This is a genomic window from Gordonia polyisoprenivorans (assembly GCF_017654315.1).
Lineage (GTDB): Bacteria > Actinomycetota > Actinomycetes > Mycobacteriales > Mycobacteriaceae > Gordonia > Gordonia polyisoprenivorans_A.
In genome coordinates this window covers 5,525,178-5,986,550 of record NZ_CP072203.1, presented here as the reverse complement: position 1 = coordinate 5,986,550, position 461,373 = coordinate 5,525,178, and the positions used below count along the sequence as shown (strand labels likewise).

Here is a 461,373-nt window from a genome sequence, read left to right as displayed (position 1 = left end):
TGTTGATTACCGAGACCCTGCGGCAACAGGCACGATCCAAGGTCGCGAACGACTTCGTCGATATCTGACCAAGTTCTTCAAAGTTTGGGATATGCAATTCCGAGTGCTCGAAGACCGGAGAATTGCAGGGGCGAACGCTCAGGTATGCGTTTGGGAAGTCGACATCACCCCTCGGGACGGATCCGCACCGACGATCACCGAAGGTGGGATGGACCTCATCCACGTCCGCGGCAACCAGCTCTCGCGCGACCACGCATACATGGATCGGCTGACCATGACTGCCGGCACGAGGAAGACCGCCTCCTGAGTTCGCTGCGTCCACGCAGAGTAAGAACAGGACGACGAGGCATCCGCCCTCCATGCGCGCCGGTCAGATGATCCCTCGCGCCTCGCGGAGTTGCCGAGCACTGAGACCATCCTCGCTGCGGAGGGTCTCAGTGCTTGGCCCTTGCCTACAGGCCCACTCGAACTTTCCTCGATTGACTGGGACCGCTCAAAGTATTTATTCTACAATACATTAGTGAGCCCACGCGGTTCGAAAGGAACTCAATGACCGAGTCTGATGACACCGACCACTTGATTCGACCGGACGACAAGAAATTCCTCCAGCACTACACCACCGCGTGGTCTTCCGGGGACGAGTCGCTCCTTCGCGAGGTGTTTGCGGACAATGGTGTGTACATCGACTCCGGTATGGGCCATACGTACACCGGCGTGGCCGACGTGGCGCGCTTCTTCAGACACATGCTGAGATTCTCGAGCGACACCTTGGTGGATTTCACTTCAATCGTTTCAGACGGAAACGCCTTTGTTGCCGAGTGGATTTGGTCCGGGACGGCTGACGGACCACTCTCCCTCGGCGAGAAGTTGCATCCGCCGACAGGCCGCCGCTACTCCGTCCCTGGAGTAGCGGTTTGCCGCTCAGATGCGGCGGGACGCGTGAGTTACCACAAAGACTATTACGACGTTCGCAATTTCATCCAACAGCTCGGAATCGACGACTGACGTGGCTCGTGGCTTCCACCTGACTCAGCCGGTCTCTCGTGCGGCCCGCATATCGCCTGACTGCCTGGCTACCATCGACGGAGACCGTCAACTCACCCATCGTGAGTTCAGAGACAATGTCCAGAGGCTCGCTGGCGGGTTGCTCGAACTCGGCGTCAGGTCCGGCGATCGAGTTAGCGCGCTCGCACTTAATTCCGACCGATTTTTGCTGCACTACCAGGCAGCGTGGTGGATTGGAGCCATCACCGCTCCCCTGAACATTCGCTGGTCGACCGACGAGATGATTTACTCACTCAACGACGTCGAGACTTCGGTGCTACTGGTTGATCGTTCATTCGCCGACCGCGTCGACACCATTCGTGCGGAGTGTCCGTCCATACGCGCAGTAATCAGCATGGACGGTTCAGACGTACACGACAGTACGACCATGCTCGACCTGATGAACGATGGGCCACCGGTTCCGGATGCCGGCTTCGGAGGACAGGATCCAGCGTGCATCCTGTTCTCCGGCGGAACGACCGGCTATCCCAAGGGTGCATTGCTCAGTCACGACAGCATTGTCTGCGGCGGTGTCGGAATGCGGACAATGGGATGCGGGACAAGTGAATTACTGCTTCATTGCGCTCCGCTATTCCATATGGGTGGTATCCAGATGGCGTCGGGTCACTGGTTCGGAAACGGTACTCACGTTCTGGTACCCGGATTTGTCCCGGCGGTCGTTGCCGAGGCAGTAGAACGACACGGTGTCACTGACATGCTCCTTGCACCTACGATGCTGGCAATGCTGTTGAACGACCCGCACAGCGCAGACCGCGACCTCTCATCTCTGAGGCAACTCGTTTACGGGACCGCGCCGATAAATCCATCACTCCTGAAACAAGCAATGGACGCAATGCCGCACGTCAAGTTCATGCAGGGCTATGGGATGACCGAGACCGCGATGACTCTGATGCTTCCGCCCGACGTCCATCGTCCAGACAGTCCACTCAACTCAAAGTTGGGTGCCACCGGTGTCGCGAGCCCGTTTACTGAGTTCAAGATCGTCGATGCGTCTGACACTGAGGTGCCAAGTGGTGAGGTCGGGGAACTAGCCGTGCGCACGCCCGGACTCATGCTCGGATACTGGAATCGCGACGACGAGACATCTGAAACTATTCGCAATGGATGGCTTTACACAGGCGACGCTGCGTATGCCGACGCAGACGGCTACGTCTACGTTGTCGATCGGATCAAGGACATGATTCTGACCGGCGGTGAGAATGTCTTCTCGATCGAGGTCGAGCGCGCCCTCGCCCGACACGAGGACGTCGACGCAGTCGCGGTTATCGGGTTACCCGACCCTACCTGGGGAGAAAGGGTGCATGCGGTCGTTGTTCCCCGGACCGGCACCCAACCTCGCGCCGAGGACCTCATTTCGTACGCGCGCGAGACGCTTGCGGGATACAAGGTGCCGCGCACGATAGAGTTCGTCGACACGCTTCCGCTGAGCGCCGCCAACAAGATCCTCAAGAAGGAGCTTCGGATGCGGCACGCACTGTCCTGATTCTATATCTACAAGGCGACGAGAGGCTGTTTCGTCACTTCAATCCCGAATTGTCGCAGCGGTCGCGGCCATCATCGCCAGCCGTCGAACATAGGCGGCGCCCTTCTCCCTGAATGCATCCCGACGATCAGGCGGCGTATCGAAGATCCGCGTGAAGATCGCACCGTTAACCATCTCGAGCACGATGATCCCTCCTGCGCGGTCGTCGATGTCGCCTCGGAGGAGAGCTCGGTCAACGATGGCCTCTGCCGCACGCACATTTCGCCGCATGTGCTCCCGAAGCACGGTGTCCGAGAGCTCGGCGAAGACGGACGAGTCGAGTTGCAGTCGTTGCCACGCACGTGCGCCCGTAGACATCCACCAGTCGAGGAGCGCAAGACCAAGTTCCATCAGGTCGCCCTCGAGACTTCCGGTATCGGTATCCACGTGAGGTAGGTCCAGGATGCCGAATGCATCCAGCAAGAGCTCTTCTTTGGTAGCCCATCGCAAGTAGATTGCCGGCTTCCCAACTCCGGAACGGCGCGCGACGCCTTCGAAGTTGAATGATGCCCAGCCCACCTCCGAGTACACATCAAGTGCGGCGTCGAGCAGTGCCCGTTCCTTGCTCTTGTCACGCTTGCGACCCGGAGGACGGCGAGGTACCTGCCGCGATGATGAGTTGTGTGTGGCCACTCTGACACGGTACTGCCTCTCAAAGCGACGAGCCGAACCTATTGCCTACGGGATTCGTACGTAATACGATCACTGTCACTACGCAGATCGTCTAATCTGTGTTCGATTATTGAACAGAATGTGGAACAGCATGAGTAAGAACGAATTCCAGTCGCGTGTGGTTGTTTCGGGTGTCGGCCCAGACGGCAAGTCGTGCGTCGTGAGCGATGCGAACACGACAGAGCGGGCCGCGACGCCGGTTGCCACCTTGAACGACGTCTTGTCCGTGGCCGCCGTGCCTGTCCCCGTGACCAGCGACGTGTTCGTCCAGACTGATGAATACCAGGTGATTCCGCCCAAGAACGGATTGAAAGTGCTCGTCGCCTGCTTCCCGCCCGACAAGGAATGGCAAAGTGACCCGGAACTGTACTCGGCTGCGCTAGCGGCGACAGGGGCATCCGAAACCAACAGTGACGTCGCGCACGGATTCCACACGACCGACACCGTCGACGTGATCACCGTGTTGTCCGGTGAGCTGTTCGCGGTTCTCGAGACCGAAGAAGTTCGCCTGCTGCCGGGGGACACGTTCGTTCAGCGAGGCACAGCACACGCGTGGAGCAATCGCTCGGACGGGCCGACCGTGGCGGTCTTGACCATGATCGACGGCGCCCGCTGAATTGGCCGGCGAGGAAGGCTCCGTCGAAGTGACCGCAACAGACTCCGAAATCGTCATCGATGCTCCCGCATCGGAAGCACACGGCTCACACGATGACACTTGGATCGACCGGTGGGATACGCTGCCCGCACCCTGGCCTGGAGCATTCGAGTGGGTGGAGCGATGCGTAGGGCGTCCTGTCATCCGTGTCCGCAGGCAGGGCAGATGGCGTCCGGCATGGTTCATCGAGATCCAGTCTGACGAGAGCGAAGCGAGTCGGACCCTGTATCTCCGGTGTCAGCGGGAAGAGCCGATGCCGTGGACGGAGACACTCTCCATCAAACGGGAGCATCGAATCATGGAGGTGCTTCAGCGTCACGGAGTCCCAGTACCGAAACTGTATGGATTGTGCCCTGCTCCCGAGGGAATCCTGATGGACGCGGTCCCGGGTAAGGACCGTTTCGACGATCACGATCCACAGCACCACCGCGACGACGTCTTACTCGAATACATCGATGCCCTCGTCAGGGCGCAGGACATTGATCCCGATGAGTTCGAGAAGCAAGGTTTTGGACGACCGTCCGATCCTACCCAGATCGGATTGATGGGGTTTGACCTGTCGGAATCGTGGTACCGAAAGGTGAAGCCCACACCGGATCCCGTTCATGAGTTCATCATCGGATGGATCCGGCGCAACATCCCACAGCGTTCGGAGGTGACCTGGGTTCATTTCGATGCTGGGCAGTTCCTGCACCAGAGCGGTCATATGACCGCGGTCATGGACGTCGAATTCGCCTGTCTTGGTGACCCTCTCGCAGACCTCGGTGCAATGCGAATGCGTGATACCGCGCAGCCGATTGGGAACCTGACCCTTGCGTTCAAACACTATGCCGAGAGCACGGGCCGCGATGTCGACTCACATGTCGTCAACTTCAATGCGGTTCGGTTTGCAGTTCTCACCTCGATGCTGTCGATTGGAGAGCGGTTCGATCCGAGTTCGCGATTCGACCTCGCGCAGTGGGAGGCGTGGTCCGTAATGGCTCAACTGATTTGCCTGACGATAATCGCGGAGGAAACCGGAGCCGAACTCCCCCAAGACTTCGACGACGTGCCAGGGGCTGGATCGCGACGCCGACCATGGTCGCGATCGATTGAGCGTGTGCTCGACGACATCCTGAGCGATCTCAGCGATGAGGACTTCGCCGCATTCCGCATTCGCATTGCCCGCGACATGGCTATCGCGATCGGCAGTGCCGACGAGCTCGCCGACGCGACTGAGCAGCTCGACCGCGCCGATGAGGAAGCCCTGCTGGGAGTCCGGCCCAACAATTGGCGCGAGGCTGACGAGGCCCTCGAGCAATATGTGCTGAAAGCGAGACCAGACGAGGACACCTCGATCGTGGCGTTTCTCTATCAACGATTGCGTCGCCAACAGATGATCCTTGATCCCGCCATGCGAGACGTTCGCAATTTCACCGTCCAGAAGGTCGATTGGTCCGAGGTCAACGCACGACCAGGAGCAGCACCTGAACGAGGTCAGCAATGAACACCGAAATTGACAGAGGAATACGACGAGGGGCGGACGGACTTCTCGAATACGCCGCACAGGAATCGTCGATCGTGGACATCTTACGGCGCGCGGTATCGCGAGCGCCCGAGCGAGAGGCAATCGTGGTCCCGGGCAGTGCGCGGCTGACGTATGCAGAACTCTTCGATCGTGCGCAAGCGTTGGCTCAGGGCCTGTCCGCCAACGGCATCCGCCCAGGAGACCGCGTCGGTATCGATCTTCCGAACGGTGTCGAATGGGTCGTCGCGTACTGGGGTGGTCATCTCGCGGGATGCGCGGTGGTGCCGCTGAATTCACGTCTTCCGGACCGGGACAAGGCCAGTCAGATCGCGCACGCGCAGTGCGCTGTGGTGATCAACGATCCCGCCAGACTTCCGATCGGGAGTTCGCAATCATCGCAGCCGTCAGCTCAGCCGGCCTCCATTGCCGAGATCGTCTACACCAGTGGTACTACAGGCACGCCGAAGGGCGTCGCAATGAGCCATCGCAGTCTGTGGACTGCTGCTGAGAACACACGCCACATGCTCATCGATGCGATGCCTGAGGTGGAAGGCCATCGCAGCCTTATTTCCGTCCCGCTCTTCCACGTCACCGGCTGCCATTCCCAGTTGCTCGCCACAACTCACATCGCGGGTACGTCAATCATCATGCCTGCTTTTGACGTGGGATCGCTCTTGACCATTATCGAGAGTGAACAAATCAACCAATTGATTTCGGTTCCGACAGTCTACTGGCGGGTCGCCCATCATCCGGCGGCCGCGAGTGCGAATACGGGGTCGGTGACCGCAGCCCTGTTCGGTGGTGCGCCCGTTCCACCGGAACTCGCGCCGCTACTCCGGTCCCTTTTCCCCCAGGCCTCACTCGTGAACGGGTTTGGATGCACCGAATCAACCGGAGTATTGACCGCCCTGCCGAATCGTTTTGCCCTCAGCCATGCGGGCGCCATCGGGTTACCGATGCCCGCGGTGGAGATAGAGATTCGCAACCAGGACCCGACCGGGGCCGGGGAACTGTTCGCCCGGGGGGCAAGCATGATGGCGGGCTACTGGAATGGGACGTCAGCGGACGCTCCAGAGGACCAATGGATCTCGACTGGCGATCTCGCACGCCGCGATCAAGATGGCGTGTTGTGGATCGTCGATCGACTCAAGGACTGCATAAGTAGAGGCGGTGAGAAGGTCTACTGCGTCGAGGTCGAGAACGTGCTCATCGGCGCCCCCGGAGTATTCGAAGTTGCCGTCATCGGAGTCCCAGATGATGAGCTGGGCGAACGAGTCGGTGTGATCGTCTCACCGGAACCAGGGGGTCAGGTTGACCCCGGCAAAGTCTCCGAATTCGCGCGGGAGTCGCTGCCCGTCTTCTGCCGGCCCGAATTCATCTACGTCTCACCGGATCCACTTCCGCGCAACCCAAGCGGCAAATACCTCAAGCCCGATCTCCGACGGGCAGTCGACTGGTCCAAGGCCCACCGCCCAACCCGATAGGCCGGCAAGTCTCAATCCCGCTCTTGTGGTGATGCTCGCCCGCGAGTACATTCCCTACTGTAATCGCCGTTACAGTAGGGAATGTTGATGCTAGCCGCTTTCCTCGACCCGACAGCAGGGGCTCTCGCACCGAAGTGGGAGTCGGTGCTGGAGCGCCGGCAACTCCGGGGATCGCCGTAGAGGTCCGCGCGGTCGGCATGGCTGGGGCCGACTTCCAGCATCCGCACGGCACGTACGTGGGCGCATCACGAGGAAGTGCTTGTCGGCGAACGCCTCTAAGTTTCCAGGGCATGATCTGTCAGACACCGGATCACCAGATGCTCCGAGGTCAGGCTCGATAGAGCGTGTTCCACACGATGTCTGTCAGTGCATCGACCTCACGCTTGACGGCCCGCGGTTTTGCCACCCGAACCTGTTGGTAGAGGCCGCGTTCGACCATCCAGACCAGCCAGCCGGCGGTGGGGCCGGGGTCGACGTCGTTGCGAACGAACCCTGCTTGCTGTCCGCGTCTGATGTGTTTGGCCAACTCGACATGACCGGCGGCGAACAATCCGTGGAACTCATCGCGGACCATGGGGTCCGATGTCGAGGCCTCGGCAAGCGCCGCAAGCAGCTTCGCGCGTTTCCGATAGGTGGCAACGAGTCCGGCCAGGGCGTCTCGGAGCTCGGCGTGGGTGAGCTTTGATTCGGCATCCATCCAGACCCGGGCCGCGGCGATGACGTCGGCGAGCACGCCCTCGCCGAGCGCGCGCAGCAGATGGCCGAGGTCATCGAAGTGCGAGTAGAACGTTGAGCGCGCGATGCCGGCCCGGGAGATGACCTGCTCGACGCTCAGGTCCCGGAAGGGAACCCCCTCGGCCAGCAATGCCTCTGCGGCCTCGGTCGCGCGCCGGACCGTAGCCGCACGCTGCCGCTCGCGGCCCGGCGTACGAGCGGCGTCTGTCGTCTGTGTGGCCATGGCCTCTCTCTGATCGCTTCGGCCTCAGTTCCGTGATGAACCCAGTCTACTTGCCGCTACTGGAAAGCTCGAACATCGTGTACGCTCATTTCCAAAGTCGAACATATTGTACGAATTATCCGCGCGCCGAGTGGAGGATCAATGACCGACCATCCGGGCGGTGATCAGGATCAATCAGGTTCAGGCCGAACATTCTCAACCATCGCGGTGACCGGTTCGGGTGCAGTTCGCGTCGTCGCCCTCAACCGTCCCGAACGACACAACGCGCAGAACCTGACGATGTGGCGTGAGATCACCGATGCGTTCGGCGACCTCAGCGCACAGCCCGAGGTCGTCGCGGTCATCGTCAAGGGTTGTGGCCACTCGTTCAGCTCGGGCATCGATCTGCACGAGTTCACGCGCCCGGGAGGATTCATCCGGACCCTGGCCGAACATCCGGTCGGCACGCCGGATCCGATGCTCGGTGCGATTCATGACGCGCAACGGGTGATCACCGCCATCCGCCGAGCGCCGTTTGTCACCATCGCTCAATTGTCGGGGGCGGTACTGGGAGCCGGCATGCAACTCGCCCTCGCCTGCGACATCCGTATCGTCGCCGCTGACGCCCGAATCGCGTTGCTGGAGTGCACCAAACAGATGCTGCCAGATCTCGGTGCCACGTGGAGCCTGCCTCGGCTGATCGGTCGCGAGCGTGCATTGGACCTTATCCTGACCGGCCGTGAACTCACCGGCGGTGAGGCGGTCGCGGCGGGAGTCGCGCTACGGTCACTGCCCGCCGCCGGACTCGACACCGCAGTGAATGAGTACGCCGTATCCATCGCGGGGATGTCTCGCGCGGCGGTGGCGTATGTCAAGGCATCGATTGATGCCCAGGACGAAGCCGACAGCCTGAGGATCGCCGCCATCGGCCAGGCTGCGTGCATTCGAAACCTGTCTCCGCACTGACCAGAAACCGAAACCAGGAGCTGCACAATGGCAATCGCCCTACCCGATTTCGCCGTGAATCGATCCGTGTACGCCGACGAGCATGAACAGTTCCGCCAGACGGTGTCCGCGTTCCTCACGCGCGTGGTCGCGCCGAATTTCGACCGGTGGGAAGATGCCAGGATCGTCGATCGGGAACTGTTCACCCAGGCGGGCAACGCGGGCATGCTGTTGTTTCCGACTCCCGAGCAGCTAGGCGGTGCCGGCATCGACGACTTCCGATTCAATGCCATCGTCAATGAAGAGTTCGCCCGATCGGGGTTCGCGTCGGCAGGACTCGGTTTGGCCTTGCAGAACGATGTGGTCGGGCCCTACCTGCTCGATCTGACCACCGACGAGCAAAAGTCGCGTTGGCTGCCTGGGCTCACCGATGGATCCCTCATCGGTGCCATCGCCATGACCGAGCCGGGCACCGGCAGCGACCTGTCGGGTATCCGCACCCGCGCGGTCCGCGACGGTGACTCTTACGTGATCAACGGCGCGAAGACCTTCATCTCGAACGGCCAGAACTGCGATCTCGTCGTCGTCGCCACCCGCACATCAGATGATGCCCACAAGGGACTGACCCTCATCGTGGTCGAGGCCGGCACGCCAGGTTTCGTGAAGGGTCGCAATCTCGACAAGCTCGGGTTGCACGGACAGGACACCAGTGAACTGAGCTTCGGCGACGTCCGCGTACCGGTGGCGAATCGCCTGGGGGAGGAAGGCGAGGGCTTCTACCAGTTGATGCGCAACCTGCCACAGGAACGGTTGTCGCTGGCGGTCACCGCGGCTGCGGCTGCCGAGGGAACACTCGCGCGCACGATCGAATATGTCAAGGAACGCAGAGCTTTCGGCACACCGATCGGTTCGTTCCAGAACAACCGTTTCCTCCTCGCCGAACTCGACACCGAAGTCAACATCGCCCGCGTCTTCGTCGACCACTGCGTAGAGCTGCATGTGCGCAAAGTTCTCTCGCCGGTCCAGGCGGCCAAGGCGAAATGGTGGGCGACGGAACTGCAGATGCGCGTCGCGGACCGCTGCCTGCAACTGCATGGCGGCTACGGCTACATGAAGGAGTATCCGGTCAGTCGAGCGTTTGTCGACGCCCGCATCCAGTCCATCTACGGCGGGACCACCGAGATCATGAAGGAGATCATCGGTCGCTCACTGGGATTGTGACCGATGATCTCTCGCGGGCGATCGTGACGTGCGAATCAGAGCGCGGCGCGCTCGGTGGCTCGGCTCTGGCCGGACTTGAGGCGTTCGAGCCCGGTGGCAATACGTTTGGTGAACAGCTCGCGCTGCACCAGATCGTGGGTGACGCGCAGTTCGTACGCGGTGGCGCCGATGTGGTCCATGTTCTGGGCGCGCAAGGCGACCTCTTTGAGTACCGAGGTCAGTTCGGCGCCGTTCTCGGCGATCTGTTTGGCCAGCCGTAGGGCGTTCTCGCGTAGCGTGCCGACCTCGACGACCTCGTCGACGAGTCCACATCGTTGCGCCTCTTCGGCTGAGATCGGGTCACCGGTGAAGAGCATCCGGCGGGCTCGTTGGGTGTTGGTTTTGCTGAGGATGCCATGGTAAAAGCCGTTCATCGCATACTTCACCTGTGTGGAGCCGAATGACGCGTTCTTCGACGCGATCGTGATGTCGCACATGTTCGCCACATCCATCCCGTATCCCGGCGCGACGCCGGCAACCCCCGCCACGGTGGGCTTGCGGTAGTCGTAGATCGCGACCATCAGGTGCAGTGCGAGGTCGGTGAATCTCGTCCGGTCGGCGCCCTCGGTGCCCTGTAGGACATCCAACGCCCAGCCGGCGCAGAAGTAGTCCTCGTTCCCGATGATGAGGACCGCTGCCACGTCGTCGTCGTAGGCCCACTCGTCGAGTGCCGCGATGACCTCATGGTGCAACTCCCATCCGAGTGCGTTGCGCTTCTCCGGATGGTTCAGCTGCATGATTCCCACCCCGTCCTCGACGGAAGTCAGGAGATATTCGTATTTCGACATCAGTGAAGTCCTTTGTTGGTCAGGTGAATTGGTCACTCCGGCGGCTGTTCCCATCGGCTTGCCCGGCCGTGTGAAAACCATACACATCGTTCGGGCGACCTTCCATTAAATCCGGACATGTTGTATTGTTTGTCAGGTAAGCCACATCACTGCCCTGGGAGAACATCGATGAGAGTCGACACCGCACGCGCTGCGCAGTACACCGAGCTCGGACTGTGGACCGACGGGCGGATCGGCGAGCTCATCGGTCGGCAAGCGCAACGGTTTCCGGACCGTGAGTTGTTCTGTTTCAACGACCGTCGGGTGACCTACGGGCAGTTCTCGTCCTGGGTGAACGGGGTTGCCGCGACGATGATCGCGCACGGAGTGCAGCGTCGTGACCGCGTGTTCGTCCAACTCCCCAATTGCCTGGAAGCTTTGGTTCTGCAGGTGGCCGCGTTCCGCATCGGAGCGATCAACGTGCCGGTCGTGCCGATCTATCGTGAGCACGAGACCGAGCAGATCCTCGCCGATAGCAGGCCGTCGGTGGTCGCGGTCGCCCACACGCTCGGCAGCCGCCTTCCTCACGCGGAGATAGATGCCGCTCTCGGACGGCTCGGCCATGCGCCGCGGATCAAGTTCCTCGTCGGTGGTGAGCAGTCGGGCTGGACCGCGGTGACGCAGACCGGGATCGACGCCAATGGTTCGCTGCCGGAACCTCTTGCGGCGGACGAGCCGGCTCTCATCCTCTACACGTCGGGCACCACATCGGCGCCGAAGGGCGCGCTGCTCAGTTCCCGCGCGTTGATCGCACATCTGCGCAACTACGCCGATGTGATGAATCTGGACGAGACCACGGTGCTGGCGGCCGCTACGCCTCTCTCGCATCTGGGTGGCTTCGTCGCGGGCCTGGTGATGCCGGCCCATCTGGGGGCGCGCGCGGTGATCCTGCCGGGTTGGAATGCTGACGAGGCGGTCGGCGTCATCGAACGGGAACGGGTCACGGTCATGATGGGCGCGACCATATTCCTGCAAGAGTTGATCGATCGGTACGCGGCGGGCGCGGGTGCGACCCATCGACTCCGCAGTTATCAGTGTGCGGGTTCGACCATCCCGCCGAACCTGATCCGTGACGCCGCAGCTGTAGGGATCAGCGCTACCCGTAATTACGGGATGACCGAAACCGCCGGAATATGCACCGCTGCAAGCGAATCAGATCCACTTGAACAGCGCGCCGAATGGGACGGTCGAATGTTGCCAGGCATGGAGATCGAGGCGGTCGACGAACTGCGTCAGCCCTTGCCCGAAGGTCGGATCGGACAACTGCGGATCCGAGGACCTCAACTCTTCGACGGCTACACGGATCCAGTGGTGACTGCGGCGCAGAGCGACGACGCCGGGTTCTTCTATCCCGGGGATGTCGGGGAGGTGAAAGACGGTTGGGTCAGGATGACTGGCCGAATGAAGGATATCATCAATCGGGGAGGGGAGAAGTTCTCGACCCAGGACATCGAGGCGGCGTTGTTGTCGCACCCCGACATCGGCCGCGTGGCGGTGACAGCCGTCCCCGATAAACGCTTCGGCGAGGGTGTCGGGGCATGGGTCGCGTTGCGCGACGGAGTGGAATGGGAGGGGGCGCAAACCTATCTCCGCCACCTCGACGAGTTGAAGATGGCCCGGGCAAAGTTCCCCGTCGAATGGCATGTGGTTGCCGACATTCCCACGACGATGTCGGGAAAGATCCAGAAGTTCCGTCTGGTGGATCTGCCCGACCTCGCCACCGAGCTCAACGCCCACCTCGACAACGGCAGCGACAACACTGCCGCGGCGTCCGCGAGATGACCGTCGACGACACGCGATTCGTCGACGATTTCGCGCGCTGCGCCGCAGACGGAGCTCCCTCGCTGATCGGCCCGACTGGACCACCCGACGAACTGTTTGGTGTTCGCCTGATCGGCCACAGCAACGGTATGGCCGTAGCGGACTGCACCAAGCCACTTGGCGATCCCAACCCGGGGTGGCTGATGCCGATGATCGACCTACTGCTCGCCCGGGCGACACTGGACCCGACACGGTCGCACAGCTGTATCACGCTGCGGATCGACCTCAACGTGAACCCCGCAGCGCTTGCTGCAGCCGACACGGTTCGCGGGATCGGCCGCAGTGGGTTCAGTGCAGGTGCTGTAGCCTCGAGTAACTGCAAAATTCGCTGCAAAGCAGCAGAATTCGGCGCAGCGGAATTGGTCGCCACCGGGAGTGGCATGTTCATGTTTGATGTAGCAGAGCTGCCCCACCCCTCCGAGGCCGCGCTCGCACGACGGCATTCATCGACTCTGGTCGAGCTGCTCGGTCTGGACATTGAGGTGACGCCTGGGACGACCGTGATGCCGACTGGCGTCACCACTGCGAACCCGTCGGGTGTGGTGCATGGCGGGGCCCAGGTTGCCGCGCTCTGCGCAGCGGTGGCGGAAGCTGCTCGTGCCCACGCGGCTACGGATATGTCGATCGTTCACGTGTCAGCCGAGTTTATGCGTCCGCTCTCGGCGTTCGCCGAACCGCTCAACATTTGCATCCGACATCGACGGCGAGGTCGCACGATCGCGACCTATGACGCCGAACTCGTCACTCCAGACAGGGAGGTCGGAACCAGGGCCCATCTGACGCTGGCACGAGACACCGTGCTCGCGCCGTAGTCGACCCTGTCATACCGCGAAACACACCTTGGTTCCCGAGGGGTGGGCGTTCGAGGAAGGAGAGTCATGCGATCAGGGACGCAAGGGATATGTGTTCGCGATCCGGAGATGCGAGAGCAGGTCCATGGCAATCGTCACACTCGACAACGGCGTGCCCTCGAACGAACAGACCGCAGGTGCACACATCCCTTACCGCCGTGCTCGAGTCGTCAACCAGGAGACATCAGAACCAGTCAATGTCGTCGATGATCTTCGCCGCTCCCCCGCGGCGAATTCCAGAAGAACAAACTCAGAGCGCAGTACGCCGCTTCACACACCCGATCTGAAATACCCACCTCGAAGGAGACACGTTATGGCAAACACGTACGGCGAGATCACCACCAGCATCGATCAAGGAGTCGGAACCATCGCGTTCAGCCGGTACGAACGGCGCAATGCGCTCAGCCTCGAGCTCTTCGCCGACCTGAGCGACTGTCTCGACGACTGGGCCGGCAACGACGATGTCGCCTGCGTCGTCATCACCGGTGGCGAAGAGATATTCTGCGCCGGCCTCGATCTCAAACTGCAGTCCATGTTCACCAACCAAGAACGACGCGACGCATACTCCAACGCCTGCTTGCGCGCATACGGCACCCTGCTCGACTACTCGAAACCCACCATTGCCGCCGTTGGCGGCCCGGCACTCGGCGGGGGATGCGACATCGCGGTGTTCTGCGACATCCGCATCGGCGCGGACAACGTCATTATGGGATTCCCACAGATCAAAATGGGTCTCACGCCCTACTTCTCGCCCCTCTGGAAGATCGTCGGCCTGAGCCAGGCCAAACTGCTGACGTTCTCCGGCGACAAGATCGACGCCGCCGAAGCGCTCCGGATCGGCATACTCGACCGACTCGTGCCCGCCGGTAATGTCGTCGACGAAGCCACCCGGCTGGCCCGATCCATTGCCGAGACGGGAACCGCATCGGCGATCAACAACAAGGAAATGGCACGTCGCTCGCCGGCGATGGACCCGATCAGTGCATTGACCTACGAGACGCTGGCCTACCGCGAAGTGATCTGGCACGCCGACGTCGTCGACCGCATCGGTGCTGCATACAAACGAATCACCAAGTGAAGCAACCCCATCGACCAACGGCGGGACATGCCATGACCGACTTCCTCGACGACTTCTCCACCCGGTGGCTTGCCGCGTGGAACTCCCATTCGACCGATCGGATACTTGACCTGCTTCACCCCGACATCATCTGGGACGATCGGACCTTCTGGCCTGACATCATCAACGGAATCAGCGGAATGCCAGCCTATGTCGACAAGATCTGGGAGGCCATGCCCGATGTCGCCTTCGAGGAGATAGAGCGCTTCGGTTCCGCCGACCGCAAGCGAGGCATCGTGTTGTTCCGTCAGTTCGGACACGGACCTGCCAAGCTGAATCCGGATGCGACATTTGATTCGCACGGCTGCGACATCTTCCTGGAGTTCAAGGACGGCAAGTTGGCGAGTTACAAGTCAGCGTACGACATCTCCGACATGCTTCGTCAGCTCGGCGCACTACCTGAGCGTGGCCAACTCTTGGGCGGCGCCTACTTGATGTCGTTGCTCCGCAGGGCATGACCGGAATCGGTGGATCGCCTTCGTTGCAAGGTTCGGCCATTGTCGTCACCGGCTCGACCCGTGGCCTGGGCCGGGCGTTCGCCGAGGCGCTGGCGACCGCCGGCGCCCATGTGGTGGTCAACGGCACGACGGCCAAGTCCACAGCGGCATTCGTCGCTGAGATGAGTGAGCGCGGCTTGGCCGTGAACGGGCTGGCCGGCTCTGTTGCCGACGACTCATTCTGTCAAGGCTTGATCAGTCATTGCGTCGACACCTTCGGCGGCATCGACATGCTGATCAACAACGCCGGAATCACCCGTGACCGTTCATTCACCAAGATGAGTGTCGACGAGTTCGATGCGGTGATCGACGTGCATCTGCGCGGTACGTGGTCGTGCAGCTCGGCCGCAGCGCGCGTCATGCGATCCACCGGGGGCGGTCGCATCCTCAACATCACCTCCGGCGCCGGACTGTTCGGCATGTTCGGCCAAGCCAATTACGCTGCGGCCAAAGCCGGCGTCGTGGGCCTGACCCGCGTCATGGACATCGAGCTCGCACGATTCGGAATTGCTGTCAACGCTCTGGCACCTGTCGCGGCCACCGACATGACGGGCGTCTTCGACGGCCAGTCGGGAGTCGAGCACGCTTTGGTGTTCCCGCCGCCCGACACTGTTGCTCCTATCGCGGTGTATCTCGCGAGTCCAGAATCCGAGGCAATCCACGGACAGTGTCTCTCATTCGACGGCACCGAATTGTCTGTCTGGTCGCACCCACGTGCATTGAGCTCCTGGACGTGCGAATCCGGTTGGGCACCAGCCGATTTTACTCAGAGCCTGAGCGGCGAAGGTATACTCGACTTCCCGCACCCTGACCGATGGGGCTCGGGAGCAGCAAAGAAGTAGATTGCGAATGACAGGCGGCAGTTCGTTGCCATCGACCCACGCAGAGGTCGGTTAGAGGTTCGCATCGCGCGTGACGAATGTCGCAGTTGCTCGTGCGTACAAGCGGCCGTCGGGACCGGACAGGTCGCTCGAAGCCACGCTGAGTCGTCTGCCCTGCCGAAGAACTGTCGTTCTCCAGCGGTACTTCTGATTGCTCTGGGTGATGCGTGGCGACCGCATGATATCGATCGTCAAATCGAGCAAGCTGCTTTCACGCCCCCGTTCCTGATCTGTACTCATCTCGATGACTCGGTGGGTGACAGCGTCAGCGCAGCATAGGAGAACGCCTCCCTGTACAGAGCCGAGACCGTTACTCATCCATCCCAGTGGGTTCCACGGAGCGGTGAAGACCGCTGGTGTAGATGACTCTCGTCGGGGAACCCCGAGTGACAGGTGTCCCAACGTCACTTCGCTGTCCGACTTCGGTGGGGTGGCCTGCAGCGGGGGAATGGAGTCTCGTGACTTGTCACGCGGCCGCAGGACACCTATGGAGCGGCATGTCGCGGTCGCTATCAATCCGGCTTGTGAGGTTATCGACCCGGTCGATAACACTGTGTCGGTGTGGTCCTCGAAATGACACGCACGCCCAGTGGCGATCGCGGACTTCGTAGGTTCGGCCCATGCTGCCATGGATACGGACAACTGTGAGACGACGAAGTCAAGTTTTCGGTCGAGCGCCAAGAGGTACGCGCCTGACCCCAGGGCAGCGTCGGTCAGGACACCAAGGGCCGAGAGTGTAGGACCACGTCGCTGATCGATTTGCCAGGATTCGATGTCCTGGCGGTAGGTCGCCTGCCCTGCTTCGCATCCCAGGAAGCGGACCCCCATAGTTTTCGACGCCGGATCTTCGCCCAGTTCGATTGTCGGTCGAACCGGGGCGAAGATCTCTTCTTTCCCCGGCACCTGACTATTGATCCGGACGGTCATCGCGCGATGTCGCGGCCGATGATCTCCTTCATGACCTCGGTGGTGCCGCCATAGATCGTCTGGATTCGGGTGTCGATGTAAGCCTTCCCGACTGCATACTCACGCATGAATCCGTAGCCGCCGTGCAATTGCAAGCACCTATCTATTACTCGCTTTTGGAGCTCACTGATATACCACTTGCCCTTGGCGGCATCAACGGCGCTCAGCTTACCCTCGTTGTATGCGAGAACACTTCGATCGACATAGGCTTGCGCGACATCGACTTCGGTGTCCATCTCCGCGAGTTCGAATCGTGTGTTCTGGAAATCGATCAGACGTTGGCTGAACATTGATCGGTCGCGGCAGTAGTCGATCGTCATGTTCAAGATGGCCCGTGTGGTCGCGATGGCCTTGGCTGACACGCCGAGGCGCTCACGCGGTAGGTGGCTCATGAGGTAGTGCAACCCATGACCCTCCTTACCCAGCAGGTTGGCGTTGGGAACCGTTGCGTTCTCGAAGAAAAGCTCCGCGGTGTCCTGCGAGGGGAGTCCGATCTTGTCGAGCTTGCGACCGCGTTCAAAGCCTGGTGTGTCGCGCTCGACGACGAAGAGACTGAAACCGCGTGATCCAGCAGCAGGATCGGTTCGTGCGGCGACGACTAGGACATCCGCCATGATTCCGCTGGAGATGAAGGTTTTCTGGCCGTTAAGAATCCAGTTGTCGCCCTCCTTCGACGCGCTTGTGCGTATTCCGCGTAGATCGCTACCTGCTCCAGGCTCGGTCATTGCCAGAGCTCCGATCAGCTCCCCGGCTGCAAACCCCGGGAGCCACCGGGCCTTCTGCTCGTCCGAGGTCAAATCGAGGAGGTAGTGCAGCACCAAGTCGTCCTGAAGGCTGACCGTCAAGCCAAACGACAAGGCGTTGATTCGCGCAATTTCCTCGCATACGACCATGCGGTATCGATAGTCGTTCTCGCCCGACCCGCCGTACTGCTCCGGTATCTGAAGCCCATAGAGCCCGGTCTTGGCGGCGCGTGCAAAGACAGACCGGTCGATCCACTTCTCGTCGTCCCATTGATCCTTGAACGGCTCCACTTCGCGAGCAAGGAATTCTCGTACCGATTCGCGATAGAGCTCGTGATCCGGGCCGTAAAAGTTGCGTTCCATCGGTCAGAGCCTCTCGATGATGGTGACGTTCGCCTGGCCACCGCCCTCGCACATCGTCTGCAGCCCGAACTTGCCGCCAGTGCGCTCGAGTTCATGGAGCAGACTCGTCATCAGTCGGGCGCCGGTTGCGCCAATGGGATGACCGAGGGCGATTGCTCCACCGTTGATGTTGACTTTCGCCGGATCAGCACCTGTCTCTGCCAACCACGAGAGCACCACTGGAGCGAACGCCTCATTGATCTCGACGGCGTCGATGTCATCGATCGACATTCCCGCGCGCTTGAGCGCATGCTGGGTCGCCGGAATCGGAGCTGCCAGCATCATGACCGGATCTGCGCCTCGCACTGAGATGTGGTGTACCCGAGCCCGAGGGGTGAAGCCGTAGCGCTTGACCGCAGCTTCGGAGGCAATCAACATCGCTGCGGCTCCGTCGGAGATCTGGCTGGCGACGGCAGCGGTCAGTCTGCCCCCGTCGGTGAGCGTCTTGAGGCCCGCCATCTTCTCCAACGTGGTATCGGCTCGAGGTCCCTCATCCACGGACACACCGTCGAACTCCGTGATCTCCCGTTCGAATCGACCCTCGGCGATAGCTCGCAAAGCGCGCTGATGACTTTCGTAAGCAAACCGCTCGTTGTCCTCGCGAGACAGGTTCCATTGCTCGGCAATCATCTCGGCGCCGCGGAACTGAGAGATCTCCTGGTCGCCGTAACGGGCTGACCACCCGTTGCAGTTGCTCCATGGGTCGGTGGAACCGAATGGCTCGCCGGCAGCGAACGCGGACAGGATCGGAAACTGGCTCATCTTCTGCACACCGCCCGCGACGATGAGATCCGACGTGCCACTCATGACGCCCTGAGCGGCGAAGTGCACAGCCTGCTGCGCAGACCCGCACTGACGATCGATCGTCACTCCAGGGACGCTTTCAGGAAGGCCGGCTGCCAACGCCGCAGTGCGTGCGATGTCGCCGGCTTGTGCGCCGATGTTGTCAAGACAGCCGAGGATGACGTCGTCGACATCAGCGGGATCGAACTCGTGACGCCCGACAACTGTCTTGATGACGTGCGCTGCCATGTCGGCGGGGTGCGAGTTCTGGAAGCCCCCACCGCGCTTTCCGACGGCGGTTCTGACGGCATCCACGATGTAGGCCTGTGGCATTGGATTCCCTCTCTGGGTGATTGACCTGGCGTGTTCTAATTTAACAGAGAATAAAATGAACAGCGAGACGGGCTGGTGAGGAGTGCCGGTCGCTGTGAAGGCCGTGTTGGTTCGGGTGGTTGTCGGGTCGGGATCGCGTCAGTCCAGGCTGTCGAGCGTTGTGAGGTCGTCAACCATGGATGCGATTCGGCCGATCGCTGAGATCGTGTACTCGCGAGGCTGTAATTCAGGCTCGAGCGAACTGCCGCCCAGAGTGAACAGGCCGAAGGCAAGGGCATGCAGTGGTTGCTGCCGGTATGCGAGCCATGCCTGGTCGAAGTCGGGGATGCTCTTGGCTCCGTACTCGGTAAGGCGATCTAGATAGGAACGAAGCAGGTCTTCTTGCCACTGTTCACGATCACTGCGGTCGACGCATCCGGCGATCGCGTAGGAATAGTCGAGGGCCCAATGGCCTTTGGCGACGCATTGCCAATCGTGGAGCCCCATTTGGCCGGATTCGTCTCGAAGCCAGTTCCCGAGATGAAGATCTTGATGCAACAGAGTTTTCGGACTTTCTCGATGAAGCTGAAGTGAGCGCATGAACTTGGGGAATACCTCTGACCTGCGACGGTAGAGAGCATCAGGAATGACGTCACGTGCTGTCTCCATGCCCTTGAGGACGCGTCGCTCGAAGGGAAATTTGGAGTTCGGGTTCTCTTGCCATGGCAGCGAATCTCTGATCCTTGCGAGGTCTTGGCCGAGTCGCTCACTTTCCCAGAGATTTCCGTGGTAGCGGGCAAGCTGATCCACGATGTCGAGGGCGTCGTGATAGGTGACCGGGTTGGCCATGGGATCGGGGAATGTCCAGTTCTTTACTGAGAGGTCCTCGAGAAGAACCATCGAACGGTGTGCCCTGCCGTCGTATCCCGCGAAGTACGATATCGGACTGCGAAGAGTCAACGTTGGACGAGCGGATGTATAGAAGACAGCCTCGCCCTCGGTGATGCCGGTGAGTCCAAGGAGCAAGCGAGAGCCTATCGTCGCGGTCGATTTCGAGAACAATGTCGACGGTAGGCCGGCTGCGCGGCCGGCGTCGTTGTACTCGACCGCGAGTGTGCGTCGCGAGCTGGTCCCGTCGTCGCCGCCCAAAACCTCCACCCTGGCCACATGGGCATTCGGGATGTGCTTGCAGAGCGCGTGCGTCAGCCACTGCTCGGTGATGGCTGAGGCTGCGTGGGGGACCTCGTGCGGCTCGGTGGCCGGTCGCACCAATCCAATCTTCTCCCTCGCGACCGCGGCGGTCAGACTTGTCGCGGCGCCTATGGCTTTGAGCGTGCTCAGTGCTCCCATGTAACTCTCTCGATCTGTAACTCTCTCGATCGGTTATGGTGACGAGTCATGCGGGCGCGAGTGAGTGTATCCACTTGGCGCTGAGGAGTCGCAAACGTTGACTCTCACGAAAGATTAATCTATCTTATATTAATCAGAAGGTCCACAACCTCCGCGAAATCTCCGGTTGTGACTGCTGATATTCCGGACACCGACTCGGGTGCAGGGCCGCCCGCAGTGGTGAACCGACGACCTTTTCTTGTGCCGATCGATGGGGAGCACGATGATCACGACCAAGTTCACTGACGTCTTCGGCGTCGAGGCGCCGATCGTTCAGGGCGGGATGCAGTGGGTTGGGCGCGCTGAGTTGGCATCCGCGGTCTCTCAGGCCGGAGGGCTGGGAATCCTCACTGCTCTGACCCAGCCGACACCAGAAGCCCTCGCAGCGGAGATCTCACGCACCCGGGATCTGACCGACAAGCCGTTTGGCGTCAATTTGACAATATTGCCCTCGATCAACCCGCCACCGTACGAGGAATACCGTGACGTGATCATCGAAAGCGGCGTCGGCATAGTAGAGACAGCGGGCGCCAATCCGGCTGCGTATGTGCCCGTGTTCCACGATGCGGGAATCAAGGTCCTGCACAAGTGCACCTCCGTTCGCCACGCGGTCAAAGCTCAACAACTCGGAGTTGACGGGATTAGTATCGACGGTTTCGAATGTGCCGGACATCCCGGCGAAGACGACATCCCTGGACTGATCCTCATTCCGGCAGCGGCCCGCCACATCGACATCCCAATGATTGCGTCCGGTGGTTTCGCCGACGCGCGGGGGTTGGTGGCGGCGCTCGCGCTCGGTGCCGACGGTGTGAACATGGGCACGCGATTCTTGTGCACCGCTGAAGCGCCAGTGCACGAGCGCGTCAAACGTCAGATCGTTCGCAGTACGGAACTGGATACGGAGCTCATCTTCCGGCCATTGAGGAACACGGCGCGTGTCGCGTCGAATTCGGTGAGCCGGAAGGTGGTCGAGATGCTCGACATCCGTGCTGAGTTCACCGACGTCCAAGAACTGGTTGCCGGGTCGCGAGGCCGGACCGTGTTCGAGACCGGCGATCTCGACGCCGGCATCTGGCATGTGAGCACTGCCCAAGGGCTGATAGACGACATCCCGACGTGTGCAGACCTGATTGATCGGATCGTTGCCGGCGCGCGCGACCTGATGGACAGCCGGCTCGCCCGCATGATCGTGTGACATGGCGCAGTAGCGGATATAAGTGTGCAAGCAGCGATCGAATAGACTCCTCGGCATGGCAAGACGCAAGACCGGTACTCGTGACGGGGCGACAGGAGATGACGCTGCGGCGTCGAAGTCCGAACGCACGCGTGCGCGGATCCTCGACGCGGCGGCGGAAGTTCTGAGTCGCAAGGGCTACGCCGGTATGCGATTGACGGACGTGGCGACAGTAGCCGAGCTCCAGGCACCCGCCATCTACTATTACTTCGATTCCAGGGAAGACCTGATCGAGGAGGTCATGTGGGTCGGCATCGCTGACATGCGTGAGCATGTCACCGGTGTTCTGGACGAGTTGCCGGACGGAACGGACCCATTGGAGCGGATCCTGGCGGCGGTTGACGCTCATCTGCGTCATGAACTGCAGATCTCGGCGTACACCACTGCCTCCATCAGGAACTCCGGTCAGGTGCCTGAGCACATCCGCACTCGCCAGATCGCCGAGGAGGCGAGATACGGCAAGATCTGGCGACAGCTGATCAAGAGAGCATTCGATGAGGGTCGGATCCGACAGGACCTTGATCTGTACATAGTGCAGATGCTCGTTTTGGGATCATTGAACTGGGCAGCGGAGTGGTGGAGCCCTCGCAGGGGTAGCGTTGACAAGGTCGTCACCAACGCGCAGGAGTTCGTTCGTAGTGCACTCATCGGTGCAACGGCAGTCGAAGCTGCCGAGCCACTCGAATCGGCGTAGTCGCCGCGGGCCGCGACTTCAGAAGTGCCTAGACGCTCCCCGGAGCCGTGTTGATCAGCGCATTCAGGCTCCACCGCAACGCCTCCGAATCGCCGGCCTGCCCCGAGAGCTCGTGCCCGATCACCAAGTAAAGGGCAGTGGTTGCTCGCAGGTGAGCTTCCCGCTCGGTCAGTGACATGGAGCGAAATGTCTCCGTCACGATATGCTTGCGCTCCAGGTCGACGCTTCGCTGCAGGATCTCGACGTCGCGGTCGGTCGTGCTCCACACGCGGATAGCCGCCTCTGCCTTGTGCGGCAAACTGGCTGCGGTCTCGAGCAACAGCGACAGACGCTTGCGCGGGTCCGATTCGGCGGCGACGGTATCGATGAGGCGGGTGGTGCGGTCCCGGTGCCAGTTGTCGAGGAACTGCCGAGTGAAATCGCTCCAACTCTTGAAGCAGTGGTAGAAACCGCCGGTGGTGACGCCCATTCGCTCGCACAAGTCTGCCAACTTCAATTTGCCGTAGCCGCCCTCTGCCAGGAGCCCGTACGCGGCGTCGAAGTAGTCCTGCGCGGTGCGGCCGGCACGTGCTCGCATCGGTAACCCCCTAACGTATGTCCACTTACTGTACGTCTGGTGATTGGATGCGGGCACTCCACCGCCACCGTCATGGAGCGTTCACGAGGGTCGCCGAGGCGGTATCTGCTGGCGATGGTTGGATCCCCCCAGTTCATGGCAGGTACCTCGACTCCGGCCGTCCGGATTTGTTAATTGATCTTCAAAAAACTCGACAATCTCATCTGGGTCGCGGTAGGCTGCGAGCTGCATCACATAAGTCGACTTATGTGGAAGGTCGGATATGCAAGCCGCGAATGTGCGCTGGTGAGGCGAACCGAAGAGTAGAAGGAGGCCCCTGATGGGATTCAAGGATGCAGCCGAGGTTCGGAAGTACCTGGGAGGAGTGTTTGAGACTGCCTTCGCAGACCCCGAGGTCGGACCGAAGCTTCGGGCCACAGGCATCGTCCTCAAGACCGTGTACTCCGATCCGGAAGCGACGCTGGTCATCGACACGACCAGCGGCTCGGTCCGAGAAGCGCAGCCCGATGATGAGGCGTCGGCCGAAATGTCGATGACGGCAGACACGGGTAACGCCTACTGGCAGGGCAAGGTCAACCTTCCGCTGGCGATGGCCAAGAGTCGAATCAAAGTGACCGGAAATGTCGCGAGCCTGCTGAAGCTCGCACCCTTGGGGAAGAAACTGTATCCGGCGTACATCGAGACGCTCACGGCCGACGGCCGCGACGATCTCCTGGTCTGATCGAGGAAACCGCGAAATGTATCCAGGAACTCACGCTCTGACAGATCCGGACAAACCGGCAGTGATCATGGCGAGCTCTGGTAGGACGCTGTCCTACCACCAGCTCGACGGGCATTCTGCAGACCTGGCGGCCGCCTTGTACGGCCTCGGACTCCGCCGCGGGGACGTGATCGCGATGTTGAGCGACAACGCGATCGAGTGTTTCGAGATCTATTGGGCCGCTATGCGTAGTGGGCTGTATGTCACCGCCATCAACCGACACCTCTCGCCGGAAGAGGTTGCTTACATTGTCACCGATAGTGACGCGGACGCGCTCTTTGTCTCGGCGGGAGTGCAGCGACTGGGCGAGGATGTTGGCCCTCTGATCCCGCACGTGAAGCATAGGTTCGCGTTTGGTGGCGAGGTGGTCGGTTACCAGTCGTATGAGCATTTTCTTGCGGGGGCAGGACCGAGACTGACTGAACAGCCCCGCGGGTCCGACATGCTCTACTCCTCGGGAACCACCGGCCGCCCCAAGGGTATTCGGCCTCCGCTTTTGCCGATCGAGGTTGACCAGCCCGGCGACCCGATCGCGGGAATCATGGCAAACGCCTTCGGGTTCGGACCCAGCGACGTGTATCTGTCGCCGGCCCCGATCTACCACACGGCGCCGTTGAAGTGGTGCGGAGCTGTCCAAGCGCTCGGCGGGACAGTAGTGATGATGGAGAAGTTCGACGCCGAGTCGGCTCTGCGCGCAATCGAGCGTCACTCGGTAACGACAACGCAGATGGTGCCGACGATGTTCGTACGCATGCTGCAACTCGACACCGACACGCGGCAGAGGTACGACACGTCGTCTCTCAGGCTCGCCGTCCACGCAGCAGCGCCCTGTCCTCCGGAAGTCAAACAGGCGATGATCGACTGGTGGGGTCCTATTCTCGTCGAGTACTACGGGGCCACAGAACAACACGGTATCTACTTCATCTCCAGTGCTGAGTGGGTAGAGAAGCGAGGATCGGTAGGAAAGCGCGGACTCGGCGTCGCCCATATCTGCGACGACGACGGGCTGGAACTCGAGCCCGGGAAGGTCGGCCTCATCTACTTCGAGAGAGAAACGCTGCCCTTCGAGTACCACAAGGATCCCGAGAAGACATGCGATGCGCAGCACCCACAGCACGAAAACTGGACAACAGTAGGCGATCTCGGCTACCTCGATGAAGACGGCTATCTCTTCCTCACAGATCGCAAAGCATTCACGATCATTTCTGGCGGGGTGAACATTTACCCGCAGGAGGTCGAGAACGTCCTGACACTGCATCCGAAAATATTCGACGTTGCCGTCATCGGTGTGCCGGATCCGGAAATGGGGCAGCAGGTCAGGGCCGTCGTTCAACTCAAGAATGCGTCAGAGGCGTCGGCCGGTCTTGCGCAAGAGTTGATCGAGTACGTCCGCGAGCGAATTGCTCACTATAAAGCCCCGCGGACCGTCGACTTCGTCGACGAACTACCGCGGACCCCCACGGGCAAGCTCGTGAAACGACGGCTTGCCGACAAATACACTGGTGCAGGAGTGTGACGAGATGACCACGGCGATCAGCCCTGGAACCCGGCCCTACGATCCGCTGTCCGTGTCGACACTGGATTTCTGGGCGATGACCGCAGAACAGCGCGAAGACACGTTTCGAGTCCTGCGCGAAGAGCGCCCAGTAAGTTGGCATCCTCCCCTCGAGGGATCGCTCATGCCGCCGGAGAATGACGGAGTGTGGGTACTCACCACACATGAGCTGGTCAAATACGCGAGCCAGAACCCACAGCTATTCTGTTCTGGGCAAGGATTTCAGTTCGAGGAAGTGCCTGACGACATCTTGACGGCCGCTGGTTCATTCCTCGGAATGGATGACCCGCGTCACGCCAAGCTCAGGCGCTTGGTCAGTGCCGCATTCACTCCGAAGCAGGTGGCCAAGATTCATGACCAGATCCGCAACCAGGCGCGTGCGATCGTCGATGACCTGATCACGGTTCCTGAAGGGGACTTCGTCTCTCAGGTATCCAAGCGACTCCCGATGTGGACGATCTACGAGATGCTGGGTCTCGACGATCAGCAGGCTCGTGAGACCGCGGCTCACCACGCCGACGGAATGGTCTCCTGGGCTGACGACGACGTGGCTGCTGGACGTGAGCCGGGAGAGGTACTCAACGAGTCCCTTGTCGCGTTGCTACAGATGGGATTTGAGTTTGCAGAGATGCGGCGACTCCATCCCAAGAGCGACCTGATGACGAACCTGGTGCAAGCTGAAGTCGACGGCGAGAAGCTCACCGACGAGGAGATCGCCTCATTCTTCGTCCTGCTGTCCGTAGCAGGCAACGACACCACCCGTAACTCGATCTCACTGATCACGAAAGCATTTCAGGACTTTCCTGACCAGAAACGACTCCTTCTGCATGACTTCGATGGCCAGATCGGAACGGCCATTGAAGAATTCGTGCGGTTTGCATCGCCAGTGATGACCTTTAGACGAACCGCGACGCAGGACATCGAACTCGCCGGCGAGCTGATTAACGAGGGAGATTGGGTGGCTCTGATCTACTCGTCGGCTAATCGAGATGCTGCCGTGTTTGACAAGCCGGACAGTTTTGATATCACTCGATCGCCCAATCCGCACCTGGGCTTCGGTGGTGGCGGGCCTCATTTCTGTATGGGAAACTTCGTTGCGAAGATGCAGCTGCGAGAAATCTTCGACCAGTTGCTGCACCGCGCCCCGACGTTGCGAGTCGGCGAACCCAAGTATCTCACCGGCAACTTTGTCCGCGCCGTTAAGTCAATGCCCTACAGTTTCTGAATCGAGAATGATTCCAGCTCGTATGACTGAATTTCACGGCAAACGTGCGTGGTGACCGTAGCCGCGTCCGGCATTGGCAACGTCATTGCCGACAGTCGCGTCACGGTCGGTGTGAGGGTCAACGGGTCTTGATCGGAACACGTCGGCGGCTTCGGCGGCACGGCACATTCAAGCCGATCTTGCAGTCCCAGAGAGTGTGCAGTCGGCGCAGGGTAACGCGTCCGTCCTCCTACATCAACGCGGCTCTCGGATTAGCTGTGGCGGAATAGATTTCTGCAGTCAATACGTTGGCTATGTGATTCTCGCAGAGAGGTTCTGAGGAATTGAATCCGGCAGGAGAAATTGCCTGGGTGTCTTCGAAAGCTTGGGTCGCATCATTGCCGGCACGCTGCCACCACACTGTCGATGGCGTCGGGATTGCGCAGGCTCGATCGGCTCACCGCGTCGTCGACGGGAGTGCCGGCGAGGATGCGCTTGACCGGCACCTCGCACTTCTTGCCGTTGAGCGTGTGTGGCAGATCGTCGACGACGACGAACCGGTCGGGAACGTGGCGGGGCGAGAGCTGCGCCTTGATCTCGGCGCGAAGACGAGCCTCGATATCGGAGGCCGGCGGGCCCTCGAGTACCAGTAGACACAGCATCTCACCGGCGGTGTGCAGGGTGGCGGTGTCGACGACGAGGGAGTCGAGCACCTCGGCGAAACCCTCGACGACGGAGTAGATGTCGGCCGTGCCGATCCGAATGCCGCCCCGATTGAGGGTCGAATCGCTGCGGCCGTGGATGACGGCGGTGCCCCGGTCGGTGATCACCACCCAGTCACCGTGCCGCCAGACCCCGGGGAAATGATCGAAATATGTTGCGCGCAAACGCTTCTTGTCCGGTGAGTCATTCCACAGGGTGATCGGCATGGACGGCATCGGAGCGGTGACGACGAGTTCACCGACCTCGCCGATGACCGGGCGGCCGTCGACATCGAAGGAGCTGACCGCGGCCCCCAGTGCCGCGCAGGAGATTTCGCCGATCCACACCGGAACGGTCGGAGCGCCACCGAGAAAGGCCGAACACACATCGGTGCCGCCGGAGGAACTGACCACCGGTAGATCGGCGCCGACCGCGTCGGCCACCCATCGGAAGCCGTCGGGCGACAACGGCGACCCGGTCGCGGCGACCATCGTCAGCGAGCTCAGATCGTGGGAACGGCCCGGGTTGAGACCACGCTTGGCGCAGGAGTGCAGGTACGCCGCGGAGACCCCGAACACCGACACCCGATGACGGGCCGCCAGCGCCCACAGCGTATCGAGGTCGGGATATCCGGGATTGCCGTCGAACAGCACCACCTCGGCGCCGACGAGCAGGCCCGAGACCACGAGGTTCCACATCATCCACCCGGTCGTGGTGAACCAGAACAGCCGGTCGCCGCCGTCGAGTCCGAACTGAAGGTGCAGAGCCTTCTTGTGTTCCAGCACGATTCCGCCGTGGCTGTGCACGATGCCCTTGGGGATGCCGGTGGTTCCCGAGGAGTACAGGATCCAGAGCGGGTGACTGAAGGGCACCGGCTCGAAAATGGGCTCGGCGTCGCGATCGGCGGTGACGATGTTGTCCCACGCGACGACCGGGGTGGTATCGGATCGGACGAGGGTCGTCCCGGAGGTGTCGTCGTAGGCAATGTGAACCGCACCCACCAACGAATCGATGGACCCGATGATCTCCGCCACCACCGAGGTGACATCGAAACGCGTACCGCCGTAGGAGTATCCATCGACGGCGAAGAGCACCTTGGGTTCGATCTGCGTGAATCGGTCGATGACCGCCTTCGCGCCGAAATCCGGTGAGCAACAAGACCAGATGGCCCCCAGTCCTGCGGTCGCCAAGAACGCGACGACGGTCTCGACGATGTTGGGTGCCAGTGCGGCCACCACGTCGCCCTTGCCGACGCCGGCGTCGATCAGGTGACGCTGGACGAGCGCAACCCGGCGGGCGAGTTCGGCGCAGGACACCGAATGATCCGTGCCGTCCTCGCGAACCGCGGTGATCGCGATCGACGACGCCGCGTCGGTACGGGCGGCGGCCAACGCGTGCTCGGCGTAGTTGATTGTGGCGCCGGGAAACCACTCGACGTCGGGCATCGCCTCGCCCACGAGGATTTCCCGCGGCCGATCGTGGAAGACGATGCCGCTGTACTCGGCGAACGCGGCCCAGAACTCGGCCGGCTCGGTCACCGACCAGGTGTGCAACTCGGCGTAGGCGTTGAGCTCGAGACCGCGGTGCTCGCGCAGCCAGGTGGTGAAGGTGTCGATGGTGGTGGGGGCGCCCGACGGCTGCCACAGCATGTCGGGGACACCGGATTGCCCTGCGGGGGGCGCGGTCTCGGTCATCGTGGGTCCTTCTCAGGAATGTACCGGGGCATGGATGTGCCGGTGCGGCATCGACACGTTATGTGCGGCAATAGAAGCCGTGCTCATCGCAGACGATCTCGCCGGCTTCCATGAGTTGTTCGAGGTGTTGTTCGGCCGTGCGGCGTTCGACGGCGTCGACGTAGGGAGAGTGAACATGCGGCCGGTAGACCAGGCGGTGCTCGACGATGTCGGCGAGGGTGTGTGGCTCGCCGAGAAAATTCAGCAGCTTGTCGGTGCGCTCGGCGATGACCGAGGCGTAGATCCCCGCCCGCCGGACGAACTCCTCATGTCCGGTCACCGTGCCCTTCTGGTGGAAGGTGCCGTACCACCGGCTCTCGATCGCCGCGGCCGCGGCGATGGACTTCTGGAAATCGGTGAGGCTGCTGCCGATATCCCCGTAGTAGGGACCGAATCCGGTGAGATCGATGTCGCCGACGTAGAAGTATCCGTCCGGCTCGACGAGCAAGCCGCAGTGTCCGGCTGTGTGTCCGGGTAGATGAATCACGGTTGCCCGCACCGCACCGCCGAGGTCGAAGACATGACCGTCAAGCACGTCGGTGACTTCGGAGCGGTCACCGAGGGCGAAGGTCTCGGTCAGCTCCCGTTCGAACTCCGCGCGCACCTGCGGGTCGAGCCCATAGCCGTCGAGCATCGTCGCCGCCGATCGGACCGCCGGCGCGTCGAGGCGATGAGCGGCGACATCGGTATCGGGAAAATGGCGGAGGCCGGCGAGATGATCCTCGTGTGCATGGCTGGCGAAGACGACGTCAGCACCCACCGGATCGTCCTGCAAGGCGAGGGACGGGTCCACCAGTAGTGTGCCGTTGGCACCGTGGACCGTCATCGAGTTGCCGTAAGGGTAGGTTCCGCCGTTGGCGGCGACATGTACCGTCACCCGGCCGAACGCCCGCGTCTGCTCTTCCCCTCGTGCGGGATCAGCGCTGCGTGTCATCGACAGTCACCTCCTTGATCGTCTCGCACACCGTTCGCACGGTCACGAGAGCGTGACAGTGTGCTCGCGCTGGCTGCGCAGGACGTGTTTCTGAATTTTGCCCGACGCGGTCGTGGGGATCTCCGGAACGAAGTGCCATTCGGTCGGGATCTTGGCTCGCGCCACATCTTGGGACTCCATGAACTGACGCAACTCGGAATCGGTGTAGATCTGATCCCCTCGGAGCTCGACGAACGCACAAACGGTCTCGCCAAGACGCTCGTGCGGTACGCCGACGACCGCGGCCTTGGCGACCGCGGGGTGACGGTGGATGACGTTCTCGATGTCGGCCGCCGAGAACTTCTCGCCACCCCGATTGATGATGTCCTTGGTGCGTCCGGTCACCCGCATCCAGTTGTCGGAGGTGATCAGCCCGATGTCGCCGGTGTCGAACCAGCCTTCGTCGTCGAATTGCGTGCTGTTGGCCGCGTCGTCGGTGTACCCCGAGAGAATCTGCGTTCCCCGGACGGTGATCCGGCCCTCGGTCTCGGGGGGTAGTTCCATACCGGCGTCGTCGATGATGCGTGCCCGGGCATTTGCGGCGAGCAAGCCGTCCCACCGGGACCGGCGCTCGACCGTAGCGTCCTTGGGGGCCAGGGCGATCACCCCCGCGGCCTCGGTCATCCCGTAGGTGCGCGCCGCCCACATCCCCAACGCGTCGGCCCGTCCGATGAGGTCCGGGTCGGTGTTGGCGCCCCCGCTGACGAAATGCTGGAGCACATGCAGGCTGTCGCTGCTGTGCGCTTCGTAGTATTCGACCAGATCCTTGAGGAACACCGCCGCACCCAGCGACCAAGTCACTTTCTGACGGTCAATGACCGCGACGGCCTCCTCGACATTCCATTTGGGCAGCACGACGGCACGCGCGCCGCAGGTGAGTGGGACGATGCACGAGGCCAGCAGTCCCGCGATGTGGGCGACCGGCGCGAGCGCGAGGCCGACGTGCTCTTTGTCGACGCCGAGGCGGTCATAAAACTGCCGCCCGCCCAAGATCACCGCCGTCGAGCTCAATTTCACGCCCTTGGGTGCCGACGTCGAGCCCGAGGTGTAGAGGCGCAGACACTCCGCGCTGGGGTCCGAGGCGAACAGGGCGGAGTCCGCGCCGCCGGCTTTGGTGTCGGCGGCGGCATCGACCGTTGGCAGTACGCGCCACGAGTGGTCGTGGCGGTCGGACTCGTCGACGATGAACTTGATCGCCGGCGCGATGCCGGTTCCGTTCAGGCAGGCGTCGATCTCGGCGGGCAGGTCGCGATCGGCGAGTGTCGGGGCGGTGAAGACAGCGTTCGGTCGCAGGTCGGAGACGATCTCTCGGAGTTCGTGGCGCCGATAGATCGCGACCACGGGTGCCGCGATGGCGCCGATTCGCCACGCGGCCAGCGTTGCGGCCAGTACTTCTAGGCGGTTGACCATGAAGATCATGACCCGGTCGCCGGGGGTCACCCCTGCAGCGATCATCTCCGCGGCGATCACGTCGGTCCAGTGATGGGCCTGGGCGAAGGTGATGGCGGAGTCGCCGAGGCGTACGAATTCGCGGTCACCCCACTGCGTTGCGGCTGCTGCGGAGAGTTCGCCTGCGCGCGTCGGTGTCGAGGGCAATCCTGTCGAGGGCAATCCTGATGTCATCGGGGATCCTTGGGAGTGGGTGTCGTTGCCGACCGGGTGGGTGGTGGAGAGGTGAATTCGGGGAATCGGGAGACCGAGACGAACGCTTCGAGACTCAGGCCCATCTCGAGGTCGCGGTCGAGTGCACGCCGGATGTCGCGTTGGAGGAGGCGGCGGGTGTGCCGCATGACGAGTGGATCGACTCGGGTCAGTTGTGTCGCGAGGTCGGTGGCGCGGTCGGCGAGTGCGTCCTCGGGCACGACCTCACCGACAATGCCGAGTCCCAATGCCTGCTCTGCACCGATCTGCTGACCGGTGAGCAGGAAGTGCTTGGCGCGGACCGGACCCAACACCAGTGGCCATAACACCTGAACCCCGTCGCCGGGGACGAGATTGCCGGGGATGTGCGCGAGATCTTGGAAGTAGGTGTTCGGGGTGCACAGCACCACATCGCACATCAGCGCCAGCTCGGCGTGCCCGGTGACCGGCCCGTTGATCGCCGCCACCACCGGAATCGGGAGGTCGAGAAGTGCGGTGAGCATGGCGGTGGCCTCGCCGAGACCCCGATCCCAGTCCGAGGGCTTCACCCGGCCGCTCGTGTAGACCTCGCCGTACCCCTCGGGCGTGCGGACGAAGGCGTCGCCGGTCCCGGTGAGGATCACCACCCGGTTGGCGGTGTCGGTGGCGATCGCGGTGAGCAGCCGCGGGAACTCTCGGTGCGCTACTGCGGTCCACGTCAATGGGCCGTCCCGGTAGTGCAGTGCGACGGTGAGCACCCCGGCATCGTCGCGGCGCAGGCGCGCGGTCTTGAAGGAATCCGCGTATTCGTCGAAATCCATATGATCAGCCGCCGATCAGCTCGACCGTGCCCTCATGGGGAGTCGGTGGGACGAAGCGGGGTCCGTGGATCTGCGATAGTTCCCTCGCCCGCTCCTCGAAGGCGGCGGGGCCGCCGTCGTAGCTGTCGATGAAGCGCAGGACTCCGCCGGTCCACCGCGGGAACCCGATGCCCACCAGTGAGGCCACATTGCCCTCTGCGGCGCTACGCAGCACCCCCTCGGTCTGGCAGCGCCTCGCCTCGATGACCTCGGCGAACAGCAGGCGCTCCTGGAGGTCGGCCAGCGGTGTGCCCGGCGTGGAACCGAATGCCGACCCCAATCCGGGCCACAGGCCGACGCGTCTACCGGTGTCGTCGTAGTCGTAGAACCCGCCGCCCGCCGCCCGACCGTGTCGCGAGTGGGTGTCGATCATCGAGTCGATGACCGCCATCGACGGCGGTGGGGTCGGATCCTCGCCCGCCGCCCGCCGCGCCCGCAGCGTCTCGTCCCGGATGGTCCGGGTCAGGGTCAGTGAGATCTCGTCGACGAGCGCCAACGGGCCGACGGGGTAGCCCAACTGGGTGGCCGCCTGTTCGACCGACGCCGCCGGAATGCCTTCGCCGACCATCGCCACCGCCTCGTCGACAAATGCGGTGATGACCCTGCTGGTGAAGAAGCCGCGGCTGTCGTTGACCACCACCGGCAGCTTGCCGATCTGTCGCGCCAGGTCGATGGCGCGGGCCAGGGTGGCGTCGCTGGTCTGCTCGCCCACCACGATCTCGAGCAACTCCATCTTGTCGACCGGGGAGAAGAAGTGGGTGCCGATGAAGCGTGACGGATCGGGCACGCTTGCGGCGAGGTCGGTGATCGGGATGGTCGAGGTGTTGGACGCGATCACCGCGTCGGCCGCGAGATGGTCGGTCAGGCTCGCCAGCACCCGCTGCTTGACCGCCGGATCCTCGAAGACGGCCTCGATCAGGACGTCGGCTCCGGCTGCGTCGGCGGGGTCGGCGGTGGGCCGGATGGCATCGAGATAGGTCGTGCGATCTTCGGGTGCCAGCTTCCCGCTGTCGACGCGACGATCGAAGACCTTGCGGCTGTAGTCTTTTCCGCGCTCGGCCGTGGTGAGGTCTACGTCGTAGAGGACGACGTCGGTGTCTGCCTGCGCGCAGACGAGCGCGATGCCCGCGCCCATCATGCCGGCACCGGCGACGACGATGCGCGTGGCGCGTCGCTCCGGATAGCCGGTGGGGCGGTTCGCGCCGGCCAGGATCGATCTGCGGTCGAAGAATTCCGCAGCGATCAGATTCGATGACTCGGTGCCCGCTGCGAGTTCGGCGAAGTATCGGGATTCGATGGCCAGTGCGGTGTCGATGTCGACCCGGCTTCCCTCGACGCACGCGGCGATGATGTTGCGAGTCGCCGGGGACAACGGGCCGCGGGATTGTTTGCGCAGGACGGCGGGCAGGGCGGAGATCGCTCCGGCCAGTGCCGGCGAATCCGATCCGGGAATCCGGTAGCCGGGCCGATCCCACGGTTGTGCGGCGTCGGGATGTTGCTCGATCCACGCCGTGGCCGCAGCGAGGAGATCGGCGGAGTCGTCGACGATCTCGTCGATCAGGCCCGCCGACAGCGCGGTGCGCGCATCGACGGCGCGGCCGGGTAGCAGGACGGAATCGAGTGCGGCGAGCAGTCCGATCAGCCGGGCTGTGCGCACCGTGCCGCCTCCGCCGGGCAGCAGGCCGAAGGTGATCTCGGGAAGCCCGACCCGTACGGGTCGGTCGCCGACGGTGATCCGATGGTGGCAGCTCAGTGCCAGCTCGAAGCCGCCACCGAGGGCGGTGCCGTTGAGCGCCGCCACCACGGGACGGCCCAGCGTCTCCAGGAGTCTGGTGTCTCGGTGGAATCGGCGGAGATCGGCCGTCGACGCCTCGATGTCGTCGGGGCCCCGGGTGGCGAGTGCGTCCAGATCACCGCCGGCGCAGAAGGTCTTCTTCGCCGAGGTGAGAATCACGCCGGAGATCTCGGTGCGGATCTCGACGAGGTGGTCGACGAGCGCCGAGAACTGATCGAGGAAGTCGGCGCTCATGGCGTTCACCGACTTGCCGGGAGTATCCATCGTGACGGTCACGATCCGATTCTGGTCGAGAGCCCAGTGGAACGACGGATGCTGGTGGGAGGACATGGGATTCGGACCTTTCTGGGGAGGCATCAGACGCGCTCGATCAAGGTGGCCACGCCCATCCCGGCGCCGATGCACAGGGTGATCACCGCGCGCCGGCCACCGGTGCGTTCGAGTTCGTCGAGTGCCGTGCCAACCAACATCCCGCCGGTGGCCCCGAGCGGGTGACCCATAGCAATGGCGCCGCCGTTGACGTTGATCTTGTCCAGCGAGATGCCGAGTTCCTTGCCGTACATCAGCGGAATCGACGCGAACGCCTCATTCACCTCGAACAGATCGATGTCATCGACGGTGAGACCGGCTGTCGCCAAGAGCTTCCGGGTGGCCGGGATCGGTCCGGTCAGCATGATGGTCTGGTCGGCACCGGAGGTCGCGGTGGCCACTATTCGTGCGCGGGGGCGCAGGCCCAACGTGGTTCCGATGCGCTTGTTGCCGACGAGCACCACCGAGGCGCCGTCGACGATGCCCGAGGAGTTGCCGGCGTGGTGGACGTGGTCGATGCGCTCGATCCAGTGGTACTTCTGCAATGCCACCGCATCGAATCCCGTCTCGCCCATCGGGCCGAACGGGCTCGGCAGTGTGCCCAGTGAGTCCAGGGTCGTGGTCGGACGCATGTGTTCGTCCTGGTCGAGGATCATCGTGCCGTTGCGATCACGCACGGGCACAACCGAAGTTGAGAAGTATTCATTATCCCACGCGTGTGCGGCTCGTCGTTGGGACTCCACGGCATAGGCGTCGACCGTCTCCCGGTCGAATCCCTCGAGGGTGGCGATGAGGTCGGCGGCGACCCCCTGCGGGATGAAGGAGGTGTCGTGATTGGTCTCCGGGTCGTTGACCCAGGCGCCGCCGTCGGTGCCCAGTGGCACTCGGGACATCGACTCCACGCCACCGGCGACCACGAGCTGATCCCATCCCGACCGCACCTTTTGGGCGGCGATGTTCACCGATTCGAGGCCCGACCCGCAATAGCGATTGATCTGCAAGCCGCCGACGTGCGGTGGCCAATTCGCCATCATCGCAGCAGTTTTGGGAAGAACGGCGCCTTGATCACCGATCGGGGTCACGATACCCAGAACGATGTCGTCGACGGCCGCCGGGTCGAAGTGCGGATGCCGAACGGTAAGTTCGCGAAGAAGATTTGCGGCGAGTGTCACCGGTTTGACGCCGTAGAGCGCTCCGGTGGGTCTGCCCTTACCCCGTGGGGTTCGGAGTGCGTCGAATACGTAAGCATCTGAAGACATCTGCGTCCTTGGCTCTGAATGGGTCCTTGGCTCGAGAACGGCCTTGGCACCGAGACTATTCTAGTGAATATTCACTAGTCAACTGTTCGCTGAGCATCCGGGCAGATATCATCGACCGGGTAACCGAACGGTGAACGCGGATGAGAGGTGACATGTCGGCGCAGCAGAGTAGGGCCGAGGTGCGTTCGGCTCGGCTACCCGCGACGCAACGACGAATCCAGCTGGCCAATGTCGCGGCCCGCAACTTCCACGAACTCGGCTATCATCGGGTGTCGCTGGCCGCGCTGGCCACCGAGGTGGGGCTCACCGCCCCCGCGGTGTACCGGCATTTCCGCAACAAGCAGGCGCTTCTGGCCGCGGCGATCGCCAGCGGCCTCGACCTCGTCGAGGACGCTCTGCTGCGGACAGTGGGCGGCTCGCTGGAGGATCTGGTGGGTGCAGTCACCGACGCGGGATTGACGCGACCCGATCTGTGGGTGCTCCTTCAACGTGAGTCGCGGTTTCTCGAACCCGATCTGCGAGTGGAGATCTCGTCTCAGTTCGCCCGGATCATCGAGAGCTTCGTGCGGAGGCTTCGCAAGGAGCGCACCGACCTTTCCGATGCTGACGCGCATTTCCTCGTTGCCGCCGCCACCGCGGTGATGTCGAGCCCAGCTGAGCTCTCTTCCTCGCCCGGCCGGGCGGAGTACCGCCGGGAATTGGTGTCCTCGGCCTTGGCCTGCCTGCGATTCGATCTCGCGGCGCACCCCGAGGGCGTCGACGCGGTTGCCGTCGCTGCCGGCGCGGCCGACTCGCGGCGGGAGGAGATCGTCGCGGCGGCCACCGATCTGTTCTTCACCCGCGGATACGACGCGGTGAGCCTCGACGACATCGGCGGCGTCCTCGGAATGGCCGGTCCGAGCCTGCTGCACTATTTCCAGGGCAAGCAGCAGATCTTGCAGGCACCGTTCGACCGGGCAACCGAGGAGATGCACCGCTGGCACCGCGAGTTCGTCCAGGCGGATCCGCCGCTGACGCTGAGGGGCCAGGTGTCGGCATACGTGGCGTTCGCACTTGCCCATCGCACGCTGGTGGGGGTGTATGTGTCCGACGTGATTCATCTGCCCGACGATGCCCTGGACAGTACGCGTGTGGCGCTGCGCGAACTGATGTCGGACTGGGTGACAACCCTTTCTGCGGCCGAGGACTCACTCACCACCCCGGCCGCGCGTGCGAGAGTCGCCGCGGCGCTGGTGGTGATCAACGATCTGGTTCGCCTGGGCCACTATCACGAGCGTCCGGGCGTGGCGTCGGAGATCACCGGATTGGCGCTGGCGGTGCTGGAGCACGACGCCACCGGTCCACGGCGAGCATCCGGCGTGCGGTGAGTCGGGGCCGCACCGAGATGCGCCCCCGACCCATATCGCAACCGTCTCAGTGGGCCGGGGCGATCTGCTCCAAGGCTGGTGTCATCTCACGCTGGAATGCGGGCAGCACCTCGCCGAGGTAGTCCTTGCCGGTGATCTCCGAGGTGCACAGCAGCGCTCCGTAGGCGACGCCGTCCATGAAGCCTCCGTAGTTCTTGACCGAGTCGCCGACGAAGAACAAGCCTTCCACGCCCGGGCATTTCGGATCGAGCATCGAGTCCCAGGCCTGTTCGGGTGTCGGCGCCACCGAGACGACCATGTCGAAGGCGGGGTACAGCGCCCACTCGAGCGCTTCGTCGAAGCCGGGATGCGCGGTGGAGAAGAAGGTGCGAATGGCTTCCTTGGCCAGGTCGATCTTGCCCGAGGCCCGCAGCTCGGCGAGCTGCTCGGTGTCCACGCCCACCCAGCATTCGATGATCTCCTTGCCCGAGGGTGCCTTTCCCTCGACGAACAGCGAATGTGCCTCGTATCCGAGAACGATTCCGTCCGGGTAGGCCGGATCGTCGATCGGGATGTGGGTCATGAGCATTCCCGGGATGTCGATGACCGACCTCGACAACCCGAAGATCGGCACGAACGCGCCACTCGAGCGCAGGCCTTTGACGTGGTCGGCGAAGTCCGTTGGTACCGCGGCCGACGGCAGCAGCCGATCGAGGGTGAGTGGGATCGGGACGTTGGACACCACGATGTCGGCGCGGATCGTGCGAGGTTGCCCGCCGGGGAGTTCGACGCCGACCGCCCTGCCGCCCTCGACCAGGATCGACCCGACCGTCTGCCCGGTTCGGACCTCGCCACCGCCGGCGGTGATGATTCCGGCGAGGTTGCCCGCCATCTCCATGAAGCTGTCGCCGCCCATCTGTCCGAGCGTGCCGTCCGCGAAGTGTAGGCCGGCGGCCATGGGCATCCGGGTGATCAGCATGAACTCTCCCGCCGACAACTCGCGGGCGGAGTTCATCCCGACGGTGAAGGCGCCGAGGATGTTGAAGAATTCGATCACCGTCGGTTCCGACGAGCGTGCCTCGACGAACTCTTTCAAGGAGTCGCGGTAGTAGCTGCGCACCTCTTCGATCGGCATGGTCAGCATCTCCCGCAGGATGCGGCGCATGGCGGCGTATTCGTCGTCGTCGAACCAGGGAAAGCTCCCGCGCTGCAAGGTGTGTAGCTCGCCGCCGCTCCAGAATCCGCATGCCTTGAGCGGCACCACTTCCACCGGCACACCGAGTGCTTCGAGAATGTGACACATCCGCGAGTGGGCGCCGTTGACGATGTCGTGCATGCCGAGCTCGAAGGAGAATCCCGACAGCAGTCCCCGCTCGATCATCTCCTCCAGTGGCGGTTGCGCGTCAACCAGCCAGCCGGTGGAGGCCCGCAGCGGACCGAGGTAGTCCTCCGGTGTGCGGATCTCGTCGCCTCGATAGTGGTGGATGCGTCCGCCGATCCCGTTCTCGCGCTCGAGGACGAGCACTCGCTTGCCCTCCTTCTGGGCGAGCAGTGCCGCGACACTGAGGCCGCCCAGTCCCGCGCCGATAACGATGGCGTCAAATGTTTCCGAATCAGTCATGCTTCACGGTCCGATCTTGGGGTGTGCAGGGGGTGGAGGGCAGTGATCCCTCGAATGAGCGGTACTCCTTCGTACCATAAGTGAATACTCACTAGATCTTCAAGAACTGGCGCTCTTCAGATGGAAGGGTTGGTCAACAAGGCAGTTCGGATGCGATAGGACTTGTCTAGTGAATACTCACTAGGTTAACGTGAGGGCCACATGACGAGCTTCGAGGAGGTCTCGGTGACGGACGAACTGGCCGAGCCCGGTCTGGGTGATCGGGGTGTGGGTGATGTGTGCTACCGCCGCGACGGGCATGTGGCGACGCTGACGATCGATCGGCCACAACGGCGCAATGCCATGAGTTTCGAGACTCTCGCGGGCCTGCGCGACGGGGTTCTGCGCGCCAAGGCCGATCGCGAGGTGCGGGTGCTCGTGCTGACCGGCAGCGGCGACAAGGCATTCTGCTCGGGAGCCGATCTCGGAGGCCTGCGTGGACAGGACGTGGATCCCGAAGTGGCGCATGCCGGTCGGGGTCACCTGGCCGAGCTGTTCACCACCCTGTGGGGCGCTGGGATTCCCACCATCGCCAAAGTCCGTGGCTACGCGCTGGCCGGCGGGTTCGGCCTGGCGATGTCGTGCGACATCGTCATCGCCTCCGACGATGCCACCTTCGGCGCCCCGGAAGTGGCAATCGGCTTGTGGCCGTACATGATCACCGTGCCGTTGACCAGGTCGATGCCGCCGAAGATCGCCCTCGAACTGATGATGACCGGGCGGCGCGTCCCCGCAGACGAGGCCGCCCGGCTGGGCTTCGTCAACACCGTGGTACGCGCCGGCGACCTCGATCGCACCGTCGAGGAGATGGCGGCATTGCTCGCCAGCCGGTCTCCCTCGGCGATTCGCCTGGGGCGCAGCAGCTTCTATCAGACACTCGGCGCCCCGGCGGAATCGGCGTTGCCGCTGCTGCACGCCACGCTGAGCGTGGCCACCACGACCGACGATGCCGCCGAAGGGGTCGCCGCCTTCGCCGAGAAGCGGGAACCGGTCTGGGGACGGCGGCAGTCGTGAGTCCACGCCAGGTGGCCTACTGCGAGTGCTGGCCGCGAGACGGATTGCAGTCGTGGCCGGAGGTCATTTCCACATCCGACAAGATCGCCGTGCTCGAGGCAGTCGTCGACGCCGGCGTCGACGAGATCGATGCGACCTCGCTGGTGCCCGCCCGCTATGCCCCGCAGTTCGCCGACGCCCGGGAGATCCTGGAGTTCCTGCGTGACAAGGATGTTCGGACTCGCGTCCTCACTCCGAACGTACGCGGCGTCGAACGCGCCATCGCGCTGCGCGACGAACTGGGCGGTGGCATCACGGCCATCGGATTCCCCATCTCCGCGTCCGAGGCGCACAACATCGCCAACCTCAAGAAGGATCACCGCGAGCAGTTCGCACAGATCGAGCAGATGATCGACCTCGCCCGCCGGGCCGGGTTGCAGACGGTGACCGCGGTCGCCACCGCCTATGGTTGCCCGATTGTGGGCGAGGTCGGCGAGGACGCCGTGTTCTCCATCGCGCGCCGGCTGGTGTCCCTGGGCGTCGATCGACTGATGCTCAGCGATACCACCGGCGTCGCCGACCCGATCCGGGTCGGCGCGTATACCCGCAGGGCACGCGAGGAGTTCACCGATGTCGGGTTGATCGCCCATTTCCACGACACGCGTGGCACCGGGATCGCCAACACCTGGGCGGCGGTGGCGGCCGGGGCCCACTGCGTCGATGCCTGCCTGGGCGGCATCGGCGGTGAGCCGTCCACGGTGGACCAAAACCACGTCGGTGAGACCGGCAACATCGCCGGCGAGGACATCGTCGTGCTGCTCGAGCGGGCGGGGGTGGCCACCGGCGTGGACATCGACGCCTTCATCGCTGCCGGGCACGTCGCCGAGACCGTACAGGCTCGTCCTGGCCGAAGTCTGGTGCAGCGCACCGGATCAGGGATTGGTGTCCCCCGGCTCGCGTCGGCGTCGGACACCCACGCGTGATCTCACCCGACCATTCGGGCCTGACGACTATTCCTGCATGACAAGGAGACCCAACAGATGACCAACTCAGCACCACCGGTGGTGGGCGATCTCAGCGAGTTCGCCCTCGACATCCGATCCGCTGTCGACGCCGGGATGAGCAAGTTCGGGCTGGACTACTGGCGCGAGATCGACAAGCAGGCAGAGTTCCCCCACGAGTTCTTCGATTTCGCCGCCGCACAGGGCTGGCTCGGACTGGCCATGCCGTCCCAGTACGGCGGAGCGGGGATGGGCATCTCCGAAGCCGTGGTGATGATGGAGGCGATTGCGCGCGGTGGTGGCCTGAGTGCGGCCAGTGCGGTGCACATGAACGTCTTCGGCACCAACGTGGTGGTCAAGCATGGCTCGGAGGAGATGAAAGCCCGCGACCTGCCCGCCATCGTCGACGGCCGGATGAAGGTCGCCTTCGGTGTCAGCGAGCCGGACTCGGGTCTGGACACCACGAGCCTGCGCACGCGCGCCGTCCGCGACGGCGAGAACTGGCGAATCAACGGTCGCAAGGTGTGGATCAGTACCGCCCAGGTCGCCCAGAAGATCCTGCTGCTCACCAGGACTCGCGACGCCGAGCCGGACGAACCCAAGGATGCCGGACTCACCCTGTTCTTCACCGACCTCGACCGATCCCACATCGAGGTCAAGGAGATCGAGAAGCTCGGTCGTGCGGCAGTGGACTCCAACGAGTTGTTCATCGACGACCTTGTTGTTCCCGACACCGACCGAGTCGGACCGGAGGGGCGCGGCTTCCGGCTGCTGCTCGACGGACTCAATCCCGAGCGGCTGCTCGTCTCCGCCGAAGCCCTCGGTATCGGTCGTGCCGCATTGCACCTGGCGGTCGACTATGCCAAGGAACGCAAGGTTTTCGGGCGTCCGATCGGACAGAACCAGGGTGTCGCCTTTCCGCTCGCCGACAGCTTTGCGCGACTGGAGGCCACCTGGTTGATGGTGCTGCGAGGCGCGGCGCTCTACGACCAGGGGCGCGAGTGTGGAGCCGAGGCCAACGTGGCCAAACTGCTCGCCGGCGAAGCGGGATTCCAGGCCGCCGACCGCGCCATGCAGGTTCTCGGCGGCTACAGCTACGCCAAGGAGTACCACATCGAGCGGCTCTGGCGAGAGGTCAAGCTGACCAACATCGCCCCGGTCAGCCCCGAACTCATCAAGTGCTACATCGCCGAGAAGAAGCTCGGTCTACCCAAGTCGTACTGAGGAAACCCCTCCCCGCGGGTCGACGCACTGTGCCGGGGAATGGTTTTCGGCAAGATCAAGAGAGGTAATGATGGACTTCACCCTGTCCGACACCGACCAGGCATGGCGCGAAAACGCTCGTGAGTGGGTCGAGAAGTTCTGGCCCAAGGAGCGTGCGCGGGCGCTGGAGGCCAGTGACCAACTCTTTCCCCGAGAGCTGTGGAATGACCTGTCCGACGCCGGTTTCCACGGAATCGGGATACCCGAGGTGTACGGCGGGCAGGGCGGCACCATCATCACCCAGGCCATCGGGGCGCGGGAAATGGCGCGCAACCTCGGCGGACTTGTCGCCACCTGGCTGGCTCCCGCCATCGGCGGCACGATGACCCTGCTCGCCGCCGGGTCGGAGGAACAGAAGAACACCCTGCTGCCGCAGATGGCCAAGGGACAGATCATCTTTGCCATCGCGGTCACCGAGCCGGGCGGCGGTACCGACATCCTCGGCGCCCTGCGCACCACGGCGCGTCTCGACGGCGGCGAGTGGGTGATCAATGGCCAGAAGGTCTGGTCCACGGGCGCCGGTGACGCCGACTACCTGGTGGTGCTGGCCGGCAACGTCACCGACAACGGAATCGCGGGCACCAATCTGATCCTCGTCCCCCGCACCACGCCCGGCATCGAGCTGCGCCACATCCCCAAGCTCGGGGTCCGGTCGCTGGCCTCCTACGAGGTGTTCCTCGACGACGTGCGGGTGCCCGCAGAGAACATCATCGGCCCGCGCGGCAAGGGATGGAAGGGAATGGTGGCCGGCCTCAACGCCGACAAGACGCTGCTGTCGTCCTGCGCGACCGGCGTTCTCGACGGAATCCTGGAGGACAGCCTGCGATACCTGCACGAGCGCGAGGCGTTCGGCCGCAGCATCGAACACTTCCAGTCGCTGCAGCACAAGGTGGTCGACATCGCATCGTGGCGTCACATCAGTGAACTCGTCTCGATGCACGCGGCCTGGTTGATGGCCCAGGGCAAGCCCGCTGCCAAGGAAGCGACGATGGCCAAGATGATCGCCTCGGAGTACGCCGTGTCGGCCGCCGACATCGGGTTGCAACTCCTCGGCGGCATGGGCTACTCGGCCGAGACCGACATGCAACGCTATTGGCGTGACGCACGGCTGTGGCGGATCGCACCGATCACCAGCGAGATGTCGCGCAACTTCATCGCCGAGAGCCTCGGAATGCCGAGGTCGTTCTGATGCAGACGCAGGCGGCGGTCCTGTGGGAGCGCGGTGCCGGGTGGAGCGTGGAAGACATCGAGCTGGCCGCACCGCTGCAGGGTGAGGTGCTCGTCCGGATCGAGGCCACCGGGCTCTGCCACTCCGATGCGGGACTCGACAAGGGCACGCTGCCGTCGGCTCTGCCGATCATCGGCGGGCATGAGGGCGCGGGCGTGGTCGAGGCGGTCGGTCCCGGCGTCACCAGGGTGGCCGTCGGCGATCACGTCGTCTTCTCCTCGGTGCCCTCCTGTGGCTTCTGCCCCTCCTGCGCCTCCGGATTCCAGAACCAGTGCGATCGCCTCGGCGTGATGGGTTCGGGTATGCAGTTGTTCGATCAACGCTCCCGACATGTCGCCCGTGGGCAGGATCTGGCACTGATGTGCTTGTTGGGGACCTTCGCCCGACACAGCGTCATCTCCGAGGCTCAGTGCGTACGCATTGACGACGACATCCCGCTCGATCGCGCCAGTCTGGTCAGCTGTGCGGTGATCACCGGATGGGGAGCGGTGACCCATGCCTCGGGCATCGAACCCGGCGACGACGTGCTGGTCGTCGGTGTGGGCGGGGTCGGCGTGAACGCTATCCAGGCGGCCCGGTTCGCCGGCGCTCGAAGGATCTTCGCGATCGATCCGTTGGCGAGCAAACGTGAACTGGCACTGTCGTTCGGGGCGACGCATGTGGCGGAGAACTTCGACACCGGCTACCCGATGGTCAAGGCGACGACCAACGGCCGGTTGTGTCAGCGGGTGATCGTCACGATGGACGTCGCCCGCGGTGACGCGCTGCAGCCGATCCTGCGGATGACGGGGCGTCGGGGCCGGATCGTCCTGTGCAGTCTCGCCGCTGCCGGTCCACAGCCGTTGCAGCTCAACCTGTTCGACCTGACGATGCGCGAGAAGCAGATCGTCGGATCGCTGTCGGGTTCGGCCAACCCGAACATCGAGATCCCGAAGCTGCTCGGCCTCTACCGCGACGGGCACCTCGACCTCGACTCGCAGATCAGCGCGCGCTACCCGCTGTCGGCGATCAACGAGGGCTTTGCGGATCTGCGCAACGGGGCGAATCTGCGCGGTGTCATCGCCTGTCAAGAACAGACCTGAGAAGCCTCCCACCAGTCATGCGCCCGATCGGATACGAGAAGTCGGGTCGCCCACCGAAAATACGTCGTCCACCGAAAATGCAAGGAGCATCAACGAAATGAGCAACTCTGAGGTCGCACCCGAGGTGATCGTGGTGGGGTCGGGACTCGGCGGCCTGATCTCGGCCGCGCTGCTGACCAAACTCGAGGGCAAACGTGTCGTCGTGCTCGAGCGCAACGCCGACATCGGCGGAAAGATCATGTCCTACGGGTATGCACACAACCCCGACATCACCGAGGACGAGTTCAAGACGAGTCTGGCCGCCTGCGGTCACTCCAAGATCGTCTACAGCGATCCCGACTTCTCCAGCATCGTCGACAAGCACCAGCTGTTCCGAAAGTGGATCGTCGACACCGGGTGGCACCAGATGTCACTCGGTCCACGAAATCGATTCTCCCAGTTGGCCACCGCTCTGGGAAAGAAGATCCCCGTCTCGCCGACGGTGGGATTCCTCTACTACGAGAACGGCGGCTTCCGGCAACTCAGCGACATCGTCGCCGACTGGCCCAAGGAATCGCAGCAGGAGCGCCGACGTGTTGCGCAGTACACCTCGCGCATCTCCAAAGAGGACTCACACGCCTACGACCACATCGACTATCAGGCATTCCTGGAGTCGGTGACCTCCGACCAACGGGTCATCGACTACTACGGGCTGATGGGTTGCTACTCGGCCGGTTTGAACGATCCGGCCACCGTGTCGGCGGGGGAGATCATCCGGGTCAACAACATGAACAACATGGCGGGCACGCACTTTCAGAAGGGTGGTGGCGGCGGGGTGGTCACCGGTGGGTTCAAGAACGCCGCCGACGTCTTCGCCGAGGTGATCGTGGAGAACGGTGGCGAGATCCGCACGAACAGTCCGGTCCGCGAGATCCTCGTGGAGAACAACGTGGCCGTCGGCGTGCGGTATCGCGACCCCGACGGTCAGGAACGGGAACTGCGTGCGCCGGTGGTCATCAACAACGTGCCGATCCGCCACCTGGGGCGGGTGCTACCCGACAAGTACTGGCCGCTGGACTTTCGCCAGCGGATCAAGACCCAGTTCCCGCTGGCGGGTCTGCTGGGATTCATCGGCCTGTCCGAACCGATCGAGACCGGCGACGGGAGGGCCGGCGACTTCAGCATCCGTCGTCTGCCCGGAACCGAGGACCTCGGTGTCATCGGCGGTGCCTCCATCTTCTCCTTCGAGCAGACCAGCGAGGCCGACCCGAGTCGTGCGCCGGAGGGCAAATGCCTGCTGAACACCTGGATTTCGCTCTACCCCGAGAATCCCTTCGGTCCGTCGGAGATCAACAACGACGAACTGATCGAGACCCTCATCGAGCGCATCTACGACTTCTTCCGCGCCCAGTACCCGCAGTGGGACGAGGTCTACGAGTGGGGCTATTTCACGCGCGCCAAGGATATGTACGGCATGTCGATCTCACCCGGACAACTCGGTGACCGCCGACTGCCGGTGAAACACCCCACCGTGGCTGGGCTGTTCCACGTCGGCGACACCACCGAACAGTGGGGTATCGCCACCGACGGTGTGGGTCACGGGGCAACGCTCACCGTCGGCGCCGTGACCGGCAAGGACTACACCCAGCTGTTGGCGCCCTGGGGTCGCTGAGGTGAAAGCGTTCGTGGTGCGGTCGGGACCGGGAGGACTCACCAGCCGGTGGGAAGACCTCCCCGATCCGGTCGCACCGGCACACGGGGTGGTGGTCGCGGTGGCGGCCGCGGCACTCGCGTGGAGCGATGTCCTGCAGATGCGCGGCGAGTACGCCGGGCAGCTGCCCGATCCGCCCTTCGTCGCCGGACACGAGTTCGCGGGCACGGTGGTCGAGGCCGGGGCGGGCTCTGAGTTCCGCACCGGCGAAAGGGTATTCGGCTTCCTTCCCGCTCCGGCTGCATTCGCCGACTACGTCCCGGTCGCCGATCACCACCTGCGGCGCACCCCGGCGACACTGACCGATATTCAGGCTGCGACCGTCACCACCTCGTTCGTGACCGCCGATCTCGGCCTCTTCGAGGTGGGGAGGCTGGTACCGGGCGAGTCGCTGCTGGTCAATGCCGCCGCCGGCGGGGTCGGTCGGTGTGCGGTGGAACTCGCGGTCCTCTCGGGTGTCGAGGTCATCGCGGCGACCGCGGGCAGCGAGGCACGTCGGCACAGCGTGATCGAGGCCGGGGTGAGCGCGGTGTCGGACTATGCGGGTATTTCGGACATGGTCGCCGAACTCACCGCCGGGGCTGGTGTCGACGTGGCGCTGGAATCGGTTGGCGGTGAGGTGTTCGACGCGACCGCGCGTGCCCTGGCCCCGCTCGGTCGGCTGGTCACCATCGGCGCCTCGTCGGGCGAGGCGCCCCAACGGCTGAAGCTACCCCTGCTCTGGCAGCGCTCGATCTCGGTGTGCGGGGTGCACATCGGCCGTCTGGCTCTCCAGCGTCCGGAGATCGTCGAGCGGTCCTGGATTCGGCTGCACGCGTTGCTCGATGCCGGGCGACTGACCCCGCCGGTCGCGGTTGTCCTGCCGGCCGACGACATCGGTGCGGGTATCGACGCGCTGCGCTCCCGAACCGTCGACGGGCGCGTGGTCCTCACGTTCGGTACCGGCGGCGAGCGGCCATGACTGCCGCAGGTTCGGCTCTCGTACAAGTCTTTTCAGCTCTCACCATTGCCCGAGGAAGGTAACGCAACGATGGACAAGTTCTTCGAGGCGGACACGATCAAGTGCCCGTATCCACACTATGCGCAGATGCGCGCCGAGGACTCGGTACACAAACTCGACGACGACGACGTGTTCTTGGTGACCCGCCACGCCGACTGTCGTGACGTGCTCGCCCAGCCGTCGGTCTTCTCGTCCAAGGCGGGGCCGGGACTGCGGCAGAAGGAGCTGATGACCGCGCCGGTGGCCACCGAGGGGCAGGGGCACCGCATCGTCCGGACGCTGCTCACCAACGATCCGCCCTCGCATACCCGATTTCGTGCGCTGGTGGCCAAGGCCTTCGCTCCCCGGCGGGTCAAAGCCATCGAGCCGCAGATGCACGCACTCGTCGACGATCTCATCGACAACTTCGCCGCCGACGGCAACATCGAGTTCATCGAGGCCTTCGCGCGGCCTCTGCCGTTGACCGTGATCGCGGACTTCCTGGGCGTGTCCCATGACGATCTCGACCTCTTCCGGCGTTGGTCCGACGACGCCGCCGAGGTGCTCGGCGGGCAGTTGACCCCGGAGCGATCCGCCGAATGTCAGGCCTCGCTCAACGAGTTGCTCGACTATCTGCAAGTCCACGTGGAGGATCGCCGTGCGCACCCTCGCGACGACTTTCTCACCACGCTGGTGGAGGCGTCGATAGACGGTGAGCGCGGGCTGTCCACCGAGGAAATCCTCGCCATCGGGTACGTCACGCTGGTGGCGGGCAACGAGACCACGGTCAATCTGCTCGGGTCGCTGATGTCGCTGCTGGTGCAACATCCGGATCAGTTCGAGAAGCTGCGCGCGGACCGGAGTCTGATTCCCGGGGCCATCGAGGAAGCGCTGCGTATGGAGGCGCCCGTGCAGGGGAGCGTTCGCAGGGCGCTCGAGGACACCGAAGTCGGCGGCTGCCCGGTACCCAAGGGCTCGCGGCTGCTGGTGTTGGCCGGAGCCGCCAACCGCGACGCCGAAACATTCGCCGACGCAGAACGATTCGATATCGAGCGGGCCGATGCCAAGGAGCACCTGACCTTCGGTAAGGGGATCCACTTCTGCCTCGGCGCCAACCTGTCACGGGTGGAGGCGCGGATAGCGCTGGAGCACTTGATCGATCGGATCGACGAGATCACCGCAGTGCCCGGGTATGAACCACACTATGCCGAGAACGCGGTCATCCGATCGCTCGTCTCGCTGCCGATCCGCGTCAGCGCCCCACGTCCGCGGTGATCACGCCACCAGTGCCGAGGAGAACCGAATGACCGCTGTCGAACACGATGATGCACAACAGCGCTCGGACTCGACCGCGGGCGCAGACACCCTCGAAGTGCGGGTGGTGCGCCGGGAGCTAGTCGCCGACGACGTCGTCGGCCTGACGTTGTCGGCGGGCGGCGCATGGTTGCCCGAATGGGAACCGGGCGCCCACATCGACGTGGTCGTCGCCGACGGCACGACCCGCCAGTTCTCCCTGTGTTCCGATCCGGCTCGGCGCGACGTCTACGAGATCGCGGTGTTGCGCGACCCGAACGGCAGGGGTGGCAGTCGGTATCTGCACGAGGCGGTGCTGACGGGATCAGCTGTCCAGATCAAGAAGCCGCGCAACCACTTTCGATTCGACGAGGCCGGTCGATACCTCTTCGTCGCCGGTGGTATCGGTATCACCCCGATGCTGCCGATGATCGCTGCGGCGCAGCGACGCGGTGTGCCGTGGCGGTTGGTGTATCTCGGCCGCTCGAGATCGACGATGGCCTTCGCCGACCGGCTGGCCGACCTCGGGGATGCGGTGACACTCTGGCCGAAGGACGATCTCGGTACCGCCTCGATCCAGGAGCTGCTCGGTGTGCCCGGGCCGGACACCCTCGTCTATGCCTGCGGACCGCAACGCTTGCTCGCCGCCCTGGAGTCGGCTGCCGCGCAATGGGATGGAGCCGGCTTACGGCTAGAACGCTTCGAGGCCGGCGAACTCACCGCTCCGGTACGCGCCGACGACTTCGAGGTGTATCTCAGTGCGAGCGATATGACGGTCACCGTCGGTCCGGAGACGTCGATTCTGCAGGCACTCGCCGAGCACGGTGTCGACGTCGACTCGTCCTGCGGGGACGGCACGTGCGGTACGTGTGAGGTGTCGGTTCTCGACGGCGAGCCCGATCATCGGGACGTCGTGCTGACAGATGAGGAACGAGCATGCAACGACTGCATGATGGTGTGCGTTTCGCGCGCCGCGAGCGCTCGTCTCGTCCTCGACCTGTAGTGCTCCGCGCACACACCGCGCGGGCGCTCCACGCGACGCCGGCAGCGGTGCTCCTGGTGGCGGCGATCCTCACCGAGGTGTCGGCATCGATGTCGCTGCCGATCGCCGCGCACCATCCGGCGCTGTACGGCGTTGTCGCGGTGGGCTTTGCCGGTTCATTTGCGTTCCTGACGCTGGCCCTGCGGCGCGGGATGCTGCTGGGGGTTGCCTACGGCGTCTGGGGCGCATCCGGTGTCGCGGCCACCGCGATGGCCTCGGCGCTGATCTACGGTGAACGACTCACCGCACCGAAGCTGTGGGGGTTGGCACTGGTGGTCGTGGGTGTGCTGGCGATCGAACTCGGCGCGCGTCGCGGCGACGAAGCCCGGTGAGCCCGATGGCCTGGGCACTGCTGCTGGGCGCCATCGTGACCGAGGTGGCTGCCACCATGTCGCTCCCACGCCTGTCGTCGGGGTCGGGCAGGTGGCGATGGCTGATCGCCGTGGTCCTCGGCTACGGACTTGCCTTTGCCCTGTTCGCCGGCGCCCTGCGCTGCGGCTTCGAACTGGGGGTCGCCTATGCGCTCTGGACCGCCCTGGGTGTGGTCGCCACCACGCTGCTGAGCTGGCGATTCCTCCGTGAGCCGCTGACGCCGGTGATGTGGTTCGGGATCGTGTGCCTGGTGGCGGGTGTGAGCGTGATCGAGATGGGTTGAGGCCGAATCGACTTGATGCCCGGGCCCGGGTTCGCCGTGGATTTCGGACAGGGGGATGACATGAAATGTAATCTAGGTTATGTTTGAGACCTGGCTCACTTCTGCGAGGTGATTTCGGTGTGGCCCACTGGGCGCTGCGGTGTCGTCCTCTCGCAGTTCCATCACATGAGAGGTCCACGACATGCACGTAGCCGACATCCGAACCTACGATCCACTCAGCATTTCCGAGCTGTCCTTCTGGTCGACGACCGCCGAGGAGCGGGAGAAGGTCTTCGGTGTGCTCCGGGCGGAGCGTCCGCTGTCGTGGCATGCGCCGATGCAGGGCGGACTCCTCGTTCCCGAGGTCGACGGGGTGTGGGCGGCCACCTCGCACGAGTTGATCCGGGCGGTGAGTCTCGATCCGGCGACCTACAGCTCCGCGCAGGGCGTGACGATGGAGGACATGCCCGAAGATCTCGTGGAGGCAGCCAGTTCTTTTCTGGGAATGGATGATCCCAAGCACAAGCGCATCCGTCGTCTGGTGTCGTCGGCATTCACCCCCAAACGAGTGGCCTTGATCCACGACCAGATCCGGGCCCAGGCCAGCGCCATCGTCGATGGTCTCATCGAGGCCGGCGGTGGCAACTTCGTCGAGCTCGTCTCCAAGCGTCTGCCGATGTGGACGGTGTACGAGATGCTCGGTCTCGAGGAGTCGTTGCGGAAAGACGCGGCTGCGGCAGCCGAGGAGATGGTGGCGTGGAACGACGAAGACGTCGCCAACGGGCGGCAGCCGATGGAGTTACTCAACGGTGCCCTCGTCACGCTGCTGTCGATGGGTATGGAATTTGCTGCCCGCCGGCGCCTCGAACCGCGCGACGATCTGATGACCGCACTGGTGAACGCCGAGATCGACGGGACCGGGCTGACCGATGACGAGATTGCGGCCTTCTTCGTGCTGTTGTCAGTGGCCGGCAACGACACCACCCGTAACACCACGACGCTGTCGATCAAGGCGTTGTCGGACTACCCGGCCCAACGTGAACTGCTGCTCTCCGATTTCGATGCCCACATCGGCACCGCGGTCGAGGAGTTCATCCGCTTCGCCTCCCCGGTGATGACATTCCGGCGTACCGTCACGCGTGACACGGTGTTGGCCGGACACGAACTGCGCGAGGGTGACTGGGTTGTTCTCGTGTACTCGTCGGGCAATAGGGACGAATCGGTCTTCGTCAATCCACACGAACTCGATATCACTCGCGACCCGAACCCGCACCAGGGATTTGGCGGCGGTGGTGCCCACTACTGCCTCGGCAACTTCGTGGCCAAGATGCAGATTCGCGAGATCATCGACCAGCTGTTGCACCGGGCCCCCGGATTGACCGTCGGTGAGCCAGAGTTCCTCCAAGGGTGTCTGGTGCGTTCGGTCAAGTCAATGCCCTGCTCGATCAACTGAGTAGGTCAAATCCGCGGATGCGGTAGTCCATGGGCGACGCGCAGTAAACGCGGTTATCTTCTCCGCTCGTGTCCCGGGAGTCTCAAGGTTCTGGGGGGGGGTCTTCGGCTCCGCTCGCGAACTCAAGGCAGGTCGCGTGTCGTGCGGGCTCCGTGGTGCCTGTCGAGTCGTTGAACTGCACCGGAGGGCTTTACCGAGCTGGTTCGATCGCGCGGGCACCTACTGGGTCGCCGCCTGCGGCTTCTGTTCTGCCGCAAGGTGTTGACGCAGGAATTATTATAATGTAACTTAAATTATGTGTGTGACGCGCATAACTCCAACCGCATGCTGAGTCACACATCGCACGGCAGGCGTGTCCACGTTTCCACCGACGTGAGACGGAGCAGTCGCTGATCATGAGATCCGGCACTGGTGCCAGGTCCGACGATTCACAGAGCCTCGTACAGGCATCGGCGAGTCGTCGCACACGGCGCCATTGCCTGGTGGGTGGCCTACGACGCCAAGAGGAGAAGTGTGAGCATAGTAAGTCAAACTCTGCCTGAGTCGTCCGGACGGGCGGTTCTCGAACGTGTCGGACGCGCCGGCGCTCGCTCTGCCGAATACGTCAGAGTCGTTCCCAAGCAGTCGATGGCGACCTTCGGCCGAGCTGTCGAGCTTGCCGGGAATGTGGCTCGCTACTCGGTGACCTCGACATTAGCGTTGCGGGTTCCAGTGCTTGAGGTGCTGAACCAAGCGTGGTTTCTCCTCAGCGTCACGGCCTTCCCCGCCGTCCTGATCGCCCTGCCGTTCGGAACCGAGATCTCGGTTCAGGTCGGCGCGATCGTGAACCAGGTGGGTGCGCGTTCCTTGGCTGGTGCCGCAAGCGGCATTGCGGTGATCCAGCAGGGGGCACCGATCGCGGCGGGCCTGCTCCTCGGCGGCGCGGCCGCGTCGGCGATCGCGGCAGACCTGGGCGCACGCTCGATCCGTGAGGAGATCGACGCCATGCGGGTGATGGGCGTTGATCCGGTCCAGCGGCTCGTGCTGCCCCGGTTCTTGGCAATCTTGATCGTCTCTCCGATCCTGTGTCTGGTCATCGTCGCCTCTGCGGTTCTTGCCGGCTACACCCTGGCGGTCTTGGTCAACGGCGTTGTGCCGGGAAGCTTCTGGCAATCCTTCGGTGCGTTCGCGTCCACCACAGATCTGTACTTCGCCATCGGCAAGTCAGTCGTGTTCGGCATGCTCGTGGTGACGATCGCGAGTCTTCGCGGACTCGAGGCCAAGGGCGGTCCGCGCGGCGTCGCCGACGCGGTCAACGCATCGGTGGTCTTGAGCTTCGTGTCGATCTTCATCGTGAACCTGATGGCCACTCAGCTGCAATCGATGTTCTTTCCTAGCAAGGTGGGCTGACGACATGGCCGTAGCAAGTACCTACCGGACACTGCCGCAGCGCGCGCTGAGTTACCCGCTGCGCCAGATCATGAGCGTGAACGAAGGCACCGGCCGATGGGTGGTCTTCACGCTGCAGACGATCATGTATCTGCCCATCACTGTCAAGCACTACCGCAGCCAGATGATGAAGACGATGAACACCATGGCCTGGGGCCGCGGCTCGATCATCGTCGATGGCGGGGTCATCTCTCTTCTGATGGTTCTCGGTGTGGCAGTTGGTATCTCGGTTGCCATCGAGGCATACAACAGCCTCAACCTGATCGGCTTCGGCTCGTTGACCGGCGTCGTAGGCGCCTTCTTCAACATCCGCGAGATCGGCCCGATCATGACCGGCATCGGTTTCGCCGCCCAAATCGGCTGTCGAATGACGGCAGAGATCGGATCGATGCGCATTTCCGAGGAGATCGACGCCACCGAGGCGCTCGGCATCCGGTCCATTCCGTTCGTTGTCGGCACCCGACTCATCGGTGGAATGCTCTGCGTCATACCAGGTTATCTCTTGTCATTGGTGATCGGATTCCTCACCTGTAGCCTGTTTGTGACCATGGTCAAGGGTGCGCCCGCAGGGACATACCACCACTACTTCAGCCAATTCCTCGATCCCGTCGAGGTGGGGTACTCGCTGGTGAAGGCTGTCACCTTCTGTGCCGCCATCACGATCATCCATTGCTACTACGGTTTCTTCGCCAGCGGCGGCCCCGAAGGCGTCGGTCGTGCATCGGGCCGGGCGATCCGGGCGAGCCTGGTGATCACCATCGTCCTCAACCTCGCGATGACAGTTCTCTTATGGGGTCTGCATCCCGATCTGATCTTCAAGGGGTAAGTGATGTACTCGGGATTTCTCGTAGGCTCCGAGGCGGGTCAGACGAGGCTTTTACGGATCGCAGGTCTCGCGGCAACGGCGATAGTGGTGGTGATCGTGATCGTGATGGTGTTCGTCAAGCCGATGCTCTCCTCTGCCGATCCGAGCCGATTGGTCGTCATGGTCGACACACCCGGTGTGGGTGTCGGCGTTTCACCGGGATCGCCGGTGGTGCTCAACGGTGTTCGGATCGGAACGGTGACCAACACCAGCCTGGCAGCCGGCGGTGCGTCCATGACCTTGGACATGGACCAGCACAGCGTGGACGGGCTGCGGGCCGATTTCGGCTTCGATTTCCGGCCTGCGAACTACTTCGGGGTGAGCGCGGTCACCATCACCAATGCGGGCGATGGTGCTGCACCGCTGGTGCATTCGGGGGACCGGCTGCAACGTCCACTCGGACGCGACTACACGATGGGAACGATGATCGACTACGGGTCGGAGTTCGTGAACGGTTCATTACTCGCGTCGACGACCGAGGCCATCAAGCGGTCGCTTGCGTACTCGGCGGCTCTGGAACCTCTGATCAACACGGGCGTGACCGTCGCCGACGTCGTCTCGCGCACCCAGACCGCGGTGCCGTCGGAGTTGATCTCCGACTACAACGACATTGCCACCGCACTGCCGCCGTTCACCCTTGGTGCGATCGACGCCGTTCACACGATTTATAACAGCGACATGCGCTTCGCGGGTGACGAGATCATCCGACGGTGCGCTGAGTCGTACAAGGCCATTGCGGATACCTTCTTCACCCTGGTAGGACGGCTCCTCAAGTCGAATGAGGCCAACCTCACCCCGGCGGTGGACTTGATACGGCAGGCCGGTGAGGTGTTGCCGGCGATCGGTGCGGGCGTGCTGACACCCGCTACGCTGAGAACCCTACTGGAGCGGATGAACGGAGCCTTCGGCCCCGCGGACGGCGGCGGACGAACGCTACGAGTCAAGTTGGCGCTCAACAGTATTCCTATTCTCGACACTGCTGCGATGTCACCGCTCTTGGCCGGGACGGGGCGATGATGACGACAATTCGGAAGTACATACCCAGCCGTATGGTGGTACCGATCTTGCGGCTCGTCGGGGCAGGTCTCGTCGCGGTCCTGCTGTTCGTTCTCATCCAGAACGCCATCACCAACCCGACCAGTTCGCGCACCTCCGCCTACTCTGCGGATTTCAGCGACGCCTCGGGCTTGCGCCCCAACAGTGACGTGCGTATCCGCGGAGTTCGGGTGGGCAAGGTGTCGGAGGTGTCCCTCGAGCAGTCCGGGGATGCGACGATGGCCAGGGTCTCGTTCAGTCTCGATGACAACCATTATCTGACCTCGGCGAGCAAGCTCGCGATCAAGTACGCCAACCTCTCCGGGGTTCGATTCGTCGATATCACCGACGCGGATGGCTCCGGTGGGCGCACCAGTCACGTGGGCGTGGCGCAGACCGTTCCGTCTTTCGACATCACCACCCTGTTCAACGGGATGCAGCCCGCACTGGAGACGCTCGCACCCTCGGAGGTCAACGAGTTCACGCAGAATGCGCTGACCTTGCTGCAGGGCAACGGCGAGGGGCTCGAACCGCTGATGGCCAGCATCGACAAGTTGAGTCGCTATGCGAGCAACAGGGAGCAGATGATCTCGACGCTCGTGGACAACCTGGCAGGGGTCGCGCAGACTCTCGGCGGTCACGCACCCGACGTCGTCCAGTTTCTCCGCGACGTCGAGAGGCCGATCGACAAGGCGATGACGGTGCTCGACGAGTTCCGTAAGGGCGCCGCCTACGGGCCGGGGCTGATGGGATCGATCAATCAGATCTTGATCGGATTGGGCATTAGCGACGACCTCGACGTCGACAAGACCATAGCCCAGGCTTTTCCGAGTGTGCAGGGCCTCTGGACCGCTCTGGACATGCTCCCAACCGTGGCCGCCGGTTTGTCGGTGCAAGCCGACGCCGGGCAGGTGAGCTCGTCGAGGTGCAGCCGAGGTGTCGCGGAGCTGCCTGCCACGGTTCGCGTCCTACTCAACGGAAGCAGTGTGGTCGTATGCAACGGGTGAAGTCTGCTCGACGCTCGCCGATCGTGAGCGAGACGGGCAAGGGGGTCATCGCGTGTGCGGTGGTGGCGCTGTTGATCGCGATCACCGCGTACTTCTACCTGTCGCCGCCGAATGAGCGCACGGTGTCCTTCACGACGAAGGACGCCATCTCCCTGCGCGGAGGAGAGGACGTCCGGGTCGCCGGGGTGTCCGTCGGGACGGTGAAGAGCCTGACCTACGCCGACGACCACATCACGGTGGCGATGTCGGTGAAATCCTCGGTGCACATCGGGGACCTCACCCGAGTCGACGTGCGACTGCTCACCGCAGTGGGCGGATACTTCGTCACTCTGACCCCGTTGGGCCGTGATCAGTCCGGCAATGAGATCGAGATCCCTCGCGACCGGGTGCAGGTGCCGTACACGATTGCCGACACCATCCAGGCGCTTCCCAGGGTGACCGACAACGTCAGCGGTGTGCCGATCGATCGGATTCTCGCTCAGATGGGCGACGGTCTGGGTTCACACCCGGATGCGGTCCGCAGCATCGTCGCCGGCATGCAGTCGTTGGCAACGGTGATCGATCAGCAGAAGCAGCAGGTGACTTCGACGCTGGATCTGGTGCGTGAATACTCAGCCACCTTCGACCAGAGTCGAGCGTTCCTTTTCGCCCTCGTCAACAAGGTCAATGTCGTCCTCTCCCAGTACTACATCTATCGTGCGCAGTTCTCCGAGGCGTTCGTACAGATGGGCGGCGTGCTCAAAAAGCTGGGCAATTTCGCCCAGTTCTACGTCGATCATTCCGATCAGTTGTATGCGCTGGTGAACAAGGTACGCGAAGGCGCGAAGCAGCTCCGGGACGGAACGGATTCGTTGATCGCAGGCCTCGTGCCCCTGCAACAACGACTGAATCAGTTCACCGCGACGCTGGGGGCCGGCTCGGAGTCCAGTACCTCGCCGGCGCCTACCATCTGCTTGCCGATCAAGGGAAAGGACTGCTGATGCGGCCACGGATGGTCCACGTCGCCGTGATCACGGTGATTGTCGTGGCGATTGCCCTGGGAGTGACTGTATTGGTAAGAGCGGACTCCAAAGCTGCTGACAACAAAGGGTTCTGCGCCCTCCTGCCCGACACGATCGGACTGTACAAGGGCAACGAGGTGACCCGGATGGGGTTCAAGATCGGCACAATCACCGATATCGTCCCGCAACCCGGTTCGGCAAAGGTGGTCTTCTCGCTCGAGTCCGACAGGCACATTCCGGGCAACGTTGTAGCCGTCTCGCGATCGAAGTCCATTCTTGCAGATCGCTCGTTGGAACTGACCAATCCCACTGCGCCCCAAGGGCAGTTGCGGCCCGGTGACTGTGTGTCCACCGGTTACACCCCGAAGAGCATCTCTCAGGTCGCCGGTTCGGCCGCTGATCTACTCGACCAGCTGGCCCCCAACGGCGACACCCGTACGATCTCTCAGGCTCTGAACGCGTTGTCGCAGAGCGTGGACGGCATCGGCCCGGACGCGGCTGAGTTGGTTCGAACTGCTTCGGCGGCCTCGGCGAGTCCGGATCGGATAGTCAGCGACATCGGCACGATCATCACCACGATGGCACCGCTGACCACGGCGGCGATGAATCAGTTCGGCGACATAGCGTCGATTGCCAACAAACTTCCCGACGCCAACCAGACACTCGCAATGAAGCTCTGGCCGGGTGGCTCCAAGATGGTCGAAGGGCTTGTTCCACTGATCAAGCTGGTCGCCGAGTTGCAGACCCGCTACGGCGATCTGCTCTGGCCGACGGCAGACGTGATTGCCGAGGGTCTGCACATCGTGGCCGCGAACCTGCCACAGGTTCAGCGCGGGTTCCAGATGATGCCGCAGATCGCCAGCGCAGCTCGGGTTTTGTCGAGCCAGAGTGGACCGGTGGTTCGGGTCGGTGCGCCGTTTGTCACGGTCCCGGTCGCAGATCCCACCGCCGTGTGCGCGGTGATCAACCAGGCGTCGGCCGGCACGTGCCGGAAGCAGGGTTCCGGCGTGGCCGTTCGCGCCGATGCGCTGCTGGCAGTAGGAGGCCACTGATGAGAACCAGACGTCTTCGGAGCATGACCGCAAAGGCCGTCGTGACCACGATGGTCGTCCTCGGGGCTGCCGGATGCTCATTGAATCCCGGGGTCCTTGCGACCAACGTGCAATCGACTGGATCAGAAGAAGGACTGACGATTCAGTTTGACACGGTGTTGAACCTTACCGACGGTGCTGACGTGAATCTGAACGGCATCAAGGTCGGGCACGTGAAGTCGGTGTCCCTGGGACCCCGCACTGCTGACGCGGTGGTGGCCTTCGACAACCCGGTCGCCATTCCCAAGAGTGCTCGCGCGGCGATCCGACAGGCCACCGTCCTGGGTGACTCGTTCGTCGAGATCACCACCGCCTCAGCAGCTTCTAATTCAACACAGTCGGGCACCGCCGGTCAGGGAAACGCGACCGTGATCCCGGTGGAACAGACGACTTCGCCGCCGCCGCTGGAGAACACGCTCGCGGTGTTGGCCAACTTCGTCAACGGTGGCAGCATACAGAGTGCGCAGGATGTTCTGCGGATGGTCAACCGTGCCCTCCCGAGTGACGATCAAACGCAGCGGGTTGCGTCGATCGTCCACATCGACTCGCGGGATCTGGCCGCCCACACCTCGTCGGTGGACGAGACGCTGCGCGCGCTGACCTCGGTGAGCTCTGCGATCAACTCCCGGGCGTCGCAGATCAACGAAATTCTCTCACCGGTGGGCGTGCACTACTGGAACGAGCTGTTCGCCGCACTGGAGCAATTGGGCATCGTGATCCCCAGTGTCGGTAGTGTGTTCGCAGGAGGATACTGGTTGGTCCCGATGCTGACCACCGTCAAGGACACGGTGTGGACGGCGCGCGGAGACCTGGAGGCGGTCGGGCAGAACGAAGGCCTCATCCGGCAGTTCCTCACCGAGAATCTCCTACCCTTTGTCCGTCGGCCGGACATCACCATCGTCTCTGCATCGACACCGGACGGTCGGAACGTGGTCGATTCCGCAGAGAAGATCTTCCGAATGTTGGGAGCGATTCGATGAGAGTGCGTAACCTGATCTCTGTGGGCGCCATGATGATGATCATCGTCGCATCGGTCGCCTATCTGATCTCGGTCGGACTACCGGTCACCGACCGTATCGGTGTTCGCCAGGCGAGTATGCAACTGGCCAATAGCAATGGTCTCGTGGTTGGTTCGAGGGTGCTCTATCGTGGGGTGGCGATCGGAAAGGTGACGTCGGTGGCGGCGACGCTGAAGGGGGTGACCGTCGACTGGAACTATCAAGACGGATACACCATCCCGGCTGATTCGCAGTTCCGTGTCGACAGTCTCTCTGCACTGGGGGAGACTTACATCGGTATCAGCCCGCCCGAAGCAGGTGGGCCCGGACTTCCGGACAACGCCGTGCTCACCAGTCAGAATGTGTTGACACCAACGACTTTCGATCAGCTGTCGCGCAAGGTGGTCGAGGTGCTCCAGCAGATGCACTCGGACAAGATCAACACTGTGGTCCGGGCCACCAATGAGTCGCTGATCAGCGATCAAACAGTGCTTCAAAATCTCAATCGCGCGGGAAGTCTGTTGCAGACAACGATTCTCAGTACTCGGGTGCCCTTCACTGAGTTGCTCACCCAGTTCCAGTCGTTGCTGATTCGGGGTTCGGACCTGAGCGGGTCGATCGCAGCGGCAGGTGACCCCATTCGGGCGCACGGTGCGGCGCTGCAGAACTTCTTGAATTGGTGCGTCGTCTTTATCAAGAAGGACAATCTGCCCACCGCGCTCACCTCGGGTGCGGGTCCGTTCCTGGAGAATGCACAGCGCTTCCTGGACAAGGCGGCACCCGATCTCCGGGTCATCGCCACCGCAGCCACGCCGTTCGTCACACCTGCTCTCGCGCAGGCGAAGACCGTGGATCTGAGCCAGTTGTTTTCCACCGCGATGGCGGTGGCCGGTGACGGGACAGGGCTGAATGTCGCCCTGGGCGCACCGCCCCGCTGATTGAGGATTGAAGACGACATGTCACAAGGGAGTGAGGAAATCATGGATACTACGACTGAGTCTGCCGCTGGTGCAGAGGATATCGCCGACTGCGCCACCGCCGCAACAGAAGTCGGGCCGGAGGGCTGCACCGACGAGACCACGCAGATGTCGACTGAGTCTCCGGACGGCGCGAGCGTGCAGTCGACGCCGACCTTGCAGTCGACGCCGGCTGTCGAGGCCGGCGCGCAAAAAAGGCGCCGTCGGTTCGGAGCGCTGACCGATCGGCTGACGGCCAAGCTGGTCGTCTGGATACTCGCCGCTGCCGTCGTTGGCCTGGCCGTGGCACTGGGAATCGTCAGCACGTCGCTGTCCGACCGCAACGAGCAGATCGCTGCGCAGCAGGCGCAGACCGCCGACAATGCCAAGGCCGAGCAGGTCGCCCTGAGCTATGCCAAGACGGCGGCCACGATGGACTACAAGTCACTTGACGAGTGGCGGCGGAATCTGGTCGCGGGTACCTCGCCGGAGCTCACCTCGAAGCTCTCGGACGCGGCGACGTCTATGGAGCAGGTCATCGTACCGCTGCAGTGGACGTCGACGGCGGAACCGATTGCCGCACAAGTCACTTCGCAGAACGGGAGCGTCTATGTCGTGCGGGCATTCGTGGCGGTCTCGACCAAGAACGCCCAGGCGCCTGAAGGTGTGCAGTCGACCGCTACGTATACTGTGACGCTGGACAAGTCGAAGAACTGGCTGATTACCGACGTGGGTGGAGTTGTTCCCGCCGGTCCACGCTGACCTGTCGACGCCGACCGTCCGGCGCTGCCACTGGTTTGCGACGGTCGGCCACCCGACGGAGCAGAGTGAGGACGAGCGCACGGCAACGGCCCCTGAGTGCGGTGAGGATGTGTGAATGGCTTCGGTCAATCGCCAAGACTACTTCGATTGCGGGTTCCAGATTCTCGCTACGCAGGGCTACGGGGGTTTACGACTGACCAGTTTATGCAAACAGCTCAGGGTCACCACGGGCTCGTTCTACAACTGGTTCAGGAACTGGGACGATTTCGTCGATCAATTTCTGGAGTATTGGATCGCCGAGCGTACGGAGAACGTCGCCGTGACGGCTAGCGCGCTGCGCGACCCGGTGGAACGCCTGGTAGTCCTACAGCAGTTCGCGACTGAGACGCCGCATGCGGCCGAAGTCGCCATGCGGGCCTGGAGTTCCATTGATCAGCGGGTCCGGCGAGTCCAGGAGCATGTAGATCAGGCTCGTCTGGAACTGATCGAGAGCGCGCTGCGTGATCTCGGCGTCCCCTCGCCGCTGGCTGGGCGACTCGCCGCCTACGGTCTGAGTCTGGTGATCGGGCATCAGCACCTCCATCCCGATCAGATGACGTGGTCGCTCACCCACTTCATCACGTTGGCTCAGCTGCATGCCGAGTCGTGATGGCTCTCAGATCAGCAATAGTGCCTGTATACCACCACCGATGACGATCAAGCTGGGTTCAGAGAATGGTGAAAGGCTGGCGTGAGAAGTGGCCTTGGTCTTTGGCTTTATTTAACATAGAATAAAACTATGTATGAGAACTCTCGCGCCGGCTTCCTGGCGCGCCACGCAGTTCGCGGATGGTGTGCGTAGAAATGGATTGCGAAAACAGAACACGCATCGTGAACAGTTCATCGACAGCTAGCCGATCGGTCCCCGGGGAAGTAGGGATCTGGGTGCTTGTGCTCGCCGAGGTGTCGATATTCACTGTCGTCTTCGGTGCGTTTGTCGTCGAGTGGTCTCGCAACCCGTCCTTCGCGACCTCGGCCGCGCAGGCGCATGTGACACTTGGCATTCTCAATACCGTTGTCTTGCTGACGAGTTCGCTGACCGCCGCCGAGGTGGTGGCGCGCGTCGGCGACCGCCACGGCGCGCGCAATCCGATTCGCCCGTTGCTCGCGACCGCCGCGCTGGGTGTGGTGTTCATCCTCGTCAAGATCTACGAGTACACGAGCCTGGTCCGCGAAGGTCTGACGCCGCTCACCGACAGCTTCGGGATGTACTACTACGTCCTCACCGGTCTTCATCTGACGCACGTGCTACTCGGACTGGGGGCATTGGCGATAGCGCACCGCGCGCTCGTGCGTGCTGACGGTCACCGGGATAGGACGCTGATCACCACGCGGTCGGCGATGATCTATTGGCACATGGTGGATGTGTTGTGGCTGTTCCTGTTTCCGCTCGTCTATCTGGCTGCGAGGTGACCCCGATGACGTTGTTTGTCAGTGGTAGGCGATCGGTGACGGTGTGGGCTCTGCTCGTCCTCGCCACGTTGGCGACGTGGCTGATCAGCCGGGACGTGATGGCTGTGCACGTGATGGTGACCCTAATCATGGGGGTGGCGATGGTAAAGGCGTTCGTCGTGATGTGGGAATACATGGAGGTTCGATCCGCGCCGCGATCGTTGCAGGTGGCGGTGTGCACGTGGTTGGTGGTGACCTTCGTGGTCATCGTGGGCATGGAGTGGATATTGATATGACGCGCACTGGATTGACGGATACGGAATCGACGCCGTGCGAGGACGAGACTATGCGGCCCGACGAGGCCGCCGACGAGTCACGACGATCGTTGAACAACCATCTTCTGCTTACCTGGGCGGGCCCGCTGAGCATCATCATCACCCTGATCGGGTGGGCCGGGTTCGCGCGCTTCCTGCCGCCTCCGTCACCGGAACTCGATCCCGCACAGGTGGTTTCGCTGTGGAGCGATCACACCGACCTCATCGTGGTCGGGATGATCTTCTGCATGTGGGGCGGCACCTTCTACGCGATCTTCGCGGTGTCGGTGTTTTCGATGCTCAGGAGGATCGAGCCGGGTCGTCCGCTGCTGTCGTATGCGCAGTTGGTGATGGGCATGTTCACGATCGCGTTCTTATGCTGGAACTTCATGTGGCTCGGTGCGGTCGGCTATATTGCCCCGAGTTCGCCGCAGATGCTCAAAGGCCTCGCCGACATTGGCTTCCTGATGACCTTCGCACCCATTCCGCCGTTCTCCATGCAGTGTGCTTTCGTGGCGCTGGTCGTCCTGCGCGACTGGTCGGACAATCCGCTACTGCCGCGATGGGTCGGCTACCTGAATCTGTGGGTCGCGATCTTCTTCCTGCCGGCCCAGTGCGCATTGCTGGTCACCAGCGGCCCGCTGGCCTATGACGGACTGCTGACATTCTGGGTTCCGGTTGCGGTGTTCACCGCGTGGTTTTTCGTCATGTGCGCAACGATGCGCAAAGGATTCCGTGCCTCCTTTGCCGAACACGACTCTCTCGATGAAACACAACCGAATTCACCTAGCAGCCCAATTGAGGAGAAGGTGCGATGACTACCTCGCCGCAATCTCGGCCCTACGATCCGCTGAACATCTCGAGCCTCGAGTTCTGGTCGTCGTCCCCGCGCGAGCGCGATGTACTGCTCTCGGAACTTCGACGAGAACGCCCTGTCAGCTGGCAGCCGCCGGCGGAAGGCGGAATGGCTGCCCCGGAGAATGACGGCTATTGGGCCGTGACGTCGCATGAGTTCATCAAGTACGTCAGCCGAACACCGGAGCTCTTCTGTTCCGGGGAGGGCATCCAGATGGAGGAGATCCCGTCCGACATCTTGGAGGCGGTGTCTGGGTTCCTGGCGATGGACGGCCAACGTCACAAGTCGCTCCGCAAGCTGGTGAGCAACGCATTCACTCCCAAGCAGGTCAAGCGACTCGAAGCGGGTATTCGTGACCGCGCCGCGACCATCGTCGAGAGGTTGCTCGAGATCGGCGAGGGGGACTTCGTCCAGAATGTCTCCAAACTGATGCCGATGAACACCTTCTACGACGTGGCCGGCCTACCGGCGCAGTACCGGGAAGAGGCGGCCAAGAACGCCGACGAGATGGCGGCTTGGAACGACCCGGACATCGCCGAGGGACGCCAGCCCGGCGAGGTGCTGATGGATGGTGCGATCGGGAACCTGGCCATCGGCCTGGAGTTCGCCGAGATGACCCGGGCGCAACCCCGCGACGACGTATGGACCAACCTGGTCTCGGCCGAGGTCGACGGCCGCCACCTCACCGACGAGGAACTGGCGACGATGTTCGTCCTGCTCTCCTTCGCGGGCAACGACACGACCAGAACGTCAATCAGTCTGGGCACCAAGGCATTTCTGGATCATCCCGACCAGATCGCCTATCTGCTTGAGGACTTCGACGGGCGTATCAACCACGCTATCGAGGAGGTCTTGCGGTGGGTGACACCCATCATGACCTTCCGGCGTACCGCGACCGAGGACACGGTGCTCGGTGGTCAGCAGATCCGCAAGGGCGACTGGGTGGTGATGTTCTACGCGTCGGGAAATCGCGACGAGACGGTCTTCGAGGATCCGTGGAAGTTCGACGTCTCGCGCACGCCGAGGGGGCATGTGGCGTTCGGGGGTGGGGGCCCCCACTTCTGCATCGGGAGTTTTCTGGCGCAGGCAATGCTGCGGCACATGTTCGACCAGATACTGCATCGGATTCCCGATCTGTCCCTGGGGGAGCCGGAGCTGCTGGTGGGCAACTTCGCTGGCGCGGTCAAGAAGATGTCGGCGTCGACGGGATGCCCGGTCATGCATTGATCGACACCGGCGCGCATTGGGCCGAGATCCGTTGGGCGCAGGGCAATCAGGTGACCAATGTAGTGCGCACGCGGACCCGTAGCGTCAGACCCTCCAGCTGATTTCCTAAGCAATATTCGAAAATGCTCGACACAGCCGACAGGCTCGGCTAAGCTGCGAGCTAGGTCACACACATAAGAGACATTATGTTCTGCGGAGCAGTCAGCCCGCCCTTGTATGTGGCATCACCGACTCGTATGTGGCAACACGGCGAAGTACCGAATGAGAGGTAGCCGACATGGCTTTCAAGGATGCAGACGAAGTTCGCAAGTACCTGGGCGGGGTCTTCGAAACGGCTTTCGCCGATCCCGAGCTCGGCCCCAAGCTCCGCGACACCGGAATCCAGCTGAAGACCGTCTACACCGAACCCGACACCGCACTGGTGATCGACACCGTATCCGGCACCGTGCGCGTGGCCGCCGAAGGCGAGGAGACCTCCGCAGAGATGGTGATGTCGGCAGACACCGGAAACGCCTACTGGCAGGGCAAGGTCAACCTGCCGCTGGCCATGGCCAAGAGTCGCATCAAGGTCAACGGGAACGTGGCAAGCCTGCTGAAGCTGGCCCCGTTGGGCAAGAAGCTCTACCCGGCCTACATCGAGGCTCTCAAGGCCGACGGCCGCGACGACCTCCTGGTGTGACGCGCCGACGATAAGGAGACCGACAGATGTATCCAGGAACTCATGCGCTGACCACTCCGGACAAGCCCGCGATCATCGTTGCCGAAACGGGTGAGCTGCGCACCTACAGTCAGCTCGACGGGCATTCCGCCGATCTCGCCGCGGGCCTGCACGACCTCGGACTCCGGCGCGGTGACGTCATTGCGATGCTCAGCGACAACGCTATCGAGTGCTTCGAGATCTACTGGGCCGCAATGCGAAGTGGGCTGTACGTGGTGGCGATCAATCGGCATCTGTCGCCCGCCGAAGTCGCCTACATCGTCGACGACAGCGACGCCCGAGTGCTGTTCGCCTCCGCCGGTGTCGGTGAGCTCGCCGCCGCCGTCGCACCGCTCGTCGATGGCATCGAGCGTCGGTTCGCCTTCGGTGGCGATGTCGAGGGATACCAGTCCTACGACGAGTTCATGGCGGCTGCAGGTCCGCGGCTGACCGAGCAGCCGCGTGGATCGGACATGCTGTACTCGTCCGGAACAACCGGTCGTCCCAAGGGGATTCGCCCGCCGCTGCTTCCGATCTCGATCGACCAGCCGGGTGATCCGATCGTCGGGTTGATGTCGCAGGCGTTCGGTATCGGCGCCGACGACGTCTACCTGTCGCCGGCGCCCATCTACCATGCCGCACCGCTGAAGTGGTCGGGCGCCGTGCACTCGCTCGGCGGCACGGTGGTGATGATGCAGAAGTTCGATCCGCAGGCGTGTCTGACGGCGATCGAGAAGTACTCGATCACCGTCGCTCAGCTGGTCCCGACCATGTTCGTCCGGTTGCTGCAACTCGACGAGGCGACCCGGCTGCGCTACGACACATCGTCGTTGAGGCTGGCCGTGCACGCAGCCGCGCCCTGCCCGCCAGAGGTCAAGCACGCGATGATCGACTGGTGGGGACCGATCATTCTCGAGTACTACGGGGCCACCGAGGGGCACGGCATCTACTTCGTGTCCACCCAGGAGTGGCTGGACAAGCCGGGGACGGTCGGCAAGCGCGGACTCGGCGTCGCACACATCTGTGACGACGAGGGTCGTGAACTCGGTGTCGGCGAGGTCGGCACCGTCTACTTCGAGCGTGAATCGCGACCGTTCGAGTATCACAAGGATCCCGAGAAGACGCGGGCCGCAGAGCATCCGGAGCATCCGAACTGGACGAGCGTCGGCGACCTCGGCTACCTCGACGAGGACGGGTACTTGTTCCTGACCGACCGTAAGGCGTTCATGATCATTTCGGGTGGCGTCAACATCTACCCGCAGGAGATCGAGAACGTTCTCACCCTGCACCCGGTTATCTTCGATGTCGCCGTGATCGGAGTGCCGCACCCGGAGATGGGTGAGGAGGTCAAAGCGGTGGTGCAGCTCAAGGAGGGGACGCAGGCGTCTCCCGAGCTCGAACAGGAGTTGATCGACTACGTCCGGGAGCGAATCGCGCACTACAAGGCGCCGCGCTCCGTCGACTTCGTCGACGAGCTTCCGCGTACCGCTACCGGAAAGCTGGTCAAGCGTCTGCTGACCGACAAGTACGCCACAGCTTCTGCTGTGTGACACCACCGGAAACCTGAGAACACGAGATCGCTGACCCAGGTCTGCGAGACATCCCCACGACAACTTGTATCGAGGAGAATCAATGTCTGAATTCAATGGAAAGCGCGTCGTCGTCACAGGCGCCGCATCGGGTATCGGGCACGCGGTGGCGGCTGAGCTCGTCAAGGCCGGCGCCGAGGTGACCAGCCTCGACCGCAACGCTCCGACCGCGGCCGTCGCCCGCCACATTCCGGTGGACCTCAGCGACATCAGCAGTATCGAGGCAGCGCTGGAGCAGCTCGGTGATGGCTACGACGCGCTGCTCAACATCGCCGGAGTGCCGGGGACCGCACCCGCGGCGACAGTGTTCGCGGTGAACACCCTCGCCACGCGAGTGTTGGCGGAAGAATTCCTCACTCGGCTCAACCCGGGTGGTGCGGTGGTGGTTGTCTCCTCCACCGCGGGCTTCGGTTGGCCCAATCGGCTCGAGCAGATTCGCGACTTCCTGGCCACCGACACCTTCGCCGAGGGCGCGGCATGGTTCGAGGCCAATCCACAAGAGGGCAATGCCTACAACTTCTCCAAGGAGTGCACCACGGTCTTCGTGCACGCGATGGGCTTGGTGTTTGCGGACGCAGGGTTGCGCATCAATGCCGTGCTGCCGGGCCCGGTCGAAACGCCGATTCTGCAGGACTTCCGTGAGTCGATGGGCGAGGAGACCATCGACGGCGTCGCAGCTCTGCTCGGCCGTCACGCCACCGCAGAGGACATCGCCGGCGTGGTGACCTTCCTCGCAAGCGACGCCAGTTCGTGGATGAACGGTTCCTCGGTCACCGTCGACGGCGGAATCACCGGCGCGGTGCTCTCCGGCAGCGTGCCGGCACCGGAGATCTGATGGTCGCCCCCGACGTCGCCGTGGCAGTCGTGCAGACCGATCCCGACTCCGTACTGGCCGATCTCCGTGCGGTGTACCGCTCCGGACGCACTCGCGGTATCGAATGGCGGCGCAAGCAACTCGATGGGATCGAGCGACTGGTTGTCGAGCAGGAGGCGGCGATTGCCGAGGCGATCGGTGCCGACCTCGGACGCAACCCGCACGATGCCTGGTTCGGCGAGATCGTCGGCACCAAAGGCGAAGTGGCGGAGGCGAGGAAGAACCTGCGCCGGTGGATGAAGCCCCGGCGTGAACGGCTGCCGCTGCTGCAACTCCCGGGCTCGGCGAAGGTGCACTACGAGCCACTCGGGGCGGTGTTGATCATCGGTCCCTGGAACTATCCGGTCTTCCTGACGCTGTCGCCTCTGGTGGCTGCCGTCGCGGCAGGCAACACGGTGGTGATCAAGCCTTCGGAGCTTGCTCCGGCAACCTCGGCTCTGTTGGCTCGACTTGTACCGCGCTACCTCGATCCTGAGGCGATCGTGGTGGTCGAGGGCGACGGTGCGACCACTCAGCAATTGCTCGCCGCGGGCTTCGACCATGCGCTGTTCACCGGTGGGACCGAGATCGGCCGCAAAATCATGGCGGGTGCCGCGCAGACGCTGACGCCGGTCACCCTGGAACTCGGTGGCAAGAGTCCGGTGATCGTCGATGCCGATGCCGATATCGAGGTCACCGCGCGTCGTATCGCCTGGGTCAAGCTGATGAACTCGGGGCAGACATGCATCGCCCCCGACTACGTGCTCGTCGACAACCGGGTGAAGTCGAAGCTGATTACGGCTCTGACGCAGTGTCTCTCGGACTTCGTCGTAGGTGAGGTAGTCGGCCGTCCCATCGTCAACGAACGGCAGTTCGATCGCTTGTCGTCTTACCTTGATTCCACGTCCGGCCGGGTGGTCGTGGGTGGCGGGGTCAACCGCGCGGCATTGACCATCGAGCCGACCATCGTCGAGGATCCCGATGCGGCCGATCCGATCATGCAGGAAGAGATCTTCGGTCCGCTGCTTCCGGTCATCGGTGTCGGGAGCGTCAAGGAAGCCGCCGACTTCGTCACCGCCCGCCCGAAACCCCTTGCGGTGTACCTGTTCTCCTCGTCGCGACGTCAAGCCAAGTTCATCGTGGACGAGGTGCCCGCCGGCGGAGTCGTGATCAATCACGTGGCGATGCACTGCCTCGTACCGAACCTACCGTTTGGAGGGGTCGGGGCCAGCGGTATGGGTGCCTACCACGGACGTTGGGGATTTGAAACCTTCAGTCACCGGAAGTCGGTGCTCAGCAAGACATTCAAGCCTGATCTCCGGTTGGTCTACCCGCCGCACTCAGATCGAGCGAAGACGGTTCTACGCAAGATTTTCTGACTGTCGAGCAAACGATCATCGATCTGTCCATGAGTCCGATGAAGACGAGGAGCCCACTGTGGGTGTTGAGGTGAGTGTGGCGAATCTGACGAAGTCGTTTGGTTCGCAGAATATTTGGCGTGATGTGTCGTTGACCTTGCCCGAGGGTGAGGTGTCGGCGTTGTTGGGTCCGTCGGGTACCGGTAAGTCGGTGTTCTTGAAGACGTTGATCGGGTTGCTGCATCCGGAGCAGGGGTCGGTGATCATCGATGGCACCGACATCACCCAGTGTTCGGCGAAGGAACTCTATGAGATCCGCAAGTTGTTCGGTGTGTTGTTTCAGGACGGTGCGTTGTTCGGGTCGATGAGTTTGTATGACAACATCGCGTTCCCGCTTCGTGAGCACACGAAGAAGAAGGAGAACGAGGTCCGCGACATCGTGATGGAGAAGATCGACCTGGTCGGTCTGGCCGGTGCCGAGGACAAGCTGCCGGGTGAGATCTCTGGTGGTATGCGTAAGCGTGCCGGGTTGGCGCGGGCGTTGGTGTTGGATCCGCAGATCATCTTGTGTGATGAGCCGGATTCGGGTTTGGATCCGGTGCGTACCGCCTATATTTCGCAGCTGTTGATCGATATCAATGCGCAGATCGATGCGACGATTCTGATCGTGACGCACAACATCAACATCGCTCGGACGATTCCGGACAACATCGGGATGTTGTTCCGCAAGGAGTTGGTGATGTTCGGTCCGCGGGAGCAGTTGCTGACTTCGGAGCAGCCGGTGGTCAAGCAGTTCCTCTCCGGTGATCGGTTCGGTCCGATCGGTATGTCGGAGGAGAAGGACGAGGCGGTCCAGAAGCAGGAAGAGGCGATGCAGGCCGCGGGTATCGGTGGTGGCGGCACCAAGGACGACTTCTCGCAGATCATCCCGCAGGTGCAGCCCAATCCGGGGATGCCCGAACGCAAGGCTGTTGCCCGTCACCGCGAACGCGTCCTGGAACTGCTGCCGTCGCTGCCGGACAACGCCCAGCGCGCGATCCGTGAATCGATGGCGCAGGAGGACGAGATCCGCGCTCAGGCGCAGGCCCACGGCGCCGATGTCGCGGACACGGCACCGATCCCCATCGGCGGCCGATAGTCGGGGTGCGTCACGAGGGGTGCGTACCGGGCACGTGATGCTGGCCGGCCTCGGTGCAACCACCAGCGGCCACCGAGTGCCGGATCGGCTCACGGCGCCGATACACTGTTCCGTATCGGGTTTCGAGTCACCGGCAGGTTTGCAACAGCTCTGACGCAGCGCGTAGCCGGGTGGAGCATACGATCAGGCGGGCTCTCGGGATTGGTTGTCCATGCTGGGATCCCGTTAGCTGGTTAATGACTTGGACGACCCATGGCGCCGACTGAACCATCTCGGGCGTGCGCTTGGGAATGATTCCTTGCCAGCCGATGGGTCCGATGCCCTTGAACACGTGCGGGCGGAAAATCATTCGGATGGCAACAAGCTTTGTGCCCCATCCGATCACTGCTGCGATCACGGGCATCGAGGCGTAGACGATCCAGTTCTCTTGTACATCGTGGACGATCTCCGGCCATGTCTGCACGGCTACGACCCCCTCTGTGTCTCCCGGCGATGGCCTTGCGCCGGATATTCAGCAGGTGCTGTCGATCACAGAAGCGGTTGTGTCCCCGCTCTCCCCCGAGCACCCAGATCGACGTGATGAGAATCACATACCATAATCCATTCGAGATTAAAAAACAACCATCGTCAGTCTGCCTCGCAACACTTGGCGGCGAGCGTCGGCCAGCAACGGGTAGGAGCGAAACGACGGCGCGCACTGCTCCTGAGGTGCTGTTGGCTGCCGGAAACCTCTCGGCGATCTGGAGCGAGTACTGATCGGGCCAGAGAGTGAGTTGTCGGAAGAGTGGATCGTTTGGCGGGGTGGGCCGGCTTGGTGGTGATACCGCCAGGCCGGCCCGGCTTCACTTGGTGTCCAGGGAGCCACCAGGAGTATCCGCCCCCAAACGCGCTGCCGGCCCGGTGAAATAGTGTTCGCCGTCGAACGACGCCGGATGTCCGGCAGCGAGGTAGGTCCCGATGCCGGTCTGGGTGAGTTCGGCGAACAGCGGGTTGTCGGTGAGTGCTCCCGATCCGACCACCTCGTCGAAGCTGCGGTAGCGCTGCGCGAGCACCGACGACTCGTCGAGAGCGGTGGCCGCCTCATCGGTGGAGTGTTCGGCGAACCATTTGCCGAACAACGCATTCAGCACGCTGCGATGGATGTAGCGGTCGGCTTCGCGGGAGAAGTCCGCGTCGAGCGTCTGCTCGAGCGAGGCGATGACGGACTCGGTTCCGGTGATACGAGCGAGATCCCGGAAATGTCGCGGTGTCAGTGCGACGAGCATGAAGCGGTCGCCGTCGGCGGTGACGATGTCGGTACCATAGGTGCCGTACACGTCGTTGCCGGTCGCCGGGCGTGAGTGTGCGTTGACCTGCGGTTCGGTCAGATAGCCCAGGGTGCTGGCGATCGACAGTGCGGTGTCCTCCAACGGCAGGCGGATCGACGCTCCCTGGCCGGTCTGCTCGCGCCGGCGCACCGCGGAGGTGACGGCCAGCGCCGCATACAGGCCGCAGACCACATCCCAGGCGGGTAGCACGTGATTGACGGGGCCGTCGTGGTCGACGGGGCCGGTGATCTGAGGGAATCCCAGCCCAGCGTTGACGGTGTAGTCGACGGCGGGGGAGCCGTCGGAACCGCCGAGCAGTTCCAACACGATGACGTCGGGGCGGAACCCGGCAAGGGTGTTGTGGCTCATCCACTCCCGGCCACCGGAGTTGGTGACGAGAATGCCGCCGCCGGGACCGGACTCGGTGACGAGGCGTTGGACCATCCGCTGACCCTCGGGAGACCGCAGGTCGGCGGTGACAGACTTCTTGCCCTTGTTGAGACCCGTCCAATAGATCGAGGTGGTGCCGTCGTCGGTGAGTGGCCAACGATTCACGTCGGCGGCGCCGCCGATCGGATCGACCCGGATGACCTCTGCGCCCAGTTGTGAGAGGGTCAGCCCACATAGTGGGGAGGCGACGAAGCTCGACACCTCGACAATTCGAACCCCGGCCAGCGGGCGGGATTCTTCAGTCGGCATGTCAGACCGCCTCGACGGTCGCGGTGAGGCCCTGACCGCCGCCGATGCACATGGTGACCAGTCCGGTGCCGCCACCTCGGCGGTGGAGTTCGTGGAGCAGGGTGGTGGTCATCCGAGCACCGGTGGCGCCGATCGGGTGGCCCAGCGATATCCCGGAACCGTTGACGTTCAACCGATCCTGATCGTCCCACTTCCAACCGTCGAGCACACTGAGTACCTGTACGGCGAATGCCTCGTTGAGCTCGACGAGGTCGCACGTCTCGAGTAGTGCCGCGGCGGAGTCGAATCCGCCACGGGTGGCCAGCTTTTCGACCGCCGGCACCGGCCCGATGCCCATCCTCGACGGATCGCATCCCGCAGCAGCCCATCCGGTGAGGTAGCCGATCGGTTCGAGTCCGAGCTCATCGAGCTGGTCCTCGGCGACGATCAGGCAGGCGGCTGCGGCGTCGTTCTGCTGACTGGCGTTGCCGGCGGTCACGGTGCCGCCAGGCGTGACGGTGCGCAGCCGGGCCAACGATTCGGGAGTCGAGTCGGGCCGGATGCCCTCGTCGCGGGCGAAGACGATCGGGTCCTTTTTACGTTGCGGCACTGTGATTTCGACGATCTCGTCGTCGAAACACCCAGCTTCCCAGGCGGCGGCGGCACGCTGATGGCTGCGGGCGGCGTAGGCGTCCGCAGCCTCACGGGTGATGTGGTGATCGGCGGCGAGGTTCTCGGCGGTCTCGATCATCCCGGAGATTTCCCCGAAGCGCCACACCGGTTGGGAGCGTTCGCGTCCGCGGTCCAGGCGGTCATACATGGTGACATTGCCCGACCGGGCGCCCCAGCGATTCGTGGTCGAATAGTACTCGATCCGGCTCATCGACTCGACCCCGCCGGCCAGCACGGCGTCGGCGGCGCCGGTCTGCACCATCATCGCGGCGGTGACCAGAGCCTGCAGTCCACCGCCGCACCGGCGATCGAGTTGCATGCCGCCCACCGAGATGGGTAAGTCGGCGTGCAGTGCGATCCAACGTCCGACGCACGGGACCTCGGAATTGGCGTAGGACTGGGCGAAGACGACGTCATCGATGCGTTCGGGATCGATGCCCGAACGGGCGACGACGGCCTTGGCGACCGCGGCGCCGAGATCCTCGACGGGAACATCACGCAACGCGCCACCGAACGTGCCGACGGCGGTGCGCGAGGGTGCCACGATCGCCGCGCGGCGTAACCGGTTGCTGTTCATGTCACATGAACCGTCCGCCGGTGACCTCCATGACCGTGCCGGTCATGTAGGACGACAGGTGAGTTGCGAGAAAAAGTGCGACCGTGGCGACCTCGCTGACCTCGCCGGCCCGCTTCATTGGGATCTCGGCCATCTTCTGATCCCATGCCTTCTGCGGCATTGCCTCGGTCATCGCCGAGCGGATGAGGCCCGGCTGGATGGCGTTGACCCGTACTCCGTGGTGCGCAAGCTCTTTCGCCGCCGCCTTGGTCATGCCGACTATGCCGGCCTTGGCTGCCGAATAGTTGGTCTGTCCGACCATGCCGACCTTGCCGGACAGGGAGGACAGGTTGATGATGGTGCCGCTCGTGCGTTCGCGCATGATCGCTGCCGCCTTGCGAGTGCCGTTCCAGGTGCCCTTGAGGTGGACGTTGATCACCTGGTCGAATTGCTCTTCGGTCATGTTGCGCATGGTGGCGTCCCGGGTGATGCCCGCGTTGTTGACCATCACGTCGACGGGTCCGAAATGTTGTGCAGCAGCGGCGAGTAGCGCGTCCACGTCGTCGCCGCGGGTCACATCGCACGCCACGCCGACGGCGACACCGTCCCCGCCGAGTTCGGTGGCGGCCTTCTGCGCGGCATCGGCATTGATGTCACCGATGACGACGCGGGCGCCTTCGTCGACGAACAATTGCGCGATGGCGAAGCCGATACCCTGTGCGGCACCGGTGATCACGGCGGTCTGGTCCTTCAAGAGCGGTCCGGGCATGGGGATCCTGTCGTGTAAGTGTGCTGGGATGGTGTGGGGCGCGGTGGGCTACTTGCTTGCAGTACGAATGAGGTTGCCGCCGATGATGAGTCGCTGGATCTCGCTGGTGCCCTCATAGAGCCGGAGCAGGCGGACATCGCGATAGATCCGCTCCACCGGAACCCCGCGCATATAGCCGGTACCGCCGTGGACCTGCACCGCGAGATCGGCGACCTTGCCGACCATCTCGGTGCAGTAGAGCTTGGCCACCGATGGTGCGGTCCGTCGGTCCTCGCCGGTGACGTATTTGAGCGCGGCGTCACGTACGAGTGCGCGCCCGGCCATCACCCCGGTCTGCTGGTCGGCGAGCATGGCCTGCACCAATTGGAAAGAGCCGATGGGCTTCCCGCCCTGGGTGGCATTGGCCGCGTATTCGACCGACTCATCGAGGGCACGTTGTGCCTGCCCGACCGCGAGCGCAGCGATATGCACCCGACCTCGCGCCAGGGAGGTCATCGCGGCGCGATATCCGGTCTCCTCGTCACCGCCGACGAGCGCCGAGGTGGGCACACGCACACCGTCGAAGCTGACGTCGGAGGTCCACGCCCCCTCCTGACCCATCTTCTTGTCCTTGACCCCGACCTCGACTCCTGGTGTATCGGCGGGAACCAGGAATACCGCTATCCCCGTGTTCTTGCCTTCTGCGGGACGGGTTCTGGCGAATACGACGAACAGGTCGGCGATCGGTGCGTTGGTGATGAAGCGCTTCTGTCCGTCGATCACCCACTGGTCGCCGTCGAGCGTCGCCTTGGTGCGCAGGCCGGCGGGATTCGAGCCGGCGCCGGGCTCGGTGAGAGCGAAGGAGGCGACGACGTCGCCGGAGGCGATGCGCTCGAGCCAATCCCTCTTCTGCTCGTCGGTCCCGAAGTTCACCAACACCTGCCCGGCGATGCCGTTGTTGGTGCCGAACATCGACCGCAGAGCGAGCGTCGTGTAGCCGAACTCCATCGCCAGCTCGACGTCCTGGGTGAGATCGAGGCCGAGGCCACCCCATTCTTCGGGGATCGCGTACCCGAACAGGCCCATCTCGGCTGCTTGGGCGCGCAGGTCGTCGGGAATGGTGTTGGTCTCGGCGATCTCGTTCTCGCGCGGCACGACCTTGGTGCGGATGAAGTCGTGGACCACCGAGCGGATCTGCTCGAAGTCGTCCGCGCCGACGGCCGGGGTGTGCTGCTGTGCGGGTGAAGCCATGCGATCGAAATTATCAAATCTGTGGAGTTGTGCCAACTATCCGAACTATATGTCCTGGCTATGTCTTGCATAGCGGGTGAGTGATAGTTGAGTTTGATAATCTCTGCGCGTTGATGTGAGTCGAGGAGGCAGTGGTGGCACAGCCCGTGGGTGGTCGATCGGTCGAGGCGGCATCGTCGGTGCTCAAGCAGATTGCGGCCCAGGAGATCCGCCGCATGATCTTCGCCGGCGAGATGCGGCCGGGAACCAAGGTCGATCAGGATGCGGTCGCCGAATCTCTCGGGATGAGTAAACTGCCGGTGCGTGAGGCGCTGATCTCACTCAGCGGGGAGGGAATCATCGAGACGATTCCGCGGCGCGGCGCCTTTGTGGCCGACCTGTCCCGCGAGGACATTCGCGATCACTACTGGATGCTCGGCGTGATCTCCGGGCTGGCCGCCGAACGTGCGTCGGCGACTCTCTCCGACACCGACCTCGACGAGCTGCGTGTGTTGGCGACCGAGATGGAGGAGGCGACCGATCTCCTTGAGATCGAGCGCCTCAACTTTCGCTTTCATCGGCTGATCAACCTCGGCACGCGCTCACGGCGTCTGATCGCCGAGCTCAAACTCCTCAGTGGGGCAATCCCGTCCGGCTTCTTCGACTCCCACCCGGACTCGGTCGCGTCGTCCTTGCGGGATCATCGCGAGATCGTCGATGCACTCGCCGGCCGCTCGCCGGGTATGGCACGCACGCTGACCGAAGGCCACTTCCTCCGCGGGGGTCATCGTGCGGTGGCTCTCCTGGAGGAGCGCGGGTTCTGGAGATAAGTGAATCGTCCCGCGGGTGACCGAGATTTGGCGAACAGACTCGGCACGGTCGCTTCGTGATCATCGCTGTCGATCGCATCGACAGCGGGGTAGCGGGTTGCTGTACTCACCAACGTGGCCGTCGACAGCATATCGTTTGACCTCGGAATCGCAGGTGTTAATAATGTATATTAAAAACGGGCGCACTCGGCTCCCCGGATGTAAGGACGTTGATGTTCGTAGTGATCGGAGGTGGCGCGGCGGGCTGCGCTGCAGCGTTTGTGCTGAACCGGGCCGGACACCGCGTTACGTTGCTCGAGGCAAGTGGCGACCTCGGCGGTCGTACGCGCACCGTCGATCGCGATGGATTCGGAGTCGAAGTCGGCGCGATCTACATGCTGAACTCGTACGAACGCTGCGTGGAGTTGCTGTCAGAGGCCGGGTCGGAGGACCTTCTCATTCCGTGGTCGCCGCTGGCCGGATTGTGGGACGGTGCAAAACTTCATCCGCTCCGATATGATTCGATCCCGACATTCTTCCGTCTGCCGATTCTTTCGCTGGCCGACAAGGCGCGGCTGGCGGTCAAGGTGGCGCAGGCAGTAATGAGCCCCGCGCCTGCGCCTTTCGAGACGGACAGCCTCGCGAGCTTCGACGATGGCGAGAATATGGAGACGTGGTCGCGAAGAAATCTCGGGGACAACATCTTTGAGTGCTTTGTCCGTCCGATGATCGAACCGTCGTTCGGCAGCGACTGTAGGGATCTGTCGGTGCCCTACCTGCGGGGAATCATGAAGCGTGCGCACAAGTCGAAGTTCCGGCTGCCGAGGGAGGGTATGGGTAGCATCTGTGCGGCGCTGACCAAGGGCATCGACGTTCAGCTCGGGAGCGAAGCAATCGCGGTGGACAAGGTCGATGACGCCGTGACCGTGACCACTGCCAGCGGAGAGACTCTACGCGCTGAGGGAGTCGTTGTTGCGACTGATTCGCTTCGTGCCGCTGAGATTCTCGAGCCTATGATCACTCCCAACGCGGTCCGCGCACTTCGTGATGCGCCCTACGCGTCGATGGCTCACGTCAATCTGCGTTGGGCCGTCGATCCTTGGCCGGGCAATGACGTCGAGATGCTGTTGCCTATCGGCGTCGGAGACCGACCGATTCTCGGGACCATCGTGAAGACAGGCGCCACGTCGCCGTTGGTCCCCTCCGGCGCCCGCATGTTGGACGCATACCTTTCCAGTGCTGCCACCAAAGCGATGACCGACCAGGAGATGATCGATACCACTCTGCGGCACGTCGGTGAGATTCTGGGGCCGGCTGTTCCGGAGCCCGTTGCCGAGGTTTTCACAGACCATCGCGCGCTCGCGGTGTGCCCACCTGGCCACTACCGGGCTATGCAGCAGCTCAGGAACTCGATGCCCGGCCGCGTCCGCATCGCCGGAGATTATTTGGCGCATCTGGGTGTCGAGACCGCGGTCGTCAGTGGCGATCGCGCCGCCAAGGACCTATTGGCGTCGGACTGATCTGCGTCCGGCCAGGGGTGTGTGACTCTAACGCCCGGGCGCAGCATGGATCTCATCCGGTGTCCAAGATCGGGGAACGACGCCTTGACCGCGGTCAGAAGAGCCCGCCGTTCAGAGGCGACCAGCGGGAGCCCCCTCCTCAATAGAAGAGCCCGCCGTACTGGCGCCTGGACGCAACACGCCTCGAACAGCAGCTTAGGTGCTACCCGCCGACAGCTGCCATGTACCACTTCGCTGCGGCGGCGAACTGCGCGAATACTTCTGGAGTTGTTGTAGCCGTGATCGTTTCGGACTCGAAACGCCACTCCGGGAGCTCACCGGCCAATGCCCACGCGGCCTGGCGAGCGGCGCCGAGTGCCACGTATTCACCGTCGGCGGGCAGCACCACGGTGCCGTCGAACAAGGCCGGTGCGATCGCGCGTACCGCCGACGACTTGGTACCCCCACCGATGAACAGGAACCGCCGCACGTCGATGCCCTGATCCTCGATCCGGTTGCGGCAGTAGACAAGCGAACAGAGCAGGCCCTCAACGGCGGCACGTGCCACGTGGGCGGGGCTGAAGTTGGCGGGGGTGATTCCGGCCAGCGTTCCCGTCGCCGCAGGCAGATTGGGGGAGCGTTCACCACCGAAGTAGGGCACCATCGTCAGGCCGTCGGCGCCTGCGGGAGCCGACAGCGCGAGGTCGGCGAACCTCGCCAGATCGACGTCGAGCATCTGCGCAGTCGCCGCCAATACCGGTGCGCCATTGAGTGTGCACACCAGCGGAAGGTGCCGTCCGGTCGCATCGGCGAATCCGGCGACGATACCTGACGCATCGCACGGCGCGACCTCGCCGACAGCGCTGACGACACCCGAAGTTCCCAACGACACGATCGCGTCACCGGGACCCGCGTGCAAACCCAGTGCCGCGGAGGCGTTGTCGCCGACACCGGCTCCTAGCACGACACCGCCGGATGTCTTCCCGGCAGCCTCACCGGGTCCGACGATCCGCGGAATCCCCGGTAGTCGACCGCGAAATGCCAATTGCAGCAGATCTGTTCGATACTCCTCGTCAGCGGCGGAGAAGTACCCGGTGCCCGACGCATCGCTGCGGTCAGTCGTCAGTGCACCGATATCGGTGCCGCCGCCGGCGAGTTTCCATGTGAGCCAGTCGTGCGGTAGGCAGACGGCTGCGGTCTCGTCGGCATGGTCGGGCTCGTGGTCGGCAAGCCACCGCAGTTTTGCGGCCGTGATCGCTGCCACCGGCACGACGCCGACGGTCTCTGCCCACTTATGTGGGCCGCCGAGGTCGGCGATGAGATCGTCGGCGGCAGTGGCCGAGCGGGTGTCGTTCCACAGCAAAGCTTCACGCACCACGTGGCCGGCCGAATCGATGCACACCATCCCGTGTTGCTGTCCTGCGACCGACAGCGCGGCGACATCGTCGAGCCCGCCCGCTGCCCTGATGGCCGCGGTGAGCGCCAGCCACCAGTCCTCGGGGTCGACCTCCGTGCCGCCGGGATGTGGTGCGCTGCCCGACCGAATCACAGCGCCCGTGTCCGCGTCGCAGACGACCACCTTGCACGACTGTGTCGAGGAGTCGACGCCGGCGACGAGGGTCATGACAGCAGCTCCTGGAGGGTGGCGCGAGCACCCTTGCTGCGCAACGATTCCAACGCCCACAGGTACGGTTCGGTGAACGCCTCATGCTCGGCGAGATTGCCGAACAGTGACGTCTCGGACAGGAATGCCAGGGGCTCGGTGCGTGAGCACTGCGCCAGCGGGACGAGGCGATCGGCCAGCGGGTCGTCGACGGTGATCGCATTGCCGTGCTCGTCGACCCCCTCGGCGTAGCGCGTCCAGCTCGCCACCACCGCGGCCGACAGTCTCACGGAACCACGCTGCGCGAGACGGTCCCGGATCACCGGTACCAGCCATTTGGGGATGCGGTTGGAGGAGTCCTGGCACAGCCGGGCAATCGTGTCGGCGATGGCCGGATTGCCGAATCGCTCGAGCAGCGTCTCGATGTAGGCGTCGACGTCAACGTCGGGCAAGGGTGCGAGCGTCGGCTTGCCTTCCTCGGACATATAGCGGCGCAACAGCTCCCGTAGATCGGGATCGACCGCGGCGTCGTGAACGTAGCGGTACCCCAGCAGATGGGCGAAGTAGCACAGTGCCTGATGTCCGGCGTTGAGCAGCCGGAGTTTCATGAGTTCGTACGGCGTGACGTCGGCGACGACCTGGACGTCCACATCCTCGAGAGCCGGCCTGCCGCAGGAGAAATCGTCCTCGAGTACCCACTGGGTGAAGGGTTCGGCCACCACCGGCCAGGCGTCGGCGATCCCGGTGCGCTCAGCGACCTCACCGGCCAGCTCTGGGGGAGTGGCCGGGGTGATGCGGTCGACCATCGAATTCGGGAACCGCGTGTGCTCGTCGATCCACGCCGCCAGCTCCGGATCGCGCAGCCGAGCGTAGGCGAGGAACGTCGAGTGCGCCATATGGCCGTTGCCGGCGATGTTGTCACAAGACATCACGGTGAACGAGGGCACGCCCCGCTCGCGGCGTCGGGCCAGAGCTTCCACCACGAGTCCGAAGACGGTTGTCGGCGCGGCCTTTCCGGTGAGATCGGCAACGATGTCCGGGTTGTCGGCATCGAACTCGCCGGTGGCCGCCGAGAAGTTGTAACCGCCCTCGGTGACCGTCAGGGACACGATGCGCACGGCCGGATCGGAGAGCTTCTCGAGAACGGCCTCCGGATCGTCGGGAGCATAGAGGTACTCGACGATCGAGCCGATCACCGACGTCTCCACCGCACCGTCGGGATGCTTGAGGGTCAGGGTGTACAGACCGTCTTGTGGCACAAGCGCATCCCGCATCCGCGCGTCGGCGGGTCGCACTCCGACACCGCAGATTCCCCACGACGGATCGGACGCGAGCAACCGGTCGATGTAGAAAGCCTGGTGGGCGCGGTGGAAGCCGCCGACCCCGAAGTGGACGATGCCCGCGGTGACCGAGGCCCGGTCGTAGCGCGGCGTCGGCACGTCACCGAGAGAACCCAGCATGGTGGTGTTGAGCGGGAGGGCGTCGGCGAGAGTGCTCACGAACGGTCCTTTCGATTCGGTTCGGCGCTGACATCTGTGTGATATCGCGAGACCTGTGGATGGACAACGGCTTTGATCATTCCGGGCACGCGATCGGAGTTCAGCGCCTCGGCGATCTCGTCGAGCCCGTAGTGGGCGGTGACCATCGCGTCGAGGTCGACGGCGGCCGACATCACCAACGCGCGCGCGGTGGGCCAGGTGTTGGCGTAGCGGAAAACCCCGGTCAGTACGATCTCACGATTCTGGATCAGTGAGACCTGCAGGTCCATGGTGTCGGCGCCCATACCGACCAGCACGGCCCGTCCGCCGGGTCGCAGCGCCCGCAGGCCCGCGGTGACCGCGGCCGTGACACCGCTGGCATCGATGAAGGCATCCACCGGCGCCAACCCGGTGCCGGGGGCAATGGTCTCGGTCGCGCCGAAATCCTCTGCTCGCGTGCGACGTTCGGGATCGGGTTCACTGAGCACGATGCGGGTCACCCCGGACGCCCGGGCGACCTGTGCACACATCAGTCCGATCGGGCCCGCCCCGGCGATGAGCACGGCGTCACCGGGCCCCACGCCCGCCTTGCGCATCGAGGCGATGCCCACCGACAACGGCTCGAAGAGTGCGGCCGCCTCGTCGCTGATCTCGTCGGGAATCGGGTGGGCGAAAGCGGCGCCGATGGTCACGAATCCGGCGAGAGCGCCGTCGACCGGTGGGGTGGCGTAGAAGCGCATGTGTGGGCACAGGTTGTATGCACCCCGCATGGTCTCCGCCGATGCCGGATCGGGTCGCTGCGGTTCGATCGATACGCGCTCACCGATCCGTGCCGCATCCACACCTGCGCCGACGGCGACGATCGAGCCCGCGGCCTCGTGGCCGAGGATCAGCGGCTCGCGGACGACGAAGTCGCCGATGCGTCCGTGCCGCACGTAGTGGGTGTCCGACCCGCAGATTCCCACCGCGCTGACCTGCACCAACACATCGCCGGCAGTGGGGATGGGAACGGGGCGCTCCTCGACGGACAGACGGAGGTCGGGATGCAGAACGCCGGCGCGCATGGTCCCCGACAGCGCATCACGTTTCTCGATCATTGTTGCGTGGCTCACATCGAGGATGTTAGCGTACTGAGCACATGAACGGCTAGTGAGCAGATGCTCACCACGTCAACAGGAACCACCGCGATCGAACGGAGTCGACGAGTGCCTTCTCGCAAAGATGTGGCAGATGCCGCGAAGGACGTGCCCGACGGTCCGCCGAAACGACCGGCCACCGGGCGTGGAGCGGCGGGCCGGCCCGCCGCCGACACCGGTCAGGATCTGCGGCTGCTCGTGCGAGCGGCCACGATGTATCACCTCGAGGGACTGACGCAGGCCGACATCGCCGGCCGACTCGGGGTGTCACGTCCGACGGCCGGGCGGCTCATCGCGCGAGCACGTGCTCAGGGGCTCGTCCAGGTGTCGGTGACCGCTCCCGAGCATCTGTCGGCGTCGATTCACACCGACCTCGAACGCACGGTGGAGCAGATCTTCGGTCTCGACGAGGTGCTGATCATCGACGAGGTCGCCGACGGCACCGCCTCGGGCAACGCCGCCCTCGGCCGAGCGGGCGCGTCGGTCCTGTCGCGGCGCATCCAACCCGCCGACACCTTCGGATTCACCTGGGGCCCTGAGCAGGTCGCGACCGCCGACGCGATGACCGCCAACGCGGCGGCGCAACGCGTGGTGCAGATGGACGGCTCGATGACCTCCGTCGAGTACCACACCGGCGTCGACCACGCGCTGGCCCGCTTCTCCGAGCGTCTGCACGCGCAGCCGCTGCGCCTGGTCGCACCGTTGTTCGTCGACCCCGACACCGTCGCCGCCCTCAATCGTGATTCGGTTGTCTCCCAAGCTCTGTCGGCAGCACGTGGCGCGCAGGTGATGCTCTTCGGAGTGGGCTCGGTCTCGACGTCGACGACCCTGTTCGAGGGCGCATTCATCGATGCGATCGTCCTCGACGAACTGCTCGAGCTCGGCGCGGTCGGCGAGATCGGCGGGCGCTTCTACGACGCACAGGGCATCGCCGTCGAATCGAGTCTGGTGGAGCGGACCGTCTCGGTCCCCCTCGACGCGGTGAAGGCCTGCCCCACGGCGATCTTGATATCCGGTGGCACCCACCGGGCCGAATCCATTCTCGGCGCACTCCGCGGCGGCCACGCGACCATCCTGGTCACCGACGTACCGACCGCGGAATGGCTTGTCTCACAACAGGAAGGTCAGCAGTGAGATCCCTACGAGCGAGATTCCCGCGCGGGCATCTCTCCCCGTCACGCCGTCGCGGCAAGGCCGGTCTGGTGGCCTTGGCCGCCACGATCGGTCTGCTGGCCACCGGATGCGCCGGTGCCGGCTCACTCACCGGTGGCGGTGGCCGCGAAGTGACGGTCGCGATGGTCTCGAATTCGCAGATGCAGGACGCGATCAAGCTGTCCGGCCAGTTCGAGCAGGAGAACCCGGGTACCAAGGTCCGCTTCGTCACGCTCTCGGAAAACGAAGCGCGCGCGAAGATCACCGCGTCGGTGGCCACCGGCGGTGGTGAGTTCGACGTGGTGATGATCAGTAACTACGAGACACCCATGTGGGCGAAGAACGGGTGGCTGGTCAATCTCACCCCGTACATGGACGCCGACCCCTCCTACGACGCGAACGACTTCATTCCGACGCTGAAATCGGCGCTCTCGTATCAGGGTTCGATGTACTCGGCCCCGTTCTACGGCGAGTCGTCGTTCCTCATGTACAACAAGAAGCTCTTCTCGCAGGCCGGTGTGGCGCTGCCCGCGGACCCCACCTGGCCGCAGGTCGCCGACGCCGCACGCAAGCTCACTAACGACCGTACGGCGGGAATCTGCCTGCGCGGCAAGCCCGGTTGGGGTGAGGTGCTCGCCCCGCTGAACACCGTCATCAACGCCTACGGTGGTCGCTGGTACGACGAGAACTGGAATGCCCAGCTGACCAGTCCGCAGGTCGAGGCCGCCGTCCAGTTCTACGTCGACACGGTGCGCAAGTACGGGGAGGCCGGTGCGTCGTCGTCGGGCTTCCAGGAATGCGGAAACCTGATGTCGCAGGGCCAGGTGGCGATGTGGTACGACGCGACCTCGGCGGTGTCGGTGCTCGAGAGCCCGGACACCTCGACCATCGCCGGCGACGTCGGCTACCTGCCGTCTCCGCGCATGGCCAAGGGCGACAACGGTTGGCTCTATACCTGGTCGCTCGGGATCCCGTCGAGCAGCAAACACCGCGACGACGCCTGGAAGTTCATCGACTGGATGACCAACCGCAAGTACATCGAACATGTGGCGAACACCCTGGGTGCCACGCACGTCCCGCCCGGTAGTCGGCTCTCGACCTACCAGCTGCCGGCCTATCAGAAGATCTCCGGGCCCTTTGCCCAGCAGACCCTGCAGGCGATGCAGGCGGCGAACCAGAACAAGCCGACGCTGGAGCCGGTGCCCTACACCGGAATCCAGTTCTTGGCGATCCCCGAGTTCCAGGACCTCGGAACCCGCGTGAGCCAACAGATCTCGGCTGCGATCGCCGGGCAGATCAGCGTTCACGACGCACTCGAACAGGCCCAGCAGTACGCCGAGGTCGTCGGCAAGTCCTACCAGAGGGAGCAGTAGAGATGGCCACCGCAGTATCCACGCGAGGCGCGCAGGTGCCCCCCGATCAGGGGCGGCCGGTGACCTCGAAGAAAGACCAGATCAGTCGCGCCGAGGGCTGGCGTCGACGCGGACCCCTGTTGCCCGCCTTGATCTTCATGATCGTGGTCACCCAGGTGCCGTTCGTGTTCACGCTCTACTACTCGACCCAGTCGTGGAACCTGGTCCGCCCGGGCTCACGTCGCTTCGTCGGATTCGACAACTACGTCGAGGTGTTCGGTGACAGCCAATTCTGGACGGTCACCCTCAACACCATCCTGCTGATCGTGGGCACCGTCATCATCTCGGTGGTGCTCGGACTGATCTTCGCCCTGCTGCTCGACCGGAAATTCTTGGGGCGCGGCGTGGTTCGGACCCTGCTGATCACCCCGTTCCTGGTGACACCGGTCGCCGCGGCGCTGCTGTGGAAGACGAGCCTGCTCTCGCCGACCAACGGCCTGGTCAACTGGGCGTTGAGCCCGTTCGGGATTCACACCGACTGGCTCTCGGAATTCCCGCTCGCCAGTGTGATGGCCGAACTCGTTTGGCAGTGGACACCTTTCATGATGTTGCTGATCCTCGCCGGACTGCAGTCGATGCCCCGGGACATCCAGGAAGCCGCACGGGTGGACGGCGCCACCAGCTTCCGGCTCTTCCGCGAACTGACCCTGCCGCACCTGCGGCGGTTCATCGAACTCGGCACGGTGCTCGGCGCCATCTACCTGGTCAACACCTTCGACGCGGTCTACATGATGACCTCCGGCGGACCGGGTGTGGCCAGCTCCAATCTGTCCTACTACATCTATCAGCGTGCCTTCCTCGGATTCGACATCGGGCAGGCCGCTGCGATGGGCGTGGTCACGGTGATCGGCACGATCGTCGTCGCGTCCCTGGCCCTGCGCCTGATCTTCAAGTCATTCACCGGAACAGAGGAGCCGGCCTGATGAGTACCGACACCCGCCCCGCCCCGACCACCACTTCGACGTCGGCGCCCGAAGTACGCCGCAGCCGCAATCCGCGCCAGATGGCGCTGACCGCACTCACCTGGATCCTGGCCATCGGGTTCTTCTTCCCGGTGCTGTGGATGGTGCTGACCGCGTTCAAGAAGGAAAGCGACGCCGCCACCAACCCGCCGACGTTCTTCTTCGCCCCGACCCTGCAGCAGTTCCGCAACGTCTTCGACGCCGGAATCGGTACCCCACTGCTCAATTCCCTGTTCGCCACCATCGTCTCGACGATTCTGGTTCTGGTCCTCGGTGTGCCGGCGGCCTTCGCGTTGTCGCTGCGCCCGGTCCGCAAGACCAAGGACGCGCTGTTCTTCTTCATCTCCACCAAGATGCTGCCGATCGTGGCCGCGATCATCCCGCTGTATGTGATCGTCGGCAAGATCGGGATGCTCGACAACGTGTGGACGCTGGTGATCCTCTACACCGCAATGAATCTGCCGATCGCCGTGTGGATGATGCGGTCGTTCTTCCTCGAGGTGCCCGGCGAACTGCTCGAGGCCGCCAGCATCGACGGCGCCAGTCTGTGGACCTCGGTCCGTGAGGTGATCCTGCCGCTGATCTCCCCGGGTATCGCGGCCACCGCACTGATCTGCGTCATCTTCTCGTGGAACGAATTCTTCTTCGCCGTCAACATGACCGCCGTCAACGGGCAGACGATGCCGGTCTTCCTGACCGGCTTCATGTCCGGGCAGGGCCTCTACTGGGCGCAATTGTCGGCGGCGTCGGTCCTGGCCGCGCTGCCGGTGGTGATCTGCGGCTGGATCGCCCAGAACAAACTCGTCCGCGGCCTGTCCTTCGGCGCGATCAAGTAATCACGCCGGTCACCCACTCACCCAAGCGCTTTCGTATCAACAGGAGAACCCCATGGCAACCATCACCTACGACAAGGCCTGCTGCGTCTACCCGGGCGCCGAGTCACTGGCCGTCGACTCCCTCGACCTCGACATCGCCGACGGCGAGTTCGTGGTCCTCGTCGGACCGTCGGGCTCCGGCAAATCCACGGCACTGCGGATGCTCGCCGGACTCGAGGAGATCGATTCCGGGCAGATCCGCATCGGCGGGGACAACATGGTCGGCGTCGCGCCCAAGGACCGTGACATCGCCATGGTCTTCCAGAACTATGCGCTCTACCCCAACAAGACCGTCGGGGAGAACATGGGATTCGCGCTGAAGATGCGCGGCATCTCCGCCGACGAACGCAAGCGCAAGGTCGCCGAGGCCGCCAAACTCCTCGACCTCACCGACTATCTGGACCGCAAACCGGCGAAACTGTCCGGCGGACAACGTCAACGCGTCGCCATGGGCCGCGCGATCGTGCGCGAACCGCAGGTGTTCTGCATGGACGAGCCGCTGTCGAACCTCGACGCGAAACTGCGGGTCCAGACACGCACCCAGATCGCCGCGCTGCAACGCCGACTCGGTACCACCACCGTCTACGTCACCCACGACCAGGTCGAGGCGATGACCATGGGCGATCGTGTCGCCGTACTCAAACACGGTGTACTCCAGCAGTTCTCCACCCCGGCCGAACTCTACGACCACCCGGTCAACGCCTTCGTCGCCGGCTTCATCGGATCACCGGCGATGAACCTGTTCACCGCGCCGATCCGCGACGGCGCGATCTCGATCGCCGGAGCCGACATCGACATCGACGCCACATCGCAGGCGGCACTGCGCAAGTCCGGGCTGAGCTCGGTCGTCGTCGGCATCCGGCCCGAGCACCTAGCGCTCTCCGACGACGGCACCGGACTCAACGCCGACGTCGCACTTCTCGAAGAGCTCGGCAGCGAAACCTACGTCTACGCCTCGCTGGCCGACGAATCGGTCCACAACCTCGACGGTGATCCGATGGTCGTGGTGGCACGCTCTTCACAGCGGGCGCCGGCCAAGCGTGGAGAGGGAATCCGGTTGCGGCAGGCCGACAACGCGGTTCACCTGTTCCACCCCGAGACCGGCGACCGGCTGGTCTGACGGGTCGAGCGCGGGGTCAGTGCGAGGTGGCCGGTGCTGCCGAGCCCGGCGCTGCCGAGTCGGCGATCACCACGCCAGTCGGCGTCGGCTGGGGCCCGCGCTTGGGGATGCACAGGGTGATGGCCACTCCGACGAATGCGGCGACGGCGCCCACCAGGAAGCACCACTTGAACGTCGTGTGGGTGGGAATGTCGTTGCCCGCCATGCTGATCGTCGAGGTGGTCAGCAGCACCGCCATTACCGCCGAGGAGACGGTGGTGCCGATCGAGCGCATCAATCCGTTGAGGCCGACGGCCGCACCGGCCTCGGTCATCGGCACCGCGCCCATGATCAAGGTCGGCATCGCCGCATAGCCGATGCCGACGCCCGACGCGGCGATGATCGACGCGATCATCAGCTGCCACGGCGAGTTCATCAGGAACATCGCGAGCAGGTAGCCCACACCGAGCACCGTCGCGCCGATGGCCAAGGTGTACTTGGCGCCGATCTTGTTGATCAACGTGCCCGAGACCGGGGCGAAGACCAGCATCATCAGTCCGCCGGGCGCCATCCACAGGCCGGCCTCGAGCATGGTCTGGCCGAGTCCGACTCCGGTGCGCACGTCCATCTCGAGCAGCATTGGGATGACGATCGACTGCGCCATCATGCCGAAGCCGATGGCGACGGCGGCGATGTTGGTGAGCAGGACCGCCGGACGTGCGGTGGTCCGCAGGTCGACGAGCGGTTCGGGGGTTCGCAGCTGATAGAAACCCCACGCCCCGAGCACGACGAGACCGCCGATCAGCGTGCCGAGCGTGGTTCCCGACGTCCAACCCCAGTCGTTGCCCTTGGACACGGCGATGAGTGCGGCCGACAAACCGATGGCCAAGCCGATCGCGCCGACGAAGTCCAGACGGCCACCGACCGCGTCGGGGACGTGGGGGACGACCACGACGACCAGGGCGAGGACGGCCAACGACAGGATCGCCGACACCCAGAACAGGCCGTGCCAGTTCCAGCTCTGCGCGATCCACGCCGACAGCGGCAGACCGATCGCGCCACCCACACCGAGCGTCGCGCTCATCGCGGCGATCGCCATCGAGGTGATCTTGGGTGGCGTGACCTCACGCATGAGGCTGATGCCGACGGGGATGAAGCCCATGGCCAGGCCCTGGATCGCGCGGCCGGCGATCATCGGGATGACCGAACTGCTCAGGGCACACACGATGGAACCGGCGACGAGCAGCGCGGCGCTGCCCAGCAGGACTCGCTGCTTGCCGAACATGTCGCCGAGGCGGCCGGCGATGGGCATCGCGATCGCGGCGGCCAGCAATGTCGCGGTGATCACCCACGACGCGTTGGAATGGGAGGTGCCCAGCAGGGTGGGCAACTCGGGCTGGATCGGGATGACCAGCGTCTGCATCAAGGATGCGACGAGGCCACCGAAGCACAGCGCGATGACGGTGGCGATCGCGGCGCCATTGGACGACCCGTTGCGCGGAACGGACTCTACTGGTGCCGGGTTCTCTGCTGCCGGCGACGAATTGGTGTCTGTCATCGCACCTCCTAAGCTGTATGTAGCGTACATATGTAAGGTACATATGCAAGCCGCGCAGCTCGCGACGCTCCTCAATCGGACATACCGGGCGGCTGCGGCAGAATGTGGGGGAGCCGGATGTCGAAAGAGGTCGCAGTGGGCGGATTCCGCGAGGGTGAGCGTAACGGCACGTCACGTCCGGCGCCGGTGACCTTCGACGGGGCCGACCACGCACCGTGGCCATCGCCGCTCTACCGCGACATCGTCGAGGAACTCAGTCGCTTTCATCGACGCAAGAGCGAACACCCCGCCGAGTCGGTACTCGAGAGCTCGGCGTTCGCGATCCTGCTCGTCCTCGCCGACGGCCGTGCACGGACCCTGCGGGAACTCACCGACGAACTCGACCTCGAACAGTCCACGGTCAACCGGCAGGTCAACGCCGCGATCAAACTCGGCTACCTCGAACGCTTCGACGTCGAGGGCTCGATGAGCAGGCTCATCCGCCCGACCGAAAGCGGACGGGCCGCATTCACCCATGACGGCATGCTGCGGGTGAGTCGTCTCAAACAGGTCTTCGCCGACCTCGACCCCGGTACCCCCGAAGTCCTGTTACGCGAATTGCGCGCTTTCAACGAGGCCTACGACCGTACGCTGCGAGCAGAACAACGGGGGGCGCGTTCACGCAACCACGGCTGAGGGAGAACGTGTGGGGACATACGTGGTGAGCGGATCGGCGTCGGGAATGGGTGCGGCGGTTGTCGATTCGTTGCGTGCGGCCGGGCACGCGGTGATCGGGATCGATCGGGACGGCGCCGAGGTGACCGCGGACCTCTCGACGCCACATGGGCGTGCGTCGGCGATCGCCGCGGTCCTGGACCGGGCCGAGGGCGCACTCGCCGGAGCCGTTCTCGCGGCCGGTCTCGGCCCGGCGCGCGGGGCCGAACGCACCATCGTCGAGGTGAACCTTCTCGGGGTGACCGAACTGCTCACCGCTTTCCGCCCACTGCTTGCCGCCGGTGAGAAGTCGAAAGTGGTTGTCTTCGGCTCCAATTCGACAACAGCGACGCCGCTGGTACCAGGCCGCGCGGTCGCCCGACTCGAGGCCGGCGACACCGAGGGGGCCACGCGAATCCTGCGCAGGCGGGGTAAGGCGCTGTCGGGTCCTGCGGCGTACGCGGCGTCGAAGATCGCGGTCACCCGATGGTGTCGGGTCCACGGCACCCGCCCCGAATGGGCGGGGGAGGGGATCGCGGTCAACATCATCGCCCCCGGGCCGGTGATGACCCCGCTGCTGCAGTCGCAGCTGACCGGCGCATCGTCGAAGAACGTCCGTTCCTTCCCGATTCCGTTGCGCGAGTATGGAACACCGGAGCAGATCACGCAGTGGGTGATGCTGATGCTCTCACCTGCCGCGGATTTCATGGCCGGATCGGTGATCACCGTCGACGGTGGTACCGAGGCACTGCTGCGCGCACGGGACTGGCCGCGGGCCGTGCCATTGCGGGCTGTTCCACGAGTGCTGTGGCGGATGTATCGCGCCCCCAAGGACGGTCAGATCGCGCGGTACTGAGTCGCCAGGTACTCAAACGAGTGCGGGGATCATAATCCGGCCCGTTCGAGTGCCTCGTCGAACTCCTCGGCAGCGCGCTTCTCGCCCTTGCCGTCGGCGATCGCCTGCTCATACACCGCGAGCAGCTCCGCGCCGTGCTCTGCGTAGCGTCGGGCCCACGCCTCACCGTCGTATCGCCAATAGCCGATGATGTCGTAGCGGTCCGCGGGCCAATGATGTTCGCGGCGAAAGTGTTTGCGCACCGTCCGGGATTCGGCAGCCTCACCGGCGAACCAGCAGTATCCGGTGCCGGCGGGAACGTCGAGAGCGGCGATGGTCGTGCCCAAGCGGCTCGCCGAGACACCGTTGCCGCTGCCGATCAGCGGGATCACCTCGACGCCGTCGGCGGGTCGGCCCAGATAGGCGAGGTCGTCCTCGTCGATCACCTCAACCACCAGGGTCACCGGCCGCGGATCGGTGGCGAGCTCGTCGAGAATCCGGGCGGCGGCCGGGAGTCCGGCGAGATCGGTACCTAGCAGGAGCCAGTCGGCGCTCGGCGCAGGCCGGTACCAGCCACGCGCGTGCGACATCGCCACCGCATCACCGATGTCGGCTCGTTGGGCCCAGAGCGTCGCCGGGCCGCGCGAGTGGATGACGAAATCGACGTCGACGGTCGCGGTCCGGTGGTCGACGGAGCGGATGGTGTAATTACGGCCCTCCGGCGGCTCGTCGAGGTCGTGATATCCCCACACCTCGTCCCGCAATTCCATTGCGGGAGGACGTTTTCGGCCGGGTTCGGGAAAGTAGAGGCCGACGGCGTCGTCGGGCCCGCCGGGCAGTGGTAGACGGGCGAGATCTTCGACGTGCAGGTGCACCCGCCGGATGTGCGGGGTGAGGTCGTCGGTACCGGTGACTGTCGCGAACGAGAAACCCATGATGAAGTTAGGCTAGCCCAACTTCGACGACGGTCGCTGGTCAGTCCTGGTCGTGCGGCCAGTTGCCCTGCGTCAGGAGTTCCTCGAAGTTCTTGATGAGGTGCGGGTTCAGATCGGTCTCGACGGCCTTCTCGTAGTCGCCGCCCCACTTGGCGAACCATGCGGCGTCGCGTTCCATTAGGAAGACCGGCCAGCCGTGGGTGATCTCGAGATCGTCGAGGTAGAGGTCGGTCGATCCGTCCTCGCGCATGTACCAGTAGCGTTTGCCCGATTCCTCGAACGCCGCCACTTCTTGCGCCGTCACGTAGTACTCGCCGTCAGCCTGCTTCATATGGCCGATCGTACGGACCATGGCGCCGACCGTCGTCTGCCCGGAGGTGACCTCCGGTTGACGCTGCAGAGTTCTACAGGTCGAGCACCAGCTTCGGCGAGAGTGATCGGGAGACGCAGGTCATGACCGTGTCGCCGCGTTCGCGTTCGGCACGTGACAGCACGGAGTCGCGATGGTCGGGGGCGCCGCCGAGAACGTCGGCCTCACATGTCCCGCAGATCCCTTCCATGCACGACCCGATGACGTCGACACCAGCCTCCTCGACCGCGGCGAAGATCGTCGTGCCCTGTTCGACCGTGACAGTCACCCCCGAGACCGCGCACTCCACCTCGAAGGAGTCGAGTGCGCCCTCAGGTGCGTCGCCGGTCGCGGCCACGAACCGCTCGAGGTGCAGGCTCCCGTCCGGCCATGCTGCGCACTTCTCCTCGACGGCGTCCATCAGCGCGGCGGGTCCGCAGCAGTAGACCAGGGTGTCGGCCCGCGGCTCGCCGAGTATCGCGTCGAGATCGAACCGCCCGCTGTGTTCGTCACCGGCCCAGACCGTCACCCGATCGTCGGCCCCCAGTTCGTCGAGAAATGCCATTGAGTCCCGAGACCGACCGCAATACAACAGGTTCCATTCGGCCCCATCGGCCTGGGCTGCCGCGATCATGGTGCGTACCGGGGTGATACCGATGCCACCGGCGATGAACTCGTATCGCGGTGAGCCGACGAGCGCGAAGTGGTTGCGGGGACCCCTGACCTGCAGGTGCGAACCCTCGGTCAGTTCATCGTGAACGAATTGGGATCCGCCGCGGCCGTTGCGTTCACGCAGGACCGCGACAGTCCATGACGATCGGTCTGCGGGATCTCCGCACAGGGAGTAGTGCTTCGACATCCCCGGACGCAACAGGAGCTCGACGTGCGAGCCGGGAGTCCAGGCGGGTAGCCAACCACCGGTGGGATCGGTCAGGGTGAGCTCGACGACACCCTCGGCCGCGGTCCGCCGGCGGGCCACCCGCAGATCGAGCGTCTGCATTGCCGCACCACGGTTTCCACGAGATGGCCGTGCGGGTATGGGAGCTGAACTGCTTGCCGCCGAACTGCTTGCTGCAGCGTCGTTGTCGCCGGCCTCGCGTAGATGTGTGCGGTAGGGGCCCGGCTTCGGCCGCCTACCGCCGATCGGGGTGAGGCGCACCATCATCGAGCTGTAACCCCGCACGAAGTTCGACTGCACGCGCTCCGGCTCCGCGAGAACCTCGATGTCGTCGAATCGGGCCAGCAGTTCCTCCCACAGAATGCGCAACTGCAATTCCGCCAGCCGGCTCCCCATGCAGCGGTGCGTACCGATCCCGAAGGCCAGGTGGTGGCGGGCGTTGCGCCGGTCGATCACAAAGCTGTCCGGGTCGTCGAACGTGCGCTCGTCTCGGTTCGCCGAGGCGTACCACATCACCACCTTGTCGCCCTGACGGATGAACTGGCCGTTCAGCACGGTGTCGCGTGTGGCGATCCGACGCATGTAGGCCAGCGGGGTCTGCCATCGAAGGATCTCGTGGACCAGCTTCGGCACGAGCCCAGGGTTGGTGCGAAGGCGGTCGAACTGTTCCGGGAACTGGTTGAGCGCGAGCACACCGCCGGTCATCGAGTTGCGTGTGGTGTCGTTACCACCCACGACCAGCAACACGAGGTTGCCGAGGAACTCCATCGGGCGGTTGATCAGGTCGTTGGTGTCTTCGGAGAGCTGCATGAGTGTGATCAGGTCGTACCCGGGCTTCTCGCCGGCCGCCAGACGAGCCGCCTTGTCGTGCCACAGTGCGCTGAAGCTCCGAGCCATTTCGGCGGCGCCCCGATAGATCTCATCGGTGTTGTTGACCCCGCCGGTGGCCGACGCACTGGTGGCCACCAAGTCGGTCCACTGCACCAGCTTGCGTCGGTCCTCGTACGGGAAGTCCAGCAGCGTGGCCAGCATCCGTGAGGTCAGTTCCACACTGACCCGGTCGACCCAGTCGAACGGCTCACCCACCGGCAGCGCGTCGAGGACATCCTGGACCCGCGAACGGATCAGACCCTCCATCTCCTCCAGATTCTGCGGAGCGACAACTCCCTGAACCGCGGCGCGTTGCTGGTCGTGGCGCGGCGGGTCCATCGCGATGAACATCTCGATATCGAGTCCTTCGGGCGGCGCGCCGAGAATGATCTGGGGTTCGGCGGAGAAGGTCTGAAAGTCCTTGTCGACGGTGACGATGTCGTCGTAGCGGGTCACGGACCAGAATGGGCCGAAAGCGCTGTCGGCCCGAAAGTGCACGGGCGCTTCGTCTCGCAGCCTCCTGAAGTAGGGCTGCCACTGTCCTTGACGCCACAAGAACGGATTGCTGACGTCGATCTCGGTGAGATCCAGGTCCGCAACGTCGGGGACCTCCGACGCCTCGAAGCGTGGCTGGCCATCGTCCACCATCAGCCTTTTGGCGCGCTGGAACAGATGCAGGCCCTGGATTTGGCGTTCCATCGGTACCACGACCTGGGCTTTGTTGATGAGTCGATCGACAACGCGCATGACAACCATCGCTTTCGCTGGGTTTCGGTGTTGCCCGACAATAACAGTGCAATTGTCTTCACTGAAGACAAATCAGCATAATTTGTCTTGACGTCGATTTCAGAACGGGTGTGGACTTCTACAGGGGACCGATGAGACCGCCGCGCGGTATTCGTCCCGCCCGTGTGACCTCGACTCTCGCGGTCGGCACGCGGGCCGGCTCGGTAACCTCGTCGAGGTGACCACCCGACAGACCTACGCGGAGGCGAGTAGGGCGCTCCTGCGCACAACTCTGCTCGACGGTCTGCGGGATCTGCTGGTCGAAAAGGACTGGCCGTCGATCACGATGGCCGACGTCGCCCGGAAATCGGGCGTCGGACGCCAAACCGTGTACAACGAGTTCGGTTCCCGCCACGGTCTGGCGCAGGCGTATGCGATGCGCTTGGCCACGGAATTCGCCGACATCGTCGCGTCGACTGTCGCCGAGCGCCCGCACGATATCCACGACGCACTGCACGATGCGTTCGCCGCCTTCTTCGCCGTGGCCGCGGCCGACCCGCTCATCACCTCGCTGCAGCGGGGTGAGGCCAAGCCGGATCTGCTGCGGCTGATCACCACCGATGCCGCGCCGCTGATCACGACCGCGAGCGCGCGTCTCACCGTCATGCTCACCACCTCGTGGCTCGGGCTCGCCGACGACGACGCCGTGCGTATCGCGCGAGCGATCACGCGCATGGCGCTGAGCTACGTGGCGATGCCACCCGAGAGCGGCCGCGATGTCGCCGCCGACCTCGCTGCGGTCATGGCCCCCGCGGTCATCGCGGCCCGCGGCGGCGAAACGGCGACGGGTGCCACCCCGACGACAGAGGAGTGAATGTTCATGGCGCAGAACCTGATCGACGTCGACGCACTGACCGAGGAGATGCTCTCGGACCGTCCGCCGGTGATCCTCGACGTCCGCTGGGCGCTGGGGCGGACCGACGGGCGTGAGCGGTATCGGGAGGGCCACATCCCCGGAGCCGTCTACGTCGATCTCGATTCCGAACTGGCCGACCCGCCGTCGGCCGAACTCGGGCGCCACCCGCTGCCGTCGTCGGATCGCCTGCAGGACGCCGCGCGACGCTGGGGTGTGGACGACTCGTCGCCGGTGGTGGTCTATGACGACATCGGCAACCTGGCGGCGGCCCGCGCGTGGTGGTTGCTGACCTGGGCCGGGCACACCGACGTCAGGATGCTCGACGGTGGGCTCGACGCCTGGCGGTCGGCCGGGATGCGTGTCTCCGCCGGCGACACCGCCGCGCGTCCCGGCACCGTCACCCTGACCGGCGGCGAACTCCCGCACGTGTCGCTCGACGAGGTCGCGCGACTGTCCTCGGAGATCCGGGACGGCCGCGACGACGTGGTCATCCTCGATGCCCGCGCCGGCGAACGGTATCGCGGGGAGACCGAACCGATGGATCCCCGCGCCGGACATGTGCCCGGCGCCGTCAGTGTCCCGACGGCCGGGAATCTCGCCGACGACGGACGGTTCCTGTCACCCGAGCAACTGCGGGAACGGTTCACCGCAGCCGGAGTCACCGAGAATGCGCAGGTCATCGCTTACTGCGGATCGGGAATCAACGCCGCGCACGAGCTCGCGGCGCTGGCCATCGCCGGGTTCTCGGGCACCTTGTTCCCGGGGTCGTGGTCGCAATGGTCCGCCGATCCGGAGTTGCCTGCGGCGGTGGGCCCCACTCCGTAGTGTGATGTCGGGCACTCACATGTGCACATTGGGCCATATGTTCCGACAGAACGATCGATGGGCCAGGTCCGCGTCGAGCATGTGCGGGGCCGCACCCGGACCAATCCAGAGATCCACGCGACCCCGCGATCCACGAGCTCGAATTCACCCAAGGAGTGCAACGTTGCGCGATTTCCACTGCCGTAAATGCGGCCAGCAGCTGACTTTCGAGAACTCGCTGTGTCTGAACTGCGAGAGCAAGCTGGGCTTCCATCTGCCCTCCCGAACCATCCAGGTCCTCGACGACAAGGAGCAGGCGCAGGTCGACGACGCGCTGATCGGGCGCTGCGCCAACAGCGGCGTCGCCGCATGCAACTGGCTCGTCGAGATCGGGGAGGGATTGCCCGCGCTGTGCGAGTCGTGCCGGCTGACCCGCACCCGTCCCGACGACTCCGACACCGACGCCATGGCCGCATTCGCCGAGGCCGAGCTCGCCAAGCGGCGCGTCATCGTCGAACTCGACGAACTGCAGCTGCCGATCTTCGGCAAGGACGAGGACCCGGAGATCGGCCTGGCCTTCGACCTGCTCTCCAGCGCCACCCAACAGGTCATCACCGGCCACGCCAACGGTGTGGTCACCCTCGACCTCGCCGAGGGCGACGACGTCCACCGCGAACAGCTGCGGGTGTCGATGGACGAGCCCTACCGCACCCTCATCGGCCACTTCCGCCACGAGATCGGGCACTTCTATCAGATGGTGCTCGTCGGTGACGGCCCCAATCGCGGGCGCTACGAGGAACTGTTCGGTGATCCCGACGAGGACTATCAGGCCGCGCTCGATCGCCACTACGGCGACGGGCCGCCGGAGAACTGGAAGGATGACTACGTCTCGTCCTACGCGACCATGCATCCCGCCGAGGACTGGGCTGAGACCTTCGCCCACTACCTCCACATCCGCGACACTCTCGACACGGCGGCCGCGTTCGCCCTGGCCCCGGCCGGCGCCACTCTCGACGCCGACCTCCCCGGTCAGGTGGGCTTCGATCGCATCATCGAATGGTGGTTGCCGCTGACCTGGGCGCTCAACCAGATCAACCGCTCGATGGGCCATCAGGACCTCTATCCCTTCGTGCTGCCGCCGAAGGTCCTGGAGAAGATGGAGTTCATCCACGAACTGATCACCTCCGACGACTGAGTGGGGCTCGCCGGCCCCTGGTGGTCCTGCCCGGTGGTCCTTCTTCGGTGGTCGAGGAGTGGGTCGTTTTCCCCGGTGGGCAAGGAGCCGGTCCTTTTCTCTTCGGTGGTCGAGGAGCCTCGCGCGAGCGCAGCGAGCACGAAGCGTCTCGAGACGCCTGAACGCCGACGCTGAAACCCGAAACCAGCACCGGCGCAAGAGGTCTCGAGGCTCCGTCGCTGGCGCTCCTGCGCACCTCGACCAGCGGGAGGGTAGCGCTCGTCGCACGGGTTAGCGGGTGGGGTGGTGCGTAGGTGGGAGTGCGCACCTCGACCACCGGGAATGGGTGCGTCGCACGTCGGCTGGGCGTGCGCCTCGACCACCGGGATGGGAGCGTCGCGTGTCGGTCGGGGGTGCGCACCTCGACCACCGGGACGGGTGGGAGGTCGTCACCCGGTAGCCCCCCGGGTCGCCGAGCCGCGGGGATTGACTCACCGCGCGGAAAACTCTTGGGTGAGCCGCACGGGTCGGGTGCAATGGTGTGGTTGTGCACGGTATCCCCGATTCGGAAGTGGATTGATCAGGCGTGAAGTTTCATTGGTTTCTCCCCACCAACGGCGGCGACGGTCGGACGGTGGTCGGCGGCGGCCACGGGGTGGCGGCGCAGGCCTCGTCGCGACCGGCGTCGGTGCCCTACCTCGGACAGATCGCGCGCAGTGCCGAACAACTCGGCTTCGAGGCGGCGCTCACCCCGACCGGGGCCTGGTGCGAGGACGCATGGGTGTCGACGGCCATGCTCAGCAGCGTCTCCGAGCGGCTGAAGTTCCTGGTGGCCTTCCGGCCCGGTGTCACCGCTCCGTTCCTCTCCGCGCAGATGGCCGGAACCTTCCAGAATCTGTCCGGCGGACGCCTGCTGCTGAATGTGGTGACCGGTGGTGAGGATGCCGAGCAGGCCATGTTCGGTGACTTCAGCACCAAGGAGGAGCGCTACGCCCGCGCCGACGAGTTCCTCGAGATCGTCCGTCGCCTGTGGACCGGGGAGACGCTGACCTTCGAGGGCAAGTACCTCTCGGTGGAGAACGCGACCCTGCACCAGATCCCGGACCCGCTTCCCGAGATCTACTTCGGTGGCTCGTCGGCGGCCGGAATCGCCGTGGCCGCCAGGCACGCCGACGTCTACCTCACCTGGGGTGAACCGCCCGAGGCGGTGGCCGAGAAGATCGCGCGCGTTCGTCGGGCGGCCGCCGAGCAGGGGCGGGAACTGACCTACGGCATCCGGTTGCACACCATCGCTCGCGCGACCTCGGAAGAGGCGTGGGCCGAGGCGGATCGGTTGCTGGAGAACATCTCCGCCGAGGACATCGCCCGCATCCAGTCCGGCCTGAAGCGCTCGGCGTCGGAAGGTCAGCAGCGGATGCTCGCGCTCAACAAGGGTTCCAAGGACGGCCTGGAGATCTACCCGAATCTGTGGGCCGGTATCGGGCTGGTGCGCGGTGGGGCGGGGACCGCGATGGTCGGTTCCTACACCGAGATCGCCGACCTCATCGAGGCCTACCACGACGTGGGTATCGACGAGTTCGTGTTGTCCGGGTATCCGCACCTCGAAGAGGCGTACTGGTTCGGCGAGGGCGTGCTGCCGGAGCTGACCCGTCGTGGACTGTGGGAGCATCCGGCGCCGCCGCGCGCCGCCCGCGCCGCAGTGCCCTTCGGTGCGCCGGTCAAAGCGGTGTCGGCCTCGTGACGACGGCCGTCGTCGTCGGAAATCCCAAGCCGGCCAGTCGAACCCTGGATGCCGCGACGTATGTGGCCACCCAACTCACCGGTGGCGCACCCGATCTCGTCGTCGACCTCGCGACCCTCGGTACAGCGATTCTCGACTGGTCCGACCCGGGGGTCGGCGAGTTGGTGACGCAGGTCGGCGCCGCCGATCTCGTCGTGTTCGCCAGCCCGACCTACAAGGCCGCCTACACCGGCCTCCTCAAACTGTTCCTCGATCGGTTCGCAGGTGGCACAGGGCTTTCCGGTATCGCGATTCCCCTCATGCTCGGTGGTTCGCCCGCGCACTCGCTTGCACCCGAGCTCACCCTGCGGCCGGTGTTGACCGAGATCGGCGGGACCGTCCCCGGTCGCGGGCTCTATGTCGTCGATTCCCGCCATGACGATCCGGAGGCGTACGCCGACTGGTTGGCGGCGACCGCGCCGGTCGTATCCCGATTGCTGGAGGTGCACGCGTGAGCGGGTTCCGAACCAACCAGGACCTCGACGCCGCGCGACTTCGCAAGGCGTTCGGGATCTTTCCCACCGGCGTCGTCGCGGTGGCCGCGGAGGTCGACGGAGCGGTGATCGGCCTGGCCGCGAGCTCGTTCACGAGCGTCAGCCTCGATCCGCCACTGGTGTCGGTGTCGATCGCGAACACCTCGAAGACCTGGCCGGATCTGCGTCGCGCAGATCATCTCGGGGTCACCGTGCTCGCCGACCATCAGGACGTCCTCTGCCGCCAGCTCGCCGGTCCGGTGGCCCAGCGATTCGACGGGGTGCTTCTCAACGCGTCGGACGAGGGGGCCGTGACCCTCGATGACGGTCTCGCGCAATTCGATTGCACCGTTTACCGCGAGGTCGAGGCCGGTGACCACATCATCGTCCTGCTCGAGTTGCACAGCGTCGACCACCCCGAGACCGGCAGCCCGCTCATCTTCCACCGCAGCGGATTCGGTCGGCTCGCCACCACCGCGTGACGAAAGCCGCCGTAGGTCGGCCACTGCCGGTGCGGTGAGCCACATTGCGACGGCCAACGCCACACCCCACGCGAGAAACAGTGGGTCCCAGAGCAATGCGTGGCCTACGGCCGCCGCGCTGTCGAACGGCTCGGGCCGCGGTAGCGCTCCGAGGAGCAGCAGCCCCGCCGTGGTGGTGTTGATGGCGCCCCAGGCGATCAGCGCAGTGGCGCCCAGCCAGTAGCCGGGCCGAAGCAGGCCGGCGCCTGATCGTCGAGCCGTCAGTGCTGGTGCCACGGCCAGCATCGCCTTGGCCATCCCGATGAGAACCAATAACCAACGGCCGTCGGCGAATTGGTCCTCGGAGAATCTGTCCGCAGTCTGCCCGACAGTACTCAGTAGAGCATCGCCACCGAGACCCCAGTAGATGCTGACCCCGGCGTGAACGAGACCGAGGACGGCGGCGATACCCAGAGCGGTGGACGCGCGTGCTGTCATGTACTCATCCTCGGCCGATGCCCACCGTGACACATCCGGTCGAACCCCGGGATTGCACCCCGGAATCGTTGTCGGGGTCAACCCCGAGTGCGTGAGTCGGACCATGTCGGATTCCTGTGGCGCGATGCGTCGCCCACGGCGTGTTCGGTGACGCCAACCCCGGCGGCGGGTTACCGTCGAGCGATGACCGAGAGACCGTCGACCGAGAGACCAAGGACGCAGAGCCGGGGGATCTTCCGGAAGAAGTCGGTTGATACCGTCATCCACCAGAACGACGAGGGGCATCAGCTCGAGGGCGGGCGACTCAAGCAGGCGCTGCGGACCCGTGACCTGATCGGGTTCGGCGTCGGAATGGTCATCGGCACCGGCATCTTCACCCTCACCGGCGTGCAGGCCAAGGACAACGCCGGTCCCGCGATCATGATCTCGTTCGTCGTGGCCGGTGTGATCGCGTTGTTCGCCGCATTCTGTTACGCCGAGCTGGCTTCGGCGGTACCGACCGCGGGATCGTCCTACACCTACGCCTACACCACGCTCGGCGAGATCATCGCCTGGATCATCGGCTGGGACCTCATCCTGGAGTTCGCCCTCGGCGCGGCGGTGGTCTCGCGCGGCTGGTCCGGATATCTGCAGGATGTGTTCAATCTGCCGACGACCTTCTTCGGCGAGAGCTCGACGGTCAACCTCGGAGCGGTGGCGATCGCCCTGGTGCTCGGCGTGGTCGCCACCATCGGTATCAAGGAATCCGGTTGGCTCACCAACGCTTTGGTGTATCTCAAGGTGAGCATCTGCGTGTTCATCATCATCGCCGGGTTGTTCTTCATCAAGGCCGCCAACTACACCCCGTTCATTCCGCCTGCACAGCCGACCGGCGGCGACGGCGGGTTGAGACAACCGTTGTGGCAGTGGGCCACCGGCGTCGAGGCGACGGCGTTCGGTGTGGCCGGGGTGCTGTTCGCCTCGGCGGTCGTGTTCTTCTCCTACAGCGGGTTCGAGATCGTCGCGAATCTCGGGGAGGAGACCAAGAATCCGGCCCGCGCCATGACCCGCGGACTACTCGGCACCCTGCTCATCTGCACGGTGCTCTACGTGGGTGTGTGTTTCGTCGTGGTCGGCATGGTGCACTACACCGACCTCAGTGAGGGCGCGCCACTCTCGGATGCGTTCAATCAGGTGGGCTTGAGCTGGGCCGGCGTGCTCGTCGGTATCGCCGCGGTCGCCGGCCTGACGTCGGTGATCCTCGTCGACATCGTCGGTATGTCACGGATCGGATTCGCGCTCGCCCGCGACGGTCTGGTGCCGCATTCGGCGGGCAAGATCCATCCGAAATGGCAGACGCCGTACCGCATCACGATGCTGACCACCGCGGTCGTCGTGCTCCTCGGTGCCTTCGTCCCGCTCTCCGCACTTGCCGAGATGGTCTCCATCGGAACGCTTTTCGCATTCCTGGTCGTGTCCATCGCCGTCCCCGTCCTGCGTCGAACCCAACCGGAGATGAAGCGTCCGTTCCGGGTTCCGTGGTCGCCGGTACTGCCGATCATCTCGGCGATCTGCTGCGCGGGTCTGATGATGAACCTTGCGATCGAGACCTGGATAAGGTTCGTGGTCTGGCTGGTGATCGGCTTGGGCATCTACTTCTTCTACGGTCGCACGCACTCCAATCTGGCTCGTGCGAACCGGGATTCGACGATCACGGCCGAGGAGTCACCCGCGTCGTAGCGTCAGCATCGTCACCTCGGGTGGCGCACCGACCCGCACCGGTGGCCCCCAGGCGCCGGCGCCGCGCGTCGTGTACAGCGTCGTCTCGCCGACCCGGTCGAGGCCCTCGACCGACGGCTGCTGCAGCGGCACCAGATAGCGAATGGGCCAGATCTGACCGCCGTGAGTGTGACCCGAGAGTTGCAGATCCACACCGAGATCCGAGGCCTGCAGTGCCTGCCGGGGTTCGTGGGCGAGCAGCAGGCGAAAGCGTTGCGGGTCACTGCCGGCCAGCGCGCCCGCCAGGTCGGGCCGGTACGGTTCGGGCGCGCTGTAGTCGTGGATGCCGACCACGTCGATCGTCGCCCCGCCCCGGCTGACGGCGACGCGCTGGTTGCGCAGCGTGGTCACGCCCACCCGCTCCCACTCGTCGAGCCATCGTCCGCCGTCGTCGCTGTAGAACTCGTGATTGCCGCTGACCCCGAACACCCCGAGCGGTGCGCGTAGCGCGGTCATCGGCGCGAGATCGCCGGAGAGTTCGGCGACAGTGCCGTCGGTGAGGTCACCGGCGATCGCGATCAGGTCCGGCCGCTGCGCGTTGACCAGGTCGACGACGCGCCGGGTGAAGTCGGCGTCGCGGGCCGGTCCGACGTGCAGATCGGAGATGAGCGCCACCCGCGTGCCGTCGAAGGATTCGGGCAGGTCGGCGAGCCGGATCTCGGTGTGGGTGACTCGCGGGTCGGCCGCCTCGACCACCCCGTACGCGGTGAGTGCGACGGCCGTGACGGCCACGGCCCCGGTCGCCACCCGGACCGCCTGCAGGCGTCGGCGGCGTCGCTCACTGGCGAGCTCGTTCGGTGACCGCCGGAGGACCAGCCGCCAGATGAACGCGCCGATACCGATCACCGCCAACCCGAGTGCCAGGTACAGCACCGTGGCCAGCCAGGTCAGCCCGAGCCACGCCAGGGGACGAAACGTCGAGGGATTCAGTCCGCGCCCGGTGGCGATACCGACGACGGCCAGCGCCCAGAACACGACGAGCAGGGCGCCGGCGATCACCGACCAGGGGCGCGGCAGGGCTGTGGCCCGCACCAGGCGACGATGCAGCCAGAAGGTGATGAGCGCGAGGAATACGGCGAAGAAGACAATCATGGCAAGTTGCCGCGAACACTACCGCAGAACGGGTGGGCGGCGGCGAGCACACCTCTTCGAATCGATGACCCGCGACCACACGCTGACGCCGGTCGCGAGACGATTCGCTTCGCGACCGTCACCCGCGCATGGCCTCGCGGTGTCGCCTGGCCGCCATCCGATTACCGCACACCGAGGAGCAGTAGCGCTGACGGCCGTTGCGCGACACGTCGGCGTACACTCGGTCGCAGTTGTGAGCCGCGCAGATTCCGATGCGGTCGATACCGCGCGCGGCCAGATGGACCGCGGTGCCCACCGAGATCAGCGTCGCCAGCGACCGGCCGGCAGAGATGTTGTCATCGCGAAAGTGCAGGTGCCACCCCGACGCGGCGTGATCGGTGAGGCGAGGGGCCGACGCATGTGTGGCGAGAAGTGCGTTGAGACGCGTCGAGCGCGACACGGAGTCGGACGCAGCAGCAACGTCCCTCCATTCGGAGATGAATTCGGCGGTGAACGAATGGTCTCGTGATGTGGGCTGTCCGGTATCGAAGACGAACCCTGCGTCGACACAACGCATTACCAACGAATCGAGATCGGCCGGCCACTGATTGGCCAAACTCGCGCCGAGTTGCACCGCGCTTCGACCGTCATGGTTGAAATGCATAAAGCCATTACATCACAGTGGTGGGCATGGAAGCCTACGAATGCGTACACGGGTGGGTCCGCGTATCGCGCCACCTTGTTGCCGATGGTCACACGACATACGAGCGCTGTGTCCGGTGCGGACGGTGGCGGGTGGTCGGAAGTACCCAGCGGAGCCGGGTTTTCGATGCATGACCGACGAACGAGGCCACAGAGTCCATGATGGAATGATGAGCTTCGACATCGCGACCGCACAGACCGGCACCTACTCCGAGCTCGCCGAGGCCGCGGCGGGCCTCGTTGCCGGCGAGCACGACCGCATCGCCAACGCGGCCAACATCTCCGCGCTGGTGTATCACTCACTGCCCCAGCTGAACTGGGTCGGCTTCTACTTCTTCGACGGCACCGAGCTGGTCGTCGGGCCGTTCCAGGGCAAGCCCGCTTGCGTGCGTATCGGTCTCGACCGCGGGGTGTGCGGCGCAGCGGCACGAACCCTTACGACGCAGCGCGTCGCCGATGTCCATGCGGTTCCCGACCACATCGCCTGCGACGCGCAGAGTCGCTCGGAACTCGTCGTGCCCCTCGTCGGCGCCGACGACGAGCTGATCGGCGTCTTCGACCTCGACAGCCCGGTGCCGGAGCGCTTCACCGCCGACGATCAGCGCGGACTGGAGGCCATCGCGGCGGTCTTCGTCGACTCGCTGCGGTGATCGCCGCGCACCGGTGTCGCCATCACCGTCGACCACCAGCTCGACAGTGGGGACGGGTCGGGCCACACCACGTCGGTGTGGATGGGCGCATCGTGTTCACGGTCGGTCATGCTGTCCTCCTTGTCTTTTCGCCGTGAGACGATCGATGACGACTATTAGCACTCTTTTGCTTCGAGTGCTAGACGAGTGCGCTCGGCGGGGTTATATTGGGACTCGTACAGCGTGAGAGCTGCCTGTCGAAGGGTGGCAGGCAGCCTGGTCTTCAGGAGGTGAGTGCTGTGCTTCGTTTTGATCCGTTCAGTGATGTCGACGCGCTTGCTCGGGGATTGATGACCGGCTCGATGGCCGGTAGTCAGCGCGCCCCGCGGTTCATGCCGCTCGATCTGTACAAGGTCGGCGATCACTACATGCTGATCGCGGACATGCCCGGCGCCGATCCCGGATCGATCGACGTCAACGTGGACAACGGTGTGCTGACCCTCTCGGCGCAGCGCAGCGCCCCGTCGGACGACGGAGTGCAATGGCTGGCCAGTGAGCGGTTCTCGGGGAGCTATCGCCGCCAGATCACCCTGGGCGACGGCATCGACCCGGCCCGCATCTCGGCGACCTACGACAACGGTGTGCTGCATGTGAGCATCCCGCTCGCCGAGGAGGCCAAGCCGCGCAAGATCGCCGTCGAGACCAAGAGCGATCCGCACGCGATCGCGGCCGGAACCCCGGGCTGAGACACCGCGCGGACCGAGGCAGCCCATGGCCGGCCGGGAACCGATGACCACGCAGGAGGTTGTGATGAACATGCCCGCGCACGAACCGATTCCGAAGGCCGACGAGGCCGACTGGGTGGAACAGACCGTCGAGGTCACCGACGACTCCGGTGTCGAGGAGTATCCGTACACGCCCCACGATGACGGTCCCGACACCCAGGCGGAGCCGATCCCCGGTGAGCAGCGCACGCCCGGTTCGCGCTGACACCCGGATCCCGCATCCCCGATGGGGAATCGATGGCGGTGGCGTCACCGACAAACGGTGGCGTCACCGCCGTCACCGCATGAACGGGCGGGCGTAGGCTCGATGTGACGTCACCGACATACGACCCCGGGGGATCTCGTGACCACTGCCTACGACTTCACCGCCACCGACATCGACGGCAATCCCGTCGATCTGAGCACCTATCGTGGCCATCCGCTGCTCATCGTGAACACCGCCTCCAAATGCGGATTCACACCCCAGTATCAGGGTCTGGAGAAGCTACACCGCGAGTACGCCGACCAGGGGCTGGTGGTGCTCGGATTCCCGTGCGATCAGTTCGCGCACCAGGAGCCCGGTGACGAGGACGAGATCAAGAACTTCTGCTCGTTGACCTACGACGTGACCTTCCCGATGTTCGCCAAGGTCGACGTCAACGGCGACGACGCTCATCCGCTGTATCAGTGGCTGCGCCAACAGAAGTCGGGAATCCTGGGCAGCCGGGTCAAGTGGAACTTCACCAAGTTCCTCGTCGACAAGTCGGGTGCGGTGGTGGCGCGGTTCGCGCCGACGGTCAAGCCGGAAAAGCTCACCGACGATATCGACAAAGTGCTCTGACGCCGGCATATCGAGCACGATCGTCTCGGACAACAACTGCGGGGCACCGGTGTGAACCGGTGCCCCGCAGTTCTTTCCACGATGCGGTGTGCCGTATCAGTCGGCCAAGGTCGCCGCGTCGATGACGAAGCGGTAGCGCACGTCGCTGTCGACGACGCGATCGTAGGCCTCGTTGATCCCATCGGCGCTGATGGTCTCGATCTCGGCGCCGATACCGTGCTCGGCACAGAAGTCGAGCATTTCCTGGGTCGGGGCGATCCCGCCGACCATCGATCCGGCCAGCGAGCGCCGGTTGTTCAACAGCGGGAATGCCTTGAACTGCAGCGGATTCTCGGGCAATCCGAGTTCGACGAGGGTGCCGTTGACCGCGAGCAACGAGAGGTACTGGTTGAGGTCGAGGTTCACCGACACCGTGTTGAGGATCAGATCGAACTCGTTGCGCAGTGTGCGGAAGGTCGACTCGTCACTGGTCGCGTAGTAGTGATCCGCGCCGAACCGCTTGCCGTCCTCCTCTTTTCGCATCGACTGGCTGAGCACGGTCACCTCGGCACCGAGGGCGTGGGCGATCTTGACGCCCACGTGCCCGAGCCCGCCCATCCCGATGATGGCGACCTTCTTGCCCGGCCCGGCGCCCCAGTGCTTCAACGGCGAGTACAGCGTGATGCCCGCACACAGCAGTGGGGTGGCCACGTCCAGCTCCAGGCCGTCGGGAATCCGCAGCACGAAGTCCTCGGTCACCACGACCTGCTGGGAATAGCCGCCGTGAGTGAACTCACCCTCGTAGGTGGTGGAGTTGTAGGTTCCCACAGCACCTTTCACGCAGTACTGTTCGTCGCCGTCCTTGCAGGGGCCGCACTCGCCGCAGGACTGGACGAAACAGCCGACGCCGACGCGGTCGCCGACCTTGTGCCGGGTGACCTCGGAACCGACTGCGGACACGGTGCCGGTGATCTCGTGGCCGGGAACCACCGGATAGGTGGTGCCGCCCCATTCGTTGCGGGCGGTGTGGATGTCGGAGTGGCAGATGCCCGCGTAGGCGATGTCGATGAGAACGTCGCGCGGCGCGAGGTCCCGACGTTCGATGGTGGTTTTCGACAGCGGCTGGTCGGGTGCGGTGGCGATGTAGGCGTTGACGGTGGTCGTCACGGGTGTCCTTCCCGAGCGCACGCCGCAACCCGAGGGATATCGGGGGAGTGGCGCGGCTCTACTCGATTGCCTGCACCATCCATTGTGCTCACATATGGCCGCGCGCGCATACTCGCAGCGCACACCGTCGCGGATGCCGGTCCGGGGTGATTTGCGGAGATCGCGCCAGGTCTACGTCCGACGCCACCGCGGTCCGGGATCCACGTCGAGTCCGGCAACGTGCAGCGACCCCACAACGAGGGCCTTGACGGTCCATCGGAGGTCGGTCTCGATGTCGTCGTCGGGGAGGTCGGCGCGTGCGCTCGACGGTCGTTTCTCCCACCCGTAGGAGGCGTAGACGGTATCGGCCAGTGCGACAGCGGCAAACGCGATGCCGGAGAGCAGGGTCCGCGCGGTTGCCGGGTCCAGGTCGTACACCGCGGCGACGCGATGGTGGTGCGCGCCGATCTTGGCGACCATCGTCGCGGTGGTGTCGGTACGACGGGTGAGAAATGGGGTGATGCCGGGGTGGTGGTGCGCGAGCAGACGTATCGACAGCGCGAAGTCGAGGAGGTACTCGTGGATCGGGAGGGTTGGGTGCGGGTCGGGGATCGACCAGTCGAGAAAGATCTGCTCGGCGATGAGTGTGCGCAGTTCGCCGAGGCCGTCCACGTGTTTGTACAGCGCCGCCTGGGTCACCCCGAGCTGCTTGGCCAATCCGGCGAAAGTGACTGCGGGCAGCGTCATCTCGATTCCCGTGGCGATGATGCGGGCACGGTCGAGGGTCGGTGGGCGGCCCCGACGCCGAGGTGGGGCCGGGGCGTCGGGGCCGAGGCTTGCCTTCTCGTCCATAATTTGTATAGTACCCATAAACTAATTGATGGGAGCGCGTATGGCCACCGAGTTCGCCACCCCGTCCGCGGGTTCGGGTGACCCCGACGAGACATCACTGCGCGGCGACGAGCACCGCAGTGGGCTCGCCGACGTCACCGCACGGGTGGTGCGCATCACGCGCCCCAGCGCCGGACTGCTGCGTGTGGTGCTGGACATCGGTGAAGCGGCTCGGGATTCGACGTGGGCGCGGCCGAATGTGGCTGTCCGGATCGGCCTCGACGACGCCGAGGCCCGTTCCCGCGTCTACACCGTGCGTGACGCCGACCTCGACGCGGCACGGATCACACTCGACGTGGTACAGCACGGTGCCGACAGCCCGATGATGCGATGGAGCACGGTGCTTCGTGTCGGCGATGCCGTCGAGCTGACCGGACCGCGTCCACACTTCCTGCCGCCGGAGGGCGGTGCGCGGGTCGCGCTGTTCGCCGATGATTCGGCGCTCCCCGCGCTCTACGAGATCCTGCGGGTCTGGCCCGAGGGGCGATCGGCGATCGCGGTCGTGCAGAGTGACGACGACGTGGCGGTCGGTGAACTGGTGTCCGGTGCGCAGGTCCGTATCGAGCAGGTCTCCGCCGAACCCGGCTCGTTGGTGCGCTCGGCGACCCGGATCGCCGATCCCACCGATCTGGTCGTCTGGGCCGCCGGTGAACGCGACGAGATGCGGTCGCTGCGAGCGTATTTCCGCTCCACCCTCGGCCTGGCAAAGGATCGGACCGCGGTGTTCGGCTACTGGCGACGCGGTGTGAGCAACACCGAGATCGATCGGGTCCGCTTGCGGACCTATAACTCGTTGACGGCGCAGGGCAAGACGCTCGCCGATCTCGACGACCTGGCCCTCGAGGTCTGATCGACTGTCTCCAACGGTCGTCGAAAATACATGCGCGCCGGCGCATCTGGTACTTATCACCCGATAGGCGATCTTCTTCGCATATCGCCCGACGGGGTGGCCGCCGGACGGTTCGCGTCGTACTCTCCTCCTGTTAATGGTTGTCGTTGCCAGTAGGGCGTGAAGCCCGGGACGGATCGAGAGTGCGCATCAGCAGAATGGCGGTGTCGGCGGTGGCCGCCGCGGCGGTGGTGATCGGTATCGCCGGATGTTCGAGTTCGTCGAGCGGGTCCGACGACTCGACGATCCACGCCGTGGCGGCGGAGAACGAGTACGCCGACGTGCTCTCGCAGGTCGGCGGGCACTACGTGTCGGTCTCGGCGATCATGAGCGACCCCAACACCGATCCGCACACCTATGAGGCGAGCCCGGCAGTGGCCAAGGAACTCCGCGACGCGACGCTGGTGGTGCAGAACGGGCTGGGCTACGACGACTTCATGTCCAAGCTCGAGCAGGCGTCCCCGGTCAACGGGCGTAAAGTCGTTGTGGCCCAACAAGTGCTCGGACTGCCGGACTCCACGCCGAATCCGCACCTGTGGTACGACCCCAAGACGATGCCCGCGGTGGCCAATGCCATCGCCGAGGATCTCGGCACGCTGCAACCCGCCCACAAGGACGAGTTCGAGAAGAACGCGGCGGCGTTCACCGCCTCGCTGCAGCCCTGGCTGACCGCCCTGGCGAGCTTTGCCAAGACCCACCCCGCGACACCGGTTGCCGTCACCGAGCCGGTCGCCGACTACATGCTGCAGGCGGCAGGCACCGACATCAAGACCCCCTGGACGCTGCAGGCGGCGATCATGAACGACACCGACCCGTCGCCTCAGGACTCGACGCTGCAGGATTCGCTGCTGAACGGCAAGCAGGTCAAGGTCTTCCTCTACAACCAGCAGGTCACCGACGACACCACCAGCAAGTACCTGGCGCTGTCCAAGTCACACGGCATCCCGGTGGTCGGCGTGTACGAGACGATGCCCACCGGCTACACCTACCAACGCTGGATGACCGCCGAACTCGACGCCATGTCCAAGGCCGTCACCGACGGCACCTCGACCGAGAAACTCTGAGACGGTGGGAGGCCCCGCGGACTCGATTGTGCTTGCCGCGCGCAACATCCGGGTGAGTCTTGGCGGCCAGCCGGTGCTCGACGACGTCTCCGTCGAGGTGGCGCCGGGAGAGTTCGTGGGACTGATCGGCGCCAACGGTGCCGGCAAGACGACGCTGCTGCGCGTGCTGCTCGGAGTGCTTCGGCCACACTCCGGGCAGGTGCATCGGCCCCCGCGTGGCGGAATCGGGTACCTTCCGCAGAAGGTCGGCGTCGATGCCGACACCCCGCTGCGTGCCCGCGACATCGTGGCCCTCGGCATCGACGGCGGACGACTCGGTATACCGCTGCGGCGCAGAAGGTTACGACCCATCGTCGACGAGGCGCTCGAGGCGGTGGACGCGCAGGCTTTCGCCGACAAGCGCATCGGCGAGCTCTCCGGGGGGCAACAGCAACGCGTCCTGCTCGCGCACGCGCTGATCCGGAAACCGCAACTGCTGCTCCTCGACGAACCGTTGGCCGGCCTCGACCCCGGCAGCGCCTCGGACATCGTCGACCTCCTCGACACCCTGCGCTGCACCACGGGGGTGAGCATCGTCATGACCGCCCACGACATCAATGTGCTCCTGCCGGTGATGGATCGCGTCGTCTACCTCGCCGGCGGCAAGGCCGTCGACGGTCGCCCCGACGAGGTGATCACCACCGAGGTGCTCAGCGGGCTCTACGGACGGCCCATCCGCGTCATCCGCACCGACGGGCGAATCCTCGTGCTCGCCGACGACCGGATGTCCTCGCCCGAGCTCGTCGCACCCGACGAGCTCGGGGTCTAGGGGCCGCATGAATAGCGACGAGTGGCTCACCGGATTCTTCGTCACCGAATCGGTCCAGACCGCACTGCTGGTGGGTGGCTTCGCCGCCGCTGTCGCCGCCGTCGTGGGGGTGTTCACCGTCGTGCGCGGGCAGTCCTTCGCCGGTCACGCGCTCGCCGACCTCGGCGCCGTCGGCGGTTCGGCGTCGTTCCTCCTCGGTGTCAGCCAGCTGTGGGGATTCGTGGGGGCCGGCGTCCTCGCGGCACTCCTGATGGAGGTCATCGGGATTCGCCGTATCCAGGGTCGCGACGTGGCCACCGGGGTGACCCTCGGGTTCGGTCTGGGCCTGACCTCGCTGCTGCTGTACCTGGCGACCACCAACGGTTCCGGCGCGTCACACGACGCCACGGTGTCGGTGCTGTTCGGATCGCTGTTCGTCATCGATCGGGCACTGGTGCCGGTCGTCGTCGCCCTCGGCCTCGTCGCACTCGCCCTGGTGGCAGCCATGTACCGGTGGCTGCAACTCGACCTCGTCGACCATGACCTCGCCACCGCCGCCGGCGTGCGAGTTCGGTTGTCCGGCTGCGCCTTCCTGATCGCCTTGGCCCTGGCGGTGGAGTTGTCGTCGCTGACGATCGGCGTCATCCTGTCCACCGCGCTGCTCATCGGGCCACCGGCGACCGCGCTGCTGGTGACCCGGCGGTTCTCCACCGCGATCCTGCTCTCGGTCGCGCTCGGCGTGGCCGCCACCTGGCTGGGCTGCCTGCTCTCCTATGAGAGCCACTATTGGGCTGGTACGCACGGCAATTGGCCGGTCAGCTTCTGCATCGTGACGCTGGTGTTCCTCGCCTATCTCCTCGCGCGTGTGCTGTCGGCAGGCCGCCGACGCCACGTCCCCGTCGCAATACCGGTGCCGAGCTGATGTTCGAGCCGTTTCTGATCAACGCCTGGATTGCCGGCACCCTGGTCGGGATCATCGCAGGTGTGGTGGGGTTCTTCGTCGTCCTGCGCGGGGATTCGTTTCTGGCGCATGCCGTTCCGCACGGTGCCTTCGCCGGCGCCGCGGCCGCGGTCCTGGTGGGCGCCAACCCACTGCTCGGTCTGGGCGTCGCGGCCACCGCCGGTGCGATGACGATCTCCGCGCTGGGCGCGCGCGCCCGACGGGACGTGGCGACGGCGCTGGGCCTCGTGCTCATGTTGGGGCTCGGTGAGTTCTTCCTCAGCCGCGGCGACCAATACTCGTCGCAGGTGTATGCCCTGCTGTTCGGGCAGATCCTCGGAGTGTCGACGATCGCCATCGTCCCGATGGTGGTTCTCGGTGCGCTGTGTGTGCTGACGGTGGCCGTCGTGTACCGGCCCCTGCTGCTCGGCTCGGTGCTACCCGACATGGCGGCCGGTCACGGCGTCGACACCCGGTACACCTCGATGGCCTTCGCGCTGGTCCTGGCATGTGCGACCACGATGAGTGTGCCGATCGTCGGTGCTCTGCTGATGTTCGCCCTGCTCGTAGGTCCGGCGGCGACGGCCCGATGCTTCACCCGCAGCCCGGGTCGGTCGATCGCGGCCTCGGTGGTGCTGTCGGTCGGTGCGGTGTGGGCCGCCATCGCCCTGTCGGTGCAGACCGATTGGCCGATCGGGTTCTTCGTCACCGCGATCTGTGCCGCGATGTACATCGTCGGACGCCTCGCCTCCGTCGTCTCGGCACGACGCGTCGGACGGGCCGTGCGAAAACCGGATCGGCCTCTGCGGACATCGCGCAGGTACTCCACAGCCACCCCGTGACGGTCCTCACGCTGTGAATAAAGTCGTCTATACGTCCGCGCATCGGTGGTTCGCTATCGTCTAGCCCATCCATCAGGCCGACGGGGAGACGGTGAGTTCCACACTGCAGAGGATCACGCGCACGACGGTGGGTTTGTCGACGCTGAATTTCTCGGCGGTGGCAGCGCTGACCCTGGTCGATCCCACCCGGGGGCCAGCGGGAGACGCGGCGCGCGTGTGGCTCGTCTTCGGGATCGTCAGCAATGCCGTTCTTGCGGTGACCTGGTTCTTCAGCAACGTCATGACGCGAGGCGTGGGCGCACGAGCCTTCGGGATCTGGGCCGACGTCGCGACCGCGACGGTGCTGGTCACCTTCGCCGACCCAGGTGAGGCGCTGGTGGGGTGCGTCCTGTTCGCGGTGACCGGGGCGTTCTTCACGTTCTACCTGCCGCGATCGTGGATGCGTGTCCACGTCGTCCTCGTCCTGGGAGTCATCTTGCTGATGGCGGCGCTCTCGGTGCGCGACGGCATGAACTGGGCGACCGTCATCGCCCGCACCGACGTGGTGATCGCCGGTGTGCTCGGCCTACCGATGACCATCCAGATCGTGTGGGCCTCCCAACGGCGTCGTGCCCGACTGTCGGAGATCGACGCCCTGACCCGCATCGCCAACCGTCGTGGCCTCGACCGATACGTCGAATCCGTGTCCCCGATGCAGCACCACGGCGTCCTGGCCGCGATGGTCATCGATATCGACTACTTCAAGTCGGTCAACGACGAGCACGGTCACGATACCGGCGACCGGGTGCTGGTGGCCGTGGCGCAGGCCCTCGTCGAGGCCGTCGGCGATGCCGGGACCGTCGCCCGAAACGGCGGCGAGGAGTTCGCGGTGTTTCTCGCCCTGGACGCCGCATACGAACTGGATGCGACAACAGCGCTCATGCCGGTGTATGTCACGGTTCCCGGGATCGCGCCGGTCAGCCTCAGCATCGGGGTGGCGTCACTGTCGATTCGGGCATCGCAGGAGATGGACGCCTCGGCCGCCTGGCATCTGCTGGCCGCCGCGGACGAGGCCATGTATCGGGCGAAGGCGCGGAGTGGGGCGCGCGTCGAGAGTGTGGATCTGGTGGGCACCACCCCGCCCTGACTCAGGCCCTCGCGGCCGGTGTCAGCCGTCGCCGAGGACCCGCACGACGGTGCGTCCGGTGAGCTTGCCGCCCTTGATCTGCTCGAGCGCCGCGGGCAGCTCGTCGAGTCCGATCTCGCTGATGACGCGGTCGAGATGCGATGGGCGCAAATCGCTTTCGATGCGCGACCAGATCGACCGGCGCAGCTCCGCGCCGATGAGCACCGAGTCGATTCCGAGTAGTGCGACCCCGCGGAGGATGAACGGCATCACCGTGGTCGGCAGATCCGCACCGCCGGTGAGGCCGCTCGCGGCGACCGCACCACTGTGGTTCATGGCGCTCAGGACATACGCCAGGGTCTTGCCGCCGACGCAGTCGACCGCACCTGCCCACACCGACTTGCCGAGCGGCCGGATCTTCGTCTCGTCGTCCACGAGCCGTCCGATGACCTCGGTCGCCCCGAGTTCGCGCAACAGGGGTTCGGCGTCGGGTTTACCGCTCGATGCGGTGACGGTGAAGCCGGCCCCGGCGAGAAGATCGACGCTCACCGCGCCGACACCGCCGGAGGCGCCGGTGACGAGCACCGGTCCGTCGTCCGGGCGCACGCCGTGATCGAGCAGCGCGGCGACGCTCATCGCCGCGGTGAAGCCGGCGGTTCCGATGGCGGCGGCCTCGCGGGTGCTCAGTGATCGCAGCGCGACCACCTGTGCAGCGGGTACGCGCGCATAGTCGGCGTAGCCGCCGTTGGCCTCGGTGCCGATCGGTCCGCCGTGCGCGACGACCCGATCACCGGGGGCGAAATCGGGGTGATCGGAGGCCACGACCTCCCCGGCGACGTCGATCCCTGGAACGATCGGATACGTGCGGACCACCCCGCCGCGCGGCGTGACCGCGAGTGCGTCCTTGTAGTTGACGCCCGAGTAGTGCACGGCGATCGTCACCTCGCCGTCGGGAAGATCGTTCGCGGACAACGTGGTTCGGTCGAGGGAGATCTGTCCGTCGGCCTCGGTGGCCAGCAGGGCGGTGAAGTTCTCTGGCGTGCTCGTCATCGTGGTCCTCCGTTGGGCGTTGATGGTCGCTTCTCCAGTGATGGTAGGCACCGGTGCGCACGAGGGCAGGGCCGGTACTCGCGCACCGGCCCCGTCAATCGCTCCCGCTGCCGATTGTGTCCGGGTACGGTCCGTACATGAGGTCACTCACCCGCGTCCTGGTCGTCCTCGCCGCGTTGGCCACGCTCGGGGCCGTGATACCCGCAGCAGCGCACGCCACGCCGTCGTCGGGTGTCACGGCGGTGACCCTGGCCGAAGGTGACATACCCGCCGACCTGCTGCCGTTCGTGCCGCGCGGGGTACATGTGGCGGTCCGGGAGATCACCATCGCGCCCGGCGGAAGCACCGGCTGGCATTATCACGACGGGGAATTGATCGGGTTGGTGCGGGCCGGCACGCTGACCCATCCGGGCGCCGATTGCGCACCCGTCGTCTACCACACCGGGGACATCATCAAAGAGCCTGCAGGACAAGCAAATACTCACGTGGGCCGAAACCTCGGTACCGGGCCGGTGGTGCTCGACGTGCTCTACCTGATCCCCTTGGGCAAGCCGTTGTTCGAAGATGCGCCCGCACCGGCATGCGACGCACCTCGCTGACCACCTCCCGGATGGCGCCCACATCACCGAAAGTGACTGTCACACCATGAGTCCGCGCACAACCATCGTGATCACCGGTGCCAGCGACGGGATCGGGGCGGTCACCGCCCGAACCCTCGCGGCACCCGATGTCGACCTGATCCTCGTCGGCCGTTCCGCCGACAAACTCGACGCCGTCACCGCCGACACCGGTGCGGTGGGATTCACCGCCGACTATGCGCAACTCGACGACGTCCGCCGGCTCGCCGAGAAGATCCGCGAGCACACCGACCACATCGACGTGCTGCTCAACAACGCCGGCGGTACCTTCGATCCCCGGCACGCCACGCCCGACGGGCACGAACCCAACTTCCAGATCAACCATCTCGCACCGTTTCTGCTCACCCATCTGCTCCGAGACCGGCTGGCGGCGCCGGACGCCTGCCTGGTGGTCAACACCGCCAGCGTCGGCAACCTGGCCGGCCACGTCGACCTGTCCGATCTGGACTACCGACGCCGACGCCCCATCGGCCTGCGTTGTTACGGCACCGCGAAACTGATGAACATCCTGTTCACCCGTGGCATCGCGCAACGGTGGAGCGACGATGGGATCGTCTCCGCCGCAGTACATCCCGGTCCCGCGGCGACGAGTTTCGGTCGTGACTCGGCGTTCGTCGGACTCCTGTATCGCACACCGCTGCGCCACATCGGGACCATCACACCCGACAAGGGCGCGCAACCGCTGATCGAGTTGGCCCGCCGCGGCCCCGACCCGGACATCAACGGGGTGTACTTTCATCGACACAAAGCCAAGGGACCCGAGAACCGCCAAGCTCACGATCAAACATTGATCGACGGATTGTGGTCGGCGTCGGCACAATTGGTGGGGGTCGATCCAGGCTGAGCTCTACCACCATGAACCCGAACCACTCCGAGGAGAACAGATGTCCCGTCCACCGCTTCCCGAGCCCGCCCGCGAACTGTTGGCCAAGGCCAACCCCGCGGTCATGGCGACCGTCCGATCCGACGGCGCGCCCGTGTCGGCGGCCACGTGGTACCTCCTCGACGGCGACCACGTGCTGCTCAACATGGACGACGAACGTGTCCGGCTGCGGCATCTGCGCAACGACCCGCGGGTCACGCTGACGGTCCTCGCCGAGGACAGCTGGTACACGCACGTGACGTTGATCGGTGAGGTCGTCGACTTCCGCGCCGACGACGGGTTCGCCGACATCGACCGCATCTCCCGGCACTACGGCGGCCAGCCGTACCCCGACCACGAGCGGCCCCGGACCACCGCGGTGATGGCTGTGCACCGGTGGTACGGCTGGGGCGCCATGCAGGACAACGACCAGGCGTCACCGACCGCCGACTGACCGACGTGTGAGGTCGGCGCCGCCGACCGTGTCAGTTCGCGGGAGCCTTGACCGCCACGACCGGGCAGGGGGTGTCGAGCAGGATGCGTTGGGTGTAGCTGCCGAGCAGCATTTTCATGGCGGCTGAGCGGTGCCGGATGCCGATCACGACCATGTCGGCGTTGTGGTGCTCGGCGAGACGGACGACGGTGGACGCGGGATCGTCGATCCCACCGTGGATTTCGTGGGTGACGCCCGATGCCCGCAGTCGAGCGGCGAGGTCGTCGGTGCGTTGCGGGGCAACATAGTTGGGGCTGCCGGGTGCGTCGGCACCGCCGGCGGCGACGACGTGCACGGTGGCCGATGCGGTGTGGCCGAGGGCGTTCACGGTGGTCAGCGCCCAGGTGAGGGCGGCGTCGCCCTCCGGCCGGTCATTGACGAGCACAATGTAATTCACTTCTGTCATCTCCTAGATGGGGAAGGCTGCGACGAGGCCGCCGACGCCGAGCATGATCAGCCCGACCACGCACGCTCGCCAGATGGCCTTCTTGGAGTGGTCGGCGAGTTCGACCTTCGCGAGACCGACGAGCAGCAGGAACGCCGCGACCAGTGGGCTCGAGGTGTGTAGCGGCTGACCGATGATCGCGGCGCGGGCCATTTCCTCGCCGGTGATGCCGTAGTGCGAGGCGGTTTCGGTCAAGACCGGTAGGACACCGAAGAAGAAGGCGTCGTTGCTCATGAAGTAGGTCAGGGGCAAGCTCAGCACGCCGGCCACGATCGGTAGGTGGGGGCCGAAGCTTGCCGGGATGATGTCGACGAGCCATCTGGCCATGTCCTCGACCATCCCGGTGCCGTTGAGGACGCCGGTGAGCACCGAGGCGGCGAAGACCAATGACACCACCGACACCACGCTCGACGCGTGCGCTTTGAGTTGCTCGGATTGCTCGGCCACCCGCGGGAAGTTGACGACGAGGGCGATGGCGGTGCCGATCATGAGAATCACCGGCGGCTCGAGCAGGCCGATCACCAGCAGTGTCATCACCGCGATGGTCAGTGCGAGGTTGAACCAGATCAGCTTGGGGCGGGCGTTGGGTCGTTCGAGATGGTCACCGACGGTCGGGAGGTCCGCGAAGTCGCTGTGGTCGTCGTCGACGCCGTCACCGGACGACCCGGTGGCCGGCCGATCGGTTCCGGCTCCGTCGCCACCGTGTCCGGCGCCGACACCGATCATGACCTCGGAATGGGCGTGTTGTGTCTCGGGATCGGTGGAGTCGGGGTCGAGTTCGACGACGCCGAGCCGCTTACGTTCGCTGCGGCCGAGGAAGAACGCGAGCACGAGTACTGCGAGGAGTCCGGCGGCGATCGCCGGGATCATCGGGACGAAGATGTCGATCGGTGACACATCGAGCGCGGCTGCGGCACGGGCGGTCGACCCGCCCCAGGGCACGGTGTTGAGTACCCCGTTGGCGGTGGCCGCGACGACGGTCAGCACCACCGGGCTCATGCCGAGGCGTAGGTAGATCGGTAGCAACGCCGAGGTGACGATGATGAACGTCGTTGATCCGTCGCCGTCGAGGGAGACCACCGAGGTCAGCAGTGCGGTGCCGACCACGAGGCGTAAGGGGTCGTTGTGGGCGAATCGCAAGATCAGGCGGATGAGTGGATCGAACAGCCCGACGTCGATCATGATGCCGAAGAAGGTGATCGCGAAGAACAGCAGCGCTGCGGTGGGCGCGAGCTTGAGCAATGACGTCATGATCATGTCGCTCAGGCCCAGGCCGGCCCCTGCGAACAATCCGAACACGGTCGGTACCAGTATCAGTGCGACGACGGGTGTCAGGCGCTTGCTCAGGATCAGGTACATGAAGACCGTGATCATCGAGAAGCCGAGTATGACCAGCATCGGGACTCTCTCTCGCAGTGGTGTGCATCACTGTATACCATATCGTGTCCATAAGGGAATCCCATTTGGCGCGTTATAGTGTGCGCATGGCGGGTAACAAGGGTGACCAGATTTACGACCAGCTGCGGTCGGACATCCTCAAGGGTGCGTTGGCCCCGGGTTCATCGTTGAGTGCTCTCGGTGTGGCCGAACGGTTTTCGGCGTCTCGGACACCGGTCCGTCAGGCTTTTCTGCGGTTGGAGGCCGACGGGTTGGTCTCGTTGATCGATCGTCAGGGTGCGCGGGTGGCACCGATCTCGCTGCAAGGGGTACGGGACCTGTTCGAACTCCGGATGCTTCTCGAGGCGCACGCCGCTCGTGTGGTGGCCGAATCGGCAGCCGCCGATCCCGCGGTGCGTGAGCGGTTCGTCGAATTGCTCGCCGGTTTCGATGCGGTGGCCGACGACACGGACGCGGCGGATCGGCGCGATCGGTTCTACGAGCTGGCCGAGGCGTTCGATCAGGCGGTGATCGCGACGACCCGGAACCGTCACCTGGCGCGCTCGATCGCCGAATTACGGCCGCACAGCGCGCGTTTGAGGATGATAGCGCATTCACCGGCTACCCGTCTGGAGAGTTCCCTCGTCGAACATCGGGCGATGTGTCGGGCGATCATCGATGGTCAGGGTGATGCGGCCGCCGCTGCGGTGACCGAGCATCTGGTGGCCACCGAACGGACGATCCTCGAGGCCGTGATGTCGCCGGGGGCGTCGGCGGTGGCGGTGGATCTCGTCGGTCGTTGACCACGTCCGATCATCGGACGTTGCGGCTCACCGGGGCACGAACTCGATACATGTGGGACTGCCGGTCGAGATGACCTGGCCGTTCGGGGTGAGTGTCCCGGTGTCGGGGTGGGCGTCGAACGCCACGATGGTGTCCGATTTCTGGTTCGCGACGTAGAGGGTGGTGCGGTCGAGGCCGAAGCGCATGAATCGGGGTTGTTGCCCGCCGGTCGGGGTGAAGGTTGGCGGGAGCAGAGCACCGGCCCCGGTGACGGCGAACGTCGCCACCGAGTCGTGGCCGCGGTTGGACACATGGACACTTCGTGCGTCGCGTGACAGTGCGATTTCGGCGGCGGTACTGGTGCCGGTGTAATCCGCGGGAAGTGTCGACACCGATTGTCGGGCAACAGGTTGCGCGGTGTCGGCGGTGTACTGGTAGGCGGTCAGACGGGACGACAGTTCGTCGACGAGATACAGTGCCGGCAGACTCGGATGGTAGAGGAGGTGTCGGGGTCCGGCGCCGGGTGCGCTCGGGGTGGGTGGTCCGACGATCGTGAGTCTGCCGGTGGCGGAATCGAAGCCGAGGCGGTGGAGTCGATCGGTGCCCTTGTCGGGAACGATGATGTGACGCCCGGTCGGGTCGAACCGCACCTCGTGCGGCTGGGGACCTTGTTGGTCGGCGGTCAGTGGCCCGGGCGTGCCGGTGAGGGTGAGCACCTGCGTCCGCTCCAGACGCCCATCGTCGGTGCGGGCGAACACCGTCACGGAGCCGGACGCGTAGTTCGCGACCACGAGGTGCCGTTTGTCCGCAGACAATGCGAGGTGCACCGCGTTCAACCCGCCGGTCTCATACCGGCCGGTTTCGGTGAGCCGACCATCGTGTTGGTCGATGCGGAACGACGAGACGGGCGAACCGTCGCCGTGGGCCGCATACAGGGTGCGGCCGGCCTTGTCGGCCACCAGGAATGACGGGTTGTCCGCGGTAGGGGTGGTGGCAATAGAAGTCCACCGCCCGGACGCGGTGACCTCGAAGACGGCGATCCCGCGGCCGTGCCCCCCGCGCCTGCGGCTGGTGTAACACCCGACATAGGCGGTGCATGGGCCACGGGTCGTGTCGGTGGGCTCCTGTTCGGTGGATGATGCGACGAACGTGTCTGTGTAGCAGAGGGACTCGCTTCAGGCGATGTTCGTTCCGTGTTCCTCGTCGATGCGGGTGGTGACGCCGGTGGCCACGATGGTGCGGTCGGCGTCGACGGAGGCGTAGGTCCAGAAGATGTGGAGTTCTTCGGTGTCGCTGGCGTTGCGGAAGAAGTGTGGGATACCGGCGGGGATGAACGAGTTGTCGCCGACTCCGGCGGGTTGTTCGACACCGTCGATCGTGGCGATCGCCGATCCGGCGATGATCAGGACGCTTTCATCGCAGTTGTGGAAGTGTTCCGGGATTGCCGCCCCGGGTCCGAACATGGTTATCCCGTTGAGAAAGTCTTTCCCGCCGACTTGCTGCGAGACCAGCGGGATGGTGCGTGCGCCACCTCCGCGTTGGCGCGGGGTGATCTCGGCCGATCGGAGGATGGTGGCCTTGCGTCCGTCGCGCAGTGTTGAAGAGATCTCCGCGGCAACAAGATTGGTGATGGTGGTCATGGGTGTCCTTCAGGTGGTGGCGGCTTGTTCGGCGGTGGGCTATTCGGAGGTGGGTGCCTGCACGGCGGGTTCGGTCATCGCCCACCAGGTGCGGATGTTGACGAACTCGCGGATTCCCGGGGCGGCGAGTTCGCGGCCGTAGCCGCTGCGTTTGATGCCGCCGAAGGGCATTCGCGGGTCGGAGGCGACGATGGCGTTGATGAAGCAGGCGCCGGACTCGATGCGGCGGCCGACGTCGATCGCGGCGTCGACGTCGCGGCCCCAGACACTTGCGCCGAGGCCGAACGGGATGTCGTTGGCCACATCGATCGCCTCCTCGACGCCGTCGACGGTGATGATCGTCGCGACCGGTCCGAAGGTTTCCTCGTCGTAGACCGACATGCCCTTGGTGACATCGGTCAAGATCGTTGGGGCGTAGAAGAATCCGGGTCGGTCGAGCCGATGGGTACCGGCGAGTACGCGCGCGCCCGCATCGATCGCGGAACGGACCTGTCGGTCGACGCCGACGAGCAGGTCCTCGCGGGCCATCGGACCCACATCGGTGGCGGGGTCCTCGGGATCGCCCACGCTCAGGGCGGCGACGTTGTCGACGAGCAACCGGGCGAACTCGTCGGCGATCGAGGCGTCGACGATGAAGCGTTTGGGTGAGATGCAGCTTTGTCCGGCGTTGAGGAATCGTCCACGGGCGGCGAGGTGCGCGACCTTGTCCAGCTCGGCGTCGGCCAGGACGACGAACGGGTCGGACCCGCCGAGCTCGAGGACCGACTTCTTGATCTCGCGGCCGGCGAGAGAACCGACTGCACTGCCGGCACGTTCGGAGCCGGTGATGGTGACCGCCCCGATCCGCGGGTCGGCGATGAGGCGTTCGGTGGTGGCCGGCACGTCGGGTTCGGCCACCAACAATGTGGTGAACAGTCCTGGCTCCAGACCCGCGGACTCGAGCACCTCCTGACATGCTAGCGCGGCGCCGGTGGTGTTCGGCGAGTGCTTGAGGAGTGCGGCGTTACCGGCCATCAGCGCGGGAGCGGCGAACCGGAACACCTGCCACAGCGGGAAATTCCACGGCATGATCGCCAGCACGATGCCCACGGGTTCGTAGGACACCCAGCTGCGATCCGCCGAGGTCTCGTACGGCTCGTCGGCAAGGAACTCGGGAGCATGCTCGGCGTAGTACTCCAATCCCATCGCACATTTCTCGACCTCGGCAGCAGATTCGCGCAACGGCTTGCCCATTTCCCGGGTCACCAGAACAGCCAATTCGTCCGACCGCTTCCGCAGTACCCCGGCCGCATTACGAAGTACATCGCCGCGCGTCTTGTGATCGTCTCTGGCCCAATCCTTCTGCGCGGCCGCGGCGCGATCGAGGATGGCGTCGATCTCCGGGTCGGTCATCGCGGCATATTCGGCAAGGACGGCGCCACTGGCCGGGTTCACCGTGGTTATCGAAGTGGTCATGAGTGTTCTCCTTCTCTCGACGTTCAGGTCAGGCCGACGTCTTGGTCAGGCCGCGACCGACTCGGTCACCTGCAGTTCGGCGAATGTGTTCACCTGGCTGCCGGGCACCAGGCACCGTTCGGCCACCGCTCGCCAGGCCGCGAAATGCGGAGCTGCCTTGTGGTCGGCGAATGCGTCGGCGCCGGTATAGATCTCATAGAAGAAGTAGCGATTCGGTTCCTCGACGGCTTCGGCGACATCGAAGCGCAGACAGCCCGGTTCGTCGGTCACCGACCGAAGAGCGTTCTCCGCGATCGCCGGCAGGAACTCCGCTCGCATCTCCGGTTTCACCTGGACCGACACGATCAAGCTCAGCATCTTTCGTCTCCTCTGGTATAGCCCACCTCACTGCTCGTATGTCATAGTGTATACCTAACGGTACACATTACAAGAGTGGAGCTGACCAGTATGAGCGATGACCGAGTGAAGCCCGAAGCCCTGGCGAGCTTCGGCAGTCGGGTGCTGCAGACGTGCGGTGTCCCGGCCGCCGACGCCGATCTCGTGGCCGACTCACTGGTGCAGGCAGACCTGTGGGGTCATCAATCCCACGGCATGCTGCGCCTACCCTGGTACGTCGCCCGGCTGCGGTCGGGTGCGATGACGGCAACGACCACTCCGGAAACCCTCATGGACACCGGGGCCCTGGCGCTGATCGACGGTCACGACGGGATCGGCCAGGTCCTCACCGAACACGCGCGACGCGAGGCCGTCGGCCGCGCCCGCGCGCATGGCGTCGGGGTCGTCGGCGTCCGTAACTCCAACCATTTCGGCACCGCCATGTACTACACGCGCCGTGCCGCGCATGACGGATGCGTGTCGATCCTGACCACCAACGCCAGCCCGGCGATGGCCCCGTGGGGTGGGCGCGAGAAGGTGCTCGGCACCAACCCGTGGTCGATCGCGGCCCCCGCCCCGACCGGAGGTGGCGTGGTGGCCGTTGACATCGCCAACACCGCGGTGGCCCGCGGCAAGATCTATCTGGCCCGCATCAAGGGCGAAACCATCCCCGACGGATGGGCGATCGACGCCGACGGCCATCCCACCACCGATCCCGGCAAAGCCATCGACGGTGTCATCCTGCCGATGGCCGGCCACAAGGGATACGCCATCACCTTCATGATGGACATCCTCTCCGGGGCGTTGACCGGCAGCCGCACCGGCGGCAACGTCTGCGGCCCGTACGAGGCCGACAAGGCCAGTGGCGCAGGGCACCTCTTCCTCGCCATCGACGTCGCCGCGATGAACTCGCGCGAGGACTATCTCGCGTCGGTCGGCGCGCTCATCGAGGAGGTCAAGTCCACGCCACTGGTGCCCGACGCCGACGAGATCTTCTATCCCGGAGAACTCGAAGACCGCGCCGAACGCGACAACCTCGCCGCCGGGGGCGTCGCGCTCGCGCCCCAGACACGCGACGACCTCGCAGATCTCGCCACCGCGGCCGGTATCACCCCAGACTGCTTTTGAGTCGTCGCGGCACGCGAGTCGCCGACCCCACGACCCCGGGCCTCGGGAAGGTCCGGGGTCGTGGGGTCAGCGCGATTCGACTTTGCCCGACGGCGAAAACGTTTCTAGCCGAGCAGGATCGGATAGAGGGCTGCGATTCCGGGTACGACGATGGTCAGCACGACCGACCAGGTGAGCAGTCGCCGGAATACCTCGTCGGCGTTGTTGTCCGGGGTGTTGGCATTGATCAATGCCCCGGCGATGTGCAGTGGACTCATGACCACGACCGCGCCCGACATGACCACGGCGACGAGCACTGCGGTCACACCTGTCGGGGAATGCCCGGCGACGGTCAGCGCGACGGGCACCATCACCCCACGCACCAATGGTCGATAGCGCTGCACCGAGGAAGAAGCCACCCCAGGGAATGAGCCAATGCCGATTGCCGATCCACCGGAGAGCGTGTTCGACAAGCCAATTGATGGCTCCACTGCGCTCGGCGTGCGCAAAGAGCAGTGTGACTCCGATGATCAAGATGACCAGGCTCGCCGGAAACTTCGAAAGTGTCTTGGTGGCATCTGTGTGGGTGGCCGTGGTCATCAGCAATGTGGCGGCGAGAGCAACAATGCCGATGTTGACCTTGCGCAGGATCGAGATGACGAGAATGCCCGCCAGTACGACCAGGGATGCCACCTGAGTGGGTGTCATGGAAAGCCTCCTCGACGACGGAGACGCCCGCGCAAGCGCACCGGGCTACATCCGACCTCCGAACGTGGTACGCATCACTGTATACCATAAGGAATCCAATTCAATCCGGCCGCGTCGTCAAGGGGCGGTGTGATGCTCAGTCCACCCACACCGACTGGGCGCCGGCGTCGCCCACCAGGACCACCATCACGAGCGTGCCGACGGCGACGACGACGGTCGCCGTGGCCAGGATGACCGTCGTCATCCGGATGACCCGAGTCGACGGCCGCCACGGCACACGGGCCAGGATGCGTTCGTCATGCGCCGCCCACCACAGCACGGTGAGTGCGAACAGTGTTGCCACCCAGGCGATCATCTGATCGCCGAGCTCGGCATGGCGGAGTAGGTCGGGGTTGGCGGCGACGCGTTTCTGCAGGGCCTCGCCTGCCGAGGTGGTCAACGGTGTGACGACGACGGCGATCGTGGCGGCGAGTAGCGGCACGATACCGAGACGGCGGCGAGCACTCGGCCAGGCAGCACTGGCGGCGGCGAGCAGTGCGGCGAGCGGAATCGCCACGACCGCGAGGTGAACGAACAGGGGATGCGCAGGGATGCCGTTGATCGTGTCCATGGGCCAGAAGTGTTGCGCTCCTACGCTGAAGGATCGCTGAAAAGCCGACACCCACAGGCGGTTTCGTTGATCCGGTGAATCCGTCCGGGTGTGACCGGCCCGTCAGGCCGAGGCGGGGGCGGACGCGTGGTCCGGCGAGGCGCCGGGGGTGGTGGGAGAACGGTGTTGTCTGACCAGATAGACGCTGGTGCTCAACACAGTCCAGGCCGCGAGCACCACGAAGGGAGCGGCGTGCTGGTGGTGGGGAAAGTAGATGGCGGTGTGCAGGGCACTGACCGTCGAACCCGGCGGAAGCCACCCACCGATGCTCGCCAGGATGCGCGGCAGCAGCGGCCACGCCACCGAACCGCCCGATGACGGGTTGCCGAGCAGGATCATCACCGCCCACGTCGGCAGGATCGCCCACCGGCCCACCAGCGAACTGAACATCGTGAAGATCATGCCGCACGTGAACATGGTGAACGCCACGATGAACCAGGCCTCGAAGAACGGCAGATCGAGCGTGGCCACCACCCGGTCGACGGTGAAGGTCACCAACAGCCCGCCCAGAAGTGAGTAGGCGCCCGTGAATCCGATGCGCTCCCACGGTTTCAGCGCGGCCGCGTGTACACCGAGCTGGATGGCGCCGACGAACCCGACGACGACCGCCGCGATCGTCATGTAAAAGACCGTCAGGCCATGCGGGTCGCCGTCCTGCAACGGATGCAGGTCCCGAACCGTGACCGTGTACCCGGCGCGCTGTGCGGCGGGCGGAAGGGTATCGGTCAGCAATGATGCCACTGCCTGACCCGACGCGCTCGAGATGTCAAGGGTCATTACCTGATTCGGCGCCGAGATCTCCACGATCGCGAACACCCGTTGCTCGGCCAGCTGGTCGACGCCGCTCGCCCGGTCGGCGACGGAGGTGATGTCGAGCGAGCTGCCGATCGCAGCCTCGAGATCCCTCTCGAGCATTCGTGACTGTGCGCTGGGAAGGTTGTCGACGACGGCGATCGGGATGCTCTCCGGCCGGGGATTGGCCGTCGCGTACGTGTAGGAACCGACGAACAGGGCCACCGCCACACTGCACAGCAGGGTGACCACGGTCGCCGGGAGGAAGCGCGACCCGCGGAAACGACGCCACTTCTCGGCGGTCTGCTCCAGGGTGCGCACCGTCCCAGCGTAGGGGAGCCGGTGGTGTTGCCGCGCGAGTCAGACCAACCGGACACGAGTACGCGCCTCAGGCCGAGGCCGCCACCGTCTTCAGTGTTCGGATCACGCGCTCGGTGTCGTGCCGATCGCCGACGGTGATCCGAAGACCGTGTGGCCGATACGGTGTGACCGAAATGCCGCATGCGATGAGGACATCGCCGAGAGCGATGCCCTCGGCGCCGGGCAGGAACAGGAAGTTGGCGTGACTGGGCCATGGGTGGGCGCCCGCCGCTCGCAATCTGTCGGCAAGGTATCTGCGTTCGATCCGCATCCGCCGCACCCGTTCGGACAACTCGTCCGAGCAGTCCAGGGTCAGTGGAACCGCGAGTTCGGCGAGCGATCCGACGGCGAAAGGCACTTCGTGAGAACGGAGTTCGTCGATCAACGGAATCTGACCCACCCCGTACCCGACGCGCAACCCGGCAAGCCCGTGTGCCTTGCTGAACGTTCGTACCGCGACGACACGCCGGTGAGTCGCGAGCATGCTCTCGAGATCCGGTGCGGTATCCGCGAATTCGAGGTAGGCCTGATCGATGATCACGGTGACGTCGTCGGGTAGCGCGGCACAGAAGCCGAACAACTCGGTGGAGTCGAGTACCGCGCCGGTTGGGTTGTGCGGTGAACACACCGCGACCGCGACGGTGTCGGTGCCGACCCGCTCGTACAGTTTCTGCAGGTCCGGACGGCCCCGCACATCAAGAGGCAGGCCGCGAAAGCGTAGCCCGAGACTGCGGGTGAGGATCGGATAGCCGCCGAACGTGGGTACCGGCGTCAGCAATTCGGGCACCGAAACGCCGCGTCGAGCACCGTGGCGCACGGCGCAGTGCAGCGCGGCGGCGAGCACGCCGGTGGCCCCCGGCCCCACCGTCACCGCGTCGTCGTCGACGCCGAGATGTCCGGCGATGGTGCGCCGCGTCCGATCCGGCAGAAACTCGGGATAGCGGTTGAGCGAGGGCACCGCATCGGTCAGGGCGCGCGCCAGGCTCGGTAGCGGCCCGTATGCGGACTCGTTGAGATCGAGCGGTATCCGTTGCAGTGCAACAGGTCTCTGCGATGAGATCCGCGGCGGCGGATCGGGTGCCGAGTGCAGGTGGCGGGTCACCGTCTGCCGGCCCAGCGAACGGCGGTGGCCGCGGCGAAGTCGCCGGCGTGGGCGAATGCCGACATCATCACCACGTCGCCGGGCCGGATACGCCCGTCGTCGATCGCGGTGTCGAGGGTCGCGGGGACACCGACGGCGAACAGGTTGCCGCACTCGTCGAAGGTGTCGGGGTGACGCTCTTCGGGGAGTTCGAGTGCTTCGCGCCAGTTGCGCAAGAAGATCCGATTGGGCTGATTGGTGATGAACCAGTCCAGCGCCGACGGAGCGATGCCGATCGCATCGGCCACCTCGATCGCCACCTCGGGAACCATGCGGTTACCGCGCGCGAGCACCTTGGTGATGCGCGACTCGGTGAAACCGATGTGGATCTCTCCGGGCCCGGCCTCCCAGTATTTCCGAGGCGGAGACGACACCGACGCCATGTCCGCCGAGTACTCACCGAAGGAGTGGGCGGCCGACCCGAGAACCGGCGAGCCGTCGTCACCGAGGGTCAACAGTGCTGCGGCCGAACCGTCGCCGGGGATGGCGGCCTGGGCTTTGCCGCGCACCTGCTCCTGGGTGAAGATCTGCGCCGCGCTGTTCTGTGCGAGCGCGATCAACGCCGCTCCCCCACCGTCGGCGCGAAGCAACGAACCGGCGATGTCGATCATGTGCATAAACGCCGCACACCCCGCGTTGTGGACGTCGAGGACGGTCCGGGGCCGCAATCCCAGCCGATGCGCCAACTCGCCACCACACCCCCGCACCGGGACCTCGGGCAGCTGACTGTGGGTGAGCACGACGCTCACCTCATCGAGGTACTCGGACCCGTGGCGATCGGTGAGAACGCCTGCCGCCGAGACCATCATGTCCGCCGACGTCTCACCGTCGGCGGCGTGATGGCGAAAAGCAGGTGCCGCGAACATCACGTTGCCCGCAAGGTCATCGTCGGCGGCGTACCGGGCGAAATAGTCGGCCGGGACCCGGTTGTCGGGGAGATAGGCTGCGAGATCACGCAGGACCACCGGTGAGCGGGTCGGATCAAGTCTGGTCGAGGCGGTCATGACGTCATCCATTCCGGGGTGAGGGGCAGGTTGTTGTGGTGGCGGAACTCGGCGATCGCCGTGAGATTGTCGAGCTCGAGTTGGTGTCCGGCAGAGAACATCTCCCAGAAATCGCCGACCCATACCGGGCGATCGGGCGGCGCGGTGTCGGGGTAGGGATTCTCGTCGTAGAAGGGATGCCGGCAGTTGTTCCACAGCACCACCGAACCCGGACGATTCAACACCACCTGCGCATCGACGACCCGCATCAGGTAGATCATCCACAGGTGATCACCCTGATCCCATGCGCAGTGGTAGTCGACGGTCATCGCATTCGGGTCGGCGATGGTGCGGGTGTAGATCTCGGTGTTGTCGCCGAGGCGGTCCTGGGCGACCCACAGGCCGGGCTCGTCGGTTTCGGTGAATCCGCGCAGACTGTAGGTCCATTCCTCCAGCGAGCGGGTGTCGGAGAGCCAGGAGAACAGCTCGCGGGGCGGTGCGTCCACGTATCCCTGGATCGGGCAGAACTGCCCGAAGATCTTGTCGTGCGGGTACACCGAGCGCAGCATGTCGACGATGATCGGGGTCGCCACCGTGCGGGGGTGGGTCTCGACGCGGATGAGCCCGTCGATGTCGGCGATGCGGTCCCCGAGGTCGGCGAGCGGGGCGGGCTGACTGGTCATGCGGAGTCCTCTCGGGGCAGGAAGGGGGCGAACGGTGGAACCTCATCGCTGTGGCATTCGACGACAAGACAATTGGGTCCGCGATCGGCGAAGAGCACCGCGCAGGCGGCGCTTGCGCCGGCCGCATCGTGGGGATGGCGGACCGCCACGCCCGCGAACAGTGCCGACACGGCACCGGCGATATCCGTGGAGCGAAATCTGTTGATACCGAACTTCTCCGGGAAATACAGGTTCTCTCGGGTCACGCACATGCCGTGGGCGTTGTTGTTGAGGACGATCAGGGTGACCGGGGCGTCATGCTCCACGGCAGTGTGAAACTCCATTCCGTGCATGAAGAACGCACCGTCGCCGGCGATCACCACGCTTCGCCGGGACGGATCGTCGATGGCGGCCCCGATCCCCGCGGCGATCGCGTATCCCATGCCGCCCATGCCGAGGGCGACGGTGAAGCGGCCGGAGCGGCGCGGTGTCAGATGGTGCAACGCAGCTGCTCCGGCGTTGCCTGCGTCGGCGAACACCCGCGCATCGCGGGGCAGGTGCGCGTCGATCGCCGCCATGAGTGCTGGTAGGTCCGGCAGATGTGGATCGGGGGCCTGTGGTGTCGTCAGGTATTCGACAACCGCCCGCGGTGGGCGACGCGGCCGGAGCCGACGCAGGGGCGCAGACTCTGCGAGCTGAGCCAGCGCCGCGGCGATCGACGTGACCGCGACGGTCTTGCTCGGATACCGAGGAGGCTGTTCGCCAACGTGATACAGCTCGATCCCGTCGAGCACGTCGTCGAGGCCACCGCGATCGGTGACCGTCATCCGGGTACCGAGCGCCAGACACACATCGGCGTCGGCGAGGGCCCGCCGTGCCGACGGATGGCCCATCACCCCGGTCACCCCGGCGTGCGTGGTGAGGTCGGTGACGGCATCGGCGCCACCGGGTGCGGCAACGATCGTGGCACCGAGCATCGTCGCGATCGCGCTGACGGTCTCGCCCGCATGGGAGCGCGACACCTCGTCGCCGACCCACACACATGTATGTGCGCCTGCGATGACGCGCTCGGCGAGCAGCGTGGCCAGGGTGTCAAGGGCTGCCGATGTCTCCTCCGCGGCATCGGTAACGTCCGCAGTGCCGATGCCGGTGCTGACCGTCCCGTCATAGCGCTGCGTCTGAACGTCTTTCGGCACGATCAGGGCGGCGGGCAGGCCGCGGCGCAGCGTGGCGAACGACTTGGCGAGTGCAGACCCGAGATCGGCCGCCGAGCGCACCACCGCACAGTATCCGGTGACGCCGCCGAGCACGGCGGTGAGATCGATGGTGTCGGGGGGATCGAGCATGTCCTGAAAGGCACCGCGTCCGGTCAGTGGTGTCGGGGGTGCGCCGATCACCGCGAGTACCGGCACCCGGCTGTCGTAGGATTCCGCCAGCGCAGCAACCACATTCAGCGCACCCCCGCCGGATGTGGTCACGACCATGCCCGGCCGCCCGGTCATCCGCGCGACCCCGTCGGCCATCGCGCCCGCCGCGAACTCGTGTTTGGCAACCACCATCGGCATGCCGATCACCGCTCCGGTGGCGTACACGTCCTCGATGTTGGCGCCGTGGACCCCGAACACCACGCTGATTCCGTGCTCACGTGCGGCCTCGAGGATGCACTCGGCGACGGTACCTGCGGCAACCATGCTCTGCACTCTTCGCCGGATCACCTGAAGAGCCGCTGAAAGACGACACTGGTCGGCGCCAGTGGCATCGAATACACTGTGCGACCAGCGTTCCACGCCGATCGATGCCCTCTACCAGCCGATTCGCGGCGCCGGACGCGGGACGGACCGAGCAGTGAAGAGATCCCGAGCAGTGAAGAGATCTTTGTCGTCACCAATCGCCCGATGGGGTGTACGAGTGCAGTCGACGGTGATCGCGGCGATCGTGGTGGCCGTGGCTCTCGGGATCGGCGGCGCGGTGACGCTGTACATGTTGCACCGCGCGAACACCGACGCGATGTATCGATCCACCGCCCGGCAGGCCTACCAGATCGCCGCCGCCATCACCCACGGCGGACCCACCGCCGTCGACTCCGACGATCTCGCCCCCGGCGCCGGCGTGGATGTGATGCAGGTGCTCGACGAGCAGGGCGCGGTCGTGGTGGCCTCACCGGGGGCGCCGACCGGCGCGGTGACACTCGCCGGATACCAGTCGGCCGGGGCGGGCACCGTACCGGCCGACGACTCGCCGGTCTACGCCGACGACGTCTACATCCCCGGATTCCATGGCGAGTACTGCGCGACCGCCGTGACGGCCAGGTATGCCGGACAACGTTATTCGGTCATCGCGCTCGACCGCGCGAGCGGCATTCGCAGCAGTGAATGGACGATGGCCTCGATCATGGCCGTCGAACTGCCGATGGTCGTGATCCTCGGCGCCGGGGCCGTCTACCTCCTCGTCGGCCGATCCCTGCGGCCGGTGTCACGAATCTCCCGGCGGGTCAATGAGATCAGTGCGAGCCGTCTCGGCCAACGCGTACCGGTACCCGAGGCGCACGACGAGATCCGAGCGCTGGCGGTGACGATGAACGGGATGCTGCGTCGACTGGAGTCCAGCCACGACGCACAACTGCGCTTCGTCGGTGATGCCTCCCACGAACTGCGCAGCCCACTGACCACCGTCGTCGGACTCCTCGACCTCGCCGACGATTCCCACACCGCGATCGACGCGGAAACGGTTCGGGCCGTGCTGCTTCCCGAGGCGCGACGAATGCAACACATCGTCGACGACCTGTTGCTGCTGGCCCGCGCCGACGAACGCGGACTGCCACTGCAGCGGACCGAGGTCGACCTCGATGACATCGTCGGCGCCGAGATCACTCGGCTCAGATCGTCGAACACCGTTGTGGTGGAGCCGCATCTGACACCCGTTCGGGTGGCCGGTGACCGGGAGATGATCGCGCGCGCCGTCCGCAACCTCACCGACAACGCCGCCCGATACGCCCGCTCCCGGGTGTCGCTATCGTTGCGCGCCGACGGTGACGACGCGGTGATCACCGTCGGCGATGACGGTCCGGGCATCCCGGAAGAGCAGCGCGAGCGCATCTTCGACAGGTTCGCCCGAGTCGACGCCGACCGGCGTCAGGGATCCGGTGCCGGGCTCGGCCTGGCCATCGTGCGGGAGATCGTCCGGGCCCACGACGGCAGCGTCGCGGTGGCCGAGAGAACCGGTGGCGGTGTCGAATTCGTTGTACGACTACCGATGACGGCACACGACGGTCTGTCGCCGGAAGACCGAGACCCTGCTCAGTCCTCCCGCAGCCGGTAGCCGGCCCCGCGTACGGTCTCGATGGAGGACACCCCGAACGGCTGGTCGATACGGCGGCGGAGGTAGCCGATGTACACCTCGATGATGTTCTCGTCTCCGGTGTAGTTCTCGTCCCAGACCGATTGCAGGATGGAATGTTTGGACACGACGGTACCCTTGTGGCGCATCAGGTGTTCCAGTACCGAGTATTCGCGCGGTGTCAGCGTGATGACCTGCCCGGAGCGGGAAACCACCCGCTGGGCCGGGTCGAGACTGAGCGTTCCGGCGGTGAGCACGGCGGGGCGCTCCCGGCCACCGCGCCGCACCACGGCCCGCAGATGTGCGTTGAGCACCACCACCGAGAAGGGTTTGACCAGGTAGTCGTCGGCCCCGTAATCGAGGGCCTCGGCCTGGTCGTACTCGCCGTCCTTGGCCGAGAGCATCACCACCGGCGTCCAGACCTCACGCCGCCGCAACTCGCGGACCACCTCGAAACCGTTGAGACCGGGCAGGATGATGTCGAGCACGATCGCATCGAATTCCTCGGCGCTCGCCTGGGCCAGGGCGTCCAGACCGTCGCCGCTGACCGTGACGTTCCATCCGGAGGTGGCCAGTACCCGGCGAACGGTTTCGGCGACATTTGCGTCGTCGTCGACGACCAGCACCCGCACGCGGTCTCCACTTCGGTGTTCGACAGGCCCCGGCCCGAGGTCGACTCTACTACCGCTCGTCTGCCCGGACGTCGGTCCCTACTGGGCCGTCAATCCCGCTTCGGCTGCGCCCGCAGTGAGTTCTTCGAGGCCGAAGCCATCGACGGGGCCGAGTGCGCCGACGGCGCGCAAAGCGCCGGACAGTGCCTGATCTGCGCCCCAGGCGAGGATCGAGGCGGTGTAGGTGTAGGGATCGACACCGGTGAGCGTCGTCGACGCCAGCACCGCGCCGTTGGCGTCGAGCGCCTCTGCGACGATCCACGACGACGTGCTCGCCCGTTGCTCCGCGGTCGGTCCGCCCGTCGATCCCTTCACGGCCCGGGAGAGGACGGCGTCGCCAAGGGCCTTGAGCGGAGCGATCTGCGCGGCGATCGAGGTGACCCGGGTACCGATCTGCAGGGCGCGTGCCGCGGCCGGCGGCGAGCTGAGGTAGACGTCGACGTCACGCAGGTCCGGATACGAATGGGGCAGGGCGAGATGCTCCGACGCCGGAATCGATGCCGCGGTGCGGGAGGCGCCATTGACGGTGAAGGTGTGCACGCGTTCTCCCAGACGTGCCGGACGAAGTCGCCCGTCGCGCAACGAGAATCCGGGCTCGAACATCATGCCGGCCATCGACGCCCGGGTGCCGCCGCTGGTGCCGGGATCGACGATGCCGTAACAGATTCGGACCCCCGTCGCCGCGGGGGTGTCGGCGAGGACCAGGCCGGCGGCGAGATTGCCGGGGGCATAATCGAATCCGAAGGCGCTGAGCAGCCCGATCTTCTTCTCGCGGGCCTCGGCGTCCCGATCGAACACGGCGCGGATGAAGGGCCCCTCGCCGGTGGAGTCGAGGTAGTGCGCACCGGCGTCGAGTGCGGCGTCGAGCGCGGGCCGCCCGTACCGCAGGAATGGGCCGACCGTGCTGATCAGCACATCACCCGATTCCAGCAGTGCGCGAACCGATGCCGGGTCGGTGACATCGGCGACGGCGGTGTCGGCACCGCCGATGTCGGTGGCCACCGAGGCCAAGGCGGACCGGTTGCGGGCGGCCAGTAGCGGCTCGACACCCCGCGCCCGAAGCGCGGCGGCTGTCAGCCTCCCGGTGTATCCCGTCGCCCCGAACAACACGATCTTCGACATCTGCGGCCCCCGCTCTCGACAAGTGTGCGGGTTCGACGCTACAGGGCGAGCCGAGTCGAGGGTCAACGGTGCGTGAGCAGGGCGGTTCGGGCGAGCGCCCGAACGGTGGGGGACAGTGTCGGAGGTGGGAGTTTGCTCCACTTCCACGGTCGTTCGACCCCCAGCAGCGCGAAGAAACGCCGTGTCGGGGAGTACGCGTCGCCCATGCTGTCCCGCGGATCGCCCGCACGCCAACCGAGAGCGGACATGGTGTGGGCGACCGGCCCCGCGCGGTCGACCACACCCCCGGCCACCAGGACGAGCTCCAGCACACCGTAGTCGTGGTCGGCGTCACTCTTGCCGAGCGGAAAGCGTTCGGCGACGGTGCGCCACAACAGGTTCGGGTCGGCGGCGCATCGTGAGCCGAGTTTCGTTGCCACATAGCGGCCCTTGAGTACACGCGCGAGGCCCATGTCGCGGGTGTACTCACGGAGCATCGTCACCTGGTAGTGGTCGACCTCCCGATTGGACTCACCGATGGTGCCGGGGATCAGGGACCGCAACTCACCCACCACCGACGGCGGCAGGTACCCGGACTTCGTCAGGGTGATGCCCGCCGCGGCGTGGCGGATCAGGACGCCCATGGCGTCGAGGAGTAACGCGGCGTCCGAGGGGATCTCGTCGATCGGCTCATCGAGCCGACAGTCGATCAGCGCACGGGAGAAGTCCGGGGACAGCGTCGGGGTCAGTCGGGTGGTGACGGTCGCAACCAGGGGGCTGACGTGCGCGACGACGCCGAAGACCCGGGTTGCTCGGGACTGGATGTCGAGGCGGTCGTTGACCGCGTCGACATCGAAGAGTTCGGGATCGACGGCGTCGGCGTGGCCTGCGAGCCAGTCGCGGTCGGGATGGTCGGGATCGGCGCGCACCGCCAGTAACAGCTCGTAACCCGTTGTGCCACCGCAATCCTCGGGCGGGCACGCGCGCTCCCCGGCCAGACATTCCGGCCGTCGGGCCGCGGCGGTGATCGCCTCCACCGTGAGTCGATGGTCCCAGCAGTCGCCGAAATCGTAGCGATAGAACAGTGTGTCGCCGACCCGGGTCAGCAGGGTTGCCAACGGCACCCCGGCCTCGTCACGCTCGTCCTCATCGGTCTCCCAGTCGGCGAAGGCGTATGTCGGCTTGTAACTGGTCAGCCCGCGAGCACGCGGATCATTGTCGCGAGTCCACTGGTGCAGATGGCGATCCTCCCAACCCATCACCGCCTGTACGACGAGATGCAGATCGTCGAGTGCGATGTTCGCCGGGACTCGGAATCGGCGCCAGATCGGCGGTTCGATGTCGTCGAGTTCGATGCGCAGCTCGACGCCGCCCCGCATGAGCTCGACGGTGGAGTCCCCGACCTCCCCGAGGGCGGCGGGGAGGTCGGGGAGATCGGGGACGGCATGAAGATGACGACCGGCGGCCGGAGTGGTCATGCCATCAGGGTAAGGGTGTCACCCACGCAGGCTGGTGCCGGTTTGTTGGTCGAAGATGGTGATTTTGGTGGGGTCGAAGTAGAGTTCGGCGGTGTTGCCGCGGCGGATGTGTGATTCGGGGGAGAGTCGGGCGATCATTTCGCCGCCGCCGAGGGTGGCGCCGGAGTCGGCGGATAGTTCGGCGAGTGCGTCATTCGCCGTGTGTTGGGAGTCGATGCGGAAGTAGGCGTAGTTGTCTGATCCCATGGATTCGAGGACGTCGATCCCGGCGGTGAATGTCATGCCGTGGGAGCGGGTGTCGGTGTCGATGAGGTGGGCGTCTTCGAGGTGTTCGGGGCGGATACCGACGAGGACCTCCCCGGTGCTGTTGACCCGGCCGGCGGCATCGGCGACGTGTTGCCGGTCGTGCAGGGTGATCGTGCCGATGGGGGTCGAGATGCCGTCGGCGCCGAGTCGTCCGGGTAAGAAGTTCATGGCCGGTGAGCCGATGAACCCGGCGACGAAGATGTTGGCGGGGTGGGTGTAGAGCTCTTGAGGAGACCCGATTTGTTGGACGTAGCCGGAGCGCATGACCACGACCCGGTCACCGAGGGTCATGGCTTCGGTTTGGTCGTGGGTGACATACACGGTGGTGGTACCCAACCGTTGTTGCAGCCGGGAGATCTCCGCGCGCATCTGCACCCGGAGTTTCGCATCCAGGTTCGACAGGGGTTCGTCCATCAGGAACGCTTTCGGCGAGCGCACGATCGCCCGGCCCATCGCGACGCGTTGGCGTTGCCCACCGGACAGATTCGCGGGTTTGCGATCGAGGTAGGGGCCCAGGTCGAGGATGCGGGCGGCGTCGTCGACCTTCGCGGCGATCTCGGCTTTCGACAGTTTCGCCAGGGTCAGGGGGAACGCGATGTTCTCCCGCACCGACATGTGCGGATACAGGGCGTAGGACTGGAACACCATGGCGATGTCACGGTCTTTGGGGGCGCGTTCGTTGACGCGTTGCCCGGCGATCCGTAGTTCCCCGCTGGTGATGTCCTCGAGCCCGGCGATCATGTTCAGGGTGGTTGATTTCCCGCAGCCGGACGGGCCGACGAGGATGATGAACTCGCCGTCGGCGATATCCACATTCACCTCGTGTACCGCGGTCGAGCCGTCGGGATAGGTTTTGCTGACGTGGTCCAAAACGATGTCTGCCATGGGTTTATCCCTTCACCGCGCCGGAGGTCAACCCGGCCACGATTCGACGTTGGAAGAACAACACGAAGATGATGATCGGAATGGTGATCACGACCGCGGCCGCGGCGATCGACCCGGTGGGTTCCTCGAACTGGGAACTCCCGGTGAAGTTCGCGATCGCGACCGGCGCGGTGATCGCCCGTTCGGTCGAGGTCAACGACAACGCCAGCAGCAGGTCGTTCCACGCGAAGATGAACACCAGGATCGCCGCGGTCACCACCCCCGGCGCCGCCAGCGGGGCGATCACCTTCCGGAACGCCTGGAACGGGGTCGCGCCATCCATTTTCGCGGCCTTCTCCAACTCCCACGGGATCTCCCGGAAGAACGCCGAGAGCGTGTAGATCGCCAACGGCAACGCGAAGGTGATGTAGGGCAGGATCAACCCCGGCCACGTGTCGAACAACCCCAGGGTGCGTTCGATGTTGAACAGTGGGGTGACCAGCGAGATCTGCGGGAACATCGCAATCAACAACGCTGCGCCGATCAGCAGGCGTTTACCCGGAAAGTCCAGCCGGGCCACCGCATAGGCGGCCATCGTACCCAACACCACCGCGATCACCGTGGTGATCAACCCGATACCGATCGAGTTGATCAACGCCGAGGTGAACGCGCTCGTGGAAAAGATCGACGAATAGTTGTCCCACGTCCATTCTTTCGGGATGAACGAGCCGTCGGTGACACTCGACGCGGGTTTGAATGACAAACTCACGATCCACAACAAGGGGATGATGGCATACAGGATCACCACCAGGTTGGCGATCGCCCACCACACTTTCGGTTTGGTACCGGTCTTCACCGCCCCTTACCTCCCCTCGTTGTCCGAGCCCGGTGCCGCAGTACCGAACCCCTTGATGAAGATGAACGCGATGATCGCCACACACACGAAGATCAGGATCGAGATCGCCGACCCCACACCCAGATTGAAACCCTTGAACAGATTGTCGTAGCCGAGCATCGACACCGAATAGGTGTTGTTCGACCCGGCGGTCAACACATAAATGTTGTCGAACACCCGGAACGCGTCCAACGTGCGGAACAACAACGCCACCAGGATCGCCGGTTTCATCAACGGCAAAATGATCCGCCACAACCGCGTCCACGCCCCCGCCCCATCCACCTGAGCGGCCTTCAACAAATCATCGGGCACCAACGCCAACCCCGCCAGCAACAACAACGCCATGAACGGGGTCGTCTTCCACACCTCGGCCAACACGATGATCGCCAACGACGGCCACTGCTGAGTCAACGGGGCACTCCCATCCGGCAACAAATTCGCCAGATACCCCGTCCCCGGCGTCCACGCGTAATACCAGGAGAACGCCGCCGCGACCGTCACAATCCCGTACGGAATCAACACCACCGTGCGAATCGTGCCCCGCCCGAACAACGTTCGATGCATCACCAACGCGATCGCCAACCCCAACACGAACTCGATCACCACCGACACCACCGTGATGCCCAACGTCACCCCGAACGCCGTCCACCAATACCCATCCGACAACACAGTCCCGTAATTGGCGAACCACACAAACTCACGCTTACCCGGCGCCGACAAACTCGCCTTGTTCAACGACAACCACACCGCATAAACAATCGGATACCCCGTCACCACCGCCATCATCACCACCGCAGGCAACACCAACCAGAACGCCAACCGACGCTCGGCCTTCTTACCCTCACTCCGCCTCGGAGCGGCTGCCGTGGTGGCGGTCATGGGACGAGCCCTTCTCCGCGCAGTGCGTTGTCGACGGCAGTGGCGAGGTCGTCGGCCTTGGCGGCCGGGTCCCAGGCGCCGACCGGGCTGAGCTTGGCGGTGATCAACGTCGAAATGGTCTGGTACTGAGGAGAAGCCGGTCGAGGGGACGAGTGTTGTGCGGTGAGCTGATCACGAATGATGTCGCCCATGGGGTAGACCTCCTTGAAGGCTGGGTCGTCGTAGACCGCCGACAGCGTCGGGGGATTGCCGCCGTCCACGGCGTAGGTGCGCTGCGAGGCGGCGTTGGTGAGACATTGCGCCGCAGTCCACGCGAGCTCTGGATGAGTCGAGGTGGATGCGACCGCGATGTTGGTGCCGCCGGGTGTGGTCCGGGCGGTTTCTGCCGAGATCACACCGGGGTACGGGGCGAATGCGAACTTCTTTGCCACGACGGCGGTCATCTCCGCGAGTTCGGCCGGCGAGGGGTCGGGTGCTCCCTCGGCCAATTGCGAGGCATACCTGGTCATCTCGGGGAGGAAGGGGACCGATCCGGCCGCGCTGTTGGACCGCATCGACGGATAGACGAACGGCCAGTTGAGCTCGAAGGCGGCCTTCCCCGATTCCATGCCGAGACGGTCGGAGGACTCGTCGGAGTTGGAGATGGACGGGTCGTGGCCGGGCGCGGTGGCGACCTGTTTGATGACGGTCAGCGCACGAATCGTCGCGCCCCGGTGTTCGGGTGTGTCGGTGAGGGTTTGGTGGGTCGGATTGGCGGGATCGAGGACGGCGCCGCCTGCACTGGCGAGGACCGAGTTGAACCAGACCATGAGTCCCTCGTACTGCTTGCCCTGCACCATGATCCAGCTCGGTCCGCCGGCGGCACGGATCTTCTCGGTGTCGGCCAGGATCTCGTCCCAGGTGGTCGGGGGTGTCGCGGAGCCCAGGTAGCGCTCCATCAGATCCGGCCGGTACCAGAGCAGTTGGGTGTTGGTCCACGCGGGGATCGCGTACAGCCGGGCCTCGGGGTCGGCGGCGGTCTTCCATAGTGCGGTGGCGAGGGGACCGGCGAGCGTGGTCTGCTCGATGGTCTGTGCGATGGAGTCGGGGACCGGACGGAGCCAGCCGGCGTTGGCGAATTCGGCGGTCCAGACCACGTCGAGGCTGAGTAGATCGAGCGACTTGTCTCCCCCGGCGAGTCTGCGCGCCATCTGCAGGCGCTGGTTGTCGGCGCTCTTGGGGAGGGTGACGACGTCGATGTGGTAGCGGCCGCCGGAGTCCTTGCTGCACGTGGCGGCAGCTTCCTTGGAGCTCGTGACCGAGTCGGCGTTGACGTAGTAGGAGATCGATGTGCCCGTCGAGTCGTCGCCCGACGATCCACTGCACCCGGCCGCGGACAGCGCCACTGCGAGGGTGAGCGCGGCAAGTGTCGTGCCGCGTCGTCGGCGCCCGCCGCGAGGGCGGATACCGGCCCGTGAGGGGGCGTCCTTGGTCTCGTTCACAAGTGATCTCCTGTGTGTCACATGTCACGCAAGCGTTTGCGCTAAGTACTATCGACGCAATCTCCCGTGGAGTCAAGGGGTGAGGCGAAATCGCTACTACGGGGTGTGCGGAGAGGTGACGCGCAGCCCGTCGGCGGGCGGCGGTGAGACGGCCGATCCGCGGACGACCAGTCGCGTGGGCAACAGGGTGCGCATCGGCACGGCGGTGGCGCCGGAGATCAGATCGGCGGTCAGACGTCCGGCGGTGCGCCCCTGCTCGATGACGGGTTGGGCGATGGTGGTGAGGTCGGCGGCCTCGGCGATCGGCTGATCATCCACGCCGATCAACGAGATCGACTGGGGCACCCGGATTCCGGCGCGACGAAGTACTCGCTGGGCGCCGATGGCCGGCTCGTCGCTGGTGCAGAAGATCGCGGTCGGGAGTTCGCTCGCGCCCAACAGGGACTCCATGGCGAGGGTGCCGCCGTCGATACCCGAGGTCTCCGAGACGATGAAGCGCGCCGGATCCTCGACGCCCGCCGAGGCGAGCTCGTCGAGAAATCCGCGTGCGCGGTCGTCGTCACTCTGCCAATGGATGCCGTCCGGATCGAGTCCGCGGATCATGCCGATCCGGCAATGACCCAGCCGCACCAGGTGACGGGCTGCCTGCCGGCCGACGAGCTCGTCGTCGATGCCCACATACGGATGCCGATCCACCCGTGTCGCGACGGTGACGACCGGGATGTGCATGTTGTCCAACCGATTCCACGCGATATCCGAGCTGGGAAAGGCCACGGCGATCACCGCGTCGACCTTGCGGCGCAGAGGCAGCTCGGCGGCGAAGGAGCGTCGTTGGTCGGCCGAGTCGAGGCAGTAGATGAGGCAGTCGAGACCCGCCGATCGCAGGGATTCCTCGATACCGGCCACGAGGCATCCGTAAAACCACAGATCCAGGCGGGGCAAAACGATTCCGACGCGGCCGGTGGCACCGCGTGCGAGTCCGGAAGCCTCGGGCGAGACCACGTAGCCGAGTTCGTCGGCGACCTTGCGAATACGGTCGCGGGTCTCCGCGGAAACGCCGGGTTCGCCTCGGAGAGCCCGAGATACGGTGGCGGTCGACACGCCCAGGTGTCGCGCCACATCGGCCATGTTCACCGACCACCCGCTGGCCATTCCACGACTGTACGCGTCGTCGTCGATGTCCTGATGAACGTGACGGCGGCGATGGGGCCGTGCGCGCGTGTTGACACCCGCTCGGGTGGTCCGCACACTCGACGCAAACGTTTACGTATAGGGGGGTGCGTCCACACCCCGGCCGCGACCGAACGAAAGGAACACGCACATGTCCGTGAGTTGTCAGTCGATCGGCGACGTCGAGGAGAGTGTCGGCGCACCATGGTGGGCCGACGCGGTGGTCTACCAGGTGTATCTGCGTTCGTTCGCCGACGGGAGCGGCGACGGCGTCGGTGACCTGGCCGGATTGCGGTCCAAACTGCCCTACCTCGCAGATCTCGGGGTCGACGCCCTGTGGATCAATCCGTGGTATCCGTCGCCGATGGCCGACGGCGGTTACGATGTCGCCGACTACCGTGCCATCCACCCCGACTTCGGTTCGCTCGCCGACGCCGAGACGCTGATCGACGAGGCACACCGCCTCGGTCTGCGCATTCTGGCCGACATCGTGCCCAACCACACGTCGTCGGCGCATACCTGGTTTCGGGCCGCGCTCGCCGGGGATGCGGCGGCGCGCGAGCGGTATGTGTTCCGGGACGGCCGAGGCGAAGACGGGTCGCTCGCTCCCAACGACTGGGTGAGTTGCTTCGGCGGGCCCGCCTGGACACGGCTGCCGGACGGCCAGTGGTATCTGCACCTGTTCGCCCCCGATCAGCCCGACCTCAATTGGGCCAACCCCGAGGTCGTCGCCGAATTCGAGGACGTCCTGCGGTTCTGGTTCGATCGTGGACTCGACGGATTCCGGATCGACGTGGCACACGGGCTGATGAAGCAGCCCGATCTCGCCGACGCCGGGCCGCGTATCGCCTCGAGCCAGCATGTGCAGGCCCATCCGGCGTGGGATCAGGACTCCGTGCACGAGGTCTACCGCGGATGGCGCACCATCGCCGACTCCTACGATCCGCCGAAGGTGTTCGTGGGTGAGATCTGGGTTCCCGACAATGACAGGCTCGTCCGATATCTGCGGCCCGACGAGTTGCACACCGCATTCCAGTTCGATTTCCTGCGCACGCCGTGGCGGGCCGACGCACTGCGCACGGTGATCGACGATGCTCGGGAGGCGGTGCGCGATGTCGGGGCGCCGCCGACGTGGGTGCTGTCCAATCACGACGTCACCCGGGTGGTGACGCGGTATGCGCGCCACCAGCCCCTGCATCCGGTGGAGGCCGACTGGGATCGTGGTCGATGGCCCTATCAGGCTCCCGACATCGACCTGGGTCGTCGTCGGGCCCGGGCGGCGGCGCTTCTCCAATTGGCGCTGCCCGGAACGGCATACATCTATCAGGGTGAGGAATGGGGACTCGACGAGGTCGAAGACCTCGACGGACGCGTGCGACAGGACCCGATGTGGGTGCAGTCGGACTTCACCGATCCCGGGCGGGACGGATGCCGCGTCCCGCTCCCGTGGGGCGCACAGGCGGGCGCCAACCTCGGATTCTCGCCCGACGGTGCGGTACCGGCCTGGCTTCCGCAACCGGAGTCATGGGCCGGGCTGACCCACGACGAGCAGGTCGACGATCCCGATTCCTTCCTCACGCTGTATCGTGCGGCTCTTCGGATTCGGCATCAACTGTGGTGCGGCGCCGAGGATCTGGTCTGGCTGGACAGTGGTGGCGACGCCGTCGCATTCCGCCGCGGCCCTCTCGAGTGCTGGGTCAACACCGGGACCCGAGCGTTGTCCCTGCCGAGTTGTGCGGCCGTCCTGCTCTCGAGTGCCGGGCTCGTCGACGGCAAACTCCCCGGTGATGCGGCGGCGTGGTTGCGGCACTGAGCCCGGGAGTGCGTCAGACCCGTCGCAGCGCCTCGCGGACGTGTTCTTCTTCGGTACTGGTGATGCGCGACATCGCGTACTTGAGCATCGGCGGTGCCATCACGGAGGTGACGATGGCGATCAGCACGATCACCGTGTAGACGCTGGCCGAGAACACCCCGATGCGTAATCCGGTCATCGCGATGACGATCTCCACGGCACCTCGGGTGTTCAGTCCCGATCCCAATGCCACCGATTCCCAACGGGTTTGCCGCACCAGGCGCGCGCCGATGTAGGCGCCGGCGAATTTGGACGTGACGGCGAGCACCAGCAGTACCGCGGCGGTGAGAGCGACCGTAGGATCGGCCAGCAGACGCAGGTCCACCCGCAGGCCGGCGGTCGCCAGGAAGATCGGCGCGAGCACGGTCATCGTGACCAGGCGCAGCGGCTCGATGAGGGCGGGTCGGCGCGGACCGATCACCACGCCGGCGAGGAAGGCGCCCAGGATCGCCTCGAGGTTCAGTGCCTGGGTGACGGCGGCACAGGCGATGACGAGGGTGGCGCAGACCGGGACGAGGTATCCCGTTGCCGCCTCGGTGTTCTCGAGCTTGTCCAGCAGCGGCCGGATGAGCGGTTTGAGGACGAACACCGCAACCCCGATCGCACCGACGGTCGCGATGAGTGCGGCGACGACGTTGCCGCTGCGCAACCCGACGGTCGCCATCGATGACGTCATCGACAGCAGTACCCAGGCGACCGCGTCGTTGGTGCTGCCGACGGCCAGGATCAACTGGCCGATGTTCCGGTGCAACAACCCCATCTCGGTGAGGATCTTCGCGATGACCGGGATGGCGCTGACCGACAGTGCCGTCCCGAGCAGCAACGCCAGCACCGTGGGGGAGACGTCGTCGGCGCGCATGCTCGCGGGGATGAGGAATCCGGCCCCGATGCCCGCGCCGAGTGGAACGACGAACGCGAACACCCCGACCGAGGTCACCACGCTGGTGCGGCGCCGCACGAATGCGAGGTCGAGTTCGGCGCCGGCCAATCCGACGAGCAGGATGACTCCGAGTTGACCGATGGCGTCTATCAGGTTCAGCCGGGCGGCATCGGTCGGAAAGAGGGTGTGCTGCAGCCATGGCCACGCCTGCCCGAGGATGGACGGACCCAGAATGACGCCGGCGAGGATCTCGCCGACCACCGCGGGCAGGCCGATGCGCCGGGCGAGCCAGCCCAGCGCGATCGCCGAGGCCAGCAGCACGGCGAGCGCGAGCAGCATCGTCATCAATGCGCCGGCACCGATGAACGGCACCGGGGCTGCTGCGGCCTCGATCACGACCATGCCTTCCCTCAGAATTAGCTAAGGCTACCCTGTGTAGAAAGGTCGGAGGAACACGGGTGGGGACGATCTACTTCCGGTTGTGGGCCACCGCCGCGCGGATCAGTTCGACGAACGCGTCGGCGTCGAGTTGATCGTTCTCCTTGATGTCGACGGCCCGGCGGGTGCCGGCGGTCAGGCTTGCGTTGAAGACCTGTCCCGGGTCGGGCAGCGAAGCCCCCTGCGCAAAGGTGACCTTGATCTTGTCCTTGTAGGTCTCCAGGGTGCAGATCAGTCCGTCGAGCGAGAATGTCGGTACGCCATCGGGATTGGAGGGCTTGCGCCACTTGATCTCTTCGCCGATGTCGGGGTCGGCCTGCAGGATCAGGGTGCGCACCTCGTCGGCGCGGGCTGCTCGCCAGTCGGTCGTCATGAGGAAACAGTAACCAGCCCGTCAGTGCTTGGTCCGCCGAGACCCGCCGTGCCAGTCCTCTTGTTCGCCGACGGCGTCGACGTCGACACCGAAACTCTTGAGCTGTGGCTTTTCTCGGAGGCTGCGCTTGAGCTCGGCGAAGCCCGGGAATCGAGCGAGGCCGACCACGTGATCCCACAACTCGAGGGCGTCGGCGTCGTCGGGCAGGCGGCTGATGACCGGACCGAAAAAGGCGACACCCGTGGGCGGTTCGACATGGATGATCGGCGTGCCGACGTCGCGTCCGGTCAATGCGAGGGCCTCGTCGGTCTCGGCCTGGATCTCGGCATCGAGTGAGGTGTCGTCGAGGGCCGCGACATGGTGTGCGGGAAGCCCGAGTTCGGTCAGGACGGGCCGCAGGAAGTCCTCGGTGCCCCGCGCATCGCGGCCCTCGATGAGGTAGGTGCCGGTGTGCTCGTCGAAGATCCGTCTACCGAAGGCTTGATACAGCGGATTCATCAGCTCGCGCCCATGTTCACGTCGGACGCTCGCGCACACGCGGAGCAGGCGCAGTCCCGCGGTGTGCCCGGCCTCGTACTCCGGTGGGAAGTGGGCCGCATAGTCGATGTGCGCGTTGAGTTGGCGTAGAGAAATGAACCGCCAGTCGACCGAATAGCTCCGTTGCGCTTGCACTTGTCGCACCCAGTTACCGGTCATCCAGGCGAACGGGCACACGGGGTCGAAATAGAAGTGGAGGTCGTCGGGCATGAACCCCATTTTCCACGACGTCCGATGTATGGTGGCGGGATCACCCTAAAATATGGCGATCCCGCCACTGTCGTCGTGACCTGGTGATGACCGAGCATTGAGGACATGACCCCGACCTCCGCGACCGATGATCCGATGACCGATTTCACTGCTCGCCGCTTCGATCTCGACGGCGACGAACTGATGGTGTGGACCTCGGGCAGTGGCCCTGCGGTGGTGTTGATGCCGGAGATGCCGGGCATCAGCCCCGACGTGCTGCGATTCGGTCGGTGGATACGCGACGCCGGACTGACCGTCTTCCTGCCGTCGTTGTTCGGGGTGGACGGAGCGTATCCGCGGACCGAGACGGGCACGGCGATCATGAAGCGGGCGTGCGTGAGCCGGGAGTTCCATGCCTTCGCCGGGGGCGGTACGAGCCCGATCGCGACGACGCTGCGCGCGCTCGCGCGGGCGGCGCATGCCGAATGCGGTGGGCCGGGTGTGGGCGCTGTCGGGTTGTGTTTCACCGGCAACTTCGCCCTCACGATGATGCTCGACGACTCGGTCGTCGCGGCCGTCATCAATCACCCGTCACTGCCGCTCGACGACCCGGGCGGTCTCGAACTGTCCGAAGCCGACGGCCACGCCCTGCGCCGCAGGCTCGACGCCGACGACCTGCGGGTGATCGGCTATCGGTTCGACACCGACCGATGGTGTACCGCAGCACGATTCGCCGCCTATACCGAGCTGCTCGGCGACCGCTTCGATGGGCGCGTGCTGCCGGGGTCGTCGGCGAATCCGAGTCCGCCGCCGTTCTTCGCCGACGTCGTCGGCACCCCGCACAGCGTGGTGACCGCCCACCTCGTCGACGAGGCCGGTCATCCGACGATCCGGGCGCGAGACGAGATCGTGGCACACCTGACCGCGGCCCTGCTCGGAGGCTCTGAAACCGTTGAGGGGGAACATGGTTGACGTAACGCGTGTCGGCATCCTCGCCTACCCGGGATGTTTTGCCTCGGAGATCTTCGGTATCACCGACGTGCTCACCATGGGTGGCCACGTCGCCCGGGCACACCATCATGAGCCGTCGCTGGTGACCTCGATCGTCTCGCCACGCAGGCGCGTGGTTGCCTCCGGTGACGTTCCGCTGCATGTGTCCCCAGCCCGCGACGACCTCGACGTGGTGGTGATCCCCGGATTCGAATTCGTTCCCGGGGAGAATGTTTCGGGCAGACTCGCCGATCTGGCGCCGGAGATCGAGATGATCGGCCGGTACGTCCGCGATGGCCGACCCGTTGTCTCGGTCTGCGTCGGCGCATTCCTCCTCGGGGCGGCCGGCGTACTCGACGGCCGCACGGTCACCACGGCGTGGTTGTTCGCGGATGCTCTGCAACAAGCCTTTCCGCGCTCGGTCGTCGATGCGGAAAGACTTGTCGTCACCGACGGCGGGGTCACCACGACCGCTGCGTTCAGTGCCATGTACGACTTCGTCATCGATCTCATCGAGAGTCGCCACGGCGTCGACGTGGCGCGGCGCACCGCGCGGATCGCGCTGCTCGATGACGCCCGCAGCAGCCAGACGCCCTACGTCGACACCGCGCTGTTGCCGCCCGCCGGGGCGTCGTTCGCCGCGCAGGCTCAACGCCACCTCGAGCGTCACCTCACCGAGCCCTACAGCCTCAAAGACCTTGCGGCGCAACTTTCGGTGAGTACCAGAACGCTGCTCCGGAACTACAAGCGCGAGACCGGCGAGTCGCCGCTGACCCATCTTCAGCGGGCCCGCACCCGGCGTGCGCAGCACCTTCTGGCGACCACGGACCGCACCCTTGGCGAGATCCACCGGGCCGTCGGTTACCAGGACGGTGGCGCGTTCTCGGACCTGTTCGCACGACACGCCGGCATGCGGCCGCGGGAGTATCGGGAGAAGTTCGGACGGGCGTAGAGATCCGTAGAGCGGTGTCGACATGTCCGCCACCGACGCCGATGCCTACGATGGGGCGATGCATGCAGCCGAATCGGGGGTGCGGTAGTGCTCGCGCAACTCAGTAACGCCCAGACCGTCGGACTGTCGCTGGCCATCCTCGGCGTGGTGCTCGTCGTCGGGTGGATCGTGCGCATGAAGGTCGGATTCCTGCACACCTTGTTCATCCCGGCGAGCGTGGTGTCGGGATTCCTGGTGTTGTTCCTCGGGCCTCAGGTGCTCGGCCGGCTCACCGACAGCCACGGTCTGTTCCCCTCGGAGGTCATCGAAGTCTGGCGGGTCATCCCCGGACTGATGATCAACGTGGTCTTCGCGGCCATCATGCTCGGCAAGACGCTGCCCAGCCCGCGGGCCCTGTGGGACGCCGCGGCACCGCACGCGTTGTTCGGTGCGTTCCTGTCGTTCGGACAGTTCGCTCTCGGCGGTCTCGCGGTGCTCCTGGTCCTCACTCCCTTCTTCGGACTACCCGCCGAAGCTGGTTCGCTGCTGGAGATGTCGTTTGCCGGCGGTCACGGCACCATCGCGGGCATGGGTCAGGTCTTCGACGATGAAGGCGCTCCCGAACTCGTCGACATCGGGCTCGGCCTGGCGACGATCAGCATGGTGACCGGTGTGGTCGTCGGATCGATGCTCGTGCGCTGGGCGGTTCGTCATCCGCGAATACCGCTGCGCCGCAACGAGCCCCTCCGGTCCGACGAGAACTACGACGTCGACGACATCCACGTGGTCCCCGCGGATGCCAAGCCCGCCAACGACACCGGTCTGCACCCCACCACCCTCGCCTTCGCCCTGATCGGGGTGACGATCCTGGTGTCGGTCGGAATCCTGTGGGGAGCGCGCGCCATCGTCTCCGCACTCGGCTCCGACATTCTCGACAAGATGCCGTTGTTCCCGGTGGCGGTCATCGGTGGGTTCATCGTGCAATGGGTGGTGACGAGAACCGGGCAGGCCCATCGGGTCGACAAGCGTGCGGTCGAAGGGATCTCGTCGATCGCGCTCGACGTCTTGCTGGTGTGTGCGATCGGGACGATGTCGCTGGCGACCATCGGCTCCAACGTCCCGGCGATCGTCGTGTTCACCGTCGTCGGTGTCGGGTGGAGTGTGGTCTGCCTGATCTGGCTGGGGCGTCGATTCCACGGCGAGGATTGGTTCGAGCACGCCATCGCCGACTTCGGGCAGTCGCAGGGCAATGTGGCGACCGGCTTCGTCCTCGCCGACATGGTCGATCCCCGACGGGAGACCTCGACCGCGAACGCCTATGGCTACAAACAGCTACCGTACGAGCCGTTTCTCGGCGGCGGCTTGATCACCGCGCTGTCGGTGCCGCTGATCGTGGCGATCGGGTTGCCGTGGTTCACCGCGGTCAGCGTCGTGGCCGTCGCGGCGATCGGGGTGTGGGGGATGCGCAGGCGTAAGTCCGGAGGCGGTGGCTGAATCGCCGCGAATGTGTGTCGACCCGGCGAATGTGTGTCCTGCGGGACACGCAACGGCGAAGTCGGCACATAAAAACCACGAATGTGACCCAGATCACCAAACTGCATAAGTTGAGCGGAATACACTCAACCTTGCTCGCGTTGTAGGAGTCGAACGGCCATACTTGAGCCGTACCGACTTAAGAACGTAGAGAAAGGTGCACCCGAAGTGGACAGCTTCACCCCGACCACCAAGACACAGCAGGCGTTGAGCGCTGCGGTGCAGGCGGCGGCCGCTGCTGGTAACCCCGACGTGCGTCCCGCCCATATCCTGGTCGCTCTGCTCGACCAGTCCGACGGCATTGCCTCGCCGCTGCTCAAGGCGGTGGGGGTCGATCCGTCGACTGTTCGTACGCAGGCCCAGGGCATGGTCGATCGCGCGCCGACGGTGGCCAGCGCCAGCGCTCAGCCGCAACTGTCGCGCGAGTCGATCGCCGCGGTCAGTGCCGCCCAGCAGCTCGCTACCGAATTGAACGACGAATACGTCTCGACCGAACACCTCGTCGTCGGCCTCGCGACCGGCGACTCCGAGGTCGCCAAACTGCTGCACAACGCCGGTGCCACACCGCAGGCATTGCGCGAGGCCTTCGTCGCTGTACGCGGCAACGCCCGCGTGACCTCCGAGGACCCGGAGTCGACCTATCAGGCGCTGGAGAAGTACTCCACCGACCTGACCAAGGCCGCCCGCGAGGGCAAACTCGACCCGGTCATCGGCCGCGACACCGAGATCCGTCGCGTCGTGCAGGTGCTCTCCCGCCGGACCAAGAACAACCCGGTCCTCATCGGTGAGCCCGGCGTCGGCAAGACCGCCATCGTCGAGGGGCTCGCCCAGCGCATCGTCGAGGGTGATGTGCCGGAGTCGTTGCGCAACAAGACCGTCATCTCGCTTGACCTCGGTTCGATGGTTGCCGGCGCGAAGTACCGCGGCGAGTTCGAGGAGCGGCTCAAGGCCGTGCTCGACGAGATCAAGGGTTCGGCCGGTCAGGTCATCACCTTCATCGATGAGCTGCACACCATCGTCGGCGCCGGTGCCACCGGCGAATCCGCGATGGATGCGGGCAACATGATCAAGCCGATGCTGGCCCGTGGTGAGCTGCGACTGGTCGGCGCGACCACGCTCGAGGAGTACCGCAAGTACATCGAGAAGGACGCCGCGCTCGAGCGCCGCTTCCAGCAGGTCTACGTCGGGGAACCGAGCGTCGAGGATGCCATCGGCATTCTGCGTGGCCTCAAGGAGCGTTACGAGGTGCACCACGGCGTGCGTATCACCGACTCCGCATTGGTCGCTGCGGCAACGCTTTCCGACCGCTACATCACCTCGCGATTCCTCCCCGACAAGGCCATCGACCTCGTCGACGAGGCCGCCTCGCGGTTGCGGATGGAGATCGACTCGCGCCCCGTCGAGATCGACGAGGTCGAGCGTGTCGTCCGACGCCTCGAGGTCGAGGAGGTCGCGCTGGAGAAGGAGCACGACGAGGCGAGCAAGGACCGGCTGGAGAAGTTGCGTCAGGAACTGGCCGATCAGCGCGAGAAGCTCAACGAGCTCTCGGCGCGCTGGCAGTCGGAGAAGACCGCCATCGACGCCGTCCGCGACGTCAAGGAACAGCTGGAAAACCTTCGTGGAGAAGCCGATCGCGCCGAGCGTGACGGTGATCTCGGACGCGCCGCCGAGCTTCGGTACGGCCGAATCCCGGGCTTGGAGAAGGAACTCGAGGCCGCGATCGAGAAGACCGGCACCGATCCCGACCAGGACGTGATGCTGCAAGAGGAGGTCGGTCCCGACGACGTCGCGCAGGTCGTGTCGGCGTGGACGGGTATCCCCGCGGGCAAGATGCTCGAGGGAGAAACCGCCAAACTGCTTCGCATGGAACAAGAACTCGGGCACCGGGTCGTCGGGCAGCAGGCCGCCGTGGTGGCGGTCTCGGATGCGGTGCGTCGTGCACGCGCCGGGGTCGCCGACCCCAACCGGCCGCTCGGATCGTTCCTGTTCCTCGGACCCACCGGCGTCGGCAAGACCGAGCTGGCCAAGGCGTTGGCGGAGTTCATGTTCGACGACGAGCGCGCGATGGTGCGCATCGACATGAGTGAGTACGGCGAAAAGCACGCCGTGGCACGACTTGTCGGTGCCCCTCCGGGCTACGTCGGGTACGAGCAGGGCGGACAGCTGACCGAGGCGGTGCGTCGTCGGCCGTACACGGTGGTGCTCTTCGATGAGGTCGAAAAGGCGCACCCGGACGTCTTCGACATCCTGCTGCAGGTTCTCGACGAAGGACGCCTGACCGACGGCCAGGGCCGCACGGTCGACTTCCGCAACACCATCCTGATCCTGACCTCCAATCTGGGGTCCGGCGGCGACGCCGATCACGTGATGGCGGCGGTGCGGGCGGCATTCAAGCCGGAGTTCATCAATCGTCTCGACGACGTGGTGATCTTCGATGCGCTGAGCCCCGAGGAGTTGGTGTCCATCGTCGACATCCAACTGGGACAGCTGCAGAAGCGGCTGGCGCAGCGTCGACTGGAACTGCAGGTCACACCGAAGGCCAAGGAATGGCTGGCCGAGCGCGGATTCGACCCGCTCTACGGTGCCCGGCCGCTACGGCGTCTGGTACAGCAGTCCATCGGCGACCAACTCGCCCGAGCCCTGCTGGCAGGTGACATCCGCGACGGCGACATCGTTCCGGTCAACGTCAGCGCCGACGGAGAGTCGTTGGTGCTCGGCTGATTTCGCCCAGGAGATGGGCTGTCCCACTGCGGTGGGGCAGCCCATCTCTCGTCTTCGGATACGCTTTTTCTGGTGGTCGAGGACCTTCCCCCGATGGCCGAGGCGCCCTTCCTCCGATGGTCGAGGTGCGACGAGCGCCAGCGAGGAGCCTCGAGACCCGGTGAGCCACAGCTGGTTCCACCCCACAGCAGAACCCCGTCACCGCGGGTAGGTGACGATGATCTGCCCTGTGTGCCGGTTCTGCCACTCCACCCTCCGATCGGTGTAGAGCGCCGGTACCCACTCCGCGAGATGTTTGCGTTGGTGATCGGCCCGACACAGTGGGATGAGATCACCGAGCACCGTCCACCCGCCGGCTTCGGGGTCGGTGTGGTTGAAGGGTCGCCAGTGGTCGAGGTCGCACTGGTGTGACGGCAGCCACAGTAGGGGTATCGGCACCACACATCGTTGGCCAGCACCTCAGCGCGCAGTGTGGCGCTGGGTGCATACGTCAATGCCCCAGGTGGTGGCACGGTAAACCCGCCGTGTCCGGTCGGATCTGCCGGTGGGGCCTGTGCGCGGTCGGAGATCTGCGGGATCAACGGACCAGCCGCACGGGCGGATTCGGGGTAGTGGATGGTTTTCGCGATCTCGGCGAGGGTGGCCGCGTAGTCACGGTCGATGGGCCCGTATCCCTGTAACCGGGGTACGAGGATCCCGTCCGGGTCAGTGCCCACCGTCAACACAGGTGCGCCGGGTACGACCAGGGCCCGCCCGAACGCCACCGGCACCTCATCCGGCGTCGGCTCATCCATGGGGTCGGGGACGTCGGGTTCGGCGACCGGCTCCACCAGCTCAACGGGGTCATGCTCATCGGCAGTTTCTGGCGCACTTGAACGTTCGACGTCCTCGACTTCGGGAGCATCGGCGTCGACTGGTTCAGGCAGCAGGTCGTCCCAAGCTGCCGCGTCCTCAGCGTCGGCGGGTGTTTCCGCCGACTCGTTTCGGGCAGCACCGCCTTTCGCGCAGGTCTCCAAGCCGCATTCGCAGTCGAGGTGCGCTCCGGGGACTCCGGTGATCTTCCCAAGGGCGATGACCCGCGGCGATCCCACGCGGCGCGGGTCTTTACGGCAGGTCCGTTCGTCGATGAGGGCGTTGATCTGCGTCGTGAGGAACACCCCGTAATGGGCGGGGACAACCGCATCCGGAGAGGAGTGCCCCGCGACATCGGGGGTGATGGTGACGTTTCCCACCAGGTCGGTGATGGTGTCACGGTCCTCGATCACGCTGTCGGGGTTCATCGAAATCAACGCGGCGTCAAGCTGTTGCGAGAGCACTGGGTCGGTGGTGGCGCGGGATCCGTAGTCCAGGACGATCTCTTCGAACGTCATCTCCTCGTTGTCACCGGACTCGTCACCGGTATCGACGCTGTCGGTGTCGGTGTCCTCGCCACGCTGCGCGGCGCGCGCCATGATCGAGACCCGATTCGTCGACAGTTCCCCATTCAGGTAGACGGCGCGGATCAGGGGGAACTTCTCCAACAGATCCGCCAACGCTATCCAGTTGCCGGCTTTGCTGCGGGAGACCTTGAACTGCAACGACACTTCGGCCCGGCCGAGTCTCTCGGCATGTTCGATCACCGACCCCCACACACCGGTCTCGGGTCGACCGGCGAGATGCTCACGAAACACCCGCTCCGCCAACGCGGCAGCGGCCAGGACTGTCCGGGCCTCGTATTTGCGGGACTGGCGGAGCAGGTCCGGGCCGGTTTCGGTGAGCTCGTCGCGTGTCATGGCTGTGATCGCGGCAGCGTCGGCATCCGGGTCGGTGAACGTCAACACACTCGACATCCGAACAACCTCCCCTCCCGTGATCGGTGATTCAACCTATGGGAACAAGTGTACGAAGGGGTACCGACAAAACCGGCGCGACGAACGTCGGACCGGAGAAATCTGTGGACAACTTTTTCTACTCATCGACTGGGCGTGGAATTTCGTCGACCGGGCGCTCTATCACGTCGAGTGGGTAGTGGATGTGGTTGCGATGCTTGTCATCTCGCCGGGACGTTCCTATAACGTGTCAAGGGGTCTGGGAGACGTTTTTTGTGGTGTGGTCGAGGTCTTTGAGATCGGCTTTGAGGGCGTAGAACAGTTCGCGGGCGACGAGGCGTTTCATGGCGCGGATGATGTCTTTATCGGCCATTCCCTCGGCTCGTCGTTTTTCGCGGTAGGCGAGTGCTTTCTCGTGTTTACGTAACCGGCCGATGACCACGAGGTGGACCGCGGAGTTGGCGTGGCGGTCCCCACCGCGGTGCAGCCGCATCCGGCTGGTCTTCCCCGAGGACGCGGGGATCGGCGCGATCCCGGCCAGCCGCGCGAACTGCGCATCACTACCGATACGGTCCGGGCATTGCCCGACGGTCACCAACAACTGCGCGGCGATCATCGGACCGACCTGCGGGCGGGCCCGCAACCGCGGCGCGGCCCGGCGGGTCAGCGTGTTGAGTTGGGTGTCGTAGGCCTTGATCTCGGTATCGAGGTCACGGACCCGTCCGGCGATTCCCCGTAACGCGAGTTTCGCACCCTGTACCGGGTCACCCAACTCGCCACGATTGGGTCGCCACGACCAGATGACCGCCACCATTTTCCGGGTCGTCAACCCCGCCAGCTTCTCCCGTAACACCGGTGCGGTGATCACCAGATCCCGGATCTGATTCAACGCGACACTACGCGCTTTGACCGCCGAAGCCCTTGCCGTGGACAGCATTCGGATCGACTCAACGATCCCGGAATGATCCTTCGGAGTGATATCGGCGCGCCCGGTCCGCGCCGCCTGCGCCGCGGTGTAGGCATCAACCGGATCGGACTTGCCGACCGTGGCCCGCACCGTCGGATCCGGGCGGTTGAGTTCTTTGACGGTGTAACCATGCTCGCGCAGCACCGTGCTCAACCCCAACCCGTAACTACCGGTCTGTTCCACCGCGACCCGATGCACCCACCACTGGGCCAACCACTCCAGCATCGCCTCGTTCCCGGCCCGATCAGTACCGAACTGCGCGTCACTGATCTGCCGGCCATCATCGTCAACGATCCCGGCGTGGTGGGTGTCTTTGTGGGTATCGACCCCGGCATACACCGGTTGCGTCGACACCCCCTCTACAGTCATGCTCGACATTGCGGTTCCTGTCTCCTTCACTTCGGTGGAGGATGACTACGCCGGGTGAGGCAGACAGGACGGTGAAGAGTCGGACCAACCGCAGCCGACAGGTTCCTATGAAGTCATAACCTCACCCGGCCCAGTCATCACGAATCCAGGTGTCAATTCCGGGCTTCACCGAATGCCGACAGGTCCACTTGAAGACACCCAATTCGAGGTCAGTCTCGAGGTAAGTCAGAACACCCGGTCAAGCCCTACCCATATTCTCACCGTCTCGAGGCTCGCCGCACGCGGCTCGCACCTCGACCATCGGGGGAAGGGGCATCTCGACGACCGATGGGAAGGACACCTCGACCGTCGGGGGGAGGGGCATCTCGACGACCGATGGGAAGGACACCTCGACCGTCGGGGGGAGGGGCATCTCGACGACCGATGGGAAGGACACCTCGACTGTCGGGGGGAGGGGCATCTCGACGACCGATGGGAAGGACACCTCGACTGTCGGTCGAGCGGGCCTCGATCCTCCTCGGCGTGTTCGAGCTGAGAGTGGCAGTGCCATACCGAAAAGTCGCAGGCCTCTCGGTGGCTACGATCGATTTGTCGGACCCGACAGATACGTTCGCCGGGTGGAACGCGAGGAGAGTGGAATGTCGGATGTGATCGTCGGGGACGACGGGGTCTCCCGTTGTACCTGGGCGGCTCGGGAGCCCGAGACCACCTACCACGACACCGAATGGGGATTCCCGCTGTCGGGGGATACCGCCTTGTTCGAGCGGGTGTGTCTCGAGGGATTCCAGTCCGGGCTGAGCTGGCGGACCATCCTCACCAAACGGGAGAACTTTCGGAAAGCGTTCAGTGGCTTCGACATTCCGACGGTTGCTCGCTTCGGTGAGGCCGACGTGGCGCGGCTTCTTGGTGACGTGGGCATCGTCCGGCATCGCGGCAAGATCGAGGCGTCGATCAACAATGCGCGCCACGCCGAGGACCTCATCGACGCCGAGGGTTCCCTCGAGGCGTTCTTCTGGCGGTACGCACCCGACCGCGACCATGTGCCGGGCTCGATGACGACCTCTCCCGAATCGCTGGCGCTGTCGAAGGATCTCAAGAAGCTCGGGTGGCGGTTCGTCGGGCCGACGACGATGTTCGCGCTGATGCAGGCCGCCGGATTCGTCAACGACCATGCGTTCGACTGTGCGATCCGGCCGGTCGTCGATGCCGCGATCTCCGCACACCCGCGACCGGCGTGAGGTGATCGTTGACCGACGGCGGGGCGTGAGAGTAGCGTCACATTTGGTAACAGTTGTATCCAGATAGGGGCTGGGTCATGGTGAGCGCAACGACGACCCGAACGGCGCCGGTCGGCCGCCGACATCCGACGACGATGCTCGACCTGATCACCGTCGAGGGCCTCACCAGCGGCGTCGCGAACATCATCATGCAACTGTCGTTGCCGCCGGTCGGTGCGGGCGTCAACGAGAGTCGCGTCGTGTCCGGTAGCCCGCGGCGGTATCCGATGAAGCGCACGCGCACCACCGGTACCTATCTCGCGGTGGCCTTGCTCGGCACCGAGGATGAGAAGAATCAGCTGCGCGCAGAGGTCGCGCAGATGCACAAACCCGTCGTTTCCACCCCGGACAGTCCGGTGCGTTACAGCGGCAACAGTCCTGACCTCCAATTGTGGGTCGCCGCCTGCCTTTTCCGCTTCTATCTCGACCAGTACACGATCCTCTACGGCGATCTGACCACCGCCGAGCTCGACGTCCTCGTCCGTGCCGGCGGGCCGCTGGCCACCGGCGTCAACGTGCGTCCGGCGTCCTGGCCGCAGACGTGGGCGGAGTTCACCCAGTACTGGGAAGGCATGGAAGAGCATCTGTCCATCTCCGCAGAGGTGAGGCGGGACTTCGAGACGCTGTCGAACCTGGAGTTCGTTCTCGAGGCGTGGGGGCCGCTCGGACGTCCGTTCCCACTGTTGCTGGGCAAGCACTACCAATTCATGACCCGCGCGAACCTGCCGCCGCGATTCCGGGAGCTTATGGGGTGGGACTGGACCGATCGCGACCAACGCAACTTCGACCGGGCGCTGGCAAGGATGCGCGTGCTCGACCGCGTCGGCGGACGTCAACTCGCGCTGGGTTTGCTGTGGTCGTACATGATCGACTTCCGCCTTCGTCGGCGACTCGGCATCCCGGTGCTCGGCACACTTCGGGTGACGCAGATCCCGATCCGTGACGGCGGCGGTGTGCGCCGGCTGGCGCGACGCTGGTGGCGTCAGGTGCAGTAGGGCGACGTGCCACGACGGCTTGACTTCAATCGAGCTTGAGGTCTTACCGTCGTTGCCATGACGAACCACGGTGATAGGCCGTACCTCGCGCCCGCCCATCCGGACGCGCTCGACGTGGCGCATCAACTCGTCGCCGCGCTACAGCTCGGAATGGACCGCTCGGACGCGGATGCCTACGACGCGATGTTCGCCGCCGACATTCTCTGGGGATCACCCAAAGGTGCGGTACTGCAGGGTTTCTTCACCTTGAACGGGATTCATCAGCGGCTGTTCGCTCAAGCCGTGGCGCCACCGTCGGACTTCTCGGTGGCGCAGGCCGCAATGATCGCGCCCGGAGTGGTGGTTGCCCAGATCGGACGCCACGCACGTGGGGGTGGTTTCTCCGAGATGGCGATGTACGTGCTGGTCGAGCGGGACGGACGGTGGTGGGTGACCGCCGGTCAGAACACCCCGATTGCTCAAGATTGAGCCGGCTGCTACGCCGCAACGCCCGACATCTGTGGGGCAAGTCGCTTGAGTCCCTGGCGGATTCGAGACTTGACGGTCGGTAGCGCGACGCCGAGACGATCGGCCACCTCCCGGTAGGTCAGCCCCTCGAAGTAGGCGAGCTCGATCGACTCGCGTTGTAGTGGCGTGAGGACCGACAGACTCGACCGGATCTCGCGATTCGTATCGTGACGCTCGGCGAGTTCGCTGACCACGTCGCGCTCGACCCGCGAGCCGAGATCGGCTGTGCCGTAATCGATCGTGCGGCGTCGGCTGGCAGTCTCCGACCGCACGCGATCCACCGCGCGACGATGCGCGAGGGTCATCAACCAGCTGATTGCCGAGCCGTTGCCGACCACGAACCCATCCGCCGAGCGCCACACCGCGAGGTACACCTCCTGGGTGGCTTCCTCGCTCATCCCGGCGTCGCGCAACACACGTCGGGTCATACCGTAGACGCGTGCCGAGGTGAGGTCGTAGAACCGCTCGAAGGCCGCCTGATCGCCGGAGCCGACACGCGTCAAGAGCACGTCGAGATCATCGTCGTGTGTGCTCATCGGACTCCTTAGGGGCTGGGTGGGCAGACATCCGATGTTGATTCAGTGGCGAATCACCAGTGTCCGGCCTCTGCGTCTCGACGCTATGTACCGATTCGGGTTGCCACCACGGCCCGTGACCAAACGCGACGCATTAGCAACGCGGATAACGGTTTGATAACACCAAGCCGGCGACGGCGCTCGTCACGTCGCCGACGGCGCCCTCGGTGGCGCCGAGAGCGCTCCGGATGCGCTTATTGAGCGCTGTCAACGATATTTCGGGCGCTGTCGCGGGTGGGGAGGGCGCTGTCGCGGGTGGGGAGGGCGCTGTCGCGGGGGGGGAGGGCGCTGTCGCGGGAGGGGAGGGCGCTGTCGCGGGGGGGGAGGGGCGCTGTCGGCGGGTGGTGTGGCGTCACCACCGGGAGGTCGGGTTGCGCATCGCGCAGGCCACGCACTGCCGCGCGGCCGGTAGCACCTCCAGGCGTTCTGCGCCGATCGGCGAGCCGCAAGTCTCGCACCGCCCGTACTCGCCGTGGCCGACGCGCTCGAGGGCTGCGTCGATCTCGACCAGACGCGCCCGGGATCGCTCGACCTGGGCCACCAATTGGCCGCGTTCCACCGCGAGCGTCGAGCCCTCGGGGTCGTGCTCGTCGTCGGCGGCCTCGTCGGCGGTCGCCTCGATGACCGCCGAGAGTCGTTGTGACAGTGCGTCGATCAGTGCGGTGGTGCGTGCTCGCTCCGAGAGCAGCGCCTCTCGTGACGGGTCGGTCCCGTCTCGCATATCGCTGTCCCGGTGCATCATTTCTTTCTACGCCCACACGCCCTACGTCCACATGACTTGCACCTTCTGCGAAGTTCGCGGCGAGCGCAGCTCTACGATGGACCCGTGACCAGCGACCCGCACGGCAACACCGGCGCGCCCTTCGACGCCGCCACCACCGCCAAGTTCGTTCTCCTGACGACCTACCGCAAGGACGGCACCCCGGTGTCCTCGCCGCTGTGGGGCGTCACCGAGGGCAACGAGATGTTCATGTGGACGCCTGCCGACTCGTGGAAGATCAAACGTCTCCGCCGCAATCAGAAGGTCGTCGTCCAGGCGTGTGATCGCATGGGAAAGACGTTGGAGGGCAATCCGGTTGAGGGTCGGGCCGAGCTGCTCGACGAGGCGGGCACCGATCGCGCCAAGAAGTTGTTGGTCGGAAAGTATGGGCTACTCGCCCGACTCGTGATCGTCGGCAGCAAACTGCGTCGCGGATCAGCGGGCACCATCGGGTTCGCGATCAGGCCTGTCGCCTGAGGGCCGAGCTGTGGCGCCGCTCCGGTGTCTGGGTGCTCGCCTTGCGGAACCGCGGTCGCTCGAACACCGGCTTGTCAGGGGTGGTCAGCCGCAGGATCTGCGCCATGTCGGTGTGACAGCTCGCCCAGATGACCTCGTACTCCACCTCGTCGATTCGACCGTCGCGCAGGTCGGAGTCGGCATCGCGTAGTCGCGCGGAGATGCGCCGGATCAGCGCGATGTTCGACAGCGACGTCAGGTCGGCGTCGGGACCCGTCCAGCCCTCGACGGACACCGATGCCATACGGATGCTCCGGGTGCGTTCGGCGACCACGATCGCCAACCCCACCGACACCGCGATCGCCACCGCAAACGCGACGACGAGCGCGGAATTGACGTATCCGCAGACGAACGCCGTACCCAGGACAATGGCCGCGACGATCGCCGGTAGCCAGCGCCACGCCCGCATCCAGCGGCGCTGTTCGACCGAGGTCCCCGGCGGGTAGAGCACCATCCGGTCACGGACCCACTGGCGGGCATAACCGATCTGCACGTATCCCCATCGATAGTCGCCGGCGACGATGCGCCGCGGTGCTGTGCTGCTCATGACCTCAGGTCTAATCCGCCGATCCGTGCGCGGTAAGGGGTTCTCACACGTTCTCAACGCCGTGCGCTGGGATTTTGACGTGTCCTTGACGCGCGCCGTGAACTGTTCGGATCCCTCGGCGTCATGGCGTGATGATCGACGAGTCGGGCCGTCGCGACCGCCGGTGAGAAGGTCGCGTCAACATTGCCTGCCCGCGCGTATTGATCGCGTTAAGGCGCTTCGTCCGATCGGCATCGGGAGCGCAGAGTTGTCCTGCGCACCGGCCGCCGGCCGGTGCATCGGCATGGCCGTCGGGTGACTCGACGGTTGCGGTGTGAGGAGTGAGAGTGGCTGACTTCCTGTACGTTCTCGCCGCACTGGTGGGCTTCGCGTTGTGCGTGCTCGCCGTGCGCGCCGTCGACGTGAGGATCCGGCGATGACCGCCGACGGCGTGATCAACGTCGTCCTGCTGGCCCTCGCGGTGGTGACGGCCGTCTACCTGATGGTCGCGCTGATCTTCCCGGAAAGGTTCTGAGCCCGATGAATCCCGCTCTGGCCGCCACCTTGCAGGTGGCGCTCCTCCTCGTGGTGCTGGGCCTGGCCTATGTGCCGCTGGGCGACTACATGGCCTCGGTCTATCGCAGCGAACGTGACCTCGGGGCCGAGCGAGTGCTGTATCGCCTCGCCCGGATCGATCCGAAGCGCCAGCAGACCTGGGTCGGCTATGCCCTTGCGGTGCTGGCCTTCTCGGTCGTCAGCGTCGTGTTCCTCTACCTGCTGCAGCGACTGCAGGGTGTATTGCCCTGGGCCGACGGCAAACCCGGGATCAACCCGGCGACCGCGTTCAACACGGCGGTCTCCTTCGTCTCGAACACCAACTGGCAGTCGTACTCACCCGAACAGGTGATGAGCAACCTCACCCAGATGATCGGGCTGGCGGTGCAGAACTTCGCGTCGGCGGCGGTGGGCCTCGCGGTGGCCGTCGCGCTCATCCGTGGACTGGTGAACCGGCGCGGCGATGGTCAGCTCGGCAACTTCTGGGTCGATCTCGTCCGTGGTGTCATCCGAATCCTGTTACCGCTGAGCATCATCATGGCCGTCATCCTGATCACACAGGGTGCGGTCCAATCGTTCAAGACCGGCTTCGACTTCACCACGCTCAACGGTGGGTCGGCACACAGCGTCGTCGGACCGTTCGCCTCACAGGAGGCCATCAAAGAACTCGGAACCAACGGCGGCGGAACCCTCTCGGCCAACTCGGCCCACCCGTTCTCCAACCCGACGCCGCTGAGCAACATCGTGGAAATCATTGCGCTGCTGATCATCCCGGTGTGTCTCACACGGACCTACGGCACATTGGTCGGTGACCGCCGCCAGGGATACACCTTGCTCGGTGTGATGGCCTCACTGTGGGGCATCATGCTGGCCGTCTCCTGGTACTTCGAGTCGCGCACCAACGGTGTGGCCGCGCAGGTCGCGGGAGCGATGATGGAGGGCAAGGAACAACGATTCGGCATCCCGGCGTCGGTGTTGTTCGCGGTGTCGACGACGGGAACCTCGACCGGCGCGGTGAACTCCGCACACGACAGCTTCTCAGCCGGTGGTGGCGGTGTGTTGCTGTGGAACATGCTGCTCGGCGAGGTAGCGCCGGGCGGCGTGGGCTCGGGACTCTACGGAATCCTGATGATGGCGGTGGTCACCGTCTTCGTCGGCGGACTGCTGGTCGGACGGTCACCGGAGTTCCTCGGAAAGAAGTTCGGGCAGAACGAGATCACCATGGCAGCCCTCTATGTGCTGGTGATGCCGGCACTCGTACTGATCGGTGCGGGCATCACGGTGGTCCTCTCCTCGACACTCGACGCGCAGGGCAACGGTGGGTCGCCCGGAACCGCGGGGTCGATCCACGGATTCAGTGAGGTGCTCTACGCGTTCGCGTCGGCGGCCAACAACAACGGCAGCGCATTCGGTGGGCTGACCGTGACCAGCGACTGGTTCCAGAGCTCGTTGGGCTTCGCGATGCTCCTCGGCCGGTTCCTGCCGATCGTGTTCGTGCTGGCGTTGGCCGGTCTGTTGGCGCGCCAGCGGCCGCGGGGTGCGAAGGCCGGTGGGTTGGAACCAGCAGCGGGGCAGGAGGTCTCGAGGCTCGGCGCCGGGGCGCCTCGCACCTCGACCACCGAGAAGGCGGCGCCCGGTACCTCGACCATCGAGAAGGCGGCGCCTCGCACCTCGAGCATCGAGAAGGGGGCGCCTCGCACCTCGACCATCGAGAAGGCGGCGGTCGGTGACGACGCCGAGGCCGGTGGCGCGGTCGCGCTCGAGGCCCGCACCGACACCGCATCGACCCTGCCGACGCACGGACTCCTGTTCGGCGCGTTGTTGTTCGGAACCATCCTGCTCGTCGCGGGACTCACCTTCTTCCCGGCCATGGCGCTGGGACCGATCGCGGAGGCAGCTCTGTGAGTGTGGATACGATCGACCGGACCGACGGCGGACACCAGCCCACCGACGAGTCCGCCGACTCCCCGGAACTGGTGTCGGGCGGCGCATTCGACGCCCGCAGCCTGATCACCTCGCTGCCGCAGGCGGCGCGCAAACTGAACCCCAAGGACCAAGCCCGCAATCCGGTGATGTTCGTGGTGTTCCTCGGCGCCATCGTCACCACGGTGCTCGCGATCTGGCGGCCGTCGTGGTTCTCCTGGCTGATCGCCGCATGGCTGTGGTTCACGGTGATCTTCGCCAACCTCGCCGAGGCCGTCGCCGAGGGACGCGGCCGCGCGCAAGCGGACAGCCTGCGAAAGGTCAAGCGTGACACCATGGCCCGACGGATCGGTGCCGACGGTTCGACGGTCTCGGTCTCGGGCAGCGATCTCGTGGTCGGCGACCGGATCATCGTCGAGGCCGGTGAGGTGATCGCCGGTGACGGCGACGTCATCGAGGGCATCGCGACCGTCGACGAGTCGGCGATCACCGGCGAATCCGCGCCGGTGGTCCGCGAATCCGGTGGTGACCGATGCGCTGTCACCGGCGGCACCGTCGTGCTGTCGGATCGCATCATCGTCAAGATCACCACCGCGCCCGGAGAGACCTTCGTCGACCGGATGATCGCGCTCGTCGAGGGTGCCGCCCGCAAGAAGACCCCCAACGAGATCGCGCTGGACATCCTGCTCGCCAGCCTGACGGTGATCTTCCTGCTCGCCGTCGTCGCGGTCGGCCCGATGCAGCAGTACGCCGGGCAGAGCCCCGATCCGATCAAGTTGATCGCGTTGCTGGTCTGCCTCATCCCGACGACGATCGGGGCGCTGCTGTCCTCGATCGGTATCGCCGGGATGGATCGACTGGTGCAACGCAATGTGCTGGCGATGTCGGGCCGCGCGGTCGAGGCCGCCGGCGACATCGACACCCTGCTGATGGACAAGACCGGCACCATCACCTTCGGTAACCGGCCGGCCACCGAGATCTTCCCCGGTCCCGACACCTCCACTGCCGACCTCGCGTCCGCCGCGTATCGGTGCAGTCTGGCCGACGACACCCCCGAAGGCCGCAGCATCGTCGATCTCTGTCTGCAGGAGCATCAGGTCACCCCGATGGCCGCCGATGACGCCGACGCGGCGCGCGGTGGTGTTCACCCGAACTACGACGTCGTGGCCTTCACCGCCGAAACCCGTATGAGCGGAATCGATCTGCACGACGGCCCGTCCGACGTCGAATACCGCAAGGGCGCCGCCGACGCGGTGACCCGCTGGATCGGCCGGCTCGGCGGCTCGGTACCGGAGGTCGTCACCGATCGCGTCGCCGAGATCTCGCAGGGTGGTGGCACGCCGCTACTGGTCGCCGTCCACGACGCCGACGGCGCACGCATCCTCGGTACCCTCCAGCTCTCCGACGTGGTCAAGCCCGGAATGCGTTCGCGCTTTGCGCAACTGCGGGCGATGGGCATCCGCACGGTGATGGTCACCGGTGACAATCCGTTGACCGCCAAGGCGATTGCCGACGAAGCGGGCGTCGACGACTTCGTCGCCGAGGCCACCCCGGAGGACAAACTCGCCCTGATCCGGTCCGAACAGGCAGGTGGGCGGCTGGTCGCGATGACCGGCGACGGCACCAACGACGCCCCCGCGCTGGCGCAGGCCGACGTCGGGCTGGCCATGAACACCGGGACGTCGGCGGCCAAGGAAGCCGGCAACATGGTCGACCTCGATTCCGACCCGACCAAGCTGATCGAGGTCGTCGCCATCGGCAAGCAACTGCTGATCACCCGCGGCGCGCTGACGACGTTCTCGCTGGCCAACGACCTCGCGAAGTACTTCGCGATCCTGCCGGCGATGTTCGCGGTCATCTATCCGCAACTGCACGTGCTCAACATCATGCACCTGCATTCGGCGCAGTCGGCGATCGTCTCGGCGATCGTGTTCAACGCCCTGATCATCGTCGCGCTCATCCCGCTGTCGTTGCGTGGCGTCAAATACCGGCCCAGCTCGGCCTCGCGCCTGCTCGGCCGCAATCTGCTGATCTACGGCCTCGGTGGCGTCGTGTCACCGTTCGTCGGGATCTGGTTGATCGATCTCGTGGTCCGTTTCCTTCCGGGAATGGGGTGAGGAAGTCATGAACACCGTCATCTCCACCTTCGTGCGGCAGTGTGTCGCCGCGATCGGTGTCCTGCTCGCGCTGACCGTCGTCGTCGGCGTCGCCTATCCGGCGGTCGTGTGGGCGGCCTCCCGATTGGACACCCACGCCGCCGAGGGCTCCCAGGTGGTTGACGCCCGTGGCTGCGCAGCCGGTTCCTCGATCATCGGAATCGACCCACAACCCGTTGCCGGACAGCCTGATTCGTTCCTGCACGCCCGTGTGCTCGGATCGGCCGACAACCCGATGGCGCCGGGTGACCCGTCGTCGTCGGCGGCGAGCAACCAGGGACCCAACAGCCAGACGCTGGCCACCGAGATCGAGGCGCGCCGAAAGATCATCGCGCAGCGCGAAGGGGTGGCACCGACGGCGGTGCCGGTCGACGCGGTCACCGGTTCCGGGTCGGGTCTGGACCCCGACATCAGTCCGGCATACGCGGCACTGCAGGTACCCCGCATCGCCCGCAACAGCGGCCGCACCCCCGCACAGGTCCAGGCGATCATCGACGCGCACACCTCCGGCCGGCAGTGGGGCTTCCTGGGTCAGCCGACCGTCGATGTGCTCGAGGTGAATCTCGCCCTGGGACACACCGTGTGCCGGTCGTGACGGCACTTCGCCGATAGACTCGGACGCATGGTTTCTACTGCCGACGCCCGGGGCACCCTGGAGGTTTTCCTCGGCTGCGCCCCGGGCGTGGGCAAGACCTATGAGATGCTTGCGCACGCACACGATCTGATCGGTGAGGGCGCCGACGTGGTGATCGCCGTCGTGGAGTCCCACGGGCGGTCGGCGACGGCCGGTCTGATCGAGGGCATCGAGGTGATACCGCGACGCCGCATCGTCTACCGGGGTACCGAGCTGGAGGAGATGGACCTCGACGCGGTGCTGGCCCGCCACCCGCAGGTGGCCCTCGTCGACGAACTCGCCCACTCCAACGTCCCGGGATCGGCGAATGCCAAGCGCTGGCAAGACATCGACGTCCTCCGGGATGCCGGGATCGACGTGCTCACCACAGTCAACATCCAGCATCTCGAGAGTCTGAACGATGTGGTCGCCCAGATCACCGGCGTCACCCAGCGGGAGACCGTGCCCGACGCGGTGGTGCGCGCCGCCGACCAGATCGAGCTCGTCGACATCGCCCCGCAGGCACTGCGGCAACGACTCTCGGCGGGCAAGGTCTATCCCAGTGGCCGGATCGACGGCGCGCTCGCCAACTACTTTCGTCAGGGCAATCTGACCGCCCTGCGTGAGCTGGCGTTGCTGTGGCTGGCCGACCGCGTCGACGACAATCTGGCCGATTATCGTGCCGCGCATGCGATCACCGATACCTGGGAGGCTCGGGAACGGGTGGTGGTGGCGATCACCGGTGGGGCCGAATCGTCGACGCTGATCCGCCGCGCCAGCCGCATCGCCTCACGGTCGAGTGCCGAGCTGATCGTCGTACACGTGGTCCGCGGTGACGGGCTGGCCGGACGCTCCGGTGTGGAACTGTCCGAACTGACCGAACTGGCCGCCGGATTCGGTGCGCGCGTGCACTCCATCGTCGGCGACGACATCCCCACCACGCTGCTGGAATTCGCGCGCGGGGTCAACGCGACCCAGCTGGTACTCGGCACGTCTCGGCGGCCGCGGTGGAAGCGCATCTTCGACGAGGGGGTCGGCGCGACGGTCGTCGCCAGCAGCGGACGGATCGACGTCCACATGGTCACCCACGAGGAGACCGCGAAACGCAACCGCCTCGACATCCGCGAGACCCGGTTCCACCGGCCGCTGAGTTGGGTCCTGGCGGTGGTGGTACCGCTGGTGATGACGGGCATCCTGGCCATCCTCGACCGCTGGCTCGGATTCGCCAGTGAGACAGCGTTGTTCTTCGTCACCGTGCTGGCGATCTCGATGCTCGGCGGTGTTGCGCCGGCCGCATTGTCGGCGGTGGTCTCCGGTGTTCTGCTCAACTACTTCTTCACCGCACCGCGGTTCACCCTGACCATCAACGAGCCGGACAATCTGATCACCATCCTGGTGATGCTCGTCATCGCGATAGCGGTTGCTGCGCTGGTGGATTCGGCCACGGTCCGGCGGGTGCAGGCGCAACGGGCGGCGCGTGAGGCCGAACTGCTGGCGGTGTTCAGTGACGCCGTCCTCGGCGGCGCGGATGTGGCGGGTCTGCTCGAACGCGTCCGGGAGACCTACGATCAGCGTGCGGTGTCGGTGGTGCGCCGCCGGGCCGACGGGACCGTCGAGGTCAGTGCGGCGGTGGGAGAGGGCCCACCACAACGTGATTCGGAAGCCGATACCGTTCTGCCCGCGCGGGGCGACGAGTACGAGTTGCTGCTGTGCGGGGCGTCGCCGGAGGCGCAGGATCGTCGGGTGCTCACGGCGGTCGCCACCCAGGCGGCCGCCGCCCTCGAACGCGCCGACCTCGAGGCCGGGGCCGCCGCCGCGCGGGCCCTTACGCAGACCGACGAGCTCAGGCGGGCGTTGCTGTCGGCGGTGAGCCACGATCTGCGTACCCCGCTGGCCGGTGCGAAGGCGGCCGTGTCGAGTCTGCGCAGCGAGGAGGTGACGTTCTCGCCGGAGGACACCGCCGAATTGTTGGCCACCATCGAGGAATCCGTCGATCAGCTCTCGGCTCTGGTTGCCAACCTGCTGGACTCGTCGCGGCTCGAGGCCGGTGCGATCCGTCCGAACATGGCTCGCACCTATCTCGTCGAGGTGGTGCATCGGGCGGCCAACCGCAGCGGACCGGCCGCCGCGGGGATCACCTTCCGGTTCGGTCATGTCTGGGCATGGACCGACGGCGGGTTGCTGGAACGGGTGCTGGCCAATCTCATCGACAACGCGGTGCGCCACGGCGGCGGGCAGGTCGAGGTGGCGACCTCGCTCGACGAGTCGGACCCGCAGTCGCCGCGCACGATCATCGAGGTCGTCGACCACGGGCCCGGGATTCCGGTCGAACGGCGTGAGCAGATCTTCGACGACTTCCGCCAGGGCTTCGATCGCAACGGCTCCGATGGCGGTGTGGGGCTGGGTCTTTCGGTGGCCCAGGGTTTCACCTCGACGATGGGTGGCAACCTCGCCGTCGTCGACACCCCCGGTGGTGGCACGACGATGGTGGTGGATCTGCCCGCCACCGAACAGTCGGAGCGATCCGCTCCCGTGGAGGGGGTGACGCATGGTTGACGGGGCACGCGTGCTCGTCGTCGACGACGAGCCACAGTTGTTGCGGGCGTTGCGGATCAACCTGAAAGCACGCGGCTTCGACGTCACGACCGCGGCGACCGGTGCGGCCGCCCTGGCGGCGGCGGCCAAGACCAACCCACAGGCGGTGGTGTTGGATCTGGGGCTCCCCGACATCGACGGATTCGAGGTGCTCGCCGGTCTGCGCGGGTGGACGAACGTGCCGGTGATCGTGTTGTCGGCCCGCGGTGAGGCTGTCGACAAGGTCGCCGCCCTCGATGCCGGTGCCGATGACTACGTGACCAAACCCTTTGGGATGGAAGAGTTCGTCGCACGTTTGCGGGCCGCGATCCGACGCGGGGCGGGTTCGTCGGGGGAGCCGAGCGCCGAGAACCCGGTGGTGTCGGCCGGATCGTTCACGGTCGACCTCGGCGCCAAACAGGTCACGCGTGACGGCGAACGGGTACATCTGACTCCCACGGAGTGGGGAGTGCTGGAGATGCTGGTGCGCAACGAGGGCAAGTTGGTGGGTCAGCGCGAGATCCTGACCGGTGTGTGGGGGCCGACATACACCGGCCAGTCGAACTATCTGCGCGTCTACCTTGCCAGCCTGCGCCGCAAACTCGAGGAGGACCCTGCTCACCCCAGGCATCTGCTCACCGAGGCGGGGATGGGCTACCGGTTCGTTCGGGAATGAGTCCGATGTTGTTGTCACCGGACCGACCATCGGGGTAGATTGTCAACAATCTAACAATTGACGCTGCGGCATGCGACGGGTGGTCTTCGTGACAAATCTCCGCCTCAGACGCGTCGTCGCAGCTCACCGGGTTGTATGCGGTGCGCGCTGGCCGAAATGCGCAGCGGAAAGCTGACATTGGGCCGTGCAGCGAGTAAGAAGGAAGAACAGAGATGGCGAATATGCGGTCTGCTGGGGATGATGGTTCGGCCTCCGCACGCAAACGCGTGCTGGCGCCGATCGTGCAGGAGTCCACACCTGCGATCATCGCCCGGAAGTTGCATGAGGCCATCGCCAACGGTAGTTTTCCGCCTGGTTCGCAGTTGACGGAATCGGGTCTGGCTGCCGACCTCGGGGTCAGCCGTGGTCCGTTGCGCGAGGCGATGCAGCGGCTCACCGCAGAGGGTCTGCTGGTGAGCCACCGCAACCGGGGTCTGTTCGTCGTCTCGATGGACGATGACGACATACGCGACATGTACATAGCACGCACCGCCGTCGAACGGGCCGCGATCGAGCAGGTCATCTCCACCGATGACCCGGAATCGGTTGCGGCCCTCAATGATGCGGTGGCCATGATGCGTGAGTGCATCGATGATCCGAACGGTGAAGCCATGGCCGAAGCGGATATGCGGTTCCATCAGCGATTGGTGGAAGCCGCAGGTAGTCAGCGTCTTTCGCGGCTGCACGAGACGATCCGCGTGGAGACGCGAATGTGTCTGCGGGCCATGCGAGGAACGTACGCCTCGGGAAAGGAACGAATCGACGAACACCAGGCATTGGTGGACGCCATCGCGGCAGGAGATCCGCAGGCGGCCGACGTGCTGATGATCGAACACATGAGGGATGGGCTGCACCGCTTGATCGGTGACGCCGTGGGCGGACAGGAGGGGTCCGGGTCCACTGCGGAGATCGCGTTGTAAGGCAACGCGATCGACATCGCCCTCGCGATCATCGCCCACCGATGTGAGTCAGCCCGACGACACTGGCCCCGACTCCACCAGGAAGGCACAGATGGCTACGGCAAACTCCTCGGCAACATATGAGGATCTCGCGCCCGATCCGGAATCGCGCGAAGGAAAAGCGCTACTGCGCAAAGCGATCGCCGCATCGGCAATCGGCAACGCCACCGAGTGGTACGACTACGGCGTCTACGCCGCGACCACCACCTATCTCACCCACGCGTTCTTTCCCGGTCATCTCGGCACGATCGGCACCATGCTCGGCTTCGCGATCTCGTTCGTGTTGCGTCCGCTCGGCGGCATGATCTGGGGGCCGATCGGCGACCGGATCGGACGAAAGTCCGTGCTGGCGATGACGATCCTGCTCATCTCGGGGGCAACGGCACTGATCGGTGTGTTGCCCACGCATGCGGTGGCGGGGATCTGGGCACCGGTTCTGCTCATCACACTGCGCGTGATCCAGGGATTCTCGACCGGCGGCGAATACGGCGGCGCCGCAACGTTCATGGCCGAGTACGCCCCCGATCGAAAGCGCGGCCGATTCGGCTCGTTCCTCGAATTCGGCACCCTTGCCGGCTTCTCGGCAGGCACCGCGATCGTGCTGCTGCTCGAACTGCTCCTCAGTGACGATCAGATGCAGACGTGGGGCTGGCGCATCCCGTTCTTGATCGCGCTGCCGATGGGTCTCATCGGTCTGTACCTGCGCTCGCAGATGGAGGACACCCCGGTCTTTCAGGAACTCGAGCAGGACAACGAGATCAAGGGCACGGCCTGGACCAGGTTCAAGGATCTCCTCTCGAACTACTGGCAGCCGATCCTGACCATGTTCGGCATGGTGATCGCGTTGAACGTCGTCAACTACACCCTGCTCGCCTACCAACCGACCTACCTCAAGAGCACGATCGGGTTGTCGGAGTCGTCGGGCTCGACCGTTGTGCTCATCGGCCAGCTCGCGATGATGGTCGCGATCCCGTTCTTCGGTGCGTGGTCGGATCGGACCGGCCGAAAACCGATGTGGTGGGGCTCGCTGATCGGCCTCTTCGTGCTCGCGCTACCGCTGTACTGGCTGATGGGTCAGGGATTCGCCTGGGCCATCATCGGATTCGTCGTTCTCGGATTGCTCTACATACCGCAGCTCGCCACGATCTCGGCGACCTTCCCGGCGATGTTCCCGACCCAGGTGCGTTACGCGGGGTTCGCCATCTCCTACAACGTCGCCACCGCAGCCTTCGGTGGTACCGCTCCGCTGGTCAACGACGCCGTCGTCGGCGACACCGGCTGGCTGCTGTTCCCGGCCATCTACATGATGGGGGCGTGTGCCATCGGCATGATCGCGATGATGTTCCTCAAGGAGACCGCGGGCTGCTCGATCCGCGGCACCGAGATCCCGGAGCGGACCGAGGATTTCGCGGTCGCCGACGAAAATGTTGGGGTGCGGAGCTGACGGTCGCGGGGTGATGTGGTGAACGCGGGTGGTGCAACAATGGGAAACCGGCAGCGGTGCAAGGGGTCTCGAGGCTCCTCGCTATCGCTCGTCGCACCTCGACCACCGGGACCAGGGACCAACCTCGACTTATCGGGGCCGGGGCCCGGGGGCAACCTCGACCAACCTCGACCACCGGAAAATTGGGCGTTCAGGCGCGCGGACCGAGAAGGGTCAGGGCCATCTGGGTGTATGCCCTTGCAGCCGTGACCACGTCGGCGATCCGGACGGTCTCGTCGGGCTGGTGGGCCTGGGTGTTGATGTCGCCGGGACCGCAGACGACGGCCGGGATGCCGAGGTCGCGGCTGACGAAGCCACCGTCGCAGGCGGCGCTCCACCCGCCCACGGAGGTGGCGACGCCGAGGCTCTCGAGTGCGCCGACAGCGGTGGCGACGAGGCGGTGATCGGCGGGTGTCTCGAAGCCTGGCATCTCCATGGTGACCCGCACGTCGACGCCGATGCCGTCGGAATCGATGCCCGCCTGGGCGATTCGGGTGCGTAGCGCGTCGGCGACGCCGCCGGCGGTCTCGTCGGGCATCAGCCTGCGGTCGATGCCGAGCGCGGCCATCGGGGCGACGACGGAGATGCCCTGCCCGCCGGAGATGGTGCCGACATTCCATGTCCCAGAACCCAGTAGGCCGTCGGCGCGGGCGGTCATCGCCTCGTGGTCGGCGCGAATGAGGTCGACGATCGCGGCGGCGGCGTAGATGGCGCTGCGGCCGTCGTCGGGGCGTCCGGAGTGCGCGGCGCGACCGGTCACGTCGATCTCGATGTAGGACGCGCCGCGGCATCCGCGGACAACGGTGAGATCGGTCGGCTCGGCCACCACGCACCCCAGGAACTCGCCGGGGTGATCGGTGACGAGATCCCGCACGCCGCTGCCGTGTTCCTCCTCGTCGACCGTGCACACCAGTTGCACCGGGCCGGTGAGCTCGACGCCGGAGGACGCCAGCGCCGACATGGCGGTCACGATCGCGGCGAGCCCGCCCTTCATGTCGGTGGTGCCGCGGCCGATGATCGATCCGTCGGCGATGCGCGCACGGTAGGGGTCGCCGGTCCATCCGGGGCCCGCGGGCACGACGTCGGAGTGACCGAGGAACATCAGACCCGGGCCGTTGCCGCCGGGCAGGGTGGCGACGAGATTCGGCCGGCCGGGCGCGACCTCATGCGTACTGACCACGAACCCGGCGTTCTGGCATGCCTTCTCGAGGACGGCGACGGCCTGTGCCTCGGTGCCGCCGGGGTTCTCGCTGGGCGCCTGCACCAGCGCGACCGTCAGATCGGTGATCTCGTCGGCGTCGATGGGCAGGGCGTCGATCGGCAGGGGTCGGGGTGCACCGTTCACCCGGTCATCTTCTCAAGACTGCCGGTCAGGCGTCGGATACCCTCCTCGATTCGTTCGGGAGTACTCGAGGCGAAGCACAGGCGCAGGGCGTTGCGGAAGCGCCCGCCCGGGGACAGTGCCGGGCCGGGAATGAAGGCGACGCCGTCGGCCAAGGCCACCTCGAACAGTTCGCGGGTGTCGATCTCGGCGAACTCGCCCTGCAGGGTCAGCCACAGGAAGAAGCCGCCCTCCGGGTTGGTGGTGGTGACATGTTCGCCCAGATGGCGCCCGATGGAGTCGAGCATCGCGTCCTTGCGCGCCCGGTAGAGCGTGCGCAGCGAGGCGAGGTGATCGGTCAGGCCGCCGCGCGAGATGTATTCGGCGACGATGTGCTGATTGGGGACGTTGGTGCAGGTGTCCATGGCCTGTTTGCCGTTGATCAGCAGTTGCCGCAGCGACGGGTCGGCATCAACCCAGCCGACCCGCCAGCCCGGCGCGAGGATCTTGGAGAAGGTGCGCACCGAGAACACCAGCGGATCGGCGGGCGAGAGGGTCTGGAAGGTGGGGATGTCTTCGCCGGCGAAGCGCAGGAGCCCGTACGGGTCGTCGTCGATGATCACCGCACCCCAATGGTGGGCCAGCCGCAGAAGTTCTCTGCGGCGCTCCTCCGACAGCGTGACGCCCGACGGATTCTGGAACGTCGGGATCGTGTAGATCGCCTTGGGCGTGCGGCGGGTGCGGGCGACGAGGTCGACGAGGGTGTCGATCTGCATGCCGTCGTCGTCGACCGGCACCTCGAGCAGTTGCGCGCCGTAGGACAGGGCCGTGGCGCTGCCGTTGGTGTAGGTGGGCGACTCGACGACGACGAGGTCGCCGGGATCGACGAACAACTTGGAGGCCAAGTCGAGGCCCTGCATGCCACCGGTGGTGATGACGAGCCGGTCGTGGCTCGACGGGTCCGGGGTGGTGGCGAGGTAGTCGACGAGCAACTGCAGCAGTCGTGGTTCGCCCTCGGTGGCGCCGTAGGTGAACGAGGTGTTGTCGAGGATCGCCCCGGCGATCTCCCGGAACTCGTCGGCGGGCACCGCCTCGTCGGCGGGGGAGCCCATCGCGAATCGCACGATGTCGTGGCTCTGTGCAGCCAGCAGCGAGGTCGACGAGTCGATCATGGATCCGACGAGATCCTTGGCGCGTCCGGCGAGTGGGATCGTGGGGGCAGTGTGCGTGGCGGCGGGGTGGATGGTGGTCATGTCCTCACCTCATTTCTGGATCAGTTCGCGGGGGAAACTGGTGAAGGTCTCCACACCGGTCGGGCTGACGCGCACCGACTCGGACAGCTCGAAACCGTAGTTGTCCATCCACATTCCGCAGATGATGTGGAAGGTCATGTTGGTCTCCAGGATCGTCTCGTCCTCGGTGCGGATGCTGATGGTGCGTTCGCCCCAATCCGGTGGATAGCCGATACCGATGGAATAGCCCAGCCGGGACGGCTTTTCGAGGCCGTACTTGGCGAGGGTCCAGTTCCAGGTGGAGGCGAGCTCGCGGGTCGGCACCCCGGGACGGATCGCGTCGAGCACATTGTTCAGGCCTTCGGCGGTGGCCTGGGCGACGTAATCCAGATCGTTGGACGGCTTGCCGAGCGCGACGGTCCGCGCGAGTGGGCAGTGATATCTGTTGTGTGCGCCGGTCAATTCGATGACGACGGCCTCGTTCTCGACGAATGTCCCCTGGTGCCAGGTGAGATGCGGGGTGTCGGCGGCCGCGCCGGTCGGCATCATCGGCACGATGGCCGGATAGTCGCCGCCGAACTCCTCGGTGCCGGTGATCTGGGCCTGGGAGATGACGGCTGCCGCATCGCATTGCCGCACACCGACATCGATGGTGTCGATCGCCGCGCGCATCGCCTCCGAGCACACCATCCCGGCCTGCCGCATCAGCTGGATCTCGGCGTCGGACTTGACCGACCGGACCCAGTTGACCAGCTCGAAGCCGTCGACGAGTTTCCACTCCGGGATCGCGTTGTACAGGGCCCGATAGGCTTTCGGTGTGAAATAGTGCGAATCCATCTCCAGGCCGACCGAACCGGCCTTGGACGCCGGGGCGATGAGGTGGCGCTGGCGCAGTGCCCACGCGACCCAGTCGAACGGGTGGACGTGGGGCCGGTGGACGTAGCTCTCCGGGTAGCCGACGATCTGCTCCTCGGGAAGCCACGTGGTGCGGTGTGCGCCATGGGCATCCATCTCGCGGGCGAAGAAGACCATGTCGCCCTCGATGGGCACGAACAGCATCTGTGGCGTGTAGAACGACCACGCGTTGTAGCCGATGAGATAGAAGAGATTCGCTGGTTCGGTGACGATGAGTGCCGAAAGACCTTGCAGATCCATCGCTTCGCGCACCCGGGTCAGCCTCCGCTCGTACTCGCTGTCGGTGAACAGCTGCGCGCCGAGGTACATTCATCGCCTCCTTCGTGGCGTCGTGGCTTCTCCTGGTTCGGCCGGTGGGTGTCAGCGCCGACGGACCGGGCTGGAGGTGTATTTGACGTCGAGGAACTCCTCGATGCCCAGCCGGCCACCTTCGCGACCCAGGCCCGACTGTTTGATCCCGCCGAACGGTGCTGCGGGGTTGGAGACCAGCCCGGTGTTGAGACCGACCATCCCGACCTCGAGGGCATCGGCGAGATCGGACAGCCGGTCGGCGTTCTCACTGCAAACGTAACCGACAAGTCCCCACGGCGTGGAGTTGGCGAGGGAGAGGACCTTCTGATCTGCGTCGATACCGTTGCCGTCGAAGGGGATCAGGGCTGCGACCGGACCGAAGATCTCGGTGTGGACAAGGTCGGCGTCGGGATCGACCTCGGTCAGCACGGTCGGCAGGTAGAAATGCCCGGCGCCGTCGACGCGGGCACCGCCGCAACGCACCTGGGCGCCGCGGTCGACGGCGTCGGCGACGAGACGTTCGACCTTGGCGACGGCTTTCTCCTCGATGAGCGGTCCGACGGTGGTGCCCTCGACTGCGCCGTCACCGACGGTCAGGGCGCTCATCCGCTCGGTGAGCGCGTCGGCGAACTCGTCGAACACGCTGCGGTGTACGAAGATCCGGTTCGCGGCGGTGCACGCCTGTCCCATGTTGCGCATCTTCGCGACCATCACGGCGTCGACGGCGCGGGTGACGTCGGCGTCGTCGCACACGATGAACGGGGCGTTGCCGCCCAACTCCATCGACGTGCGCATGACTTGCTCGGCGGCCTGGGCGATGAGCAGCTTGCCGACTTCGGTGGAGCCGGTGAAACTGACCTTGCGGGCCAGACCCGACGCCATCCACGCCCCGACGACGGCTCCGGGATCGGTGGTGGTGACGACGTTGAGGACGCCGTCGGGCAGACCGGCCTCACGCAGCACGTCGGCGAGCAACAGCGAGGTCAACGGGGTGAGCTCGGCGGGTTTGAACACCATCGTGCACCCGGCCGCGACGGCCGGCCCGATCTTGCGGGTTCCCATGGCCAGCGGGAAGTTCCACGGCGTGATCAGTACGCACGGACCGACCGGGCGGCGGGTGACGACGATCCGGTTACCGCCGTCGCCGGTGGTGGTGGCGTCACCGCTGATACGCACCGCCTCCTCGGCGAACCATCGGAAGAACTCGGCGCCGTAGGCGACCTCACCCCGCGCCTCGGCCAACGGCTTACCCATCTCTGCGGTCATCACCGCGGCGAACTCGTCGGTGCGATCGATGATGATTTGGTAAGCCCGATAAAGGATCTCGCTACGCTCGCGAGGACTCGTCGCGGCCCACCGCGCCTGCGTGTCGGCGGCGACCCGCACCGCGGCCAGCGCGTCGTCGGCTCCGGCGTCGGCGACCGACGCCAGGATCTCCCCGGTGGCCGGGTTCTCCACATCGAACCGCCGGCCCGATGCCGCAGGCTGCCAGTGGCCGTCGATGAGGAGGTCGGTGTGGATGCCCGCGATGGCCGGGACGGTGCGGGATTCGGTGGTGGTCATGCGGAACCTCCATGGGTGTCGGGCGCTCTCGGCGTGATCGGGGGCGCTGTCGGCGCGGGTGCGAGGAGTTCGGCGAGATGGATACCGGTGGCGTTGATCAGTGGGTCGGTGGCGGTGAGGTGCTCGACGCTCATCGCGCAACTGAATCCGTCGGTCACGACCGGCGTGGTGGAGTCGGCGCGCAGGGCCGGTGCGAGGGCGTGCTCGGCGACGGCGACACTGACGTCGTAGTGGCCGCGTTCGAACCCGAAGTTGCCTGCCACACCGCAGCATCCGTCGGCGGTGCGGACCTGCACGCCGAGTCGCGACAGTACCTGTGCACCGGTGCCGGCGCCGAACGTCGCGTACTCGTGGCAGTGGGTTTGCAGCGTGACCGCCGTCGGGAGACCGGTGGGGGTGAAGCCGGCGTCGAGCAGGTGCCCGACGATCGAGGCGACGCTGTGCACACGCGCGGACACCCGCCGGGCCGCGGCGGTGTCGACGAGGTCGGGAAGATCCTTGCGCAAGGCTGCGGCGCAACTCGGTTCGGGGACCACGATCGGCCGGTCGGTGCCGTCGTCGAGGAGTTCGGCGGTGTGCGCGAGGGTCTTTCGGGCCCGAGACAGTTGCCCGGTCGAGATCCAGGTGAGCCCGCAGCAGGCGTCGCTGCGGCAGCCGACGCTCTCACCGGTGGCGCCGAGCAACCGTGCGGTGGCGGTGGCGACGTGCGGCCGGAAGGCTCGGGTGAAGGTGTCGACCAGCAAGACCGTGTCGGTGGTGTCGGTGACCGCGGGCAGCGGGGCAAGGTGGGTGCGCACCTCGCGGCGGGTGGCGAAGGCGGGCATCGCGCGGCGAGCGTCGAGGCCGCCGAGCCGAGCGGCCAAGCGGCGCAACGGCGGTGCACCCATCGACCGGTTGATCAACGGTGCCGCAGCCGTCGCGAGCGGTAGCCACGCCGGCATCCAGCCCAGGGAGTAATGCGACGCCGGACGGAGTCGTCGGCGGTAGTGATGGTCGAGGAACTCCGACTTGTAGGACGCCATGTCGACGCCCGTCGGGCAATCGGTGGAACACGCCTTGCACGACAGGCACAGATCCAGGGCGTCGGCGACGTCGGTGGACCGCCAACCGGATTCGACGGTCGGCGCGGTGCGGACCATCTCCTGAAGGACGCGTGCCCGACCACGGGTGGAGTCCTTCTCGTCGCGGGTGGCCCGATAACTCGGGCACATGACGCCGCCGGACGAGGTACGACACCGGCCCACCCCGATGCAGCCCTGCACGGAATGGATGAAGGAATCGAGCGATCCCGTAAGACTCGAGCCTTGTTGGGCGAGCGAACCGGCATCGATCCACACCCGATTCGGCACCTCGGCGAGAGCCAGATCGGCGGTGATCGGCGCAGGCTCGACGACGGCCGTCGGGTTGAGGAGCCCCAACGGATCCCAGAGTCGCTTGAAATCGTCGAAGGCGCGCAACATCTCCGGTGAATACATGATCGGCAACAACTCCGAACGCGCTCGCCCGTCGCCGTGCTCACCCGACAGCGATCCGCCGTGCGACACCACCAGATGCGCTGCATCCGTACAGAATCGGCGCATGACCGAACGGCCCTCGGTGGTGCGTAGATCGAAGGTGATGCGCACGTGCATACACCCGGCGCCGAAGTGGCCGTACATGACGCCGGTGAGGCCGTGCTCGTCGAGAAGTCGCTTGAAGTCGACGAGGTAGTCGGCAAGACGATCGGGTGCGACGGCGGCATCCTCCCATCCGGGCCACGACTCGTAGGTGTGGTCCTCGGTGATCAGGCGGGCCGAGAGTCCCGCGCCGTCCTCACGGACCCGCCACAGCGATGACCGCACCGCGGGGTCGGAGACGACGGTCGCGTCCACCATGCGGCCGGTCGCGCGTAGCTCGGCGAGCAGGCGATCGATGGTGGCCGGTACGTCGACCGCCGATTGTGCTGCCGCGCTGGTGTCGTCGAGATCGATGAACAGCCACGCGTCACCGTCGGGAAGTCCGGCGACCGAGTCCGGTCCGCGTCGGGCGGCCATGGTGGAGACGATCTTGCGGTCGATCCCCTCGATCGCCGACGGCTCGAACGGCAGGATGGCCGGCACGTCGCGTGCGGCGTCGGCGACAGAGCGATAGCCGACACAGAGCAGCAGCTGTGAGGTCGGCACGGGTACCAGACGAACGACGGCCGAGGTGACGATCGCGCAGCCGCCCTCGCTGCCGACGAGCGCCCGAGCGACGTCGAAACCGTGCTCCGGCAACAGGTGTGAGAGGTGATACCCCGACACCTGGCGCGGAATGGTATCGAGGTCGGTGCGCAGGATCGCGAGATTGCGGCCGACGAGATCGCGCAGTGCCGCGGTGAGTTCGGTTGCGCGGGAATCGGCCTCGGCGTCGTCGGGCTCGGTGGCATGCACCCCGGTCCGGGTGGCGGTGAGGCGTAGACCGTCGGCGGTCACCAGATGCAGTGCCTCGACATGATCGCTGGTGCGTCCGTGGCGAACCGAGTGATTGCCGCAGGCGTCGTTGCCGATCGCACCGCCCAGGGTGGCCCGCGACGCCGACGACGGATCGGGGGCGAAGGTCAGCCGACCGTCGGTGCGGGCGCGCACCTGCGCGGCGAGTTCGGTGAGGATCACCCCGGAATCGGCGGTGACCGTGCGTGAGTCGGCGTCGACGACGCCGACCGTCCGCATGTGCCGCGACAGGTCGATGACGATGCCGGCGCCGATCGCGTTGCCCGCCATGGAGGTTCCGCCGCCGCGGGCGATGATCGGCACCTCGTGGCGGTGGCACAGCCGTGCGGTGAGTGCGACCTCGTCAGCATTGCGGGGGAACACCACCGCCAGCGGAGGTACCCGATAGTTGGAGGCGTCGTAGGAGTATTCCGCGCGCCGGCGGGTCGAGGCGTCGACGAGCAGATCGTGGGCGGTCAGGTCGTCGAGGAGCGCGCCGGCCGCGTCGTCGGCATCGGGAACAGGCCCCACCGCCCGCTGCGCCACACCTGTCATGAGCTGATCATGCTCCGAGAACCGAATGCACCGCAGCGCCAAAGCGTTCGATCCCGAGCGCGATCTCGTCGGCGGTGACGACGAGTGCGGGGATCAGGCGCACCACATTGCCCGCAGGACCGCAGGTCAGGGTCAGCAACCCGTGGGCGGTGGTGGCGCGCTGAACCGCGAGTGCGGTCGCGGCGTCGGGTATGCGACGGTCACCGTCGCGGGTGACGAATTCGATGCCGATCATCAGGCCGAGTCCGCGGACGTCGCCGACGGTGTCGAGTCCGGCGGTCACCTCGCGGATACCGGTGAGGAGTTGCTCTCCGCGGATGGCGGCGTTGTCGACGAGGTTCTCCTCGGCGATCACCTCGAGGGTGGCGACCGCGGCTGCCGCGGCGACGGCGTTGCCGCCGTAGGTGCCGCCCTGCGAACCCGGCCAGGCCTTGGCCATCAGGTCGGTGGGTGCGGCGATCGCCGAGATCGGGAAGCCGGAGGCGAGTCCCTTGGCGGTGATCAGGATGTCGGGGCTGATCGGGGCATGCTGGTGGCCCCAGAACCGTCCGGTGCGACCGAAGCCGGCCTGGACCTCGTCGAGGATCAGTAGGATGCCGTGGCGATCGGCGCGCTCGCGCAATCCGGCGAGAAACCTTGGGGGAGTGGGGAGATAGCCGCCGTCGCCGAGGACGGGTTCGATGAGGAAGGCGGCGGTGTCGTCGGGCGCCACGCGTGAGGTGAGCAGGTAGTCGAGTTCGGTGAGGGCGAAATCGACGGCGGTCTCGGTGTCCCAGCCGTAGCGGTAGGCGTAGGGAAACGGGGCCATGTGCACCCCGCCCATCAGTGGGGAGAAGCCTGCGGAGAACCGGGTGCCCGCGGTGGTGAGGCTGGCCGCGGCGACGGTGCGTCCGTGAAAACCACCCTGGAACACAACGATGTTGGGCCGCGCTGTGGCCATCCGGGCCAGTCGGATTGCGGCCTCGACGGCCTCCGACCCGGAGTTCGCGTAGAACACCGAGTCGAGGCCGAGCGGGAGGACCCCGCCGAGTTTCGCCGTCAGTTCGAGCAACGGCGGATGCATGACCGTCGTGTACTGGGCGTGAATGACCTTGGCGCACTGCTCCTGAGCGGCGGCGACCACCCGCGGGTGGCAATGGCCGGTGCTGGTGACCCCGATGCCGGTGGTGAAGTCGAGGTAGGACTGGCCGTCGGTCCCGTACACCCACGAGCCCTGCGCGTGATCGACGATCACCGGCGTGGCCTGTTTGAGGATGGGGGACAAGGTCGCGGTCTGGGTGAGGTGTTCGACGGCGGTCATGGGACCACGGTGACGGCCAATCGTCGGATTGTCAACAATTGGACAGCGGCGCCGGTGGTGACGTCAGGCGTTGCGCGCGTCGCGCCAGGCGACCAGATCGCGGATGGGTCCGGGATCCCAGGTCGGGGCCTCGAGTCCGACGGTGAAGATCCGCGTACCGACGGCGTACAACTTCTCCGCCGACGCCGGATAGTCGTCGAGATCCTCGGGAAAGCGTCCCGGCTTCGGGCTCACCCCGGCCGAGCGCACGATCTCGCCGGGATCGCGCCCGACCCGAACGCACCAGTCGTCGAGCACCCGGTGCTTGTGGGCGATGGTCTCGGCGTCACCGAAGCCGTGCCAGATGTCGGCGTGCTGCGCGGCGATCCGCAGGGTCACCTTCTCGCCGCCACCGCCGATGAGGATCGGGATTCTGCGCGTGGGAACCGGATTCAGCCGGTCCCAGCGCTCCCGGATCGCCGGTAGATCGTCGTCGAGGGCCCGCAAACGTTGTGCCACCGTGCCGAATTCGAATCCGTAGGAGGTGTAGTCGCGCTCGAACCAGCCGGCGCCGATGCCGAGGATCAACCGGCCCGTACCGTCACGCGCACTGATGTGGTCGACGGTGCGTGCCATGTCGGCCAACAGGTTCGGGTTCCGGTAACCCACGGACGAGACCAGAACGCCCAACTCGACGCGGTCGGTCGATTCGGCCCAGGCCGACAGGGTGGTCCACGCCTCGAAATGGCGGCCGTCGGGATCACCGGACAACGGAAAGAAGTGATCCCACGTGAGCAGCATGTCGGCGCCGAGTTCCTCGACCAGCGCCGCGGCGCGACGCAGATCGGCGAACGAGGCGTGCTGGGGCTTGACCTGAACGGCAATGCGCGCCGGCTGTGTCATGGGACCAGCCTAGGGGCGTAGGAGGCTTGTGCCATGCTGTGAACAAGTTCATGTCCGAACGTCGTGTTCCGACCATGAGTCCCTCAGGAGGCCGGCGGATGAAGCGGGTGTCGCTCGCCGATGTGGCGCGCGCCGCCGGTGTCGGCAAGGCCACCGCCTCCCGCGCGCTGTCCGGCCGTGACGAGGTCGGCGAGGCCACTCGTGCGCGCATCGCCGAGATCGCCGAGACGATGGGGTACCAGCCCCATCGGGGGGCGCAGGCGCTGCGGACCGGACGTTTCGGCGTCTTGGCGATCTCCGTGCCGCTCGACGACGACGCTGCCGGTGACCTGCTGCGATCGGCGGCGAGCGCAGCCGCCGCGCGTGGGTATCAGCTGCTCGTGGTCGCCGCCGAGGCGACCGGACCGTCGACTTCTGCACTCCGGTCACTGTCGGTCGACGGCATTCTCGTCGTCGGAACCGATATCGGCGGTCTCGGCGTCCCGACGGTGACGATGAGCACCGCCGATGGCGACATCCCGACGCGCACGGCCGAGGCCGTCGCCCTGCTGCTCGAGCACGTGGAGACGTCCGCGGCGGCCGGTCGGTAGCTCCCGCCACGCGGTTGACATTCCGGTGTGAGCCTGCTCATACTCGTCCGGAATCGATTCCGGAACGGTCCACCGCGGTCCGGAACGCTCGTGACGAAGGGGTGTAATTCTCGTGACTGCACATGGTTGGTATCTCCTACTCGTTCTGGTGGGAGCCATCGCCTGTCTCATCCTGCTCATCAATTCGAGGATCAAACTCCACCCGTTCGTGGCGCTTCTGGTGGTGTCCGTCGCAGCCGGGCTGCTGGCCGGTGAATCGCCCCACGACCTCGCGGCGAGCATGGAGGACGGCGCCGGCAGCATCCTCGGTGACGTGGGCCTGACCCTTGCACTGGGAACGATGTTGGGGCGACTCATGGCCGATTCGGGGGCGACCAATCGCATCGCCGAGGCGATCGTCAATCGATCCACCACGCGGACCCTGCCGCTGATGATGACCGCGGCGGCCTTCGTCATCGGCATTCCCATGTTCTTCGAGGTCGGTCTGATCATCTTGCTGCCGTTGGTGTTCAGCGTTGCCGAACGCGTCCGCGCGGAGCGGCCCGATGTGCGCTCGCCGTATGTGATCCTGGTGATCCCGACCATCGCGGCGCTGGCGACCCTGCACGGCATGGTGCCCCCGCACCCCGGCCCGTTGGTGGCCATCGACGGCCTGCACGCCGACCTCGGCAAGACGATCCTGATCGGATTCGCCTGTGCGGTACCGACAGTGCTGATCGCGGGCCCCCTGTTCGCGCGTTTCATGCAGAGCCGCGTGACCGTCGACCCCGATCCGATGCTGATCGAGCAGTTCACCGGGGCGTCGGGGCCGGCGCCCGCGCGGAGCCTGGCCGGTGCCGGTGTGCCGGCAGGCGGCGCCGCGACCACCGAGCGCGTTCGAACCGAGGTGCCGATCGGTATCGCGTTGAGTGCCATCGCGTTGCCCGTCGTGCTCATGCTGGTGCGCACTCTCGCCGAGATCATCTGGCCCGGCGGAAATGTGTTCGTGCAGGCCGCGACCCTCGTCGGTACGCCGGTGATCGCGATGCTCATCGGATTCTTGTACGCGCTGTTCTTCCTGGGTTTCGCCCGTGGTCGCAAGGGCGAGGAACTGCGGCGCTCCGGTGCGGAGAGTCTGAAGGCGATCGTCGGCATCCTGCTGATCATCGGCGGCGGTGGGGCGTTCAACGGCGTACTCAAGGGATCGGGCATCGGCGACGCGGTGGCTGCCGCGGCATCCCATCTGCACATCGGGGTGATCGTGCTGGCCTGGCTGCTGGCCCTGCTGCTCTCCGCGTCGACCGGCTCGGCCACCGTGGGCATCGTGTCGTCGACGGGGATCGTTGCGCCGCTTGTTGCCTCATCGGGGAGCTGGCAGGCATCCCTGGTGGTCGTGGCGATCGGTGCGGGCTCGATCGGACTGAACTACGTGAACCACGCCGGCTTCTGGCTCGTCAAGGAGTCCTTCGGCATGACCCTGGGGCAGGCCACGAGAATTCACACCTCGACCCAAACCATCGTCAGCGTCGTCGGATTGGCGATGGTGCTGATCCTGTCGTGCTTCACGTGATCGGGTCACGTGAGGCACGGGGTGCCCGGATGGTGGAACCCGGAGCGTGATGCTCAGACAGGCGTGCCGGCGTCGACGGGAGCGGGCTGCGCGGGCGAGCGCACCGCCCGGAATGTCCAGAGCTTGTTGACGATGAAGTTGATCGGCATGGTGATGACGATCGTGATGATCTGCGCCCAGTACTCGCGGGAGTGCAGGCCCGCGGCCTCGTGGAAGAACGACGACGAGAGGTAGAGCGGTGAGGTGGGGTTGGTGAAGCCCACCTTCAGGAACAGTCCGACGATCGCGGCGACGCTACCCACCGCGAGGAACGGCCAGAATTCCGACCACCACGTCGCATGCCGGGAGCTCTTGAAGGTCCACGACCGATTGAGCTGGAAGTTGACGAAGTTGGCCACGAGGAATCCGACGATCCACACCAGCACGGTGAAACGCACGTTGTAGGCCGAACCCGGAATATGCCAGATCACGTTGAACGCGTTGGCGGTACCGCCATGCGCCTTGTTCATCAGGACGGCGACGATCATATTGACGACGACACCGGATGCGCCCACGATGCCGAAACGGGCGAATTGCCCGAGATTTCTCACATGGGTGGCATATTTTTCGTCCAGCGTCGCGATCACCTAGGGCAATATACGCCACCGAAATCCCCAACCCTGAATTGTGATCCGTGACACACGCGACGGAGTGGCTTGGATCGGAAGTGGCTGGTGGGCCGTGGCGATCGATAATTCGCGTGTCATTCGGAGGACATATCCCGCTCGGCCGATTATCGATCTCGGCGAGTCATGCACTCGCAGAATTCCGTGGGCCGTGAATGCGGTGCACCGGGTGAAGGGAGCCGAGTTGCCGAAATTATGGCCTCCCCGTCGTGATCCGCGCCCGCCGCTACGTTGGACCCATGGCTACCGGAGACCCCGACGTCCGTCCCGTGATCGCCCTACTGGGCTCGCCCGACGTCGCGCCGCCCACCGATCTCGCCGCGCTCGAGGCCATTGCCGACATCCGGCACACCACCGCAGACGAACTCGGCTCGGCGCTGCCGGGCGCCGATGTGCTGGTGGTGTGGGACTTCTTCTCGCGCGCACTACGGGACAACTGGGCCCACGCCGACGCGCTGCGGTGGGTGCACGTGTGCGCGGCCGGGGTGGATTCGCTGCTGTTCGACGAGTTGACCGACTCCGATGTGGTGGTGACCAACGCCCACGGCGTCTTCGATCGCCCCATCGCGGAATTCGTCCTCGCCTCGATCCTGGCCCGCGACAAACTGCTGCACGAATCGATGCGCCTGCAGTCGCGCCGGGAGTGGCGCTGGCGGGAGACGCGCTCGACCACCGGGACGTCGGCTCTGGTGATCGGTACGGGTGGCATCGGCCGGGAGATCGCCCGGTTGCTGCGTGCGGTCGGAATCGAGGTCACCGGCGCCGGACGACGCGCTCGCGATCACGACCCCGACTTCGGTGTGGTCCTCGAGACCGCGCGGCTGGCCGAGTACGTCGGCGAGTTCGACACGGTGGTCGCGATCGCGCCGCTGACCGCGGCAACGCGCACCATGATCGACGCCGAGGTGCTCGCGGCGATGCGCGATGACGCCCATCTGATCAACGTGGGGCGCGGTGACCTCGTCGACGAGCCGGCATTGATCGAGGCGCTGCAGACCGGGGAGATCGGTGCGGCATCGCTCGATGTGTTCGTCACCGAACCCCTGCCCGCCGACAGTCCGCTGTGGGGGATGGACAACGTCGCGATCTCGGCGCACCTGAGCGGCGACGTCGTCGGATGGCGTGACGTGCTGAGCACGCAGATCCTCGATAACCTGCGCCGATACGTCGACGCCGGTGATGACGACCTGGAAACCCACCTCGGCAACGTCGTCGACAAGGCCCGGGGGTACGTCGTGCGGCGCGACCCGGCCACGCCCTGAAGTAGTCTGTAGCGCGATGACCATCGTCTACTTCGTGATCGCCGCCATTGCCTTGGCCGGGGCGGTGGCCCTGCTGTGGCTCGATCGCCGCCGTTCCTCGGTCACGAGGCACCAGCGAGCGATCTGGGGCGACGAGCACGACTTCAAGTTCCGCGAGACCGACACCAAGCTCCGTACGGTGTTCCGCCGCGCCACCATGAACGCCCCCGACACCGTCTCCGTGGAGAACGTCGCCTACGGGCACTACGGCGGTGCAGAGGCCGTCGTCTTCGACCTCTCCGAGACCGCCACGGTGATCGCGGTCCGCCGGTCGACACCGTCCGCCGTGGTCGTCGACCTGCGGCACGAGGACGTCCTCGCCCCCGCCGAGGAGGACGTGGAACTGCTCGGCGCGATGGGCCCGCGCGTGATGTTCTCCAACAACCTCGACGCCGCCCGCCGCGTGTGTGACCGGCGCATGGTCGCGCTGGCCAACAAGGCCCCGGCCTACGTCGAGGTGCTGTGGAACGAGGGCAACTGGGCTCTGGGGTCGCTACCGCTGACCGACGACGCCACCGAACTCGACACCGGCCTGGAGGTCGTGCGGCGCTTCGCCGACCTGCTGCGGGTGCTGCCGCCGCTGCGTGAGCCGCAGGACGCTCCCGACCCGCGCGATCCACACGGCCCGACCCGTGCCGAGCTGGCCGACGAGAAGACCGAGAACATGCGCGACAAGAACCGGCGCGCACGCATGGAGGCCGCAGCTCGTGACGGGGCGGAGCGTGACGGGGCGGGCTCCGACGCCGCTGTGCCGACCGCGCTGCGCAAGCCCGCCGAGGTGGCACCACGTCCGCGGCGCCCCGCTCCGCCCGCGGAAGGCCGTCCGGCCCCGGCCGAACCCCGACCTGCCGCCGGCCGTCCGATGGCGCCGATGCCGGTGCGCGGCAAGGCGACCCGTCCACCGGAGACCGACGAGGACGTCGATCTCGACGACGACGTCGCGCCGCCGACGCGACAGGCGCGGACCGGCCCGAGCGAGATGCCGTCACGGCGAAACCGCCACCGCCGCAACTGATCACACGACCGACCCGTTGGGGGTCGGTGTCCGATCCGCGAGAAGAGAGCGAGTTCTGTAGTGTCCGCACCGATTCCGTCCGTCGATACCGCCGATCGCGAGGTGCTCGCCGAACTGGTCAAAGAACTCTCGGTGGTGCACGGCAAGGTGACGCTCTCGTCGGGCAAGGAGGCCGACTACTACGTCGACCTGCGCCGGGCAACGCTGCACCATCAGGCCTCGCCGCTGATCGGCACGCTCATGCGGCAACTCACCGCCGACTGGGAATACGACGCCGTCGGCGGACTCACCCTGGGCGCCGACCCGGTGGCGACATCGATCATGCATGCGGGTGGCCGTGCCATTGATGCCTTCGTGGTGCGCAAGGCCGCCAAAACCCATGGGATGCAACGTCGGATCGAAGGACCCGACATCTCCGGGCGACGCGTGCTGGTCGTCGAGGACACCTCGACCACCGGGGCGTCACCGTCGACCGCGGTCGAGGCGGCACGTGAAGCCGGCGCGACGGTGATCGGTGTGGCGACCGTCGTCGATCGAGATACCGGCGCCGACAAGGTCATCGAGGCGCTCGGCGTGCCCTACCGGTCGCTGTTGACGCTGGCCGATCTCGGCCTCGCCTGAGGCGTGGCCGACGACGAACCGCAACCGACCGCCGACGAGCCCGGTCCGACGGAGTGGCAGTTTGGGTCGGCGCCGGCGGTCGGGGTGGGGCCCTGGGCGGCCGAGCACGACGGTCCGCCGCCGGACGACCCGCGCTACGACGCGCAGCTGCTGGCAGCAGGCGACACCCGCAATGTCGTTGACGCCTACCGATATTGGACGCGCGAGGCGATCGTCGCCGACATCGACTCCCGGCGACATCCACTGCATGTGGCCATCGAGAACTTCGCCCACGACGCCAACATCGGCACCGTGGTGCGCACCGCCAACGCCTTTGCGGTGGCCGCGGTGCACATCGTCGGGCGTCGACGCTGGAATCGCCGCGGCGCCATGGTGACCGACCGCTATCAGCACCTCGAACATCACGACACCGTCGCCGACCTGATCGCGTGGGCGCGCGAGAAGGATCTGAAGGTCGTCGCCGTCGACAACACCCCGGGCGCGCAGCCGTTGGAGACCGCCGAACTGCCGCGCGAATGCGTGCTGCTGTTCGGTCAGGAGGGGCCGGGTGTGAGTGTGGATGCGCAGGAGCAGGCCGATCTGACCGTCTCGATCGCACAGTTCGGCTCCACCCGCAGCATCAACGCCGGGGTGGCCGCCGGAATTGCCATGCACGCGTGGATTCGTCAGCACGCCGACCTCGGGCAGGCCTGGTAGCCGCACTCGGCTGCCCGGCACGGGAGACGGGCGGCGCCCGGATGACGGAGCGGCGAACGAGACATGAACACCCGCCCCCACCTTGCCCGAAGAGTCGGACATCAGTCAGAGTGATGGCCATGTCGTTGCGTGTGCGCTCGGTCCTGCTCTCGATGTTCGCTGTGCTCCTGATGGTCGGAGCGCCCGTTGCGCACGCGGCGCCGGCACCGGCCACCGCGCCCGCGGGATTCTCCACCGCGCAGCTCGTCGGCCCCTTCGCCTCCGACGTACCGCCGAGCGGAACGTATCTCCCGGAACTCGACGGCTTCGCGGTGCTACGCGCCCAACGGCCCGACCTCATGAAGCAGAATCTCGCAAAGGTAGTGTCGGTCAACAACTCCGCGACACCGGCCCAGCAGGCCGACGCCGTCGCGATCAACTACGACGACCGGATCGTCTCCCTGTCACAGGCCTTGGGCACCAAGGTCGGTACCGCGTTCCGGCAACTGTTGGCCGCGGGCAAACTGCCCAAGGTCGCGCAGTTGGTCAAGGGCGACACCGCGCGCGCCGGAATCCCGTTGCAGACCACGCTGATCGAGAAGCAGTACTACAACAATCCGCGGCCCTTCGTCGTCGCGCCCGCACAGATCAAGCGCTACAACCGGCCAGGCTCGGATCTCTACGGCGACCTCGCCGGCAACGGCTCGTACCCGTCCGGCCACTCCAGCCAGGCGTTCTGGCAGGGTGCGCTGCTGGCCTACTGGCTGCCCGAGGCCGGACCGCAGATCCTCGCCCAGTCCGGCCACATCGGACTCAGTCGCATGGTGCTCGGCGTGCACTACCCGCTCGATGTGATGGGCGGCCGGATCATGGGCCTGGCTGTCGCCTCCGAGCGGCTTTCCGATCCGGCATTCGCCCGGCTCGTCGACGCCGCCGGCGATCAGTTGCGCGAGCAGCTCCGGACCGCGCTCGGTGAGCCGGTGGCCCGGGCGCTCGCCGACGACCCGACCGTGGCGCCGACGTCGCAGGCGGTGTCGAATGCCCAGGAGCTGATGACATTCGGATTTTCGCGGATCTCCCCGAACCAGGTGAACGCCATCCCGACCCAGGCCGCGGCACTACTGCGCTCGCGATTCCCGCACCTCAGTGACGCGCAGCGCCTCGACATCCTGCGACGCACCGCCATCCCCGCCGGCTATCCGCTGGACCAGGCCGGTGCCAACGGGGGATGGGTGCGCATCGACCTGGCCGCGGCGTACGCGGTGAGCGGATAGCGTCCGACCGGCCGGCGCCGTCGACTCAGACGGTGTCGGTCCGCCGGTCGTCGGCGGGCGCTGCCGTGACGTCGGCGGCCGTGGCATCGGTGGACAGGGCGTCGGCGGCCGGGGCGCGCTTGGCGGCCCGGCGCCTGCGATACCACTCGATGAGCATCGGTGCGATCGACAGGATGACGATCAGGATGAAGATCGGTTCGATGAGCTTCTGGATGACCTCGAACCGTCCGAGCCAGTAGCCGAGCAGCACGATGCCCGCACCCCAGACGATCGCGCCGACCACGTTGTAGACGGCGAACACCGCCCACTTCATCCGGGCGGCGCCGGCGACGATCGGAGCCAGTGTGCGCACGATCGGCACGAAGCGCGCCAAGAAGATGGTGATCGGCCCGTGCTTCTCGAAGAACTCGTTGGCCTCGACGAGGTAACGCTCCTTGAGGAACCGGGCGTCGGGCTTGAACATCTCGGTACCGATGAAGCGGCCGATCCAGTAGCCGATCTGACCGCCGATGATCGCCGCGATCGGAATGAAGACGAGTAGCTGCCACAGTGAGGCGAACTTGTCGATGCCCTCGGTGCCGCCCGCGCCCGCGGCGACGACCATGCCGGCCACGAACAGCAGCGAGTCGCCCGGCAACACCGGGAACAGGACGCCGGATTCGATGAGGATCACCAGGAGCAGACCCCAGAACGCCCAGGCGCCGAACCAGCTGAGCACGTTGATGGGGTCGAGGATGCCCGGCAGTGCGACCACGGTGGTGGTGGTATGGGCAAGTGCGGAGTCAATCACGGGTCACCAGGCTACGCGGGCAGCCTGAGGGTTAGCCAGATGGATGCTGGCGGGTCGGTGTGTGGCGTTGGGGACCGGGCGGGGGACCGGCGGTGCGGGTCAGGAGTGGTCGGCCGGCGTGGGTGAGGCCACCGGCTCCTCGGTGATCGCCCGACGCGACCGGAGCACCCGCTTGACGACCTCGGAGATGATCGGCAGCACCGAGACGAACACGATCAACAGGAAGATGTAGTCGACGTTGTCACGGATGAACGCGATCTGGCCGAGGAAATACCCGAGCAGCGTCACCCCGGCACCCCACAGGATCGCGCCGACGACGTTGTAGGTGAGGAAGATCGAGTACCGCATCTTCGCCGCACCGGCCACGAGCGGGGCATAGGTCCGCACGATCGGGACGAAGCGCGCCAGCACGATGGTGATCGGACCGTGCTTCTCGAAGAACTCGTGCGCCTCGACGATGTAGCGCTCCTTCAGCACCTTCGCGTTCGGCCGGAACAGGGAGTATCCGAGGCGATTGCCGATGAGATAACCGACCTGGTCACCGAGGAAGGCGGCGATCGGGATGGTCACCAGCAGCACCCACAACGGCGCGAACGGCTCGATGTCGGCGGACTTCGCGGCGACGATCAGCCCCGCGGTGAACAACAGCGAGTCGCCCGGAAGCAGCGGGAACAGCAGGCCGGACTCGATGAAGATGACCAGCAGCAGGCCCGCGAGAATCCACGTGCCGAACGAGTTGAGCAGGTTGACCGGATCGAGGAACCCCGGAAGCAGGGCCAGATTTGTCGTTTTTGCGGCAAATGCGAATTCGGTCACGGGTCCCGAGGGTACCTGGTGGAGGCGAGCGTTCGCAGAACCTGCCGGTCGGCGACCCTCGGACGCCGCTGCGCGCGGTGTGAGCGACCTTGCCATACTGAACAGGAGTGACCCGACTCGAAGCGTGAAACCTTATCCGGTTGGAGGACGTGAAATGCCCATTGCAACCCCCGAGCAGTACGCCGAGATGTTCCAGAAGGCAAAGGAGGGTGGCTACGCGTTCCCGGCGATCAACTGCACGTCGTCGTCGACGATCAATGCGGCCATCAAGGGCTTCGCGGACGCCGGCAGCGACGGCATCATCCAGTTCTCGACCGGCGGTGCAGAATTCGGTTCGGGTCTCGGCGTCAAGGACATGGTGACCGGTGCGGTCGCGCTGGCCGAGTTCGCCCACGTCGTCGCCGCGAAGTACGACGTGACCATCGCGCTGCACACCGACCACTGCCCCAAGGACAAGCTCGACACCTACGTCCGGCCGCTGCTCGCGATCAGCCAGGAGCGCGTCGACGCGGGCAAGGACCCGCTGTTCCAGTCGCACATGTGGGACGGGTCGGCGGTCCCGATCGACGAGAACCTCGAGATCGCGCAGGAGCTTCTGGCCAAGGCCGCCGCAGCCAAGATCATCCTGGAGATCGAGATCGGCGTCGTCGGCGGTGAGGAGGACGGCGTCGAGGCTGCGATCGACGACAAGCTGTTCACCACCCCCGAGGACTTCGAGAAGACCGTCGCCGCGCTCGGCATCGGCGAGAAGGGCAAGTACCTGCTGGCCGCCACGTTCGGCAACGTCCACGGTGTGTACAAGCCCGGCAACGTGAAGCTGCGTCCCGACGTGCTGAACACCGGCCAGGAAGTGGCGACCAAGAAGCTCGGCCTGGCCGACGGATCCAAGCCGTTCGACTTCGTCTTCCACGGTGGCTCCGGCTCGCTGAAGAGCGAGATCGACGAAGCCCTGAGCTACGGCGTCGTCAAGATGAACGTCGACACCGACACCCAGTACGCCTACACGCGTCCGGTGGCCGGCCACATGTTCAGCAACTACGACGGTGTGCTGAAGGTCGACGGCGACGTGGGCAACAAGAAGACCTACGATCCACGCGTGTGGAGCAAGAAGGCCGAGACCTCGATGAGCGAGCGCGTCGTCGAGGCCTGCACCGACCTCAAGTCGGTGGGTAAGTCGATCAGCGCCTGAAGTAATTGAGCGCTCTCCGGTGAGCATCCCCGGGGGTGTCGGCGGCGGCGTCCGGTGAATCCGAGCGCCGCCGTTGTGCTTTCGTGCCCGCCGATGGCGCTCCGGATTTCGCCGACAGCGCTCTTCAGTTCGCCGACGGCGCTCTTCAGTTCGCCGACGGCGCTCTGGTGAGCGCTGTCGGCGTGGGGGAGAGCGCTGTCGGCGCGGTCGGGCGGGACCTCAGAGAGTGAGGATGCCGACGAGGACGGCGACCGCGAGTAAGACCATCACGATCGCCGCACCGATGACCATCGGGTCGGGGCGACGGTGCCGGTGGGCTCGACTCTGTGCGTTGCGTGACGACGTGGACTGTGACGACGTGGACCGCGAGGACGAGGAGCGCGAGGAGTCGGGCCGCGCTGAGCTGGGGCGTGACGTAGCACCCCGGGCCGCGTCGGGTGTCGGCGGATGCGCGTAGGGCAGCGGGCCGGCCTGCGCCGCAGGTGCCTGCGGCGGGACGTGGCCCCGCAGTGGAGGAGCCTGCATCCGGCGGTTCGGTTCACCCGACACCGGTGGCGCGGGAGTGACGAGGGGCTCGGTGGCGCGGGTGAAGACGCTGTCCACCTCCGCCGGGGGCGGCCCCCAACCGGCTGCCGATGCAGCAGGGAGTACCGAATTCTGTTGTGGGACAGGTCGATCAGCGTGATGTGCGCCAGGCACGGGAGGTCGGCCGTTGGGTACCGCCGGGCGCACCCCCATCGGCAATGGCGGGCGGTCGGGAGGCGGCGCCGGACGCTGGTGACGACCCTGACCGTCGAATGGTCGAGTGGGCACCGCGTCGGCGCCGGCGTCGTCCGCCGGCGGATCACCCGCGGTGCGCTCGTCGGTCACTGCTGGTCGCAGACCTTCCAGTTGTCGCCCTGCTTCTGCAGGTTGATCGCGACGCGTTGCGGCTGGTTGGGCGTACTCGTGTTGACGGCCGTCACCTCGACCAGCGCGGTGTTGCCGTCGACGCGGACGGCGTTGATGCTCTCCACCTTGACCAGTTCGTTGCGGGCTTTCTGTGACTGGTAGAGCTTGGTCCAGTCGCCGTCCTGCATGTTCTGGTAGTAGGCGAGCTTGTTGCCGCAGGTGACGTTGCGCAATGTCTGCAGGTCGCCGTCATAGACGGCATTGCCGTAGGTCTTCGCGGCGTCGGCGGCGGCGTCCTCGGGTGCCTGCGGGCGTAGCTGGAAGTACGCGAAGACGCCGATGACGATCGCGGCGATCACGACCACCGCGGCGACCGCCGAGACCAGAATGCCCGTGCGACGGCGGCCGCCGCCCGACTTCGCCGGCTTCGGCTGCTTCTCCTGATCACCGGGGATGACCTGCGGTTGGTGGGCCGTGGTCGACCAGCCCTGGGTGGCAGCGGTCCCGGTCGCGGCGGCTGCGCCTGCGGCGACAGCACCCGCTCCGGCCGCTGCGGCGGCGGGCTTGGTGAGGATCTGCGTCTTCGAGTCGTCCGCCGGAACCTGCTCGGCCCCGGTCTCGTCGGCCCCAGCCTCTTCGGCCCCGATCTCGTCGGCAGGCGTTTCGGTCGCGGCCGATGCTGCCGGCAGCTTGGCGGTCTCGGCCTCGCTGGACTCGGTGTCGGCGGACTCGGTGTCGGCGGAAGTCTCGTCCCACTCGTCGTCCGCCTCGACGGTCTCGGCTTCTTCGGCGTCGACCTTGTCGGCGGTGTCCTCGTCGATGAGCGCCTCGTCCGCATCGGCCTCGGCGAGATGCTCCTCGGTCTGGTCGGAGTCGGCCTCGGTCTCCTCGTCCGACTCCGCAATCCCGGCGGCAGGCTCCTCGGCGTCGGGGGTCTCGGAAGCAGGGGTCTCGACGGTGGAGTCCTCGGAAACCGCAGACTCGGCCTCGCTCACCTCGGTATCCGGGCCGGCCGGTTCGTCGGAGTCCGACGCGACGGGCTCGGTTGCGGCCTGCTCGGCGGCTGGTTCTTCGGTGTCCGGGGCAGTCGTCGCAGCGTCATCCGTCGTAGCGTCATCTGCCGCGACGGCTTCGCTCGTGTCGGCGACTGTGTCGGTGTCGTCGGTATCGGCGTCGTCGTTGTCCGAGGACGTTGCGGCGACCGCTGCGGCGGTACCGGCGGCAGCGGCGTCTGCCGCGGCGACGGTGGCCGCAGCCCTGTGGTCGCCGTCGGTATCGGTCCCGTCGGAGTCGGTCTCTGGGCTGGCCTCGTCGGCGGGAGTCTCGTCGGTCCCCGCGGAGTCGGCCTTCTCCGAGTCCGTGCCTTCTGTTTCGGCTGCTTCGTCGGGTGCCGACGCGGTGTCGGAGTCCTCGTCGGATCGAGTGTCATCGGACTGCTCGGCGGCCGCCTCCGCAGGCACCGACTCCGCGGTGTTCTCCGCAGCTGTGGCGCTCTGTTCGGTCGCGTCCTCGGCGCCGGAAGTTGCGGCGCTCTCGTCGCGCGCACCGCCGTAGGGGTCGACGTTCTCGAGATCCTCGAGGTCGGCGGCGTCGGGAAGGTCGGATCGGCTGATGACCTTGGTCGCCGAGTCGATGCCACGTCCCCCGCGCGGCCTCGGGTGTTCGGTCACCTTGTCTCCTGTATCCGTGGTGTCGGCCGAATCCGGCGAGGTGGTGTCCGTGTCACTGCGGACGGCGTTGTCACTGCGGACGGCGTTATCCTGGTCGTCCGGTCGCCCGGATGCTGCAGGTCGCGCGGATGGTGACGCTGTGCGAGGCGGTCCGGCGGGTGGCTGCGTGCGGAGCGGACGCGTCTGGGCATCCGGGCCGGAGGCAGGGGTGCCGGTGGATGCCGGGCGCGAGACACCGGGCGCGCCGGTCGGACGGGGTGGCACATTCGCTGCCGGCCGCGGCCCGGGAGCCGTGGGCCGCGGGGGCCGGCCGACGTCGGCGGGGTCGGACGCCCGTGATTCCCGCATCTTGCGCAGCTTCGAAAAAGCCCTGGTGACAGCTGACTTCCGGTCGTCAGACTGCGCCATCGGTCATCACCCAACCTTCCTCGAACACCACGCTCGAAGTTTGCCCACGAGAAATCCGTCCAACACCGAGAACGGCATCACACAACGTCACGCCACGAAGTGCGTCATTCACACTAGCGAACGGGCGCGCACATCATCACCTGGGGAGACTTGGTCATCCGATCGAACGGATGAATCCGACGTCGGCGTCTCGGGGTCGACCTCACGCGGCGTGTCGTGGTCGCGCGCGCCGCGATGCTTGAATGGTGGGGTGACTTCCTTCGGAGACCTCCTGGGCCCTCAGCCCGTCCTGCTGACCGGCGACGACGACGCCGAATCGGCGCTGCTCAACGGCGCCGAGCCGGCCGAGGTGGCCGCGCAGCACCCGACCGCGTCGATCGCCTGGGCGTACCTGGCCGAACGTGCGTTGAGCGGTACACCGGACACACTCAAGGTGATCGAGGCCTACGCCTACGCCCGCACCGGTTATCACCGCGGCCTCGACCAATTGCGGCGGCACGGCTGGAAGGGGTTCGGTCCGGTGCCGTGGAGCCACGAACCCAACCAGGGTTTCCTGCGCTGTGTCGGCGCGCTGGCACGCGCTGCCCAGGCGGTCGGTGAAGAGGACGAGTACCTGCGGTGCCTCGATCTGCTCAACGACAGCGACCCGAACGCCGCCGGGCAGCTCGGTTTGAACTGACCTCCGAGTCTTCTCACGACCCGGATTCGTGACGCCGATGACCACCTGGGCTCGCCGCCGCTACGAGGCACTGCCGCGGTTGTTGCGGGTGCGCATCCGCCGGCTCTGGTTGTCGGCGGTCCCGATTGCGCAGTGCGCCATCGCCGCCGGACTCGGATGGTGGTTCGCGTTGGAGGTGCTGGGTCACCAGCAGCCGTTCTTCGCCCCGATCGCCGCGGTCATCTCCCTCGGACTCTCCCTGGGTCGCCGATGGCGCCGATCGGTCGAGCTCGTCGCCGGGGTCACCATCGGTATCCTCGTCGGCGATCTGTTGATCGTCGAAATCGGTAGTGGCGGTTGGCAGATCGTCGTAGTGGTGGCATTGGCGATGGCTGTGGCGGTCTTCCTCGACGACGGTCCGCTCATCCCGATGCAGGCGGCGTCGTCTGCGGTGCTGGTGGCGACCCTGTTGCCGCCGGGCGGGATCGGGGGCTTCCATCGGGCGATCGACGCCCTGACCGGCGGTTTGATCGGCATCCTGGTCGGGGCGTTACTGCCCGCGAATCCCGCGGCCCGCGCCCGCCGGGACGCCGCCACCGTCCTCGCGACGGTCCGCGATGCCGCGCGGCAACTGGCCGAGGGTATGCGTGCCGGTGACGAATCCATGGTGTTCGCCGCACTGGAGAAGGCGCGCGGAACCCAGGGAGCGATCAACACGATGCGGCAGGACATGAGCGGTGGCCGCGAGATCAGCACCCTCTCGCCGCTGTACTGGGGGTCGCGGCTTCGGCTGCAACGGATTTCGGCGACCGCAGACCCGATCGACAACGGGGTCCGCAACTTTCGGATCATCGCGCGACGGGCCCTGGGAATCACCCAGCGTGGTGAGGACGTGCGTCCCGAACTCATCGAGATCATCGGCGATCTCGGGGATGCGTTCGAGATCCTGCGCGAGATGATGCTCGCCGACCCGGGGCACTCGCCGGACCCGGCCGACGCCGCGCGCGTCCTGCGCACGATCGCCCGCAAGGCGCGAGCCGAACTCGTCGCCGAACGCGGGATGTCGGAGACCGCATTGCTCGCCGAGATCCGGTCGCTGCTCGTCGATCTGTTGATGGTCGCCGGATTGCGGCGGTCGTCTGCGGTGGCGACACTGCGCTGAACGTCGCGATGGTCACTCGTCGCTGTTGCTGTCGAGGGAGTACATGGTCAGTGCGGTGAAGACGGTGAGCCGGTTCTCGGGATCGGTGAGGATCGGTCCGACGACCTTCTCGATCCGCGAGACCTTGGCGCGCAACGTGTTCGGGTGTACGAACAGCCGGCGTGCGGATTCGCTGACGTTGCAGTCGGTCGCCCGCAACACCCGTAGTACCCGGCGTTGCTCCTGGGCATCGGCCGACGTGTCGGCGATCGGACCCAACGTGGTGGCCACGAACTCTCGGCGAGCGTGTTCGGGTAGCTGGTACAACAATGCGAGCACTCCGAGCTCCGAGTGCAGCGTCAAGCGGTTGATCGCTCCGGTGCGGCGTCCGACCGCCACCGCACGGCGGGCCTGCCGGAAAGAGCCCGGGATCCCACGAGGCGAGGACACCGCGTCGCCGACGCCCACGGCGATCGGAACGGTGATCGTCCGGCAGAGTTCCCGAAGGAAAACCGACAAGTCGACCCGATCGGAAATCAGTACGACGGCCAGACCGTCCTTGACCGCTGTCGATGAACTCGGATCGAAACGCGCTGCGACGGGCGCGATCTCGGATCGAAGCCGTCCGAGTCCCGGTAGGTCGACCGACACGTTGAACGGTTCGACCGCGATCGCCACCATGGCCTGATTGCCGAAGAGGTTGAGCCGAACGCTGCGTCGAATGGCCTGCTCGCGTAAGGCCAGGTCATCGCCGAGGATGTCACGGAGTGCCCGTGAGGACTCGACGCCGCGTTCGTCGTCGGTCCCGTCGGAGATCCGGGCGTGCAATGTGAGGAGGGGGCATGCGGACTCGACCAGCGCTCGCTGGGCATCCCCGAGCGCGTGGTCGGAATCGACAATCAGGTCTGCATGGGTACCCAGAGGCATCACGATCGGTGAGCCGGCGGTGGTACGGCGGCTGCGAAAGCCCTTCCGGCGCAGCTCGACACGGGCACCGATGGCCTCCCCGAGAGCGTCACAGATCGCCGGCAGGTTGTCGGCGACCGAGAGGAGCCGAGCACTGAGCCCCTCGGGATCGGGCTCGGTGACATCGGCGTCGGATGGGCGCAACGCGTCGCGCAGGCGCTGTGCGAGGTGTGGGTCGCCCGACCGATCCCAGAGCAGCACACTGCCGAGTCGGCGTACGTGATCGATCACCAGGGGCGGCGGATTCACCGGTCGCGCAGGAGAGACGACGATCGCCGCCGGTCGGTACCTGCGGAACCAGCTCGTGAACAAGGGCAGCAGGTCGGGCAGCGGACCGTCCGGCCGGAGCGATGCCCAGCGCAGTAAGACCACCGCGGTTGCGGCGTGGGCTTCGCCGGCGAAGACCGGTGCATCCTCGGCTCGAGGTTTCGCGGTCGAGCCGACATCGACGACATGCTCGAGAGGCGCCGTGGAGTCGGAATCCGGGGTCACGATGGGAGCCCCGGTGCGCGCGGAGAGGTCGGCCACGGTGAGTCCGATGTGCCGAGGACGGCTGTGGTGACAACCGATCCCGGGCTCCGGTTCGATCGGGTGGGCGAGCATGCCGACCACTCCCTCGTCTGACTGCGAACTGCTACTGCATGTTGGACAGTAGTCGGATGACATATCTCCCGCCCGTCGACTTCTCCGCAGTGTGTGGTTCCTCCGCCGAAGATCGTCGTCGTCAGTTCGAGCTGCTCGACGTCGGGTTGTCCACGCTCGGCTATGTGCATCTGCGCTCGCACGGGATTCCGACATCGGAGGTGAGTGAGCTGTTCGACGTCACCCGCCGGTTCTTCGCGGCGCCCGAGTCGGTGCGCCGGGCGGTGGCCCAGCCTGCGCCTGAACAGGTACGCGGTTACTCGGGCATCGGTTCGGAGGGAATCGCCTACTCGCTGGGCGAAGAATCGCACGGAGACCTCAAGGAGAAGATGGACATCGGTCCGATCGACTCGCCGGTTGTCGGCGAACCCGGTGCCGACGACTTGGCCTTCCCAAATCTGTGGCCCTCCGAACCGGCAGGCTTTCGCGCCACGTGGGAGGCCTACTACCGGCATATGCAGCGCATCGGCGCCGGCTTGCTGGCTCTCACGGCCGAGGGCTTCGGGCTGCCGTCCGACTACTTCGTTCCGATGTTCGACCACGAGATGAGCATGTTGCGTGCATTACACTTTCCGCCGCAGGAGACCTCACCACTGCCATATCAGTACCGGGCGGGCACCCACACCGACTACGGGTCGTTCACCATCGTGTGCGCGGAGGCGACCGCCGGTGGTCTGCAGGTCTTCGATCGCGAGGGGGAGTGGCTCGACGTCACCACCACCCCTGATGACCTCGTGATCCTCGTCGGCGACCTCCTCGCCGAATGGACGGCCAACCACTGGTCGGCGACCGTACATCGCACCGCCAACCCGCCGCGGTCAGTGGGTTTCGACACCTCACGACTGTCTTTCGCCTATTACCAGCACCCCAACCACGACGTCGGTGTGACCGAACTCCCGCCGTTCGCCACGAGTGGGACTCCGGTGCAGCGCCGCCTCCTCGCCGGCGAGCACCTCGTGGAGAAGTACATGCGGCAGACCACCTTCGGCATGCGCGTCGGGCGCCCCTGAGTCGCGGGTTACGTCCGGTTGTCGAGATGTGTCGACGATGTGTACGGCTGTTTCGTCGGCATTTCGGCTGTGCCGTCTGCTCATCCGTCCGGCCGATAACCGGTGGTGCGCAACTCTTCTGACGGAAGACGTTGTCGGACAGACTTCTTGGGGTCAAGATGTTTCCCGGGAGGAGAATTTCCGTGTCTGTGGTCCCCATCATCGACGTCGCCGCACTCAAGGGAGGCGACGAAGACGCCAAGAACGAGGTCGGAAAGGCACTCGATCGCGCAGGGCGTGAGATCGGCTTCTTCCAGATCGTCGACCACGGTGTGCCCGAGGACGTCATCACCGAGATGTATCGGGTGTCCGACGAGTTCTTCGCCCTGCCCGACGACGAGAAGCAGCGGGTCAGACAGCCCACACCGGATGCCGTGCGAGGCTACTCGTCGGTGGGTCAGCAGGCGTTCTCCTACAGTGAGGACATCGCGCAACCGCGTGATCTGCATGAGAAATTCGACGTGGGCCCGGTCGATGTCGATCGCACCGACCCATACTTTTCCCCGGATCTCTCCGGACCGCACTTCCTGCCGAACTCCTGGCCGGAGCGGCCGGAGGGCATGGAAGAGATCTGGACCCGGTATTTCCGCGAGATGAACGATCTGTCCCGCCGGTTGATGGGTGCCTTCGCGCGCGGTCTCGACCTCGACCCGGAGTTCTTCGCGGCAACCATCGACCGCGACATCAGCATGCTCCGGGCGATCAACTACCCGCATCTGGACCAACCCCCGCTTCCGGGTCAGATGCGGGCAGGCGCCCATACCGACTACGGCAGTCTGACCATCGTGCGTCAAGAGGATGCGCCCGGAGGCCTGGAGGTGTTCACCCAGGATGGGGACTGGGTGCCGGTGCCGGTGGTGCCCGGCGCGTTCGTGGTCAACATCGGCGACCTGATGGCGCAATGGACCAACGACCTGTGGATCTCCACCCGCCACCGGGTCCGGCCGCCGACGCCTGATGATTCGGGCGACACACGGCGGATGAGCCTGGTGTTCTTCCACCAACCCAACTACGACGCCGTGATCGAATGCCTACCGAGTTGCGTCGCCGCAGGCGAACAGCCACGCTACGCACCCATCACCTCTGGTGATCACCTGACCCAGAAGTTCGAGAAGACCATCTCGTTGGCGGGCTGATGACGATATCCACCGATGACACCTTCGAGATCGAATTACGTTCGAGCGGAGAGGTATTGACCGTGCCTGGCGACCGAACGGCATTGTCGGTGCTGTTCGAGGCGCGGGCAGGGCTCGACTCGAATTGTCTGCGCGGGGAGTGCGGAGCGTGCGTACAGACCGTGCTCGCGGGCACCCTGGACCATCGCGACACCGTCCTGTCGCCGCGGGCCAGAGCCGCCGGAAAGAGATTCATTCCCTGCGTCAGTCGGGCCGTCGGCAGGCTCGTACTCGACCTCTGACGCGACCCGACGTTGTGCGAACCGGAGGTTCGAATGCCCGATGTCCATCTGTCATTTGCGAGCATCATCACCGACGACATCGTCGGGCTCAGCAACTTCTATGCCGACCTCCTGGGCCTCGAGGAGGTGGTGTCGCTGCGATCAGAGCATTTCCGCGGGTTGGCCATGGGCGAGACCATCCTGGGTTTCAGTACCCCGAAAGCCTATGAGCTGCTCAATCTCCGAGCGCCCGCAGAGGTGTCGGGAACAGTGCAGTTCCTGACCTTCGAGGTCCCCACCGAACCCGAGGTCGACACACTCACCGCAGCCGCAACGGCCGCCGGAGCCCAGTGCGTCGCGGCTCCGCAGCGCACGTATTACGGTGCGTGGCAATCGGTTCTCCTCGACCCCAAGGGAAACGCCTTTCGCGTCAACCACCTCGGGGGCGACCATCTCGGGATTGCACCCCATGGAGTCGATGACGACTCGGTCTGAGTGCGCTGCACTCGTGCACATCATCACCGACAAGGGCGTCGGGCGGATTCACGCATCAACACCGTCCCGGCCCTTGCCGGACAAGGAGTGACAACAATGGACATGTTCACATGGCAGCGCACCGACGGGCGCGAGGTGGTGGCACCGAAACAGCGGCTACCGTGGCCCGGCACCATCGGCATCGGGCTGCAGCACGTGGTCGCGATGTTCGGTGCGACCTTCCTCGTTCCGGTACTCACCGGTTTCCCGCCGGCCACCACCCTGCTCTTCTCCGGCATCGGAACGATTCTGTTCCTGCTGATCACCCGCAACCAGTTGCCGAGTTACCTCGGATCGAGTTTCGCCGTCATCGCGCCGGTCACCGCGGCCGCCGGTTCCCACGGGCATCCCGGCGCCCTTGGCGGCATCGTGATGGTCGGAATCATGGTCATGATCGTCGGTGCCGTGGTGCATTTCGTGGGAATCGGCTGGATCGAGAAACTGATGCCGCCCATCTGCACCGGAGCGATCGTCGCGTTGGTCGGCTTCAACCTTGCGCCGACAGCCAAAGCGAATTTCGAGAAGGACCCGGTCACCGCGTTCGTCGTGCTTCTGCTGATGTTGTTGTCGCTGGTGCTGTTCCGCGGTTTGCTCGGTCGACTCGCGGTCTTCACCGCGGTGGTGGCCGGATACCTCATCGCATTGGCGCGCGGCGAGGTGGACACCTCGGCGATCGCCGGGGCAGGTTGGTTCGGGTTGCCGCACTTCACCAGTCCGTCGTTCCACTTCTCGCTGCTGCCCATGTTCATCCCGGTGGTCCTGGTGCTGGTCGTCGAGAACATCGGCCACGTCAGGTCGATCAGTGCGATGACCGGCACGAACAACAATCGCCACATGGGGCGTGCGCTCTTCGCCGACGGCCTGGCCACCACCATTGCGGGCAGTGGTGGCGGCACCGCCACCACCACCTACGCCGAGAACATCGGCGTCATGGCGGCGACCAAGGTGTACTCGACCGCCGCGTATTGGATCGCCGGCCTGGCGGCAGTGCTGTTGGGCCTGTGCCCGAAGGTCGGTGCCGCGGTCGCCTCGATCCCACCCGGTGTGCTCGGTGGGGCGACCGTCGCCCTCTACGGTCTCGTCGGCATCCTCGGTATCCACATCTGGGTCATCAACCGGGTCGACTTCTCACAACCCATCAATCAGTTCACCGCGGCGATCGCCCTCGTCGTCGGGATCGCCGACTTCACTTGGACCATCGGTGATCTCAGCTTCGGTGGGATCGCGTTGGGAGCCATCGCCGCGGTTGTTGTCTACCACGCGATGCGAGTGATCGGGGGATGGCGCCGGACGGTCACCCCGCAGCCCGATCCGACTGCAGTGGACCTGGAGATCGAGGTGCCTCGCACGGACGAGTCGGCACGATCGACGACCGATTTCGAGCCCGCCGAAGGGTCGGTGCATCGCCAACGGACGGGTTCGGTCGACCGATAAGCATGCGAATCCGTTTCGTCGACAGACAAAAGGGTCGCGCTCGACGGTGGCCGCGCACGGTCATGCCGTGATACCGATGAAGCAACCGCACATCACCGTGCGGATGGTGACGAGAAAGGCCGGTGGGTCGATGGTGGACCGCGTTGACGTCGTGGAGATGAGCGTCGCAGAGATACTCGATGCGCTCGAATCCGGTGTCGTGACGAGTGTCGATCTGGTGTGCGCCTACCTCAACCGGATCGCGTACTACGACCGGACCGGTCAGTGTCTGCACGCCATCGCCGTGCTCAACCCGACTTGTCTCGACGAGGCCGCCGACTCCGATCGTCGCCGGAGGTCCGGAGCGGCCGGGCCGCTCGAAGGCGTCCCGTTCACCGTGAAGGACAGCTACAAGGTCAAGGGGATGACCGTGGCCTGCGGTTCGCCCGCGTTGGCCGACGTCGTCGCGGGAGAGGATGCCGCCACGGTCGCGCAGTTGCGTGCTGCCGGTGCGGTGCTGCTCGGCAAAACCAACATGCCGCCGATGGCGGCCGGCGGTGTCCAGCCCGGCGTGTACGACTACGCGCGCAGCCCATACAACCCGGAGTTCCTCACCGCCGCATATGGTTCCGGGTCGTCCAATGGCTCCGGAACGGCGGTTGCGGCAAGTTTCTGCGGCTTCGGGATGGCCGAGGAGACGGTGTCGTCGGGGCGTTCGCCGGCCTCCAACAACGCGCTGGTCGCCTACACGCCATCCCGGGGGGTGCTGTCGATCCGAGGCAACTGGCCGTTGCGTCCCACCTGCGATGTGGTTGTGCCGCATACACGTTCGGTCGACGACCTGCTGATCCTGCTCGATGTGTTGGCGGTCGGCGACCCGATCCGCACCGGCGACTTCTGGCGAGAGCAGACCCGCGTCGCCTTACCCGGCCCGGAGGAGGTCCTCCCGCAGCCGGTCCATCGTCCGCGACCGAGTCGACTCGACGGCGTGCGGCTCGGTGTACCGCGAATGTACATCGGCGAGGACCGTGTACCACTCGACCCCCCGGTGATCACACCGTCGGTTCGTGCGTTGTGGGACAGGGCATTCGGTGATCTGCGCGCGCTCGGTGCCGAAGTGGTGGAAGTCGACTTTCCCGTCGTGTCGAACTATGAGCAGGACCGTCCGAGTGCAGACGGGCTGGCCGAACGTGGCGTCGTCCCACCGAACTGGCGTGCGCTCGAGGGTGGCACGATCACCGCGATGGCACTTGATCAATTCCTGCGGGAGAACGGCGATCCCGCGTTGAACAGCTGGGCCGATGTCGACGGCGACACGGTGTTTCCCACCGACGATGCGCCGGTGGCGGTGTGGATCACCCGTGCGCGTGGCGGATTCGACTGGCAGCGGCTCGCCGAACTCGTCAAGCACGGGCTTCCGGAGTCGTACGACGAGGTGGCAGGCATCGACCATCTGTTACGTGGACTCGAGCAGGCGCGCACCGCGGACTTCGAGGACTGGTTGACCGAAAATGGCTTGGACGCAGTGGTATTCCCGGCAGCAGGGGGTGTCGGTCGCGCCGATCTGTTCTCCCGGACCGAGAGTCGTGAGGAGGCCATGCGCAACGGCATCGTCTATTCCAACGGCAACCGGGTGCTGCGCCACCTGGGCATTCCGAGCGTGACGGTGCCGATGGGGGTCATGGGCGACATCCAGATGCCGGTCGGACTGACCTTCGCCGGAGCGGCCTACAGTGACGACAGGTTGCTCGATCTCGCGGGCGCCTATGAGGCCGCGACGACGCGTCGCGAACCCGCGTTCCTCACGCCGACGTTGCCCGCCAATCAGATCGAACCCGCCGCTGAAGTGGGTGACGGCGGATCGCCGGTGCCGACGTACTCGGTCGACATCGGGCGTACCGACCGCTCGTGGGACGTGAAAGTTCTTGTGACTGAACCAGAGTCGGGGACCAAGACCAAGCAGACGGTCAGCGTGTGGGCCGACGGGCACTTGTTGCGACCGGTCGAAGGCGAGTCCGGGCTCCACCGCGGGGTGGTATCGCTGAGTCGCAAGCGGCTCGCCGACGAGATGTTGATCTTGGTGAAAGTCGGTGACACCGCCGCGATGAGCATCGAACCGCTCGATCAGGCTTTGCCGTCGATCCGTACCTGACCGATCGCGAAGACCCCGACGGCGACCGCGAGACACCCGATCGCGACACCGACGCCCAGTATCGGCAGGGAAGCGGCGGTGACCGCGCAGAGCATCGTCACGCCGGCGGCCACGCGAGGTGCCACCCGAAGTCGCCGCGTAGCCTTCGGGGCCATCCACCGACCCCAGCAGGCCCCGATGAGCAGCAAGGTGGCAACGGCCAGGCCGACCCCGCCGATCGGGCCCGCCACCCGGGCGCCCCAGTGGTACCCGGCTGCCGCGGTGCCCGCCCAGAGAGAGACCTCGACGGCGAACACCCCGGCACCCCAGAGGTACTCCATGCCGTGGAGCGGCAATGGCGTGACGGCGTTCGAACGCGGAGAACGGGAGTTTTCGAGAGCGGTGCTCTTGGTCATGTCCTGAGTATCCGTCCCGCGAACGTTCATTGCAAGAGCGGTGCTCTCGATTTCTGGGCGCCCGTACCCGATCGATGAAATGCGACGCACGATCGACCGAAATGGGCGCACGGTCGACGGGTTTTGGCGCCCGGTCGGCGGGGCGCAGGGGGTTAGGTGCGCCTAAGCCTTGCCATATATGCGTAGTCACGCATATATTGACGGGGCCATGGGACACTCACATTCACACTCCGCCGCGTCGTCGCACTCCCACAGCCATTCGCATGTGGACGTGACCAATGCGTCGCAACGTCGTATCTGGCCGATGGCAGTGGCCGTCGGGCTGATCGGGTCGTACTTCGTCGTCGAACTCCTGGTCGGCATCGCGGTCAACTCTCTGGCGCTGATCGCCGACGCCGGACACATGCTCACCGACGTCGTCGCCCTGGTCATGGGCCTGATCGCGCTGCTGCTCGCCCGCCACGGCAAGGCCACCGACACCCGGACCTTCGGCTGGCACCGCGCCGAGGTGTTCACCGCGGTCGCCAATGCGGTCCTGCTGATCGGCGTCGCGGGTTTCGTCCTGTACGAGGCGATCGAGCGCATCGGCTCCGACCCCCAGGTCCCCGGTCTCACCCTGATCGTCGTGGCGTTGGTCGGCCTGGCCGTGAACGTGCTGGTGATGTTCTTGTTGCGGGCCGATTCTCAGGAGTCCATCGCTGTTCGTGGCGCCTACCTCGAGGTGCTGGCCGATGCGGTCGGCAGTGTCGGGGTACTCGTCGCCGGTGTCGTGGCGCTGACCACCGGATGGGGTTACGCCGACATCATCGTGGCGGTCGGCATCGCGCTGTGGGTCGTGCCGCGCGCGCTGCGGCTGGCCATCGACGCCCTCCGCATCCTCAATCAGCAGGCACCCACCCACGTCGACGTCGACCAGGTGCGTCGCGAGCTGTCCGAGATCCCGTCGGTCACCGATGTGCACGACCTGCACGTCTGGTCGCTGACCACGGGAATGGACGTCGCCACGGTGCATCTCGGCAGTGACCGTCCCAATGCCGAAGTGCTCCCGGCCGCGCAGGCGGTGCTCTCACGCCATGGGCTCGGTCACGCGACTGTCCAGATCGATCCCGCTGACGATCAGCACCGGTGCTCCGAGGACCTCAACTGGTGAGCTCGGTCGTGGCGTGACGACGGTTCGTTCGGCGTAACACTTGCCCGATATGTGACGAATGTCCCTGTGACGTGGCCCCACAGGAGAGCAGGTATTCGCATGAGCATCGTCGCACGTATCGCCACGGCCGTCGCCGTGTCGGGAATCGCCTTGGGCGCCGCCGTCGTTGCGCCGGGTGACGCGCAGGCCGCAACGCCGCGCGACTGCCGCATCTACAACTACTGGGCCGGGGCGTCGGTGAATTGCCCGGCCGGTGTCAAGGTGGTCCTCGAACTCGACTGCGTCGGGGCGGGCCGCAATTCCGGTGAGACACAGGGCGTCCGGATCTTCTACCACCGCACCAGCGCCCTGACCGATCGCAGCGGGTTCGCCGCCACCGACTGCGGTCAGGGCAGCTACATCGGCACGGGCGTCAACACCCGCAGCTGGGTGTGGGCGCCGAGCACCTACTGGGAACGGGTGAACTGACCCGGCGTCGACCGGAGTCGCAACCAACGGAGCCCGACCAACCGCTGCCTAGCGCCGCCAGAACAGGAAGGTGTCCCACCCCCACCCGGCCAGACCGGATGGGACGCCGGACAATTCGAACAGCCAGAAGATCAGGTCGAAGAACGCTTTGTTGAGCTGCGGGATGAACAGCAGGGCGAAGATGATCAGGAAGCCGTACGGTGCGACGGCGGCAGCGCTCTGCCGGGTCTGCGGCGAGAGATAGGGCTCGATCGCGTTGTAGCCGTCGAAGCCGGGCATCGGGATCAGGTTCAGCACGGCGGCGGTGATCTGCAGGAACGCCAGCATCGCCAGTCCGTCCCACAGATTGATGCTGTCGGGGTTGGTGACGAACAAGCCGATGGGGCTGTCGACGAACGGACCGAACCCGCGGATGACCCCGAGCAGGACGACGGCGAGCAGGATGTTCATGGCCGGACCGGCCAGCGACACGATGGTGCGCTGTGCCTTGGTGAAGCCGCGCTCGTTGAGGTACACCGCCCCGCCGGGAAAACCGATGCCGCCCAACAGGATGATGAGCAATGGCAACCCCAGCGACAGGCCGGGATGGGTGTAGCGCAACGGATTCAGGGTCAGGTATCCGCGCAACTCGGCGTCGCGGTCGCCGAATCGGTAGGCGGTGACCGCGTGGCCGAACTCGTGCAGACACAACGAGATCACCCAGCCCGCGAGCACGAGCAGGATCACGCCGAGGGTCGCCTTGCCCGACGAGCGATCGGAGCCGGCGGTCGCTGCGAGCCAGCCGCCGAGCACCGCCACCGCGATCAGGGCGAAGAACACGACTCCCGGCTGGATGGCACGGGCCATCTCGGTCATCGTCGGGTTGCGGCGTCTGCCGAAGGCGGGGCCGGTCATCGGGGGCACACCAGGTTGAGATCCACGTGATGACGGTAATAGGTGGATCGTTTGACCACCCGATCGGTGAGCACGCCCTCCCGCTCGACGACGATGTTGGTGCCGCCGGTCTGGATCGCCCGACCGTCGTGCCATCGGCCTCGCCGGGTCCAGCGGCCCAGCGTGCCGGTCTCCAGCCGTGCCCGCAGACCCGGCTCGTGCGATGTGGGCTCGATCCGGATGCCGCGGACCTCGCCGGTGAACAGCCGGACGCTGTCGACATAGCTCTCGCCGTGCAGTTGCGCACCCTCGGCGCCGAGATGCCGGGCCTCGCCCACCAGCACCGTCGCCGCGTCGTCGCGGATCAGCGGCAGCGCCACGGCGTCGCCGTGTTCGGCGAGATCGCGGGCCGCCGACCCGTGCGGCAACCCGTAGACACGGGTCGCGGCGGTGGGTCGATCAGCCACGTAGGCGACCTCGACGTCGAGGCGTTCGGAGAGCATCAAAGCGGCGATGACCTGCGCGAGGTGCGCGTCCGGGTGGGTCGACGACCCCCCATCGGCACCCGTCGGCTCGGCCGCGGGTTCCACGATCAGCCGGGTGACGGCGGGGTCGGCGACCCGCTGCGCCACCGCGTCCCGGATCGCACGGCGAGAAGTGGTCGACGCCGACACCTGCGACGACGTGATGACCGCGAAAGACATGGGAATAGGGTATCGAGCTGCCCGAACCAGTAGGGTTGTCCCGGTTGCGAAGGCAAGCGGAAGGGCGGAAAGAGAACATGGCCGCGATCGTGCTGATCGGCGCTCAGTGGGGCGACGAGGGCAAGGGAAAGGCCACCGATCTCCTCGGCGGCAAGCTGCAGTGGGTGGTTCGCTACCAGGGCGGCAACAACGCCGGACACACGGTGGTGTTGCCGAACGGCGAGACCTTCGCGCTCCACCTCATCCCGTCGGGCATCCTCACCCCCGGCGTCAACAACGTCATCGGCAACGGTGTCGTCGTCGACCCCGGCGTGCTGCTGACCGAACTCGGCGGTCTCGAGGACCGCGACGTCGACACCACCGGGCTCCTGCTCTCCGCCGACGCCCACCTGCTGATGCCGTACCACGTGGCCATCGACAAGGTCACCGAACGCTTCTTGGGCAACAAGAAGATCGGCACCACCGGCCGCGGGATCGGCCCCTGCTATCAGGACAAGATCGCCCGTGTCGGGGTGCGCGTGGCCGACGTCCTCGACGAGAAGATCTTGGCCCAAAAGGTCGAGGCCGCACTGGAACTCAAGAACCAGATCCTGGTCAAGATCTACAATCGGCGCGCTCTCGAGCCCGAGCAGGTCGTCGAAGAAGTACTCGCCCAGGCCGAGGGTTTCAAGCACCGCATCGCCGACACCCGGCTGCTGCTCAACCAGGCCCTCGAACGCGGCGAGACCGTGTTGCTCGAGGGCTCGCAAGGCACCCTGCTCGACGTCGACCACGGCACGTATCCCTATGTGACGTCCTCGAATCCGACCGCGGGCGGCGCAGCGGTCGGCGCCGGGATCGGGCCCAACCGCATCACCACCGTGCTCGGCATCCTCAAGGCCTACACCACCCGTGTCGGGTCGGGGCCGTTCCCGACCGAACTCTTCGACGAGTGGGGCGCCTACCTCGCCAAGACCGGCGGCGAGGTCGGCGTCACCACCGGACGTGCCCGCCGCTGCGGATGGTTCGACGCGGTGATCGCTCGCTATGCGACACGCGTCAACGGCATCACCGACTACTTCCTGACCAAACTCGACGTCCTCTCCAGCCTGGAAACGGTGCCCATCTGCGTCGCCTACGAGGTCGACGGCGAGCGCGTGGAGGACATGCCGATGACCCAGACCGGCTTCCACCACGCCAAGCCGATCTACGAGGAGATGCCGGGCTGGTGGGAGGACATCAGCAACTGCAAGACCTTCGATGAGCTACCGCGCAACGCCCAGGACTACATCCTGCGGCTCGAGGAACTCTCCGGGGCCTTCATCTCCTGCATCGGCGTCGGCCCGGGCCGTGATCAGACGATTGTGCGCCGGGCCATCGTTTGAGCGCGGTGGCGTTGGCGGCTGGTGGTTTCGCGTCGTCCGCAGGGCCATCGTCTGACTGCTGGAGCGTCGGCGGCTTGCGGTTTTCTGACGGATTCCGTCGTGTAAACCGAGAACTGCTGCGAATAGCTCCGTAATCAGTCTCAGAATCTGCGGTTTCCCGAGCACGGTGTTGCGTCGGAGGCTACCCTCATGAGCAGTGGGCGCCATCCGGGCTGCCCTGCGAACGAGGAGAGTGTTCCGATGGCCCTGTACGCCGTCACCGATCCCGCGACCGGTGAGGTCGTCAAGGAATATCCGACCGCCACCGACGAGCAGGTGGGCGCCGCGATCGACGCCGCCGCCGACGCCTTCGCCACATGGTCGAAGAACTCGACGGTCGCCGAGCGCGCCGACCTCATCCGCAAGGTCGCGCAGTTGCACACCGAGCGCAAGGACGAGCTGGCCGCGATCATCCAGCGCGAGATGGGCAAGCCGCTCGACCAGTCGGTCGGCGAGGTCGAGTTCAGTGCCGCGATCTACGAGTACTACGCCGACAACGCCGAGAAGTTCCTCGCCGACGAGCCGATCACGCTTCTCGAGGGCGAGGGGTCGGCGTTCATCCGCCGCAGCGCCGTCGGCGTGCTGCTCGGCATCATGCCGTGGAACTACCCCTACTATCAGGTCGCCCGCTTCGCCGGCCCGAACCTGGTGCTGGGCAACACGATTGTGCTCAAGCACGCCCCGCAGTGCCCCGAGTCGGCCGCGGCGCTGCAGCAGATCTTCCTCGACGCCGGATATCCGGCCGGCGCGTATGTGAACGTCTACGCCACCAACGAGCAGATTGCCGACGCCATCGCCGACCCACGGGTGCAGGGCGTCTCGCTGACCGGGTCGGAGCGTGCCGGTGCCGCCGTCGCCGAGATCGCCGGTCGCAATCTGAAGAAGGTCGTCCTCGAACTCGGTGGGTCGGACCCGTTCATCCTGCTGTCCACCGACGATCTTGACGCGACCGTCTCCGCGGCCGTCGACGGCCGGTTCGAGAACACCGGGCAGGCCTGCAACGCTGCCAAACGGTTCATCGTCGACGAGAGCATCTATGACGAGTTCCTCGGCAAGTTCACCGAAAAGGTCAAGGCAGCCGCGCAGGGTCTTGCGCCGCTGTCGTCGCTGGCTGCCGCCGAACGTCTGGAACAGCAGGTCGAGAACGCTGTGAAGGCCGGTGCGACACTGGATTCCGCGGGCGAACGCTCCGGCGCGCATTTCCCGCCGGCGGTGCTCACCGGTATCGATCCGGAGTCGCCGGTGGCCAAGGAAGAACTGTTCGGTCCGGTCGCCACGGTCTACAAGGTCGCCGGTGAGGACGAGGCCGTCGCGGTCGCCAACGACATTCCCTTCGGCCTGGGCTCGTATGTGTTCACCACCGACTCCGAGCAGGCGCTGCGCGTGGCCGACAAGATCGAGGCCGGCATGGTGTTCGTCAACGCTGTGGGCGCCGAGGGCGCCGAGTTGCCGTTCGGCGGTGTGAAGCGTTCGGGCTTCGGACGCGAACTCGGCCGTTTCGGCATCGACGAGTTCGTCAACAAGAAGATGATCCGCGTGAGCTGACGAACGCTCACCTCAGACACGCTGAACCCATCGGACACGCTGACCCATCAAAGACGCTGCGGCGCCGGACGCGAGAAACGTCCGGCGCCGCGGCGTTTGATGGTCAGTAGGCCGGGGTGGTCGTCGTCAGCGTCGACTGCGAGTCGGCCGACGGGGCAACCGGAGCGGGCGACGCGGGATCGCTCGTGGCCGGGTCATCGGAGGTGGGGTTGTCACTCGACGGATCGTCGCTCGACGGAACCTCCGATGTGGTGCTGCTCGCCGAAGAGCTCGCGCTCTCCGGCGCGGACGTTCCGGCACTCGACGACGCGGCACTCGATCCTGCTGACGCCGATGCATCCGACGAACTGCTCGCCACCACGGCCGGCAACGCCACCGTGGTGTCCGCCGCCTTGCGGATGTTGGCCGCGGCCGCGGTGACACCGCTGGTGTTGGTGGCACCGTTGGCACTGACGACCTGAGCCTTGTCGGTCACCGGCGGATTCTGGCGCAGAGCGTTCAGCAGATCGTCCTTGCCGTCGGTCAGGCTCCGGCCCCAGTTGTCCCAGTCGTGGCCGCCGTAGTTGGGCAGCGAGATCACCGATGCCCCGGACTGGCCGAGCTGCAACTGCATGAGCACCGTCGAGACCGCCGAGAGCATCTCCAACGCCATCGCACTGATCTGATCCTGTGGTGCGAGCTTGGCGGCCTCGGCCGGCGTCAGGAAGCCGTTGCCCGAGGAGATGATCAGGACCTGCCCGTTCTGCTTGAGCTTGTCGACGTTGCGCGAGGGATCGTTGGCCGCCCACTGCGCACTACCCGGCGCACCCCACATGTTGAGGATGCCGTTGGTGTAGTTCGACACGATGGTCTGGGAGGCGAGGACACCGAGAGCGCCGATCGGGTTGTCGAGCTGGTAGTAGCCCGACATGGCCTGCACGACCTTGAACTGCTCGGGGTGCTTCTCGGCCAGGGTGACCGCCGGTCCTGCCGACATCGACAGGCCCACGATCGCGTTGCCGGTCTTGCTCACCCCGAAGTTCTGCGACAGATAGTCGGGCAGCTCCGAGGTCAGGAAGGTCTCCTGCTTGATCGTGGTATTCGCGCCCGCCGGACCGTTCCAGTCGGTGTAGAACGACGACGCGCCACCGGCGGGCATCACCAGCGTGGTGTTGGAGCTGGAGTCGTAGACCTTCGCGGCCTGCACATCGGTGGTCCACGCCGACCGCGAATCCACCGCGCGCATCCCGTCGAGCAGGTAGATGCCCTGCGTGCTGTTGTTGGAGGCGCGGATCTGGACGACGATGTACTTGTTCATCGACGCCGACCACACCTTGCAGTTCTGCACGTAGTTGCCCGACGAATCCCACGTGCAGCCGGGCCGCAAGACCTCCGGGTGCCCGACCAGCGCCGAAGCCCGATTGCCGCCCGACATCAGCGAGCTCAGCACGTACAGGCTTATCGTCAACGTCGCGATGAGGGCCACCACGATCAACCGGCGTCGCCGACGGCGGGGCGCCGGGGTCGGCGCCTGCGGTGGGTGAATCATCCAGTTCGCCGCGATCGACGAGTCGTGGTCGTCGCCCGCGGTGCGGGTGTCGTCGTCGGAACCGGACATGAACACTCCTGCCATCAGCCGGCGCCGAGAGGGATGACGCCGATACCGTGAGGATCGCTCACGACCTGGCGCGGCGTTACATCACCCGGCGCGCCTCACGCCGACAGGTGTTCGTGAACGACCAGCGGGCGGGGGTCGGCGTCGAGGTCGAAGGCCACCGTCTCGCGTTCGGACAGCGTGGTGCCGTCGGCCAGCGTGGTCGACACCCGATGGGTCACGATCGCGACGGCGCCGACGACGAGTACGCGCCGATCGCTGCTCACACACGTGGCGACACCCCAGCCCTCAGCACGCCAGGAACGCCACAGCGCCCGGTAGTCGGCGACGCCGATCGCGGTCCGGTCCTGATCGGGGAAGACCAGCTGGGCGTCGGGGGCGAATGCGCCGAAGTAGGCGTCCTCGTCATTCGCGGCGAACGCGGCCACCAGGGCGTCGAGGGCATCGAGTGCGCGTGCGGTGAGCGTGTCGGTTGTCATGGGGGATCCGTTCAGGTGGGAAAGGGCAGGGACGGTGGGCCGGCCGCTTCAGCGGCGGGGCCCGAGGATCGACAGCATCTCGTAGGCGACATGTGCGGCGGCGATACCGGTGATCTCGGCGTGGTCGTAGGCGGGCGAGACCTCGACGATGTCGGTGCCGACGATGTCGAGGCCGCGTAGGCCACGCAGGGTGTTCAACAGCTCGCGGGAGGTCAGGCCGCCGGCCTCGGGGGTTCCGGTGCCCGGTGCATGCGCTGGGTCGAGGACGTCGATGTCGATGGAGACGTACACCGGACCACCGGCCAGGCGCGTGCGTACCCGATCGACAATGCTTGTCACACCGTCGAATTCGTAGTCATCGGCGCGTACCACGGCGAATCCGAGCGCCGAGTCGTCGTCGAGGTCGGCGGCACTGTAGAGCGGTCCGCGGATGCCGACGTGCATCGAGCGTTCCATGTCGATCAGTCCTTCCTCGCTGGCCCGGCGGAACGGTGTGCCGTGGGTATAGGGCGCACCGAAGTAGGAGTTCCAGGTGTCGAGGTGGGCGTCGAAGTGCAGTACCGCAACGGGTTTCGCGTGTAGGTCGTGCAGCGCGCGCAGCATGGGCAGCGCGACGGTGTGGTCGCCGCCGAGGATCAGCGGGGTGGCGCCGTCGGTGCCGAGGGTTCTCGCCGCGGCGCTGATGGTGTCGATGGCCTCGGTGATCGCGAACGGATTGACCGACAGGTCACCGCAATCGACGACCTGCTGCTGTGCGAATGGTGCCACGCCGAGGGCGGGATTGAAGGGCCGCAACAACTTCGACGATGCGCGAATGTGCCCGGGGCCGAATCGTGCGCCCGGCCGATAGCTGACCCCGGTGTCGAAAGGGATGCCGAGGATGTGCACGTCGGCATCGGCGACCTGGTCCCGACGCGGCAGGCGGGCAAAGGTGGCCGGTGCGCCGTAGCGGGGGAAGCGTGCGGCATCGACCTGCCCCACCACCCCGTCGATGACCGGGAACTCGGTGTCGAGACCCGCAATCACGCTGTCACTCACGAGTTCTCCTCCATGGTGTGCTCTTCTGCGGCGATCTCGGTGCGGATCTCGCCGGTACTTGCCGGGTCGGACAGTTCGGGGTGGTCGGTGAGGAGTCGGCGCTCGACGGAGAGATCCTGGTTGCGGGTGAACAGCACGTAGGCTCCGCCCGAGACCAGCAAACCGACGACGAAGGCGATGTCCACCTCGCCCATCGCCGACGCGGCGGGCCCGACGAAGAACGGTAGGTCCATGAACGGGATCTCGGCGGCGATGCCGATCAGGAAAGCGCCGATACCGCGCCAGGGCCACCGGCCGTATACGCCTGCGGGCGTGAACAGGTCGGCGATGACGTAGTGGCCGCGGCGGACGAAGAAGTAGTCGGTGAGGTTCACCGCCGTCCACGGCACCAGCAGGTAGAGCATGATCAGCAGCGCGGTGTTCAGTGATTCGGTGGCATCGGTCAACGCCAGCGACAGCGCCAGCCACACGACGGTCAGGACCAGGATCGTGATCACGCGGAGCCTGCGCGTCGGGGAGATCTGGCGGACCGAGTCGATCGCGGTGACCACGGTCAGCATGCCGCTGTAGGCGTTGAGGCCCATCGTCGCCACCAGCACCAGGGTCGCGACCACCGCCAGGACGCTGCCCAGGCCCGAGATGACCTGATTGCCACCGTCATTGATGCCGCTCAACGCGTCGGAAGCGCCGAGGTAGGTCGCCAGGAACGCGCCCACCGGGATCAGCCACGCCGGCGAGGCGGCAGCGCCGAGGAACACCGAGGCGATGATCGAGGACGGGCGCGTGTCCCGGGGCAGGTACCGCGAGTAGTCCGACACGTACGGGGCGTAGGTGATGTTGTAGGACGCCGCGACCGAGAACTGCACCAGGAACGCCACGAGGGTGAAGCCGCCCGGACCGGCCGGTCCCAGGGACCCGTGCACCGAGCCGGCCAGGATGCCGATCGTGAGAATCAGCCACAGCGGCAACGAGATCCAGAAGAGGATCTTGAACGCCCGGTGCAGTAGGTCGTGGCCGAAGATGGCCAGCGCGGCGGCGATCACCGACATCGCGACGGCGACCACCACCGGGTTCCAGCCGAAGATGGACTGCAGCCCGGACTTGATGATCACGATGTCGACGACGTTGAAACCGACGAAGGTGAACAGCGTGCCGATGAGCGGCAACAGCACTCCGCGATAACCGAATTGGGCTCGGGACTGGATCATCTGCGGCAGTCCGAGGACCGGGCCCTGCGTGGCGTGGAACGCCATGAACAATGTGCCGAAGGCGATACCGGCGAGGCCGGCGACGATGCTCCAGAGCAACGACAACCCCATCGCCGGACCGACGAAGCCCAGCGCGAGGGTGAACGGCTGGAAGTTGCCGACGAACCAGAACGGTCCCTGTGCGGAGACCTTGCCGTGGCGTTCGTCGTCGGGCACGTAGTCGATGGAGCGGGTCTCGATGGCGGGGCGGGTGGTGGCGCGGGCGGTCGGGCCGTCGGCGGGGAGATCGAGGGTCATGACGGGCTTTCGGGTCGATCGGAACACTCGGTGGGTGGCGTCGTCGCCGGTGCATCAAGAGTGCGGCGCACTGACCTGCACCGACAGTGCGAAAATGTCCAATCCGGTCATTACGATTGGGCAATATGTACAACAGTGGGCCCAGGGGACTCCAATGATCACCGTCGGCGACGTCGCCGCAGCGGACGAACTCCACCTGCAGGTGGCGGCCGGAGGGGAGGCGCTCGACGCCGAGGTCACGATGGTGCACGTTTCCGAGCTGACCGACCCACACGAGTGGCTGCGCGGTGGGGAGCTGCTCATGACCATCGGGTTGCTGGTGGAGATGACCGAGCAGGGGTGTCGCGAGTATGTGCGCAACTGCCGGGCCGGTGGTGTGGCGGGCCTGGTGTTGGGTCTGGGCCCGCGCTACGACGCCTGCCCCGAGCCGCTGCGCGCGGCGGCCGCCGAGATAGGTGTTCCGCTCCTCGTGGTCCCCGTCGAGGTGCCTTTCATCGCCATCACCAAGTGGGTGTTCGAAAAGCGGGCCGCCCAGCAGCGACACGATCTCGAGGAGGCGATGGAGCTCAATCGCCGACTGACCGCGGTGGCCACGTCGAGTGCGCCGTTACCCGCGTTGCTGGAGACCTGGGCCGAGGCGTCGAGCGCGCACTGTGTGGTTTGCGACGGTGTGGGTCGGCTGATCGCGGCCTCTCCCGGAGCCTCGGAGCAGGCGCGTACGGAGGCCGTGGAATTGGCGGTCGCCGCCTCGCACGAACCGCCCGGACAGTCGTGGGTGTTACGTGCCGGGCGAGAGATCCACACCGTCGGCTCCGGTGTCGCGCTGGCGTTCATCGTGTTGGACGCCCAACTCAATCCGGTGGCGCGGCATTCGTCGACGGTGCTCGTCTCGCTGCTCGCGCTGGAGGTGCAACGGCGCCATGTCGCCGGCCAACCCGAACGTCAGCGCCGAGGTGCGGTGTTTGCCCAACTGGTTCGTCCGGGCCTGAAACCGGCACGCGCACAACAGCTCGCGGACTCCTTGGGCTGGCGGACGACGCTCGTCGTCGCGGCGGTGATCGCGCCCGCACCCCACGATGCGGACGCGTTGCTGTTCCGCCTGCAGTCCTCCTTGACGGCCGGACTCGTCCGGCCGCACGGGCGGCTCGTGGAGATAGCCCACCCCGAATCCGACGGGCTGCTCGCGACGCTCACCGCGATCGCTCCCGGCACGCCGATCGGATTGGGCGCCCCGGTCGCGGTGGCGTCGTTGCCGGTGTCGTTGACCCAGGCGCGCTCACTGGTGGGCGCCAGCGAGCGCCTTGGTCGGCCGGTCGATGCGCGCGAGGGCCGCACCGTCGAGCTGCTCATCGGGCTCGGCGAGCCACGGCTGCTCCGCGGATTCGCCGACGCCGTGCTCGCCCCGATCGATCAACTCGAGGAGCGCGAGCGCGTCGAACTGATGCGGACCCTCGAGGAGTGGCTGCGCGTCAACGGCGCATGGGACCCGGCGGCAGCCCGGTTGTCGGTGCACCGCAACACCGTTCGCAATCGGATCGATCGCATCGCGACGCTGTCGGGGCGCCGGCTCGACGACGGCGAGGACCGCATGGAACTCTGGCTGGCGCTCAAGGCCCGCTCGGCGCTGCCCCGCGTCTGACAACAGCCCGGTGACGGACTCGGGTATGGCAGGGTAACCCCATGGCACCGAAGCGGGGGAGGCGCGACTACGGCTCGATCCTGCTCGGGTCGGCCAGTGAGAGCGGGTTCAAACAGCGGCTACGTATCCAGACGCTGCTGACCGCGTCGATCGTCGTCGCGAACCTGGTGGGCGCGATCATCGCCATCGCGTTGTCGTCGGTGGGGATTCCGGAGCCGTCGGTGTTCCAGCCCGATCTCTGGTGGGTCAACTTCCTCGCGTTGCCGCTCTACGTCGCCGGGGCGTTCGTGATCGGAATCGGTTGGGGCACGATCGTTGTCGTCCGCGATCTGCGTTGGGCGATCCGGGATCGGCCGCCGACCGAACGCGATGCGCGGCGTGCCCGTCGGGCCCCGTGGCGCCTGGTGAGCATCCAGGCAATCCTGTGGATCGGTGCGGTCATCTTCTTCACCCTCTGTTACGGCATCCCGCATCCCGAACTGATCCCGAAGACGATCTTCGTCGTCGGTCTCAGCGGGGTGGTGGTCGTCGCGATCTCCTATCTGCTGATCGAGTTCTCGCTGCGGCCGGTGGCCGCCGAACTCATCAGCGCCGGATACCGCAGACGCAAACGCAGCGGCGTGCGCAGTCGGGCGATCGTGTCGTGGCTCGTCGGCTCGGCGATCCCGGTGACCGGCATCCTGCTGGTCGTGTTGTTCGGAGCATTCCGGCCCGAGACGTCCAAGGTCGACATGTTCGTCGGTGTCGCGGTGCTGGCGGTGACGGCGCTGGCCACCGGGCTGATCCTGACGCTGTTGTCGTCACTGAGCATCATCGGCCCCATCCGCAGCGTGCGTACCGCGCTGCACCGGGTGGAGGCCGGGGAACTCGACGACGTCGAGGTGGTGGTCTACGACGGCACCGAACTCGGTGATCTGCAGGCCGGTTTCAACCTGATGGTCGGCGGGCTGCGCGAACGAGAACACATGCGCGACTTGTTCGGTCGGCACGTCGGACGCGAGGTCGCCGAGGCCGCTCTGGCCTCCGACCCGGAACTCGGGGGCACCGAGAAGGTCGTGGCCGCGGTCTTCGTTGACGTGATCGGTTCGACGACGCTGGCCGCCGAACGTTCACCCGTCGAGGTGGTGGAGATCCTGAATCGTTTCTTCGGGGTGATCGTCGCCGCCGTCGAGGAGAACAAGGGGCTGGTCAACAAATTCGAGGGCGACGCGGTGCTCGCGATCTTCGGTGCGCCGATCGCGTTGTCGGACTGTGCCGGTGCGGCCCTGGCGGCAGCCCGAACGATCGCCACGCGACTCGGCGAGGAGGTGCCGGAATTGTCGGCGGGCATCGGCGTCAGCCATGGGCCGGTCGTGGCGGGCAACGTCGGTGCGATCCAGCGTTTCGAATACACCGTGATCGGCGACCCGGTCAACGAGAGTGCGCGCCTGTCCGAACTCGCCAAACGAAATCCGCGACACCCGTTGGCATCCGGGCGTGCCGTGGAGGCGGCGCGGCCGGCCGAGCGCGAGAAGTGGCGCGAGGCCGAACATGCCACGCTCCGCGGCCGCACCGAGCAGACCGTTGTCTACGAGGCGGCCGGGGCGGGCGAACCGGTGTCCGACGCGTCCTGACCGCCCGCGATCCGGAGCTGCCGGCGCGCCCGAATGCACAGGTGCGCCCGTGTGCTCAGTGCGTCAAGCCCGGCAGCGCTGGAGCGTTTCCGCAGGTCGGGGCGCTCGATTGGGTGCACGCCCACAACCACTTCATCCAGCTGCTCGCCGAGTTCAGCACGCCGTCGGTGTCGGTGTGGCCCGGTGCGGACGGGGCCGACGGCCCGGGCGCGGTGGGAGAGGGAGCGGCGGGCGCCGAGGCGGAGACAGGGAAGGCCGTGTAGTCCTCGTCGCTGGACTGCCCGGCGGTGGAGCTGCACACGACGTATCCGGCGTACTGGGCGGCGTTGCCCTGGTAGGTGAGCAGGGTGGTGGGGGCAGAGCCGACGGCGACCGTGTCGGCGACGGCCAGCGGGGTGCCCACCCCCGACATGTCCTGGTCGTACTGGTTGTTGAGTGAATCGACCTGCGGCCCTTGGTTTTGCACGCGTGCCGCTGCCCGTTGCGTGCCGACCTGGGCGGCTTGTTCGAGTGCTCCGAGGGCCGAGATCGGATACACGAAGGCGCTGCACTGCCCCTGGCCGCCGGCCAGCGGTGAGTTGTTGACGCCGAAGAGCGTGACCGTGGTGCCGCTCATCGTCCCGGATCCGGCATGGGCGGTGCCGGTGGTCCAGGCGTGGGCCGGCGCCGCGAGGCCCAACCAGGCTGCGCTCGCACAGGTGAGTACTGCCGCCCCCGCGGCCATCCGGCGTCTCATATCGGCAACCTACTGCCGTTCGGCCGGTGATTCGGTTGTGGTCCCATCACGGTTCGGCACAACTTCAGTCACAGGCGCCCCGTTTGAACCAGTTGTCCCACTTGGGATTATCGCGATGATTCCGACCAAGCGGGCCAACCGGTCGTATCGGCGCCCGAGGGATCAGGTGTCGTCGCGGTCGGTCAGACCCTCGGCGAAGTCGAGTCGGCGCAATGCCTTGCGCAACACCTCGTCGTCGATCCGGCCGGCGTCGCGCTCCTCGATGAACACCTTGCGCTGCACCCGCACCAGCTTCAGTCGGATGCGATTGCCTGCGGCGTTCGGGCTCTCACCGATCGCCTCGGGCCCTCGGCCCAGGTCCTCCCAGGCCGTATTGCGTTGTGTCGTGACCCATTTGCGTAAGAATCCGATCTGATGGCGACGGACGTCGTCGGGTGCCATCTCGGCCTCGATCCGGTCGAGCAGATTCTCGGCCTCACGGGTCGCGCGGTCCTGCGCGCCGGCGTAGGCGAGCAACTCCTCGGTCGGATCGTCGCCGGTCACCCCGAGGCGCCGGATCACCCACGGCAGGGTGGTGCCCTGGATCAGCAGGGTGCCGACCACCACCACGAAGGTCAGGAACAGGATCTCCGCGCGCGCCGGGAACGGCTCACCGGAATCGGTGTACAGCGGGATCGAGAACGCCGCGGCGAGCGAGACCACACCCCGCATCCCGGCCCATCCGACGACGAACACCGCGCTCGGCGCGGGCGCCGGTTCGGCGTCGCGCACCTTGCGGGAGAACACCCGCGGCAGGTAGGTGGCCGGGAACACCCAGAGGAAGCGGACCGCGATGACGACCGCGAGGACGATGACCGCATCGATGGTGATCTGCGTCCACGACTGACCGGAGAGCCCGCGGATCAGTTCGGGCAGTTGCACACCGATGAGCAGGAAGACGAACGCCTCGAGGATGGCGTCGATCGATCGGCGCACGGCGTCGTCCTGCATACGGGTGGCGTAACCGAGTCGGACGGAGCGTTGTCCGAGGAACAGCCCGGCGGTGACCACAGCGATCACCCCGGAGGAATGCAACTCCTCGGCGATGAAGTAGGTGCCGAAAGGGACCATGATCCCGATCGCCGTTTCCATCGTCGGGTCGGTCAGCCAGTCGCGGACGCGGGCGGTCAGGTAACCGATCGCCAGACCCACCGCGACGCCGCCGACTGCGGCGAGCAGGAACATCGAGACGCCGTTGACCACCGTCGTGGTGGCGCCGATGGCCGCGGCCAGGGCGACCCGAAGGGCGGTGAGGGCGGTCGCATCGTTGAGCAGGCTCTCCCCGCCCAGCAACGTCATGATGCGACGGGGCAATCCGACGCGGCGTCCGATGGCCTGCGCGGAGACCGCGTCCGGCGGAGCGACGACCGCACCCAGAACCAGCGCGGCGGCAAGCGGGACGTGGGGGATGCGAGCCCATGCGACGAGTCCCACCAGGATCGTCGAGAACAGCGGCAACCCCACCGCGAGCAGGCCGATGGCACGTCGGTTGGCCCGGATCTCCTGATACGAGCTGTCCTGCGCGGCCGAATACAGCAGCGGCGGCAGGATGACGAACAGCACGAACTCGGGGTCGAGTCCGACGTCGGGGAGACCGGGGATCCAACAGATCCCGAGACCGACCGCCACCAACACCAGAGGGGCCGACAAACCGAAGTGGCGGCACAGGGCGGCGATCGCGAGCGATACCGCGGCCACCAGCAGGAGTGATGCACTCACCCGCCTGAACCTACCGGGCGACGATAATGGGCACATGGCACTGTTAGGACGTCGTTCCCGCACCACCGAGACCCGGGCGCAGCCGCCGACCCCGGCGGGTCGGTGTCCCGAACTCGCCGAGATCGGTCTCGACCCCGCCACCGATCCGGCCGCGGCCGCCGGTCACACCGACGAGTGCGAGGACTGCATGGCCATCGGGGAGAACCACTGGTCGCATCTGCGCAAGTGCCTGGAGTGCGGGCATGTGGCGTGTTGTGACTCCTCGCCGCGCCGGCACGCGACCGCGCACTTCCACTCGTCTGGGCATCCTGTCATGCGTTCGGCGGAACCCGGTGAACTCTGGCGGTGGTGCTACATCCATCAGGTGGTCGGCTGAACCGCGAGTTGGTGGGTGTCGGCGCAGGTCACAGCCGTGTATCGAGTGGTGCCACCCGTGCGCGGTGTGGATGACCCACCGATCGGGTGCCACGTAGAATCCACGGAATGACCTCGAACACCGAGAGCAGCGCCGCCTCTGAGGAGCCCTCGCGTCCCGGCGCGCCGTCCCCGCAGGAGTCGCGATCGTCGTCCGCGCCGTCGTCGGCTGCGCAGTCGTCGTCCACGCAGGCGCCGGTGGTCGCGGTGCCGGTGCCGGGGGACGCGCCTGCGGGTGAGCCCGCCGTCGCCCTGCAGAAGCCGGACGCGGTCGCCCAGGCGCCCACGCAGGTGCAGCCGGTTCGTCGGCCTGCGTCCACACCGGTCGGCCCGCCCGACATCCTCGGGACGCCGTTGTCGCCGACCTCGACCCGGGTGATGGTGCTCGGTGCCGGTGAACTCGGCAAGGAACTCGTGATCGCCTTTCAGCGACTCGGCGTCGAGGTTGTCGCCGTGGATCGCTACGAGAACGCTCCCGGACACCAGGTGGCCCATCACGCCGAGGTCATCGACATGACCGACGGCGACGCGGTACTCGCCCTGGTGGAGAAGTATCGGCCGCATTATGTGGTGCCCGAGATCGAGGCCATCGCGACCGAGGCGCTCGGCACGGTCGAGAAGAAGGGGCTGGCCGAGGTCATCCCGACCGCGTCGGCGGTGATCGCGACGATGAACCGTGAGGGCATCCGCCGGCTGGCCGACGAGGACCTCGGGTTGCCGACGTCGCCGTATCTGTTCGCCGGGTCACTCGAGGAGATGACCGTGGCGGTCGGGCAGATCGGCTACCCGTGTGTGGTGAAGCCGGTCATGTCGTCGTCGGGCAAGGGGCAGACCGTCCTCAAGAGCGCCGCCGACATCGAGTCCGCCTGGCAGCGCGCGACCACGGGTGGGCGCGTCGCCGGTGAACGCGTGATCATCGAGGGCTGGGTCGATTTCGACTTCGAGATCACCTTGCTCACGGTGCGTGCCATCGATCCGGCAACCGGACGACTGACCTCCCACTTCTGCGCGCCGATCGGGCACAAGCAGGTCAACGGCGACTACGTGGAGAGCTGGCAGCCGCACGAGATGACCACCGATGCACTGGGTGCCGCCACCTCGATCGCCGCGCGGATCGCCACCGCGCTCGGCGACGGAAAGATCGGTGGCCGAGGCATTTTCGGTGTCGAACTGTTCGTCAAGGGCGACGACGTCTACTTCTCCGAGGTCAGTCCGCGCCCGCACGACACCGGTCTGGTCACCCTGGCCACCCAGCGCCTCAGTGAGTTCGAGATGCACGCACGCGCCATCCTCGGGCTGCCGGTCGACGTGACGCTGGCCTCGCCGGGGGCGTCGGCGGTCATCTACGGCCAGCTCGACGAGAAGGCGATCGGCTTCGAGAATGTCGCACGCGCACTCGCCGTGCCGGAGACCGACATTCGGCTGTTCGGCAAACCCGAGAGCTTCCATCGACGACGCGTCGGGGTGGTCACCGCGACCGCCGACGACGTCACGACGGCCCGCGAACGCGCGGTGCAGGCCGCCTCGATCGTCTCGCCGGTGCCCGGGCGTGAGGCGCGTCGCGGTGCGCCCGCGCCGGTACCGCCGCCTGCTCCTGCGCGCCCGGCCGGACCTCCGCCGCGAGGACCGGTGGGACCGCCGCCAGGTGGGCCGCAGGGTGGACCGCCGCCGGGTATGCCGCCGCGCCCGCAGCCGGGTCAGATGCCTCCCGGCGGGCCGGGGCGCCCTCCGGGCCGTCCGCCGATGGGACCGCCACCGGTCGCACCACCACCGGGTGGCCCGCGTCCGGGTGGGCCTCAGGGTGGTCCGCCACCGGGATCGCGTGGGCCCGGACCAGCGGGAGCGCCGGGCCCGGGACAGCGCCCCCCGGCCGGGCCGGGAGCTCCGCGTCCGGAGGCGGCCGGGTCGGATTCCCCGGCCAAGGTCGAGTAGGGCGGCCGATTCATGCCCCTGTACGGCGAGGTGATCGTCGGTGTCTGTATTGCCGTGGGGCTGTTGGGGATCGTCGTCCCGGTGCTGCCCGGCACCCTGCTGGTCGCGGTGTCGATCCTGGTGTGGGCGATCATCGTCGGCGGCTGGGCCTGGGCGGTGTTCGCGCTCGCCGTGGTGCTGATCGGTGTCGGTGAGATCGTCAAATATGTTGTCGCCGGCCGTGTTCTGCGTCGGCATGAGATCCCCAACCGCACCATCGTGGTCGGCGGGGTGGTGGGAATCGTCGGCTTCTTCGTGGTGCCCGTCGTTGGGTTGTTCCTCGGATTCATTGCCGGTGCACTGGTTTCCGAGCTCGTGCGAACCCGCACGGCCGGCGCGGCGTGGCGCGGTACGGTGGCGGCGACCAAGGCGGCGGCGGTGACGATCGGAATCGAGTTGTTCGGCGCGTTGCTCGCGTCGGGGACCTGGCTGGCCGGGGCGATCGCCCTGTGAGAGCACAGGGCAGCCGCCCTGTGACCGAACGGCCTACGGCTCGGTGAGTACCCCGCGCGCACTGCCCATCCCACGCGCACTGTGCGCGCCGATCGGCACGATCATCGGGCCACCGAAGACCGGGTCGGCGACCACCTGTGCGCGCAGGCCGAAGGCGTCGTCGAGGAGTTCGGCGGTGATCACCTCGTCGGGTGCACCATGCCGGACCAGTTGGCCGTCATTCATGACGAACAGCGAATCACTGTAGCGCACAGCGAGATTCAGGTCGTGTAGCACCATGACGACGGTCTTGCCGTGCTCGGTCTTGAGGGAGTGCACGAGGTCGAGGACCTCGAGGGAATGCGCGAGGTCGAGGTAGGTGGTCGGCTCGTCGAGCAGCAGCAGGTCGGTGCCCTGTGCCAGTGCGAGCGCGATCCAGACCCGTTGGCGCTGACCGCCGGAGAGAGCGTCGAGGGTCCGATCGGCGAGGTCGGTCGTCGAGGTCAGTTCCAGGGCCAGTGCGACGGCGGCCTCGTCCTCGGCGGAGGCCTGCTGATACCACTTCTGGTAGGGGTGGCGGCCCCGGCTGACCAGATCCTCGACGGTGAGTCCTTCGGGCGCAACGGGATTCTGCGGCAGGATGCCCAAGGTGCGGGCGACGGTCTTCGGCTTGATCCGGGTGATGTCGGTGCCGTCGAGGCGTACGACGCCCGAGCGGGCCGGCAGCAGCCGCGCCAGACACCGCAGCAGCGTCGATTTGCCGCAGCCGTTGGGGCCGATAATCGTGGTGATCGCCGCGTCGGGGATGTCGACGTCAAGACCGTCGATGACGATGCGGTCGTCGTAGCCGACGACGAGGTCGCGTGCGGAAAGTCGGCTCATACGGTGGCCTTTCGGGAGATCGAGACCATGAGATAGATCAGGAAGGGGCCGCCGAGAGCCGCGGTGACGATGCCCACCGGCAGACCCGACGGCAGTACCGTGCGGCACAGGATGTCACCGCCGACCACGAGAATCGCACCGATCGCCCCGGAAGCGACCGGGGTGGGGATGGCACTGCCGGTCAGGCGCATGGCGATCTGCGGGGCGAGCAGTGCGACGAAGGCGATCGGCCCGGCGGCCGAGACCGCCAGGGCCGCAACGATCACCGCGATCAGCAGGATCGCGCTCGAGACGGCCATCGTCCGCACGCCCAGCGAGCGCGCCAGATCGGTGCCGAGGCTCATCGCGTCGATCTGCCGGGCGAGCACCCCGACGGCGACGACGGCCAGCACAACCGCGATCGCGACCGGCCACACACTTGACCACGAGGTGTTGGCCACCGACCCCACCAGCCACGTCTGGGCACGGCCGACATCGCGGATCTCGGCGCGGGTGAGCAGATAGGAGGTGGCGGCCTGCAGCACCCAGGTGATGCCGACGCCGATGAGCACCAGGCGCAGCGGATTGATGGCGTGGTTGGCTTTCCGTCCGGGCCAGGCGAGCAGATACATCACCACGGCGGTGGCCAGTCCGCCGATGAGGGCCGACGCGGGCACGCCGAGCTGGGCGAGTCCGGCGCCCCACCCGGTTCCGAAGGCGATCGCCGAGACGGCTGCGACGCTGGCTCCGGCGGTGATGCCGAGCATGTCGGGAGTCGCCAACGGGTTTTGGGCGATCAACTGCGTCAACGATCCCGACATGCCGAGCGCGAAGCCGACCAGCACCGACACCAACGCGCGCGGCACGGCGTCGTCGAGGATGACGACGTTCTCGATGCGGGTACCGCCACCGAGCAGGATGCGCATCACGTCGATCGGTGTCACCGGGTAGTCGCTGATGGTGACGCTCATCAGGAACAGGACGAAGGCGATCAGCAGTGAGGTGGTCACCGCGATCACCATGCGCGGACGCCACACCCACGACGTAGGCCCGACGCGCACGATGCGGCGCGAGTCGCGACCCGGGCGGTCGTCGGCGGCCGTCGCGGCGGCGGTGTCGGAACTCATACGCTCGTCAACTTCGTTCGGCGGACCATGGCGATCAGGAACGGCGCCCCGACGAAGGCCAGCACGACGCCGACCTGGATCTCGCCGGGCCGGGCGACGACGCGACCGATGATGTCGCACACCAGTAGCAGTGCGGCGCCGATGAGCGCCGAGTACGGGATGATCCAGCGATAGTCGGCGCCGGTGATCGCGCGCGCGATGTGCGGCACCACCAGACCGAGGAAGACGATGGGTCCGCAGGCAGCGGTCGCCGCTCCGATCAGCAGGGTGATCCCGAGGATGCCGACACCGCGGATCACCAGCACGCGGCTGCCCAGCGCCTTGGTCATGTCGTCGCCGAGGCTCAGGATGTTGAGGAAGAACCCCGACGCCAGCGCCAGCCCCAGACCGATCCCGATGAACGGCAACGCGGCCCAGAAGATGTCGATGCTGCGGCCGGCCGTCGAACCGACGCTCCAGAAACGCCACGCGTCGAGCGATTGGGTATCGCTGAGCACGATCGCCGAGGTGATCGCCACGAGCATCGCCGACAGCCCGGTGCCTGCGAGCACGAGGGTGATCGGACCCGTCCCGGTCAGTGCCGCGATCCCGAAGACGAGGGCCGAGGCGATGATTGCACCGCCGAGCCCGAAAGCCATGTAGGCCAGCGGAGAGGAGATACCGAAGAGATAGACGCCGCCGACGACCGCGCAGGCGGCCCCGGCGTTGACGCCGAGCAGCCCGGGGTCGGCGATGGGGTTGCGGGTGTGGCCCTGGGTGATCGCGCCGGCCGCCCCGATCGCCAGGCCCACGATGAGACCGAGCACGGTACGGGGTACGCGCAGGTCCCAGACGATGCCCGCGGTGTCGGAGGACTTGTCGATCCGTGGCATGTGCAGGTGGATCAGGGCTTGCCAGATCTGCGAGCAGCCTGCGGTGAAGGAATCCCAGGTGGCGGTCAGCGGCATCTCTCTCGTGCCGATCAACACCGAGCCGATGGTGGCGACCACGAGCACCGCGAGGATCAGCAGTAGTCCGGTGAGGCGTCGCACGAAGGGCAACCTTACCTCAGTCGGGGTTGCCGGATTCGATGACGATCTGGCTGCCGTGCGGCAACGATTCTGAGACCTACGTAACGGTTACCTGTGAGAGTGCGATACAAGGGGACGTACGCATTTCGGCGCGGGGGCGTCGTAGGAGTTCGCAGCCTCGGGGTCGTTCTCGGTTTCGGGGCCCGCTCGACGAAGAAGGAGTCGACATGAAGAAGACGATGAAGCGAGCCGTCGCGGCGACGGCGGTTGCGGCCGGTATCGCCGGCGGCACCTTGGCCGCAGCGGGTGAGGCGCAGGCCGCAGGGCCGGGCGATCTGGCCATGCTGGGCGGCGTGAGCTGCGAGTTCAAGCGGTGGGGTCCGAACTGGGATTCCGGACCGCTCTGGCAGATGACCCGGTGGATGGGCGTGAAGAACGTCGGCGGCTCCAACATGACCAACGTCAACGTCACCGAGATCGGCGGGGCCACCAAGCAGGTCCGGATCGCCGGCCAGCCCGCCGGTCTGCTCAAGCCCGGCCAGTTCTACCGCTACGTCGAGACCAAGTGGGCCGGTTGCTGGCCGTCGTCGATCTCCGGCTACACCATCGGCGCGCAGGTGGAGAATCTCGCCAACAACTTTGGCTTCTGGGCCAACGTGCGTCAGATCCCGGCACCGCAGAACTCGCCGGGCCCGCAGAACCTCGCACCGACGATTCAGCAGGGCTGAGCGACAACCACTCTCACGGTCAGCGAGGGGCGAGGCGGATCTCCGTCTCGCCCCTCGCTGTGTGTGCGGCTTCTTCCCAAGGCTTTTCGATCGTCCCCTGGAAATTGCTTGGGGACGAACGAAAAAGTGGGGGAAGAAGATTCTTCCCCCACTTTCGTCAGCCGTGTGTCTCTGGAGTGAGTGTCAGGCCTTCTGAACCCCTGACGGAGTCAGGCCTTCTGAACCTTGTGCGGCTCGGAGGCGGCGAGCATGTCCTCACGCTCGACGACCTTGACGCGTTCGCGGCCCTGTTCGGCGCCCAGGGAACGCTCGTGCTCGTCGAGTCGGTACCAGCCGTCCCAGGTGGTGAACGGGATGCTCTTGGACTCGAGCAGCTCGATGACGGCGTCCTCGGCGGGGTGGGCGGGATCGAGCAGCGCGCCGTTGGTCATGTCCTCGATGATGCAGTCGACGGTCTCGTTGGCGTCGCCCTTGGTGTGTCCGATGAGTCCGACGGGCCCGCGTTTGACCCACCCGGTGGTGTAGAGCCCGGTCAGGTGGGCGCCTTCGTCGAAGACGCGTCCGGCCTCGTTGGGGATGACGCCGGCCTGGCTGTCGAACGGGATCTGCGGCAGGTTGTCCGAGAGGTAGCCGACGGCCCGGTAGACCGCGGTGACGTCCCAATCGGTGAACTTGCCGGTCGGCTTGACGTTGCCGGTGCCGTCGAGCTGGGTGCGCTCGGTGCGCAGGCCGACGACCTTGCCGTCCTCGCCGAGGATCTCGGTGGGGCTTTCGAAGAAGTGCAGGAACAGCTTGTGGATGGCGCCCTGCTTGGGGTCGCGGATCGCGTAGTTCTCGATGATCGTGGCGACCTGGTCGGTGATCTTCGATCCGCGGCGCGCGACGGCGGAGCCCTCGTCGTAGTCGATGTCCTCGGGGTTCACGACGACCTCGATGTTCGGCGAGTGGTCGAGTTCCTTGAGTTCGAGGGGGGTGAACTTTGCCTGGGCGGGTCCGCGACGACCGAAGACGTGGACCTCGAGGGCCTTGTTGTTCTTGAGGCCCTGGTAGACGTTGTCGGGGATCTCGGTGGGCAGTAGTTCGTCGCCGGTCTTGGCGAGTACGCGTGCCACGTCGAGCGCGACGTTGCCGACGCCGATGACGGCGACTTTCTCCTCTTCGAGCGGCCATTCGCGCGGGAAGTCGGGGTGTCCGTCGTACCAGGCGACGAATTGTGCTGCGCCGTAGGAGCGTTCGAGGTCGACGCCGGGGATCTGCAGAGCGCGGTCGTCGGTGGCGCCGGTGGAGAAGATCACCGCGTCGTAGTGCGACTTGAGCTCGTCGAGGGTGATGTCGGTGCCGTAGTCGATGTTGCCGAGCAGGCGGACCTGCGGCTTGTCGAGGACCTTGTGCAGGGCGGTGATGATGCCCTTGATGCGGGGATGGTCGGGTGCGACGCCGTACCGGATGAGGCCGAAGGGCGCGGGCATGCGCTCGTAGAGGTCGATGGACACGCCGCGGTCCTTGGCGGTGTCGGACTTCATCAGGGCGTCGGCGGCGTAGATCCCGGCGGGACCCGCGCCGACGATGGCAACGCGCAGCGGGCGAGCTTGATCGGTCATAGAGTGTCAGTACCTCGGTTCTCGACGGAGATCAGACGCCCGCGGTACGAGGCGGTACGTCGACGCTTATCCCTTCTACGGTAGGCCCTGGCAGCCCGTACCCAAAATCTGCGGTAAGGGTGACCTCACACTGCCCGCACCCGCGTCGGTGCCGACCTCAGCTCGCGTGGCCCGCCGCGTCGGCGATCTGTGCGATCGATTGGTCGGCGATCCAGGGGATGGAGAGCACGGTCGGCACGCCCATCGCGGTCCCGACCTCCTGGTTGATGTAGGTGGTGCGACCACCGGTGACGAACGGCTGGCCGGTCCAGTTGGCGTTCTTGCGGAGTTGGTCGTTGGCACCCTGCCAGTCGAGGACGACGACGACGTCGGCCTGGTTCAGCATGCCGATGTTCTCTGCCGAGATCGAACCGTAGAACCCGCTGGTCACCGCGGACTTCAAGCCCTCGGGGAAGGTCAGCCCGTAGCTTTCCAGAATCTGCTCGCGGCCGTCGCCGGGCCCGAAGATCGAGATGGTGCCGTCCGGCGAGGCGGTCACCGCGACCGCGGTTTTGCCCTTGAGCTGCGGATGCGCTGCGGCCAGGTCGGCGACGTGCTTCTTGGTCGCGTTGATCGTCTCGGTGGCCTTGCGTGGGAGGCCGACGGCCCGCCCGATCTCGGTGGCCTGCACGTCCCACGGCACCTGCCAATCCGGGTAGTTCGCGGGCCGGGTGATGGTAGGGACCGCGGCGGCGAGCTTGTCGTACTGCTCCTTGGTGGGCGCGGCGCCGACGGCGGTGATCAGATCGGGATTCGTGGACAGCGCCTTGGCGATCTCGTTGCCGAATTGCTGTGAGGCCTCGGGTAGCGACACCGGCTCGTTGGAGCCGAGCAGCTTCTCCGTCCATGGGGTCCGGACCTTCGCCGGCGTACCGAACGGGGCCATGGCGACCGGCTGGAAGCCGAGCGCGAGCAGGGTGTCGCCGTCGCCCACCCCCATCGCGGCGACGCGGGTCACCGGAGTGGAGATGGTGGTCGAGCCGTAGTTGTGCTCGATGGTGACCGGCAGCGCTCCGGCCTCGGGCGCAGGTGCACTCGACGCCGCGGAATCCTCGGCGGGAGCGCTACAGCCCGCCAGCGCCACCGCCGCGCTGAGTGCCAGCCCGGCGATCGCGACGCCGGAGCGTCGGCCTCGATGTCGGCGAGCGAATCGGGCCGGTCGGGTGGGCACCATGATGTCTCCTTCGTCGGATTCTGCATCCTTGGATAGCCTCACTTAACCACGTGTGACCGGCGGCACGGCCGGCCGAGGGCGCCCACTTCGTGTCGCGATTGCGTCGATACACTCGCCGACATGGCAAAACGCGCAGCCAAGCGGGCCGAGGCGGATGTCGTCCCCGACGAGCCGGTCACCCCGTCATGGCGCAACGCGTGGCCGTTCTGGGTGGCCCTCGTGGTCGTTGTTCTCGCGGCCGGCGGTATCGCGCTCTCGTACGTGTTCCGTCCGGCGGAGGACCGAGCGAGTGACTCGGCGAAGGTGCAGTACGCGATCAACGATCTCTACACCGCGCGCAACAACGTCGACTACACGGCTTTTCGTGAGCACACCTGTGGTGCCGACCTGAACTCGGCAGGGTTTCCGACGCAGCCTGAGTTCGCGACGCAGAACCGGCAATCACTGGAGACCAACGGGCGGATCGTGATTCCGACGATCAGCGACGTGACGGTGTCCGGTGACCGGGCGACCGCGACGGTACATTGGCACTTCGACAAGAAATCCGACCAGACGCAGACGACCAAGGTTGCCGCGATTCGGGAAGACGGGAACTGGAAGGTGTGCAAGCCATGACGTATGCCGGAGATCTGACTCCTACGCAGGCGTGGGAGAAGCTCGAGCAGAACCCCAAGGCCAAACTCGTCGACTGTCGCACTCGCGCCGAATGGTCATTCGTCGGCGTTCCTGACCTCGAAATCCTTGGCAAGCAACCGCTTTTCATCGAGTGGAACACCTTTCCCCACGGCAGCCCGAACGAGGGATTCATCGCCGAGTTGCGTGACGCGGGAATCGCCGACGACGACGAGGTGATCTTCCTCTGCCGCTCCGGGCATCGCTCGATCGGTGCCGCCGAGGCGGCCACCGCCGACGGTGTCGCCAAGGCGTACAACGTCGTCGACGGCTTCGAGGGGCCGCTCGACGAATTCGATCACCGTGGTTCCAAGGGTTGGCGTGCCCTCGACCTTCCGTGGAGGCAGTCGTGAGCCGAGGTCTGCCGGAGGGGGTTTCGGCCGAGACACTCTCGGTCCGGGGCGGGCTCGATCGGTCGGGTTTCTTCGAGACTTCCGAGGCGCTGTATCTGACGAGTGGTTATGTCTACGACTCGGCCGAGGCCGCCGAGCGTGCGTTCACCGGTGAGGACGAGCGCTTCGTCTACTCGCGGTACGGCAATCCGACCGTCGAGATGTTCCAGGAGCGGCTGCGGCTGATCGAGGGTGCCGAGGCGTGTTTCGCCACCGCCAGCGGGATGGCCGCAGTCTTCGTGTCGTTGGGTGCGCTGCTGAAGGCCGGCGACCGATTGGTCGCCGCACGCAGTCTGTTCGGTTCGTGCTTCGTCGTCGCCAACGAGATCTTGCCCCGGTGGGGAGTGCACACCGACTTCGTCGACGGTGAAGACCTCGAGCAGTGGGAGCAGGCGTTGTCGACGCCAGCCGATGCGGTGTTCTTCGAGACCCCGTCGAATCCGATGCAGAGCCTCGTCGACGTTGCGAAGGTCTCCGAGCTCGCGCACGCTGCAGGAGCAAAGGTGGTGCTGGACAACGTGTTCGCCACCCCGCTACTGCAGCAGGGGCTGGACCTGGGGGCCGATGTCATCGTCTACTCCGGCACCAAGCACATCGACGGCCAGGGGCGGGTGATGGGCGGCGCTGTGCTCGGTACCAAGGAGTACATCGACGGGCCGGTGCAGACCCTGATGCGCCACACCGGACCTGCGCTCTCGCCGTTCAACGCGTGGACCCTCCTCAAGGGACTCGAGACGCTGAAGCTGCGCGTCGACGCCTCGGTGGCCTCGGCGCTGCGGATCGCGGAGTTCCTGGACGCCGACCCGCGCGTGCGGTGGACCAAGTACCCGTTCCTCACCTCGCACCCGCAGTACGAGCTGGCGACCGCGCAGATGTCCGGCGGTGGCACGGTGGTGACCTTCGAACTCAACGATCGCGACGGCATCGACGGCAAGAAGCGTGCCTTCGAGGTCCTCAACGCGCTGCGCGTCATCGACATCTCGAACAACCTCGGTGACTCCAAGTCGCTGATCACGCATCCGGCGACCACCACACATCGGGCCATGGGGCCGGATGGGCGCGCCGCAATCGGGTTGAGCGACTCCGTCGTTCGGCTCTCGGTGGGGCTCGAGGGGATCGATGACCTGCTGACGGATCTGGATCAGGCGCTGGGGTAGCTCGGCGTGGGGGTGTCGTGGGTGGAACTGGTCGGGCGCAATGCGGCGTCCGGCTCGGTGACGGTCTCGGGTGTCCTCAGATCTCTTGGCTCGGATCGCGGAACCGAACTCGACGAGTCCTATCGGTTCTGGCACGCTCCGACCAATCGGTGGCGTATCGAGATCGATGGTGAGCCGGTGTATCTCAGCGGTCGCGACAGATCGCTGGTGCGCATTGATGGCCACATGACGCTGCTGGACGGCGACATCAGGTTGCCGATACTCGGTCGCGGGGTCAGCCCGTTGCAGCTGCTCGGTCAGAACTCATTGCTGCACAGTATGAGTCGTGACGTCGTCGTTCGCGACGAGCCACGAGCATTGGATGTCGGTGACCGTCGCGCCTGGGCGGTGGTGCTGGGGGACCGCTCTGGGAAGAACGGTGAGATTTCCATCGACGGGTCGACCGGGGTGATCGTGCGGCTTTCGATGTCCGGCGGTTCGGGATCGTCGGAAGTCGAGCTCACCGAGCATGCCTCGCTCCCGGACGGACTCTTCGAGTGGGATGGACCGGTCGTCGAAGCGCCTTCACCACGCGGGCGCCGGGCACGACCGGATCCTGGGGTCGAGAGGCAGGAACGATCAGAGGTGTTGCGTGCCTGGGTGACAGCGCTCGATCGTTCGGCAGATGTTCTCTCGCTCATGCAATGTGCGGAATCCGAGGAGGACGCAATCCGGCGACTGGTGTCGGAACTCGGCGTGACGACAGTCGGAGCGCAGGCGATCGCGGCGATGCAGATGTCGAGGTTCCGACCGGATATGGCGGACCAGCTTCGTCGAGCGCTGGCCGACGACGAGAAAAACCGTCGACACTGATTCGCCGAGCCGCCGACGCGCTCCCCGTGGCGCGGGTGGACGGGCGCCCGGAGCATTACACCTCTGACGACGAATGTCGACCAGCGGGGGAAGGCGCCCATCCGGTGGTCGAGGTGTCGAGGAGCGCCAGCGACGAGCCTCGAGAACTGTTGTGCTGAGCGGCTTCTGGTCCATGGTGGTTCGGTTCTAGCTCTGCTGCAGGTGGTCTCGAGGCTCGCCGCACGCGGCTCGCACCTCGACCATCGGGGGGACCGTTCCCATCCCGGTGGTCGAGGTGCCGAGGAGCGCTAGCGACGAGCCTCGAGACCCCTTGTGTCGAAAGGCTTCCGGGCCACGGGCACGACACCTCGACCATCGGGTGGTGATTTCTCTATGGAGTTCTCAAACAACAGATGCGGTCCCGGCGATGCCGGGTGCGGGAAATCAGGTAGTGGGGCAGGGTAGGTCAGGCTGCGGCGTCGTCGAGTCGCATAGTGCGTCGGTGATACGACGGCACTGGTCGTCGTTGCGGGTCGATGCTGGCGGGTGGGATCAGCCAGGGGTGTCGGTCGAAGCCCATGATGATGTCCCAGCCGTGGTGGTGGACATCGTCATGACAGCTGGTGCACAGGAGGCATCCGTTGTCCAGGTCGGTGGGACCACCATCGGCCCAGTGCCGCACGTGGTGTCCCTGGCAGCGTCCGGCGTGGGCACCGCATTTGATACAACCACGATCCCGCACCACCAACGCTTTGCGTTGGCCAGGGGTGAACAAGCGCTCTTTGAGTCCGACGTCGAGGGGTACACCGTCGGAATTGAGAATGATCTTGGTGATCGTGGTGTCACACGACAGCATTTTTGCGGTGGCTTCGGTGATCGGACCCATGTTCTGCAGGTCCCCGCCGAGCCCGGGGTTGTCCGCCGACCACGTCCACAACAACCCGTTGGTCGGTTTCGCCGAGAAGGTGGTGTCCGCTAGTCCTTGTGCCGCCAACTCCACGATCGTTTCGAACGCGGCGGCGCAGATCTGCTCAGGCGTGCGCGGATCGGGGGACCCATCAGGTTGAGGCTTGGGCGCCGACAGGGTTTCCATCAGGGTGCGGGTTTTCTCGCCGGCGATGATGTCGAGGTTCGCTGAGATCTCCAGCCGGCCGTCGTCGGTGATGCGGTCGGTGTAGGAGTTGATGTTCTTGTCCTCGGCGGCAGGTAACCCGCCCGGTGTGTCGGCCGCCAATTCGTTTCCGAGTTGCCGCGCGTAGAGGTTGATCTCGGCGGGGGTGAATCCGGCGAAGCAGTGCGACAGCAGTTTCCGCAGGTATTCACACCGTTGGACGGTGTCCAAAGGTTCGGGGGAGCGGGTGTCGATGTGGCCCAGCCCGCGGACGATGGCGTCGGTGTGCTCCGACGAGATGGAGCCGTCAGCGGCATGCGCGAGCAAGAGTTCCACATCGGTGGTGGCCGAGATCCGCACATATCGACCTGCGACCGAGGGCGCGAAGCCCATGCTGATCAACAATTCTCGAAGTCGGGTGGTTTTGTGGTCGGCCACCTCTAACCGATCCAGTTCGCCGGTGAGCGACGTGGCGTGGTGATCGACCAGATTGCGCAACAGTAGGACTTGTTTCATGGCGCCGAAGGCTTGGGGTCCGGTCATGTCGGGATTCCATTGCAGGTCGCTGAGTTGGGTGACGATGGTGGCGAAGATTGCTTCGGCGTCAACGGTTTGCGCGTCAAGGACTGTAGTGGATTCGATCATGGGCCCCTCCTCGGTGGCTGATCGGTGTGATGGGTCCAGTGTACCTCGCCAGGGTGTTCGATGCAAGGGGTATTTTGGTCAATTCTGCTTGTGGACAACGTGTTTCGGCGATGCTTTTCTGTCGGCGGGGTGTGGTAGGGGCGCGGTTTTTGCTGTAGTCGATGGATGTGGTTGCGATACCTGTCATCTCGCCGGGTCTCGAGGCCCGGCGCCTGGGGCGCCGTGCACCTCGACCATCGATGGGGAGGGGATGACTCGGGTACGGGGGGTTGTGCGTATGGATCATCGATGGGGAGGGGATGCTCGGGTACGGGGGTGGTGCGTATGGACCGTCGATGGGGAGGGGATGCTCGAGTACGGGGTTGTGCGCCTGGATCATCGATGGGGAGGGGTTGCTCGGGTACGGGGGTGGTGCGCATGGAACCGTCGATGGGGAGGGCTGCTCGAGTGCGGGGGCCTGGATCGTCGATGGGGCGGGTATGTCCAGGTACGGGGGTGCGCCTGGGCCACCGATGGGGAAGGTTACTCGAGCAAGCCTCGACCGCCGGGGGAGGAGGCCTGCTGATCAGCGGTTGTCGATTCCCAACGCCCGCAATACCGTCAGCAGTTTGTCGGTGGTCTCGGCGAGTTCGGCTTCGGGATCGGAGTCGGCGACGATGCCGCCGCCGGCCCACGTGCGAAAGGTTTGTCGGTCGGCGTCGAGTTCGAGGCAACGGATGGTGACCATCCACTCGCCGTCGCCGTGTGCGTCGGCCCAGCCGACGGCGCCGGCGTAGAGTCCACGGGGTTCCTCGTGATCCCGGATGAACTGTGCCGCAGCGTCGGTCGGTGTTCCGCACACCGCGGGGGTGGGGCTCAGGGCGAGGGCCAGGTCGAGCGCGCCGACATCCGGATCGGTGAGCCGGGCGCGAATCGGTGTGGCCAGATGCCACATCTCGCCGGTGGAAAGCAACTGAGGTCGGGTCGCGACAGAGAGTTCGTCGCTGATCGGCGCCAACCGTTCACGCAGATGCTCGACGACAAACGCGTGCTCGCGATGATCCTTGTCCGACGCGGCGAGTTTCTCCCGGGCTTCGCGATCGGCTTCCGGGTCCGACGAGCGAGGAGCCGAACCGGCATACGGATGACAGGTGACCTCGCGGCCGCTCTTGTGCAGCAACAACTCCGGGCTCGCGCCGAGCAGCCACGAGTGGCCGGTGTCGACCACGAACGCATTGCGTTCGGAATTGCCGTGCGCCAGCGCCTCGAGGAGCTCGCCGATCTCGACCGGTGAATCAAGCACCGCACCAACGGTTCTCGCGAGCACCACCTTGTCGAGGTCGCCGGCATCGATGGCGGCCACCGCCCGGCGCACCCGCTCCCGATGTGTGGCGGCGTTGGGGATCTCGACGAAGTGGGTCAGTGAATGACGGAGGGGGGCGCGCCCACCGAGCGCCTGTTCCCGATGCAATCGCTCGGGTGCGAACAGCGCGGCCGGATCGGCGGGGTCGAACGGGAGTGCGCCGACCACCGACGCCACCGCACCGGATCGCAGTGCCTCGGCGGCGTCGGAGACCGCGGTGAACCGTCGCGCAACGCCCTCGGCCCGAACCGCTCCGTGCGGACGCGACAACACGAACGGGGCAGGCCCCGTTCCCTCATCTCCCACAGGTTCGCCGCTCACCCGACCAACCTAGCGCCGGACGGCGCCGGGATTTCGCCCACGCTGAGTGAAAATTGACACCCTCGGACGTGATAGGTCACCCTTGGTGCAGGTCATGAGTGCCAGTGACAAGCCCCGGCTCGCTGGTCGGCAACCCTCCTCCGCGGTGGGGTGCTCCGGGTGACGACCTGGCCGTGTACCACCCGGACACGGCAAGCGTGGATTCCCGAGGAGATTTTTCGATGACTGCTGTCGCCACCCCCGCATCGGTCGCCGCCACCGTGTGCGCAGATCCGTCGTCCTGCGAGCCGCTGGCCGAGGTCGTCGGCGCAGGACAGCCGGTGCCGCTCGCCGACGGGAACGAGGTGGCCTACGCCAATCTCGACTATGCGGCGAGCGCCCCCGCCCTGACCGCGGTCGCCGACGCCGTCGCCGCGTCGCTGCACCAGTACGCGAGTGTCCACCGCGGTGCCGGCCATCTGTCCCAGGTCACCACCCGTCGCTACGAGCAGTGCCGGGAGACGGTGCGGCGCTTCGTGCGTGGGCGTGCCGACGACACCGTCGTGTTCACCCGCAACACCACCGACGCGATCAATCTGGCGGCCCACTGCACCCCCGGCGACGTTGTGGTCTTCGACATCGAGCACCACGCCAACCTCCTGCCGTGGGTCTCGCGCGACTCCGGGACGGCCCGCATCGTGACCGCGCGTCCGGGTATCGAGGACACCCTCGTCGCGCTCGAATGCGAACTGGCCGCGGCTCCCGCGGCATTGCTCGCGGTGACCGCGGCCTCCAACGTCACCGGCGAGGTCCTGCCGATCGGTCGCCTCGCCGCCATCGCGCACCGACACGGCGCGCGCATCCTCGTCGACGCAGCCCAACTCGTCGCCCACCGGCCGGTGTCGATGGTCAGCCACGGTATCGACTACCTGGTGTTCTCCGGTCACAAGGTCTACGCGCCGTTCGGGGCGGGAGTGCTCATCGGACGAACGGACTGGCTCGACGCCGCCGACCCGTATCTCGCCGGCGGTGGCGCCTCGGCGCAGGTGAGCGTCGTCGACGGGCCCGACGAGAACTGCGCGGCCACTGCCTGGCACACCGGTGCCGCGCGGCATGAAGCAGGGTCTCCGAATGTGTTGGGCGCCATCGCCATCGCCGCGGCCTGCGAGGCGATCACCGAGATCGGCTTCGAGGCGATCGGCCTGCACGAACACGAATTGCGTTGCCGTCTCGATGACGGTCTCGCGCGGATCGACGGCGTCGAGGCACTCCGCATCTTCGACGACATCACCGATCGCGTCGGGATCGCCGGGTTCGGCGTCGACGGCATTGCACCGCGCGCCGTCGCCGAATATCTCAGCGACGAACACGGCATCGGCGTGCGCGACGGAAAGTTCTGCGCCCACCCGATCCTCACTCGCCTCGGCCACCCCGACGGCGCCGTGCGCGCGAGCTTCGGCCTCGGCACCGGGGCCGCCGACATCGACCGCTTGATCGACGCTCTGGCACAACTCATCTCGACCTCACCCGGAGGGAACCCGGCATGACCATCGAACTCGATCGCATCAGCATCGGACGGCCGTCGCTGCGCGTCGCGCTCGCCGACGACGTTCCCGCCGAGCCGTCGGCCATCGTCGTCCGTCGACCCACGCTGCGTGACGCCCAGCGGGCCCGCTCGCTGCTGCGGGCCGGTACCCGCGACACCGCGAACTTCTCCGTCGCACTCGAGGTGGAGGTGGCGATCGCGCCCAGCGCCGCGTCGGCGCGGGCGGCGGTCGCACACATTCCGGACGAGATCAACGGCGGCACCGTCCGCTATGTGGGTACGCCGAGCGGTCTGGTGACCCTCATCCGCGACATCTACGCGGCCGAGGTCGCCGACGCGGTGATCCTGGTGCCACTCGACGGTTCGGCGACGAGTCACCGCGTGCGCGAGCTGGTGTTGCCGTCGTTCGCGGAGCGACGCGCGGCCTGACATCCCGGCGACCAGTCGTGCTCAGGCCTCGCCGCGCTCCCACTGCTCAACGAGTTCGGTCTGCGCCTCGTCGGTCAGCAGGCCGTACAGCTTGAGTCGGGCCATCCCGCCGTCGGGGTAGACGTCGATGCGCGCCTCGGTCATCGGCCGGTCGAGGTCGATGACGAACCGGTGCCGGGTGTCGGGCTGTAAGTCGGTGCGGCCCAACACCTCGAACCACTCGCCGTCCTCGCCGTCGCGGCCGCGGACCATTGCCGCGCCGGGCGCGTTGCCCAGGAAGTAGCTGGTGTCGAGTTCGACGAGGCTCACCCGGCCCTGTCCGGCCAGGCGTACCTGCACCCAGTCGTTGCCGTCGTCGCGCCGACGCGAGGTCTCCCAGCCCTCGCCCATGTGCCGTGCACGGCCGGGCATGAGCAGGTTGTTGGGCGAGCTGTAGAACATGTTGGAGCAGGCCGTGATCAGGCCACCGTTCTCCAACGCGGCCAGGTCGAAATGGCCGTAACGGAAGAAGTGCGGGTTGGGTACGCCGCGCCCATGGACCCGGAATCGGGCCACACCGCCGTCGGGATGCATCGTCAGACGCACGTGGGTGAAGCGATCCTTCGCGTCGACCCGGAACGGGTTGCGGGTGTCGCCGTCGACGGGGCTCTTCTCGACGATGGTGACCCACTCGGTGTCGGTCAGCAGTTCGTCGACGGAGACGACGCCCTCCTTGGCGGCGGCCTCGACGGAGATGAACGGCGGATAGTTGCCCTTGAACCACGCCGTGTCGACGACGACGCCGTAGATGACACCCGGCGCGCCGAGCCGCACGATCGCCTGATCGACTCCCGCTTCTCGACGCCGTCGCGTCTCCCAGCCGTCGTAGATCTGTCCCTTGTGGCCGAACGTCGCGGGCTGATACTGCGCCGGGGGGGTCTTGATCAGGTTCTGCGCCTCGGCGAAGAGGTCGTCGTTGGTCCACACGACGGCGCCGCCCAGGTCCCGTAAGGCCAGGTCAGGCATGGAAGTGAAGTGTGGACGGCTACCCGATGACGTCGGTGGGGGTACAGGGGTCACGACCGTCGATCCTAATGGGATTTGCCATGACGACGAACTCGAGCGCATACTTGCGGCCGTCAACTACATGCACTCAGCAACTAGTTGTACGCGGCAAGGAAATCGGACATCCTCACCGATCGGGGAATCGGCATGCTCGACGATCGCGACATCGATCAGCTCTTCGACGCACTCGCGCGCTACATCCGTATCCGCGACCGCGCGGTCCACACGACCTTCCGCACGCCCGACGGTGAGTTCGAGACGGCGGCCTTCAAAGGCCTGTTCCATCTGGTCAAACGCCCGATGCGCTCACGAGAGCTGGCCGCGGAACTCGGCGCCGATCCGTCGACGGTCAGCAGACACGTCAGTCAGCTCGTCGATCTCGGGCTGATCCGGCGCGAAGCCGACCCGCACGACGGACGCGCGACGCTGCTCGTCGTCACCGACGCCGGACGTGAACGCGTCGAGTCGATGCGGTCGGGGCGCCGCACGGCGGTGAACTCCACCATGAGCGAGTGGTCGTCCGACGAGCTGGCGACGTTGGTGACGCTTCTCACCCGCTTCGTTGATGCCACCGAGACCCTGGTGCCGCCGGCGTGCGAACGTCGGCCATCCGAGACGGCACCGTCGTCCGAATCCCCACGTATCCCCCCAGCCCCTACGACCTCGAGGACCCCATGACCAACGACAACGTCACCGCCTCGGCGGTGAGCCCCCCGGAGGAGCACGCCGGAGCGGGACTCTCGCACCGGCAGATCCTGACAGTTCTGGCCGGTCTGATGCTCGGCATGTTCCTCGCGGCACTCGACCAGACGATCGTCTCGACCGCGATCCGCACGATCGCTGACGATCTGCAGGGCTACGACATGCAGGCGTGGGTCACCACCGCCTACCTGGTGACCTCGACCATCGTCACACCGCTCTACGGCAAGCTCTCCGATCTCTACGGACGTAAGCCGTTCTTCCTGCTGGCCATCTCGATCTTCGTGATCGGTTCGCTGGCCTGCAGCATGGCGACCTCGATGTACGAGCTCGCCGCGTTCCGCGCCTTCCAGGGCATCGGTGCCGGCGGCCTGTTCACCTTGGCGCTGACCACCATCGGTGACATCGTCCCGCCCCGCGAACGCGCCAAGTACCAGGGCTACTTCCTGGCCGTATTCGGCACCTCCAGCGTGCTGGGACCGGTGCTCGGCGGACTGTTCGCCGGCCAGTCCTCGATCCTCTGGGTCTCCGGCTGGCGCTGGGTGTTCCTGGTCAATGTGCCGATCGGCATCCTGGCCCTCATCGTGGTCTACAAGGTGCTCAATTACGACCAGAACAAGGGCATCGGCGGCCGCACCGACTACTGGGGTGCCACCGCGCTCGCGGTGACCGTCGCGCCGCTGCTGATCGTCGCCGAACAGGGTCGCGAGTGGGGATGGCTGTCGGGCTGGTCCTGGCTGTGTTACATCGTCGGCGCCGTGGGGCTCGCGGTGTTCGTGCTCATCGAGCACCTGATGGGTGAAGACGCGTTGATCCCGTTGCGCGTCTTCAAGAATCGCGTCTTCGCGCAGGGCATCGTCGTCTCGATGATCGTCGGTGCGGTGATGTTCGGCGGCATCTCGATGCTGCCGCAGTACTTCCAGGTGCTGCGCGGGTCGAGCCCGATGGTCGCCGGCCTGCAGATGCTGCCGATGGTGCTCGGGCTGATGACCGGGTCGGTGCTCTCGGGTCAGCTGATCTCGCGGACCGGGCGGTACAAGATCTTCACCATCGTGGGCTCGATCCTGATCACGGTGATGATGTTCCTGTTGCACACCGTCGGACTGTCGACACCGGTGTGGCTGGTGATGATCTACGCGTTCTTCCTCGGCTTCGGACTCGGCAACCTCATGCAGCCCATCACCCTGGCCATGCAGAACATCCTGCCGCCCAAGGACATGGGACTGTCGACGGGTACCGCGACCTTCTTCCGGCAGATCGGTGCGACGCTCGGTGTGGCCGTGTTCTTCTCCATGCTGTTCAGCCTGATGGGCCCCAACATCAAGGACGAGATGGTTGCCGCGGCGGCGGCACCGCAGTACCGCACCGCGGTGATGACCGCCGCGTCGAGTCCGGACCCGCAGGTCAGCGGATTCGCCAAGGGCCTCATCAGCGCGTCGCAGAATCCCGGTGGCGGTGGCGGCTCGGCATCGGAGAGCGTGATGTCGGATACCTCGGTGATCAGCAAGCTCCCCACCGAACTGGCCCAGCCGATCAAGCAGGGCTTCGCCAACTCGATGGACCGGGTGTTCCTGACGGTTTCGATCATCTCGCTGCTCGCGATCATCGGCACCCTCACATGGAAGGAATTGCCGCTGCGCAAGGGCAAGCCGCTCGGCGACCCGGAATCCACCGGCCCGGGGCTGTAGATACCGGCATCACGAAAACGGCGCCCGCCCCCGCGATCGGGGGACGGGCGCCGTTTCTCGTATTCGCCTGACCGCGGTCAGCCGCGTGAGGGCTCGTTGGCCTCGTGCGGCTGCTTCGCGAGACGTTCGATGGCCTCCTGGGCCACCTTCTCCGCCTCGGCCGTACCGACCCAGCCACCCGGGTTCACGTGCTTGCCGGGCTCGAGGTCCTTGTAGTGCTCGAAGAAGTGCGCGATGGCCTTGAGCTCGTACTCGGGGACGTCACCGACGTCCTGGATGTGATCCCAGCGCACGTCCTTGGCCGGGACGCACAGCAGCTTGTCGTCGCCGCCGGCCTCGTCGGTCATGGTGTACATGCCGACGATCCGGGCACGCACGATCACCCCGGGGTACACCGACTCCGGCAGCAGGACCAGGGCGTCGAGCGGGTCGCCGTCCTCGCCGAGGGTGTTGTCGATGTAGCCGTAATCGGCGGGGTAGCCGAACGCGGTGTAGAGGTAGCGGTCGAGATAGATCTTGCCCGTCTCGTGGTCCACCTCGTACTTGTTGCGGCTTCCCTTGGGGATCTCGATGGTCACATCGAATTCCACGCGTCCTCCTTGATCGTGGCACTGTCGTTGGGGTGAGCGCGGCCGCCGCTGCCCGAAACGCCTGATGCAGGTATCGGCTCATCGTGCGAGTCGGCGGCGCGAATCGCCTCAACGATACTGTTAGGGCCACACGAAGGAACGTCGAGACCCGGAGGTTGTGTGGGTGCACATCACGGAAGCGCTGCGGTGAACCGGCCGCGGACGCGTCGTCGGCGCCTCATCTGGTCGTTGCTCTCGGTCGTTCTGGTCGCGGTCATCGCGGTCGGCGGGGTGTTCACCTACCTGCAGCTGACCAAGCCCGACCCGCTTCCGCCGGGCACCCCCGGCCGGCCGGCCCCGATCGCCTTCACACCCGCCATCGACCCGGTGTCGGCGACCGCGACCGAACCGACCGCGGCCGGCGTCCGGCGAGCCATCGCCGCGTCGCTCAAGGCGCCCGCACTGGGCACCCTCACCGGCCAGATCAGTGACGCGCTGACCGGAACCGTGCTGTGGTCGCAGGGCGCCGATGAGCCGCGCACCCCGGCGTCGAACGCGAAGATCCTCACCGCGGCGGCGGTCCTGCTCGCGCTGCCCCACGATCAGCGCATCACCACCACCGTGCTTGCCGGGCCCGACGGGCAGATCATCCTCAAGGGCGCAGGCGACCCGACGCTCAGCGCCCAGCCGCCCGGCACCGACACCTTCTACACCAATCCCGCCCGGATCTCGCAGCTCGCCGACCAGATCAAGAACGCCGGGATCGACGTGCGGTCGGTGGCCGTCGATGTCAGCGCGTTCACCGGACCGTCGATGGACCCGACGTGGGATCGCGCCGACATCGCCGGCGGCGACATCACCCCGATCCAGCCACTCATGGTCGACGGCGGTCGCACCGCGCGTCCGCTCGACGAGTACTCGCCGCGCGTCGCCGATCCGGCCATCACCGCCGGCAAGGCGCTCGCCACGGCCCTCGGGGTGTCGACCGACGTCACCGAGACGACCGCGCCGGCGGGTGCGCAGACCCTCGCGAAGGTGTCCTCGGCCCCGCTGCTCACCCGCGTCGACGACATGAACCGCTTCTCCGACAACGTGATGGCCGAGGCGCTGTCCATCGAGTTGTCGGTGTCCCAGGGGGGTCCGGCCACCCTGTCCGGCGGTGCCGCAGCGGTGGTGAAAACTTTGCGGGACAACGGTTTCGACACCTCCGGGGTGACGCTGCACGATTCGTCGGGGCTGTCGTATCAGAACAAGATCCCGGCCGCGTTCCTCGACACCCTGATGGGCGCCATCAGTGGTCCCGATGATTCGAACAGCCCCAACGGTGCCCGTAACGCGAAACTGCGTCCGATCCTCGAGGGTCTGCCGATCGCCGGTGGCACCGGGACCCTCGCCGATCGCTTCGACGAACCGGATAACCCGGGAGCGGGCTGGGTGCGAGCCAAGACCGGAACTCTGACCGGCGTCAGTTCGTTGACCGGCATAGTGCAAACCGTCGATGGGCGGGTGTTGTCGTTCGCGTTGATGTCGGGGGGAACCTCCCCGGCCGACGCCCGCCCGGCACTCGACGCCATCCCCGGCGACCTGAGGGAGTGCGGATGTCGATAGATCACGCAGAACACGATCTGGAGTCGGTGGGCGCCAGGATCGATTGGGATCTCGCGTCGACGGTGGGCAAGAAGCTCTCGCGCCCCGGACCGAAGATGACCGACTACACGCGGATGGCCGCCCGAGTCGAGCTCGCCGACGCCGCGGTGCGCGCCGAGGCACCGGTTCGCGAGGTCACCGGTCTGGCCGACGGGCTCGCCGTGCCCGCGGCCCGCGTGCTCGAACGCGACGAATGGATCGACGCCGCAGGACAATCGATGCGATCGATGCTCTCGGGGCCCGGTGACGCCGACGCCTCGCCCGGGCTGAGCGGGCGCATCGGCGGACTGCAGGCCTCGGGTCTGCTGGCCTTCCTCTCCACCGCGATCCTCGGACAGTACGACCCATTCTCGCCGCCGAAGGAGTCGGCGTCGGGGACCGCCGACGACCCGGGTGTGTTGATGCTGGTGCTACCCAACATCGTCGGCGTCGAGCGGACCCTGAAGGTGGTGCCGTCGGACTTCCGGCTCTGGGTGTGCCTGCACGAGGTGACCCACCGGGTGCAGTTCTCGGCCAACCCGTGGCTGCGGCAGTACATGCTCGACAACATCGAGGTCCTCACCTCCGACGCCGGCGAGTCGATCTCCGACGTCGTCGAACGCATCACCGGCGCACTCAAGGGCGGCAAGCCGCGGGAGAAGGGCGTGATCGGTGCGATGCAGTTGTTGCAGACGCCCGAACAGTACGACGCCTTCAATCGGATGCTGATGCTCGGCACCCTGCTCGAGGGTCACGCCGATCACGTGATGGATGCCGTCGGGCCCGCGCAGGTGCCCACCGTGGCGTCGATCCGTGCGGCCTTCGACAAGCGGCGCACCGGACCGAGAAATCCGGTGCAACGCATCATCCGTGCCCTCATCGGTATGGATGCCAAACTGGCCCAATACATTCGGGGTAAGGCCTTCGTCGACGAGGTGGTCTCGACGGTGGGTATGGAGCGTTTCAACGCGATCTGGACCTCGCCGGAGACGATGCCGCTGCCCGCCGAGATCGACGAACCGGCGAAATGGATAGCGCGGGTGCTCTGACCCGGGCGGTCGAGCGATTCGCCGCCGACCACCTCGACGGACACCGGCAGGTCTGCGTAGGACTCTCCGGCGGCCCGGATTCGCTGGCGCTGACCGCGGCCGCCGTGCGCGCCGGGTTCAAGGTCCGTGCGCTCGTCGTCGACCACCGGCTCCAGCGCGGTTCGGCGCACGTCGCCGACGCCGCGGCCGAGGCGGCGCGCGGGCTCGGTGCCCGCGCGCAGGTGATCGAGGTGAGCGTCGGTACCGCGGGCGGGATGGAGGCGGCGGCCCGGGCCGCCCGCTACGACGCGCTCGAGGAAGCCCGGGACGGATGCCCGGTGCTGCTCGGCCACACCGCCGACGATCAGGCCGAGACCGTTCTGCTCGGACTGGCACGTGGCTCGGGTGCCCGCTCGATCGCCGGGATGCGGGCGTGGTCGGCGCCATGGGGGCGGCCATTCCTGGGTATCCGGCGTGCGCAGACCGTCGGTGCCTGCACCGAACTCGGGTTGGCTCCGCATGCCGACGCGCACAACCGTGATCCCCGGTTCACCCGGGTGCGTCTGCGTTCGGAGGTTCTGCCGCTGCTCGACGACGTCCTGCACGGCGGTGTCGTGGAGGCGTTGTGCCGCACGGCCGATGCGTTACGCGCCGACACCGACGCGCTCGACGCGCTCGCCGAGGAACATCACCGTGTCGCCCGCACGGCCGAGGGCCTGGCGATCGCGCCGGTACGCGATCTCGCCACGGCGTTGCGCACGCGGGTGATCCGGCGGTGGCTGCTCGACGTCGGGGCCACCGAGCCGACGAGCCGGGTGATCGGTGCCGTGGACGCGTTGGTCGTCGACTGGCACGGTCAGGGCGGCGTTGCCGTCGGCGGCGATGGCGGGTCCCGACGTGAGGTCGCCCGGGTCGGCGACGTGCTCACGGTGCGGGACTCACCGCGCTGACGTCGCCGGACCCGGGCGTGCGGGGTTGGACCGGCTCACTTCTGGGGTGGGCTGGTCCGGGGTGGGACGAACGGGGAGTTGATGGTCTGCAGGTACTGGATTCCCGCGACGACGAGGGTGCCGCCACCGCCGACGATCGTGCCCGCGACACCGCCGAGACCCGCTGCGGGGACGACGGCCACCAGGCAGCCGATGACCGCGGCGGCCAGTCCGATCGCGCAACCGATGACGCCGCCGACGATCGCGCCGATGATGGTGCCGATCAGCGTCCCGACCGTGGTGCCTGCGCCGAGGATTTGCATGAATTGCGCCAATGCCTGATTGTCGCGTTCTTGTCGGGTCGTGGGGGCGTCGACGAGTTGCTTTCCGGCGGCGGCGCGAACGGGTTCCACCAATTGTGGATCGATTGATCGTGAATCGGCCACGCGGCGTGACGGAGTGAGTGTCACCGAATTGCCGGAGATCTGCGCCGCAATCGGGTACTCCCGGTCCTCGAGGCGGTAGCTCAATGGCATTTGGAAAACCTCCGAACCGGCATTGTCGACGATTGCCAGGGTGTTCTGGCCGCGATGGAATGTGCCGTGCTGCAACGTCAGGGTCAGCGAGGTGCTGGTACTCGACAGCGTGTAGCCCACGGGGGTCGATGGGGCTGCATTGGCCGGAGTTCCGCGCGAAATCAACACCAGTGCAAGAGAAATGGCGACCATCAGGATGATCCCGCGGTGCCGAGATCTGCCGCCGGGGCTCCTGCGGTCGGTGGGTGACGGCGATGAGGTGTGCATGGGGTATCCATTCGGCGGGTCGGTCCGATCCGGGCGACGAGGAATGCCGAGGTGGCACCCGTGGACGTCATCGTCCGGGCGGAAGTATGAAATCCGGACGATGCCGAGGCGAGTCCGGGTTTTCGGTGCACAGGGTTTTCTTACTGCTGTGAAGATTGTTCAACTTGAATGCGTCAGAAGTCCAAAAAAACGCGTGAGTTGTGACCGCTGTGGCGTCGCGTTATCGAGTTGTGATGTTTTGTCATCGAATGACGGACAAAATGCACGCCCGCACCATTCTTCATCGGCGTTGGACGGCGCTCACCGACGTCGGATCCACTCCGGCTGCCGGGCATGACAAGCTAGAGGCCGTGGCGAACGAGATCGAACACCATTACGGCGACGACATCGAAGCGGTGCTGATCACCGAGGAACAGATCAAACAGCGCACCGCCGAGCTGGCCGAGTCGGTGGCTTCGCGCTACGCCGACATCGAGGACGATCTCGTCCTCATCGGTGTGCTCAAGGGCGCGATCATGTTCATGACCGACTTCGCGCGGGCGTTGCCCATCCCGTCGCAGATGGAGTTCATGGCGGTGTCGAGCTATGGGTCGGCGACCTCGTCGTCGGGTGTGGTCCGCATTCTCAAGGACCTCGACCGCGACATCGCCGGTCGGGACGTCCTGATCGTCGAGGACATCATCGACTCCGGCCTCACCTTGTCGTGGCTGATGAAGAGTCTGGCGACCCGCTCGCCGAAGTCGTTGGAGGTGTGCACGCTGCTCCGCAAGCCCGAGGCGGTTCGCTCGCCGGTTGACGTCGCCGAGGTCGGCTTCGACATCCCCAACGAATTCGTCGTCGGGTACGGCCTCGACTACGCCGAGCGTTATCGCGACCTGCCGTTCATCGGTCGGCTGCGCCCGAGCGTCTACCAAGGCTGAGCGATCCCCTAGCGGCGACGGGTAACGGTTGCCCATGGTGGCGGCCCGGCGAGGAGCGCAGCGACAAAGCCCCCCCCACAACGTGCGTGCGCCGCGCCGCGATGAGGAGGAGCCGGCGAGGAGCGCAGCGACAATGCCGGAGACGACGAAGAGCGGTGCCGAGGGGCGCACGCACCCGCGACGCCGGAGGCGGCGCCAAGAACAGCGTGCGCCGCGCCGCGATGAGGAGGAGCCGGCGAGGAGCGCAGCGACAATGCCGGAGACGACGAAGAGTGGTGCCGAGAGGCGCACGCACCTGCGACGCCGGAGGCGGCGCCAACAAACCGGGAACGGTTTTACCTGCGCGATCGTTGACCGGTAGCCTTATCACAACGATCACGGTCGATGCTCGGCGTGCGTCTGCACGTTTTGTCCGCGTCAACTCGGCTTGTTGTGGTCACGAATCGATGGGAAGGACCAACGGGACCGGTCGGGTGTCACCACCGCCGACCAAACCCTCACTGGCATGAACCGCAAGACAGTCTTCCGCAATCTCGCCATCGTGGCGGTCATCGTGCTCGCCTTTTGGGGCTGGAGCGTGTGGCGCGACAATGATCGCGACTACACGGCCGTCGACACCTCGGTCGCGTTGACGCAGCTCAACACGAAGAACACCAAGTCGATTCAGATCGACGATCGTGAGCAGCAGCTGCGTATCGAGACCAATACGCCGGTCAAGGTCGGCGACGACGAGTCGACCAAGATCTCGACGAAGTATCCCTCTGCGGCGAGCGAGGAGATCTTCAACGATGTCAAGGCGACCGGTGCGCCGTATCAGACGAATGTCAACGAGCAGTCGGTGTTCTGGCAGATCATGATCTTCCTGCTGCCGATGTTGTTGCTGTTCGGTTTGTTCTTCTTCGTGATGAGCCGCATGCAGGGTGGTGGTCGCGGCGGCGTGATGGGCTTCGGTAAGTCGCGTGCCAAGCAGCTGACGAAGGACATGCCGAAGACCACGTTCTCCGATGTCGCCGGCGCGGATGAGGCCGTCGAGGAGCTCTACGAGATCAAGGACTTCCTGCAGAATCCGACGCGTTATCAGGCGCTCGGCGCGAAGATCCCGAAGGGCGTGTTGCTCTACGGCCCGCCGGGTACCGGTAAGACGTTGCTGGCGCGGGCGGTCGCCGGTGAGGCCGGGGTGCCGTTCTTCACGATCTCGGGTTCGGATTTCGTCGAGATGTTCGTCGGTGTCGGTGCCTCTCGTGTGCGCGATCTGTTCGAGCAGGCCAAGAACAACAGTCCGTGCATCATTTTCGTCGACGAGATCGATGCGGTCGGACGTCAGCGTGGTGCGGGTCTCGGCGGTGGTCACGACGAGCGCGAGCAGACGCTCAACCAGCTGCTCGTCGAGATGGATGGCTTCGGTGACCGGCAGGGCATCATCCTGATCGCGGCCACCAACCGTCCCGACATCCTCGATCCGGCGTTGCTGCGTCCGGGTCGGTTCGACCGGCAGATCCCGGTCGGCAATCCCGACATGGCGGGGCGTCGCGCGATCCTGCGTGTGCACGCCAAGGGCAAGCCGATCGATTCCGACGCCGATCTCGATGGTCTGGCGAAGCGGACCCCAGGTATGTCGGGTGCCGATCTGGCCAACGTCGTCAATGAGGCGGCGTTGCTGGCCGCACGCGAGAACAAGCACACGATCACCGCGGAGATGCTCGAGGAGGCCGTCGACCGTGTGATCGGTGGGCCGCGACGCAAGAGCCGCATCATCAGTGAGCACGAGAAGAAGGTCGTCGCCTATCACGAGGGTGGGCACACGCTGGCCGCGTGGGCGATGCCCGATCTCGACCCGATCTACAAGGTGACCATCTTGGCCCGTGGGCGTACCGGCGGTCATGCGCTGGCCGTTCCCGAGCAGGACAAGGACATCATGACCCGCTCGGAGATGATCGCCCGGCTGGTGATGGCGATGGGTGGTCGTGCCGCCGAGGAGTTGGTGTTCCACGAGCCGACGACGGGCGCGTCGTCCGACATCGATCAGGCGACGAAGATCGCGCGCGCGATGGTCACCGAGTACGGGATGAGCGCCAAGCTCGGTGCGGTCCGGTACGGCCAGGAGCAGGGCGACCCGTTCCTCGGTCGTTCGATGGGCAACCAGACCGATTATTCGGCCGGGGTGGCCGGCGAGATCGACGAGGAGGTGCGCCGGCTGATCGAGGCCGCGCACACCGAGGCGTGGGCCATCCTCTCGGAGTACCGCGACACCCTCGATGTGCTCGCCAGTGAGTTGCTGGAGAAGGAGACGCTGACCCGCAAGGATCTGGAGAAGATTTTCTCGCAGGTCGAGAAGCGGCCGCGGATCACCACTTTCAACGATTTCGGTGAGCGCACGCCGAGTGACAAGCCGCCGGTGAAGACGCCGGGTGAGCTTGCGATCGAGCGTGGTGAGCCCTGGCCGCCGCCGGAGCCGGTGAAGGTTCCCGAGCCGGTCGGTGCGGGCGGTCCTCCCGGAGGGCAGCCCGGTGCGCCGGCGTATCCGCCGCAGGCCGCGCCCGGATATCCGCATCCGGGGCAGTTCCCGCCGCAGCAGAATCCGTATCCGCCGCAGTCCTATCCGCCCCAGTCCTATCCACCGCAGTCGTATCCGCCCCCGTACCCGCCGCAGGGGCAGCCGCAGCCGGGTCATCAGGCCGGTACGTGGCCGGATTATGGCGCCCCGCGTGATTGGTCGGCGCCGGGTTGGCCGCCGCGCGAGCAGGGCCCCGGGGTCAACGGCGGCACCGAGCCCAATGGCGCAAACGGCTACGGGGGCAACGGGAATGGCTCGGGAACGAACGGGCATTCCGGGACGCCGGGCGAGACCGGCAAAGATGTGAACGGTACCGGCACCTGAGTCCGGTGACGACTCGAGGCGATCGAAGGGGACGGAAGTGACGACACTCGACCAGCGGGGTCCGGAATCGGCTGCGGAGCCGGTGCGGGAGTTCGATCAGGCTCGGGCCGAGGCCGCGGTGCGCGAATTGCTTCTCGCGATCGGCGAGGATCCTGATCGGGAAGGGTTGCGGCGCACCCCGACCCGTGTGGCGAACGCCTATCGGGAGATGTTTGCCGGGCTCTACACCGATCCGTCGGAGGTGCTCGCGACGACGTTCGACGAGGACCATGACGAGCTGGTGCTGGTCAAGGACATCCCGCTGTATTCGACGTGCGAGCATCACCTGGTGTCCTTTCACGGGGTGGCGCACGTCGGTTACATCCCGGGTGTCAGCGGTCAGGTCACCGGCCTGTCCAAGTTGGCGCGATTGGTCGACCTGTATGCCAAGCGTCCGCAGGTTCAGGAACGTCTCACCAGTCAGGTCGCCGATGCCCTTGTGCGACGGCTCAATCCGCGCGGTGTGATCGTCGTGATCGAGGCCGAGCACCTCTGCATGGCCATGCGCGGCATCCGTAAGCCGGGGGCGCGGACCACCACGTCGGCGGTTCGTGGCCTGTTCAAGACCAGTGCGGTCTCGCGGGGCGAAGCGCTCGACCTCATCACCCGGTGAGTTCCGCGCCGACCCAGGTGATGGGCATCATCAACGTCACCGCCGATTCGTTTTCCGACGGTGGCCGTTACCTGGATCTCGACGCCGCGCTCGCGCACGGGCAGCAACTGCTCGATGACGGTGCCGATCTCATCGATGTGGGCGGTGAGTCCACCCGGCCCGGCGCTGTTCGCGTCGATCCGGAGATCGAGACGGCACGGGTCGCGCCGGTGATCTCCGCGCTGACCGATCTCGGGGCGACGGTTTCGGTCGACACGATGCGCGCCTCGGTCGCCGCGGCTGCGATCGAGGCCGGTGCGCGCATCGTCAACGACGTCTCCGGTGGCCGTGCCGACGCCGACATGGCCCGTGTGATGGCTGATGCCGGACTGCCGTGGATTCTCATGCACTGGCGTCCGGCCGGGGACGATTCCGACGCCGGACGTCGCTTCACCCACCGGGTCGATGACGTGGGTGGCTATCACGATGTGGTCGCCGAGGTCAGCCGCGAATTGCTCGGTCAGGTCGATGCCGCCGTCAGTGCGGGCGTCGATCCGGACCGCATCATCCTCGACCCGGGTCTGGGGTTCGCCAAGACCGCCGATCACAATTGGGCGCTGCTGCACGCGTTGCCGACGTTCGTCGGTCTGGGCTTCCCGATCCTCATCGGCGCCTCCCGTAAACGATTTCTGGGCACGTTGTTGGCTGTCGGCGGCGCCGACCGTCCACCTGCCGGTCGGGATGTCGCGACCGCAGCGGTGTCGACCCTGGCCGCCGCCGGTGGGGCGTGGGGGGTGCGGGTCCACGATGTCGCGGCGAGCCGTGATGCCGTGCTCGTGGCCGCGGCCTGGCGAGCAGGTCAATGCGGGCGGGTACACGCCCACGTACAGGCAGGGGAGCGCTGATGGCCGATCGGATCGAGCTGAAGGGCCTGCGGGTCCGTGGCAATCACGGTGTCTTCGAGCATGAACGCGTCGACGGTCAGCTCTTCATCGTCGATGCCACATTGTGGGCCGACCTGCGTGCCGCGGCGGCCAGTGACGACCTCGCCGACACCGTCGATTACGGTGCTCTGGCTCATCAGATCCACTCGATCGTCGCAGGCCCGGCGCGGAATCTGATCGAGACGGTCGGCGCCGAGATCGCCGATGTGGTGATGGACGATGAGCGAATCCTGGCCTGCGAGATCGTCGTTCACAAGCCGTCGGCGCCGATCCCGTTGGCCTTCGACGACGTCGCCGTGGTCACCCGTCGGTCACGGAAGTCGGTCAAGTGACCGTTCTTCGGACCCCGTTACCGGCAGGCCACAGCCGTGCGGTGCTGTCCGCGGGGTCCAACGTCGGTGATCCGATGGCCACATTGCGGATGGTGCCCGATGGGTTCGCCGCGGCCGGCCCCGATATCCGCGTCGTCGCCGTGTCCGACGTGTACGCCACCGCACCGTGGGGCGGGGTCGAGCAGGACGATTTCTGCAACATCACCGTGGTGGTGGAGGGCAAGCGCGAGCCGCACGACTGGCTGCGGATCGGCGCCGGGTTGGAGCAGCTGGCGCACCGCACCCGCGAGGTGCGATGGGGGCCCCGCACCCTCGACGTCGACGTCATCACCGTCGAGACCGTCGACGGGACCGTCCGCTCCGACGACCCCGACCTCACGCTGCCGCATCCGCGAGCTCATCAGCGGGCGTTCGTGCTGCTGCCGTGGCTGCAGATCGACTCCGACGCCGAACTCCTCACCGAGACCGGTTCCCGGCGGGTCGACGAGTTGTCGGCTGCGCTGCCCGCCGACGAGCGTGACGGGGTCCGCCGGATCGGGCCGCTGGCGAGAAGCGAAGTGCGATGAGCGAGCCCTCTGCCCCCAAGAAGGACGACGACGAGCATCAGGGGATGGGTCCGACCAAGCCCCTCGATCTGGCCCTCGTGGCCGTCATCGTCGGCGTCACCGCGTGGATTCTGGTGCGCTACAACTACTCCAGCGTCCCCCCGATCCCGGCGTTGGCCGGCATCGTGCTCTATGTCCTCGCCGTCATCGAGGCGGTCACCGGGTTCATCGTGCGCGCGCGTGTCGAGGGCAAGCAGGTCGGCCGGGCCCGAGGGCAGTTGCACCCGCTGACCGCGGCGCGGGTGGTCGCGCTGGCCAAGGCGTCGGCGATTCTCGGGGCGATCGCCACCGGGTTGTGGGGCGGGATGCTCGTCTTCCTGCTGAATCAGACCGGCGTGACGGCAGCCGAGCATGACACGCCGGCCGCGGTCGTCGGACTCGTCGGGGGTGTGCTGCTCACGGTCGCCGCGCTGTGGCTCGAATACTGTTGTCGTGCGCCCGACGACCCCGACGACAATTCCGTCAACGGCAGCGGTCACACGCGACCGGGCCCGGCCTGACAGTCCTCGGCGGCACCGGCGTGCGCGACGGGTGACGGTCACGCCGCCATAGCGCATCGACGATTCGTGACTCTCCGCCGGGCTTGTACACCCAAAGACAGGTCAACGGGTAAGTTGCACAGATATGACGACCTCCACCGGCCGCTCCTCGGACACCCGGCGCGCCGGCCGCTCGGTCGGCCAGTGGTTGCTGGGGCTGCTGATCGTGCTGGCCCTGGCGGCCAGCATTCTGATGATCTTCACCGACAATCTGTCGATCTCGGGCAGCCTCGCGGTCATCGCGGCACTGTGGGCCGCGGTCATCGGGGCGATCCTGGTGACCCGATTCCGCAAGCAGGCCGAGACCGCCGAGGCCAAGAGCCGTGATCTGAGGCTCGTGTACGAACTCCAGCTCGAACGGGAGATCGCTGCGCGTCGTCAGTACGAACTGGACGTGGAGACCACCATCCGCAAGGAGGTCGCCGCCGAATCCGGTGCCGAACTCGCCTCCCTCAAGGAGCAGGTGATTTCGCTGCGCGCCAGCCTCGAACGGCTGCTCGGCGAGGCACTTCCCGATGACCAGGTCGCGCTGCCCAACGAGAAACTGCGCGAACTCGCTTCCGGCCTCGGTGGCGGCGGGCTCGACCCCAACCAGTACGCGGCACCGTACGGGAATTCCGGACGCGGTGACTCGGCCTTCGGCGGACATGGTGGCGCCTACGGCTCGCAGGGGTATGTGCCGGACCAGTACCGTCCGGAAGGCTTCGGCGCCGCGGACTTTCACGCCCGCGACGACGGTGTCGTCGCCGCACGCGACTTCGCCGAGACCGTTCCGGCCGCCGACGACGGCCGTCACGTGGAGCGCACTGCCGACCCCAACGAGATGACCGAGGTCATCCCCATCGTCACCGACGACCCGCTGTCGGGGCGGTTCGGCACATCGACGGCCGACCGCGGACAGGAGTCCGCGACGTCGGCGACCCCGGAGCAGTCCGGTCCGGAGCGGTCCGGTCCCGATCAGCCGGGTCCCGAGCAGTCCGGTCAGGAGGCTGTCGCAGAGCCCGCGGCGTTCGTCGACGAGACCCCGACCGACGAATGGGATCGGCCCGCCGAGGTGTCCACGCCCGCGGGGGCTGCCGAGGCTCCCGGTAACCGGGCTGCCGATGCGTCCGGCCCGATTCCCGCGTGGTCGCCCGGTCGGCACGAAACCGCCGGCACGGCAACCACATTCGGTGGCGGAGGGCGCCGACGACGCGCCGAGGAGCAGCCGGAGCCGGTGGCCGTCGAGGATCCCGCCGACGACGCGGACAGCGCGCATTCCAACGGACTTCCGGTGTCGGAACTGCTCAAGCAGCTCCGCGACACCGACGCCGCGGGCGGCGGGCGTCGCCGTCGTCGCGACTGATCGCGTTCTCCGCAACACCGCGCCTGTTGTTCGACTCCGCGCGGTGAGCCCCGTCACACGAGATGGATCCGGGCTGTCGAGAACGCCTACCCTGACTCTGCAACGTCCGGTACCCGGCCGTCGCGGCACCCCACACCCGCTGTGGACGCCGCCCGGCAGCCCTCGGGACTGGAACGACCCGGAGGACAGTGGTGACCTCGTCGAACGATGACGCCCGTGCGGCGTCTGCCGACCCACCCGGGTCGAGAGGATCCGGGCACGCCCACCACAGCGCCGCGATACCCGGGATCAGCAACCTCCCCACCCCCGCCCGACTGACCGTCGGCATCGTCTCCGCCGGTCGTGTCGGCACCGCCCTCGGAGAAGCGCTCGAACGGGCCGGGCACGTGGTCGGTGCGGTCGTCGCACGCTCACCGCAGTCGCGCCGCCGGGTCGAGCAGCGGCTGCCGGAGTCGGCGATCCTCGACCTCGCCGACGTGGTGTCCCGGTCCGAACTCCTCCTCATCTCGGTGCCCGATGCCGTCCTGCCGTCGGTGATCGCCGACATCGCCGCCACCGGAGCGTTGCGTCCGCGCACCCTGGTGGCCCACACCGCGGGGGCGCACGGCGTCGGCATCCTCGCCCCGCTGACCGCGCTCGGTGCAACCGGACTCGCGATCCACCCGGCGATGACCTTCGTCGGCACGGCCGACGACACCTCGCGGCTGACGCGGGCGTGCTTCGGGATCACCGCGGGCGACGAGGTCGGTGACGCGATCGCCGCGGCCCTCGTCATCGAGATGGGCGGTGAGCCGGTGCGGGTGGCCGAGACCGACCGCACCCTCTATCACGCGGCGCTCGCCCACGGTGCCAACCATCTGGTCGCACTCATCAGCGATGCGGTGACCGCTCTCAACCACGCGATCGCCGGTCCCGCGGGCACCGGGCAGTCGACTGCGACCGTCGACGGGAACCCGGTGCGCCTGGCCGAACGCATCCTCGGGCCGCTGGTGACCGCGTCACTGCACAATGTGCTCGACCTCGGTGCGTCGGCGTTGACCGGCCCGGTCGCGCGCGGGGACGCCGCCGCCGTCGACGCACACCTCGCGGCCCTGCGGGCACTGCCCGGTGCCGATGCCGCCGGTGCAGTTACCGACGGTGCAGTTACCGACGGTGCAGTTACCGAAGACGATTCGATCGCGGAGGCCTACCGCGTACTGGCCCGCCGTGCCGCCCACCAGTCGGATGCGCCGCAGGCGGTTTTCGATGCCCTGAGGCCCAGATGAATACGGAGCAGCGATGAGTGCCCATGTGATCGCCGACGAGGCGAACCTCTTCACCCCCGGAACCCTGACGGTGCACCGCGATCCGGCGGCGCTGCACCGGGTGAGCGCGGCACTGCGCAGCACCGGACGCCGTGTCGCCCTGGTGCCGACGATGGGTGCCCTGCACGCCGGGCACCTCGAGCTGGTCCGCACGGCCAAGGAACGCGGCAACACCGTCGTGATCGTGTCGATCTTCGTCAATCCGCTGCAGTTCGGCGCCGGCGAGGACCTCGACGCCTACCCGCGGACCTTCGACGCCGACCTCGAGCTCCTGGCGCCGCTGGGGGTGGAACTGGTCTTCGCCCCCACCGAGGCGGCGATGTATCCCGATGGCCGGCGCACTATGATCCATCCCGGACCTGCCGGTGACATCCTCGACGGCGCCTCGCGCCCAGGGCATTTCGCCGGAATGCTCACCGTTGTCAACAAACTTCTGCACATCGCGTCGCCGCACGCGGCGTACTTCGGGGAGAAGGACTACCAACAACTGGTGCTCATCACCCAGATGGTCGCCGACCTGAACATGGACGTCGAGATCGTCGGCGTGCCCACCGTCCGCGAGGCCGACGGCCTCGCGATGAGTTCCCGCAACCGCTACCTCTCCGCCGAGCAGCGGGAACTCGCCACCACCCTGTCGGCCGCGCTGACCGCGGGCTCGCACGCCGCACCCAAGGGCGCCGACGCCATTCTGGCTGTGGCACAGGAGGTTTTGTCTTCGGTGCCCGACATCGAACTCGACTATCTCGCCCTGCGGGGCCGTTCGTTGGAAGAACCGCCGGACAAGGGACACGGGCGGTTGCTGGTCGCGGCCCGCCTCGGCGCGGCGCGGTTGATCGACAACGTCGGCGTCGCTATCGGACTGAGCCTCGAAGAACGCGAGGCCAGGTCTGAATGACCAGTCGACAAGCGTTCTGACACACGAGATCCCGTCTCTGACACCCCTGCCCACGACTCCGGAGGAACCGCACATGCTGCGCACCATGATGACCTCGAAGATCCACCGCGCCACCGTGACCCAAGCCGACCTGCACTACGTCGGATCGGTGACCATCGACGCCGACCTGCTCGAGGCCGCCGACCTGCTCGAGGGTGAGCAGGTCACGATCGTCGACATCACCAACGGGGCCCGCCTCGAGACCTACGCGATTGCCGGTGAACGCGGTACCGGGGTCATCGGGATCAACGGGGCCGCAGCACATCTCGTCCATCCAGGCGACCTGGTGATCATCATCGCCTACGGCATCCTCGACGAGCGGGAGGTCGCCGAGTACGCACCGCACGTCGTCTTCGTCGACGAGCACAACCGGGTTCTCGAGCAGGGCACCGACCCGGCCCGCGCGCCCGAGGGATCGGGATTGCGTGATCCCCGGCATGCCGACGACCTCGCCGCCACGCATGCGTGACGTCGGCCACCTTCTGACGGTCGGCACCCGCTGATGCTGCTCACCGTCGAGATCGGCAACACGAATACCCATCTCGGTGTGTTCGCCGGCACGGGCGCTCATGCGCGGTTGGTCCGTGACTGGCGTCTGCACACCGAACCCGCACGCACCGCAGACGAATTGGCGTTGCTGATCCAGGGGCTCCTCGGCTCCGACATCGAGCAGGTCACCAGCGTCGCGGCCTTGTCGACGGTTCCGTCGCTGCTGCGCGAGGTGCGGGTGATGGTCGGCCGGTACTTCGACAACCCGCACAACGTCATCCTGGAACCCGGTGTGCGCACCGGGGTTCCGCTGCTGGTCGACAATCCCAAAGAGGTGGGGACCGACCGCGTCGCGAATTGCCTTGCGGCCTATCACACCTACGGCGGGCCGACTATCGTGGTGGCGTGCGGGACGGCGACCGTGGTCGACGCGGTGTCGGTCAAGGGCGAGTTCCTCGGCGGCGCCATCGCACCAGGCGTCGACCTCGGTGTCGAGGCGCTCAGCGAACACACCGTCACCGTGCGCAAGGTGGAGTTGATGCCGCCGCGCAGCGTCCTGGGCAAGAACACGGTCGAGGCCCTGCAGTCGGGCATCCTGTTCGGATTCGCCGGTCAGATCGACGGCCTGGTGAACCGCATCCGCAGCACGGTCGCCGGTTTCGACGGCGACGACGTCACCGTCGTGGCGACCGGTTATCTGGCCCCCCTGATGTTCGACGAGTGCTCGACGCTGACCACCCACCACACCCATCTGACCCTCGAGGGCCTGCGCCTGGTGCACGAACGCACCAAGGCGGCCGTGCGACGCAAATAGCGCCGACGGCGCCCGCCACAGCGCCGACAGCGCCCGCCACAGCGCCGACGGCGCCCGTCACTGCGCCGACAGCGCCCATCACCCCGTCGACAGCGCCCGCCACAGCGCCGACAGCGCCCATCACCCCGTCGACAGCGCCCGCCACAGCGCCGACAGCGCCTACGCGAGGCAAGCAGATCGACTTTTGCTCGCCCGGTGCACAAAACCCCGCTGACCCTGGACCGCCGGCGTTCACTGTGGCAAACTGTCCGACGTGATCAAGAGCTGTCAGGAGTGTTGTCAGGGCTGAGTCCGCATCTGCGGCCGCCCTCCTTCGCGCTCCCCGCTCACTTTTCGATCACTCGAGGTTTTCTCACCATGACCGCATCGGTCCAGGTTCTCGCACCCGTCTCTGCCCCCGCACCCAACGGTCCGCTGTCGCTGCAGGTCAGCCACTATGCCGAGGCTGTCGCATTGGGAGCTGTTCCCGTCGACATCCGCAGCCACCGCAAGCGTCAGGCCGACGGGGCATTGATCGGGGCACTCGCACTCGACGCCGCCGAGGCACTCGATCTGCTCACCCCCGGATCGCCGACGGCACTGTGCTCGGCCACCCACGACGCCCGCTGGATTCTCGTCTCCGACGACGGCCACGAAGCCGAATGGCTGAGCTGGCATCTGCAGGCGCGCGGGGTGAGCGGAGCGGTCTTCGTGGTCGGCGGTCACCGCGGCCTGCGACGGGCCGGGATCAACGGCCGGATCAGCCAGGCCGAGCTCGACATCTTCTCCGTGCACTGACAGCGGGGCACTGACAGCGGGGCCCTGATGGCGGGCGCACCGAACGGGCAGCTCGCCGAACTTGGTGGACGCCACCGCCACCGAATACGCTCACGGACGTGAGTGACGCGCCCGACGAGACGATTGCCGACGAGCAGACCCCCGAGCAACTGCGCATCCGGCGGGAGAAGCGGGAACGGATTCTCGACGAGGGCCGTGAGGCCTACCCGGTGGCGATCCCGCGCACGCATGCACTTTCGGAGATCCGTGCACAATTCCCCGACCTGGAGGCCGGCACCGAGACCGGTGAGGTGGTCGGCGTCGCCGGCCGCGTCATCTTCCTTCGCAACAAGGGCAAGCTCTGCTTCGCCACGCTGCAGGAGGGCGACGGCACCCAACTGCAGGCGATGATCTCCTTCAACGGCGTCGGCGAGGAGTCGCTCGGGCGCTGGAAGGCCGAGGTCGACCTCGGCGACATCGTCTTCGTCCACGGTCAGGTGATCAGCTCCCGCACCGGGGAGCTGTCGGTGATGGCCGACGCCTGGGAGATGGCGTCGAAGTCGTTGCGTCCCTTGCCCGTCGCGCACAAGGAGATGAACGAGGAGACCCGGGTGCGGCAGCGCTACGTGGACCTCATCATGCGGCCGGAGGCGCGCTCGATCGCTCGCACCAGGATCTCGGTGATGGCCGAACTGCGTGCAGCCCTGGGCAAGCGCGGATTCCTCGAGGTCGAGACGCCGATGCTGCAAACCCTGCACGGTGGCGCCGCGGCCCGGCCGTTCGTCACCCATTCCAACGCCTTCGACATCGACCTCTACCTGCGGATCGCGCCGGAACTGTTCCTCAAGCGCTGCATCGTCGGCGGTATCGAGCGCGTTTTCGAGATCAACCGCAACTTCCGCAACGAGGGCGCCGACTCCACGCATTCGCCGGAGTTCGCGATGCTCGAGACCTATCAGGCCTACGGCACCTACGACGACGCCGCGGTCATGACTCGTGAACTGGTCCAAGAGGTTTCGCAGGGCGCCTTGGGAACGCTGACGCCGACGATGGCCGACGGCGAGCTCTACGACCTCTCCGGCGAGTGGACGTCGTTGCAGATGTATCCCTCACTGTCGGAGGCGCTCGGGCAAGAGATCGTGCCCGACGGTGGCGCCGATCACCCCGGGTCCACCGTTGACGAGCTGCTGGACATCGCGGCAAAGGTCGGTCTGGAGATCCCGAAGGGCAAGGGCTACGGGCACGGCAAACTCGTCGAGGAGTTGTGGGAGCACATGGTCGGCGAGAAGCTCTCGCAGCCGGTGTTCATCCGCGATTTCCCGGTCGAGACCTCGCCACTGGTCCGTGCGCACCGCAGCGTTCCCGGCGTCGTCGAGAAGTGGGACCTCTACGTCCGCGGATTCGAGCTGGCCACCGGCTATTCCGAGCTCGTCGACCCGGTCATCCAGCGTGCGCGCTTCGTCGACCAGGCACGTCTGGCCGCCGCCGGCGATGACGAGGCCATGCGCCTCGACGAGGAGTTCCTCACCGCCATGGAGTACGGCATGCCACCGACCGCGGGCACCGGCATGGGCATCGACCGGCTCCTGATGGCGCTGACGGGTCTCGGCATCCGTGAGACGATCCTGTTCCCGCTGGTCAAGCCGATCAGCTGAGAAGTAGGGGAAGAGTGTTCTTCCCCTATTCTTTCGTTCGTCCCCGGGAGATTTCCTGCGGACGAACGGAATTCTTCAGGAAGAACGACGGGTCGGCGTGCGCGTCGACGTGGGTCCACTCCTCCGGCGGTTCGAGTGTCGCGGTCTGCCGCCTCGCCACTTCCTCGTCGGCGTCGGAGGCGTCGGGTCCTCGATCGACGATGCGGGAGATGCGTTCGGCCTCATCGAGTTCCAGCCACCATCCGGTGAAGTCGACGCCGGTCTCGGTGGCCACCGCGGCGATCGCCCGCTGCTGGGCGGCACTGCCGAAGACGGCGTCGGCGACGACGCTCATGCCGCCTGCGAGATCCGTTGTGGCCAGCCGGTTCAGCTCGTCGTAGACCGCCGCCCGGGCCTGCGGTGTGTAGGCCGAGTGCGGGAGCTTTTCGGTCTCGCCGACACCGGCGAGCCGCTTGCGCAGGACGTCGGTGCGCAGGATTCGTACACCCGGCGCGGGCTCGAGATCGCCACCGATCGCGCGGGCGACGGTGGTCTTCCCGGTGCCCGACCCACCGCCGATCGCCATCAGCCGCGGCGCGACCGGCTCGGTGAACCCCAGGGCGAGCGACAGGTAGCGCGTGGCGTCGTCGACGGCGTCCGCGGCCGCGCTGACGTGCGCACGGACCGTCGCCCGCACGGCGAGCATGATCGGCAGCAGACAGAATCCGTCCTCGTCGTCGGGGGAGCGGTCCAGGTACTGGTTCACGACGACGTTCGCCTCATGTCGTAGGTCCCGCGCCCACAGATCCATCAGCAGAAACGCAAGGTCGTAGAGGACGTCGGTGGTCGCCATCTCCTCGTCGAACTCGAGGCAATCGAAAGGGACGGGACGGTCATCGATGATCGCGATGTTGCCCAGGTGTAGGTCACCGTGGACACGTCGCACCCGCCCTTGGCGGGCCCGGGCGTCGAGAATCGAGGAGCGCTCGGCGATCATCGCGGTGATCCGGCTCGTCAGACGCTGCGCCGCAGCGGGATCGATGACGTCGGGGAACGCCGACATGCTCGCCAGGTTCCCGTCGACGACCTCCTGCAACCGGGCCGTACCGTGCGGATCGTCACGGATCGGTGAGGTCGCATGGAGGTCGACGACGCTCTCGGCGAGGGTTCGCAGAAAGGCGTCGTCGAGGTTGCCGGGCGCGGCCCGGTGGACCAGAAGTGCGTCGTCGTCGAAGCGCGTCATCTCGAGGACCCAGTCGACGGTCTCGCCGGGTCCGTCGAGCGTCACCGACCCGTCATCGGCACGTCGGATCGCATGCACCGCCCGATAGACCTCCGGCGCGAACCGGCGATTGAGCGTCAGCTCCTGCTGCAGGACGTCGTGGCGCAGTTCAGGGGTGGAGAAGTCGAAGAACCGCAGGCGCACAGGGCGTTTCATCTTCCACGCGCGGGTGCCGTTGAGGAAGACGACGGCGCCGTGGGTGACGATCCGATCGGTGGGCAGGTCGGGGTCGAGAGCGCCTGCCGCGGTGAGGAGCTCGGTCGTGGGGTCGGGGTTGGTCGACACAGTCCCATCCGACCACAGTCGCTCGGATCGTGCCGAGCGGGCCCTCGCGCGGTTCTTCCCCTACTGTTCGGTTCTTCCCCTGGAAATCTCCAGGGGAAGAACTGAAAGCTAGGGGAAGAACCCTCACCCCAACTCGCGCTTCAGGATCTTCCCGGCCGCATTCCGTGGGAAGGCGTCGAGGAACACCACCGACCGCGGTACCTTGAAGTTCGCCAGATGTTCACGGGCGTAGGCGATCACACGGTCGTCGTCGAGGTCGGCGTCGTCGCGGACGGTGAGATAGGCCCGGCCCACCTCGCCCAGTCGGTCGTCGGGGACGCCGATCACCGCGGATTCGGTGACACCGTCGAGGCGGGCCAGGGTCTGTTCGACCTCGGCCGGATAGACGTTGAAGCCGCCGCAGATGTACATGTCCTTGAGGCGGTCGGTGATCCGCAGGTTTCCGCGCTCGTCGATGGTGCCGATGTCACCGGTGTGCAGCCAGCCGTCGGCGTCGATCGCCTCGGCCGTCGCCTGGGGGTTGTCGAGGTAGCCGCGCATGACCATCTTTCCGCGCGCGAGTACCTCACCCTGCTCTGACACCGCTATCTCCATGCCCTCGAAAGCGCGCCCGCAGGTGGTTGCGACGGTCTCGTCATCGTCGTCGGGGGTGCAGGTGGAGACGAACCCGCTGGCCTCGGTCAGCCCGTAGGCGGTGATGACGGTGTTGACGCCGAGGTCACGCTGGATGCGTTCGACGAGGACCACCGGAACTATCGCGGCGCCGGTGACCACCAGCCGAAGTGACGAGAGATCGAGGCTCTCGCGGGCGGGGTCGTCGAGGATGGTCTGGAAGATCGTCGGCGCTCCCGGGAAGACGGTGATCCGTTGCGCAGCAACCTGCTTCATCGCCTCCGCGGGCGAGTACACGGCTTGCGGGAACATCGCCGACCCGAACAGCACGCATGGCAGGATGCCGGCCTTGTAGCCGAAGGTGTGGAAGTACGGGTTCACCATGAGGTAGCGGTCGTCGGGGGACAAGCGGCCGTTGGCGCCCCACGCGTGTGAACCCGCGATGGTCTGCTGATGTTCGGCCAGTACGCCTTTGGAGATGCCGGTGGTTCCCGAGGTGAACAGGATGTCGGAGAGGTCATCGGGTGCGACGGCGTCGGCGCGCGCCCGGGCCTGCGCGCGGGTCTCGTCGGTGGCGAGGTCGAGGAAATCGTCCCAGTCGAGTGCGCCGTCCGGCGCGGCGTCCTTGTCCGACAAGCCAATCCGGACCACGAGAGCGGGCATGGCGTCGCGATGGGTGGTCATGAGTTCGGCGGCGTGATCGGCTCCGAGGAACTCGCCGGAGACGACGACGGCACGCACCCCTGCCCGCGCGATCACGTCGACGGCCTCGCCGGCGGTGTAGCGGGTGTTGAGTGGCACGAGTACCGCACCGGCGTAGTGGATGCCGAGCGCCGCGACCGGCCAGTGATGACTGTTGGGTGACCAGACCGCGACCCGATCCCCGTGCTCCACGCCCGACGCGATCAGGGCGGCGGCCGTATCGACGACCCGATCGTGCAATTCCGACCACGAGTACTCGACCGGACTGCTCCACTGGGTATCGACGAGGGCGAGACGATCCGGCCACTCGCGGGCCGCCCGACGCAGCGCGGACGGGGTCGTCGAGACGCTCTCCATGCTCCCCAACCTAGCACTTGCTTGGTGGGTTATGCTAGCGACCATGACCTCGATCGATCTCGCCGACAGATCCCTGGATCTCGGCGAATGGGCAGCTCGGACGCCCGACGCCGACGCGGAGTTCGCCGCGGCGGTCCGGGGGTGGCTCGAGGCGAACCTCGTCGGGAGCTTCGCCTCGTTGCGTGGTCGGGGTGGTCCCGGCAGTGAGCATGAGTTCTTCACCGAGCGCCTCGAGTGGGATCGTTACCTCGCGCGCGCCGGATGGACCTGTCTGGGCTGGCCGACGCGCTACGGCGGGCGCGGTGCCACGCTGGCCCAGCGCATCATCTTCCACGAGGAGTACGCGCGCGCCGACGCGCCCGCCCGGGTGAACCATCTCGGCGAAGAGCTTCTCGGGCCGACGCTCATCGAATTCGGGACCGAGGAGCAGAAACAGCGATTCCTGCCCGGCATCGTCGACGTGACCGAACTCTGGGCGCAGGGCTACTCCGAGCCGGGTGCCGGCTCGGATCTTGCCGGCGTGGCGACCACGGCGAGTCCGGCCGACGGACGGTGGCAGATCAACGGACAGAAGATCTGGACGTCCTTGGCGCACGTTGCGCAATGGGCGTTCGTGCTGTGTCGCACCGAGCCCGGCTCGACGCGGCACAAGGGGCTGAGCTTTCTGCTCGTCCCCCTCGACCAAGAGGGAATCACCGTCCGGCCCATCCAACAACTCACCGGCACATCGGAATTCAACGAGGTGTTCTTCGACGACGCGGTCACCGATGCCGACAACATCGTCGGCGAACCCGGCGACGGCTGGAAGGTCGCCATGGGGCTGCTGCAATTCGAGCGCGGCGTCTCCACGCTCGGCCAGCAGGTCGGTTTCGCGCGCGAGCTCGACGCCGTCACCGATGTCGCGCGCGGCAACGGTGCCCTCGACAACCCCGAGATCGCCACCCGCATCGCGCGCGCCGGTATCGGCCTGCGGGTGATGCGAGCCCATGCGCGGGCGGTGCTCGACGGTGTCTCCGGTGCCGACTCGGTCGGAAAACTCTTGTGGTCCAACTGGCATCGCGATCTCGGTGAGCTGGGAATGGCCGTGCGCGGAGCGTCGGCGTTGATCGGACCCACCACGACAGCCGAGGGTGCGACCAACGACCTCACCGATCCCGAACACGTCGAACTCGACGAATGGCAACGGCTGTACCTGTTCACCCGCGCCGACACGATCTATGGCGGCTCGAATGAGGTGCAGCGCAACATCATCGCCGAGCGCGTGCTCGGTCTACCGCGAGAGGCCCGTGCATGACCACCCCGGACACCGAGAACCGTCGTTCACCGTTGGCCGACCCGCCGGTGGAGACGCCCGGACACGGACTCCTGTTGGGCCGCAAGGTCGTGGTCACCGCGGCCGCGGGGACCGGCATCGGATTCGCCACCGCCCGAAGGGCACTGCTCGAAGGCGCCGACGTCCTCCTCAGCGACTGGCACGAACGCCGGCTCGGCGAGGCCGCCCAGAAACTGTCCGAAGAGTTCGGCGACCGGACGGTCGCGCAGGTGACCTGCGACGTCTCCGACACCGCGCAGGTGGACGCGTTGATCACCCATGCCGCAGATGAACTCGGCCGCATCGACGTCCTGGTCAACAACGCCGGGCTCGGCGGCGAGACGCCGGTCGCCGATATGACCGACGAACAGTGGGACCGCGTCGTCGACATCACCCTCAACGGCACCTTCCGCGCCACTCGTGCTGCCCTGCGCTACTTCCGGGCCGTCGAACACGGCGGCGTCATCGTCAACAACGCCTCGGTACTGGGCTGGCGTGCCCAACGCGGACAAGCCCACTACGCCGCCGCCAAGGCCGGTGTGATGGCACTGACCCGTTGTGCCGCAGTCGAAGCCGCCGACTACGGGGTGCGCATCAATGCGGTCGCGCCGTCGATCGCCAAGCATCCCTTCCTGGCGAAGGTCACCAGCGACGAACTGCTCGACGAGCTCGCCGCGCACGAAGCCTACGGGCGTGCCGCGGAGGTCTGGGAGGTCGCGGCCACCATCGCGATGCTCGCCAGCGACTACACCACCTATCTCACCGGCGAGGTCGTCTCGATCTCCAGCCAGCGAGCCTGAACCCCGATCACTTACCAGGAGAACCGATGTCACCCCAGGCCTACATCGTCGACGCCGTCCGCACGCCGGTCGGCAAGCGCAACGGCTCGTTGGCCAAGACCCATCCCGCCGACCTCGGCGCCCACGTCATCACCGCGATCCTCGAACGCACCGGCATCGATCCCATGATCGTCGACGACGTCGTCTTCGGATGCGTCGACGCCATCGGGCCGCAGGCGGGCAACATCGCCCGCACCGCGTGGCTCGCCGCCGGTGGGCCGCTCGCCATCCCGGGCACCACCGTCGACCGGCAGTGCGGATCCTCGCAGCAGGCCATCCATTTCGCCGCGCAGGGCGTGATGAGCGGTACCCAGGACGTGGTGCTCGCCGGCGGCGTGCAGAACATGAGCGCCATCCCGATCAGTCAAGCCATGATCGCCGGCCAGGAGTTCGGATTCACCACGCCGACAGCCGAATCCGTCGGCTGGCGGGAACGCTTCGGTGACGCCGAGATCTCACAGTTTGCCGGCGCCGATGCGATGGCGGAGCGCTGGGACATCAGCCGCGAGGACATGGAGGCGTGGGCGCTGCAGTCACATCAGCGTGCGCGAGCGGCCATCGCCGCGGGTCATTTCGACAACGAGCTCGCGCCGCTCGGTGACTGCGTCGTCGACGAATGTCCGCGCGAGACGTCGCTGGAGAAGATGGCCGGACTCGCGCCGTTGGCGCAGGGCTCGCGCCTGACCGCCGCCGTCGCCTCGCAGATCTCCGACGGCGCGTCGGCCGCGCTCGTGGTGTCCGAGAAGGCGTTGGCCGACTACGGGCTGACCCCGCGGGCCCGCATCCATCACCTCTCGGTGCGCGGCGACGACCCGGTGATGATGTTGTCCGCACCGATCCCAGCGACCGCATACGCACTGGAGAAGACCGGCCTGTCCATCGACGACATCGACGTCATCGAGATCAACGAGGCCTTCGCCTCGGTGGTGCTTGCCTGGCTCAAGGAGACCGGCGCCGACCCGGCGAAGGTCAACCCCAACGGCGGTGCCATCGCCCTCGGCCATCCGCTCGGTGCGACCGGTGCCAAGCTCTTCGCCACGCTGCTGAACGAACTCGAACGCACCGGCGGCCGGTACGGGCTGCAGACGATGTGCGAGGGCGGCGGCACGGCCAACGTGACCATCATCGAGCGGCTGGGCTGACCCGCCAGTTCGCCGACAGCGCCCGCCATGGCGAGCGCTGTCGGCGCAAACTCGAGCGCCGTGGGCGAAAAATCGAGCGCTGTCGGCGATGTGAGGAGCGCTGTCGCGAGGGATCTGGGAACACGTGTAGCCACATCACTGTGACGTGACGCATACTATGGAGGAACGAGCGAGCGAAAACGTCTCAGCGACGGTCGCGAGACGCCGCTCGACCTTGGGAGGGTGGCGAATGACCAAACCTGCTGACGTGACCAGCAAGATCGAGGGACGTGTCTCGTCCGAAGCGCATTCGATGACCGAACTGCTCGAGATCCAGCGTGCGGCCTTCCTGCGGGACGGCATCCCGGACGCGGCGACCCGCATCGACCGCATCACCCGGCTCTCGTCGCTGCTGCTCGATCACGGTGACGAGATCGCCGAGGCGCTGACCGTCGACTTCGGTTCGCGGCCAAGGGAACTGAGCATCGCCGCGGACGTCGCAGGCTGCATGATCGACCTGACCCACCAGCGCCGCGGGGTCAAGGAGTGGATGGCCGATTCGGTCTCGGCGCGGGTACAGGGAGCTCTCGGCTTCAAGCAGCGGGTGCGTCATGATCCGCTGGGCGTCGTCGGCATCATGGGCCCCTGGAACTTCCCGCTGCAGCTGACCTTCGTGCCCGCGGCGTCGGCGTTCGCGGCCGGTAACCGTGTGCTGATGCGGCCGTCGTCGATCACCGCGCGCACCACCGGCGTGATCGCCAAGTACGCCCCCGACTACTTCTCGATCGAGGAACTCGCGGTCATCACGCCCAAGCACGGGTCGGGATCGGATTTCGCGAAACTCAAGGTCGACCACATGTTCTTCACCGGCTCGCCCGAGGTCGGTTCCTCGGTGGCCCAGGAGGCCGCCAAGAACCTGGTGCCGGTCACCCTCGAGCTCGGCGGCAAGAACCCGGCCGTCGTCGACGTCTCCGCCGACATCGACAAGGCGGCGAAGATGCTGGCCGACGCCCGCATGGTCAATGGTGGTCAGGTCTGCCTGTGCCCCGACTACGTCTTCGTGCCGGAGGCCAAACTCGGTGAGTTCACCGACAAGGTGATGGCCCGCTGGACCGCCAACTTCGCGACGATCTACGACAACCCCGAGTACACCTCGACGATCAACCAGAAGAACTACGAGCGGATCGTCGGGCTGATCGACGACGCGGTCTCGCTCGGCGCCGAGAAGCGACAGGTCGTCCCCGGTGGCGAACCGTTGCCGTCGGCCGAGCGTCGCAAGATCCCGCCGACCCTGCTCACCGGGGTCAAGTCGGGGATGAAGATCACCGAGGACGAGGTCTTCGGTCCGGTGCTGACGGTGTACCCGTACCGGGATCTCACCGAGGCGATCAGCTACATCGCCGGCCACCCGCACCCGCTGACGATGTACTGGTGCGGCGACGACAACGACAACTTCGCGCGGCTGGCCGACAACACCCGCAGCGGGTCGATCAACGGAAACGATTTCGCGCTGCACATGTTCGGTGCCGAGCTGCCGTTCGGTGGCATCGGGCGCAGCGGGATGGGCAGTTACCACGGCAAGACCGGTTTCGAGACCTTCAGTCATGCACGCGCCGTGGCCTTCTCGACGATGCCGTTCACCGTGGCCGAGATGATGTCGCCGCCGTTCACCAACCGCGACAAGAAGATGGCCAACGGCCAGCTGAAGCTGTGGACCAAGCTCAACGCGCGGGCGCAGAAGAAGGTGCGCAAGCGCTGAAACCTCTCACGGGAGCCACCCTCGTACCCAAGCGCTTGCTAGGGTACGGGGGTGGCGCCACGTAACGGAACTTCCCGACGCGACGAACTGCTGACGACGGCGAGTCGGATGTTCGCGGAGCAGGGTCTGCGGTCGACGACGGTGCGCGACATCGCCGATGCCGCAGGTATTCTCTCGGGGAGTCTCTATCACCATTTCGATTCCAAGGAGTCGATGGTCGACGAGATCCTGCGCGGCTTCCTCGATGGTTTGTTCGCCCGCTATCAGCAGATCGCCGACGCCGATCTGTCGGCCGCCGAGACGTTGCGGCAGTTGGTGATTGCCTCATTCGAGTCCATCGACGCCGATCACCATGCGGTGGCCATCTATCAGGACGAGGCCAAACGGCTTGCGCCGCAAGACCGTTTCTCCTATATCGGTGACCGCAACGAGGAGTTTCGCGGTCTGTGGCATTCGGTGCTGACGCGTGGGGTGGCCGATGGCGAGTTCCGTGCTGATCTCGACGTCGAACTCGTTTATCGCTTCTTGCGTGACACGGTGTGGGTGGCGGTGCGCTGGTATCGGCCGGGTGGATCGATGAGCGTGGAGCAGATCGCCGACCAATACTTGTCCGTGGTCCTCGACGGGATACTCCCGCGCTGAGGCTCCCTCTCAACTTAGGTAACCCTTGCTTCGGGCGTCCGTCCGCGTTAACGTACGCGTATGACAACGGTGGAGGGGTCCGCGGAGGACCGGACGGAGCTGGACCGGAGCGCGCTGCGTGAGTTGTTGCAGCCCGTACGCGCCCGCATTCGGGTGGCTCAGCTGCTGCAGGTGATCGCCTCGGCGGCAACTGTCGTCCCGTTTGTCGGGATCGTCGAACTGGGTCGGACCCTGCTGCTCGACGGACCGGTGCAGACCGCGCGGGTCTGGTGGATCGTGGCGATCGTGATCCTCGGCCTGATGGCACGGGCGGTGTTCGGCGGTGCGGCGCTCGGTGTCACCCACTACGCCGACGTCGACCTGCAGGTGATACTCCGTCGTCGGATCACCGCCAAGCTGGGTCGGCTCCCGCTCGGCTGGTTCGGGACGACGAGCTCGGGTCGGGTGCGTCAGACCGTGCAGAACGACGTCGGTGAACTCCACTACCTCGTGGCCCACGCAGACGTGGAAACCACTGCGGCAGTGGCCACCCCGTTGTTCGCGCTCATCTACTGCTTCGTGCTCGACTGGCGTCTGGGCCTGCTGGCCGTCGCGACCCTCCCGCTGTATGCGATCGCGTACGCCTGGATGGTGCGCGACATGACCACGCAGCAGGCCAAGATGAACGCAGCACTGGCCCGCATCAGTTCGACCATCGTCGAATTCGTCACCGGCGTCGCCGTCGTCAAGACCTTCGGCCAGACCGGACGGGCGCACAAGGCGTTCCTGCGCGCCGCCGACGAGTTCAACGACGACTTCGCGGGGTATGTGGGGCCGATGCTGCGTATCGAGGCGCTCGCGGCGATGATGCTCTCCGCGCCGCTGATCCTGCTGGTCAATCTCGCCGGTGGGTACTGGTTCGTGGACGCGGGCTGGGTCGGGGCGATCGACGTCCTCGGTGCCACCCTCATCGCGATGGTGCTGCCGTCGACACTGATGGCGGCGATGATGGCCATGCACAGCAGGCAGGGCGCGGCGGCCGCGGCCGGCCGCATCGTCGGATTGCTGACGTTGCCCGAACTTCCGATGACCACCGAACCGGCTGTGCCCGAGAGCAATCGGATCGAGATCGACGAGGTGCACTACGCCTATCCGACCGAGGGATCAGCCTCCGGTACGCGCGCCCTGCAGGGCGTGAGCATGACGCTGGAGCCCGGCACCCTGACCGCGCTGGTCGGTCCGTCGGGGAGCGGCAAATCGACTCTGGCGACCCTGATCCCGCGGTTCGTCGACCCCGACGCCGGGGCGGTACGCATCGGTGGGGTCGACGTCCGTGACATCGACCCGCAGGTCTTGTATCGACATGTCGGCTTCGTGCTGCAGGATGTCGCGCTGCTCGACATGAGCGTCGCCGACAACATTGCGCTCGGTCGTCCCGACGCCACCCGCGCCGAAGTGGAGTCGGCGGCGCGCGCGGCGCGGATTCACGATCGGATCACCGAGCTGCCCGGCGGCTACGACACCCGGGTCGGTACCGACGCCCACTTCTCCGGCGGTGAGGCACAGCGTGTGGCGATCGCGCGAGCACTGTTGTGCGACACCCCGATACTGATCCTCGACGAGGCCACCGCGTTCGCCGACCCCGAGTCCGAAGCCGATATCCAGCAGGCGATCTCGTCGTTGATCGCCGGCCGGACGGTACTCGTCATCGCGCACCGGCTCGGCTCGATCACCCACGCCGACACCATCGTCGTCCTCGACGAGGGTCGGGTCGTCGAGCGGGGACGTCACGACGATCTCGTCGCTGCCGGTGGCACATACGCCACCATGTGGCGGGCCTGGCAGGGCCACCCCGCATCAGGCCCTGCAGGCACTGCCGCGACAGAACCGACAAGAGCTCTCCGATGATCCGTGGTTACCTGCGCATTCTCGGTGACGAGGCCGGGCGCATGTATGTCTTCCTCGCGTGGGCGATCGTCTACGGACTCGCCCAGGGCGCAGCGATGTTGCTGATGGTCCCCATCGCCCGCGACCTCTTCGACGGTGACCTCGCCGGCGCCGGCCACTGGCTGTTGGTATTGGTGCCGGTCGTGGTGATCTGTTGCGTCACCTTCTATCTGCAGTCGCTGATGGCGATGCGGATGGCAGTACACACCATGCGTTCCCTGCATCACCGGCTCGGTGATCATCTGGTGACGTTGCCGCTGGGGTGGTTCACCCGCGACAAGACCGGATCGGTCTCGCAGATCGCGGTCAAGGGAACGATGTTCGTCGGCAGCGCGGGTGCGCACCTGATGACGCCGGTCGTCACCAACCTCGTCGGGTCGGCGACCGTCGTGGTCGGCTTGTTCTTCTTCGACTGGCGGATCGGAGCGACCGCCGCGCTCGGCGCGGTGGTCCTGTGGGTGGCGGGCCTTCGTGCGAGTGCGATGATCGCCGACGCCGAGGCGCAGAATCACGGCACCGCGGTCGAGGTCAACAACCGGGTTCTCGAACTCGCCCGGTATCAGCCGAGCCTGCGTGCGTTCGGGGCGGCGGGCTCGGACTACCAGCCCCTCGAGGACGCGCTGGACCGTCAGCATCGGGTGGGCCGGAAGATGATGGGTCGCTCGGTCACCGGTCTGCTGCTCAATGGTGTTGCCGTACAGGCGGTGTTCACGACCATCCTGATCGTCGGCGCCGCTCTCGCGGTCACCGGTCACGTCGAGGCCGCGTTGCTGATGGCGGTGTTCGGGTTGGCCGCGCGCTTCACCGACCCCATTTCCGAACTGGCCGAACTGGGGTCGGCGATGCGGATGTCGACCGCCGAGATCCGGCGCATCACCGACATCCTCGACACGCCGCCGATGCCGGCGCCGCCGAGCCCGGTCGCCCCCACCACGCGGGGGTCGCTCGAATTGTCCGGCGTCGATTTCGGTTACGGCAGTGCTGACGACGACCGGTCCCCGAAGACGTTGCACGGCATGAATTTCCGGGTTCCGGCCGGATCGATGACGGCGCTGGTCGGCCCGTCCGGGTCGGGTAAGACCACGATCACCCGGCTGATCGCACGGTTCTACGACGTCGACGCGGGAACGGTGCGGGTCGGTGGCGTCGACGTCCGAGAGCAGGACACCGCAACCCTGATGGCGCAGCTGGCGTTGGTCTTCCAGGACGTGTACCTCTTCGACGACACCCTGTGGGAGAACATACGTGTCGGACGGCCCGACGCCACCGACGACGAGATCCGCGCGGCCGCAACGACTGCCGGGGTCGATTCGGTGGTGGACCGTCTTCCCGGCGGCTGGGATACCCGGGTCGGGGAGGGTGGCTCGGCGCTCTCCGGTGGCGAGCGCCAGCGTGTGTCGGTCGCCCGGGCGTTGGTCAAGGGCGCACCGATCGTGCTGTTCGACGAGGCCACCAGCGCGCTCGACCCGGAGAACGAGGCGCATGTGGCGGCATCGATCCGTGAACTCGCCACGCAGAGCACGGTTTTGGTGATCGCGCACAAGATCTCGACCGTACTCGCCGCCGATCAGATCGTGGTGCTCACCGCAGACGGTCGCGTCGACGACATCGGCCGCCACGACGAACTGTTGGCGCGCGGTGGCACCTACGCCGAGTTCTGGACGCGACGCAACGCCGCGGCGGGGTGGACGATGACGGTCTCAGCCGACGTGTGAGTTGCCGGCGGTCACCTCGTCGAGCCAGGCGCGGGTGACCTTTCCGGTTGCGGTGCGGGCGATCTCGCCGACGAAGACGATGTCGCGCGGGACACGTGAGCGCGACAGTTCCCGGCCGATGTGTTCCTGGAGCGCCGCGTCGTCGACGTCGTGGCCCGCGCGGCGGGCGACCACCGCCGAGAGCCGTTGACCGAAGTCGGCGTCATCCACGGTGAAGACCGTGGCGTCGGCGACACCGGGGTGGCGGTGCAGTGCGAGTTCGACCTCTTCGGGGTAGACGTTCTCGCCGCCGGAGACGATCATCGAGTCCGATCGACCGCGGACGTACAACCGGCCGGCGCCGTCGAGGTAACCGGTGTCGCCGGTGGCAACCATGCCGTCGACGCTGTGTGTGGAGCTTCCGTCGGTATACGAACGCATCTGGGCTCCGGTGCGAACGTAGATGTCGCCGACCCGTCCGGGGCCGACGGGCGTGCCGTCGATGAGGATCGCCACCCGGACACCGAGCGGAGCGGACCCGGCGCAGGACGGGTCGTGCGCGAGGTCGGCGGGGGTGGCGATGGTGATGTAGGAGACCTCGGTGGCGCCGTAGAGGTTGTGCAACACCGGGCCGAACCGGTCGGTGACGGCGGTGACGAGATCGGGGTCGAGTCGTGCGCCGCCCGACCCGATGATGCGCAGACGACCGGAAAGTGGTTGCAGGACCGCGTCGTCGAGATCCATGATCCGCTTCAGCATGGTCGGTACCGCGACGAAGGCGGTGCAGTTCTCGGCGAGCATCGTTGCCACGGCACGCTCGGCGGAGAACCGCCCGTCGAAGACGAGGGTGGCGCCGGCGAGGAGGCCGGTGAGGGTGGCGATCAGGCCCCATCCGTGAAATGCCGGGGGCGCCAGGTAGATCACGTCGGATCGCTGTAGCGGGATCTTCTCCAGCAGGCCGGCCAGTGTCGAGAGCATGGTCAGCGGAGAACTGCTGCGGGCTGCGCCGCGGGGTACACCGGAGGTCCCGGAGGTGGGGATGACCAGCTCGGGATTGCCATACGCGCGTGGGGGAATGGTGTCGTCGGCGGCGGCGAGCACCGATTCGAGGTCTTCGGTGCGGATGGTGCGTACTCCCGTGAGTTGAGAGAGCCGGCCGGTGAATTCGTCATCGTGGAGCAACAGATCGATGTGCTCGCGCTCGCATACGGTCGTCAGCTGCACAGAACCCATGTCGGTGTTGAGAAAGACCACCCGAACACCGCCGGCGAGAGCTCCGAGCAGGGCGATCACCAGCTGCGCGCTGTTGCGGCACATGATGCCGACGGTCGGGCGGTCGCCGGTGGTGTCGAGCTCACGCAACACCGTGATCCACCGGCGGGTGGCGGTGGCGAGGTCGCGGTAGGTGAGCGGAACCCCGCGGTCGACGACGGCGACCGAATCGCCGAACCGGGCGGCGAGCACCTCGGTCAGCATCGCCCCACCTCCGGTGCGCGCGGCTCGCAGTGTGGCGGGTAGCTCGGCCGGGCCGGGCAGGATGCCGGCGCGGGCGAGCCTGCCCGTGGCGCGGAGTTCGACGGCGATCCGGCGCAGGCCGGCGAGGCTGGGGGTCACCGACAGAGTTCTGCCTCAAAGAAACGAATCGATCAATGTGTGCCAACGATGGAGCGGATGGATGGCGATCGGTTCCCCATGGTTGGACGACCTAGTAATTTGTGAGGTCGACAACACCCCGCGGGCAACGGAGGCAGTGATGGGACCGGAATTCAGCGAATCGACCGAGGCGGCGATCCGGACGGCGCGCGAACACTCGATCGGCGCGTTGCTGCATCGCAGCGCCCAGCGCAGCCCCGACAAGATCGCGATCATCGACGGGGACACGGAACTGACGTTCGCCGAGTTCGATGCCGCGGTGAACCGGTGCGCCAACACCCTGACCGCGCGGGGTCTGCTACGCGGAGATCGATTGGCGCTGATCAGCCACAACTGCTGGCAGTTCGGCGTTCTCAACTTCGCGACCGCCCGCCTCGGGGTGATCCTGGTACCCATCAACTTCGGGCTCGGCGCCGAGGAGATCGCGTTCATCCTGACCCACAGCGGGGCACGCGGCGTCGTCGTCGAGGACGCTCTCGGACCGACGGTCACCTCGGCGATCGACCTCGCCGCCGCCGCGGTCGACATCCGCGGATGGATCGCGCTGTCCGGTGCCGCGCCGGCACACGGCTGGGAGGACGCGACGGCGTGGATGACCACCGGCGACGCGACGGCTCCCGGCATCGTCGTCGGCGACGACGAGCCGGTGCGGATGATGTACACCTCCGGCACCGAGTCCCGCCCCAAGGGGGTGCTGCTGTCCAGCAAATCGCTGATCACGCAGTATGTTTCGTGCATCATCGACGGTGGCATGTCGGGTGAGGACGTCGAGATCCACTCGCTGCCGATGTATCACTGCGCGCAACTCGACTGCTTCTTCTCCACCGACATCTACCTCGGGGCGACCAGTATCATCCTGCCCGCGCCCGATCCGGCGACGATCCTGGCGACCATCGAGTCCGCGCGTGTCACCAAACTGTTCTGCCCGCCGACGGTCTGGATCTCGCTGCTGCGTCATCCCGACTTCGACACGCGCGACCTGTCGTCGCTACGCAAGGGGTATTACGGCGCCTCGCCGATGCCGGTGGAGATCCTGCGCGAGTTGTCACGCCGGTTGCCCGAGGTGTTGTTGTGGAATTTCTACGGCCAGACCGAGATGTCGCCGCTGGCAACCATTCTGCAGCCGCATGAGCAGATCGACCGGGCCGGGTCGGCCGGGCGGGCATCGTTGAACGTCGAGACCAAGGTCGTCGATGATGACGACAATCCGGTGCCGGTGGGGCAGGTCGGCGAGATCGTACACCGCAGTCCCCATGCGGCACTGGGCTATTACCACGACGAGGAGAAGACCGCTGCGGCATTCCGCAACGGCTGGTTCCACTCCGGCGACCTCGGCGTCATCGACGCCGACGGCTACCTCTCGGTGGTCGACCGCAAGAAGGACATGATCAAGACCGGTGGGGAGAACGTCGCCTCACGGGAGGTCGAGGAGGCCATCTACCTGCTCGACGGCGTGGCCGAGGTCGCGGTCTTCGGTGTGCCACATCCGAAGTGGATCGAGGCGGTCACCGCCGTCGTCGTCCCCAAGGACGGCGCGACCCTCACCGAGGAGGCCGTCGCGGCCCACCTCGAGCCGATCCTCGCCGGATACAAGCGGCCGAAGTACATCGTGTTCGCCGACGCCCTGCCGAAGAACCCGAGCGGCAAGATCCTCAAGAAGGATCTGCGAGTCGAGCACAACGCGATCGCGGGGTAGCGGTGCGTCCGAACAGATCGTTCCGCCACCTGCGCGCACGGTGAGGTCGGAAAAGGCCGTCAGTGCCCGGTCGTGAACCGCTTCCGGATGTGCGCGCGCTGCTCGATCTCGTCGACGAAAGCGCGAGCGAAGTCGGTACCCGAGATCTCCGAGCTGCCGTCGTCCTTGGTCACCAGGAGATCGTCGTCGGTGCGATAGCTCCCGGTGTTCTCACCGGGTGCCCACGACCCGAACAGGGCGGCGGGGGAGACATAGAACCAGTCGAGTTCGGTGGGGCCGGCGCGCAGTGCGTCGAGCACATCTGCGTGGGCCAGTGCCTCGGGCTTCCATTCGTCGTTGAAGTCGGGGGTGTCGACCAGCCGTGGGCCGCCCTCGGCCACCAGCGAACTACCCGCTCCTCCGACCACACCGACGCGTGTGTTGTGTGCGATTGCCGCCGCGGTCACCGAAGGGATGAGGTCGACGAGTGGCTTCCCATCCACGTCGGCACCGTGTACCGCGATCACCACGACGTCGGCGCCATCGGCGACACGATCCACCAAGTCGGCGTCGGCGAGCGATCCGACGTCGTAGGTCACGCCGTCGACGGGATTCTCGGGTGCGCCGGAGCGACTGTACGAGGTGACCTGATGGCCGCGGCGAACGGCCTCGGCGGCGATGTGACCACCGGCGTAACCGGTGCCTCCGAAAATGGCGATGTGAGAACTCATACCGTGTGCAACCGGACCGTGGTCCGCGGTTATTCCGCGGGTCGGCGGGATTTTCTCGGCTCGGTCGGTCGTCCGGTCGACATGGCTGGGCGGGTCGAGTACTGCGCCCTACGCTGACCGTCGTGACCTATGACGATGCCGAGTGGCACACGGATTCGGTGATCGACCTCGGCCTCGATGTGTCCGCGGCCGCCATCCACATCGCGGCCTTCATGGTCTGGGCGTGCAGACGTGGATTGGTACCCGCCGACGACCATGCCGACGCGATCGCCGACGCCACCTCTGAAACCGACCGTCCCACCGGGTTCGTGGCGAAACACTTCGTCTCGCAGATCAACATCAACAACCTCACTCGGCGCGGAAATCTCTTTGCCGAGCAGTGCTACGACGCGTATCTCCGGGCGTTACCCCGCACCGAGTTGATGGCCCGGTACGACAACGACTACCGCGTACCCGACACCTGGGACACCGTGGAGGAGATCGGCACGTTGCTCGACGAGTTGTACGCGTAGTGGGAGTCACAAGGCGGTAGACTCGCCGAGCGTTGACAACCTGCTCATCAGGCGGGCCCGAGATATGTGGTCCACAGCGGCGCAATGGGCGAATTCCGTTCTGCAGAACGCACACTCGATGTTCAGTTCCGCTTCCCGGTCATAGAGGATGTCGACGAGATGGACGAAGCGACGGGCACTCTGGCGGTCGGTTGTGGCGAGGCCGGGCACGCCGCTGACAGTCCACGAACGGTACCGGCGAGCAAGGCGAAGATAGTCGGCGGCACCGAGCGGTCGGCCACAGATCTCCTCGAACGTCACCCCGATGTGGTCGGGAGTCGAGTCCCACGCGAAGAAGTTGCGCCCGTTGACCGACTCGGGCTGTGGCGCTCGATGTGTCGGTACGGCACGGACGGTGGTCCACATGCCGCCGGCGAACCCTTGGTCGTGGTGTGCGCCGGCCCGGTACCGTGCGCGGTAGTCCGTTCCACCATCGATTTCTACTGTAGAACAGTGCATTTCGATGAAATCGATGCTCGGCAGGAACGTGGCGTGGAGTAACGGGTGGGGCATCAGATCAGAAGGTCGATGATTGGACGTGATGATCAGGCGGATGTCGCGCTCGATCGCTCGCCGGATCACCGCGTCGACGTAGATCCCGTCGGCGCGGTCGTCGACGGTCAACTCGTCGAAGCACAGGACCCGGATACCCGACGTGATCGTCGCGAGTGCTCCCTCGAGGCCGCGGTCTTTGATCAGCGCATCGAGGTCACGTCCGAACTCATGCCAATGGAGCCGCCGTGCGCACTTCGGGGGCAGGGCGCCGAGGTAGGTGTCGACCAGCCATGTCTTCCCCCGGCCCACCGGCCCGGTGAGATAGAGATGATCTCGGCCCGAGAGATGCTGCGCAGCAACGATCTGGGACGGATCCAGTCGAAAGCCGGCGCGGGTCGCGGCCTCGGCGAAGACGGCGTCGCCCACGGGCGGTGCGGATTGTTTTCGACGTCCAAACATCGTCATGACTCTATCATCGTAGAGTCTCGCTATCATGTGACGTGTGCCCCGTCCCGATCGCCGCCTACGAATTGCCGATGCCGCACTGGAACTCGCGGCGTCCGGGGGCACGCACGCTCTCACGCATCAGGCGATCGATCGTCGGCTCGACCTGCCGAAGGGATCGACCTCGTACTATTTCCGCACGCGTGAAGCGCTATTGCTCGCCGCCGCCGACCGGCTGATCACCGTCTCCCATGAACGGTTCCACGGAGTGCTCGGGCAACCCGGCGCTGCGAGCGACCCGGTCGAGGTGATCAGCGAGTACGTGACCGGACTCGTCACCGATCGTGTGGCCGAGGTGATCGCGCGCCAGGCACTGTTGCTCGACGTCGGAATCGGAGACGACGTCCGTGGGCGCTTGCGTCGGTGTTTTTTCTCCGAGGACGCGGCCGCAGGACTGATGGAGTCGCTGGGGTCCGCGCAGCCGCACGTGGCTGCCCGGCGGTTGGTGACCGTCCTGGAGGGAGTGGTCTACAGCCACACCCAAGGTCTCGACCGCGATGAGCCGCACTCCTCGCGTCGCGGCGTCGTCGCCGATCTCGTTACGCGAACACTCCTCACACTGCGCTGACCGGCGCGGCGAGTGCGTGCAGCCGCTGGTGGGCCTGCGTCATGATCGATTGGATCAACTCGTTGCAGCTGGGCAGATCGTCGATCATTCCGACGACCTGACCCGAGGCGAGGACGCCCGCGCGGGTGTCGCCCTCGACGAGTCCTGCGCGCAACAACATCGGGGTGTTGCCTGCCATGATGATCTGCTGCCAGGTGCGTTCCCCGGAGCGTCGCATGGCGCGGCCGTCGCGCAGCATCGTCGTCCAGCGCATTCCGGTCAGCTGCTTGAACTCGTTGGCGTTACGGGCTGCGGCGACAAGGGCTTTGACGGAGCTACCGCTCTCCAGCGCCTCGACGAGCGGGGTGCGCAGGACCCGATGCGGCATCCCGTCGACCTTCACCGACACCACCGTGTCACCGAGGCCCCGGGCCAGATACTCCTGCTTGACGGCGTCGGGCACCGCCGAATCCGAGGTCAGCAGGAACCGCGTCCCCATCGCCACCCCCTGCGCGCCATACGCCAGGGCGGCGGCCAGTCCGCGGCCGTCGAAGAATCCGCCGGCCGCCACCACCGGCATGTCGGATCCGTTCTCCGCGAGGGCATCGAGTACCGACGGCAGCAGCAACGTGGTGGCCACCGGTCCAGTGTGTCCGCCGCCCTCGCCACCCTGCACGATCACCGCGTCGGCGCCCCAGGAGGCCACCTTCACCGCGTGTTTGGCCGCGCCGATCGACGGGATCACCACCACACCATGATCTTTGAGCTTGCCGATCAGCTCCTTCTTGGGCGCCAGTGCGAACGAAGCGACCTTGACGCCCTCCCGGATCAGCAGGTCGATCCGCTGCGGTGCGTCGGTGGCGTCGGCGCGGATGTTGACCCCGAAGGGCTTGTCGGTCAACGCTTTCGTCTTGGCGATGGCCGCTTCGAGTTCGTCGTAGGTCATCGTCGCCGACGCGAGGATTCCCAGACCGCCGGCGTTGGCTGTCGCCGACGTCAGCGACGGCCCCGACACCCAGCCCATCCCGGTTTGCACGATCGGGTACTCGACGCCGACGAGGTCGGTGAAGCTCGTCTGCAGGGGTGCGGCGCGCCCGGCGCCCGTTGTGGCAGAGCCGGTTATGCCATCTCCGGTCATCTCACCGCACCTCTTTGGCGCGAACACCCTTGGGATCGAGCACATCCCGGATCAGGCCGAGTTCCTCGTCGGAGGGTTCCCGCGTTGTCGGCGCCTCGGTGAGTCCGTCGATCTCGAAGGAGGTGCTCTCCGCGACCTCCTCGGCACTCACCCCGGGATGCAGTGACAGTGCACGCATCGTGTGGTCGGGCCCGCCGAAGTCGAAGACACCGAGATTGGTGACGACGCGAGCGATGTCGACGTCGTCGAAGGCGGGGTTGTCGGGATCGACTTTGTCGAAGCCGAGTCCGCAGACGATGTCGACGGCGTCGACGAACACGCGTGCCGAATGCCGTGGGACCCAATAACTCGTCGGATGGTTGATGGTGTTGCCGGGAGCGCCACGGGCGCCGAACATCTGTCGGGTCGGGTGTTGCAACGGGCCGAACGCCGACAGGTTCTGATTGCCGAAACGATCGATCTGGTTGGCGCCCATCACCACATGGCGCCGACCCGACGCCACGACGTCGAACACCTTGGAGAACGGCATCCACCCCTCGATGGGACCCGTCTTGCCGATGCCCGGTGTGTCGGCGAGGATCAACGCCTCCCCGTCGGTGATGAGCAGATCGGGCGCAAAGCTCAGGCGCGCCAAGCGCGCTCCGAGCAGCGGGATCGGCGCCATCGGCGACGCCATGATCTCGCCTGCGCCACGGAAGATCTCGGCGCAGGAGACGACGCAGTACTCGGCCCGGGTGACCCCGGTGGTCGCTGTGGTCACTTGCGGTCCTCCTGTTCGGCACGCCACGCGGCGACCTCGCGTTGATAGGTGGGTTCGTCGACGTCGAGGAAGCGCGTGCGGAATGCGGCCCACGCGTCGGCGTCCTTGGCCTGCTCGACGTAGAACCGTTGGAACGCCTCGTCGCGGCCGTAGTCGCCTGCGAAGGAGTGGTGCGCCCCGTTCGGCGTATGCACCACCCGGTCCACATTCATCCTGTTGAGCAGAATCCGTTGCACCGGAACGGACTTGACGAGAACCTCGGTGTCGACGAGTTGATCGGTCTCCAGATACCGGCGCGCTGCGGCGGCACAGAACAAGTCGTCCATGTACGGGTCGACGCCGGTGTAGGCGGCGTTGCCGCGGGTATCGGCGAGGTCGAGGTGGACGAAGGCGGCGTCGAGTCGCAGGGCGGGCATCGCGATGAGTGTCTGCGTGCGGCCGTCGGGGTCGGGATACGGGGACTCGATGGTCTTGAGCTCGCCCTCCCAGAACGCCGGCACATCGGAGCCGAGTCCGGCCCGGATCGGCAGGAACGGCAACCGGGCCGCGGCGGCCTGCAGCCCGCACTTGATCATGCCCTCGTCCATCTCGCGTGCCTCGATTGCGCCGGTGGTCCGGGCGTGGGCGAACCAGGGATCGTAGAACGGGGCGGAGTCCAGGGAAACGAAGCCGTAGTACACGCGACGGACTTTGCCTGCAGCACAGAGTAGTCCGAGATCGGGCCCGCCGTAGGTGACGATGGTCAGGTCGGTCACCGCAGAGCGGGCCAACGCGCGGACGAGTGCCATCGGCTTGCGCCGCGAACCCCAGCCGCCGATACCGATCGTCATCCCGTCGCGCAGCTCGCCGATGACGCCGTCGAGCGTGCTCGTCTTGTCGGTGGGTGTGGCTGCAGTGGGTGTGGCTGCCATGTCAGGCGTGTCCTCCCGTGTTGAGGGCCTTGCCGGTCGCCACGAACTCATCGCGGTGTTCGTCGGCGACGCCGGCCAGATTGAGTTCGAAGGTGTATCCCTGCTCGAGGCGGTAGCTGGCCTTCACGTCCACCGGGTCGATGTGGTTGATCGCCGACTTCGCCGCGCGGATCACCCTGGTGTCCTTGGCGGCGATCTTCTCGGCGACATCGAGTGCCGCGGCATCGAGGTCGTCGGCGGCCACCACGCGATGGACCGAGCCGAAGTGCAGGAGTTGTTCTGCGGTGACGTTCTGGGCGGTGTAATACAGGGTGCGCATCATATGCTGGGGAACCAGACGTGCGAGATGTGTTGCGGCGCCCAGTGCCCCGCGATCGACCTCGGGAAGACCGAACACGGCGCCCTCGGAGGCGACGATCACGTCGGCGTTGCCGACCAGCCCGATTCCGCCACCGACGCAGAAGTTCTTGACCGCGACGACCACCGGGACGGCGCAGTCGTAGACCGCGCTGAACGCCGCGGTGCATCCGTGGTTGGCGGCGATCAACGCCCCGAATCCCTCGGTGGCCTGCATCTCCTTGATGTCGACGCCGGCGTTGAAACCCCGGCCCTCCGCCCGCAGGATCACCACGTGTGTTTCCGGGTCGTTGCCCGCGGTGGTGATGGCGTCGGCGAGGTCGAACCATGCCGACGACGGCAGCGCGTTGACCGGCGGGTAGTCGACGGTGACGGTGACGACCCCGCCATCGGTGCGGGTAGTGGTGATCGGCACGCGTGCTCCTCTCGGCGAAGCGCTCGAAAAACCAACCAAGCAATTGCTTGGTTGTTTGGTAGGGTAGCACCCATGACGACGACCGCACAGGTGACCGGACGGCCGGGACGCTACGACCTCGGGCTCGCCGGACGGGTCGTGTTGGTGACCGGCGGGGCCCGAGGTGTCGGGCTCGGCATCGTTGCCACCCTCGCCGACCTCGGCGTGACCCCGGTGGCCTGTGCTCGGCATTCGAACGACGAGCTCGAATCCATCTCCGCGGCAACATTTCTTCCGTGCGATGTGCGCGACGAGGACGCGGTGGCCGCCACTCTCGCGCGAATCGTCGAGACCCACGGGCGGATCGACGGCGTGATCAACAATGCGGGCGGGTCGCCGTTCGCGCTGGCGGCCGACGCCTCGCCGCGCTTCGCGAGCAAGATCGTCGAGCTGAATCTGCTTGCCCCGCTGATCGTCGCGCGTGCGGCGCAGGCCGTCATGCGTGATCAGGAGGGCGGTGGCGCGATCGTCAACATCTCGAGCGTGAGTGGCCACCGCGCGTCGCCGGGAACGTCGGCGTATGGGGCAGCCAAAGCCGGACTCGACAGTCTCACCGCGTCACTCGCCGTCGAATGGGCGCCCAGGGTTCGGGTGAACTCCATCGTCGCCGGACCGGTCGAGACCGAACAGGCGCACCTGCACTACGGCGACGACGCGGGTATCGCCGCGGTCGGCCGGACGATTCCGATGGGCCGCATGGCCCGCCCCGCCGACGTCGGCGCCGCCGCGGCCTTCCTGCTCTCACCGCTGGCCGGCTACATCACCGGCGCCACCCTGACCGTCCACGGCGGGGGCGAACTACCGGCATTTCTCGCCGCCGCCAATGCCGGCAACGACGTCTGATCTGCAACCGAACGAACCGCGAGCTGTGAACCGAAACATCTGAGAGGACAACAACAGTGGCTGAGAGTGCGTCCAATGCCGGTCGTGTGGTCGTGGTGACCGGCGCCGGGCAGGGTATCGGCCGGGCGCACGCCCTGGCCTTCGCCGCCGACGGTGCCAAGGTGGTCGTCAACGACTTCGTGGCCGAGGCCGCGGACGCGGTGGCCGACGAGATCCGCACCACTGGCGGTGACGCCATCACCGCCGCCGGCGACGTCGCCGACTGGGACACTGCGGCCGGCATCGTCGCCACCGCCGTCGACGAATTCGGCGCGCTCGACGCCCTGGTCAACAACGCGGGATTCGTGCGTGACCGCATGCTGGTCTCGATGGCCGAGGACGAGTGGGACGCCGTGGTCCGCGTGCATCTGAAGGGGCACTTCGTGATGCTGCGTCATGCCGCCGCCTACTGGCGGGCACAGGCCAAGGCCGGCAGTAGGCGTACCGCCCGCGTCGTCAACACCTCGTCCGGGGCCGGCCTCTACGGCTCGGTCGGGCAGGGCAACTACGTCGCCGCCAAGGCCGGTATCGCGGCATTGACGATCCAGGCCGCCGCCGAGATGGGCGGTTACGGGGTCACGGTCAATGCGATCGCACCGGCGGCGCGCACCGCGATGACCCTCGGTGCCGGCGAGGCGATGGCCGCGCAGATGGCCGCCCCCGACGACGGCTCCTTCGACGCGATGGATCCGGCGAACATCTCACCGCTGGTGTGCTGGCTCGCTTCTCCGCAATCAGGGGAGGTCACCGGACGGGTCTTCGAGGTGGAGGGCGGCAAGATCTCGATCACCGACGGCTGGCAGCGTAGCGTCGAACGCGACAAGGGTGCGCGCTGGGAATCGTCCGAACTCGGCCCGGTGATCGCCGAGATCATCGCAAAGGCGCCGGTGCCGATGCCGGTCTACGGAGCGCGCTGACACCGTTGGGCCGATACCTGTGGGGAGAGCCATGACCGACTCCGTGGCGGCGACCCGTGTCGCGGCGGCACGGGCCTACGTCGATGCCCTGGTCAGTCACGATGCGAGCGCGGTCGACCTGCATCCGGACTGCACCCGAGTCGAATTCGGCGTCAAGACCGGGCGCAACGGACCGCATATCGCGCGCAGCCTCGAACGCGGGCCACAGTTCCGGCTGATCCACCGCGTCAGTGCGTTCGAGGCCACCGTCGACGGACACAGCGTCACCACCCGCTACCTCGTTCACGTCGCACCGAAGGTGCTGGGGCTCGCGGCGCCGGTGTCGGAGACCTTCGTCATCGACGAGGACACTCGCATTCGCGCGATCGTCGCCCGCTTTGGGCTGCCCCGGCGGGTCGGCTGAGCGCACCGACCCGCGCCAGGTGATCGGTCAGGCGCCCGGCGCCCGAACCACCATTGGCACACCCGGGAAGTAGGCGGCGATCTCCGAGCGCGACTTGCGCAGGGCGGCGGTACCGTAACCCTTCTTGCGATGCTCGGGATGAATCCAGATCCGCACGTCGACCTCGCCGGAGGTCAACTCGCCGAAGACGAAGCCCACCTTGGAGTCTCCTTCGATGGCGACGAGCCAGACGGCCTCCTCGTCGTCGACGCGTGCGGTGGCCTTGCTCAGTTCGTCGGCCAGATCGCCCGCGGGAGCACCCGAGCCGTCGCCGGCCACGCCGAGTTCGGAGGTGCGGGTGGCGAAGAGGTCGGCGTCCTCCTCCGGGGAGAAGGGGCGCAGGTCGAGGGTGTCGCCGCTGGATGCGGGCCGTTCGGCGAGGGTGAAGGTGAGCGCCGAGTTCAGGTCGTCGAGTTCGGCCTGGTTCTTGCGGCGCTCCTCCTTGGTGAGCTGATCGAGTTTCATGTCGAGGATCGCCTCGGCGCCGAGCTGGGACTTGTCCAGCAGTTCGGCGATCGCGGCGACGGCATCGGTGTGATTGTCGGCCTCGACGATGGTGTCGAGAACCTCGTGGCGCCGCTCGAGAGCGGTCAGGAGTGCGTCGGTGATGTCGCGACGGGAGGTCGCCAGGTCCAGGTCAGTCATGCCTCGATCCTAATGCGGAGTGGTCGCCCATGAGGGCAGACCGAATATGGAACACGTTCTAGTGTGTAGAGGTCGCTCAGAACGCGACATCTGTGCATGTCACCGACGAATTCCGTCCACGGCCTTCCTCAGTTCTGAAACACGTCCTAGTCTGGACGCATGACTGAGGACAGCTCTGTGACCGAATACGACCCGTTGCGCAGCGGGGTCCATCTGGGGGATCTCATGGTCGCGGCCCTGCGACGCCATCGCGACCACAAGGTGCTCGAACTCGGCGACACCGAACTCACCGGGGGCGAGATGGCCGACGCGGTCAGCCGGTACGTGCAGGCCTTCGAGTCGGTCGGCGCGGGATCGGGAACCGCCGTCGGGCTCCTGGCGCTCAACCGTCCGGAGGTGCTCCTGGTGATCGGTGCCGGGCAGACCCAGGGCTGGCGGCGCACCGCGCTGCATCCGCTCGGCTCGCTCGACGATCACGCCTACGTACTCTCCGACGCCGGGGTCACCACACTGGTCATCGATCCGGTGCCGATGTTCGTCGCGCGTGCGGCGGCGCTGGTGGACCGCGTCGAGAGTCTCGAGCAGGTCCTCACCCTCGGGCCGGTGCCGGAGGAGCTCTCCGCATACGGTCGCGACATCATCGCCGAGGCCGACACGTTCTCGCCGCGCCCGCTGACCGCGGCGCCGCTACCCGGCGATCACATCGTGTCGATCACCTACACCGGCGGGACCACCGGAAAACCCAAGGGCGTCATCGGAACCGCGTCGGCGATGGCGACGATGACCCAGATCCAGCTCTCGGAGTGGGAATGGCCGGAGCGACCACGATTCCTGATGTGCACGCCGCTCTCACATGCCGGTGCCGCGTTCTTCGTGCCGACGCTGATGAAGGGCGGCACGATGATCGTGCTGTCGAAGTTCGACCCCGCACAGGTGCTCGCGACGATCGAGGAGAAGAGGATCAGCGCCACCATGCTGGTGCCCTCGATGCTCTATGCGCTCCTCGATCATCCCGACTCGAAGACACGTGACCTCTCGTCACTGGAAACCGTGTATTACGGTGCCTCGCCGATCAATCCGGTGCGGCTCGCCGAGGCGATCGAACGTTTCGGCCCGATCTTCGCCCAGTACTACGGGCAGTCCGAAGCCCCGATGGTGATCAGCTATCTCGGTAAGCACGACCATCCGAAGCCGGGCGAGGACACCCGCCGACTGTCGAGCTGTGGCCGGCCGTCGGCCTTCCTGCACACCGCGCTCCTCGGTCCCGACGACGCTCCCGTCGCACCGGGCGAGCCCGGCGAGATCTGTGTGGCCGGACCGCTTCTCGCCGGCGGCTATTGGGGCCTGCCCGAGCAGACCGCGGCGACCTTCCGGGACGGTTGGCTGCGGACCGGCGACGTCGCGCGCGAAGACGACGACGGCTTCTGGTACATCGTCGACCGCACCAAGGACATGATCGTCACCGGCGGCTTCAACGTCTTTCCGCGGGAGGTCGAAGATGTTGTCGCCGAACACCCTTCCGTCGCACAGGTCGGTGTGATCGGGGTACCCGACGAAAAGTGGGGTGAGGCGGTCACCGCGGTCGTGGTGTTGCGTGCCGACGCCGCATCCGACGACGACGGGCGGGCGCGGATCACCGGTGAGATCCAGGGCGCGGTGAAGGAACGCAAGGGTGCGGTGCAGTCGCCCAAGCAGGTGATCTTCGCCGACGCGCTGCCGCTGACCGCGCTGGGCAAGCCCGACAAGAAGGCGCTGCGTGCACAGTTCTGGGAGTCGGCCGGCCGCGGGGTCGGCTGAGCGACATCGACCGACAGCGTTCAGGTGCAATCACAGTCGCAACAGTCGCAGCAATCCCCGCAGTCGTCGGTGCAGCAGGGGCTGGTGAGTTTGTCGCTGCAGTGATTCCAGTGGTCGGTGCAGCACGCCCGGCCCGTGCAGCCGGTCCACAGGAACGGGCCGAGACGATCACGAAATCGCCGGTTCGGTGGGAATGGCGGGGGATATGGCCAGGAGTCGGGGAAGTCCGGTGGCCGCGTGGCGGGCCACCGGGTCCGCGCATGCATCCGGCGGGCGATTGCGTGCCGCAGACCGTCGAGGAGCACCGCCCGCAGCAACCGGTCGTCGTCGAGTCGGAGCCGTGAATACCGCTCGGTGATCCGGTTGCGTCGGTCGCGGCACTCGGTCAGTGCTGCGGTCACCTCGGTTCCGGTGGCGCGCAACGGATTGAACGCACCGGAGAGAGCGTCGGCGTGATAGTCGTCCACGGCGTCGAGCAGATGGGCGATCGTCCCGAAGTCGTAGCCGATGGCTTCGAGGTCGGCGCGGTTGTCCGGCATGCCCGAGGCATCGGCGGTCGCTGCGAACACCTCGGCGCACGCCCGGCCGCTGGGATCGGTGATCTCACCGAGAGATGCTGCCGTGCACTCGATCTCGGACTGGCGATGCAGGATGTGCAGGATACGCTCGGCGTCGAGGACCGGGGCGTTCGAGGCCGCCGCATGTAACCGGGATCCGATCACCCGGGCGGTTGCCGACCTCATCGGTGAGTGTGGCGCGAGTCCGAGGCGCCCTTCGGCGCGGACATCGTCGGCCTTGGCCGCGGCCAGGGTGAGTGACGCGCCGGCGGCCAGCCGGATACCCGGGTCGGTGGCGGTGACCACCGTGGCCGTGCGCAGCGACCGAAGTGGGCACCGTCCCGCTCGTGCGGTCGCCGCCCCACCGCTGCGCTGGGCTTCGGTGAGGATCGAGATCATCACCGCATCGGTGTTGGTGGTCAGCCGCGCGGCCTGACCGTGACCGTCGCGCAGCGCCAGACACAACCCGCACAGGTGTGCGCGCCACCGGTCGGCGAGTTCGTCTCCCAGACGGTGACGACATGGTGTGAGGACCCCGAACATGCCGCCATCCAAGCATCACGCCCCGGTTCGACACCACCGGAGTGGCCGCCGTGTCCTTCAGGCGGTCGACACCGGGCGGTCGACGCTGGTCGGGGGCCGCCACCGTCAGGCCATGGACGCCGCGGCGTTGGTGATGATCTCGCACGCGGCGTCGACCGCATGATTCAGGGGAAGGAGTCGCTCGGAGATCCTGCGTGCGGCCGCTTGCACACCCGGGTCGGTCAGCGCCGACAGGTCGGCAGCGGTCATTCGACTCAGGCGATTCCCGGTACCGGCACCGCACCGGCGTAGTGCGGCAGCCCAGATCGGTTGATCGGCACTGAACCATCCGACCGTCGACGGAATACCCGCCCGCAGAACCGAACCCGTTGTCCCGGCACCACCGTGGTGCACCGCCGCGCGGCAATGCGGAAGCAGTGCTTCGTGATCCACCGTTCCGGATACTCGGAACAAGCGCGAATCCGCCACCGGGAGATCCAGATCGGTGTGGGCGATCACGCGTAGACCGTGATCGAGCAGGGTGGTCACAACGAACTCCATCCGATCCCCGGGCGCTCGCATGCTGCCGAAACCGACATAGACCGGCGGCGGCCCCGAGCAGGCGAAACCGATGGCCGCATCGGTCCGGTCCAGGCCGTCGTTGATCGCCGCACGGATCTCCTTGTCCGGGCACAGGAATCCGACGAAGGGCCGCTGCGGTCCCCACTCGTGTGGCAGGTCGGAGAACAGGGCCGGGTCGTACACCTGGACCTCGGGGATGCCGTCCTCACGCAGACGTCTGCTGAACGGTCGCCGATCCGGCGGCAGCCCCAGACGTGCGCGCAGGCGGCGGTCGGCGCCGCGGGTCGAGAGCCACATGATCCGGTCGGCGAGCGTCCACACCATGCGTGAGACCGCTCGCGGCACAGTGCGATACGTCGGCGACACCGACCCGGAGACACGCACCGGGCAGTAGTGCAGCGGCACGAAGGCGATCCCGCGGCTCTCGGCGACGGTCGCGGCCCGGTCCTGCGCGAGCAGACCGGTGACGAGGACGTCCGCATCGTCGGCGAGCTCGGCCATCACCCGCTCGGACTGGTCCACCCCGTACGCGCTGACCTCACGCAACGCCCGGAAACGGGTACGCGGATTCAGCGACTTGAGGTCGTTGCGGATCAGTGGACTGGCGAGCAGATCCGCCGTCGATGGACAGAGTTCGGTGGTCGGAATCGCCGTTCGCGCAAACGGTTCCACCAGATCGGCCGCCACGGCCAGCCGCACCGAATGGCCACGCCGCACCAATTCGGCGGCCACCGCGGCCGCCGGTTGGACGTCGCCGCGGCTGCCGTGCAGCGCGAAGGCGATTCTCATTCGCCCCACTCGCTCGCCTCGAGTTCCCATCGCTTCAACTCGGCGCGCACCAGGACCGCCAGGGCGGCGTCATCGGCGGCCAGCCGCGGATCGAGCGACGTCACCGCCAACCCGATCGCGCGCGGACCGACGCCGAACCATCCGCTCACGCCGCCACCGAAGTCGGCCGTGCCCGCCGGCCGACCGGTGAAGGCGCGCACCGCGATCTCGGCGTCGAGTCCGCTTCCCAGACTGCAGAATTCGGGCGACAACTCGCCGAGGTTGGAGGCCAGGCACATCGGCGTCGAGCCGTTGGCGGCCAGGCGTCGCACCGGTCGGTCGCCGAGCGCCTGGGCAACCTGCGAGAGGTGGCCCATGGTGGACGTGCCGGTGTGCACGCTGCGGTAGGCCTCCTTGCAGGCCGCCCGGATCGCGGTGAGATCGTGGTAGCGGTCGTCGGATACCCGGATCTGCGCGGTTGTCCCGGTGGTGGCGTTGGCCCGACGGTCCCCATCGGGGTGCATCGACACCGGAATCGACACGGGAACAACGTCATCGGGTCCAACGATGCCGGCCTCGGCGAGCAGTCCGACCATGATCGCGACGAACAACGCGTTCGCGCTGCCCTGCGCACGGGCAAACGCACGCGCGTAGTCGTCGGCGGGGATGCTCAGCAGGATTCCGCAGGGGTCCTCCGCGATGAGTCCCGGTGGTCGCACCGGACCGGTGGGGGTGGGCCCGCGCCGGGACCCCACCGTACCGGCGATGAGCCGACCCGCGGCCCGCGCGGCCCGCGCGGCGGTCCGCACACCGTCGACGACGTCGTCGAGTGCACCCACCCGCTCGGTGGTGACGGCGTAATCGGTTCCGAGAACGGCTTCTTCGACCGCCGTCACCATCGACCAGCCGTCGGCGACGGCGTGCGCGGCGATCAGCGAGACGAAGGTCGTTCGTCGGTCCGCCGAGTACGCGGCGGTCAGTCGCCACGCCGGTCCGGCGACGCTGTCGACCCCGCGCTCGGCCTGCCGTCGTGCCCACGCCACGGCGTCACCCTCGGCGACGGGCTCGTCCTCGAAATGGGTCATCCCGGCCGCCGGTGTGTAGTGCCAGCGGTCGCGGACCGGGGGTGGACGGCGTCGTGCCAGGCGGGACAGCCGCCCGTACCGCAGTCGGGTTGCCAGGGCGGACAACACATCCGGATCGAGACGTCCGTCGAATCGCCACAACCCCTGGTTGATGACACCGAGTCCGAGAGCGTGTTCCATGCGGATGAACAGGTCGTCGTCGGTGCCCAGACGCTCGGGGCCCAGACGCTCGGAGCTGGGGCGTTCGGTGGTAGGACGTCGGGTGTCCTTGTCGTGGTTGGTCATAGGCGTGTGAGGTAGGCGCGCAGGGTGGCGGGGGCGAAGATCACCAGGATCACGCAACAGCCGAGGAGGGTCCATCCGACATCCGCGGTGAACTGCCCATGATTGGCGAGCGCACGAAACGACGAGATGAGGTGCGAGATCGGGTTGATCTCGGCGATCACCCCGAGCCACCCGGGCATCGTCGAGGTCGGCACAAAGGCGTTGGAGGTGAACGTCATCGGCATGAGGATCAGCATCGAGATGCCCTGGATCGCCGATACCTTGGACAGCAGCACACCCATGAGGGCGAAGATCCAGCTCAACGAGAACGCGGCGAAGACGACGAGGATCACGCCGAGTAGTACGCCGAGCGCGCTGGTCGGTCGATATCCGATGGCCAGACCCACCGCCAGGGACACCGTGGTCGCGATGAGATAGCGCGCCGTGTCGGCGATCAGCAGTCCGGCCAGGGGAGCGATGCGAGCGATCGGCATCGACACGATCCGGTCGAAGACACCGCTGTCGATGTCTTCGCGCAGTTGGGTTCCGGTGACGATGGACGTCGTCACCGACACCGACACCAACACACCGGGAACCAAGAGCTGCAGGTAATTCCCGACGCCACCGGCGACCGCACCGCCGAAGATGTTGGCGAACATGACGGTGAAGACGATCGGTACGACGACGACGTCGATGAGGCCCTGCGGCGAGTGGCGCATCCGCAGGAAACCCCGCCGCGCCAGGGCGAGGATCTGCCGTAGCGCCTGCGTGAGCGGCACTTGATCGAGCGGGGTGATCGGCCATTCGATCCCGGCCGCCGGGGTCGGTGCCACGTCGATGGCGTCGTCGGTCTCGAAGGTGCGGGCACCCAGCACGTCTTCGGTCATGAGGCGTCCGGCCACGAGATCTCGTTTCCGGCAGCGTCATGTGTCGCCGGGTCGCCGGTGAGGGCGAAGAACACATCGTCGAGTGTCGGGCGCTGAACCGAGAATTCGACGATGCCGACCGACGCGGCCTCCAGATCGGCGACGGCGCGAGCGGCCAGCCCGGGATCGGTGATCGACGCCGACAGCCGTGCCTCGCCGCTGACCTGCGCGACCTCGGTACCCAGGCTGTGCTGCAAGACCCCGGCCGCTCGTGAGAGCTGTGCGGGGTCGGTGATGATCACGTGCAGCGACTTGGTACCGATGCGTTCCTTGAGGGTATCGGCGGTGCCCTCGGCGACGACCCGTCCCGAATCCATCACGACAATCGAATCCGACAGCTTGTCGGCCTCGTCGAGATACTGCGTGGTCAGCAGGACTGTGGTGCCGCCCGAGACAAGCTCACGCACGGCCTGCCACACCTGCGCCCGGGTCGCCGGATCGAGGCCGGTGGTGGGCTCGTCGAGAAACAGCAGCGGGGGCGCGGTGATCAGGGAACACGCCAGATCCAGACGGCGGCGCATTCCGCCGGAATAGCCGGAAACCGCGCGCCTCGCGGCGTGGGAAAGTCCGAATTGTCCGATCAGATCATCGGCGCGAGAACGCGCGCGGGCCTTGCTGAACCCGCGCAACTCGGCGAACAATCGCAGGTTCTCCTCGGCGCTGAGGTCTTCGTCCAAAGACGCATATTGACCGGTCAATGCGATCAGAGAGCGCACCGCGGTGCCCTGCGTCGCCACGTCGCGCCCGAAGATGCGCGCACTGCCCCCGTCGGGACGGAGAAGTGTCGAGAGCATGCGGACGGTGGTGGTCTTACCTGCACCGTTGGTGCCGAGCAGCCCGCAGACCGAACCGGTCGGGACCGACAGGGACACCTCGTCGACCGCGGTGACCCGCCCGAACGTCTTGCGCAGCGACGCGGCCTCGATGGCGGTCGGAGGCAAAACGACCATGCCGGGCTCCTTTCTCCACGCGATTGTGGTTCGTAGCCTACCGAGATCTCGGCGATTCCGTGCCATTCAAAGTCAGCTTTGGTTTGACACCGCGCGCGGTTTCACAGGAATCTCGCAGAAAGACCCACGTGGTTCGACAACGTAATTCATTGATCCGGAGAAAGAAATTGTGACGAAAACCGCGGATTCGGGTTATCTTGAGCGTGCTGGCGGTCTATCTGAGCCACATTTCTCGGTTGTTCACTGTTCGTGAGGTGCTGATTTGTCGGGTGATTCTGGTCGCCGTTCGCGGCGTCGTTTCCGCGTTTACGCGGGTCTTCTGGTTGTCGCTGCGGCGGTGATGACCGGGGTCGTCGGTGACCCGGGGTCGGCCCATGCGGCGCCGCAGAAGGCGACGATCGAACGGATCGCGTCGGAGGGGACCGACCTCACCGCGCTCTATGTGTACTCCCCGGCGATGCGCAAGACGATCAAGGTGCAGGTGCTCACCCCGGCACACGCCGATCGGCCACGTCCGTCGCTGTACCTGCTCAGCGGACTCGGTGAAGAAGATCCGCAGAACAGCATGTGGTTGCGCAAGACCGACGCCCGGCGTTTCTATGCCGACAAGAACGTCAACGTCGTGATGCCGCTGGCGGGCAACGGCAGTCTGTACACCGACTGGGAACGTGACGATCCCAAACTTGGTCGCTACCAATGGGAAACATTCCTGATCGACGAACTGCCACCGCTGATCGACGAAGCATTCAACGGAAACGGGAAACGCGCAATCGCGGGCATCTCGATGGGTGCGGGAGCCGGGTTGGTGCTCGCCGCACGTCATCCGGGTTTCTACCGCGCGGTGGCCTCCTACAGCGGCTGTTACACCACCACTGGCCTGGCCGGACAGGCCTATCCACGGGGTATCGTCACCGCATTCGGCGGAAACCCTGACAACATGTGGGGCCCGCCGAACGATCCCCGATGGGTCGCGCACGATGTGGTGTCGCTGGCCGGCAATCTGCGCGGCACGACCGTCTACATCTCCAGCGGTACCGGGATGCCCGGCAAGTACGACGAGCCGGGGTATCCGGGTAACGATGACCCGGCGAATCGCCAGGTCGTCGGGGGTGGAATCGAATTCGGTACCTACCTGTGTACGCGGGAATTGCAGTCCCGACTCGTCGCCTCGGGTATTCCCGCGACGATTCGATACGTCGATCCCGGAACGCACTCCTGGCCGTACTGGCGCGACCAGCAGAGGCAGAGTTGGCCCACCATTGCTCACGGCCTGAACAGTTGATGCGCTTTCAATAATTGCTCCGTCCCGTTCACACGATCATTACCGGAGGTTTCGATGGAATACACAGAACTCGCCGACTATCGGATTCCCGGCGGTCGGGTGACCGCGTGGGAGCCGACCGCCGACGCCACCGCCTGGCAGCCCGATCCGCGTCGGCTGTCCTACATGCACCTCGAGCACGCGCGTCGTGCCCAGACGATGGGCGACGACTGGTACAGCGAATGGATCGGTACGGCGTTCATGATCGACCGCCCCCTCGATCGACAGGCACTCGCGGCCGCCATCGAGGAGTGGTACCGCAGGCATGAGGCGTTCCGGTCGTCGGTGCGCACCGATGCCGGTACCGGACCCGAGGACGATCTGACCAGGATCACCACCACACCCCAGGCGATCTCGGTCCGTACGAGTGCGCTCGGTGACGCCATGACGGCCGACGAGGCACAAGCCTGCGTCCAGGAGTACTTCGACAGCACCGTGTCACCGCTGCGCTGGCCCCATTGCGTTGCGGTCACCGTCGAACCGGGCGACGACGATCGCTTTCTGCTGATCTTCGCCGCCGACCACACCGTGATGGACGCCTACACACAGGTCTTCGCGATCCGCGAGCTCACCACCCTGTACGAGGCCGCGCTCGACGGGACGCCGCACAATTTGCTGGACTACGGCAGCTACCTCGACTTCGCCGACGCCGAACGCGATCTCGGCGAGCAGATCGATGCCAACAACACCGCGGTCACCCTGTGGCGCGAGTTCTTCGAGACCTCGACGTCGGTCGCACAGCCCGGACCCATGCCGACCTTCCCGCGTTTCGAGGTTCCCGCCGGCCATACCCCGACGATCACCTGCCCCCGCAGCCCCGACGAGGGATACCAGTCGAGCCTGTCGACCTATCTGCTCGACCCGGCCCAGACCAAGGCGTTCGACGCGGTGTGCAAGGCCGCGGGCACCTCGATGGCGGTCGGTGTGTACACGGCGCTGACGATGGCAGGCGCGGCCTGCAGCGGAGCCGACGATCTACGCTTCATCAGTCCCGTCCACACCCGCACCGGTCCCCAGTGGGGTGAGGCGGTGGGTTGGTTCGTCGGTGTGATCCCGATGCACGCCCGATTGGGTGGTGCCACCACATTCGGTGCGGCCCTGCCCGCCGTGGCGGCGAGTGTCGGGCGTTACCGCGACGCCGGCAGCGCCCCGTTCGCCCCGATCGCCGACCTGATCGGCGGCGACGTGACCCCGCCGGGATTCGTCGTCTCCTACATCGACCTGCGACGCGCCGAGGGCGCCGATCAGTGGGACGCCCGCAATGCTCGCGTCCTGCGCAGCGCCACCGCCGACGCCGACGAGGTCTACTTCTGGATCAACCGAATCCCGGACGGCCTCAACGTCTCCGCGCGGTTCACCGCCGGTCCTCAGGGTGCTGCGGTCGAGGCCTTCCTCTCGACGTTCCACGCCATACTGCGCTCGGTGATCGCCGACGGCGACTGCCCGGTCGTCCTCGCCGATGCCTCCGCACTGACCGGCCGGCGCCGGTGACGGTGCGGTTCTCACCACCCGGTGAGCTCGGACCGCTTCTGCGCGAGGCGTTTCCGGGTGGGTCCGTCGTGGAGTGGACCATGCGCTCCCCGGATCGGGCCAGGCTCGGCTCGTCGCCCTCGGGTGCGGGAACCTTCCTGCAGTCCGATCACCTCGCGACCGCTGTCGCCGCTCGTCTGCGCGGCGAACCGCATCGGGCGATCATCGGTTCCCTCACTCGATTCGACGAGCCGCTCGACGCCGAGGCGATGGCGCAGGCGCTCACCGACTTCGTACGCCGTCACGAGGAACTGCGTGCGCATTACGTCGTCGACGAGTCGGGGATCACCCGGGTCGTCGCGCCACCGGATTCGGTCGAGATGATCACCACCGTGCCGGACCCCGACCTCATCGTCGACGATGCGTCGGTCGGCGAATATGCGGCGCAACGCATCACGTCGCTGACCGACTTCGATTCGGTACCCGCCATGGCATTCGGGGCCGCGGCGGGTGAGCGGGGCTTCACGTTCTATGTCGGGGCCGACCATGTCCATGGAGACGGATACTCGGTGTGGCTCGCGCTCGCCGAGATCGTCGCGCTCTACCGGGCACGGGTGCACGGCGAGTCCGCGGATCTGCCGTCGGTCGGCAAGTACGCGGACTTCATCCGGGCCGAGGCGAGGTCGGCCGGGTCGGTCGCCGCCGATGACGACAGCGTCCACACCTGGCGGACGGCGCTGCGGGCCAAGGGCGGTGTTCCGACCTCGCCGCTGGACCTCGGACTCGACGGCGGCACCGCCGCGGTACCGGCGGTCCGCGCCCGCCGCGATCTGATCGACGCCGCCGACGCCGCCCGGATCGACGAGCGACTCGCCGGAACCGGCCAGACCTTCACCGGATGTCTGTACGCGGCAATGGCATCGGCGCAGTTCGCGGTGACCGGTGACCGCCTGTTCTGCACGACGACCGCCCTGGCGACGCGTCCCCCCGGGCACGAACGGACCCAGGGCTGGCTGTGTAATTTCGCCCCGATCTGCTTCGAGGTCGACCCCGACGCCGACTTCGTGTCGCTGATCGGGGTGGCCACCGACGCCGTCCGCCACGCGCGGTCTGCTGCTACCGCACCGGTGGGTGCGGTACTCGGGGTGTTGGCGCAGACCGGTGAGTTGCCGCCGATCACGGGTTCGCCGCAGATGGTGACCTACATCGATCATCGTCGCCTACCAGGGGTCGAGGACCCGACGGTGCGAACCACGGTCGGCTTTCCCGGTGTCGGAAAGACCAAGAACGCCAACCTCTGGGTGAGCCGGATGACCGACTGCGTGACGGTCGAGACGCAGATCCCGGACAACGAGACCGCCCGCAGGAACGTCGGCGCCTACCTCGACGCGATCGCCGAGATCCTGCACGACTTCGCCGCCGGGGCCGAGCGCTCCGCACAGCCCACCGGATCGACCGGGATGACGGCATGAAACTGGCGAGCCTGGAACACTATTCGGTGAATCCGGGACGCTTCGTGCAGTGGGTGCCGGAGACCGGGGCGGCGAGTGGGTCGGCGGTGGCCGGCGCACCGGCCGTCATGGCGGTCTCGGAGAACGAGCGCTTCCATCTCGACTCGGTGCGGGCCGGGCATCTGGGCTGGATGACCCTCGTCATCGATTTACCCCGATCGGTGCCCCGGGAACTGCTGCGGCGCATGGCATCGGAGGTGATGTCACGCCACGACGCGCTGCGTAGTCATTTCGTCGCCGGGGATGACTATGTGCGCCATCACCATCGGGACGTCCCGGCGGTGGTCGACGACGAGATCGATGCGCGTCATTGGGACCCGCAGGCACTCACCGACGAGGTCCTGCGACGGACCGCATCGGCGTGCAATCCGCTCCGTCCCGGCGGGCATTTCTTCTCCGCCGTCTGCCGGCCGGATTCGACGACGGTGATCTGTGCCTTCGACCACGCCTACGTCGACGCGCGGTCGTTGACGGTCATCGCCGCCGACATCACCGATGTTCTCGCCGCACGCCCCCTGCGACCTGTCACATCGGGTCTCGACGAGGTGCGCGCACACATTCGACAGCCGGCGGTGCCGGCCGACGATCCGCGTCTGGCCGGGTGGGAACGCTATCTCGAGCAGTCCGACTGGCAGATACCGGATTTCCCGTTGGATCTCGGTGTCGGCCCGGGGGAGCGCAAGCCGATGCGCACCGCGATGCGCACGCTGGTGTCCGCCGACGACGCCCCCGAACTCGGTGCCGGTATCCGGCGCCACGGCGGCCGGACGCTCTCGGCATTGCTGACCGCCATCGGAGTGGCCGTCCATCGGTCCGGAGGCCCGGAGGAGATGTCGACGATCATCCCGGCCGGACCCCAGACGGACCGCCGCTTCGTCGGCTGGGTCGTCGACAACATCCCGATGCGTGTTGCATGTGGTGGTGATCCGTTGGAGCTCAGCCGGATCAACGCGCGTCGGCTGGCCGAGGCGACACCGTTGGCCGAGATCGGATTGACCCCGGTCTATCAGACCTTCGGAGATCGGTTGCGCCGCAGCCGCGACGATGTGTTCATGCTGTCCTACGTGGACTACACCCGTTGGTACACACCGGACGACGGCGTCGAGGTCCGTCAGCTCTCCGGTGATCACGACACCGACAATGCGCAGTGGTGGCTGTGGCGCGACGAGAGCGGCATCCATGTGCGTGTTCGCTATCCCGACACCGATCAGGCCGAGAAGATCATCGACGCCGTTCTGTCCGAGACGGTTTCGGTGATCGGCGAAATCGTCGACCGCGTCTCCATGCCTGGCTCGCAGGCGCACGGCATGACGTGAGGCCTCGCACCGGCGTCATCGCTCAGCGGATGTCGATCGCCTGACCCGTCGACTCCGCCAGGTCGGCTCGCCCGCCCCGGTGGTCGGCGGCGTACCACGCCGAGTTCCCACGAATGCCCAGATGCCGTACCCGGCGCTGGGAGGTGCGGACGATCGCGCGTGGTGCGAGGGCCACCGCGGACTTCGGTGCGACCTTGCGTACACGTTGTTGCAACTCCCAGTCCTCGGAAACCTGCTCGAGAGGCAGCCGCGGATACCCGCCTGCGGTCAGGTAGACCTCGGTGTCGAAGGCGCAGTTCGGGCCGACAACCCCGAAAGTCCGCTGCGCATACGGAGGTTCGTGTCGGGTCCGCCACTTCTGTTGCAGGTGTCCGACTCGCCACAGCAGGCCGAGCAGGTCGTAGGGAACCGGTGAGTACGGTTCGTCGTGGCGTGCCCGTAATCGGCCGCCGACGAGTCGCCGGCCGGCCAGCAGCGGCTGGAGCAGCTCGTGCAGCCACGTCGGATCGGGGACCGAATCCGAATCCGTCCGGGCGACGAACACCGCGCCGGTGTCGATGGCGTGCCGTACGCCGGTGTCGACGGCCGACCCGAGCCCCTTCTGCGTCTCGGTGATCAGCTCGAACGGCCGGCGGGTGCCCTCGGCGATGAACTTCTCGACCACCTCCGCGGTGGCGTCGGTGCTGCTGTTGTCGATGACGATGACCCGAAAACCGCTCAGCAGCCGACGTTGCAGCACGGTGTCGAAACGTTGGGCGTCGAGCGCGCGCAGCGTCGAGGTGATCAGACGCTGCTCGTTGTAGGCCGGCACAATCACAGCCACGCGGGGCTCAGCGGACATCGGCGGCGAGGTCGGTGGAACTGCGGTCACCCGAATACCATTCGAGCAGGCCCTTGATCCCGAACGCTTGTTGGCGGCGTTGCGAGGTGTAGACCAGGGCATTCTTCTGCAAGGCGATTCCCTTGGGGCCCACCAGCGACCGCACACGACTCTGCAACACGGTGTCGTCGTCGACGTCCTCCATCCGCGTCCGCGGGAAGCCTCCGGATTCGAGGTACATCTCGACGTCGATGGCCATGTTGTTGCCCACCACCGCATAACTGCGGCGGGCGACGGCCGGTCCGCGGGCGGTCCGCAGGTACTCCACGGCATGACCGACCCGCCAGAGCTTGCCGACCGCGTTGAACAGGAACGGTGAGACGTCTTCGTCGTCACGGGCTTTCACCCGGCCACCGACGAGCCGTTTCCCGGCGAACAGCGGGATCAGCAGGGTGGCGAGCCAGTCCGGCGCCGGATGCGAGTCGGCGTCGGTGCGTGCGATGTAGCGAGCTCCGGAAGCGATGGCGTGACGCGCGCCGGTGTCGGCCGCACAGCCCGAACCCTTTTCGGTTTCGGAGATCAATTCGGTGGGGAACCGGGTTCCGGCCTCGATGAACTCACGGACGAGGTCCGGTGTGCGATCGGTGCTGTTGTTGTCGACCACGACGACACGGAATCCGTGCAGAATCTCGCGATGCAGTGGGGCGTCGAACTCCTGATTCTGCAGGGCCTGCAGGGTGTCGACGATGAGGCGTTCCTCGTTGTATGCGGGGATGATCACCGCGACTGCGGGCGTCGAGGGGGAGAGGTGGTCGGCTGTGGAATCGAATTCGTCGGCCATGGACGAAAGTCTATGTGCCCTTTCGCGTCGTGGCCACCGAGCGTCAGGGACCAGGGATGGATTGGCGCGTGCCGTAATCCACCGGGAGATCCTTGACCCCGTTGAGCCAGCCCGATCGGACCCGCCGCATCGGCCCGATCCGCGAGATGTCGGGCAGCACGTCGGCGATGGCGTCGAAGATGAGGTTCAGCTCGAGGCGGGCGAGGTTGGCTCCGATGCAGAAATGTGCCCCGTTCCCGCCGAACGCGAGATGGGGATTGGGGTCACGAAGAATGTCGAAGGTGAACGGGTCGGAAAAGACGTCCTCGTCGTAATTGGCCGAGCTGTAGAACAGTCCGACCCGCTGTCCTGCGGTGACCGCGACGCCACCGAGTTCGGTGTCGGCGAGGGCGGTTCGCTGGAAGGCGTTGACCGGCGTCGACCAGCGCAGGATCTCATCGACCGCCGAAGCGGGCCGTTCACGGCGAAAGAGCTCCCACTGGGCGGGATGATCGAGAAACGCATTCATTCCGTGCGTGGTGGCATTTCGGGTGGTTTCGTTCCCGGCGGTGATCAGCAGAATGACGAAGAACCCGAACTCCATCTCGTCAAGGGCCTCGCCGTCGATGTCGGCCTGCACCAGGGTGGTGACGATGTCCTCGCGCGGGTTGTGTCGCCGATCCTCGGCCATCTGGTATGCGTAACCCAGCAATTCGGCGTTCGCCGTGGTGGGATCGATCAGCTGATCCGGATCGTCGGAATTGATGATGGCGTCGACGAGTTCGTGAATCCTCGGACGATCGGCGGTGGGCACACCGATGAGGTCGAGGATGGCCTGCAGCGGGAGGTGGACGGCGACGTCGTCGACGAAGTTCCCGCAATGGCGTTCCGCGGCCTCGGCAACCACCCGGCGTGCCGACTCCTTCAACGTGTCGGTCAGCGCACCAACGGATTTCGGCGTGAAGATGCGCGAGACGATCTTGCGTAGTCGGGTGTGCGACGGCGGATCGTGGTTGATGAGAAGGGCTTTGGTGAACTCGATCTGATCGGCCGTCACATACTCGGGGAGTCGGATGATCGCGCCGTTGGCGTTGGTGGACCACAGCGCGTGATTGCGGGAGACCTCGCGGACGTGTGCGTGCTTCGAGACCACCCAGAATCCGCCGTCGTGGAATCCGCCGCCCTTTCCCTCCTCCTGGGCGTTCCACCACACCGGCGCAGTGCGGCGCAGATGTGCGAACTCGGCGAGGGGCACGCCACGTTCGAGGAGGTCCGGGTCGGTGAAGTCGATACCCGGGTCGAACGGACGGGTCGATGTGGTCTGCATCACCACACCATACACCAGAAGAATATCTGTATGGTCGTTCATCTCGGGCTCGGTCGCCGATTAGGCTGAAGCCTCATGACGCGCGAGTGCCCGGTGAGGGCGATCGACCACGGGGCACGCTGATGCGTACGCACGGTTGGGCCGGCGCGGTGCCCGCCACCGACGAGGAGGCCGTCGCGCGCATTCTCGCGGCCACGCGTGAGGTCATCGACGAGCAGGGAGAGGCCACCCGTCTGGCCGACGTTGCGCGACGGCTCGGCGTGACCCGTCAGACGGTGTATCGCTACTTTCCGAGCACCGAGGCACTGCTCTCGGCGACAGCCATCGACGCCGTCGGAGCGTTCCTGGACCGCATCGCCGACCGCCTGGTGGGGCTCACCGAGCCGGATGTGGCCGTGATCGAGGGTGTTTCGGCGGTCCTGGAGGTGCTCGCCGACGACCGCTACATGGGTATCCTGCTGTTGCCCGGGCACCAGAGCCTGCCGGTGATCGGACAGATCACCTCGGAGAACGCCCGCGTGTTCGCGCGCAGCATGATCGAGCGGATGGACGTCGACTGGACCGCGCGCGGTTACCGCGACGAGGACATCGAGATCCTCGTCGAAATCGTCTTGCGCACACTGCAATCACTGATCATCGATCCCGACCACGGGTACTCGGCCTCTGATCGCCGAGTGTTCCTCGACCGCTGGTTGGGCTCGGCGATCCGTGCGCTCGCGAGTGGGGGTCGGTGAGCCTGCCGACGGTCGTGGAGGCGGTGTCAGTCAGTGGCGGGCTCGCAGATGACCACCGGGATCTCACGCTCGGTCCAGGCGTCGTAGGTGTCGAAATCGGCATACACATCAACGAGTTTCGGCCACAGGCGCGCGCGTTCGGCCTCATCGGCGGTGCGGGCCCGCAACTCGTGGCGATCGCGCCCGACCTCGATGGTCACCGCCGAATCGGCGCGCAGGTTGAGATACCACGCCGGATGGTGCGCCAGTCCGCCCTGTGAGGCCACCACGACGAAGTTCTCACCGTCGCGCAGATAGAGCAACGGTGCGGTTCGGGGCTTGCCCGTCTTGCGGCCGGTCGTGGTCAACAGACACACCGGAACCGGCTTGTGCAGCGCCGCCCCGACTCGCCACGTGTTGCCCAGTCGACCACCCGTGGCCCGGTAGACCATCGTGTTGAGCCGCGAGCCCACCTTGATCAGTCGCGCGACAACGGGTGAATCGAGCTGGCGCGGACGATTGTTCGCGTCCACGGGTTCAGATGCGTTCCAGGATGGTGCCGGTGGCCATTGCGCCGCCGGCACACATCGTGATCAGGGTGGTCTGTGTGTCGGTGCGTTCGAGTTCGTGCAGGGCGGTGGTGATGAGCCGGGAACCGGTGCTGCCCACCGGATGTCCGAGCGCGATCGCACCGCCGTTGACGTTGACTTTGTCCATGTCGGCGCCGTGCACCTGAGCCCAGCTGAGCACCACCGAGGCGAACGCCTCGTTGATCTCGACGAGATCGATGTCCGACAACGACATTCCGGCCTTGCTCAGTACTCGTTCGGTGGCCTGGACCGGACCGTCGAGATGGTAGTGCGGCTCGGCGCCGACGAGCGCCTGGGCGCGCAACCGAGCCCGGGGGGTGAGTCCCAATTCTTTTGCGCGACCCTCGTCCATCAGCAGGATCGCCGCGGCGCCGTCGGAGATCTGCGACGAGGTCCCGGCGGTGTGGATGCCGCCCTCGATCACCGGCTTGAGGCCGGCCAGCGACTCCGCGGTCGTCTCGCGCAGCCCCTGATCGCGGACCACGTCGAGGATGTTGCCGGTGAGTTCACCGTCCTTGGTGCGCTCGGGTGCCTTGAGGGCGAGCACCTCTCGGTCGAAACGTCCTTCGTCCCAGGCGATTCGAGCAAGCTGCTGACTCCGCAGGCCGAGCGCCTCGATGTCGGCGCGGGTGATGCCGCGTCGGCGCGCGATGCGTTCGGCGGCCTCGAACTGGTTGGGCAGGTCGATGTGCCACGAATCGGCATGGTAGGGGCCGGCATTCGTCCCGACGTTGGCACCGAGTGGTACCTGGGTCATCGTCTCCACGCCGCAGGCGATGCCGACTTCGATCGTGTCGGTCGCGATCAGCCCGGCGATCAGGTGGTTGGCCTGCTGCGCCGACCCGCACTGACAGTCGATCGTCGTCGCGCCGGTGTGTTCGGGCAGGCCCGCCGACAGCCAGGCCTTGCGGGTGATGTTGCCGGCCTGGGCGCCGGCCTGGGTGACACAGCCACCGATCGCCTGCTCGACCAGGGCGGGGTCGATGCCCGCCCGCTCGATGAGGCCGCGCTGGGTCATCCCGAGAAGTTCCTCGGCGTGCAGACCCGACAGCCAGCCGGCGCGCTTTCCGATCGGCGTCCGCACTGCTTCCACGATCACCGGAACACCCATGGTGGTTCCTCTCCTACGAGGTTCGCTGCCGTCTGATGACCGGCACTGTCCTGCTCAAATTAGAACATGTTCTCGTTTGCGTCCAGCCTCGGGCTCGATATGGCAGGGCCGGTGGGGCAGAGAAGGGATGAAAGCGGCAGTTTCCTGGACATCGGTCCAGAAAAGTCGAAGTGGGACGGTCGCCCAACACTCCAATCGCGGCGCGGACTGGGGCGACCGTCCAGAAAAAAGTAGAACAGGTTCTCGTGAAGCCTTCGATTCTTGTGTACCGTGGATCACACAAGTGAGACCGAAATCCGTTCTCATCTCACTACAGGTAACGACAGGTGGTGTGACAGTGGTCAAGACCGTCAACGTTTCCGCGGGGGAGTCGCCGAGCGGGGCGACGTCGTCAACGGAAGACGCGGGCAGCAGCCCGTTCATGGCGCAGGAGGGATGGGATTTCACCAGCCCCGACCTGCTCGAACAGGGAATCCCGGTCCAGGAGTTCGCAGCCCTGCGTTCGACGGCTCCGGTGTGGTGGAACGCGCAGCGCGAGGGCAAGGGCGGCGGATTCCACGACGGCGGCTACTGGGTGATCTCCAAACACGCCCACGTCCGCGAGATCTCCAAGAACAACGCCGACTGGTCGACGGCGTCCAACGGCGTCATCATGCGTTTCGACGACGAGATGACCCAGGAGCAACTCGACGTCACCAAGGCGCTGCTGATCAACCACGATCCGCCGGATCACACGCGGCTGCGCAAGCTGGTGTCGAAGGCCTTCACGCCGCGCGCCGTGCAAGCGCTCGAGGACAAGCTCGACGGCGCGGCGCGGACGATCGTCACCCACGCGGCCGAACAGGGCACCGGCGACTTCGTTCACGATGTCGCCGTCGACCTCCCGTTGCTGGCCATCGCCGATCTGCTCGGTGTGCCCGAGGAGGACCGGGTCAAGCTCTTCAACTGGTCGAACAACATGATGAACTACGACGACCCGGAGTTCGGCGAGGACCCGCAGATGGCGTCGGCCGAAATCCTCGGCTACGGCTACAACATGGCCGAGGCACGCCGCAAGAATCCGGTCGACGACATCGTCAGCGTGCTGGTCAATGCCGACCTCGACGGCCAGTCGCTCGACGAGGCCGAGTTCGGCTTCTTCTTCATCCTGCTGACCGTCGCCGGTAACGAGACCACGCGCAACGCGATCAGCCACGGCATGAACGCCTTCCTCGAACACCCCGATCAGTGGGAGCTGTTCAAGCGGGAGCGGCCGGCCACCGCGGTCGACGAGATCGTCCGCTGGGCCACGCCGGTCAACTGCTTCCAGCGCACCGCCAAACGCGACACCCAGGTCGGCGGCGTCGACATCGCCGAGGGCGAGCGCGTCGGGCTGTTCTACGGCTCCGCGAACTACGACGACGAGGTCTTCGAGAGGCCCTACGAGTTCAACATCCTGCGAGATCCCAACCCGCACGTCGGTTTCGGCGGCAACGGTGCGCACTTCTGCGTCGGCGCGAACCTGGCGCGGATGGAGATCAACCTGATGTTCAACGCGCTCGCCGACCTGGTGCCCGACATCAGCAGGCTCGAGGCACCGCGTCGCCTACGGCACGGCTGGATCAACGGGGTCAAGGAGCTCCGGGTCGACTACGGGACGAAATGACCCACTCCGAAACCGCACCGGCGTATCTGAACATCGATCGGGAGAACCATCCGGCGGTACTCGCCGGACGGCGCTCGCGTGAGTTCGTCGAGGCCAGGGACAAGCAGGCCTGGGTGGACAATTTCGCCACCGACGCGAAGGTCGAGGACCCGGTGGGGCCGTCGATGTTCGACGCCGAGGGCATCGGATTCACTGGGCACCAACGGATCTCGGAGTTTTGGGATCTCTCGATCGCGACCACCGAGAGCATCGAGTTCGTCTTCGACGACGAGATCATCTGCGGCAACGAGGTCGCCTACGTGGGCAAGATCGTCACCCACGTCGCCGGTCACGTCTCCGAAGCCCACGGGGTGTTCACCTACCGCGCCGATGAGAACGGGAAACTCTCTGCGCTGCGGGCATTCTGGGAGGTCGAGAAGACGATTAACTCGGTGCGTCCGGCGTAGCGGTCCCTCTCACCCGCGCGACGGGCACGAACCACGAAAAGTAGGGGAAGAATCTTCTTCCCCTACTTTTTCGTTCTTCCCCGCGAAATTTCCTGCGGAGGAACGGATTTCTTCGGGAAGAAGCGCCAGGATACCGGTCGAGAGGCGATTATCCACAGCTGTGGATGAGCCTGACCACGCCGGCTCGTTCTCAGGCATGCTCATCCCCATGAATTCCGACGACCGTCTGATCCTGCGGCGTGATGCGATCAAACGAGGTGCGATCGACGCCGAGATCGCGCGTGGTCTACGCGAAGGGACTCTTGCGCGTGTGGGGTGGGTACGTCCCGGTGACAGGTGACTGTGAGCTCGATGAGTTTGCGGTTCGTGAAGAGCGGTATCGCGATTCGGTCCTCGCGGCGGTTCGGATCGGCGGGGAACGGCGTTACCCGAGCCATCAGTCGGCGGCGGCGCTTCTGGGCATTCCGTTGCTGGACAGCGATACCTCGAAGGTTCATTTCACCTCGAAAGCCTCAGGCCGAACCACGCAGAGTCTGATCGTTCACCAAGCCCACATCACTCCGGCCGATCTCGTCGAGGCCAACGGAATCGTCGTGACGTCGATCGCGCGTACCGTCTGTGACGTCGCGCGGGAAGGCACTTTTCGGCAAGCATTGTGCGCTCTCGACTCCGGGCTCTACCAGGGCCGTAAACGTGGTATATCCGTCGACCTCGAAGGTGTCGCAGCGGGTATGCGGCGACAGCACGGAGTTGCGTTGCTGCGCAGCGCCCTGCCTTTGGCCGACGATCGATCCGAGAGCATCGGCGAGTCGCTCAGCCGCGGTGTCATGATGGAGTCGAAGTCGGTGCCACGGCCTGAGCTCCAGGCGGAGGTCGTCGTCGCCGACGGCTCGGTGAAACGCTGCGATTTCGGGTGGCGCGACTCGCATGGACGTTTGCTGGTCGTCGGGGAGTTCGACGGCAGGTTCAAGTATCACCGTGCCTCGGCGGCCAGTGGGCATCGGCTTGCCGAAGACGTCATCTACGCGGAGAAGCTGCGCGAGGACGCGATCCGTGAGTGCGGGATCGTTGTGGTGCGGTGGACGTGGCAGGATCTGCGCGACCCCGACGCCTTCGTCCGCAAGATCCTCGGGGCTCTCCGCCGCGCAGGAATCGTTGGCTGACCTGTTCTTCCCCAAGAAACCCATTCCTCCCCTGACAATTTCCAGGGGAACAACGAAACCCTTGGGGAAGAACCCGAGCCGAGTCAGTGCTGGGGTTTGTCGGCCCCCACCAGCCACATCGAGAAGTATTGCGAGCCACCGCCATACGCGTGGCCGAGGGCTTTGCGGGCGTCGGGAACCTGGTGTGCTCCGGCTTTGCCCATCACCTGGATCGCGGCCTCGGCGAAGCGGATCATGCCCGACGCGCCGATCGGATTCGACGACAGCACGCCGCCGGAGGCGTTGAGCGGGATGCGCCCACCGATCTCGGTCTCGCCGGCCTCGGTCAGCTTCCAGCCCTGGTTCTCCGGCGCGAAACCCAGGTTCTCCAACCACATCGGCTCGAACCATGAGAAGGGCACATAGATCTCGGCGGCGTCGATCTCCTCGACGGGGTTGTCGATGCCGCCGGCCTTCCACAGTGCCGCGGCGGCATCCCGACCGGCCTGTGGGCTGACGACGTTGCGGTGCGCGAAGGCCAACGGCTCGGTGCGCATCGCGGTCGCGTGAATCCATGCGACCGGAGTTCCCTGTGCCACAGCGTCATCAGCGATCTGCTCGTCGCCGATCACCACGGCGCATGCCCCGTCCGACGACGGGCACGTCTCGTCGTAACGGATCGGGTCCCAGAGCATCTGCGACGCCATGACCGACTCGGTGGTGATGTCGGGCTGATGCAGGTGTGCCAGCGGATTGAGGGCGCCGTTGCGACGGTCCTTGGCCGCGACCATCGCACCGATGTGCTCGGGCGCACCGGACTGCCGGATGTAGGCGCGCACGTGAGGGGCGAAGAATCCGCCCGCGCCTGCGCCCACCGGCTTGGTGAACGGCACCGGAATCGACAACGCCCACATGGCATTCGACTCCGACTGCTTCTCCCACGCAACGGCCAGCACCCGACGGTGCACCCCGGCGAACACCAGCGACGCCGCGACATTGGCGGTGGAACCGCCGACCGAACCCGCGGTGTGCACCCGGATCAGTCGTTTGCCGACGGCGCCGAGCGCTTCCGCCATCGCCAGCTCCGGCATCATGGTGCCCTCGAAGAGATCCGGGGCCTTGCCGATGACGACGGCGTCGATCTCGTCGATCGAGACCTTCGCGTCGGCCAGTGCCGCGTCGATCGCCTCCCGGCACATCCCAGCCATCGTCACGTCGTGCCGTTTGGCGACATAGTGGGTCTGGCCGGTGCCCAGAACCGCCGCCCGGTTGTTGTGTGCCATCAGTTCTCGTCTCCCGCGGTGTCGGCGCCCAAGGTGACCACCATGTTCTGTTGCAGCAGTGGACCGCTCGTCGCGTGCGCGAGCGCGGTCTGCGCGTTGCCTCCGAGGATCTCGTTGGCGGCGTAGCCGATCCGCTGCAATCCGGCCGAGAACAGAGAGTTCCCGACGAGGACACCGCCCGACGGATTGATGCGCACCGACTCCGGCAGGCGTAACGCGTTGCGCACGATCAGCTCTTGATGGGTGTAGGGGGCCGCGATCTCGGCGACGTCGACGGCGCGGCTCCGCTCGCCGAACGCGGTATCGCCGGCCAGGGTCGTCGACGGCGACACCGTCAGGTCCCGCGCGCCGAAATTCGGGGTGTCGATGCGATGATCCCACCCGGTGATGAACGCGGGATTGGCCACCAGCTCACGTGCCCGACGCTCGGAGGCGATGATGACCGCTGCTGCGGCATCGGTGTAGGGCGCGATGTCTTGGGCGCGCAAGGGATTCGCGACGTAGTCGGCACCCAGGAGGTCGTCCACCGAGGCGCCGGTGGTACGGGCGGCCACCGCTGCCATGTCGGCCTCGGTCCACGCTCCGGCATCGAGTCCCGCGCGGGCCTGCAATGCGGCGAGCGACCGGGCCTGTGGCCACAGCGGTGCCACCGTGTACGGGTCGGTCTGCAGCGCCAGGGTCAGATCCATGTCGCCGGCCGTCGATTTGCCGAAGCCGTAGGCCAGGGCCAGATCGACCTCGCCGGTGGCGATCTTCACCCAGGCCTCGTAGAGGGCCCACGCCGCGTCCATCTCGACGTGCGACTCGTTGATGGGCGGCATCGCACCGATCGAGTCGATGGCCGAGATGAACGAGAAAGCGCGTCCGGCAAGGTAATCCGACGATCCACTGCACCAGAATCCGATGTCGGTCCGGTTGATGCCGAGTTCGGCGTAGAGCTTGGAGAAACACGGGATCAGCATCTCCACGCCATTGGTGGTGCCGTGGGTCCCGACGACATTCGGGCTGTGGGCGAACCCGACGATCGCGATCCGGGGGAGGGTCATGACGACATGTCCTTTGTGATGGGCGAGAAAGTGCTGGGGCTCAGAGGAATTCGCGGTAGGAGGCGTAGTCGGCGTCGGGCTCGCCGGTCGGCCGGAAGTGGCTGATGCTGCCCAACGAGAGTTCACGCTCGTCCTCGGGGACCCACACTGCCTGCACGCGCATCCCCATGCGGACCTCGTCGGCCGGGCAGTCGAGGATCAGGTGCAGGAACGGGATGTCGGTGCCGTCGAGCAGCACGTAGGCGGCCACGTACGGCGGCTTGATGCGTTGTCCCTGAAAGGGGACGTTGACGATGCAGAAGGTGGTGACGGTACCGGTGTCGGCCAACTCGACCCGCTCCACCGCGCGTGCCCCGTCCGACGGGCTGACCTTACGCGGCGGGAAGTACACCCGACCGGCGTCGACGCCCGAACCGATCCGGGAGCCATAGAGCTTGCCGGCCTTGAGTCCCTCCAGGTACCAGGATTCCTCCTCGGTGGCCGAGTGGGTGATCGTGGTGGTGATCGGGGTCGTGATGACGACCCGCTCGCCGGCGTCGACCTCGGCGGTATTCGGTTCCGCCGGTGTTGCGATCTCCCCCGGGGCGAAATGGCTGATGTCGTCGATCCGGCCGGTCCGCGCGGCGCGCCACACGGCGTGCACGCGCAGCCCCGTCGCCACGTCGTCGGGTGACTCCACCCGCAGGGCGTGCAGCAGAGCGGTGTCGGCGCCGTCGAGACGGATCAGCGCCCAGGCGAACGGCACGTCGAGCGGTTGGGGTTCGGCGGGTTGGTCGACCCACGTCCACGAGACGACGGTGCCGATGGTCGCGACGTCGACGAGATCGGTGGTCGGGGCACCGGATCCGGGATCGAACTCGACCGGGGGCACCGAGACGGTTCCGTCCGCGGCGCGTGAGCCGACGATCCGGCCGTCGCGCAGACCGAGCGCGAACTGCGACAGCACCGGACCCGGCGACCGGGTGTACCCGAAGGTGTTGGTCAGCGGTGCGGTGAGGACGGGGGTCTCGGGTTCGGGAACGACCGCCACCGGGTCTGGGACTCCGGGACGGTCACTGGTTGCGATGCTGCTCACACAGTCGAGTAGAACACGTTCTAGTATTGGGCACAAGACGCACGCCGGCACGCCGAGGATCGACAACCCCGAGAGGACGGCATCGACCGTGAAACTGGCTTTGCAACTGGGATATTGGGGAGCCGGTCCCATCGCCGGCGCAGCCGAGCTCGTCACGGCCGCCGAGGCCAACGGCTTCGACGCCGTGTTCACCGCCGAATCGTGGGGTTCGGACACCTACACCCCGCTGGCATGGTGGGGATCGGCGACGTCCCGCATCCGACTGGGTACCGCGGTCTCACAGCTGTCCGCCCGACCGCCGACCTCCCTGGCGATGGCCGCGCTGACCCTCGACCACCTCTCCGGCGGCCGCCACATCATCGGACTCGGGGTGTCGGGACCACAGGTCGTGGAGGGCTGGTACGGCGAGCCGTTCGCCAAACCCCTTGCCCGGACCCGCGAATACGTCGAGATCGTCCGCGCGGTGCTGGCGCGCGAGGCGCCGGTGCGCAGCGACGGGCCGCACTACCCGCTGCCGTACCCGGCACACGCACCCGGGTCGACCGGCCTGGGCAAGCCACTCAAGCCGATCACCCATCCGCTGCGCGCCGATATCCCCATCTGGCTCGGTGCCGAGGGCCCTCGCAACGTCGCGCAGACCGCCGAGATCGCCGACGGCTGGCTCGCCATCTTCTACAGTCTCGCCCTGGCCGATCAGTACGAGCAGTGGCTGGCCGACGGCTTTGCGCGACCCGGTGCTCGGCGCACGCGTGAGGAGTTCGAGGTCGCGGCGACGGTACAGGTCGTCATCACCGATGACATCGACGCCGCCGTCGACCGGTATCGTCCGTCGACGGCACTGTACGTCGGCGGAATGGGAGCCGAGCAGAAGAACTTTCACGCCGAGCTGTATACACGGATGGGCTACGGCGACGCCGTCGAAGAGATCGGACGACTGTTTCGTGCTGGCCGTAAGGAGGAGGCGATCGCGGCGGTGCCCGACGAGATGGTCCGCGAAACCCTGATCGCCGGCACCGCCGACGAGGTACGTGCGCAGATCTCCTTGTGGGAGGCCGCCGGGGTCGACATGCTGATGGTCACCGCGCGTGACGTCGCGACCATCGAGACCCTGGCCGGGCTGGTCTGAACCGTGCTCAACGCGCCGTCGCCGACACCCTGCGCTCACTCAGTGACAAGTGAAAATCCTTGGGCACCATGGTCAGACGCTCGTCGACGGTCAGCTCGTAGTCGGGGTCGGCCCGCAGGTCGTATCGGTGCAGCAGGCTCGCGAGCACCAGCACCGCCTCGTGCAGCGCGAACTGGCGACCGATGCAGGAGCGCACCCCGGTGCCGAACGGCTGGTAGGTGTGGGCGGGCCGCTTCTTGATGTTCGCCGAGAGAAACCGGTCCGGATCGTAGACGTCGGGGTCGGTCCACACCTGCGGATCGCGGTGTACCAGGCCCAGCAGTACGATCGCCCAATCCTGCGGCCGCATCCGGTATTTCCCGCCGATCACGGTGTCCTCCCGCGGGCTGCGGGCGAAGGCGGGCACTGTCGGCCAGATTCGCAGCGCCTCGTCGAGACAGCGTCGGATGTAGCGGAACTTCGGCACCTGCTCGAACTCCGGCATCGCCGTGGGGTCCGCGCCGAGGATCTCGTCGGCCTCGGCCTGGGCACGCGCGAGGCACTCCGGGTTCTGGGAGAGGTAGTACAGGGTGAATGACAATGCCCCGGAGGTGGTTTCGTGCCCGGCGACCAGGAAGGTGAGGATCTGGTAGCGGATGTTGAGCATCGAGAGCTTCTCGCCCGTCTCGGGGTGGGCGACGTTGAGCATGATGCCGAGCAGATCGTCACGGTTCGGATCGCCTGCGCGGGCGGCGATCACCTCGTCGAGAAGCGAGTCGACGTACTCCTGGTGCTCGGCGTTACGGCGGTCGAGATAACGCATCAGGAATCGGCCACCCGGAGCGGTGCCCAGGCCGCCCTTGCGTCGGCCGGTCTCGAGGGCGCGGATCATCGCACCGATGAACGGATGCGGCTGCGCCGAGGAGAACGAACCGAAATCCTGACTGAAAGCGGTGCGTGTCAAGGTCTCCAGGGTCAGCTTGGTCATGTCCCGGGTGACATCGGTGTCGCCGCCGCGACGGTCCCAATAGTCGAAGAGTTCACTCGCGGTGGAGATCATCGTCGGGTGGTAGGAGCGGATCGCCGACTTGGTGAATGCCGGGATCAACAACTCGTGCGCCAGTTGCCAATTGGGCTCGTCGTTGCGCGCGGTGAACAAACCGTCGCCGGCGTACTGGCGCAGCGCGGTGATCGCCGGCGGCAGCGCCTTGCAGAAACGGGTCTCGTCGCAGAGTTCGGCGGTGAGCTCCGCCGACGCGACGAACACGAACTTCTGCCGGAAGATCTGCATCTCGAAGATCGGCCCGAGGCCCGGGCCCCACTCCAGGATGCTCAGCACCGGACTACGGGGATCGGAGACCCCGAGGTCACCGATCACCGGGCGCCGGGTGCCGGCATGCGGGAATCGTTGGCCGGACCAGTCGTTCTTCAGCGGGCGTCGCAACACATCCTCGACGATGCTCGTCGCGGGCGGTGGTGTCAACGTCTCGCGACGTCACTCACCGGTGAAGACCGGCTTCTCCTTGGCGGCGAACGCTTTCGGGCCGACCTTGGCGTCCTTGCTCTGGAACACCGAGATGCCGATCGGGGCCTCAATGGCGAAGGCGTCGAGTTCGTGCATGCCCTCGGTCTCGCGGATGGTCCGCAGGATCGCCTGCACGGCGAGGGGTCCGTTGGCGCAGATCGCGTCGGCGAGTTCGAGGGCTTTGTCGAGGGCGGCACCGTCGTCGACGACGTGGCCGATCAAACCGTACTCCTTGGCTTCGTCGGCGGTGATGTGCCGGCCCGTCAGGAGGATGTCGCAGGCGACGGTGTAGGGGATCTGGCGTACCAGGCGCACGGCACTGCCGCCGAGTGGGAACAGCCCCCAACGCGCTTCGGACACACCGAATCTGGCACTTCGGCCGGCCACCCGGATGTCGGTGCCCTGCAGGATCTCGGTACCGCCGGCGATCGCCGGACCCTCCACGGCGGCGATGAGCGGTTTGCTCAGACGCCGGCCCTTGAGCAGCGCAGGCAACGACGCCGGATTCCAGGTGCCCTGTTTGACCGTGTCGCCGGGAGCGTTGCGCGACATGGCCTTGAGGTCCATACCGGCGCAGAATGCGCCTCCTGCGCCGGTGAGGATCGCGGCCCGGATCTCCGGATCGGAGTCGACCCGGTCCCACGCCTCGGTCATGATCGCCATCATCTCCGAGGACAGCGCGTTGCGGGCCGCGGGACGGTTCATGGTGACGATCAGGACGTGCCCGCGTTGCTCGACCAGACAGTGTGGTGCGTCGTCGGTGGCGGGCGCGGCATGCGACGTCGTGGTCATCTCGACCCCCAGATCGGTGGAAGTGGCATGTGAAGAGAACGTGCTCTTGCTGGAAACGATAACACGTTCTAGTTTTGTGTCATGGCTTTCACCATCGGGGACCTCATCGAGCATGCGGTCGACCTCATGCCGGACCGCACCGCCGTCGAATCGGGCGATCGCTCGCGCACCTACGCCGAACTCGAGGCCCGCAGCAATGCCCTCGCTCACCACCTCCGTTCACTGGGTGTGCAACCCGGTGACAGAGTCGGCCTGTACAGCCGAAACACGATCGAATCCATCGAGGTGATGGTCGCGATCTTCAAGGCGCGGGCGGTGATGGTCAACGTCAACTACCGCTACGTCGAAGCCGAACTCGACCACATCTTCTCCGACTCCGGAATGACCGTGCTCATCCACGAACGCCAGTACTCGACGCGCGTGTGTAACGTGTTGTCGAATCGCGACGAGACCGGTGGTGTGCGGCCGGTCGTCGCCCACCGCGTCGTCATCCCCGACGGCAGTGACGTCGAGATCGGGACGCTCGCCGCCCCGGTCTTCTACGACGACGCGATCGCAGGCGAATCGATCGAGCGTGACTTCGAGGAGCGCTCCGACGACGACCTGTACATGCTCTACACCGGCGGCACGACCGGCCGACCCAAGGGTGTCGTGTGGCGGCAGGCCGACGTATGGCGGGTTCTCGGCGGTGGTATCGACTGGTACACGGGCGAGCCGGTCACCGACGAGTGGGAGCATGCGCGCACCGGTGCCGCGGGTGGGCAGCTCGTCCGATTCCCGATCCCGCCGTTCATCCACGGAGGCTCGCAGTGGGCGGTGTTCCAGGCGCTCTTCGGCGGCGGAAAAGCGGTGGTGTATCCCGATTTCGACGCGCACGCCGTCTGGGAGGCGGTCGGCCGGCACGGGGTCAACGTCATGTTCATCACCGGAGATGCGATGGGGCGCCCGATGATCGAGGCGCTCGGTCAGTGCGACTACGACACGTCCACACTCGTTTCCGTGGCGTCGTCTGCATGCCTGTTCTCGCCGAGCATCAAGGAGCAGTTCCTCGAACGCTTCCCCAACGCCGTCATCATCGACGCGATCGGGTCATCGGAGACCGGATTCGGCGGGATGGCCGCCGTCGTCAAGGGTGAGTCACACGTCGGGGCGCCACGAGTCAACGCCGACAAGCAAACCCACGTGCTGCGCGAGGACGGCACCCAGGTGGAGCCCGGCACCGGTGAGGTCGGGGTGCTCGCGCGTACCGGTCACATCCCGCTGCGCTATCACAACGATCCGGAGAAGTCGGCGAAGACGTTCAAGGAATTCAACGGGATTCGCTACTCGATTCCGGGGGATTTCGCCCGGGTCGAGGCCGACGGCACCATCACCATGCTGGGCCGCGGATCGGTGTCGATCAACACCGGCGGCGAGAAGGTCTATCCCGAAGAGGTCGAGGCGGCGCTCAAAGCACATCCCGACGTCTTCGACACCGTTGTCGTCGGGGTCGCCGACGACCGGTTCGGGCAGCGCGTCGCCGCGGTGATCGCCGCGCGTGACTCGGCGCGGCCGACGCTCGGGGAACTCGCCGACGTGGTGCGTAAAGAACTGGCGGGCTACAAGACGCCGCGCAGCGTGTGGTTCGTCGACGAGATCAAACGATCACCCGCGGGCAAGCCCGACTACCGGTGGGCGGCGTCGGTCACCGAGCGCCGCGCGGCCGATGAGACAGCAGACACAGAGATCAAAGGGGCCACTCGATGAAGACGGAACTGGCAACACGATTCGGGATCGACTACCCGATCTTCGGATTCACACCGAGCCAGCATGTGGCCGCGGCGATCAGTCGGGCCGGCGGCCTCGGCGTCCTGGGGTGCGTGCGGTTCAACGATCCGGAGGAACTCGACGAGGTCCTCGAGTGGATGCACGAGAACACCGACGGCAAGCCCTTCGGCGTCGACATCGTCATGCCCGCCAAGATCCCGACCGAAGGCAGCCATACCGACCTCGACTCGATGATCCCGCCCGAGCATCGCGCATTCGTGGAACGCACGCTCGACGACCTCGGTGTGCCGCCGCTGCCCGACGGCGACCGAGTCAACGCCGGAGTGCTCGGATGGCTGCATTCGGTGGCGCGTTCGCACGTCGACGTCGCGATGACCCACGCCGACAAGTACGGCCAGATCAAGCTCATCGCCAACGCCCTCGGGTCACCCCCCGCCGACGTCATCGCCGCCTCCCATGATCACGGTGTGTCGGTGGCTGCGCTGGCGGGTGCGAAAGATCATGCGCTGCACCATGTCGATGCCGGGGTCGACATCGTCATCGCCCAGGGATACGAGGGTGGTGGTCACACCGGCGAGGTGACGTCGATGATCCTGTGGCCCGAACTCGTCGACGCCGTCGGCGACCGGGCGCCGGTGTTGGCGGCCGGCGGTGTCGGCAGCGGCCGGCAGATCGCGGCCGCGATCGCCCTTGGCGCGCAGGGTGTCTGGATGGGCACCTACTGGCTCACCGCCGCCGAGTACAAACTCGGGATGCCCGAGGGGCAGGAGGGGCCGTCGACCGTCCAGCAGGCGCTGCTCGACGCGAGCTCGCGGGACACCGTGCGCCGGCGCATCTATTCCGGCAAGCCCGCTCGACTGCTCAAGACCAAGTGGACCGACGCGTGGGACGCCCAGGGCGCACCGGAGCCGCTGCCGATGCCGTTGCAGAACCTCCTGGTCTCCGAGGCGCACGCCCGGATCTCCGCGTCCAGCGACCCCGGGGTCGTGGCGATGCCCGCCGGTCAGATCGTCGGACGTCTCAACGCGATCACCCCGGTCGCCGAGCTGATCGCCGACATGGTCGCCGAATACGAGGAGTCCGCCGCCCGGATGCAGAAGACGCTGGAGGGGTAGCGCTTCGGTACGAATCCAGCTCTGGTGCAGGTGGTCTCGAGGCTCGCCGCACGCGGCTCGCACCTCGACCAGCGGGGGGAGGACGATGCTCTTGAAGGATGCTCCGCCCTTTCACACCCGCTGGCGCTTCCCAACCGACGGCCGTCCCATCCCGATGGTCGAGGTGCTGAGGAGCGCCAGCGACGAGCCTCGAGACCCCTTGTGGCGAAGGGTTTCCAGGCCACGGGCACGACACCTCGACCATCGGGTGGTGATTTCTCTATGGAGTTCTCAAACAACAGATGCGGTCCCGGCGATGCCGGGTGCGGGAAATCAGATAGTGGGGCAGGGTAGGTCAGGCTGCGGCGTCGTCGAGTCGCATAGTGCGTCGGTGATACGACGGCACTGGTCGTCGTTGCGGGTCGATGCTGGCGGGTGGGATCAGCCAGGGGTGTCGGTCGAAGCCCATGATGATGTCCCAGCCGTGGTGGTGGACATCGTCATGACAGCTGGTGCACAGGAGGCATCCGTTGTCCAGGTCGGTGGGACCGCCTTTGCTCCAGTGGACGAGGTGGTGTCCTTGGCAGCGTCCGGCGTGTGCACCGCATTTGATGCATCCGCGATCCCTCACCAACAACGCTTTCCGTTGGCCGGGGGTGAAGAAGCGTTTTGCTTCGCCAACACTGAGCGGTACACCGTGGGGGTCGAGCATGATCTTGGTGATGGTGGTGTCGCACGACAACAGTTTGGCGGTGGATTCGGTGATGGCTCCCATGTTCTGCAAGTCCCCGCCGAACGCCGGGTTGTCGGCTGACCAGGTCCACAACAGTCCGTTGGTCGGTGTGGTCGAGAAGGTGGTGTCGGCCAATCCTTGTGCCGCGAGTTCGACGATCGTTTCGAACGCGGCGGCACAGATCTGCTCGGGTGTCCGGGGATCGGGGGACCCATCGGGTTGGGGCTTCGGTTTGGACAAGGTTTCCATCAGAGTGCGGGTCTTTTCGCCGGCGATGATGTCGAGGTTCGCCGAGATTTCCAGCCGTCCGTCGTCGGTGATGCGCTCGGTGTAGGAGTTGATGTTCTTGTCCTCGGCGGCCGGTAACCCGCCGGGTGTTTCGGCCGCCAACTCGTTACCCAACTGCCGTGCGTAGATGTTGATCTCGGCGGGGGTGAAGCCGGCGAAATAGTGGGACAGCAGTTTCTGCAGGTATTCGCACCGTTGGACGGTGTCGAGGGGTTCGGGGGAGCGGGTGTCGATGTGGGCCAGTCCGCGGACGATGGCGTCGGTGTGTTCGGAGGAGATGGACCCGTCCGCGGCATGCGCCAACAACAGATCGATATCGGTGGTGCCGGCCATCCGCACATACCGACCTGCGACGGCAGGTGCGAAGCCCATGCTGATCAACAGTTCTCGAAGTCGGGTGGTTTTTTGGTCGGCCACCCCTAACCGGTCCATTTCGCCGGTGAGGGTGGTGGCGTGGTGATCGACCAGATTGCGGAGCAGGAGGACTTGTTTCATGGCGCCGAAGGCTTGGGGTCCGGTCATGTCGGGATTCCATTGCAGGTCGCTGAGTTGGGTGACGATGGCGGCGAAGACTGATTCGGCGTCAACATCTTTGATGTCAAGAGTTGTGGTGGTGTCGATCATGGTCCCTCCCCGGTGGCTGATCGGTGTGATGGGTCCAGTCTACGGGAAAATATGTTCGATGCAAGGGGCATTCTCGATCAATTCTGCTTGTGGACAACATGTTTCGGCGTCAATTCTTTGTCGGTGGGGTGTGGTAGGGGGCGTTGGCTTTCGTTTGTCTTGCTGTCGATGTGGTTGGGGGGCTTGTTGTCTCGCCGGGCCTCGAGGCTCGCCGCACGCGGCTCGCACCTCGACCATCGATCAGGAGGGTTTGCTCGTTCATCGGAGAAACGCGGTACGCGGTGTCGGCGCTCAGGCGCGGCTGGTGCAAGGCGGAGTCTACGAATTCGGTGCGCGTTCAGGGCTCCGGGCGGATGGATGTGGTTGGGAGGCTGGGTGTCTCGCTGGGTCTCGAGGCTCGCCGCACGCGGCTCGCACCTCGACCATCGATCAGGAGGGTTTGCTCGTTCATCGGAGAAACGCGGTACGCGGTGTCGGCGCTCAGGCGCGGCTCGTGCAAAGGCGGAGTCTACGAATTCGGTGCGCGTTCAGGGCTCCGGGCGGATGGATGTGGTTGGGAGGCTGGGTGTCTCGCCGGGTCTCGAGGCTCGCCGCACGCGGCTCGCACCTCGACCATCGGGGGGAAGGTCCGGCGGCTGGGGGGCGTTCACCTTGACCCTCTCGGGCCTCAGGGCCGCTGGTAGCGGCCGTTGATGCGGACCCAGGTCGGCGGCTCGGTGGATTCCCGCAGCCGGCGCTTCAGGGTTTTGAAGGTGGCAGTCTCCGGTAGGGCATCGACGACGCGAATCCGGTGCGGCCACTGCTTCGGCCCGAGATCGCTTTGTGCGGAGAGGAAATCGGTGAACTCAACGGGGCCGAGATCGCCGTCGGTGACCAGCACGGCCTCGATCTCATCGCCGATCTCGACGGGGACACCGAAGACGGCGGCCTGGCGGATGCTTCGATGGCGCAGCAGAATTCGCTCGATCGGTCCGGTTCCCAGGTTCTCGCCGTCGACGCGCATCCAGTCGCCGAGGCGCCCGGCGAAATGGAGGTAGCCGGCGTCGTCGACCCAGGCCAGGTCGCCGGTGTGGTAGACGCCGCCGCGCATCCGCTCGGCGGTCGCGTCCGGGTCGTTGTAGTAGCCGCTGAACAGGCCTGGCCCGGAGGTGTTCACGATCTCCCCGATCTCTCCGATGCGCGTCGGCGCACCAGAATCCGGGCTGACCACCGCGACCGGAGGGCGCATGGGGCCCAGCGCATCCGGGGGAGTGTCGGGGGTGCGGGTGATCGCAACACCGCCCTCGGTGGAACCGAAGCCGTCGATCACGTGGCAGCCGAAACGCGCGGCGAAGCGTTCCCGATCGGTCGCCGACGCCTCGTTGCCGTACATGATGCGCAGACTCGACGACGCGTCATCGGGCGACTCCGGGGTGGCGAGGATGTAGTTGAGCGGCTTACCGACATAGTTGGCGTAGGTGACTCCGTGACGTCGCACGTCGGCGACGAATCCACTCGCGGAGAACTTGCGGCGCAACACCATCGACGCACCGCCGGCCAGCGCCACCGACCATCCGGCGATCATCGCATTGGAGTGGAACATCGGCATCGACAGTCCGACGACGTCGTCGGGGCCGATCCCGAACCGCTCGGCGAGCATCACCCCGGCCGCGGCGAAGGTGCGTTGGGTGCACCGCACGGCCTTCGGGTCGCCGGTGGTGCCCGAGGTGAAGATCAGCATCAGCAGCTCGTCCGGGGACGCCTCTCGGGGAATCATGAGCGCCGCGGCCGATTCGGGCTCGGTGTAGCGGCTCACCCGATGCACCGGGACATCGAGCGCAACGTCGGCCAACAACGGTGCGGTGTGGTCGTCGACGAGCACGAACCGACAGTCGGCGCGGGCGATGTCGGCGGCCAGCGCGGCACCGCGCCGGGTGGTGTTGAGGCCGACGATCACCAGGCCGTCGAGCGCGGCGGCGGCCACCAGGATGCTGAAGTCGACGATGTTGTCCAGCAGTACCCCGACATGGGGAGTCGTGGTGTCGCCCAGCTGATCGCGCAGGCGCCGCGCGCAGCCCGATGATCGCAGCAGATGCTCCGCATACGAGACGAAGCCGCCCTCGTGCTCGATGCCACGGTCGTCGACATCGGTCAGCGCGAGCAACAGTGAGGTGATCGTCGCGGTCGACGACCCGAGGGCGACCGCGGCCGACGGCTCGGTCATCGGCCTGGTTCGGTCATCACGCCGGTGCCCCTGCCAACGCGTCCCCGATGGCGGCGAGTGTGATCGGTGCGGAACCGAGGGTGTACTCGTTCTGCTTGGCGCGCAGGAAATACCGGTGCACCGGGTGAGTGGTGTCCAGGCCGACGCCACCATGAACGTGGACCGCGGTGTGCGCCACCCGATGTCCGGCGTCGCATGCCCAGAACTTGGCGGTCTGCACCGCGACGTGCAGTCCACCGTCGTCGTTGTCCTCGTCGGCGTCGGCGATCCGGGTGAACTGCCACGCCGCGGCGAGCGTGGTCAGCGACAGTCCCTGGGTGTCGATGTAGCCGTCGGCGAGTCGCTGGGCGACCGCCTGGAACGTTCCGATCGGCTTACCGAACTGCTCCCGCTCGACGGCATAGGCGGCGGTGAGTTCCAGTGCACGGGAGAGAGTTCCGGATTGATCGGCACACACCGCCAGGGTTGCGCGGTCAACGATGTCGGCGACGGTGTCCGCGCCACCATCCAACACGTCGTCGTCGTCGACGGCCACGCCGTCGAAATCCACGACGAAGGTCGGCGTCTTCGCGGTGGCCGGAGTGGGGGTGAGTCCGATCCCCGCGGCGTCGGCGTCGACGACCACCGCGCGAACCCCGTCCGGCGACATCGCGTTGACCACGATCGCCGTGGCGGCGCCGGCAAAGGCGACATTGACCTTGGATCCGGTCAAGGCCCAGCCGTGTTCGGTGCGACTCAGCAGGGTCTGCGGTTGATCGGAGCCGGTTCCGAGGTCCTCTTCGAGGGCGACGGTGAGCACGGCCGTGCCGGTCGCGGCATCGCCGACGAGACGCCCCCGAAGCGCTGCCGAACCGTGCGTGGCGATCGCGGGAAGTGCAGCGATGGCGTGCAGTCCGTACGGCACCCGGGCGAGCCCGCGGCCCAATTGCTCGGCGACGGTGATCGATTCGAGAATCGACTGGCCGGCACCGGCGTCGCCCGCGACCTCCGTCCCCACCTCGAGGCCGTGGAGTCCGGCCGCACCGAGTTCGCGCCACAGCACATCGTCGAGCGCGGCGTCGTCGGCCTCGAGCCGCGCCACGCGGTCGTCGGTGCTCACCTTCTCGGTGATGTCACGGGCGAGCCCGCGCAGGTCTTCGGTCACTTCGGGGAGTGTGAAATCCATTGTGCTGCTCTCGCGTCGGTGTGGGTGGGCGGCGATCAGCGTCGCTGATGGGGCAGGCCGAGGGCGGTCATCGCGATGATGTCGCGCTGGACCTCGTTGGTACCGCCACCGAAGGTGAGGATCAGCGAGGTGCGCTGGAACCGTTCGAGGCGCCCCAGCAGGTGTGCTCGCGGACTGCCCGCCCGAATGGTTGCGGCCGGACCGACGACCTCCATCAGCAATCGGTAGGCCTCGGTGGCGAATTCGGTACCGAAGACCTTGGTGGCCGAGGCGTCGGCGGGGCTCGGTGCGCCACCGGAGCTGGCCGCCGAGGCGATCTTCCAGTTGAGCAGCTTGAGTAACTCGACCTTGGCGTGCACCCGCGCCAGGTTCTGACGAACCCACTCGGTGTCGACGAGGCGCTGTCCGTCACCGGTTTTCGTCTGCTGCGCCCAGGCCAGCGTTTCCCGCAGCGCGGTCTGTATCGGGGCAGCGCTGCACAGTGCCACCCGTTCGTTGTTGAGCTGATTGGTGACCAGCGACCAGCCCCGGCCCTCCTCGCCGACCCGCGAACTCACCGGCACCCGGACGTCGGAGTAGTAGGTGGCGCTGGTGTCGACACCGGCCATGGTGTGCACAGGGGTGTAGGAGAACCCATCGGCGTCGGCGGGCACGATCAGCACCGAGATGCCGTGGTGGCGTTTGAGTCCACGGGCTCGCCCCTCGTCGGTGAGCGTCGCCGGGTCGGTGCGACACGCGAGCCAGATGTAGTCGGCGTAGGCGATCAACGACGTCCACATCTTCTGCCCGTTGATGACGTAGTCGTCACCGTCGCGCACTGCGGTGGTCCGCAGCCCGGCGAGGTCGGTGCCGGCGCCGGGCTCAGAATAGCCGATGGAGAAATGCAATTCGCCCGCGGCGATGCGCGGCAGGAAGAATGCCTTCTGCTCGTCGGTGCCGTAGTGCATGATCGTCGGTGCCACCGAGTTGATCGTCAAGAAGGGCACCGGCGCCCCGGCGATCGCTGCCTCGTCGGTGAAGATCAGTTGATCCATCATCGAGCGGTTCTGGCCGCCGAACTCGGTCGGCCACCCCAGTGCCAGCCAGCCGTCGGCTCCCATCTGGCGTACCACGTCGCGGTAGGCGTCGCCCTCGCCGAGTTCACCGTCACCGCCGGTGAGTGCAGCCCGCCGGTCCTCGGTCATCAGTTCGGTGAAGTAGGCCCGCAACTCGCGCCGCAGCGCCGATTGCTCGTCGGTGTAGGCAATGCGCATGGGTGGACTCCGTCGTGGATCGATCGGTGGGGGACTCGCCAATATCTGAAACACGTTCTAACCTGTTTGGCACAGCCCGTCAACCAGCGGGCACGCTGAGGAGGAGCGAGTCGATGCATATCAAGGCAGATTTCGACCTGTGCGAATCGAACGCGATCTGTGTCGGGATGGCGCCCGACATCTTTGATCTCGATGACGACGACTACCTGGTCATTCTGAAAGACGAGGTACCCGAGGGCCGTGAAGAGGAGCTGCGTCAGGTCGTCGCCAACTGCCCCAAGTCGGCGCTGTCGATCGAGGAGTGAATTTCGCCGAAACCGCCCCGGCGCGTCACCCCGACCGGCTAGCGTGTTAGAACAGGTTCTAGTTTTCGTTCACACCGCGTTCGGCTGGAGGGGTTGGCAGTGACTGCTGGATCGTTGGAGGGGCGCGTTGCGGTGGTCACCGGCGCGGGTGCCGGGTTGGGTCGGGCCGAGGCACTCGGGCTCGCCGCACAAGGTGCGACGGTCATCGTCAATGACCTTGCGAACGCACTCGACGCGAGCGACGTGATCGACGAGATCGCCGCGTCCGGCGCAACCGCGGTACCGGTACCCGGTGACATCTCGGACTCGGCCACCGCCGCCGAGATCATGCGCACAGCAACCGCCGAGCTCGGCGGACTGCACATCGTGGTGAACAATGCCGGGGTCGTTCGCGACAAGATGCTCTTCAATCTCACCGATGACGACTGGGATCTGGTCATCCGGGTTCACCTGCGCGGCCATTTCCTGCTCACCCGCAACGCGGCCGCCCATTGGCGAGCCGAATCCAAGGCCGCCGGCGGTCCCGTCTATGGGCGCATCGTCAACACCTCCAGCGAGGCCGGATTACTCGGCCCCGAGGGCCAGGCGAACTACGGCGCGGCCAAGGCCGGCATCACCGCGCTGACACTGTCGGCATCAAGAGCGTTGGGCCGCTACGGGGTTCGCGCCAATGCGATCTGCCCGCGGGCTCGCACGGCGATGACCGCCGGGGTCTTCGGTGAGGCGCCCGGCGAGGGCGTCGATCCGCTCTCGCCCGAACACGTCGTCCGACTCGTCACCTACCTCGCCGGCCCGGACGCCGATTCGGTCACGGGGCAGGTATTCCTCGTGTACGGTCCCCGAGTCATGGTGATGGCCGCGCCCACCGTGGATGAGGTCTTCACCGCGGAGGGGGATGCATGGGACGACGGGGATCTCGCCAAGACGCTGAGCAGCTACTTCGCCGATCGCGACCCGCGTCGGACGTTCTCGGCTCGCGACCTGATGTCCTGACCGATTGTTGTGGGTCAAGTGTCCTAGTATTGACCGAACCCAGTGATTTTTTGCGCGTGAGTTCCAAGGCTTGAGGAGTGCTGTGCTGAGCAGGCTGGCGGGACCCCTCGACGGGGTGGGCGACTTCGTCGCACTCGGGGTGGACTCGGTCCGGGAGCTGTTCCGCCGCCCGTTTCAATGGCGGGAAACGGTTGAACAGTCCTGGGCCATCGCCCGTGTGTCGATGGTGCCGACGCTGCTCGTCGCGATCCCCTTCACCGTGCTGGTGAGCTTCACCCTCAACATCCTGCTGCGCGAGATCGGTGCGCAGGATCTCTCCGGCGCGGGCGCCGCCCTGGGCACGATCACCCAGATCGGCCCCATCGTCACGGTGCTCATCGTCGCCGGCGCCGGGGCGACCGCGATCTGCGCCGACCTCGGTGCCCGCACCATCCGCGAGGAGATCGACGCGATGAAGGTGCTCGGCATCAACCCGGTGCACCGCCTCGTCGTTCCTCGTATCATCGCCTCGACCGGTGTCGCCATCCTGCTCAACAGCCTGGTGTGCACCATCGGCATCGGCGGCGGTTTCGTCTTCTCGGTCTATCTGCAAGACGTCAACCCCGGTGCGTTCATCGCGAACCTGACGCTGCTCACCGGGTTCGGTGAACTGATGATCTCGATGGTCAAGGCGGCGTTGTTCGGCCTGTTCGCCGGCATGGTCGGCTGCTATCAGGGACTCAACGTCAAGGGCGGCGCGAAGGGCGTCGGCGACGCGGTCAACGAGACCGTCGTGTACTCCTTCATGGCGTTGTTCGTGGTGAACGTCGTGGTGACCGCGGTCGGTCTGAAGGCGACGGCGGGGTAAGCGATGGTCCTTCCGTTCACCACCCGGCTGCGCACCGCGCGCGTTGCGGTCAAACGCGCAGGCGAGGACTGGAACCAGATCGGCGATCAGGCACTGTTCTACTGGGACAGCGTCGTGTCGATCCCGCGTGCGGTCCGCCTCTACAAGAAGGAGACGCTGCGGCTGATCGCCGAGATCTCCATGGGTACAGGTGCTCTCGCGATGATCGGTGGCACCGTCGTGGTCGTCGGCTTCCTCACCCTGTTCACCGGCGGCACCATCGCCGTGCAGGGCTACAGCTCGCTGGCCAACATCGGTGTCGAGGCGCTCACCGGCTTCTTCTCCGCGTTCATCAATGTGCGCATCGCGGTCCCGGTGATCTCCGGAATCGCCCTGGCCGCGACGATCGGGGCCGGTGCCACAGCACAATTGGGCGCGATGCGGGTCAGCGAGGAGATCGACGCCCTGGAGACCATGGCCATCGCCTCGATCCCGTACCTGGTGAGCACCCGCATCGTCGCCGGGATGATCGCGATCGTCCCGTTGTACTCGCTGGCCTCCCTCGCCTCCTTCCTCGCGAGTCGATTCGCGACGGTGTTCATCTACGGACAGTCGCCCGGCGTCTACGACCACTACTTCGACACCTTCCTCATCCCGTCGGACATCCTGTGGTCGTTCGTGCAGGCCATCTGCATGGCCATTGCGGTCATGCTCATCCACACCTACTACGGCTACAACGCCACCGGCGGTCCCGTCGGCGTCGGTGTGGCGGTCGGCAACGCGGTGCGCGCGTCGCTGGTCGTGGTCGTCGTCATCACCCTGCTCACCTCGTTGGCCATCTACGGGTCCGACGGCAAGTTCAATCTGGCGGGCTGAGTGATGGCGAGTCGAGGAGAACGCAGCAACTGGGTACGCAAGCTCGCCGCGGTCATCATGGTGGGCGGGCTGATCGCGATCATCGCCGCCGCCTCCGGGTCGTTCCTCGGTTGGTTCGCCTCCACCGAGCGGGTGACCCTGCAGGCCCCCCGCGCCGGCCTGGTGATGAGCCCCGACGCCAAGGTGCGCCTGCGCGGGGTGCAGGTGGGCACCGTCAAATCGATCACCGAGACCGGTGACCATGCCGTCCTCGCCCTCGACATCAACTCCGATCAGATGTCGCAGATCCCCGGCAACGTGACCGCGCAAATCAAGTCCAACACCGTCTTCGGGGCCAAGTCGGTGTACTTCGAGGTGCCGCCGACGGGACCGAGCGGACAGTTGCAGCCCGGCCAGAACATCGACGCCCAGCACGTCGTCGTCGAACTCAACACCGTCTATCAGCAGCTGGTTGCGGTACTCGCCGACATCCAGCCCGACAAACTCAACGCCACCGTCGGTGCGGTCAACACGGCGCTGTCCGGTCGTGGCGCCGACATCGGCAATTCGCTGGGCACGTTGTCGGGGCTGCTCGGCAAGACCAATCCGCATCTGCCCGAACTCGACGAGCTGATCCGGCAGACGGCGACGGTGACCAATGTCTACGGCGATGTGATGGGTGATCTTATGCGCACCATCGACAACGCGGTGTATACCGGGAACACGTTGCGCGACAACGCCTCCAACTTCGATGCGCTGCTGATCAACGTGACCGGCATGGCCAACACGATCAACAACGACGTCCTGGCGCCGTCGAAGGCCGACCTCATGGCGACGCTGTCCCAATTCGACCCGGTGTCACAGCTTCTCGGGTACCAGGCCCCGGGTATCTCGTGCTTCCTGCGCACCACGGCGATCGGTGCCGACATGGCCAAGCCCTACGAGGGCGGAGAGAACGGCATGTTGAAGCTCTACGCCGGACTGTTGCCGGGCAAAGAGCCCTACACGTATCCGAACAGCCTGCCGCGGGTCGACGCACAGGGTGCCCCCACCTGTGCGGGCGGGCTGAGCAATCCCAATACCACCGAGCACTCGAAGTTCTACGTGACCGACAACGCGCAGGTGCCCTACCAGCCGCGGATGACACCGAAGGTCAACCGGGAGAAGCTCTTCCAGCTGCTGTTCGGGGAGCCCGACCTTGGATAACCGCGCACGCGCGTTCCGCGCGACCGTCATCAAACTCGGCGCCTTCGCCATCGTGATGGTGCTGGTGTTCATCGGACTCGTCGTCGTGTTCAGCAACTACCGATCCGGTAGCTCCGACGACTACCGGGCGCTGTTCTCCAGTGCCTCGCAGATCAAGTCGGGCAGCAAGGTCAAGATCGCCGGGGTCGAGGTGGGCTCGGTCGACAACGTCTCGCTGACCCCCGACAACGAGGCGCTGGTGAAGTTCTCCGTCGACGACCAGTACAAGCTACCCAAGTCGGTGCGCGCGTTGATCCGCTACGAAAACCTCACCGGCGACCGATATCTCGAGCTGCAGCAGGGACCCGGCGACCCCGACGACACGCTCGCGCCGTCGGATACGATCCCGGCCTCGCAGACCGAGCCGGCACTCGACCTCGACAAGCTCCTCGGCGGGTTCAAGCCGTTGTTCCGTACCCTCGACGCCAACGAGGTCAACGAACTGTCGACCTCGCTGGTGGCCGTCTTCCAGGGGCAGGGTCCGGCGCTGAACAAACTTCTCGCCGACACCGCCTCGTTCACCAACGCCCTCGGTGACCGGGATCAGTTGATCGATAGCGTCATCGACAACCTGAATCAGATGCTCGGCACTCTCGACGGCGACCGCGGTGGCCTCGACACCAGCCTCGACCAGATGCAGATGCTCATCACCGGACTGTCGGCGCAGCGCGGCACCATCGGCAACTCGCTGACCCAGACCGCGCAGGTCACCGACGGACTCGCCGACCTGCTGTCCTCGACCCGGCCCGGCCTCAAATCCACCCTGACCAGCATCGGCGTCGCCTCGGACAATGTGCTTGCGGCCGAACCGTTCCTGCGGTCGCTACTGCCGCGCCTGCCCAACGACTACAAGAAGCTCTCGAATCTCGGTAGCTACGGCGCCTGGTTGCAGATCTACTTCTGCCGGATTCGCCTGCTGCTCAGCGGTCCGGACGGCAAACAGTACTTCTTCACCTCCAACGACGTCATGGGGGACACCACCAAGGCCGGGGGGAGGTGTTCGTCGCAATCATGAGTACGTCGGGAACGAGTAGGGGTCCGTTCGGGAATCTGTTCCGCAGCAATCGGTCCGGGTCGGACGAGGCCGATGTGGCCCGCGAGAACAAGCGCGGCGGGCGGACCCGCAGGCAGATCGGTCTGATCGGCATCGTGGTGACCGCGATGGTGGTCGTGGTGGCCCTGCAGATGGACAAGCTGCCGCTGATCTCGCCGATCAGCACCTACACCGCCTACTTCGACGACGCGGGCGGCCTGGTCACCGGCGACATCGTGACCGTCGCCGGGGTCAATGTGGGCACCGTGGAGGGCATCCGCCTGGCGTCGACCGACGCCGGAACCAAGGCCGCCGTCAGTTTCCGGATGAACGACACGGTCTCGATGGGTACCGACACCCAGGCCGCGATCAAGACCGAAACCGTGCTGGGCCGACGGAATCTGACGATCCTGCCGCACGGGACCGGGCGGATAGAGCCGGGAGGGGAGATCCCCAACCGCAACACCGTCGCCCCGTACTCGCTGACCGACGCCCTCGACAATGCGACCGACACTCTCTCGCAGACCAACACCGCCGAACTCAACAAGGCGCTCGACACGCTGTCGGTGACGTTCTCGGCCACCCCGGATCAGGTGCAGGGAGCCGTCGACGGTGTCGCGAAGCTGTCCAAGGCGGTCGCCGACCGCGACAACGCGCTACGCGAGCTGCTCGCCAAGGCCTCCGGGGTCACCCAGGTCATCGGTGATCGCAGCAAGCAGCTCAACCAACTGCTCCTCGACGCCAACATGCTGCTCGGCGAGTTGCAGTTCCGGCGCGCGGCGATCGCCCAGCTCATCAGCGGCACACGCGATGTCGCCGCGCAGATCAGCGGTTTCATCAACGACAACAACGCCCAGCTGACGCCGGTGCTCGACAAGTTCAACAAGGTGCTCGACATCCTCAACGACAACGAGAACAACCTCAAGGAGACCGTCGACCGGCTCGGGCCGTTCGCCAACGCCCTCGGCGAATCGGTCGCCAACGGACCCAACTTCGACTCGCTGGTCGGCGTCAGCACCTTCGGTGACTACACCGCCACATTCATGAAGGTGTTGCAGCAGAAGTATCCCGAAGTCGCGCAAGCCTTCTCGTATTCGGGATTCCCGTTGCTGCCCAACGCGTGGAGCCAGGCGCCGGGCGCCAACCCCCCGCCCCGCACCCCGGTACCCTCGCCGACGATTCCCACCCCGCCGCCATCGACCCCGACGACAAGGCCGGGTGGTTGAGATGACCGGACGTCTCGGAATCGGCAAGCGCGCGTGGCAGATCATCGCGCTGCTGGTATTGCTCGTACTGATCGTGGTGGCCGGATACATCGGCTACAACCGGGTCACCAACACCCGGCTGACCGCGTACTTCGCCACCACCACCGGCCTCTACAACGGCGACCCGGTGCGGGTGCTCGGCGTCAACGTCGGTCACGTCACCTCGATCACCCCGCGCAGCGGTGACGTCAAGGTCGAGATGGATGTCGATCGCAGCGTCAGGATCCCCGCCGACGCGCGCGCGGTCGTCGTCGCCCAGAGCCTGGTGTCGGGCCGCTTCATCCAGCTGACCCCGGTGTACTCGTCGGGCCCGCAGATGACCGACGGCACCGACATCCCGATGGAGCGGACCGCCGTCCCGATGGAGTGGGATCAGGTCAAACAGCAACTGCAACGGCTGACCGATGCGGTCGGCCCCAACGGCGCCGACCCGGGTGCCGCGGCGCGCGCCATCGACGTCGGCGCGCAAAACCTCGACGGCGCAGGACAATCCATCAACAACTCGATAACCCAGCTCTCCGACGTGATGGGCACGCTGGCATCGGGACGGGACGACCTGTTCACCACGATCCGCAACCTACAGAAGCTGACCGACGCGCTCTCGTCGAGCCATGAGCAGATGGTGCAGTTCAACGGACGCATCGCGTCGGTATCGAGCGTCCTCGCCGACAACACCGATCAACTCAACGGTGCTCTGCACAACCTGGATTCGGCGATGACCGACGTCCAGAACTTCATCAACACCAACCAGAACTCGTTGACCGGCGCGGTGTCGCGGCTGGCGCAGACCACCGGCATCCTGGCCGCCAAGGACGAACAGATGCGCGGGCTGCTGCATTCGGCGCCCAACCAGCTCGCCAACTTCTACAACATCTACAACCCGCTGACCGGATCGTTGTCCGGGGTGTTCGGACTCGGTATGGGCAACAACCTGATCACGCTGCTGTGCGGGACGATGGAGGCCAACAACCGGCCCGGCCAGAGCCAGGTCGACATCGACAAATGCGTCGACACCCTGGCGCCCGTGCTGCAGTCCATCGTCGTCGCCTACCCGCCGTTCATGTCCAATCCGGTCAACGGCATCAACGCGACACCCGGCCAGGTGACCTACCAGAACGCCGACGTGGCCGCGCGCGCCCAGCAGGGCATCCGGAACCAGGATGCGGCGACCCGACGCGCCAACGGCGGTGGGCCGCTCGCCGACCTGCTCGTCCCGTGGGGCGGTGCGGGCTGATGCGCCGGCTGCGGTGGCGTGACCTACGCCTGATCCTGCTCGTCGCCACGGTGACGGTGCTGGCCTCGGCGTGCGGCTTCAACGGCGTCAACAGCCTGCCGGTACCCGGCGCGCAGGGCACCGGCGACGGTTCGTACAAGATCAGCGCCGTCATCCCCAGTGCTGCGGGCCTGACCAACAACGCGCCCGTGCTCATCGACGACGCCACCGTCGGCAGCGTCGGATCGATCAGCGTCGCACCCGGATGGAACGCCAAGGTCGACATCCGGCTCAACCCGGGCGTGAAGGTGGCCGACGGATCGCACGTCATGGTCGGGATGACCAGCGTGCTCGGATCGACCCACCTCGAGATCGTCGAGCCGACGGGGACCGCCACGGGCTACATGCAGGCCGGCGATCAGATCCCGCTGCCGAAGTGCCCGAAGGTCGACAACATCGCCCAGCCGACCGAAGCCGCTGTCGCCGACATCAATTCGGCCCAACAGGTGGCCGGTTGCAACTATCCGACCACCGAGCAGGTCCTCAGCGCGTTGTCGGTGGTACTCAACGGTGGTGGGCTGTCGCAGTTCGGCGACATCGTCCACGAGATGAGCCAGATCTTCGACGGCCACGATCAGCAGATCCGGGCCCTGATCCCGCAGCTGACCACCCTGGTCGGAGACCTGAACAGGCAGACCGACAACATCATTCGCGCAGGCGAGGGCCTCGACCGACTCACCGTTGCGGTCAATCAGCAGACCCCGACGCTGCAGAAGGCGTTGCGCGACGGCCCGCAGATCCTCAAGCTCCTCAACGATCAACGTCAGCAGTTCGTCAACGCCCTCGACGCGGTCGGGCGTCTGTCGTCGACGACCAACGATGTCCTCGACGCGAATTCGCAGGACATCAAGACGATCGTGGCCAACATGGCCAAGGCGTTCCAGGGTCTGGCCGCCGCCGGCCCGGCACTGCCGGGTTCGCTGCGCCTGCTCCTGACCTTCCCGTTCCTGGAGGAGGAGATCCCGACGATGGTCAAGGGCGACTACATCAACTCCGACCTCGTCCTCGACCTCACGATCCCCAAGCTGCAACGCAGCATCCTGCGGTCGGTCGGAGTCGTCGGCCCCGAGGGTGTCACCGGCCAGCCCGCCGGCGCAGCCGGACGTGGCCTCAACCCGTTCACCTCGCCGCTGCAGCCGGGTGACGAAACCCGCTCGGAGAACGCCCCTCCCATTCCGGCCACCCAGAACACCCCGGGATCGAACGGAGGCGGCAACTGATGAAGATCACCCGTTTCGTCCGCATCCAGCTGATCATCTTCGCGATCGTCACCGTCATCGCGATTGTCGCGATGGCCCTGTTCTACGTGCGCATTCCGGCGATGTTCGGAGTCGGACGGTATGCGGTGACCCTCCAGTTGCCCAACACCGGTGGGCTGTACGAGAACGCCAACGTGGCCTTCCGCGGCGTCAACGTCGGCAAGGTCAAGTCGGTGCGGCTCACCGAGAACGGGGTGGCGGCGACCCTGTCCATCGACAGTGGCACCAAGATCCCCACGAATTCCGCGGCGTCGGTACACAGCGTGTCCGCGGTCGGTGAGCAGTACGTCGAATTCACCCCGCCCACCGGCGATTCCAGCTCCGACTACCTCGCCGACGGCGCAACGGTATCGACAACCGATGTGCCGGTGGAGATCTCGTCGGTCCTCGACCAGGCGACGGCCTTGCTCAACCGCGTCGGCGACAGCAATCTGCGCTCACTCATCGACGAGGCCTTCGACGCGTTCAACGGCACCGCCGAAGACCTGCGGCGCCTGATGGACTCGATGATCCTGCTCGTCGATGACGCAGACAAGAACTCGGACGTGACCATCGATCTCGTCAAACAGGCGGGACCGTTGATGGCCACCCAGTCGGCCACCGCCGATCAGATCCGGGCGTGGACCGCCGACGCGGTCAAGGTGACAGATCAGTTGCGCGCCAACAACCCCGAGATCACCGACCTGCTTCAGAAGGGACCCTCGGTGGCGTCGTCGGCGCAGAAGCTGTTCGCCTCGATGGACCAGTCGCTGCCCCTGTTGCTGGCCAACCTCAACACGGTGTCGAAGACGACGGCGGTGTATCTGCCGAACCTGCAACAGGTCCTGGTGATCTATCCGCGTCTGATCGACACCCTGCTGACCGCGTTGAACGCCGGCGACCCGCGGTACGGCCCGAGCGTCGAATTCTCGCTGGGTTTCCAGGATCCGCCGCCGTGCACCATCGGCTACCTGCCGCCGTCGCAATGGCGCAGCCCCGCCGTGCAAACCGCGCGCGACCTGCCGCCGGGCATGCTGTGCCGGGTACCGCAGAACTCGCAGATCGCCGTGCGCGGCGCACGCAACTTTCCGTGTGCGGAATTCCCCGGCAGGCGGGCCCCGACCCCCGAGGAATGCCGCACCGGGTACAAGCCGATCAGCAATCAGGTGGTGCCGTTTCCCAACGGCATTCCGGGCATCCTGCCCGCACCCGCCGGATATGTCACCCAGGGGACGCCGACCGAACAAGAGGACGGTCCCGCGGTCTACGGCACCACGTACGATCCGGAGTCGGGTGACTTCATCGGCCCCGACGGACGCACGTACAACGCCGGCACCGGTACCGGCACCGACAACGATCAGCAAGGACAAGGCAGCACATGGCAGAGCCTGATCACCGGAGCGGTGGACGCCCAGTGACGCCGGCTTCGCAAGCCCGGACCCCGGTCCGGTCGGCGCCGCTGCGCCGACGTCGTACGCCGACCAAGCCCGACGAGGCGCCTCAGGTCGAGGCACCGAAAGTCGAGGCACCACCGGCCGACACCGCGCCGGCCGACACCGCACCGGCCGAGGTCGCGACGCCCGAGCAGCCGTCGCCGGCGGTGAATCTGACCAAACCCGAGCGCACCGGCCCGGTGGCCGACCCGGATGAGTTGGTCTCCTCGCTGAGCTATCGCGAGCGGCGTCAACGCCGGATGGCTGCCGCCCCGGGTGGCGACGATGCCGCACCGGTCACCAAGGTCTCCGCGCTGCGGGCGCGATCGGATCGCTCGATCGTGGCGTGGGTCGCGACGGGACTCGCGGTGATCGTCATCGTCGGGTGCCTCGTCGCCTCGGCGGTGTTCGCGATCGCACTCGGACGCATCGACCATCAGCGGGATCTGCGCGCGGAGTACTCGTCGTTCGCCCAGCAGATGACGGTCACGATGACCAGCCTCAATCCGGGCAACGTCGACGCCGCGATGAAGACCATGTCGGACAAGACCAGCGGCACCGCCCAGCAACGACTCAACGAGTCCATGGGGCAAGCGGTCTCGCTCATCCGGGACCAGAAACTCGACGTGCAGTCCACCGTCATCAGCGACGCCGTCACCAAGGCCGACGCCGACGAGGGCACGGTGATCGTCGTCTACGGCTGGCAGATGAAGCCGACGGACCCCAAGGAGCAGACCATCGTCCAGACCTTCCGGTGGCGGGTCGACATCACCCGGATCAACGGCGAGCTGAAGATGACCGATTTCGAGTGGGTGACATGATGCGGCTGTCGGTTGCACAGGTCCTCGCGGGCGTCCTCACATTGCTGGTCGTGGCATCGGTGGCGCTCGCCGGGGTACTCGGCTACCGCTACCTCGACGCCCGATGGACCGAACAGGCCCGGGACTCGTCGCTGGATGCGGCGAGGTCGTACGCCACCACGATGTTCGGATACGACCCGGGCAACGTCGAAGCCCACGTCAACAGTTCGAAGTCGGTGGTCACCGGTGCCGCGAAGTCCCAGTACGACAAGCTCATCACCAATCCCGTTCAGGGACAGAACATCGACTTCATCGAGGGTGTGAAGAAGCAGCAGGTGGTCTCCCAGGCCGTCATCCAGGACGCCGGGGTGGTCACCAACACCCGCGACTCCTCGACGGTCCTGATCTTCATGAACCAGTCGGTCAGCCGCGGCGGCAAGGATCTGGTGCGCGTCGACCCGAGCCGGTTGACGTTCGCGATGGTCAAGCAGGACGGCCGCTGGATGATCCAGAACATCGACGTCATCACCGACGACTCGTTCCGCAGCCGCATCCAGCAGGTGTCGACGCCGCCGCCCGGCGCGGTACCGTTGCCTGGACCGAGTGATACGTCCACCTCGGCCCCGGCTCCCGATTCCGCCGCGCCCGATTCTTCTGCACCCCAGACGAGTGCGCCCGCGCCATCGGTGGTGCCGACCCCGTAAACCCAGGGAGGCGACGCGATGAGCGATCACATTCTGACCGATGACCAGATCGCCGCCCTGACCCCCGAGGACCGCCGCGATCTGATCGTCCGTCTGGCCCGCCCGCTCGACGACGTGTTGCCGGATCCGGTCAAACGCAATCGGATTCGACGTGCCCGCATCGGGCTCATGGCCGGTGGTGCGATCGGCCTGATCCCATGGATCGTCTTCCTCGGGTTGAGCCTTCCGGTCGACTACGTCGCCCACAACTGGTCGATCACCTGGGTCGGTTTCGACGTCCTGCTCGTCGCGATGATGGCCACCACCGCCGTCCTGGCGTGGCAGCGCCGGCAGATGCTGGTGCTCGCCGGCTTCGCCACCGGACTCCTGCTGATCTGCGATGCATGGTTCGACATCATGACCGCCGCACCGGCCGACCGCTGGATCTCGTTGCTGACCGCGGCCTTCGCGGAACTCCCGCTGGCAGCCCTGCTCATCGTCGGCACCATGCGATTGATCCGCCTGACCGGGGTGCGACTCTGGCTCCTCGAGCCGCACTCCCGGCTGTGGCATCTGCCGATGCTGTTCACCTGAGTTGCGCGCGGGCAACCCGGGCGTCACCGGCTACTGCGCGGGTTCGTACCCCATCGGCAGCATGGTCGACTTGTGCTCGACGAAGGATTCGAGTCCCTCCGGTCCGCATTCGCGACCGATACCGGAGTTCTTGTAGCCGCCGAACGGTGATCCGGGATCGATGGCGTAGAAGTTGATGCCGAAGGTTCCGGTGCGGATCCTGCCGGAGATCTCGATGCCGCGTTCGACGTCGGAGGTCCACACCGACCCGGCCAATCCGTAGTCGGAGTCGTTGGCGATCGCGATGGCCTCGTCGACGTCGTCGTAGTCGATCACCGAGAGCACCGGGCCGAAGATCTCCTCCTGGGCGATCGTCATGTCGTTGGTGACGTCGGTGAAGATGGTCGGGGTGATGAAGTGGCCGCCATCCAGATCGGCGGGGCGCGTGCTCTCCAATACCGGTGTGGCTCCGGCCTTCTTGCCGGCCTCGATGTATCCTTCGATGCGTTGCAGTTGGCGCTCGCTGATCACCGGGCCGAGCTGCACCTCCGGATCCGAGGGCAGGCCGACCTTCATCGCCTTGGCCGCCTCGACCATCACCGAGACGATCTCGTCGCGGCGGCTGCGCGGCACCAGGACCCGAGTCTGCGCGACGCATGCCTGCCCGGTGTTGAACAGACCCAGGAACACCAGCATGCCGAGGTTGGCGAGGTCGACGTCGTCGAGGACGATGGCCGCGGATTTGCCGCCGAGTTCGAGGGAGCAGCGCTTGAGGCTCTGCGCGCAGGCCGCACCGATCGCCTTGCCCGCCGCGGTCGAGCCGGTGAAGGTGATCTTGTCGACGTCGGGGTGGTTCACCAGGGCTTCGCCGGTGGCGGTCGCGCCGGGCACCACCGAGATGACGCCCTCGGGTACGCCGGCCTCGGTGAAGATCTCCGCGAGCAGGTTGGCCGTCATCGGGGTTTCCGGTGCCGGTTTGAGCACCACTGAGCATCCGGCGGCCAGCGCTGCCCCGAACTTGTTGCACACCAGGAACAGTGGGACGTTCCACGCGGTGATCGCTCCGACCACCCCGACGGGTTCACGGGTGACCACGGTGGTGCCGAACAGTCCGGTGCGGTACTCCTGCCACGGGTAGTTGCGGGCGGCATCGGCGTAGGCCCGCAGCACACCGGTTCCGGGTAGTTTCTGCAGCATGTCGATGGCGCTCGGCGGTGCGCCCATCTCGGCGGAGACCACGGCGCCGATCTCGTCGAAGCGGGCATCGATCAGGTCGGCGACGCGCTCGAGGACCTCGGCGCGTTCGGCGGCCGGTCGTGACGACCACACACCCGAGTCGAATGCGGCGCGCGCCGCGCGTACGGCGGTGTCCACGTCGGTCTCGTCGGCCAGCGGTACCGATCCCACACGTTCTCCGGTGGCGGGGGAGAAGACCTCGAGAGTTTCGGTGGAATGCGGTGCGACCCAGGTACCTCCCAGGTACAGGCTGGTCTGGTCGCCCCCGACGCGGGTGCCGGCCTCGACGGTCTCGGTCATGACAGATGCTCCTCGGTCCTGCGGGCACATCGCCGGACATGGCGAGGCGCGCGTGTGAATGCCTTCACCACCGATACTAGAACACGTTCTAATTGTCCACGTTCTGATTGCCGTCGACGATCTCGCCGAACCCGCTCAGGCGCCGAAGTGGATCCGGGCTTCCATGGTTGCCACGGCCTCGTCGAACACGTGGCACCGGGCGGGATAATCGGCGGCCTCGAGCAGTTCCTGGCGGTCGGCCGGCCCGATGGGGAGCCGGGCCGCCCAGCCGAAGAGCCCGACGGTGGCCAGGTCGGCGGCGTCGAAGAGCGGGACTTCGTCGTCGAGGGGAACCCCGCGCGCGGCGAACGACTCCTCGACCAGCGCACGCACGCGCGCGCCGATACCGGTGAGTCGCTGCACCGACGCGTCGTCGAGCGACGGTTCGGACAGCGGGCGGATGAGCGCGCGCGGATACGGGTCGTCGGGGAGCCAGTCGACGACCCGGAACCGCCACGTCCCGGTACACGAGATCAGGGTCTGACCGTCGGGTTCGGTCACGGCGGTCTCGATGTCGGCGAAGGTTCCGACGTCATGCCGGACGTCGCCACCACCGACCTCACGGCCGCGTGCGATCAGCACGACACCGAACCCGGACACCGGTGGGTCGTCGGTCGAGTCGTCACCGGAGAGGCAGTCGTGCAACATCTGCCGGTAGCGCGGCTCGAAGATGCGCAGCGGCAGACTTTCTCCCGGGAGCAATGCCGCCCCGAGCGGGAACATCGGCGCCGGTCGCGGTTGCGCGCCGGCGAAGTGTTCGGGTCCGGTGGACGTCAGGAGCTCGGCTTGGCGTCGAGGACCACCTCGAACTCGAGGAGGTCGGCTCCGGAAGCGACGGGCTTGGCGCGCTCCCCGGCGTGTGCCTCGCGAGCCGGGCCGGCGGCCCACGCCTGGAAGTCCTCCTCGGATTCCCACTGGGTCACCACGAAGTACCGGTCGTCACCCTTGACCGGGCGCAGCAACTGGAACCCGAGGAAGCCCTTCGAGCCGTCGACGGAATGGGCCCGGTGGGCGAAGCGCTTCTCGAGCTCGGGGCCTGCGCCCTCGGGGACATGGATTGCATTGATCTTCACAACAGCCATGGCACAAGCCTAGACCCCGCGGCGAGTCCGAATCGCGGGGCGAGCCGGGTAATCTCGTCGGTTGTGACGCGAGGTGTGGCCGACGGGGAGATGCTCGACCGGGGGCTGCTCGACTACGGAGGACTCGGCGCCGACGACCCGGCTCAGGGAGTGGGTCCGATCGTGCTCGTGCACGGCCTGATGGGCCGGGGCCGCACGTGGCGTCGGCAGGTGCCGTGGCTACGACGCTACGGTCGGGTTTTCACCTTCGACGCGGCGTTCCACACCGGTACCCCCGATGCCGTTCTCACCGATCCGGGTCAGGTGTCGACCGAGCGGTTCGTCGCCGACCTCGCCGAGATACTCACCTGGATCGACCTGGGTCCCGCTGTGCTGGTTGGTCATTCGATGGGCGCGCTGCACTCGTGGTGCGTGGCGGCCCGCTACCCGGAGTTGGTGTCGGCGCTCGTGGTGGAGGACATGGCCCCGGATTTCCGCGGCCGCACCACCGAGAACTGGACCCCGTGGGTCTCGTCCTGGCCGGAGCGGTTCGCCTCGCCCGCCGAGGCGATCGCGTTGTTCGGTCCGGTCGCCGGCCGCTACTTCTACGAGGCCTTCGACGACGGGCGGCTGCACGGCGACGTGAAGACCTGGACTGCGATCGCCGACGAGTGGGGTCGGCGGGACTTCTGGGCGCAATGGTGGAAAGTCGGCGTACCGAGCCTGGTGATCGAGGCGCAGGCTGGCGTCACCCCACCCGGTCAGATGCGAAAGATGGCGTCGGGCAACGACTTCGCGACCTATCTCCTCGCCACCGGAGCCGGGCATCTGATCCACGACGACGCACCCGACTTTTATCGCGGGGCCGTCGAGGCGTTTCTCTCGGGGTTGTCCTCGCGGCTGCGGTAGGGGCCTGCGCAAACGCCGACGCCCGCCGCCACCGTGAGGTGACGACGGGCGTCGGCGTTATTGAAAGGGCGACGCGCAGCAGGCTTTTCGCCTACACCGGCGCCGGAGCGACGTAACCGCCGGTCAGTCGGCGGTAGCAGTGCGCGTAGAACAGCTGCCCGAGCGGCCACGTCACGATGAGGCCGATGTAGCAGAGGATGGTGCCGATGTAGGAGAGCACGTAGGCGACCACGAGCGTCAGCAGCGAGTTCGACACCGATGAGCGCGACAGGTTTGTCGATGCGCTCATCGCGGCGCCGAGGCCGAGCTTCTTGTCGATGACGAAGAAGATCGAGAACTGCAGCAGGAAGATCGCGATCAGACCGGGAATGATGCAGAGCACCAGGCCGACCGCGGTGATCAGGCCGACGACGATGGCGGTGCCGACGACCGGGCCGAAGCGATCCGGCTTCAGGAAGGTCGCCACGGAAACCGGCTGACCGTCGGCCACGCGGATTGCGCCGGTGATCATCGATGCCGACAGATACATGATGGCGACGAAGACGACCACGTACAGCACGATTCCGAGGAGCAGGCCACCGGCTCCGAGGTTGCTGGTCTGCACGTTGTAGCTGTAGGTGCCGCCGTATCCGTTGTCGAAGGTCTCGGTGGTCGTCGACGTGGACAGCGCGATGATCGCGAAGTACACGCCCACCATGACACCGCCGATGAGGAACATGATCAGTCCCGGCACGATCATCGGTCCGGGGTTGGCCTTGAACTGGGCCCACGCCCAGCTCAGCGCCTCGCCGATGTTGACCTGCTGCGGAGCGCCTGTCGGTGCCCCGGGTACTCCGGCCCCGGGTGCGCCGTACGGCGGGGGCGTGGCGCCGGGCGGCACCGCGCCGTATCCGCCTGCCGGAGCACCGGATTCGGGTGCGCCATAGCCCGGCTGCTGTCCGTACGACGGGGGCTGCTGACCGTATCCGGGAGGCTGCTGTCCATACGACGGGGGCTGCTGGCCGTAGCCCGGCGGCTGCTGCGGGGGTGGTGTCTGCCCGTACTGGGTGGAGCCGTAGGGATCGGGGGTTCCCGGGCCCTGCGGATTCGGCGGACCGTATCCGGGCTGCTGCGGCTTGCTGAAGTCAGGACCCTCGTTGGGTGGCTCTGTCATGGGGGACAAGTTAGCAGGTGAAAGCCGCAATCAGGTGAAGTTGCGCGGACGGTGTCATCCGGTCTGTAGAGGTCTGGTCATCCGCTCGGCGCAGATGTCTGCCGGAGGCGTAGTCGGCCCTCACGATCCCTCGCCCGCCAAGCAGTACCGACCGTCGGCGGTGAGCTCGACGAGTCCGTCGGTGAGCAAGGAGTCCAGCGCGCGGTCGCGCTGGGACGTATCGGTGATCCACACCGCGTCCAGGCGTGTCCGATCGACCGGAAAATCGTTGTCGCGCAACACGTCCAGGAGTAGTCCGCGTACCTGGCGGTCGGTACCGGCGAACTTCTGCACCCGACGACGCGGGCCGACATGGGCGGGCCGGCCCAGCTTCACCCAGGCACAACCGGTGATGGGGCAGTCGTCGCAGCGCGGGTTGCGTGCGGTGCACACCAGCGCGCCCAACTCCATCAGCGCCGCCGAGTAACGGGGCGCGGTGCGGGCGAACGATCCACGCGGGGTCCGCGGGAGCAGTGCCTCCGCGTCGGCGAGGTCCGAGCGCGACGGATTGCCGGGCTCGGCGCGGCCGTGCACCGCCCGCGCGATGACCCGCCGCACATTGGTGTCGACGACGGGGACCGCCTGCCCGTAGGCGAAGCAGGCGACCGCGCGTGCCGTGTAGTCGCCGATGCCCGGCAGGCCCAACATGGTGGCGACGTCCTCGGGGACGCGGTCATCGTGGTCGGTGGCCAGCACCTTGGCGCATTCGTGCAAGCGCAACGCACGCCGGGGATAGCCGAGCTTGCCCCAGGCGCGCAGCACGTCGGCCGGACTCGACGCCGCCATCGCCGACGGTGCGGGCCAGCGCTGCACCCATTCGGTCCACGGGCCGATCACCCGGGACACCGGGGTTTGCTGCAACATGATCTCGCTGATGAGGATCTGCCAGGCCGGAAGCCCGGGCGCACGCCAGGGCAGATCGCGTTCATGGCGATCGAACCATGCGAGAACGGTGGTAGGTGGCAGACTGGTTCCCATGATCGGACTCACCCCGAAACGTGCATGGCAGGTACTCCTGGAGGGCAACCGGCGCTTCGTCGCCGGAGAATCGCAACATCCCAGCCAGGGTATCGAGGACCGTCACCGCCTCGCCGCCGGGCAGAACCCGCACGTCGTGCTGTTCGGATGCGCGGATTCACGTCTGGCCGCCGAGATCATCTTCGACCAGGGCCTCGGCGACATGTTCGTCGTCCGCACCGCCGGTCACGTCCTCGACTCCGCGGTCCTCGGCTCGCTCGAGTACGCGGCGGAGGTGCTCGAGGTCCCGCTGATCGTGATCCTCGGTCACGACAGTTGCGGTGCGGTCAAGGCGACCCTCGACGCGCTCGACGACCTGCAGATCCCGGGCGGCTACATCCGCGACGTCGTCGAACGCGTGACGCCCAGCATCCTGGCCGGTCGCAGCGAGGGCCTGACGCGCGTCGATGAGTTCGAGGCCCGGCACGTCGTGGAGACCGGTCAGCTGCTGATGCAGCGCAGCCGGATCATCGCCGACCGTGTCGCCGCGGGAAAGCTGGCCATCGTCGGGCTGACCTACGCCCTCAGCGAGGGCGCTGTTCAGCTGCGCGGTGTGTACGGCGACATCGGCGTGAGTGGTCAGGCCGTCCTGCCGGTGCAGCACACCGAACTCCCCGACGCCGAATCGGCCTAGGTTCCGTGGCCGCGGTGCGCGCGTGATGCCCGTTACCCCACCGGCCCCGTTACCTCACCGGCCCCGCAAGTTTCATGCGACACGCCGACCGACCTCGCCGAGGGCGGTCGGCGTGGCCGTTAGCGTTGGGGCGTGATCGAACCGCAAGGGCCACTCCCACCCGAAATCTATTGGCGACGCCGCATCGTCGCCGGTGGAGTGCTGGTGGCTGTGCTCGCCCTGGTGGTCGGGTTGGTCGTGTGGGCGCAATCGGGTGGCGGTGACGACACGTCGAATACCGCATCCAAGGCGACCCCCTCATCGACGACACCGTCGACCGCGACGACCAATGCCTCGGTCGATCCGTCGCAGGCGCCGTCCGGTGGCGGCACCGGCGGTGGTGGTGGCGGTGCGCCCGCCGACAGCAGTGCCAACCCGAGCGCGCCTCCGTCGGGCTCGGCGGCCGTGCCGGCGCCGGGCGGAAATCCCGCGGCAGCAGACGCGAACATGCCACTGTGCCCGGACAACTCGATCGCCGTCGTGCTCTACACCGACAAGCCGACCTACACCACCGGGAGCCAGCCGGTGTTCACCATCGTGGTGACCAACGCGGGACTGTCCGCATGTGCGCGCGACGTCGGCAAGGCCGCCCAGAACGTGATTGTGCGCACCCTCGACGGCACCCGCACGCTGTGGACCGCGAGTGACTGCTCGCAGATCAACACCGCCAACAATCAGGTGTTGCAGCCGCAACAGCAGGTCAAGGACACCATCACGTGGTCCGGCACCACCAGCAACCCGGGCTGCGACAAGCCGCGCACCCCGGTGCCCGCCGGCTCCTATCAGGCAATCGGAAAGCTCGGCGAGAAGGAGTCGGCGCCGATCACGTTCAACTTCGTGGCGCCGGCCCAGCCCTAACCGGTCCCGCGCACCATCAATTCGACGGGTAGGAGCACCGATTCGACCTCGCGCCCCTCGATGAGATCGAGCAGGCCACGAGCCGCCGTCGCACCGATCCGGCGCGCCGGGGACGCAACGGTCGTCAGCGGCACCGGGAGTTGGGCGGCGATGGGGATGTCGTTGTAGCCGACGAGCGCGAGGTCGTCCGGGATCTGTAGGCCGAGGTCGCGGGCCACACCGAGCACGCCGATGGCGATGGTGTCGGAGACGGCGAAGATCGCGCGTGGCCGGTGCGGACCGTCGAGCAGTTGGCGACCGGCTTCGATACCGCCGTCGACGTCGAAAGCCGACGTCACGATCCTGTTGGGTGGCAACTCGATTCCCGCCTCACCGAGACCGTCGAGGAATCCGGCGAGCCGGTCGGTAGCGGTGGTGGCGTGTGCAGGTCCGCCGATGACGGCGAGGTCGGTGTACCCGCGATCGATGAGATGTCGTGCCGCGAGCCGGCCGCCCTCGCGGTCGTCCCCGCCGACGAAGGGTAGTCCGGCGTCGGCATGCCGGGTGACCGTCAGCATCGGGACGTTCACGGTCAGCGACTCGATGAATTCGGCTGCCGGAGCGTGTAATCCGCCCAGGAGTAGGCCATCGACCCGGCGGCCGACGAGCAACTCGATGGCGTCGCGCTGGGCGGCGGCGTCATCAGGTGGGCTCGCCAACAGCACCGAATAGCCTGCGCGCGTGGCGGCTTCGTCGATGCCCTGATAGGTGGTGGCGACGACGCCGTCGGTCAGACGGGTCATCACGACCCCGAGAGTCGTGGTCTTGCGGGTGCGCAGGCTGGCCGCCCAGACGTTGCGCCGGTAGCCGAGTTCCTCGGCGGCGCGCCGCACCCGCTGGGCCGAGGGCGACCAGCCGTCGACCGGCTCGGGCTGCCGCAATACCCGCGACGCCGTCGACACGTGGACTCCGGCGTGCTCGGCGATCTCCTTGAGCGTCGGCGCCCGGTGGCCACGCGTCGGCCGGCTGTCTGACGACTGTCCTGGCATCGGCGGTGGTGGTCCTTCCTCGGGTCGGCGCGCTTGTTGACGGATGCGGCGATGCGCCATAGCCTACGTGATGCAAACGATCGTGCAAACGTTCTCACAAACGATTGCACACGGTTCTCGCACCCGCCAGGAGGATGCCCATGCCCGCTCAGGACCTCACGCAACTGTTCGCCCTCGACTCGCTGCTCGACGCCGACGAGATCGCCATCCGCGACACCGTCCGCAAGTTCGGTCAGGAGCGGCTGCGGCCGCATATCGGCGACTGGTTCGAGAAGGGTGCGCTACCGGCCCGCGAGCTGGCAAAGGAACTCGGAGCGCTCGGTGCCCTCGGCATGCACCTGGAGGGATACGGCTGCCCGGGGACGAGTGCGACAGCCTACGGCCTGGCCTGCCTCGAACTCGAGGCCGTCGACTCGGGTATCCGCAGCCTGGTGTCGGTTCAGGGATCGCTGGCGATGTTCTCGATCCACCACTGGGGCAGCGAGGAGCAGAAGCAGGAGTGGTTGCCGCGCATGGCCGCCGGCGAGGCCATCGGATGCTTCGGGCTGACCGAGCCGGACTTCGGGTCGAATCCCGCGGGGATGCGCACCAACGCCAAACGTGACGGCGATGACTGGGTACTGAACGGCACCAAGATGTGGATCACCAACGGGTCGATCGCCGATGTCGCGGTGGTGTGGGCGCAGACCGATCTCGAGGAATCTGCGCGCGGCATCCGGGGATTCGTCGTCCCGACCGACATCCCGGGGTTCTCGGCACCGGAGATCACGAAGAAGATGTCGCTGCGGGCCTCGGTCACCTCCGAGTTGGTGCTCGACGACGTGCGGCTGCCGGCGTCGGCGATGCTGCCGGAGGCCGCCGGACTCCGTGGGCCGCTCACGAGCCTGGGTGAGGCGCGCTTCGGCATCATCTTCGGTGCGATCGGTGCCGCCCGCGACTGTCTGGAAACGGCCGTCGAGTACGCGCAGTCACGCGCCGTGTTCGACAAACCGCTTGCGGCATACCAGATCACGCAGACCAAGATCGCCGACATGGCGCTCGAGGTCGGCAAGGGGCATCTGCTCGCCTATCACCTCGGCCGGCTCAAGGACCGTGGCGAACTGCGCCCGGAACAGGTCAGCACCGGCAAGCTCAACAATGTGCGTGAGGCGATCGCGATCGCTCGTGAGTGCCGAACCATTCTGGGCGCCAACGGGATCACCCTGGAATACCCGGTGATCCGGCACGCCAACAACCTCGAATCGGTACTCACCTACGAGGGCACCTCGGAGGTGCATCAACTGACCATCGGCAAAGCACTGACCGGGGAGGACGCGTTCCGGTGACGGGCGCCCTGGACGGGCTGGTCATCGCCGACTTCGGTCGGGTGCTGGCCGGTCCGTACGCCACGATGCTGCTCGCCGACCTCGGCGCCGAGGTCATCAAGGTCGAGCGACCCGGCACCGGCGACGACACGCGCAGTTGGGGTCCGCCGTGGGTCGGTGAGGACTCGTCGTACTTCCTGTCGGTCAACCGCAACAAGGAGTCGGTGGCCCTCGACCTCGCCGATCCCGCCGGCCTCGCCGCCGCCCGCGAGCTGACCGATCGGGCCGACGTCGTCGTCGAGAACTTCCTGCCCGGCACGCTGGACCGGTTAGGTCTCGGATACGACGCTGTCGCACAACGTAATCCGGACATCGTGTACTGCTCGGTCACCGGCTTCGGCGGCAACAATCAGCTACCGGGCTACGACCTGTTGATCCAGGCGGTCGGCGGCCTGATGAGCATCACCGGCCCCGATGCCGACACCCCGACCAAGGTCGGCGTCGCGATGGTCGACGTCATCACCGGCCTGCACGCCGCGGTGGGTATCCTTGCCGCGCTTCGTCATCGGGACGCGACCGGCCAGGGCCAGCGCATCGAGGTGAACCTGCTCTCGTCGTTGTTGTCGGCCCTGGTCAACCAGTCGTCGGCGTATGTGGCCGCGGGTGTGGTGCCACACGCCATGGGAAATCGGCACCCGAGCATCACGCCGTACGAGGTGTTCTCGACGGCCGATCGGCCACTGGTGCTCGCCGTCGGCAACGACCGGCAGTTCGCCGCGCTCGCCGATGTGCTGGGGCAGCCCGATCTTGCTGCCGACGAACGCTTTTCGACCAACAAGGCCCGGGTGGCACACCGCGATGACCTGGTCGGGCTGCTCAACGAGGCGCTGTCACACGACACCGCCGACGCCTGGTTCACCGTGCTCACCGCGCGCGGCGTGCCATGCGGACCGCTCAACGACGTCGCCGATGCGATCGCACTCGCCGAGCGACTCGGGCTCGCGCCGGTCGTCGAGATCGATGATCCCCGGCGCGACGGCCCGATCACCCAGATCGCCAACCCCATTCGGATGAGCGCGACGCCACCGACCTACCGAACGGCGCCGCCGCGGTTGGGCGAGGACGACCGGTAGGCGAGGACCGGCGTGGCTAGTCGTAGCGCTCGATGCTCGACTCGGCCAGCCGCGACAGCCCCTCGCGGATGTGGCGAGCCCAGATGCTGCCGATGCCCTCGACGGCCTGCAGGTCGGCGGCCGAGGAGGCCAGCAACGCCTGCAGGGTGCCGAAGCTGCGGACCAGCCGGTCGACGTGGGCGAACTGCAGTCGTGAGATCCGGGCCAGCATGCGGTAGCCGCGCGGGCTCATCGCGGTGTCCTGGGCCTCGATGGTGGTCGGGTAGCCGAAGGCGCCGGCCAGCAGTGTGAGATCGAGGAGGTCGGCGTCGGAGAGCGCCTCGACCGTCTCGAGGGTGTGGTGCACCTCCTCGGGGGTCGCCGGCTCGGGGCTGGCGTAGTAGTCGCGGACCAGTAATTCGCGGACGGTGTCGTTCTCGGAGATCAACTCCTCGAGCTGCAGGCTCACCTGTCGTCCGTTGGTGCCCAGTTCCAGGACGTACTCCTCGATCTCGACACCCACCCGGCGGACCATCTCCATCCGCTGTGCCGTCGACATCGCGTCACGCAGCAGGACGTAGTCCTCGATCTCGGCGCGGCCGAGTGCCGAGATCACCTCATCGAGGCGAGCCTTGTAGCGCTCGAGTGTCGACAGCGCCACGTTGGCGCGGGAGAGGATCGGGTCGGGGCTCTCGACGACGCGTCGCACCCCTTCGGCGTAGACGCTGACGATCGACATCGACGCGCTCACCGAGATCACCGGATACCCGGTCTGGATGGCGGTGCGTTCGGCGGCGCGGTGGCGGGTTCCGGACTCCTCGGTGGGAATCGACGGATCCGGCACCAGCTGCACGTTTGCCCGGACGATGCGTTTGCCGTCGGTGGAGAGCACCACGGCGCCGTCCATCTTGGCGAGCTCCCGCAGTCTCGTCGGCGCGAATTCGACGTCGAGCTGGAAGCCGCCGTCGCAGATCTTCTCGACGTCGGAGTCGTGGCCGAGCACGATCAACGCCCCGGTGCCACCGCGCAGGATGCGTTCGAGACCGTCGCGCAGCCCGGTGCCTGGCGCCACGCGGGCCAGTGTTTCCTTGATCAGTTCCGAGCGCCCGGCGTCGGTGCGCCCGTACTGGTCGGTTCTGGCTCCCTCGACCATCGTTGTCCCTTCGTGCGTCATCGCGTCCGATCACCTGACACGTGCGGGAATCGGCATGACTAGGGTAACGGGACGTGAGCACCCCCTCTCGTTCCGATCGCCCCGGTGGATTCGTCGTCCCCGCCGACCTCGAGGCCGTGACGCGTCATCCGAAGGCCGCCGGACCGGGTGAGCCCATCCGCATGCACAACCCGATGTGCTTGGGATGTGGCGAGGATGCGCCCCGCGGGCTGCATCTGGTGGTCCGGGCGGGGGAGGGTTTCACCGTCGAGACCGAGATGGACGTCGAACCGTGGATGGAAGGCGGTCCCGGCGTCATCCACGGCGGTGTGCTCTCGACCGCGTTCGACGAGGTGATGGGTACCGCTCCGCTTCTCGTCGGGCCGTCGGCGGTGACCGTGCACCTCGAGGTGGACTTCCTCGCGCCGGTTCCGGTCGGCTCGCGGCTGCAGATGAGCGCCCGGTTGCTCGGCCGTCAACGACGCAAGATCTACGTCGAGGCGCTCGGTCACATCGGTGATCCGGAAAGGCAGGTCGCCGTTGGTCATTCGATTTTCGTGTCGATCAACGCGCGTGAGCACTTCGCCGACCACGTCGAGCGCAGCCAGATGTCCGAGGAGTACAAGCAGCGGCTCTCGAGGCCGTGACGGGGCGCCCGCTCAGCCGTTCTTGAACCAGCCCGCGTTGTAGATGTTCCAGATCGCCTGCTGCCAGTAGCCCCAGGCGTGGGTGCCGGTCAGCGGGAAGTCGGTGCGCAGCTTGACGCCGAACGCCGGGGCGGCGAGGGCGAAGGTGCGGCTCTGCTCGCCGGCAACCGATTCGATCGCCGTCGAGTTGAGGCCGGTGATGAAGAAGTCGGTGTTGTTGGCGCCCGGGGGCTGGTGGTCGCCCCACACGCCCGTGCCCGCATACATCCATAGGTGCAGGCCGTTCATCGACGGCAGGTTCTCGGTCGGGGAGTGCTGGAATGCCTGCAGATTCGGGAACCAGCCCCACATGTCGTTGAGGTCGTAGTGCCCGGCATCCCAGGCGGCGCCACGCATCATCGTCTGCATTCCGGTGGCGACGATGTTCATGAACCCCGACATCGAGACCACCCGCGAGTACAGGTCGCGCCGCTCGTTACCGATCATCACGGCCTGGCTCGCCGACATCGACAGCCCGACGAGGGTGCGGTTGTGGAAGCCGTGGGCGTCGAGGAACTGCGGCAGGCTGTTCTTGAGTACCGTCTCCCAGCGGTACGGATGCACCTGGCCGGCCGTGGGGCTCGGGGCATTCCAGTCGGCGTAGAACGAGGACTGGCCACCGATCGGCATGACCACGTTGTAGCCACGCTGCGACAGGTAGGCGACGTTGGTTTCGCGTTCCCACCCGTTGTAGTCATTGGTGGCGCGCAGGCCGTCGAGGAAGATGATGGTCGGCGCCTTCGACGGCGCGGTGGTCTGGGACGGCCACGCCCGCACCCACACCGGATGATCCATGCCGTAGTTGTTGATCGTCGCGTTGATGAAACCGCGGACCTGCGAGGCGGGCGGCCCCCATGCCGACGCGGTGGACGTGCCCGCGAGCAGGGCGCAGGCGGTGAGCAGGGCGGTCAGCAGAACCGACGCGATTCGCCTCGAGGACATTCACAACTCACTTCGACGAAGAGGGATGGAGCGACACGAAATCACAGGGTGTGACGATTCGACACGCTACCTGCACTGTTATTATCTTGTTACTCGTCCATACCCGGCAAAACGCCCAAACTGCCGCACGTAACCCGGTGATCAGGCATTTTCGGTGTCAATTCTCAGACAATTCTCAATGTGCATTTCGGTGCATTTGTCAAAAAGGTGCGTCGACGACGCGCAGTGTCGCCGTGAATGCCGCCGCCGACGCCTCGGCGAGTGTGGCGACGCGGGTGACCTTGATGCCGCCGGGGATCTTCTCGGTGGTGGCGGTGGGGTTCAGTACATGCTTGAATCCCAGTCTTTTGGCCTCCCCGACGCGGCGCGCCACCGCGGAGACGCGTCGTACCTCGCCGGCCAGCCCGACCTCGCCGATGACGGCGGTGGTCCGGGGGATTGGTCGCTTGGTCATCGACGAGAACACCGCCAGCGCGATGGCGAGGTCGGCGGCGGGTTCGGTCACGCGCATGCCGCCGACGGTCGCCGCGTACACCTCACGTTCGTGGACGGGCACCTCGAGTGTGCTCTGCAGGACCGCGAGGATCATCGCGACGCGAGGTGAGTCGAGCCCGGAGACCGCGCGGCGCGGGGTGGCCATGTTCGTCGTCGTGGTCAGTGCCTGGATCTCGCCCGCGAGCGCCCGCTTGCCGTCCATGGTGACCAGGGTCGCCGACCCGTTGACATCGGAATCGTGTTGGTGGACAAAGATTCCCGAGGGATCGCTGACCTGATGAATGCCGTCGTCACGTTGTTCGAAGCATCCGACCTCGTCGGAGGCGCCGAAGCGGTTCTTGATGCCGCGCACCATCCGCAGCGACGAGTGCCGGTCCCCCTCGAACGACAGGACCACGTCGACGAGGTGCTCGAGCGACCGCGGGCCCGCGACGGCGCCGTCCTTGGTGACGTGGCCGACCAGGATGATCGCGACACCGCGATTCTTGGCCAGCGACACCAGGGCCGTGGTGACCGCGCGGATCTGGGTGACACCGCCGGTCACGCCGTCGGTGCCGGTGGCCACCACGGTCTGTACCGAGTCGACGATGACCAGGGACGGGGCAACGTCGTCGACGTGGCCGAGGATGGTGGCGAGGTCGGATTCGGCGGCGAGGTAGATGTTCTCGTGCACCGCGTCGGTCCGTTCGGCGCGCATGCGCACCTGTCCGGCGGATTCTTCGCCGGTGATGTAGAGCGCTCGACGGCCACTGGCCGCCCAGTGCTTGACGGTTTCGAGCAGCAGCGTGGACTTGCCGACACCCGGCTCACCGGCGAGCAGGATCACCGAGCCGGGCACCACCCCGCGCCCGAGGACGCGGTCGAACTCGTCGATTCCGGTGGGGATCGCCGTTGATGTGGCGGCATCGACGGCGGTGATGGGTACGGCCGGGCTGGTCGGGGTGACCGTCGTGGTGGCCCCGCCGGGTGCACTGATGGTGGTGACCTCGTCGAAGGTGCCCCAGGCGTTGCATTCGGCGCAGCGTCCCACCCATTTGGGGACCTGATGACCGCACTCGCTGCAGCGGAAGCTCGACTTCGGTTTTGCCACGGAGGTCAGCCTACGGGCGGGGTCCGACAGAACCGGGGTCCGACAGAATCGGCGCGCCTCGCGGTGGTTGCGGACATGTCGGAGGTCACCGGATCACCTCACGGTGGCCGGCGTCGAGACGACGGGTCCAGCCGCGCGCGTCGAGGTGTTCGAGCAGCGGTATCACCACGCGGCGCGTGGTGTGCAGCGCCTGACGGGCCTCGCTGGTGGTGAACGGCTGCGGCAGTCGTGCCAGGCTGCGCATGGCCAGGGCGGGTGCGGTCGGCGCGAGCACCACACCCGATCCGAGGCGCAGCAGGCGGCCCGTACGTTCCGCGGCGGCGAGTTCGCGGTCGCCGAGGGCGAGCGCGGCGAGGTCGTCGGCCTCGGGTGCGGCGAACGGATCGTCGGCGAGGCGTCGTTCGACGGCCGTGATCGCCGGCTCGGCGGGGCCGAGATCGGTGCTCCGGTCGGGCATCGCCAGATAGCCGTGTGTCGTCTCGACGCCCGCCGCGGAGATCACCGCGTCGAGGAGTGCGGCGTCGTCGGGCAGGCCGAGCAGATCCGGCGCCGCGGCGCGGGAGACCCCCGCAGCCAGCGGGTCCTCGCGGTGCAGCGCCTGCACCGCTTCGCGCAGTCGGCGTGCGCGGGCGGCGAGGTCGTCGGCATCGATCCAGCGGTCACCGACGACGAGCACACCCTCGGGTGGTGTGCCCGGTTCCGCGACCGGATCGAGCAGGCCGAGTCGGCGCAGGTGGGCGACGGTGACCGAGCCGCGTCGGGTGACCTCGGAACGCAGGTCATCGGTCGGTCGTCGGGCCGCGAGGCTCGCGGCGCGCCGGGCGGCGTCACCGCGGCGGCTCAGCGGTGGCGGCTCGGCGTCGACGACCTGTCCGCCGCCGACGATGCGGGTTCCCGGGTCGCGCAACACGATCCGGTCACCGACGATCAACGGGAGTGGCCGGTCGAGGGTGAGACGCCCGTGGTCGGTGCCGAGCGGGCGCAACCGTACCGGCAATGCGGCGCTGCCGATGTGGGCGGTGAGATGTGTTGGTGCATCAGTGAACTCGTCACCGCTGACGCGTCGGACGTCGACGACGTCGGTGCGCCGCCAGGTGTCGGGGGAGAGGAGGACGTCGCCGCGGGTGATCTCCTCGGAATCGATGCCGCGGAGATTCAGTGCGACCCGACTGACCGGCCCGATGCGGGGCAGGGGCTGTTCCTCGCTGTGGACGGTGCGAACGGTGACGCGTCGGATGCGGTGCGCTGTCAGGAGATCGAGGGTGTCGCCGACCGTCACGGTCCCCGCAGAGAGCGTTCCGGTGACCACGGTGCCTGCGCCGGAGACGGTGAACGACCGGTCGATCCACAACCGGATCGGGGTATCGGTCGGTGCTGCTGGTGACATGGCGAGAATCTCGTCGAGTGCGGCGCGCAGTTCGGTCAGCCCGGTGCCCCGCACGGCCGAGACGATCACCGCGGGCGCGTCGGCGAGTCCGGTGTCGGCGAGTCCGGCGCGCGTCTCGGCCAGGCTTTGTGTGATCCGTTCGGGCGCAGCGAGATCCGACCTGGTGAGCACGACCAGACCTCGGGTGATGCCGAGTGCGGCGATCGCATCGCGATGGTCGTCGGATTGCGCCTGCCAGCCCGCGTCGGCGGCCACGACGAACAGCACGACCGGCGCGGGACCGAGGCCGGCGAGCATGTTACCCAGGAAACGCTCGTGGCCGGGGACGTCGACGAATGCGACGTTACGACCGGAAGACATTGTGGTCCAGGCGAATCCGAGGTCGATGGTCAGACCTCGGCGGCGTTCCTCGGCCCATCGGTCGGGTTCGATCCCGGTGAGCGTCCGGACCAGTGTGCTCTTGCCGTGGTCGACGTGACCGGCGGTGGCGACGACGAACACCTGTGTGGCCTAGATGTTTCCGTCGGTATCGGCCGCGCGGGTGGTGGTGGCATGCACGGCCGAGCGGACGGCGGTGAGGATGGCGTCGTCGTCGGCCTCGGGAATACACCGCAAGTCGATCAGACAGGCACCGTCGTGCACACGGGGCAGCACCGCCGGGTCGCCGGTCCGCAGGTGGAATGCGAGGTGTTCGGGTAGCCGGATCGCCCAACCTGGTAGCGCGACACCGGGGGCGCCACCCCCGCCAACCCGACCGTCGTGGGCTACGACGGGTGCGTCGAGTTGCGCCGCAAGGTGTTCGGCGCGGCGGCGGAGGTCGTCGGGATCGGCGTGCAGTGCGGTGGTGACGGGCGGGGTCGGCCCGTCGAGGGTGGCCTCGAGGGCGGCGAGGGTGAGCTTGTCGGTTCGGACCGCCCGCGCCAGGGGATGTCTGGAGAGTCGGGTGATGAGGTCGGCGTCACCGAGCATGATGCCGGCCTGCGGGCCACCGAGAAGTTTGTCGCCGCTGGCTATCACGAGATCGGCGCCGGCCCGTAGCGCCGAGGTCGCGTCGGGTTCGTCGGGTAGCAGGGGATCGGGGTGCAGGAGTCCGGAGCCGAGGTCGGCGACCAGCGGGACGCCGCGCTCGGCGCAGATCTCGTGCAGATTCGGCAGGCTCACCTCGCTGGTGAATCCCTCGACCCGGAAGTTGCTCGGATGCACCTTGAGCACGCAGCCGGTGTCGGGGCCGATGGCGTCGAGGTAGTCGTGCGCGTGGGTGCGATTGGTGGTGCCGATCTCGCGTAGGCGCGCGCCGGTGGACGCCATCAGGTCGGTGAGCCGGAATCCCGCGCCGATCTCGATCATCTCGCCGCGGCTCATCACCACCTCACGTCCGATCGCGAGCGCGGTGGTTGTCAGGACCAGTGCGGCGGCCCCGTTGTTGACGACGAGGGCGTCGCCGGCCGCCGGGCAGGCGCGCAGCAGGGCCTCGCGGGTGGCGGTGCCGCGTCGTGATCTGGCGCCGGTGGCCAGATCGAGTTCGACGTCGACGTACCCGGCGGATGCCGCCACCGCCTCCCGGGCCGCGGCCGATAGCGGCGCGCGCCCGAGGTTGGTGTGCACGATGACGCCGGTGGCGTTGAGGACAGGCCGTGCGCTCGACGGGCGACGTCGGCGCAGGGACTCGATGAGTGAACCGGCAACATCCGTGGGTGCGATCTCGCCGCGGCGTGCAGCGTCCTGTGCTTCACGAATGGCCTCGCGAACAACCTTGTCGCCCAGACGAGTTCGATCCTGCGCAATGTCCGGGTCGGCGAGTAGATGGTCGGTACGCGGGATGTGTCGACGAGGATCGGGCGATCCCATGGACACCTCCTCGAGTCCGGTCGTTCGGTCGGCGCGGTCGTTCGGTCGGCACGGCGGAGGCGGACGGGAATCGAACCCGCCAGACCGAGATACTCGATCTCACCGGTTTTGAAGACCGGGGGGCCCACCAGGAACCCATACGCCTCCGTGCCGTCCGGCAGCCGCCGATTCGGATGCCGGTGTAACCAACCTAGATCACCATGCACGCTGGGCGGGAAGGGTAGGGCGGGAAGGGCGGGGCGAACCGGGAGTCACCGCGGGTAGGTGACGATGATCTGCCCTGTGTGCCGGTTCCGCCACTCCACCCGCCGGTCGGTGTAGAGCGTCGGTACCCACTCTGCGAGGTGTTTGCGTTGGTGATCGGCTCGACACAGTGGGATGAGGTCACCGAGCACCGTCCAGCCTCCGGCCTCGGGGTCGGCGTGGTTGAACGGTCGCCAATGATCAAGGTCGCACCGGTGTGACGGCATCGCGCAGTACGGAAACCGGCACCAGGCGTCGTTGGCCAGCACCTCAGCGCGCAACTTCGCGCTGGGTGCATAGGTCAATGCCCCAGGGGGTGGCACGGTGTGACCGCCGTGTCCGGTCGGATCTGCCGGTGGTGCTTGGGGTCGGTCGGCGATCTGCGGGATGAGTGGTCCAGTCGTACGCACGGATTCGGGGTAGTGGATGGTTTTCGCTATCTCGGCGAGGGTGGTGGCGTAGTCGGGGTCGATGGGCCCGTATCCCTGCAACCGGGGTACGAGCACACCGTCGGGATCAGTGACCACCGTCAACACGGGCGCACTCGGCACGACCAGGGCCCGTCCGAACGCCACCGGCACCTCATCCGGCGTCGGTGGGTTCATCGGGTCGGGGACGTCGGGTTCGGCGACCGGCTCCACCAACTCGACGTCGGGAGCGTCGGCGTCGATAGGTTCGGGTAGCAGGTCATCCCACGCTGCCGCATCGGCAGCGTCGGCGGGTGTTTCCGCCGACCCGTTCCGGGCAGCACCGCCTTTCGCGCAGGTCTCCAGACCGCATTGGCAGTCGAGGTGCGCTCCGGGGACGCCGGTGATCTCCCCGAGTGCGATCACGCGAAGCGATCCCACGCGGCGCGGGTCTTTGCGGCAGGTCCGTTCGTCGATGAGGGCGTTGATCTGGGTGGTGAGGAACACCCCGTAATGCGCGGGAACGACCGCATCCAGAGCGGAGTGCCCGGCAACGTCGGGGGTGATGGTGACGTTTCCCGCCAGGTCGGTGATGGTGTCGCGGTCCTCGATCGCGCTGTCGGGGTTCATCGAAATCAGTGCAGCGTCAAGCTGTTGGGACAGCACCGGGTCGGTGGTGGCCCGGGACCCGTAGTCCAGGACGATCTCCTCGAACGACATCTCCTCGTTGTCACCGCAGTCGGTGCTGTCGGTGCTGACACCGTCGGTGTCGATGTCCTTGCCGCGTTGGGCGGCGCGCGCCATGATCGAAGCCCGGTTGGTGGAGAGTTCCCCGTTCAGGTAGGCGGCGCGGATCAGGGGGAACTTCTCCAACAGGTCCGCCAGCGCTATCCAACTCCCGGCTTTGCTGCGGGAGACCTTGAACTGCAACGACACCTCGGCCCGGCCGAGTCTCTCGGCATGTTCGACCACCGACCCCCACACACCGGTCTCAGGCCGCCCCGCCAGATGCTCACGAAACACCCGCTCCGCCAACGCGGCAGCGGCCAGGACTGTCCGGGCCTCGTATTTGCGGGACTGGCGGAGCAGGTCCGGGCCGGTCTCGGTGAGCTCATCCCGTGTCATGGCTGTGATCGCGGCAGCGTCGGCATCCGGATCGGTGAACGTCAACGTCGTCGACACCAGGTACCTCCCCTCCCGCGATCGGACTTGATGAGAACAAGTGTACGAAGGGGTACCGACAAAACCTGCCCGACGAACGCCAGACCGGAGAAATCTGTGGACAACTATTTTCGAGCGCGTCGATTGGGCGCCGATGTGGTTGCGATACTTGTCATCTCACCAGGGTCTCGAGGCTCGCCGCACGCGGCTCGCACCTCGACCACCGGGAAGGAACGGTCGAGCATCGGGGAAGGGCCGAACGTCGGTCAGGGAATGCGCCGTCGTTCTACTCCGGACTCTTGCATCCGATGGTCGAGGTGCCGAGGAGCGATAGCGACGAGCCTCGAGACGCCTCTCGCCGACGGTGTCCGCACCACCCGCGAGCCGAACCAGCACCGGCGCAGGCGGTCTCGAGGCTCGCCGCACGCGGCTCGCACCTCGACCATCGGGGGAAGGGGCGAGCATCGGCGGTGGAAGCGCTCGACCATCGGGGGACGGAGCGAACGTCGGGTGATGCAAGCGCTCGACCATCGGGTGGGTGGCGTGGGTGTGGCGAACGTGCGGGACGCTGGATTCCGCGACGGTAGGATCGGCGCATGTCGAGAGTGCGCCTCAATGGTTCTACGACCCTGCACGACGGTGGATTTCCGTATAGTTCGACGGTGTCGCCGGGACCGTTGCTCTTCACGGCCGGGATCAGCCCGCTGGATGAGAACGGCGCGGTGATCGCGCCCGGTGATGTGGTCGCGCAGGTGCGCGCGTGCCTGGGGAACCTGGCGGCGGTACTGGGCGAGCAGGGGGCGACGTTCGGTGACGTGGCAAAGTTGACAGTCTATGTGGCAGAACATCTTCAGGCGGATCTGTACGTTGCGTGGGAGGCCGTGAGCGCCGAATTCGACGCGGTTCCGCCGACGATGATGATGGGTGTGTCGGTCCTGCCGTACGACGGGCAGGTCGTCGAGGTCGACGCGGTGGCCGCGCCGCCGCAGTCGTGAGCGGGGGAGCGACCATGAGTGGTGCGCGACCCCGGATCACCGATGCCCAACGCCGAAACCGGTTGCTGCGCAGACACTGCCTTGTGGAAGGGCATCACGCTGCGTCGGTGGTCGAGGCTGCGGCTGCCGTCGTCGGACTGCATGCGACGACACCGTCGACGGTGTATCTCTCGGCATGGGCGCGGATCGACGGTTTCAGTACCGACACCATGGATGCGGCTCTGTACGGTGACCGCACGCTGATCAAGCAACTGGCCATGCGCCGAACGCTTTTCGTGTTTCCTGATGGCATCCTTCCCGACGCGGTCGGGGCGATCGGCGCGCGGGTCGCGGCCTCCGAGCGAACCAACATGCTGCGTGACCTTCGCCGCGCCGAGGACGTCGCCGATCCCGAAGGGTGGATCGATGACGCGCGTGCCGCGGTGCTGGCCGCGTTCGCCGACGGCACCACGATGACGTCGGCGGAACTACGTGCTCGCGTGCCGGAATTCGATCGGCAGGTCATCGTCAGCCCGGGCAAGTCATACGGCGGTCCGAGTCCGCTGATTCCGCGAGTTCTCAACATGTGCAGTGCTGCAGGAGAAGTCGTGCGCGGTCCCAACAACGGGGGCTGGCACGTGTCGAGGCCGGCGTGGTCGGCGATGGACCGCTGGCTCGGCAGACCGCTCGACGTCCCCGATCCCGCCACCGCACACTCTGCACTCATCCGGCGATGGCTCGCACGATTCGGTCCGGGTACCGAGACCGACCTCGTCTGGTGGCTGGGTTCGACCAAACGCGATGTGCGTCAAGCACTGGCATCGCTCGACGTCGTCGAGGTCGATCTCGACGACGGCTCCGTCGGCTACGTCCTCGCCGACGACCTGCCCGGCGGCCCCGACGATGATCCGCTGCCGCCCGAAGCCCTCCTGTTGCCCGAGCTGGACCCGACGACCATGGGTCACAAGGTGCGCGACTTCTACCTCGGCCCGCATGTCGATGCCATCTTCGATCGCAACGGCAACGGCGGTCAGACGGTGTGGTGGGACGGGCGGATCGTCGGCGGCTGGCATCGAGAGGCCGGCACACGGGTAGAGGTCCACCTCTTCGAGAAGTTGCCCGCGGCTGCTCGTCGAGCCGTCGCCGCCCGCGCCGACGCCCTGTCCGAGTGGCTCGGTGAGGTGCCCTTCCGGCCCGGATACCCACCGCCCTACCTGCGCGAACTCCGGGCGCGATGAATTCGGGGGCAGTCGCCGGTCAGTCTCTGCAGGTCCCCGCACACCTACATCGCGCACACCCACTCCGAGGAGGCTCCGATGACCGCACCGACCCAACCCACCGCCGACCGAGGTCTACCGCCCATCACCGATGAGGCGACGTGGCGGGCCGCGCTTGCCGACCTGCGCCGCCGCGAGAAAGTCGCGACCCGTGAGCTCGACGCCATCGCCGCGCAACGTCGCCGACTTCCGATGGTCGAGGTCGCCGACCATACTCTCGCCGGCGCCGACGGCCCGACATCACTGTCGGAGATCTTCGCCGGCAGGTCCCAATTGATCACCTACCACCACATGTGGAACGACGGCGCCGAATTCCAGTGCTCCGGATGCACCGGATTCACCTCCCAATTCACCCGACTGGAATTCCTCGAGAACTATGACGCGTGCTTCGTGATCGTCACCAGCGGACCGATCGACGAGGCGTTGGCCTACAAGCGGCGAGTCGGCAATCAGATGGAGTGGTTCTCCGCCGCGGGCACCGACTTCGGCGCCGAGATGGACGCCGCACCTGGAGATGGGTTCGCGGTCAACGTGTTCCTGCGCGACGGTGACCGTGTCTACCGCACCTGGCACACCAACGGGCGGGGCACCGAGCAGTTGACCCACACCTTCGCACTGATCGACCTGCTCCCGTGGGGACGACAGGAGGTGTGGCAGGACTCCCCCGACGGCTGGCCGCAACGCCCCACCTACTCCGGCTGGCCGAGCAGCAGCGACATCGCCGACCGCTATGGAGAAGGCACGCGATGAGCGCCAATCGCGCCCAGCCCGACACCACCGACCAGCCCGACACCGAGTCGATGACCGTCACGCGTCACGTCGACGCCCCTCCGCAGGCGGTCTTCGCCCTGCTCTGCGACCCGGTCCGACACCAGGAGACCGAACCGACGGACTGGGTGCGCGACGCCATCGACACCGCGCCGATCACCCGGGCCGGACAGATCTTCGCGGTCAACATGTTTCTCGAACAGGCCGGCGGGCACTACGTGATCCACAATCTGGTCACCGCATACGAACCCGACCGGGTCATCGCGTGGCTGCCCGGGCAGCTCAACGACTCCGGCGACCACGAATCCGGCGGCTGGTGGTGGCGTTACGAGCTCTCACCCGACGACGACGGCACCTTGGTGCGGCTCACCTATGACTGGACGAACACGCCGTCGGCCTTCCGCGAGCAGGTCGGCGGCATGCCGCCCTTCGGCCGCGGCTTTCTCGAGCAGTCTCTGGCCAGTCTCGACGCCGCGCTCTCCCGGACCTGAGCGATCGCCCGCAGTCTGCCCCATCGCCGCTGGTCAGGCCTCACAGAAAGCTCCCAGCCGGATGCCAGCCGCATGGCAGACTGGAGGCGGAAGGTGATACATGTGAGCGAAACGGGTCAGGGAGCGAAGGTCCTCGTCGTCGACGACGAGGCGAACATTCGTGAATTGCTGTCAGTGTCATTGAAGTTCCAGGGCTACGAGGTGGAGACCGCCGCGGGCGGCCCCGAGGCCATCGACCGATGCCGCAACTTCAAACCCGACGTCCTCATCCTCGACGTGATGATGCCGGGGATGGACGGATTCGGACTACTGCGGCGTCTGCGTGCCGACGGGATCTCGGCGCCCGCGCTGTTCCTGTCGGCCAAGGACTCCGTCGAGGACAAGGTCAACGGACTCACCGTCGGCGGCGACGATTACGTCACCAAACCGTTCAGCCTCGAAGAAGTGGTGGCCCGGCTGCAGGTCCTGTTGCGGCGCAGCGGTTTCGACGAGCGGGCCAAAGAGGTCTCGCGGGTCACCTTCGCCGACCTCGAACTCGACGACGAAACCCACGAGGTATGGAAGGCCGGCAAGCTGATCTCGTTGTCGCCGACCGAGTTCACCCTCCTGCGCTACTTCATGGTCAACGCGGGCACGGTGCTGTCCAAGCCACGCATCCTCGACCACGTCTGGAACTACGACTTCGGGGGCGAGGTCAACGTCGTCGAATCCTATGTCTCCTACCTGCGCCGCAAACTCGATTACGGTGTCACACCGCTGATCCATACCTTGCGTGGCGTCGGATACGTCATGCGGGAGCCGCGGTGAGTCCGAACCCGTATGGCCCGAACCCGCATGGCGCGGACCGGACCGATTGCGGCACGGTATCCCCATGAGTGTTCGCACCCGATCGGCGGCGCCGCCGGCCGAGCCGCCGGCAGGTGCCCCGACCTCACCCGCAACGAAGGTGGCAAAGACCCGCACACGTGGTGTTCCACTGCGTATCTCGCTGGTCGCGCTCACCATGGTGTTGGTGGCTTTCGGGTTGCTGGTGTCGGGGATCGCGGTGACCTCGGCGATGCGCTCGGATCTGCTCTCGCGCACCGATCAGGGCCTGGTGTCGGCGGTGGGGACGTGGGCCAAACCCCGCAACCCGGATATGGATCAGACGCAGGGCCCGCCCATCGGACCGCGCCGGCCGCCGTCGTCGTTCTTCGTGATGACCACCCTCAATTCCGGGCAGGTCATCTCCAACGCCAACGATTTCACCCACACCCCTGACCTGAGCGGACTGTCCGACGGCAACGTCTCGCCGACGACGGTCGGCTCGCAGGACGGCGACGGACCCCAGTGGCGGGTCATCAAACACATTGGCCCCGATGGGGTCTCGGTGGTCGCCGTCCCGCTCTCCGACGTGAACAAGACCTTGTCCCGACTGATGTGGCTGCAGTTCGGCATCGGCGCGGGCGTGGTCGTGGTTCTCGGCGTGCTCAGCTATCTGGTGGTCCGGTCGAGCCTGCGGCCACTGCGGCGGGTCGAGGAGACCGCCCACGCGATCGCCGCGGGCAACCTCAACATGCGGGTGGCCCCGGGCCCACCCAACACCGAGGTCGGTAGCCTGTCCGCCTCGCTCAACACGATGCTCGGCCAGATCCAGCACGCCTTTGCCACGACGGCCGCCTCCGAACAGCAGGCCCGGCATTCCGAGGAGAAGATGCGGCGCTTCGTCGCCGACGCCAGTCACGAACTGCGCACCCCGCTGACCTCGATCAAGGGGTTCGCCGAGCTGTATCGGCAGGGCGCGGTCGCCGACCCGGGCGATGCGATGCGCCGGATCGACGACGAGGCCGCCCGCATGAAACTCCTCGTCGAGGATCTGCTGATGCTCGCGCGGCTCGACGCCCACCGGCCGCTCAACGCCGAGCCCGTCGACATGCTGATGCTCGCCGCCGACACCGTGCAGGCCTCGCGTGCCGCAGCCCCCGACCGTGAGATCCGGCTACAGGTGTCGCCGTCGGACGAGCCGCCCGTCGTGCGCGGCGACTCGGCGCGGTTGGTGCAGGTGATCCGCAACCTCGTCAACAACGCCGTCGTCCACACCCCGCCGGAGGCGACGATCACCGTCGGCGTCGGCGTACTCGACGGGGTCGGCGATGTGCTGGTCACCGTCACCGACACCGGTCAGGGACTCACGCCCGACGAGCGTTCCCACGTGTTCGAGCGCTTCTATCGTGGCGACAGTTCGCGATCGCGGGGCGAGGGCGGCGGCAGCGGACTGGGCTTGTCGATCGTTGCCGCGCTGGTCGACGCGCAAGGTGGCCGCGTCGGGGTCGACTCGACGCCGGGCGAGGGCGCCTGCTTCTGGGTGCGGCTGCCGCGACTCGCGGACTGACTGGCACCGTCACCTCCACGTCACCCGGAGTTCGCGGTCCCGTCGCCGGAATGGGCGATTCTCACACAATGCCCCCAGGATCTGTTGAACCGTCCACGTCCACACGATCTGCCGGCACCCCCACCCGACGCGAGTTGCTGCGCGCGGCGGCGATCGGTGCGTTGGTGCTGCCCACCGGCTCGGTGATGGCCGGCCGCGCGAGTGCCGCACCCACCTCACCGGGTCTGCTGCGTCCGCGCCCACGCCTGACCCACGGGGTGGCCGCGGGCGATCAGAGCGCGAGCGGCGCGGTGGTGTGGGCACGCTCGGACTCGCCGGCCCGAATGATCGTGGAGACCTCGGCCACCGAAACCTTCGCAACACACGGACTTTCACGGGACCGCTGCTGACCCCGCTGACCGACGGCACCGGCCGGGTGCGGGTCGCCGGCCTCCCGCCGGGGCAGACCGTGCACTACCGGGTTCGCCTCGAAGGCCCCACCGGCGCGGTCGGTGAGCCGGTCACCGGCATGTTCCGCACCGCCCAGGTCACCGCCGGCGACGTGCACTTTCTCTGGTCGGGTGATGTTGTCGGGCAGGGCTGGGGAATCAACCCCGACATCGGGGGCCTCCCCGTCTTCGGGGTGATGGCCGACCGCGTACCGGACTTCTTCATCCACTCCGGCGACGCCATATACGCCGACAACACCATCAACCCGACCCAGAAGCAGAACAACGGGCAGCTCTACCGCAATGTCACCACACCCGCCAAAGCGCATGTGGCACAAACCGTCGACGACTTCCGCGGCAACTACGCCTACAACCTGACCGACGGAAACTACCGGCGATTCGCCGCGAGCGTCGGCCAGCTCATCCAGTGGGATGACCACGAGGTACTCAACAACTGGTACCCGGGGGAAAACCTGACCGGTCAGAAACGAGACGGTTACACCCAGACCGACGTCAACACCCTGGCCCGCAACGCGCGGCAGGCCTGGCGTGAATGGCAGCCGGTCTCCGAGGCCACCGGAAACCGGGTGTACCGCAAGGTCTCCCACGGTCCGCTGCTCGACGTGTTCCTGCTCGACATGCGCACCTACAAGGACCCGAATCCGGCCAACTGGTCGACCACCGACGACGGCGGCATCCTCGGCGCCGAACAGACGCGCTGGCTCATCGACTCCCTGCGATCGTCGAGGGCGACCTGGAAGGTGATCGCCAACGACCTGCCGATCAGCATCGTCGTTGCCGATGCGCTGTCCGATCCACGCCACGGTCCGAAGTCGATGGAAGCAGTGGCACAAGGAGATCCGGGCGCGCCCCGCGGCCGGGAGATCGCCTTCTCGAAGGTGCTCTCGCAGACCGAGAACGTCACCGGCAAGGTGTTCCTCACCGCCGATGTCCACTACACCGCGGCCATCTCCTACGAGCCCGACCGCGCCACCTTCCGCGAATTCTCCCCGTTCTGGGAGTTCGTCAGCGGACCCCTGCACGCCGGCGCGTTCCCGGTCAGCCCGCTCGACGCCACGTTCGGCCCGCGCTACGAGTACGTCCACGCCCCGCAGAAGGCCAACACCTCACCGGCAGAAGGCTTTCAGCACTTCGGGGAGGTCCGCATCGCCAAGGACACCAAGGTCCTCACCGTCGACCTCTGCGACTCTCGCGGACAGGTGTTGTACACCAAGGAGTTGACGCCCTGACTCCGACGCGCGCCGACGAGCCGATCGGGCGCGCTCAGATCAGCCGGCGCAACCGCGCGAACTCGGTGACGTCGGCGCGGAAACGGTCGAGGGTGACCAGGGTGTACATGCCGTCGATCTGCCGGTCCACCCACAGCTGGTGGATGCGCCGCAGATCGGCCTGGCGGGACTTCCAGCCGATCCCGTCGATCACCGCGAGGACCAGCTGCCGCGGCAACCGCACCTCGGCCATCTCCTCGATCTCCCGGACCGCGTCGGTGAGCTTGGACCCGGTCGAATCGAAACCCTTTGCCGCGACCACGATGTCGGGTGCGTTCGGATTACCGACGATCAGATCGGCCGGTGCGGTGCGCCCGTTGCGGCCGGAGAACCGGGAGCGGGTCACGTAGTCGAGGCCCAGATCGCGGGCGATGTCCTCGATGTGGTCCTCGATGCGGCGGCCCGACGCACCCGCGCGCGTTGCGGTCAATCGGGTGCCGGCGCGGGCGACGAGGATGTCGGCGAAGGTGTAGGTGCGGTCCATCTGGGCGGTGAGCATGCGCACCAGGTCGAACTCCTCGTCGAGCCACGTGATCAACTCGACGGGCCGCTGCCGCGCCAGACCGTGCCACCCGGAGGTGTCGAACCGGTCGCGCAGAACGTTTTTCAGCTTCTCCTGCGACAACCCGATCGCCAGACCCAGCACCGGGACATCACCGGGATTCTCCCGTACCCACGCCGCGAGACCGGCGACGTCGGTGGCCATCAGCTCACCGAGTCCGGCAGTGGCGGCCGCGATGTGCTCGGCCTCGGGTGTCGACGCCGTCGGGTCGACGTGAGAGGTCAAGCGTCCCAGCGTCTTCAGGTACTCGTCGAAGTCGGGCGCGTCGGCCATCGGCTCGGTGGTCCCGCTCAGTCCCGACCGATGAACAAGAACTCGCTGACGTCACGCCGCGCCGCCGCGGCATGGGTGCCGAAGCTGTACTTGTGATCGATCGCGATGACCTCGACATGTGGCTTGACCTTGCCGAGCAGATCGACGATGCGATCGGGGCCGGGGAGTGCGTTGGACGAGTACGACAGCACGATCGCGCCGGCATCGGTGAAGTGGTCGAAGGTCCGCACCAACGCGTCGTCGATGGAGTGTTTGTAGGCGAACGGGGTGTACCGCTTGGGCAGCTTCTTGGTCTTGGTGTTCTCCATGATCGTCATGCCCTGCCAGTACGCCGAGAGCCCCTCGAGAAAGTGGTAGCGCTTGATGTAGTCGTTGTCGTCGGACGGCGGCGCGTACGGCGGATCGAGGTACACCAGATCCGGAGCACCTCCAAGCACGCCGGTGGCGTCGAGCTCGAAGACGTCGCCGCACGAACTGTGATGCCGTGAGCCGTTGCTGAACACCGTCGCGTTGTAGTCGGCGGCGGCGCGCAGCCGGAAGTGGTCGCGCAGCGACATCCGCAGGTCACGGCGTCCGTCGGCATACCGGCTGGAATCGGTGAAGGTGAACACCCCGCGCGGTTGCTTGCGCGCCGCGGACAACACCAGCGCCGAGATCGCCAGATCGCGCCGATAACCCCGCAGCCGGTCGATGTGCGACCACGCCGAATCCAGGAACGCGCGATCGGCCGCGTCGAAGTACAGGCCGTCGAAGGTCGAGGAGATGAAATCCCGGTCGTCGGCGGGCGGCCCGCAGATCTCCTCGATGAGGTCGGCCTCGAGCCGCACCGACGAGTTGACGACCGTGGCGCGGGTGATGACGTGCGGGAAATTGAGGAAGTCGTTGGTGGCCACCGTGAATCCCTGCGCCTTGAGCAGGTAGGACACGACACCCGACCCGGAGAACGCGTCAACGGCGGTGGTACCGCCGATCTCGGCGAAGGTGCGCTCGAGATGCGGCAGCAGACGGTACTTGGAGCCCATGTACCGCAACCGCGGAAAGCGCTGCGCGGAGGCGACGATGTCGGTGGAGGCGACACGTCGAGATGATGCGGTGGGGGACTCGGCGTGACTCACAGCAGCAAGGATGTCACGGGCCCCCGACAGTCTGACGCCAACACGGCGGTTGGCCGACACGGTGGTGAACATCTTGGCTGCGCCCGGGTCCCCGCGGGCGGCCCGCACCCTAGACTGAGGTGCATGTCGTCGGTTTTCACGAAGATCATCAACGGAGAGCTACCCGGTCGATTCGTCTGGCAGGACGGACAAGCCGTGGCGTTCCTGACCATCGAGCCGGTCACCCCTGGACACCTGCTGGTGGTACCCCGCAAAGAGGTCGATCACTGGGAGCAGATGGATACCGCGTCCTTCACCCACCTCACCGACGTCGCGCAGAAGGTCGGGCGTGCGGTCAAGGAGGCGTTCGACGCCCCGCGGATGGGATTGCTGATCGCCGGCCTCGAGGTGCCGCACGTGCACATCCACGTCTTCCCGGCGCTGAGTATGGAGACCTTCGACCTGTCCAACGCCCGCAAGGACATCACCCCCGCCGAACTCGACGCCGATGCCGAGAAGATCCGGGACGCGCTGCGTTCGACGGGCTACAGCGAGTACGTGAACGACTGACACGCGTGCCCGGAGCTCTCACGGTTTCCGGGTCACTGGGCTCCGGCGTCGGCACCCCCGTCCGAGGTCGAGCTCTGCGTCGCCATCTTGTAGGTCATGTACGCCGCGCCTGCCAAGCACGCGCCGATGATGAGTCCCGCTGCTGCTCCCATGGTGTTCTCCTTGTCGGTCGGCCCACCTCCGGTGGGTCGGTGGATGTCCTGGAGTGGACCCACTCACCATCGCCGGACGGCGCCCGCGGCGAACGCGTAGCGCACTACCCGAATTGCCGGACTCCATCGATCAGTTGACAGGTAATCGGCGCAGGGTCTCGAGGCGCGGTGCCGCCCCCTCACACCGTCCGATGGATCAGCAGGGGCAGCACCGCAGTCGCGCCCGCATCGCGTAAAGCGCTCGCGGCCAACGTGATCGGCCAACCCGACCGGGACTCGTCGACGACCAGCAACACCGCACGGCCCGCCACCTCGGCCGGCGGCTCGCCGAGCCGGGCCTGCCAGAACGCGGCTTCGGCGGCACCGGGAGCGTCCCGGGGTGGCCCGTCGCCCATCTGTACGGGCATCGCCACGCCCTCGCGTTTGCCGACCGAGCAGAGGTGCGCGGCGAGATCGGTGGCCAGGGTGGTGCCGGTCAGACGCAGCGAACAGATGAGATCCGGCCGGATACCGGACTCGCGGCCCCACGCCGACAGCGTCGCCACCGCCGCATCACCGAGGTCGGCGAGCGCCTGCGCATCGTGATCGCATGCGGCGGCGAGCAACTCCGACCACTCCGGTGCGTCGGCGTGCGCGAGTACCCGGCCGGGTTCGGCCAGACGTGCGGCAGGAATCCGGCCGCGGCCGATTTCGCCGCCCGGCCACATCTTGCGGGGCTCGAGTACCTGCGCGGCCCGCCGTAGCGAGACCGTCACCGAGCGCACCACCGCCGGATCGACGGCGTCGTCGAGTGGCTCGGTGAGGTGGCCGAGACACACCGAACAGCGGCCGCACGCCCCGGCGTCCGGGTCGTCGAGCGACTCGGTGAGCAGCTGCATCAGGCAGCGTCGCGAGGAGATGTAGTCGCGCATGATGTCGGCCTCGCGGCGGCGGACCGCGAGCACACCGTCGTAGTGCGCGGCGTCGAAGGACCACGGCCGGCCGGTCACCGACCAGCCGTCGGAGCCGCGTTCGGTGGCGCCGTCGACGGCGAGTTGCTTGAGCATCAACTCGATTCGGCCCCGCCGCACCCCCGTCTGCGCCTCGAGTGCGACGACACTCATCGGCTCGTCGGACTCGCCGAGCGCGTCGAGGACCACCTGCATGCGCTTGGGGTCGGGGATGGTCGCGGTGGCGAAATGCTCCCAGATCGCGTCGTCGGTGGCCGAGGCGAGCAGCATCACCACGGCCTCGTCGAGCGCACGCCCGGCGCGACCGACCTGCTGGTAGTAGGACACCGGCGACGGCGGCGGTCCGACGTGCACCACGAAACCGAGGTCGGGTTTGTCGTATCCCATACCCAGCGCCGAGGTGGCCACGAGTGCCTTGACATCGTTGCGCAGCAACGCGTCCTCGAGCTGGTGGCGGCGATCGGCATCGAGCTGCCCGGTGTAGGCGGCAACCGGGAAGTCGTCACCATGGACCGCTCGGATCGCGCCGACGAGCCGGTCGGCATCGGCGACGGTGAGGACATAGACGATCCCCGACCCCGGCAGCTCCGGGAGATGCTGCGCCACCCACGCGTACCGCTGGATGGGGGAGAGGCCGTCGATCACATTCAGGTGCAGCGACTTTCGCGCCAGCGAACCGCGCAGCACCAGGGTCTGCGTACCGGCGCCGCCGCCTGCACTCAACTGTGCCGCGACGTCGGCGGTGACCCGCTCGTTGGCGGTGGCCGTGGTCGCCAGGACCGGCGTATCCGGGTTGAGCGTGCGCAGGACATCGGCGACTCGCCGATAGTCCGGCCGGAAATCGTGCCCCCAGTCCGAGATCGCATGCGCCTCGTCGATGACGAGCAGGCCCAGCCGCCCGGCCATCGCGTCGAGCACGCGACGCCCGAACCCTGGATTGGCCAGCCGCTCCGGCGACACCAGCAGCACATCGAGATCGTCTGCGCGCAACGACGCCTCGATCTCGCTCCACTCCGACACATTCGACGAGTTCAGCGTCGCCGCGCGCAGACCGGCCCGCTCGGCCGCCGACACCTGATCGCGCATCAACGACAACAGCGGCGACACGATCAGCGTCGCGCCGTGCCGACGCTGCCGCAGGATGGCCGTCGCCGCCCAGTACACCGCGGACTTGCCCCACCCGGTGGCCTGCACGACAAGCACCCGCGCCGCGGCCACCGTGGTCAGTCCCGCGATCGCCTCGAGCTGGTCATCGCGCAGTGCCGCGTCCGGCCCGGCGAGGCTGGTGATGACGGCTTGCGCGGCCGCGAAATCCGGGGAGTTCAGCGTCTGGGTGCCCGACATGTGCCCAATCTATCGTCCTGCGCCGACAACGCCCTGACCTGCGCAGATCGGGCATCGCGGGCGCGGTGGGCAGGGGTGTCAGCTCACAGGTAACTGGCAGGTCGAGCGCAGAGTGGGGTCAGCCGGGGCCGCGAGGCTTATGGGCATGACGACAGAAGCGATCCCGCAGGCCGCCGCCCCGATCATGGTGGTCGCCGACAGCTCCGCCGCTGCCCCCGTCCTCGACATCGTCGTTCCCGTGTACAACGAGGAGAACGACATCGCCCGATGCCTGCAGCGACTGCACGACCATCTCCGTACCAACGTGCCGTTCTCGGCGCGAATCACCGTGGCCGACAACGCGAGCACCGACTCCACGGTCGCCATCGCGGCGGGCATCGCCGACGAGCTCGACGGCATCCGCGTCGCCCACCTCGACGAGAAAGGCCGCGGTCGCGCGCTCAAGGCGGTGTGGTCACGCAGCGACGCCCAGATCGTCGCCTACTGCGACGTCGACCTGTCCACCGATCTCAACGCGTTGATGCCGCTGATCGCCCCGCTGATCTCGGGCCACTCCGACGTCGCGATCGGCACCCGGTTGTCGAAGGACTCGCGGGTGGTGCGCGGGCCGAAGCGCGAGTTCATCTCCCGCTCGTACAACCTGATCCTGCGAACCACGATGCGCGCCAAGTTCTCCGACGCCCAGTGCGGCTTCAAGGCGATGCGCACCGACATCGGCCGCCAGGTGCTGCCCTACATCGAGGACACCGGCTGGTTCTTCGACACCGAGCTGCTCGTCATCGCCGAACGCATCGGTTTGCGGATCGCCGAGGTTCCGGTCGACTGGGTCGACGACCCCAACAGCACCGTCGACATCGTCTCCACCGCGGTCGAAGATCTCAAGGGCTGCGCGCGGGTCGGCTATGCGCTCACCTCCGGCAAGCTGCCGATCGCCGACCTGCGCACCACCGTCGGCCGCGAACGCGCGCCCGGACCGGCGATCGCGGGCGTGCCGCACGGCATGGTCGGCCAACTCGTGCGGTTCTGCGTCGTCGGCGTCATCTGCACGATCGCCTACGCCGTCCTCTACCTGCTGTTGCACTCCTTCCTGGGCGCGCAGGTGTCCAACTTCGTGGCACTCGCGGTGACCGCTGTCCTCAACACCGCGGCCAACCGGCGTTTCAGCTTCGGTGTGCAGGGGCGCGAGGACGCGGTCAAGCATCAGTTCTTCGGTTTCGGGGTGTTCCTGTTCGGGTGGGCGGTGACCGCGCTGTCGCTGTTCGGTCTCGACCACTTCGCCCCCGGCGCGGGCAAGCACGTCGAGTTGCTGGTGCTCGTGATCGCCAACCTGGTCGCCACCGCCACCCGATTCGTCGGACTACGGTGGGTGTTCCGCTCGCATCTGCAGCGTCGCCCGGCCGCCGGGTCCGCGCAGCCCTGACGCCGGCGAGCAACCGACAGAACCGCGCCTCACAACTCCCCCGCGCAGCGGGCCGGTGAAAGAGACCATGAGCGAACCCGACAAATCCTCGATCCCCGAGAATTCGCCCCCGACCAGTACCACCCCAGTTACGGCCCCGGATGAGAACTCCCGGGGCCGTAGCCCTGTCTCGGTACCCGCCGATCCGCCGGCGGTGTGGAAATCCTCGACGCTGGCCCTACTGATCGTGGTGACCGCGATCATCGACCTCTGGCACCTGTCGCTCAATGGGTGGGCCAACTCCTTCTACTCGGCGGCCATCCAGGCCGGTTCGCAATCGTGGAAGGCGTGGTTCTTCGGTTCGTCGGACATGGCGAACTCCATCACCGTCGACAAACCCCCTGCCTCGCTGTGGATTCCGGCGATCTCGGTGCGCATCTTCGGGCTCAATTCGTGGGCCATCCTGGTGCCCAACGCGTTGATGGGTGTGGCGTCGGTGGCGCTGCTGTACTGGGTCACCCGCCGCTACCTCGGGCATTGGGCGGGCATCCTCGCCGGCGGCGTGCTGGCGTTGACGCCGGTCGCGGCGATGATGTTCCGCTTCAACAATCCCGAGGCGCTGCTCATCCTGCTGATGATCGCCGCGGTCTGGGCGTGTCTGCGCGCGGTCGAGGACGGCCGGCTTCGGTGGATGATCCTGGTCGGTGTCTTCGTCGGATTCGGCTTCCTCACCAAGCAACTCCAGGTGATGCTGATCGTGCCGCCGCTGGCCCTGACCTACCTCGCATTCGGGCCCCACGGGTGGGTCAAACGCGTCGGACATCTGGTGGCCGCGCTGGCCGCACTCGTCGTCAGCGCGGGCTGGTGGATTCTCACCGTCGAGCTGTGGCCGGCGTCGTCGCGGCCTTGGATCGGCGGGTCGCAGAACAACTCGATCCTCGAACTCACGTTGGGTTACAACGGTTTCGGCCGACTCTCCGGCGATGAGACCGGCAGCGTCATGCCCGGCGGTGGACGCGGATATGACCGTGGTGCCTTCGGTGGCATGGGCTTTCCCGGTGGTGACTTCGGCGGGCCCGGCGGTCTTGGCGGTCGAGGCGGCATGTGGGGCGAAACCGGGATCTGGCGGATGTTCCAACCCGCCCAGGGCGGCCAAATCGCCTGGCTCATCCCGAGCGCGTTGATCCTGGGCGTCGGTGCGCTGGTGATCCTCGGCCGCTACCGCAGCACGGCGCGCACCGACCTGCGTCGCGCCTACCTCTCGGTGTGGGGGCTGTGGCTGCTCATCACGATGGCGGTCTTCAGCTTCATGGCCGGCATCTTCCACAGCTACTACACCGCAGCGCTCGCACCCGCGGTGGCGGCGGTTCTCGCCGGTGGTGCGGCCGTGGCCTGGCGGGTCCGCGAGAGGCTGTGGGTGCGCATACTGCTCGCGGTCGCCGTGTGGTTCGGCGCGATCTGGGCGTTCGTGTTGCTCGGGCGCTCACCGGATTTCGTGCCGTGGCTGCGCTGGATCGTCCTGTTCGTCGGCGTGGTCGGCGGTGCGGTGATGCTCCTCGCGCATCGTGTCTACCTCTCGGCGCTGGCTCTGGTGCTGGCGCTCGTCGCGGGCCTGGCCGGTCCGCTGGCGTACACGATCGACACCATCACCACCGCCAAACAGGGCTCGATCATCAGCGCGGGACCCCGCGTCGAGGGTGACGGACCCGGTGGATTCGGCGGTCCCGGACGCGGCAACCGTCGCTGGCAAATGCCCGGCGGTATGGGTCAGACGCCCGGAATGGGACAGGGACAGATGCCCGGCGGCATGGGACGGCTGCCCGGCACGGGCCAGATGCCCGGCGGATTCGGCGGGCGCACCGGCGCCTACGGCGCAATGGGTGGCATGGGCGGTCCGGCCGGCGGATTGCTGATGGGCTCGACGCCCAGCGCCGAGATGGTTGCGACGCTCCGAAAGAACGCCGACGACTTCACCTGGGTAGCCGCGGCCATCGGGTCCAACACGGCGTCGGGATATCAACTCGAATCGGGCCACTCGGTGATGCCGATCGGCGGCTTCAACGGAACCGACCCGTCGCCGACACTCGCGCAGTTCCAGAAGTTGGTGGAGCAGAAGAAGATCCACTACTTCATCGGTGGCGGCATGATGATGGGTGGCCGGTCGGACGGCACGTCGGCCCAGATCACCGAGTGGGTGGAGGCCCATTTCACCAAGTTGACGATCGACAATGTCACCTTGTATGACCTGACGTCACCGACCTGATCCGTTAGGGTGCCCTGGTGACTTCACGGATCGGGCATCGGCTCGCACGGATGACCGGCCGCGATCCGCACCAACAGGGGCGGGCCGCGACCAGTCTGGAACTGTTCTACGACCTCGTCTTCGTGGTGGTGTTCTCCGTCGCGGGCACCCAGATGGCGCACTACCTGGCCGAGGGCCATTACCGGACAGCGGTGTTCGGCTATGTGCTGTGTACCTTCGCCGCGATCTGGGCGTGGATCAACTTCAGTTGGTTCGCCTCGGCGTTCGACACCGACGACTGGTTCTTCCGCGGTGTCGTGCTGATCCAGATGATCGGTGTCGCCATCCTGGCGCTGGGTGTGGCGCCGGTGTTCAGCTCGATCGAACATCACGAGCACGTCGACATCCGGGTCCTCGTCATCGGCTACGTGGTGATGCGTGTCGGGCTGCTCACGCAATGGATCCGGGCGGGTCTGCAGAGCGCGGAGTACCGCAAGACGTGCTTCACCTACGCCGCCGCGGTGCTCGTGGCGCAGGTGGCGTGGGTGATCGTCGCGATCGTCGATCTCGCCCTGTGGCCCACCATCATCGCGATCGCCGTCTGCGCGCTCATCGAACTCCTGGGTCCGATCGTCGCCGAGAACTTCGTCAAACCCACACCCTGGCATCCGCACCACATCGCCGAGCGGTACTCGCTGTTGACGATCATCACCCTCGGCGAGGGCGTGGTCGGCACCGTTGCGGTGATGCAGGCGGCCGTCGAATCACAGGGGTGGTCGATGCAGACCGCGGTCTTCGGGGTCGCCGCCATCGTCGTCACCTTCGCCATGTGGTGGATCTACTTCGTCATCCCGGTCGGCGACCGGTTGCACGCGCGCCCCGACAAGTGCTTTCCCTGGGGCTATGGGCACATCGTCATCTTCATGGCCGCCGCGGCCACCGGCGCGGGTCTGGAGGTCGCCGCCCTGTGGACCGAACACGAGGCAACGATCAGCCCGGGCGTGGTCGTCGCGACCGTGGCGGTGCCGCTGGGTATCTACTGCCTCAGCATGCTGGCCATGTACGACTATTTGTTGCCGTTCGACCCGGTGACCCTGCTGTGCGGGGCAGGCACCATCGCCTTCCTCGTCGGCGGGGTCTGGGCCGCCGACGCAGGGTTGTCCCTGTCGGCGGCGGTGGTGCTGGTGGCGTGTGCGCCGCTGTTCATCGTGGTGGTCGACGAGATCTTCGGGACGACGCGACGCGCCAATACCCTCGGCGGGCCCGAGGCGGCGCCGACCCGGAATCCGGACTGCCCGATCGATCTCACCGACCGGTGACCGCCGGTGGCCGAGAATCCCGCGCGGACCGACCGGGTCCCGACGAATTAGAGTCATCCACGTGCGCGTACTCGTGATCGGCTCGGGCGGCCGCGAACATGCCCTGCTCCTCGGTCTCGCCGACGACCCGTCGGTCACCGAACTCCACGTCGCGCCCGGCAACGCCGGCACCGCGGCGATCGCCACCAACCACGGCGTCGACGTGGCCTCGGCCGACGAGGTGGTCGTCCTGGCGCGGACCGTCGCCGCCGACCTCGTCGTCATCGGCCCGGAGGTGCCGCTCGTACTCGGGGTCGCGGACGCCCTGCGCGCGGCGGGTTTTGCCACGTTCGGCCCCAGTGCCGCCGCGGCCCGCATCGAGGGGTCCAAGGCGTTCGCCAAAGACGTGATGGCCGCGGCCGGGGTGCGCACCGCCCACGCCGAGGTCGTCGACAATCCGGCGAATCTCGACGCCGCACTCGATCGTTTCGGGCCGACCTGGGTGGTCAAGGACGACGGACTGGCCGCCGGCAAGGGCGTCGTGGTGACCACCGACCGGGCCGCGGCGCGCGATCACGCCGCCGAATGCCTGGAAAGCGGTCACCCGGTGCTGCTGGAGAGCTTCCTCGATGGCCCCGAGGTCTCGTTGTTCTGCCTGGTCGACGGTGAGACCGTGGTGCCGCTGATCCCCGCCCAGGACCACAAGCGCGTCGGCGACGGCGACACCGGACCCAACACCGGTGGCATGGGCGCCTATACGCCGTTGCCGTGGTTGCCCGATGAGGTCACCGCCCGCATCGTCACCGAGGTCGTCGAACCCGTCGCCGCCGAGATGGTGCGGCGGGGTTGCCCGTTCAGTGGTCTGCTGTATGCGGGGCTCGCGATCGGCGAGCAGGGGCCCGCGGTGGTCGAATTCAACTGCCGCTTCGGTGACCCGGAGACCCAGGCCGTGCTCGCCCTGCTGAAATCCCCTCTGGGACAAGCCCTCAACGCGACATCGACCGGTACTCTCGCCGACCTGCCGCCACTCGAATGGGCCGACGGCGCAGCCGTGGTGGTGGTGGTCGCCGCCGAGAACTACCCGGCGAGCCCGCGGACCGGTGACGTGATCACCGGCGCCGAGGGACCCGGCGTGCTGCACGCGGGCACCAAGCGTGACGCGGAGGGTAACATCGTCTCCGCGGGTGGGCGCGTGCTCGGGATCGTCGGCGTGGGCGAGGATCTCGCGGCGGCACGCGCACAGGCCTACGAGCGTCTCGCCGGCGTCAAACTCCCCGGCTCGCATCACCGCACCGACATCGGCCTGGCCGCGCTGGAAGGCCGGATTTCCCTGTAGCCCGTCTCTCTTGAACCCTGTCTTCCGGTAGCTGTTGTCCGCCAATGGTTTTTGAGGGGTCACGCCTGCAGGCTGCGGCCGAGGAACTCGATCTGCTCGGGTAGGACGCCGCGCCAGTAGCGGTTGTCGTGGCCACCGGGACCGCTGGTGAACGCGGCCGGCGGATGCAGTCCGGCCGCCCACACACGCGTGTAGGTGAAGAACTGATCGCTGGAGCCAACGGCGATCATCAGCGGGATCCGACGGAACGCGTCCTGCTGGCCGAACAGTGAATTCTGTTGGTAATCGGCATAATCGTCGAAGGCACGTGGCGGGAAGGTGCGTGGATCGGCCCACAGCGCGGGCGAGCTGACCGCGATCGCCGCGACCCGAGGGGCGCCCAGGGTCGCACCGATCCGCAACGCGCCGTAGCCGCCCATCGACCAGCCGTAAAGGCCGATGCGATCGGTGGACACGTCGAGATCCGGATGCGTGGACAGCATCGGGATGAACTCGTCGATCACCATGGCCGCGCCGTCGGAGCCGTCGGCGCGGCGGTGCCAGTAGTTGCGCGCCCCGTCGACCGCCGCGATGGCGAACGGTGCGTTGCCGGCGTCGACGTAGGCCTGTAGTGCGGTGTGCATCGCCAATGGCGGGGTGAAGATCGTCATCTCGTCGGTGCGCAACGCGTGCAGCACCACGACGACCGGCAGCGTTCCGCTCACGCCCGCCGGGCGGGCCACCACCCAACCGGTGTCGCGGCCGAGCATGTGTGACGAGGTGAAGCTGCCGGTGACCAGGGACGGATTGTCTCCGCCCGGCGGTGTCGAGGGGATCGTCGAGGATGGCGATCCCAGCAGATCGTCCCCGGGTGGGAGTGCGGCGCGGTTGTTCTCCAGCGCCACGGTGTCCTCGGCGCACGCCGCCAGCCCGAGGGCGAGTGCGCCGAGCCCGCCGCCGAGCACGCCGCGCCGCGACAGGCGGATCGGGGCGGATCGGTCACGGCGCATCGCCGACAACGATAGTGGGGACCGGACCAGATCAGCGCCGCCGACCGAACAATCCGCGACGCGGGGCGTCGGGATGGCCGGGGCACCATTGCGCCGCGGGCACCGAGGCCTTCACCTGCGCGACATGCCTGCCGCATCCCGACCATGTGGTCTTGCCGCAATCGCGGCACCGGACTGCGTGACACATCAGGCGACCTCCGCCAGGTTCGGTGGTCCGGACCGCGGTCGCTCGACCTGTGCGAACGCCGTCGTCCCGGCGAGGGTGGTCAGTGCGTCGAACAGCCGGTCGGCCTCGTCACGGCCGGGAATCCCGGTGAGTACGGGACCGAAGTAGGCTCGTCCACCGAAGACGGTGATAGGACTGCCGCCGGTGCCTCCGAGCGCTTCCTGGCTGGCACGATGGGCGCGGCGGACCGCATCGTCCCAGACGGGATCATCCATGGCGGCAACCAGATCGGTGGGCAGTGCGCACTCGGCGAGCGCCTCGAGAACCAGGCGCTCCGACAATGGACTCCCGTCGCTGTGCAGTCGACGACCGAGTGCGAAGTACAACTCGCGCATCGCCTCGTCTCCGGCGGCGGCCAGAAGCCGGCCCGTCCGGCGTGAGACGATCATCCGCTCGGCGTGGGCGCCGCCGACCTCGCGGTCCTCGTTGAGTACGGCCAGGCTCATCGGCCGCCAGGTGGCTCCTACGCCCCGGCGCTCGGCCACGCCGGCCAACCAGCGGGATGCGGCCCAGGCGAACGGGCAAGCCGGATCGACGTAGATCTCGACGTCGCCGACATCGGGAACGGTTGTGGGCGAGGCGTTCACGAGGCCACCGCGCTGCTCAGTGCATCGATGGCCGCGCGCAGTTTCGTGGTGGCGGCCGCGGCGACGTCGGGGAGCCCGGGTGCGTCCGCGACGGCGACCATGAGGTCGGGGTTCATCGCCTCGACGATGATCGACTCCGCGCGCGAGGTGTCCTCACGGACCACCACATTGCACGGCAGCAACAGACCGATCTGCCGGTCGACGCCGAGTGCGGCATGCGCGAGCGGCGGATTGCAGGCACCGAGAATCAGGTAACGTTCCATGTCCTCGCCGAGTTTGGCCTTCAGCGTCGCGGTCACGTCGATCTCGGTGAGCACGCCGAATCCTTGTTGCGACAGTGCTTCTCGGGTACGCGTCACCGCCTCGTCGAAGCTCGTGCCGGACAGTGTGGTGGCGATGGCCAGATCCATCGGGATTCCTTTCTCTCGTCCTCGCGCTCGTGTGGCCCGACTCGTGGTCAGGCGAGTGCGAGGAACAGTTTTTCCAGTTGATCGTTGGTCATGGGTTCGCCGGTGGGTTCGTCGCCGGCGATGCACTCGCGCAGACCGGTGGCGACGATCTTGAAACCCGCCCGGTCGAGTGCCTTGGACACCGCGGCCAGCTGCGTGACCACGTCCTTGCAGTCGCGACCCTGCTCGATCATCGCGATGACACCGGCGAGTTGGCCGTGCGCCCTGCGGAGTCGGTTGAGTACGACCGCGATTGCTTCTTCGTCGCCGACCATGTGGGTTCCCTTCGCTGTGGATGTGCCGACACCCATGATACCCCTCGGGGTATACCTGGAGGAGGCGTCAGTGGCCGAACGAGATGGCCGGCAGCAGCCGGTCGAGCCATCGGGGCGTCCACCAGGCCCCGTGGCCGGTGATCCGCAGGAGTACCGGAAGCAGCACGAGGCGGATCAGTGTGGCATCGAGCAGGACCGCGACACCGAGGATGATGCCCATCTCCTTGGGCGGAAGTGGTTGGGCCAGTGCGAAGGTGAAGAACACCGCAACCATCACCGCGGCGGCCGCGAAGATGATGCGACCGGAGTAGGCCAGTCCGTCGACCTGCGCGGTCCGCGGATCACCCGTGCGCTCGTAATGTTCCTTGGCGGTCGCCAGCAGGAAGACGGTGTAGTCCATGGCGATTGCGAAGATCATCGCAAAGAAGAACACCGGACCCCAGCCGTCGAGGAAGCCCTGCGGGGTAAAACCGAGCAGACCCGAACCGTGCCCGTCCTGGAAAATCAGTGTGGCGACACCGAAGGCCGCGCCCGTCGACAGCAAGCTGACCAGGGTTCCCAGCAACGCGATCACCGGGGCTCGCAATGCGACCAGCAGAAGCAGGAAGCCCAGTGACAGGATGACCGCGACGATCACCGGGAACCACGTGTTCAGCGCGTCCTGTAGATCGAGGTTCTCCGCCGCGGCGCCACCGACGAGAGCGCCCGCAGGAACCCGGTCACGCAGATCGGTGAGTATGCCGGCCATTTCCGGCGCGGACGGATCGACCGACGGAATCGCTTGCAGCATCGAATATCCCGAGTTGTCCGGTGCGGCCTGGGCCGGCGTGACCATGGCGATACCGGGCGTCTGTGCGGCTGCGGTGGCCGTTGCCGGAGCGTCCGGGGTGGCAACGATGATCTGCAGTGCACCGGGGGCGCCGGGACCCATGTTGTCGGCGACGATCTGATAGCCCTGGCGGACCGGCGCGTCGTCGGGAACGACGGTGATCGACGGCATCGCGACCTTCAATCCCAGCACCGGCAGCGCCAACAGGATCAGGATGGCGAGCGAGACGACGGCGAACGGCCACGGGTGACGATGCAGCAGCTCTCCCCAGCGCCCGAAACGGTGCGACCGGTGCTCCTGCTTCTTCGCCCACGGCAGCGAGCCGGCATTGACCTTGGTGCCCAGGGCCGACAACACCGACGGCAGCAGGGTCATGGTGGCCGCGAGGACGAAGACGACGGCGAGCATGATCCCGACGGCCATCGTGCGCACCGCGGGCGCCGGAACCATCAGCACCGCGGACAAACTCACCAGCACCGTCAGACCCGAGAGGAGCACTGCCTTGCCCGCGGTCTCCATGGTCTCGGCGACCGCGTGTTCGGGTGTCTCGCGTAGCGCGATCGCCGCACGGAAGCGCGACACCATGAACAGGGCGTAGTCGATACCGAGCGCGAGGGCGAACATCATCGCGAAGTTCATGGCCCACACCGAGATCGGGGTGACGGTGTTCAGCAGCACCAGGCCACCGGCCGAGGCGACGAGTCCGGCGATGGTCAGCAGCAGGGGGAGCCCTGCGGCCACGAGAGAGCCGAAGGCGATCACCATGATCGCCAGCGTGATCGGCCAGGAGAACATCTCGGCCGTGATCATCGCCTCGTGATTGGCCTTGTTGAAATCGCTCCACAGTGCCGAGGCGCCCGTCGGATACACCTGGATCCCGTTGCCGGACAAGCCGGTCAACGCGGCCTTGTGATCATCGACCGCCTTGACCATCGCGTCGGTGTCGGCAGCGGCGCCGATGATGACGATCGCGGTGTGGCCGTCGCGGCTGACGGTCATTCCCGGTGTCGGGGCGATGACCGGACCGAAGCGCGGGTCGCTGCGCGCGATCCCGGTGATCTCGGCGATCACGTGCCCGACTGCCGGGTCGGTGACCTGGTGGTCGTCGGAGTGGATCACCACCTGCACCGCAGCCGACGAGTTGCCGCCGAAGTGCTGTTGTGCGAGCTCGCGGACCTGCACCGACTCCGATCCGTTGGCCTGCCATCCGGCGCCGGCCAGGGAACCGAACACACTCGGCGCCGCGGTACCGAGGCCGATGACGAGCAGGAACCAGATGCCGAACACCCACCGGCGGTGCGTCGCGGTCCACACCCCGAGCCGTCCCATCGGGCCGGGTCGGGTGTCGTCTGCTGCCGCGGGTGCTGGTTCGTCGGCAACGGTGGTGGAGTGGTCGGTCGGGTCCACGGAGAGTTCTCCCTCGCATCGTCAGATACCCCAGGGGGTATTGGTCGGTGACGACGAATATACCCAGGGGGGTATCGGACCACAAGGGGTGGGTCAGGCGGGCAGGGCGCGCTCCAGCGGGCGGCCGTTCACGTCGAACGACAACGCCAGGCTCGATCTCTGGTCGGTGAGCACGCACTGCGAGATGTCGGAGGCCGCACCGGCCGGGGTCGCGATCTCGTTGGGGCGCTGCCACATCACGTGCCAACCGAGCCGGACCGCCAAGCCGTGCAGGGCGACGCGGTGATCGCCGACGGCCACTTCGCCAAGAAGCGTGGGCAGTGTCGCGACGAGGTCGGTGAAGGTCGGTTCGGCAACCGGCAGACCGGTCACCTGGACGATCTCGAAGCCGCCGTCGGCGTCGTCGATGCGCACGACCGGTCCCGCGCCGCTCAGTTGGGCGGCGACGGCACCGAGGGTCGCGGCGATCAGATCCGCGTGCTCCGACTCGGGGTCGTTCGTGCCGGGCACGCGCAGTTCCGGGGAGATCAGGGCGGCGACGCCGAGACGTTCGCCCGCACGCCGCATCTCGGCGAGGCGCAGATCGGTCGGCAGGTCGCGGGAGGCGTCGGCCCAGGCCCACCGGATCAGCCAGCCCGCGGCTCCGGCACGCCGCACCGAGGCCACCGGCGATCGGTGGGCGCGGATTTGCCGGTGCGGGTCGGTGGTCGCGGTGAAGACCACCGCGGTGTCCTCGACCGTGGGTGTGTAGCTGCCGAGGCGCTGGGTGAGGTAGGTATGCAGCGCGACGCGGCGCAGACCGGCATACCAGGCGCCGCAATTGGCGACAGCGCGCAAACCGTCGAGATCCATGCGGGTCACGCTAGTGCCGGAATCGGCACTGTTGCCCCATCTGTCAGGTGATCGAACGACCGGTCCTTCACGGTGGCTGATCCGCCGAAAAAGGAGTGGTGACCCAGGTCACCCTGGCAGCATGGTCGCCATGACATCGGCCGCCACCCCGAAGGGAACGAGGCGGCGGACTCGACTCATCGAGGCCGCCGGTGCGCTCCTGCTCGAAGGGGGTTTCGACGCCGTCCGCCATCGTGCGGTCGCCGACCGGGCCAACCTGCCACTGGCCTCGACGACCTACTACTTCGCCTCGCTGGAAGATCTGATGGCCGAGGCCGCCATGTACGTCACCCGAAGCGCCGACGAGGCGATCGCGGCCCGCGGTGCGGCATTGACCCGGCGACGACGCGGAGTCGGGGCGACCGCGGAAGCGCTCTCGGAGGTCTTCATCGGGGCGCAGACCCCCATCGAGGATCTCGCCGCGCGCTACGAACTGATCGCGCTCGCGCCCCGGTACCCGCTGCTGCGCGACGTCGTCGAGGAACGCAGGCACCACGTCTCGGCGATGCACGCAGAGGTACTCGAGAAGTCCGGCCGCCGCTCCGACCCGCATCACGTCGGCTGGTTGATCGCGGTCGAGGACGGTGCCGTCGTGGGGACCCTGGGCTGTGCCGAGACCTCGCCGTTCGAGGCCGCACGCGCCGCTCTGAATGGTGTCGTCGACATCCTGGCACCGCAAATGTGAAGACCTGCAACCGAAATCAGGGGTCGGGGAGAGAAAGGTGAGTCATGGGGGAGCACAGGCGTGCGATGCGCCGGTGGGCGGCATCGCTGGCGGTGGGCGCGGCGGTGGTCGCCGGAGTACTGGCGGGGACCGGGTCGGCGTCGGCGGCACCGACCGGGCCGGTCGACGCGGGGGTGCCGTTCTCGTCGGTGGTCTACGGCACCGGCTGCACCTACAACCTGACGGTGCCGGTCAACTCCGTCGGCATGGTCTCCTTCTACGAGCAGCGTCGGGGATTCGCCCCGATCTTCATCGGCAGAGCGCCCGCGTATCAACTGATCGCGACGGTCAACTGGACGCCGCGCCGACTCGGCGACCGGATGCTCTATGCGGTGCAGAACGGCGTCACGTCGCCGATCACCCTCGCCCGGGTGCACCAGGGGTACGGCTCCGGGGGCCTGTGCTTCGCCCTGTAAAGACGCCGACGGCACGCAAACTACACTGTTGACGTGTCGAAACCTGCCATCAGCAACGTCCTCGCGAGCCGCTATGCGTCGACCGATCTGGTCGAGATATGGTCGGCGACCAACAAGATCGCCGCCGAACGCCGACTCTGGATCGCTGTCCTGCGGGCCCAGCGCGACCTCGGGATCGACGTGCCCGACAACGCCATCGACGACTACGAGCGGGTCGTCGACGACATCGACCTCGGGTCCATCGCCGAGCGTGAACGCATCACCCGCCACGACGTCAAGGCGCGGATCGAGGAGTTCAACGCGCTCGCCGGTCACGAGCAGATCCACAAGGGGATGACCAGCCGCGACCTCACCGAGAACGTCGAGCAACTGCAGATCCTGCAGTCGCTGCGGCACGTCCACGCCCATGGCGTCGCCGTGCTCGCGCGGCTCGTCGAACGGGCCGCCCAGTACTCGTCGCTGGTGATGGCCGGACGCAGCCACAATGTGGCCGCGCAGGCGACGACGCTGGGCAAGCGATTCGCGTCGGCCGCCGACGAGTTGATGATCGCGCTGACCCGACTCACCGAACTCATCGACCGCTATCCGCTGCGCGGCATCAAGGGGCCGATGGGCACCAGCCAGGACATGCTCGACCTGCTCGGCGGGGACGCCGGCAAGCTCGCCGACCTCGAGTCGCGGGTCGCCGGGCATCTCGGGTTCTCCCGGTCGTTCACCTCGGTCGGGCAGATCTACCCGCGCTCCCTCGACCACGACGTCGTCTCCGCACTCGTCCAGGTGGCCGCGGCACCGTCGTCGCTGGCCCACACGATCCGGCTGATGGCCGGACACGAGCTGGTCACCGAGGGATTCCAGCCCGGGCAGGTCGGGTCGTCGGCGATGCCGCACAAGATGAACACCCGCTCCTGCGAGCGGGTCAACGGCCTGGCCGTGGTGCTGCGCGGCTACGCGTCGATGACCGCCGAGCTCGCCGGCGCGCAGTGGAACGAGGGCGACGTCTTCTGCTCGGTGGTGCGTCGCGTGGCGCTGCCCGACGCCTTCTTCGCCATCGACGGCCTGATGGAGACGTTCTTGACCGTGCTCGCCGAATTCGGCGCCTATCCGGCCGTGATCGCCAACGAGCTCGACCGCTACCTGCCGTTTTTGGCCACCACCAAGGTGTTGATGGCGTCGGTGCGCGCGGGCGTCGGGCGTGAGACCGCGCACGAGGCGATCAAGGAGAATGCCGTGGCCGTGGCGCTGGCCATGCGCGAGGAGGGGCGCGAACCCGATCTGCTCGACCGGCTCGCCGCCGACGACCGCATCCCGCTCGATCGGGCACAGCTCGATGCATTGCTCGACGACAAGGAAGCCTTCGTCGGTGCGGCGGGCCGCCAGGTCGCCGACGTCATCGCCGCCGCCGAGAAGATCATCGCCGAGAACCCGCAGGCAGCGGCCTACACCCCGGCGCCGATTCTGTAACGAGGACACTGGCTGTCCGCGGTGTGGGGAACCATGTCGGCATGAGTATCGACTTCCAGGTGACCTTCGACTGTGCGGACCCGGCAGCGCTGTCCGCGTTCTGGGCCGAGGTCCTCGGCTATCGGCTCGCGCCCCCGCCGCCGGGTTTCGCCACGTGGGACGACGCGCTCTCGGCGATGGGCATCGCCGAGGATCGGCGCAACGACGCCTCGGCGCTGGTGGATCCGGCAGGTGCGGGGCCGCGCGTCTTCTTCCAGCGGGTGCCCGAGGGCAAGACCGTCAAGAACCGCGCTCACCTGTGTGTTCGGGCGGCGCCCGGCTTGTCGGGTGAGGAGCGGATGGCTGCGCTCGAGCGTCGTGGTGCCGAACTGATCGACGCGGGTGCCCGGCGGATCGCCCGGCACGAACCGGCGCCGCCGCTGGCGGGCGGGCACCTCGTCATGGCCGATCCGGAGGGCAACGAGTTCTGTCTCGACTGACTCGCCGGTCCGGGCGAGCAGCCCGTGGCTAGCCCGCGTCGGGATCGGCGGGCGTACGGTCGGCGTGCCCCAACGACCAGTCGGGCAGCACCGAATCGCGGATGCGGCGTTTGAGTTCGGCGGCGTCGGGGAAACCGCCGTCGCGCTTGCGTTCCCAGATCTGCTCGCCGTCGGCCTCGATGACGAAGACACCTCCGGTGCCCGGGCGCAGGGTGACCGAGCCGAGGTCGGTGCCGAAGGTCGACAGCAGTTCCGCAGCCATCCAGTTGGCCCGCAGCAACCAATTGCATTGCGTGCAGTAGGTGATGGTGATCTGCGGTGCGCCCATGACGACCCAGACTGCCAGATCACCCCGAGTCACCTCACCCCGAGCGTCGGGCCACCCAGACTGTCTGCCACCCAGACTGCCGGGCCACCCAGACTGACCCTGCCGACCTGCGCACACTATGGTCGAGGGCATGCGTCCGGCTCTCGACACGTACACCTTTCTCGCCTCCGGCAAGGTCCGCGAGATCTATCAGATCGACGACGACACCCTGCTGATGGTGGCCAGCGATCGTATCTCGGCCTACGACCACATCCTGAGCCCGGCGATACCGGACAAGGGCGCCATCCTGACCGCCATGAGTTTCTACTGGTTCGATGCGCTCGGCGTGCCGAATCATCTGGCGGGCGGACCGACCGACGAGCGCATCCCCGACGGGTGCGTGGGCCGCTCGATGGTGGTGCGCAAGCTGCCGATGGTTCCGGTGGAATGTGTGGCACGCGGCTACCTCACCGGTTCCGGGCTGACCGATTACCGCGCGACCGGTGCGGTGTGCGGGGTGGCATTGCCCGACGGCCTCGACGAGGCCGACCGGCTGCCCGAGCCGATCTTCACCCCGGCCACCAAGGCCGAACAAGGTGACCACGACGAGAACATCAGCTTCGAGGCGGTGGCCGCGCAGGTCGGGGCCGAATTGGCCGACGATCTTCGCCGCACGACCCTCGACATCTACCGGCGCGGCGCCGAACTCGCCGCGCAACGCGGAATCATCCTGGCCGACACCAAGTTCGAGTTCGGGCGCGACTCCGACGGATCACTTGTCCTTGCCGACGAGGTGCTCACGCCGGACTCCTCGCGCTACTGGGAGGCCGCCGGCTATACCCCGGGTCGGGTGCAGCCGAGCTTCGACAAGCAGATCGTCCGCAACTGGCTGACCTCGCCGGAATCCGGCTGGGATCGCGCCTCCGATACGACCCCGCCCGCTCTTCCCGCCGACGTGGTGACACGCACCCGGCAACGATACATCGAGGCCTACGAATGGATTTCGCAGAAATCCTTCGCCGACTGGCCGCAAGGATAGGAGTCACGTGACCGACGCAGCAGCAGCCGACACCGACGCCGCAGGCAACACCGACGCAGTGGCCGCCTCCGCGCCGGTGGCGAAGAAGGTTCCCCTCGAGCGAACCCACCACGGCGACACCGTCATCGACAACTACGAGTGGTTGCGCGACAAGGACGATCCCGAGGTGATCGCCTACCTCGAGGCGCAGAACGCCTACACCGAGGCCCACACCGCCGCGCTGGCGGATCTGCGGGCGACGATCTTCGACGAGATCCGTTCGCGCACCAAGGAAACCGACATGTCGGTGCCGTCGCGGCGCGGTGAGTACTGGTACTACGCGCGCACCCTCGAGGGCAAACAGTATGCGATGCAATGCCGGTGCCCCATCGTCGATCCCGACGACTGGACACCGCCGACGGTGTCCGAGGATGCGCCGCTGCCGGGCGAGGAGGTGCTCTTCGACGCCAACGACGAGGCCGAGGGTCACGACTTCTTCAGCGTCGGTGCGCTCACGGTCAGTCACGACGGCCACTGGCTGGCCTACAGCACCGACGTGGTCGGCGACGAGCGGTACACGTTGCGATTCAAGGACCTTCGGACCGGGGAGCTGTTGCCCGATGTCATCGCCGATACCGCGGGCGGGGCCGTGTGGTCGACCGACACCAAACACGTCTTCTACCAGACCGTCGACGCCGCGTGGCGCCCGGACACGGTGTGGCGCCACGACATCGGCGCCGGCACCCCCGACGTCAAGGTCTTCCACGAGCCCGACGAACGCTACTGGGTCGGCATGGGATCGACCCGCAGCGACAAGTACCTGGTGATCGCCGTCGGCTCCAAGATCACCTCCGAGTGTTTCGTCCTGTCCGCCGACGACCCCACCGGCGAATTCCGCAGCGTCGCACCCCGGGTCGACGGCGTGGAATACAACGTCGAACACGCCGAGATCGCCGGCACCGACTATTTCCTGATCGTGCACAACGATGTTCGTGACGGTGAGAAGGCCGAGGACTTCGCCGTCGACATCGCCCCCGTCGACGATCCGGCCGCCCGAACCGAGTTCATCGGGCATCGGCGCGGCTTCCGGATCGAGGACGTCGACGCCTTCCGCGACTATCTCGTGCTCAGCTACCGCGCCGACGCCCTGCCGCGAGTGGCCATCGCCGATCTGCGCCGGATCGACGGCATCCCGGTCGCCGAGGACTTCATCGAGGTCGCCGTCGCGCAGGAGCTGTTCTCCCTCGGCCTCGGTGGCAACCGCGAATGGGCCACGCCACGACTGCGATTCGGGTACGGCAGCTTCATCGAACCGTCGGAACTCTTCGAGCTCGACGTGACCACCGGCGAGCGCATCCTGCTCAAGCGTCAGCCCGTCCTCGGCGACTTCCGCCCCGAGGACTACGTGCAGTCGCGCGAATGGGCCACCGCCGCCGACGGTACCGAGATCCCGTTGTCGATCGTGCGCCACAAGTCGGTGGCGGCACCCGGCGACGAGGGTGCGGCGCCGGCCCCGTTGCTGCTCTACGGATACGGCTCCTACGAGGCGAGTTTCGACCCGTCGTTCTCGGTGTCACGACTGTCGATGCTCGATCGCGGTGTGGTCTTCGTCCTCGCCCATGTGCGCGGCGGCGGCGAGATGGGCCGGCACTGGTACGAGACCGGCAAGACGCTGACCAAGAAAAACACCTTCACCGACTTCGTGGACTCGGGTCGCCATCTCGTCGAACGCGGTTGGACGACGTCGGAACAGATGGTCGCCGAAGGCGGTTCGGCCGGTGGACTGCTCATGGGGGCGGTGGCCAATCTGGCCCCGGAGCTCTTCCACGGGATCCTCGCCTCGGTGCCGTTCGTCGACGCCCTCAACTCGATCCTCGACCCGTCGCTGCCGTTGACGGTCATCGAATGGGACGAATGGGGCGACCCGCTGCACGATCCGACGGTCTACGAGTACATGAAGTCGTACTCGCCGTACGAGAACGTCGAGGCGCTCCCGTACCCCGCGATCCTCGCCCAGACCTCGCTCAACGACACCCGTGTGCTGTTCACTGAGGCGGCGAAATGGGTTGCCCGCCTGCAGGACTTGAGCACCTCGGACAATCCGATCCTGCTGAAGACCGAGATGTCGGCGGGCCACGGCGGTGTCTCCGGACGCTACAAGCAGTGGGAAGAGGTCGCCTTCGAGATCGCGTGGATTCTCCAGCAGACCGGAGCCGTCACGCCGTAGTCTTCGGCACCAGGGTCTGCGCGACGATCCCACCGTCGAAGACGGCGGTGTCGATGAGATCGAGGTCGAGTGGTTGCGTGAGGTCGCTGAACAGCGGCTGCCCGCGGCCCAATGCGATCGGTGCGATCGCCAGCCGGTACTCGTCGACGAGTCCGAGCGAGACGAGGCTGCGCGCGAAGCGCACCCCGCCGTTGACGAGGACGACGCCTGCGGTGTGTTCCTTCAGACGCTCGACGTCGGCGACGAGGTCGCCGCCGGCGAGGTAGGGCGATTCCCACGTGCCCGCTCCCGCGAACGGAAAACCGCCCGGCCTCGGTGCCGATCCCGAGGAGAGGGAGTGCGACGCGACGACCTTCGGGGTGTCGTTCATCGCCGCGGCCATCGGCCCCTGCGCCGACGACCAGAAGGCGGCGACCCCGTCGTGGAATCCCCGCCCGATCAGGTGGACGTCGGCCTCCTGCAGGGTGCGCAGCACCCAGGCGGTCGAGTCGTCGCTGCGTGCGGCCATGGCCCAGTCCATCTCACCGTCGGGGCCGGCGATGAAACCGTCCAACGACATCGACATCTTCAGTACCAGTGTGCTCATGCGGGGACAGACCGGCGCGGTGTTCAGAACTCATCGCTGCAGCGGCCCGGGCCGCCGAATGCACGAGGCCCGCACCCGAGATGATCGGGTGCGGGCCTGGTGCGTTGGTGCCGTGGACGCTCAGTGCAGCAGCGTCGGCGTGCGATCCATGTCCTCTTCGACGAGCGGGGAGGCGATCTTCTTGCGGGGCAGGAAGATCGCGGGGATCACGGTCACCGCGACCAATACCGTCGCCACGATGAACGTGGTACCGAAGGCTTCGGCCGCCCAGGAGAACCACTGATCCGGCGGGTTCGCCGGAAGTGCCGCAGGGGTGTTGGCGCTCGCCTGCACGGCCTGCGCGTACTTCTCCGGTGCGGCATTGGAGCTGATCGCGAGCAGCGACTCGGGATGCGACTTGAACATGTTGGCCAGGACGACCGAGATCACCGCGGTACCGATCGACGACGCGGTCTGCTGCACCACGTTCATCAGCGTCGAACCGTCGGGAACCTGCTTGTTGTTCAGGGTGGCCAGCGCCGCGGACATGATCGGCATCATCGTCATACCCATGCCCAGACCCTGGACGAACAGTGCCAGGCACACCGCCCAGTAGGGAGTGTCGGCGCCGAGGAAGACGAAATAACCCATGCCGCAGAAGATCAGCACGATACCGCCGAGGACGAACTTGCCCGGACCCATCTTGTCGGTCAGGCGCCCGGCGATGGGCATGGTGAGCATTGCGCCGAGACCCTGCGGGGCGAGCAGCAGGCCGGCCATCAACGTGGACTCGCCGCGAACACCGATGAAGTACTGCGGATAGAGCAGTGCCGCACCGAAGAACGCGATCATGAAGGTGGTCATCGTGACCACCGCGATGGCCAGCGTCTTGTTCTTGAACAGGCGCAGATCCAGCAGCGGATTCTTCGCGCGCAGCGCGTGGATGATGAATGCGACGATCAGTACGGCGCCGATGATCGTGGTGACGAGCACCTTCGTGTCCATGAAGGTGCCGGCGTCGGTGGACGAGGAGATGCCGTAGAGGAACAACGCCAGACCCGGTGAGAGCATCAGCAGACCGACGAAATCGATTGTCGGGCGCTGTTTCTCCTCGTCGTCGCGCAGCACGAGCCAGGCGTAGACGAGGGCGACGAGACCGATCGGGACGTTGATCAGGAACACCCAGTGCCAGCTGGCCTTCTCGATGAGCAGACCGCCGAGGATGGGTCCGGCGATGGGGCCCAACAGCATCGGGATACCGAGGACGGCCATCACCGAGCCGACGCGTTCGGGACCGGCGGCCTTGGTGAGGATCATCATGCCGATCGGCATCAGCAGACCGCCGCCGAGTCCCTGGACGACGCGGAAGGCCACCAGCGAACCGATGTTCCAGGCGACCGCACACAGTGCGGAACCGATGAGGAACAGCACCAGCGAGGTCATGTAGACCTTCTTGGTGCCGAATCGTGCTGCGGCCCAGCTCGAGAGCGGGATGACTGCGGCCAGCGCCAGCGTGTAGCCGGTCATCGTCCACGCGGCACCCGCGGCGTTGGTGTTGAAGGTCTCCTGGAAGGTGTTCTGTGCCACCGATACCACGGTCACGTCGAGGATCGACATGATGGCGCCGAGCACGACGACGCCGGCAACGGTCAGCACATGCCGGTCGAGTTTGGTGTCCGGTGGGCCGGCGTGGGCCGTCCCGCCGGCGGAGGTGGAACTCGTCATGAGTGCACTTTCTGGTCGTGGGTCCGATGGGTGTCGAGCGTGGGGTGGGTCAGGTCGAAGTAATCGGTGTCGGCGTCGACGATGGGTCGCAGCGCATCGGTCAGCGCGTCACGGTGTTCGGCGGGCAGACCGGCGACGAAGTCGCTGATGATCTCCTGGCGCACGCTGAGTTGTTCGTCGACGAGGTGTCGGCCGCCCGCGGTGAGGCTGACGCGTTTGACGCGCCGGTCGGCGGGATCCTCGCGGCGATCGACGAATCCGAGCCGCACGAGACGATCGACGGTCCGGCCGGTCGCGGCCAGCGACAAGCCGATGGCATCGGCGATCTCGTGGACCGACATCGGCGCCTGGGCCTCACCGGCGACGAACAACACCCGGATCTGGGAGAAGGTGAGGTCGGTGGTGGCGAGGTCGTCGACAGCGGCGGCCTTGCTCAGGCAGGTCAGTCGATCCAGGAACTCGTGCAGTGCGCGGCACGCGGAATCGATCGAAGTGGACACTCGAAAATGCTAACGGGAACGCAACTATCGCGCGAACACAATTATCGGTGATATGTGTCATAGCGCAGAAAAGTCGGTGATCTGTACCACCGCGCCAGGGCGATTAGGGTCGGGAGTCATGAGCAATGTCAAGGACATCCCCGTGGCCGCACTCGACGGATCGGCGCTATCGCTGTCCGATTTCACCGGACCGTTGCTGGTCGTCAACGTCGCCAGCAAATGCGGCCTCACGCCTCAGTACACCGGACTGGAAGAACTGGCCAAGACCTACGGTGAGCGCGGACTGACCGTCGTGGGTGTGCCGTGCAACCAGTTCATGGGCCAGGAACCGGGCAGCGCCGAGGAGATCGCGACCTTCTGTTCCACCAATTACGGCGTCACGTTCCCGCTGCTGGAGAAGACCGATGTCAACGGTGACGGACGGCATCCCCTCTACGCCGAGCTGACGAAGCTCGCCGACGCCGACGGTGAGGCCGGTGACATCCAGTGGAACTTCGAGAAGTTCCTCGTCGGCGCCGACGGCGAGCCGCTCGCCCGCTTCCGCCCGCGCACCGAGCCGACCGCACCCGAGGTCGTCGCGGCGATCGAGGCGGCGCTGTAGCGCCGGCGCACCCAACGCGCTCCGCACGGGACCGCTCCGGCGAACCCGGTAAGGTAACCGGTGTTCAGCCAACCTCCGGACGTCCCTCGGACGGCCTGGAGATATTCGATAGGGAGCTATTGCCGATGGCACGAGTGGTGGTCGACGTGATGCCCAAGGCCGAGATCCTCGATCCCCAGGGTCAGGCGATCGTCGGCGCACTGGGCCGTCTGGGATTCTCCGGCATCGCCGATGTCCGCCAGGGCAAGCGTTTCGAACTCGAGGTCGACGACTCCGTCGACGACTCCACATTGGAGCGGATCGCCGAGGAGTTGTTGACCAACACGGTGATCGAGAACTTCAACGTCTCCCGGGTTGCCGAGTAGGCAGCGGAGACGACTGTGAGCAACGCACGCATCGGGGTCATCACCTTTCCCGGCACCCTCGACGACGTCGACGCCGCCCGCGCGGTCCGTCTCGCCGGAGCCGAGGCCGTCGAGTTGTGGCACGGCGATGCCGATCTCCAGGGCGTCGACGCCATCGTCGTGCCCGGCGGGTTCTCCTACGGCGACTACCTGCGCGCCGGGGCGATCGCCAAGTTCGCCCCCGTCATGGGTTCGGTCATCGAGGCCGCCGGCAAGGGTATGCCGGTTCTGGGTATCTGCAACGGTTTTCAGGTCCTGTGCGAGGCCGGCCTGCTGCCCGGCGCGCTGACCCGCAACGAGGGTCTGCACTTCATCTGCCGCGACCAGTGGTTGCGTGTCGAGTCGACCACGACCGCCTGGACCACCCGGTTCGAGCGGGGCGCGGAGATCCTCATCCCCCTCAAGTCGGGGGAGGGCCGCTACGTCGCCCCGCAACGCAAACTCGAGGAACTCGAGGGCGAGGGACTGATCGCGTTCACCTATGCCGGCGGCAATCCCAACGGTTCGGCCCTCGACATCGCGGGCATCAGCAGCCCCGACGGCCGGATCGTCGGACTGATGCCCCACCCCGAACACGCCACCGAGGCGCTCACCGGTCCCAGTGACGACGGCCTCGGCCTGTTCTACTCGGCGATCGACGCCGTCCTGGCCAACGCGTGACGACGACACGGCGGTGACGACATGAGTGGGCCTCGCCTGACCACCTCGGCCACCGCGAAGGGGCTCGGTGCTTTCATCGACGCCTCGCCGTCTCCGTTCCACGTCTGTGCGACGGTGGCGGCGGAATTGGAGGAGGCCGGATTCCGGCGTCTGTTCGAGGATCGCGAGTGGTCTCTGGACGCGCGTCGCTTCTACGTCATCCGTGGCGGTTCGATCATCGCGTGGGATCTCGGTGACGGCGATGCCTTCCGGATCGTCGGCGGCCACACCGACAGCCCGAATCTGCGTCTCAAGCAGCGCCCGGATCGCGTCAGTGCCGGTATCCGCACGATCGCGCTCGAACCCTATGGCGGCGCCTGGCTGAACTCCTGGCTCGACCGCGATCTCGGGTTGTCCGGCCGACTCGCCTATCGTTCCGGCAACTCCGTCGAGCACGTGCTGGTGCATGTGACCGAGCCGGTGGTCCGCGTGCCGCAGTTGGCGATTCACCTCTCCGCCGACCGCAAGGGCGTCACCCTGGATCCGCAACGACACCTCGACGGGGTGTGGGGGATCGGTGCCGACGTACCCGACGTGCTGGACTGGGTGGCCGAATATGCCGGTATCACACCGGATTCGGTGCTCGGCTGGGAGTTGATGACCCACGACGTGGCACCGTCGCGCCTGATCGGAACCGACGAAAGCCTGCTCAGCGCACCGCGTCTGGACAACCAGGGCACCTGTTATGCCGGGCTGCGGGCATTGCTCGACGGCTCGCCCGCGATCGCGACCCGGGTGCTCGCGCTGTTCGACCACGAGGAGGTCGGCAGCGGTTCCGAGCGCGGCGCGGCGTCGGACTTCCTGTCCACCGTCCTCGAACGAATCGTGTTGTCCCGCGGGGGAAGCCGGGCCGACTACCTGCAGGCGATGGCGTCGAGCATCTGTGTGTCGGGCGACATGGCCCACGCCACCCACCCGAACTATCCCGAGCGGCACGAGCCCACCCACCAGATCGCCATCGACGGCGGTCCGGTGCTCAAGGTGAACCAGAATCTGCGTTACGCCTCGGACGCGATCGGGGAGGCCGTCTTCGCGCTGGCCTGCGACACCGCGGGGGTTCCGATGCAGCGTTACATCCACCGCGCCGACCTGCCCTGCGGATCGACGATCGGGCCGATCACCGCCACGCGCACCGGTCTGATGACCATCGACGTCGGCGCACCGCAGCTCGCGATGCACAGTGCCCGCGAGCTGATGGGTGCCGCCGACGTGCCGATGTATTCCGCTGCGCTACAGGCGTTCCTGAGTACCGAAGCCTGAGCGCGGGAATCTGAGCCGGTCGGGTCAGGCCGGTCGGAATCCCGCGCCGACGCCGCCCTGTGCATTGAGGTCGGCCAGGATCGCGGTCATCTTGGTGGCAACCAGCGGGCTGTAGATCGGGATGGCCGGATTCACACAGCCGATCGCGCCCTTGATCGGGGTGCCGGGGATGCCGAGGATGAGGCCGCCGTTGAGCATGCCGACGACTCGATCACCCATGACGATCGGGCCGCCGGAGTCGCCGTGGTTGGCGCAGACATAGCTCAGGCTGTCGGTGCTGCTGGTCTGCAGGACCGGCCCGCAGCTGAACCCGGTGGTGCGTCCGGCCTTGCAGACGTTGGCACCGGCGTGCGGGAACGCCCCGACGCTGCGGATGGTCGCGCCGCCCGCGGTGCGTACGGCGCTCACCCGATTCGGGTCGAGGGCGATGACCGCGTAGTCGCCCGGTTCGCTCTTGCGCGCGAAACGACCGATCACACCCGCGGCGGGATTGCGCTCGAGGGAGACCTTCGATCCGACATGGCCGCAGTGCCCGGCGGTCAGACCGACGAGTCGTCCGGCGCGATCGTGCCCGACCGTGGTCATCGTGCAGCCGAAGCGGCCGTCGATCACGATGGCGCTACCGCCGCCGACGGTGGCACGCGGTGCTGCCTGCGCCGCATAGGCGGGCGCGAGTGCGAGCAGGAGCCCGACGAGGATGGTCAGGACGCGCAGGGTACGACGCAACGTGCTCTCCGATCGTGGTGACAACAGGTCCGGGAGAATTCGCGATAGCGAATTCGCTTTCGGTGCTCCGCCACCCTATCCGGCGCGGCCGTCCGGTCAAACAACCTCGGTAGAAGCTCCTCAGTAGCTACGGGCGAACCCGAGCACGTTGTCGACGTAGGTCATCGAGTTGTTGTAGCGCAGGACCGCGGCCGTCTGTCCGGCGATGTCGCGTAGGTTCAGCCCGCCGTCGCACAGGTAGCGCGCGGTGGTCAGCGCGGCGTCGTAGATGTTCTGCGGGTCGGCGATGCCGTCGCCGTTGCCGTCGGCGGCGTACTTCTTCCACGTCTGCGGGATGAACTGCATCGGCCCGACCGCACGGTCGTGGACCGGGTCACCGTCGATGGCGCCACCGTCGGTGTCGGTGATGACCTGGTTGCCGGCCAGCGAACCGTCAAGGGTGGGCCCGTAGATCGGGGTCTTCAGGCGGCCGGACGGGTCGGCGTCGCCGTTGTCGGCGTGATGGGATTCGACCTTGCCGATCCCGGCGATGAGCTTCCAGTCGATCCCGCAGACCGGTTCGGTGCGTGCGATGGTGTCGGCGGCCTGCTTGTAGGCGCGGTAATTGATGGCCGGGACCTGGCCGTCGGTGACGCTCACCGGCATCGGTGGCGGCGGTGGTGTCGCGCGGACGGGGGCCACCGTCAGATCCCGGGCCGGACGGGTCGGCAGCGACGTCGGGGTGTTCGAGCGGGCCGGTGCCGGATGACTCAGGGTGGCTGGTTCGGGTGCGGCCGCGGTGGTTGGCGACGCGGCGGGAGCCGCGGTGACCTGGGCGTCGTCGGTGGCCGCAGCGGCGGCCGCGGCGCAGACGCCGACCATCGGGATCAGCGCGGTGGCCAGCACCGGCTTACGGGAACGCGGCAGCAACGGTGAGCGCGTTTTGGAGTGTTTCCCCAACTTTCGGACCTCACTACAGACTCGGGTACATCGGCTACCCACTGCCGCGGTGCTCGTCGATTGCGGTGTGCGTCGACTTCATGGGGCAGTGGGCCGCCGACGAGGCTACCGACTTCCGTGTCCGTTCCGTTATCTGGCCGTTACCGAACCTGGGAGTCGGCTGAGTGCCGTCGCTGCCGTTGCAGGTCATGCCGGGACCAAAGTCCCGGATGTGAGTCCGGCCACGTGACGCGCCGGCGGGTCAACGTGGCGCGAACACACGGAGGCTGGTGCCCTCGAAGGCGGCGAGGAATCCGTCGACATCCTTCACCTGGCCGTTCACGTCGACCGTCCACACGAAACCGCCGGCCGACGGGTCGACTGCGCTGATCCTGCTGTTGCTGGTGAGCACCAGGAGATCGCCGCTCGACCCGACGCAGGTGAGGTTGTCGAGGTTCGCATCGGGATCGTCGAAGCCCGGCGCGGGCAACGAGCCGAGGTGCTCGGCATCGGCGAGGGAGTAGATGGACCGCGACCGGCTCTTCAACGCGAACGCCACCGCGGTACCGCACGGTCGGGTGTTCGCCTTGGACAGCTCCTCGTCGGAGATCTGCCACAGCGCTCCCGGCTTGGCCGGATCGACGACGACGTAGGTGCCCTGCATCGCCTCCATCTGCGCGGTCCCGGTCTGGGTCAGCACGGGCAGGGTGGACGGGCCGGGCAGCACCCGCATCCCGGCGACGTGTGCGATCCGCCGCGGATCGAGGACGCCGTGGGTCACGGCATAGGTCTCGAACATGCGGTGGTCGGGGTCGGTGTACTCGACGGTGATGCCGGTCGGGAACGCGGTGATCGTGCAGCCGGTGCAGTGGAAGCGATCGGCGCCGGTGCGCGGATCGACGATGAACCGGCCCGCGTCGCTGGTGGTGATCTGCAGCAGCCCATCCTCGAGCACCTCGGCACTCGCGGCGCGGGCGAAGGTGCGCGACCACAGTTCGTGGCCGTCCGGGGTGGCCATCGACACCCGGTAACCGGAGGCGGAGATGCGGACGAAATCCGATCCGGCGCCGAGTACCGATGCGGTGTCGTCGAGGGCGGTCGGGCCGGACGGGGTGCCGTCGTCGTCGACGAGGTAAAAGCCCTGTGCGAGATCGCTACTGGCATTGACCGCGCAGCCGACCACGCCGTCGTCGGTCATCCCGCAACTCCCGGTGCCCGCGCGCAGCGGGTGCTTCCACAGCAGATGTCCGTCGCCGCGATCGACCATCACGTAGGCGCGGCCGATTCCCGACGGGTAGCTCAGCAGCCAGCGGTCGGTGCCGGTGGCGACCACCTCGATCTGATCGCTGGAGGTGTAGTCGGGCAGGGTCTGACTCGACACCGTCCACGCGAGGGCGGGCTGGTCGGGGTAGGACCGCAACTGGCCGTAGGCGTAGCCGGTCGCCGGGCGATCGGGTGTGCCGATGGCCAGCACCGCACCCACGCACACCACCATCACCGCGGCGAGGACGACGACGACGGTGCCGATACCGAGCGGAAGTCGACGTCCCCGCTTGCTCCCCACACGCATGGCGACAGTCAATCACCCATGGCCTGCGTGGGGGAGGCTGACATGCAGATCAGGCGGTCACGGCCGCCAGCCCGGTGCGCAGCACCTCGATGAGCAGGGTGGAGGGCCGGCCGGTGAGTGTCGCCAGGTCGGTCGAGTCGGAGTCGAGCGCGCCCCGGGCGACCCCGGCGTCCGAGTCGGCGAGGATCGCGGCCATCGGTGCCGGGATACCGGCGTCGGTGAGCGCCGCCGCATAGTCGGCCTCGGGGATATCGGTGTAGCGCACCGGCTTTCCGCTGACCTCGGCGAGCGCCTCGGCGATCTGTGCGTAGGTGGGGTGCTCATTGCCGGCGAGTTCGTAGACCTCGCCACCCGCGGCCTCGACGAGTGCGGCTGCCGCGGCGGCGGCGTAATCGCGACGCGACGCCGCCGCGATGGTCCCGTTGCCTGCGCTGCCGTACAGGACGCCGGTTTCGATGGCCTGCGGTGCCGCGGCCAGGTAGTTCTCCCAGTACCAGCCGTTGCGCAACAGCACCGTGGGGATGCCGGACTCGGCGAGTACGCGCTCGGTGGCGACGTGTTCGGTCGCCAGGGCCAGTGGGGAGGTGTCGGCACGCAGGATGCTGGTGTAGGCGATGAGGGAGACGCCGGCTTCCGCTGCGGCCTCGATCACGTTGCGGTGCTGCGAGACTCGCTGCCCGACCTCGGAGCCGGAGACCAACAGCACGCGGTCGACGCCGGTCAGGGCGACGCGTAACGCGGTCGGGTCGCCGTAGTCGGCGACCCGCACGTCGACACCTTTGGACCTCAGGGTGTCGGCCTTCTCCGGATTGCGGACGACGGCGACCACGTCGCCTGCCGCGACGCCCCGGTCGAGCAACGCCTCGACGGCGGCACTACCGAGTCCTCCGGTTGCTCCGGTAACGGCATAGGTGGTCATGGTTCCTCCTGGTGGTCAACTGGTCAGCGGGGTGCTTCCAGACCATGATGCACTTACTATTAGTGCAGTGCAACAACTGAACGCATGCATATGTGTGATGATTAGCACCGTCGCCACGATGCGCCTAGAATGGCGCCATGACCCCCGCCGCCCCCGGCTCCGCAGCCTCCGACCCGGACGCCGTCGATCCGACCCTGGAGGCCGATGTCTTCGCCCGCGATTGCAGTTCGCGTGACGTGTTGCAGAACGTGACCAGTCGGTGGGGGGTTCTCGCGCTCGCCGCGCTGGCCGAGGGGGACCTGCGGTTCAGTGCGTTACGACGCCGCGTCGACGGGGTCAGCGAGCGGATGCTCTCGCAGACGCTGCACAACCTCGAACGCGATGGCTTCGTCACACGTACTGTGCTGCAATCGATCCCGCCGAAGGTCGAGTACTCGCTGACCGACCTGGGTGCCGACGCCGCGACCCAATTGCGCGCCCTAATCCACCTCGTCCAGGGCAATCTCGAGGCGGTCGAGCGGGCACGCGAGGCCTACGACGCGACCCGTCAGAACAACTGACCGAGGTAGAACCGCGCGCCCTGGTCGTCGGTGCATCGTGCGACCGCGCCGTAGGCCTGCCGGTTGGGCTCCTCGAGTACGGTTCCGCCGGCGGCACGGACGCGTTCGACGGCTTCGTCGACATCGGCCACATTCCACATCGGTTCGGCCACTGATCGATCCGCGCCTCCGGCGATCCCGATCTGCGGATGCACCCCGTCGACCTCCCAGCCGTCGTCGATACGTCCGGGTGTGAACCGCCAATTCATCACGGCGCCATAGAAATCGCGGTACCGGGCCGAGTCCGGGGTGGCGATGGTGAGATACGACATCGCGCCGAGGGTGCGAGGGTGCTGTTCCCCGCGGGTCTCGCCGGGGTCGGGTACGTGGACCGAGAAAGCGACGCCCTGGTCGTCCACGGCGTCCATCACGAGATATCCGTCGCGCGCGACAGTGCTGATCTCGCCGACGCGACCACCGGCGGCGAGGATGGCCGCGCGGGCCCGATCGAAATCCTCCACGGCGTACACGCAGTAGAGGGTCCCGGCCGTTCCGTAGCCGTCACCGTCGAAGATCCCGAGCCGGTGGCCGATGTTGGTGACCTGCCGGGTTTCCGGATCGTACTCCCAGCCGAGAACCGCGCCGTAGAAGCGGGCGGCCCGCTCACGGTCGGGTGTCTGCAGCGACAGGTAGACGATGTCGCCGACCCGGACGGGTTCGACGTCCGCCGCAATCCGCGCCGGGCCGGTCAGCATCCACCGGTGTCCGAACGGATCGATGATGGTCGCCGAGCGGGTGCCGTGGGCATCGTAGGGTTCGCGGGTCACCGCGGCGCCGCCGCGCTGAGCGCGGATCAGTGCCTCGTCGGTGTCGGCGACGGGCAGCATGAGGCTCACCGAGACGTGCCCGGGTTGCGGAGCGCGCAGACCCAGGTCGGCGAACTCGTCGGCGAGGTAGAGCACGCCGTCGCCGATCTCGAGTTCGGCGTGCCCGATGCGGTTGTCGTCCATGACGATCGGCTCGCCGCGCAGGCGCGCGCCGAGGTTCTCGCGGTACCAGTCAATGGCCTCCTGTGCACCGCGAACCGTGAGATACGGCAGGGCGCCGGGGCGCTCGACGGGAGACGCGGCGGGTGCCGAGATGGCCGCTTCGCTCTCGGTAATGGCGTTGTTGGACATGAGAATTCCCTTCGGAAGGGTGACGCCGCGTTCGAGTCGGTCACGGAGACGGGCGGCGAAGGCGGGATCGGGTGCAACCGGCGCGTCCCACCCGGGGGTGTCCGAGGCGCGCAACACGGCGAACGGGTCGCCGATGGACGGGTGTGGGGCCGAATCGAATTCGGCGTCGTCGTGGTTCATGCGCGTCCTCCTTTCCGGGTGGATCGGGCCGGTTGGCCGGGGTAGGCCGCGCGGAAGGCGCGCTTGGCCCGGGTCAACAGCGCCTCGGTCGCACCGACGGTGCGGCCCATGATCTCGGCGCATTCGGCGACCGGGAGGTCGTCGACGTAGCGCAGCGTGAGCACCGATCGGTGGATCGGCGTGAGCTGCGCCAGCGTGTGGTGGGCGATCATCCGGTCCAGATGGACCTCGGCGAGATCCTCGCCCGGCGGATCGGGCACGTCCGGCACGGGCTCGGGCGTCCGTTGCGCCCGTCGCCAGTGGTCGGCGAGCTTGTGCCGGGCGACCCCGATCAGCCAGGGCACCGTCGGGATCAGGTCGGCGTCGCGACGAACCGAATCCATCGCGGCGAGAAAGGTCTCCGATGTGACGTCCTCGGCGACCCGTCGGTCCGAGCACCGTCGCACGACGAACCCGTACACCGCGGGTAGGGCCGTGTCGTAGACCTCGAGGAGGGCCTCGGGGCCGGTGTGTTCGCCACTCACACCCTCATCGTCGTCGCCCGGGGCGCAAATCCGACGCCGGTTGGGCAGAAAAAATGTGTCGCCGGCCGTGCCCGCCCGTACGGCACGACCGGCGACACTCGCGCCCGCCGATCAGGCCGGCGGGAAGGACCCCAGGCGAATCACCCTGCCGCCAAACTGGAATGCGGTGACGTAGGTCGGTCCGCCACTCGCGCAGCAGAACGGGTCGTCGGCGCGCAGCCAGCGATACTTCACGGTGACGTGGTCGCGCGACCATCCGGCGATGGAGGTGTAGGAGTACGGCTTGGGATCGACGGTGCCGAGGAACCGCCCGTTGTGGAAGAGCAGGACGCGCGACTGGTAGGTGGCGTCGCCGACCCCAGTGCCGTTGACCAGCATCCAGTCGAGGTTGCAGCCGCGGGAGAGGGGATTGGTGCTCGCGCCGTGAGGCTCCCAACTCCCGCCGTTGACGTCTCGGCCGATCTTGGTGAGCGAGTCACGGGCGAGGGCCGAGTTGAGGTCGAAACACAACCCGTGCCCACTGCCGGGCGGGGCGGCCGCGGCGTCGCCGGCCCCGAGGGCGGTGGCCGAGAGTGAGCCGGCGAGCACGCCGGCCACCGCGAGGCACAGGACGAGGAGTCGCCGGAGTCCGGTCGGCGGTCGGGTGGACGGAGAGCGTCGAGCAGAGGTCATGATGTGGCCTTCCTGGTGGCGGTGTCAGGTCCCGACCTCGGGAGCGATGTCCCGTAGTGGCCTCTTCGCGCGTTTCGCCGGTCTCGTTAGCCAGGCGTAGCTGTTGTCATTCGGGTGCGATACCTGCTCCGGCGGTGGCGGGCCGCACGTGGCGATGGCGCGTAGCGTGTTCGCCGTGCTCCACGTCCTTCCGTTGGCGGCGCCCGACGGCTTCGCGCCGCACTCGACGTACGGACCTACCAGGGGGGTCGGAGACCGTGCCGACCAACGCACTGTTCTTCGGCGGATACGCCTCGATGATTGCCGTCATGATCGCTGCGACTGTGATCAACCGACGTATCACCAAGCGCCACGGGGTCAAATCCGAGCGTGTCACCCGGATCGCCCGGTGGCTTGTCATCGTCGCGTTCGTGGTGACCACGGTCGCGTCGCTCCTGACGCATGGGACGGGGCATCAGGATCAGAAGGTGGAAGCCGCCATCCTCGAACAGCGGTGGGGCCTGCAGATCGTGGATGTGACCCAGTTGCCGGGCAGTCATCTCGCGCAGAACGTTCCGTTGTCCGTCAGATTCGGCGACAACACCGTCCAGTGTTGGCTTGCGACGTACGGGAAGCACACCGGTGACAAGCAGTGGTACACGAATCTGGTGGACAGGCGCGGAGCCGGCCGGCCATTGATCAAGTTCCAGATGTGGTGCCCGTCCGCCGGCGACATCACGGCTTTGCCGTTCGGGGCGTAGCCCGATCCCCGGCGTCGTTCGCTCTCGGCGTAGCGCGGCGGCGTGCATCGCGGAACATGCTGATGTGCAGGGCGGTTGTACCGCGCAGACCCCCGTCGACGTGTGCATGACGTTGACTTCTGGTGGGCGTTAACTGCAGGTGCACACCGCACGACCTCTAGAGTGGAAGCAAGCTGGTCGTCGTGTACCCCGACACCATCGCAGTTGTCGCCTCGCATCGGTCGCCGCCCGCGGTTTCCGATCACCGGGACAACCACGACGGCCGGGGCGAAAGCGAAATGAGGGAGAACAATGTTCGAACGGTTCACCGACCGCGCTCGGCGGGTTGTCGTGCTCGCCCAAGAAGAGGCGCGGATGCTCAACCACAACTACATCGGCACCGAGCACATCCTGCTCGGCCTGATCCACGAGGGCGAAGGCGTCGCCGCCAAGGCCCTCGAATCGCTCGGCATCTCCCTGGAAGGTGTCCGCAGTCAGGTCGAGGAGATCATCGGTCAGGGTCAGCAGGCGCCGTCGGGGCACATCCCGTTCACCCCTCGCGCCAAGAAGGTGCTCGAGCTCTCGCTGCGTGAGGCGCTGCAGCTCGGCCACAACTACATCGGCACCGAGCACATCCTGCTCGGCCTCATCCGCGAGGGTGAGGGTGTCGCCGCACAGGTGCTCGTCAAGCTGGGCGCCGACCTCAACCGGGTGCGCCAACAGGTCATCCAGCTGCTGTCGGGTTACCAGGGCAAGGAGCCGCAGGAGGCCGGCACGGGTGGCCGGTCCAGCGAGTCCGGCACCCCATCGACGTCGCTGGTCCTCGACCAGTTCGGCAGAAACCTGACCGCCGCGGCCGCCGAGGGCAAACTCGACCCCGTCATCGGCCGCGAGAAGGAAATCGAGCGGGTCATGCAGGTTCTGTCCCGCCGCACCAAGAACAACCCGGTGCTGATCGGCGAGCCCGGCGTCGGCAAGACCGCCGTCGTCGAGGGCCTCGCGCAGGCGATCGTCAACGGCAAGGTGCCCGAGACGCTCAAGGACAAGCAGCTCTACACCCTCGACCTCGGGTCGCTGGTGGCGGGCAGCCGCTACCGCGGTGACTTCGAGGAACGCCTCAAGAAGGTGCTCAAGGAGATCAACACCCGCGGCGACATCATCCTGTTCATCGACGAGCTGCACACGCTCGTCGGTGCCGGTGCCGCCGAGGGCGCGATCGACGCGGCCAGCATCCTCAAGCCGAAGCTGGCCCGCGGCGAGCTGCAGACCATCGGTGCCACCACCCTCGACGAGTACCGCAAGTACATCGAGAAGGACGCCGCCCTCGAGCGCCGGTTCCAGCCGGTGCAGGTCGGCGAGCCGTCGGTGGAACACACCATCGAGATCCTCAAGGGTCTGCGTGACCGCTACGAAAGCCACCACCGCGTGTCCATCACCGACGGTGCGCTCGTCGCCGCGGCCACCCTGGCCGACCGCTACATCAACGACCGGTTTCTGCCGGACAAGGCGATCGACCTCATCGACGAGGCCGGTGCGCGGATGCGCATCCGCCGGATGACCGCGCCGCCGGACCTGCGTGAGTTCGACGAGCGCATCGCCGACGCCCGCAAGGAGAAGGAAAGCGCCATCGACGCGCAGGACTTCGAGAAGGCCGCCGGCCTGCGGGACAAGGAGAAGCAACTCGTCGCCGAGCGCGCCGAGCGTGAAAAGCAATGGCGCAGTGGTGATCTGGACGTCGTGGCCGAGGTCGACGACGAGCAGATCGCCGAGGTGCTGGGCAACTGGACCGGTATCCCGGTGTTCAAGCTCACCGAGGAGGAGACCACGCGTCTGCTCCGCATGGAGGACGAGCTGCACAAGCGGATCATCGGCCAGGAGGACGCCGTCAAGGCCGTCTCCAAGGCGATTCGTCGTACCCGTGCGGGCCTGAAGGACCCCAAGCGCCCGTCCGGCTCGTTCATCTTCGCCGGCCCGTCCGGTGTCGGTAAGACCGAGCTGTCCAAGGCGCTCGCGAACTTCCTGTTCGGCGAGGACGACGCCCTGATCCAGATCGACATGGGCGAGTTCCACGACCGCTTCACCGCGTCGCGCCTGTTCGGTGCCCCTCCCGGCTACGTCGGCTACGAAGAGGGCGGCCAGCTCACCGAGAAGGTGCGCCGCAAGCCGTTCTCGGTGGTGCTGTTCGACGAGATCGAGAAGGCTCACTCGGAGATCTACAACACCCTGTTGCAGGTTCTCGAGGACGGTCGACTCACCGATGGTCAGGGCCGCACGGTCGACTTCAAGAACACGGTGCTGATCTTCACCTCGAACCTCGGTACCTCCGACATCTCGAAGGCCGTGGGACTGGGCTTCAGCAAGGGTGACGACTCGAAGTCGAACTACGAGCGGATGAAGCTCAAGGTCAACGACGAGCTGAAGAAGCACTTCCGCCCGGAGTTCCTGAACCGTATCGACGACGTCATCGTCTTCCACCAGCTGACGAAGGACGAGATCATCCAGATGGTCGATCTGATGATCAATCGCGTCGAGACGCAGCTCAAGAACAAGGACATGGCGATCGAGCTCACCGATCGGGCCAAGTCGTTGCTGGCCAAGCGCGGCTTCGACCCGGTGCTCGGCGCCCGGCCGCTGCGTCGGACGATCCAGCGCGAGATCGAGGATCAGTTGAGCGAGAAGATCCTGTTCAACGAGCTGACCCCGGGACAGATCGTGCTGGTCGACGTCGACAACTGGGACGGCGAAGGCGAGGGCGAGGACGCCAAGTTCACCTTCACCGGCTCCGAGAAGCCGCGTGAGCTGCCCGACGCCCCGGTCGAGCTGAGCAAGGCAGGTGACGCCGGCAGCGAGAGCTGATCGGCCCGCCCGCGAACTACCCACGACGCCCGTCGACTCCTTCTGTGGAGCGGCGGGCGTCGTGGTGTCGGTATCACCGCCGAAAGCTGTCGGCATCGACCCCGAAGTGTGGGCGACCTCGAGGCCCCGACACAATGGTGACCGGTGCTACATCTCGAGCGCCGTCATATATCACCGAGCGGAGGCGTCACACCGTGAGTACCGAATCAGCAACGCAGGGTCTGTCCGGGGCGGCCCCCGAACCGGTCATCACGGTCACCCGGCACGACGAGATCGCCGTCATCACCCTGAACCGCCCGGACCGGCTCAACGCATTCACCTTCGAGATGGGCGATCAGATCCAGGCGGCCTTCGACGAGACCGACGCCGACGACTCGGTGCGCGCGGTGGTCATCACCGGGGCCGGCCGGGCGTTCTGCGCCGGCGCCGACCTTGCCCAGGGCGCAACCACATTCGAGCTCGAGGAGAAGGAACCCGGTGAGGTGCCGCCGGATTCCGGCGGCCGGTTGACGCTGCGGATCTTCGCCTCGCTCAAACCCGTGGTGATGGCGATCAACGGCCCGTCCGCAGGTGTCGGCGTCACCATGACATTGCCCGCCGATGCCCGCATCGCCTCGGAGACCGCTCGCTTCGGGTTCGTGTTCACCAAGCGCGGTCTGGTGCCCGAGGCGGCGTCCACCTGGTTCCTGCCGCGTCTGGTCGGGTTGCCGACGGCACTGCGCTGGACGTTGGGTGCGCAGATGGTCGGCGCCGCCGAGGCGCTCGAGGCCGGGCTCGTACAGCGGGTGGTCGCCCCCGACGAGGTTCTCGACGCCGCGATCGCCGCCGCCCGGGAGATGACGGCGGGCACGGCGCCGGTGTCGGTGGCGCTGACCCGTCAGCTGCTGTGGCGCATGGCCGGGGCGCCGAGCCCGCTCGACGCCCATCACGCGGACTCCGCGGCGATCTACTTCCGGGGTCGGATGCCCGACGTCGCCGAGGGGGTGACGTCGTTTCTGGAGAAGCGGGAACCGACCTTCACCGATTCGGTGGCGACCGATCTGCCGGAGATCTTCTCCTGAAATCGCCCGAATGCGGCTTTTTCGCAGGCCACGTGGGGAATTCAACACGGGGCGTTGACACTTCCCGCCATCGTGGTGTGTGAGACTGGACGACGATGTCTCGAGCACTTTTCGGCCGTGTCGCCACGGCCGTCGCCGCGCTGGTCACCGCCGCCGTCGTCGTACTCCCCGGGAGTGCGAGCGTGCCGTCGGCGGCTGAGTCGACCCCTGTCCAGACCGCCGCACAGCGCCAGCCCGAGACCGCCGTCTCCTCTGCCGCCGCGCCGCAGAAGTATGTGGCGTTGGGTAGTTCCTACGCCGCAGGCCCGGGCGGACTGGACTCGATCGGCAACCGGTGCCTGCGCACCATGGACAACTATCCGCATCAGGTCGCCCAGGCACTGAACATGAGCCTGGTCGACGCGACGTGCTCGGGGGCGACGACCGAGAACATCCTGGACCGTCCCCAGCGCTTCGTGAAGCAACCCCAGATCGACGCCGTCACCCCCGGCACGGCGTTGGTGACCATCACGACCGGCGGCAACGACATCGGGTATGTGCAGCGACTGATCGCCATGGGCTGCAAGAACTCCGTCGCCGACCCGGTGAAGAACGTCGCCGAGCGGGTGTGCGGGCACGGCCGCCCGATCTCCGCCGAACCCGGATTCGAACGGTATGCCGCGGTCGAGCAGAAGATGATCGAGACGGTGTTCGCCGTCCGGATGCGCGCCCCCGCGGCGCGGATCGTCCTCGTCGACTATCCGCCGGTGGTGGTCGCAGGCGGCCCGGTCTGCCCCAAGCTCGCGCTCACCCCGGAGGAGATCGACTCGACCATCCGGGTCTACGACGCGCTCGCCCAGGTGACCGCCGAGGCTGCGCAGATCTCGGGCGCCGAGCTCGTCACCACCGGCCCGATCGGGGCCGAGCACACCGTGTGCTCGCCCGACCCGTGGCTGCGTGGATTCGAGCTACCGGTGCCCTATCACCCGAACGCCTCGGGCAAGGCCGGTGTCGCCCGGCTGATCGTCGACGCACTGCGTCGGTGATGAGCGCTGCCGCGCCGGGTCGGTGATGTGCGCTGCCGCGCCGGGTCGGTGATCTGTTGACGCACTGCGCCGGGTGATCACACCGCTTCTTCGACGTACTCCGCGTCGCGGTGACGGATCTGGTGCCAGTAGACGATCGCCATCGAGAACACCAGGAAGGCGCCGGTCGCGGCAATCAGGTTGCCCGCCCACCAGCCGAAGCCGAGACGGACGATCAGGCCGACGACGATGGCGGCGAGCCCGACGAGCGCGGACCGTCCGGCGTTCTGAGAACGCCAGTCGATGCGGTTGCGTCCGGTGGTGATGAGGCTGATCGGGCTGCGGCGCAACGTTTCCACGACAAACACGGTGAGCACGACGGTCGCGAGGTACGCCAGGATGACGCGCGGCAGGGCGTGGATGCGTTCGTCGGCGATCTGTGGCAGCAGGGCATAGATCGCGAGGACGTGTGCGAGATAGATGGCGAAGGAGCGATCGGCGGCGGTCTTCATGAACCGGTCGGGAATCGAGCCGGGGTGGCGGCGTTCCTGCCACAGCGTGCCGAGTCCGTACAGGATCACGATGATCGCGATGAATGCCCACATGTTGTGGAGCATGAAGACGTTGGTCGCCCGGAACAGGTCCTCGCCGCGGTCGACCACGTACAGGTAGTAGAGCCAGGTCGCGATGATCACCACGACGCCGACACTGATGAGCTGCCAGCGCCACCGCTTGAAGAAGGCCTGGAAGGCCTCGTAGTGCAGGGCAGACACGCAGCCCGCGAGGATGAAGAACTGGTACGGGAAGATCGTCACCACCAGGTGACTCCAGATCTCGCCCTGGATGCCCCAGGTGAAGAACGAGATGGGTGAGCGCACCATCGCGTACATCATCACCATCTGGAAGATGAAGCTCACCGCGAGTAGGTAGCGGTGAAAACCCCAGGTGCGCCGGAGAATCCACAGCATCAGCGGGAACACCAGATAGATCTGCATGCTCACCGACAGGAAGTACAGGTGGTAGGCGGCGTTTCCGGTGATGAGGTCGTAGATGATCGATTTCACCGAGCGCTCGGCGGCGTCGAGACTGTTCCAGGCGTTGGTGATCGCGTCGACGCCACCGAAGTGATAGCGGACGTAGAACCAGTAGAACAGGCTCCACACGAGAAACGGCAGGCCGATCAGCTTGTAACGCCGCTTCCAGAACGGAATCGCCTTGAGTTCACGGTTGCGGTATTGATAGCCGAGGACGAAGCCGGTCAGGGCGAAGAAGCCGTAGCGGGTGTAGCGGAGAAACACCTCGACGGCGCCCGCGGCCACACTGGTCGGGGCGGTGACGCTGAGCATCACGTGGTCGAGGATCACCGCACCGAAGGTCACCAGTCGGACGAAGTCGATCTGGTAGAGGTGCTTGTCGCGTTTCGCGGGCTTGGCGGCCGGTTCGGCGCCGGAGTCCGCCGGTGTGACGTCGCCTGCGACGGGGTCGGGGACGGTCACCGGATCGGTGTCCGGACGTTTCGCGGACGCCGGGGTACCGGTCGATGGCTGTTCGGTAACGATCGGAAGACCTCCGTCCAATTCTTCGCACGTCGCAGAGGGTGAGGCTACTCCCTGTTGCTGAAAGTTCAGAAGTCGGCCCGTGACGCCATCGGCCGGGTTGGCGCTGCCGTCTCGGGGGTGCAGCGGATGCTGCGTGGTGGCCGTTTTCGCGTGCTTGGATGTCATCGTGGCATCAAAACCGCAGGAAGACGGGGACCTCGATGCGGGTGTTTCCTCTGCGGATGATGTCGCGGAGCCGGCGCCGACACTCGCCTCGGCGGACGTGACATATCCCACTACCGGCGGCGGGCGCAGTCGCCTGCGGTCGGTCGGGACCGCGCTGCTGACCGTCGTGTCGGTGGTGCTGGTGTTGTTGACGCTGCTCGCGGGCTATGTGCGGTCCGAACTCCTCGACACCGACGGTTACGTGGCCATGGTGGCACCACTGGCGTCGGACCCGGCGATCCAGGCCGAGGTCACCGATGCCCTCGTGACGGTGATCGGCGATCACATCGACATCGTGGCACTGAGCGCCGATGCGCTCTCGGCGTTGACGCCCGGCACCGGTTCGCGGGCGGCGCAGGCGCTCTCACCGGTGATCGCGGCGCAACTCGAGTCCTACCTGCACGACACGGTCGAGCGCTTCGTGTCCTCGTCGGCGTTCGCCACCGCCTGGACGACCGCCAACCGCGCCGCGCACGCCACGCTCGATCAGCTTCTCGCCGGCGACACCGGGATCGTCGCGATCGATCTGGCACCGATGGTTGCCCGGATCCGACAACAATTGATCGACGAGGGTTTCACCGCCGCCGAGCAGATCCCGGCGATTCATCATCAGGTCGTCCTGTGGCAGTCGGACGCACTGCGCCGCGCTCAGCACGCGGTGTCCGCACTCGACTCCGCGGCGCGGGTCCTGCCCTGGCTGACCGCGCTGGCGATCATCGCGACGATCGGCGTCGCCGCCCAGACTCGCCGGTGGCGAGCGGTGATGGGGTTGGGCCTGGGCGTCACCACGGTGATGCTGCTGCTCGCCGTCGCGCTGGTGGTGGCCCGCGGCCGGTATCTCGACGCCGTCCCCGCCGACGTCATCACGCCGGGCGCGGCCCGCGCGGTGTTCGACACCGTCGCGGCACCGCTGCGTTCGCGGATCTGGGTGGTCGCCATCGCCGGCGCCGTGCCCGCGGTGCTGGCCTTCGTCGCCGAGCGTCGCGGGTGGCCGTCAGGTCGTCGACTCGATCCGCGGTAGGTGCGGTGCGCGGCGGCGATGGATGGCCAGTCCGATGGCGGCGGCGGCGAAGCACGAGGCGGCGCCGACGGCGAGGCCGGCGCGCGGGCCGGATGCCTCGCTGATCCATCCGATCAGCGGCCCGCCGATCGGCGTCGACCCCATGAACGCCACCGACCACAGCGACATCACCCGGCCGCGCATCTGCGGGTCCGAATTCAGTTGCAGGGTCGCGTTTCCGGTCGACATGAACGACACGCTGAGCCAGCCGACGAAGAACAGGGCGACGATCGCCATCCACAGGTGCGGGACCGCGGCGGTCACCGCGATGGTGATGCCGAACCCGATGGCGGCCAGGATCAGCGTGCGCAAGCCGGTGGTGCCGCGGGCGGCCACCAGCAGGCCGCCGACGACCGCGCCCACACCCATCGCCGCCGTCATGAAGCCGAAGGCCTGGGGGCCACTGTGGAAGGCGTCCTTGGCCGCCGCGGGCAGCGACACCTGGAACTCGTAGGCCAGCGTGCCGACCAATGCCATCATCGTCAGCGGAACCCACAGCACGGGGCGTCCGGCGACGTAGCGGAGTCCTTCGCGCAGTTGGCCTTTGCCGCGTTTGACCGGTGTCTCCTCGGCCATCTCGGCGGTCCGCATCATCATTAGTGACACCACCACCGCGACGAAACTGGCCGCGTTGATCGCGAAACACCAGCCCGCGCCGACGGCGGCGAGGACCAGCCCGGCCACGGCCGGGCCGACCGCGCGCGCAGCATTGACCATCACCGAGTTCAGGGTGACCGCATTGCGGATCCGGGATTCGCCGACGATCTGGTGGATGAACGCCTGCCGGGAGGGGTTCTCGAAGGCGTTGTTGAGTCCGAGGAGCACCGCGAGGACCCCGACCTGCCACACCTGTACCCAGCCGCCGAAGGTGAGGATCGCCAGTGCCGCGGCCAGCAGACCCATCACCGATTGCAGGATGATCATCAGCTTGCGACGATCCACGCGATCGGCGATCACCCCGGCGTACGGGCCGAGAACCAGGATCGGTACGGCCTGCAGCGCGACGATCACGCCGAGCACGGTCGGCGAATTGCTGAGGGTCAAGACCAGCCAGGCCTGAGCGGTGGCCTGCATCCAGGTACCGACCAGCGAGAGCGCCTGCCCGCCGAAGTACAGGCGATAGTTGTGGATGTGCAGCGAGGCGAACATGCCCTCGCGCTCCTGCGCCGTGTCACCCACAGTCATTACGTCCACTGTAGAACCCGCCACTGACCGCTTCCTGGGAGGTCATCCCGGGAGGTCGGCGCAGGACCAGGTCACGACTGTATTCTATATTCTATGGTTGACCCTGCGGCTCCCGTTCCGGCGCGACGCCGACGCCGTCCCCGGTTGTCCGACGAGGTCTCGGAGTACGTCCGCGAACTCATCGTCTCCGGGCAGTTGCAACCCGGCGAGTTCATCCGCCCGGAGACCGTTGCCGATGAACTCGGCGTGTCGGCCACGCCGGCCCGGGAGGGATTGCTGTCCTTGCAGAGTGAGGGACTGCTGCGGGTCGAACCGCGGCGCGGGTTCGTCGTCGCACCCTTGAGCAGCACCGACATCGAGGACGTCTTCGCCGGGCAGGCGCTGTTGGCCGGCGAACTCGCCGCCCGCGCCACCGCCCGTCTCGACGACGCGGACCTGGCCACTCTCGACCGCCTGCAGGCCGAACTCGAGGCGGCCGCCGGCGCCGAGGACAACGACGAGGTCGAGCGGCTCAATCACGAATTCCACCGACTGATCTATGCCGCGGCGGGCTCGCCCAAGTTGTCGTGGATGATCAAGTCGTCGCTCAATTACGCTCCCCGACGGTTCTTTTCGTCGGTCGACGGCTGGCCGCAGGCATCGGCCGACGATCATCGCGACATCATCGACGCCCTGCGCCGACGCGATGCGGCCGGTGCGCGGGCGGCGATGTCGGCGCACATCGGCAAGGCGGGGCGTCTGCTCGCCGAGCATCGGCACGACTAGGGCGTGCGGCCTCAGCGCGGCGGTCCGGCGATCGTCAGCAGATGGGTGCGGGCGAACGCCGTGATCTCTTCGGGGGTGTTCAACGGGATCCAGACCTGCGGGGTCAGCAGGATGGAATGGGTGATGCGGACCAGGATTTCGGCGCGCGCATGCAATTCGTCGTCGTCGAGATCGATCTCGGGTGAGCGCAACACGTCGACGCAGGCCTCCACGGCCGCGGCGAGGATGAACTGTCCGTTCAGGGTCAGCTGATCGAGAACGGTGCCGGGTTCGAGTTCGAGAATCCGGTTCCACACCGGGTTGCCGCGGATCGCGGTGACCGTGGCGATGAAGGCGCTGGCTACCCGGTCGGGAAAGGTCTCGGCCGCTTCGGCCGCCGCGCGGATGGCGGCGAACAGGCGGACCGCCTCACGCAGCATCACCGCCGAGAGGATCTCGTTCTTGCCGCCGATCTTGCGATAGACCGTCACCCGTCCGACGCGCGCACGGTCGGCGATGTCGTTGATCGTGGCGCGACGAATCCCGATGTCGGCGAACACCTCGAGGGCCGCGTCGAGGATCGGGTCGGCGTCCGGTGCGATGTCCGCCGACGAGGTGAACAGGTCGGCAAGGGCCATGAGGAGAACAGTAGCCGACCGGGGCGTCGACACCGCTGGACATGAAACAATGATCTGTATTATGTTTCAACGTACCGAACGAGACGCGGGTCACGTCGAGGGGATTCGCCGGGTCACGGTTTCACACGTCAGAGGAGGTCGCCGATGGGCGCACAGGGAGCGCGGACGCGGGAGTACGACGAGGAGGCGCTGGCGATCACCGCCCGGGCGGTCGGTTTCGACTGGACCGGGGTGCCGCTGCGCTACATTCCCGGCGAACCGTACGCGACGCACTTCTGGAACGTCATGCACATGGTGTTGCCCGAGGGGGAGCGGTCGATGGCCGACGTCTTCGCCCAGGCATTGCCATTGATCGACGACGAGCGTCTCCGGGAAGAGGTCGTCGGTTTCGTCGGGCAGGAGGCGACGCACGCCTCTTCACACGAGGGATTCCGAAACTATCTGCGCGCCAACGGTGTCGAGATCGAGCCGGTCATGCGCCGGATCGAATACGCGGTGCAGAAGGTCTTCGGTGATCACGGCGTCACGCAGGGCCGTGCCGGACGTGCATGGCTGGCCGAGCGCATGGGAATCTATGCCGCGGCAGAACATTTCACCGCCGTGGTCGGAGAATGGCTGCTCGACAACCGCGAGTTCGATCGCATCGGGGTCGATCCGACGATGCTCGATCTGCTGCGCTGGCACGGCGCCGAGGAACTCGAGCACCGCAACGTCGCCTTCGACGCGTTCCAATACGTCGACGGCGGCTACCTGCGGCGCGCTCGCACGGCGATCGTCGCCTGCCTCGGACTGGCGTCGCTGTGGTTCTGGACCGCGGCCTTCCTCTACCACAACGACACCACCGTCACCCGCCGTCGGCCGTGGCCGATCGCCTTTGCGCTGGCCGCGCGCAAACACCTGATCCCCGGAGTCTCCTTCCTGTTCGAGCAGATCTACCACTACCTGAAGCCCGGATTCCATCCCTCGTCGATGGGCGACATCGACAAAGCCGTTCGCTACCTGGCGATCTCGCCCGCGGCACGGGCGGCGCAGCCGTGAACTATCTCGCACCGCCCTCCACCGACATCGACAACCCGCCCCCGATCCTCGGAGCGATCGGCCGCATGGCCCGCGGCTATGCCCGGATCTTCGCCGAGAGTCGCCATGCTGACGCGCTGTCGCCGGTGCGCCCGGTGCGGCGGGTGGGCTTCGATCTGCGTCTCGACGTCGTCGACAGTGTGGCCGAGGCGGAGGGGATTCGGATGATCACACTGGCCCGGCCCGACGGCTCGCCGTTGCCGCGGTGGTCGCCGGGCGCCCACATCGACGTCTTCACCCCCACCGGACGTCAACGGCACTACTCGCTGACCGGTGATCCCGAGGATCGGCGGCATTACCGAATCGCGGTGCGCCGCATCCCCGATGGCCTCGGATCTGCGGAGATGCACCTACTGCGTGCCGGGGACTCCCTGCACATCCGCGGCCCGCGCAACGCTTTTCCCTTCGCGCCCGGCCCGTCGTGTCGGTTCGTGGCCGGAGGTATCGGGATCACCCCGATCCTGCCGATGGTGCGCGCGGCGGCCCGGCTCGGCATCGACTACTCCGTGGTCTACACCGGTCGGTCGCGGGCGTCGATGCCGTTCGTCGACGAACTGCTCGGCATCGACTCGCACCGGGTGCGGATTCAGGCCGATGACGAACACGACGGTCCGCTCGACATTGCCGAGATCCTCGGCGATGCAACGACTCCGGTGTATCTGTGCGGGCCGTCGGGAATGCTCGATGCCGCCCGACGACTCGTCGTCACCGAACAACCCGACCGGGAACTGCACAGTGAACGGTTCTCCCCGCCTCCGGTGATCGACGGTGCGCCGTTCCGGATCGACTTCGCCCACGGCGGTTCGGTGGAGGTCGGTGCCGACGAGACGGCACTCGCCGCGATCCGGCGCGTCAAACCCGAGGTGCGGTATTCGTGCCGGCAGGGGTTCTGCGGCGCTTGTCGCGTCAAGGTCCTCGACGGCCGGGTCACCCATCACGACAGGGTGCTCATCGGCGACGAGAAGGACGATTCGATGATGATCTGCGTCTCGCGCGCAACGGACGACCACGTGGTCGTCGACCTCTAGGAGAACACCAGTGGCAAGCACAGCCCGTGGCGCGTCGCGCCACACCCATGTGGCGATCATCGGTACCGGATTCGGCGGTATCGGAGCCGGAATACAGCTCGGCAGAGCCGGATTCGACGACTATCTGATCTTCGAACGCGCCGACTCCATCGGCGGCACCTGGCAGGCCAACACGTATCCGGGCGCCCAGTGCGACATCCCTTCGGCGCTGTACTCGTTCTCCTTCGCGCCGAACCCGGACTGGTCGCGCCTCTATCCGCGCCAACCCGAGATCAAGGACTACATCACCCGGTGTGCCGACGACGCCGGAGTGACCGAGCACATCCGGTTCGGCCACGACGTCACGAGTGCCGAGTGGGACGAGTTGGCACAGGTGTGGCGGATCACCGCACACGCCGAGCGCGACGTGCGGTTCACCGCTGATGTTCTCGTCGCCGCGACCGGCCCGTTCAGTGAACCGTCGGTCCCCGACATCGAGGGCCTCGCGGACTTCGCCGGTGAGGTGTTCCATTCCGCGGACTGGGATCACCGGTGGCAGCCCGAGGGCAAGCGGGTCGCCGTCATCGGTACCGGTGCCTCGGCGGTGCAGTTCGTCCCGCAGATCCAGCCGCGGGTCGACCGACTCCTGCTCTTCCAGCGCACCCCGACCTGGATTCTCCCGCATCCCGATCGTCCGGTCGGCCCCGCCGTCCGAAAAGTGTTCCGCCGCTTCCCCGTGACGCTGCGCGCACTGCGCGAGGCGTGTGGTCTGGTGCAGGAGGCGATGGTTCCGGGACTGGTCCGACACCCGTGGATGCTCGCGCCGTTCGCCGCAGCCGGCAAATGGAATCTGCGCCGTCAGGTCAAAGATCCCGCTCTGCGGGAGAAGTTGTTGCCGCGCTACGCCTTCGGGTGCAAACGACCGACCTTCTCCAACACCTTCTATCCGGCCCTGGCCGCACCGAATGCGTCGGTGATCACCGCCGGGATCACCCGGGTCACCCCGACGGGTGTGCAGACCGCCGACGGGCGGTTCCACGAGGTCGACACGATCATCCTCGGTACCGGCTTCAAGCTGTCGGGGAACGAGGGTTTCACGCGGATTCGCGGCCGCGACGGCCGCAGCCTCGCCGAGGTGTGGGCCGGCGGTGAGATGGCCGCGTACATGGGCACCAGCGTCGCCGGATTCCCCAACATGTTCCAGATCCTCGGGCCCAACTCGGTGGTCTACACCTCCCAGGTGGTCACCATCGAGGCGCAGATCGGGTACCTCGTCGATGCGCTCAGACAGATGCGCACCCGGTCGATTCGCAGCATCGACGTCACCGAACGCGCGCAGCAGGCATTCGTCGATCACGTCGACGCAGGACTGGCGAGGTCGGTGTGGAACACCGGTGGCTGCTCGAGCTACTACCTGAGTCCCTCGGGACGCAATTGCACGTTCTGGCCGGGCTTCGTGTTCGGCTTCCGCCGCACGATGGCCTCGATCGAGTTGCGGGACTTCGACATCCGGATGTCAGGGCCCCATGGGGTGGTCGCGGGCGAGCACGCGGAGATGGTCGGATGAGCCGGCGGTCCGGGATACACCTACCGGGGGCGGTGGCCCTGGTGACCGGTGGTGCACAGGGCATCGGGCTGGCCACGACCCGCCGGCTCGTCGGCCGAGGAGCCCGCGTCGTCGTCACCGACATCGACACCGGCGCGCTCGCCGCAGCCGGTGCCGAACTCGGCTCCGACAACGTCGTGACCGTCGACGCCGATGTACGCGACCTCGATGCTCTGCGGGCGGCGGTGCGACACGGGATCGATCGATTCGGTCACCTCGATGTCGCGATCGCCAATGCCGGGGTGACCCCGCCACCGGCAACCCTGCGTGACATCGACCCCGAGGCATTCCGGCGGGTGCTCGACATCAATCTCATCGGGGCGTTCAACACCATCAAGGCCACCGTCGAACCGATCATCGCCCGTCGCGGGCATATCGAGCTCGTCGCCTCGTGCGCGGCCTTCGCGCCGGGCATGGGTGGCTCGGCGTACATGATCAGCAAGTCCGCCGTCGAGCAGTTGGGCCGGGCACTGCGTATCGAGGTCGCGCCCCACGGTGCGAGCGCCGGGCTGGCGTACTTCGGCATCGTCGACACGAAGATGACCCGGGAGACGCTGGACGACGATCCGCTCGGCCGGGAGATCGGCGCACAACTACCCTGGCCGCTGAGCAGGCGGATCACCGGTGACCGTGCCGCCGAGGTCATCGTGGATGCCGTCGCCGATCGTCGCGCACGGGCGATCGCACCCCGATCCTGGGTTCCCTACTCGCTGCTGCGCGGGCTGATCAACCCGATCCTCGACGCACAGTTGGTGCGCGACAAGTCGATTCACGCCATCATCGACCAGCTCGAAGCGCAGGCACGCCGATGAGGTGGAACGAGCTCCGATCGGTGGGCGACGAGTTCTTCGCCCACGCCCCGGTCCGGACGACCGTCGACATCGAGGTACCCGTCACGCCCGACCGCCTGTGGCAGTCGCTGGCCGCCGACGACGCCGTCCTGTCCTGGAGCCCGCTGGTCACCGGGACGACGTGGCGCGGCGACCGCGGAGTCGGCGCCGTCCGTACCGTCACCATTGCGCGGGCACTGTCGGTCCGCGAGGTGTTCTATCGCTGGGATGAGGACAGCCGCATGACCTTTGCCGCCGAGGCGACCACCGGTCCGGGGATCCGTGCATTCGCCGAGGACTATGTGATCACCGCCCGGCCCGACGGGGCGGCGCTGTCGTGGACGGTCGCCCTCGACCTGCCGGCGGGTGCACGGCTGCTCGGTACGCCGGCGAGCCTCGCACTGCGACCGGCGATCTCGTCCCTGGCACGCGGCCTGCGTGCCCAATTGACCCGATGAACCAATCCCTGGGAGTACCGATGACCGCGACCCTGTGCACACATTTCCAACGACGCGTGCGTGAACTCGGCGACGAGATCGCCATCGTCCGCGCCGACGGCTCGGAGGCGTTGTCCTGGAAGGACTACGGCCGCAAGGTACGTGAGGTCGCGGCCGGGTTGGCCGCTATCGGCGTGGGCCGCGGCGACGTGGTGGGGATCATGCTCACCAACCGACCCGAGTTCCATATCGTCGACGCCGCCGTCATGCACCTCGGCGCGATCACGTTCTCGGTCTACAACACCAACGCCGCACCCCAGATCGCCTATCTGCTCCACAACGCGGAACCTGTGGCGGTGATCACCGAGTCCGCATTCCTCGACCGGGTCCGCGAGGCCGCCTCGGGGACCGGCGTGGCGACCCTGATCGTCGTCGACGAACCTTCGGGCAGTGCGACACTCGGGCTCGACGATCTCCTCGCACGGGGTGGCGCCGACTTCGACTTCGACGCAGCGTGGCAGGCCGTGGACGCCCAGGACGTGTTGACGCTCATCTACACCAGCGGAACCACCGGAAACCCCAAGGGCGTGGAGCTGACCCACGCGAACCTGCTCTATCAGCTCGAGGTGATCACCGAGGTGATCGGTGACCTCACCGCCGGGCGCGTCATCTCCTATTTGCCCGACGCGCACCTCATCAATCGCTGGATCTGTCAATACGCCCCGATGTACTTCGGTATCACGGTGACCGATCTCGACAACCCGAAAGCCCTGCTCGAGACGTTGGCGGCGGTTCGCCCCACGTTCTTCGTCGCGGTCCCGATGCTCTGGTACAAGATCAAGGGCTCCGTCGAGATGACCGTCGCCGCGCAGGCGGGTGTCCGGGGACGGCTGGCCCGCTGGGCGGTGGCGGTCGGCAAGAAGAAGGCGGCCGCGATCGTGGCGGGCAAATCGCTCGGGCCGATCGACGGCCTGCAGGCGCGGGTGGCCGATGCGCTCGTGTTGTCCCGGTTGCGCGCCACGCTCGGCATGGACGCGTTGACCGCCGCCGTGTCCGGCGCTGCGCCGGTGGATGTGTCGGCACTGGAATTCATGCTGGCACTGGGTATTCCGGTGATGGAGGCCTGGGGAATGTCGGAGACGTCGGCGGTCACCACCGTCAATCCGATCGATGCGCCGGTATACGGATCGGTCGGTCGAGCCATCCCGGGCACGGAGGTCGCCCTCGCCGACGACGGTGAGGTGCTGGTGCGAGGGCTCGGCGTGATGCGCGGCTACCACAACGATCCGGTGCGCACCGCCGATGCACTCGACGAGCACGGGTGGATTCACACCGGCGACATCGGCACCCTCGATCGCCGCGGCTACCTGCGGATCGTCGATCGCAAGAAGGAGCTGATCATAAACTCGGGCGGAAAGAACATGTCGCCCAGCAACATCGAGGGTGCGCTCAAGGCGGCGAGTCCGTTGATCGGCTCGGCCGCCGCGATCGGCGACAACCGTCCGTTCGTGTCGGCGTTGATCACCCTCGACCCCGACGCCGCGGCCGCATTCGGTGCGCGCAAAGGGATCCCGGAGTCCGATCCGGCGGCGCTCGCGGTCCACCCGGAGATCATCGAAGCGATCGGCAACGCCGTCGAGGCGGCCAACACCAGACTGTCCCGCGTCGAACACATCCGGAGCTGGAAAGTGCTGCCCACCTACTGGATTCCCGGTGGCGACGAACTGACCCCGACGATGAAGCTGAAGCGGTCACCGATCGCCAAGAAGTACGCCACCGAGATCGACGCCCTCTACCAGAAGTGAGTCCGACACCCATGAGCCAGCACCACACGCCCGCCGATCTCGCCACCGAACTCGCCGACCTGACGGCACTGGCCCGCGAGTTCTTCACCAAGGAGGTCGTGCCCCGGCACGAGGAATTCGCTGCCGCCGGCGAGCCGGACCGTGCCCTGTACCGGCGGGCCGGCGAGCTCGGTCTCCTCGGTATGTCGGTGCCCGAGGAGTTCGGCGGTGGCGGAGGCACTTTCGCCCACGAGGCGGTGCTCTTCCGGGAGCAGGCCCGCAGCGGTGAGCTGTCGATGCAACTCGGGGTGCACTCCGGGATCGTCCCGCACTACCTGCTCGCGCATGCCACCGAGGCGCAGAAGAAGCGGTGGATTTCGAAATTGGTCTCCGGCGAATGGATCGGCGCCATCGCGATGACCGAGCCGGGGACGGGATCGGATCTGCAGTCGATCTCGACGCGGGCGATCCGCTCCGGCGACGAGTACCTCGTGACCGGGGCGAAGACCTTCATCTCCAATGGCGCCACCTGTGATCTGCTGATCATTGCCGTCAAAACCGATCCGACACAGGGCGCATCGGGGGTGTCGCTTCTCGTGGCGGAGGTCGGCGAGAACCCGCCGGGTTTCCAACGCGGTCGCAAGCTCAAGAAGATCGGTCAGAAGGGCCAGGACACCACCGAACTGTTCTTCGACGGGTTGCGGGTGCCTGCGGAGAACCTACTCGGTGGCGTCGAGGGCCAGGGCTTCATCCAACTGATGCAGCAACTCCCACAGGAGCGGTTGATCGTCGGCGTCGCCGCGCTCGGCGTCGTCGAGGCGGCCTACGAGCACACCCTGGCCTACGTGCGCGAACGCCACGCGTTCGGCAAACCGCTGTTCGCCCTGCAGAACACACGGTTCGAGATGGCCGACGTCGCGACCACCGTCGAGGTCATGCGAGCCTTCGTCGAGCGGGCGATCGATCGCCACGTCCGCGGTGAACTCGACGTCAAAGGTGCTGCGATGATCAAACTCTGGTGCTCCGAGCAACAGAACCAGGTCGTCGACCGCTGCCTGCAGTTGCACGGCGGATACGGCTACATGGAGGAATATCCGATCGCGCAGCTGTTCGTCGACGGCCGGATCGCCAAGATCTATGCAGGCGCCAACGAGGTGATGAAGGACCTCATCGCGCGCAGTCTCACTGCGGCGGTGTGAGCGGAACCGACGCCAGAATCCGTTGTGCGCGGGCGACGACCGGCGGGTCCACCATGTGTCCGTCGACCGCCACAGCCGAGGAGTCGGTACCGGCCGCCGCCACGATCGAACGCGCCCAGGTGATCTCGGTGTCCGACGGCGCCAGGCACTCGTGGACCGTTGCCACCTGGGCGGGATGGATGCAGAGCTTGCCGGTCAGACCGATGCGCGCGGCGTAACCGACGTCAGCGACGAGCTTCTCGACGTCGCGCAGCGCCGTGGTCACCCCGTCGATGGGGGCGGCGACACCCGCGGCCGCCGATGCCGTGACGAGCATCGAACGCGCCCACAGCAGTGCCTCGTGGTCATCGGGGTCGGCACCGATCTCGACGGCGAAGTCGATGGCACCGAAGCCCACTCGGGCGACACCGGGTACCTGCGCGATGGCCGGCGCCGCAAGAATGCCCCGTGCGGTCTCGATGAGCGGCAGGACCGGCGCCACGGTCGCCTGCGCCACGCGTACCACCTCGTCGGCGCTGCTCGCCTTGGCGAGCATCACCGGTGCGCCGTGCCGGGCCGCGAGTTCCACATCGTCGGCATGCCAGGGTGTTCCGGAGGCATTGATGCGCAGGACGGCGTGCTTACCTGCCGCGAGCCAGCCGGCGATGTGCTCGCGGGCCGCACCCTTGTCCTCCGGGGCGACCGCGTCCTCGAGGTCGATGATCACCACATCGGCACCCGCCGCGGCGGCCTTGTCGAAACGCTCGGGCCGATTACCCGGGACGAACAGAAAGCTGCGCGCGGTGCGCAGCGATGCGATGGGATCGGTGGTGTCGGTCATGCGAATTCTCCCTTGCCCGAGACGTGAACGGTGCCCTGTCCGGTGACGACGGCGAGCTCTACCGCGCCACCGTCGTCGTCCGGGGTGGCCTCGACGCGGAAGCGATCACCGAGGAACAGCGGACTGCGCAGCCGGAAGCTGAAGGTGTGCAGCGACTTACCGTGTGCGCGGGCGAGCTCGGCCATGTAGGTGGCCAGCAACGGTCCGTGGACGACGAGATCGGGGTAGCCTTCGACGACGGTCGCGTACGGGCGGTCGTAGTGGATGCGATGCGCGTTGGAGGTCAGTGCAGAGTACCGGAAGAGCAGGGGCGTGTCGGGTGTCGGCTCCGCGGTCCATGGTGCGGTCGCGTCGGCGAGATCGGGACTCGGCCGATCGAAGGGCCGCGCGTTGCCGGAATCGCTGCGATACACCAGATCCTGGTCCTCGGTCAGCACAACGGTTCCGCCCTGGCGGTATTCACTGCGGACCGTGACGAAGAGCATGTCGCCGGTACGCCCGTGCTTCTCGGTCATCGATGCCACCGACGACACCTTCTCGGTGCGCTCGCCGAGGATCAGTGCGGCCGTGGACGAGATCCGCGCACCGGCGAACATCCGACGGCGGTCCGGGATCGGTGGCAGGAAATGACCGTGGGCGGGGTGACCGTCGGCGCCCAGTTCGGCGGTCGGCGGCCACTCGGAAAAGAAGATCCAGTGCCAGGGCAGCGGCAGTGGATCGCCGTCGGCGAAGGTCTCGGTCAGGCCGAGCGTGGCGGCCAGGCGCGTCGCCTGCGCCGCGTCGAGGGTGTCGATCTCGGTGATCGGTTTGGGACGCCAACCGGCGACGTGATCGCTCAGACTCGATCCAGTGGTCCCGGCCATATGCGCTCCTCCGCTTCTCCGCCTCCCCTATGAAACCCCGCACTATGAAACATAGTCTATAGAGTTTGGTGGCGGGTTGGGATACCGCCCCCACTTCGGGGGGTGTTGACCGCGCTGGTGTGACGTGGATCATGCACTCATGACCAGCACCACCGCCACCGACAGCCCCGCGACGACCAACACCGAGCGATATCGCGTCGCGCGAGACCAGATGGTCCGCCTCATCGGCGACTACGAGACCGCGGTCCGAGAGTTCCGGTGGCCGGCCATCACCGGCCGGTTCAACTGGGCGATCGACTGGTTCGACGTCATCGCGCGCGACAACGACCGCACCGCGCTCTGGTTGTGCGAGCAGGACGGCACCGAGACCAAGGTGTCGTTCGACGAGATGGCCACGCGCTCGGACCGGGTGGCGACCTGGCTGGCCGAGTTGGGCATCGGCAAGGGCGATCGCGTGATCCTGATGCTCGGCAATCAGGTCGAGCTGTGGGAGGCGATGCTCGCGGTGTGCAAGCTCGGGGCCATCGTCATGCCCACGACCGCCGCGCTGGGGCCGGCCGACCTGCGCGACCGGATCGACCGTGGTGCGGCGCGATGCGTCATCGTCAACGCCGCCGACACCGCCAAGTTCGCCGAGATCGACGGCGACTATCTGCGCATCGCGGTCGGCGACGCGGTACCGGGCTGGCACGCTTACGCCGACTCGGCATCGGTCACCTCCGCCGGGCCGTTCGACGTCGTCACCGAGGTCGGCGATCCGATGCTCATCTACTTCACCTCCGGCACCACCAGTCGTCCCAAGCTCGTCGAGCATTCCCAGACCAGTTATGCCGTGGGACATTTCACCACCATGGCGTGGATCGGGGTGCGCCCCGGCGACGTTCATCTGGCGATCAGCTCACCGGGTTGGGCCAAACATGCCTGGAGTTGTTTCTTCGCACCGTGGATCGCCGAGGCGACGATCTTCGTCTACAACTACGCACGCTTCGACGCGCAGGCCCTCATGGCACAGCTGCGGCGGGCGCGCGTCACCACCTTCTGTGCGCCACCGACTGTGTGGCGCATGCTCATCCAGGCCGACCTCGGCGAGCGACCCGAGGGTATGCGGGAGTTGCTCGGCGCCGGAGAGCCCCTCAATCCCGATGTCATCCGGCAGGTGGAAAATGCGTGGGGCCTGACCATCCGCGACGGCTTCGGGCAGACCGAGACCACCCTGCAGGTCGGGAACACGCCGGGCGCGCCGGTCAAGGCGGGGTCGATGGGCCGGCCGATGCCCGGTGTTCCGGTGGTGCTGATCGATCCGATCAGCGGCGAACTCGCCGACGAGGGCGAGATCTGTCTGGACCTCGCGCAGCATCCGGTCAATCTCATGACCGGATACCTCGGCGATCCGGAGCGCAACGCACTCGTGACGGCCGGTGGCTACTACCACACCGGCGATGTGGCGCAACGTGATTCCGACGGCTACATCACCTACATCGGGCGCACCGACGACGTCTTCAAGTCCTCGGACTACAAGGTCTCGCCCTTCGAGCTGGAGAGCGTGCTCATCGAGCATCCCGCCGTCGTGGAGGCGGCAGTCGTCCCGCAGCCCGACGACACCCGTCTGGCCGTCCCGAAAGCGTATGTGGCACTGGCCTCCGGGTGGGAACCCGACGAAAAGACCGCGCGCTCGATCCTGGAGTACTCCCGAGATCACCTCGCGCCCTATCTCAAGGTGCGCCGCGTCGAGTTCTTCGAACTGCCCAAGACCATCTCCGGCAAGATCCGTCGCGTCGAACTGCAGCAGCGGGAGACCGTGGCGCATCGGGACAACGAGACGATCACCACCGAATACCGGTATGAGGATCTGGTGGACTGAGCGTCGGCGGTCAGGTCAGCCGGGCCGGAACTGGTTGCGGTGCATCGATGGTGACACGCCGAACCGGGCGACGAAGTTCTGGCGGAGGGTGACCTCGCTGCCGAATCCGCACCGGTGTGCGATGAGCCCGATGTCGAGGTCGGTGGTCTCGAGCAGGGTGCGGGCATGGGCGACCCGTTGCGTGGTCACCCATCGTGCGGGGGTGGTGCCGGTGGCGTCGCGGAAGTGGCGTAGAAAGCTGCGTCGACTCATCCGGGCTCGGGCCGCCAGCGCCGGCACCGACAGGTCGGAGTCCAGATGGCCGATCACCCATTCCAGCACCGCACTGACCGAGGTGTCGGATTCGCTTGTGGCGAGCGGATGTTCGATGTATTGCGCTTGACCACCGTCGCGGTGCGGGGCGACCACCATGCGTCGGGCGACGCGATTGGCCAGGTCGGCGCCGCGCAATCGGCGCAGCAGGTGCAGGCAGGCATCGACCGACGACACCGTGCCGGCCGAGGTGATCACGTCGCCGTGGTCGATGTAGAGAACTGAATCGTCGACCCAGCCGCACCGCCCCCGACGCTCCAGCTCGCGGGTGCCCAGCCAATGCGTCACCGCGCCGCGGCCGTCGAGGAGACCGGTGTCGGCGACGGCGATGGCCCCGAGACACAGCCCGGCGATGATCGCGCCCCGCTCGTGGGCATCGAGCAGAGCCGAACGCACCACGTCGTCGATCTCCGGTGCCGACTCGGGCCATGACGGCACGATGACGATGTCCGCCGCGGTGGTCGCCTCTGGACCACTGATCCCGCTGAGGCGTTGCCCCATGTCGAGCTCGACATCTCCGGAGCGGGCGGCCCACAAGGAGATCGACCAGAGCGCCGGGTCGGGCGCCACCACCGCGGCCTCCCGGAAGACCATTTGCGGTGCAGCGACATGAAAGAGACTGACGCCGTCGAACACATGAATCGCGACTCGCATCGATGCACCTACTCCGTGGCACGATCTCATCGGAAAACGGCATTCGCGCCACTGTCGTGGGTCAGCGTAACGCAGCAGAGTGAGTCGGGGACGGCGAGGATGACCGTCCGCCGAGCCAGAAGGAAGGCCCGACATGACCGCACCCACCCGCGCACTCGTCGTCGTCGACGTCCAGAACGACTACTTCGACGGTCCGATGCAGATCCAGTACCCGCCGCGAGAGGAGTCGCTGGCCAACATCACCCGTGCCATCGACGCCGCGACCGAGGCCGGATTACCCATAGTGGCTCTGCGGCACACCCTTCCGGCCGACTTCCCGGTGTACGCGGAGGGGTCGCACGGCTGGCAATTTCATCCGGACATCGAGCGGCGGGTCGGGGCGGACTGGAAGGTCGCCGACAAACAGTTCGGTACCGTCTTCGCCGGCACCGGGGTCGGCGAGTGGCTCGCCGAGCGGGGCGTCGACACCATCACGATCGTCGGCTACATGACCAACAACTGCGATCTCGCGACCGCCGCCGAATCCGAAACGCGCGGCCTGACCGCGGAAATCCTCTCCGACGCGACCGGCGCCATCCACCTCGCCAACGACGCCGGCAAGGTGTCGGCGGAGCAGTTGCACAACACGCTGATGGTGCTCTATCACTCGAACTTCGCGGCCGTGGCCACGACGGACGACTGGCTTGCGGCGGTGAACGCCGGTGCGGCACTGGACAAGGGCAATCTCGTCGAGTCCGCGGTGGCGGGTGCGGCGGCCAACTCCTGACCCGCCAACAGCATTGGGCGCGCGAGCATTCAGCGCCGGGCGATCCAGGTGGTTTTGAGGCCGGTGAATTTGTCGATCGCGTGGATTGACAGGTCCGCGCCGAAGCCTGATCCCTTGAAGCCGCCGAACGGTGTGCCCGGCGACAACGCGTCGACGGTGTTGATCGACACGGTGCCGGCATGCAGCGCCTCGGACACACGCAGGGCTCGGTCGAGGCTCGCCGTCCACACCGACGCGGCCAGCCCATACGGGGTGTCGTTGGCCAGTGCGACGGCTTCTTCCTCGGTGTCGAAGGGGATCATCGCGAGCAGCGGGCCGAAGATCTCGTCGGTCACCACCGGCGAGTCGACCGGCAGGTCGGTGACGACGGTCGGTTCCAGGAAGAAGCCGGTGTCGCCGATCCGGTTGCCGCCGAGGATGATCCGTCCGTCGGTGTGGGCGCGGTCGATGTAGCTCAGGACGAGGTCGAGTTGCTTGCGCGAGACCATCGCACCGGCGTTCGATGCCGGATCGAGCGGGTCGCCCGGCAGGTAGGCCGCCGCCTTGTCGATCAGTGCGGCGGCGAACTCGTTGACGATGTCACGCTGGATCAGTAGACGACTGTTGGCCGAGCACACCTCGCCCTGGTTACCGAAGATCCCGAAACACGCCATCTCCGCGGCCTGCTCGAGATCTGCGCAATCGGCGAAGACGATGTTGGGGCTCTTGCCGCCGCATTCGAGCCACACCTGTTTCATGTTGGATTCGGCGCTGTAGGCCAGGAACTTCTTGCCCACCTCCGTCGACCCGGTGAAGGTGAGGCAGTCGACGTCGGGGTGTCGTCCCAGAGCTGCTCCGGCGGTGGCCCCGAGGCCCGGTACCACGTTGAACACTCCGGCGGGTATGCCTGCATCCAGGGCGATCTCGGCCATCCGCAGTGCCGACAGAGGTGACTCCTCGGCGGGTTTGAGGACCACGGAGTTGCCTGCGGCCAGGGCTGGAGCGAGTTTCCAGGCGGCGATGTCGAGCGGGAAGTTCCACGGCACCACCGCGCCGATCACTCCCAGGGGGACGCGCCGCACCATGGCGACGCTTCCGTCGGCGGTCGGCGGAAGCTCACCGGGGATCTTGTCGATGACCTCGCCGTAGTAGCGAAAGACCGCAGCCGCGCCGGGTATCTCCACGTCGAGCGAATCGGTGATGGCCTTCCCCATCTCCAGGGTGACGAGCAGCGCGAGTTCGTCGCTGTGGTCGAGCAGAAGATCGGCGAAGCGGTTGAGTACCGCGCCACGCTCGGCGGCCGACAGGCGGGACCACCGGCCGTCGTCGAAGGCCCGTCGAGCCGCCACCACCGCGGCGTCGACGTCGGCCGTGTCGCACGCGGACACGCTCACCAGCACCTCTTCGGTCGCCGGGTTGACGACGTCGAAGGTGGAGCCTGAGATCGCGGGTACCGGGCGACCGTCGATGAGTGCGTCGGTGGGCGGCTTCAGGCCGGCCGCTCGCGCGTGCCAGTCGATCGGGGTGGATGCGGAGGGTGCGGGCATGGACCCAGGATGGCCGATGTCCGCGCCGGTCGATAGATCCAGTTGAGCCGAATTATTGGATGATCTGCATCGGTTCAGCCGAAGATTGCGGCGTGGGTATTGCATCGACTCCGGTGATACAGAAGCCAGAAAGATTCTGTTTTCTCTGGGATGGCCGGTGTCGAATACTGGCCGAACAGCGATCACGATCCCAGCCAGGAGCCGACCAACCCATGACGAGCACACCAGAATCCGGCGCCCCGGGTGCCGCGCCGGCACTCGAACGCCGCACCATCGATCACATTCCGCATGACGAACGGCACGGTCGCGCCCGCGACATCTTCACCGTGTGGTTCGGCTCCAACATCATGCTCCTGACCATCATCACCGGCGCACTCGCGACCACCGTGTTCGGTCTGCCGTTGTGGGCCGGGGCGCTCGCGGTGATCGCCGGCAACGTCGTCGGCGGTGTCGTGATGGCGTTGCACGCCGCGCAGGGTCCGCAGATGGGCGTGCCTCAGATGCTGCAGACCCGCGCCCAGTTCGGCTCGCTGGGAAGCCTTCTGGTGGTGGTGCTCGTCGTCTTCATGTACCTGGGGTTCTTCGCCTCCAACGCGGTCCTCGGTGGCAAGGCCTTCGCGGCGGTGACCGGCCTGCCGACCAACTGGGCGATCGTGATCATCGGTGCGATCAGCGTCGGTGTCACCATCATCGGCTACCGGTTGATCCACTCGATGGCCGCGGTGTTGTCGGTGGTGGCGGGTGTGGCATTGATCATCGCGTTCGTGTGGATGGTCGGGGTGCAGGGCCTGCCCAGCGGCACGTGGCATGGCGGCGGATTCGGCTGGGCCGGTTTCATGGCCACCTTCTCGGCCGCGGCACTATGGCAGATCGCTTATGCGCCCTACGTTTCCGACTACACGCGGTATCTACCCAAGGACACCGGGGTGACCACCGCGTTCTGGGCCACCTACTCCGGCTGTGTACTCGGATCGGTGCTGCCGATGCTCCTCGGTGTGGTCGTCGGTGCTGCTCTGCCCGCCGCCGACACCCTCGACGGCCTGTCGACGCTGACCCACGGCATCTCGACCGGGCTCTTCGTGATCTTCGCGGTGGGCATCAGCGTCACCAACGGGATGAACCTCTACTGTGGTGCATTGTCGACGATCACCATCGGGCAGAACATCTTTGCGTGGTGGCGTCCGCAGGCAACGAGCCGCGCGGTGATCGCCGTCGTGCTCTTCGCCATCGCCATGGCGCCTGCCCTTCTCAGCGCCGACGACTTCCTGGCCAACTACGCCAATTTCCTTTCCCTGCTGCTGTGCGTGCTGATCCCGTGGACCGCGGTCAACCTCGTCGACTACTACCTGTTGCGCCACGGTGACTACGACATCGACTCGCTGTTCGCCAAGGACGGCGGAGTCTATGGTCGCTTCAACTGGACGGCCATCACCTGTTACGTCCTCGGCATCGCGTTGCAGATCCCTTTCCTCTCGACCACCCTGTGGGTCGGTCCTATTGCTACATCGCTCGGCGGCGTGGATATTTCGTGGCTGGTGGGGCTCGCGGTGATCTGCCCCCTCTACTACGTGCTGATGCGCGCGAAGATGCCTGTGCCGTCGGCCTCGCTGGTGTCTGGGTCGGTCGCGTGATGAGCGACTACGTGGTGGTTGGCGGTGGCACCGCCGGCTGTATCGTCGCCGCACGGCTCAGCGAACGTCCCGACGTCACGGTGACGGTGCTCGAGGCCGGTCCCGACGACGAGCACGAGCCTCGTGCCCGATCGATCCGCCGGTGGGCGGAGATGATCGAGAGCGAGTACGACCAGGATTACCGCAGCATCCCGCAGGAGCGCGGGAACTCGGGAATCCGCCAGTCGCGCATGCACATTCTCGGTGGATGCTCGACCGCCAACACGATGATCACCTGGCGGCCGCTGGCCGCGGACCTCGAGGAGTGGGCCGACCTCGGCGTCGTCGGCTGGGATGTGCACACCCTCGGACGATGCTTCGATCGACTGGCCACCCCCATCACGCCGGTCGCCGAGCAGGATCGCAACCCCTACGTGGCCGACGTCGTCGCCGCGGCCGGGGAGGCGCTCGGCCTGCCTGTGCGGACGGCGTGGAACAGCGACGACGACTTCGCCTCGACGGGAGAGGGCGCCGGCTTCTTCGAGATCGGCTACGCCCCGGACACCAATCTCCGGTCATCGACGTCGGTGCACTATCTCCATGACGTCCGGTCGCGCGCCAATCTGACTCTGCTGCAGAATAGTTCGGTTTCTCGAATCCTGTTCGACGGGACACACGCGGTAGGTGTGGTGGCCGTCGACGAGAACGGGGCCGAGTACGAGGTGCGCGCCGCAGTGGAGGTGATCGTGTGCGCCGGTGCTCTCGGATCGCCGGCTATCCTGCAGCGATCGGGGATCGGGCCCGCGGACGTGGTGGGCGCCGCCGGGGTGCCGGTGTTGCTCGACCTGCCCGGGGTGGGCGAGAACCTGATGGATCATGCCGAGGGGCTGATCGTCTGGGAGACCGATCGCGACGTGCCGTCGACCTGCGCGACCGGCTGGGACGCCGGTGCGGCGCTGCGGATCTCGGCCGACAGCCCGGCACGGCCGGACGTGTTGATGCACTTTCCGGTCGAGGCCGTCGCCGATCATGCCGTCGCCGCCGGTGCGGAACTGCCCGAGCACATCGTCTCGATCACACCCAATGTGGCCAAGCCCCGCAGCCGCGGGCGGGTGTGGATCACCGATGCCGATCCGGCGACTCCGCCGGCCATCGACTACCGGTACTTCACCGATCAGTCCGGGGCGGACGAGGCCGTGCTGCTGGCCGGTGTTCGTGCGGCCCGTCGCATCGCCGAGACCGAGCCGATGGCGAAGTGGATTGTCCGAGAGGTATTCCCGGGACCGGAGGTGGTTGGCGACGAGGAGCTCTCGGCCGCGCTGCGAGCGACGCACCAGACGGTCTATCACGTGTCCGGCACGTGCCGCATGGGTCGCGATGGTGACCCGCTCGCCGTTCTCGACAGCGATCTGAGGGTGCGTGGCGTGAGCGGTGTGCGGGTGGTGGATGCGTCGGTGCTGCCGACGCTGACCTCGGTCAATCCGGTCGGCACCATCATGAGCATCGCCGAACGTGTCGCCGAACTCATTGCGGCCGAACTCATTGCGCCGGTCGGGGCGTCCGCGTCTTAACTCCCGAACAGATCCCGGCAGAGTTCGGCCACCACGGCCGCGCGGCGCGTGGGACGGGCGGCGACCGCGCTGAGCAGCACCATCGTGAGTGCCGGGGCGTCGTCGGCGATGGGGATCGCCGCGACCTCGTGTCCGTCGAGCGCCACCGGCACCGCCGACTGCAGGTTGAGCACTGTGTAGGCCAGTCCCCGTCCGACGAGCGCCCGACATGTCTCGACCGTCGTGGAGCGGTAGCGGATCGCCGGCTCCACCCCGGCGTCGCCGAAGACACGTCCGAAGTAGTCGCGACTGTGCGGTAGATCGAGCAGGGCCATCGGCTCGTCGGCGAGTTCGCGCAGCCGCACCGACTTTCGCTTTGCCAACCGGTGGGTCCCCGACACGAGCACGTACGGCGGTACGGTACGCAGCGGCCACCGTTTGAGACGGGCGTCGTCGACGAGGTCGTATCCGATACCGAGTTCGAAGGTGCCGTCGGCGACGCCCTCGGCGAGATCGGCGAGGTCGACCTCGGTGGTCTGCAGATCTAGACGCGGAAGCTTTTCCGCAGCGGTGCTGAGCAATTCGGGCAACAGGTACGGCGCCATCACCTCGAAGCAGCCGATCGACAGCGATCCGGTCAGTGAGCCGCCCAGTCCGTGCGCGATGGACCGCAGATCGGCCGCGGAGGTCAGCAGTTGCCTGCTCGCCACGAGGAGCTCCCGACCCGACGGGGTCAGGGTGATGCCCTTCGCGTGATGACGCACCAACAGCTGCACGCCGAGGGCACCCTCGAGGTCGGTCAGGGCCGTCGACATCGCCGACTGTGAAAGATGGACGGCGGCAGCGGCTTTGGTGATACTGCCGGCCTCGGCGACCGCAACGAAGTACTCGAGTTGCCGCAGGGTGTAGTCGGCCATGTCCCGCCTCCGTTGATTCGACTGAACCGATATTAAACCAAGAAAACAACGACTGTACAGATGTGATCGTCAGACTCAGTCTTGTAGTGCACGTCATACTTTGTCTCGCAATCAGGAGTTGTTTCATGGGAACTCATCCAGTAGGCCAGGACGGTCCGGATCTGCATCTGAAACGGTCGCTCCGGCGCCTCGACGTCCCGATCATGATCTTGTCGGCGCTGATCAGCCTCGACATGGTCGGTGAGATCTCGTCGTTCGGCGGCGAGACGTTCACCTGGTTGCTCGTCCTGGCACTGCTCTGGATGATCCCGTACGGGCTGGTGACGGCCGAGTTGGGCAGCGCTTTCCCCGACGAGGGCGGCCTCTACGAATGGGTCAAGCGTGCCTTCGGCCGCCTACCCGGATCGATCGCCACCGTCATGTACTGGTCGATCAATCCGCTGTGGATCGGCGGCTCGCTTGCGTTCATCAGTACCCAGGCGTGGAGCGGCTTCATTCATCCGGTGGGTTCGGGAACTCTCGGCGACTTCGCCTTCAAGATCGTTTTCGTGTGCGCCTCGGTGGGGGTGACGCTCCTGTCGATGCGACGAGCACGGGTGATCTTCCGGATCGGCACCTATCTCAAGCTCGGCCTCGCCGCGGTCTTCCTGATCACCACCGTCGTCTACGGCATCGACCACGGTTTTCACGGCATCGGTGCGGTCAGCTGGTCGCCCACGATGGCCGGATTCCTGGGACTCGTTCCGCTGCTGCTGTTCTCGCTCGTCGGGTTCGAGGTACCGAGTCAGGCGGGCGGCGAGATGGCCAACCCGCAGCGCGACGTACCGCGCGGTATCGCGCTCGGCGGGTTCGTCGGACTGGCGGTCTATGCGCTGCCCGTCCTGGCGCTGCTGCTGGTCCTCCCGGCCGAGGCGATCACCGGAATCGGCGGATTCATGGCCGCGGTGGACACTGTCTTCGGTGTCTACGGTCCGGCCGCGTCGATCCTGGTCAAGATCGCGGTCGTCGCCTTCATCATCGGACTCGGCATCACCGGCGCCACGTGGGCGGTGGCGGCCAATCGCGCTCTGGCAGTGGCGGCCTCCGACGGAGGCTTCTTCCCGTACTTCGCGCGCTTCGACGAGAAGCGCAATTCGCCGGTGCGTGTCAACGTCTTCACCGGCGTCATCGCGCTGCTGTTCATGATCGTCGGCGTCCTCTTCTCGCGGGGCGACAGCGCCGCCACCTTCACCGTCGTCCTCACCATCACCATCTCGACGTCCCTGGTCGCCTATCTGTTCGTGTTCCCGGCAGCACTGCGGCTGCGATTCACCCACGCCGACATCAAGCGCCCCTACGCGATCCCCGGGGGTCGCGCGGGCCTGGCGGTGGCTGTCGCCCTGACCACGTTCTGGGCCGCGCTCGGTGTCTGGGTGGCGGTGTTCCCCGGGACCCTGGAGAACCTCATGGGTGTGCACTACGACTTCGTCGAGACCTGGGGAGTGGGTCGGCTGCGGTTCGAGGTGTTCACCCTGGGCACGCTCGCAGTGCTCGCCCTGATCGCGATCGTCGGCTACCTCCGAGGACGCGTGACCCCCTCGACGCCGGTCGGTACCGACACCCCGGCTGTCGCCGCACAGATCTCGTAGCCGGCATTCGCCGGATCACCTGTCACCGATCGATCATCCCTGAAGGAGTACCCATGAGCACCCTGCAATCGACCACCCCGCAGATCATCTCCACCGACGACGCCGCCCGCACCGCGATGACGCCGAGCGCCTACGTCACCCCGGAGACCCTGCGCGCCGGCGACCCCGCCGAGCGCGAGGCCACCCACCTCGTCAGCGCGGACGAGAAATTCGTCGTCGGCTCGTGGTCGGCACAGCCATACACCGAGTTCATCGAGTCCTATCCGGGTGACGAGTACGCGCGGGTCCTCGAGGGATCGGTCACGCTCACCGGTGACGACGGTGTGGCGCATACGATCTCCGCCGGCGAGGCGTTCACCCTGCGACGTGGCTGGCGTGGCGAGTACCGCGTGACCCAGCCGCTGCTCAAGCAGTTCGCGCTGTATCTGGGCTGACGCGGCGTCACGCCGTCGGCCCGCGCCCGGCCACTGCCGAAACCCGGGGAGCAACATTCCTCCCCGGGTTTCATGTTCGTCGGAAGATGTCTCTCGCCGACGACGGCACTCAGATGGCGTGCACCACGGTGCCGCCCACCATCGTCATCGTCGCGGTCAGAGCCCCGATGTCGACGGCCGTGCGGATGTCTTCATCGAGCACGACGAGGTCGGCGTCCTTGCCGACGGTCAGCGAGCCCGCGCGATCCTCGGCGTGCATGGCGCGGGCGGAGCCGACCGTGTAGGCGTCGACGGCCGCGCGCAAGGTGATGGCCTCCCCGGCGACGAGCGGTACCGTCCGGGCGTCGTCTCCGATGGCGTGCGGATCGGCGATCGACCCCGTTCGGTGCACCGCGGTGTGGATGGCCCACAACGGATTAGGATCGGTCACCGGCCAGTCGCTGCCCATTGCGAGCGCCCCGCCCTCGGCCCGGATCGACCCGAACGGGAAGTGGAAGGGTTCGCGATCGGGTCCCAGTAGCGGGAGCTTGCGTTCGACGATCTCGGTATCGCGTCGCGCCCAGAGTGCCTGGATGTTGGCGATGACGCCGAGTTGCGCGAACCGCGGGATGTCGGCCGGGTCGACCACGTCGAGGTGAGCGATCTGATGCCGGGCATCGAAGCCGGAGCGTGCCGACCGCGCGGCGCCCAGCGCATCGAGGCATTCGCGGACCGCCCGATCGCCGACGGCGTGCATGTGGATGTGAAAGTCGTTGCGCACCAATAGTGCACACACCTGCGCGAGCTCGGCGGGATCGATGAAGGACAGTCCTGTCGGAGATGCTCCGGCCGGCAGGTCCGAGTACGGCGCCAACATCGCGGCGGTGCAGTTCTCGCAGATGCCGTCCTGCATCACCTTCACGGTGTCGACGTGAAAGCGGTGTCCCCGGCCCTGTGCTCGACGCTCCCGCAGGGTGTCGAGCTGCCCGACGCCCTCGTCGGCGGCCCACCACAGGGCGCCGCAGACGCGGGCGGTCAGCTCGCCCGCGGCATCGGCGGCGAGGTAGGTGGCGAGGGTATCCGACAGCCCGAACGCCGGGATGTCGACGCCGGCATCTTGCCAGCCGGTGACACCCGCCGCATGCAGGCGCTGCTGTGCGATCAGCAGTGCGCGCCGCAGGAAGGCCTCGTCGTAGTCGGGGATCAACGCATTCGCCGGATCGCCGGCGCGCTCGAAGAGGATTCCGGTCGGTGTGCCGTGCGCGTCCCGCTCGATGCGGCCGCCGCTGGGGTCGGGTGTCGACGTGTCGATGCCGACCCTGCGGAGAGCCTCGCTGTTGACCCACACGCCGTGACCGTCATGGCTCGAGAGCACCACCGGGCGGTCGGCGACGACCTCGTCGAGATCGCCGCAGGTGGGTAGACCACCGACGAAAGCATCTCCGTACCAACCGCTTCCACTGATCACCGGCTCGTCCGGATGGGCACGCGCATATGCGGCGATCGCGTCGAGGTAGCCGCGTCGGGTGTGCGGCAGCTCGGACAGGTCGCACCGGAGGGCGGCGAGCCCGCCGGCCACCGGATGCACGTGGGCGTCGATGAAGCCCGGCAGGAGGCTTGCGCCACCGAGGTCGTGGACTTCGGTGGCAGGCCCGAGCAGTGCCCGATCGACGCCGCGGCCGACGGAGATTATCACTCCGTCGGCTACGGCGAGGGTATCGGCACCGCTCACGTCATCCGGCCGCCAGAGTGCGGCATTGGTGAAGACATGAGAGGCGTACATGGTTACTCCTTCGGGCCGGTCACGAGGCCGTCACCGGTGTCCGGAACACCGGTTCGATGGACAACTGGGTGACCTCGCGCCGGAACGGCACCGGGTCATCGGACTTCTCGACGTCGAGTTCCTCGGCGTACCGATGGCCCGCCCACACCGCGGCGGCGATCGTCGAGGGTGCCCACGCGTCGCCGATGCCGCGTACCGAGCGCACGCCTGCGGCAGACCACTCGTCGGCGCGTGCATGCAGGGCCGTGTACAGCTCGTCGTGGGGGAGTCGGGCGGTGACGAGGACGACGGCGTCGGCGTCGAGTTCTCCGGTGCGCCCGGTGAATCGGCAGGCGGTGCCGACGCCGCCGGCACCGATCGCGGTGAGTGCGGTGTCGGTGCGGACCTCCACGCCGGCCTCGATGATCCGAGCCCGGATGCGGTGGGCCTCCATGGTGTTCACCGTCCATTGCGACACCTGCGGCGCGGGGGTGACCAGGGTGACCGCATACCCCTCCTTGGCGAGCAACTCCGCGATGACGGCGCCGAGGTAGTAGTGGTCGTCGTCGAAGAGCACGATGCGCTTTCCGGCGGGACGAAGCCCGGCGATGATGTCATCGGGGGTGAGGACTTCGGGGGTGGGGTCGATCTCGATGGGGTGGGTGTGCCAGCGGCCCACCCCATCACGACGCCACGACGAGCCGGTGGCGACCACCACGTGGTCGAAGCCGTACTCGAGGATATCCTGCTCGGTCATCGGTGACTCGCGATAGACCTCCACGTTGTCGAGACGATCGAGCTGTTGCAGCCGGTAGTCGACGACCCGAATCCATGCGGACAGGCCGGGGAGCGTGGACTCCTTGGCCACGCGCCCGCCGAGTACGCGGCTCGCCTCGGTGAGGGTCACCGGATAGCCGCGGTTGCCCAGCGAGCGCGCGGCTTCCAAGCCCGCCGGCCCGGCTCCGACCACGAGCACCGACGACGTCGAGGTGGCCGGCGCGATGCGTTCGGGATGCCAGCCGCGACGGAACTCCTCACCCATGGTCGGGTTCTGGGTGCAGCGGATGGGCGACATGGTGAAGTCGCCGGACACGCAGATGTTGCAGCCGATGCATTCGCGGATGTCCGCGAGATCTCCACGTTCGATCTTGTTGGGCATGAACGGATCCGCGATGGAGGGCCGGGCGGCGCCGATGAGATCGAGGATGCCGCTGCGGACGTGGCGGACCATGGTGTCCGGGGAGGTGAAGCGGCCCACGCCGACAACGGGTTTCGTGGTGAGCTGCTTGAGTCCGGTGACGAACGGTTCCTGTTCGGCCTCGGGGCCGAACCGCGAGGTCACCGAATCGTCCTCCCAGCTGCCGAGCACCAGGTCCCACAGGTCGGGGTGCTCGCCGATGAGGCCGAACACGTCCTCCATCTCCGCGCGGGTGATGCCGTCGTCACCGAGGAGTTCATCCACCGAGATGCGGCAGGCGACAGCCGCTTTGCCGTCGGCGATCTCCCGGGTGTCCTCGAGGATCTCGCGGATCAACCGCACCCGATTCTCCAGGCTCCCGCCGTACTCGTCGGTGCGGTTGTTGTAGCGGGGCGAGAGGAAGTGGTGCAGGCCGCCGATGGCGTGCCCGGCGTAGACGTAGACGATGTCGTAGCCCGCTCGCAGTGACCGGTGCACCGAATCGGCATGCCACTTGCGTAGGTCGACGATGTCGGACTTGCTCATCGCGCGTGCCTGAACCGGATCGAAGTTCCACGAGACGACGGGCAGATGTTGTGGCGCCAAGGGGGTTTCGCGGCTGATGAGATTGGGGCTGTTGAGGCCGTTGTGTGCCAGCTCGATGCCGGCGAGTGCGCCGCCCTCGTGGATCTGCTCGGCGATGCGGGCGATCGCCGGCATGTCCTTGTCGTCCCAGAGGCGTAGCTCGATGAACGGGCCGATGTCGGAGGTGGGGTGTATCTCCACCTGCTCGGTGCAGACCACGGCCCAGCCTCCCTCGGCCTTGGTGCGGCGCATCGCGGCCTCGCCGGAGGGATCGCGGTACCCCATGCCGTTGCAGTGCGGCACCTGGAAGAAGCGGTTGCGGGCGGTGACCGGTCCGATGGTGACCGGTTCGAAGAGGACGTCGTAGCGGGGATCGCGCATGGGAACACTCCGGGGGGGGGCTGGACTGTGAGGGAGCACCTCATTCTTTGGTTTCAATCTCAAAGAATGAACCGACGGTATCGCGAGCTCGGCCACCGCGCACAGCTGTCAGCGGGATCTCGTCGTGCGAAGATCCGATCCGTGACATCGGCTGGATCGATGCAGCCGGGGCATGTTGCATCACCCGGCGGTGCAAGGCAGGATCGGCACACATGGCCAGACCTCGAAGACAGGATGCCAGGCGCTCCGAGATCATCACCGCCGCAACGGTTGCCATCGCCGAGCGAGGATTGATCGGGCTGCGGCTCAAGGACATCGCCGAGGCCGCGGCGATGTCGGCGGGCTCGGTCGCCTATTACTACCCAGAACTCGACGACCTCCTGCTCGCCGTCCACGAGCGGGCCGTCGAACGGTTCCACGGGGGTCGGCGAACGGCCATGACCACCCAGGACGATCCGGTGGGACGGTTGCGGATGCTGGTGGACCTCGGTGTCTGCGACCCTGACGATCCGATGTGGCCCGCACTGTACGAGTTGCATCTGCACAGCGCGCGCGAACCGCGTCATGCCGAACTGATGTCGAGACTGTTCGAACTCGAGGTCTCGCTCTACCGCGACGTCATCTCAGCCGGGGTGGAGTCCGGTGTCTTCGACCTCGGCGATGACGCCGAACGGATCGCGGCCACGGCGGTGGCTCTCGAGGATGGCTACGGCATCCACCTCGTCGCCCGTAACCGCGAGGTGGATGCCGACGCCGCGCGTACCGCACTCCGTGGCTACCTCGCTGCGGTACTCGCCTGCGCCGACATCATCGGCGGTCGCGCGCGACCTCGACCGCCGAGTGTGGACGCGACAGGAGTGCAGGACTGAATATGCGTGCCAGGACGTCGTCGTCGACGAGTCGGGAGCGCCGGACCAGATCGGGAATCGAAGCGCCGGTGGCAATCGCCTCGGCCACCAGGGCGGTGGCCACCTCGTAACCGAGCAGCGGATTCAGGACGGTGGCCAGGCTCGCCGATCCCATGACGGCCTCGCGCATACGATCGGGATTGGCGGTGATGCCTGCGATGCAGCGTTCGCCGAGAACGTCCACGGCGGCGGTCAGGTGGGTCAGCGACGACAGCAGTGCACGAGCCATGACGGGCTCGAATGCGTTGAGCTGTAACTGTCCGGCCTCGGCGGCCATGGTGATCGTCAGATCATTGCCGACCACCTCGAAGGCCACCTGGTTGACCGCCTCCGGGATCACCGGATTGACCTTGCCCGGCATGATGCTCGACCCCGCCTGCACCGGCGGGAGATTGATCTCGTTGAAGCCTGCGCGGGGTCCGGAGGACAAGAGCCGCAGATCATTACAGATCTTGGACAGCTTCACCGCGGCCCGTTTGGTGACCCCGGACAGCTGCACGAATGCGCCGACGTCGGAGGTGGCCTCCACGAGATCGCCGGCGGTGCTCAGCGGCAAACCGGTGATGGTGCGCAGATGTTCGCAGGCCCGTGCGGCGTACTCCGGATCGGTGTTGAGACCGGTCCCGATGGCGGTGCCGCCCAAGTTGATCTCGGCGATCAGCAGGGCAGCCTCGGCGATCCGGTCGGCGTCCTCGACGATGGTCACCGCGTACGCGCCGAACTCCTGGCCCAGGGTCATCGGCACCGCGTCCTGCAATTGGGTGCGTCCGAGCTTGAGCATGTCGCCGAATTCTTGCGACTTGGCCACACAGCGCGCCGCCAGTTCGCGCAGCGAGGTCTCCAGGGCGCGAGCGGCGAATCCGAGGGCCACCTTGACCGCCGTCGGGTAGACGTCGTTGGTGCTCTGCCCGAGATTGACGTGCTCGAGCGGGTGCACGACGGTGTAGGTGCCTCGCGGGTGACCGAGGATCTCGAGTGCACGGTTGGCGATGACCTCGTTGGCGTTCATGTTCGTCGACGTTCCCGCGCCGCCCTGGATCTGGTCGACAACGAACTGATTGTGTAGCGCGCCACCGCGAATCTCGGTACAGGCGTCCGTGATCGCCCCGGCGATGACTGGGTCGAGGAGCCCGAGTTCGCGATTGGTCTGCGCTGCTGCTTGTTTGACCGAGGCCAGTGCAATCACCAGATCGCGGTGGACGGCGATCGGAACCCCGCTGATCGGGAAGTTCTCGAGTGCACGGGCGGTGTGCACACCGTAGTAGGCCCCGGCGGGGATCTCCCGGTCGCCGAGCAGGTCGTGTTCGATACGGAAGGCGGCATGAGGCTCGGTGGACACGATGTTCTCCTCCGTTGGGTCGGTGGGGGACGGTGGGTCAGTGGGCGCCCAGCAGACGAGTCCGAACAGTCGACTGCATCGCGGCGTCGACAACGGTTCCCGCCATCGCGAGCGCACCGTGCGCGATCGCGGTCTCGGCGGCCGGGCTCAGGGTGGCCGCGGCGAACTCGGCCTGGTGATTGACCGCCGGCATCGAATCGATACCGATGTAGGGATGGATCGCGGGGAGTAGCTGCGACACATTGCCCATGTCGGTCGATGCCCGTGCCATCATCGAGTCCGGTCCGGTCTCGAAACGCCGACCGAGTGCGGTGGCACGACGTTCGTACAGTCCGAGAAGTTGCTCGTCGGTGCGGAATTCGGCGTACGGACGGGATTCGGGTGTCACAGTGAGCCGAGCCCCGGACGCCAGGGCGCCGGCCTCGAAGCAGCGCAGTACCCGGGGCGTCACCTCGGCGAGTTCGGCGAGCGTCTCGGCCCGCACATACCAGCGGCCCTCGGTGTGCTCGGCGATGGCGTTGGGCGCCTCCCCGCCACGGGTCATCATCCCGTGCACGCGCACCGACGACGGCAGCTGTTGCCGAAGCAGCCCGATCGCAACCTGCGCGACAGTGAACGCATCGGCGGCGTTGACCCCACGCTCGGGGTAGGCGGCGGCGTGCGCAGCCTTGCCGTGATACTCGATATGGTTGTGCGACACAGCAAATGGCCGGGCCCGCGCCACATCGACCGGTCCTGGATGCACCATTGCGGCAGCGTGTTGACCATCGAAACCGTTGCGTTCGAGCATCTCGATCTTGCCCCCGCCGCCCTCTTCGGCCGGTGTGCCGATGACGGTCAGACGCAACCCGAGATCGTCGGTGAGCGGCGCGAGCGCGAGCGCCGCACCGACGGTGATCGCCGAGATCAGATTGTGGCCGCAGGCGTGACCGAGGCCAGGAAGTGCGTCATACTCGGCGCACAGCGCGAAATGGAGGTCGCCGGTCCCGATCGTCGCGGCAAAGGCGGTGTCGAGCCCGCAGTATTTCTCCGTGATCTCGAAGCCGGCGTCGGACAGGCGATCGGCCACCCGCCGCGCCGAACGTACTTCCTCCCAGGCAATCTCGGGATCATCGTACAGCTCCCGGGACAGCGTGGTCAGCAGCGAGTGATCGGCGGCGACCTTATCGGCGAGCGCCGAGTCGAGGGTGCTCACAGATCCCCCGGAACGCCGTACGAGGGGGCGCGCGTCGGGTCGATACCGCGCACCCGGTAGTCGTCCTTCTGTGGTGCCCAGATCTGCCAGAGGGCACTCAGTTCGTCCACTGGGTCGTCGGCGAAATCGACCCGCAGATCGGTGACCGGCCAGTCGACGTCGGCCACGACGAGCAGTCCGGCCGAATGCACCGGGCCGGCCTCACCGCCGGCAGCGAGCGCATCACGTAGACCGTCGAGTAGTCGCTCCTCGAGATGTTCTGCCCTACTGCGGGTGTAGCCGGTCACCAGTTCGGTGAGAACGCTCTCGTCGGCCAGGAGATTGCCGGCGGCGACCACGTTCTCGGCCTCGATGTGACCGTACACACCGAGGCTCTGCGAGCCCGAGTGCACTGCTGTCGTGCCATCGGCCCCGACCGCGGTGACCTGTCGATGGTCCGGAAAGCGCTCCCGCGACAGTGCATTTGCCAGAGCATCCGCCGCGTTGGCGCCAACAGCCATCTCATCGAGCACGGCGGTGCCCAGCGCCGGATTGGTGATGTTCTGCGAGGCGACCACACCGACACCTGGCCGCAGGTGCGCGCAGCGCGCGGCGACCGCCGGGCTCGACGAGCAGATCACGATGCCGAAGGCGCCCGTTGCCGGTTCGTGGGCGATCAGTGAGAGTGTCATCGATCGTCGGACTTCGGTTCGGTGAGAACGGGTTCGCTGACAACGGCGGTCGCATCGATCTCGACGAGCCACTCGGGTCGGGCGAGCGCCTCGACGACCAGTCCGGTGGAGACGGGGAAGACACCCGTGAGCCATCGGCCCATCACGCGGTACACGGTCTCGCGAAACCGGATGTCGGTGAGATACACGGTGACCTTGACGATGTCGCGCAGCGAACTCCCCGACTCGTCGAGCAGCATCGCGATGTTGGCCATGGCCTTGTCGGCCTGTGCCTCGACATCGCCGATGCCGATCGACTCGCGCGTGTCGAGGTCTTGTCCGATCTGACCGCGCAGGTACACCACGCCGCCTGCGACGACGGCCTGGCACAGATCGTTGTCGAGGTTCTGCTCGGGATAGGTGTCGCGGGTGTTGAACGGACGGATCCGGGTGTGGGTGACCCCGCGGGAGGGTGCGGCGCTCATGGAGAGAATCCTTTCGGCTGTCAGGTGTCGGGGCTCAGCGTGCGGCGAGAGCGGGCGCTTCGTAGGCGAGGTAACCGCGCTGGATGGCGATCTGATCGGCGAGATACTTGGCGTCGTGCCAGACACCCCAGATGAAGCTCGATCCGCGTCGCGACAGCCATGGCAGCCCGAGGAAATACACGCCGGGCTCGCTGGAGACACCGCGCTGATGCCGCGGCCGACCGAGTTCGTCGAGAGCCGCGACCTGTAGCCAGTCGTAGTCGTAGGCGAAGCCGGTGGCCCACACGATGGAGGTCACCGAATGCGCCGCCAGGTCGAGTGATCGGACCGGTGTGGTGACGCAGGCCGGATCGGGTCCGATGACCCGGGCCTGCGGTTCCTCGGGCAGATCGAGCCCATTGCGGGCGATGTGGGCGTCGGCCTCGTCGAGCATCGACAGGTAGTTGGCGTCACCGGCCTCGATGTTGGCGCGCAGGTCGTCGGCAAAGGTCATGACTCCGTCGACGACGGCCTCCGCACGTCCGAGCAGGGTGATGCCATCGGCGGCGAGGCTGCGGAAATCGACGGTGTGTCCGCCGTGAGCGCCGCTGACGGCGATCGTGACATGCTCGGCCCCGGCGGGCGGAACGGCCATGTCCCACTTGCCGAGAACGCCGAGCCACCAACAGAAGTCACGGCCGCGATAGCTGCGCGGGGGACGGTCGTGCGGTCCGACCGCAAGATAGACCGTACGCCCCGATTCGCGGAGTTCGTCGGCGATCTGCACACCCGACGAGCCGGCACCGACGACGAGTACCGCGCCGTCGGGTAGCTGCTGTGGCCGGTGATAGGAACTCGAATGGATCTGGTGCAGTGCCGAATCGGCGGGTACCAGCGGCGGGATGACAGGCTTCTGGAAGGCCCCGGTTGCCGAGACGACGAAGCGGGCGTCGATGGTGCCCTCGCTCGTTTCGACACGAAAACCCGAGCGGCCGTTGTGTCGTCGGACCGAGATCACCTCGACACCGGTGCGGATGGGCGCGGAGATCATCGAGGCGTAGGCTGCGAGATAGTCGGCTACGCCGTCCTTTCCGACGAAGGAATCGGGGTCGGCATCGAACTGCATGTTCGGGAAGCGGTCGTGCCACGCCGGCCCGTTGGCGACGAGGGAGTCCCACCGCCACGAGCGCCAGCGCTCGGCGACGCGATCACGCTCGAGCACCAGGTGCTCGATTCCCTGCGCGCCGAGGTGTTCGCTCATGGCGATACCGGCCTGCCCGGCACCGACGATGACCACGTCGATCTGCTCGTTCTCCACTGCCAACCTCCAACGTTCGCCCAATGTCTCGTGCGTCGGATCAAGGATCGCGTGAAGCTGTTGAATCTGTACAGCGGTATTAATCGGTGTATTGTATCGGTTTTCCCGAATTCTGTCAGAGCGGTCGACAACCCACGGAATCAATCGATCGGGGAGCCCGTTGCAGCGACCATGCGAGCAATCACCTATGACCGCTTCGGCGGCTCCGATGTCCTGACGCTGCGCGATCTCCCGACACCCCACGTCGGACCCGACTCCGTCCTCGTGCGCGTGCGCGCCTCGAGTGTCAATCCCGTGGACTGGAAGGTTCGCCAGGGCTACCTCGCCGAGGTCCTCGACACCGTGTTCCCGGTCGTCCCGGGATGGGATGTCGCCGGTGTCGTCGAGCAAGTGGGCTTGGACACACCGGAATTCGAGGTCGGCGACGAGGTGTTCGGCTACGTCCGCAAAGACGTCGTCGGTGGCGAGGTGGCGGGCGGAACGCTCGCCGAATTCGTCGCCGCGCCGGTACGAACCCTCGCCCGCAAGCCGGCCGGGTGGTCGTTCGAGGAGGCCGCGGCCGTTCCGCTCGCCGGGCTCACCGCGTACCAGACGATTCGGCGCGTGGGCGTGCGATCGGGGCACACGGTGCTCGTCCACGCCGCCGCCGGCGGTGTCGGCTCGTTTGCCGTCCAGATCGCGCGGTCGATGGGCGCCCGGGTGATCGGCACGGCGTCGGCCGCCAATCACGACTTCCTCCGACGTCTCGGCGCCGAACCCGTGACCTACGGAGACGGGCTGGCCGAGCGAGTACGCGCGCTCGAACCCGAGGGTGTGGACGCGGTCCTCGACTATGTCGGCGGTGACGCGCTGGATTCGGTACCGGAGGTGTTACGCGTGGGCGGCACCGTCGCCTCCATCACCGATGCGCGGGCGCGCGACGAATTCGGGGGCCAGTACGTCTGGGTGCGGCCCGACGCCACCGACCTCGCAGAACTTGCGCGACTCGGCGAGACGGGTGCTCTGACTCCCGAGATCGCCGAGGTGTTCGACCTGGCCGATGCCGCCGCCGCGCACGAGCGCAGCGAGTCCGGTCATGTGCGCGGGAAGATCGTCGTCCGCGTCTGAGATCGGCCGGCGCGCGGCTCAGGGGCGGGCGATGGTGCGGCTGTCACCGCGGAATTCGGCGACCACCTGCTCGCCGCAGGTGACGGTGACGTCGTAGATCCCGTTGCGACCGAAGCCCGCGACCTCGCGGGCGTCGGCGACGAGCAGGTCACCGGCGTGGGTGGGGCGCAGGAAGCGGATGTCGCAGCGGGCGGCAACAGCGGCGTCGTCACCGCTGTTGCAGGCGACCGCGAACGCGGTGTCGGCGAGGAGAAACACATAGCCGCCGTGGGTGATGCCGTGGCCGTTGACCATCTGTGCTCCGATGCGCATCGACATCCGCGCCCGCCCGGCACCGAGCTCGAGGAGCTCGATGCCGAGCGCGCGAGACGCGTTGTCCTCGGCGAACATCCGCCGCGCGATCGCGTGGTCGGTGACCTCGTCGGGAACCGACGTCACGGACGCACCGAGGTCTCGGCGTGGGTGAACATGGTGACCCCACCGGTGGCGAAGTTGGGCACATCACCTGCGGCGGCGGCCATCTCGGGAGACCCCAGGCCGGCCTTCAACGAGTCGTCGTCGGCGAAGTACAGGCCCGCGACCGAGTAGTATGGCGGCTCGGAGCCGTCGAGCGTCGACACCTTGGCGTAGGTGTAGTCGGTCAGGCCCGGGATCGCATTCGCGAGCGGGATGTGTACCCGCTCGTAGTAGTCGTCGAACGCGGCGGGGTCGGTGGGTTGTCCGTAGCAGACGGCAACGCGAACGGTCATGTCGATTACTCCTTTTCGGCTTTGGCGACGAGCGTGAGCACGTCGTAGGTCGCCACCGGGTCGTCGTTCTGGTTGGTCACGACGGCATCCCAGCGCACCTCACCGTAATCGGCGCTCTGGCGTGGCGTGATCTGTTTGGCCGTCAACGTGACGGTGAGGCTGTCCTCGGCTTTGACCGGCGTGAGGAATCGCAATCCGTCGACGCCGAAGTTGGCCAGCACCGGGCCCGGTGCCGGATCGACGAACAGGCCCGCGGCCAGCGACACCACCAGGTATCCATGGGCGACGATGCCGCCGAAGAGGGGGTTGGCCGCGGCAGCTTCCGGGTCGGTGTGCGCGTAGAAGGTGTCGCCGGTGAATTCGGCGAAATGGTCGATGTCGGCACGCGTCACCTGACGCGGCCCACCCACGATGGTGTCGCCGATCTGCAACTGCGACAGATTCTTCCGGAACGGATGCACATCGGTCTGCACGCGGTCGGCGCCGCCGACCCAACGCCGTCCGACCGCGGTGAGGATGTTCGGTGTGCCCTGCACCGCGGTGCGCTGCATGTGGTGGAGCACGCCGCGGATGCCGCCGAGTTCCTCCCCGCCGCCCGCGCGGCCGGGGCCGCCGTGCACCAGGACCGGCAGCGGTGAGCCGTGGCCGGTGGATTCGGCGGCATCCTCGGCGTTGAGCACCAGAATGCGACCGTGGTAGGCGGCGATGCCGCGCACGACGGTCGCCGCGACGTCGGTGTCGGCGGTCACCAGCGAGGCCACCAGCGATCCACGGCCGCGGGCGGCGAGGGCGATGGCGTCGTCGGTGTCGCGGTAGCCGATGACCGTCGACACCGGACCGAAGGCCTCGATGTCGTGGATCTCCGGCGCCCAGCTGTCGGTGGCGCGTAACAGGATCGGCGAGAGAAATGCTCCTGATGAGCGCTCGGCGTCAACGAGCTCGACGTGGTCGGGGTCGCCGAAGACGATGTCGGCCGATTTGGTCAGTCCCCGAAGTGATTTCAGGACCTCATCGCGCTGCTCGGTGCTCGCGAGCGCGCCCATCCGCACGTCGGGGGCGGCGGGATTGCCGACGCGGATCGTGGACAGTCTCGCCGACGCGGCCTCAACGACGGCATCGACGAGGGGCTCGGGGACCAGGGCACGGCGGATTGCGGTGCACTTCTGCCCGGCTTTGACGGTCATCTCGGTGACGAGTTGCCGCACGTACAGGTCGAATTCGGGGTCGTCGACGCCCACGTCGGCACCGAGGATCGATGCGTTGAGTGAGTCCGCCTCGGCGGTGAAGTGCAGCCCGGACGCCACCACCGTCGGGTGGGCGCGCAGCACGGCGGCGGTGTCGGCCGAGCCGGTGAAGGCCACCGAATCCTGTCCGTCGAGATGGTCGAGCAGATCGCCCGCGCTGCCGCACAGTAGTTGCACCGAGCCCTCGGGCAGGATGCCGCTCTCGACGATGCGGCGGACCACGAGTTCGGTGAGATAGGCAGTGGCACTGGCGGGTTTGACGATCGTGGGCACGCCGGCGATGAACGCCGGGGCCAGCTTCTCCAGGAAACCCCACACCGGGAAGTTGAACGCGTTGATCTGCACCGCAACCCCGCGTCGGGAGGTGTAGAGGTGTTGGCCGAGGAAGGTGCCCTTCTTGCCGAGCTGCTCGACCGGTCCGTCGAGATAGACGGTATCGTCGGGCAATTCGCGTCGGGCCTTGCTCGCATAACTCAGGACGGTCCCGAATCCGCCGTCGATGTCGACGGCGGAGTCGCGGTCGGTGGCGCCGGTCGTACGGGAGAGTTCGTAGAACTCGTCCTTGCCCGCCATCAGGGTGAGGCCGAGTTGTTTGAGCAACCCGGCCCGCTCGTGGAAGGTCAGCGAGGCCAGCGCCTCTCCACCGACGGTGCGTGCGTATTCGACCATCGCGGCGCGATCGACACCGGTCGCCGAGATCCGCGCCACCTCCGATCCGTCGACCGCGCTGAGCAACGGCGTGCCCTCGTCGGGCGCGGCGTACCAGCGTCCTTGTGTCCAGCTTTCCAACAATCGGCTCACAGCCCAGCTCCCTCTACCGTCCATTCGGTTGGTAATTACCATCGCCGGGACGTTGGTCCCGTGTCAAGGGGTGGCGATGGTCAGCGACGGCGGCGCAGTCCGTCGAAGGTCATCGCGACCACGGCGTCGGCGAGTTCGTCGACGCTGACCCCGACACGTGGTCGGTACCACTCGATGAGCGAGTTGACCGTGCCGAACAGCAGCCGTGCCACCAGTGCCGGGTCGACCTCCGGGGAGACGTCGCCCTCCTCGGCGGCGCCGATGACGAGGTTGCCGACGAACTCGTCGAACTCACGTCGACGGGCCAGTGCCCGGCGTTCAACGACCGAGTTGCCGCGTACTCGCAGCAGCAGTGTGACGTAGGGGAGTTCGGCGGCAAGGATCTCCACACTGCGTCTGACCAGGTACTCCAGCCGATCGATGTGTCGGCCCTCGGTGGTGCCGGCCTCCGTGGTCGCGGCGAAGAGGGCCCCGAGTGCGCGCCCGAGAGCCAGCTCGAGGAGTTCCTGCTTGCCCGAGACGTGGTGATAGATCGACGACTTGCTGATCCCGAGGCGGTCGGCGAGCACATCCATGCTCGTGCCGTCGTAGCCCTTCTCGTTGAAGACCTTCACCGCGACCGCGAGCAGCGAGTCGAGGTCGTAGCCGGGGCGCCCCGGGCGGCCCGTGCGCTTGGCCGGTTTCGCAGTGGTCATGGATCTCATGATGGCAAAAAGCCCGCGGGACGGTGACCGGGGACGACACGGGGGTTGCAACCGACCAAAAGGTCGGTTATTAATGGAGGGGTCCACAGTGTGAGGAGGGCCAATCATGGCCGGTGCGGTGACCGCCGACACGCCACCCGTCGATCTCGACCACGTGGCGATCTCCGACGACGGCGATCGCTACCGCGTCACGCTGAACCGTCCGGAGCGCCGCAACGCCATCACCGGCGAGATGATCGCCGAACTGCACCGGGTGTGTGCGATCGTCGAGCGGGCGCCCAAGCCGGTGCTGTTGTGCGGGGCCGGACACAACTTCGCGGGCGGCGCCGACATCGCCCAGCTCGCCCGACGTACCCGCGACGATGCGCTGGCCGGGATCAATCGCACCCTGTTCGACCGGATCGCGGCGCTCGCGCTTCCCACTGTCGCCGTCGTCGAGGGTTATGCGCTCGGTGGCGGTGCCGAACTCGCCTATGCCTGCGATATCCGCATCGCCGCACCGGATGCGGTGTTCGGCAACCCCGAGCCCGCGCTGGGCATCCTCGCCGCGGCAGGCGCGAGCTATCGCCTCCCGCAGCTCGTCGGTACCTCGGTCGCCAAGCAGATCCTGCTTGCCGGCGCGCGACTCGACGCCGAGCAGGCATTGCGGCACGGCCTGGTCATGGAGGTCGCCGACGACCCGTTCGCCGTGGCCGAGACCGTCATCGATCGCATCGTCGCGCAGTCGGCGCTGGCGCTGCGCCTGTCGAAGACCGTCATCGACGCCCCCGGACATCACCCATGGGCCGACGACATCGCACAGGCCGTGCTCTTCGACGGACCCGACAAGACCGAACGCATGTCCGCATTCCTGGAGAAGAAGTCATGAACAGCAGCACTTCTGGCGGCGATCTCCCGGCAACCGTCGGCGTGGTCGGTGGCGGACGGATGGGCGCGGGCATCGCGCAGGTCTTCGCCGAGCGCGGTGTCACGGTGACCATCGCGGACTCGCTCGACCAGGAGGGAGCCCGCAGTCGTGTCGCGACCGGTCTGCAACGCGCCGCGGATCGCGACCTGCTGGGTGGTCGGACACCCGACGAGGTTCTGGCACGGGTGCACACCGTCGGTGAACCCCGTGCGCTGCCGACAGATCTCGGCCTTGTCGTGGAGGCGGTTCCCGAGAACGTCGCGCTCAAACTCGATGTTCTCGCGCAGGTCGCCGAGACGGTGGCCGCCACCACTGTCATCGCCTCCAATACGAGTTCCCTGTCGATCTCCGAACTCGGTGCGGCACTGCCCGACCCGTCACGATTCGTCGGCATGCACTTCTTCAATCCGGTGCCGGTCTCCGAACTCGTCGAGATCGTGCGCGCCGGCACCACGGCCCAGAGCACCGTCGATGCGGTCCGCGGATGGGTCGACGCCCTCGGTAAGACGGCGATCGTCGTCAACGACTCCCCGGGATTCGCCACCAGCCGGCTCGGGGTCCACCTGGGCCTCGAGGCCATCCGGATGGTCGAAGAGGGCGTCGCCGACGCCGAATCCATCGACCGCGCCATGGAATTGGGCTATCGGCACCCGATGGGTCCGCTCCGGTCGACCGATCTCGTCGGACTCGACGTGCGGTTGGCCGTCGCCGACCACCTCGCCGCGACCCTCGGGGCGAGGTTCGAACCACCACAACTGCTGCGCGACAAGGTTACCCGCGGTGAACTCGGTCGCAAGTCCGGCCGTGGCTTCTACGATTGGGAAGGCTGACAGATGACAGTGACACTGGAGATCACCGACGGACTCGCCACCATCACCCTGGCGCGCCCGCGTGCCCACAACGCGCTCGACGTCGAGACCAAGACGGCACTGCGCCAGGCGATCGAGAAGGTCGCGGGTGATCGCACGGTACGTGCGGTCCTGCTGGCGGCCGAGGGCAAGAACTTCTGCGTCGGACAGGATCTCGGCGATCACGTCGCCGAACTGAGGAAGTCGCCCGAGCATGCGATGGACACCGTCGCCGACCACTACAATCCGGTCATCCGGGCGCTCGCGGGCATCGAGGTGCCGGTGATCGCGGCCGTCCGCGGTGCCTGCGTCGGTGCGGGACTCGGGATCGCGCTGACCGCCGACATCCGGATCGCCTCGCAGAATGCCACTTTCGCCACCGCATTCGCGGGCATCGGCCTGGCGAGCGACTCCGGTCTGTCGCATCATCTGGTCTCCATGCTCGGTAGTAGCCGCGCCACCGGACTGCTGATGCTCGGCGATCGCATCGACGCCGCGCAGGCCCTCGACTGGGGCCTGGTGCATCGTGTCGCCGAGGATGCCGACTTCGATTCCACTGCAGTGGATCTGGCCCGGCGCCTCGCCGACGGACCCACCGAGGCGTTCCGCCGGATCAAGGACCTCGTCGGGTCCGGCGCCGACGGCCTGAGCGACGCGCTGGACCGTGAGTACGACGCACAACGTCACCTCGGGGCGACCGCCGACCATGCCGCGGCCGTCGAGGCATTCCTCGACAAGCGCACGCCCGAGTTCAGCGGTCGCTGAGAGAGCAGGAAAGATGACCGACACCGAGCTACAGCAGCACGTCGAACTTCAGCAGTCGTTCGACGCGACCATCGCCGACGAGGCGCGTATCGAACCCCGTGACTGGATGCCGGAGGGCTATCGCAAGACGCTGATCCGGCAGATCGCCCAGCACGCGCATTCGGAGATCATCGGTATGCAGCCCGAGGGGAACTGGCTGACCAGGGCTCCGTCGTTGCGGCGCAAGGCGATACTGATGGCCAAGGTGCAGGACGAGGCGGGCCACGGCCTCTACCTGTACTCGGCCGCCGAGACGTTGGGCGCCGATCGAGCCGACCTCACCGACAAACTCATCTCCGGGCGGCAGAAGTACTCCTCGATCTTCAACTACCCGACGCTGACCTATGCCGACGTCGGGACGATCGGGTGGCTCGTCGACGGCGCGGCCATCTGTAACCAGGTGCCGTTGTGCCGCAGCTCCTTCGGGCCGTACGCCCGGGCGATGATCCGCGTGTGCAAGGAGGAGTCCTTCCACCAGCGCCAGGGTTATGAGCTGCTCACCACGATGATGGGTGGCACCGACGAGCAGCGGGCGATGGTGCAGGAATCCGTCGACCGGTTCTGGTGGCCGGCGCTGATGATGTTCGGCCCGCCCGATGATCGTTCGCCCAACAGCGAACAGTCGATGGCGTGGGGGATCAAGCGGCACAGCAACGACGAGCTGCGCCAAAAGTTCGTCGACATGAGCGTCCCGCAGGCCGAAGCCCTCGGCGTGAGCTTCCCCGACCCGGATCTGGCGTGGAATGCCGAACGCGGACACTACGACTTCGGCGAACCCGACTGGAGTGAATTCACCGAGGTCGTCAAGGGCAACGGTGCGATGAACGTCGAACGGATCGCAGTTCGCCGCGCCGCGCACGAGGACGGCGCCTGGGTGCGGGATGCGGCAACGGCTTTCGCCGCACGGGAACAGGAGAACCACCGATGAGTGACATCAAAGCGGAATGGCCGCTGTACGAGGTGTTCGTGCGCGGCAAGCGTGGGCTGAACCACGTGCACGTCGGGTCGCTGCACGCCGCCGACGACCAGATGGCCCTGCGGCATGCGCGCGACGTGTACACCCGCCGCAACGAGGGCGTCAGTATCTGGGTGGTGCGCTCGGCCGACATCGTCGCCACCAGTCCGTCGGAGAAGGACCCTTTCTTCGCCCCGAGCGGCGACAAGGTGTACCGGCATCCCACGTTCTACGACATTCCCGACAACGTCCCCCACATGTGAGAGGACGACGACATGACCGATCATGACAACGCCTACGAGGGCCTCGTCGACGAGGATTCGCACGGCCAGTGGGCCTTCGGCACCAGCTTCGACGATCCGCTCGCCGGCGTCGACACCACCGTCCCCGACGACGTCGACCACGCCGCGCTGGCCGCCTACTGCCTGATGCTAGGCGACGATGCGCTGATCAGTGCCCAGAGACTCGCCCAATGGTGTACCCACGCACCCGAACTCGAGGAAGAGGTGGCGCTGGCGAACATCGGACTCGACCTGCTGGGCGCGGCGCGGCTCCTGCTCGCCCGCGCCGCGGCCGCCGATCCGACCGTGGTACCCCGCATCTCCGAGACCACTCCGGTGCCCGCCGAAGACGCGCTGGCCTTCTTCCGGGACGAGTCGTCGTTCCGCAACGTGCATCTCGTCGAGATCGACAACGGCGACTTCGCGGTCTCGCTCGTCCGGCTGCTGGTGTTCTCGACCTGGCGACTGGCCGTGTTCGACAGACTGCGCACCTCACGGGACCCGGTACTGGCCGCGGTCGCCGACAAGGGCGTCAAAGAGCTGACCTATCACCGTGATTACGCGGCTCGCTGGGTGGTCACCCTCGGGTGCGGCACGGCGGAGTCACGTCGTCGTCTGCTCGACGCGCTGTCGCGGGTGTGGCCCTACGTCGACGAGCTGTTCGTCCCGACATCCGAGGAAATCGCACTCGCCGCCGTCGGGGTGGCGGTCGATCCCGCCTGCGTGCGAAGCGAATTCGACGACATCGTGGGCCAGGTCTGTCACGCCGCCGAGGTCGAGATTCCCGACGGACCGCACATCGGACGGGTCGGGGGCCGTGCCGGACGTGACGGTCTGCACACCGAGCACATGGGATTGCTGCTCGCCGAGATGCAGAGCGTGGCCCGTCGCCATCCCGAAGGGGTGTGGTGAGATGCAGACACTCGCAACCCGATCCGCGCGTGAGATCGTGGAATCGATTCTCGACCCGGAGATGCCGATGGTCACCCTCGCCGACCTCGGGATCATCCGCGAGGTCCGGCTCGACGATCCCGGCGCGGTAACCGTCACGATCACCCCGACCTACTCGGGCTGCCCGGCGATGGCCACGATCCGCGACGACATCACCGCCGCGTTGCAGCGTCACGGATTCGCCGACGTCACGATCCGAACCAGCCTCACCCCGGCGTGGAGCACCGACTGGATCACCGACGAAGGGCGCGCCAAGCTCGTCGAGGCCGGATACTCGCCGCCGGGCGCTGCCCCGCGGCGGCGGTCGGGGCCGATCCCGCTGACGTTGACCGCGCGCCCGCGCGAGGTGGCGTGCCCGCAATGTGGTTCGACTCGCACACAACTGATCTCGGAGTTCGGTGCCACCCTGTGCAAGGCGCACTACCAGTGTCTGGCCTGTGCCGAGCCGTTCGATCACGTCAAGGAGATCTGACCGTGACCTCAACCGTCGAGACCACCGCCGTTCCGGTCACCGGTCCGTCGCGCAACCGCGACTTCCACAGCCTGACCGTCGCCGACGTCGAATCCCTGTGTGACGACGCCGTCGCCGTCCGGTTCGACGTTCCGCCGGATCTACGGGACACCTTCACCTTTCGGCCCGGACAGTCCCTCACATTGCGGCGCACGGTCGACGGGACCGAACACCGGCGCACCTACTCGATCTGCGCGCCCGCGGGCACGGCCCCGCGCGTGGGTGTTCGTGAGGTCAACGGGGGACTGTTCTCGAGCTGGCTCGTCCATCAGGTGCGGCCCGGCGACCGCATCGAGGTGCAGCCGCCATCGGGATCGTTTCAGGCGAACCCGGATTCGGGTGGGCGGCACCTGTTGATCGCGGCCGGCTCGGGCATCACCCCGATGCTGTCGATCGCTGCGTCGATGCTGGCGACTCCCGACGCCGAGGTGACGCTGATCTACGCCAACCGCAAGACCCGGTCGGTGATGTTCGCCGAGGACATCGCCGATCTCAAGGACGCCCACGGCCCGAGGTTCGATGTGATCCACGTGCTCTCCCGTGAGCCGCGCGAGGCCGAATTGTTCAGCGGGCGACTCGATCGTGATCGTCTCGAGGAGATCCTCACCACCGTCGTACCGACCGGCGACATGGACCACTTCTGGTTGTGTGGCCCGCTCGGCATGGTCGAGGCGGCCGAGGAGGTGCTCCTGGCCCGTGACATCGCCAGGGACCGTATCCACCACGAACTCTTCTACGTCGAGGCCACCCCGCCACCACCGGATCGGCATCGGGAGCCGGGGATCTCGGGACCCACGAGCGAGGTGACCATCGTCCTCGACGGACGTTCGGTTGCCGGTTCGCTCTCGCGGGACGAGAGCATCCTCGACGCGGGGGAGAACCTGCGCTCGGACCTGCCGTTCGCCTGCAAGGGCGGGGTGTGCGGAACCTGCCGCGCCAAGATCACCTGTGGGGAGGTCGACATGCGACGCAACTATGCACTCGAGGAGTCCGAGGTGGCCGCCGGATTCGTCCTCACCTGCCAGTCCTATCCCGTAACCGAGTCCGTGACCGTCGATTTCGACGCCTGACACCGTCCCCCCTCTCACGCCTGGAGTCCACCATGACCAGCACCCTCCCCAGCGCCGCCGGCAGTCCGGAGACCGTCGACATCGAACACGCGAGTCGCGACCGGATCGCCGATCTGCAGCTCTCGCGTCTCAAGTGGTCCTTGCACCACGCCTACGACAACGTCGCGCATTACCGGAAGGCGTTCGACGAGAAGGGGGTTCATCCAAGCGATCTGAAGGAACTCTCGGATCTGTCGTTGTTCCCGTTCACGGCGAAAGCCGATCTGCGCGACAACTATCCGTTCGGGATGTTCGCGGTACCGCAGGAGCAGGTGTCGCGGATTCACGCCTCGTCGGGAACGACGGGGCGTCCCACCGTCGTCGGTTACACCGCGAACGATCTGAACAACTGGGCCGATCTGGTGGCTCGCAGCCTGCGGGCGGCCGGGGTTCGGCCGTCGGACAAGGTCCACGTCGCCTACGGCTACGGTCTGTTCACCGGTGGGCTGGGCGCGCACTACGGCGCAGAGCGTTTGGGCTGCACGGTGATCCCGATGTCCGGTGGCATGACCGATCGCCAGATCCAGCTGATCGAGGACTTCGCTCCCGATGCCATCATGGTCACGCCGTCGTACATGCTGACCATCGTCGATTCGATGATCGCCAAGGGCATCGATCCGTCGTCGACCTCGTTGCGCGTTGGTGTCTTCGGCGCTGAGCCGTGGACCGAGCAGATGCGGCGTGAACTCGAGACCCAGGTGGGGATGGACGCCGTCGACATTTACGGACTGTCGGAGGTGATGGGCCCCGGTGTCGCGCAGGAATGCGTGGAAACCAAAGATGGACTGCACATCTGGGAGGACCACTTCTATCCCGAGATCGTCGACCCGATGACCGGTGAGGTGCTGCCGGACGGCGAGGAGGGAGAGCTCGTCTTCACCTCCCTGACCAAGGAGGCGATGCCGGTCATCCGGTATCGCACCCGCGATCTGACGCGACTGCTGCCGGGCACCGCGCGTTCGGTGCGACGGATGCAGAAGGTGACCGGACGATGCGACGACATGATCATCCTGCGCGGGGTCAATCTGTTCCCGACGCAGATCGAGGAACTGATCCTCACCGTGCCGGCACTCGCGCCCCAATTCCAGTGCGTCCTCGAACGTCCCGGCCGCATGGACAATCTGACCGTGCGCGTCGAATACCGTCCCGACGCACCGGGTTCGGACTGGCAGCCTGCTGCCGATTCGTTGAGAAAGGCCATCAAGAATCGGATCGGGGTTACCGTGGATGTCGAGATCGCCGAGCCCGGGACCCTGCAACGATCGACCGGCAAGGCGAAACGATTGGTCGACAACCGCCCCAAGGATTGATGTCATGAGCACCGCCGCCTCACACGATCTGGAGTTCGACGTGTGGCGGGAGGCGATCTCGAGTGCCTTCGTGCCGTTGGACGCCGCGCCGCTCGTCGGCGCGCCCACGGCATTCAGCGGCGGCCTCGCCAGCCGGGAACTCGGGGACCTCCAGCTGTCGGAGGTGCTCGGGGAGTCGGCGTGGGTGCGCCGGACCGCCTCGACGATCCGCCGGGCCGACCCCGGCGTGATCAAGGTGGCGCTGCAGTTGTCGGGGCATTCGACGGTGTCACAGGCCGGGCGGGAGGCCGAACTCGGACCCGGGGACCTGGCCGTCTACGACACGAGCCGACGTTACGAGCTGGCCCTGGCCGACTCATTCGACATCCTGGTCGCCGTCATCCCGCGGGAGACGTTGCGTATCAATGACTCCGAACTCGACGACGGCGTGGCGCGCACCATCACCTCATGCACCGGCGTGGGTGCTCTGCTGCGTCCGATGCTCTGCGCGCTGCGGGAACAATCGCTGGGCGAGGAGCCGATGGCGCCGCAGGGAATGAGCGCACAGTCCCTCGTGACCGATGCCGTGGCCGACCTCGTCAGCGCCTGCCTGCGTGCCGTGGTGCCCGACACCGGCATCGGCGCCGGGGAGACGGTACTGATGTCGGCGCGGACGTACATCGAAGGGCACCTCGGTGACCCGTTCCTGACACCGGCAGCCGTTGCGGCTCATCATCATGTGTCGCTGCGCTATCTGCAGAAGCTCTTCGCGCAGGACGGCGACACCGTCGCCGGGTTCATCCGCCGGCTGCGGCTGGAGCGATGCCGCCGCGACCTGGCCGACCCGCTGCAGATCCACCGCAGCGTCGGGGCGATCTGTGCCGCCAACGGTCTCGTCGAGGCCGCCCACTTCTCCCGAATCTTCAAGAGCGCCTACGGCATGAGTCCGCGTCAATACCGCGACTCCCACCTGCCCGCCGCAAGCTGATCCCGTACCCCGCCACCCGCGGCCCGGGGGTCCGCGTCCGCTCGCCCGACCAGCGTGGCCTATCCCAGCCGATGTCCCTTTGCCCGGTGGTCGAGGTGCGACGAGCGCAGCGAGGAGCCTCGAGACCGATTGTGCCGGTGCTGGTTCCTGACCCGGCGTGTTTTGTCGGTGGCTGTCGTTAGGGTGTGTCGAGGCGGCCCTGATCCTGCTGGTCGCGGTGACGAGAGGAACTCGGTGTCCTCTGATCCCGCTGGTCGAGGTGTGACGAGCGCAGCGAGGAGCCTCGAGACCGCTTGTGCTGTTGATGCTTCCGGTGTGCGGAGGTCCTTTTGCCGGTTGGTGCGGCGCGGGTTGTGCACACCGATTGTCGGGTTGAGCGGTTTTGTCGGTGGTCATCGTTAGGGTGTGGGTAGTGGTGGTGATCGGCGAGTTCGTGTTCATGGCATCGTGCGGCGGGAGGGGTGGTGATGACCGGAGAGCGTGTGTCTACGGCGGGGTTGTGGTCGTCGCCGTCGGTGTGGCCGGTGTTGTTGGAGCCGATCCTCGCCGGCATCCCTGACAGTTCCGATATACCCAACAGTTCCGATATCCCTGTCACGGCCGACGTACCCCTTGCCGATGGTGCCCGCGACGAAGCGGTCAACGAGTCGTTGTGCGCGATGATCGATTTGGAGCGCGGCAAGTCGTATCTGGCGTATGAGATGTATGGGCAGGCGTGGCGGGTTGCGCAGAGTGTGCGGCGTGTTGAGTCGTCGGGCACCGATCATTCGTGGTTGTTGTGTGACGAGCATGCGCAGGTCGCGGCGCGGTTTGCGCATTGTTTGTCGTTGTCGCAGCGGGCTGCCGAGGAGTTGTTGTCGCACGCGATCGCGTTGCATACCCGGTTGCCGAGGGTGTTGTTGGCGTTGCGTGACGGGCAGATCTCGGCGGATCTGGTGAAGGTGGTCATCTCGCATACCGAGTTGGTGGATGGCCGCGAGATCGCTGCTGATGTCGATGCGGAGATCGCCGTCGAACTCGGGTTGCATCGTGGTGCGTGGTCGCGGTGGTCGGTGGCGACGATGGTGGATCGGATTGTGTTCCGTCACGATCGGGATGCGGTGCGGGAGCGTCGTCGTCGGGCCACTGATGGTCGGGAGATGACTGCTCGTCCGACGCGTGACGGGATGGGCCGGTTGTCGGTGACGATGTCGGCCGAGGACATGGCGGTCGCGGTGGCGGGGGTGCGGCGGCTGGCGGAGGCGGTGTGTCCGGGGGATGGGCGGACGGTCGCGCAGCGGTGTTCGGATGCGTGTTTCGCGTTGTTGTCGGGGACGGTGTTCGAATGTCGTTGTGGAAGTGCGGAGTGCACGGCGGTGATCCCGGAGCCGGGTACGGTGCCGCCGATGACCGGTGCGGCGATCGTGCATGTGATCGCGGACGCGTCGACGGTCGCCGCGGCGACGGCCACGCCTGCTGATGAGGTCGCGACCCCTGACGAAGGACGCGTGTCGGCGGGGTTCCTGATCGGGCATGGGGTGATTGCCGATACCCAGGTTGCCGAGATCGTGACCCGGCCCGGGACGGTGGTGCGGCCGGTCGTGCCCGCGGGGACCGTGGAGAACGGTGATGGCTCGTTCACGGTGCCGGCGTATCAGCCGTCTGATCCGCATCGTCCGTCGTCGGCGTTGGACACGCTTGTGCGGGTGCGTGATGGTGTCGGGGTGAATCCGGGGGATGCGACGCCGTCGTTTGCTGCTGACGTCGAGCATGTCGAGGAGTTCGATCACGACAATCCTGCGGCTGGTGGGCAGACCAGCCCGGACAATCTGAACATCAAGTCGCGGTTCTTCCATCTACTCAAGACGTTTGGTACCGGATGGCTCGATATGCAGTATCGCGATGGTGCGGGCCGGTTGCGGACCGAGTTCGTGACCCCGGAGGGCTTGGTGGTGCCGGGGAAACCGGAGAATCTGGAAGTCCTGTTCCCCGGGTTGCGGCGGGTGCGGTTCACACTGCCGCGGACGCGGCAGACACCGGCCGGTGGTGAGGATGAGGGTGATCCGGAGAAACCGGGCCCGCGGATACTGCACGCACCCCGTCGTTCGATGACGCGGGTGGCGGCCAAACATGCCCGTCGCTGTGCCGAGCGGGAACGCAACCGTCGCCGCCGCGAGAACGGCACCTCCGACATCCACGCACGCATCCACGGACTGGACTGAGCGACTGACCGAAAACCGCTGCCCGAGTTGGCAAACGCGGGTGGTACACCCACCGCGTCTGCCAACTCGGGCAGCGTTCCGAACGTCAGTACATGATCACCCCACGCACGTTCTCGGCGCGGCGCATCGCGGCGTAGCCGTCGTTGACCTGGTCGAGTGTGTATGTGCGCGTGATCATCTCATCGAGTTTGAGGCGCCCCTCCATGTACAGGCGAAGCAGGTGGGGGATGTCGAAGCGGATGTTGGCGTTGCCGAACCATGCGCCCTTGAAGGTCTTGCGCATCGCGGTGAGGTCGAACAGGCTCATCGTGACATCGGTGGCGGTGAGATCACCCACCGAGACCTGCACGCACACACCGCCCTTGGCGACGAGGCTCATCGCCGGTGCCACCAGGGCGCCCTGCGCGACGTCGACGGTGATGAGCACCTTGTCGGCCAGCTGGCCCCAGGTGATCTCCTGCAGGAGCTCCTGTGCCTCCTCGATGCTCGCGACCGCGTGGGTGGCCCCGAAGATCTTGGCCTGATCCCGCTTGAACGGCGACGGATCGACGAGCACGACGTGCCGTGCACCCGCCAACGCGGCACCCTGCACCGCACCGCAGCCGACGCCGCCCATGCCCAGCACGACGACGGTCTCACCGGCAGAGACGCCCGCGGCGTAGACAGACGAGCCCCAACCGGTGGTGACACCGCACCCGACGAGTGCGGCCTTGTCGAGCGGGATGTCCTTGGTGAGCTTGACGCACGACGCCTCGTTGACGACGGTCACCGGTGCGAAGGTGCCGAGAAGACACATCAGACCAGCATCCTGGCCGTTGACGTGGTGGCGGGAGGTACCGTCGGAGAGCTGAACGCCGGCAAGGAGATTGGCGCCGAGGTCGCAGATGCTCGACATTCCCTTGGCGCACGACGGGCACCGTCCGCACGCCGGGATGAAGCCGAGGGCAACGTGGTCGCCGACCTCGACGGACTTCACACCCGGGCCTATCTCGGTCACCACGCCGGCGCCCTCGTGGCCGCCGATGTACGGGTACATTCCCACCGGCACACTGCCGTCGCGGACGTGCTCGTCCGAATGGCACATCCCCGACGCCGCCAGCTCGACCTTCACCTCGCCGTACTTCGGCGCGTCGAGCTCGAGTTCCTCGATCTGCCAATCCTGACCGGGCTCCCACAGAACTGCTGCTTGTGTCTTCATGATCGATCCTTGTCTTCGGTGAAACTACTTCGGTGGTCCGATGTTCGGGCGGTCGTCACAGGTCTGACTGTTCAGAGAACGACGGTGACGACCTTCTCCTCGGTGTTCGCGACGATCCCCGCCCACCCGAGCTCACGGCCGACACCGCTGGTCTTCATGCCGCCCCAGGGCAACGCCGGGTCGATCGCCGCCCACCCGTTGACCCACACCGCTCCGGCCCGTACCCGCGCCGCCAGCGAATGCGCCTGAGCCACATCCGATGTCCAGATACTGGCGGCGAGGCCGTAATCGGTGTCGTTGGCCAGTGCGATCGCCTCGTCCGGCTCGTCGAAGGCGATCACCGTGCCGACCGGCCCGAAGATCTCCTCGCGGGCGATCCGCATGTCGTTGGTGGCGTCGGCAAAGATGGTGGGCTGCACGAAGAATCCGGACTCCCCACCACGCTCGCCGCCGGCGACGAGGCGAGCCCCCTCGGACCGGCCGGACGCGATGTAGTCCAGCACGGTGGCCTGCTGTTTCGCGTTGACCAACGCGCCCATGGTGGTGGCCGGATCCAACGGGTCGCCGAGGACCTGCGCGGCCGCGGCGCCGGCAAGTCCCTCGACCACCGCGTCGTAGTGCGAACGATGCACCAGCACACGGGTTCCGGCGGCGCACACCTCGCCCTGATTGAAGAACAGCCCCATCGCGGTGCCGTTGATCGCGGCCTCGACGTCGGCATCGGCCAGGATGATCTGCGGTGACTTGCCGCCGAGTTCGAGCGTGGTGCGCTTGAAGGTGTCGGCGGCCACCTTGAGGATGTGGCGACCCACCCGTGGGCTTCCGGTGAAGCTGATCTTGTCGACGTCGGGATGCGCGGTCAACGCCTCACCCGCCACCTCGCCGAGTCCGGGGACGACGCCGACGACGCCGTCGGGAAGTCCGGCCTCGGCGAGTAGCGATGCCAGATGCAGGATCGATAGCGGTGCATCCTCCGGGGGCTTCACCACGACGGTGTTCCCGGCTGCCAGGGCTGGTGCGAGCTTCCATGCGGCGATCATCAGCGGGGTGTTCCACGGGATGATCGCGCCGATCACACCGACCGGCTCACGCACGGTGTAGGAGTGTGTCGGCCGCCCGAAGTAGCCGGCGGTGGGGATCGACTGCCCGGTGATCTTGTCGGCCCAGCCCGCGAAGT

General features: G+C 66.4%; 423 protein-coding genes, 1 tRNA gene, 4 pseudogenes and 1 riboswitch (2 of these 429 running past the window's edge). Of the genes and pseudogenes, 251 read left to right on the top strand and 177 right to left on the bottom strand.

From position 1 onward, the window contains the following. The 3 genes from J6U32_RS26905 to J6U32_RS26895 all read left to right on the top strand — a co-directional run. Window positions 1–307, top strand: the 3' portion of a protein-coding gene (locus J6U32_RS26905; RefSeq protein ID WP_208792954.1) for a nuclear transport factor 2 family protein. It extends 119 nt beyond the left edge of the window; the window shows 307 of its 426 coding nt (coding positions 120–426); its start codon lies off the left edge, out of view; its stop codon occupies window positions 305–307. Between the two features lie 242 nt (window positions 308–549). Continuing rightward, window positions 550–1,005: a nuclear transport factor 2 family protein gene (locus tag J6U32_RS26900; protein ID WP_208792953.1), complete on the top strand. Its 456-nt coding sequence runs from the start codon at window positions 550–552 to the stop codon at window positions 1,003–1,005. A 1-nt stretch (window position 1,006) separates the two neighbouring features. Then, window positions 1,007–2,548: an AMP-binding protein gene (locus J6U32_RS26895; RefSeq protein WP_208792952.1), complete on the top strand. Its 1,542-nt coding sequence runs from the start codon at window positions 1,007–1,009 to the stop codon at window positions 2,546–2,548. A 39-nt stretch (window positions 2,549–2,587) separates the two neighbouring features. Here J6U32_RS26895 and J6U32_RS26890 read toward each other — a convergent pair whose 3' ends face one another. Continuing rightward, on the bottom strand, window positions 2,588–3,220 hold the full coding sequence (locus J6U32_RS26890; RefSeq protein WP_208792951.1) for a TetR/AcrR family transcriptional regulator: 633 nt from the start codon (window positions 3,218–3,220) through the stop codon (window positions 2,588–2,590). 130 nt (window positions 3,221–3,350) lie between these two features. Here J6U32_RS26890 and J6U32_RS26885 point away from each other — a divergent pair, with 130 nt between their 5' ends. The 3 genes from J6U32_RS26885 (at window position 3,351) to J6U32_RS26875 (ending at window position 6,905) form a co-directional block, all read left to right on the top strand. Further along, a complete protein-coding gene (locus J6U32_RS26885) occupies window positions 3,351–3,875 on the top strand; it encodes a cupin domain-containing protein (protein ID WP_208792950.1) in 525 nt (174 codons plus the stop codon). Window positions 3,876–4,167: 292 nt separating this feature from the next. Continuing rightward, the gene (locus J6U32_RS26880; RefSeq protein WP_338837867.1) at window positions 4,168–5,400 is read left to right on the top strand and encodes a phosphotransferase; all 1,233 of its coding nucleotides are present in this window, start codon (window positions 4,168–4,170) and stop codon (window positions 5,398–5,400) included. Next, window positions 5,397–6,905, top strand: a complete 1,509-nt coding sequence (locus J6U32_RS26875) for a class I adenylate-forming enzyme family protein (protein WP_208792948.1) — start codon at window positions 5,397–5,399, stop codon at window positions 6,903–6,905. Before J6U32_RS26880 ends, J6U32_RS26875 begins: the two co-directional genes overlap by 4 nt. A gap of 328 nt (window positions 6,906–7,233) precedes the next feature. On the opposite strand, the gene J6U32_RS26870 is transcribed toward J6U32_RS26875, so the two are convergent. Further along, complete coding sequence (locus J6U32_RS26870; RefSeq protein ID WP_208792947.1) at window positions 7,234–7,863, bottom strand: TetR/AcrR family transcriptional regulator; 630 nt, start codon at window positions 7,861–7,863, stop codon at window positions 7,234–7,236. 141 nt (window positions 7,864–8,004) lie between these two features. On the opposite strand from J6U32_RS26870, the gene J6U32_RS26865 reads away from it, so the two are divergent. Both J6U32_RS26865 and J6U32_RS26860 read left to right on the top strand, forming a co-directional pair. Next, complete coding sequence (locus J6U32_RS26865) at window positions 8,005–8,808, top strand: enoyl-CoA hydratase/isomerase family protein (protein ID WP_208792946.1); 804 nt, start codon at window positions 8,005–8,007, stop codon at window positions 8,806–8,808. A 27-nt stretch (window positions 8,809–8,835) separates the two neighbouring features. Continuing rightward, the gene (locus J6U32_RS26860; RefSeq protein ID WP_208792945.1) at window positions 8,836–10,008 is read left to right on the top strand and encodes an acyl-CoA dehydrogenase family protein; all 1,173 of its coding nucleotides are present in this window, start codon (window positions 8,836–8,838) and stop codon (window positions 10,006–10,008) included. A 35-nt stretch (window positions 10,009–10,043) separates the two neighbouring features. Here the strand turns inward: J6U32_RS26860 and J6U32_RS26855 are convergent, their stop codons facing one another. Continuing rightward, window positions 10,044–10,835: an enoyl-CoA hydratase/isomerase family protein gene (locus J6U32_RS26855; protein ID WP_208792944.1), complete on the bottom strand. Its 792-nt coding sequence runs from the start codon at window positions 10,833–10,835 to the stop codon at window positions 10,044–10,046. 168 nt (window positions 10,836–11,003) lie between these two features. Between J6U32_RS26855 and J6U32_RS26850 the strand changes: the two genes are divergently transcribed. From J6U32_RS26850 to J6U32_RS26830, 5 genes are all read left to right on the top strand, one after another. Continuing rightward, window positions 11,004–12,656 carry a class I adenylate-forming enzyme family protein gene (locus J6U32_RS26850; protein WP_208792943.1) on the top strand — a complete coding sequence of 551 codons (1,653 nt, stop codon included), beginning with the start codon at window positions 11,004–11,006 and terminating at the stop codon, window positions 12,654–12,656. Continuing rightward, on the top strand, window positions 12,653–13,507 hold the full coding sequence (locus J6U32_RS26845) for an acyl-CoA thioesterase domain-containing protein (protein WP_208792942.1): 855 nt from the start codon (window positions 12,653–12,655) through the stop codon (window positions 13,505–13,507). The genes J6U32_RS26850 and J6U32_RS26845 overlap by 4 nt, the downstream gene beginning before the upstream one ends. Before the next feature lie 124 nt (window positions 13,508–13,631). Then, window positions 13,632–14,624: an enoyl-CoA hydratase/isomerase family protein gene (locus tag J6U32_RS26840; protein WP_244332419.1), complete on the top strand. Its 993-nt coding sequence runs from the start codon at window positions 13,632–13,634 to the stop codon at window positions 14,622–14,624. Between the two features lie 32 nt (window positions 14,625–14,656). Then, window positions 14,657–15,121 carry a nuclear transport factor 2 family protein gene (locus tag J6U32_RS26835; RefSeq protein ID WP_208792941.1) on the top strand — a complete coding sequence of 155 codons (465 nt, stop codon included), beginning with the start codon at window positions 14,657–14,659 and terminating at the stop codon, window positions 15,119–15,121. Beyond that, on the top strand, window positions 15,118–16,002 hold the full coding sequence (locus J6U32_RS26830) for an SDR family NAD(P)-dependent oxidoreductase (protein ID WP_208792940.1): 885 nt from the start codon (window positions 15,118–15,120) through the stop codon (window positions 16,000–16,002). The genes J6U32_RS26835 and J6U32_RS26830 overlap by 4 nt, the downstream gene beginning before the upstream one ends. 962 nt (window positions 16,003–16,964) lie before the next feature. On the opposite strand, the gene J6U32_RS26825 is transcribed toward J6U32_RS26830, so the two are convergent. The 3 genes from J6U32_RS26825 to J6U32_RS26815 all read right to left on the bottom strand — a co-directional run bounded on the left by J6U32_RS26825 (window position 16,965) and on the right by J6U32_RS26815 (window position 20,597). Then, entirely contained in the window at window positions 16,965–18,113 is a 1,149-nt protein-coding gene (locus J6U32_RS26825) for an acyl-CoA dehydrogenase family protein (RefSeq protein ID WP_208792939.1), read from the bottom strand. Between the two features lie 3 nt (window positions 18,114–18,116). Further along, complete coding sequence (locus tag J6U32_RS26820) at window positions 18,117–19,268, bottom strand: acetyl-CoA C-acetyltransferase (RefSeq protein ID WP_208792938.1); 1,152 nt, start codon at window positions 19,266–19,268, stop codon at window positions 18,117–18,119. A gap of 138 nt (window positions 19,269–19,406) precedes the next feature. Next, window positions 19,407–20,597: a phosphotransferase gene (locus J6U32_RS26815; protein WP_208792937.1), complete on the bottom strand. Its 1,191-nt coding sequence runs from the start codon at window positions 20,595–20,597 to the stop codon at window positions 19,407–19,409. A 262-nt stretch (window positions 20,598–20,859) separates the two neighbouring features. On the opposite strand from J6U32_RS26815, the gene J6U32_RS26810 reads away from it, so the two are divergent. Beyond that, window positions 20,860–21,831 carry an NAD(P)H-dependent flavin oxidoreductase gene (locus J6U32_RS26810; RefSeq protein ID WP_208792936.1) on the top strand — a complete coding sequence of 324 codons (972 nt, stop codon included), beginning with the start codon at window positions 20,860–20,862 and terminating at the stop codon, window positions 21,829–21,831. A 55-nt stretch (window positions 21,832–21,886) separates the two neighbouring features. Further along, complete coding sequence (locus J6U32_RS26805) at window positions 21,887–22,564, top strand: TetR/AcrR family transcriptional regulator (RefSeq protein ID WP_208792935.1); 678 nt, start codon at window positions 21,887–21,889, stop codon at window positions 22,562–22,564. Between the two features lie 28 nt (window positions 22,565–22,592). Here the strand turns inward: J6U32_RS26805 and J6U32_RS26800 are convergent, their stop codons facing one another. Further along, complete coding sequence (locus J6U32_RS26800; protein ID WP_208792934.1) at window positions 22,593–23,141, bottom strand: TetR/AcrR family transcriptional regulator; 549 nt, start codon at window positions 23,139–23,141, stop codon at window positions 22,593–22,595. Between the two features lie 319 nt (window positions 23,142–23,460). Here J6U32_RS26800 and J6U32_RS26795 point away from each other — a divergent pair, with 319 nt between their 5' ends. Genes J6U32_RS26795 through J6U32_RS26785 form a run of 3 tightly spaced genes read left to right on the top strand, consistent with a single transcriptional unit; the run spans window position 23,461 to window position 26,681 of the window. Beyond that, the gene (locus J6U32_RS26795; RefSeq protein WP_208792933.1) at window positions 23,461–23,862 is read left to right on the top strand and encodes an SCP2 sterol-binding domain-containing protein; all 402 of its coding nucleotides are present in this window, start codon (window positions 23,461–23,463) and stop codon (window positions 23,860–23,862) included. A gap of 16 nt (window positions 23,863–23,878) precedes the next feature. After that, window positions 23,879–25,417, top strand: a complete 1,539-nt coding sequence (locus J6U32_RS26790; RefSeq protein WP_208792932.1) for an acyl-CoA synthetase — start codon at window positions 23,879–23,881, stop codon at window positions 25,415–25,417. Between the two features lie 4 nt (window positions 25,418–25,421). Further along, on the top strand, window positions 25,422–26,681 hold the full coding sequence (locus tag J6U32_RS26785; protein ID WP_208792931.1) for a cytochrome P450: 1,260 nt from the start codon (window positions 25,422–25,424) through the stop codon (window positions 26,679–26,681). Window positions 26,682–27,055: 374 nt separating this feature from the next. On the opposite strand, the gene J6U32_RS26780 is transcribed toward J6U32_RS26785, so the two are convergent. The 6 genes from J6U32_RS26780 to J6U32_RS26755 are packed head-to-tail and all read right to left on the bottom strand — an operon-like array spanning window position 27,056 to window position 35,911. Next, a complete protein-coding gene (locus J6U32_RS26780; protein WP_208792930.1) occupies window positions 27,056–29,056 on the bottom strand; it encodes an acetoacetate--CoA ligase in 2,001 nt (666 codons plus the stop codon). 58 nt (window positions 29,057–29,114) lie between these two features. Continuing rightward, complete coding sequence (locus J6U32_RS26775; protein ID WP_208792929.1) at window positions 29,115–30,029, bottom strand: MBL fold metallo-hydrolase; 915 nt, start codon at window positions 30,027–30,029, stop codon at window positions 29,115–29,117. A 42-nt stretch (window positions 30,030–30,071) separates the two neighbouring features. Then, window positions 30,072–31,691 (bottom strand): class I adenylate-forming enzyme family protein, encoded by a 1,620-nt coding sequence (locus tag J6U32_RS26770; RefSeq protein ID WP_208792928.1) that lies wholly within the window; start codon window positions 31,689–31,691, stop codon window positions 30,072–30,074. Then, complete coding sequence (locus J6U32_RS26765) at window positions 31,688–32,509, bottom strand: enoyl-CoA hydratase/isomerase family protein (protein WP_208792927.1); 822 nt, start codon at window positions 32,507–32,509, stop codon at window positions 31,688–31,690. The genes J6U32_RS26770 and J6U32_RS26765 overlap by 4 nt, the downstream gene beginning before the upstream one ends. A 4-nt stretch (window positions 32,510–32,513) precedes the next feature. Next, window positions 32,514–34,673 (bottom strand): 3-hydroxyacyl-CoA dehydrogenase NAD-binding domain-containing protein, encoded by a 2,160-nt coding sequence (locus tag J6U32_RS26760; protein WP_208792926.1) that lies wholly within the window; start codon window positions 34,671–34,673, stop codon window positions 32,514–32,516. Between the two features lie 26 nt (window positions 34,674–34,699). Then, entirely contained in the window at window positions 34,700–35,911 is a 1,212-nt protein-coding gene (locus J6U32_RS26755; RefSeq protein WP_208792925.1) for an acetyl-CoA C-acetyltransferase, read from the bottom strand. 152 nt (window positions 35,912–36,063) lie between these two features. On the opposite strand from J6U32_RS26755, the gene J6U32_RS26750 reads away from it, so the two are divergent. After that, entirely contained in the window at window positions 36,064–37,278 is a 1,215-nt protein-coding gene (locus J6U32_RS26750; protein ID WP_208792924.1) for a TetR/AcrR family transcriptional regulator, read from the top strand. 46 nt (window positions 37,279–37,324) lie between these two features. Here J6U32_RS26750 and J6U32_RS26745 read toward each other — a convergent pair whose 3' ends face one another. Further along, window positions 37,325–38,878: a phytoene desaturase family protein gene (locus tag J6U32_RS26745; protein WP_208792923.1), complete on the bottom strand. Its 1,554-nt coding sequence runs from the start codon at window positions 38,876–38,878 to the stop codon at window positions 37,325–37,327. A 201-nt stretch (window positions 38,879–39,079) separates the two neighbouring features. On the opposite strand from J6U32_RS26745, the gene J6U32_RS26740 reads away from it, so the two are divergent. From J6U32_RS26740 to J6U32_RS26590, 31 genes are all read left to right on the top strand, one after another. Beyond that, entirely contained in the window at window positions 39,080–39,931 is an 852-nt protein-coding gene (locus tag J6U32_RS26740; protein ID WP_208792922.1) for an enoyl-CoA hydratase/isomerase family protein, read from the top strand. Beyond that, complete coding sequence (locus tag J6U32_RS26735) at window positions 39,928–40,893, top strand: hydroxymethylglutaryl-CoA lyase (protein WP_208792921.1); 966 nt, start codon at window positions 39,928–39,930, stop codon at window positions 40,891–40,893. Before J6U32_RS26740 ends, J6U32_RS26735 begins: the two co-directional genes overlap by 4 nt. Before the next feature lie 57 nt (window positions 40,894–40,950). After that, window positions 40,951–42,135 carry an acyl-CoA dehydrogenase family protein gene (locus J6U32_RS26730; protein WP_244332417.1) on the top strand — a complete coding sequence of 395 codons (1,185 nt, stop codon included), beginning with the start codon at window positions 40,951–40,953 and terminating at the stop codon, window positions 42,133–42,135. Window positions 42,136–42,202: 67 nt separating this feature from the next. Beyond that, complete coding sequence (locus tag J6U32_RS26725) at window positions 42,203–43,363, top strand: acyl-CoA dehydrogenase family protein (protein ID WP_244332415.1); 1,161 nt, start codon at window positions 42,203–42,205, stop codon at window positions 43,361–43,363. Then, complete coding sequence (locus J6U32_RS26720) at window positions 43,363–44,484, top strand: Zn-dependent alcohol dehydrogenase (protein WP_208792920.1); 1,122 nt, start codon at window positions 43,363–43,365, stop codon at window positions 44,482–44,484. Before J6U32_RS26725 ends, J6U32_RS26720 begins: the two co-directional genes overlap by 1 nt. A 97-nt stretch (window positions 44,485–44,581) precedes the next feature. After that, entirely contained in the window at window positions 44,582–46,135 is a 1,554-nt protein-coding gene (locus J6U32_RS26715; protein WP_208792919.1) for a phytoene desaturase family protein, read from the top strand. A gap of 1 nt (window position 46,136) precedes the next feature. Then, entirely contained in the window at window positions 46,137–47,135 is a 999-nt protein-coding gene (locus J6U32_RS26710) for a zinc-binding dehydrogenase (protein WP_208792918.1), read from the top strand. A 69-nt stretch (window positions 47,136–47,204) separates the two neighbouring features. Continuing rightward, window positions 47,205–48,428: a cytochrome P450 gene (locus J6U32_RS26705; protein ID WP_208792917.1), complete on the top strand. Its 1,224-nt coding sequence runs from the start codon at window positions 47,205–47,207 to the stop codon at window positions 48,426–48,428. 28 nt (window positions 48,429–48,456) lie between these two features. After that, window positions 48,457–49,449, top strand: coding sequence for a PDR/VanB family oxidoreductase (locus tag J6U32_RS26700; protein WP_208792916.1), 993 nt, complete (start codon window positions 48,457–48,459; stop codon window positions 49,447–49,449). After that, entirely contained in the window at window positions 49,449–49,820 is a 372-nt protein-coding gene (locus J6U32_RS27605; protein WP_338836747.1) for a DMT family transporter, read from the top strand. The genes J6U32_RS26700 and J6U32_RS27605 overlap by 1 nt, the downstream gene beginning before the upstream one ends. Before the next feature lie 5 nt (window positions 49,821–49,825). Next, window positions 49,826–50,143, top strand: coding sequence for a DMT family transporter (locus tag J6U32_RS26690; RefSeq protein WP_208792914.1), 318 nt, complete (start codon window positions 49,826–49,828; stop codon window positions 50,141–50,143). 181 nt (window positions 50,144–50,324) lie between these two features. Beyond that, complete coding sequence (locus J6U32_RS26685) at window positions 50,325–51,575, top strand: cytochrome P450 (RefSeq protein WP_208792913.1); 1,251 nt, start codon at window positions 50,325–50,327, stop codon at window positions 51,573–51,575. Between the two features lie 627 nt (window positions 51,576–52,202). Next, window positions 52,203–52,964 (top strand): ABC transporter permease, encoded by a 762-nt coding sequence (locus J6U32_RS26680; RefSeq protein WP_208792912.1) that lies wholly within the window; start codon window positions 52,203–52,205, stop codon window positions 52,962–52,964. Window positions 52,965–52,968: 4 nt separating this feature from the next. Beyond that, window positions 52,969–53,829, top strand: a complete 861-nt coding sequence (locus tag J6U32_RS26675) for an ABC transporter permease (protein WP_208792911.1) — start codon at window positions 52,969–52,971, stop codon at window positions 53,827–53,829. An 87-nt stretch (window positions 53,830–53,916) separates the two neighbouring features. After that, complete coding sequence (locus tag J6U32_RS26670; RefSeq protein ID WP_208792910.1) at window positions 53,917–54,885, top strand: MlaD family protein; 969 nt, start codon at window positions 53,917–53,919, stop codon at window positions 54,883–54,885. A gap of 32 nt (window positions 54,886–54,917) precedes the next feature. Continuing rightward, a complete protein-coding gene (locus J6U32_RS26665) occupies window positions 54,918–55,910 on the top strand; it encodes an MlaD family protein (RefSeq protein ID WP_208792909.1) in 993 nt (330 codons plus the stop codon). A gap of 23 nt (window positions 55,911–55,933) precedes the next feature. Then, complete coding sequence (locus J6U32_RS26660) at window positions 55,934–56,890, top strand: MlaD family protein (RefSeq protein WP_208792908.1); 957 nt, start codon at window positions 55,934–55,936, stop codon at window positions 56,888–56,890. Beyond that, entirely contained in the window at window positions 56,890–57,963 is a 1,074-nt protein-coding gene (locus J6U32_RS26655; protein WP_208792907.1) for an MlaD family protein, read from the top strand. The genes J6U32_RS26660 and J6U32_RS26655 overlap by 1 nt, the downstream gene beginning before the upstream one ends. Before the next feature lie 182 nt (window positions 57,964–58,145). Next, window positions 58,146–58,982, top strand: coding sequence for an MlaD family protein (locus J6U32_RS26650; RefSeq protein ID WP_244332413.1), 837 nt, complete (start codon window positions 58,146–58,148; stop codon window positions 58,980–58,982). A gap of 29 nt (window positions 58,983–59,011) precedes the next feature. Continuing rightward, complete coding sequence (locus J6U32_RS26645; protein WP_244333042.1) at window positions 59,012–59,938, top strand: MlaD family protein; 927 nt, start codon at window positions 59,012–59,014, stop codon at window positions 59,936–59,938. 42 nt (window positions 59,939–59,980) lie between these two features. Continuing rightward, entirely contained in the window at window positions 59,981–60,718 is a 738-nt protein-coding gene (locus J6U32_RS26640) for a hypothetical protein (RefSeq protein WP_208792904.1), read from the top strand. Window positions 60,719–60,833: 115 nt separating this feature from the next. Then, the gene (locus tag J6U32_RS26635; RefSeq protein ID WP_208792903.1) at window positions 60,834–61,367 is read left to right on the top strand and encodes a TetR/AcrR family transcriptional regulator; all 534 of its coding nucleotides are present in this window, start codon (window positions 60,834–60,836) and stop codon (window positions 61,365–61,367) included. A 293-nt stretch (window positions 61,368–61,660) separates the two neighbouring features. Beyond that, window positions 61,661–62,170 carry a cytochrome c oxidase subunit 3 gene (locus tag J6U32_RS26630; protein ID WP_208792902.1) on the top strand — a complete coding sequence of 170 codons (510 nt, stop codon included), beginning with the start codon at window positions 61,661–61,663 and terminating at the stop codon, window positions 62,168–62,170. A 5-nt stretch (window positions 62,171–62,175) separates the two neighbouring features. Continuing rightward, window positions 62,176–62,445 (top strand): cytochrome C oxidase subunit IV family protein, encoded by a 270-nt coding sequence (locus tag J6U32_RS27925; protein WP_208792901.1) that lies wholly within the window; start codon window positions 62,176–62,178, stop codon window positions 62,443–62,445. A gap of 50 nt (window positions 62,446–62,495) precedes the next feature. Further along, complete coding sequence (locus tag J6U32_RS26620; protein WP_208792900.1) at window positions 62,496–63,281, top strand: hypothetical protein; 786 nt, start codon at window positions 62,496–62,498, stop codon at window positions 63,279–63,281. After that, the gene (locus J6U32_RS26615) at window positions 63,278–64,546 is read left to right on the top strand and encodes a cytochrome P450 (protein WP_208792899.1); all 1,269 of its coding nucleotides are present in this window, start codon (window positions 63,278–63,280) and stop codon (window positions 64,544–64,546) included. The genes J6U32_RS26620 and J6U32_RS26615 overlap by 4 nt, the downstream gene beginning before the upstream one ends. Before the next feature lie 277 nt (window positions 64,547–64,823). Further along, on the top strand, window positions 64,824–65,225 hold the full coding sequence (locus J6U32_RS26610) for an SCP2 sterol-binding domain-containing protein (protein WP_208792898.1): 402 nt from the start codon (window positions 64,824–64,826) through the stop codon (window positions 65,223–65,225). A 26-nt stretch (window positions 65,226–65,251) separates the two neighbouring features. Continuing rightward, window positions 65,252–66,793 carry an acyl-CoA synthetase gene (locus tag J6U32_RS26605; RefSeq protein ID WP_208792897.1) on the top strand — a complete coding sequence of 514 codons (1,542 nt, stop codon included), beginning with the start codon at window positions 65,252–65,254 and terminating at the stop codon, window positions 66,791–66,793. Between the two features lie 82 nt (window positions 66,794–66,875). Continuing rightward, complete coding sequence (locus tag J6U32_RS26600) at window positions 66,876–67,667, top strand: coniferyl-alcohol dehydrogenase (protein ID WP_208792896.1); 792 nt, start codon at window positions 66,876–66,878, stop codon at window positions 67,665–67,667. Further along, window positions 67,667–69,064 (top strand): aldehyde dehydrogenase family protein, encoded by a 1,398-nt coding sequence (locus tag J6U32_RS26595; RefSeq protein ID WP_208792895.1) that lies wholly within the window; start codon window positions 67,667–67,669, stop codon window positions 69,062–69,064. Before J6U32_RS26600 ends, J6U32_RS26595 begins: the two co-directional genes overlap by 1 nt. A 58-nt stretch (window positions 69,065–69,122) precedes the next feature. Beyond that, window positions 69,123–70,181 (top strand): ABC transporter ATP-binding protein, encoded by a 1,059-nt coding sequence (locus tag J6U32_RS26590; protein WP_208792894.1) that lies wholly within the window; start codon window positions 69,123–69,125, stop codon window positions 70,179–70,181. A gap of 842 nt (window positions 70,182–71,023) precedes the next feature. Here the strand turns inward: J6U32_RS26590 and J6U32_RS26585 are convergent. The 4 genes from J6U32_RS26585 to J6U32_RS26570 are packed head-to-tail and all read right to left on the bottom strand — an operon-like array spanning window position 71,024 to window position 75,393. Beyond that, on the bottom strand, window positions 71,024–72,187 hold the full coding sequence (locus tag J6U32_RS26585; protein WP_208792893.1) for a CoA transferase: 1,164 nt from the start codon (window positions 72,185–72,187) through the stop codon (window positions 71,024–71,026). 1 nt (window position 72,188) lies between these two features. After that, window positions 72,189–73,415, bottom strand: coding sequence for an acetyl-CoA C-acetyltransferase (locus J6U32_RS26580; RefSeq protein WP_208792892.1), 1,227 nt, complete (start codon window positions 73,413–73,415; stop codon window positions 72,189–72,191). 1 nt (window position 73,416) lies between these two features. After that, window positions 73,417–74,163, bottom strand: coding sequence for a 3-oxoacyl-ACP reductase FabG (gene fabG / locus J6U32_RS26575; RefSeq protein WP_208792891.1), 747 nt, complete (start codon window positions 74,161–74,163; stop codon window positions 73,417–73,419). 48 nt (window positions 74,164–74,211) lie between these two features. Then, window positions 74,212–75,393: an acyl-CoA dehydrogenase family protein gene (locus tag J6U32_RS26570; protein ID WP_208792890.1), complete on the bottom strand. Its 1,182-nt coding sequence runs from the start codon at window positions 75,391–75,393 to the stop codon at window positions 74,212–74,214. Between the two features lie 134 nt (window positions 75,394–75,527). Between J6U32_RS26570 and J6U32_RS26565 the strand changes: the two genes are divergently transcribed. Together J6U32_RS26565 and J6U32_RS26560 are read left to right on the top strand one after the other, a co-directional pair. Continuing rightward, window positions 75,528–76,202 carry a GntR family transcriptional regulator gene (locus J6U32_RS26565; RefSeq protein ID WP_208792889.1) on the top strand — a complete coding sequence of 225 codons (675 nt, stop codon included), beginning with the start codon at window positions 75,528–75,530 and terminating at the stop codon, window positions 76,200–76,202. 212 nt (window positions 76,203–76,414) lie between these two features. Further along, window positions 76,415–77,701 (top strand): protoporphyrinogen/coproporphyrinogen oxidase, encoded by a 1,287-nt coding sequence (locus J6U32_RS26560; protein WP_208792888.1) that lies wholly within the window; start codon window positions 76,415–76,417, stop codon window positions 77,699–77,701. Between the two features lie 202 nt (window positions 77,702–77,903). On the opposite strand, the gene J6U32_RS26555 is transcribed toward J6U32_RS26560, so the two are convergent. Genes J6U32_RS26555 through J6U32_RS26545 form a run of 3 tightly spaced genes read right to left on the bottom strand, consistent with a single transcriptional unit; the run spans window position 77,904 to window position 81,858 of the window. Next, window positions 77,904–79,304: a xylulokinase gene (locus J6U32_RS26555; RefSeq protein ID WP_208792887.1), complete on the bottom strand. Its 1,401-nt coding sequence runs from the start codon at window positions 79,302–79,304 to the stop codon at window positions 77,904–77,906. Beyond that, window positions 79,301–80,782 (bottom strand): mannitol dehydrogenase family protein, encoded by a 1,482-nt coding sequence (locus J6U32_RS26550; RefSeq protein WP_244332409.1) that lies wholly within the window; start codon window positions 80,780–80,782, stop codon window positions 79,301–79,303. Before J6U32_RS26550 ends, J6U32_RS26555 begins: the two co-directional genes overlap by 4 nt. Continuing rightward, window positions 80,779–81,858, bottom strand: coding sequence for an NAD(P)-dependent alcohol dehydrogenase (locus tag J6U32_RS26545; RefSeq protein WP_208796348.1), 1,080 nt, complete (start codon window positions 81,856–81,858; stop codon window positions 80,779–80,781). The genes J6U32_RS26550 and J6U32_RS26545 overlap by 4 nt, the downstream gene beginning before the upstream one ends. Before the next feature lie 147 nt (window positions 81,859–82,005). Between J6U32_RS26545 and J6U32_RS26540 the strand changes: the two genes are divergently transcribed. From J6U32_RS26540 to J6U32_RS26520, 5 genes are all read left to right on the top strand, one after another. After that, window positions 82,006–83,031, top strand: coding sequence for a sugar-binding transcriptional regulator (locus J6U32_RS26540; RefSeq protein ID WP_208796347.1), 1,026 nt, complete (start codon window positions 82,006–82,008; stop codon window positions 83,029–83,031). Between the two features lie 68 nt (window positions 83,032–83,099). Continuing rightward, window positions 83,100–84,422 (top strand): ABC transporter substrate-binding protein, encoded by a 1,323-nt coding sequence (locus J6U32_RS26535; protein ID WP_208796346.1) that lies wholly within the window; start codon window positions 83,100–83,102, stop codon window positions 84,420–84,422. A 2-nt stretch (window positions 84,423–84,424) separates the two neighbouring features. Beyond that, window positions 84,425–85,384: a carbohydrate ABC transporter permease gene (locus tag J6U32_RS26530; protein ID WP_006367986.1), complete on the top strand. Its 960-nt coding sequence runs from the start codon at window positions 84,425–84,427 to the stop codon at window positions 85,382–85,384. Then, on the top strand, window positions 85,384–86,259 hold the full coding sequence (locus tag J6U32_RS26525; RefSeq protein ID WP_208792886.1) for a carbohydrate ABC transporter permease: 876 nt from the start codon (window positions 85,384–85,386) through the stop codon (window positions 86,257–86,259). Before J6U32_RS26530 ends, J6U32_RS26525 begins: the two co-directional genes overlap by 1 nt. Before the next feature lie 52 nt (window positions 86,260–86,311). Beyond that, window positions 86,312–87,418 carry an ABC transporter ATP-binding protein gene (locus J6U32_RS26520; RefSeq protein WP_208792885.1) on the top strand — a complete coding sequence of 369 codons (1,107 nt, stop codon included), beginning with the start codon at window positions 86,312–86,314 and terminating at the stop codon, window positions 87,416–87,418. A gap of 16 nt (window positions 87,419–87,434) precedes the next feature. On the opposite strand, the gene J6U32_RS26515 is transcribed toward J6U32_RS26520, so the two are convergent. Continuing rightward, the gene (locus J6U32_RS26515) at window positions 87,435–88,955 is read right to left on the bottom strand and encodes an MFS transporter (RefSeq protein WP_208792884.1); all 1,521 of its coding nucleotides are present in this window, start codon (window positions 88,953–88,955) and stop codon (window positions 87,435–87,437) included. Window positions 88,956–89,072: 117 nt separating this feature from the next. Here J6U32_RS26515 and J6U32_RS26510 point away from each other — a divergent pair, with 117 nt between their 5' ends. Next, entirely contained in the window at window positions 89,073–89,630 is a 558-nt protein-coding gene (locus J6U32_RS26510) for a MarR family winged helix-turn-helix transcriptional regulator (protein WP_244332404.1), read from the top strand. Window positions 89,631–89,640: 10 nt separating this feature from the next. Then, entirely contained in the window at window positions 89,641–90,504 is an 864-nt protein-coding gene (locus tag J6U32_RS26505) for an SDR family oxidoreductase (RefSeq protein WP_208792883.1), read from the top strand. Window positions 90,505–90,533: 29 nt separating this feature from the next. Here J6U32_RS26505 and J6U32_RS26500 read toward each other — a convergent pair whose 3' ends face one another. From J6U32_RS26500 to J6U32_RS26490, 3 genes are all read right to left on the bottom strand, one after another. Beyond that, a complete protein-coding gene (locus J6U32_RS26500) occupies window positions 90,534–91,418 on the bottom strand; it encodes a siderophore-interacting protein (protein ID WP_208792882.1) in 885 nt (294 codons plus the stop codon). A gap of 40 nt (window positions 91,419–91,458) precedes the next feature. Then, the gene (locus J6U32_RS26495) at window positions 91,459–91,749 is read right to left on the bottom strand and encodes a hypothetical protein (RefSeq protein ID WP_244332402.1); all 291 of its coding nucleotides are present in this window, start codon (window positions 91,747–91,749) and stop codon (window positions 91,459–91,461) included. A gap of 73 nt (window positions 91,750–91,822) precedes the next feature. Further along, window positions 91,823–94,282, bottom strand: coding sequence for a cytochrome P450/oxidoreductase (locus J6U32_RS26490; RefSeq protein WP_208792880.1), 2,460 nt, complete (start codon window positions 94,280–94,282; stop codon window positions 91,823–91,825). Window positions 94,283–94,499: 217 nt separating this feature from the next. Between J6U32_RS26490 and J6U32_RS26485 the strand changes: the two genes are divergently transcribed. From J6U32_RS26485 to J6U32_RS26460, 6 genes are all read left to right on the top strand, one after another. Further along, the gene (locus J6U32_RS26485; protein WP_208792879.1) at window positions 94,500–95,135 is read left to right on the top strand and encodes a TetR family transcriptional regulator; all 636 of its coding nucleotides are present in this window, start codon (window positions 94,500–94,502) and stop codon (window positions 95,133–95,135) included. Continuing rightward, the gene (locus tag J6U32_RS26480) at window positions 95,136–96,002 is read left to right on the top strand and encodes a sulfurtransferase (RefSeq protein ID WP_208792878.1); all 867 of its coding nucleotides are present in this window, start codon (window positions 95,136–95,138) and stop codon (window positions 96,000–96,002) included. It begins immediately after the preceding gene. 163 nt (window positions 96,003–96,165) lie between these two features. Beyond that, on the top strand, window positions 96,166–97,176 hold the full coding sequence (locus J6U32_RS26475) for a zinc-binding metallopeptidase family protein (RefSeq protein WP_208792877.1): 1,011 nt from the start codon (window positions 96,166–96,168) through the stop codon (window positions 97,174–97,176). Between the two features lie 565 nt (window positions 97,177–97,741). Then, window positions 97,742–98,896: an LLM class flavin-dependent oxidoreductase gene (locus J6U32_RS26470; protein ID WP_208792876.1), complete on the top strand. Its 1,155-nt coding sequence runs from the start codon at window positions 97,742–97,744 to the stop codon at window positions 98,894–98,896. Beyond that, window positions 98,893–99,390 carry an NAD(P)H-dependent oxidoreductase gene (locus tag J6U32_RS26465; RefSeq protein WP_208792875.1) on the top strand — a complete coding sequence of 166 codons (498 nt, stop codon included), beginning with the start codon at window positions 98,893–98,895 and terminating at the stop codon, window positions 99,388–99,390. The genes J6U32_RS26470 and J6U32_RS26465 overlap by 4 nt, the downstream gene beginning before the upstream one ends. Then, window positions 99,387–99,890: a flavin reductase family protein gene (locus J6U32_RS26460; protein ID WP_208792874.1), complete on the top strand. Its 504-nt coding sequence runs from the start codon at window positions 99,387–99,389 to the stop codon at window positions 99,888–99,890. The genes J6U32_RS26465 and J6U32_RS26460 overlap by 4 nt, the downstream gene beginning before the upstream one ends. A gap of 66 nt (window positions 99,891–99,956) precedes the next feature. On the opposite strand, the pseudogene J6U32_RS27920 reads toward J6U32_RS26460, so the two are convergent. Beyond that, window positions 99,957–100,367: pseudogene (locus J6U32_RS27920) on the bottom strand (DUF3995 domain-containing protein); the annotation flags it as partial. Between the two features lie 183 nt (window positions 100,368–100,550). On the opposite strand from J6U32_RS27920, the gene J6U32_RS26450 reads away from it, so the two are divergent. Next, window positions 100,551–102,086, top strand: a complete 1,536-nt coding sequence (locus tag J6U32_RS26450) for an APC family permease (protein WP_208792873.1) — start codon at window positions 100,551–100,553, stop codon at window positions 102,084–102,086. Here the strand turns inward: J6U32_RS26450 and J6U32_RS26445 are convergent. Next, window positions 102,072–103,217, bottom strand: coding sequence for a metallophosphoesterase (locus J6U32_RS26445; RefSeq protein ID WP_208792872.1), 1,146 nt, complete (start codon window positions 103,215–103,217; stop codon window positions 102,072–102,074). The genes J6U32_RS26450 and J6U32_RS26445 overlap by 15 nt on opposite strands. Before the next feature lie 118 nt (window positions 103,218–103,335). Then, window positions 103,336–103,860, bottom strand: coding sequence for a CGNR zinc finger domain-containing protein (locus tag J6U32_RS26440; RefSeq protein WP_208792871.1), 525 nt, complete (start codon window positions 103,858–103,860; stop codon window positions 103,336–103,338). Window positions 103,861–104,068: 208 nt separating this feature from the next. Between J6U32_RS26440 and J6U32_RS26435 the strand changes: the two genes are divergently transcribed. Continuing rightward, complete coding sequence (locus J6U32_RS26435; protein WP_208792870.1) at window positions 104,069–104,548, top strand: GAF domain-containing protein; 480 nt, start codon at window positions 104,069–104,071, stop codon at window positions 104,546–104,548. On the opposite strand, the gene J6U32_RS26430 is transcribed toward J6U32_RS26435, so the two are convergent. Then, complete coding sequence (locus tag J6U32_RS26430; protein WP_208792869.1) at window positions 104,497–104,658, bottom strand: hypothetical protein; 162 nt, start codon at window positions 104,656–104,658, stop codon at window positions 104,497–104,499. The genes J6U32_RS26435 and J6U32_RS26430 overlap by 52 nt on opposite strands. Window positions 104,659–104,826: 168 nt before the next feature. Between J6U32_RS26430 and J6U32_RS26425 the strand changes: the two genes are divergently transcribed. The 3 genes from J6U32_RS26425 (at window position 104,827) to J6U32_RS26415 (ending at window position 106,132) form a co-directional block, all read left to right on the top strand. Then, the gene (locus J6U32_RS26425; protein WP_208796344.1) at window positions 104,827–105,273 is read left to right on the top strand and encodes an Hsp20/alpha crystallin family protein; all 447 of its coding nucleotides are present in this window, start codon (window positions 104,827–104,829) and stop codon (window positions 105,271–105,273) included. A 64-nt stretch (window positions 105,274–105,337) separates the two neighbouring features. Continuing rightward, the gene (locus J6U32_RS26420; protein ID WP_208792868.1) at window positions 105,338–105,517 is read left to right on the top strand and encodes a hypothetical protein; all 180 of its coding nucleotides are present in this window, start codon (window positions 105,338–105,340) and stop codon (window positions 105,515–105,517) included. A 138-nt stretch (window positions 105,518–105,655) separates the two neighbouring features. Next, the gene (locus tag J6U32_RS26415; RefSeq protein ID WP_006367966.1) at window positions 105,656–106,132 is read left to right on the top strand and encodes a glutathione peroxidase; all 477 of its coding nucleotides are present in this window, start codon (window positions 105,656–105,658) and stop codon (window positions 106,130–106,132) included. 96 nt (window positions 106,133–106,228) lie between these two features. Here the strand turns inward: J6U32_RS26415 and J6U32_RS26410 are convergent, their stop codons facing one another. Both J6U32_RS26410 and J6U32_RS26405 read right to left on the bottom strand, forming a co-directional pair. Beyond that, a complete protein-coding gene (locus J6U32_RS26410; RefSeq protein ID WP_244332400.1) occupies window positions 106,229–107,278 on the bottom strand; it encodes an NAD(P)-dependent alcohol dehydrogenase in 1,050 nt (349 codons plus the stop codon). A gap of 171 nt (window positions 107,279–107,449) precedes the next feature. Beyond that, a complete protein-coding gene (locus tag J6U32_RS26405) occupies window positions 107,450–108,109 on the bottom strand; it encodes a hypothetical protein (RefSeq protein WP_208792867.1) in 660 nt (219 codons plus the stop codon). Between the two features lie 40 nt (window positions 108,110–108,149). On the opposite strand from J6U32_RS26405, the gene J6U32_RS26400 reads away from it, so the two are divergent. The 6 genes from J6U32_RS26400 to J6U32_RS26375 all read left to right on the top strand — a co-directional run bounded on the left by J6U32_RS26400 (window position 108,150) and on the right by J6U32_RS26375 (window position 113,796). Beyond that, window positions 108,150–108,998: a siderophore-interacting protein gene (locus J6U32_RS26400; RefSeq protein ID WP_208792866.1), complete on the top strand. Its 849-nt coding sequence runs from the start codon at window positions 108,150–108,152 to the stop codon at window positions 108,996–108,998. 182 nt (window positions 108,999–109,180) lie between these two features. After that, on the top strand, window positions 109,181–110,101 hold the full coding sequence (locus tag J6U32_RS26395) for a metal ABC transporter solute-binding protein, Zn/Mn family (RefSeq protein WP_244332398.1): 921 nt from the start codon (window positions 109,181–109,183) through the stop codon (window positions 110,099–110,101). A 4-nt stretch (window positions 110,102–110,105) separates the two neighbouring features. Next, the gene (locus J6U32_RS26390; protein ID WP_208792865.1) at window positions 110,106–110,909 is read left to right on the top strand and encodes a metal ABC transporter ATP-binding protein; all 804 of its coding nucleotides are present in this window, start codon (window positions 110,106–110,108) and stop codon (window positions 110,907–110,909) included. Between the two features lie 7 nt (window positions 110,910–110,916). Next, entirely contained in the window at window positions 110,917–111,810 is an 894-nt protein-coding gene (locus J6U32_RS26385; RefSeq protein ID WP_208792864.1) for a metal ABC transporter permease, read from the top strand. Next, complete coding sequence (locus J6U32_RS26380) at window positions 111,810–112,670, top strand: metal ABC transporter permease (protein WP_208792863.1); 861 nt, start codon at window positions 111,810–111,812, stop codon at window positions 112,668–112,670. The genes J6U32_RS26385 and J6U32_RS26380 overlap by 1 nt, the downstream gene beginning before the upstream one ends. A 91-nt stretch (window positions 112,671–112,761) precedes the next feature. After that, a complete protein-coding gene (locus J6U32_RS26375) occupies window positions 112,762–113,796 on the top strand; it encodes a GGDEF domain-containing protein (protein WP_208792862.1) in 1,035 nt (344 codons plus the stop codon). A gap of 21 nt (window positions 113,797–113,817) precedes the next feature. Here J6U32_RS26375 and J6U32_RS26370 read toward each other — a convergent pair whose 3' ends face one another. Next, a complete protein-coding gene (locus tag J6U32_RS26370; RefSeq protein WP_208792861.1) occupies window positions 113,818–114,825 on the bottom strand; it encodes an acryloyl-CoA reductase in 1,008 nt (335 codons plus the stop codon). A gap of 137 nt (window positions 114,826–114,962) precedes the next feature. Here J6U32_RS26370 and J6U32_RS26365 point away from each other — a divergent pair, with 137 nt between their 5' ends. From J6U32_RS26365 to J6U32_RS26355, 3 genes are read left to right on the top strand one after another with little or no spacing between them, the layout of a single operon-like run. Further along, a complete protein-coding gene (locus J6U32_RS26365) occupies window positions 114,963–115,424 on the top strand; it encodes a cupin domain-containing protein (protein WP_208792860.1) in 462 nt (153 codons plus the stop codon). A gap of 46 nt (window positions 115,425–115,470) precedes the next feature. Next, entirely contained in the window at window positions 115,471–116,307 is an 837-nt protein-coding gene (locus J6U32_RS26360; RefSeq protein WP_208792859.1) for an SDR family NAD(P)-dependent oxidoreductase, read from the top strand. Between the two features lie 40 nt (window positions 116,308–116,347). Beyond that, window positions 116,348–116,779, top strand: a complete 432-nt coding sequence (locus J6U32_RS26355) for a PPOX class F420-dependent oxidoreductase (RefSeq protein WP_208792858.1) — start codon at window positions 116,348–116,350, stop codon at window positions 116,777–116,779. Window positions 116,780–116,810: 31 nt separating this feature from the next. Here the strand turns inward: J6U32_RS26355 and J6U32_RS26350 are convergent, their stop codons facing one another. After that, a complete protein-coding gene (locus tag J6U32_RS26350) occupies window positions 116,811–117,224 on the bottom strand; it encodes a universal stress protein (protein ID WP_244332396.1) in 414 nt (137 codons plus the stop codon). Window positions 117,225–117,227: 3 nt separating this feature from the next. Further along, the gene (locus J6U32_RS26345; protein WP_208792857.1) at window positions 117,228–118,661 is read right to left on the bottom strand and encodes a CitMHS family transporter; all 1,434 of its coding nucleotides are present in this window, start codon (window positions 118,659–118,661) and stop codon (window positions 117,228–117,230) included. 86 nt (window positions 118,662–118,747) lie between these two features. Between J6U32_RS26345 and J6U32_RS26340 the strand changes: the two genes are divergently transcribed. Beyond that, window positions 118,748–119,443 carry a GntR family transcriptional regulator gene (locus tag J6U32_RS26340; protein WP_208792856.1) on the top strand — a complete coding sequence of 232 codons (696 nt, stop codon included), beginning with the start codon at window positions 118,748–118,750 and terminating at the stop codon, window positions 119,441–119,443. Window positions 119,444–119,470: 27 nt separating this feature from the next. Here the strand turns inward: J6U32_RS26340 and J6U32_RS26335 are convergent, their stop codons facing one another. The 4 genes from J6U32_RS26335 to J6U32_RS26320 all read right to left on the bottom strand — a co-directional run bounded on the left by J6U32_RS26335 (window position 119,471) and on the right by J6U32_RS26320 (window position 122,875). Continuing rightward, window positions 119,471–120,463 carry a lactonase family protein gene (locus J6U32_RS26335; protein WP_244333040.1) on the bottom strand — a complete coding sequence of 331 codons (993 nt, stop codon included), beginning with the start codon at window positions 120,461–120,463 and terminating at the stop codon, window positions 119,471–119,473. Between the two features lie 135 nt (window positions 120,464–120,598). Beyond that, window positions 120,599–121,063, bottom strand: coding sequence for a cupin domain-containing protein (locus tag J6U32_RS27695; RefSeq protein WP_208792855.1), 465 nt, complete (start codon window positions 121,061–121,063; stop codon window positions 120,599–120,601). A 39-nt stretch (window positions 121,064–121,102) separates the two neighbouring features. Further along, window positions 121,103–122,518: an NAD-dependent succinate-semialdehyde dehydrogenase gene (locus J6U32_RS26325; protein ID WP_208792854.1), complete on the bottom strand. Its 1,416-nt coding sequence runs from the start codon at window positions 122,516–122,518 to the stop codon at window positions 121,103–121,105. 45 nt (window positions 122,519–122,563) lie between these two features. Next, complete coding sequence (locus tag J6U32_RS26320; protein ID WP_208792853.1) at window positions 122,564–122,875, bottom strand: putative quinol monooxygenase; 312 nt, start codon at window positions 122,873–122,875, stop codon at window positions 122,564–122,566. Window positions 122,876–122,965: 90 nt separating this feature from the next. Between J6U32_RS26320 and J6U32_RS26315 the strand changes: the two genes are divergently transcribed. Next, entirely contained in the window at window positions 122,966–124,021 is a 1,056-nt protein-coding gene (locus J6U32_RS26315) for an Ldh family oxidoreductase (RefSeq protein WP_208792852.1), read from the top strand. 104 nt (window positions 124,022–124,125) lie between these two features. Here the strand turns inward: J6U32_RS26315 and J6U32_RS27595 are convergent, their stop codons facing one another. The 8 genes and pseudogenes from J6U32_RS27595 to J6U32_RS26280 all read right to left on the bottom strand — a co-directional run bounded on the left by J6U32_RS27595 (window position 124,126) and on the right by J6U32_RS26280 (window position 130,986). Then, complete coding sequence (locus J6U32_RS27595) at window positions 124,126–124,419, bottom strand: hypothetical protein (RefSeq protein ID WP_244332394.1); 294 nt, start codon at window positions 124,417–124,419, stop codon at window positions 124,126–124,128. Window positions 124,420–124,432: 13 nt separating this feature from the next. Then, window positions 124,433–124,708 (bottom strand): annotated as a pseudogene (locus tag J6U32_RS27915) (SLC13 family permease); the annotation flags it as partial. A 136-nt stretch (window positions 124,709–124,844) separates the two neighbouring features. Beyond that, window positions 124,845–125,318 carry a DUF2231 domain-containing protein gene (locus J6U32_RS26305; RefSeq protein WP_208792850.1) on the bottom strand — a complete coding sequence of 158 codons (474 nt, stop codon included), beginning with the start codon at window positions 125,316–125,318 and terminating at the stop codon, window positions 124,845–124,847. A 102-nt stretch (window positions 125,319–125,420) separates the two neighbouring features. Then, complete coding sequence (locus J6U32_RS26300) at window positions 125,421–126,470, bottom strand: ABC transporter permease (protein ID WP_208792849.1); 1,050 nt, start codon at window positions 126,468–126,470, stop codon at window positions 125,421–125,423. Between the two features lie 67 nt (window positions 126,471–126,537). Beyond that, on the bottom strand, window positions 126,538–127,611 hold the full coding sequence (locus tag J6U32_RS26295) for a pyridoxal phosphate-dependent aminotransferase (RefSeq protein WP_208792848.1): 1,074 nt from the start codon (window positions 127,609–127,611) through the stop codon (window positions 126,538–126,540). Continuing rightward, on the bottom strand, window positions 127,608–128,654 hold the full coding sequence (locus tag J6U32_RS26290) for a 3-oxoacyl-ACP synthase III family protein (RefSeq protein WP_208792847.1): 1,047 nt from the start codon (window positions 128,652–128,654) through the stop codon (window positions 127,608–127,610). The genes J6U32_RS26295 and J6U32_RS26290 overlap by 4 nt, the downstream gene beginning before the upstream one ends. After that, window positions 128,651–129,316 (bottom strand): SRPBCC family protein, encoded by a 666-nt coding sequence (locus tag J6U32_RS26285; protein WP_208792846.1) that lies wholly within the window; start codon window positions 129,314–129,316, stop codon window positions 128,651–128,653. The genes J6U32_RS26290 and J6U32_RS26285 overlap by 4 nt, the downstream gene beginning before the upstream one ends. Continuing rightward, window positions 129,313–130,986, bottom strand: coding sequence for a thiamine pyrophosphate-binding protein (locus J6U32_RS26280; protein ID WP_208792845.1), 1,674 nt, complete (start codon window positions 130,984–130,986; stop codon window positions 129,313–129,315). The genes J6U32_RS26285 and J6U32_RS26280 overlap by 4 nt, the downstream gene beginning before the upstream one ends. 217 nt (window positions 130,987–131,203) lie before the next feature. On the opposite strand from J6U32_RS26280, the gene J6U32_RS26275 reads away from it, so the two are divergent. Next, window positions 131,204–132,613, top strand: coding sequence for a sensor histidine kinase (locus J6U32_RS26275; protein ID WP_208792844.1), 1,410 nt, complete (start codon window positions 131,204–131,206; stop codon window positions 132,611–132,613). Here J6U32_RS26275 and J6U32_RS26270 read toward each other — a convergent pair. From J6U32_RS26270 to J6U32_RS26235, 8 genes are all read right to left on the bottom strand, one after another. Next, window positions 132,592–133,263 carry a response regulator transcription factor gene (locus tag J6U32_RS26270; RefSeq protein WP_208792843.1) on the bottom strand — a complete coding sequence of 224 codons (672 nt, stop codon included), beginning with the start codon at window positions 133,261–133,263 and terminating at the stop codon, window positions 132,592–132,594. The genes J6U32_RS26275 and J6U32_RS26270 overlap by 22 nt on opposite strands. Before the next feature lie 78 nt (window positions 133,264–133,341). Then, window positions 133,342–134,424: a saccharopine dehydrogenase family protein gene (locus J6U32_RS26265; protein ID WP_208792842.1), complete on the bottom strand. Its 1,083-nt coding sequence runs from the start codon at window positions 134,422–134,424 to the stop codon at window positions 133,342–133,344. Window positions 134,425–134,486: 62 nt separating this feature from the next. Further along, entirely contained in the window at window positions 134,487–135,881 is a 1,395-nt protein-coding gene (locus J6U32_RS26260) for a plasmid pRiA4b ORF-3 family protein (protein ID WP_208792841.1), read from the bottom strand. Between the two features lie 18 nt (window positions 135,882–135,899). Then, on the bottom strand, window positions 135,900–137,072 hold the full coding sequence (locus tag J6U32_RS26255; RefSeq protein WP_208792840.1) for an ABC transporter ATP-binding protein: 1,173 nt from the start codon (window positions 137,070–137,072) through the stop codon (window positions 135,900–135,902). 4 nt (window positions 137,073–137,076) lie between these two features. Next, window positions 137,077–137,907 (bottom strand): carbohydrate ABC transporter permease, encoded by an 831-nt coding sequence (locus J6U32_RS26250; RefSeq protein WP_208792839.1) that lies wholly within the window; start codon window positions 137,905–137,907, stop codon window positions 137,077–137,079. 6 nt (window positions 137,908–137,913) lie between these two features. Continuing rightward, the gene (locus J6U32_RS26245; RefSeq protein ID WP_208792838.1) at window positions 137,914–138,825 is read right to left on the bottom strand and encodes a carbohydrate ABC transporter permease; all 912 of its coding nucleotides are present in this window, start codon (window positions 138,823–138,825) and stop codon (window positions 137,914–137,916) included. After that, window positions 138,822–140,306, bottom strand: a complete 1,485-nt coding sequence (locus J6U32_RS26240) for an extracellular solute-binding protein (protein ID WP_244332390.1) — start codon at window positions 140,304–140,306, stop codon at window positions 138,822–138,824. Before J6U32_RS26240 ends, J6U32_RS26245 begins: the two co-directional genes overlap by 4 nt. 96 nt (window positions 140,307–140,402) lie before the next feature. After that, the gene (locus J6U32_RS26235) at window positions 140,403–141,458 is read right to left on the bottom strand and encodes a LacI family DNA-binding transcriptional regulator (RefSeq protein WP_208792837.1); all 1,056 of its coding nucleotides are present in this window, start codon (window positions 141,456–141,458) and stop codon (window positions 140,403–140,405) included. Window positions 141,459–141,627: 169 nt separating this feature from the next. Between J6U32_RS26235 and J6U32_RS26230 the strand changes: the two genes are divergently transcribed. Next, window positions 141,628–143,289 carry a glycoside hydrolase family 13 protein gene (locus tag J6U32_RS26230; protein ID WP_208792836.1) on the top strand — a complete coding sequence of 554 codons (1,662 nt, stop codon included), beginning with the start codon at window positions 141,628–141,630 and terminating at the stop codon, window positions 143,287–143,289. Between the two features lie 13 nt (window positions 143,290–143,302). Here J6U32_RS26230 and J6U32_RS26225 read toward each other — a convergent pair whose 3' ends face one another. The 3 genes from J6U32_RS26225 to J6U32_RS26215 form a co-directional block, all read right to left on the bottom strand. Then, entirely contained in the window at window positions 143,303–144,610 is a 1,308-nt protein-coding gene (locus J6U32_RS26225) for a cation:proton antiporter (protein WP_208792835.1), read from the bottom strand. A 67-nt stretch (window positions 144,611–144,677) separates the two neighbouring features. After that, entirely contained in the window at window positions 144,678–145,019 is a 342-nt protein-coding gene (locus J6U32_RS26220; protein ID WP_208792834.1) for a DUF1801 domain-containing protein, read from the bottom strand. Between the two features lie 21 nt (window positions 145,020–145,040). Next, window positions 145,041–145,775, bottom strand: a complete 735-nt coding sequence (locus J6U32_RS26215) for a hypothetical protein (RefSeq protein WP_208792833.1) — start codon at window positions 145,773–145,775, stop codon at window positions 145,041–145,043. Between the two features lie 96 nt (window positions 145,776–145,871). Between J6U32_RS26215 and J6U32_RS26210 the strand changes: the two genes are divergently transcribed. From J6U32_RS26210 to clpB, 4 genes are all read left to right on the top strand, one after another. Next, a complete protein-coding gene (locus J6U32_RS26210; RefSeq protein ID WP_208792832.1) occupies window positions 145,872–146,717 on the top strand; it encodes a dienelactone hydrolase family protein in 846 nt (281 codons plus the stop codon). Beyond that, window positions 146,710–147,687 carry a GlxA family transcriptional regulator gene (locus J6U32_RS26205; protein WP_208792831.1) on the top strand — a complete coding sequence of 326 codons (978 nt, stop codon included), beginning with the start codon at window positions 146,710–146,712 and terminating at the stop codon, window positions 147,685–147,687. Before J6U32_RS26210 ends, J6U32_RS26205 begins: the two co-directional genes overlap by 8 nt. Window positions 147,688–147,774: 87 nt before the next feature. Beyond that, entirely contained in the window at window positions 147,775–149,160 is a 1,386-nt protein-coding gene (locus tag J6U32_RS26200) for a sodium/glutamate symporter (protein WP_208792830.1), read from the top strand. A gap of 207 nt (window positions 149,161–149,367) precedes the next feature. Next, entirely contained in the window at window positions 149,368–151,920 is a 2,553-nt protein-coding gene (clpB, locus tag J6U32_RS26195) for an ATP-dependent chaperone ClpB (RefSeq protein ID WP_208792829.1), read from the top strand. Window positions 151,921–152,118: 198 nt separating this feature from the next. On the opposite strand, the pseudogene J6U32_RS26190 reads toward clpB, so the two are convergent. Continuing rightward, window positions 152,119–153,749, bottom strand: a pseudogene (locus J6U32_RS26190) (HNH endonuclease signature motif containing protein). Window positions 153,750–153,978: 229 nt separating this feature from the next. Then, window positions 153,979–155,073, bottom strand: a complete 1,095-nt coding sequence (locus J6U32_RS26185; protein WP_208792828.1) for an IS110 family transposase — start codon at window positions 155,071–155,073, stop codon at window positions 153,979–153,981. 629 nt (window positions 155,074–155,702) lie between these two features. Between J6U32_RS26185 and J6U32_RS26180 the strand changes: the two genes are divergently transcribed. The 3 genes from J6U32_RS26180 (at window position 155,703) to J6U32_RS26170 (ending at window position 157,804) form a co-directional block, all read left to right on the top strand. Further along, window positions 155,703–156,302 carry a DNA-3-methyladenine glycosylase I gene (locus tag J6U32_RS26180; protein ID WP_208792827.1) on the top strand — a complete coding sequence of 200 codons (600 nt, stop codon included), beginning with the start codon at window positions 155,703–155,705 and terminating at the stop codon, window positions 156,300–156,302. 77 nt (window positions 156,303–156,379) lie between these two features. Next, window positions 156,380–157,336 (top strand): oxygenase MpaB family protein, encoded by a 957-nt coding sequence (locus tag J6U32_RS26175; RefSeq protein ID WP_208792826.1) that lies wholly within the window; start codon window positions 156,380–156,382, stop codon window positions 157,334–157,336. 57 nt (window positions 157,337–157,393) lie between these two features. Then, complete coding sequence (locus J6U32_RS26170; protein ID WP_208792825.1) at window positions 157,394–157,804, top strand: nuclear transport factor 2 family protein; 411 nt, start codon at window positions 157,394–157,396, stop codon at window positions 157,802–157,804. An 8-nt stretch (window positions 157,805–157,812) separates the two neighbouring features. Here J6U32_RS26170 and sigK read toward each other — a convergent pair whose 3' ends face one another. Both sigK and J6U32_RS26160 read right to left on the bottom strand, forming a co-directional pair. After that, window positions 157,813–158,379, bottom strand: a complete 567-nt coding sequence (gene sigK, locus J6U32_RS26165; RefSeq protein ID WP_208792824.1) for an ECF RNA polymerase sigma factor SigK — start codon at window positions 158,377–158,379, stop codon at window positions 157,813–157,815. A gap of 391 nt (window positions 158,380–158,770) precedes the next feature. Further along, on the bottom strand, window positions 158,771–159,157 hold the full coding sequence (locus J6U32_RS26160; protein ID WP_208792823.1) for a TraR/DksA family transcriptional regulator: 387 nt from the start codon (window positions 159,155–159,157) through the stop codon (window positions 158,771–158,773). Window positions 159,158–159,244: 87 nt separating this feature from the next. Here J6U32_RS26160 and J6U32_RS26155 point away from each other — a divergent pair, with 87 nt between their 5' ends. After that, window positions 159,245–159,655, top strand: coding sequence for a PPOX class F420-dependent oxidoreductase (locus J6U32_RS26155; RefSeq protein WP_208792822.1), 411 nt, complete (start codon window positions 159,245–159,247; stop codon window positions 159,653–159,655). Here the strand turns inward: J6U32_RS26155 and J6U32_RS26150 are convergent. After that, window positions 159,639–160,241: a DUF6611 family protein gene (locus tag J6U32_RS26150; protein WP_208792821.1), complete on the bottom strand. Its 603-nt coding sequence runs from the start codon at window positions 160,239–160,241 to the stop codon at window positions 159,639–159,641. The genes J6U32_RS26155 and J6U32_RS26150 overlap by 17 nt on opposite strands. Before the next feature lie 415 nt (window positions 160,242–160,656). Between J6U32_RS26150 and J6U32_RS26145 the strand changes: the two genes are divergently transcribed. The 8 genes from J6U32_RS26145 to J6U32_RS26110 all read left to right on the top strand — a co-directional run bounded on the left by J6U32_RS26145 (window position 160,657) and on the right by J6U32_RS26110 (window position 171,159). Continuing rightward, window positions 160,657–160,755: a potassium-transporting ATPase subunit F gene (locus tag J6U32_RS26145; protein WP_020169933.1), complete on the top strand. Its 99-nt coding sequence runs from the start codon at window positions 160,657–160,659 to the stop codon at window positions 160,753–160,755. Window positions 160,756–160,760: 5 nt separating this feature from the next. Then, on the top strand, window positions 160,761–162,680 hold the full coding sequence (kdpA, locus tag J6U32_RS26140; protein WP_208792820.1) for a potassium-transporting ATPase subunit KdpA: 1,920 nt from the start codon (window positions 160,761–160,763) through the stop codon (window positions 162,678–162,680). Next, the gene (kdpB, locus tag J6U32_RS26135) at window positions 162,677–164,815 is read left to right on the top strand and encodes a potassium-transporting ATPase subunit KdpB (protein WP_208792819.1); all 2,139 of its coding nucleotides are present in this window, start codon (window positions 162,677–162,679) and stop codon (window positions 164,813–164,815) included. The genes kdpA and kdpB overlap by 4 nt, the downstream gene beginning before the upstream one ends. Window positions 164,816–164,822: 7 nt before the next feature. Further along, window positions 164,823–165,449: a potassium-transporting ATPase subunit C gene (locus J6U32_RS26130; protein WP_208792818.1), complete on the top strand. Its 627-nt coding sequence runs from the start codon at window positions 164,823–164,825 to the stop codon at window positions 165,447–165,449. A gap of 27 nt (window positions 165,450–165,476) precedes the next feature. Then, entirely contained in the window at window positions 165,477–168,023 is a 2,547-nt protein-coding gene (locus tag J6U32_RS26125; RefSeq protein ID WP_208792817.1) for a sensor histidine kinase, read from the top strand. Beyond that, the gene (locus J6U32_RS26120) at window positions 168,016–168,717 is read left to right on the top strand and encodes a response regulator (RefSeq protein ID WP_208792816.1); all 702 of its coding nucleotides are present in this window, start codon (window positions 168,016–168,018) and stop codon (window positions 168,715–168,717) included. The genes J6U32_RS26125 and J6U32_RS26120 overlap by 8 nt, the downstream gene beginning before the upstream one ends. Before the next feature lie 212 nt (window positions 168,718–168,929). Further along, window positions 168,930–169,676 carry a GntR family transcriptional regulator gene (locus J6U32_RS26115; protein WP_208792815.1) on the top strand — a complete coding sequence of 249 codons (747 nt, stop codon included), beginning with the start codon at window positions 168,930–168,932 and terminating at the stop codon, window positions 169,674–169,676. A 91-nt stretch (window positions 169,677–169,767) separates the two neighbouring features. Then, window positions 169,768–171,159, top strand: coding sequence for an MFS transporter (locus J6U32_RS26110; RefSeq protein ID WP_208792814.1), 1,392 nt, complete (start codon window positions 169,768–169,770; stop codon window positions 171,157–171,159). 190 nt (window positions 171,160–171,349) lie between these two features. Here the strand turns inward: J6U32_RS26110 and J6U32_RS26105 are convergent, their stop codons facing one another. The 7 genes from J6U32_RS26105 to J6U32_RS26075 form a co-directional block, all read right to left on the bottom strand. Continuing rightward, complete coding sequence (locus J6U32_RS26105; protein ID WP_208792813.1) at window positions 171,350–172,543, bottom strand: M20 family metallopeptidase; 1,194 nt, start codon at window positions 172,541–172,543, stop codon at window positions 171,350–171,352. Further along, the gene (locus tag J6U32_RS26100) at window positions 172,540–173,772 is read right to left on the bottom strand and encodes a PLP-dependent aminotransferase family protein (protein ID WP_208792812.1); all 1,233 of its coding nucleotides are present in this window, start codon (window positions 173,770–173,772) and stop codon (window positions 172,540–172,542) included. Before J6U32_RS26100 ends, J6U32_RS26105 begins: the two co-directional genes overlap by 4 nt. A gap of 9 nt (window positions 173,773–173,781) precedes the next feature. Then, complete coding sequence (locus J6U32_RS26095; RefSeq protein WP_208792811.1) at window positions 173,782–174,975, bottom strand: M24 family metallopeptidase; 1,194 nt, start codon at window positions 174,973–174,975, stop codon at window positions 173,782–173,784. Between the two features lie 51 nt (window positions 174,976–175,026). Next, window positions 175,027–176,520: an NAD-dependent succinate-semialdehyde dehydrogenase gene (locus tag J6U32_RS26090; protein ID WP_208792810.1), complete on the bottom strand. Its 1,494-nt coding sequence runs from the start codon at window positions 176,518–176,520 to the stop codon at window positions 175,027–175,029. Next, window positions 176,517–179,525, bottom strand: a complete 3,009-nt coding sequence (locus J6U32_RS26085; protein ID WP_208792809.1) for an FAD-binding and (Fe-S)-binding domain-containing protein — start codon at window positions 179,523–179,525, stop codon at window positions 176,517–176,519. The genes J6U32_RS26090 and J6U32_RS26085 overlap by 4 nt, the downstream gene beginning before the upstream one ends. A gap of 7 nt (window positions 179,526–179,532) precedes the next feature. Continuing rightward, window positions 179,533–180,825 (bottom strand): aspartate aminotransferase family protein, encoded by a 1,293-nt coding sequence (locus J6U32_RS26080; protein WP_208792808.1) that lies wholly within the window; start codon window positions 180,823–180,825, stop codon window positions 179,533–179,535. Window positions 180,826–180,888: 63 nt separating this feature from the next. Further along, window positions 180,889–181,707 carry an LLM class F420-dependent oxidoreductase gene (locus J6U32_RS26075; RefSeq protein WP_208792807.1) on the bottom strand — a complete coding sequence of 273 codons (819 nt, stop codon included), beginning with the start codon at window positions 181,705–181,707 and terminating at the stop codon, window positions 180,889–180,891. A 74-nt stretch (window positions 181,708–181,781) separates the two neighbouring features. Here J6U32_RS26075 and J6U32_RS26070 point away from each other — a divergent pair, with 74 nt between their 5' ends. Beyond that, window positions 181,782–182,297 carry a LacI family DNA-binding transcriptional regulator gene (locus tag J6U32_RS26070; RefSeq protein ID WP_208792806.1) on the top strand — a complete coding sequence of 172 codons (516 nt, stop codon included), beginning with the start codon at window positions 181,782–181,784 and terminating at the stop codon, window positions 182,295–182,297. A gap of 112 nt (window positions 182,298–182,409) precedes the next feature. Continuing rightward, window positions 182,410–183,846, top strand: coding sequence for a GntP family permease (locus tag J6U32_RS26065; protein WP_208792805.1), 1,437 nt, complete (start codon window positions 182,410–182,412; stop codon window positions 183,844–183,846). 53 nt (window positions 183,847–183,899) lie between these two features. Here J6U32_RS26065 and J6U32_RS26060 read toward each other — a convergent pair whose 3' ends face one another. After that, complete coding sequence (locus J6U32_RS26060) at window positions 183,900–184,472, bottom strand: GtrA family protein (protein WP_208792804.1); 573 nt, start codon at window positions 184,470–184,472, stop codon at window positions 183,900–183,902. Between the two features lie 278 nt (window positions 184,473–184,750). Between J6U32_RS26060 and J6U32_RS26055 the strand changes: the two genes are divergently transcribed. From J6U32_RS26055 to J6U32_RS26035, 5 genes are all read left to right on the top strand, one after another. After that, complete coding sequence (locus J6U32_RS26055) at window positions 184,751–185,773, top strand: D-2-hydroxyacid dehydrogenase (RefSeq protein ID WP_208792803.1); 1,023 nt, start codon at window positions 184,751–184,753, stop codon at window positions 185,771–185,773. Between the two features lie 16 nt (window positions 185,774–185,789). Continuing rightward, window positions 185,790–186,827, top strand: a complete 1,038-nt coding sequence (locus J6U32_RS26050) for a hypothetical protein (protein WP_208792802.1) — start codon at window positions 185,790–185,792, stop codon at window positions 186,825–186,827. A gap of 60 nt (window positions 186,828–186,887) precedes the next feature. After that, window positions 186,888–187,448 carry an orotate phosphoribosyltransferase gene (gene pyrE, locus J6U32_RS26045; protein WP_208792801.1) on the top strand — a complete coding sequence of 187 codons (561 nt, stop codon included), beginning with the start codon at window positions 186,888–186,890 and terminating at the stop codon, window positions 187,446–187,448. 3 nt (window positions 187,449–187,451) lie between these two features. After that, on the top strand, window positions 187,452–188,144 hold the full coding sequence (locus J6U32_RS26040; protein WP_208792800.1) for a TrmH family RNA methyltransferase: 693 nt from the start codon (window positions 187,452–187,454) through the stop codon (window positions 188,142–188,144). A gap of 110 nt (window positions 188,145–188,254) precedes the next feature. Further along, entirely contained in the window at window positions 188,255–189,397 is a 1,143-nt protein-coding gene (locus tag J6U32_RS26035; protein ID WP_425324095.1) for a phosphatase PAP2 family protein, read from the top strand. Between the two features lie 25 nt (window positions 189,398–189,422). Here J6U32_RS26035 and J6U32_RS26030 read toward each other — a convergent pair whose 3' ends face one another. Both J6U32_RS26030 and J6U32_RS26025 read right to left on the bottom strand, forming a co-directional pair. Further along, window positions 189,423–190,187 (bottom strand): DedA family protein, encoded by a 765-nt coding sequence (locus J6U32_RS26030; protein ID WP_208792798.1) that lies wholly within the window; start codon window positions 190,185–190,187, stop codon window positions 189,423–189,425. 99 nt (window positions 190,188–190,286) lie between these two features. Beyond that, window positions 190,287–191,003, bottom strand: coding sequence for a VTT domain-containing protein (locus J6U32_RS26025; protein WP_208792797.1), 717 nt, complete (start codon window positions 191,001–191,003; stop codon window positions 190,287–190,289). A gap of 154 nt (window positions 191,004–191,157) precedes the next feature. Between J6U32_RS26025 and fbaA the strand changes: the two genes are divergently transcribed. Both fbaA and J6U32_RS26015 read left to right on the top strand, forming a co-directional pair. Further along, complete coding sequence (gene fbaA / locus J6U32_RS26020) at window positions 191,158–192,192, top strand: class II fructose-bisphosphate aldolase (RefSeq protein WP_208792796.1); 1,035 nt, start codon at window positions 191,158–191,160, stop codon at window positions 192,190–192,192. A gap of 83 nt (window positions 192,193–192,275) precedes the next feature. Next, window positions 192,276–192,422, top strand: a complete 147-nt coding sequence (locus J6U32_RS26015; RefSeq protein ID WP_208792795.1) for a hypothetical protein — start codon at window positions 192,276–192,278, stop codon at window positions 192,420–192,422. On the opposite strand, the gene J6U32_RS26010 is transcribed toward J6U32_RS26015, so the two are convergent. Further along, window positions 192,412–193,062 carry a hypothetical protein gene (locus J6U32_RS26010; protein ID WP_208792794.1) on the bottom strand — a complete coding sequence of 217 codons (651 nt, stop codon included), beginning with the start codon at window positions 193,060–193,062 and terminating at the stop codon, window positions 192,412–192,414. The genes J6U32_RS26015 and J6U32_RS26010 overlap by 11 nt on opposite strands. After that, the gene (locus J6U32_RS26005) at window positions 193,059–194,753 is read right to left on the bottom strand and encodes an Rv0361 family membrane protein (protein WP_208792793.1); all 1,695 of its coding nucleotides are present in this window, start codon (window positions 194,751–194,753) and stop codon (window positions 193,059–193,061) included. The genes J6U32_RS26010 and J6U32_RS26005 overlap by 4 nt, the downstream gene beginning before the upstream one ends. A gap of 658 nt (window positions 194,754–195,411) precedes the next feature. Between J6U32_RS26005 and J6U32_RS26000 the strand changes: the two genes are divergently transcribed. Both J6U32_RS26000 and J6U32_RS25995 read left to right on the top strand, forming a co-directional pair. Then, window positions 195,412–195,840: a DUF3151 domain-containing protein gene (locus J6U32_RS26000; protein ID WP_208792792.1), complete on the top strand. Its 429-nt coding sequence runs from the start codon at window positions 195,412–195,414 to the stop codon at window positions 195,838–195,840. A 37-nt stretch (window positions 195,841–195,877) separates the two neighbouring features. Further along, window positions 195,878–196,981 carry an FUSC family protein gene (locus J6U32_RS25995; RefSeq protein ID WP_208792791.1) on the top strand — a complete coding sequence of 368 codons (1,104 nt, stop codon included), beginning with the start codon at window positions 195,878–195,880 and terminating at the stop codon, window positions 196,979–196,981. Between the two features lie 12 nt (window positions 196,982–196,993). On the opposite strand, the gene J6U32_RS25990 is transcribed toward J6U32_RS25995, so the two are convergent. Beyond that, window positions 196,994–198,529, bottom strand: a complete 1,536-nt coding sequence (locus J6U32_RS25990) for a helix-turn-helix domain-containing protein (RefSeq protein WP_208792790.1) — start codon at window positions 198,527–198,529, stop codon at window positions 196,994–196,996. A 56-nt stretch (window positions 198,530–198,585) separates the two neighbouring features. On the opposite strand from J6U32_RS25990, the gene J6U32_RS25985 reads away from it, so the two are divergent. From J6U32_RS25985 to J6U32_RS25960, 6 genes are all read left to right on the top strand, one after another. Next, on the top strand, window positions 198,586–199,578 hold the full coding sequence (locus tag J6U32_RS25985) for an isopenicillin N synthase family dioxygenase (protein WP_208792789.1): 993 nt from the start codon (window positions 198,586–198,588) through the stop codon (window positions 199,576–199,578). Window positions 199,579–199,760: 182 nt separating this feature from the next. Continuing rightward, window positions 199,761–200,753 (top strand): isopenicillin N synthase family dioxygenase, encoded by a 993-nt coding sequence (locus tag J6U32_RS25980; RefSeq protein ID WP_244332382.1) that lies wholly within the window; start codon window positions 199,761–199,763, stop codon window positions 200,751–200,753. Then, window positions 200,753–201,034 carry a 2Fe-2S iron-sulfur cluster-binding protein gene (locus J6U32_RS25975; protein ID WP_208792787.1) on the top strand — a complete coding sequence of 94 codons (282 nt, stop codon included), beginning with the start codon at window positions 200,753–200,755 and terminating at the stop codon, window positions 201,032–201,034. Before J6U32_RS25980 ends, J6U32_RS25975 begins: the two co-directional genes overlap by 1 nt. A 33-nt stretch (window positions 201,035–201,067) precedes the next feature. Further along, the gene (locus tag J6U32_RS25970; RefSeq protein WP_208792786.1) at window positions 201,068–201,508 is read left to right on the top strand and encodes a VOC family protein; all 441 of its coding nucleotides are present in this window, start codon (window positions 201,068–201,070) and stop codon (window positions 201,506–201,508) included. Window positions 201,509–201,604: 96 nt separating this feature from the next. After that, window positions 201,605–202,981, top strand: a complete 1,377-nt coding sequence (locus tag J6U32_RS25965) for a uracil-xanthine permease family protein (protein WP_208792785.1) — start codon at window positions 201,605–201,607, stop codon at window positions 202,979–202,981. A gap of 130 nt (window positions 202,982–203,111) precedes the next feature. Next, a complete protein-coding gene (locus J6U32_RS25960) occupies window positions 203,112–205,112 on the top strand; it encodes an amidase (protein WP_432277003.1) in 2,001 nt (666 codons plus the stop codon). On the opposite strand, the gene J6U32_RS25955 is transcribed toward J6U32_RS25960, so the two are convergent. Next, entirely contained in the window at window positions 205,085–205,507 is a 423-nt protein-coding gene (locus J6U32_RS25955) for a YrdB family protein (protein ID WP_208792784.1), read from the bottom strand. The two genes, J6U32_RS25960 and J6U32_RS25955, sit on opposite strands and share 28 nt — an antisense overlap. A gap of 208 nt (window positions 205,508–205,715) precedes the next feature. Here J6U32_RS25955 and J6U32_RS25950 point away from each other — a divergent pair, with 208 nt between their 5' ends. Together J6U32_RS25950 and J6U32_RS25945 are read left to right on the top strand one after the other, a co-directional pair. Beyond that, entirely contained in the window at window positions 205,716–206,657 is a 942-nt protein-coding gene (locus tag J6U32_RS25950) for a cation diffusion facilitator family transporter (RefSeq protein ID WP_208792783.1), read from the top strand. A gap of 99 nt (window positions 206,658–206,756) precedes the next feature. After that, the gene (locus tag J6U32_RS25945; protein WP_208792782.1) at window positions 206,757–207,125 is read left to right on the top strand and encodes a hypothetical protein; all 369 of its coding nucleotides are present in this window, start codon (window positions 206,757–206,759) and stop codon (window positions 207,123–207,125) included. Window positions 207,126–207,173: 48 nt separating this feature from the next. Here the strand turns inward: J6U32_RS25945 and J6U32_RS25940 are convergent, their stop codons facing one another. Together J6U32_RS25940 and J6U32_RS25935 are read right to left on the bottom strand one after the other, a co-directional pair. Further along, window positions 207,174–208,019 (bottom strand): site-2 protease family protein, encoded by an 846-nt coding sequence (locus tag J6U32_RS25940; RefSeq protein WP_208792781.1) that lies wholly within the window; start codon window positions 208,017–208,019, stop codon window positions 207,174–207,176. Then, the gene (locus tag J6U32_RS25935) at window positions 208,016–208,702 is read right to left on the bottom strand and encodes a hypothetical protein (RefSeq protein ID WP_208792780.1); all 687 of its coding nucleotides are present in this window, start codon (window positions 208,700–208,702) and stop codon (window positions 208,016–208,018) included. Before J6U32_RS25935 ends, J6U32_RS25940 begins: the two co-directional genes overlap by 4 nt. A gap of 77 nt (window positions 208,703–208,779) precedes the next feature. Between J6U32_RS25935 and J6U32_RS25930 the strand changes: the two genes are divergently transcribed. Both J6U32_RS25930 and J6U32_RS25925 read left to right on the top strand, forming a co-directional pair. After that, window positions 208,780–210,066 carry an adenylosuccinate synthase gene (locus tag J6U32_RS25930; protein ID WP_006371889.1) on the top strand — a complete coding sequence of 429 codons (1,287 nt, stop codon included), beginning with the start codon at window positions 208,780–208,782 and terminating at the stop codon, window positions 210,064–210,066. A 240-nt stretch (window positions 210,067–210,306) separates the two neighbouring features. After that, complete coding sequence (locus J6U32_RS25925; protein ID WP_208792779.1) at window positions 210,307–211,650, top strand: NAD-dependent succinate-semialdehyde dehydrogenase; 1,344 nt, start codon at window positions 210,307–210,309, stop codon at window positions 211,648–211,650. Window positions 211,651–211,753: 103 nt separating this feature from the next. Here the strand turns inward: J6U32_RS25925 and J6U32_RS25920 are convergent, their stop codons facing one another. The 4 genes from J6U32_RS25920 to J6U32_RS25905 all read right to left on the bottom strand — a co-directional run bounded on the left by J6U32_RS25920 (window position 211,754) and on the right by J6U32_RS25905 (window position 216,266). Beyond that, window positions 211,754–213,247: an alpha/beta hydrolase gene (locus tag J6U32_RS25920; RefSeq protein WP_208792778.1), complete on the bottom strand. Its 1,494-nt coding sequence runs from the start codon at window positions 213,245–213,247 to the stop codon at window positions 211,754–211,756. Between the two features lie 95 nt (window positions 213,248–213,342). After that, window positions 213,343–213,723, bottom strand: a complete 381-nt coding sequence (locus J6U32_RS25915) for a YybH family protein (RefSeq protein WP_208792777.1) — start codon at window positions 213,721–213,723, stop codon at window positions 213,343–213,345. 48 nt (window positions 213,724–213,771) lie between these two features. Next, the gene (gene speB / locus J6U32_RS25910) at window positions 213,772–214,761 is read right to left on the bottom strand and encodes an agmatinase (RefSeq protein WP_208792776.1); all 990 of its coding nucleotides are present in this window, start codon (window positions 214,759–214,761) and stop codon (window positions 213,772–213,774) included. Then, the gene (locus tag J6U32_RS25905; protein ID WP_208792775.1) at window positions 214,758–216,266 is read right to left on the bottom strand and encodes a purine-cytosine permease family protein; all 1,509 of its coding nucleotides are present in this window, start codon (window positions 216,264–216,266) and stop codon (window positions 214,758–214,760) included. The genes speB and J6U32_RS25905 overlap by 4 nt, the downstream gene beginning before the upstream one ends. Window positions 216,267–216,420: 154 nt before the next feature. Here J6U32_RS25905 and J6U32_RS25900 point away from each other — a divergent pair, with 154 nt between their 5' ends. Both J6U32_RS25900 and J6U32_RS25895 read left to right on the top strand, forming a co-directional pair. Then, window positions 216,421–217,905, top strand: a complete 1,485-nt coding sequence (locus J6U32_RS25900; RefSeq protein WP_208792774.1) for a PucR family transcriptional regulator — start codon at window positions 216,421–216,423, stop codon at window positions 217,903–217,905. A gap of 41 nt (window positions 217,906–217,946) precedes the next feature. Continuing rightward, window positions 217,947–219,518 carry an adenylate/guanylate cyclase domain-containing protein gene (locus tag J6U32_RS25895; protein ID WP_208792773.1) on the top strand — a complete coding sequence of 524 codons (1,572 nt, stop codon included), beginning with the start codon at window positions 217,947–217,949 and terminating at the stop codon, window positions 219,516–219,518. 55 nt (window positions 219,519–219,573) lie between these two features. On the opposite strand, the gene J6U32_RS25890 is transcribed toward J6U32_RS25895, so the two are convergent. Together J6U32_RS25890 and J6U32_RS25885 are read right to left on the bottom strand one after the other, a co-directional pair. After that, on the bottom strand, window positions 219,574–220,254 hold the full coding sequence (locus J6U32_RS25890) for a hypothetical protein (protein ID WP_244332378.1): 681 nt from the start codon (window positions 220,252–220,254) through the stop codon (window positions 219,574–219,576). 162 nt (window positions 220,255–220,416) lie between these two features. After that, window positions 220,417–222,012 carry a Na+/H+ antiporter gene (locus tag J6U32_RS25885; RefSeq protein ID WP_208792772.1) on the bottom strand — a complete coding sequence of 532 codons (1,596 nt, stop codon included), beginning with the start codon at window positions 222,010–222,012 and terminating at the stop codon, window positions 220,417–220,419. A 34-nt stretch (window positions 222,013–222,046) separates the two neighbouring features. On the opposite strand from J6U32_RS25885, the gene J6U32_RS25880 reads away from it, so the two are divergent. The 3 genes from J6U32_RS25880 to J6U32_RS25870 all read left to right on the top strand — a co-directional run bounded on the left by J6U32_RS25880 (window position 222,047) and on the right by J6U32_RS25870 (window position 224,850). Beyond that, on the top strand, window positions 222,047–222,388 hold the full coding sequence (locus tag J6U32_RS25880) for a UBP-type zinc finger domain-containing protein (RefSeq protein WP_208792771.1): 342 nt from the start codon (window positions 222,047–222,049) through the stop codon (window positions 222,386–222,388). A 107-nt stretch (window positions 222,389–222,495) separates the two neighbouring features. Next, window positions 222,496–224,358: a formate-dependent phosphoribosylglycinamide formyltransferase gene (gene purT, locus J6U32_RS25875; protein WP_244332376.1), complete on the top strand. Its 1,863-nt coding sequence runs from the start codon at window positions 222,496–222,498 to the stop codon at window positions 224,356–224,358. A 12-nt stretch (window positions 224,359–224,370) separates the two neighbouring features. Continuing rightward, window positions 224,371–224,850 (top strand): DUF456 domain-containing protein, encoded by a 480-nt coding sequence (locus tag J6U32_RS25870; protein WP_208792770.1) that lies wholly within the window; start codon window positions 224,371–224,373, stop codon window positions 224,848–224,850. Between the two features lie 33 nt (window positions 224,851–224,883). On the opposite strand, the gene J6U32_RS25865 is transcribed toward J6U32_RS25870, so the two are convergent. The 3 genes from J6U32_RS25865 to J6U32_RS25855 are packed head-to-tail and all read right to left on the bottom strand — an operon-like array spanning window position 224,884 to window position 227,848. Beyond that, window positions 224,884–225,711 (bottom strand): ABC transporter ATP-binding protein, encoded by an 828-nt coding sequence (locus J6U32_RS25865; protein WP_208792769.1) that lies wholly within the window; start codon window positions 225,709–225,711, stop codon window positions 224,884–224,886. After that, window positions 225,708–226,817, bottom strand: coding sequence for a FecCD family ABC transporter permease (locus J6U32_RS25860; RefSeq protein WP_208792768.1), 1,110 nt, complete (start codon window positions 226,815–226,817; stop codon window positions 225,708–225,710). The genes J6U32_RS25865 and J6U32_RS25860 overlap by 4 nt, the downstream gene beginning before the upstream one ends. Further along, window positions 226,814–227,848, bottom strand: coding sequence for a FecCD family ABC transporter permease (locus J6U32_RS25855; protein WP_208792767.1), 1,035 nt, complete (start codon window positions 227,846–227,848; stop codon window positions 226,814–226,816). Before J6U32_RS25855 ends, J6U32_RS25860 begins: the two co-directional genes overlap by 4 nt. Before the next feature lie 206 nt (window positions 227,849–228,054). Here J6U32_RS25855 and J6U32_RS25850 point away from each other — a divergent pair, with 206 nt between their 5' ends. After that, complete coding sequence (locus tag J6U32_RS25850; protein ID WP_079930862.1) at window positions 228,055–228,555, top strand: hypothetical protein; 501 nt, start codon at window positions 228,055–228,057, stop codon at window positions 228,553–228,555. A 209-nt stretch (window positions 228,556–228,764) separates the two neighbouring features. On the opposite strand, the gene J6U32_RS25845 is transcribed toward J6U32_RS25850, so the two are convergent. Then, window positions 228,765–230,156 (bottom strand): FAD-dependent oxidoreductase, encoded by a 1,392-nt coding sequence (locus J6U32_RS25845; protein ID WP_208792766.1) that lies wholly within the window; start codon window positions 230,154–230,156, stop codon window positions 228,765–228,767. 157 nt (window positions 230,157–230,313) lie between these two features. Next, complete coding sequence (locus J6U32_RS25840) at window positions 230,314–231,369, bottom strand: ABC transporter substrate-binding protein (RefSeq protein ID WP_208792765.1); 1,056 nt, start codon at window positions 231,367–231,369, stop codon at window positions 230,314–230,316. Window positions 231,370–231,489: 120 nt separating this feature from the next. Between J6U32_RS25840 and J6U32_RS25835 the strand changes: the two genes are divergently transcribed. Genes J6U32_RS25835 through J6U32_RS25820 form a run of 4 tightly spaced genes read left to right on the top strand, consistent with a single transcriptional unit; the run spans window position 231,490 to window position 234,442 of the window. Beyond that, window positions 231,490–231,984, top strand: a complete 495-nt coding sequence (locus J6U32_RS25835) for an Rv0361 family membrane protein (RefSeq protein ID WP_208792764.1) — start codon at window positions 231,490–231,492, stop codon at window positions 231,982–231,984. Beyond that, window positions 231,981–232,394 (top strand): rhodanese-like domain-containing protein, encoded by a 414-nt coding sequence (locus tag J6U32_RS25830; protein WP_208792763.1) that lies wholly within the window; start codon window positions 231,981–231,983, stop codon window positions 232,392–232,394. Before J6U32_RS25835 ends, J6U32_RS25830 begins: the two co-directional genes overlap by 4 nt. Further along, window positions 232,391–233,590: an O-succinylhomoserine sulfhydrylase gene (locus J6U32_RS25825; protein WP_208792762.1), complete on the top strand. Its 1,200-nt coding sequence runs from the start codon at window positions 232,391–232,393 to the stop codon at window positions 233,588–233,590. Before J6U32_RS25830 ends, J6U32_RS25825 begins: the two co-directional genes overlap by 4 nt. A 21-nt stretch (window positions 233,591–233,611) precedes the next feature. Continuing rightward, the gene (locus tag J6U32_RS25820) at window positions 233,612–234,442 is read left to right on the top strand and encodes a hypothetical protein (RefSeq protein ID WP_244332374.1); all 831 of its coding nucleotides are present in this window, start codon (window positions 233,612–233,614) and stop codon (window positions 234,440–234,442) included. 445 nt (window positions 234,443–234,887) lie between these two features. On the opposite strand, the gene J6U32_RS25815 is transcribed toward J6U32_RS25820, so the two are convergent. Together J6U32_RS25815 and J6U32_RS25810 are read right to left on the bottom strand one after the other, a co-directional pair. Then, window positions 234,888–236,177 carry an HNH endonuclease gene (locus tag J6U32_RS25815; RefSeq protein ID WP_208792760.1) on the bottom strand — a complete coding sequence of 430 codons (1,290 nt, stop codon included), beginning with the start codon at window positions 236,175–236,177 and terminating at the stop codon, window positions 234,888–234,890. Between the two features lie 565 nt (window positions 236,178–236,742). Beyond that, entirely contained in the window at window positions 236,743–237,840 is a 1,098-nt protein-coding gene (locus J6U32_RS25810; RefSeq protein ID WP_208792759.1) for an isochorismate synthase, read from the bottom strand. Window positions 237,841–237,930: 90 nt separating this feature from the next. Continuing rightward, a riboswitch (SAM riboswitch) is annotated at window positions 237,931–238,044 on the top strand. A 17-nt stretch (window positions 238,045–238,061) separates the two neighbouring features. Between J6U32_RS25810 and J6U32_RS25805 the strand changes: the two genes are divergently transcribed. Beyond that, on the top strand, window positions 238,062–239,366 hold the full coding sequence (locus J6U32_RS25805; RefSeq protein ID WP_208792758.1) for an aminotransferase class V-fold PLP-dependent enzyme: 1,305 nt from the start codon (window positions 238,062–238,064) through the stop codon (window positions 239,364–239,366). After that, a complete protein-coding gene (locus tag J6U32_RS25800) occupies window positions 239,363–239,794 on the top strand; it encodes a hypothetical protein (RefSeq protein ID WP_208792757.1) in 432 nt (143 codons plus the stop codon). The genes J6U32_RS25805 and J6U32_RS25800 overlap by 4 nt, the downstream gene beginning before the upstream one ends. A 21-nt stretch (window positions 239,795–239,815) precedes the next feature. Here J6U32_RS25800 and alc read toward each other — a convergent pair whose 3' ends face one another. After that, on the bottom strand, window positions 239,816–240,799 hold the full coding sequence (gene alc / locus J6U32_RS25795) for an allantoicase (RefSeq protein ID WP_006371917.1): 984 nt from the start codon (window positions 240,797–240,799) through the stop codon (window positions 239,816–239,818). Between the two features lie 186 nt (window positions 240,800–240,985). Between alc and J6U32_RS25790 the strand changes: the two genes are divergently transcribed. Both J6U32_RS25790 and J6U32_RS25785 read left to right on the top strand, forming a co-directional pair. After that, entirely contained in the window at window positions 240,986–241,516 is a 531-nt protein-coding gene (locus J6U32_RS25790) for a MarR family winged helix-turn-helix transcriptional regulator (protein WP_208792755.1), read from the top strand. Then, on the top strand, window positions 241,513–243,225 hold the full coding sequence (locus tag J6U32_RS25785) for an MDR family MFS transporter (protein ID WP_208792754.1): 1,713 nt from the start codon (window positions 241,513–241,515) through the stop codon (window positions 243,223–243,225). The genes J6U32_RS25790 and J6U32_RS25785 overlap by 4 nt, the downstream gene beginning before the upstream one ends. A gap of 77 nt (window positions 243,226–243,302) precedes the next feature. Here J6U32_RS25785 and J6U32_RS25780 read toward each other — a convergent pair whose 3' ends face one another. Beyond that, the gene (locus J6U32_RS25780; protein ID WP_208792753.1) at window positions 243,303–243,815 is read right to left on the bottom strand and encodes an inorganic diphosphatase; all 513 of its coding nucleotides are present in this window, start codon (window positions 243,813–243,815) and stop codon (window positions 243,303–243,305) included. A 159-nt stretch (window positions 243,816–243,974) separates the two neighbouring features. On the opposite strand from J6U32_RS25780, the gene dacB reads away from it, so the two are divergent. From dacB to tilS, 3 genes are read left to right on the top strand one after another with little or no spacing between them, the layout of a single operon-like run. Next, window positions 243,975–245,402 (top strand): D-alanyl-D-alanine carboxypeptidase/D-alanyl-D-alanine endopeptidase, encoded by a 1,428-nt coding sequence (gene dacB / locus J6U32_RS25775; RefSeq protein WP_208792752.1) that lies wholly within the window; start codon window positions 243,975–243,977, stop codon window positions 245,400–245,402. After that, window positions 245,393–246,469, top strand: coding sequence for a zinc-dependent metalloprotease (locus J6U32_RS25770; protein ID WP_208792751.1), 1,077 nt, complete (start codon window positions 245,393–245,395; stop codon window positions 246,467–246,469). Before dacB ends, J6U32_RS25770 begins: the two co-directional genes overlap by 10 nt. Beyond that, window positions 246,448–247,398: a tRNA lysidine(34) synthetase TilS gene (gene tilS, locus J6U32_RS25765; RefSeq protein ID WP_208792750.1), complete on the top strand. Its 951-nt coding sequence runs from the start codon at window positions 246,448–246,450 to the stop codon at window positions 247,396–247,398. Before J6U32_RS25770 ends, tilS begins: the two co-directional genes overlap by 22 nt. A 35-nt stretch (window positions 247,399–247,433) precedes the next feature. Here tilS and J6U32_RS25760 read toward each other — a convergent pair whose 3' ends face one another. Then, a complete protein-coding gene (locus J6U32_RS25760) occupies window positions 247,434–248,180 on the bottom strand; it encodes a glycine zipper family protein (RefSeq protein WP_208792749.1) in 747 nt (248 codons plus the stop codon). 350 nt (window positions 248,181–248,530) lie between these two features. Here J6U32_RS25760 and hpt point away from each other — a divergent pair, with 350 nt between their 5' ends. The 14 genes from hpt to lysS all read left to right on the top strand — a co-directional run bounded on the left by hpt (window position 248,531) and on the right by lysS (window position 262,326). Continuing rightward, window positions 248,531–249,100 (top strand): hypoxanthine phosphoribosyltransferase, encoded by a 570-nt coding sequence (gene hpt / locus J6U32_RS25755; RefSeq protein WP_208792748.1) that lies wholly within the window; start codon window positions 248,531–248,533, stop codon window positions 249,098–249,100. A 505-nt stretch (window positions 249,101–249,605) separates the two neighbouring features. Then, the gene (ftsH, locus tag J6U32_RS25750; RefSeq protein WP_208792747.1) at window positions 249,606–251,978 is read left to right on the top strand and encodes an ATP-dependent zinc metalloprotease FtsH; all 2,373 of its coding nucleotides are present in this window, start codon (window positions 249,606–249,608) and stop codon (window positions 251,976–251,978) included. A gap of 37 nt (window positions 251,979–252,015) precedes the next feature. Next, on the top strand, window positions 252,016–252,630 hold the full coding sequence (folE, locus tag J6U32_RS25745; protein ID WP_208792746.1) for a GTP cyclohydrolase I FolE: 615 nt from the start codon (window positions 252,016–252,018) through the stop codon (window positions 252,628–252,630). A 20-nt stretch (window positions 252,631–252,650) separates the two neighbouring features. After that, window positions 252,651–253,514, top strand: coding sequence for a dihydropteroate synthase (gene folP / locus J6U32_RS25740; protein WP_208796336.1), 864 nt, complete (start codon window positions 252,651–252,653; stop codon window positions 253,512–253,514). Then, window positions 253,514–253,885: a dihydroneopterin aldolase gene (folB, locus tag J6U32_RS25735; protein WP_208792745.1), complete on the top strand. Its 372-nt coding sequence runs from the start codon at window positions 253,514–253,516 to the stop codon at window positions 253,883–253,885. Before folP ends, folB begins: the two co-directional genes overlap by 1 nt. A gap of 74 nt (window positions 253,886–253,959) precedes the next feature. Then, window positions 253,960–254,451: a 2-amino-4-hydroxy-6-hydroxymethyldihydropteridine diphosphokinase gene (gene folK, locus J6U32_RS25730; RefSeq protein WP_208796335.1), complete on the top strand. Its 492-nt coding sequence runs from the start codon at window positions 253,960–253,962 to the stop codon at window positions 254,449–254,451. Beyond that, the gene (locus J6U32_RS25725; protein WP_208792744.1) at window positions 254,448–254,990 is read left to right on the top strand and encodes a DUF3180 domain-containing protein; all 543 of its coding nucleotides are present in this window, start codon (window positions 254,448–254,450) and stop codon (window positions 254,988–254,990) included. Before folK ends, J6U32_RS25725 begins: the two co-directional genes overlap by 4 nt. Window positions 254,991–255,114: 124 nt before the next feature. After that, window positions 255,115–256,374, top strand: coding sequence for a DUF6779 domain-containing protein (locus J6U32_RS25720; protein ID WP_208792743.1), 1,260 nt, complete (start codon window positions 255,115–255,117; stop codon window positions 256,372–256,374). 191 nt (window positions 256,375–256,565) lie between these two features. After that, the gene (locus J6U32_RS25715) at window positions 256,566–257,639 is read left to right on the top strand and encodes a Rossmann-like and DUF2520 domain-containing protein (RefSeq protein WP_208792742.1); all 1,074 of its coding nucleotides are present in this window, start codon (window positions 256,566–256,568) and stop codon (window positions 257,637–257,639) included. A 13-nt stretch (window positions 257,640–257,652) separates the two neighbouring features. Beyond that, a complete protein-coding gene (gene panC, locus J6U32_RS25710) occupies window positions 257,653–258,573 on the top strand; it encodes a pantoate--beta-alanine ligase (RefSeq protein ID WP_208792741.1) in 921 nt (306 codons plus the stop codon). A 73-nt stretch (window positions 258,574–258,646) separates the two neighbouring features. Beyond that, window positions 258,647–259,081 carry an aspartate 1-decarboxylase gene (panD, locus tag J6U32_RS25705; RefSeq protein ID WP_208792740.1) on the top strand — a complete coding sequence of 145 codons (435 nt, stop codon included), beginning with the start codon at window positions 258,647–258,649 and terminating at the stop codon, window positions 259,079–259,081. A gap of 33 nt (window positions 259,082–259,114) precedes the next feature. Continuing rightward, the gene (locus J6U32_RS25700; protein WP_208792739.1) at window positions 259,115–259,915 is read left to right on the top strand and encodes a type III pantothenate kinase; all 801 of its coding nucleotides are present in this window, start codon (window positions 259,115–259,117) and stop codon (window positions 259,913–259,915) included. 357 nt (window positions 259,916–260,272) lie between these two features. Beyond that, complete coding sequence (locus J6U32_RS25695; protein ID WP_208792738.1) at window positions 260,273–260,692, top strand: rhodanese-like domain-containing protein; 420 nt, start codon at window positions 260,273–260,275, stop codon at window positions 260,690–260,692. A gap of 98 nt (window positions 260,693–260,790) precedes the next feature. Continuing rightward, on the top strand, window positions 260,791–262,326 hold the full coding sequence (lysS, locus tag J6U32_RS25690) for a lysine--tRNA ligase (protein WP_208792737.1): 1,536 nt from the start codon (window positions 260,791–260,793) through the stop codon (window positions 262,324–262,326). 25 nt (window positions 262,327–262,351) lie between these two features. On the opposite strand, the gene J6U32_RS25685 is transcribed toward lysS, so the two are convergent. Both J6U32_RS25685 and J6U32_RS25680 read right to left on the bottom strand, forming a co-directional pair. Beyond that, window positions 262,352–263,872 carry an AAA family ATPase gene (locus J6U32_RS25685; RefSeq protein ID WP_208792736.1) on the bottom strand — a complete coding sequence of 507 codons (1,521 nt, stop codon included), beginning with the start codon at window positions 263,870–263,872 and terminating at the stop codon, window positions 262,352–262,354. A 123-nt stretch (window positions 263,873–263,995) separates the two neighbouring features. Then, window positions 263,996–265,543: a FadD3 family acyl-CoA ligase gene (locus tag J6U32_RS25680; RefSeq protein ID WP_208792735.1), complete on the bottom strand. Its 1,548-nt coding sequence runs from the start codon at window positions 265,541–265,543 to the stop codon at window positions 263,996–263,998. 43 nt (window positions 265,544–265,586) lie between these two features. Between J6U32_RS25680 and J6U32_RS25675 the strand changes: the two genes are divergently transcribed. The 7 genes from J6U32_RS25675 to J6U32_RS25645 all read left to right on the top strand — a co-directional run bounded on the left by J6U32_RS25675 (window position 265,587) and on the right by J6U32_RS25645 (window position 274,857). After that, the gene (locus J6U32_RS25675; RefSeq protein WP_208792734.1) at window positions 265,587–266,837 is read left to right on the top strand and encodes an acyl-CoA dehydrogenase family protein; all 1,251 of its coding nucleotides are present in this window, start codon (window positions 265,587–265,589) and stop codon (window positions 266,835–266,837) included. Beyond that, window positions 266,834–267,655: an SDR family oxidoreductase gene (locus J6U32_RS25670; RefSeq protein ID WP_208792733.1), complete on the top strand. Its 822-nt coding sequence runs from the start codon at window positions 266,834–266,836 to the stop codon at window positions 267,653–267,655. Before J6U32_RS25675 ends, J6U32_RS25670 begins: the two co-directional genes overlap by 4 nt. 26 nt (window positions 267,656–267,681) lie before the next feature. After that, window positions 267,682–268,836, top strand: coding sequence for an acetyl-CoA C-acetyltransferase (locus J6U32_RS25665; RefSeq protein ID WP_208792732.1), 1,155 nt, complete (start codon window positions 267,682–267,684; stop codon window positions 268,834–268,836). 229 nt (window positions 268,837–269,065) lie between these two features. Further along, entirely contained in the window at window positions 269,066–270,574 is a 1,509-nt protein-coding gene (locus J6U32_RS25660) for an aldehyde dehydrogenase family protein (RefSeq protein WP_208792731.1), read from the top strand. A 108-nt stretch (window positions 270,575–270,682) separates the two neighbouring features. Continuing rightward, window positions 270,683–271,216 carry a TetR/AcrR family transcriptional regulator gene (locus tag J6U32_RS25655; RefSeq protein ID WP_244333038.1) on the top strand — a complete coding sequence of 178 codons (534 nt, stop codon included), beginning with the start codon at window positions 270,683–270,685 and terminating at the stop codon, window positions 271,214–271,216. 60 nt (window positions 271,217–271,276) lie between these two features. Next, entirely contained in the window at window positions 271,277–273,103 is a 1,827-nt protein-coding gene (locus J6U32_RS25650) for an ABC transporter ATP-binding protein (RefSeq protein ID WP_208792729.1), read from the top strand. Continuing rightward, a complete protein-coding gene (locus tag J6U32_RS25645; RefSeq protein WP_208792728.1) occupies window positions 273,100–274,857 on the top strand; it encodes an ABC transporter ATP-binding protein in 1,758 nt (585 codons plus the stop codon). The genes J6U32_RS25650 and J6U32_RS25645 overlap by 4 nt, the downstream gene beginning before the upstream one ends. On the opposite strand, the gene J6U32_RS25640 is transcribed toward J6U32_RS25645, so the two are convergent. After that, window positions 274,843–276,450: an AMP-binding protein gene (locus J6U32_RS25640; protein WP_208792727.1), complete on the bottom strand. Its 1,608-nt coding sequence runs from the start codon at window positions 276,448–276,450 to the stop codon at window positions 274,843–274,845. The two genes, J6U32_RS25645 and J6U32_RS25640, sit on opposite strands and share 15 nt — an antisense overlap. 139 nt (window positions 276,451–276,589) lie before the next feature. On the opposite strand from J6U32_RS25640, the gene J6U32_RS25635 reads away from it, so the two are divergent. Next, complete coding sequence (locus J6U32_RS25635) at window positions 276,590–278,185, top strand: acyl-CoA synthetase (RefSeq protein WP_208792726.1); 1,596 nt, start codon at window positions 276,590–276,592, stop codon at window positions 278,183–278,185. 59 nt (window positions 278,186–278,244) lie between these two features. Here J6U32_RS25635 and J6U32_RS25630 read toward each other — a convergent pair whose 3' ends face one another. Further along, window positions 278,245–278,895 carry an NAD(P)-dependent oxidoreductase gene (locus J6U32_RS25630; protein WP_208792725.1) on the bottom strand — a complete coding sequence of 217 codons (651 nt, stop codon included), beginning with the start codon at window positions 278,893–278,895 and terminating at the stop codon, window positions 278,245–278,247. Between the two features lie 122 nt (window positions 278,896–279,017). On the opposite strand from J6U32_RS25630, the gene J6U32_RS25625 reads away from it, so the two are divergent. Continuing rightward, a complete protein-coding gene (locus tag J6U32_RS25625) occupies window positions 279,018–279,407 on the top strand; it encodes a hypothetical protein (protein WP_208792724.1) in 390 nt (129 codons plus the stop codon). Window positions 279,408–279,413: 6 nt separating this feature from the next. Here J6U32_RS25625 and zapE read toward each other — a convergent pair whose 3' ends face one another. After that, entirely contained in the window at window positions 279,414–280,400 is a 987-nt protein-coding gene (zapE, locus tag J6U32_RS25620; protein WP_208792723.1) for a cell division protein ZapE, read from the bottom strand. Window positions 280,401–280,443: 43 nt separating this feature from the next. On the opposite strand from zapE, the gene J6U32_RS25615 reads away from it, so the two are divergent. After that, complete coding sequence (locus J6U32_RS25615; RefSeq protein ID WP_208792722.1) at window positions 280,444–281,013, top strand: TetR/AcrR family transcriptional regulator; 570 nt, start codon at window positions 280,444–280,446, stop codon at window positions 281,011–281,013. On the opposite strand, the gene J6U32_RS25610 is transcribed toward J6U32_RS25615, so the two are convergent. From J6U32_RS25610 to echA20, 4 genes are read right to left on the bottom strand one after another with little or no spacing between them, the layout of a single operon-like run. After that, window positions 281,000–282,130 (bottom strand): NAD(P)H-dependent flavin oxidoreductase, encoded by a 1,131-nt coding sequence (locus J6U32_RS25610; RefSeq protein WP_208792721.1) that lies wholly within the window; start codon window positions 282,128–282,130, stop codon window positions 281,000–281,002. The genes J6U32_RS25615 and J6U32_RS25610 overlap by 14 nt on opposite strands. Window position 282,131: 1 nt before the next feature. Beyond that, window positions 282,132–282,890: a CoA-transferase subunit beta gene (locus J6U32_RS25605; RefSeq protein WP_208792720.1), complete on the bottom strand. Its 759-nt coding sequence runs from the start codon at window positions 282,888–282,890 to the stop codon at window positions 282,132–282,134. Then, a complete protein-coding gene (locus J6U32_RS25600; protein WP_208792719.1) occupies window positions 282,887–283,801 on the bottom strand; it encodes a CoA transferase subunit A in 915 nt (304 codons plus the stop codon). Before J6U32_RS25600 ends, J6U32_RS25605 begins: the two co-directional genes overlap by 4 nt. A gap of 1 nt (window position 283,802) precedes the next feature. Beyond that, a complete protein-coding gene (gene echA20 / locus J6U32_RS25595) occupies window positions 283,803–284,573 on the bottom strand; it encodes a (7aS)-7a-methyl-1,5-dioxo-2,3,5,6,7,7a-hexahydro-1H-indene-carboxyl-CoA hydrolase (RefSeq protein WP_208792718.1) in 771 nt (256 codons plus the stop codon). A gap of 72 nt (window positions 284,574–284,645) precedes the next feature. Between echA20 and J6U32_RS25590 the strand changes: the two genes are divergently transcribed. Genes J6U32_RS25590 through J6U32_RS25580 form a run of 3 tightly spaced genes read left to right on the top strand, consistent with a single transcriptional unit; the run spans window position 284,646 to window position 286,814 of the window. Continuing rightward, a complete protein-coding gene (locus J6U32_RS25590) occupies window positions 284,646–285,455 on the top strand; it encodes an SDR family oxidoreductase (RefSeq protein ID WP_208792717.1) in 810 nt (269 codons plus the stop codon). A 56-nt stretch (window positions 285,456–285,511) separates the two neighbouring features. After that, window positions 285,512–286,411 carry an SDR family oxidoreductase gene (locus J6U32_RS25585; RefSeq protein ID WP_208792716.1) on the top strand — a complete coding sequence of 300 codons (900 nt, stop codon included), beginning with the start codon at window positions 285,512–285,514 and terminating at the stop codon, window positions 286,409–286,411. Between the two features lie 31 nt (window positions 286,412–286,442). Next, window positions 286,443–286,814 (top strand): hypothetical protein, encoded by a 372-nt coding sequence (locus tag J6U32_RS25580; protein ID WP_208792715.1) that lies wholly within the window; start codon window positions 286,443–286,445, stop codon window positions 286,812–286,814. Window positions 286,815–286,841: 27 nt separating this feature from the next. Here J6U32_RS25580 and J6U32_RS25575 read toward each other — a convergent pair whose 3' ends face one another. Further along, window positions 286,842–287,498, bottom strand: a complete 657-nt coding sequence (locus J6U32_RS25575) for a GNAT family N-acetyltransferase (RefSeq protein ID WP_208792714.1) — start codon at window positions 287,496–287,498, stop codon at window positions 286,842–286,844. 159 nt (window positions 287,499–287,657) lie between these two features. Between J6U32_RS25575 and fadD8 the strand changes: the two genes are divergently transcribed. Continuing rightward, entirely contained in the window at window positions 287,658–289,295 is a 1,638-nt protein-coding gene (fadD8, locus tag J6U32_RS25570; protein ID WP_208792713.1) for a fatty-acid--CoA ligase FadD8, read from the top strand. 20 nt (window positions 289,296–289,315) lie between these two features. Here fadD8 and J6U32_RS25565 read toward each other — a convergent pair whose 3' ends face one another. The 5 genes from J6U32_RS25565 to J6U32_RS25545 form a co-directional block, all read right to left on the bottom strand. Continuing rightward, on the bottom strand, window positions 289,316–290,395 hold the full coding sequence (locus J6U32_RS25565) for a DUF5685 family protein (RefSeq protein WP_208792712.1): 1,080 nt from the start codon (window positions 290,393–290,395) through the stop codon (window positions 289,316–289,318). A gap of 105 nt (window positions 290,396–290,500) precedes the next feature. Further along, window positions 290,501–291,745, bottom strand: a complete 1,245-nt coding sequence (locus tag J6U32_RS25560; protein ID WP_208792711.1) for a glycosyltransferase — start codon at window positions 291,743–291,745, stop codon at window positions 290,501–290,503. Further along, window positions 291,742–293,094 carry a hypothetical protein gene (locus J6U32_RS25555; protein WP_208792710.1) on the bottom strand — a complete coding sequence of 451 codons (1,353 nt, stop codon included), beginning with the start codon at window positions 293,092–293,094 and terminating at the stop codon, window positions 291,742–291,744. Before J6U32_RS25555 ends, J6U32_RS25560 begins: the two co-directional genes overlap by 4 nt. Continuing rightward, entirely contained in the window at window positions 293,091–293,960 is an 870-nt protein-coding gene (locus tag J6U32_RS25550; RefSeq protein ID WP_208792709.1) for an ABC transporter permease, read from the bottom strand. Before J6U32_RS25550 ends, J6U32_RS25555 begins: the two co-directional genes overlap by 4 nt. Further along, the gene (locus J6U32_RS25545; protein ID WP_208792708.1) at window positions 293,957–294,949 is read right to left on the bottom strand and encodes an ATP-binding cassette domain-containing protein; all 993 of its coding nucleotides are present in this window, start codon (window positions 294,947–294,949) and stop codon (window positions 293,957–293,959) included. Before J6U32_RS25545 ends, J6U32_RS25550 begins: the two co-directional genes overlap by 4 nt. Window positions 294,950–295,211: 262 nt before the next feature. On the opposite strand from J6U32_RS25545, the gene J6U32_RS25540 reads away from it, so the two are divergent. From J6U32_RS25540 to J6U32_RS25525, 4 genes are all read left to right on the top strand, one after another. Further along, window positions 295,212–296,231 carry an alpha/beta hydrolase gene (locus tag J6U32_RS25540; protein WP_208792707.1) on the top strand — a complete coding sequence of 340 codons (1,020 nt, stop codon included), beginning with the start codon at window positions 295,212–295,214 and terminating at the stop codon, window positions 296,229–296,231. A 54-nt stretch (window positions 296,232–296,285) separates the two neighbouring features. Beyond that, window positions 296,286–297,761 carry a condensation domain-containing protein gene (locus tag J6U32_RS25535; RefSeq protein ID WP_208792706.1) on the top strand — a complete coding sequence of 492 codons (1,476 nt, stop codon included), beginning with the start codon at window positions 296,286–296,288 and terminating at the stop codon, window positions 297,759–297,761. A gap of 80 nt (window positions 297,762–297,841) precedes the next feature. Beyond that, window positions 297,842–299,212, top strand: a complete 1,371-nt coding sequence (locus J6U32_RS25530) for a condensation domain-containing protein (protein WP_244332372.1) — start codon at window positions 297,842–297,844, stop codon at window positions 299,210–299,212. Continuing rightward, window positions 299,209–300,567, top strand: a complete 1,359-nt coding sequence (locus J6U32_RS25525) for a condensation protein (RefSeq protein WP_208792704.1) — start codon at window positions 299,209–299,211, stop codon at window positions 300,565–300,567. The genes J6U32_RS25530 and J6U32_RS25525 overlap by 4 nt, the downstream gene beginning before the upstream one ends. Before the next feature lie 22 nt (window positions 300,568–300,589). Here the strand turns inward: J6U32_RS25525 and J6U32_RS25520 are convergent, their stop codons facing one another. Genes J6U32_RS25520 through J6U32_RS25510 form a run of 3 tightly spaced genes read right to left on the bottom strand, consistent with a single transcriptional unit; the run spans window position 300,590 to window position 303,534 of the window. Then, window positions 300,590–301,390, bottom strand: a complete 801-nt coding sequence (locus J6U32_RS25520; protein ID WP_208792703.1) for a glycosyltransferase — start codon at window positions 301,388–301,390, stop codon at window positions 300,590–300,592. Between the two features lie 7 nt (window positions 301,391–301,397). Continuing rightward, window positions 301,398–302,228 carry a glycosyltransferase gene (locus J6U32_RS25515; RefSeq protein WP_208792702.1) on the bottom strand — a complete coding sequence of 277 codons (831 nt, stop codon included), beginning with the start codon at window positions 302,226–302,228 and terminating at the stop codon, window positions 301,398–301,400. A 43-nt stretch (window positions 302,229–302,271) separates the two neighbouring features. Then, entirely contained in the window at window positions 302,272–303,534 is a 1,263-nt protein-coding gene (locus tag J6U32_RS25510; RefSeq protein ID WP_208792701.1) for a cytochrome P450, read from the bottom strand. Between the two features lie 122 nt (window positions 303,535–303,656). Here J6U32_RS25510 and J6U32_RS25505 point away from each other — a divergent pair, with 122 nt between their 5' ends. Continuing rightward, window positions 303,657–304,268 carry a TetR/AcrR family transcriptional regulator gene (locus tag J6U32_RS25505; protein WP_208792700.1) on the top strand — a complete coding sequence of 204 codons (612 nt, stop codon included), beginning with the start codon at window positions 303,657–303,659 and terminating at the stop codon, window positions 304,266–304,268. 26 nt (window positions 304,269–304,294) lie between these two features. Here J6U32_RS25505 and J6U32_RS25500 read toward each other — a convergent pair whose 3' ends face one another. Both J6U32_RS25500 and J6U32_RS25495 read right to left on the bottom strand, forming a co-directional pair. Next, window positions 304,295–304,780, bottom strand: coding sequence for a nitroreductase family deazaflavin-dependent oxidoreductase (locus tag J6U32_RS25500; protein WP_208792699.1), 486 nt, complete (start codon window positions 304,778–304,780; stop codon window positions 304,295–304,297). 4 nt (window positions 304,781–304,784) lie between these two features. Then, a complete protein-coding gene (locus J6U32_RS25495; protein ID WP_208792698.1) occupies window positions 304,785–305,948 on the bottom strand; it encodes a steroid 3-ketoacyl-CoA thiolase in 1,164 nt (387 codons plus the stop codon). Window positions 305,949–306,285: 337 nt separating this feature from the next. Here J6U32_RS25495 and J6U32_RS25490 point away from each other — a divergent pair, with 337 nt between their 5' ends. The 4 genes from J6U32_RS25490 (at window position 306,286) to J6U32_RS25480 (ending at window position 309,202) form a co-directional block, all read left to right on the top strand. Beyond that, window positions 306,286–307,593 (top strand): cytochrome P450, encoded by a 1,308-nt coding sequence (locus tag J6U32_RS25490; protein WP_425324161.1) that lies wholly within the window; start codon window positions 306,286–306,288, stop codon window positions 307,591–307,593. Beyond that, complete coding sequence (locus J6U32_RS25485; protein ID WP_208792697.1) at window positions 307,590–308,039, top strand: nuclear transport factor 2 family protein; 450 nt, start codon at window positions 307,590–307,592, stop codon at window positions 308,037–308,039. Before J6U32_RS25490 ends, J6U32_RS25485 begins: the two co-directional genes overlap by 4 nt. A 208-nt stretch (window positions 308,040–308,247) precedes the next feature. Further along, a complete protein-coding gene (locus J6U32_RS27690) occupies window positions 308,248–308,379 on the top strand; it encodes a hypothetical protein (protein ID WP_280118965.1) in 132 nt (43 codons plus the stop codon). Then, on the top strand, window positions 308,369–309,202 hold the full coding sequence (locus tag J6U32_RS25480) for a hypothetical protein (protein ID WP_244332370.1): 834 nt from the start codon (window positions 308,369–308,371) through the stop codon (window positions 309,200–309,202). The genes J6U32_RS27690 and J6U32_RS25480 overlap by 11 nt, the downstream gene beginning before the upstream one ends. An 83-nt stretch (window positions 309,203–309,285) precedes the next feature. Here the strand turns inward: J6U32_RS25480 and J6U32_RS25475 are convergent, their stop codons facing one another. Genes J6U32_RS25475 through J6U32_RS25465 form a run of 3 tightly spaced genes read right to left on the bottom strand, consistent with a single transcriptional unit; the run spans window position 309,286 to window position 312,540 of the window. Then, a complete protein-coding gene (locus tag J6U32_RS25475) occupies window positions 309,286–310,464 on the bottom strand; it encodes a thiolase domain-containing protein (protein WP_079930806.1) in 1,179 nt (392 codons plus the stop codon). Then, a complete protein-coding gene (locus J6U32_RS25470; RefSeq protein WP_208792696.1) occupies window positions 310,464–311,510 on the bottom strand; it encodes a thiolase domain-containing protein in 1,047 nt (348 codons plus the stop codon). The genes J6U32_RS25475 and J6U32_RS25470 overlap by 1 nt, the downstream gene beginning before the upstream one ends. A gap of 40 nt (window positions 311,511–311,550) precedes the next feature. After that, a complete protein-coding gene (locus J6U32_RS25465) occupies window positions 311,551–312,540 on the bottom strand; it encodes a Zn-ribbon domain-containing OB-fold protein (RefSeq protein ID WP_208796333.1) in 990 nt (329 codons plus the stop codon). A gap of 133 nt (window positions 312,541–312,673) precedes the next feature. On the opposite strand from J6U32_RS25465, the gene J6U32_RS25460 reads away from it, so the two are divergent. Then, window positions 312,674–313,711, top strand: coding sequence for an LLM class F420-dependent oxidoreductase (locus J6U32_RS25460; RefSeq protein WP_208792695.1), 1,038 nt, complete (start codon window positions 312,674–312,676; stop codon window positions 313,709–313,711). A 7-nt stretch (window positions 313,712–313,718) separates the two neighbouring features. Here J6U32_RS25460 and J6U32_RS25455 read toward each other — a convergent pair whose 3' ends face one another. Continuing rightward, on the bottom strand, window positions 313,719–315,173 hold the full coding sequence (locus J6U32_RS25455) for a cytochrome P450 (RefSeq protein WP_208792694.1): 1,455 nt from the start codon (window positions 315,171–315,173) through the stop codon (window positions 313,719–313,721). A gap of 12 nt (window positions 315,174–315,185) precedes the next feature. Further along, window positions 315,186–316,007 (bottom strand): crotonase/enoyl-CoA hydratase family protein, encoded by an 822-nt coding sequence (locus J6U32_RS25450; RefSeq protein ID WP_208792693.1) that lies wholly within the window; start codon window positions 316,005–316,007, stop codon window positions 315,186–315,188. Window positions 316,008–316,088: 81 nt separating this feature from the next. Between J6U32_RS25450 and J6U32_RS25445 the strand changes: the two genes are divergently transcribed. Together J6U32_RS25445 and J6U32_RS25440 are read left to right on the top strand one after the other, a co-directional pair. Next, on the top strand, window positions 316,089–317,753 hold the full coding sequence (locus J6U32_RS25445) for an acyl-CoA synthetase (RefSeq protein WP_208792692.1): 1,665 nt from the start codon (window positions 316,089–316,091) through the stop codon (window positions 317,751–317,753). Next, window positions 317,750–318,889, top strand: a complete 1,140-nt coding sequence (locus J6U32_RS25440; protein WP_208792691.1) for an NAD(P)H-dependent flavin oxidoreductase — start codon at window positions 317,750–317,752, stop codon at window positions 318,887–318,889. Before J6U32_RS25445 ends, J6U32_RS25440 begins: the two co-directional genes overlap by 4 nt. Window positions 318,890–319,223: 334 nt before the next feature. Here the strand turns inward: J6U32_RS25440 and J6U32_RS25435 are convergent, their stop codons facing one another. From J6U32_RS25435 to J6U32_RS25420, 4 genes are all read right to left on the bottom strand, one after another. Then, window positions 319,224–320,513, bottom strand: a complete 1,290-nt coding sequence (locus J6U32_RS25435) for an HNH endonuclease (RefSeq protein WP_208792690.1) — start codon at window positions 320,511–320,513, stop codon at window positions 319,224–319,226. Window positions 320,514–321,180: 667 nt separating this feature from the next. Further along, window positions 321,181–322,716 (bottom strand): AMP-binding protein, encoded by a 1,536-nt coding sequence (locus J6U32_RS25430; RefSeq protein WP_208792689.1) that lies wholly within the window; start codon window positions 322,714–322,716, stop codon window positions 321,181–321,183. A gap of 16 nt (window positions 322,717–322,732) precedes the next feature. After that, a complete protein-coding gene (locus J6U32_RS25425) occupies window positions 322,733–323,881 on the bottom strand; it encodes an acyl-CoA dehydrogenase family protein (RefSeq protein ID WP_208792688.1) in 1,149 nt (382 codons plus the stop codon). Between the two features lie 35 nt (window positions 323,882–323,916). Then, window positions 323,917–325,134 carry an acyl-CoA dehydrogenase family protein gene (locus tag J6U32_RS25420; protein WP_208792687.1) on the bottom strand — a complete coding sequence of 406 codons (1,218 nt, stop codon included), beginning with the start codon at window positions 325,132–325,134 and terminating at the stop codon, window positions 323,917–323,919. A 113-nt stretch (window positions 325,135–325,247) separates the two neighbouring features. On the opposite strand from J6U32_RS25420, the gene J6U32_RS25415 reads away from it, so the two are divergent. The 13 genes from J6U32_RS25415 to J6U32_RS25355 all read left to right on the top strand — a co-directional run bounded on the left by J6U32_RS25415 (window position 325,248) and on the right by J6U32_RS25355 (window position 337,677). Then, entirely contained in the window at window positions 325,248–325,439 is a 192-nt protein-coding gene (locus tag J6U32_RS25415; RefSeq protein WP_006371993.1) for a ferredoxin, read from the top strand. 99 nt (window positions 325,440–325,538) lie between these two features. Then, window positions 325,539–326,432, top strand: a complete 894-nt coding sequence (locus tag J6U32_RS25410; protein WP_208792686.1) for a 3-oxoacyl-ACP reductase — start codon at window positions 325,539–325,541, stop codon at window positions 326,430–326,432. Window positions 326,433–326,514: 82 nt separating this feature from the next. Then, window positions 326,515–327,279, top strand: a complete 765-nt coding sequence (locus tag J6U32_RS25405; RefSeq protein WP_006371995.1) for an MlaE family ABC transporter permease — start codon at window positions 326,515–326,517, stop codon at window positions 327,277–327,279. Between the two features lie 3 nt (window positions 327,280–327,282). After that, window positions 327,283–328,134, top strand: a complete 852-nt coding sequence (locus tag J6U32_RS25400; protein WP_208792685.1) for an MlaE family ABC transporter permease — start codon at window positions 327,283–327,285, stop codon at window positions 328,132–328,134. Between the two features lie 3 nt (window positions 328,135–328,137). Beyond that, a complete protein-coding gene (locus J6U32_RS25395) occupies window positions 328,138–329,319 on the top strand; it encodes an MCE family protein (protein ID WP_208792684.1) in 1,182 nt (393 codons plus the stop codon). After that, window positions 329,312–330,373 carry an MCE family protein gene (locus J6U32_RS25390; RefSeq protein ID WP_208792683.1) on the top strand — a complete coding sequence of 354 codons (1,062 nt, stop codon included), beginning with the start codon at window positions 329,312–329,314 and terminating at the stop codon, window positions 330,371–330,373. The genes J6U32_RS25395 and J6U32_RS25390 overlap by 8 nt, the downstream gene beginning before the upstream one ends. Continuing rightward, a complete protein-coding gene (locus J6U32_RS25385; RefSeq protein ID WP_208792682.1) occupies window positions 330,370–331,617 on the top strand; it encodes an MCE family protein in 1,248 nt (415 codons plus the stop codon). The genes J6U32_RS25390 and J6U32_RS25385 overlap by 4 nt, the downstream gene beginning before the upstream one ends. Window position 331,618: 1 nt before the next feature. Then, window positions 331,619–332,890, top strand: a complete 1,272-nt coding sequence (locus J6U32_RS25380; RefSeq protein ID WP_208792681.1) for an MCE family protein — start codon at window positions 331,619–331,621, stop codon at window positions 332,888–332,890. After that, window positions 332,890–334,149 carry an MCE family protein gene (locus J6U32_RS25375; RefSeq protein WP_208792680.1) on the top strand — a complete coding sequence of 420 codons (1,260 nt, stop codon included), beginning with the start codon at window positions 332,890–332,892 and terminating at the stop codon, window positions 334,147–334,149. Before J6U32_RS25380 ends, J6U32_RS25375 begins: the two co-directional genes overlap by 1 nt. After that, window positions 334,149–335,585, top strand: a complete 1,437-nt coding sequence (locus J6U32_RS25370) for an MCE family protein (protein ID WP_208792679.1) — start codon at window positions 334,149–334,151, stop codon at window positions 335,583–335,585. Before J6U32_RS25375 ends, J6U32_RS25370 begins: the two co-directional genes overlap by 1 nt. After that, window positions 335,582–336,421: a hypothetical protein gene (locus tag J6U32_RS25365; protein ID WP_208792678.1), complete on the top strand. Its 840-nt coding sequence runs from the start codon at window positions 335,582–335,584 to the stop codon at window positions 336,419–336,421. The genes J6U32_RS25370 and J6U32_RS25365 overlap by 4 nt, the downstream gene beginning before the upstream one ends. Beyond that, window positions 336,418–337,104 (top strand): hypothetical protein, encoded by a 687-nt coding sequence (locus J6U32_RS25360; RefSeq protein WP_208792677.1) that lies wholly within the window; start codon window positions 336,418–336,420, stop codon window positions 337,102–337,104. The genes J6U32_RS25365 and J6U32_RS25360 overlap by 4 nt, the downstream gene beginning before the upstream one ends. 18 nt (window positions 337,105–337,122) lie before the next feature. Beyond that, complete coding sequence (locus J6U32_RS25355; RefSeq protein WP_208792676.1) at window positions 337,123–337,677, top strand: hypothetical protein; 555 nt, start codon at window positions 337,123–337,125, stop codon at window positions 337,675–337,677. Between the two features lie 30 nt (window positions 337,678–337,707). Here J6U32_RS25355 and J6U32_RS25350 read toward each other — a convergent pair whose 3' ends face one another. The 3 genes from J6U32_RS25350 to mhuD form a co-directional block, all read right to left on the bottom strand. Next, a complete protein-coding gene (locus tag J6U32_RS25350; RefSeq protein ID WP_208792675.1) occupies window positions 337,708–339,192 on the bottom strand; it encodes an aldehyde dehydrogenase in 1,485 nt (494 codons plus the stop codon). Window positions 339,193–339,327: 135 nt separating this feature from the next. Continuing rightward, the gene (locus J6U32_RS25345) at window positions 339,328–339,954 is read right to left on the bottom strand and encodes an LON peptidase substrate-binding domain-containing protein (RefSeq protein WP_208792674.1); all 627 of its coding nucleotides are present in this window, start codon (window positions 339,952–339,954) and stop codon (window positions 339,328–339,330) included. A gap of 50 nt (window positions 339,955–340,004) precedes the next feature. After that, window positions 340,005–340,313: a mycobilin-forming heme oxygenase MhuD gene (mhuD, locus tag J6U32_RS25340; protein ID WP_208792673.1), complete on the bottom strand. Its 309-nt coding sequence runs from the start codon at window positions 340,311–340,313 to the stop codon at window positions 340,005–340,007. Window positions 340,314–340,403: 90 nt separating this feature from the next. Here mhuD and J6U32_RS25335 point away from each other — a divergent pair, with 90 nt between their 5' ends. Beyond that, on the top strand, window positions 340,404–341,201 hold the full coding sequence (locus tag J6U32_RS25335; protein ID WP_432277002.1) for an alpha/beta fold hydrolase: 798 nt from the start codon (window positions 340,404–340,406) through the stop codon (window positions 341,199–341,201). Window positions 341,202–341,292: 91 nt separating this feature from the next. On the opposite strand, the gene J6U32_RS25330 is transcribed toward J6U32_RS25335, so the two are convergent. Together J6U32_RS25330 and J6U32_RS25325 are read right to left on the bottom strand one after the other, a co-directional pair. Next, window positions 341,293–342,354: a hypothetical protein gene (locus J6U32_RS25330; protein WP_244332367.1), complete on the bottom strand. Its 1,062-nt coding sequence runs from the start codon at window positions 342,352–342,354 to the stop codon at window positions 341,293–341,295. 120 nt (window positions 342,355–342,474) lie between these two features. Then, a complete protein-coding gene (locus J6U32_RS25325; RefSeq protein ID WP_208792672.1) occupies window positions 342,475–343,371 on the bottom strand; it encodes an A/G-specific adenine glycosylase in 897 nt (298 codons plus the stop codon). On the opposite strand from J6U32_RS25325, the gene J6U32_RS25320 reads away from it, so the two are divergent. Next, a complete protein-coding gene (locus J6U32_RS25320) occupies window positions 343,370–344,044 on the top strand; it encodes a carbonic anhydrase (protein WP_006372013.1) in 675 nt (224 codons plus the stop codon). The genes J6U32_RS25325 and J6U32_RS25320 overlap by 2 nt on opposite strands. Before the next feature lie 132 nt (window positions 344,045–344,176). Next, on the top strand, window positions 344,177–344,941 hold the full coding sequence (locus J6U32_RS25315) for a hypothetical protein (RefSeq protein ID WP_208792671.1): 765 nt from the start codon (window positions 344,177–344,179) through the stop codon (window positions 344,939–344,941). Here J6U32_RS25315 and J6U32_RS25310 read toward each other — a convergent pair. Next, entirely contained in the window at window positions 344,938–345,969 is a 1,032-nt protein-coding gene (locus J6U32_RS25310; RefSeq protein ID WP_208792670.1) for a LacI family DNA-binding transcriptional regulator, read from the bottom strand. The two genes, J6U32_RS25315 and J6U32_RS25310, sit on opposite strands and share 4 nt — an antisense overlap. A 140-nt stretch (window positions 345,970–346,109) precedes the next feature. On the opposite strand from J6U32_RS25310, the gene J6U32_RS25305 reads away from it, so the two are divergent. Then, on the top strand, window positions 346,110–347,294 hold the full coding sequence (locus J6U32_RS25305; protein WP_432276976.1) for an acyl-CoA dehydrogenase family protein: 1,185 nt from the start codon (window positions 346,110–346,112) through the stop codon (window positions 347,292–347,294). Next, window positions 347,291–348,406, top strand: coding sequence for a CaiB/BaiF CoA transferase family protein (locus J6U32_RS25300; RefSeq protein WP_208792668.1), 1,116 nt, complete (start codon window positions 347,291–347,293; stop codon window positions 348,404–348,406). The genes J6U32_RS25305 and J6U32_RS25300 overlap by 4 nt, the downstream gene beginning before the upstream one ends. 16 nt (window positions 348,407–348,422) lie before the next feature. Here J6U32_RS25300 and disA read toward each other — a convergent pair whose 3' ends face one another. Beyond that, the gene (gene disA, locus J6U32_RS25295) at window positions 348,423–349,538 is read right to left on the bottom strand and encodes a DNA integrity scanning diadenylate cyclase DisA (protein WP_208796330.1); all 1,116 of its coding nucleotides are present in this window, start codon (window positions 349,536–349,538) and stop codon (window positions 348,423–348,425) included. Between the two features lie 74 nt (window positions 349,539–349,612). Here disA and J6U32_RS25290 point away from each other — a divergent pair, with 74 nt between their 5' ends. Beyond that, window positions 349,613–350,185 carry a PaaI family thioesterase gene (locus tag J6U32_RS25290; protein WP_208792667.1) on the top strand — a complete coding sequence of 191 codons (573 nt, stop codon included), beginning with the start codon at window positions 349,613–349,615 and terminating at the stop codon, window positions 350,183–350,185. 12 nt (window positions 350,186–350,197) lie between these two features. Here J6U32_RS25290 and J6U32_RS25285 read toward each other — a convergent pair whose 3' ends face one another. The 6 genes from J6U32_RS25285 to J6U32_RS25260 all read right to left on the bottom strand — a co-directional run bounded on the left by J6U32_RS25285 (window position 350,198) and on the right by J6U32_RS25260 (window position 357,818). Further along, entirely contained in the window at window positions 350,198–351,166 is a 969-nt protein-coding gene (locus tag J6U32_RS25285) for an alpha/beta hydrolase (RefSeq protein WP_079928787.1), read from the bottom strand. A gap of 199 nt (window positions 351,167–351,365) precedes the next feature. Continuing rightward, window positions 351,366–352,751 carry a DNA repair protein RadA gene (radA, locus tag J6U32_RS25280; RefSeq protein WP_208792666.1) on the bottom strand — a complete coding sequence of 462 codons (1,386 nt, stop codon included), beginning with the start codon at window positions 352,749–352,751 and terminating at the stop codon, window positions 351,366–351,368. A gap of 85 nt (window positions 352,752–352,836) precedes the next feature. Further along, on the bottom strand, window positions 352,837–354,639 hold the full coding sequence (selB, locus tag J6U32_RS25275; RefSeq protein ID WP_208792665.1) for a selenocysteine-specific translation elongation factor: 1,803 nt from the start codon (window positions 354,637–354,639) through the stop codon (window positions 352,837–352,839). A gap of 9 nt (window positions 354,640–354,648) precedes the next feature. Then, window positions 354,649–355,986, bottom strand: coding sequence for an L-seryl-tRNA(Sec) selenium transferase (selA, locus tag J6U32_RS25270; RefSeq protein ID WP_208792664.1), 1,338 nt, complete (start codon window positions 355,984–355,986; stop codon window positions 354,649–354,651). A 54-nt stretch (window positions 355,987–356,040) separates the two neighbouring features. Beyond that, a tRNA-Sec gene (locus J6U32_RS25265) sits at window positions 356,041–356,133 on the bottom strand. 104 nt (window positions 356,134–356,237) lie between these two features. Beyond that, on the bottom strand, window positions 356,238–357,818 hold the full coding sequence (locus J6U32_RS25260) for an HNH endonuclease signature motif containing protein (protein WP_208792663.1): 1,581 nt from the start codon (window positions 357,816–357,818) through the stop codon (window positions 356,238–356,240). Window positions 357,819–358,393: 575 nt separating this feature from the next. Here J6U32_RS25260 and J6U32_RS25255 point away from each other — a divergent pair. The 7 genes and pseudogenes from J6U32_RS25255 to J6U32_RS25225 all read left to right on the top strand — a co-directional run bounded on the left by J6U32_RS25255 (window position 358,394) and on the right by J6U32_RS25225 (window position 365,356). Beyond that, a complete protein-coding gene (locus J6U32_RS25255) occupies window positions 358,394–358,792 on the top strand; it encodes a RidA family protein (protein WP_208792662.1) in 399 nt (132 codons plus the stop codon). Between the two features lie 14 nt (window positions 358,793–358,806). Next, a complete protein-coding gene (locus tag J6U32_RS25250; RefSeq protein WP_208792661.1) occupies window positions 358,807–360,009 on the top strand; it encodes a winged helix DNA-binding domain-containing protein in 1,203 nt (400 codons plus the stop codon). A 78-nt stretch (window positions 360,010–360,087) separates the two neighbouring features. After that, on the top strand, window positions 360,088–360,798 hold the full coding sequence (locus J6U32_RS25245) for a DUF899 domain-containing protein (RefSeq protein WP_208792660.1): 711 nt from the start codon (window positions 360,088–360,090) through the stop codon (window positions 360,796–360,798). Then, on the top strand, window positions 360,795–361,307 hold the full coding sequence (locus J6U32_RS25240) for an SRPBCC family protein (RefSeq protein ID WP_208792659.1): 513 nt from the start codon (window positions 360,795–360,797) through the stop codon (window positions 361,305–361,307). Before J6U32_RS25245 ends, J6U32_RS25240 begins: the two co-directional genes overlap by 4 nt. A 102-nt stretch (window positions 361,308–361,409) precedes the next feature. After that, on the top strand, window positions 361,410–362,114 hold the full coding sequence (locus tag J6U32_RS25235) for a response regulator transcription factor (protein WP_006369679.1): 705 nt from the start codon (window positions 361,410–361,412) through the stop codon (window positions 362,112–362,114). 64 nt (window positions 362,115–362,178) lie between these two features. Continuing rightward, the gene (locus J6U32_RS25230) at window positions 362,179–363,678 is read left to right on the top strand and encodes a HAMP domain-containing sensor histidine kinase (RefSeq protein ID WP_280118964.1); all 1,500 of its coding nucleotides are present in this window, start codon (window positions 362,179–362,181) and stop codon (window positions 363,676–363,678) included. A 68-nt stretch (window positions 363,679–363,746) separates the two neighbouring features. Further along, window positions 363,747–365,356 (top strand): annotated as a pseudogene (locus J6U32_RS25225) (alkaline phosphatase D family protein). 34 nt (window positions 365,357–365,390) lie between these two features. On the opposite strand, the gene J6U32_RS25220 reads toward J6U32_RS25225, so the two are convergent. Both J6U32_RS25220 and J6U32_RS25215 read right to left on the bottom strand, forming a co-directional pair. Further along, window positions 365,391–366,230, bottom strand: coding sequence for a hypothetical protein (locus tag J6U32_RS25220; RefSeq protein WP_208792657.1), 840 nt, complete (start codon window positions 366,228–366,230; stop codon window positions 365,391–365,393). A gap of 17 nt (window positions 366,231–366,247) precedes the next feature. Next, window positions 366,248–367,252 (bottom strand): DNA adenine methylase, encoded by a 1,005-nt coding sequence (locus tag J6U32_RS25215; RefSeq protein ID WP_208796328.1) that lies wholly within the window; start codon window positions 367,250–367,252, stop codon window positions 366,248–366,250. A 216-nt stretch (window positions 367,253–367,468) separates the two neighbouring features. Here J6U32_RS25215 and J6U32_RS25210 point away from each other — a divergent pair, with 216 nt between their 5' ends. Continuing rightward, window positions 367,469–367,894 carry an HIT family protein gene (locus J6U32_RS25210; protein ID WP_079928662.1) on the top strand — a complete coding sequence of 142 codons (426 nt, stop codon included), beginning with the start codon at window positions 367,469–367,471 and terminating at the stop codon, window positions 367,892–367,894. Between the two features lie 331 nt (window positions 367,895–368,225). Here J6U32_RS25210 and J6U32_RS25205 read toward each other — a convergent pair whose 3' ends face one another. Next, window positions 368,226–370,340, bottom strand: coding sequence for a RecQ family ATP-dependent DNA helicase (locus tag J6U32_RS25205; protein ID WP_208792656.1), 2,115 nt, complete (start codon window positions 370,338–370,340; stop codon window positions 368,226–368,228). Window positions 370,341–370,485: 145 nt separating this feature from the next. Here J6U32_RS25205 and J6U32_RS25200 point away from each other — a divergent pair, with 145 nt between their 5' ends. The 4 genes from J6U32_RS25200 (at window position 370,486) to purD (ending at window position 376,615) form a co-directional block, all read left to right on the top strand. Beyond that, on the top strand, window positions 370,486–371,760 hold the full coding sequence (locus J6U32_RS25200; protein WP_208792655.1) for a glycosyltransferase: 1,275 nt from the start codon (window positions 370,486–370,488) through the stop codon (window positions 371,758–371,760). A gap of 67 nt (window positions 371,761–371,827) precedes the next feature. Continuing rightward, a complete protein-coding gene (locus J6U32_RS25195) occupies window positions 371,828–374,002 on the top strand; it encodes an ArnT family glycosyltransferase (protein ID WP_208792654.1) in 2,175 nt (724 codons plus the stop codon). Window positions 374,003–374,052: 50 nt separating this feature from the next. Then, window positions 374,053–375,300: a low temperature requirement protein A gene (locus J6U32_RS25190; RefSeq protein WP_425324159.1), complete on the top strand. Its 1,248-nt coding sequence runs from the start codon at window positions 374,053–374,055 to the stop codon at window positions 375,298–375,300. A 61-nt stretch (window positions 375,301–375,361) separates the two neighbouring features. Next, a complete protein-coding gene (purD, locus tag J6U32_RS25185; protein WP_208792652.1) occupies window positions 375,362–376,615 on the top strand; it encodes a phosphoribosylamine--glycine ligase in 1,254 nt (417 codons plus the stop codon). Window positions 376,616–376,674: 59 nt separating this feature from the next. Here the strand turns inward: purD and J6U32_RS25180 are convergent, their stop codons facing one another. The 6 genes from J6U32_RS25180 to J6U32_RS25155 form a co-directional block, all read right to left on the bottom strand. Further along, entirely contained in the window at window positions 376,675–377,604 is a 930-nt protein-coding gene (locus J6U32_RS25180; protein WP_208792651.1) for an alpha/beta hydrolase, read from the bottom strand. Between the two features lie 186 nt (window positions 377,605–377,790). Continuing rightward, complete coding sequence (locus J6U32_RS25175; protein ID WP_208792650.1) at window positions 377,791–378,417, bottom strand: DsbA family protein; 627 nt, start codon at window positions 378,415–378,417, stop codon at window positions 377,791–377,793. Beyond that, the gene (locus J6U32_RS25170; protein WP_208792649.1) at window positions 378,414–378,827 is read right to left on the bottom strand and encodes a DUF302 domain-containing protein; all 414 of its coding nucleotides are present in this window, start codon (window positions 378,825–378,827) and stop codon (window positions 378,414–378,416) included. Before J6U32_RS25170 ends, J6U32_RS25175 begins: the two co-directional genes overlap by 4 nt. A 47-nt stretch (window positions 378,828–378,874) precedes the next feature. Continuing rightward, the gene (locus J6U32_RS25165) at window positions 378,875–379,141 is read right to left on the bottom strand and encodes a metal-sensitive transcriptional regulator (RefSeq protein ID WP_208792648.1); all 267 of its coding nucleotides are present in this window, start codon (window positions 379,139–379,141) and stop codon (window positions 378,875–378,877) included. Between the two features lie 67 nt (window positions 379,142–379,208). Next, window positions 379,209–381,299 (bottom strand): MMPL family transporter, encoded by a 2,091-nt coding sequence (locus tag J6U32_RS25160; protein WP_244333036.1) that lies wholly within the window; start codon window positions 381,297–381,299, stop codon window positions 379,209–379,211. A gap of 171 nt (window positions 381,300–381,470) precedes the next feature. Next, window positions 381,471–382,229 (bottom strand): DUF6882 domain-containing protein, encoded by a 759-nt coding sequence (locus J6U32_RS25155; protein ID WP_208792646.1) that lies wholly within the window; start codon window positions 382,227–382,229, stop codon window positions 381,471–381,473. 121 nt (window positions 382,230–382,350) lie between these two features. Between J6U32_RS25155 and J6U32_RS25150 the strand changes: the two genes are divergently transcribed. From J6U32_RS25150 to J6U32_RS25135, 4 genes are read left to right on the top strand one after another with little or no spacing between them, the layout of a single operon-like run. Continuing rightward, window positions 382,351–382,953 carry a TetR/AcrR family transcriptional regulator gene (locus J6U32_RS25150; protein ID WP_006369697.1) on the top strand — a complete coding sequence of 201 codons (603 nt, stop codon included), beginning with the start codon at window positions 382,351–382,353 and terminating at the stop codon, window positions 382,951–382,953. A gap of 44 nt (window positions 382,954–382,997) precedes the next feature. Beyond that, a complete protein-coding gene (locus J6U32_RS25145) occupies window positions 382,998–383,408 on the top strand; it encodes a hypothetical protein (protein ID WP_208792645.1) in 411 nt (136 codons plus the stop codon). A 33-nt stretch (window positions 383,409–383,441) separates the two neighbouring features. Further along, on the top strand, window positions 383,442–384,869 hold the full coding sequence (purB, locus tag J6U32_RS25140; protein WP_208792644.1) for an adenylosuccinate lyase: 1,428 nt from the start codon (window positions 383,442–383,444) through the stop codon (window positions 384,867–384,869). 41 nt (window positions 384,870–384,910) lie between these two features. After that, window positions 384,911–385,348: a VOC family protein gene (locus tag J6U32_RS25135; RefSeq protein ID WP_208792643.1), complete on the top strand. Its 438-nt coding sequence runs from the start codon at window positions 384,911–384,913 to the stop codon at window positions 385,346–385,348. 28 nt (window positions 385,349–385,376) lie between these two features. On the opposite strand, the gene J6U32_RS25130 is transcribed toward J6U32_RS25135, so the two are convergent. Further along, the gene (locus J6U32_RS25130) at window positions 385,377–385,676 is read right to left on the bottom strand and encodes a SelT/SelW/SelH family protein (RefSeq protein ID WP_208792642.1); all 300 of its coding nucleotides are present in this window, start codon (window positions 385,674–385,676) and stop codon (window positions 385,377–385,379) included. A 130-nt stretch (window positions 385,677–385,806) separates the two neighbouring features. On the opposite strand from J6U32_RS25130, the gene J6U32_RS25125 reads away from it, so the two are divergent. Continuing rightward, complete coding sequence (locus J6U32_RS25125; protein ID WP_208792641.1) at window positions 385,807–386,694, top strand: phosphoribosylaminoimidazolesuccinocarboxamide synthase; 888 nt, start codon at window positions 385,807–385,809, stop codon at window positions 386,692–386,694. Window positions 386,695–386,701: 7 nt separating this feature from the next. Then, window positions 386,702–388,900, top strand: a complete 2,199-nt coding sequence (locus tag J6U32_RS25120; protein ID WP_208792640.1) for a S9 family peptidase — start codon at window positions 386,702–386,704, stop codon at window positions 388,898–388,900. Here J6U32_RS25120 and J6U32_RS25115 read toward each other — a convergent pair. From J6U32_RS25115 to J6U32_RS25105, 3 genes are all read right to left on the bottom strand, one after another. Next, on the bottom strand, window positions 388,890–389,486 hold the full coding sequence (locus tag J6U32_RS25115) for a dihydrofolate reductase family protein (RefSeq protein WP_208792639.1): 597 nt from the start codon (window positions 389,484–389,486) through the stop codon (window positions 388,890–388,892). The genes J6U32_RS25120 and J6U32_RS25115 overlap by 11 nt on opposite strands. A 120-nt stretch (window positions 389,487–389,606) precedes the next feature. Continuing rightward, entirely contained in the window at window positions 389,607–391,190 is a 1,584-nt protein-coding gene (locus J6U32_RS25110; protein ID WP_208792638.1) for a DHA2 family efflux MFS transporter permease subunit, read from the bottom strand. Next, on the bottom strand, window positions 391,187–391,690 hold the full coding sequence (locus J6U32_RS25105) for a MarR family winged helix-turn-helix transcriptional regulator (protein ID WP_208792637.1): 504 nt from the start codon (window positions 391,688–391,690) through the stop codon (window positions 391,187–391,189). The genes J6U32_RS25110 and J6U32_RS25105 overlap by 4 nt, the downstream gene beginning before the upstream one ends. Window positions 391,691–391,808: 118 nt before the next feature. Here J6U32_RS25105 and J6U32_RS25100 point away from each other — a divergent pair, with 118 nt between their 5' ends. From J6U32_RS25100 to J6U32_RS25085, 4 genes are all read left to right on the top strand, one after another. Further along, the gene (locus J6U32_RS25100) at window positions 391,809–392,291 is read left to right on the top strand and encodes a glutathione peroxidase (protein WP_208792636.1); all 483 of its coding nucleotides are present in this window, start codon (window positions 391,809–391,811) and stop codon (window positions 392,289–392,291) included. Between the two features lie 125 nt (window positions 392,292–392,416). Beyond that, window positions 392,417–392,656, top strand: a complete 240-nt coding sequence (purS, locus tag J6U32_RS25095; RefSeq protein WP_014361454.1) for a phosphoribosylformylglycinamidine synthase subunit PurS — start codon at window positions 392,417–392,419, stop codon at window positions 392,654–392,656. 15 nt (window positions 392,657–392,671) lie between these two features. Beyond that, window positions 392,672–393,355, top strand: a complete 684-nt coding sequence (purQ, locus tag J6U32_RS25090) for a phosphoribosylformylglycinamidine synthase subunit PurQ (protein ID WP_208792635.1) — start codon at window positions 392,672–392,674, stop codon at window positions 393,353–393,355. Window positions 393,356–393,376: 21 nt separating this feature from the next. Beyond that, window positions 393,377–394,654 (top strand): M18 family aminopeptidase, encoded by a 1,278-nt coding sequence (locus J6U32_RS25085; RefSeq protein ID WP_208792634.1) that lies wholly within the window; start codon window positions 393,377–393,379, stop codon window positions 394,652–394,654. 24 nt (window positions 394,655–394,678) lie between these two features. On the opposite strand, the gene J6U32_RS25080 is transcribed toward J6U32_RS25085, so the two are convergent. From J6U32_RS25080 to J6U32_RS25065, 4 genes are all read right to left on the bottom strand, one after another. Further along, window positions 394,679–395,380 carry a S1 family peptidase gene (locus tag J6U32_RS25080; RefSeq protein WP_208792633.1) on the bottom strand — a complete coding sequence of 234 codons (702 nt, stop codon included), beginning with the start codon at window positions 395,378–395,380 and terminating at the stop codon, window positions 394,679–394,681. 120 nt (window positions 395,381–395,500) lie between these two features. Continuing rightward, window positions 395,501–396,319 (bottom strand): lytic transglycosylase domain-containing protein, encoded by an 819-nt coding sequence (locus J6U32_RS25075; protein WP_208792632.1) that lies wholly within the window; start codon window positions 396,317–396,319, stop codon window positions 395,501–395,503. Window positions 396,320–396,560: 241 nt separating this feature from the next. Further along, on the bottom strand, window positions 396,561–397,868 hold the full coding sequence (locus J6U32_RS25070; protein ID WP_208792631.1) for a hypothetical protein: 1,308 nt from the start codon (window positions 397,866–397,868) through the stop codon (window positions 396,561–396,563). Between the two features lie 49 nt (window positions 397,869–397,917). Beyond that, window positions 397,918–398,787 (bottom strand): SDR family oxidoreductase, encoded by an 870-nt coding sequence (locus J6U32_RS25065; protein WP_208792630.1) that lies wholly within the window; start codon window positions 398,785–398,787, stop codon window positions 397,918–397,920. 137 nt (window positions 398,788–398,924) lie between these two features. Here J6U32_RS25065 and J6U32_RS25060 point away from each other — a divergent pair, with 137 nt between their 5' ends. Then, window positions 398,925–399,347, top strand: coding sequence for a winged helix-turn-helix transcriptional regulator (locus tag J6U32_RS25060; RefSeq protein WP_208792629.1), 423 nt, complete (start codon window positions 398,925–398,927; stop codon window positions 399,345–399,347). Here J6U32_RS25060 and J6U32_RS25055 read toward each other — a convergent pair. The 3 genes from J6U32_RS25055 to J6U32_RS25045 form a co-directional block, all read right to left on the bottom strand. Then, the gene (locus J6U32_RS25055) at window positions 399,335–400,684 is read right to left on the bottom strand and encodes a VOC family protein (protein WP_208792628.1); all 1,350 of its coding nucleotides are present in this window, start codon (window positions 400,682–400,684) and stop codon (window positions 399,335–399,337) included. The genes J6U32_RS25060 and J6U32_RS25055 overlap by 13 nt on opposite strands. After that, window positions 400,681–401,208 (bottom strand): RNA polymerase sigma factor, encoded by a 528-nt coding sequence (locus tag J6U32_RS25050; RefSeq protein WP_208792627.1) that lies wholly within the window; start codon window positions 401,206–401,208, stop codon window positions 400,681–400,683. The genes J6U32_RS25055 and J6U32_RS25050 overlap by 4 nt, the downstream gene beginning before the upstream one ends. Window positions 401,209–401,319: 111 nt before the next feature. Continuing rightward, window positions 401,320–401,880: an LppP/LprE family lipoprotein gene (locus tag J6U32_RS25045; RefSeq protein ID WP_208792626.1), complete on the bottom strand. Its 561-nt coding sequence runs from the start codon at window positions 401,878–401,880 to the stop codon at window positions 401,320–401,322. A gap of 257 nt (window positions 401,881–402,137) precedes the next feature. Here J6U32_RS25045 and J6U32_RS25040 point away from each other — a divergent pair, with 257 nt between their 5' ends. The 4 genes from J6U32_RS25040 (at window position 402,138) to J6U32_RS25025 (ending at window position 407,541) form a co-directional block, all read left to right on the top strand. After that, window positions 402,138–402,620: a hypothetical protein gene (locus J6U32_RS25040; RefSeq protein ID WP_208792625.1), complete on the top strand. Its 483-nt coding sequence runs from the start codon at window positions 402,138–402,140 to the stop codon at window positions 402,618–402,620. Between the two features lie 291 nt (window positions 402,621–402,911). Next, a complete protein-coding gene (locus tag J6U32_RS25035) occupies window positions 402,912–405,455 on the top strand; it encodes an ATP-dependent Clp protease ATP-binding subunit (protein ID WP_208792624.1) in 2,544 nt (847 codons plus the stop codon). A 194-nt stretch (window positions 405,456–405,649) separates the two neighbouring features. Then, a complete protein-coding gene (locus J6U32_RS25030) occupies window positions 405,650–406,516 on the top strand; it encodes an enoyl-CoA hydratase-related protein (RefSeq protein ID WP_208792623.1) in 867 nt (288 codons plus the stop codon). Window positions 406,517–406,611: 95 nt separating this feature from the next. Next, window positions 406,612–407,541 carry an SGNH/GDSL hydrolase family protein gene (locus J6U32_RS25025; RefSeq protein WP_208792622.1) on the top strand — a complete coding sequence of 310 codons (930 nt, stop codon included), beginning with the start codon at window positions 406,612–406,614 and terminating at the stop codon, window positions 407,539–407,541. 77 nt (window positions 407,542–407,618) lie between these two features. Here the strand turns inward: J6U32_RS25025 and J6U32_RS25020 are convergent, their stop codons facing one another. Beyond that, complete coding sequence (locus J6U32_RS25020) at window positions 407,619–409,016, bottom strand: acyltransferase (protein WP_208792621.1); 1,398 nt, start codon at window positions 409,014–409,016, stop codon at window positions 407,619–407,621. A gap of 325 nt (window positions 409,017–409,341) precedes the next feature. On the opposite strand from J6U32_RS25020, the gene J6U32_RS25015 reads away from it, so the two are divergent. Then, window positions 409,342–410,304 (top strand): hypothetical protein, encoded by a 963-nt coding sequence (locus J6U32_RS25015; protein WP_244332363.1) that lies wholly within the window; start codon window positions 409,342–409,344, stop codon window positions 410,302–410,304. On the opposite strand, the gene J6U32_RS25010 is transcribed toward J6U32_RS25015, so the two are convergent. Then, window positions 410,278–411,528 carry an MFS transporter gene (locus J6U32_RS25010; RefSeq protein ID WP_208792619.1) on the bottom strand — a complete coding sequence of 417 codons (1,251 nt, stop codon included), beginning with the start codon at window positions 411,526–411,528 and terminating at the stop codon, window positions 410,278–410,280. The genes J6U32_RS25015 and J6U32_RS25010 overlap by 27 nt on opposite strands. A 93-nt stretch (window positions 411,529–411,621) precedes the next feature. On the opposite strand from J6U32_RS25010, the gene J6U32_RS25005 reads away from it, so the two are divergent. Further along, window positions 411,622–412,293 carry a GntR family transcriptional regulator gene (locus tag J6U32_RS25005; RefSeq protein WP_208792618.1) on the top strand — a complete coding sequence of 224 codons (672 nt, stop codon included), beginning with the start codon at window positions 411,622–411,624 and terminating at the stop codon, window positions 412,291–412,293. An 11-nt stretch (window positions 412,294–412,304) separates the two neighbouring features. Here J6U32_RS25005 and J6U32_RS25000 read toward each other — a convergent pair whose 3' ends face one another. Next, entirely contained in the window at window positions 412,305–412,910 is a 606-nt protein-coding gene (locus J6U32_RS25000; RefSeq protein ID WP_208792617.1) for a TetR/AcrR family transcriptional regulator, read from the bottom strand. A 144-nt stretch (window positions 412,911–413,054) separates the two neighbouring features. Between J6U32_RS25000 and J6U32_RS24995 the strand changes: the two genes are divergently transcribed. Genes J6U32_RS24995 through J6U32_RS24965 form a run of 7 tightly spaced genes read left to right on the top strand, consistent with a single transcriptional unit; the run spans window position 413,055 to window position 420,850 of the window. Beyond that, the gene (locus J6U32_RS24995; RefSeq protein WP_208792616.1) at window positions 413,055–413,948 is read left to right on the top strand and encodes a metal-dependent hydrolase; all 894 of its coding nucleotides are present in this window, start codon (window positions 413,055–413,057) and stop codon (window positions 413,946–413,948) included. Beyond that, window positions 413,945–415,015 (top strand): PDR/VanB family oxidoreductase, encoded by a 1,071-nt coding sequence (locus tag J6U32_RS24990; protein ID WP_208792615.1) that lies wholly within the window; start codon window positions 413,945–413,947, stop codon window positions 415,013–415,015. Before J6U32_RS24995 ends, J6U32_RS24990 begins: the two co-directional genes overlap by 4 nt. Before the next feature lie 10 nt (window positions 415,016–415,025). Next, window positions 415,026–416,561, top strand: a complete 1,536-nt coding sequence (locus J6U32_RS24985; protein WP_244332361.1) for a flavin-containing monooxygenase — start codon at window positions 415,026–415,028, stop codon at window positions 416,559–416,561. Next, a complete protein-coding gene (locus J6U32_RS24980) occupies window positions 416,558–417,412 on the top strand; it encodes a short-chain dehydrogenase/reductase (protein WP_208792614.1) in 855 nt (284 codons plus the stop codon). The genes J6U32_RS24985 and J6U32_RS24980 overlap by 4 nt, the downstream gene beginning before the upstream one ends. Further along, window positions 417,409–417,888, top strand: coding sequence for an SRPBCC family protein (locus tag J6U32_RS24975; protein ID WP_208792613.1), 480 nt, complete (start codon window positions 417,409–417,411; stop codon window positions 417,886–417,888). The genes J6U32_RS24980 and J6U32_RS24975 overlap by 4 nt, the downstream gene beginning before the upstream one ends. A gap of 20 nt (window positions 417,889–417,908) precedes the next feature. After that, entirely contained in the window at window positions 417,909–419,672 is a 1,764-nt protein-coding gene (locus J6U32_RS24970) for an AMP-dependent synthetase/ligase (protein ID WP_208792612.1), read from the top strand. An 11-nt stretch (window positions 419,673–419,683) separates the two neighbouring features. Continuing rightward, a complete protein-coding gene (locus J6U32_RS24965; protein ID WP_208792611.1) occupies window positions 419,684–420,850 on the top strand; it encodes an acyl-CoA dehydrogenase family protein in 1,167 nt (388 codons plus the stop codon). Here the strand turns inward: J6U32_RS24965 and J6U32_RS24960 are convergent. Both J6U32_RS24960 and J6U32_RS24955 read right to left on the bottom strand, forming a co-directional pair. Then, window positions 420,834–421,670 (bottom strand): HpcH/HpaI aldolase/citrate lyase family protein, encoded by an 837-nt coding sequence (locus J6U32_RS24960; RefSeq protein WP_208792610.1) that lies wholly within the window; start codon window positions 421,668–421,670, stop codon window positions 420,834–420,836. The two genes, J6U32_RS24965 and J6U32_RS24960, sit on opposite strands and share 17 nt — an antisense overlap. Then, on the bottom strand, window positions 421,667–422,533 hold the full coding sequence (locus J6U32_RS24955) for a hypothetical protein (protein ID WP_208792609.1): 867 nt from the start codon (window positions 422,531–422,533) through the stop codon (window positions 421,667–421,669). Before J6U32_RS24955 ends, J6U32_RS24960 begins: the two co-directional genes overlap by 4 nt. Window positions 422,534–422,672: 139 nt before the next feature. Here J6U32_RS24955 and J6U32_RS24950 point away from each other — a divergent pair, with 139 nt between their 5' ends. Further along, window positions 422,673–424,394 (top strand): AMP-binding protein, encoded by a 1,722-nt coding sequence (locus J6U32_RS24950; protein WP_208792608.1) that lies wholly within the window; start codon window positions 422,673–422,675, stop codon window positions 424,392–424,394. A gap of 15 nt (window positions 424,395–424,409) precedes the next feature. Here J6U32_RS24950 and J6U32_RS24945 read toward each other — a convergent pair whose 3' ends face one another. Further along, window positions 424,410–425,360: a GlxA family transcriptional regulator gene (locus J6U32_RS24945; RefSeq protein WP_208792607.1), complete on the bottom strand. Its 951-nt coding sequence runs from the start codon at window positions 425,358–425,360 to the stop codon at window positions 424,410–424,412. A gap of 133 nt (window positions 425,361–425,493) precedes the next feature. Here J6U32_RS24945 and J6U32_RS24940 point away from each other — a divergent pair, with 133 nt between their 5' ends. Then, window positions 425,494–426,126 carry an isochorismatase family protein gene (locus J6U32_RS24940; RefSeq protein WP_208792606.1) on the top strand — a complete coding sequence of 211 codons (633 nt, stop codon included), beginning with the start codon at window positions 425,494–425,496 and terminating at the stop codon, window positions 426,124–426,126. Window positions 426,127–426,155: 29 nt separating this feature from the next. On the opposite strand, the gene J6U32_RS24935 is transcribed toward J6U32_RS24940, so the two are convergent. Continuing rightward, window positions 426,156–427,652 carry an aldehyde dehydrogenase family protein gene (locus J6U32_RS24935; protein WP_208792605.1) on the bottom strand — a complete coding sequence of 499 codons (1,497 nt, stop codon included), beginning with the start codon at window positions 427,650–427,652 and terminating at the stop codon, window positions 426,156–426,158. Window positions 427,653–427,864: 212 nt separating this feature from the next. Between J6U32_RS24935 and J6U32_RS24930 the strand changes: the two genes are divergently transcribed. Both J6U32_RS24930 and J6U32_RS24925 read left to right on the top strand, forming a co-directional pair. Further along, window positions 427,865–429,283 (top strand): purine-cytosine permease family protein, encoded by a 1,419-nt coding sequence (locus J6U32_RS24930; protein WP_079928699.1) that lies wholly within the window; start codon window positions 427,865–427,867, stop codon window positions 429,281–429,283. Continuing rightward, a complete protein-coding gene (locus J6U32_RS24925; RefSeq protein ID WP_208792604.1) occupies window positions 429,283–430,833 on the top strand; it encodes a GMC family oxidoreductase in 1,551 nt (516 codons plus the stop codon). Before J6U32_RS24930 ends, J6U32_RS24925 begins: the two co-directional genes overlap by 1 nt. On the opposite strand, the gene J6U32_RS24920 is transcribed toward J6U32_RS24925, so the two are convergent. Beyond that, the gene (locus J6U32_RS24920; RefSeq protein ID WP_208792603.1) at window positions 430,830–431,729 is read right to left on the bottom strand and encodes a LysR family transcriptional regulator; all 900 of its coding nucleotides are present in this window, start codon (window positions 431,727–431,729) and stop codon (window positions 430,830–430,832) included. The two genes, J6U32_RS24925 and J6U32_RS24920, sit on opposite strands and share 4 nt — an antisense overlap. Window positions 431,730–431,854: 125 nt before the next feature. On the opposite strand from J6U32_RS24920, the gene J6U32_RS24915 reads away from it, so the two are divergent. Then, a complete protein-coding gene (locus tag J6U32_RS24915; protein ID WP_208792602.1) occupies window positions 431,855–433,357 on the top strand; it encodes an APC family permease in 1,503 nt (500 codons plus the stop codon). Between the two features lie 53 nt (window positions 433,358–433,410). Next, window positions 433,411–433,791: a cupin domain-containing protein gene (locus J6U32_RS24910; RefSeq protein ID WP_208792601.1), complete on the top strand. Its 381-nt coding sequence runs from the start codon at window positions 433,411–433,413 to the stop codon at window positions 433,789–433,791. A 109-nt stretch (window positions 433,792–433,900) separates the two neighbouring features. Here J6U32_RS24910 and J6U32_RS24905 read toward each other — a convergent pair whose 3' ends face one another. After that, entirely contained in the window at window positions 433,901–435,553 is a 1,653-nt protein-coding gene (locus J6U32_RS24905) for an amidohydrolase (protein WP_208792600.1), read from the bottom strand. Between the two features lie 19 nt (window positions 435,554–435,572). Beyond that, complete coding sequence (locus tag J6U32_RS24900) at window positions 435,573–437,675, bottom strand: FAD-dependent oxidoreductase (protein ID WP_208792599.1); 2,103 nt, start codon at window positions 437,673–437,675, stop codon at window positions 435,573–435,575. A 212-nt stretch (window positions 437,676–437,887) separates the two neighbouring features. Between J6U32_RS24900 and J6U32_RS24895 the strand changes: the two genes are divergently transcribed. Beyond that, a complete protein-coding gene (locus J6U32_RS24895; RefSeq protein ID WP_208792598.1) occupies window positions 437,888–438,544 on the top strand; it encodes a TetR/AcrR family transcriptional regulator in 657 nt (218 codons plus the stop codon). On the opposite strand, the gene J6U32_RS24890 is transcribed toward J6U32_RS24895, so the two are convergent. The 5 genes from J6U32_RS24890 to J6U32_RS24870 are packed head-to-tail and all read right to left on the bottom strand — an operon-like array spanning window position 438,483 to window position 443,549. Beyond that, window positions 438,483–439,922, bottom strand: coding sequence for an aspartate ammonia-lyase (locus J6U32_RS24890; RefSeq protein ID WP_208792597.1), 1,440 nt, complete (start codon window positions 439,920–439,922; stop codon window positions 438,483–438,485). The genes J6U32_RS24895 and J6U32_RS24890 overlap by 62 nt on opposite strands. Window positions 439,923–439,959: 37 nt before the next feature. After that, window positions 439,960–441,117 carry a M20 family metallopeptidase gene (locus tag J6U32_RS24885; RefSeq protein ID WP_425324093.1) on the bottom strand — a complete coding sequence of 386 codons (1,158 nt, stop codon included), beginning with the start codon at window positions 441,115–441,117 and terminating at the stop codon, window positions 439,960–439,962. Then, window positions 441,114–441,788, bottom strand: coding sequence for a DUF1028 domain-containing protein (locus tag J6U32_RS24880; RefSeq protein ID WP_208792596.1), 675 nt, complete (start codon window positions 441,786–441,788; stop codon window positions 441,114–441,116). Before J6U32_RS24880 ends, J6U32_RS24885 begins: the two co-directional genes overlap by 4 nt. Next, the gene (locus tag J6U32_RS24875) at window positions 441,785–442,252 is read right to left on the bottom strand and encodes a RidA family protein (protein WP_006369744.1); all 468 of its coding nucleotides are present in this window, start codon (window positions 442,250–442,252) and stop codon (window positions 441,785–441,787) included. Before J6U32_RS24875 ends, J6U32_RS24880 begins: the two co-directional genes overlap by 4 nt. Before the next feature lie 34 nt (window positions 442,253–442,286). Next, on the bottom strand, window positions 442,287–443,549 hold the full coding sequence (locus tag J6U32_RS24870) for a flavin-containing monooxygenase (RefSeq protein ID WP_208792595.1): 1,263 nt from the start codon (window positions 443,547–443,549) through the stop codon (window positions 442,287–442,289). Between the two features lie 171 nt (window positions 443,550–443,720). Here J6U32_RS24870 and J6U32_RS24865 point away from each other — a divergent pair, with 171 nt between their 5' ends. Then, on the top strand, window positions 443,721–444,656 hold the full coding sequence (locus tag J6U32_RS24865) for an NADP-dependent oxidoreductase (RefSeq protein WP_208792594.1): 936 nt from the start codon (window positions 443,721–443,723) through the stop codon (window positions 444,654–444,656). An 18-nt stretch (window positions 444,657–444,674) separates the two neighbouring features. On the opposite strand, the gene paaI is transcribed toward J6U32_RS24865, so the two are convergent. From paaI to J6U32_RS24845, 4 genes are all read right to left on the bottom strand, one after another. Further along, a complete protein-coding gene (gene paaI, locus J6U32_RS24860; protein ID WP_208796325.1) occupies window positions 444,675–445,046 on the bottom strand; it encodes a hydroxyphenylacetyl-CoA thioesterase PaaI in 372 nt (123 codons plus the stop codon). Window positions 445,047–445,090: 44 nt separating this feature from the next. Further along, window positions 445,091–445,405 carry an EthD family reductase gene (locus J6U32_RS24855; RefSeq protein ID WP_208792593.1) on the bottom strand — a complete coding sequence of 105 codons (315 nt, stop codon included), beginning with the start codon at window positions 445,403–445,405 and terminating at the stop codon, window positions 445,091–445,093. Window positions 445,406–445,410: 5 nt separating this feature from the next. Then, complete coding sequence (paaZ, locus tag J6U32_RS24850; RefSeq protein WP_208792592.1) at window positions 445,411–447,450, bottom strand: phenylacetic acid degradation bifunctional protein PaaZ; 2,040 nt, start codon at window positions 447,448–447,450, stop codon at window positions 445,411–445,413. An 80-nt stretch (window positions 447,451–447,530) separates the two neighbouring features. Beyond that, window positions 447,531–448,145: a TetR/AcrR family transcriptional regulator gene (locus J6U32_RS24845; RefSeq protein WP_014361429.1), complete on the bottom strand. Its 615-nt coding sequence runs from the start codon at window positions 448,143–448,145 to the stop codon at window positions 447,531–447,533. Between the two features lie 115 nt (window positions 448,146–448,260). On the opposite strand from J6U32_RS24845, the gene J6U32_RS24840 reads away from it, so the two are divergent. From J6U32_RS24840 to J6U32_RS24790, 11 genes are all read left to right on the top strand, one after another. Beyond that, window positions 448,261–449,022: an enoyl-CoA hydratase/isomerase family protein gene (locus J6U32_RS24840; RefSeq protein WP_208792591.1), complete on the top strand. Its 762-nt coding sequence runs from the start codon at window positions 448,261–448,263 to the stop codon at window positions 449,020–449,022. After that, the gene (locus J6U32_RS24835) at window positions 449,019–449,891 is read left to right on the top strand and encodes a 3-hydroxyacyl-CoA dehydrogenase family protein (RefSeq protein ID WP_208792590.1); all 873 of its coding nucleotides are present in this window, start codon (window positions 449,019–449,021) and stop codon (window positions 449,889–449,891) included. The genes J6U32_RS24840 and J6U32_RS24835 overlap by 4 nt, the downstream gene beginning before the upstream one ends. Before the next feature lie 3 nt (window positions 449,892–449,894). Beyond that, window positions 449,895–450,674, top strand: coding sequence for an enoyl-CoA hydratase/isomerase family protein (locus J6U32_RS24830; protein WP_208792589.1), 780 nt, complete (start codon window positions 449,895–449,897; stop codon window positions 450,672–450,674). Between the two features lie 13 nt (window positions 450,675–450,687). After that, a complete protein-coding gene (paaA, locus tag J6U32_RS24825; protein ID WP_208792588.1) occupies window positions 450,688–451,641 on the top strand; it encodes a 1,2-phenylacetyl-CoA epoxidase subunit PaaA in 954 nt (317 codons plus the stop codon). Then, a complete protein-coding gene (gene paaB, locus J6U32_RS24820; RefSeq protein ID WP_006369755.1) occupies window positions 451,638–451,931 on the top strand; it encodes a 1,2-phenylacetyl-CoA epoxidase subunit PaaB in 294 nt (97 codons plus the stop codon). Before paaA ends, paaB begins: the two co-directional genes overlap by 4 nt. A gap of 12 nt (window positions 451,932–451,943) precedes the next feature. Next, complete coding sequence (paaC, locus tag J6U32_RS24815; protein ID WP_208792587.1) at window positions 451,944–452,861, top strand: 1,2-phenylacetyl-CoA epoxidase subunit PaaC; 918 nt, start codon at window positions 451,944–451,946, stop codon at window positions 452,859–452,861. Between the two features lies 1 nt (window position 452,862). Then, window positions 452,863–453,372 carry a 1,2-phenylacetyl-CoA epoxidase subunit PaaD gene (paaD, locus tag J6U32_RS24810; RefSeq protein WP_208792586.1) on the top strand — a complete coding sequence of 170 codons (510 nt, stop codon included), beginning with the start codon at window positions 452,863–452,865 and terminating at the stop codon, window positions 453,370–453,372. 2 nt (window positions 453,373–453,374) lie between these two features. Further along, the gene (gene paaE, locus J6U32_RS24805; protein WP_208792585.1) at window positions 453,375–454,481 is read left to right on the top strand and encodes a 1,2-phenylacetyl-CoA epoxidase subunit PaaE; all 1,107 of its coding nucleotides are present in this window, start codon (window positions 453,375–453,377) and stop codon (window positions 454,479–454,481) included. Window positions 454,482–454,513: 32 nt separating this feature from the next. Next, window positions 454,514–455,830 (top strand): phenylacetate--CoA ligase PaaK, encoded by a 1,317-nt coding sequence (gene paaK, locus J6U32_RS24800; RefSeq protein WP_208792584.1) that lies wholly within the window; start codon window positions 454,514–454,516, stop codon window positions 455,828–455,830. Between the two features lie 4 nt (window positions 455,831–455,834). Next, window positions 455,835–456,797, top strand: a complete 963-nt coding sequence (locus J6U32_RS24795; RefSeq protein ID WP_208792583.1) for a helix-turn-helix domain-containing protein — start codon at window positions 455,835–455,837, stop codon at window positions 456,795–456,797. A gap of 467 nt (window positions 456,798–457,264) precedes the next feature. Further along, window positions 457,265–458,998, top strand: coding sequence for a DUF222 domain-containing protein (locus tag J6U32_RS24790; RefSeq protein ID WP_208792582.1), 1,734 nt, complete (start codon window positions 457,265–457,267; stop codon window positions 458,996–458,998). A gap of 85 nt (window positions 458,999–459,083) precedes the next feature. On the opposite strand, the gene J6U32_RS24785 is transcribed toward J6U32_RS24790, so the two are convergent. Together J6U32_RS24785 and styD are read right to left on the bottom strand one after the other, a co-directional pair. Next, entirely contained in the window at window positions 459,084–460,196 is a 1,113-nt protein-coding gene (locus tag J6U32_RS24785; protein ID WP_006369766.1) for an NDMA-dependent alcohol dehydrogenase, read from the bottom strand. 71 nt (window positions 460,197–460,267) lie between these two features. Beyond that, window positions 460,268–461,373: the 3' portion of a phenylacetaldehyde dehydrogenase StyD gene (gene styD / locus J6U32_RS24780; RefSeq protein WP_208792581.1), read on the bottom strand. Its footprint extends 382 nt past the window's final position; 1,106 of the gene's 1,488 nt are visible here — the last part of the coding sequence; its start codon lies off the right edge, out of view — the gene reads right to left on this strand; its stop codon occupies window positions 460,268–460,270.

Excerpts from the sequence above, each read along its gene's own strand:
- J6U32_RS26900 (WP_208792953.1), top strand. The coding sequence starts at position 550 with ATGACCGAGTCTGATGACACCGACCACTTGATTCGACCGGACGACAAG.
- J6U32_RS26885 (WP_208792950.1), top strand. The coding sequence starts at position 3,351 with ATGAGTAAGAACGAATTCCAGTCGCGTGTGGTTGTTTCGGGTGTCGGC.
- J6U32_RS26880 (WP_338837867.1), top strand. The coding sequence starts at position 4,168 with ATGCCGTGGACGGAGACACTCTCCATCAAACGGGAGCATCGAATCATG.
- J6U32_RS26875 (WP_208792948.1), top strand. The coding sequence starts at position 5,397 with ATGAACACCGAAATTGACAGAGGAATACGACGAGGGGCGGACGGACTT.
- J6U32_RS26870 (WP_208792947.1), bottom strand. The coding sequence starts at position 7,863 with ATGGCCACACAGACGACAGACGCCGCTCGTACGCCGGGCCGCGAGCGG.
- J6U32_RS26865 (WP_208792946.1), top strand. The coding sequence starts at position 8,005 with ATGACCGACCATCCGGGCGGTGATCAGGATCAATCAGGTTCAGGCCGA.
- J6U32_RS26860 (WP_208792945.1), top strand. The coding sequence starts at position 8,836 with ATGGCAATCGCCCTACCCGATTTCGCCGTGAATCGATCCGTGTACGCC.
- J6U32_RS26855 (WP_208792944.1), bottom strand. The coding sequence starts at position 10,835 with ATGTCGAAATACGAATATCTCCTGACTTCCGTCGAGGACGGGGTGGGA.
- J6U32_RS26850 (WP_208792943.1), top strand. The coding sequence starts at position 11,004 with ATGAGAGTCGACACCGCACGCGCTGCGCAGTACACCGAGCTCGGACTG.
- J6U32_RS26845 (WP_208792942.1), top strand. The coding sequence starts at position 12,653 with ATGACCGTCGACGACACGCGATTCGTCGACGATTTCGCGCGCTGCGCC.
- J6U32_RS26840 (WP_244332419.1), top strand. The coding sequence starts at position 13,632 with ATGGCAATCGTCACACTCGACAACGGCGTGCCCTCGAACGAACAGACC.
- J6U32_RS26835 (WP_208792941.1), top strand. The coding sequence starts at position 14,657 with ATGACCGACTTCCTCGACGACTTCTCCACCCGGTGGCTTGCCGCGTGG.
- J6U32_RS26830 (WP_208792940.1), top strand. The coding sequence starts at position 15,118 with ATGACCGGAATCGGTGGATCGCCTTCGTTGCAAGGTTCGGCCATTGTC.
- J6U32_RS26825 (WP_208792939.1), bottom strand. The coding sequence starts at position 18,113 with ATGGAACGCAACTTTTACGGCCCGGATCACGAGCTCTATCGCGAATCG.
- J6U32_RS26820 (WP_208792938.1), bottom strand. The coding sequence starts at position 19,268 with ATGCCACAGGCCTACATCGTGGATGCCGTCAGAACCGCCGTCGGAAAG.
- J6U32_RS26815 (WP_208792937.1), bottom strand. The coding sequence starts at position 20,597 with ATGGGAGCACTGAGCACGCTCAAAGCCATAGGCGCCGCGACAAGTCTG.
- J6U32_RS26810 (WP_208792936.1), top strand. The coding sequence starts at position 20,860 with ATGATCACGACCAAGTTCACTGACGTCTTCGGCGTCGAGGCGCCGATC.
- J6U32_RS26805 (WP_208792935.1), top strand. The coding sequence starts at position 21,887 with ATGGCAAGACGCAAGACCGGTACTCGTGACGGGGCGACAGGAGATGAC.
- J6U32_RS26800 (WP_208792934.1), bottom strand. The coding sequence starts at position 23,141 with ATGCGAGCACGTGCCGGCCGCACCGCGCAGGACTACTTCGACGCCGCG.
- J6U32_RS26795 (WP_208792933.1), top strand. The coding sequence starts at position 23,461 with ATGGGATTCAAGGATGCAGCCGAGGTTCGGAAGTACCTGGGAGGAGTG.
- J6U32_RS26790 (WP_208792932.1), top strand. The coding sequence starts at position 23,879 with ATGTATCCAGGAACTCACGCTCTGACAGATCCGGACAAACCGGCAGTG.
- J6U32_RS26785 (WP_208792931.1), top strand. The coding sequence starts at position 25,422 with ATGACCACGGCGATCAGCCCTGGAACCCGGCCCTACGATCCGCTGTCC.
- J6U32_RS26780 (WP_208792930.1), bottom strand. The coding sequence starts at position 29,056 with ATGACCGAGACCGCGCCCCCCGCAGGGCAATCCGGTGTCCCCGACATG.
- J6U32_RS26775 (WP_208792929.1), bottom strand. The coding sequence starts at position 30,029 with ATGACACGCAGCGCTGATCCCGCACGAGGGGAAGAGCAGACGCGGGCG.
- J6U32_RS26770 (WP_208792928.1), bottom strand. The coding sequence starts at position 31,691 with ATGACATCAGGATTGCCCTCGACAGGATTGCCCTCGACACCGACGCGC.
- J6U32_RS26765 (WP_208792927.1), bottom strand. The coding sequence starts at position 32,509 with ATGGATTTCGACGAATACGCGGATTCCTTCAAGACCGCGCGCCTGCGC.
- J6U32_RS26760 (WP_208792926.1), bottom strand. The coding sequence starts at position 34,673 with ATGTCCTCCCACCAGCATCCGTCGTTCCACTGGGCTCTCGACCAGAAT.
- J6U32_RS26755 (WP_208792925.1), bottom strand. The coding sequence starts at position 35,911 with ATGTCTTCAGATGCTTACGTATTCGACGCACTCCGAACCCCACGGGGT.
- J6U32_RS26750 (WP_208792924.1), top strand. The coding sequence starts at position 36,064 with ATGTCGGCGCAGCAGAGTAGGGCCGAGGTGCGTTCGGCTCGGCTACCC.
- J6U32_RS26745 (WP_208792923.1), bottom strand. The coding sequence starts at position 38,878 with ATGACTGATTCGGAAACATTTGACGCCATCGTTATCGGCGCGGGACTG.
- J6U32_RS26740 (WP_208792922.1), top strand. The coding sequence starts at position 39,080 with ATGACGAGCTTCGAGGAGGTCTCGGTGACGGACGAACTGGCCGAGCCC.
- J6U32_RS26730 (WP_244332417.1), top strand. The coding sequence starts at position 40,951 with ATGACCAACTCAGCACCACCGGTGGTGGGCGATCTCAGCGAGTTCGCC.
- J6U32_RS26725 (WP_244332415.1), top strand. The coding sequence starts at position 42,203 with ATGATGGACTTCACCCTGTCCGACACCGACCAGGCATGGCGCGAAAAC.
- J6U32_RS26720 (WP_208792920.1), top strand. The coding sequence starts at position 43,363 with ATGCAGACGCAGGCGGCGGTCCTGTGGGAGCGCGGTGCCGGGTGGAGC.
- J6U32_RS26715 (WP_208792919.1), top strand. The coding sequence starts at position 44,582 with ATGAGCAACTCTGAGGTCGCACCCGAGGTGATCGTGGTGGGGTCGGGA.
- J6U32_RS26705 (WP_208792917.1), top strand. The coding sequence starts at position 47,205 with ATGGACAAGTTCTTCGAGGCGGACACGATCAAGTGCCCGTATCCACAC.
- J6U32_RS26700 (WP_208792916.1), top strand. The coding sequence starts at position 48,457 with ATGACCGCTGTCGAACACGATGATGCACAACAGCGCTCGGACTCGACC.
- J6U32_RS26690 (WP_208792914.1), top strand. The coding sequence starts at position 49,826 with ATGGCCTGGGCACTGCTGCTGGGCGCCATCGTGACCGAGGTGGCTGCC.
- J6U32_RS26685 (WP_208792913.1), top strand. The coding sequence starts at position 50,325 with ATGCACGTAGCCGACATCCGAACCTACGATCCACTCAGCATTTCCGAG.
- J6U32_RS26680 (WP_208792912.1), top strand. The coding sequence starts at position 52,203 with ATGGCGACCTTCGGCCGAGCTGTCGAGCTTGCCGGGAATGTGGCTCGC.
- J6U32_RS26675 (WP_208792911.1), top strand. The coding sequence starts at position 52,969 with ATGGCCGTAGCAAGTACCTACCGGACACTGCCGCAGCGCGCGCTGAGT.
- J6U32_RS26665 (WP_208792909.1), top strand. The coding sequence starts at position 54,918 with ATGGTGGTACCGATCTTGCGGCTCGTCGGGGCAGGTCTCGTCGCGGTC.
- J6U32_RS26655 (WP_208792907.1), top strand. The coding sequence starts at position 56,890 with ATGCGGCCACGGATGGTCCACGTCGCCGTGATCACGGTGATTGTCGTG.
- J6U32_RS26645 (WP_244333042.1), top strand. The coding sequence starts at position 59,012 with ATGATGATGATCATCGTCGCATCGGTCGCCTATCTGATCTCGGTCGGA.
- J6U32_RS26640 (WP_208792904.1), top strand. The coding sequence starts at position 59,981 with ATGGATACTACGACTGAGTCTGCCGCTGGTGCAGAGGATATCGCCGAC.
- J6U32_RS26635 (WP_208792903.1), top strand. The coding sequence starts at position 60,834 with ATGGCTTCGGTCAATCGCCAAGACTACTTCGATTGCGGGTTCCAGATT.
- J6U32_RS27925 (WP_208792901.1), top strand. The coding sequence starts at position 62,176 with ATGACGTTGTTTGTCAGTGGTAGGCGATCGGTGACGGTGTGGGCTCTG.
- J6U32_RS26620 (WP_208792900.1), top strand. The coding sequence starts at position 62,496 with ATGCGGCCCGACGAGGCCGCCGACGAGTCACGACGATCGTTGAACAAC.
- J6U32_RS26615 (WP_208792899.1), top strand. The coding sequence starts at position 63,278 with ATGACTACCTCGCCGCAATCTCGGCCCTACGATCCGCTGAACATCTCG.
- J6U32_RS26610 (WP_208792898.1), top strand. The coding sequence starts at position 64,824 with ATGGCTTTCAAGGATGCAGACGAAGTTCGCAAGTACCTGGGCGGGGTC.
- J6U32_RS26605 (WP_208792897.1), top strand. The coding sequence starts at position 65,252 with ATGTATCCAGGAACTCATGCGCTGACCACTCCGGACAAGCCCGCGATC.
- J6U32_RS26600 (WP_208792896.1), top strand. The coding sequence starts at position 66,876 with ATGTCTGAATTCAATGGAAAGCGCGTCGTCGTCACAGGCGCCGCATCG.
- J6U32_RS26595 (WP_208792895.1), top strand. The coding sequence starts at position 67,667 with ATGGTCGCCCCCGACGTCGCCGTGGCAGTCGTGCAGACCGATCCCGAC.
- J6U32_RS26585 (WP_208792893.1), bottom strand. The coding sequence starts at position 72,187 with ATGCCGACTGAAGAATCCCGCCCGCTGGCCGGGGTTCGAATTGTCGAG.
- J6U32_RS26580 (WP_208792892.1), bottom strand. The coding sequence starts at position 73,415 with ATGAACAGCAACCGGTTACGCCGCGCGGCGATCGTGGCACCCTCGCGC.
- fabG (WP_208792891.1), bottom strand. The coding sequence starts at position 74,163 with ATGCCCGGACCGCTCTTGAAGGACCAGACCGCCGTGATCACCGGTGCC.
- J6U32_RS26570 (WP_208792890.1), bottom strand. The coding sequence starts at position 75,393 with ATGGCTTCACCCGCACAGCAGCACACCCCGGCCGTCGGCGCGGACGAC.
- J6U32_RS26560 (WP_208792888.1), top strand. The coding sequence starts at position 76,415 with ATGTTCGTAGTGATCGGAGGTGGCGCGGCGGGCTGCGCTGCAGCGTTT.
- J6U32_RS26555 (WP_208792887.1), bottom strand. The coding sequence starts at position 79,304 with ATGACCCTCGTCGCCGGCGTCGACTCCTCGACACAGTCGTGCAAGGTG.
- J6U32_RS26545 (WP_208796348.1), bottom strand. The coding sequence starts at position 81,858 with ATGATCGAGAAACGTGATGCGCTGTCGGGGACCATGCGCGCCGGCGTT.
- J6U32_RS26530 (WP_006367986.1), top strand. The coding sequence starts at position 84,425 with ATGGCCACCGCAGTATCCACGCGAGGCGCGCAGGTGCCCCCCGATCAG.
- J6U32_RS26525 (WP_208792886.1), top strand. The coding sequence starts at position 85,384 with ATGAGTACCGACACCCGCCCCGCCCCGACCACCACTTCGACGTCGGCG.
- J6U32_RS26520 (WP_208792885.1), top strand. The coding sequence starts at position 86,312 with ATGGCAACCATCACCTACGACAAGGCCTGCTGCGTCTACCCGGGCGCC.
- J6U32_RS26515 (WP_208792884.1), bottom strand. The coding sequence starts at position 88,955 with ATGACAGACACCAATTCGTCGCCGGCAGCAGAGAACCCGGCACCAGTA.
- J6U32_RS26510 (WP_244332404.1), top strand. The coding sequence starts at position 89,073 with ATGTCGAAAGAGGTCGCAGTGGGCGGATTCCGCGAGGGTGAGCGTAAC.
- J6U32_RS26500 (WP_208792882.1), bottom strand. The coding sequence starts at position 91,418 with ATGGGTTTCTCGTTCGCGACAGTCACCGGTACCGACGACCTCACCCCG.
- J6U32_RS26495 (WP_244332402.1), bottom strand. The coding sequence starts at position 91,749 with ATGAAGCAGGCTGACGGCGAGTACTACGTGACGGCGCAAGAAGTGGCG.
- J6U32_RS26490 (WP_208792880.1), bottom strand. The coding sequence starts at position 94,282 with ATGCGCGTTGTCGATCGACTCATCAACAAAGCCCAGGTCGTGGTACCG.
- J6U32_RS26480 (WP_208792878.1), top strand. The coding sequence starts at position 95,136 with ATGTTCATGGCGCAGAACCTGATCGACGTCGACGCACTGACCGAGGAG.
- J6U32_RS26450 (WP_208792873.1), top strand. The coding sequence starts at position 100,551 with ATGACCGAGAGACCGTCGACCGAGAGACCAAGGACGCAGAGCCGGGGG.
- J6U32_RS26445 (WP_208792872.1), bottom strand. The coding sequence starts at position 103,217 with ATGATTGTCTTCTTCGCCGTATTCCTCGCGCTCATCACCTTCTGGCTG.
- J6U32_RS26440 (WP_208792871.1), bottom strand. The coding sequence starts at position 103,860 with ATGCATTTCAACCATGACGGTCGAAGCGCGGTGCAACTCGGCGCGAGT.
- J6U32_RS26435 (WP_208792870.1), top strand. The coding sequence starts at position 104,069 with ATGAGCTTCGACATCGCGACCGCACAGACCGGCACCTACTCCGAGCTC.
- J6U32_RS26430 (WP_208792869.1), bottom strand. The coding sequence starts at position 104,658 with ATGACCGACCGTGAACACGATGCGCCCATCCACACCGACGTGGTGTGG.
- J6U32_RS26420 (WP_208792868.1), top strand. The coding sequence starts at position 105,338 with ATGAACATGCCCGCGCACGAACCGATTCCGAAGGCCGACGAGGCCGAC.
- J6U32_RS26405 (WP_208792867.1), bottom strand. The coding sequence starts at position 108,109 with ATGGACGAGAAGGCAAGCCTCGGCCCCGACGCCCCGGCCCCACCTCGG.
- J6U32_RS26400 (WP_208792866.1), top strand. The coding sequence starts at position 108,150 with ATGGCCACCGAGTTCGCCACCCCGTCCGCGGGTTCGGGTGACCCCGAC.
- J6U32_RS26385 (WP_208792864.1), top strand. The coding sequence starts at position 110,917 with ATGAATAGCGACGAGTGGCTCACCGGATTCTTCGTCACCGAATCGGTC.
- J6U32_RS26380 (WP_208792863.1), top strand. The coding sequence starts at position 111,810 with ATGTTCGAGCCGTTTCTGATCAACGCCTGGATTGCCGGCACCCTGGTC.
- J6U32_RS26370 (WP_208792861.1), bottom strand. The coding sequence starts at position 114,825 with ATGACGAGCACGCCAGAGAACTTCACCGCCCTGCTGGCCACCGAGGCC.
- J6U32_RS26365 (WP_208792860.1), top strand. The coding sequence starts at position 114,963 with ATGAGGTCACTCACCCGCGTCCTGGTCGTCCTCGCCGCGTTGGCCACG.
- J6U32_RS26360 (WP_208792859.1), top strand. The coding sequence starts at position 115,471 with ATGAGTCCGCGCACAACCATCGTGATCACCGGTGCCAGCGACGGGATC.
- J6U32_RS26355 (WP_208792858.1), top strand. The coding sequence starts at position 116,348 with ATGTCCCGTCCACCGCTTCCCGAGCCCGCCCGCGAACTGTTGGCCAAG.
- J6U32_RS26350 (WP_244332396.1), bottom strand. The coding sequence starts at position 117,224 with ATGACAGAAGTGAATTACATTGTGCTCGTCAATGACCGGCCGGAGGGC.
- J6U32_RS26345 (WP_208792857.1), bottom strand. The coding sequence starts at position 118,661 with ATGCTGGTCATACTCGGCTTCTCGATGATCACGGTCTTCATGTACCTG.
- J6U32_RS26340 (WP_208792856.1), top strand. The coding sequence starts at position 118,748 with ATGGCGGGTAACAAGGGTGACCAGATTTACGACCAGCTGCGGTCGGAC.
- J6U32_RS27695 (WP_208792855.1), bottom strand. The coding sequence starts at position 121,063 with ATGACCACCATCACCAATCTTGTTGCCGCGGAGATCTCTTCAACACTG.
- J6U32_RS26325 (WP_208792854.1), bottom strand. The coding sequence starts at position 122,518 with ATGACCACTTCGATAACCACGGTGAACCCGGCCAGTGGCGCCGTCCTT.
- J6U32_RS26320 (WP_208792853.1), bottom strand. The coding sequence starts at position 122,875 with ATGCTGAGCTTGATCGTGTCGGTCCAGGTGAAACCGGAGATGCGAGCG.
- J6U32_RS26315 (WP_208792852.1), top strand. The coding sequence starts at position 122,966 with ATGAGCGATGACCGAGTGAAGCCCGAAGCCCTGGCGAGCTTCGGCAGT.
- J6U32_RS26305 (WP_208792850.1), bottom strand. The coding sequence starts at position 125,318 with ATGGACACGATCAACGGCATCCCTGCGCATCCCCTGTTCGTTCACCTC.
- J6U32_RS26290 (WP_208792847.1), bottom strand. The coding sequence starts at position 128,654 with ATGACCGCCTCGACCAGACTTGATCCGACCCGCTCACCGGTGGTCCTG.
- J6U32_RS26285 (WP_208792846.1), bottom strand. The coding sequence starts at position 129,316 with ATGACCAGTCAGCCCGCCCCGCTCGCCGACCTCGGGGACCGCATCGCC.
- J6U32_RS26280 (WP_208792845.1), bottom strand. The coding sequence starts at position 130,986 with ATGGTTGCCGCAGGTACCGTCGCCGAGTGCATCCTCGAGGCCGCACGT.
- J6U32_RS26265 (WP_208792842.1), bottom strand. The coding sequence starts at position 134,424 with ATGTCGAAGATCGTGTTGTTCGGGGCGACGGGATACACCGGGAGGCTG.
- J6U32_RS26260 (WP_208792841.1), bottom strand. The coding sequence starts at position 135,881 with ATGACCACTCCGGCCGCCGGTCGTCATCTTCATGCCGTCCCCGATCTC.
- J6U32_RS26255 (WP_208792840.1), bottom strand. The coding sequence starts at position 137,072 with ATGGCAGACATCGTTTTGGACCACGTCAGCAAAACCTATCCCGACGGC.
- J6U32_RS26245 (WP_208792838.1), bottom strand. The coding sequence starts at position 138,825 with ATGACCGCCACCACGGCAGCCGCTCCGAGGCGGAGTGAGGGTAAGAAG.
- J6U32_RS26235 (WP_208792837.1), bottom strand. The coding sequence starts at position 141,458 with ATGGCCAGCGGGTGGTCGGTGAACATGGCCGATGTGGCGCGACACCTG.
- J6U32_RS26230 (WP_208792836.1), top strand. The coding sequence starts at position 141,628 with ATGTCCGTGAGTTGTCAGTCGATCGGCGACGTCGAGGAGAGTGTCGGC.
- J6U32_RS26225 (WP_208792835.1), bottom strand. The coding sequence starts at position 144,610 with ATGGTCGTGATCGAGGCCGCAGCAGCCCCGGTGCCGTTCATCGGTGCC.
- J6U32_RS26220 (WP_208792834.1), bottom strand. The coding sequence starts at position 145,019 with ATGACGACCGACTGGCGAGCAGCCCGCGCCGACGAGGTGCGCACCCTG.
- J6U32_RS26215 (WP_208792833.1), bottom strand. The coding sequence starts at position 145,775 with ATGGGGTTCATGCCCGACGACCTCCACTTCTATTTCGACCCCGTGTGC.
- J6U32_RS26210 (WP_208792832.1), top strand. The coding sequence starts at position 145,872 with ATGACCCCGACCTCCGCGACCGATGATCCGATGACCGATTTCACTGCT.
- J6U32_RS26205 (WP_208792831.1), top strand. The coding sequence starts at position 146,710 with ATGGTTGACGTAACGCGTGTCGGCATCCTCGCCTACCCGGGATGTTTT.
- J6U32_RS26185 (WP_208792828.1), bottom strand. The coding sequence starts at position 155,073 with ATGTCGAGCATGACTGTAGAGGGGGTGTCGACGCAACCGGTGTATGCC.
- J6U32_RS26180 (WP_208792827.1), top strand. The coding sequence starts at position 155,703 with ATGTCGGATGTGATCGTCGGGGACGACGGGGTCTCCCGTTGTACCTGG.
- J6U32_RS26175 (WP_208792826.1), top strand. The coding sequence starts at position 156,380 with ATGGTGAGCGCAACGACGACCCGAACGGCGCCGGTCGGCCGCCGACAT.
- J6U32_RS26170 (WP_208792825.1), top strand. The coding sequence starts at position 157,394 with ATGACGAACCACGGTGATAGGCCGTACCTCGCGCCCGCCCATCCGGAC.
- sigK (WP_208792824.1), bottom strand. The coding sequence starts at position 158,379 with ATGAGCACACACGACGATGATCTCGACGTGCTCTTGACGCGTGTCGGC.
- J6U32_RS26160 (WP_208792823.1), bottom strand. The coding sequence starts at position 159,157 with ATGCACCGGGACAGCGATATGCGAGACGGGACCGACCCGTCACGAGAG.
- J6U32_RS26150 (WP_208792821.1), bottom strand. The coding sequence starts at position 160,241 with ATGAGCAGCACAGCACCGCGGCGCATCGTCGCCGGCGACTATCGATGG.
- J6U32_RS26145 (WP_020169933.1), top strand. The coding sequence starts at position 160,657 with ATGACCGCCGACGGCGTGATCAACGTCGTCCTGCTGGCCCTCGCGGTG.
- kdpA (WP_208792820.1), top strand. The coding sequence starts at position 160,761 with ATGAATCCCGCTCTGGCCGCCACCTTGCAGGTGGCGCTCCTCCTCGTG.
- J6U32_RS26130 (WP_208792818.1), top strand. The coding sequence starts at position 164,823 with ATGAACACCGTCATCTCCACCTTCGTGCGGCAGTGTGTCGCCGCGATC.
- J6U32_RS26125 (WP_208792817.1), top strand. The coding sequence starts at position 165,477 with ATGGTTTCTACTGCCGACGCCCGGGGCACCCTGGAGGTTTTCCTCGGC.
- J6U32_RS26120 (WP_208792816.1), top strand. The coding sequence starts at position 168,016 with ATGGTTGACGGGGCACGCGTGCTCGTCGTCGACGACGAGCCACAGTTG.
- J6U32_RS26115 (WP_208792815.1), top strand. The coding sequence starts at position 168,930 with ATGGCGAATATGCGGTCTGCTGGGGATGATGGTTCGGCCTCCGCACGC.
- J6U32_RS26110 (WP_208792814.1), top strand. The coding sequence starts at position 169,768 with ATGGCTACGGCAAACTCCTCGGCAACATATGAGGATCTCGCGCCCGAT.
- J6U32_RS26100 (WP_208792812.1), bottom strand. The coding sequence starts at position 173,772 with ATGACCACCATCCACCCCGCCGCCACGCACACTGCCCCCACGATCCCA.
- J6U32_RS26095 (WP_208792811.1), bottom strand. The coding sequence starts at position 174,975 with ATGTACCTCGGCGCGCAGCTGTTCACCGACAGCGAGTACGAGCGGAGG.
- J6U32_RS26090 (WP_208792810.1), bottom strand. The coding sequence starts at position 176,520 with ATGACCACCACCGAATCCCGCACCGTCCCGGCCATCGCGGGCATCCAC.
- J6U32_RS26085 (WP_208792809.1), bottom strand. The coding sequence starts at position 179,525 with ATGACAGGTGTGGCGCAGCGGGCGGTGGGGCCTGTTCCCGATGCCGAC.
- J6U32_RS26080 (WP_208792808.1), bottom strand. The coding sequence starts at position 180,825 with ATGACCGCCGTCGAACACCTCACCCAGACCGCGACCTTGTCCCCCATC.
- J6U32_RS26075 (WP_208792807.1), bottom strand. The coding sequence starts at position 181,707 with ATGACACAGCCGGCGCGCATTGCCGTTCAGGTCAAGCCCCAGCACGCC.
- J6U32_RS26070 (WP_208792806.1), top strand. The coding sequence starts at position 181,782 with ATGAGTCCCTCAGGAGGCCGGCGGATGAAGCGGGTGTCGCTCGCCGAT.
- J6U32_RS26055 (WP_208792803.1), top strand. The coding sequence starts at position 184,751 with ATGGCTACCGGAGACCCCGACGTCCGTCCCGTGATCGCCCTACTGGGC.
- J6U32_RS26050 (WP_208792802.1), top strand. The coding sequence starts at position 185,790 with ATGACCATCGTCTACTTCGTGATCGCCGCCATTGCCTTGGCCGGGGCG.
- fbaA (WP_208792796.1), top strand. The coding sequence starts at position 191,158 with ATGCCCATTGCAACCCCCGAGCAGTACGCCGAGATGTTCCAGAAGGCA.
- J6U32_RS25995 (WP_208792791.1), top strand. The coding sequence starts at position 195,878 with ATGACCACCTGGGCTCGCCGCCGCTACGAGGCACTGCCGCGGTTGTTG.
- J6U32_RS25990 (WP_208792790.1), bottom strand. The coding sequence starts at position 198,529 with ATGCTCGCCCACCCGATCGAACCGGAGCCCGGGATCGGTTGTCACCAC.
- J6U32_RS25985 (WP_208792789.1), top strand. The coding sequence starts at position 198,586 with ATGACATATCTCCCGCCCGTCGACTTCTCCGCAGTGTGTGGTTCCTCC.
- J6U32_RS25975 (WP_208792787.1), top strand. The coding sequence starts at position 200,753 with ATGACGATATCCACCGATGACACCTTCGAGATCGAATTACGTTCGAGC.
- J6U32_RS25970 (WP_208792786.1), top strand. The coding sequence starts at position 201,068 with ATGCCCGATGTCCATCTGTCATTTGCGAGCATCATCACCGACGACATC.
- J6U32_RS25965 (WP_208792785.1), top strand. The coding sequence starts at position 201,605 with ATGGACATGTTCACATGGCAGCGCACCGACGGGCGCGAGGTGGTGGCA.
- J6U32_RS25960 (WP_432277003.1), top strand. The coding sequence starts at position 203,112 with ATGGTGGACCGCGTTGACGTCGTGGAGATGAGCGTCGCAGAGATACTC.
- J6U32_RS25955 (WP_208792784.1), bottom strand. The coding sequence starts at position 205,507 with ATGACCAAGAGCACCGCTCTCGAAAACTCCCGTTCTCCGCGTTCGAAC.
- J6U32_RS25950 (WP_208792783.1), top strand. The coding sequence starts at position 205,716 with ATGGGACACTCACATTCACACTCCGCCGCGTCGTCGCACTCCCACAGC.
- J6U32_RS25945 (WP_208792782.1), top strand. The coding sequence starts at position 206,757 with ATGAGCATCGTCGCACGTATCGCCACGGCCGTCGCCGTGTCGGGAATC.
- J6U32_RS25940 (WP_208792781.1), bottom strand. The coding sequence starts at position 208,019 with ATGACCGGCCCCGCCTTCGGCAGACGCCGCAACCCGACGATGACCGAG.
- J6U32_RS25935 (WP_208792780.1), bottom strand. The coding sequence starts at position 208,702 with ATGTCTTTCGCGGTCATCACGTCGTCGCAGGTGTCGGCGTCGACCACT.
- J6U32_RS25930 (WP_006371889.1), top strand. The coding sequence starts at position 208,780 with ATGGCCGCGATCGTGCTGATCGGCGCTCAGTGGGGCGACGAGGGCAAG.
- J6U32_RS25925 (WP_208792779.1), top strand. The coding sequence starts at position 210,307 with ATGGCCCTGTACGCCGTCACCGATCCCGCGACCGGTGAGGTCGTCAAG.
- J6U32_RS25920 (WP_208792778.1), bottom strand. The coding sequence starts at position 213,247 with ATGTCCGGTTCCGACGACGACACCCGCACCGCGGGCGACGACCACGAC.
- J6U32_RS25915 (WP_208792777.1), bottom strand. The coding sequence starts at position 213,723 with ATGACAACCGACACGCTCACCGCACGCGCACTCGATGCCCTCGACGCC.
- J6U32_RS25905 (WP_208792775.1), bottom strand. The coding sequence starts at position 216,266 with ATGACCCTCGATCTCCCCGCCGACGGCCCGACCGCCCGCGCCACCACC.
- J6U32_RS25900 (WP_208792774.1), top strand. The coding sequence starts at position 216,421 with ATGATCACCGTCGGCGACGTCGCCGCAGCGGACGAACTCCACCTGCAG.
- J6U32_RS25895 (WP_208792773.1), top strand. The coding sequence starts at position 217,947 with ATGGCACCGAAGCGGGGGAGGCGCGACTACGGCTCGATCCTGCTCGGG.
- J6U32_RS25890 (WP_244332378.1), bottom strand. The coding sequence starts at position 220,254 with ATGAGACGCCGGATGGCCGCGGGGGCGGCAGTACTCACCTGTGCGAGC.
- J6U32_RS25880 (WP_208792771.1), top strand. The coding sequence starts at position 222,047 with ATGGCACTGTTAGGACGTCGTTCCCGCACCACCGAGACCCGGGCGCAG.
- purT (WP_244332376.1), top strand. The coding sequence starts at position 222,496 with ATGACCTCGAACACCGAGAGCAGCGCCGCCTCTGAGGAGCCCTCGCGT.
- J6U32_RS25870 (WP_208792770.1), top strand. The coding sequence starts at position 224,371 with ATGCCCCTGTACGGCGAGGTGATCGTCGGTGTCTGTATTGCCGTGGGG.
- J6U32_RS25865 (WP_208792769.1), bottom strand. The coding sequence starts at position 225,711 with ATGAGCCGACTTTCCGCACGCGACCTCGTCGTCGGCTACGACGACCGC.
- J6U32_RS25860 (WP_208792768.1), bottom strand. The coding sequence starts at position 226,817 with ATGAGTTCCGACACCGCCGCCGCGACGGCCGCCGACGACCGCCCGGGT.
- J6U32_RS25850 (WP_079930862.1), top strand. The coding sequence starts at position 228,055 with ATGAAGAAGACGATGAAGCGAGCCGTCGCGGCGACGGCGGTTGCGGCC.
- J6U32_RS25845 (WP_208792766.1), bottom strand. The coding sequence starts at position 230,156 with ATGACCGATCAAGCTCGCCCGCTGCGCGTTGCCATCGTCGGCGCGGGT.
- J6U32_RS25840 (WP_208792765.1), bottom strand. The coding sequence starts at position 231,369 with ATGGTGCCCACCCGACCGGCCCGATTCGCTCGCCGACATCGAGGCCGA.
- J6U32_RS25835 (WP_208792764.1), top strand. The coding sequence starts at position 231,490 with ATGGCAAAACGCGCAGCCAAGCGGGCCGAGGCGGATGTCGTCCCCGAC.
- J6U32_RS25830 (WP_208792763.1), top strand. The coding sequence starts at position 231,981 with ATGACGTATGCCGGAGATCTGACTCCTACGCAGGCGTGGGAGAAGCTC.
- J6U32_RS25815 (WP_208792760.1), bottom strand. The coding sequence starts at position 236,177 with ATGATCGAATCCACTACAGTCCTTGACGCGCAAACCGTTGACGCCGAA.
- J6U32_RS25805 (WP_208792758.1), top strand. The coding sequence starts at position 238,062 with ATGACTGCTGTCGCCACCCCCGCATCGGTCGCCGCCACCGTGTGCGCA.
- J6U32_RS25800 (WP_208792757.1), top strand. The coding sequence starts at position 239,363 with ATGACCATCGAACTCGATCGCATCAGCATCGGACGGCCGTCGCTGCGC.
- alc (WP_006371917.1), bottom strand. The coding sequence starts at position 240,799 with ATGCCTGACCTGGCCTTACGGGACCTGGGCGGCGCCGTCGTGTGGACC.
- J6U32_RS25790 (WP_208792755.1), top strand. The coding sequence starts at position 240,986 with ATGCTCGACGATCGCGACATCGATCAGCTCTTCGACGCACTCGCGCGC.
- J6U32_RS25785 (WP_208792754.1), top strand. The coding sequence starts at position 241,513 with ATGACCAACGACAACGTCACCGCCTCGGCGGTGAGCCCCCCGGAGGAG.
- J6U32_RS25770 (WP_208792751.1), top strand. The coding sequence starts at position 245,393 with ATGTCGATAGATCACGCAGAACACGATCTGGAGTCGGTGGGCGCCAGG.
- tilS (WP_208792750.1), top strand. The coding sequence starts at position 246,448 with ATGGATAGCGCGGGTGCTCTGACCCGGGCGGTCGAGCGATTCGCCGCC.
- J6U32_RS25760 (WP_208792749.1), bottom strand. The coding sequence starts at position 248,180 with ATGCACACCTCATCGCCGTCACCCACCGACCGCAGGAGCCCCGGCGGC.
- ftsH (WP_208792747.1), top strand. The coding sequence starts at position 249,606 with ATGAACCGCAAGACAGTCTTCCGCAATCTCGCCATCGTGGCGGTCATC.
- folP (WP_208796336.1), top strand. The coding sequence starts at position 252,651 with ATGGGCATCATCAACGTCACCGCCGATTCGTTTTCCGACGGTGGCCGT.
- folB (WP_208792745.1), top strand. The coding sequence starts at position 253,514 with ATGGCCGATCGGATCGAGCTGAAGGGCCTGCGGGTCCGTGGCAATCAC.
- folK (WP_208796335.1), top strand. The coding sequence starts at position 253,960 with ATGGCCACATTGCGGATGGTGCCCGATGGGTTCGCCGCGGCCGGCCCC.
- J6U32_RS25725 (WP_208792744.1), top strand. The coding sequence starts at position 254,448 with ATGAGCGAGCCCTCTGCCCCCAAGAAGGACGACGACGAGCATCAGGGG.
- J6U32_RS25720 (WP_208792743.1), top strand. The coding sequence starts at position 255,115 with ATGACGACCTCCACCGGCCGCTCCTCGGACACCCGGCGCGCCGGCCGC.
- panC (WP_208792741.1), top strand. The coding sequence starts at position 257,653 with ATGAGTGCCCATGTGATCGCCGACGAGGCGAACCTCTTCACCCCCGGA.
- panD (WP_208792740.1), top strand. The coding sequence starts at position 258,647 with ATGCTGCGCACCATGATGACCTCGAAGATCCACCGCGCCACCGTGACC.
- J6U32_RS25700 (WP_208792739.1), top strand. The coding sequence starts at position 259,115 with ATGCTGCTCACCGTCGAGATCGGCAACACGAATACCCATCTCGGTGTG.
- J6U32_RS25695 (WP_208792738.1), top strand. The coding sequence starts at position 260,273 with ATGACCGCATCGGTCCAGGTTCTCGCACCCGTCTCTGCCCCCGCACCC.
- J6U32_RS25680 (WP_208792735.1), bottom strand. The coding sequence starts at position 265,543 with ATGGAGAGCGTCTCGACGACCCCGTCCGCGCTGCGTCGGGCGGCCCGC.
- J6U32_RS25675 (WP_208792734.1), top strand. The coding sequence starts at position 265,587 with ATGACCTCGATCGATCTCGCCGACAGATCCCTGGATCTCGGCGAATGG.
- J6U32_RS25670 (WP_208792733.1), top strand. The coding sequence starts at position 266,834 with ATGACCACCCCGGACACCGAGAACCGTCGTTCACCGTTGGCCGACCCG.
- J6U32_RS25665 (WP_208792732.1), top strand. The coding sequence starts at position 267,682 with ATGTCACCCCAGGCCTACATCGTCGACGCCGTCCGCACGCCGGTCGGC.
- J6U32_RS25660 (WP_208792731.1), top strand. The coding sequence starts at position 269,066 with ATGACCAAACCTGCTGACGTGACCAGCAAGATCGAGGGACGTGTCTCG.
- J6U32_RS25655 (WP_244333038.1), top strand. The coding sequence starts at position 270,683 with ATGTTCGCGGAGCAGGGTCTGCGGTCGACGACGGTGCGCGACATCGCC.
- J6U32_RS25650 (WP_208792729.1), top strand. The coding sequence starts at position 271,277 with ATGACAACGGTGGAGGGGTCCGCGGAGGACCGGACGGAGCTGGACCGG.
- J6U32_RS25645 (WP_208792728.1), top strand. The coding sequence starts at position 273,100 with ATGATCCGTGGTTACCTGCGCATTCTCGGTGACGAGGCCGGGCGCATG.
- J6U32_RS25635 (WP_208792726.1), top strand. The coding sequence starts at position 276,590 with ATGGGACCGGAATTCAGCGAATCGACCGAGGCGGCGATCCGGACGGCG.
- J6U32_RS25630 (WP_208792725.1), bottom strand. The coding sequence starts at position 278,895 with ATGAGTTCTCACATCGCCATTTTCGGAGGCACCGGTTACGCCGGTGGT.
- zapE (WP_208792723.1), bottom strand. The coding sequence starts at position 280,400 with ATGTTTGGACGTCGAAAACAATCCGCACCGCCCGTGGGCGACGCCGTC.
- J6U32_RS25610 (WP_208792721.1), bottom strand. The coding sequence starts at position 282,130 with ATGACCGGAGATGGCATAACCGGCTCTGCCACAACGGGCGCCGGGCGC.
- J6U32_RS25600 (WP_208792719.1), bottom strand. The coding sequence starts at position 283,801 with ATGGCAGCCACACCCACTGCAGCCACACCCACCGACAAGACGAGCACG.
- J6U32_RS25590 (WP_208792717.1), top strand. The coding sequence starts at position 284,646 with ATGACGACGACCGCACAGGTGACCGGACGGCCGGGACGCTACGACCTC.
- J6U32_RS25580 (WP_208792715.1), top strand. The coding sequence starts at position 286,443 with ATGACCGACTCCGTGGCGGCGACCCGTGTCGCGGCGGCACGGGCCTAC.
- J6U32_RS25575 (WP_208792714.1), bottom strand. The coding sequence starts at position 287,498 with ATGACTGACCTGGACCTGGCGACCTCCCGTCGCGACATCACCGACGCA.
- fadD8 (WP_208792713.1), top strand. The coding sequence starts at position 287,658 with ATGACTGAGGACAGCTCTGTGACCGAATACGACCCGTTGCGCAGCGGG.
- J6U32_RS25565 (WP_208792712.1), bottom strand. The coding sequence starts at position 290,395 with ATGTTCGGGGTCCTCACACCATGTCGTCACCGTCTGGGAGACGAACTC.
- J6U32_RS25560 (WP_208792711.1), bottom strand. The coding sequence starts at position 291,745 with ATGAGAATCGCCTTCGCGCTGCACGGCAGCCGCGGCGACGTCCAACCG.
- J6U32_RS25555 (WP_208792710.1), bottom strand. The coding sequence starts at position 293,094 with ATGACCAACCACGACAAGGACACCCGACGTCCTACCACCGAACGCCCC.
- J6U32_RS25550 (WP_208792709.1), bottom strand. The coding sequence starts at position 293,960 with ATGACCGAAGACGTGCTGGGTGCCCGCACCTTCGAGACCGACGACGCC.
- J6U32_RS25545 (WP_208792708.1), bottom strand. The coding sequence starts at position 294,949 with ATGGTCGTTTTGCCTCCGACCGCCATCGAGGCCGCGTCGCTGCGCAAG.
- J6U32_RS25535 (WP_208792706.1), top strand. The coding sequence starts at position 296,286 with ATGGAATACACAGAACTCGCCGACTATCGGATTCCCGGCGGTCGGGTG.
- J6U32_RS25530 (WP_244332372.1), top strand. The coding sequence starts at position 297,842 with ATGCGCTCCCCGGATCGGGCCAGGCTCGGCTCGTCGCCCTCGGGTGCG.
- J6U32_RS25525 (WP_208792704.1), top strand. The coding sequence starts at position 299,209 with ATGAAACTGGCGAGCCTGGAACACTATTCGGTGAATCCGGGACGCTTC.
- J6U32_RS25515 (WP_208792702.1), bottom strand. The coding sequence starts at position 302,228 with ATGGCCGACGAATTCGATTCCACAGCCGACCACCTCTCCCCCTCGACG.
- J6U32_RS25510 (WP_208792701.1), bottom strand. The coding sequence starts at position 303,534 with ATGCAGACCACATCGACCCGTCCGTTCGACCCGGGTATCGACTTCACC.
- J6U32_RS25505 (WP_208792700.1), top strand. The coding sequence starts at position 303,657 with ATGCGTACGCACGGTTGGGCCGGCGCGGTGCCCGCCACCGACGAGGAG.
- J6U32_RS25495 (WP_208792698.1), bottom strand. The coding sequence starts at position 305,948 with ATGGGTGTTCCGGTGATCGTGGAAGCAGTGCGGACGCCGATCGGAAAG.
- J6U32_RS25485 (WP_208792697.1), top strand. The coding sequence starts at position 307,590 with ATGACCCACTCCGAAACCGCACCGGCGTATCTGAACATCGATCGGGAG.
- J6U32_RS27690 (WP_280118965.1), top strand. The coding sequence starts at position 308,248 with ATGAATTCCGACGACCGTCTGATCCTGCGGCGTGATGCGATCAAACGA.
- J6U32_RS25475 (WP_079930806.1), bottom strand. The coding sequence starts at position 310,464 with ATGGCACACAACAACCGGGCGGCGGTTCTGGGCACCGGCCAGACCCAC.
- J6U32_RS25470 (WP_208792696.1), bottom strand. The coding sequence starts at position 311,510 with ATGACCCTCCCCCGGATCGCGATCGTCGGGTTCGCCCACAGCCCGAAT.
- J6U32_RS25450 (WP_208792693.1), bottom strand. The coding sequence starts at position 316,007 with ATGACCACGACGTCGCATGCCGCGCCCGCCACCGACGACGCACCACAC.
- J6U32_RS25445 (WP_208792692.1), top strand. The coding sequence starts at position 316,089 with ATGGCTTTCACCATCGGGGACCTCATCGAGCATGCGGTCGACCTCATG.
- J6U32_RS25440 (WP_208792691.1), top strand. The coding sequence starts at position 317,750 with ATGAAGACGGAACTGGCAACACGATTCGGGATCGACTACCCGATCTTC.
- J6U32_RS25435 (WP_208792690.1), bottom strand. The coding sequence starts at position 320,513 with ATGATCGACACCACCACAACTCTTGACATCAAAGATGTTGACGCCGAA.
- J6U32_RS25430 (WP_208792689.1), bottom strand. The coding sequence starts at position 322,716 with ATGACCGAGCCGTCGGCCGCGGTCGCCCTCGGGTCGTCGACCGCGACG.
- J6U32_RS25425 (WP_208792688.1), bottom strand. The coding sequence starts at position 323,881 with ATGGATTTCACACTCCCCGAAGTGACCGAAGACCTGCGCGGGCTCGCC.
- J6U32_RS25420 (WP_208792687.1), bottom strand. The coding sequence starts at position 325,134 with ATGCGCATTGCCTACACCGACGAGCAATCGGCGCTGCGGCGCGAGTTG.
- J6U32_RS25415 (WP_006371993.1), top strand. The coding sequence starts at position 325,248 with ATGCATATCAAGGCAGATTTCGACCTGTGCGAATCGAACGCGATCTGT.
- J6U32_RS25400 (WP_208792685.1), top strand. The coding sequence starts at position 327,283 with ATGGTCCTTCCGTTCACCACCCGGCTGCGCACCGCGCGCGTTGCGGTC.
- J6U32_RS25395 (WP_208792684.1), top strand. The coding sequence starts at position 328,138 with ATGGCGAGTCGAGGAGAACGCAGCAACTGGGTACGCAAGCTCGCCGCG.
- J6U32_RS25385 (WP_208792682.1), top strand. The coding sequence starts at position 330,370 with ATGAGTACGTCGGGAACGAGTAGGGGTCCGTTCGGGAATCTGTTCCGC.
- J6U32_RS25380 (WP_208792681.1), top strand. The coding sequence starts at position 331,619 with ATGACCGGACGTCTCGGAATCGGCAAGCGCGCGTGGCAGATCATCGCG.
- J6U32_RS25375 (WP_208792680.1), top strand. The coding sequence starts at position 332,890 with ATGCGCCGGCTGCGGTGGCGTGACCTACGCCTGATCCTGCTCGTCGCC.
- J6U32_RS25370 (WP_208792679.1), top strand. The coding sequence starts at position 334,149 with ATGAAGATCACCCGTTTCGTCCGCATCCAGCTGATCATCTTCGCGATC.
- J6U32_RS25360 (WP_208792677.1), top strand. The coding sequence starts at position 336,418 with ATGATGCGGCTGTCGGTTGCACAGGTCCTCGCGGGCGTCCTCACATTG.
- J6U32_RS25355 (WP_208792676.1), top strand. The coding sequence starts at position 337,123 with ATGAGCGATCACATTCTGACCGATGACCAGATCGCCGCCCTGACCCCC.
- J6U32_RS25350 (WP_208792675.1), bottom strand. The coding sequence starts at position 339,192 with ATGACCGAGACCGTCGAGGCCGGCACCCGCGTCGGGGGCGACCAGACC.
- J6U32_RS25345 (WP_208792674.1), bottom strand. The coding sequence starts at position 339,954 with ATGTTCCCGCTCGGGGCGGCATTGCTCCCGGGAGAAAGTCTGCCGCTG.
- mhuD (WP_208792673.1), bottom strand. The coding sequence starts at position 340,313 with ATGGCTGTTGTGAAGATCAATGCAATCCATGTCCCCGAGGGCGCAGGC.
- J6U32_RS25335 (WP_432277002.1), top strand. The coding sequence starts at position 340,404 with ATGCTCGACCGGGGGCTGCTCGACTACGGAGGACTCGGCGCCGACGAC.
- J6U32_RS25330 (WP_244332367.1), bottom strand. The coding sequence starts at position 342,354 with ATGACAGAGCCACCCAACGAGGGTCCTGACTTCAGCAAGCCGCAGCAG.
- J6U32_RS25320 (WP_006372013.1), top strand. The coding sequence starts at position 343,370 with ATGATCGGACTCACCCCGAAACGTGCATGGCAGGTACTCCTGGAGGGC.
- J6U32_RS25325 (WP_208792672.1), bottom strand. The coding sequence starts at position 343,371 with ATGGGAACCAGTCTGCCACCTACCACCGTTCTCGCATGGTTCGATCGC.
- J6U32_RS25310 (WP_208792670.1), bottom strand. The coding sequence starts at position 345,969 with ATGCCAGGACAGTCGTCAGACAGCCGGCCGACGCGTGGCCACCGGGCG.
- J6U32_RS25305 (WP_432276976.1), top strand. The coding sequence starts at position 346,110 with ATGCCCGCTCAGGACCTCACGCAACTGTTCGCCCTCGACTCGCTGCTC.
- disA (WP_208796330.1), bottom strand. The coding sequence starts at position 349,538 with ATGGTCGAGGGAGCCAGAACCGACCAGTACGGGCGCACCGACGCCGGG.
- J6U32_RS25285 (WP_079928787.1), bottom strand. The coding sequence starts at position 351,166 with ATGTCCTCGAGGCGAATCGCGTCGGTTCTGCTGACCGCCCTGCTCACC.
- selA (WP_208792664.1), bottom strand. The coding sequence starts at position 355,986 with ATGGGATCGCCCGATCCTCGTCGACACATCCCGCGTACCGACCATCTA.
- J6U32_RS25255 (WP_208792662.1), top strand. The coding sequence starts at position 358,394 with ATGTCGAGAGTGCGCCTCAATGGTTCTACGACCCTGCACGACGGTGGA.
- J6U32_RS25250 (WP_208792661.1), top strand. The coding sequence starts at position 358,807 with ATGAGTGGTGCGCGACCCCGGATCACCGATGCCCAACGCCGAAACCGG.
- J6U32_RS25245 (WP_208792660.1), top strand. The coding sequence starts at position 360,088 with ATGACCGCACCGACCCAACCCACCGCCGACCGAGGTCTACCGCCCATC.
- J6U32_RS25240 (WP_208792659.1), top strand. The coding sequence starts at position 360,795 with ATGAGCGCCAATCGCGCCCAGCCCGACACCACCGACCAGCCCGACACC.
- J6U32_RS25230 (WP_280118964.1), top strand. The coding sequence starts at position 362,179 with ATGAGTGTTCGCACCCGATCGGCGGCGCCGCCGGCCGAGCCGCCGGCA.
- J6U32_RS25220 (WP_208792657.1), bottom strand. The coding sequence starts at position 366,230 with ATGGCCGACGCGCCCGACTTCGACGAGTACCTGAAGACGCTGGGACGC.
- J6U32_RS25215 (WP_208796328.1), bottom strand. The coding sequence starts at position 367,252 with ATGGGCTCCAAGTACCGTCTGCTGCCGCATCTCGAGCGCACCTTCGCC.
- J6U32_RS25210 (WP_079928662.1), top strand. The coding sequence starts at position 367,469 with ATGTCGTCGGTTTTCACGAAGATCATCAACGGAGAGCTACCCGGTCGA.
- J6U32_RS25205 (WP_208792656.1), bottom strand. The coding sequence starts at position 370,340 with ATGTCGGGCACCCAGACGCTGAACTCCCCGGATTTCGCGGCCGCGCAA.
- J6U32_RS25200 (WP_208792655.1), top strand. The coding sequence starts at position 370,486 with ATGACGACAGAAGCGATCCCGCAGGCCGCCGCCCCGATCATGGTGGTC.
- J6U32_RS25195 (WP_208792654.1), top strand. The coding sequence starts at position 371,828 with ATGAGCGAACCCGACAAATCCTCGATCCCCGAGAATTCGCCCCCGACC.
- J6U32_RS25190 (WP_425324159.1), top strand. The coding sequence starts at position 374,053 with ATGACCGGCCGCGATCCGCACCAACAGGGGCGGGCCGCGACCAGTCTG.
- J6U32_RS25180 (WP_208792651.1), bottom strand. The coding sequence starts at position 377,604 with ATGCGCCGTGACCGATCCGCCCCGATCCGCCTGTCGCGGCGCGGCGTG.
- J6U32_RS25170 (WP_208792649.1), bottom strand. The coding sequence starts at position 378,827 with ATGGATCTGGCCATCGCCACCACACTGTCCGGCACGAGCTTCGACGAG.
- J6U32_RS25165 (WP_208792648.1), bottom strand. The coding sequence starts at position 379,141 with ATGGTCGGCGACGAAGAAGCAATCGCGGTCGTACTCAACCGACTCCGC.
- J6U32_RS25160 (WP_244333036.1), bottom strand. The coding sequence starts at position 381,299 with ATGGGACGGCTCGGGGTGTGGACCGCGACGCACCGCCGGTGGGTGTTC.
- J6U32_RS25155 (WP_208792646.1), bottom strand. The coding sequence starts at position 382,229 with ATGGATCTCGACGGTTTGCGCGCTGTCGCCAATTGCGGCGCCTGGTAT.
- J6U32_RS25150 (WP_006369697.1), top strand. The coding sequence starts at position 382,351 with ATGGTCGCCATGACATCGGCCGCCACCCCGAAGGGAACGAGGCGGCGG.
- J6U32_RS25145 (WP_208792645.1), top strand. The coding sequence starts at position 382,998 with ATGGGGGAGCACAGGCGTGCGATGCGCCGGTGGGCGGCATCGCTGGCG.
- J6U32_RS25135 (WP_208792643.1), top strand. The coding sequence starts at position 384,911 with ATGAGTATCGACTTCCAGGTGACCTTCGACTGTGCGGACCCGGCAGCG.
- J6U32_RS25130 (WP_208792642.1), bottom strand. The coding sequence starts at position 385,676 with ATGGGCGCACCGCAGATCACCATCACCTACTGCACGCAATGCAATTGG.
- J6U32_RS25125 (WP_208792641.1), top strand. The coding sequence starts at position 385,807 with ATGCGTCCGGCTCTCGACACGTACACCTTTCTCGCCTCCGGCAAGGTC.
- J6U32_RS25115 (WP_208792639.1), bottom strand. The coding sequence starts at position 389,486 with ATGAGCACACTGGTACTGAAGATGTCGATGTCGTTGGACGGTTTCATC.
- J6U32_RS25110 (WP_208792638.1), bottom strand. The coding sequence starts at position 391,190 with ATGACGAGTTCCACCTCCGCCGGCGGGACGGCCCACGCCGGCCCACCG.
- J6U32_RS25100 (WP_208792636.1), top strand. The coding sequence starts at position 391,809 with ATGAGCAATGTCAAGGACATCCCCGTGGCCGCACTCGACGGATCGGCG.
- purS (WP_014361454.1), top strand. The coding sequence starts at position 392,417 with ATGGCACGAGTGGTGGTCGACGTGATGCCCAAGGCCGAGATCCTCGAT.
- J6U32_RS25085 (WP_208792634.1), top strand. The coding sequence starts at position 393,377 with ATGAGTGGGCCTCGCCTGACCACCTCGGCCACCGCGAAGGGGCTCGGT.
- J6U32_RS25070 (WP_208792631.1), bottom strand. The coding sequence starts at position 397,868 with ATGCGTGTGGGGAGCAAGCGGGGACGTCGACTTCCGCTCGGTATCGGC.
- J6U32_RS25065 (WP_208792630.1), bottom strand. The coding sequence starts at position 398,787 with ATGACCACCTATGCCGTTACCGGAGCAACCGGAGGACTCGGTAGTGCC.
- J6U32_RS25060 (WP_208792629.1), top strand. The coding sequence starts at position 398,925 with ATGACCCCCGCCGCCCCCGGCTCCGCAGCCTCCGACCCGGACGCCGTC.
- J6U32_RS25055 (WP_208792628.1), bottom strand. The coding sequence starts at position 400,684 with ATGAACCACGACGACGCCGAATTCGATTCGGCCCCACACCCGTCCATC.
- J6U32_RS25045 (WP_208792626.1), bottom strand. The coding sequence starts at position 401,880 with ATGACCTCTGCTCGACGCTCTCCGTCCACCCGACCGCCGACCGGACTC.
- J6U32_RS25035 (WP_208792624.1), top strand. The coding sequence starts at position 402,912 with ATGTTCGAACGGTTCACCGACCGCGCTCGGCGGGTTGTCGTGCTCGCC.
- J6U32_RS25025 (WP_208792622.1), top strand. The coding sequence starts at position 406,612 with ATGTCTCGAGCACTTTTCGGCCGTGTCGCCACGGCCGTCGCCGCGCTG.
- J6U32_RS25010 (WP_208792619.1), bottom strand. The coding sequence starts at position 411,528 with ATGACTGTGGGTGACACGGCGCAGGAGCGCGAGGGCATGTTCGCCTCG.
- J6U32_RS25005 (WP_208792618.1), top strand. The coding sequence starts at position 411,622 with ATGGTTGACCCTGCGGCTCCCGTTCCGGCGCGACGCCGACGCCGTCCC.
- J6U32_RS25000 (WP_208792617.1), bottom strand. The coding sequence starts at position 412,910 with ATGGCCCTTGCCGACCTGTTCACCTCGTCGGCGGACATCGCACCGGAC.
- J6U32_RS24995 (WP_208792616.1), top strand. The coding sequence starts at position 413,055 with ATGGGCGCACAGGGAGCGCGGACGCGGGAGTACGACGAGGAGGCGCTG.
- J6U32_RS24980 (WP_208792614.1), top strand. The coding sequence starts at position 416,558 with ATGAGCCGGCGGTCCGGGATACACCTACCGGGGGCGGTGGCCCTGGTG.
- J6U32_RS24975 (WP_208792613.1), top strand. The coding sequence starts at position 417,409 with ATGAGGTGGAACGAGCTCCGATCGGTGGGCGACGAGTTCTTCGCCCAC.
- J6U32_RS24970 (WP_208792612.1), top strand. The coding sequence starts at position 417,909 with ATGACCGCGACCCTGTGCACACATTTCCAACGACGCGTGCGTGAACTC.
- J6U32_RS24965 (WP_208792611.1), top strand. The coding sequence starts at position 419,684 with ATGAGCCAGCACCACACGCCCGCCGATCTCGCCACCGAACTCGCCGAC.
- J6U32_RS24960 (WP_208792610.1), bottom strand. The coding sequence starts at position 421,670 with ATGACCGACACCACCGATCCCATCGCATCGCTGCGCACCGCGCGCAGC.
- J6U32_RS24955 (WP_208792609.1), bottom strand. The coding sequence starts at position 422,533 with ATGGCCGGGACCACTGGATCGAGTCTGAGCGATCACGTCGCCGGTTGG.
- J6U32_RS24950 (WP_208792608.1), top strand. The coding sequence starts at position 422,673 with ATGACCAGCACCACCGCCACCGACAGCCCCGCGACGACCAACACCGAG.
- J6U32_RS24945 (WP_208792607.1), bottom strand. The coding sequence starts at position 425,360 with ATGCGAGTCGCGATTCATGTGTTCGACGGCGTCAGTCTCTTTCATGTC.
- J6U32_RS24940 (WP_208792606.1), top strand. The coding sequence starts at position 425,494 with ATGACCGCACCCACCCGCGCACTCGTCGTCGTCGACGTCCAGAACGAC.
- J6U32_RS24935 (WP_208792605.1), bottom strand. The coding sequence starts at position 427,652 with ATGCCCGCACCCTCCGCATCCACCCCGATCGACTGGCACGCGCGAGCG.
- J6U32_RS24930 (WP_079928699.1), top strand. The coding sequence starts at position 427,865 with ATGACGAGCACACCAGAATCCGGCGCCCCGGGTGCCGCGCCGGCACTC.
- J6U32_RS24925 (WP_208792604.1), top strand. The coding sequence starts at position 429,283 with ATGAGCGACTACGTGGTGGTTGGCGGTGGCACCGCCGGCTGTATCGTC.
- J6U32_RS24920 (WP_208792603.1), bottom strand. The coding sequence starts at position 431,729 with ATGGCCGACTACACCCTGCGGCAACTCGAGTACTTCGTTGCGGTCGCC.
- J6U32_RS24915 (WP_208792602.1), top strand. The coding sequence starts at position 431,855 with ATGGGAACTCATCCAGTAGGCCAGGACGGTCCGGATCTGCATCTGAAA.
- J6U32_RS24910 (WP_208792601.1), top strand. The coding sequence starts at position 433,411 with ATGAGCACCCTGCAATCGACCACCCCGCAGATCATCTCCACCGACGAC.
- J6U32_RS24905 (WP_208792600.1), bottom strand. The coding sequence starts at position 435,553 with ATGTACGCCTCTCATGTCTTCACCAATGCCGCACTCTGGCGGCCGGAT.
- J6U32_RS24900 (WP_208792599.1), bottom strand. The coding sequence starts at position 437,675 with ATGCGCGATCCCCGCTACGACGTCCTCTTCGAACCGGTCACCATCGGA.
- J6U32_RS24895 (WP_208792598.1), top strand. The coding sequence starts at position 437,888 with ATGGCCAGACCTCGAAGACAGGATGCCAGGCGCTCCGAGATCATCACC.
- J6U32_RS24880 (WP_208792596.1), bottom strand. The coding sequence starts at position 441,788 with ATGACACTCTCACTGATCGCCCACGAACCGGCAACGGGCGCCTTCGGC.
- J6U32_RS24875 (WP_006369744.1), bottom strand. The coding sequence starts at position 442,252 with ATGAGCGCCGCACCCTCCCGCGGGGTCACCCACACCCGGATCCGTCCG.
- J6U32_RS24865 (WP_208792594.1), top strand. The coding sequence starts at position 443,721 with ATGCGAGCAATCACCTATGACCGCTTCGGCGGCTCCGATGTCCTGACG.
- paaI (WP_208796325.1), bottom strand. The coding sequence starts at position 445,046 with ATGTTCGCCGAGGACAACGCGTCTCGCGCGCTCGGCATCGAGCTCCTC.
- J6U32_RS24855 (WP_208792593.1), bottom strand. The coding sequence starts at position 445,405 with ATGACCGTTCGCGTTGCCGTCTGCTACGGACAACCCACCGACCCCGCC.
- J6U32_RS24845 (WP_014361429.1), bottom strand. The coding sequence starts at position 448,145 with ATGACCACTGCGAAACCGGCCAAGCGCACGGGCCGCCCGGGGCGCCCC.
- J6U32_RS24840 (WP_208792591.1), top strand. The coding sequence starts at position 448,261 with ATGGCCGGTGCGGTGACCGCCGACACGCCACCCGTCGATCTCGACCAC.
- J6U32_RS24835 (WP_208792590.1), top strand. The coding sequence starts at position 449,019 with ATGAACAGCAGCACTTCTGGCGGCGATCTCCCGGCAACCGTCGGCGTG.
- J6U32_RS24830 (WP_208792589.1), top strand. The coding sequence starts at position 449,895 with ATGACAGTGACACTGGAGATCACCGACGGACTCGCCACCATCACCCTG.
- paaA (WP_208792588.1), top strand. The coding sequence starts at position 450,688 with ATGACCGACACCGAGCTACAGCAGCACGTCGAACTTCAGCAGTCGTTC.
- paaB (WP_006369755.1), top strand. The coding sequence starts at position 451,638 with ATGAGTGACATCAAAGCGGAATGGCCGCTGTACGAGGTGTTCGTGCGC.
- paaC (WP_208792587.1), top strand. The coding sequence starts at position 451,944 with ATGACCGATCATGACAACGCCTACGAGGGCCTCGTCGACGAGGATTCG.
- paaD (WP_208792586.1), top strand. The coding sequence starts at position 452,863 with ATGCAGACACTCGCAACCCGATCCGCGCGTGAGATCGTGGAATCGATT.
- paaK (WP_208792584.1), top strand. The coding sequence starts at position 454,514 with ATGACCAGCACCCTCCCCAGCGCCGCCGGCAGTCCGGAGACCGTCGAC.
- J6U32_RS24795 (WP_208792583.1), top strand. The coding sequence starts at position 455,835 with ATGAGCACCGCCGCCTCACACGATCTGGAGTTCGACGTGTGGCGGGAG.
- J6U32_RS24790 (WP_208792582.1), top strand. The coding sequence starts at position 457,265 with ATGACCGGAGAGCGTGTGTCTACGGCGGGGTTGTGGTCGTCGCCGTCG.
- J6U32_RS24785 (WP_006369766.1), bottom strand. The coding sequence starts at position 460,196 with ATGAAGACACAAGCAGCAGTTCTGTGGGAGCCCGGTCAGGATTGGCAG.